Origin of the sequence: Dyadobacter chenwenxiniae (assembly GCF_022869785.1) — a bacterium.
GTDB classification, from domain to species: Bacteria; Bacteroidota; Bacteroidia; order Cytophagales; family Spirosomataceae; genus Dyadobacter; species Dyadobacter chenwenxiniae.
This window is the reverse complement of sequence record NZ_CP094997.1, coordinates 4,210,023-4,671,395: the sequence shown is the minus strand read 5'-3', so window position 1 is coordinate 4,671,395 and position 461,373 is coordinate 4,210,023. Positions and strand designations below refer to the sequence as shown.

At 44.5% G+C, this 461,373-nt stretch carries 380 protein-coding genes, 5 tRNA genes and 6 pseudogenes (2 of these 391 running past the window's edge); 187 read left to right on the top strand and 204 right to left on the bottom strand.

Features of this window, described 5'->3' with window-relative positions:
- Positions 1-1,522 carry the 5' portion of a SusC/RagA family TonB-linked outer membrane protein gene (locus MUK70_RS19845; protein WP_234654813.1) on the bottom strand. 1,493 nt of this gene lie to the left of the window's left edge, so the window shows 1,522 of its 3,015 coding nt (coding positions 1-1,522); its start codon is at positions 1,520-1,522; the stop codon falls past the left edge of the window.
- A 168-nt stretch (positions 1,523-1,690) separates the two neighbouring features.
- The gene (locus MUK70_RS19840) at positions 1,691-4,567 is read right to left on the bottom strand and encodes a triple tyrosine motif-containing protein (protein WP_234654812.1); all 2,877 of its coding nucleotides are present in this window, start codon (positions 4,565-4,567) and stop codon (positions 1,691-1,693) included.
- A gap of 45 nt (positions 4,568-4,612) precedes the next feature.
- On the opposite strand from MUK70_RS19840, the gene MUK70_RS19835 reads away from it, so the two are divergent.
- The gene (locus MUK70_RS19835) at positions 4,613-5,989 is read left to right on the top strand and encodes a hypothetical protein (protein ID WP_234654810.1); all 1,377 of its coding nucleotides are present in this window, start codon (positions 4,613-4,615) and stop codon (positions 5,987-5,989) included.
- A 109-nt stretch (positions 5,990-6,098) separates the two neighbouring features.
- Here MUK70_RS19835 and mdh read toward each other — a convergent pair whose 3' ends face one another.
- Positions 6,099-7,025: a malate dehydrogenase gene (mdh, locus tag MUK70_RS19830; RefSeq protein ID WP_234654808.1), complete on the bottom strand. Its 927-nt coding sequence runs from the start codon at positions 7,023-7,025 to the stop codon at positions 6,099-6,101.
- A 208-nt stretch (positions 7,026-7,233) separates the two neighbouring features.
- Between mdh and MUK70_RS19825 the strand changes: the two genes are divergently transcribed.
- The 13 genes from MUK70_RS19825 to MUK70_RS19765 all read left to right on the top strand — a co-directional run bounded on the left by MUK70_RS19825 (position 7,234) and on the right by MUK70_RS19765 (position 24,572).
- On the top strand, positions 7,234-7,650 hold the full coding sequence (locus MUK70_RS19825; RefSeq protein ID WP_234607739.1) for a YkvA family protein: 417 nt from the start codon (positions 7,234-7,236) through the stop codon (positions 7,648-7,650).
- A gap of 69 nt (positions 7,651-7,719) precedes the next feature.
- Positions 7,720-7,920, top strand: coding sequence for a Sec-independent protein translocase subunit TatA/TatB (locus MUK70_RS19820; RefSeq protein ID WP_026631334.1), 201 nt, complete (start codon positions 7,720-7,722; stop codon positions 7,918-7,920).
- A gap of 90 nt (positions 7,921-8,010) precedes the next feature.
- Positions 8,011-9,468 (top strand): Asp-tRNA(Asn)/Glu-tRNA(Gln) amidotransferase subunit GatA, encoded by a 1,458-nt coding sequence (gatA, locus tag MUK70_RS19815; protein WP_234655382.1) that lies wholly within the window; start codon positions 8,011-8,013, stop codon positions 9,466-9,468.
- A 299-nt stretch (positions 9,469-9,767) separates the two neighbouring features.
- The gene (locus tag MUK70_RS19810; protein ID WP_234654806.1) at positions 9,768-11,339 is read left to right on the top strand and encodes a lytic transglycosylase domain-containing protein; all 1,572 of its coding nucleotides are present in this window, start codon (positions 9,768-9,770) and stop codon (positions 11,337-11,339) included.
- Between the two features lie 31 nt (positions 11,340-11,370).
- A complete protein-coding gene (ruvA, locus tag MUK70_RS19805; RefSeq protein WP_234654804.1) occupies positions 11,371-11,961 on the top strand; it encodes a Holliday junction branch migration protein RuvA in 591 nt (196 codons plus the stop codon).
- 98 nt (positions 11,962-12,059) lie between these two features.
- Entirely contained in the window at positions 12,060-19,226 is a 7,167-nt protein-coding gene (gene sov / locus MUK70_RS19800) for a T9SS outer membrane translocon Sov/SprA (protein ID WP_234654802.1), read from the top strand.
- Positions 19,227-19,303: 77 nt separating this feature from the next.
- Positions 19,304-19,684 (top strand): glycine cleavage system protein GcvH, encoded by a 381-nt coding sequence (gene gcvH, locus MUK70_RS19795; RefSeq protein ID WP_234607735.1) that lies wholly within the window; start codon positions 19,304-19,306, stop codon positions 19,682-19,684.
- A 51-nt stretch (positions 19,685-19,735) separates the two neighbouring features.
- Positions 19,736-21,019, top strand: coding sequence for a dihydroorotase (locus tag MUK70_RS19790; RefSeq protein ID WP_234654800.1), 1,284 nt, complete (start codon positions 19,736-19,738; stop codon positions 21,017-21,019).
- A complete protein-coding gene (locus MUK70_RS19785) occupies positions 21,016-21,576 on the top strand; it encodes a DUF4199 domain-containing protein (protein ID WP_234654798.1) in 561 nt (186 codons plus the stop codon). The genes MUK70_RS19790 and MUK70_RS19785 overlap by 4 nt, the downstream gene beginning before the upstream one ends.
- Before the next feature lie 42 nt (positions 21,577-21,618).
- Positions 21,619-22,134, top strand: coding sequence for a DUF4199 domain-containing protein (locus tag MUK70_RS19780; protein WP_234654796.1), 516 nt, complete (start codon positions 21,619-21,621; stop codon positions 22,132-22,134).
- 35 nt (positions 22,135-22,169) lie between these two features.
- Positions 22,170-22,898 carry a gliding motility-associated ABC transporter permease subunit GldF gene (gldF, locus tag MUK70_RS19775; RefSeq protein ID WP_234654794.1) on the top strand — a complete coding sequence of 243 codons (729 nt, stop codon included), beginning with the start codon at positions 22,170-22,172 and terminating at the stop codon, positions 22,896-22,898.
- Between the two features lie 253 nt (positions 22,899-23,151).
- Positions 23,152-23,697: an RNA polymerase sigma factor gene (locus MUK70_RS19770; RefSeq protein WP_234654792.1), complete on the top strand. Its 546-nt coding sequence runs from the start codon at positions 23,152-23,154 to the stop codon at positions 23,695-23,697.
- Entirely contained in the window at positions 23,694-24,572 is an 879-nt protein-coding gene (locus MUK70_RS19765; protein WP_234654790.1) for an anti-sigma factor, read from the top strand. Before MUK70_RS19770 ends, MUK70_RS19765 begins: the two co-directional genes overlap by 4 nt.
- 180 nt (positions 24,573-24,752) lie before the next feature.
- Here MUK70_RS19765 and MUK70_RS30870 read toward each other — a convergent pair whose 3' ends face one another.
- Together MUK70_RS30870 and MUK70_RS19760 are read right to left on the bottom strand one after the other, a co-directional pair.
- Positions 24,753-24,884: a hypothetical protein gene (locus MUK70_RS30870; RefSeq protein WP_255716260.1), complete on the bottom strand. Its 132-nt coding sequence runs from the start codon at positions 24,882-24,884 to the stop codon at positions 24,753-24,755.
- Positions 24,885-24,956: 72 nt separating this feature from the next.
- Positions 24,957-25,826, bottom strand: coding sequence for a hypothetical protein (locus tag MUK70_RS19760; protein ID WP_234654788.1), 870 nt, complete (start codon positions 25,824-25,826; stop codon positions 24,957-24,959).
- Between the two features lie 282 nt (positions 25,827-26,108).
- On the opposite strand from MUK70_RS19760, the gene MUK70_RS30975 reads away from it, so the two are divergent.
- Positions 26,109-26,348: an FAD-dependent oxidoreductase gene (locus MUK70_RS30975; RefSeq protein WP_310590007.1), complete on the top strand. Its 240-nt coding sequence runs from the start codon at positions 26,109-26,111 to the stop codon at positions 26,346-26,348.
- A gap of 267 nt (positions 26,349-26,615) precedes the next feature.
- Positions 26,616-29,633, top strand: coding sequence for a tetratricopeptide repeat protein (locus MUK70_RS19750; protein ID WP_234654786.1), 3,018 nt, complete (start codon positions 26,616-26,618; stop codon positions 29,631-29,633).
- A 44-nt stretch (positions 29,634-29,677) separates the two neighbouring features.
- Here the strand turns inward: MUK70_RS19750 and MUK70_RS19745 are convergent, their stop codons facing one another.
- Positions 29,678-30,127, bottom strand: a complete 450-nt coding sequence (locus MUK70_RS19745; RefSeq protein WP_234654784.1) for a helix-turn-helix domain-containing protein — start codon at positions 30,125-30,127, stop codon at positions 29,678-29,680.
- Between the two features lie 189 nt (positions 30,128-30,316).
- On the opposite strand from MUK70_RS19745, the gene MUK70_RS19740 reads away from it, so the two are divergent.
- From MUK70_RS19740 to MUK70_RS19730, 3 genes are all read left to right on the top strand, one after another.
- On the top strand, positions 30,317-30,565 hold the full coding sequence (locus MUK70_RS19740) for a hypothetical protein (protein WP_234654782.1): 249 nt from the start codon (positions 30,317-30,319) through the stop codon (positions 30,563-30,565).
- Between the two features lie 84 nt (positions 30,566-30,649).
- Positions 30,650-31,312, top strand: a complete 663-nt coding sequence (locus MUK70_RS19735; protein ID WP_234654780.1) for a hypothetical protein — start codon at positions 30,650-30,652, stop codon at positions 31,310-31,312.
- A 121-nt stretch (positions 31,313-31,433) separates the two neighbouring features.
- Positions 31,434-32,099, top strand: a complete 666-nt coding sequence (locus tag MUK70_RS19730; protein ID WP_234654778.1) for a hypothetical protein — start codon at positions 31,434-31,436, stop codon at positions 32,097-32,099.
- A 3-nt stretch (positions 32,100-32,102) separates the two neighbouring features.
- Here the strand turns inward: MUK70_RS19730 and MUK70_RS19725 are convergent, their stop codons facing one another.
- The 8 genes from MUK70_RS19725 to MUK70_RS19690 all read right to left on the bottom strand — a co-directional run bounded on the left by MUK70_RS19725 (position 32,103) and on the right by MUK70_RS19690 (position 40,947).
- Complete coding sequence (locus tag MUK70_RS19725; protein WP_234654776.1) at positions 32,103-32,258, bottom strand: hypothetical protein; 156 nt, start codon at positions 32,256-32,258, stop codon at positions 32,103-32,105.
- A 55-nt stretch (positions 32,259-32,313) separates the two neighbouring features.
- Positions 32,314-33,693 (bottom strand): putative oxidoreductase C-terminal domain-containing protein, encoded by a 1,380-nt coding sequence (locus MUK70_RS19720; RefSeq protein ID WP_234654774.1) that lies wholly within the window; start codon positions 33,691-33,693, stop codon positions 32,314-32,316.
- Positions 33,694-33,738: 45 nt separating this feature from the next.
- On the bottom strand, positions 33,739-34,515 hold the full coding sequence (locus MUK70_RS19715; RefSeq protein WP_234654772.1) for a glucosamine-6-phosphate deaminase: 777 nt from the start codon (positions 34,513-34,515) through the stop codon (positions 33,739-33,741).
- An 11-nt stretch (positions 34,516-34,526) separates the two neighbouring features.
- A complete protein-coding gene (gene nagA / locus MUK70_RS19710) occupies positions 34,527-35,708 on the bottom strand; it encodes an N-acetylglucosamine-6-phosphate deacetylase (RefSeq protein WP_234654770.1) in 1,182 nt (393 codons plus the stop codon).
- Between the two features lie 116 nt (positions 35,709-35,824).
- A complete protein-coding gene (locus tag MUK70_RS19705) occupies positions 35,825-37,144 on the bottom strand; it encodes a sugar MFS transporter (RefSeq protein ID WP_234654768.1) in 1,320 nt (439 codons plus the stop codon).
- 184 nt (positions 37,145-37,328) lie between these two features.
- The gene (locus MUK70_RS19700; protein WP_234654766.1) at positions 37,329-38,681 is read right to left on the bottom strand and encodes a Gfo/Idh/MocA family protein; all 1,353 of its coding nucleotides are present in this window, start codon (positions 38,679-38,681) and stop codon (positions 37,329-37,331) included.
- A 30-nt stretch (positions 38,682-38,711) separates the two neighbouring features.
- A complete protein-coding gene (locus MUK70_RS19695) occupies positions 38,712-39,719 on the bottom strand; it encodes a Gfo/Idh/MocA family protein (RefSeq protein ID WP_234654764.1) in 1,008 nt (335 codons plus the stop codon).
- Positions 39,720-39,888: 169 nt separating this feature from the next.
- Positions 39,889-40,947, bottom strand: a complete 1,059-nt coding sequence (locus MUK70_RS19690; RefSeq protein WP_234654762.1) for a LacI family DNA-binding transcriptional regulator — start codon at positions 40,945-40,947, stop codon at positions 39,889-39,891.
- Positions 40,948-41,293: 346 nt separating this feature from the next.
- Here MUK70_RS19690 and MUK70_RS19685 point away from each other — a divergent pair, with 346 nt between their 5' ends.
- From MUK70_RS19685 to MUK70_RS19675, 3 genes are read left to right on the top strand one after another with little or no spacing between them, the layout of a single operon-like run.
- Complete coding sequence (locus tag MUK70_RS19685; protein WP_234654760.1) at positions 41,294-42,748, top strand: arylsulfatase; 1,455 nt, start codon at positions 41,294-41,296, stop codon at positions 42,746-42,748.
- 51 nt (positions 42,749-42,799) lie between these two features.
- Entirely contained in the window at positions 42,800-43,015 is a 216-nt protein-coding gene (locus MUK70_RS19680; RefSeq protein ID WP_234607712.1) for a hypothetical protein, read from the top strand.
- Positions 43,006-43,269, top strand: a complete 264-nt coding sequence (locus MUK70_RS19675) for a Txe/YoeB family addiction module toxin (RefSeq protein ID WP_234654758.1) — start codon at positions 43,006-43,008, stop codon at positions 43,267-43,269. The genes MUK70_RS19680 and MUK70_RS19675 overlap by 10 nt, the downstream gene beginning before the upstream one ends.
- Before the next feature lie 4 nt (positions 43,270-43,273).
- Here MUK70_RS19675 and MUK70_RS19670 read toward each other — a convergent pair whose 3' ends face one another.
- The 3 genes from MUK70_RS19670 to MUK70_RS19660 all read right to left on the bottom strand — a co-directional run bounded on the left by MUK70_RS19670 (position 43,274) and on the right by MUK70_RS19660 (position 46,635).
- Complete coding sequence (locus MUK70_RS19670) at positions 43,274-43,981, bottom strand: hypothetical protein (RefSeq protein ID WP_234654756.1); 708 nt, start codon at positions 43,979-43,981, stop codon at positions 43,274-43,276.
- 75 nt (positions 43,982-44,056) lie between these two features.
- Positions 44,057-44,671 (bottom strand): response regulator, encoded by a 615-nt coding sequence (locus MUK70_RS19665; protein ID WP_234607709.1) that lies wholly within the window; start codon positions 44,669-44,671, stop codon positions 44,057-44,059.
- Between the two features lie 41 nt (positions 44,672-44,712).
- Positions 44,713-46,635: a tetratricopeptide repeat-containing sensor histidine kinase gene (locus MUK70_RS19660; protein ID WP_234654754.1), complete on the bottom strand. Its 1,923-nt coding sequence runs from the start codon at positions 46,633-46,635 to the stop codon at positions 44,713-44,715.
- 200 nt (positions 46,636-46,835) lie between these two features.
- Here MUK70_RS19660 and MUK70_RS19655 point away from each other — a divergent pair, with 200 nt between their 5' ends.
- Positions 46,836-47,246 carry a hypothetical protein gene (locus tag MUK70_RS19655; protein ID WP_234654752.1) on the top strand — a complete coding sequence of 137 codons (411 nt, stop codon included), beginning with the start codon at positions 46,836-46,838 and terminating at the stop codon, positions 47,244-47,246.
- A 111-nt stretch (positions 47,247-47,357) separates the two neighbouring features.
- Here MUK70_RS19655 and MUK70_RS19650 read toward each other — a convergent pair whose 3' ends face one another.
- Both MUK70_RS19650 and MUK70_RS19645 read right to left on the bottom strand, forming a co-directional pair.
- On the bottom strand, positions 47,358-48,524 hold the full coding sequence (locus tag MUK70_RS19650; protein WP_234654751.1) for a M23 family metallopeptidase: 1,167 nt from the start codon (positions 48,522-48,524) through the stop codon (positions 47,358-47,360).
- 64 nt (positions 48,525-48,588) lie between these two features.
- Positions 48,589-49,086 (bottom strand): DUF1579 domain-containing protein, encoded by a 498-nt coding sequence (locus tag MUK70_RS19645; RefSeq protein WP_234654749.1) that lies wholly within the window; start codon positions 49,084-49,086, stop codon positions 48,589-48,591.
- Positions 49,087-49,299: 213 nt separating this feature from the next.
- Here MUK70_RS19645 and MUK70_RS19640 point away from each other — a divergent pair, with 213 nt between their 5' ends.
- Positions 49,300-50,322: a GlxA family transcriptional regulator gene (locus MUK70_RS19640; protein ID WP_234607704.1), complete on the top strand. Its 1,023-nt coding sequence runs from the start codon at positions 49,300-49,302 to the stop codon at positions 50,320-50,322.
- A 62-nt stretch (positions 50,323-50,384) separates the two neighbouring features.
- On the opposite strand, the gene MUK70_RS19635 is transcribed toward MUK70_RS19640, so the two are convergent.
- The 3 genes from MUK70_RS19635 to MUK70_RS19625 form a co-directional block, all read right to left on the bottom strand.
- A complete protein-coding gene (locus tag MUK70_RS19635; protein ID WP_234654747.1) occupies positions 50,385-54,542 on the bottom strand; it encodes a carbohydrate-binding protein in 4,158 nt (1,385 codons plus the stop codon).
- 79 nt (positions 54,543-54,621) lie between these two features.
- Entirely contained in the window at positions 54,622-55,995 is a 1,374-nt protein-coding gene (locus MUK70_RS19630; protein ID WP_234654743.1) for an alpha-amylase family glycosyl hydrolase, read from the bottom strand.
- 122 nt (positions 55,996-56,117) lie between these two features.
- On the bottom strand, positions 56,118-56,381 hold the full coding sequence (locus MUK70_RS19625) for a filamentous hemagglutinin (protein WP_234654741.1): 264 nt from the start codon (positions 56,379-56,381) through the stop codon (positions 56,118-56,120).
- A gap of 138 nt (positions 56,382-56,519) precedes the next feature.
- Between MUK70_RS19625 and MUK70_RS19620 the strand changes: the two genes are divergently transcribed.
- The 5 genes from MUK70_RS19620 (at position 56,520) to MUK70_RS19600 (ending at position 62,938) form a co-directional block, all read left to right on the top strand.
- The gene (locus MUK70_RS19620; RefSeq protein WP_234654740.1) at positions 56,520-56,738 is read left to right on the top strand and encodes a hypothetical protein; all 219 of its coding nucleotides are present in this window, start codon (positions 56,520-56,522) and stop codon (positions 56,736-56,738) included.
- Positions 56,739-56,837: 99 nt separating this feature from the next.
- Entirely contained in the window at positions 56,838-57,113 is a 276-nt protein-coding gene (locus MUK70_RS19615; protein WP_234607700.1) for an ArsR/SmtB family transcription factor, read from the top strand.
- A 197-nt stretch (positions 57,114-57,310) separates the two neighbouring features.
- The gene (locus MUK70_RS19610; RefSeq protein WP_234654738.1) at positions 57,311-58,402 is read left to right on the top strand and encodes an efflux RND transporter periplasmic adaptor subunit; all 1,092 of its coding nucleotides are present in this window, start codon (positions 57,311-57,313) and stop codon (positions 58,400-58,402) included.
- Positions 58,403-58,415: 13 nt separating this feature from the next.
- Positions 58,416-61,541, top strand: coding sequence for an efflux RND transporter permease subunit (locus MUK70_RS19605; protein WP_234654735.1), 3,126 nt, complete (start codon positions 58,416-58,418; stop codon positions 61,539-61,541).
- Positions 61,542-61,573: 32 nt separating this feature from the next.
- A complete protein-coding gene (locus tag MUK70_RS19600) occupies positions 61,574-62,938 on the top strand; it encodes a TolC family protein (protein ID WP_234654733.1) in 1,365 nt (454 codons plus the stop codon).
- 110 nt (positions 62,939-63,048) lie between these two features.
- Here MUK70_RS19600 and MUK70_RS19595 read toward each other — a convergent pair whose 3' ends face one another.
- From MUK70_RS19595 to MUK70_RS19580, 4 genes are all read right to left on the bottom strand, one after another.
- Positions 63,049-63,885 (bottom strand): hypothetical protein, encoded by an 837-nt coding sequence (locus MUK70_RS19595; protein ID WP_234654731.1) that lies wholly within the window; start codon positions 63,883-63,885, stop codon positions 63,049-63,051.
- A gap of 205 nt (positions 63,886-64,090) precedes the next feature.
- Positions 64,091-64,606 (bottom strand): hypothetical protein, encoded by a 516-nt coding sequence (locus MUK70_RS19590; protein ID WP_244784476.1) that lies wholly within the window; start codon positions 64,604-64,606, stop codon positions 64,091-64,093.
- 129 nt (positions 64,607-64,735) lie between these two features.
- Positions 64,736-65,599 carry a hypothetical protein gene (locus MUK70_RS19585; protein WP_234654729.1) on the bottom strand — a complete coding sequence of 288 codons (864 nt, stop codon included), beginning with the start codon at positions 65,597-65,599 and terminating at the stop codon, positions 64,736-64,738.
- A gap of 202 nt (positions 65,600-65,801) precedes the next feature.
- The gene (locus MUK70_RS19580; protein ID WP_234654727.1) at positions 65,802-67,637 is read right to left on the bottom strand and encodes a T9SS type A sorting domain-containing protein; all 1,836 of its coding nucleotides are present in this window, start codon (positions 67,635-67,637) and stop codon (positions 65,802-65,804) included.
- A 170-nt stretch (positions 67,638-67,807) separates the two neighbouring features.
- Between MUK70_RS19580 and MUK70_RS19575 the strand changes: the two genes are divergently transcribed.
- From MUK70_RS19575 to MUK70_RS19560, 4 genes are all read left to right on the top strand, one after another.
- Positions 67,808-68,689, top strand: a complete 882-nt coding sequence (locus MUK70_RS19575; RefSeq protein WP_234654725.1) for an SHOCT domain-containing protein — start codon at positions 67,808-67,810, stop codon at positions 68,687-68,689.
- A gap of 109 nt (positions 68,690-68,798) precedes the next feature.
- Positions 68,799-69,665 (top strand): mechanosensitive ion channel family protein, encoded by an 867-nt coding sequence (locus MUK70_RS19570; RefSeq protein ID WP_234654723.1) that lies wholly within the window; start codon positions 68,799-68,801, stop codon positions 69,663-69,665.
- A 148-nt stretch (positions 69,666-69,813) separates the two neighbouring features.
- Positions 69,814-74,379, top strand: coding sequence for a M4 family metallopeptidase (locus MUK70_RS19565; RefSeq protein ID WP_234654721.1), 4,566 nt, complete (start codon positions 69,814-69,816; stop codon positions 74,377-74,379).
- Positions 74,376-74,747: a T9SS type A sorting domain-containing protein gene (locus tag MUK70_RS19560; protein ID WP_234654719.1), complete on the top strand. Its 372-nt coding sequence runs from the start codon at positions 74,376-74,378 to the stop codon at positions 74,745-74,747. The genes MUK70_RS19565 and MUK70_RS19560 overlap by 4 nt, the downstream gene beginning before the upstream one ends.
- Positions 74,748-74,914: 167 nt before the next feature.
- Here the strand turns inward: MUK70_RS19560 and ahcY are convergent, their stop codons facing one another.
- Complete coding sequence (gene ahcY / locus MUK70_RS19555) at positions 74,915-76,231, bottom strand: adenosylhomocysteinase (protein ID WP_234654717.1); 1,317 nt, start codon at positions 76,229-76,231, stop codon at positions 74,915-74,917.
- A 298-nt stretch (positions 76,232-76,529) separates the two neighbouring features.
- On the opposite strand from ahcY, the gene MUK70_RS19550 reads away from it, so the two are divergent.
- The 7 genes from MUK70_RS19550 (at position 76,530) to MUK70_RS19520 (ending at position 82,410) form a co-directional block, all read left to right on the top strand.
- The gene (locus tag MUK70_RS19550; RefSeq protein ID WP_234654715.1) at positions 76,530-77,630 is read left to right on the top strand and encodes a sensor histidine kinase; all 1,101 of its coding nucleotides are present in this window, start codon (positions 76,530-76,532) and stop codon (positions 77,628-77,630) included.
- A gap of 2 nt (positions 77,631-77,632) precedes the next feature.
- Entirely contained in the window at positions 77,633-78,355 is a 723-nt protein-coding gene (locus tag MUK70_RS19545; protein WP_234607688.1) for a LytR/AlgR family response regulator transcription factor, read from the top strand.
- A 149-nt stretch (positions 78,356-78,504) separates the two neighbouring features.
- Positions 78,505-79,974 (top strand): PKD domain-containing protein, encoded by a 1,470-nt coding sequence (locus MUK70_RS19540; RefSeq protein WP_234654713.1) that lies wholly within the window; start codon positions 78,505-78,507, stop codon positions 79,972-79,974.
- An 8-nt stretch (positions 79,975-79,982) separates the two neighbouring features.
- Positions 79,983-80,291 (top strand): hypothetical protein, encoded by a 309-nt coding sequence (locus tag MUK70_RS19535; protein ID WP_234654711.1) that lies wholly within the window; start codon positions 79,983-79,985, stop codon positions 80,289-80,291.
- Positions 80,278-80,757 carry a hypothetical protein gene (locus MUK70_RS19530; RefSeq protein ID WP_234654709.1) on the top strand — a complete coding sequence of 160 codons (480 nt, stop codon included), beginning with the start codon at positions 80,278-80,280 and terminating at the stop codon, positions 80,755-80,757. The genes MUK70_RS19535 and MUK70_RS19530 overlap by 14 nt, the downstream gene beginning before the upstream one ends.
- Positions 80,758-80,818: 61 nt before the next feature.
- Positions 80,819-81,655, top strand: coding sequence for a TapB family protein (locus MUK70_RS19525; protein ID WP_234654708.1), 837 nt, complete (start codon positions 80,819-80,821; stop codon positions 81,653-81,655).
- A complete protein-coding gene (locus tag MUK70_RS19520; protein ID WP_234654707.1) occupies positions 81,652-82,410 on the top strand; it encodes a carboxypeptidase-like regulatory domain-containing protein in 759 nt (252 codons plus the stop codon). The genes MUK70_RS19525 and MUK70_RS19520 overlap by 4 nt, the downstream gene beginning before the upstream one ends.
- Positions 82,411-82,513: 103 nt before the next feature.
- Here the strand turns inward: MUK70_RS19520 and MUK70_RS19515 are convergent, their stop codons facing one another.
- From MUK70_RS19515 to MUK70_RS19505, 3 genes are all read right to left on the bottom strand, one after another.
- Complete coding sequence (locus MUK70_RS19515; RefSeq protein ID WP_234654705.1) at positions 82,514-83,104, bottom strand: carboxymuconolactone decarboxylase family protein; 591 nt, start codon at positions 83,102-83,104, stop codon at positions 82,514-82,516.
- A gap of 11 nt (positions 83,105-83,115) precedes the next feature.
- Positions 83,116-83,667, bottom strand: a complete 552-nt coding sequence (locus MUK70_RS19510; RefSeq protein ID WP_234607681.1) for a peroxiredoxin — start codon at positions 83,665-83,667, stop codon at positions 83,116-83,118.
- Between the two features lie 218 nt (positions 83,668-83,885).
- Entirely contained in the window at positions 83,886-85,190 is a 1,305-nt protein-coding gene (locus MUK70_RS19505) for a UDP-N-acetylmuramoyl-tripeptide--D-alanyl-D-alanine ligase (protein ID WP_234654703.1), read from the bottom strand.
- Between the two features lie 117 nt (positions 85,191-85,307).
- Here MUK70_RS19505 and MUK70_RS19500 point away from each other — a divergent pair, with 117 nt between their 5' ends.
- From MUK70_RS19500 to MUK70_RS19480, 5 genes are read left to right on the top strand one after another with little or no spacing between them, the layout of a single operon-like run.
- Positions 85,308-87,557 (top strand): FG-GAP-like repeat-containing protein, encoded by a 2,250-nt coding sequence (locus tag MUK70_RS19500; protein ID WP_234654701.1) that lies wholly within the window; start codon positions 85,308-85,310, stop codon positions 87,555-87,557.
- A gap of 48 nt (positions 87,558-87,605) precedes the next feature.
- A complete protein-coding gene (gene rhaT, locus MUK70_RS19495) occupies positions 87,606-88,688 on the top strand; it encodes an L-rhamnose/proton symporter RhaT (RefSeq protein ID WP_234654699.1) in 1,083 nt (360 codons plus the stop codon).
- Positions 88,689-88,704: 16 nt separating this feature from the next.
- Entirely contained in the window at positions 88,705-89,952 is a 1,248-nt protein-coding gene (locus MUK70_RS19490) for a DUF6786 family protein (RefSeq protein WP_234654697.1), read from the top strand.
- 60 nt (positions 89,953-90,012) lie between these two features.
- The gene (locus MUK70_RS19485) at positions 90,013-91,218 is read left to right on the top strand and encodes an FG-GAP repeat domain-containing protein (protein ID WP_234654695.1); all 1,206 of its coding nucleotides are present in this window, start codon (positions 90,013-90,015) and stop codon (positions 91,216-91,218) included.
- A gap of 1 nt (position 91,219) precedes the next feature.
- On the top strand, positions 91,220-92,065 hold the full coding sequence (locus tag MUK70_RS19480) for a sugar phosphate isomerase/epimerase family protein (RefSeq protein ID WP_234654694.1): 846 nt from the start codon (positions 91,220-91,222) through the stop codon (positions 92,063-92,065).
- 56 nt (positions 92,066-92,121) lie between these two features.
- Here MUK70_RS19480 and MUK70_RS19475 read toward each other — a convergent pair whose 3' ends face one another.
- The 3 genes from MUK70_RS19475 to MUK70_RS19465 all read right to left on the bottom strand — a co-directional run bounded on the left by MUK70_RS19475 (position 92,122) and on the right by MUK70_RS19465 (position 95,759).
- Complete coding sequence (locus MUK70_RS19475; RefSeq protein WP_234654692.1) at positions 92,122-93,228, bottom strand: phage tail-like protein; 1,107 nt, start codon at positions 93,226-93,228, stop codon at positions 92,122-92,124.
- Positions 93,229-93,409: 181 nt separating this feature from the next.
- A complete protein-coding gene (locus MUK70_RS19470; protein WP_234654690.1) occupies positions 93,410-94,936 on the bottom strand; it encodes a malate:quinone oxidoreductase in 1,527 nt (508 codons plus the stop codon).
- Between the two features lie 244 nt (positions 94,937-95,180).
- Positions 95,181-95,759, bottom strand: a complete 579-nt coding sequence (locus MUK70_RS19465) for a collagen-like protein (protein ID WP_234654689.1) — start codon at positions 95,757-95,759, stop codon at positions 95,181-95,183.
- 346 nt (positions 95,760-96,105) lie between these two features.
- Between MUK70_RS19465 and porU2 (MUK70_RS19460) the strand changes: the two genes are divergently transcribed.
- From porU2 (MUK70_RS19460) to porU2 (MUK70_RS19450), 3 genes are all read left to right on the top strand, one after another.
- Positions 96,106-98,361, top strand: a complete 2,256-nt coding sequence (porU2, locus tag MUK70_RS19460; RefSeq protein WP_244784474.1) for a putative type IX secretion system sortase PorU2 — start codon at positions 96,106-96,108, stop codon at positions 98,359-98,361.
- Between the two features lie 159 nt (positions 98,362-98,520).
- Positions 98,521-99,138 carry a T9SS type A sorting domain-containing protein gene (locus tag MUK70_RS19455; RefSeq protein WP_244784472.1) on the top strand — a complete coding sequence of 206 codons (618 nt, stop codon included), beginning with the start codon at positions 98,521-98,523 and terminating at the stop codon, positions 99,136-99,138.
- A 75-nt stretch (positions 99,139-99,213) separates the two neighbouring features.
- On the top strand, positions 99,214-102,534 hold the full coding sequence (gene porU2 / locus MUK70_RS19450; protein ID WP_234654685.1) for a putative type IX secretion system sortase PorU2: 3,321 nt from the start codon (positions 99,214-99,216) through the stop codon (positions 102,532-102,534).
- A 22-nt stretch (positions 102,535-102,556) separates the two neighbouring features.
- On the opposite strand, the gene MUK70_RS19445 is transcribed toward porU2 (MUK70_RS19450), so the two are convergent.
- The 8 genes from MUK70_RS19445 to gcvT form a co-directional block, all read right to left on the bottom strand.
- Positions 102,557-104,512, bottom strand: a complete 1,956-nt coding sequence (locus MUK70_RS19445; RefSeq protein WP_234654683.1) for an asparagine synthase-related protein — start codon at positions 104,510-104,512, stop codon at positions 102,557-102,559.
- Positions 104,513-104,536: 24 nt separating this feature from the next.
- Entirely contained in the window at positions 104,537-104,686 is a 150-nt protein-coding gene (locus MUK70_RS31195) for a lasso RiPP family leader peptide-containing protein (protein WP_234611514.1), read from the bottom strand.
- A 129-nt stretch (positions 104,687-104,815) separates the two neighbouring features.
- Positions 104,816-105,523 carry a hypothetical protein gene (locus tag MUK70_RS19440; RefSeq protein ID WP_234654681.1) on the bottom strand — a complete coding sequence of 236 codons (708 nt, stop codon included), beginning with the start codon at positions 105,521-105,523 and terminating at the stop codon, positions 104,816-104,818.
- Positions 105,524-105,578: 55 nt separating this feature from the next.
- Positions 105,579-106,220 carry a uridine kinase family protein gene (locus MUK70_RS19435; protein ID WP_234607667.1) on the bottom strand — a complete coding sequence of 214 codons (642 nt, stop codon included), beginning with the start codon at positions 106,218-106,220 and terminating at the stop codon, positions 105,579-105,581.
- Positions 106,221-106,273: 53 nt separating this feature from the next.
- A complete protein-coding gene (locus tag MUK70_RS19430) occupies positions 106,274-108,091 on the bottom strand; it encodes a PorZ beta-propeller-like domain-containing protein (RefSeq protein WP_234654679.1) in 1,818 nt (605 codons plus the stop codon).
- A 39-nt stretch (positions 108,092-108,130) separates the two neighbouring features.
- Positions 108,131-110,092, bottom strand: a complete 1,962-nt coding sequence (locus tag MUK70_RS19425) for a hypothetical protein (RefSeq protein WP_234654677.1) — start codon at positions 110,090-110,092, stop codon at positions 108,131-108,133.
- 60 nt (positions 110,093-110,152) lie between these two features.
- The gene (locus MUK70_RS19420; RefSeq protein ID WP_234607664.1) at positions 110,153-110,863 is read right to left on the bottom strand and encodes a 2-phosphosulfolactate phosphatase; all 711 of its coding nucleotides are present in this window, start codon (positions 110,861-110,863) and stop codon (positions 110,153-110,155) included.
- Positions 110,864-110,903: 40 nt separating this feature from the next.
- Positions 110,904-111,986 carry a glycine cleavage system aminomethyltransferase GcvT gene (gcvT, locus tag MUK70_RS19415; RefSeq protein ID WP_234654675.1) on the bottom strand — a complete coding sequence of 361 codons (1,083 nt, stop codon included), beginning with the start codon at positions 111,984-111,986 and terminating at the stop codon, positions 110,904-110,906.
- 159 nt (positions 111,987-112,145) lie between these two features.
- On the opposite strand from gcvT, the gene MUK70_RS19410 reads away from it, so the two are divergent.
- Entirely contained in the window at positions 112,146-113,315 is a 1,170-nt protein-coding gene (locus tag MUK70_RS19410) for an FG-GAP repeat domain-containing protein (protein ID WP_234654674.1), read from the top strand.
- A gap of 144 nt (positions 113,316-113,459) precedes the next feature.
- Here the strand turns inward: MUK70_RS19410 and MUK70_RS19405 are convergent, their stop codons facing one another.
- The 4 genes and pseudogenes from MUK70_RS19405 to panD form a co-directional block, all read right to left on the bottom strand.
- A complete protein-coding gene (locus tag MUK70_RS19405) occupies positions 113,460-114,140 on the bottom strand; it encodes a zinc metallopeptidase (protein ID WP_234607661.1) in 681 nt (226 codons plus the stop codon).
- Between the two features lie 8 nt (positions 114,141-114,148).
- Positions 114,149-114,639 (bottom strand): annotated as a pseudogene (gene rfaE2 / locus MUK70_RS19400) (D-glycero-beta-D-manno-heptose 1-phosphate adenylyltransferase).
- An 82-nt stretch (positions 114,640-114,721) separates the two neighbouring features.
- The gene (locus MUK70_RS19395) at positions 114,722-115,759 is read right to left on the bottom strand and encodes a lysylphosphatidylglycerol synthase transmembrane domain-containing protein (RefSeq protein WP_234607659.1); all 1,038 of its coding nucleotides are present in this window, start codon (positions 115,757-115,759) and stop codon (positions 114,722-114,724) included.
- A 39-nt stretch (positions 115,760-115,798) separates the two neighbouring features.
- Positions 115,799-116,149: an aspartate 1-decarboxylase gene (gene panD / locus MUK70_RS19390; protein ID WP_233847671.1), complete on the bottom strand. Its 351-nt coding sequence runs from the start codon at positions 116,147-116,149 to the stop codon at positions 115,799-115,801.
- Positions 116,150-116,341: 192 nt separating this feature from the next.
- Here panD and MUK70_RS19385 point away from each other — a divergent pair, with 192 nt between their 5' ends.
- Positions 116,342-117,814: a Gfo/Idh/MocA family protein gene (locus MUK70_RS19385; RefSeq protein WP_234607658.1), complete on the top strand. Its 1,473-nt coding sequence runs from the start codon at positions 116,342-116,344 to the stop codon at positions 117,812-117,814.
- 51 nt (positions 117,815-117,865) lie between these two features.
- Here the strand turns inward: MUK70_RS19385 and panC are convergent, their stop codons facing one another.
- Entirely contained in the window at positions 117,866-118,708 is an 843-nt protein-coding gene (panC, locus tag MUK70_RS19380; RefSeq protein ID WP_234654670.1) for a pantoate--beta-alanine ligase, read from the bottom strand.
- Between the two features lie 207 nt (positions 118,709-118,915).
- Between panC and MUK70_RS19375 the strand changes: the two genes are divergently transcribed.
- The 4 genes from MUK70_RS19375 (at position 118,916) to MUK70_RS19360 (ending at position 123,296) form a co-directional block, all read left to right on the top strand.
- The gene (locus MUK70_RS19375; RefSeq protein ID WP_234607656.1) at positions 118,916-119,722 is read left to right on the top strand and encodes a glycogen/starch synthase; all 807 of its coding nucleotides are present in this window, start codon (positions 118,916-118,918) and stop codon (positions 119,720-119,722) included.
- 223 nt (positions 119,723-119,945) lie between these two features.
- Positions 119,946-121,784, top strand: coding sequence for a glutamine--fructose-6-phosphate transaminase (isomerizing) (glmS, locus tag MUK70_RS19370; RefSeq protein ID WP_234607655.1), 1,839 nt, complete (start codon positions 119,946-119,948; stop codon positions 121,782-121,784).
- 138 nt (positions 121,785-121,922) lie between these two features.
- Entirely contained in the window at positions 121,923-122,507 is a 585-nt protein-coding gene (gene gldD / locus MUK70_RS19365; protein ID WP_234654669.1) for a gliding motility lipoprotein GldD, read from the top strand.
- Positions 122,508-122,579: 72 nt separating this feature from the next.
- On the top strand, positions 122,580-123,296 hold the full coding sequence (locus MUK70_RS19360) for a hypothetical protein (protein ID WP_234607653.1): 717 nt from the start codon (positions 122,580-122,582) through the stop codon (positions 123,294-123,296).
- Between the two features lie 2 nt (positions 123,297-123,298).
- Here the strand turns inward: MUK70_RS19360 and MUK70_RS19355 are convergent, their stop codons facing one another.
- A complete protein-coding gene (locus tag MUK70_RS19355; RefSeq protein ID WP_234607652.1) occupies positions 123,299-124,093 on the bottom strand; it encodes an SDR family NAD(P)-dependent oxidoreductase in 795 nt (264 codons plus the stop codon).
- Between the two features lie 43 nt (positions 124,094-124,136).
- Positions 124,137-125,855 carry an IlvD/Edd family dehydratase gene (locus MUK70_RS19350; RefSeq protein ID WP_234654667.1) on the bottom strand — a complete coding sequence of 573 codons (1,719 nt, stop codon included), beginning with the start codon at positions 125,853-125,855 and terminating at the stop codon, positions 124,137-124,139.
- Between the two features lie 151 nt (positions 125,856-126,006).
- On the opposite strand from MUK70_RS19350, the gene MUK70_RS19345 reads away from it, so the two are divergent.
- Positions 126,007-127,221 carry a serine hydrolase gene (locus MUK70_RS19345; protein WP_234654665.1) on the top strand — a complete coding sequence of 405 codons (1,215 nt, stop codon included), beginning with the start codon at positions 126,007-126,009 and terminating at the stop codon, positions 127,219-127,221.
- Between the two features lie 3 nt (positions 127,222-127,224).
- Here the strand turns inward: MUK70_RS19345 and MUK70_RS19340 are convergent, their stop codons facing one another.
- Positions 127,225-127,617, bottom strand: coding sequence for a MerC domain-containing protein (locus tag MUK70_RS19340; protein WP_234654663.1), 393 nt, complete (start codon positions 127,615-127,617; stop codon positions 127,225-127,227).
- Between the two features lie 217 nt (positions 127,618-127,834).
- On the opposite strand from MUK70_RS19340, the gene MUK70_RS19335 reads away from it, so the two are divergent.
- Positions 127,835-128,245, top strand: coding sequence for a Fur family transcriptional regulator (locus MUK70_RS19335; protein WP_234654661.1), 411 nt, complete (start codon positions 127,835-127,837; stop codon positions 128,243-128,245).
- Positions 128,246-128,247: 2 nt separating this feature from the next.
- Here the strand turns inward: MUK70_RS19335 and MUK70_RS19330 are convergent, their stop codons facing one another.
- Positions 128,248-128,802 carry a hypothetical protein gene (locus MUK70_RS19330; RefSeq protein WP_234654659.1) on the bottom strand — a complete coding sequence of 185 codons (555 nt, stop codon included), beginning with the start codon at positions 128,800-128,802 and terminating at the stop codon, positions 128,248-128,250.
- Between the two features lie 37 nt (positions 128,803-128,839).
- Complete coding sequence (locus tag MUK70_RS19325) at positions 128,840-131,161, bottom strand: TonB-dependent receptor (protein WP_234654657.1); 2,322 nt, start codon at positions 131,159-131,161, stop codon at positions 128,840-128,842.
- Between the two features lie 208 nt (positions 131,162-131,369).
- Between MUK70_RS19325 and MUK70_RS19320 the strand changes: the two genes are divergently transcribed.
- Positions 131,370-132,095, top strand: a complete 726-nt coding sequence (locus MUK70_RS19320) for a hypothetical protein (protein WP_234654656.1) — start codon at positions 131,370-131,372, stop codon at positions 132,093-132,095.
- 29 nt (positions 132,096-132,124) lie between these two features.
- Here MUK70_RS19320 and MUK70_RS19315 read toward each other — a convergent pair whose 3' ends face one another.
- The 5 genes from MUK70_RS19315 to MUK70_RS19295 form a co-directional block, all read right to left on the bottom strand.
- Entirely contained in the window at positions 132,125-133,186 is a 1,062-nt protein-coding gene (locus MUK70_RS19315; RefSeq protein WP_234654654.1) for a 6-bladed beta-propeller, read from the bottom strand.
- Positions 133,187-133,253: 67 nt separating this feature from the next.
- Positions 133,254-134,213, bottom strand: a complete 960-nt coding sequence (locus tag MUK70_RS19310) for a 1-phosphofructokinase family hexose kinase (RefSeq protein ID WP_234607643.1) — start codon at positions 134,211-134,213, stop codon at positions 133,254-133,256.
- Positions 134,214-134,346: 133 nt separating this feature from the next.
- A complete protein-coding gene (locus MUK70_RS19305) occupies positions 134,347-135,123 on the bottom strand; it encodes an SDR family NAD(P)-dependent oxidoreductase (RefSeq protein ID WP_234607642.1) in 777 nt (258 codons plus the stop codon).
- 107 nt (positions 135,124-135,230) lie between these two features.
- Entirely contained in the window at positions 135,231-136,475 is a 1,245-nt protein-coding gene (gene clpX / locus MUK70_RS19300) for an ATP-dependent Clp protease ATP-binding subunit ClpX (protein WP_234607641.1), read from the bottom strand.
- 254 nt (positions 136,476-136,729) lie between these two features.
- Positions 136,730-137,404, bottom strand: coding sequence for a ClpP family protease (locus MUK70_RS19295; RefSeq protein WP_082213823.1), 675 nt, complete (start codon positions 137,402-137,404; stop codon positions 136,730-136,732).
- A 247-nt stretch (positions 137,405-137,651) separates the two neighbouring features.
- Between MUK70_RS19295 and MUK70_RS19290 the strand changes: the two genes are divergently transcribed.
- Positions 137,652-138,032 carry a helix-turn-helix domain-containing protein gene (locus MUK70_RS19290; protein ID WP_234654652.1) on the top strand — a complete coding sequence of 127 codons (381 nt, stop codon included), beginning with the start codon at positions 137,652-137,654 and terminating at the stop codon, positions 138,030-138,032.
- Between the two features lie 57 nt (positions 138,033-138,089).
- Here MUK70_RS19290 and tig read toward each other — a convergent pair whose 3' ends face one another.
- Positions 138,090-139,439, bottom strand: coding sequence for a trigger factor (gene tig, locus MUK70_RS19285; RefSeq protein WP_234607639.1), 1,350 nt, complete (start codon positions 139,437-139,439; stop codon positions 138,090-138,092).
- A 165-nt stretch (positions 139,440-139,604) separates the two neighbouring features.
- Positions 139,605-139,686: transfer RNA gene (locus MUK70_RS19280), tRNA-Leu, on the bottom strand.
- Positions 139,687-139,806: 120 nt separating this feature from the next.
- Here MUK70_RS19280 and MUK70_RS19275 point away from each other — a divergent pair.
- From MUK70_RS19275 to MUK70_RS19265, 3 genes are all read left to right on the top strand, one after another.
- Entirely contained in the window at positions 139,807-142,149 is a 2,343-nt protein-coding gene (locus tag MUK70_RS19275) for a RelA/SpoT family protein (protein WP_234654650.1), read from the top strand.
- 117 nt (positions 142,150-142,266) lie between these two features.
- Complete coding sequence (locus tag MUK70_RS19270; protein WP_026630576.1) at positions 142,267-142,767, top strand: Fur family transcriptional regulator; 501 nt, start codon at positions 142,267-142,269, stop codon at positions 142,765-142,767.
- Positions 142,768-142,842: 75 nt separating this feature from the next.
- The gene (locus tag MUK70_RS19265; protein WP_234654648.1) at positions 142,843-144,138 is read left to right on the top strand and encodes an adenylosuccinate synthase; all 1,296 of its coding nucleotides are present in this window, start codon (positions 142,843-142,845) and stop codon (positions 144,136-144,138) included.
- 148 nt (positions 144,139-144,286) lie between these two features.
- Here the strand turns inward: MUK70_RS19265 and MUK70_RS19260 are convergent, their stop codons facing one another.
- The 5 genes from MUK70_RS19260 to MUK70_RS19240 all read right to left on the bottom strand — a co-directional run bounded on the left by MUK70_RS19260 (position 144,287) and on the right by MUK70_RS19240 (position 150,992).
- Entirely contained in the window at positions 144,287-147,226 is a 2,940-nt protein-coding gene (locus MUK70_RS19260) for a DEAD/DEAH box helicase (protein ID WP_234654646.1), read from the bottom strand.
- A 207-nt stretch (positions 147,227-147,433) separates the two neighbouring features.
- Positions 147,434-148,345 (bottom strand): bestrophin family protein, encoded by a 912-nt coding sequence (locus MUK70_RS19255; protein WP_234608665.1) that lies wholly within the window; start codon positions 148,343-148,345, stop codon positions 147,434-147,436.
- Complete coding sequence (locus MUK70_RS19250) at positions 148,336-148,794, bottom strand: hypothetical protein (RefSeq protein WP_234608666.1); 459 nt, start codon at positions 148,792-148,794, stop codon at positions 148,336-148,338. Before MUK70_RS19250 ends, MUK70_RS19255 begins: the two co-directional genes overlap by 10 nt.
- A 139-nt stretch (positions 148,795-148,933) precedes the next feature.
- On the bottom strand, positions 148,934-150,310 hold the full coding sequence (locus MUK70_RS19245; protein WP_234608667.1) for a sensor histidine kinase: 1,377 nt from the start codon (positions 150,308-150,310) through the stop codon (positions 148,934-148,936).
- Positions 150,294-150,992, bottom strand: coding sequence for a response regulator transcription factor (locus MUK70_RS19240; RefSeq protein ID WP_234608668.1), 699 nt, complete (start codon positions 150,990-150,992; stop codon positions 150,294-150,296). The genes MUK70_RS19245 and MUK70_RS19240 overlap by 17 nt, the downstream gene beginning before the upstream one ends.
- 210 nt (positions 150,993-151,202) lie before the next feature.
- Between MUK70_RS19240 and MUK70_RS19235 the strand changes: the two genes are divergently transcribed.
- Positions 151,203-152,225, top strand: coding sequence for an acyltransferase family protein (locus tag MUK70_RS19235; protein WP_234654644.1), 1,023 nt, complete (start codon positions 151,203-151,205; stop codon positions 152,223-152,225).
- Between the two features lie 17 nt (positions 152,226-152,242).
- Here MUK70_RS19235 and MUK70_RS19230 read toward each other — a convergent pair.
- A tRNA-Leu gene (locus MUK70_RS19230) sits at positions 152,243-152,322 on the bottom strand.
- 156 nt (positions 152,323-152,478) lie between these two features.
- Between MUK70_RS19230 and MUK70_RS19225 the strand changes: the two genes are divergently transcribed.
- From MUK70_RS19225 to MUK70_RS19195, 7 genes are all read left to right on the top strand, one after another.
- Positions 152,479-153,684: a site-specific integrase gene (locus MUK70_RS19225; protein WP_234654642.1), complete on the top strand. Its 1,206-nt coding sequence runs from the start codon at positions 152,479-152,481 to the stop codon at positions 153,682-153,684.
- A gap of 463 nt (positions 153,685-154,147) precedes the next feature.
- Positions 154,148-154,537, top strand: a complete 390-nt coding sequence (locus MUK70_RS19220) for a very short patch repair endonuclease (protein WP_234654640.1) — start codon at positions 154,148-154,150, stop codon at positions 154,535-154,537.
- The gene (locus tag MUK70_RS19215; protein WP_234654638.1) at positions 154,527-155,780 is read left to right on the top strand and encodes a DNA cytosine methyltransferase; all 1,254 of its coding nucleotides are present in this window, start codon (positions 154,527-154,529) and stop codon (positions 155,778-155,780) included. Before MUK70_RS19220 ends, MUK70_RS19215 begins: the two co-directional genes overlap by 11 nt.
- A complete protein-coding gene (locus MUK70_RS19210) occupies positions 155,777-157,945 on the top strand; it encodes an ATP-binding protein (protein ID WP_234654636.1) in 2,169 nt (722 codons plus the stop codon). The genes MUK70_RS19215 and MUK70_RS19210 overlap by 4 nt, the downstream gene beginning before the upstream one ends.
- Before the next feature lie 7 nt (positions 157,946-157,952).
- Positions 157,953-159,335 (top strand): hypothetical protein, encoded by a 1,383-nt coding sequence (locus MUK70_RS19205; protein WP_234654634.1) that lies wholly within the window; start codon positions 157,953-157,955, stop codon positions 159,333-159,335.
- A gap of 187 nt (positions 159,336-159,522) precedes the next feature.
- The gene (locus tag MUK70_RS19200; RefSeq protein WP_234654632.1) at positions 159,523-161,133 is read left to right on the top strand and encodes an RNA-directed DNA polymerase; all 1,611 of its coding nucleotides are present in this window, start codon (positions 159,523-159,525) and stop codon (positions 161,131-161,133) included.
- Positions 161,134-161,257: 124 nt separating this feature from the next.
- Complete coding sequence (locus tag MUK70_RS19195; RefSeq protein ID WP_234654630.1) at positions 161,258-161,608, top strand: hypothetical protein; 351 nt, start codon at positions 161,258-161,260, stop codon at positions 161,606-161,608.
- A gap of 54 nt (positions 161,609-161,662) precedes the next feature.
- Here the strand turns inward: MUK70_RS19195 and MUK70_RS19190 are convergent, their stop codons facing one another.
- The 5 genes from MUK70_RS19190 to MUK70_RS19170 all read right to left on the bottom strand — a co-directional run bounded on the left by MUK70_RS19190 (position 161,663) and on the right by MUK70_RS19170 (position 166,276).
- Complete coding sequence (locus tag MUK70_RS19190) at positions 161,663-161,971, bottom strand: hypothetical protein (protein ID WP_234654628.1); 309 nt, start codon at positions 161,969-161,971, stop codon at positions 161,663-161,665.
- Positions 161,972-162,515: 544 nt separating this feature from the next.
- Positions 162,516-163,742 (bottom strand): lipid A-modifier LpxR family protein, encoded by a 1,227-nt coding sequence (locus tag MUK70_RS19185; RefSeq protein WP_234654626.1) that lies wholly within the window; start codon positions 163,740-163,742, stop codon positions 162,516-162,518.
- On the bottom strand, positions 163,739-164,200 hold the full coding sequence (locus tag MUK70_RS19180; protein WP_234654623.1) for a hypothetical protein: 462 nt from the start codon (positions 164,198-164,200) through the stop codon (positions 163,739-163,741). Before MUK70_RS19180 ends, MUK70_RS19185 begins: the two co-directional genes overlap by 4 nt.
- 4 nt (positions 164,201-164,204) lie before the next feature.
- Positions 164,205-165,401, bottom strand: a complete 1,197-nt coding sequence (locus MUK70_RS19175; protein WP_234654622.1) for a trypsin-like serine peptidase — start codon at positions 165,399-165,401, stop codon at positions 164,205-164,207.
- 206 nt (positions 165,402-165,607) lie between these two features.
- Positions 165,608-166,276: a hypothetical protein gene (locus tag MUK70_RS19170; RefSeq protein ID WP_234654620.1), complete on the bottom strand. Its 669-nt coding sequence runs from the start codon at positions 166,274-166,276 to the stop codon at positions 165,608-165,610.
- A gap of 522 nt (positions 166,277-166,798) precedes the next feature.
- Here MUK70_RS19170 and MUK70_RS19165 point away from each other — a divergent pair.
- The 8 genes from MUK70_RS19165 (at position 166,799) to MUK70_RS19130 (ending at position 177,430) form a co-directional block, all read left to right on the top strand.
- Positions 166,799-168,103 carry a tyrosine-type recombinase/integrase gene (locus tag MUK70_RS19165; RefSeq protein WP_234654618.1) on the top strand — a complete coding sequence of 435 codons (1,305 nt, stop codon included), beginning with the start codon at positions 166,799-166,801 and terminating at the stop codon, positions 168,101-168,103.
- A gap of 547 nt (positions 168,104-168,650) precedes the next feature.
- Complete coding sequence (locus MUK70_RS19160) at positions 168,651-169,847, top strand: ATP-binding protein (protein WP_234654616.1); 1,197 nt, start codon at positions 168,651-168,653, stop codon at positions 169,845-169,847.
- Positions 169,848-169,858: 11 nt separating this feature from the next.
- A complete protein-coding gene (locus MUK70_RS19155; protein WP_234654613.1) occupies positions 169,859-170,923 on the top strand; it encodes a hypothetical protein in 1,065 nt (354 codons plus the stop codon).
- Between the two features lie 50 nt (positions 170,924-170,973).
- Positions 170,974-172,278, top strand: coding sequence for a hypothetical protein (locus MUK70_RS19150; protein WP_234654611.1), 1,305 nt, complete (start codon positions 170,974-170,976; stop codon positions 172,276-172,278).
- Positions 172,279-172,289: 11 nt separating this feature from the next.
- On the top strand, positions 172,290-172,937 hold the full coding sequence (locus tag MUK70_RS19145; protein WP_234654610.1) for an OmpA family protein: 648 nt from the start codon (positions 172,290-172,292) through the stop codon (positions 172,935-172,937).
- 159 nt (positions 172,938-173,096) lie between these two features.
- The gene (locus tag MUK70_RS19140) at positions 173,097-174,149 is read left to right on the top strand and encodes a hypothetical protein (protein ID WP_234654608.1); all 1,053 of its coding nucleotides are present in this window, start codon (positions 173,097-173,099) and stop codon (positions 174,147-174,149) included.
- Between the two features lie 420 nt (positions 174,150-174,569).
- Complete coding sequence (locus tag MUK70_RS19135) at positions 174,570-176,081, top strand: hypothetical protein (protein WP_234654606.1); 1,512 nt, start codon at positions 174,570-174,572, stop codon at positions 176,079-176,081.
- Between the two features lie 29 nt (positions 176,082-176,110).
- On the top strand, positions 176,111-177,430 hold the full coding sequence (locus MUK70_RS19130; RefSeq protein WP_234654604.1) for an NCS2 family permease: 1,320 nt from the start codon (positions 176,111-176,113) through the stop codon (positions 177,428-177,430).
- Here MUK70_RS19130 and MUK70_RS19125 read toward each other — a convergent pair whose 3' ends face one another.
- The 3 genes from MUK70_RS19125 to MUK70_RS19115 all read right to left on the bottom strand — a co-directional run bounded on the left by MUK70_RS19125 (position 177,431) and on the right by MUK70_RS19115 (position 183,115).
- Positions 177,431-178,438: a hypothetical protein gene (locus MUK70_RS19125; protein ID WP_244784470.1), complete on the bottom strand. Its 1,008-nt coding sequence runs from the start codon at positions 178,436-178,438 to the stop codon at positions 177,431-177,433.
- Positions 178,439-178,441: 3 nt separating this feature from the next.
- Positions 178,442-181,120 (bottom strand): AAA family ATPase, encoded by a 2,679-nt coding sequence (locus MUK70_RS19120; RefSeq protein WP_234654600.1) that lies wholly within the window; start codon positions 181,118-181,120, stop codon positions 178,442-178,444.
- Positions 181,121-182,086: 966 nt separating this feature from the next.
- A complete protein-coding gene (locus MUK70_RS19115) occupies positions 182,087-183,115 on the bottom strand; it encodes a hypothetical protein (RefSeq protein ID WP_234654597.1) in 1,029 nt (342 codons plus the stop codon).
- Positions 183,116-183,799: 684 nt separating this feature from the next.
- On the opposite strand from MUK70_RS19115, the gene MUK70_RS19110 reads away from it, so the two are divergent.
- Entirely contained in the window at positions 183,800-185,803 is a 2,004-nt protein-coding gene (locus MUK70_RS19110) for a transglutaminase-like domain-containing protein (protein WP_234654595.1), read from the top strand.
- Between the two features lie 563 nt (positions 185,804-186,366).
- Complete coding sequence (locus MUK70_RS19105; protein ID WP_234654593.1) at positions 186,367-187,032, top strand: ATP-binding cassette domain-containing protein; 666 nt, start codon at positions 186,367-186,369, stop codon at positions 187,030-187,032.
- Between the two features lie 108 nt (positions 187,033-187,140).
- Here MUK70_RS19105 and MUK70_RS19100 read toward each other — a convergent pair whose 3' ends face one another.
- The 6 genes from MUK70_RS19100 to MUK70_RS19075 form a co-directional block, all read right to left on the bottom strand.
- Positions 187,141-189,027 carry an O-antigen ligase family protein gene (locus MUK70_RS19100; protein WP_234654591.1) on the bottom strand — a complete coding sequence of 629 codons (1,887 nt, stop codon included), beginning with the start codon at positions 189,025-189,027 and terminating at the stop codon, positions 187,141-187,143.
- Positions 189,028-189,031: 4 nt separating this feature from the next.
- Positions 189,032-189,403 (bottom strand): DUF1573 domain-containing protein, encoded by a 372-nt coding sequence (locus MUK70_RS19095; protein ID WP_234654589.1) that lies wholly within the window; start codon positions 189,401-189,403, stop codon positions 189,032-189,034.
- A gap of 1 nt (position 189,404) precedes the next feature.
- Positions 189,405-190,295 (bottom strand): TlpA disulfide reductase family protein, encoded by an 891-nt coding sequence (locus MUK70_RS19090; RefSeq protein WP_234654587.1) that lies wholly within the window; start codon positions 190,293-190,295, stop codon positions 189,405-189,407.
- A gap of 78 nt (positions 190,296-190,373) precedes the next feature.
- A complete protein-coding gene (locus tag MUK70_RS19085; protein WP_234654585.1) occupies positions 190,374-191,027 on the bottom strand; it encodes a bacteriocin fulvocin C-related protein in 654 nt (217 codons plus the stop codon).
- A 687-nt stretch (positions 191,028-191,714) separates the two neighbouring features.
- Positions 191,715-192,269: a hypothetical protein gene (locus MUK70_RS19080; RefSeq protein WP_234654583.1), complete on the bottom strand. Its 555-nt coding sequence runs from the start codon at positions 192,267-192,269 to the stop codon at positions 191,715-191,717.
- A gap of 7 nt (positions 192,270-192,276) precedes the next feature.
- Complete coding sequence (locus tag MUK70_RS19075; RefSeq protein WP_234654581.1) at positions 192,277-193,701, bottom strand: hypothetical protein; 1,425 nt, start codon at positions 193,699-193,701, stop codon at positions 192,277-192,279.
- A gap of 192 nt (positions 193,702-193,893) precedes the next feature.
- On the opposite strand from MUK70_RS19075, the gene MUK70_RS19070 reads away from it, so the two are divergent.
- Positions 193,894-194,460, top strand: a complete 567-nt coding sequence (locus tag MUK70_RS19070; protein WP_234654579.1) for a Crp/Fnr family transcriptional regulator — start codon at positions 193,894-193,896, stop codon at positions 194,458-194,460.
- A gap of 117 nt (positions 194,461-194,577) precedes the next feature.
- Here the strand turns inward: MUK70_RS19070 and MUK70_RS19065 are convergent, their stop codons facing one another.
- The 3 genes from MUK70_RS19065 to MUK70_RS19055 all read right to left on the bottom strand — a co-directional run bounded on the left by MUK70_RS19065 (position 194,578) and on the right by MUK70_RS19055 (position 196,944).
- Positions 194,578-195,075 carry a hypothetical protein gene (locus tag MUK70_RS19065; protein ID WP_234654576.1) on the bottom strand — a complete coding sequence of 166 codons (498 nt, stop codon included), beginning with the start codon at positions 195,073-195,075 and terminating at the stop codon, positions 194,578-194,580.
- A gap of 18 nt (positions 195,076-195,093) precedes the next feature.
- Entirely contained in the window at positions 195,094-196,233 is a 1,140-nt protein-coding gene (locus MUK70_RS19060) for a hypothetical protein (RefSeq protein ID WP_234654574.1), read from the bottom strand.
- A 489-nt stretch (positions 196,234-196,722) separates the two neighbouring features.
- Entirely contained in the window at positions 196,723-196,944 is a 222-nt protein-coding gene (locus MUK70_RS19055) for a helix-turn-helix transcriptional regulator (RefSeq protein ID WP_234654572.1), read from the bottom strand.
- 462 nt (positions 196,945-197,406) lie between these two features.
- On the opposite strand from MUK70_RS19055, the gene MUK70_RS19050 reads away from it, so the two are divergent.
- The 3 genes from MUK70_RS19050 to MUK70_RS19040 all read left to right on the top strand — a co-directional run bounded on the left by MUK70_RS19050 (position 197,407) and on the right by MUK70_RS19040 (position 199,743).
- Positions 197,407-197,562: a hypothetical protein gene (locus MUK70_RS19050; protein WP_244784468.1), complete on the top strand. Its 156-nt coding sequence runs from the start codon at positions 197,407-197,409 to the stop codon at positions 197,560-197,562.
- Positions 197,563-197,658: 96 nt separating this feature from the next.
- Entirely contained in the window at positions 197,659-198,621 is a 963-nt protein-coding gene (locus MUK70_RS19045; RefSeq protein WP_234654568.1) for a DUF8464 domain-containing protein, read from the top strand.
- A 201-nt stretch (positions 198,622-198,822) separates the two neighbouring features.
- Complete coding sequence (locus MUK70_RS19040) at positions 198,823-199,743, top strand: ArdC family protein (protein WP_234654566.1); 921 nt, start codon at positions 198,823-198,825, stop codon at positions 199,741-199,743.
- An 85-nt stretch (positions 199,744-199,828) separates the two neighbouring features.
- On the opposite strand, the gene MUK70_RS30865 is transcribed toward MUK70_RS19040, so the two are convergent.
- The 3 genes from MUK70_RS30865 to MUK70_RS19030 form a co-directional block, all read right to left on the bottom strand.
- Positions 199,829-199,960, bottom strand: coding sequence for a hypothetical protein (locus tag MUK70_RS30865; RefSeq protein WP_255716215.1), 132 nt, complete (start codon positions 199,958-199,960; stop codon positions 199,829-199,831).
- Positions 199,961-200,027: 67 nt separating this feature from the next.
- Positions 200,028-200,285, bottom strand: coding sequence for a hypothetical protein (locus MUK70_RS19035; protein ID WP_234654565.1), 258 nt, complete (start codon positions 200,283-200,285; stop codon positions 200,028-200,030).
- A gap of 196 nt (positions 200,286-200,481) precedes the next feature.
- Positions 200,482-200,712, bottom strand: coding sequence for a DUF2188 domain-containing protein (locus MUK70_RS19030; protein ID WP_234654562.1), 231 nt, complete (start codon positions 200,710-200,712; stop codon positions 200,482-200,484).
- A gap of 403 nt (positions 200,713-201,115) precedes the next feature.
- Here MUK70_RS19030 and MUK70_RS19025 point away from each other — a divergent pair, with 403 nt between their 5' ends.
- The 7 genes from MUK70_RS19025 (at position 201,116) to MUK70_RS18995 (ending at position 206,112) form a co-directional block, all read left to right on the top strand.
- Positions 201,116-201,766, top strand: a complete 651-nt coding sequence (locus MUK70_RS19025; protein ID WP_234654560.1) for a recombinase family protein — start codon at positions 201,116-201,118, stop codon at positions 201,764-201,766.
- 44 nt (positions 201,767-201,810) lie between these two features.
- Positions 201,811-201,978: a hypothetical protein gene (locus MUK70_RS19020; protein WP_234654558.1), complete on the top strand. Its 168-nt coding sequence runs from the start codon at positions 201,811-201,813 to the stop codon at positions 201,976-201,978.
- On the top strand, positions 201,956-203,281 hold the full coding sequence (locus MUK70_RS19015) for a radical SAM/SPASM domain-containing protein (RefSeq protein WP_244784466.1): 1,326 nt from the start codon (positions 201,956-201,958) through the stop codon (positions 203,279-203,281). Before MUK70_RS19020 ends, MUK70_RS19015 begins: the two co-directional genes overlap by 23 nt.
- 34 nt (positions 203,282-203,315) lie before the next feature.
- Complete coding sequence (locus MUK70_RS19010; RefSeq protein ID WP_234654554.1) at positions 203,316-203,789, top strand: hypothetical protein; 474 nt, start codon at positions 203,316-203,318, stop codon at positions 203,787-203,789.
- Between the two features lie 72 nt (positions 203,790-203,861).
- Positions 203,862-204,590 carry a DUF6088 family protein gene (locus MUK70_RS19005; RefSeq protein WP_234654553.1) on the top strand — a complete coding sequence of 243 codons (729 nt, stop codon included), beginning with the start codon at positions 203,862-203,864 and terminating at the stop codon, positions 204,588-204,590.
- Positions 204,575-205,573 (top strand): nucleotidyl transferase AbiEii/AbiGii toxin family protein, encoded by a 999-nt coding sequence (locus tag MUK70_RS19000; RefSeq protein WP_234654551.1) that lies wholly within the window; start codon positions 204,575-204,577, stop codon positions 205,571-205,573. Before MUK70_RS19005 ends, MUK70_RS19000 begins: the two co-directional genes overlap by 16 nt.
- A 146-nt stretch (positions 205,574-205,719) precedes the next feature.
- Entirely contained in the window at positions 205,720-206,112 is a 393-nt protein-coding gene (locus MUK70_RS18995) for a hypothetical protein (protein ID WP_234654549.1), read from the top strand.
- 23 nt (positions 206,113-206,135) lie between these two features.
- Here the strand turns inward: MUK70_RS18995 and MUK70_RS18990 are convergent, their stop codons facing one another.
- Positions 206,136-206,648, bottom strand: a complete 513-nt coding sequence (locus MUK70_RS18990; RefSeq protein ID WP_244784464.1) for a hypothetical protein — start codon at positions 206,646-206,648, stop codon at positions 206,136-206,138.
- A 241-nt stretch (positions 206,649-206,889) separates the two neighbouring features.
- Between MUK70_RS18990 and MUK70_RS18985 the strand changes: the two genes are divergently transcribed.
- Positions 206,890-207,096 (top strand): hypothetical protein, encoded by a 207-nt coding sequence (locus MUK70_RS18985; protein WP_234654545.1) that lies wholly within the window; start codon positions 206,890-206,892, stop codon positions 207,094-207,096.
- Between the two features lie 432 nt (positions 207,097-207,528).
- Here the strand turns inward: MUK70_RS18985 and MUK70_RS18980 are convergent, their stop codons facing one another.
- The 9 genes from MUK70_RS18980 to MUK70_RS18940 all read right to left on the bottom strand — a co-directional run bounded on the left by MUK70_RS18980 (position 207,529) and on the right by MUK70_RS18940 (position 215,974).
- Positions 207,529-207,930: a hypothetical protein gene (locus tag MUK70_RS18980; protein WP_234654543.1), complete on the bottom strand. Its 402-nt coding sequence runs from the start codon at positions 207,928-207,930 to the stop codon at positions 207,529-207,531.
- On the bottom strand, positions 207,914-210,655 hold the full coding sequence (gene mobF, locus MUK70_RS18975; protein WP_234654541.1) for a MobF family relaxase: 2,742 nt from the start codon (positions 210,653-210,655) through the stop codon (positions 207,914-207,916). Before mobF ends, MUK70_RS18980 begins: the two co-directional genes overlap by 17 nt.
- A gap of 179 nt (positions 210,656-210,834) precedes the next feature.
- Positions 210,835-211,638 carry a hypothetical protein gene (locus MUK70_RS18970; protein ID WP_234654539.1) on the bottom strand — a complete coding sequence of 268 codons (804 nt, stop codon included), beginning with the start codon at positions 211,636-211,638 and terminating at the stop codon, positions 210,835-210,837.
- Positions 211,639-211,663: 25 nt separating this feature from the next.
- A complete protein-coding gene (locus MUK70_RS18965) occupies positions 211,664-213,175 on the bottom strand; it encodes a type IV secretory system conjugative DNA transfer family protein (RefSeq protein ID WP_234654537.1) in 1,512 nt (503 codons plus the stop codon).
- A 133-nt stretch (positions 213,176-213,308) separates the two neighbouring features.
- Positions 213,309-213,938: a hypothetical protein gene (locus MUK70_RS18960; protein ID WP_234654535.1), complete on the bottom strand. Its 630-nt coding sequence runs from the start codon at positions 213,936-213,938 to the stop codon at positions 213,309-213,311.
- Between the two features lie 96 nt (positions 213,939-214,034).
- The gene (locus tag MUK70_RS18955) at positions 214,035-214,676 is read right to left on the bottom strand and encodes a hypothetical protein (RefSeq protein ID WP_234654533.1); all 642 of its coding nucleotides are present in this window, start codon (positions 214,674-214,676) and stop codon (positions 214,035-214,037) included.
- The gene (locus tag MUK70_RS18950; protein WP_234654531.1) at positions 214,676-214,945 is read right to left on the bottom strand and encodes a hypothetical protein; all 270 of its coding nucleotides are present in this window, start codon (positions 214,943-214,945) and stop codon (positions 214,676-214,678) included. Before MUK70_RS18950 ends, MUK70_RS18955 begins: the two co-directional genes overlap by 1 nt.
- Complete coding sequence (locus MUK70_RS18945; protein WP_234654529.1) at positions 214,935-215,216, bottom strand: helix-turn-helix domain-containing protein; 282 nt, start codon at positions 215,214-215,216, stop codon at positions 214,935-214,937. Before MUK70_RS18945 ends, MUK70_RS18950 begins: the two co-directional genes overlap by 11 nt.
- Positions 215,217-215,803: 587 nt before the next feature.
- Positions 215,804-215,974, bottom strand: coding sequence for a hypothetical protein (locus MUK70_RS18940; protein ID WP_234654527.1), 171 nt, complete (start codon positions 215,972-215,974; stop codon positions 215,804-215,806).
- Between the two features lie 241 nt (positions 215,975-216,215).
- Here MUK70_RS18940 and MUK70_RS18935 point away from each other — a divergent pair, with 241 nt between their 5' ends.
- The gene (locus MUK70_RS18935; RefSeq protein ID WP_234654526.1) at positions 216,216-217,343 is read left to right on the top strand and encodes a hypothetical protein; all 1,128 of its coding nucleotides are present in this window, start codon (positions 216,216-216,218) and stop codon (positions 217,341-217,343) included.
- A 62-nt stretch (positions 217,344-217,405) separates the two neighbouring features.
- Here MUK70_RS18935 and MUK70_RS18930 read toward each other — a convergent pair whose 3' ends face one another.
- Entirely contained in the window at positions 217,406-217,882 is a 477-nt protein-coding gene (locus MUK70_RS18930; protein ID WP_234654524.1) for a toxin-antitoxin system YwqK family antitoxin, read from the bottom strand.
- 282 nt (positions 217,883-218,164) lie between these two features.
- Between MUK70_RS18930 and MUK70_RS18925 the strand changes: the two are divergent.
- A pseudogene (locus MUK70_RS18925) lies at positions 218,165-219,300 on the top strand (transposase).
- Positions 219,301-219,435: 135 nt separating this feature from the next.
- Here the strand turns inward: MUK70_RS18925 and MUK70_RS18920 are convergent.
- From MUK70_RS18920 to MUK70_RS18905, 4 genes are all read right to left on the bottom strand, one after another.
- Positions 219,436-219,514, bottom strand: a tRNA-Ser gene (locus tag MUK70_RS18920).
- On the bottom strand, positions 219,505-220,383 hold the full coding sequence (locus MUK70_RS18915) for a hypothetical protein (RefSeq protein ID WP_234654523.1): 879 nt from the start codon (positions 220,381-220,383) through the stop codon (positions 219,505-219,507). Before MUK70_RS18915 ends, MUK70_RS18920 begins: the two co-directional genes overlap by 10 nt.
- Positions 220,384-220,463: 80 nt before the next feature.
- Positions 220,464-220,549: transfer RNA gene (locus MUK70_RS18910), tRNA-Leu, on the bottom strand.
- 62 nt (positions 220,550-220,611) lie between these two features.
- Positions 220,612-220,684, bottom strand: a tRNA-Gly gene (locus MUK70_RS18905).
- 356 nt (positions 220,685-221,040) lie between these two features.
- On the opposite strand from MUK70_RS18905, the gene MUK70_RS18900 reads away from it, so the two are divergent.
- Positions 221,041-222,108 carry a TerC/Alx family metal homeostasis membrane protein gene (locus tag MUK70_RS18900; protein WP_234654521.1) on the top strand — a complete coding sequence of 356 codons (1,068 nt, stop codon included), beginning with the start codon at positions 221,041-221,043 and terminating at the stop codon, positions 222,106-222,108.
- A 28-nt stretch (positions 222,109-222,136) separates the two neighbouring features.
- The gene (locus MUK70_RS18895; protein WP_234654520.1) at positions 222,137-226,135 is read left to right on the top strand and encodes an AAA domain-containing protein; all 3,999 of its coding nucleotides are present in this window, start codon (positions 222,137-222,139) and stop codon (positions 226,133-226,135) included.
- Here MUK70_RS18895 and MUK70_RS18890 read toward each other — a convergent pair.
- Positions 226,130-226,840: a 3-keto-disaccharide hydrolase gene (locus MUK70_RS18890; RefSeq protein WP_234654518.1), complete on the bottom strand. Its 711-nt coding sequence runs from the start codon at positions 226,838-226,840 to the stop codon at positions 226,130-226,132. The two genes, MUK70_RS18895 and MUK70_RS18890, sit on opposite strands and share 6 nt — an antisense overlap.
- 128 nt (positions 226,841-226,968) lie before the next feature.
- Between MUK70_RS18890 and MUK70_RS18885 the strand changes: the two genes are divergently transcribed.
- Positions 226,969-227,361 (top strand): HIT family protein, encoded by a 393-nt coding sequence (locus tag MUK70_RS18885; protein WP_234654516.1) that lies wholly within the window; start codon positions 226,969-226,971, stop codon positions 227,359-227,361.
- Positions 227,362-227,403: 42 nt separating this feature from the next.
- Here MUK70_RS18885 and MUK70_RS18880 read toward each other — a convergent pair whose 3' ends face one another.
- The 25 genes and pseudogenes from MUK70_RS18880 to aspS form a co-directional block, all read right to left on the bottom strand.
- A complete protein-coding gene (locus tag MUK70_RS18880; RefSeq protein ID WP_244784462.1) occupies positions 227,404-228,240 on the bottom strand; it encodes a capsule assembly Wzi family protein in 837 nt (278 codons plus the stop codon).
- A 59-nt stretch (positions 228,241-228,299) separates the two neighbouring features.
- Positions 228,300-228,875 (bottom strand): hypothetical protein, encoded by a 576-nt coding sequence (locus MUK70_RS18875; protein WP_244784461.1) that lies wholly within the window; start codon positions 228,873-228,875, stop codon positions 228,300-228,302.
- 103 nt (positions 228,876-228,978) lie between these two features.
- Positions 228,979-230,400, bottom strand: coding sequence for a capsule assembly Wzi family protein (locus tag MUK70_RS18870; protein ID WP_234654512.1), 1,422 nt, complete (start codon positions 230,398-230,400; stop codon positions 228,979-228,981).
- 68 nt (positions 230,401-230,468) lie between these two features.
- Positions 230,469-231,884 carry a capsule assembly Wzi family protein gene (locus tag MUK70_RS18865; RefSeq protein ID WP_234654510.1) on the bottom strand — a complete coding sequence of 472 codons (1,416 nt, stop codon included), beginning with the start codon at positions 231,882-231,884 and terminating at the stop codon, positions 230,469-230,471.
- Positions 231,885-231,925: 41 nt separating this feature from the next.
- A complete protein-coding gene (locus tag MUK70_RS18860) occupies positions 231,926-232,927 on the bottom strand; it encodes a sugar transferase (protein WP_234654508.1) in 1,002 nt (333 codons plus the stop codon).
- Positions 232,928-233,183: 256 nt separating this feature from the next.
- Positions 233,184-234,341: a glycosyltransferase family 4 protein gene (locus MUK70_RS18855; RefSeq protein WP_234654506.1), complete on the bottom strand. Its 1,158-nt coding sequence runs from the start codon at positions 234,339-234,341 to the stop codon at positions 233,184-233,186.
- Between the two features lie 83 nt (positions 234,342-234,424).
- Positions 234,425-235,417: an SDR family oxidoreductase gene (locus MUK70_RS18850; protein WP_234654504.1), complete on the bottom strand. Its 993-nt coding sequence runs from the start codon at positions 235,415-235,417 to the stop codon at positions 234,425-234,427.
- A gap of 98 nt (positions 235,418-235,515) precedes the next feature.
- Positions 235,516-236,758: pseudogene (locus MUK70_RS18845) on the bottom strand (nucleotide sugar dehydrogenase); the annotation flags it as partial.
- Positions 236,759-236,900: 142 nt separating this feature from the next.
- On the bottom strand, positions 236,901-239,087 hold the full coding sequence (locus tag MUK70_RS18840) for a putative phage tail protein (RefSeq protein ID WP_234654500.1): 2,187 nt from the start codon (positions 239,085-239,087) through the stop codon (positions 236,901-236,903).
- A gap of 163 nt (positions 239,088-239,250) precedes the next feature.
- Positions 239,251-240,363 carry a glycosyltransferase gene (locus MUK70_RS18835; protein ID WP_234654498.1) on the bottom strand — a complete coding sequence of 371 codons (1,113 nt, stop codon included), beginning with the start codon at positions 240,361-240,363 and terminating at the stop codon, positions 239,251-239,253.
- Between the two features lie 40 nt (positions 240,364-240,403).
- Complete coding sequence (locus MUK70_RS18830) at positions 240,404-241,717, bottom strand: right-handed parallel beta-helix repeat-containing protein (RefSeq protein ID WP_234654496.1); 1,314 nt, start codon at positions 241,715-241,717, stop codon at positions 240,404-240,406.
- Positions 241,718-241,866: 149 nt separating this feature from the next.
- Positions 241,867-242,979, bottom strand: a complete 1,113-nt coding sequence (locus MUK70_RS18825) for a glycosyltransferase (protein WP_234654495.1) — start codon at positions 242,977-242,979, stop codon at positions 241,867-241,869.
- Positions 242,948-244,237, bottom strand: a complete 1,290-nt coding sequence (locus tag MUK70_RS18820; protein WP_234654494.1) for a hypothetical protein — start codon at positions 244,235-244,237, stop codon at positions 242,948-242,950. Before MUK70_RS18820 ends, MUK70_RS18825 begins: the two co-directional genes overlap by 32 nt.
- A 20-nt stretch (positions 244,238-244,257) precedes the next feature.
- A complete protein-coding gene (locus MUK70_RS18815) occupies positions 244,258-245,301 on the bottom strand; it encodes a hypothetical protein (protein WP_234654493.1) in 1,044 nt (347 codons plus the stop codon).
- 26 nt (positions 245,302-245,327) lie between these two features.
- Positions 245,328-246,629, bottom strand: a complete 1,302-nt coding sequence (locus MUK70_RS18810; protein ID WP_234654491.1) for a lipopolysaccharide biosynthesis protein — start codon at positions 246,627-246,629, stop codon at positions 245,328-245,330.
- Between the two features lie 10 nt (positions 246,630-246,639).
- Positions 246,640-247,476: a hypothetical protein gene (locus MUK70_RS18805; RefSeq protein WP_234654489.1), complete on the bottom strand. Its 837-nt coding sequence runs from the start codon at positions 247,474-247,476 to the stop codon at positions 246,640-246,642.
- A gap of 52 nt (positions 247,477-247,528) precedes the next feature.
- On the bottom strand, positions 247,529-248,053 hold the full coding sequence (locus tag MUK70_RS18800; RefSeq protein ID WP_234608689.1) for an acyltransferase: 525 nt from the start codon (positions 248,051-248,053) through the stop codon (positions 247,529-247,531).
- Complete coding sequence (gene pseI, locus MUK70_RS18795) at positions 248,050-249,090, bottom strand: pseudaminic acid synthase (protein ID WP_234654488.1); 1,041 nt, start codon at positions 249,088-249,090, stop codon at positions 248,050-248,052. The genes MUK70_RS18800 and pseI overlap by 4 nt, the downstream gene beginning before the upstream one ends.
- The gene (gene pseG / locus MUK70_RS18790; RefSeq protein ID WP_234654485.1) at positions 249,068-250,519 is read right to left on the bottom strand and encodes a UDP-2,4-diacetamido-2,4,6-trideoxy-beta-L-altropyranose hydrolase; all 1,452 of its coding nucleotides are present in this window, start codon (positions 250,517-250,519) and stop codon (positions 249,068-249,070) included. Before pseG ends, pseI begins: the two co-directional genes overlap by 23 nt.
- Entirely contained in the window at positions 250,509-251,198 is a 690-nt protein-coding gene (gene pseF / locus MUK70_RS18785; protein ID WP_234654484.1) for a pseudaminic acid cytidylyltransferase, read from the bottom strand. Before pseF ends, pseG begins: the two co-directional genes overlap by 11 nt.
- Positions 251,191-252,369, bottom strand: a complete 1,179-nt coding sequence (gene pseC, locus MUK70_RS18780; protein WP_234654482.1) for a UDP-4-amino-4,6-dideoxy-N-acetyl-beta-L-altrosamine transaminase — start codon at positions 252,367-252,369, stop codon at positions 251,191-251,193. The genes pseF and pseC overlap by 8 nt, the downstream gene beginning before the upstream one ends.
- Before the next feature lie 10 nt (positions 252,370-252,379).
- Positions 252,380-253,396 (bottom strand): UDP-N-acetylglucosamine 4,6-dehydratase (inverting), encoded by a 1,017-nt coding sequence (pseB, locus tag MUK70_RS18775; protein WP_234608711.1) that lies wholly within the window; start codon positions 253,394-253,396, stop codon positions 252,380-252,382.
- A gap of 40 nt (positions 253,397-253,436) precedes the next feature.
- Positions 253,437-254,486: a Wzz/FepE/Etk N-terminal domain-containing protein gene (locus MUK70_RS18770; RefSeq protein WP_234654480.1), complete on the bottom strand. Its 1,050-nt coding sequence runs from the start codon at positions 254,484-254,486 to the stop codon at positions 253,437-253,439.
- 5 nt (positions 254,487-254,491) lie between these two features.
- On the bottom strand, positions 254,492-256,897 hold the full coding sequence (locus tag MUK70_RS18765; protein WP_234654478.1) for an SLBB domain-containing protein: 2,406 nt from the start codon (positions 256,895-256,897) through the stop codon (positions 254,492-254,494).
- A 140-nt stretch (positions 256,898-257,037) separates the two neighbouring features.
- Positions 257,038-258,795 carry an aspartate--tRNA ligase gene (aspS, locus tag MUK70_RS18760; protein ID WP_234608696.1) on the bottom strand — a complete coding sequence of 586 codons (1,758 nt, stop codon included), beginning with the start codon at positions 258,793-258,795 and terminating at the stop codon, positions 257,038-257,040.
- A gap of 92 nt (positions 258,796-258,887) precedes the next feature.
- Here aspS and MUK70_RS18755 point away from each other — a divergent pair, with 92 nt between their 5' ends.
- The 5 genes from MUK70_RS18755 (at position 258,888) to MUK70_RS18735 (ending at position 267,678) form a co-directional block, all read left to right on the top strand.
- Positions 258,888-259,805, top strand: coding sequence for a PE-PGRS family protein (locus MUK70_RS18755; protein WP_234654476.1), 918 nt, complete (start codon positions 258,888-258,890; stop codon positions 259,803-259,805).
- A gap of 9 nt (positions 259,806-259,814) precedes the next feature.
- Positions 259,815-261,698, top strand: coding sequence for a CocE/NonD family hydrolase (locus MUK70_RS18750; RefSeq protein WP_234654474.1), 1,884 nt, complete (start codon positions 259,815-259,817; stop codon positions 261,696-261,698).
- A gap of 140 nt (positions 261,699-261,838) precedes the next feature.
- Positions 261,839-263,926, top strand: a complete 2,088-nt coding sequence (locus MUK70_RS18745) for a prolyl oligopeptidase family serine peptidase (RefSeq protein WP_234654472.1) — start codon at positions 261,839-261,841, stop codon at positions 263,924-263,926.
- A 289-nt stretch (positions 263,927-264,215) separates the two neighbouring features.
- Positions 264,216-266,339: a bifunctional aldolase/short-chain dehydrogenase gene (locus tag MUK70_RS18740; protein ID WP_244784458.1), complete on the top strand. Its 2,124-nt coding sequence runs from the start codon at positions 264,216-264,218 to the stop codon at positions 266,337-266,339.
- 55 nt (positions 266,340-266,394) lie between these two features.
- On the top strand, positions 266,395-267,678 hold the full coding sequence (locus MUK70_RS18735) for a sugar isomerase (RefSeq protein WP_234654468.1): 1,284 nt from the start codon (positions 266,395-266,397) through the stop codon (positions 267,676-267,678).
- A gap of 104 nt (positions 267,679-267,782) precedes the next feature.
- Here MUK70_RS18735 and MUK70_RS18730 read toward each other — a convergent pair whose 3' ends face one another.
- Both MUK70_RS18730 and MUK70_RS18725 read right to left on the bottom strand, forming a co-directional pair.
- A complete protein-coding gene (locus MUK70_RS18730; RefSeq protein WP_234608702.1) occupies positions 267,783-268,802 on the bottom strand; it encodes a GntR family transcriptional regulator in 1,020 nt (339 codons plus the stop codon).
- A gap of 93 nt (positions 268,803-268,895) precedes the next feature.
- Positions 268,896-270,200 (bottom strand): DUF6600 domain-containing protein, encoded by a 1,305-nt coding sequence (locus tag MUK70_RS18725; RefSeq protein ID WP_234654467.1) that lies wholly within the window; start codon positions 270,198-270,200, stop codon positions 268,896-268,898.
- A gap of 306 nt (positions 270,201-270,506) precedes the next feature.
- Between MUK70_RS18725 and arfB the strand changes: the two genes are divergently transcribed.
- Together arfB and MUK70_RS18715 are read left to right on the top strand one after the other, a co-directional pair.
- The gene (gene arfB / locus MUK70_RS18720; RefSeq protein ID WP_234608704.1) at positions 270,507-270,914 is read left to right on the top strand and encodes an alternative ribosome rescue aminoacyl-tRNA hydrolase ArfB; all 408 of its coding nucleotides are present in this window, start codon (positions 270,507-270,509) and stop codon (positions 270,912-270,914) included.
- Between the two features lie 34 nt (positions 270,915-270,948).
- Positions 270,949-272,190, top strand: coding sequence for an MFS transporter (locus tag MUK70_RS18715; protein ID WP_234654465.1), 1,242 nt, complete (start codon positions 270,949-270,951; stop codon positions 272,188-272,190).
- A gap of 14 nt (positions 272,191-272,204) precedes the next feature.
- On the opposite strand, the gene MUK70_RS18710 is transcribed toward MUK70_RS18715, so the two are convergent.
- The 3 genes from MUK70_RS18710 to MUK70_RS18700 all read right to left on the bottom strand — a co-directional run bounded on the left by MUK70_RS18710 (position 272,205) and on the right by MUK70_RS18700 (position 277,126).
- A complete protein-coding gene (locus MUK70_RS18710) occupies positions 272,205-272,546 on the bottom strand; it encodes a DUF6984 family protein (protein WP_234654463.1) in 342 nt (113 codons plus the stop codon).
- Positions 272,543-273,592 carry a hypothetical protein gene (locus MUK70_RS18705; RefSeq protein WP_234654461.1) on the bottom strand — a complete coding sequence of 350 codons (1,050 nt, stop codon included), beginning with the start codon at positions 273,590-273,592 and terminating at the stop codon, positions 272,543-272,545. Before MUK70_RS18705 ends, MUK70_RS18710 begins: the two co-directional genes overlap by 4 nt.
- 90 nt (positions 273,593-273,682) lie before the next feature.
- Positions 273,683-277,126: a DUF7133 domain-containing protein gene (locus MUK70_RS18700; RefSeq protein WP_234654459.1), complete on the bottom strand. Its 3,444-nt coding sequence runs from the start codon at positions 277,124-277,126 to the stop codon at positions 273,683-273,685.
- 269 nt (positions 277,127-277,395) lie between these two features.
- On the opposite strand from MUK70_RS18700, the gene MUK70_RS18695 reads away from it, so the two are divergent.
- Both MUK70_RS18695 and MUK70_RS18690 read left to right on the top strand, forming a co-directional pair.
- Positions 277,396-278,688 (top strand): hemolysin family protein, encoded by a 1,293-nt coding sequence (locus MUK70_RS18695; RefSeq protein ID WP_234608709.1) that lies wholly within the window; start codon positions 277,396-277,398, stop codon positions 278,686-278,688.
- Positions 278,681-278,860, top strand: coding sequence for a hypothetical protein (locus tag MUK70_RS18690; protein WP_244784456.1), 180 nt, complete (start codon positions 278,681-278,683; stop codon positions 278,858-278,860). Before MUK70_RS18695 ends, MUK70_RS18690 begins: the two co-directional genes overlap by 8 nt.
- A gap of 69 nt (positions 278,861-278,929) precedes the next feature.
- Here the strand turns inward: MUK70_RS18690 and galU are convergent, their stop codons facing one another.
- From galU to atpA, 6 genes are all read right to left on the bottom strand, one after another.
- On the bottom strand, positions 278,930-279,793 hold the full coding sequence (gene galU, locus MUK70_RS18685; protein WP_234654455.1) for a UTP--glucose-1-phosphate uridylyltransferase GalU: 864 nt from the start codon (positions 279,791-279,793) through the stop codon (positions 278,930-278,932).
- A 109-nt stretch (positions 279,794-279,902) separates the two neighbouring features.
- Entirely contained in the window at positions 279,903-280,898 is a 996-nt protein-coding gene (locus MUK70_RS18680; protein ID WP_234654453.1) for a mevalonate kinase family protein, read from the bottom strand.
- A 156-nt stretch (positions 280,899-281,054) separates the two neighbouring features.
- On the bottom strand, positions 281,055-281,582 hold the full coding sequence (locus MUK70_RS18675; protein WP_234654451.1) for a YceI family protein: 528 nt from the start codon (positions 281,580-281,582) through the stop codon (positions 281,055-281,057).
- A gap of 131 nt (positions 281,583-281,713) precedes the next feature.
- Entirely contained in the window at positions 281,714-282,436 is a 723-nt protein-coding gene (locus tag MUK70_RS18670) for an outer membrane lipoprotein-sorting protein (protein WP_234608659.1), read from the bottom strand.
- Between the two features lie 127 nt (positions 282,437-282,563).
- Positions 282,564-283,448, bottom strand: coding sequence for an ATP synthase F1 subunit gamma (atpG, locus tag MUK70_RS18665; RefSeq protein ID WP_234654449.1), 885 nt, complete (start codon positions 283,446-283,448; stop codon positions 282,564-282,566).
- 6 nt (positions 283,449-283,454) lie between these two features.
- Positions 283,455-285,032, bottom strand: coding sequence for a F0F1 ATP synthase subunit alpha (atpA, locus tag MUK70_RS18660; RefSeq protein WP_234608657.1), 1,578 nt, complete (start codon positions 285,030-285,032; stop codon positions 283,455-283,457).
- 290 nt (positions 285,033-285,322) lie between these two features.
- Between atpA and bamJ the strand changes: the two genes are divergently transcribed.
- Positions 285,323-286,081 carry a BamJ family beta-barrel-assembly machinery protein gene (gene bamJ, locus MUK70_RS18655; protein WP_234654447.1) on the top strand — a complete coding sequence of 253 codons (759 nt, stop codon included), beginning with the start codon at positions 285,323-285,325 and terminating at the stop codon, positions 286,079-286,081.
- 13 nt (positions 286,082-286,094) lie between these two features.
- A complete protein-coding gene (locus tag MUK70_RS18650; RefSeq protein ID WP_234654445.1) occupies positions 286,095-288,218 on the top strand; it encodes a carboxy terminal-processing peptidase in 2,124 nt (707 codons plus the stop codon).
- Positions 288,219-288,391: 173 nt separating this feature from the next.
- On the opposite strand, the gene MUK70_RS18645 is transcribed toward MUK70_RS18650, so the two are convergent.
- From MUK70_RS18645 to MUK70_RS18630, 4 genes are all read right to left on the bottom strand, one after another.
- Positions 288,392-289,834, bottom strand: coding sequence for an efflux transporter outer membrane subunit (locus MUK70_RS18645; protein ID WP_234654443.1), 1,443 nt, complete (start codon positions 289,832-289,834; stop codon positions 288,392-288,394).
- Positions 289,835-289,889: 55 nt separating this feature from the next.
- Positions 289,890-293,042, bottom strand: coding sequence for an efflux RND transporter permease subunit (locus tag MUK70_RS18640; protein ID WP_234654441.1), 3,153 nt, complete (start codon positions 293,040-293,042; stop codon positions 289,890-289,892).
- A gap of 30 nt (positions 293,043-293,072) precedes the next feature.
- Positions 293,073-294,221, bottom strand: a complete 1,149-nt coding sequence (locus MUK70_RS18635) for an efflux RND transporter periplasmic adaptor subunit (RefSeq protein WP_234654440.1) — start codon at positions 294,219-294,221, stop codon at positions 293,073-293,075.
- 169 nt (positions 294,222-294,390) lie between these two features.
- A complete protein-coding gene (locus tag MUK70_RS18630; protein ID WP_234654438.1) occupies positions 294,391-294,807 on the bottom strand; it encodes a hypothetical protein in 417 nt (138 codons plus the stop codon).
- A 292-nt stretch (positions 294,808-295,099) separates the two neighbouring features.
- Between MUK70_RS18630 and MUK70_RS18625 the strand changes: the two genes are divergently transcribed.
- Together MUK70_RS18625 and MUK70_RS18620 are read left to right on the top strand one after the other, a co-directional pair.
- Entirely contained in the window at positions 295,100-295,675 is a 576-nt protein-coding gene (locus MUK70_RS18625; RefSeq protein ID WP_234654436.1) for a GNAT family N-acetyltransferase, read from the top strand.
- Positions 295,656-296,273 carry a YdeI/OmpD-associated family protein gene (locus MUK70_RS18620; protein WP_234654435.1) on the top strand — a complete coding sequence of 206 codons (618 nt, stop codon included), beginning with the start codon at positions 295,656-295,658 and terminating at the stop codon, positions 296,271-296,273. The genes MUK70_RS18625 and MUK70_RS18620 overlap by 20 nt, the downstream gene beginning before the upstream one ends.
- Positions 296,274-296,315: 42 nt before the next feature.
- Here MUK70_RS18620 and MUK70_RS18615 read toward each other — a convergent pair whose 3' ends face one another.
- From MUK70_RS18615 to MUK70_RS18585, 7 genes are all read right to left on the bottom strand, one after another.
- Positions 296,316-296,804 (bottom strand): HmuY family protein, encoded by a 489-nt coding sequence (locus MUK70_RS18615; RefSeq protein ID WP_234654433.1) that lies wholly within the window; start codon positions 296,802-296,804, stop codon positions 296,316-296,318.
- Positions 296,805-296,917: 113 nt separating this feature from the next.
- Positions 296,918-298,312 (bottom strand): HmuY family protein, encoded by a 1,395-nt coding sequence (locus tag MUK70_RS18610; protein ID WP_234654431.1) that lies wholly within the window; start codon positions 298,310-298,312, stop codon positions 296,918-296,920.
- Between the two features lie 26 nt (positions 298,313-298,338).
- A complete protein-coding gene (locus MUK70_RS18605; protein WP_234654429.1) occupies positions 298,339-300,405 on the bottom strand; it encodes a TonB-dependent receptor plug domain-containing protein in 2,067 nt (688 codons plus the stop codon).
- A gap of 120 nt (positions 300,406-300,525) precedes the next feature.
- A complete protein-coding gene (locus tag MUK70_RS18600; RefSeq protein WP_234654427.1) occupies positions 300,526-301,062 on the bottom strand; it encodes a YceI family protein in 537 nt (178 codons plus the stop codon).
- A 25-nt stretch (positions 301,063-301,087) separates the two neighbouring features.
- Positions 301,088-301,426 carry an avidin-fold protein gene (locus tag MUK70_RS18595; protein ID WP_234654425.1) on the bottom strand — a complete coding sequence of 113 codons (339 nt, stop codon included), beginning with the start codon at positions 301,424-301,426 and terminating at the stop codon, positions 301,088-301,090.
- Positions 301,427-301,428: 2 nt separating this feature from the next.
- A complete protein-coding gene (locus tag MUK70_RS18590) occupies positions 301,429-301,815 on the bottom strand; it encodes a VOC family protein (protein WP_234608643.1) in 387 nt (128 codons plus the stop codon).
- A gap of 68 nt (positions 301,816-301,883) precedes the next feature.
- Entirely contained in the window at positions 301,884-302,693 is an 810-nt protein-coding gene (locus tag MUK70_RS18585; protein ID WP_234654423.1) for a helix-turn-helix domain-containing protein, read from the bottom strand.
- 213 nt (positions 302,694-302,906) lie between these two features.
- Between MUK70_RS18585 and MUK70_RS18580 the strand changes: the two genes are divergently transcribed.
- From MUK70_RS18580 to MUK70_RS18565, 4 genes are all read left to right on the top strand, one after another.
- On the top strand, positions 302,907-303,761 hold the full coding sequence (locus tag MUK70_RS18580) for a cupin-like domain-containing protein (protein WP_234608641.1): 855 nt from the start codon (positions 302,907-302,909) through the stop codon (positions 303,759-303,761).
- A gap of 75 nt (positions 303,762-303,836) precedes the next feature.
- On the top strand, positions 303,837-305,855 hold the full coding sequence (gene uvrB / locus MUK70_RS18575; protein WP_234654421.1) for an excinuclease ABC subunit UvrB: 2,019 nt from the start codon (positions 303,837-303,839) through the stop codon (positions 305,853-305,855).
- Positions 305,856-305,899: 44 nt separating this feature from the next.
- On the top strand, positions 305,900-306,118 hold the full coding sequence (locus tag MUK70_RS18570; RefSeq protein WP_234654419.1) for a hypothetical protein: 219 nt from the start codon (positions 305,900-305,902) through the stop codon (positions 306,116-306,118).
- Positions 306,103-306,432: a type II toxin-antitoxin system PemK/MazF family toxin gene (locus MUK70_RS18565; RefSeq protein WP_234654417.1), complete on the top strand. Its 330-nt coding sequence runs from the start codon at positions 306,103-306,105 to the stop codon at positions 306,430-306,432. The genes MUK70_RS18570 and MUK70_RS18565 overlap by 16 nt, the downstream gene beginning before the upstream one ends.
- Positions 306,433-306,443: 11 nt before the next feature.
- Here MUK70_RS18565 and MUK70_RS18560 read toward each other — a convergent pair whose 3' ends face one another.
- A complete protein-coding gene (locus tag MUK70_RS18560; protein ID WP_234654416.1) occupies positions 306,444-306,974 on the bottom strand; it encodes a 5' nucleotidase, NT5C type in 531 nt (176 codons plus the stop codon).
- A 125-nt stretch (positions 306,975-307,099) separates the two neighbouring features.
- Here MUK70_RS18560 and MUK70_RS18555 point away from each other — a divergent pair, with 125 nt between their 5' ends.
- The gene (locus MUK70_RS18555) at positions 307,100-307,849 is read left to right on the top strand and encodes a DeoR/GlpR family DNA-binding transcription regulator (RefSeq protein ID WP_234654414.1); all 750 of its coding nucleotides are present in this window, start codon (positions 307,100-307,102) and stop codon (positions 307,847-307,849) included.
- Positions 307,850-307,862: 13 nt separating this feature from the next.
- On the opposite strand, the gene MUK70_RS18550 is transcribed toward MUK70_RS18555, so the two are convergent.
- The 6 genes from MUK70_RS18550 to ileS form a co-directional block, all read right to left on the bottom strand.
- Positions 307,863-308,015: a hypothetical protein gene (locus MUK70_RS18550; protein WP_234608635.1), complete on the bottom strand. Its 153-nt coding sequence runs from the start codon at positions 308,013-308,015 to the stop codon at positions 307,863-307,865.
- Between the two features lie 84 nt (positions 308,016-308,099).
- Positions 308,100-308,492, bottom strand: coding sequence for a hypothetical protein (locus tag MUK70_RS18545; protein ID WP_234654412.1), 393 nt, complete (start codon positions 308,490-308,492; stop codon positions 308,100-308,102).
- Positions 308,489-309,268 (bottom strand): 3-hydroxyacyl-CoA dehydrogenase, encoded by a 780-nt coding sequence (locus tag MUK70_RS18540; RefSeq protein ID WP_234654410.1) that lies wholly within the window; start codon positions 309,266-309,268, stop codon positions 308,489-308,491. Before MUK70_RS18540 ends, MUK70_RS18545 begins: the two co-directional genes overlap by 4 nt.
- A gap of 7 nt (positions 309,269-309,275) precedes the next feature.
- Positions 309,276-309,443: a hypothetical protein gene (locus MUK70_RS18535; RefSeq protein WP_234654408.1), complete on the bottom strand. Its 168-nt coding sequence runs from the start codon at positions 309,441-309,443 to the stop codon at positions 309,276-309,278.
- Positions 309,444-309,467: 24 nt separating this feature from the next.
- Positions 309,468-309,908 carry a DUF6934 family protein gene (locus tag MUK70_RS18530; RefSeq protein ID WP_234654406.1) on the bottom strand — a complete coding sequence of 147 codons (441 nt, stop codon included), beginning with the start codon at positions 309,906-309,908 and terminating at the stop codon, positions 309,468-309,470.
- On the bottom strand, positions 309,908-313,339 hold the full coding sequence (ileS, locus tag MUK70_RS18525) for an isoleucine--tRNA ligase (RefSeq protein WP_234654404.1): 3,432 nt from the start codon (positions 313,337-313,339) through the stop codon (positions 309,908-309,910). Before ileS ends, MUK70_RS18530 begins: the two co-directional genes overlap by 1 nt.
- A gap of 197 nt (positions 313,340-313,536) precedes the next feature.
- On the opposite strand from ileS, the gene can reads away from it, so the two are divergent.
- Both can and MUK70_RS18515 read left to right on the top strand, forming a co-directional pair.
- On the top strand, positions 313,537-314,169 hold the full coding sequence (gene can / locus MUK70_RS18520; RefSeq protein ID WP_234608629.1) for a carbonate dehydratase: 633 nt from the start codon (positions 313,537-313,539) through the stop codon (positions 314,167-314,169).
- A 108-nt stretch (positions 314,170-314,277) separates the two neighbouring features.
- Positions 314,278-315,447, top strand: coding sequence for a PepSY-associated TM helix domain-containing protein (locus tag MUK70_RS18515; RefSeq protein ID WP_234654402.1), 1,170 nt, complete (start codon positions 314,278-314,280; stop codon positions 315,445-315,447).
- 1 nt (position 315,448) lies between these two features.
- Here MUK70_RS18515 and MUK70_RS18510 read toward each other — a convergent pair whose 3' ends face one another.
- A complete protein-coding gene (locus MUK70_RS18510; protein WP_234654400.1) occupies positions 315,449-316,222 on the bottom strand; it encodes a glycoside hydrolase family 16 protein in 774 nt (257 codons plus the stop codon).
- 168 nt (positions 316,223-316,390) lie between these two features.
- On the opposite strand from MUK70_RS18510, the gene MUK70_RS18505 reads away from it, so the two are divergent.
- The 7 genes and pseudogenes from MUK70_RS18505 (at position 316,391) to MUK70_RS18475 (ending at position 323,022) form a co-directional block, all read left to right on the top strand.
- The gene (locus tag MUK70_RS18505) at positions 316,391-317,398 is read left to right on the top strand and encodes a bile acid:sodium symporter family protein (protein ID WP_234654399.1); all 1,008 of its coding nucleotides are present in this window, start codon (positions 316,391-316,393) and stop codon (positions 317,396-317,398) included.
- 11 nt (positions 317,399-317,409) lie between these two features.
- A complete protein-coding gene (locus MUK70_RS18500) occupies positions 317,410-318,033 on the top strand; it encodes a DUF4230 domain-containing protein (RefSeq protein ID WP_234654398.1) in 624 nt (207 codons plus the stop codon).
- A 28-nt stretch (positions 318,034-318,061) separates the two neighbouring features.
- Positions 318,062-319,438 carry a glutamine synthetase family protein gene (locus MUK70_RS18495; protein WP_234654397.1) on the top strand — a complete coding sequence of 459 codons (1,377 nt, stop codon included), beginning with the start codon at positions 318,062-318,064 and terminating at the stop codon, positions 319,436-319,438.
- Positions 319,439-319,599: 161 nt separating this feature from the next.
- A complete protein-coding gene (locus MUK70_RS18490; protein ID WP_234654396.1) occupies positions 319,600-320,373 on the top strand; it encodes a glucose 1-dehydrogenase in 774 nt (257 codons plus the stop codon).
- A gap of 2 nt (positions 320,374-320,375) precedes the next feature.
- Positions 320,376-321,767: an aldehyde dehydrogenase family protein gene (locus MUK70_RS18485; RefSeq protein WP_234654395.1), complete on the top strand. Its 1,392-nt coding sequence runs from the start codon at positions 320,376-320,378 to the stop codon at positions 321,765-321,767.
- Entirely contained in the window at positions 321,767-322,474 is a 708-nt protein-coding gene (locus MUK70_RS18480; protein ID WP_234654394.1) for a glutamine amidotransferase-related protein, read from the top strand. Before MUK70_RS18485 ends, MUK70_RS18480 begins: the two co-directional genes overlap by 1 nt.
- A 30-nt stretch (positions 322,475-322,504) precedes the next feature.
- Positions 322,505-323,022, top strand: a pseudogene (locus tag MUK70_RS18475) (phosphoribosyltransferase family protein).
- A gap of 47 nt (positions 323,023-323,069) precedes the next feature.
- Here the strand turns inward: MUK70_RS18475 and MUK70_RS18470 are convergent.
- A complete protein-coding gene (locus tag MUK70_RS18470) occupies positions 323,070-325,016 on the bottom strand; it encodes a KUP/HAK/KT family potassium transporter (protein ID WP_234608619.1) in 1,947 nt (648 codons plus the stop codon).
- A 182-nt stretch (positions 325,017-325,198) separates the two neighbouring features.
- A complete protein-coding gene (locus MUK70_RS18465; RefSeq protein ID WP_234608618.1) occupies positions 325,199-326,548 on the bottom strand; it encodes an Nramp family divalent metal transporter in 1,350 nt (449 codons plus the stop codon).
- Between the two features lie 154 nt (positions 326,549-326,702).
- On the opposite strand from MUK70_RS18465, the gene MUK70_RS18460 reads away from it, so the two are divergent.
- The 11 genes from MUK70_RS18460 (at position 326,703) to MUK70_RS18410 (ending at position 338,804) form a co-directional block, all read left to right on the top strand.
- Positions 326,703-327,365 (top strand): metal-dependent transcriptional regulator, encoded by a 663-nt coding sequence (locus tag MUK70_RS18460; protein ID WP_234608617.1) that lies wholly within the window; start codon positions 326,703-326,705, stop codon positions 327,363-327,365.
- A 19-nt stretch (positions 327,366-327,384) separates the two neighbouring features.
- On the top strand, positions 327,385-328,461 hold the full coding sequence (locus tag MUK70_RS18455; RefSeq protein WP_234608663.1) for an LptF/LptG family permease: 1,077 nt from the start codon (positions 327,385-327,387) through the stop codon (positions 328,459-328,461).
- 2 nt (positions 328,462-328,463) lie between these two features.
- Entirely contained in the window at positions 328,464-329,378 is a 915-nt protein-coding gene (locus MUK70_RS18450; RefSeq protein WP_234654393.1) for a DMT family transporter, read from the top strand.
- Positions 329,379-329,469: 91 nt separating this feature from the next.
- Positions 329,470-330,420 carry a glycosyltransferase family 2 protein gene (locus MUK70_RS18445; protein WP_234608615.1) on the top strand — a complete coding sequence of 317 codons (951 nt, stop codon included), beginning with the start codon at positions 329,470-329,472 and terminating at the stop codon, positions 330,418-330,420.
- Positions 330,413-331,846 carry a DUF6056 family protein gene (locus tag MUK70_RS18440; RefSeq protein ID WP_234654392.1) on the top strand — a complete coding sequence of 478 codons (1,434 nt, stop codon included), beginning with the start codon at positions 330,413-330,415 and terminating at the stop codon, positions 331,844-331,846. The genes MUK70_RS18445 and MUK70_RS18440 overlap by 8 nt, the downstream gene beginning before the upstream one ends.
- On the top strand, positions 331,833-333,533 hold the full coding sequence (locus tag MUK70_RS18435; RefSeq protein WP_234654391.1) for a hypothetical protein: 1,701 nt from the start codon (positions 331,833-331,835) through the stop codon (positions 333,531-333,533). Before MUK70_RS18440 ends, MUK70_RS18435 begins: the two co-directional genes overlap by 14 nt.
- A 70-nt stretch (positions 333,534-333,603) precedes the next feature.
- A complete protein-coding gene (locus MUK70_RS18430; protein WP_234608612.1) occupies positions 333,604-334,551 on the top strand; it encodes a glycosyltransferase family 2 protein in 948 nt (315 codons plus the stop codon).
- A gap of 4 nt (positions 334,552-334,555) precedes the next feature.
- Positions 334,556-336,016 carry an MBOAT family O-acyltransferase gene (locus tag MUK70_RS18425; RefSeq protein ID WP_234654390.1) on the top strand — a complete coding sequence of 487 codons (1,461 nt, stop codon included), beginning with the start codon at positions 334,556-334,558 and terminating at the stop codon, positions 336,014-336,016.
- A 92-nt stretch (positions 336,017-336,108) separates the two neighbouring features.
- Positions 336,109-336,489 carry a co-chaperone GroES gene (locus MUK70_RS18420; protein WP_234608610.1) on the top strand — a complete coding sequence of 127 codons (381 nt, stop codon included), beginning with the start codon at positions 336,109-336,111 and terminating at the stop codon, positions 336,487-336,489.
- Positions 336,490-336,545: 56 nt separating this feature from the next.
- Positions 336,546-337,862 carry a DEAD/DEAH box helicase gene (locus MUK70_RS18415; protein ID WP_234654389.1) on the top strand — a complete coding sequence of 439 codons (1,317 nt, stop codon included), beginning with the start codon at positions 336,546-336,548 and terminating at the stop codon, positions 337,860-337,862.
- A gap of 12 nt (positions 337,863-337,874) precedes the next feature.
- Positions 337,875-338,804, top strand: coding sequence for a polysaccharide deacetylase family protein (locus MUK70_RS18410; protein WP_234654388.1), 930 nt, complete (start codon positions 337,875-337,877; stop codon positions 338,802-338,804).
- Between the two features lie 65 nt (positions 338,805-338,869).
- On the opposite strand, the gene MUK70_RS18405 is transcribed toward MUK70_RS18410, so the two are convergent.
- A complete protein-coding gene (locus MUK70_RS18405) occupies positions 338,870-339,061 on the bottom strand; it encodes a cold-shock protein (protein ID WP_026630672.1) in 192 nt (63 codons plus the stop codon).
- Positions 339,062-339,174: 113 nt separating this feature from the next.
- Between MUK70_RS18405 and MUK70_RS18400 the strand changes: the two genes are divergently transcribed.
- From MUK70_RS18400 to MUK70_RS18325, 16 genes are all read left to right on the top strand, one after another.
- Entirely contained in the window at positions 339,175-340,143 is a 969-nt protein-coding gene (locus MUK70_RS18400; RefSeq protein ID WP_234654387.1) for a YheT family hydrolase, read from the top strand.
- A 112-nt stretch (positions 340,144-340,255) separates the two neighbouring features.
- Positions 340,256-342,163: a phosphoglycerate dehydrogenase gene (gene serA / locus MUK70_RS18395; RefSeq protein ID WP_234654386.1), complete on the top strand. Its 1,908-nt coding sequence runs from the start codon at positions 340,256-340,258 to the stop codon at positions 342,161-342,163.
- Positions 342,164-342,243: 80 nt separating this feature from the next.
- On the top strand, positions 342,244-343,317 hold the full coding sequence (locus MUK70_RS18390; RefSeq protein ID WP_234654385.1) for an aminotransferase class V-fold PLP-dependent enzyme: 1,074 nt from the start codon (positions 342,244-342,246) through the stop codon (positions 343,315-343,317).
- 69 nt (positions 343,318-343,386) lie between these two features.
- Positions 343,387-344,295: an RpnC/YadD family protein gene (locus tag MUK70_RS18385; RefSeq protein WP_234654384.1), complete on the top strand. Its 909-nt coding sequence runs from the start codon at positions 343,387-343,389 to the stop codon at positions 344,293-344,295.
- Between the two features lie 156 nt (positions 344,296-344,451).
- The gene (locus MUK70_RS18380) at positions 344,452-345,069 is read left to right on the top strand and encodes an RNA polymerase sigma factor (protein ID WP_234654383.1); all 618 of its coding nucleotides are present in this window, start codon (positions 344,452-344,454) and stop codon (positions 345,067-345,069) included.
- Positions 345,070-345,130: 61 nt separating this feature from the next.
- Positions 345,131-346,300 carry a FecR family protein gene (locus MUK70_RS18375; protein ID WP_234654382.1) on the top strand — a complete coding sequence of 390 codons (1,170 nt, stop codon included), beginning with the start codon at positions 345,131-345,133 and terminating at the stop codon, positions 346,298-346,300.
- A 256-nt stretch (positions 346,301-346,556) separates the two neighbouring features.
- Positions 346,557-350,060, top strand: a complete 3,504-nt coding sequence (locus MUK70_RS18370) for a TonB-dependent receptor (RefSeq protein ID WP_244784453.1) — start codon at positions 346,557-346,559, stop codon at positions 350,058-350,060.
- A 17-nt stretch (positions 350,061-350,077) separates the two neighbouring features.
- A complete protein-coding gene (locus tag MUK70_RS18365; RefSeq protein WP_234654380.1) occupies positions 350,078-352,003 on the top strand; it encodes a RagB/SusD family nutrient uptake outer membrane protein in 1,926 nt (641 codons plus the stop codon).
- A gap of 27 nt (positions 352,004-352,030) precedes the next feature.
- A complete protein-coding gene (locus MUK70_RS18360) occupies positions 352,031-352,732 on the top strand; it encodes a DUF3823 domain-containing protein (protein WP_234654379.1) in 702 nt (233 codons plus the stop codon).
- A 39-nt stretch (positions 352,733-352,771) separates the two neighbouring features.
- Entirely contained in the window at positions 352,772-356,308 is a 3,537-nt protein-coding gene (locus MUK70_RS18355; RefSeq protein ID WP_234654378.1) for a PVC-type heme-binding CxxCH protein, read from the top strand.
- A gap of 47 nt (positions 356,309-356,355) precedes the next feature.
- Positions 356,356-357,093 (top strand): ThuA domain-containing protein, encoded by a 738-nt coding sequence (locus MUK70_RS18350; RefSeq protein WP_234654377.1) that lies wholly within the window; start codon positions 356,356-356,358, stop codon positions 357,091-357,093.
- Positions 357,094-357,165: 72 nt separating this feature from the next.
- Complete coding sequence (locus MUK70_RS18345) at positions 357,166-358,284, top strand: Gfo/Idh/MocA family protein (RefSeq protein ID WP_234654376.1); 1,119 nt, start codon at positions 357,166-357,168, stop codon at positions 358,282-358,284.
- Positions 358,285-358,345: 61 nt separating this feature from the next.
- A complete protein-coding gene (locus tag MUK70_RS18340; protein WP_234654374.1) occupies positions 358,346-359,194 on the top strand; it encodes a sugar phosphate isomerase/epimerase family protein in 849 nt (282 codons plus the stop codon).
- Positions 359,195-359,204: 10 nt separating this feature from the next.
- On the top strand, positions 359,205-361,280 hold the full coding sequence (locus tag MUK70_RS18335) for a CehA/McbA family metallohydrolase domain-containing protein (protein WP_234654371.1): 2,076 nt from the start codon (positions 359,205-359,207) through the stop codon (positions 361,278-361,280).
- 26 nt (positions 361,281-361,306) lie between these two features.
- Positions 361,307-362,362 carry a family 43 glycosylhydrolase gene (locus tag MUK70_RS18330; protein WP_234654369.1) on the top strand — a complete coding sequence of 352 codons (1,056 nt, stop codon included), beginning with the start codon at positions 361,307-361,309 and terminating at the stop codon, positions 362,360-362,362.
- 23 nt (positions 362,363-362,385) lie between these two features.
- On the top strand, positions 362,386-363,543 hold the full coding sequence (locus MUK70_RS18325) for a cellulase family glycosylhydrolase (protein ID WP_234654367.1): 1,158 nt from the start codon (positions 362,386-362,388) through the stop codon (positions 363,541-363,543).
- A gap of 57 nt (positions 363,544-363,600) precedes the next feature.
- Here the strand turns inward: MUK70_RS18325 and MUK70_RS18320 are convergent, their stop codons facing one another.
- Both MUK70_RS18320 and MUK70_RS18315 read right to left on the bottom strand, forming a co-directional pair.
- The gene (locus MUK70_RS18320; protein WP_234654365.1) at positions 363,601-363,750 is read right to left on the bottom strand and encodes a hypothetical protein; all 150 of its coding nucleotides are present in this window, start codon (positions 363,748-363,750) and stop codon (positions 363,601-363,603) included.
- 25 nt (positions 363,751-363,775) lie between these two features.
- Positions 363,776-364,222, bottom strand: a complete 447-nt coding sequence (locus MUK70_RS18315; protein ID WP_234654363.1) for a DUF6934 family protein — start codon at positions 364,220-364,222, stop codon at positions 363,776-363,778.
- Positions 364,223-364,272: 50 nt separating this feature from the next.
- Between MUK70_RS18315 and MUK70_RS18310 the strand changes: the two genes are divergently transcribed.
- From MUK70_RS18310 to MUK70_RS18240, 15 genes are all read left to right on the top strand, one after another.
- Positions 364,273-365,808 carry a sulfatase family protein gene (locus MUK70_RS18310; protein ID WP_234654361.1) on the top strand — a complete coding sequence of 512 codons (1,536 nt, stop codon included), beginning with the start codon at positions 364,273-364,275 and terminating at the stop codon, positions 365,806-365,808.
- 68 nt (positions 365,809-365,876) lie between these two features.
- Positions 365,877-366,911 (top strand): T9SS type A sorting domain-containing protein, encoded by a 1,035-nt coding sequence (locus MUK70_RS18305; protein WP_234654359.1) that lies wholly within the window; start codon positions 365,877-365,879, stop codon positions 366,909-366,911.
- Positions 366,912-367,020: 109 nt separating this feature from the next.
- Positions 367,021-367,629, top strand: a complete 609-nt coding sequence (locus MUK70_RS18300) for an RNA polymerase sigma factor (RefSeq protein ID WP_234654357.1) — start codon at positions 367,021-367,023, stop codon at positions 367,627-367,629.
- Between the two features lie 116 nt (positions 367,630-367,745).
- Entirely contained in the window at positions 367,746-368,870 is a 1,125-nt protein-coding gene (locus tag MUK70_RS18295; RefSeq protein ID WP_234654355.1) for a FecR family protein, read from the top strand.
- A 211-nt stretch (positions 368,871-369,081) separates the two neighbouring features.
- Positions 369,082-372,390 (top strand): TonB-dependent receptor, encoded by a 3,309-nt coding sequence (locus tag MUK70_RS18290; RefSeq protein ID WP_234654353.1) that lies wholly within the window; start codon positions 369,082-369,084, stop codon positions 372,388-372,390.
- Between the two features lie 25 nt (positions 372,391-372,415).
- Positions 372,416-373,855 (top strand): RagB/SusD family nutrient uptake outer membrane protein, encoded by a 1,440-nt coding sequence (locus MUK70_RS18285; protein ID WP_234654351.1) that lies wholly within the window; start codon positions 372,416-372,418, stop codon positions 373,853-373,855.
- 32 nt (positions 373,856-373,887) lie between these two features.
- Positions 373,888-375,549, top strand: a complete 1,662-nt coding sequence (locus tag MUK70_RS18280; protein WP_234654349.1) for an FAD-dependent oxidoreductase — start codon at positions 373,888-373,890, stop codon at positions 375,547-375,549.
- Positions 375,550-375,669: 120 nt separating this feature from the next.
- The gene (locus MUK70_RS18275; RefSeq protein ID WP_234654347.1) at positions 375,670-376,911 is read left to right on the top strand and encodes an MFS transporter; all 1,242 of its coding nucleotides are present in this window, start codon (positions 375,670-375,672) and stop codon (positions 376,909-376,911) included.
- Between the two features lie 40 nt (positions 376,912-376,951).
- Complete coding sequence (locus MUK70_RS18270; RefSeq protein WP_234654345.1) at positions 376,952-377,473, top strand: gluconate 2-dehydrogenase subunit 3 family protein; 522 nt, start codon at positions 376,952-376,954, stop codon at positions 377,471-377,473.
- A gap of 28 nt (positions 377,474-377,501) precedes the next feature.
- Positions 377,502-379,214 carry a GMC oxidoreductase gene (locus MUK70_RS18265; protein WP_234654343.1) on the top strand — a complete coding sequence of 571 codons (1,713 nt, stop codon included), beginning with the start codon at positions 377,502-377,504 and terminating at the stop codon, positions 379,212-379,214.
- Between the two features lie 163 nt (positions 379,215-379,377).
- Positions 379,378-380,046, top strand: coding sequence for an RNA polymerase sigma-70 factor (locus tag MUK70_RS18260; RefSeq protein ID WP_234654341.1), 669 nt, complete (start codon positions 379,378-379,380; stop codon positions 380,044-380,046).
- A 56-nt stretch (positions 380,047-380,102) separates the two neighbouring features.
- Entirely contained in the window at positions 380,103-381,113 is a 1,011-nt protein-coding gene (locus tag MUK70_RS18255) for a FecR family protein (protein WP_234654339.1), read from the top strand.
- Positions 381,114-381,131: 18 nt separating this feature from the next.
- Entirely contained in the window at positions 381,132-384,623 is a 3,492-nt protein-coding gene (locus MUK70_RS18250; protein ID WP_234654337.1) for a SusC/RagA family TonB-linked outer membrane protein, read from the top strand.
- 27 nt (positions 384,624-384,650) lie between these two features.
- Positions 384,651-386,156, top strand: coding sequence for a RagB/SusD family nutrient uptake outer membrane protein (locus tag MUK70_RS18245; RefSeq protein WP_234654335.1), 1,506 nt, complete (start codon positions 384,651-384,653; stop codon positions 386,154-386,156).
- Positions 386,157-386,299: 143 nt separating this feature from the next.
- The gene (locus tag MUK70_RS18240) at positions 386,300-386,800 is read left to right on the top strand and encodes a hypothetical protein (protein WP_234608575.1); all 501 of its coding nucleotides are present in this window, start codon (positions 386,300-386,302) and stop codon (positions 386,798-386,800) included.
- 156 nt (positions 386,801-386,956) lie between these two features.
- Here the strand turns inward: MUK70_RS18240 and xylA are convergent, their stop codons facing one another.
- The 3 genes from xylA to MUK70_RS18225 all read right to left on the bottom strand — a co-directional run bounded on the left by xylA (position 386,957) and on the right by MUK70_RS18225 (position 391,029).
- Positions 386,957-388,285: a xylose isomerase gene (gene xylA, locus MUK70_RS18235; RefSeq protein ID WP_234608573.1), complete on the bottom strand. Its 1,329-nt coding sequence runs from the start codon at positions 388,283-388,285 to the stop codon at positions 386,957-386,959.
- Between the two features lie 137 nt (positions 388,286-388,422).
- Positions 388,423-390,540, bottom strand: coding sequence for a peptidylprolyl isomerase (locus MUK70_RS18230; RefSeq protein WP_234608572.1), 2,118 nt, complete (start codon positions 390,538-390,540; stop codon positions 388,423-388,425).
- Positions 390,541-390,603: 63 nt separating this feature from the next.
- The gene (locus MUK70_RS18225; protein ID WP_234654332.1) at positions 390,604-391,029 is read right to left on the bottom strand and encodes a hypothetical protein; all 426 of its coding nucleotides are present in this window, start codon (positions 391,027-391,029) and stop codon (positions 390,604-390,606) included.
- Between the two features lie 213 nt (positions 391,030-391,242).
- Between MUK70_RS18225 and MUK70_RS18220 the strand changes: the two genes are divergently transcribed.
- The gene (locus MUK70_RS18220) at positions 391,243-391,545 is read left to right on the top strand and encodes an SCP2 sterol-binding domain-containing protein (protein WP_234608570.1); all 303 of its coding nucleotides are present in this window, start codon (positions 391,243-391,245) and stop codon (positions 391,543-391,545) included.
- A gap of 74 nt (positions 391,546-391,619) precedes the next feature.
- The gene (locus MUK70_RS18215; protein ID WP_234654331.1) at positions 391,620-393,074 is read left to right on the top strand and encodes a Gfo/Idh/MocA family protein; all 1,455 of its coding nucleotides are present in this window, start codon (positions 391,620-391,622) and stop codon (positions 393,072-393,074) included.
- Positions 393,075-393,146: 72 nt separating this feature from the next.
- On the opposite strand, the pseudogene MUK70_RS18210 reads toward MUK70_RS18215, so the two are convergent.
- Positions 393,147-393,867: pseudogene (locus MUK70_RS18210) on the bottom strand (pyridoxine 5'-phosphate synthase).
- A gap of 206 nt (positions 393,868-394,073) precedes the next feature.
- On the opposite strand from MUK70_RS18210, the gene MUK70_RS18205 reads away from it, so the two are divergent.
- The 6 genes from MUK70_RS18205 to nadB all read left to right on the top strand — a co-directional run bounded on the left by MUK70_RS18205 (position 394,074) and on the right by nadB (position 400,708).
- Positions 394,074-394,526 carry a GatB/YqeY domain-containing protein gene (locus tag MUK70_RS18205; RefSeq protein ID WP_244784451.1) on the top strand — a complete coding sequence of 151 codons (453 nt, stop codon included), beginning with the start codon at positions 394,074-394,076 and terminating at the stop codon, positions 394,524-394,526.
- Positions 394,523-395,101, top strand: coding sequence for a CvpA family protein (locus MUK70_RS18200; RefSeq protein WP_234654329.1), 579 nt, complete (start codon positions 394,523-394,525; stop codon positions 395,099-395,101). Before MUK70_RS18205 ends, MUK70_RS18200 begins: the two co-directional genes overlap by 4 nt.
- 130 nt (positions 395,102-395,231) lie before the next feature.
- Positions 395,232-396,284, top strand: coding sequence for a dual-specificity RNA methyltransferase RlmN (gene rlmN / locus MUK70_RS18195; RefSeq protein ID WP_234608565.1), 1,053 nt, complete (start codon positions 395,232-395,234; stop codon positions 396,282-396,284).
- Between the two features lie 104 nt (positions 396,285-396,388).
- Positions 396,389-397,810, top strand: a complete 1,422-nt coding sequence (locus MUK70_RS18190) for an inorganic phosphate transporter (protein WP_234608564.1) — start codon at positions 396,389-396,391, stop codon at positions 397,808-397,810.
- 170 nt (positions 397,811-397,980) lie between these two features.
- Entirely contained in the window at positions 397,981-398,976 is a 996-nt protein-coding gene (gene nadA / locus MUK70_RS18185) for a quinolinate synthase NadA (RefSeq protein ID WP_234608563.1), read from the top strand.
- Between the two features lie 106 nt (positions 398,977-399,082).
- Positions 399,083-400,708, top strand: a complete 1,626-nt coding sequence (gene nadB / locus MUK70_RS18180) for an L-aspartate oxidase (RefSeq protein ID WP_234654327.1) — start codon at positions 399,083-399,085, stop codon at positions 400,706-400,708.
- On the opposite strand, the gene MUK70_RS18175 is transcribed toward nadB, so the two are convergent.
- Complete coding sequence (locus MUK70_RS18175; protein WP_234654325.1) at positions 400,698-402,047, bottom strand: vanadium-dependent haloperoxidase; 1,350 nt, start codon at positions 402,045-402,047, stop codon at positions 400,698-400,700. The genes nadB and MUK70_RS18175 overlap by 11 nt on opposite strands.
- Before the next feature lie 485 nt (positions 402,048-402,532).
- Between MUK70_RS18175 and MUK70_RS18170 the strand changes: the two genes are divergently transcribed.
- The 4 genes and pseudogenes from MUK70_RS18170 to MUK70_RS18155 all read left to right on the top strand — a co-directional run bounded on the left by MUK70_RS18170 (position 402,533) and on the right by MUK70_RS18155 (position 412,444).
- Positions 402,533-405,790, top strand: coding sequence for a SusC/RagA family TonB-linked outer membrane protein (locus tag MUK70_RS18170; protein WP_244784449.1), 3,258 nt, complete (start codon positions 402,533-402,535; stop codon positions 405,788-405,790).
- Between the two features lie 11 nt (positions 405,791-405,801).
- Positions 405,802-407,674, top strand: a pseudogene (locus MUK70_RS18165) (RagB/SusD family nutrient uptake outer membrane protein).
- Positions 407,675-407,769: 95 nt separating this feature from the next.
- The gene (locus MUK70_RS18160; protein WP_234654319.1) at positions 407,770-411,156 is read left to right on the top strand and encodes a VCBS repeat-containing protein; all 3,387 of its coding nucleotides are present in this window, start codon (positions 407,770-407,772) and stop codon (positions 411,154-411,156) included.
- Positions 411,140-412,444 carry a vanadium-dependent haloperoxidase gene (locus MUK70_RS18155; protein WP_234654317.1) on the top strand — a complete coding sequence of 435 codons (1,305 nt, stop codon included), beginning with the start codon at positions 411,140-411,142 and terminating at the stop codon, positions 412,442-412,444. The genes MUK70_RS18160 and MUK70_RS18155 overlap by 17 nt, the downstream gene beginning before the upstream one ends.
- Positions 412,445-412,585: 141 nt before the next feature.
- Here the strand turns inward: MUK70_RS18155 and MUK70_RS18150 are convergent, their stop codons facing one another.
- Positions 412,586-413,353, bottom strand: coding sequence for a patatin-like phospholipase family protein (locus MUK70_RS18150; RefSeq protein WP_234654315.1), 768 nt, complete (start codon positions 413,351-413,353; stop codon positions 412,586-412,588).
- 4 nt (positions 413,354-413,357) lie between these two features.
- A complete protein-coding gene (locus MUK70_RS18145; protein ID WP_234608555.1) occupies positions 413,358-414,203 on the bottom strand; it encodes an MBL fold metallo-hydrolase in 846 nt (281 codons plus the stop codon).
- A gap of 215 nt (positions 414,204-414,418) precedes the next feature.
- Between MUK70_RS18145 and MUK70_RS18140 the strand changes: the two genes are divergently transcribed.
- On the top strand, positions 414,419-415,567 hold the full coding sequence (locus MUK70_RS18140) for an FAD-dependent oxidoreductase (protein WP_234654313.1): 1,149 nt from the start codon (positions 414,419-414,421) through the stop codon (positions 415,565-415,567).
- A gap of 4 nt (positions 415,568-415,571) precedes the next feature.
- On the opposite strand, the gene MUK70_RS18135 is transcribed toward MUK70_RS18140, so the two are convergent.
- On the bottom strand, positions 415,572-415,766 hold the full coding sequence (locus tag MUK70_RS18135) for a hypothetical protein (RefSeq protein ID WP_234654311.1): 195 nt from the start codon (positions 415,764-415,766) through the stop codon (positions 415,572-415,574).
- Between the two features lie 64 nt (positions 415,767-415,830).
- On the opposite strand from MUK70_RS18135, the gene MUK70_RS18130 reads away from it, so the two are divergent.
- Entirely contained in the window at positions 415,831-416,844 is a 1,014-nt protein-coding gene (locus tag MUK70_RS18130) for a threonine aldolase family protein (RefSeq protein WP_234654309.1), read from the top strand.
- A gap of 1 nt (position 416,845) precedes the next feature.
- Here the strand turns inward: MUK70_RS18130 and MUK70_RS18125 are convergent, their stop codons facing one another.
- From MUK70_RS18125 to MUK70_RS18065, 13 genes are all read right to left on the bottom strand, one after another.
- On the bottom strand, positions 416,846-417,247 hold the full coding sequence (locus tag MUK70_RS18125) for a DUF1398 domain-containing protein (RefSeq protein WP_234608551.1): 402 nt from the start codon (positions 417,245-417,247) through the stop codon (positions 416,846-416,848).
- Between the two features lie 76 nt (positions 417,248-417,323).
- Entirely contained in the window at positions 417,324-418,016 is a 693-nt protein-coding gene (locus tag MUK70_RS18120) for a DUF421 domain-containing protein (protein WP_234654307.1), read from the bottom strand.
- 8 nt (positions 418,017-418,024) lie between these two features.
- A complete protein-coding gene (locus MUK70_RS18115; RefSeq protein WP_234654305.1) occupies positions 418,025-418,783 on the bottom strand; it encodes a hypothetical protein in 759 nt (252 codons plus the stop codon).
- Positions 418,784-418,879: 96 nt separating this feature from the next.
- On the bottom strand, positions 418,880-419,293 hold the full coding sequence (locus MUK70_RS18110; RefSeq protein WP_234654303.1) for a hypothetical protein: 414 nt from the start codon (positions 419,291-419,293) through the stop codon (positions 418,880-418,882).
- 294 nt (positions 419,294-419,587) lie between these two features.
- Entirely contained in the window at positions 419,588-420,538 is a 951-nt protein-coding gene (locus MUK70_RS18105; RefSeq protein WP_234654301.1) for a DUF4249 domain-containing protein, read from the bottom strand.
- A 10-nt stretch (positions 420,539-420,548) separates the two neighbouring features.
- The gene (locus MUK70_RS18100; RefSeq protein ID WP_234655381.1) at positions 420,549-422,951 is read right to left on the bottom strand and encodes a TonB-dependent receptor; all 2,403 of its coding nucleotides are present in this window, start codon (positions 422,949-422,951) and stop codon (positions 420,549-420,551) included.
- Between the two features lie 137 nt (positions 422,952-423,088).
- Positions 423,089-425,146, bottom strand: coding sequence for a M3 family metallopeptidase (locus tag MUK70_RS18095; protein ID WP_234654299.1), 2,058 nt, complete (start codon positions 425,144-425,146; stop codon positions 423,089-423,091).
- A gap of 100 nt (positions 425,147-425,246) precedes the next feature.
- Entirely contained in the window at positions 425,247-426,017 is a 771-nt protein-coding gene (locus MUK70_RS18090; protein WP_234654297.1) for a hypothetical protein, read from the bottom strand.
- Between the two features lie 373 nt (positions 426,018-426,390).
- Positions 426,391-427,311: an SMP-30/gluconolactonase/LRE family protein gene (locus MUK70_RS18085; protein WP_234654295.1), complete on the bottom strand. Its 921-nt coding sequence runs from the start codon at positions 427,309-427,311 to the stop codon at positions 426,391-426,393.
- A 66-nt stretch (positions 427,312-427,377) separates the two neighbouring features.
- Positions 427,378-428,178, bottom strand: a complete 801-nt coding sequence (locus MUK70_RS18080) for a helix-turn-helix domain-containing protein (RefSeq protein ID WP_234654293.1) — start codon at positions 428,176-428,178, stop codon at positions 427,378-427,380.
- A gap of 66 nt (positions 428,179-428,244) precedes the next feature.
- Positions 428,245-429,132: an oxidoreductase gene (locus MUK70_RS18075; protein ID WP_234654291.1), complete on the bottom strand. Its 888-nt coding sequence runs from the start codon at positions 429,130-429,132 to the stop codon at positions 428,245-428,247.
- A gap of 259 nt (positions 429,133-429,391) precedes the next feature.
- Positions 429,392-429,580, bottom strand: coding sequence for a hypothetical protein (locus MUK70_RS18070; RefSeq protein ID WP_234654289.1), 189 nt, complete (start codon positions 429,578-429,580; stop codon positions 429,392-429,394).
- Positions 429,581-429,603: 23 nt separating this feature from the next.
- Complete coding sequence (locus MUK70_RS18065; protein WP_234608540.1) at positions 429,604-430,059, bottom strand: DUF433 domain-containing protein; 456 nt, start codon at positions 430,057-430,059, stop codon at positions 429,604-429,606.
- A gap of 397 nt (positions 430,060-430,456) precedes the next feature.
- On the opposite strand from MUK70_RS18065, the gene MUK70_RS18060 reads away from it, so the two are divergent.
- A complete protein-coding gene (locus tag MUK70_RS18060) occupies positions 430,457-430,663 on the top strand; it encodes a helix-turn-helix transcriptional regulator (protein ID WP_234654287.1) in 207 nt (68 codons plus the stop codon).
- A 102-nt stretch (positions 430,664-430,765) separates the two neighbouring features.
- Here the strand turns inward: MUK70_RS18060 and MUK70_RS18055 are convergent, their stop codons facing one another.
- The 14 genes from MUK70_RS18055 to MUK70_RS17990 form a co-directional block, all read right to left on the bottom strand.
- Positions 430,766-430,942 carry a hypothetical protein gene (locus MUK70_RS18055; RefSeq protein ID WP_234654286.1) on the bottom strand — a complete coding sequence of 59 codons (177 nt, stop codon included), beginning with the start codon at positions 430,940-430,942 and terminating at the stop codon, positions 430,766-430,768.
- A 12-nt stretch (positions 430,943-430,954) separates the two neighbouring features.
- Positions 430,955-431,395 (bottom strand): DUF6934 family protein, encoded by a 441-nt coding sequence (locus MUK70_RS18050; protein ID WP_244784447.1) that lies wholly within the window; start codon positions 431,393-431,395, stop codon positions 430,955-430,957.
- A gap of 45 nt (positions 431,396-431,440) precedes the next feature.
- The gene (locus MUK70_RS18045) at positions 431,441-432,436 is read right to left on the bottom strand and encodes a glycosyl hydrolase family 18 protein (RefSeq protein WP_234654282.1); all 996 of its coding nucleotides are present in this window, start codon (positions 432,434-432,436) and stop codon (positions 431,441-431,443) included.
- 25 nt (positions 432,437-432,461) lie between these two features.
- A complete protein-coding gene (locus tag MUK70_RS18040; RefSeq protein ID WP_234654280.1) occupies positions 432,462-433,574 on the bottom strand; it encodes a Gfo/Idh/MocA family protein in 1,113 nt (370 codons plus the stop codon).
- A gap of 12 nt (positions 433,575-433,586) precedes the next feature.
- Entirely contained in the window at positions 433,587-434,702 is a 1,116-nt protein-coding gene (locus tag MUK70_RS18035) for a Gfo/Idh/MocA family protein (RefSeq protein WP_234654278.1), read from the bottom strand.
- Between the two features lie 27 nt (positions 434,703-434,729).
- Positions 434,730-435,332, bottom strand: coding sequence for a helix-turn-helix domain-containing protein (locus MUK70_RS18030; protein ID WP_234654276.1), 603 nt, complete (start codon positions 435,330-435,332; stop codon positions 434,730-434,732).
- Positions 435,302-435,643, bottom strand: a complete 342-nt coding sequence (locus tag MUK70_RS18025; protein WP_234654272.1) for a type II toxin-antitoxin system HigB family toxin — start codon at positions 435,641-435,643, stop codon at positions 435,302-435,304. The genes MUK70_RS18030 and MUK70_RS18025 overlap by 31 nt, the downstream gene beginning before the upstream one ends.
- A gap of 167 nt (positions 435,644-435,810) precedes the next feature.
- Positions 435,811-436,191 (bottom strand): hypothetical protein, encoded by a 381-nt coding sequence (locus tag MUK70_RS18020; RefSeq protein WP_234608531.1) that lies wholly within the window; start codon positions 436,189-436,191, stop codon positions 435,811-435,813.
- A gap of 284 nt (positions 436,192-436,475) precedes the next feature.
- On the bottom strand, positions 436,476-437,717 hold the full coding sequence (locus tag MUK70_RS18015; protein WP_234654271.1) for an MFS transporter: 1,242 nt from the start codon (positions 437,715-437,717) through the stop codon (positions 436,476-436,478).
- A gap of 115 nt (positions 437,718-437,832) precedes the next feature.
- Entirely contained in the window at positions 437,833-438,603 is a 771-nt protein-coding gene (locus MUK70_RS18010) for a 3-ketoacyl-ACP reductase (protein WP_234654269.1), read from the bottom strand.
- 46 nt (positions 438,604-438,649) lie between these two features.
- The gene (locus MUK70_RS18005) at positions 438,650-439,795 is read right to left on the bottom strand and encodes a Gfo/Idh/MocA family protein (RefSeq protein ID WP_234654267.1); all 1,146 of its coding nucleotides are present in this window, start codon (positions 439,793-439,795) and stop codon (positions 438,650-438,652) included.
- Between the two features lie 10 nt (positions 439,796-439,805).
- Positions 439,806-440,639, bottom strand: a complete 834-nt coding sequence (locus MUK70_RS18000) for a sugar phosphate isomerase/epimerase family protein (RefSeq protein WP_234654265.1) — start codon at positions 440,637-440,639, stop codon at positions 439,806-439,808.
- Positions 440,636-442,018, bottom strand: coding sequence for a glycosyl hydrolase (locus tag MUK70_RS17995; protein WP_234654263.1), 1,383 nt, complete (start codon positions 442,016-442,018; stop codon positions 440,636-440,638). The genes MUK70_RS18000 and MUK70_RS17995 overlap by 4 nt, the downstream gene beginning before the upstream one ends.
- A 92-nt stretch (positions 442,019-442,110) precedes the next feature.
- Complete coding sequence (locus MUK70_RS17990) at positions 442,111-443,052, bottom strand: helix-turn-helix domain-containing protein (protein WP_244784445.1); 942 nt, start codon at positions 443,050-443,052, stop codon at positions 442,111-442,113.
- A gap of 188 nt (positions 443,053-443,240) precedes the next feature.
- Here MUK70_RS17990 and MUK70_RS17985 point away from each other — a divergent pair, with 188 nt between their 5' ends.
- Positions 443,241-445,007, top strand: a complete 1,767-nt coding sequence (locus MUK70_RS17985; RefSeq protein WP_234654260.1) for an ABC transporter ATP-binding protein — start codon at positions 443,241-443,243, stop codon at positions 445,005-445,007.
- A 68-nt stretch (positions 445,008-445,075) separates the two neighbouring features.
- Here the strand turns inward: MUK70_RS17985 and MUK70_RS17980 are convergent, their stop codons facing one another.
- The 3 genes from MUK70_RS17980 to MUK70_RS17970 all read right to left on the bottom strand — a co-directional run bounded on the left by MUK70_RS17980 (position 445,076) and on the right by MUK70_RS17970 (position 449,709).
- The gene (locus MUK70_RS17980; protein WP_234608523.1) at positions 445,076-447,634 is read right to left on the bottom strand and encodes a penicillin-binding protein 1A; all 2,559 of its coding nucleotides are present in this window, start codon (positions 447,632-447,634) and stop codon (positions 445,076-445,078) included.
- 82 nt (positions 447,635-447,716) lie between these two features.
- Entirely contained in the window at positions 447,717-448,109 is a 393-nt protein-coding gene (gene msrB, locus MUK70_RS17975; protein WP_234608522.1) for a peptide-methionine (R)-S-oxide reductase MsrB, read from the bottom strand.
- Positions 448,110-448,182: 73 nt separating this feature from the next.
- Entirely contained in the window at positions 448,183-449,709 is a 1,527-nt protein-coding gene (locus tag MUK70_RS17970; protein WP_234654258.1) for a DUF5723 family protein, read from the bottom strand.
- 369 nt (positions 449,710-450,078) lie between these two features.
- Between MUK70_RS17970 and MUK70_RS17965 the strand changes: the two genes are divergently transcribed.
- Positions 450,079-451,509, top strand: coding sequence for a circularly permuted type 2 ATP-grasp protein (locus MUK70_RS17965; RefSeq protein WP_234654256.1), 1,431 nt, complete (start codon positions 450,079-450,081; stop codon positions 451,507-451,509).
- 117 nt (positions 451,510-451,626) lie between these two features.
- Positions 451,627-452,358, top strand: coding sequence for an esterase family protein (locus MUK70_RS17960; RefSeq protein WP_234654254.1), 732 nt, complete (start codon positions 451,627-451,629; stop codon positions 452,356-452,358).
- A 194-nt stretch (positions 452,359-452,552) separates the two neighbouring features.
- Here MUK70_RS17960 and pheS read toward each other — a convergent pair whose 3' ends face one another.
- Entirely contained in the window at positions 452,553-453,593 is a 1,041-nt protein-coding gene (pheS, locus tag MUK70_RS17955; protein WP_234608518.1) for a phenylalanine--tRNA ligase subunit alpha, read from the bottom strand.
- 330 nt (positions 453,594-453,923) lie between these two features.
- Between pheS and MUK70_RS17950 the strand changes: the two genes are divergently transcribed.
- Positions 453,924-454,322 (top strand): LytR/AlgR family response regulator transcription factor, encoded by a 399-nt coding sequence (locus MUK70_RS17950; protein WP_234608517.1) that lies wholly within the window; start codon positions 453,924-453,926, stop codon positions 454,320-454,322.
- 103 nt (positions 454,323-454,425) lie between these two features.
- On the opposite strand, the gene MUK70_RS17945 is transcribed toward MUK70_RS17950, so the two are convergent.
- Positions 454,426-455,145, bottom strand: a complete 720-nt coding sequence (locus MUK70_RS17945) for a porin family protein (protein WP_234654252.1) — start codon at positions 455,143-455,145, stop codon at positions 454,426-454,428.
- A 167-nt stretch (positions 455,146-455,312) separates the two neighbouring features.
- Between MUK70_RS17945 and radA the strand changes: the two genes are divergently transcribed.
- The gene (radA, locus tag MUK70_RS17940) at positions 455,313-456,686 is read left to right on the top strand and encodes a DNA repair protein RadA (protein ID WP_234608515.1); all 1,374 of its coding nucleotides are present in this window, start codon (positions 455,313-455,315) and stop codon (positions 456,684-456,686) included.
- A 23-nt stretch (positions 456,687-456,709) separates the two neighbouring features.
- Here radA and MUK70_RS17935 read toward each other — a convergent pair whose 3' ends face one another.
- The 3 genes from MUK70_RS17935 to MUK70_RS17925 are packed head-to-tail and all read right to left on the bottom strand — an operon-like array spanning position 456,710 to position 459,288.
- On the bottom strand, positions 456,710-457,858 hold the full coding sequence (locus tag MUK70_RS17935; protein WP_234654250.1) for a hypothetical protein: 1,149 nt from the start codon (positions 457,856-457,858) through the stop codon (positions 456,710-456,712).
- 50 nt (positions 457,859-457,908) lie between these two features.
- Positions 457,909-458,823, bottom strand: coding sequence for a DUF58 domain-containing protein (locus tag MUK70_RS17930; protein WP_234608513.1), 915 nt, complete (start codon positions 458,821-458,823; stop codon positions 457,909-457,911).
- 12 nt (positions 458,824-458,835) lie between these two features.
- On the bottom strand, positions 458,836-459,288 hold the full coding sequence (locus MUK70_RS17925) for a septal ring lytic transglycosylase RlpA family protein (RefSeq protein WP_234608512.1): 453 nt from the start codon (positions 459,286-459,288) through the stop codon (positions 458,836-458,838).
- Between the two features lie 237 nt (positions 459,289-459,525).
- Here MUK70_RS17925 and MUK70_RS17920 point away from each other — a divergent pair, with 237 nt between their 5' ends.
- Together MUK70_RS17920 and ychF are read left to right on the top strand one after the other, a co-directional pair.
- Complete coding sequence (locus MUK70_RS17920) at positions 459,526-459,873, top strand: DUF3276 family protein (protein ID WP_026630755.1); 348 nt, start codon at positions 459,526-459,528, stop codon at positions 459,871-459,873.
- 159 nt (positions 459,874-460,032) lie between these two features.
- Entirely contained in the window at positions 460,033-461,133 is a 1,101-nt protein-coding gene (gene ychF / locus MUK70_RS17915) for a redox-regulated ATPase YchF (protein ID WP_234608511.1), read from the top strand.
- A gap of 59 nt (positions 461,134-461,192) precedes the next feature.
- Here ychF and MUK70_RS17910 read toward each other — a convergent pair whose 3' ends face one another.
- Positions 461,193-461,373: the end of a type IX secretion system plug protein gene (locus tag MUK70_RS17910; RefSeq protein WP_234654248.1), read on the bottom strand. Its footprint extends 1,106 nt past the window's final position; 181 of the gene's 1,287 nt are visible here — the last part of the coding sequence; its start codon lies beyond the right edge, outside the window; it ends in the stop codon at positions 461,193-461,195.

Below are 461,373 nucleotides of genomic sequence, written 5' to 3'. Positions count from 1 at the left end.
AAACAGTCAAGTCATGATCACCGAAAGCTTTTTTATAGGTCAGCAAATAGTCTTGCTGCAGTTTCGGGAAAATGTTTTGTTTTTGATTGACAACCGTTTGTCTTACAACCGCATCCGTTTTATCCTCACCCACAATCTCAGGGTTATATGTATTTACAAGAGGCTGGTAATTGCGTATGGTGTTGAAACCGTAATCTGCATATAATGATGCTCTGAAAGTAAAGTCTTTAAGAAATGTCAGTTCTCCGTAAATGCTTCCAACAGCGCGATATTCTCTCAAAATCTCAGTACGCTTTTGCAATTCAACGTCAACAAGCGGGTTATTCACCTGCGCTCGCTGGAAATCAGGCAACGTGTGATAAAGGCCGTATTGGTCGTTGAAAACCGGGGCGATAGGAGCGGCTAGAATAGCGCCACCTACGTTTTTCTTTTTATCCCCAAACGGCGTTGCACGGTAACCGCTGAATGTCATACCAAATTTCAGGTTCTTGTTCACCTGAAGTTCGTCGTTGATGTTCAGCGTTAGTTTGCCGTATTTTTCGTGTTTGATAACTCCCTCTTCCTGCACAGTTCCTATGCCCATGTAGAAGCGGTTTTTCTCAGTAGCGCCCGAAATGCTGATGTTGTTATAGTTCAGGAAGCCATTCTGGAAAATCTGATCCTGCCAGTCGGTGTCGCCTGTCCAGTTTGTATAGTTATATGGCGCGCTTCCCTGATTTGCAAGCTGTTCGTTATAAAGCTCTTTAAACTGGGCCGCATTGGTCATGCTGATGCGATCCGAAACCTGCTTGATACCGACAGATGAATTGAAATTCACATTCAACTGACCTGCTTTTGCCTTTTTTGTAGTAACCGCAATGGCACCATTAGCACCTCTTACCCCGAAAATGGCCAGTGAGGAGGGATCTTTCAAAACCTCAATGGATTCAATATCGGCAGGGTTGATGAAGTTTATGTTGTCATTCAAAATCCCATCTACAATGTATACAGGCTTAACACCATTGATCGAGTTCGTTCCCCGGATACGCACATCCGGTTCTTCACCGGGGCGACCTGAGTTTACAACCGACAGACCAGCCACTTTGCCCTGCAACGATGTAATGGGGTTTGCAGAAGGCTTGTCGGCGATTTCTGCGCCTTTAATGGTTACGATGGATCCGGTAAGATCCCTTTTGCTGGCCGTACCATATCCAATCACGACCACTTCGCCAAGCGCTTTGGCATCTTCTACCAGAGCCACATTGATTGTTGTTTGGGTGCCTACCGGGATCTCTTGTGCAGTCATACCAATCATGGAAAATACCAGAACAGCCTGTGAAGACGGAACCTGAATGGTGAAATTTCCCTCGGCGTCGGTTGGAACTCCCGTGGTGGTTCCTTTGATGAGCACGCTGGCCCCGGGAAGTATGGAGCCGTCAGAAGCTGACGTGACTTTTCCTGACACACTAATTTCCTGCCCATAGCTTATAAAGCCGCCGAACAGGAAAACGATCATGTACAGTAATCGTACAATAGTTTTCATTAGGTTATAATTTGGTTGATTGAATTATTATAAGATTTAATTGTCTTCAAATTTAAGTTCCAAGACAACCAGTAATCAAATAAAGGACTACATCACCACTACATCAATGAGAATAATGCAAGGAAATTTAGAATAAAAGAAGGTTTTTAGCGGATTAGTACAACAGACTTAAATATCCATCATGAACTGGACAAGATTCGCATCCATACCCAATCCCAGCTTTTTCCGCAGACGGTAGCGCTTTATTTCTACACCTCTGATCGATATTCCCAGTACGGGGGCCATCTCTTTGGTAGAAAGGTTCATGCGCAGGCATGCGGCCAGGCGCAGTTCGGAAGGGGAGATGCCCGGGGCAATTTGGCGCAGGCGCTTGAAGAATTGTTCGTGGACTTCGTCGAAATTTTGTTCAAAAAGCATCCAGTCATCTTTTCCGGCTACATTTCGCTCGATACTGTGAAGCAGCTTCTGGTAATGAATGTTCGGGAGCTGCTGGCCCATTTCGGCTTTTACTTGTTTAAGCTCGTCGCGGATTTCTTCCAGGATCTCATTTTTTCGCACAACATTGATGGCAATGTTGCTGAGTTGCTGGCTTTTACTCTGAATGTCGCTTTGCAATTTTTCATTCTGGATCTGCATGATTTGCCTTTCACTGGCGAGCCGCTGCTGGCGGAGTTTTTCCTCCTGTTCCTGCATCAGTCTGTTTCGATGCCTGCGAAGACGCTTTTCCTGATAAAGAATTAACCCAAGAAAAACGAGTCCTATTAATGCAATGAAGAGGATCTTGGCAAACAAGGTCTCGCGCCAGTAGGGCTGCACACTAAAATTGTAAGCTGTAATGCGATCATTCAGGCTGCTTTTAACTTCGAAAACATACTTCATGGATTCCAGGTTGGTAAACTCTACAAAATTCTGGTCAGTCCATTCGGACCATTGATCCGAAAGGCCGCGAAGCCGGTATTTATATTGCGTGCTTTGTCCATAAACCGGCAGCGCAAAGTTGATGCGCAACGATCGTGCGTTCGACGGAAGCGCGGGCCTTCCTGAAATGCTGAACGATTGGGACAAATTTCGAAGGTTAGCAACCTTCCTTACAATTGGCGATGCAGGTGGTTCAATGTTTTTAGCACCAGAGGAGCGATTATACAAAGCATAACCATTATCCAGACAGAAAAAATAATAGTCCTCTGACACCGGAATGATGGTTTCACTATTGCGAATAAGCGCCAGCGGCAGATTATGAACTTGGTTGTCAGATGCGTAGTAGGTGATCCTGTTGATAAAAACTTTGAACCAATCACCATTAACGCCCGCCCGGACTTTGAATGCTTCGTCTTCGTCTGTCTGAGCAAAATCGGTGGACGTTTGTAACTTGTTATTTGAATTCGGTTCAAGAAAAACGGAGCCGGAACGAACATATAAGCGATTTTTCCATTGCATTATTTCCACCGCAAATTCGCCGGGCAAATCGGCAGGCGCTTTGAATTCTTTCCATTGATAAGCGGAATCCAGCGCAGGTGTCAGTTTTGCCATAAACAAACCTCGATATGCGTGCCCAAGCCAGAAAGCGCCTTTATGATCCCGGACAATCTGCCTTACCGGAATGGGTGGAACGCCTTTAACGGGATAAGCGTAAGTCCATAATTGCTGGGTATTTTTTTTATAGACGTGCAATCCATTATAGGAACCCTGCAATAGCAGCGCCTCATTCCCGGACCTGATTGGCAACATCACCCAGCCACCCGTAATGTTGGACAGCTTGGTAATCCCTTTTTCGTCAATGCGGTAAGTGGCATCATTGTGCCCGCAAATGAGTTGATCGTCAAAAACCTGCAAGTTCCAGGTTTGCCCTTCCAGGCCGGGGACGGGCTGAAAGGGTTGTGTGGAAAGCCATTTTTTTACAAAAACCCCTTTGTTTGATCCCACATATAGTTTGCCCCGCCAAATTGCCGCCGCATACGTAGAGCCGAGCGGATTATCATTGGTTTGGTAGGAAATAACGGGCGACGACATTTTAATCATATCAATTCCCTGATCCAACCCAATCCAAAGCTGGTTACGCCGGTCCTCGGTCAGTGCGAGAACGGTGTTATTCTGTAATCCCGTTTCTTTGTTGAAATGATATTTTAGCTTTCCACTCTTCTCAATGACATACACGCCCGATTGAATTGTTCCAAAAACGAGGCTGCTGTCCTGCTTGAGCATGATAGCCCTGTTGATAATGTTCGTTTTCAGTTCTTCCGAAAGTGGAATGTTCCAGGGTGTAAGCGAGCCGTTTTTCCATAAAAACAAACCGTGTTTAAAGGTTGTGAACAGGATCTGGCCATTTGAAAATGGCAAAATGGCGGAAACAATAACCGATGAAAGCGGCTCTGTTCCGACAAGTTTTTCAAATTTCTCACCTTTAAGCTCGTATAGGCCTTTTCCAATGGTTGGCAAGAAAAGCCTGTTCTGTACAAATCTCAAAAACATAAAATTCCCGGGCGTTTTCAGCTCAATGATGTTTTGACCATCGTAGCGATAGATGCGGGAGAAGGATTGAAAATAAATATGTGCGGATGTTTTGGTAATGTGCCAGATCTCCTCCGTTTTCAGGCTGGCGAAGTTGGCTCGCTTGCTGAGGGAGTAATATTTGAGTTGCCCGTCCCATTCTTTTTTCCAATAACCAAACTCCGAGAAGCCGCCCACATAAATGCGCTGCTCCCGGGAAACATTTTGTTTCAGGACCTTCCCCATAAGCGCATTCGGAACAGTTTCATCGCAAAGCACTGTCCTTACTATCTGCCTGTCGGGCAAAGGATAAAGCTTCCAGGCCGCTCCGTCGTATTCCATGAGGCCATCCGAATTTGCGGTATAAATGATTTGATCAGAAGTTTGATCAATCGCCCAGTTCTGGTTGTGCGCCTTGTAAAGTGAAGAAGAATAATTGGTCAGCGGAGGGGTTTCCTGTGCCTTTGCGCCGGATATAATTACAGAGAAGAGGAGTAAGGCCGCCCATAAGTCAGCCTTATATTTTTTAGTTAAATGTAAAGATGGGTAGTGTGTCATGTATTTTAACGCGCTGTTCGCTATTGAAAACTATAACGTCAATAAATGAAAAAAGTACTTTCTCTGATCCTGCTTTCATCTTCTGTTGCTATGGCGCAAGTCAAGTCATCCGATGATAATTTGAAAAATGATATTCGCTACAATCTTAACGATTCCGGCTCACATTATGTGAAATTCACTTTCACCAATCAGACCTGGCTTCGTTTCGACGAAAGCAACCCCGGAACTACGGTTTTGGGCGATCCAAAATCCAGCACTTTCGACATTGGCTTACGCCGGACCCGCGTGCAATTATTTGGCCAGATCACCGACCGGATATTCTTCTACACGCAATTTGGCATGAACAATTTCAATAAGGTAAGCGCATTCCCTGCCTATAACAATGCCGGTACACCTAGTAACCGCAAAATCGCAGCTTTTTTTCATGACGCTTTGGGAGAATACGAAGTGCAGCGGAAGGGAAATAACTTTATCCGTTTTGGTGGTGGTTTAACCGTGGTTAACGGTCTTTCGCGTTTTTCCCAACCCAGCATAGGGACCATTATGACAATGGACGTTCCCGTTTTCGCACAAGCAACAGTGGATCAAACGGACCAGTTTTCAAGGAAATTGAGTGTTTACAGCCGTGGTCAGGTTGGTAAATTAAATTACCGCATCGATGTTGCTGATCCTTTTCCGATTGAAACCAATGGAGCCGTGCCGCCAGCGCCGGGCCTGAATTCAGTTTTTGCACAACGTAAAAATCACAAGCAGTTTCAGGGTTTAATGATTTACAACATTTTCGATACAGAAGACAACACCACACCAGGGTATATGACCGGAACCTATCTCGGCAAGCGCAAAGTTCTGAACGTCGAAGCGGGCATTATTTCTCAGAAAAACGCGACCTGGCGCAGGGAAAATGCGGATACGATTTACAATAATATGACGCTGTGGTCTGTGGCAGCATTTATGGATATGCCTTTGGATAAAGATAAGGGAACGGCCGTTTCGGCGTATCTGGGCTATTTCAGTACGGATTATGGCAAAGGTTACCTGCGTTATAATGGAACAATGAATCCCGCAACGGGCACTACACAAGCGATTCCGGGCGTGGGCGCTACGCACGGCAATGCTTATCCGATGTTCGGAACGGGGAGCGTTGTGTATGCGCAGGCTGGTTACAAGTTTAAGGACGGATTACTGGGAAGTCAGGGTACATTAATGCCTTATGCATCATTGCAACGCGCTGATTATGAGCGTTTGCAAGATGCTTTGAATGTATATAATGTTGGGGTAAACTGGCTTATCAAAGGACATACCGGCAAAATCTCACTCAACTATGAGAACCGCCCGGTTTACCAAGCCAGCGCGGTAGCCAATGAACTCGATGCTTACACGCGCCGGGGAACATTCGTGCTGCAATATCAGATTTCGATTTAATGTGTTTTAAATAAAAAAATGTCATCAATGCAGAAAAAACGCATTGATGACATCCAAAAATACCCCGTTACCCGTCATCTTAAGATGACGGAAATGTTAAAAATTATAATTATAAATTTAATGCGCCGTTCATGGATCTTACGGCCTCTGCTGATTTCTCGAAAGCAGCTTTTTCTGAATCGGTTAATTCAAGTTGAATGATCTTTTCCCATCCTTTTCTTCCCAGCACAACAGGAACACCCATACAGATATCGTTCTGGCCATACTCACCTTCCAGATAAACGCTGCACGGAACAATGCGTTTCTGATCGCGCACGATGCTTTCAACCAAAAGCAATGTTGCCGCACCGGGGGCATACCATGCCGAAGTTCCGATTAATTTGGTCAAAGTTGCGCCGCCAACCATTGTATCAGCTGCTACTTTTTCCAGTTCGTCCGTTGAAAGGAAATTGCTCACAGGAAGACCATTATAAGTCGCCAGCCTCGTCAACGGAATCATGGTTGTGTCACCATGACCGCCGATCACCATTCCGTGGATATCCAACGGAGAGGCGTTCATAGCAAGTGCCAGATAAGTTTTGAAACGGGCACTATCCAGAGCGCCGCCCATTCCGATCAGTTTTTCTTTCGCTATGCCCGATTCTTTCAACGCCAGGTAAGTCATCGTATCCATTGGATTGGAAACAACGATAATGATGGCGTCAGGCGAATATTTAAGAATATTTTCAGTAACTCCTTTTACGATTCCTGCGTTGATCCCAATCAATTCTTCACGGGTCATACCCGGTTTGCGCGGCAAGCCGGAAGTGATCACAACCACATCGGAACCCTTGGTTTTTTCATAGTCATTGGTTGAGCCTACGGGTTTGGTATTGAACCCCAGCAATGCTGCTGTCTGGTACATATCCAGCGATTTTCCTTCGCTTACGCCTTCTTTTATATCCAGTAAAACGACCTCCTCAGCCAACTCACGACGAATAATATTATCGGCAGTAGTTGCACCAACGGCGCCTGCACCCACAACAGTAATCTTCATAAAGAAATATGGTTAATTGTATAGAAATTAATGCTTTTTAAATTTTCTCCTAAAAGTAGGACACATAATTTGTTTAAACCAAGCGGAATGTGATTTTTTGCCCGAAAAGTCTTGGGGTCAATCCAAAATGCAATTTTTTGCGTATCTTAATAGTTATATCGGCATTATAAACCACTTTTTCTTGCTGTATACAATGAATAACGAGTCAATGATATCAAGAATATTAAAGTCCATTTTTTTTAAGAAGGCAACCGGAAAGGCTGGCCGTTATGTGCACAACTCAGCGCGGCTGTTTGAGCTTGCGAAAGATGTAATGGGGAAAATGAATCAGGTTGGCTTCAAAGGCGGCCTGGCCGAAGTGGCCGGCAGTGTACAAGTCTTGATCCGAATGGTGAGGGCTTACGCTTCCGGAGAATATAAGGGCTTGCCATGGAAAAGTCTTATTTCGATTGTTGCGGTTTTAATTTATTTTGTATCGCCAATTGACCTGATTCCGGACTTTCTGCCCGTAATTGGCATCGCAGATGACGTCGCATTGATTGCTTGGCTGATTAAGACATTGGGCGGTGATATTGCAAAATTCAGCCAGTGGGAAAAGAGTGAAAAAACGATTAACATAGGATAAAACAGAACCGTTTAGTAGTTTCTGTAGAAAAGAATTTTTATTTTTGTAAACATTAAAAAAGAAACAGATATGGAATCAGTAACCGTTTTGGCATTTATGGGATTAGGTGGACAAGAGATCTTTTTGGTTGCCTTGTTCGTTTTACTATTCTTCGGTGCGAAGAAAATTCCTGAGTTGATGCGCGGTTTGGGGCAAGGTATCAATGAGTTCAAGAACGCAACTAAAGACGTTAAGGAAAATATTGAAAAAAGTATGGAAGACCCCAAATAGCGCTTCCATCTTATCGAAGTTATAGCAGAGCCTTTAAGGGTATACTTAATGGCTCTGATTCTTTATTTACAACCCCACAAAGAAATTACATTGAAAGAGTATCTGACGCTGGCCCAGATTCAGGAAGATTTGCGTGGAGGCGATTTGACATGCGTCAAGTTAGTAAGTCATTATTTGCAGAATATAGAGGCTAATCAACACCTGAATGCATTCGTTGAAGTGTATGCTGACGAAGCCAGGGAAGCGGCCATCGCGGTTGATGAAAAAATAGCCAACGGAACTGCCGGAAGGTTAGCCGGAATGGTTATCGGGCTCAAAGATGTGCTTTCTCATAAAGGCCACGGTTTACAGGCCGGAAGTCAAATCCTTAATACATACATTGCTCCTTACACAGCAACGGCAGTCCAGCGATTGCTGGACGAAGATGCGATTGTGATCGGACGACAGAATTGTGATGAGTTCGCGATGGGCTCGTCCAATGAAAACTCGTCATTCGGTCCTGTGCTGAATGCAGCGGACACCAGCAAAGTTCCAGGCGGATCTTCCGGCGGTTCTGCGGTTGCCGTGCAAGCGGGCTTATGCCACGCTTCTCTGGGCAGCGATACAGGTGGTTCTGTGCGTCAGCCTGCGGCATTTTGCGGAGTTATTGGCGTCAAACCATCTTATGGCCGAGTTTCCCGATATGGTCTGATTGCTTATGCGTCTTCATTTGACTGCATTGGTCCGATTACAAAAAGTGTGGCAGATGCTGCATTGCTCATTGAAATCATGGCTGGGGCGGACAATTTCGACAGCACTGTTTCCGTGCAGGAGGTACCGGCATATTCTGAAAACCTGGAATGGTCGGGCAAGGCCAGGATCGGTTATATTCGGGAAAGTGTTGAAAGTGAGGCAATAGCGCCGGAAATTCGTCAGCAGACTTTGGAAGTGCTGAACCGCTTGCGCGCAGAGGGACACGAAGTAACGCCGGTAGAATTTCCGTTGCTTGATTCGCTGCTTCCAACTTATTATATATTGACTACAGCTGAGGCCAGTTCCAATTTGTCCCGCTTCGACGGTGTTCGTTACGGTCACAGAAGTGCCGAGGCAACGGATCTGGAAAGCTTATACAAGAAGACGCGAACGGAAGCCTTTGGTGATGAAGTGAGGAGAAGGATATTGCTGGGCACTTTTGTTCTGAGCGCAAATTATTATGACGCATACTATACCAAAGCGCAGCGCGTTAGAAGATTGGTGCGAGAGGAAACAAGCCGGTTCTTTGATCAGTTCGACTTCCTTATTTCACCGGTAACGCCAAGTACCGCTTTTACAATCGGTGAAAAAACGGAAGATCCGTTGCAAATGTACCTGGCCGATATTTTCACAGTCCAGGCAAATGTGGTGGGAAATCCGGCCGTGGCAGTGCCTAACGGATCAGATGAAAACGGGATGCCTATTGGAATTCAGATAATGGCTCCTTATTTTGGTGAATTGAAAATGCTTGCGTTTGCGCAGTATCTCACTGAATTGAACGAGAAGTCGGCCGTTATATTTAATACAAGCCATTGAGGATTAGAAGATAATGCGGGTGCATTTTTTTTCTTCAGGCGTTTTTAAGCGATGTTTGTATTTACCTTCAAGTTACATAGTAAATAATCGTGCCGGAATGACAGGCGGTTTTTGAGCGTTATTCCGAAGCGAAATTTTGTAAGTTAAACGTGAAATGTATTAGAGATTATTCTAGTTCATCAGGCAGATTTTCAGAACGATGAAAATCTTAACAAGGAAATTTTATTTGTAAGGAGTTCATTTACAAATAGTAGCCATTGAAAACCGGGAATTGATTAACCTTCAAAAAACATTTATTGATGAGGATTTCGAAAAAAGTATTGTGGCTCGGAGCCGTGTGTGTAGGATTAGGAACCGTGCCGGCTATGGCAGTTATTCCACAAGAGAAGTTAGCATTCGAGCAGGATACACTGGAGAAAATAATAGCAGCAGAAGAAATGGCGATCCCCGCCCTGCCTGCCGTTGAAGAATTTGGCAACACACCGGCTATTTCCGGGGAGCTTTTGAAAGAGCGCTTCGCCAAACTGGAAAAATCAATTCCCCTTACTTACCACAAAACTTCCCACGAGTTTGTAGAGTATTTTATTTACAAAAAGGCAGAATTCACTCAGACGATGATGGAGAAAATGCCGCTCTACTTCCCCATTTTTGAAAAAACTCTAGCCAAGCACGGTTTACCGACAGAGCTGAAATACCTGTCCATGATCGAGTCAGGGCTTAACCCAACAGTTATCTCGCATGCAAGAGCGGGTGGTCTGTGGCAATTCATGCCAGCGACCGGCCGTGAATTTGGTCTTTACCAGGATAAATACATTGACGAACGCTTTGAGCCTGTAAAAGCAACCGAAGCAGCTTGCCGTTATCTGAAACAACTATACAATATTTTTGGTGACTGGGAGCTTGCACTGGCTTCGTACAACACGGGCCCGGGTAATGTGAAGCGCGCCATGCGCCGCTCGCGCGGAACCACTTTCTGGACCATATATAATGTCCTTCCACGCGAAACGCGCTCATATGTGCCGCAATATGTGGCCATGAACTACATGATGAACTATGGCAATGACCATGGCATTTACCCGTCCCAAACAGAGTTTCAGATCCCTAACGACACCATTCATGTCAATGGCTACATTGACCTGCTGGCATTCTGCAAAAACAGCAACATTGATTTTGAAGACATTAAGAAGCTGAACCCACAGATTACCAAGACTTCATTGCCAGATCAGACCCGCGATTTCGTGCTTAAAGTGCCGAGTATGCAGTACACTTACCTGGTTAGCAACAGAAATTCTATTATGGATTCCTGCACGCGCAGGCTGCTTTTGCAACCGAATGTTTTGGTAGCGAAGCTGGATAGCGCCACGCTGGATTCAATGGGTAAAAATCCTGCGTTTCCTTACGCAATGGTGAGCCAGCAAACGACGTCGGAGTATGACGAGGACCTCGATGCACAAGGCGACGAAATAGTTTTACAAAAGACACGTACAAAAAGAGCTACACACACCGTTAGAAGAGGAGAGAATTTAAATGCTATCTCGAAAAAATATCGGGTTTCGGTTTCGGATCTGAAAAGATGGAATCACCTGCGCCGGAACAACATCAAAAGGGGCCAGCGTCTGGTCATTCTGAAAGAAGTTAAGGAGCCGGTGCGCTCATCGAGGGTTGCGTCGAACTCAGCCCCGGCAGCTGAAAAAAAAGAAATTGTTAGAAACGACAGACATACTAAAAAGCGTTACCACACAGTTCAAAAAGGAGATACGCTTTGGATCATATCGCAACGTTACGGACTGGAAATCGGGCAGTTAAAAAAGAAAAACAGGATCAGAGGAAATGCGATCAAGCCTGGCCAAAAATTGATTATTTCCAGCTAGTGAACAAGAGTCAATTACACATACTATTTATATGATTGCCTACGTTAACGGAACTGTAGTCTACAAAGATCCGGCTTACGCCATTATTGATGTAAACGGATTGGGCTACGAAGTTCGGATTTCTTTACAAACCTATACTTCAATGCCCGAGCTGGGCGAGCGTTGCAAGCTTGTAACGTATCTGAATATACGGGAAGACGCCCACATACTATATGGTTTTTGGGGAAATGATGAAAAAAAGCTCTTCCTGGACTTGATCGGCATTTCGGGCGTAGGCCCGTCAACCGCCCTGGTCATGTTGTCGTCGCTTTCTTCATCAGAAATACGGCAAGGAATTATCGACGAGGACCTGCGATTGATACAATCAATCAAAGGTATCGGTTCCAAAACTGCTCAACGCGTTATACTTGAATTGAGGGAGAAAATCCGCAAGGAAGATCTGGTGTCTACCGGGCCGAGAACCGTAGATAGCCCTTCCGGCACTGTGAAAAGTGAGGCGCTAGCCGCATTGGTTACGTTGGGAATTCCCAAGGCCACGGCAGAAAAAAGCCTGGACGCAATCATCAAGCGTGAAGGACAAGCGATCACCGTTGAGAATCTGATAAAACTGGCACTTCGATAACCGAACTGTAATGATATTTGGTAAAAAAAATTACGATAGTAAAGTCGTTTTGATGGATTTGATTGTAGCTGCAACCTTCTCTAAATAAGTATAATACCTTGTCATCAACGATTTACTCCTTTCTTTTTAAGGCAATAACCATATCAACAGGCGCTGTTCTGTTAGCCAGCGTATCCGTTGATATGAACGAACCTTATTCCGGGCAGGCGCAGGAGTGGGCACTCATTGCCGATACTGTAAGAGAAGATACTTCAAAAAAGAAAATAGACAGGTCCGGTAGTCAGCTTATTATGCGATGGAAAGATTTTTATTCCAACCGTGTTGCTGAACCGAGGCCTCGCTCTCCATTTTACCTTCGTGATCCGGCCAATGTTTCCATTCAGCTGGATAGTACAGGTAAAGTTGCCGTTTCCGAAAGCATTCAAACCCCGGACGGGGCCTTCAATTACCGGGCCCCGGAACGGATGGATCTTTCAACCTATGATAAAATTCAGGAAGACCGTGCATTCAAAAGTTTGCTTCGTGAATATGCAGGTCGGCAGGATGGGAAGAGTGCGATGGGATCACGTGGACTTTTGCCCAAACTGGACATTCCGCCCGGCCTTTCTAAGCTGCTGGGAGATGATTTCATCAATTTCAAACCCACCGGTTTTGTATCGCTGGACCTGGGTCTGATGCACCAGTTCTTGGATAACCCTGCTATCCCGATCCGGCAGAGAAGGAACACGCAATTCATTTTTAACGAACAGATCAGCATTAATTTCGACGCACGGCTAGGAGACCAGCTTGGATTTCAGACCAACTTTGATACAAAAGCCAACTTCAATTTTGAAAATGCAATCAAATTAAATTATAAAAATCCGGAAGAGAGTTTCATTCGGAAAATTGAGGCGGGGAACATTAACTGGGCTATTAACAGCCAATTGATTCCCGGTGTTCAGAATTTGTTTGGTTTGAAAACCGACTTCCAGTTTGGTAGATTAAGCGCCACATTTGTTGCTTCCCAGCAAAAATCAAGCAAAGAAAGGATTGTTCTGAGAGGCGGCGCGCAAAGCAGGGATTTCGAGCTCCGGGCTGATACTTACGACGAAAACCGGAATTTCTTCATATCTCAGTATTTCAGGAACATTTACGAAAAGTCGTTACAAAATACGCCTACGATCACCTCAGGTGTGACGGTTACGCGTATGGAGGTATATGTGACAAACCGCACAACCACAACAGAATCTCTCAGAAATGTTGTGGGTTTCGCCGATTTGGGGGAGCCTGCACCCTACAAGTCTGCGAACCCGAGCTTACAACCCATTCGCTCCACTTCGCCTGCTGATAATGCAGCCAATGGATTATACAAATCGTTGACATCGAACGAGTCTTTCCGTCAGGTGGATAATACGAATAGTGCCATTACCAGCCTTGGACTAGAGAGAACAGTCGATTACGAATTACTGCGCGGTGCAAAAAGGCTGATCGCCGACCGTGATTATACTTTCCACCCACAGCTCGGTTATATTTCTTTGACCAATGCGCTGCGGAATGACGAAGTGCTAGCCGTTTCATACGAATACACATTGAATGGCAGATCTTTTAAGGTTGGTGAGCTGACAGAAGATTATCAGGCGCGCAGGGATAATGAGGTGATTGCATTGAAATTGCTAAAATCATCGACTATACGGAATAACATAAAACTTCCGATGTGGAACCTGATGATGAAAAACGTCTATTCATTGGGAACCAGTCAGATGGATAAGCAAGGCTTCCAATTGCGGATCATATATAAAGATGATCAGACCGGGATTGACAACCCGAATTTGCAGGAAAGCAGCATTGCAAATATTCCCTTAATCCGGCTGATGGGCTTGGATAGATTGAATCCTGTGAATGACCTCCAACCCGACGGAAATTTCGATTTTGTGGATGGAATAACGGTCGACAGCAAGTCCGGTCGCATTATTTTCCCCGTTCTTGAACCCTTTGGAAGTAATCTTTCTCGAAAATTTGGTGCCGGAGAAGAGCAGTTTCGGAATAAATATGTGTTCCAGGAGCTCTATTCCACAACCATGATCGATGCGCAGCAGATTTCCGAGCGCAACAAGTTTTTCATAAAGGGTTCTTATCAATCCAGCGGCGGGGCGGAAGTTCAGCTGCCATTCGGTGTTTTGGAAACATCTGTGACCGTCACTTCCGGCGGTGTGCCGCTTTCACCGGGATCGGATTACATCGTGGAGGCGCAGATCGGGCGCGTCCGGATACTTAATAGCAGCGTGATGAACTCTGGTAGGGAGATCGTTATCGAGTACGAACGGCCGGATATGTTCCAGAACCAGATCCGTTCGCTGCTCGGGACCCGATTGGATTACGTCGTGAGTCGTGATATGAGCATAGGAGCGACGATTATGAAATACAGAGAACGTCCTGCTGGGTTTTTAACAAGGGTTTCCATTGGAAATGAGCCGGTTAACAACACAATGCTGGGCTTTGATATCAATTTCAGAAAAGACGTTCCTTTCCTGACCAAATGGCTGGACGCATTGCCTTTGCTTCAAACCAAGGAAATGTCGACCATTCAGTTTAAAGGGGAGTTTGCAAAACTACTTCCCGGCGTTTCAAAGGACGTTAATAACCGCTCATTGGTGGACGATTTTGAAGCGACAAGAACCATTTATGACCTTTCGCGCCAACCTCAAAAATGGCGGTTAGCAGGTGTTCCGCCGAAATTCAGGCAGGGAACGGATGGCAAGACATTGGATTACGCTTACAAGCGTGCGAAAATATCTGCTTATACAGTGGATAATATTTTCGGTGGTGCGCAAGGCCTTGGAGGGGGCGGATATGATCCGCCAGCTAATTTTACTGATGAAGATCGTAAAAATTATTACGAAAGACTTTATCTGCCTAATGAAATTTTCCCGAGACGCGCCATTGCCGGGCTCGTTTCATATCCGCAAAATGTTCTCGATATCGCTTATTACCCCAGCGAACGCGGAATGTACAACTATAATGTGGATCTGGCGCCTGACGGCCGTCTGAAAAATCCAAGACAAAATTTCGGTGCGATCAGCAGGGCGATCACTTCGGATAACGACTTTGACAATGCCAACATTGAAAGCATCGAATTCTGGATGCTCGATCCTTTTATCAATGACCCCAAATTAGGCGCGGTTAGGGACGGAACCGAAGAAAAACCTAATACAACGGGCGGAAAGCTGGTTTTCAATCTGGGCGACATTTCCGAAGATGTTATTCCGGACGAGCGCTACAATTTCGAGAATGGGCTTCCTATCGTTCCAAAACGGGTTGGTGTCAATGTTGATTCTACTGCCTGGGGTTATGCCACAAAGTCGCAATATCTAATCAATGCATTCAGTAACGAATCCGGTGCGCGGCAGCGGCAGGATGTTGGTTTGGATGGATTGAGTAATGATGAAGAGCGCACTTTCTTCAAAAGATTTATTGATCGCCTTCCTGCTAACCTGACTCCGGCAGCAAGAGAGCGGATTTTGAGTGACCCTTCCGGGGATGATTTTCAATTTTTTCTTGGAGCAAGTCTGGATAGTGCCGACCAGAAAGTCCTTGAACGTTACAAAAATTACATTGGCATGGAGAATAACTCTCCGGAAAGCCAGGGCCGAAATGCTGATGTAACGCCCGCTTCGACCAATGTGCCCGATGGCGAGGATATGAACGTGGATAACACGATCAACGACAACGAATCGTATTATGAATACGAACTGGACTTGAAACCCAATCAGCTGGCAGTGGGCAACGGTTACATTGTCGATAAAACGGTTAACACGGCAGACGGGCAAAGCTGGTATCTTTTCCGCGTTCCGATCAAGGAATTTTCCGGGGTTGTAGGCAATATGAACGGCTTCAAATCGATCCGTTTTATGCGGATGTATCTGACTGACTTTCAGCAACCGGTTGTGCTTCGTTTTGCTCAGTTGCAAATGGTGGGGCAGCAATACAGAAAATACACGTCCAACCTGGATGCACCTGGTTTGCAGGAAGTTCCTGAGCCATATGATGCAAAATTCACGGTCGGAACGGTTAGTATCGAAGAGAACGGCACCGAAGATAAGACCAGCACGAACAAATATATTTACCAGATTCCGCCAGGATGGAAACGCGATCAGGACAACACGCAGCGTCCTCCGCTTTTGCTGAACGAGCAGTCCATGAGCATGTGTGTTACCGACCTGCGCGATGGTGATTCAAGGGCTGTTTTTAAAAATGTAAACCTGGACCTGTTGTTCCGCAAAAGACTTCGGATGTACATTCACATGCAAAACGAGCGGAGCGAAGATCGGATGGTGGGCGCTTTCATGCGAATTGGAACAGACCTTACCCAAAATTATTACGAAATAGATCTTTCCACCCTGCGTGCAACATTGCCTGGTCAGTTGGTTGACAGGGACATTTGGCCGGAAGAAAACGAGCTGAACATTGCATTGGCGGATTTGATCGAAGCCAAAGCGCAACGCAACCGCCAGACAGACAGAAATCTGAGTGTCCCTTACACGATCACGACGGCGGATGGCCGATACAAATTAACTGTTGTGGGTAACCCCGATTTAAGCTCCGTGCGGGTGATGATGATTGGAATGAGAAACCCGAAATCGGAGGACGAGCAGGCAAAAAGCTTCTGTATCTGGGTGGATGAAATGCACGTGGAAGGCTTTGACGACACCGGCGGAATTGCGGCTATCGCCCAGTTGAATGCGAAACTGGCGGATTTCGCAACATTAACCGCTTCCGGAAGGCTTGAAACATTCGGTTTCGGTAGCGTACAGCAGCGCATCGGCGAGCGTTCGCGGAATTTTACGACGGAATATGGCGTTTCGACAAACATTGCATTGGATAAACTTTTACCGGCAAACTGGGGATTCAGTATTCCGCTATTCCTGAGCTACGACAGAAGGAACGTGAAGCCGCATTTTAATCCGCTAGACCCGGACACGCCGCTGGAAACGTCACTCGGGAATTTGCAATCGGACGAAGAACGTGATGGTTACCGGCGTATGGTGGAGGAAAATGCCGTGAAACGAGGGATTAACTTTTCAAATGTCAGGAAGATTAAGACCAAGCCAGGGGCAAGAAATCATTTTTATGATTTTGAAAACTTCTCCTTTACTTATGCATTCAGTGACGATAAGCGGAGGAATATTCTTACACAGGAATATGCCCAACGCAACTACCGGGGCGGCATATCTTACGTGTACAGCAGTCAGCCGAAGCCGATGGAGCCATTCAAAAACTGGAAGGCGACCAGTCGCTGGGCCGATATTATCAAGGATGTAAACCTGACACTGCTGCCCAATATGGTGTCCGTTCGTACGGATGTTGACCGCAGGTTTCTCAAAACGCAGCTGCGCAATGCGGACCTGACGACAGACGGGATTCAGCCTTTGTATGAAAAATATTTCTGGTTCAACCGTTATTATGACCTGAGCTGGAACCTGACGCGGAATATGACATTGAGCTACAACTCAACGGCCAATTCAATCATTGATGAGCCGATGGGCGACATTAACTCCGCCGAGAAAAAAGATTCGCTCTGGACCAATTTCAAAAAGCTGGGCCGGATGAAGAATTTTGACCAGAAAATTGACCTTACTTACCGCTTACCGCTCGATAAAATCCCGCTGGTGGACTGGATGACGGCCGATTACAAACATTCTATTGCCTATCAATATCAGGCCAATGCTTTTGGTTTAAAAGACACGTTAGGCTTGCCGTTCGGCGACATTATCCGCAACAGCAGAGAGCGCGGGGTGACGGGTAAGGTGGATTTTGTACTGCTTTATAACAAATTAAGATATCTCAAATTTGCGAACACGCCTTCCGCAGGACGCAAGAATTTTGCAAGAAGCCCAGGTGATATTGAGGAAATTGATATGCGGACGACGGACATTCTCAAAAGTGTAACACGCGTTTTAATGACCGTTCGCGGGATTAATGTGAGCTATTCGATTCAGGAAACTACGGCGCTTCCGGGTTACCTGCGTGCTCCGAAATATTTTGGAATTGATAACACCAATGCACCCGGACTACCGTTTGTCTTGGGACAACAGGACAGAAATTTCCAGATTAAGGCGGCTGAAAAAGGTTGGATCACCAAAAGTGAGCAGCAAAATATGCCGTTCCAACAAACGATAGCGAAGAATTTTTCTGCCAACACCACATTAGAACCGTTTAAGGATTTCAGGTTGATCATTGAGGCTCGACTTACACGACAGGATGCTTACCAGGAATTTTACAGGCCGGATGCATCAGGAGAGTTTGTATCGCAAAGTCCGTTGCGTAATGGGCAGTTCAGTATGTCATTCATGTCTTTCCGGACCGCTTTTGCTAAAATGAAACGCGATAACTCCTCACCTGTTTTTGATAAATTCAGGGCTTACCGTGCGATATTAAGGGATCGTTTGAATGCAGAGAATGAAAGCGGAGGAGAATATAATGAGACTTCCCAGGACGTCTTAATCTCATCATTCTTTGCGGCTTACACGGGCAAAGATCCTGCGACCGTTCGGACAAACCCGTTCCTGAAATTCCCGATGCCCAACTGGGATTTGAGTTATAATGGTCTTTCTCAGCTGGCTGGCTTTAAGCGCTTTTTCAGCTCATTTACATTGAGGCACAAATACATGTCGCAGTATAGCGTTGGGAACTTTACATCTTCATTGGATTATGAAGCGCTTTATGTGAATTTGTCTGTTACGGGATATCCGTTGTCTTCTCGCTTGAACGAATTGGGCCAATACATTCCGGTGTTCTCCATGAGCACGATCACATTGTCTGAGAAATTTCAACCGCTAGTTGGGGTGGAATTCCGGACGCAGAGCAGGGTAACCGCGCGGATCGAGTATAACCGCGACCGGACTGTTGCACTGAATTTGTCCAATTCACAAATGGCGGAGCTGTTTAACCAGGACGTGACGGTAAACATTGGTTTTACCAAAAACAATGTAGCCATTCCGTTTAAAATCAACGGAGTGAAGAGAAAGTTGAAAAATGACATGACCATGCAGCTGGGCATGACATTCCGCGACACAAGGTCGATCCAGCGGAAGTTTGACGGTGAAAATATCCCTATTGCGGGTAATATCAACTTCCAGCTCCGCCCGACGGTTAATTACATGGTAAACAACCGTTTGAGCGTGCAGTTTTACTTCGACAGGACATTTAATGATCCATTGGTTTCCAATTCCTTTTACCGGGCCAGCACGTCCGGCGGGGTGCAGTTGAAATTCAATTTGGCGGAATAACTTTTTGATTTGGAAAATACGGCCGACATCCTGTAATTTGCGTCACTAAAGATGTTTACAACTTACCTGATCAAACCATGAATTTCCCGTCAGAACTTAAGTACACAGAGGATCACGAATGGATTCGCATTGATGGCGATATAGCGACCATTGGCATTACGGACCATGCGCAGAATGAATTGGGGGACATTGTGTACGTCGATATCAATACGGTGGGAGATGCACTTGGAAAAGGAGAGGTTTTTGGATCAGTTGAGGCTGTTAAGACGGTTTCTGATTTATTTATCCCTGTTGCCGGAACTGTGCTGGAAGTGAACGAAGAACTGGACGGCGAGCCCGAACTGGTTAATACAGATCCTTACGGACGTGGCTGGATGGTAAAAATCAGTTTGTCTGATCCCGATGATCAGAGTGGTTTAATGTCCGCAGAAGAATATGAAAAGTTTATAGGTGCCTGATATTAGGTTGAAGCTCCGTTTGGAGCTTTTTTTTTGATTTGTATTATAAATATGAAATTATTAATCCGCTCAGTTCAGATCATAGACAAAAAATCTCCGTTCAACGGCCAGATCAAGGATGTTCTGATTGAAGGCAAAAACATTAAATTAATAGGCGATAACCTGGACGCGGAAGGCGCGGAGGTGAAAGAAGGCAACGGATTGTGTATGTCTGTCGGGTGGGTTGATATGCGTGTGGCCTCACGCGATCCCGGTTTTGAGCATAAAGAAGATCTGACTTCCGTAAGGGCCGCAGCGGCTCATGGAGGTTTTACGGAAATTGTGCTGCTGCCCAACACCGAGCCGGTTGTACATAGCAAGGATACATTGAACTACATTCGCCAGTCGGGGTCAGGCGGCCTGGTTAAGCTGCACGTGGCGGCAGCGGTGACGCGAAAAGCAGAAGGCGTTGATTTTACGGAAATGATTGATCTGCACGAAGCAGGCGCCATCGCATTTACGGATGGCGAGCATCCTGTGCAGAATGCAGATTTATTTTTAAAAACAATATTATATCTGCAACCGCTCAATGCGCTGCTGATGAACCGTCCGGAAGACAGGCAACTGACGCTTTATGGGCAAATGCATGAAGGTTTAACGAGCACTTTGATCGGCATGAAAGGGATTCCTTCCCTGGCCGAAGAAATGATGCTGAACCGGGATTTGAAATTACTGGAATATGCGCTCGAAAAGAGCATGTACAAAGCAGATTCTCCTGCATTGCACGTCTCCTTAATCTCAACCAAAAGGGCCGTGGAACTGATCAGGGAAGCGAAAAAGAATGGTTTACCTGTTTCCTGTGACATTGCGGCACATCAGCTTGCGTTTACAGACAGCGACCTCATCGATTTTGATACGAACCTGAAAGTGAACCCGCCGTTCCGTTCTGCGGACGATGTGAATGCCATTAAGGAGGCGCTTGCCGATGGAACGATTGACGCCATTGTATCAGACCATAACCCGCACGATGAGGAAAGCAAAAACCTGGAATTCGATCACGCCGATTTTGGTATGACTGGCCTGGAAACGGCTTTTTCGCTGGCACTAATGCACAGTGGACTTGGTTTGGAGGATATTATTGAGAAGTTCACATCCGGCCCGCGGCGCATATTAAGATTACAAGATCCTGCTTTGGAAGAGGGCGCATTAGCAAACCTTACTTTCTTTGAAAAGGACACAGACTGGACATTTAATAAGAGCTTTTCGAAATCAAAAAATACACCATTTCTGGGACAAGAGCTGCGTGGAAAAGTGAGAGGCGTTGTCAATAACGGAAAACAGGAATGGTATTTATGAAATCAATTATCGCATATTTTAACAAACCCCTTTTAAAAGTCTCCCTGATATTTGGATTGATCACCGGGGTGCTAGTGTTTCTTTTCTTTCTGGGACTTTACTTTATGGACATCGTGCCATTGGGAAACAACAAGATCCTTGATTTTGGTATACACATTATCCTGATCGCAGGCGCTTGCTGGTATTTTCGGAAATATGTGGGCAATGGATTTCTGCATTTATGGGAAGCATTAACGATCGGTTATGTGGTCAATACGTTTGGGGCGCTGATAGCGGGGTGGCTTATTTACTTTTTTGTGACCTATGCCGATCCGTCTGTTTTTACCGATTATATCGCTGAGATGAAAGCATTAATGCTGGAAGGCAAAGCTGAACTGGTGAAGAACATTGGAGAAGCCGAATTTGCCAAAATGTATAATGGGGTTGGAAACATGCAGCGCTCAGAGATCATCATGGATGAGGTAAGCAAAAAAACCGTGATGGCGATCATTCCGATCCTGGTCATTTCGCTCATTTTCAGAAAACAGGACTACGGAGTGTTTCATAATAAATCTTAAATTTGACTACGAAGTATTTGCCTTACCTAAACAACCTTTGAAATGGAAGAACAAGCCTCAACTGCCCGGGTTGCACTAAAATACGGTGTGCTGGCGTCTGTAGTGATTATGATCTATACGACGGTCATCAATCTTGCAGGGCTGTCGCAGAACAAGATATTGTCTTCATTATCGTTTGCTTTCATGATTGTGGCTATCATTTTGGCGATGAAAGCGTTTCGCGAAAAGAACAATGGTTACATGTCCTATGGCGAAGGTTTGGGATTGGGAACGCTGGCTTCTGCAGTGATGGGTTTGTTGAGTTCTGCATTTACCATGTTTTATATGCAGTTCATCGATAACACATTATTGACACAGGGCATGGACAAAGTGCGCGAGGATATGGAGCGGAAAGGCATGGACGATTCGCAGATTGACCAGGCTATGGAGCTTTCACAAAAATTTATGTCGCCCGGGATTGTGTTTGCGATTGGCGTATTTGGCTATGTTCTTACAGGTCTGATTATCTCATTGATCGTGGCAGCAATCATTCGGCGCGAGAAGCCCGTTTTTGAATAAGCCTTACAGGCAGTTTTAGTTTAAAATCTCTTCATGTGTTTGCAATCTTTCAAAAGGAAATAGGGAGCTTTTTTAATTCCCTGATCGCCTACATTGTTATGGCCGCTTTTCTGACAGCAGTTGGCCTGATCGTGTGGGTTTTTCCGGATTCCAATATACTCGATTACGGTTATGCCGATTTGGGTTCGTTTTTCCAATTGGCACCCTATGTCCTGCTTTTTTTGATCCCGGCTATCACCATGCGTTCCATAGCAGAGGAAGCCCGAAACGGAACACTGGAACTGCTGCTTACAAAACCATTGCAAAACAGCGAGCTGGTTTTAGGGAAGTTTTTTGCGAACTGGGTTTTGGTTGCGCTCACGCTTTTGCCTACACTTATCTATTATTACAGTATCTATAAATTGGGTAACCCCGAGGGTAATGTGGATTCGGCCGCCGTATTCGGCTCTTACATCGGGTTGTTGCTTTTTTGCGGGGTGATTGTTTCCATGGGCATCTGGACTTCGTCACTGACCGACAATCAGATCGTTGCGTTTATAGTGTGCGTTTTTCTTGCATTTATATGGTATATCGGTTTTGGAGCGCTGGCACAGCTTGCAGGTGTCGGACCCGTTGCCGAGCTTTTGAACTGGGCTGCCTTGGATCAGCAATATCTGGCACTGGGAAAGGGGCTCGTTGATTCACGCAATATAATCTACCTGCTTAGCCTGATGGCCCTTTTTCTCTTTCTTGCGTATTGGCGAATCGAAAAGATACGCAAGTGATGACTTGGTTCTAACATCTTGAATAAGAGTTATTAATTAATGATCCATTCAGGTGTGTTGATCGTATATGAAGAAAAAACACACTATGATGAATACATTTTATCCCCACTTGGGGAAACCCTCATTACCGCAGCTAACCAGAGTTTTTGACGGTTGGAACCCGGACGCAATAATTTATAATAGCCGTGACCGGTTCTTCCGAAAATTCGTTAGATTGCCATCTAGTAACATACAATTAAATGTTAAGCAACTCTTGGCGACTAGTAAGTTAAAATACTCGGAAGAGGAATTGGTGTTGGCTCTGAAGCGAAACGAGCGAACAGCATTTGAATTCCTGTACGACCATTACTCGGGAGCTTTGTTTAATATCATTTCAAAGACATTGAGGGACGAAGAGAGGGCCGCGGATGTGTTGCAAGAGTCTTTCTTGAAAATCTGGAAAAATATAGCTTCTTATAATCCGGAAAAAGGAAGGCTGTTCACATGGATTATGAATATTGCACGGAATGGTGCGATAGACGCCGCGCGGGTGGAGGGAAGAAAGCCAGCGATGGATGATATTGAGAACAAGGCAGTCCTGAACGAAAGGGACGTATATGAAGATTCACTGACATCAAGTTCGGAGATGAAAGCAATTGTGAACATGCTCAGGCCCGAAAGAAAGATCCTGATTGATATGGCTTATTTTCAAGGCTATACGCATGAGGAAATATCTGAGGAGCTGGGTATCCCGTTGGGGACGGTCAAATCGAGGATCCGAACAGCATTACAAGAGTTAAAACAATACTTTGCAGTATGAATATCCAAGCCTACATAGAGTCCGGTATATTAGAGGAATATGTATTGGGCACTGTTTCTCCTCAGGAAAAACAGGAAGTGGAGTGCATGTCTCATATTTATCCCGAGATAAAAGAAGAGCTGCTACGGACTGAGAGCGCATTGGAAGAATATGCACTGAAACATCAGACACCACCTCCTGCATCATTGAAAGAGTCGCTTTTTGCCAAAATGAATTTCGATTCCGCTCAGGAAACAGAAGATACGAACATTGATGAGACGAAAGCCGAAGCAAACGAACCAACGCCCGTTATCAGCACGATACGTCCTGTGGCGCAAGATGAACCCAGGGTTATCGACAATGTGTTTAATACTGCCGAAACCAGGGAGGTGACGCCTTTTTGGGCTAAACTTGCCATTGCTGCATCTGTCTTGCTAGCCATATTTGCTGGCTGGTCGGCCACGCAGATGTCTAAATTGAAGCAGGATAATGAAGAAATGGCTTCCAAGGTCGGAACAATGGAAAAGGAATTTGGTTACGCCCAGTCCCTTGCCAGTCTTTACCGCAATCCTGAATATAAAACGGTGCATTTGGCCGGACTGGAAAAGTCCCCGCAAAGTTCGGTTTCCGCATTCTGGCACACAGCGACGAACCAGGTTTTACTGGATATCCAAAACTTGCCGAAACCGCCCGCTGGTAAGCAATATCAGCTTTGGAGCATTGTGGATAACAAGCCGGTTGATATGGGAACGATCGATAACGAGTTTTCAGGAAGAGTTTTAAAAATGAAAAATACAAAACCAGGTGCAGTTGCTTTCGCGATAACGCTTGAAAAAGAAGGTGGTAACCCAACCCCGACGATGGAAGAAATGTATGTGATGGGGAAAGTGGTGTAAGGGTAGCTTTCAACTGAGAAGATATAACAAGGTTCAGATTCTTCACGACGCCGGACAGGCTAAGTGGAGAATCTTTTTTTGTGGGTTAATGCGTGTAGTGGGTGAGGTTAAACAAAAACAGGGATGGAGAAATTCAATTCTCCACCCCATGCAAAGCTCCAACTATCAATTAGTATTTTTTCAAAAGCGGCTTTTTGTTGGAATAATGAACATCAATTGCTTGCTGTCTGCAAGTGCTCCCTTCTTTTCAAGCGATTTCAATTCCTTAACATAGCCATTTGCGTCAAAGCTGTAAGCATATTTGTAAGTCATGAGATTACTTATAAAAACTGATTTCTTCAAAAGATTTTCCCCATGGCTAAAACGACTGACTATTCAGTATTATCAGCGATTACTTACAGGATTGAAATATTTTACTTGCTCGGTAGATTCAATAACTCCCTTCTTTGACAGGTCGTTTTTCTCTTTAACATAACCCTTATCGTCCAGAACGTAAGCGTAGCTGCACGGTTGTGTTGAATTGGTGGGAATTACTTTTTTTACAAGATTTTTACCAAACTTCCCAAAAATGGGCAAGTAAGGGTCTCCAATCCAATCCAATGCATGTGGACCAAATACGTGCAAATTGTTTATAGTGCCCTTTGCCGGTTCTGTCGGGCCGCCAACATATTCTGTGTAATCAAACTTTACCAGATTCTCAAACTTATCACCCTGATCGGTATTGTTAACAAATAAGACTTTTGCCACGTTACCCAAATTGTCATATGACAGGGTTATAGTGCTTTTGTATCCGTCGTGTGTATTCAATGTGGCTAGCTGATTCAGATTATTGTAATGATAATCCACATTCATAGTGGATACGCCTGATACGGTGGGGGCATGAAAATATTTTCTGACAAGCTTCACAGCCCGGCCGTTCTCCAACGTCCACTGTTTTGTCACTTCTATTTGGTCATTTTCATAATATTTCGCCACGACGGAGTTGGTTGCATATTCATACTCTGTGCGGAGGGTGAGGTATCCGACAATATTTAAGACCCTTTTTAGTCGACCGTTGGCATCATAAATCAGTGAATCTTTACCAAAGTTCGAGAGCTTCAATTCAGGGATCATCACTGGGGGAGCCTGAACAATTTCATTATCATTAGCTGCCGGTTGAACCAATGTACTGAGTTCTTGCTGCTGACAAGAAATCATAAACGACCCGCAAGTCATAGCGGACATGAATGTGATGTTTTTAAATAGTTTGTTCATAGATATTACGTTTAAATGGAATTTTTAACGCTGTAATACTATGACAAATGATTTTGGTTTGAGTAGAAAATGAGTGTTCGGTTGAGGTTGTGAAACTAACGGTTAGTGCACTTACGCGGAAAACAACTATATCTCATATGATATAGGTTTAGTTAAAATTGCCCGCCATTGATAAACAGTAATAGTTCTATATTTAAAGATGAGAACATTGACAGTGAATAAAACCTTTTACTATCAAACAGAATATGCGAATCCGGCAATCGCGTAACTGCATTTGCTAGCATGGGGAGCAAATTGGAGCCGTCAAATTACGACAGCTTAGACGTCAGCATCGACCATTTCGACCTGCATCCCAGCAGCGCCGGAGATAACTACATTGATTTCGCATCACTGCCATTTCAGATTCCGCTCGGCGCGCTCATCCCCATACGCATAGAAAACCTGCTTCCTGCTAACAAGAACATTGGTACCACGCACATTACTAATGGTTGTGACCTTTACATCCGGTTAATGGAGGATTAGGGAGGCTGTGGGGTTGTTGGTGAAGTTCACTGGGGAGAATGGTGTTGCGCCGCGAGTTGTACGGGAGCGGGAGGAGTTGTTGGTTGGGTTTCAGGGGTTTTTGCGGGGGGAGGGGGTTGAGTTGGGGTGGTGAGTGGTGAAGATTAGTAGATTTATAGGCGTTTATCTGATGTCAAAATCAATAACAAAGCGGCATTCATTCTATCTTCGTATAAGTTAATGTTGAAATATTTGCCTAATCGATAGGACTAAAAACTCTTGGCATAAATGAGAAAAGTAATTTTACACCTAACCGATTTGCACTTCGGTTGGGATGGAAATGATGTGAACAGATTGGCGGAGCGAAAACTATGTTTAAATGGATTAATCAAAGCTATCTCTAAGCTTGATGTTGACTGGCGTCCAAGCATTGTTTGCTTATCTGGTGATATCGGATGGAAGGGCATTGAATCAGACTATATCGAAGCAAAGCAATGGTTAGACAAGCTACTCAAGATTGTCGGTATTGGATATGACCGCGTTTTAGTGTGTTCAGGAAATCATGATGTTGAGCGGGCAAAGACTGGATTACTTACTACTCCGAAAAGACTTAAAGATGCACAAGACCTTCTAAAAATACCTTTAAGTTTTGAAATGCACGACGTGTTTCAAAACTTTTCTATGTTTTGTCAGACCTCAGGGATTTTCCCTTATAAGGTTAACAGCGAAGACTCGACTCTTTGGGGTGAAAGAGTTGTAGATGGTATAAGGTTCGTGACACTCAATTCTTCCTGGTTCTGCAAAGATGATAATGACAAAGAGAATCTTTGGATAGGTCAAAAACTTTTAAATTATTTAGAAGCAAATGGCCAATTTCCTGAGGTTGTAGGTGAGAAAGACGCCTTACCAACAGTTGTAATGATGCATCATCCTTTCGAATGGCTAAATCCAGAAGAAACTCATGGCTTCGAAAACAAGTTGAACACAAAAGATTACATTGCACATAGAGGTCACCTCTTGATAACGGGACATGAACATGGAGAGGCGCGTGGCTTGGATAGGATTGCGGAAGGAATGTATCATTCAAAAGGAGGAGCTACATATTCAGGCGGGGAGTACAATAACAATGCTCGAATTTTCATGTTTGATGGGGATAATTTGGTTTATCGATCATTGATATATGAAACCGGGTCACCTAGTCGAGAATGGAGAGTTACTGAACCTGTATCCTTGGCCTTACGTACGCCTATTGCTGGGGACGAAGCATTCATTAGCTGCGAAAATTCTATTCTAAAATCCGCGGTAATTCCGAAAGAGTTAACTTTAATACCAATAGACTACGGCGAATTTTTTGGTAGGGATGAAGATCTTTCAAATTTGACAGCGTTACTAGAAAGAAGTTCCAAAGTGGTCCTCATGAATGGCCTTGGTGGAATAGGGAAAACTACTTTGGCTAAACGGTTAGTTAACAAAAATCGAAATAGATTTGACCATATTATTTGGATTGGTATAGCGAAAGCAGGATTAGATTCGAAACATGACAATTCCATCAATTTAAAGCAAGCGTTTTTGCAAAATTTGTTGCTTTTCGACAACCTGAAACTTCCATTCATCGTTGAGCATGAAACTGAAAATGCTAAGTTTTCACGGTTGATGAATGCGATAAAAAATTTGGATGGATATAATCTGCTTGTTATTGATAATGTAGGTAATGAAGTTGATCAACATGCAATTCGTGCGGAATTACCAAACCCTCCAAGCTGGAAAGTTTTATTGACGTCCAAACGAAAACCGTCGGGCTATGATGTTTTCGAATTGAACAAGATTACCCTTAAAGCATCATTGGAATTGTTTTTTCAAAGTTATAAATCCCCATGTAGTCGAGAGAAGGTTATCGAGTTGCTTGAAGAAGTCGATTTTCACACCTTAACAGTAGAATTGCTTGCAAAAACTTTACAAGCACATTATGGAACTACATCTGTTGAGGATCTCTTAACTAAAATCCGAAGTAAGCAATTGGATGACCCTCATTTTCAAAGGAAGATTGTAACTGAGCATAGCGAGGAGACTGAAGTATTTGAAAATCTGCTTGCAGTTTTCAATGTTTCTAACTTGTCGCAGCCAGAGTTACAATTATTGAGACGTCTGACTCTTCTTCCCCCTGGGATCTATGACATTAATAATCAATTGGGCGTCGCTTTTCAGCGCTTGTCGCCAGAAGATTTACGAACTTTTCATGAAGCGATTCATTCGCTTGACGTTAAAGGATGGATCAAGGTGTCTGGCCAATCTATTGAAATGCATAAGATGATGCATCAAATGATTTCCTATCAAGAGAAGATTACTTGGGAAGATGCAGAGCCATTCGTGCAGTTTTTTACAGTTTCTCTGAATTATGATTTCCATACTGTGCCGAAAGATGCTTGGGGGTTTGTTCCATTTGGAGAATTTTTAGTTGATACTCTAAGCACCACGGAAGGATTAGGATTTCAAGACGATATACATGCCTTAAAAAATAATCTTTCAGCAATCTATAAAGACATGGGTAGATTTGAAGATGCCAGAAAATTTATGGAAAGTTCTGTGGAAGAGGCAGTGAACAATCTGCCCAAGGGACATCTCAGTATACTAAAATATAAAAATACCCTTGCGTTGATCTATAAAAATTTGGAGATTTTTGATAAAGCTGAGAATTTATCAATACAGGTTTTAGACGAGACTTTGCAAAATTCTAACGAGAGCAATAAAGCTCTCATGATATTCAAATCGAACTTAGCTGTCGTTTATAAAAGTCAAGGGCGATCACATGAAGCAATAGAATTGTTTGAGTCAGCCTCTCGTGATGCAATAGATGTTTTTGGTGACGAGAGTGCAGAGGCAGCTCTTTCTTTTGGTAAAATTGCAACTGTTCTCCAGGATATGCAAGATTATTCAAAAGCGGCAGTACTCTTAGAAAATTCATTGCGTATTTTACAAAAGACTTTACCAGCAGAACATCCACACATCGCAGTAACTCAAAGTAATCTATCTTTCTCCTATCAGAAATTGGAACGTTTCGAAGAGGCCATTGAATTATCTAAAAAGTCGCTCAAAGCGGCGGAGGATTATTTTGGCACGAAGCACCATACATATATAACTCGAATGAAAAATTTAGGACTAGCCTATTCTCGATCCAACCAAAAAGGAGAGTCTTTGAAAATTCTGTTTGACGCTTTGGCGCTGTCCAATAGGGTCTTAGGCGAAAATCATTCAATCGCTCATGATATCCAAAAAGAAATTAATCTGGTTCAACGAAGCCGACTATGAAGAAGATATAATGACAAAAAGTTTCGTTACTGAGAAGTTTTTATTTAAGTGTTGTCATAACTGGAGCTGAAATTATTCCCCCCAATCAACCGCTCCAACCGCCCCATCATCTCATCCTTCTCTTTCAACATTCGCTCATAAAGCTCCATTTTCTCCTCGTGCAATTTCCTGATTTCTGCAATTGGATTGACATTGAAGGTTGAATGTGGATTTCCTAAATATGCCTGATCGTGAAATGTATTTGAAATAATATTAATGGCCTGATCTTCATCAAAATTCCTAATCGCCTCGCTCGGTATTTTAAGTATCGCCGAAACCTGCTCCAGAATGTCAGAATCGATCTTTTCTCTTTGTTCCAGTAAAGAAACCTTTTGCTGGTTCCAATCGCTGCCGAGCTCGAAGGCGAGGACGTCTTGCTTGATTCCGAGCATTTCGCGGAAGCGTTTCAGGTTGCGACCTTCGTGGATCTTGGGGTTGGATGTAGTATGTGTCATGCGGGAAGGTGGTTTGTTAAAAAGGCAATTTATATAAATCTATCGGTAAGTTTCCGAGTATTTTACAGGCATTTCGGTGTAAGATACAAGCATGATGTGTTGAGTACGATTCCCAGGAATCCGTGCTTTGCCGCCAGACAAATAGGGAAACTGCATCAGGGTTCCGATCACACATTCAAAATAGGCAAAATGAACACAGAAACACACACTAGCGAGTCGCCCGACTCAAAATGGATCGCATATGGTCGTGAAGTAGGCGCATTGCTGAGCAGCAGCACCGCCGAAAGTTGGACCAGCGAACTTTGGACCATGTTCAGCGGCTTCATGCTCGCTCAAAACGAAATGGGCCGCTCGGCTAATTTGAGCAACACATATTTTTCGTTTAAGGAGTTGCTGGAATTTTTTGAGAAGGTCGAGGGGATTCGGAAAGGGGAATGACCTTTTATTTGTAAGAAGAAAAATTTAAGTAACTTGTTGGTTAATAGTGAGTATAGCGTCTCCATTCATCTAACTACACAAGTTATGAGAATAGTAATTTTACTTTTAGGATCCATTGTATTTAGTCTTTCGGCATTTGCGCAGCAGCAGGCTCCGCGATGGGAATTTGGTATTCAAGGCGAGTATGGTCGGGATTGGTATCACAAGGAGGATGCGCCGCTAGGATCTTATGAGGGTTCGATCATAGATTTTTCTTCAAATCGTTCCTGGGGCGCAGGTTTCTATTTTGAAAGATCTTTGAATCCGCGATGGTCCGTGCTGGGGCAGGTGGGTTATGCGCAAAAGAAAGTGCATCCGCAGCTATTCCATATGTATAATCAAACAACAGCGCACTATTTAAGCGAAGTGCATCACCGAGGCAGTATTGACGCCGGGTTAAGGTGGTATCTCAACCCTCAATCGAAGATCAGTCTTTTTGTTGATGGGAAGGTAGGCGCAAATGTTTTTATGTCTGCCGTTCGGCAAGAAAAGACCCATGGCAGAATTGTTCACTCAAACGTCTTCGGATTTCAACGCGTCGCTCCGGTCGCATCAGTATCGCTGGGAATCAAATGGTCGCGGTTAACGATTTCAGCAGAATATCGGGACGATTTGAGTGTTTCAAAACGGGTTGGTGGGATGAGTGAGATTTCGGGTAGGGGTTTTGTCGGAAAGGTGGCGTTTGCGTTGTTTCGGGTGAAGAAGTGATTACTAGAAAACCATTCGTTCATTCAAGTCCACCGAAAGGAAAGTTTAATTAATTTAATGGAGAAATAGAAGCACATAGCGCTTATTGTTCTAAGTTGTTCAAACCTATCCTTCAAATGCCATGAGAATATTGGCGGTAATTTCCTTATTAACGCTGTCTCCTTTCCAGCTATGTGCGCAGCAAGCTTCGCGTTGGGAAGCGGGCATTCAGATAGAGCACGGCAGAGATTGGTACAATCGAGAATATTACAACTGGGGTGAACTTCCAAATGGCTACATTGAAAACTTTCCCTCATATTATTCACGTGGAGCTGGCTTTTACGCAGAGCGCGTTATAAATTCTAGGCTTTCTGCTTTGGCGCAAATCAGCTATTCGCAAAAGAAAATGTTTGTTGACATGTACGGTGAAGCGAGCCGGACGGCTGGAAGTTGGATAAAAAAAGAAATGCATCACCGAGGCGCAATTGACGCCGGGATTCGTTGGTATGTCAATCCAAAATCAAAAGTAAGGCTATTGGTAGATGGCAAAGTAGGAGCAAACATGTTCATCGCCGCTGTGCAGCGAGAAGCAAAACTTGGGAACATTATGACCAACGATGCATTCGGTTACGATCGGATTATTCCGGTGGCCTCTGGTTCAATGGGCGCAAAGTGGCGAAGATTAAGCATTTCAGCAGAATACAGACAGGATTTGACTGCTGCGAAAAGGGATAGAACTGGGACTGGGATAACGGGTAGAGGTGTTTTTGGGAAAGTGGGGTTTGCGTTGTATAGGGCTGGGATGTAGTCGTTACCGATAGCGCGAAAGAAAAAATAGCAAATCGTAACTAACCCTGTCCTGCTGAGCGGAGTCGAAGCACGTTACCAAGAAGTAGCGTGCTTCGACCGCCCGGCGGCCCGGTACGCTCAGCCGCACAAACTTAATGAGCGAATTTTCCCTCCACATGCCCGTTGCTTTTAAGCAACGGAAAATATTCAATGCCAACAAACCAGCAATCCCCTCACTTAGCCTCCTTCAAAGCCAACGTCGTCAAATAATACTTGGCAATCATATTTGGCACTTCCCACCTTGGAAGCTGACCAGCCTTCAAATACTCCATATACTTGTTAGCAACCTGGGCGAAGTGCGCTTCGTGGCCGTTGTCATATTTTGCAGGAATACTCACTTCCCAGCCGGCTGCGTTCTTTTTCAGCTCAATGCCTGGGTATTTTCCTTGGACCATTTTGAAGCTGTTAGCCACTGCGTCTTCGTAGGCTTTTGATTTGTCAATGGTCTCAATGTAAAGCACGGGCTTATATTTCTGCTCTTTGCCTTGGCGTACGATCAGGTTGGCTTTGGAGCCTTTCATGATCGAGTAATGTGTGTCGCCGGTGCCTTCGGGTGCCTGGAAATTCCACAATACTGAGACTTTGGCATGTACACCTTTTACGGTGTAATTCATAGCGCCATTTGAATAAACGCTTAATGTCGTGTCTTTTACGTCTTTGCTCAGGAAATCGGGAAAGTTGTCGTTTTTGGTTACGAGCTTGAATTGTGATTTGGTGAGCTTCGTAGCGGTGCGTTTTGCGGAAAGGAGTTTAATGTCTTTTTTGTAGTCCAATTCGGTGTTTGGGAAACAGCTCCATTGTACAAGGTCAACGAGGTGCGTGGTTACGTCCACCATGCCTTCGCCTTGTTGTTTTACATCAAAAAACCAGGTTGGGCGCACGAGGGGTTCGCCGGAGATGTATTTGAAAAAATGGTGCACACTTTCTTTTGCAACCGCTGGATTCTCCGCTGTTCCTTTTTGCAGCTCACCGAAAATGTCTGGCATGTTGGCCAGTTCGCGCTGTAATGCATTGGTGATCTCATAACGCTCGGTCATGATGTCATAAAGCAGCACTTTGTTTTTTTCGGCGCTTGCAAATGCTTCTTTTAACTTTTCAAAACCAGCCGCGTCAATGGCCATGGGTTTATCTGCAAGCACATTCAGTCCCGCGTCTACGGATTGCTTGATGTAATCGGTCTTTTTTTGGTTATTTCCAGCCAGTATGACAACATTTCCTTTCTTTTCTGAAAGCATTTTTTCAAGAAAATCAGAACCCGTGTAAACTTCTTCCTTCCAGCGTGTCGGATCTTTCGGACTCGCATTGTATTTCTCAACTTTATCCAGATACGCCTTCACATCCGGGCCTTCGGACGCATACACATGCACCACAGAATCGACATCCGGATACATGGATTTCTGAACAAGAGCCGCGTGAAAGTGACCGGGTTCGACCACGATCAGGCTTAATGGTTTTTTGGTAGTTTCGTCTTTGGCTTCTTCCTTCTTCGTATCACATCCCTGATTTAATGCCATAGCGCTCATGAAAGCGATTGTCAAGAGTTTGTTTCTCATGTTGGTGGATTGAGGTAATAATGCAAGATAGGCCCAAAAATGCTGTTAGGCCTGACTGTATGACGAAATTTCTTTCAGTTTCCCTGAACTTGCCTTATCAATAAACAAAATCGCGTGCGGATGTTTGCGGAGGATCGTGGAGGGATATTCTTCCTGAATTTCTTCGGCAACGGTGTGGTAAATGGCCTGCGCTTTTTTCTCACCCGGAACCATCGCAAAAGCATATTTTGCCTTCATTAATGTTGGGATCGTGAGCGTCAACGCCGTTTGCGGCACTTCGTCAAATGTGTCAAAACACGCATCATTCACTTGTTGCTGACGGCAAGCGTGGTCCAGATCCACTTGTTTTACAATCAGCGGATCATCAAAAAATGCCACATGCGGATCGTTGAATGCCAAATGCCCGTTCTCCCCGATGCCCAGACAAACAATATCAATCGGATTTTCTTCTAATAACTGCGCATAGCGATCACATTCCTCTTCAATGTCTTCCGCATTGCCATTCAGATACGAAACCGATTTTAATGGCACAAAATCGAATAAGTTGACTTTCAGAAAATTGCCGAAGTTTTGAGGCGCGTCATCGGGAAGGCCCACATATTCGTCCATATGAAAAGCATTGACTTTCTCCCATTCAATTCCACTTTCCTCTATTAATCCTGTTAAAAACTCGTTCTGGGAAGGTGCGGATGCGAAAATGATATTTATTGAATCCTGGTTTTGCTGTAATTCACGGATTTTATTGGCAACCATTTTGGCTGCATTGAGTCCCATTTCTTGTCTGGTGTCGAAAATTTTTATTTCCAAATCGTCAACCTTCATATTCTTGCTTGTTAAAATTGCTTGTCGTAAATAACTCTGCCTCTTACTATTGTTTTTTGAATGTTAATGTCACTGTCAAAAATGACGATGTCAGCATCTTTCCCGGCCACTAATGTGCCTTTTTTGTGGTCAACGCCCATAATGCGCGCGGGCGTGGCGGTCATCATCCGCACCGAATCGAGCAGGGAAACATCCGCCATTTGCACCATATTTCTGACCAACCGATCTGTCGTGGAAACGCTTCCGGCGAAGGAAGTGCGGTCCGGGAGCTTGGCGACGCCGTCTTCGACGATCACTTTTAAGCCATTTTTTAGCGATCCTAATGTGCTTTCTCCTTCGGGCATTCCGGCCGCGCGCATGGCGTCGGTGATTAATGCAATGCGGTCGGGGCCTTTTATTTTATATATTAATTTCAAAAGGGGAGCAGGCAAATGCACGCCGTCTGCGATGATCTCCACATCCATATCGAGCAAAAAAGCGCTTTCAATGGTTCCGGCGTAGCGAAATGCATTTTTGCGTGTCACGCCGGACATGGCTGAATACAAGTGCGTTGCCAGCGTGTAACCGTTTTCATAAGCGTCCAGCACTTCTTCATAAATGGCATCCGTATGCGCTACGGCTGCCAGAATGCCTTTTTGTTTCAATCTTTTACCAAAATCAATGGCTCCCGGAAGCTCCGGCGCAGCACTCCACCGCGTGATTGACGAGGAATAAGCCAGCACTTCCTCATATTCTTTCGGATCGGGATTGCGGATGTAGCGCGGATCTTGCGCACCCCTCTGACTCAATGCAAAATAGGGCCCTTCCAGGTGCATTCCCAGGAATTGAGCGCCTTTCAGATTTGTCGCATTGGCCTTTTCATAATTGTCCAGCGTTTGCAGCAAATCCTCTTTTTCACTGGTTAATGTCGTGGGAACCATGGCCGTGGTTCCATATTTGGCATGAGTTTCGGCAATGCGCAAAAACGCATCCACCGTTCCGTCCATAAAATCATGACCCCCACCGCCGTGAATGTGCAGATCGATAAACCCCGGCGCAATGTAATTTCCACCTGCATCGATAATCTCCGCATTGGGAAAATCAACATTCCGTTCATGTATGCCGAGGATCACGCCATCTTCAACCAGTAATGTCCCGTTCCGGATATACCGGAACGGAGTAATGATGTGACCATTTGTTATTTTTAAGCGCATTGGTTGGCTATCGGCTTTTGGCAATCAGCCGTCAGCCTCTTTTATTTTTATATTATATAACAATTTAACAAAGCCGATAGCCGAAAGCTGACAGCCGATGGCAGAAAGCCGCCACCTTATCGCCATCTCCTCAGCTTATGCCCCTTCACCGCATAGAAAACCAGATATAAATAGCATGGCAGCAGCACCCAGTAAGCCTGTCTGACATCCAGTGTGTCGGCGAAATACCCGTAAAAAAGCGGCATAATGGCATTTCCGCAAAGTCCCATAATCATAATCGAAGCGCCAAGCTTGGTAAACCGGCCCAGATCATCCAGTGCCAAGGGCCATATGCCCGCCCAAACCAGCGAATTAGCCAACCCCAGCAACACCACAAACCAAATCGAAATGTCTGCCGCATGCCCCAAAAAGTGAATTTCTCCTTTTGCAAAAATGATCAGCAATGTAAAAATCGTCCCCAGCAATGTGCAGATCCTGAGCGCAGTAACCTGACTGATGTATTTGGGAATGACGGTTATTCCAATCAAATACCCGCAAATGGTGCAGAAGAGCGTGTAGGAAGGAAAAACCTTGGCTTCCAGCAGATCAATGCCCATTGAATTGGCATAACCAATAATAGTGTCAATGGCAATCACCTGCGTTCCTACGTGCAAAAAGATCGCTATTGCGCCCAGAATCAAATGCGGGAACTGGAAAATGCTAGTTTTGCCTGCATTGGCAGTTGCCAACACCTCACTTTCATGTTCCGTATCAATTTCCGGCAAGGGCGATTTGTAAACCAAAAAACCAAGGATGAAAAGAAAGCTTCCAAGGCCAATATATGGATTGATTACCCTGCGAATCAGCTCGTCCAACGCTGCGCTGCGCTCCATGTCCGTCATCGAGCTTAGTTGTTGGAACATGGCCGTGTCGGTAGGGCGGAGGATGACGGCTGCAAAAACGATTGGCGATAAAATGCCGGCTGCTTTGTTGCAAATTCCCATGATGCTGATGCGTTGGGCTGCGCGTTCCTTTGCTCCTAAAATGGTAATGTAAGGATTAGCGGCAGTTTGTAAAATAGCCAAACCAATGCCAATGGTGAACAACCCAAGCAGGAAAATCTCATAGGTTCGAGACATGGCGGCGGGCACAAAAATGAATGCACCCAAAGCCATCGACCAAAATCCAAACATCATCCCTTTCTTAAAACCCACCGCTCTCAGCAAGTAGGAAGAAGGCACCGACATGACGAAGTAAGCGATATAAAACGCAAATGCGACCAGGTAAGCCTGAAAACTCGTAAGCTCGCAAGCGATTTTGAAATAAGGGATGAGGATGGAATTCACCCAGGAAACAAAGCCGAAAATGAAGAACATTAGCCCGATCAAAAAGATCGAGATCATTGTTTCCCGCTTCGAAAGATCTTCAACTTTGATTGCAACAGAAGCACTTTTCATATCCTTAATTGTTTGCCCCGGGCTTAAGCCCGGGGCAATTTGTTTTTTTTTGATTTGCTGTTTCAATCAAATTGATTTATTGAACTCGGTTTGAAATCCATAGTTGGAATCTGACTGAACACTAAGAAAAGCTTTTCATATCCTCAATTCTTTGCCCCGGGCTTAAGCCCGGGGCAATTTGATATTAAACAGTCGGTTCCCAGCCTTTTTGATATTCTCTTTTCCAGAGTTTTTCGGCCTCTTTGTTGTTTTTAATGTGTCCATTTGAAGAGTCCACATTTAATGTTCCACCGGAGCGGAAGGCAATGTTGCCTAGTTGCGCCAGCAGCGTGCTTTGATGCCCGCCGACAATCTCAGAAGCTAAGGGAGTCCCTTTTTTAATAGCATCAAAGAAATTCTGAATGTGCAATGCGTCAAGTCCCTGCGAAGGATTCATTTTATTTCTTGGGTCAATCACAAAGTCATTTTTTACCTCCTTAACAACCTTGTTATCCAGTCCGTAAATCGTGTAAGTGTTGCCTTCACCAATTTGCAGTGAGCCATTTTCACCGTAGAAAACCACACCCACGCTGCTGCCTTCAATTGTCCGGCCGTTACAGCTTCTTCCTTCCCAGGTCATGGCGGTGTTATTATCAAATTCAAGATTAATAACCTGCGTATCAGGTGTTTCCCAGTCATCTTTATAGCGGAAACGTCCACCCGAAGAGGTGACGCGATTGGGATACTCAACCTGCAATCCCCAACGCATCAAGTCCAGCATGTGCGTGCCGTTATTGAGTGCTTCGCCGGTTCCCCAGTTCCAGAGCCAGTGCCAGTTGTAATGTACCAGATTGTCCTTATAAGCCCGGCGCGGTGCAGGTCCTTGCCATAATTCGTAATCCAGCCACGACGGAACGGCAGTCTCCTTTCCAACGCCAATAGACGCCCTGTTATTGGTATACCAGCCTTTCACAAAATATGGACGACCAATGGCACCGCTATGCACCTCTTTAATCGCAGCCATTACATTCGGCCACGAACGGCGCTGGTTGCCCATTTGAATTACATTCTTGTATTTTTTGGCTGCCGCGATCAACATTTCGCCTTCGTTGGGGTTGTGGCTGCAAGGTTTTTCAAGATAAACATGCTTACCGGCCTTAGAAGCTAAAATAGCCGCCGGTGCATGCCAGTGATCGGGTGCAGCGATTACCAATGCGTCCATATCCTTATTTTCCAGCGCCTTCCGGAAATCAGGTGTATTTGCAGGCTTGGATTTTTGAATGTCGTTAACCGCATTGATGCATTTTTCCGCCGCTCTGGAATCCACATCGGAGATCGAAACGACCTCGCAGTTGGGCTGCAGTGCATAGTTAGAAGAAAGCGCCAATCCACGGCTGTTCACGCCCATGACGCCCACGCGTACTTTTTCATTGGCCCCAATAATCTTCGCATAACTTTTAGGACTGAAACCCGGCAAAATGCCACCCACAGTGAGCAATGCACTTCCTGCCAGCGTCTTCTTTAAAAAGTCTCGTCTTTCGTTAGGAATATTTTTCATATCATATTGATGGTTAGGAATTTGTCTGAGTTATTTGCCACCCTTCTTTGCTTTATTAAGCACAGTTTCCAATGTTACGCTTTTTCCGCCTTGCCGCTTGCTTTCGTCGGCGGCTTCCATAAATGCAAAAATTTCTATTGTTTCCTGCGGCGTCACGGGCATTTCACCCGTTTTGAAATATTTAATAATATCCACCAAAAGCGGCTCATAACCGGCATAAGGTCCCAAAACCTTGTTGCCGTCCTCCGTGAAAACCGTCCCACCGTAATCGTGCTTTCCAGTTCGCGTCCCCCGGAATGTGCCGGTGCGTCCGTCGCCCCAGATGCCCACTACGATGTCCGTGTTAGGCGTGCTCACACGTGTGACGCTTTTGCAACCCGTTCCCATGACGGTGTAAAGCGTCTCGACCCCATGAACGCCATACCAAAAAAAATCAGGATGGGTTTTTTCCAGAACCGCCGGGCTGTATGTGTCCGCGCCTAAAACCTTGGTTTTGTCTATATTTTCGAGTCCTTTAATATAGCGCAAAGAAGATGCGGAGAAAACAGGAATCTTATATTTTTCGGCAGCATTATAAATTGCAATTGCGTCTGATAACGAGCCGGCTACGGGTTTGTCGATAAACATTCTTTTGCCTGCTTTGAAAACTTCGAGTGCTTGTTCCAAATGCAGGCGGCCATCATTGGTTTCTAAAAGGATAACATCGGTTTCGGCCAGCAGGTCCTGAATTGAGCCTGCGATTTTCACACCCATTTTCTTTACTTCATCAATGTATCCGGGAATGCGTTTCGTGCTGGATTCGATGTCCTTGCTTCCATAGGGATACGCAGCAGTGACTTTGTAGCCATCATAAACAGGATCCGGCTGATCTGCATTTAATGCTTTGGTAAAAGCAATGCTGTGAGAGGTGTCCAGGCCGATAATGCCAACTCTTTTACCATCAGCTGGTTTGGAAAATGCAGGTAAATAATCCAGTAATCCCAATCCCGCGCCGGTTGCGACGGATTGGAGAATGAAGTTCCTTCTGCTCAGATGCATATATGGAAAGTAAAGTGTTTAGGAATAGACCGCTGTAAATGAATTCGGGTACGTACCCGTAAATATACGAATATATTTTTATTGACAAGTTTTTGGGCATTTTCAATAAGAAAAATTTTGAGCTAACCCCAAAACAAAAGACTTTATATGGCTATAATTCAATATGCCATCAATTTTGATAAAATGCCTGGTTCTCCCTCGTAATGATATCAATGGGCATAAAATGCACCTTCTCCACGGGCAATCCGAGCACCAGGGTCTGATATAACGCCATTAATCCGCGGTAACCTTGCTCCTCGGGTTTGTGGCAGATCAGAAAATCTATGAGTCCTTCATTCAGATAGCGGACATTCTCTTTAAGGAAGTCATAACCGATCAGGGAAATGTCTCCGCGCTTGTTTTTTTCAAGAAACGAGGCTACAGCGGAGACACGCGAGTTAGTCACAAAAATCGCTTCAATGTCTTCATGTGTATGCAGGATGCGTTTGAGGTCGCGCGTCACGGAAAGGTTGTCCGTATCCTTAATGTCCACACGAATAATTTCACCCGGCAGGCTGTGATCCTTGAAATACGAACGAAAACCCTCTTCTATTTGCAGATAATTATAAGTATCCGTGTCTTTTGAAATATTGACAACCAGCACTTTGTGCTTTTCTTTCAGCCGGTAAGTCAGCAACTTTGCGCCTACATATCCGCTTTGGAACAAATGAGGGCCGATATAGGCCAAATTCTCCTGATCCGGAATGTCCGAATCGATGAATGTAAAAGGAATCTTCGATTTGTTACAAGTCCTGGCAAACTCGCGGGCTTCCTCCACAAAAGAAGGCGCCAGCAAAACACCGTGAAAGGTGCCTTCCAGAATTAATTTTGTTTGTTCATTGAAAGAATTGTGATCATTCAAATCGAAAAGGAATGTGCTGACCTGGACGCCGTATTTTTTGATTTCCTGCTGCGCACGAACGATTCCTTTAAGCGGCGCTTCCCAGAAATCGGTCTCCGGGGAAACCTTTGGAAGCAGTACAGCGAGCGAAATGATCTTTCGTGAAGCTAAGCGGCTTGCCAGTATATTAGGCTGATAATCAAGCTCTTTAATGATCTCATTGATCTTTCTTTTGGTTTTTTCCGAAACACCGGTGCGGTTATGAATGACCCTGTCCACCGTGGCAATCGAAACATTGGCACGCCGCGCAATCTCCTTTACGCCAAAATAAGTATTGTCTTTCTCCATCGGGAAAGGTTAGTAGTAATAGATGACCAAAGAAGTTGTATTTAAAAAAATCTACCTGTCCGCAGCGCTTTATTACTTATGGCTATTGCTTGTTTGCTTTTTATATTCTTATTTTGTCTATCAAGTAAGTAGATTAGTCTTCAAAAATGCATCAGGATACACATTATTGAACCCTGATACCCTATGAGACAGCTCAGGACCGACTTGCCGGAATTTTCGGTGGTTGTCAATTTCATGCGAGTCGTCTGTGCTGTCGTAGGGTATCAGGGCAAATATAGCCACCGAACTTCAAGTATTCCAGCGGTTTCAATGTCTTTTTGATGTGTATCAAATATAGTAGTAAATAATGAAAAACGTTATTGCGCTGATTTGCTGCTTACTGGTTCATCTCACCGGAGTGGAATTAATCGCACAGACTCAGGCCTCAAAAACAGCTCGTCCCAATATTATTTTTATTCTTGCCGATGACCTCGGTTACGGGGATGTCGGATTTAATGGACAAAGGCACATTAAAACGCCTAACATTGACCGTCTGGCGCGGGAAGGGATGATTTTTAATCAGTTTTATGCAGGAACTTCTGTCTGTGCACCTTCCAGGTCTTCGTTACTAACAGGCCAGCACACAGGTCATACATTCATCAGAGGAAATAAAAGCGTTTCGCCGGAGGGCCAGCAACCTATTGCTGATTCTGTTATGACAGTTGCCGAAATTTTGCAAAAAGCTGGTTACGTTACCGGAGCATTTGGGAAGTGGGGGCTGGGCCCTGTCGGCTCGGAAGGAGATCCTAATAAACAGGGGTTTAATCAGTTTTTTGGCTATAACTGCCAAAGTCTTGCGCATCGCTATTACCCGAATCACCTTTGGGAAAACGATAAGAAAATAGTGCTCGAAGCCAATAAAAATCTGCTTTATAACAAAGAATACGCACCCGATCTCATCCAGAAAAAGGCATTGAGCTTTATGGATAGCCGCGATGGTAAGCAGCCATTTTTCCTGTTCCTGCCTTACATTCTGCCGCACGCCGAGTTAATCGTTCCGGATGACAGCATTTTCCAGTCTTACAAAGGCAAGTTTGAAGAGAAATTTCATCGCGGCGCAGATTATGGTTCCAATGCAAAAAGCGGCGGTTATGCGTCCCAGGAATATCCCCGGGCTACATTTGCTGCCATGGTCACACGCCTGGACATGTACGTAGGCCAGGTTTTAGATAAATTAAAAGAGAAAGGACTCGATAAAAATACGCTCGTTATTTTCACCAGCGACAATGGCCCGCACGTAGAAGGCGGCGCGGACCCGAAATTTTTCAACAGCAGCGGCGGTTTCCGTGGCGCGAAGCGCGATTTGTATGAAGGCGGAGTGAGGGAGCCATTTGCGGCACGCTGGCCGGGGGTTATTAAGCCAGGCTCAAAAAGCGATTATATAGGCGCATTCTGGGACGTCCTGCCCACATTTACGGAACTGGCTAACGCCCCGTCCCCACGTAACATTGACGGCATATCATTTACAGATGCTTTAAAGGGCAAGCCAACCCAAAGGAAGCATGATTACTTGTATTGGGAATTCCATGAACAGGGAGGCCGGCAAGCGGTCAGGCAAGGAAACTGGAAAGCGGTTAGGTTAAAAGCTGCTGGGAACCCGGATGCGCTGGTCGAATTGTATGACCTTTCCAAAGATCCGGGCGAAACCACCAATATCACCCTTCGATTCCCTGAAAAAGCCAAAGAACTCGGACAAATCATGAACAAGGCGCACGTTTCATCTGCATTGTTTCCGTTTGGAAGTCTGGTGACGAATGAGTGAAATTGCATTTTGAAATAAATTGGTATCTTTAACATACCAAAATTAGCCAATATGGAGACGTTAATTATTCAGGGAGACGATGAGCAGATCAGCACACTTAAAGCTTTTCTCAAAACCGTTGGTATCAATTATCAGACTTGCCAGGAACAGGATACAACCGATTATCTATTAAGTAACTCAACAAATAAGACTGAGCTCTTAGACTCTATTCAAGAAGCCAAGGACGGAAAAACCCGCAAGATTGGCCTTGATGATATATGGAAATAGAGTTTACACAAAAAGCTGAAATACAACTTCAATATTGGAAAAGGTCGGGGAATGAGGCGATTTTAAAGAAAATCAGAAGTCTAATCAGTTCCATTCTGGAAACTCCTTTCGATGGAATTGGAAAGCCTGAGCCTTTAAAACATGAACTATCCGGCTACTGGTCGCGAAGGATTACGGATGAGCATAGGCTGGTCTATGAAATACAAAGCGACAAGGTTATCATCATTCAATGTCGCTTCCATTACACCAAATAAAACGTCACGGCACATACGTTACTTGCAGCACCCAGCCTTGGGAGCCATCGGCATTGGAGCGTTGCCAGCCAACGGAGACGGGCAAATGTTTCAAGAAATAGATTCCAACGCCCGTAGAAAGCTGGCCTTTCGAATGCGATCCCGAAAGCCAGTCGGCAAGTATATGGATTTTTTCATACCAGATGCCTGCATCAAGGCCAAGCTGGACTCCTTCGATAGGACCTTCGCCCAGGTAACCGTTATTTGCCAAATAACCTCCGGCTGCAAGTTTATAATGTCCATCCGCAAGCGAGGCCGCCAGATTGGTGTAAGTAAAATAGACCAGATGCTTCTTATGGGCAAGATTTGTCCCAACCAGACCGCCTATTCCGACTCCGAAGACCTTGTTTATGTCAAATAACTTCTGCGTATTAACAAGAAGCAAGGGCGCATAGGGCTGAATTGTGCTGGAATCGTTGTGGACAAAATGATGTGAAGCGCGTTCGTAGTTCACATTGAAAACATTGACCCCCACTTCCCAAAATTTCCCCAACCCATAAGTAGCAGTGGTTGTAGAATTGATAACATCTTGAATTTCAAATTGCTGCTGAAAACTTAATTTATTCTTTTCCGTAATCTCAGACGAAGAAACATTAAAAATTGTAAGCTGCGCATAGGCGCTCGTTGCAGAAAAAACCAACGCAAGAAAAAACCAGTAAACCGTTTTAATCATATGTAAGGATTGATATTCTTAATAGGAATAAAAAATCCTTGCCAGCCCAGACTTTCCAAGACAGGGAAAGTCTAATCAAATCAGCCCCAACCCCGCTGCTAGCTTTATCAGCGAGGCGGTATTTGAAACTTCAAACTTCATTAACAGGTTTTGACGGTGGCTGTTTACTGTGGTGACGCTTATGAATAGTTTATCGGCGATCTGGGGGTTGGTGAGGCCTTCGGCGATGAGGATCAGGACTTCTTTTTCGCGGCGGGTCAGGAACGGGATTGTTTTTGGCGCAGGCGCGGCGGCCTGATCGAAATTGACATTCATGAAGTAACCACCAGCCTGAACTTGCTGAATGGCTTCCAGGATCTCTTCCTTGCTCGAACTCTTGATCAGATATCCCGAAGCACCATTCTGGATCATGCGCGAAACATAAGCCCGCTCGCTGAATGTGCTTAATGCAAGCGTTTTCACTTCCGGGAATTGATCCTTTACTTTCTTGCAAAGCTCAATGCCGCTGATATCGGGCAGGTTAATGTCCAAAAAAGCCAGATCGACTTCGTTGGATTTGAGAAATGCAATGGCGTCAATGGCATTCGTGGCGGTGCCTACGACCGATATGCCCTCACTTTCGGAAAGAAGCGATTTCAGGCCTTCCAAAACCAGAGGGTGATCATCTACAATCAGGATTTTGACACTCATAATTTTCCAATAAGTTGGGATACGTTTTTTTTAAAAGTAAGTCATACGACAATTTCTACCAGCACTGATGTGCCCTCTTCGGGTGTGGATTGAATGTCGAGCTTGCCATTCAGGTAATCAACCCGGGCCTGCACATTTCTAAAACCTGCTCCTTTGCTGGTTTCCAGGCTGTTTATATCAAAACCTTTACCGTTGTCTTCCACAGTGAGGCTCACATTGTTGCCAATCCGGGTAAGCTGCACCTGCGCTTCCGTTGCTTCCGCATATTTAAGCACATTATTTAAAAGCTCCTGCACGACGCGGTAAAGCACAATTTCAATGGATGAATCGAGGCGTTCATCGAAGCCGAAGTCCTGCATAACCACTTTTAGCTGGCCGGAAGCGCTAATGCCTTCGCAAAAATCGTTGAGCGCTTCGATCAGGCCAAAGCGGACCAATGTTTCGGGCATCATGCTGTGTGCCACGCGGCGCATTTCGTTGATCGCGCCGTCAAGTTGTGTGAGTGCCCGGGTAAAGGTCATAGCGCTTTCCTCGGGCAGAATTACATTTCCTTTCACGGAATTTAAAGTTAATTTGATACCAGATAATAATCCGCCGAGACCGTCATGCAAGTCTCTGGCTACGCGGGTGCGTTCTTCTTCCTGGCCCTTCAAAATTGAATTTGTGGCTACCAGCTGTTTTTCCTGCTGCAATTGTAAAACTTCCTGTTCGGCGATCCGCTTACGGATCGCAATGTTTCTGTAAACTAAAACTGCTATCAGTGCAAATACGACCAAGCCAGCTATAAGGCTGTAAATTAATGTATTACGTGTCTGTTTCTCTTTTTCCAGCGTGACGATCTGCTTTTCCTTTTGGGCAGTCAGATATTTCGTATCCAATTCCTGCAATTGCTTTTGAATGTCAAGCCCCTGGATCGAGTCATTCATGATCGTGTATTTCATCAGATAATCATACGCGCCCTTGTAATTGTTTTCGCGCGCCAGATCGGTTGCGTAGTCTTCGTACAGCTCCACCAAATGGTCCGTCATTTCGTTGGCTTCTGCAATTTTGAGCGCTTCCCTGGTATACTTGGCAGAGAGCTCGGGCTGGTTGCTGTCTTCGGCAACGAACATGAGTGCCCGCAAACATTCCATTTCCAGAAACACATTGCCCGATTTTCTTGCCAAATCCAAGCCTTTTTCCCCATATTCTCTTGCAACGTCCAGCTTTTTCAAACCCCGGTTCACACGGCAGAGTCCGCCGTAAGCCTGCACTACAAAAATGTCAGACTTAATCTTTTGCGCCACTGCAAGGCCTTCATTATATACTGCTAAACCTTCCTTATAGCGCTTCAAATTGAAATAGCAGCCTCCGAGATTGGTTAAAATGTCGGCCAGTTGGAGGCTGTCCTTCATGGGGCGGGCCAATTGCAATGCTTTTTGTTTGTATACCAATGATTTATTAAAAAGATTGGCATGCTCAAATGCGGACCCGATGCTAATGTAGAGTCTTGGCAAAAATTCCTTCATTCCCAACTTCTCAAACTGGTCTGCCGATCGCTGGTAATATTTAATGGCCTCCGTGAAATTGCCCATATAAACATAGCTGGTCGCGATATTGGCAAAGCTTTTTCCTATGTTAACCTGATGTTTCATCTTTTGCGCAATTTCCAAGCTCTCTTTGTTGAGTTTAAGTCCCTGCTCAAATTTCCCTTGGAGGTTCAGGATATAGGTATAATTGGAGCGGAATTTAAATTTCCCAGTGGGATAGTTCAGCTTTTGGCTTAATGCTTCTGCTTTCAAATAATATTTGCCGGCGCTGTCGAGATTCTGGTTTTCCAGTAGATTGCCGTATTCAATGTAAGCCAGCACCCGGTTTGTATCTTCTTTACTTTCCCTGATTTTTTTCAAAATAGCATCCCCGCTTTGGGCGCTTGCATGAGCATAAATAAAAATGAGTAGGGCTGTCCTGTAAATTAATTTCATCGATTCACGGAGGAGTTTTGGCTGAAAATTACGGGTGTAAAATTCCTAAATAAAACCTTTCAATAATATCCTCTAAAAGCATGATTTTTCGAAAATCCTACTTTTAGAGGATTGATTGCCTGGCATGTAGGCATCTACCTTTGTTGAGTCAAAGAGGACATTTTATAACATTTATTTATTCAATTATTAATCAAAAAGCCATGAAAAAGATTTTTCTTATTTTGTTTCTGAGTACATTATTTTTTGCCTGCGAGAAAGATAAAGACAACGACAAGGACCCGGCTCCCGAACTGGCCGCGCAAGTGGCTGGCACTTACAAGGTAAGCGAGCTGCGTGTGGACGGGGTTAACGAGCCATTGAATGGCGCCATCATCACAGTTCATCTGGATAAATTTTCTGCCGAAGTGGTGACTGCAAAAATGAAAATTAAAGCGGACGGTGTTTCTGAACCGGATGAAGATTTGGGAACATTAACCCTCAAAAATGCCGGAAGCACAGGCATCGACATTTACGAAGGAACAGATAAAGTAGGAAGTGTTAAATCAAATAAGCTGAACTTTTTCGTGGTTTTTGAAGGCCAAGAATTGGAAATGATCGCCGACAAACAATAGTTCCCTCTATATAACATAACCGATCACAGTCCGAGGCGTTTGCTTCCAGGCTGTATGCAAATCCGGGTCAGATTTACCAGTGATCTGTTCCCGGATTTTGTTTAAATGTTATCAATTCGAAGAGAGTTGTTTTGAGTAAGATTCCAGCGGCACCGTTGGAATGTATCCCTTTGTCCCGTTTTCCAGTTCTACTCGGAAACCTTTGGCCATTTCGCCTGATATCCTGACCAATGTATTTACGGGCAGGGAAGCGATCTGACCTGATTTCTCGAACTGTGGAGAAACATATAGATTGGCTTTCCGCCGGATACGAACCGTGTCGCCCAGCCAGCGCGACTGCTCCGGCAAGCCGGGAACTTTCTCTTTGCGATGATCAATAAATGGCAGAGGGTTTACCGCTCCTGAGCCACGCGCGTAAATCCCGAAATGCAAATGCGGCGCTGTTGTAATCGCATTGCCCGTATTTCCAACCAACCCGAGTGTGTCGCCCACCACTACGCGTTCCCCTACCGAGACGAGCTGACTGTCCAAATGTGCATAGTACAGCGAATAAGGACTGCTGATAGCGGAGAGAAACACAATTTTTCCTCCCAAATTATTGGTGCCGGTCTGTGTTACAAAGCCGTTTTGAGCTGCAACAACGGGTGTTCCTCGTTTTGCCCGTATATCAATTCCCTCATGCGAGCGAATCCCACCATCGCGGTCGGCACCCCAGAAACTGATCACAGATGACATGCTGTGGCCGGAAACGGGGAAACCCAATGCCGGATCGGTGGTCAGTGCGAGTGAAACGGCTGTTCTTTCGTTTAAGCCAGTTTGCAAGCGGAGCAATAATGTGTCGTTATCGACATTTGTGTAGGTCAATGTTTGCGATTTATCCGTAATGTAATCGAGTCGCTGCGGCTTGCCGTTGCGCTTGATCTTATACAGTTCCATAAAGAAATGTGCAGACGTATCATTCGGCTCCCGGGAAGGGGTAATGACCAGTCTCCTTCCTTCCGGGATCTTCAATCGGATCGCCTGCGCAGGCACAGAATCGCCCAGGAAAAATCGCTCCTGATAAGGTGCGACCGAAAACAATGAATCATTCAAAACAGCATCACCGACCCTAAACCAGGTTTGCCCAGCCGCTGTTTTCTCCGTTTTTGCTTTATAAAGCTCTTTCTCGTAATGTTCCCGTGGCGTCACCGGAAACCAATGCGAAACCGGCACAGGCTTACACGAAACGGCAAAACCCACAACCATCGCCACAATCAAAAGCCGGATGAGATATTTCATTTTTGGACAAGTAGTTAACCTTGTTATCGAAGATTAACAAATTCGTGCCATCAAATAAGACTGGCTATCCAATCCGCTTGTAAACCGTCTCTGTGGCTTTGTCTTCCTGGCCTTCCGGGGAAATGTTGTATGCTGTGATGATGAGGTTATCATTATCGGGAAGTACTACGGTGGTTCGCCAGCCCCAGGGTGCCGGGATATCCGGGCCACCGTAACTGCCAAGTACGGAAAAACCGGATGCCGTGGGTGCGCCGCTGGATAACATGATTCTGGTGCCCATGTGAATACTGTCGATCCAGGCAGACTGGAAGTTATTATTCGGAACATCGTAGCCGTAAATGGCAATGCCTTCGAAGGACTGATCTGTTAACGATCCCTTGTATTCGTGCAAGACGAACCTGCCCCCGAGTATAGAGCGAATGGTTCCTTCCATAGGCGATTCATCTGCCAGAACTCCCGGCTCGAACCAGGTTTTTGTAGTCCCTTTCCAGTTTCCGATCAGGGATTGCAGTTGTTGGTGAACGCCTGATTCCAAGGATATTTCGAATTTTGATTTGCTCATAAGTTTTTGATTTTTGCCAAACGCATAGCATTTCACTAGTGCATTCGTGGATATTAGTGCATCAGTGGCGTTATATCAATATTCAATTTAAATTTAAAACAAAAATAAGGACATATTTTAATCATGAGACGATATCAACGGATCAATTAACAGGGGCATTTGAGACAAAAAAACATTATATTGTCCCGCACTTTGCTTTAAATCGTTAAGCCAATGATACAGTTAGGTCTTTTGATAACAAATAAGCATCGTTTGCTAAGTGTAGCCGCTGTCCTGGACGTTTTTGAATCAGCAAACATGTTTTATGAGCGGGAGCACGGAGTTCCCTTCTTTAATATAAAACTTTTCTCGCCTGATGTCAATCCACAGCAGTTTTACGGAGCATATGAAATTAGTTCGGTAACTGCTGCCGAGCAGCAAAATTTAATATTAGTGCCGGCATTCGGCGCGGGTGACTTGAAGGCATCCATCGCAAAAAACCAGGCCTGCATTCCCTGGCTTTGGGATCAGTATAAAAATGGGGCCGAGATTGGAAGCTTCTGTACAGGTGCTTTCTTACTTGCCGCGGCTGGATTATTGAACGGAAAGGAGGCGACAACACATATTGACGCCGCCATGGCCCTGGCTTCCAATTTTCCGGAAGTGATTATGAAAAGCGATGCAGTTGTGACGGATGATCATGGAATTTACACAAGCGGCGGCGCAACAAGCAGCTTTCATTTAATGCTCTATCTGATCCAAAGGTTTTGCGGAAAAGAGCTGACCCTTCGCACCGCCAAGATGTTCGCGATAGATATGGACCGGGAGCAGCAAACTTATTTCGGGACCTTTTCGCCTTCGCTGGACCATGGCGACGGGCTGGTAAATATGGCCCAGAAAAAAATTGAAAAAGAATATCAGGAAGGCAGCACCATTGAGGCTTTGATTCAGGATATTCCTGCAAGCAGGCGCAATGTGGTGCGGCGGTTTAAGCAGGCCGTTGGCGTCACACCTATTGAATATTTACAAAGGACGCGCATCGAAGCGGCCAAAAAACTGCTTGCCCAAACAGACCAGAGCGTGCTGGAAGTGATGCTGAACTCAGGTTATAATGATTTGAAATCGTTTCGGCAGCTGTTTAAAAAGAGTACTGGTGTTACGCCGAAAGAATATCGGGATAAGTTTAACATTTCCAGGCTGGATGGAAGCCGAATGGCGAACCGTGTGGCAGCCCACACGGGGCATCGTATTATTTGAACGGAAAAAGCCGCGCTCAGCATTGAATGTTAATGCTGAGCGCGGCTTTTTTCAGTAACGTTTTAATGCACTTTGACAACCTTGCGGAACGTGCTTTGATTTCCCTGCTTCACTTCAATAATGTAGGTGCCTATCGGTAAATTCGATAGATTGAGCTTGTGAGACAATTTGTTTGATGACTTCTGGACATGATTGTCTTTATAAAGTCTTCCTGTTTTTGCATCAAAAACTTTTAAGTCCACATCGGCGCTGTTCTCATTGGCCAGTTCAATGTTGATAAAATCTGTGGCTGGATTCGGGAAGACATTTACATCTTCATGCAGGGGCAATTCGCTGATCAGTTCAGGCGCTGCTACTGTCCGGGCATTTTGCGCACTTGAAGAAATCACAAAAATGGGTGTTTCCGTTACTGTAACCGTTACTTTCCCGTCTACAATGGTTTTTTCCTGCAAGGCCATGTTATCGCTTCCTGCCGTTGGCGTGTAAACTTTTGCAACGCCAGCTTCACCTAAATTCAGGGTGTACTCAGCAGTACGGCCAACTTCATCAGGGATCGCGAGGATAAAAAGTGATTTCCCATTGAGCTCATAACGATCCACAACCGGATCAGCGTGAATCGTTTCTTTATAAACATAATCACCGAAAAGGTTTTTTGTTTGAACAAAATAATCCGAAACAGGCCTTCGGGACTGATCATCATTCAATAAACCGGAAGACCCGAACATCCATCCCCACGCAGGGTTATCGTCATACATCTGATAATAGAAAACCTTCTCAATGCCATGGCGGGCCGAGAATAGCGACGTGCGCAGGATCCAGTCAGCTTGTGTTATCATTGGAGATTTGTCACCTATCGGAATCGCCTTCAACGGGCTGGTCTGCGTTAGATCATAACCTGCTTCCGTGATCCAAACCGGCATTTCCTGTGACATTTCTCTAGATGTTTTTACAAAGTTGTCAAGCGTTATATACGCATTTCCAACCTCAGGAGCGACTCCGCGGGTGGAGGTGCCGCTTTGGCTTGACGAAGCGTCATCCGTATAAAGGTGGAAGTTCACAACATCCCAGCAAAGGTTTACGCTGCCGTCAGGACGATATCCTCTGAATTCTTTGCACCAGTCAACCATGCCTTTCAGATAATCCGGACCAGTTACCATCCCTGCGATCACTACCTTCATGTTTGGATCAGCATTTTTCACACCCACGCCAGGACCCATTGTGTTTTTATGTCCATCATAAAATGCGGAAATGTTGGCTGCATATTCGCGCGAGGTTTGATAACCTTTTCTGCCTTTCCACCATTTATCACGCTCATTATCGCATTCAATGTATTTAATTAAATCAAGACCTATCTTCACCGTGTTGGCATAATCACCGTGCCATCTGGGAATCGTATCGACTTTTAACAATGAGGGGTCAACATTCAAATTGCTGCCATAGCGCGCAACATACTGAAACGCGACTTTGGCCTGCTCAATATAGGAAAGCGGGTCTTTGAAATCCTTTCCATAGCGCACCGGCACATTCTCAGAATCCCTTTCTCCTTCCGGATAGGAAGCTAACATCCAGCCGGGAAGCGTTTTGAGGCACGCTAGCACTTCAATATTTTCCTGTTTTAATCTTTCGTAGATCAAGTCATAATTCCAGCTCCCGCTTAATGTTGGGTTGTAGGAAAAAACACCTTCTCTGGATTCGAGCTTTTCCCAATCCATATAATGTCTGAAACCTGCAAAACTTTTGGCGGCAGTTACTTTGGATTCCACAAGCGATTCAGTATGCGCGCCGTCCTGGAAATTCCATTCATAGCCATTAACACCCAAAACGTCTTTCAATCGAATGTTCTTCGTGCGTCCGGGCGCATTGGAAGGCGGCGCCGGCGTGTAACTTCCATAGAGTTCCAGCTCGGTAGGAAGCAAATTTGGGATCGTCAAAACAAGATAGCGAATGTTGGAGACAGTTGCATCCAGCTTGAATTGTGTATTGGAAGCTCTGTCCGGGTAAGGGCCTACCCAGCCATTATAAACCGATCCTGTGAATGTTGCCACCTGAATGCGGTTCCACTGGTCATCGATAACGGACAGAATAAACGGTTGGTTTTCAGTCGAGCCGGTGTAATCGAAAAATCTGACGCTTTCCAATGTAATTTGCTCGCCGTCTTTAAGCGGATAGTAAGCGTCGTAATAGTCAATGGCTTTGCCCCAGCCGGTGAGTACATCGGCTTGCGTGTTTCCGTCAAAAAGCCCGTCCAATCCATTGGCAGCATTGGTTAGCTGATACCAGCGTTTTGGATCAAGGATAATTTTGGCTCCTGCAATGGGGTCGGTAGGCGTGGTTTGTTCAGTAACCGTCAAAGTTCTGCTTACATTTTCCGCCTGGAGATAATGCTCGCTTGCGCTCTGCGAGGCGGTTATCGTTGTTTGTCCTGCTCCGATAAGTGTAGCTTTCCAAATGCCCGTTGCGTTGGAGACAGTTGCAACTGCGGTGTTGGAAGAAGCGAATGTAACGGGTGACTCACTATTGTTGCTGCTTGCAACAAGATCAAATGTTCCATCCTGCAAACCTTTACTGCCAATCTCGCCAAAGGTGATTGTCGATTGTTCCTGAACGGTGCCGGTTGTGATTTCAAACCAATTGAGATTAAAAGCACCACGGTTTGCGTAAATGCGCAGGACCTGGCTCCCCGCCGGAAGGTTAACGGTTGTACGGATTGTGCTGTAATTGTTCCAACCTCCTGTTTGTGGCACATTAACACTTCCCAGAATGCTGCCAGCGCCATTTTTTAATTCAATTAGCCCATTTCCATAACTATTTGAAATCCTGAAACCAATGGTATAAGTGCCAGCCGCTGCAATCTTCACGTTGTAATCCAGCCAATCGGCGTCGTCAATGTACGTGACCGATGAACCGCCGTCGGTGTCGGTGGTCGCTTCTGTTCTCACATCGCTGGCGAGATCGAATGTTTCCGCCTCCATTCTGCCAGTAAGCGGGCGTGACGCTTTGACTTCGAACCAGTTAAAGTTCCAGCCGCTTTTCAATGACTGGATTTTCAAGGTTTCATTTCCAGCCGGCAATGCTGCAAGCATATTGACAGTTCTCCAGCCTTGCATGCCGCCCGTTTGCGGGACAGTAATGCGTCCTAATTCCATTCCATCACTTTTTTTCAATGCAAAAGAAGCTTCAGGGCTGTAACCGTTTGCCACGCGATAACTGAATGTGTAAATGCCCTGCTCAGGTGCAATTACCTTATATTCCATCCAGCTTTCGTCCTGGATCCTCCCAACGTTTTCGCCGCCGCCATCATCGGTGGTTGCTTCTGTTCCGATATTGCTGGAAGCGTCAAAACTTTCTGCTTGAATTTGTGCGGGAATGGTGACGCCAAGTTCAGGTTCAGCTTGCGTAACGAATTCAAACCAGTTGAAATTGAATGCGCCTTGCGGGGTTGCGATGCGGATAACCTGGCTTCCTGCCGGTAATGTAAGCTGGGTGCTCACGGTTACCCAGTTTTGCCATCCGCCCGTTTGCGGCACATTCAGCTGCCCCAGCAATGTTCCGTTCCCACTTCTCACCTCGATCACACCGGACCCATAACTGTTGGCAATCCGGAAATTCGCTGTGTAAGTGCCGCCTTCGGCGAGTTTGATGTTGTAGTCCAGATAATCGCCGTCGTCAATGTAGCTAACATTCAAATTGCCATCTGTATCAGCGGTAGTTTCCGTACGAACATCGCTCACTGCATCAAAATCCTCAGCTTCTATCCTTCCGGAGACATTCCGCGACGCGGATGCTTCGAACCAGTTGAAGTTAAAACCTCCTTTTTCCGCAAAAATTCTTAATGTCTGGTTGCCTTGCGGGAGCAGTGCTACAAAACTGACGGTGGCGTAATTTTGCATGCCGCCTGTCTGTGGCAAAACGTGCTGTCCAAGCACCTCACCACTGGCAGATTTCAGGGAAAGCTTGGCTTCCGGACTGTATCCATTGGCCACCCTGAAACGAAATGTGTAGTATCCTGCGACGGTCGCATTGACGTCGTAGTCCATCCAGCTGCCGTCCTGAATCCAGCCAACATTCTGGCCGCCGTCTGTGTCTCCCGTCGCCTCAGTGCCCACTGAGTTCATTGTTGCATAATCCTCTGCTTCGATCTTACCTGGAAGCGACTTATGTGACTGTGCCTGAATGCTAAAGGAGGTAAGTAAAAAGTAAGCTAGTAAAAGTTTTTTCATTCTCCGGAGATATAATTTCACGGAATATACAATTTGTTTGAATCATTTAAGAATGAATGTAGAAACTTTACTAGGTAATTTAACCAATCACTTCGAGCAGATAAAATCCGTAGGGCTCTATCACCAGAAACTCGGCATCGTTTCCGGGTTCAAAGTACTCGTCACGCCAATGGTCGTAAAGTTTTTCAGGAGCAAAACCATTATAACGGAATGAATGCCAGGTGAGATAGGCGCTTTCATCACTAAAATTAAAAATACAGAATAGTGAATTCTCACGACCATTGCGGACAAAGCCTGCGATATGGATATTGTGCCGGGGAAGCCAGCGTGTATTTTTGGTATCCGCAACCACGCCCAGGCTTTTCCTGATCGCAAGCAATTTTTTGGTTCCGGTAAAAAAGTCGTTTTCAATGTCCGCCACTTCGTCACCATAAGATAACATAGGAAGTCCGCCTATGAAAAAACTATTGGCCTGCATGAGCAGCATTTTTTGAATAGCCATGTTGATCTGCACTTCGCTTCTTTCCTGAATGGCTTTCTCAAATCCGCATAGCTTGGCCAGTGTTCCGCCACTGCTATGATCGGACCTCGTGGAAGTAATCCAGGTGGTGCCGAATGGCTTTTCCAACAATACAGCCTCCACCTCGACCATCGCGGACACCTGACCGGAAGCCAGTGCGTCCCATTGGAGGGCCGTTTGTGTGTAATTGTAAACAAAATCCGCTTCCTTGGCCATGTACCGTCCTTCACCAAAAAACTTTATCACTTCGTCCGCCGGATCATTGGATGAAACTGCCAAGGCCATGCCCGGCGCAGTCACTTGCAGGCACTGTTTGATCAGCTGGAGCGTGGTGTGGATCTGGGATTTAATTCCCGGAAATTCAGGAACTGCAATCTGAAGAATATCCACACCGACGTTCGCATGGGTAAAAATATCTGTCAGTAAGGATACAAAGGCCGCAGGATCGGAATGGTCCTGTATTGCCGAGTTAGTTTGATCCAAATCTAGCATAAGAAACATGCTATTTTCGTGCATGACGGCACCAATTTCCTGAATGTCTTTTTCAAAATGATTCAGGTGGAGCACATTGATTCCCAGATCGAGGAAGTAGGTGAGTTTGTCTGGCAAAGAACCGAAACCGTCATCGAAATGGTTTATATCCACATTCATCCCGGCGAGCTCGTTGCTGACATACCAGTTTTCATGCTTTTTATGGTCGAGGTCTTTCAAATCCTGAGACCGGCTTAAATGTGAGGCGATAAGCACCTCGATCAGTTTTGCGAAATTGGCGCTGAATTCGGGGTGATCACTAAATAGTTGTGTGTATAGATCACGAATTTCGGCAGCGTGCAAAACGAGTTTGGTGTAAAATTTTTTGTCTGCGCCTGCAATGTCAAGATTGTTATTATTCACGGCGTCAAACAGCGCCGTTACGATTTGGTTATTATCCATAGTTTTAAAAAATTAAGCCACTTCACTCCAAACTGATGTTTAAAACGGTAATAGGAGTATATGAGACTTATCTTGGCCGCGTTCCGCAGCGCGGCTGACGCAGCATCGGCTGTCGATGCTACTTAATTAAAAGCCGGGATATCAGGCTCTCCGCCGGGATCCCGCAACGGTTCCACCTCGGGAATGACTGGTTCAACGGGAGGCATTTCAGGTTCCGGGCTTATTGGAGGCGTTTCCGGGTCTCTTTCAAACGGAGGCGTTTCTTCGGGCACATCCGGCCACGGAACTTCGGGGCGCGGATCAAAAGGCGGCGTTTCACGCGGGTCAGAAGGGTCGTTTTCAATGTTAGACACTTCCCATTGAGAAGCTATTTGGTAAATATCCATGGTTTTCAGACGTTTGTTATGCAGTTGAAATGTAAACGGATAAGGTACAATAACTGTGCCGCGCATCGCATGCCGCGCACCGATCGCATTCCAGATTCTTTCCAGTTTTAATTCTCAATTTCGTGGCTGATAAAAATTTTGATAATAGAAGAGGAAAAAGAGCTGCCGGAAGTGATCCGGCAATCGCTGGAAATGGAGCAGTTCCTGGTGGAAACCGCCGTGGGCTCAGCGAAAATTTCACAAATATTAAACGGAAAAAGGCAGCTGGATGTGCCGTTTTTAAAAGTGATTCACAAAAAGTTAGGCATTGGAGGTAACTTTATTCTGGGCCGGGTTAGGCTAGCGCGCCTTTTTTGAATTTTTTTGCCCGTCATGGAATTTTTTATTCCTTTGCTTTGTAATGTACGCACTGTACAGTTTATTAATATATTCAAATTTATCAATATATCTTAAATCATGGAGGTCAGGAGAGTGGAGCGGATTTCGAAAGCGTTGAGCGACCCCAGCCGTATTCTTATATTACAGGAGTTGCGCCAGAAAGAAGATTGTTTGTATTGTCACGAGATTTCAGATTTCATTGATTTAACCCAGCCGTCGATTTCACATCATGTAAAGCAACTTACCGATGCGGATTTGATCGTTGTGGAGAAAGAAGGGAGAAACGTCAAATACAGATTGAACAAAGAGGTTCTTAACGAATACGTTCAGTTTTTGAACAAATTACAAGTCTGAGTTTTTTTACCTAAATACATCGATACATTTCGATGTATTGATAAGTAACCAAAGTTTACATCTATTGCCAAGGAACGGAAAGGACAGACTTGCTAAGTCTGTCAGACTTAGCAAGTCTAAAGTCTAACAAGTCCTGTTAGCCATGAAAAATAAAAAACCATTATCTAATCAATCGAAATATTTAAATTAATCTATACATGGAAAAGACCATTCAATCTGCCAAGATCATATCAGGCCTCATTATTACTGCCGTGATATTGTTATCCGTATTCTTTAAGGGATACACATCCGAAAAGCCTGAGCCAGCGAAAGCAACAGCAAAAGAGCAACCTGCCGGCGTCGCCGCGGTCGGTGTCCCCGTCGACGGCCAGGTGCTTCATTCGGAATCATTAAATGAAGAAATGACTGTTTCGGGAACGCTGATGGCCTATCAGGAAGTAAGCATTTCAAGTGAACTTAACCGCAAAGTGATCGCGGTTCATGCCAAAGAAGGAAAATTCGTAAAAGCCGGAACATTGTTGTTCAAACTGGATGACGCCGATTTGCTTGCAGAACTGGAACAATTGAAACAACAGGAAAAACTGGTTTTACTTAATGAAAGAAGACTTAAAGACTTGATTGACAGGGAAGCAGCCATTCAGCAAGATTACGATCAGGCATTTACGAATCTGAAAGTTTTGGAAGCGAAAATTGAGCAACTGAAAGTAATGATCGCAAAAACAAGCATCCGCGCACCATTTAGTGGTTACTTGGGCATTGTGAATGTGTACACCGGTGCATTTGTAACTCCGGGGAGTCCGCTGGCTTTGCTAACCGATAACAGCCGCTTGAAAATTGATTTCGCCGTTCCTGAAAAACATGCAAACACGCTGAAAACAGGCGATGAGGTACAGTACAACGTTGAATCCAACGATAAAATCTACAAAGGCAGGATCGTCGCGCATGAGGCAGGTCTTGATCAAAAAACCAAAACACTGCTAATGCGTGCCGTAACGGATAACAAAGGCAGTGAGTTGTTACCGGGCCAGAGTGCGCGCCTGACCTTACGTTTAAGCAACACCGGTAATGCCTTAATGGTCCCAAATCAGGCGCTAATCCCGTCTTCGAAAGGATACAGCGTATATGTGGCCAACGCGGGCAAGGCAGGTTTCAAAGCCATCGAGGTAGGCGAGCGCAATGCTTATTCTGTGCACGTTACAAAAGGACTTGCTCCTGGCGACACGATTATTACAAGCAATATGCTGCGTTTAACACCAGGTTCGGCCATTCAATTGGTCTCTATTAAATAAACATCTATTAGTCATGAGTGCTATTTCACAAGTAAGTATTTCCCGGCCGGTTCTGGCCGGGGTAATGTCCGTACTGCTTATACTTTTCGGGATTGTTGGTTACACATTTTTGGGAACGCGGGAATATCCCGTTACTGATTCCCCGATTGTAATGGTAACAACGGTTTATCCCGGTGCAAGTGCCGACATCATTGCCTCTCAGGTTACAAAGCCTTTGGAGGAAGCTATTGCGGAAGCGAACGGAATCCGTTCTGTATCATCCACTTCCCGCGAACAGGTGAGCATTATCACCGTTGAATTTGAATTGAATGCTGATCTGGAAGCAGCGGCAAATGATGTTCGGGATAAGGTTTCTAAATCCCGCCAGCAACTGCCGACCGACATTGAACCGACTATTGTGGAGAAAGCGGGACCCGCGGATTTCCTGGTGTTCCTTACCGTTCAAAGCAAGACCAAAACACTGGAAGATGTTACCGATTTTGTTAATATCAACATCAAGGAAAGGTTGCAATCCATCCCCGGCGTAAGGCTAGTGGATTCATACGCAGGCAGAAAACGCGCCATGCGATTAAGAATGGATCCGGTAAAGTTGGCTTCTTACGGCCTCACGCCGACTGACATTCAAACTGCATTACAACGTGAAAACGTGGATTTACCGAGTGGTCGCATTGAAGGCGAAAACACCGAAGTAACATTGCGGACGCAGGGAAGGCTGGTTACGGAGGATGATTTTAATAACATGATCCTGAGGGAAAGTGACGGAGCGATTGTGCGGTTCAAAGATGTGGGGCAGGCAGTAATGTCGTCTCAAAATGAACGGACTGCGATGATTGTATATAATGGTAAAGTTGCCGATTACGGCGTAGGAACGGGTGTAAGCCCGCAGCGTGGCGCCAACTCGCTGGCCATTGTGGATGAGTTTAAGAAACGTTTTGAAGAAATTAAAAAGACAGCTCCAAAAGAATACGAAATCGCCCTTGGTAAAGACTTTACAGTTCCAGTAAGAAACTCATTATCAGAAGTTGAAGAGACATTATTGCTTGCCTTCGCGTTGGTTTCACTCATCATATTCGTGTTTCTGAGAGACTGGCGAAGCACGTTGATCCCCCTGCTGGCCATCCCTGTTTCGATCGTTTCGGCCTTTTTCATCATGTACATTGCCGATTTCTCAATCAATGTTCTTACACTTTTGGGGTTGGTTTTGGCGATTGGGCTTGTGGTCGATGATGCGATTATCGTTTTGGAAAACATTTATAGTAAAGTTGAAGAAGGAATGTCGCCCATCCAGGCGGCACGGGAAGGTTCAAATGAAATTTACTTCGCTGTTATTTCCACCACCATTACACTCGTCGCGGTGTTCCTGCCAATCCTCTTTTTGGGCGGTCTTACGGGTCGTTTGTTCAAAGAATTTGCCATTGTCGTAGCGGGTTCAGTGACTGTTTCAGCATTCGTCGCGCTTACTTTGACGCCTATGATGAGTGCTTACCTGCTCAAATCGGGCACTTCGCAAAACTGGCTTTATAAAAAGACTGAGCCTTGGTTTGTATCCATGAACAATGCTTACGCTCGATCGCTTTCAGCATTTATGAAAGTACGCTGGTTGGGTATCGTATTGCTTTTGGTGTCATTTGGTGTTGCTTTCTGGCTTGCACCGAAACTGCCGTCCGAGCTTGCGCCGCTGGAAGACAGGTCTATGGTAGGACTCGCGGTAATGGCTCCCGAAGGCACGTCTTATGAAAGTATGGAGCAAAGCATGAAGGAAATTGGAAATTTCGTGAGCGATTCCATTCCTGATTTGAACGAAGAGCGTACATATACGGCTGTTGCAGCCGCGGGTGGAACATTAACGCAGCCTGTGAACGGCGGGTTTCAATGGATTTTTCTCAAAGAACCTAAGGACCGTAAAAGCGGATTGACGCAACAGCAGATATTTATGAAGCTTGTTGGCGCTTCGCAAAAGTTCAGAAATGTGCTTATTATCCCCATTCAGCTGCCGACCATTGGTGGTTACGGAAATACGCAGCCAGTTCAATATGTTGTTCAGGCACCTGATTTGAAAGCACTGATTGACATTATGCCAAAGCTGATGGGCGAGGTGAGCGGCAATAAAAAGCTGGTTTTTGCTGACGCAGATTTCAAAATCAACCGCCCCGAAATCAGCATCAGCATCGACCGTCAACGCGCTGCCCAATTGGGCATTTCCACACAGGCCATCGGGCAAACATTGCAACTTGCGCTAAGCAGCAGGAGATACGGTTACTTTATCCACAATGACCGCCAGTACGAAGTGATCGGCCAGCTGGACCGGGAAGACAGGTCTGCGCCTTATGACTTGAAATCATTGTATTTGAAATCAGGAAGTGGTCAAATGGTGTCCCTGGACAACCTTACCAAGCAAAATGAAGGAATTAGTCCTCCTGCGATTTACCGTTACAACCAATCTTACAGCGCGACTATTTCAGCAACGCCCGCCGCTGGGGTAAGCTTGGGTGAAGCCATTCAGGAATTGGATAAAATCACGTCCAAAGAACTTCCGAAGGGTTTCAGCACAGCATTGGCAGGACAAAGCCGTGATTATTCAGAAAGTAGTTCAAGTTTGATCTTCGCATTCATTTTCGCCATCGTCCTGATTTATCTGGTTCTGGCCGCACAGTTTGAAAGTTTGGTGGATCCGTTTATTATTCTTCTGACAGTGCCCATGGCTTTAACAGGCGCACTCCTAAGTCTTTGGTTCACAGAACAGACAGTTAATATTTTCAGCCAGATCGGGATCATTATGCTCATTGGTCTGATCACCAAAAACGGGATCCTGATCGTTGAGTTTGCCAACCAAAGCAAGGAAGGAGGCACGTCAACATTTGAAGCCGCCAAGATAGCAGCCGTATCCAGGTTCCGTCCCATCCTCATGACCACGCTTGCGATGATTTTCGGAACATTGCCTATTGCACTGTCGCTTGGGACAGCATCGGGAAGCCGCCAGTCACTGGGAATCGTGGTAGTGGGCGGCTTGATCTTCGCCGGAATTCTGACGCTTTATGTAATTCCTTCGATATATTCTTACCTGTCCAGGCCGCATAAAAAGCGTAAGGAAGATGGAAACGAAGCAATTGCAGAAGAGACCTTAGTACACACGCATTAATCCTCAGGGAGCATTAACATCACATTTCAATCATGAAAAAGTTATTTTTAAATCAAGATATAAAATCGGTAAGAGCATTTGCCATTCTGCTGATGCTGAGTCCTTTGCTGTCCTTCGGGCAGACCGAAACGCTGTCATTGCAAAAGGCGATCGAGCTCGCGCAAAGCCGCAACCGCGACCTGCGGATCGACTCGATCAACATGCACAAAGCAAAACAACAGACCGCCATTACGCGCGGTTTGTTGATGCCCAACATTAGTTTGACAGGCCAGTTTCAGCACTATTTTCAAAAGCCGGTTTTCTTCGGCCTTAATGGAAACACCAGCAATTCTGAAAAGATTGGTTACGCCAGATTTGGCGGAGAGGATATTGGCGCAGCTCAAATTTCACTGGTTCAACCTATTTACAATTCCGGCACGAAGCATGAGATCGAGCGCAGAAAGCTTCTTGAAAAACAGAGTCAGCTTTCCTTTCGTCAAAGGGAAGTGGACGTGGTGGCGCAGGTAAAGCAAAATTACGTTCAGCTGCTTGTTTTGAATGAGAGGCTGAAGTTGCAAAAGGAAAGCATTGTCAGAAACCAAAAGGCGTTAAATGATTCGCGCTCATTGCTTGCACAAGGCCGCGCATTACGCGTGGACACATTGAGAGCCTATACATCTGTAAAAAATCTGGAACCTGATGTGCTGAGACTTAATTATGCATTACAGATTAGCCAGCAGCAATTGCGTAACTTGCTAGGAGATGTTTCGGAGACAAATTACGTGCTTTCCGATTCCCTCGAACTCAATTCCGATGAGTCGATTCCGGCGGAAGAAGGAACATATAAATTATCCATTCAACAAAGACCCGATTTGCAGATTCTTACATTGAACAAAGAAATCAATGATAAAGAAATCGACTTATATAAATCGGCGCGGCTACCGGTTGTGAGTTTCATAAGCCAATATCAAATTCAAACGCAGACTAATCAGTTTCGTTTTGGTAATGCTGCATATCCACCCGTTTTCTTCGCAGGAGTCCAGTTTTCAATTCCCATCTTTAGTGGAAATCAAAATGTGAACAAAATAGCATTAGGCAAAATCGAGCGACAGCAAGCTGATGTCATTTACAACAATGCTCAGGAACAACTTAAAACCGAAGTCAAGCAGGTTTTAGCAAGTCTGGTAGAAACATCTGAACGGATAAAAACCCAGCAAAACGTCTCCGAAACCGCAGAACTAAGTTATTCTATCACGAAGTACAGATATGAAAAAGGCGTCGCTTCCCGGCTTGAACTGATAGATTCCGAATTTGCATTGACAGCGGCAAAATCCAATTATCTGGAAGCAGTTTATGATTATTTATCCTCAAAAATAGAATTGGACCGCATTACGGGGAATGTAAAGGATCAGCTATAATATTTTACTCAGCGTTAATAATGATCAACAGGTTGTGTTTAGGTTGTGTATTTAAGAAGAACCCCGGATAATGTTTGGGGTTCTTCTTTTTGTTGGGGAAAAATCAGTTGTTATAACACTCCATACTTCCTTTTAGTCGAAAGTACTCCCAAGTTATTTTTTTCTGTAACAGTTTCAATTTGTTCATTCCATGAATAGGTAAATTCCCGGCTGATGGTTGAGGAGGAGATTCCTTGATTTGTGAAAGAACTTTCTTTAATATCCTTGACCAAATGTTCGTTGAAGTTGCCAAAAATAGGCAGATACTTTCCTCGTCCAAGAGCTATACACGCAGGATTAATTTTCGCCTTATCTTCTTGCATGTAGTAATAGGAAAAAGTTTGTTCTTTGTATTTTGTAGGGCCAGTATAGTATTGAATGGATTGTAAGTTGATTTTTCCATTAACCGTACCATATACAAATACTTGATAGTCTTTTGGATAACTTTCCTTGTAAGACTTTTTGACACGCCCGTCAGAATTGTATTCATAAATATAAACTTCGGTATCTGACGCACCATTCTTTTTATGGTGACTTTGGGTGCACTTTCCTTCGGAGTTTAAAACGTAAACCGATTTTTCTAGGATTTCTTGGGTTGACGAATTATACTTAATTGATGAGATCTGATTTGCATTTGTGTAGTTGAATTCGGTATATTCTTTTGTGGCCTCATTGATCAGCCTGAATATTCTTCGATATGGTCCGGTATACTGAAATACGTTACTGCCTTCACTAAGTAGCCTGTTGACTTTGTATGAAGGTGATAATTTCGCATTTTGATAATCTGCATTTTGTCCTTGCTCCACAATTGGACTCAATGCAGCCTCTTTCTCATTCTGGCAGGCTCCCAGCATACCGGCAACAATCATTGCCTTTATTAGTGTGGGTAAATTTTGAAGTAATTTCATACTGTTCATATTTGTGTTTGAAAATTGATTTTAACTGGACCAAACTTATTCCATAATTGTTCAGATCAAGAATCCAATAGTTAATTGGCCGACACTGTTGATTTTTCGGTCAAAAATGTGACATCTTAGTGCTTTAAATTGCATTATTTATAAGTTTCTAACATTGCAGACGTTCCAGTGCATTTCTATTAATAAATAGCATTTTTCAATTCGCTGACATTGGACTAGAATATTTTTTCCCATTTGTAAAATAGAAAACCCCATTATCGAGATTTGAAACTTTTTCTGTTTTTACCCTACCATCCGGATAAAAAGTGTACTCACGCAGGTATTTGAAATCGTCAAAGTTCTTATTTTTTATAATAGTCGTCCTGACCAGGTGTGCGCTAAATTTTCCAAATATTGGAAGATACCTGCAACTGACTGATTCGAAAAGATCGTGGTAAATTGGATGTAAGTCAACCATTCCTTGCCCATTGATGAAATATGTGTATAATGTCTCGCCGCCTTGTATATTATTTTCATCATAATATGTTGTTTTACTAAGGTTTTTCGAGACGCCATCAGGAGCAAATTCGTAGATGAATTCTCTCCTTTGATTAGGCTTTGATTTGTTATACGTTTTTCTCAAATAGCCATTCGCATACTCGTAAATTGTGGTATTATTGTTGATAGTACTTTCTACACATAAACTGTCTGCATTTAATATATACTGCGCCAAACATATTGCTGAATTAATTGGAATAACAAAACAATAGGCAAGCGGCAGGGCTCAGTGAGCGTGCGGTAAATAACAAACGGGCATGGCAACATTGCTGCCTGGCCCGTTTTTTATTTAAAATAACTAATACTACAACCCTGTTGGCGTTGTATACTTTCTTTCAATTGATGATATCGTTTTACCCCAGCTGTCTTTTGTTACAATAGATTTAATCGCTGATGAGCCATCATTACTCAATGCATATGTATAATTGTAAACTTTTTCAGCCGGCACACCATTGGGGATGTAGTATATTTTTTCGATGGTTTGTTTTAGCAAAAACCTGCTAAACTTTCCGAAAATCGGCAAGTATTTGTTCGTGGCCTGAGCCAAATGTTCTGGATTTACCGGAAACCAATCAAACGAAGCATATCCACCATCCGTGCCGTCCACATATTTGAAGAGCACCTCTTTTAATAGTACATCGTTTTTATCGTAAAAGGTAACAGAATAAAGTGATGACCCCTGACCATCCGGATCCATCTCATATTGGTATTCTTGCCGCTGATTAGGTTTGTTTTTGTTGTAAGCCAAAAGCAGCTGATTCATTTCATTGTATACATAAGTTGTCGTATACTCCAGTGTAGGCATAATAGCACTTTCTACACAAAGCCCCTTAGCATTCAGCGTGTAAGTGTCATATGAATTAATCTTATTATAGTTTGCAAGATTCGTATATGTGCCAATAATTTTGTTTCCGGAATACGCATATTCTTTCGAATATTTGCTATTCACAACTTCTTTTGTAAAAACATTCCTTACTCCGGAATAGGACAGGCTGGCATCGCCGTCTTTAACCAACAGTTTTGTAACTGTTTTGGCGTTTGCGTCAGTCGCCTGTTCATGCGATGTAGCGGGTGAGATAATTGCATCTTTCTCATTCTGACATGCGCTCATTAATCCGGCAAGAATAATCGCTTTGGTGACCGCAGGGACATTGTGAAGTAATTTCATAATTTTAATATTTAATTAAAAATTCGTTTAACTGCACCAAACATATCGCGGTAGCACGCGCAGGAGAAATCTATTGGACAAGTGGTAGGATTTAATTAGCCTGCGGTTAAGACTACACACTGAGTCGATAATGACAATATTTTGAGATGTCATTGTAGTATCGATTAGATGCTTAAATCTGCTGGGGTTTATTGTTCGCGTTTTAGTTTTGAATGACAACTTTCTTAGAAATGTGTGATCCATCGTTCTGGATAAATAGAAGCATATAATGCCCAGCTGTAAAGTTTCCAAGGTCAATGGATTCAACATATTTGTCTGAGAAGTAGACTGTTCGTCCAGATTGGTCGACTAGTTCAACGCTTTTCGGCGAGCAATTATTGATTTTGATATTTAGCTTTTCGTGGGCGGGATTTGGGAAAACCTCAACCAGGTCTAGCGGTAAATTTGAGTTAAGAATAATTTCTCTAATACCGCTGAATGCAAAAGTCCGGTCAGTGTCAACCATTTTAAGACGGTAAAGATTTACACCTGTCCAGGGGCTTGAATCGGTGAAGGAATATGAATTATTTACGTTGTTGTTAGATTTTATAAGCCCTATTTTTGACCACTCTACACCGTTGGAACTTCGCTGTATTTCGAAATAGTCGTTGTTAATTTCAAGTTCCGTTTTCCAATTGAGCTGAACTTTTGATTCTATCAATCGGGCTTCAAAGGAGAGCAGTTTTACGGGTAGAGAGGAATCATTGTTATATCTTGCCAACGCAAAATTATAGTCATTGCCATTTCTGGAGTAACCGCCGATTAGGATCTTCCCATCCTTTTGAAGAGTGGCGGATGTGCCGAAGTCCCAGCTTCCGGCAAAGTCAGTTTTAATTTTTCCGCCATTTCCAAATGTGTTATCCGGCGACCCATCAGGCTTGTATCGAGCCATTACAAAATCAAGGGTCGATCCATTGTTAACTGCAACTGTGCCAACGGCTATTATTTTTCCATCCGGTTGAATAAGTAAATCTCCGGGAATGTCATCAGTGTTGTCAAAAGTAGTGATCACTATTCCGTTTTGACCAAAACTACTATCCAACATTCCGTTTGACAGATATCTTACTAGTACGAAGTCTTCGTAACCTCCAATTTTAACGGCTTTACTTGATGCCAAAACTAATAGTTTTCCGTCAGACTGTGTTTTAATTGAAATTCCGACAGCATCTTCCCCTATTTCGGATTTTACCGTACCATTAATGCCAAATCCCTTATCTAGGACCCCATTTGAATTAAGCCGAGTGGTAATCAATACATTGGTATAAGAACCATTTCGGTTTGGTAGGTCAGTAAAGCCAGTTATAACAATTTTTCCATCGCTTTGTAAAGTCACAGCTCTGGCAGACTGCCACCTTTTGCTAGCATCTATGTCTATTAATGTCTTGCCATTAGTGCCGAAGTTATTATCAGGAGATCCATTAGAATCATATCTGGCAAAGGCCAAATCCAGGTCTATTGAGGACTGATCGCCTGAGACTCCTACGAGAAGGATTTTGCCGTCTGCTTGAAGTATAACTTGGTTTGCTTTGTCATAGTTATTTGCGAAGTCCGTTGTCACAACGCCATTAACTCCGAAATTCATATCCCTAAATCCGTCTACCGTATATCTGACCATGGCAAAATCATAGGTTGTGCCATTCCAGGAATAACCTGCTGCAATAATTTTGCCGTCCGGCTGTAGAGTACCGGAGAATGCGACATCTTCGTCGCTTCCAAAAAAAGTCTCTACAATTCCGTTGATTCCAAAGGTAGAATCCAGCGATCCGTTCGTGTCGTAACGAACAATGCTGAAATTGCCATAAAACTGAGCAGGTGCAGAAAATCCGATCTGAATGATTTTTCCGTCGGGTTGGACCAATAGCTTATATCCAAAATTAAACAGTTGACTAATATCCGTCATTACTTTCCCGCTTTGTCCGAACGTATTGTCTAATGACCCAGGCTGGGCAAACAGCGTGCTGGCAACGAATAGAAATAATAATGTGTAGTTTCTTTTCATGTTAAAATTTGTGAAGTGAATAATGATTCGAATCTATTTTATGAAAACCTCAGGATGATAAAGGAATTATTAGACGGTCAACCTATTGATCTGGCGGATTGTAATAACAGGTTATCCAAGGAACCCATGGCACTATTTTTATGACGTATACAGAAAGAAAGAAATATATCATGAAAGCACTTACAAGTTTAGGGAAACAATACATTGAAGAGATTGCATCAAAATATAATCTCAAAAACGAGACTGTTGAGTCACTCTTAAAAGCAGTAATCGGCGGAAACGGAACAATGGCCCAGTTCAACATTGCTGAACTGGGCGGCTCCGGACAGTGGATGAAAGGCGGTATGACGATGGTGGGTGATATGTTCAATAATTCGTTGAAAAGCATAGTGGACAAGCTTTGCAATGAATTGTCGGAACTGGTGTCTACCAACGTTTTATACGAAGAAGCTGCGGACCGTCCAACCGCGGAGCGTCCGATTACGGATCATTCCAACTTAGATCGTCCAACTGCCAGTGAGCCATCGGTCGACCGTTTTTCATCACAACACCAAGGAAACGGGTTCTCTTCGGTTTCAAGCGGTTCTTGGCCAGCGGTTTTTGGCAATCCGACAGCAAGCGGTTCGCAAAATAACTTTCGCTACGCTTACTTTGCGCCGGTACGAAGGTTGGTGATTGAGGAAAATGGCAAGCAGATAATTTATGACACCAAACACCATCATATTACGGGCATTTCGCAGCAGCAAGGTTCGGGAAATTCCTACAAGTTCACCAGCCAGGAAGGGCAAGTCGATTTGGGCAGTCTGCAATTGATTTCAGAACCGGGCGAGCAAACGCAGCCCACGCCAGAGATTGCGTATGACGTGACATCCACAGCCGATTTGCGTAGTGAAACCACTGACCGCAGCCCGGCTGACCGCAGTACGACTGACCGCAGCCCCCAGGACATCATTATTGCAACCATTGAAAAGGTGAATATTTTGTTTGAGAAAGGGCAGATAAGTGAGGAAGAATTTAAAGCGAAAAAGCAGGAATTGCTTTCGAGACTGTAAAGTTTGAAACGATATATATGGATAAAAGCGGCCTGGGGAAACCATTTCCCCGGCCGCTTTTATATGTTTTAGGGGTTATTTTAACGTTATTTGCGCCAAATACCCGACCATGATATTTGCACAAATTTCCAAAATAGCCAATCCGATCGTAGTGAAACTGGACAAATGGTTCGACGAAAGTATTCGTTTTGTTCCTAACCTCATCATTGCGATCCTGATACTCGTGGTTTTTCGTTTCCTGGCACGTTACGGTAGCCGTTTTATGGAAAAAGGACTCGGAAGGGCATCCCAAAACATTGCATTGGTCAGTCTGATTTCCGCATTAACCCGTATAGCCATCGTCACGACAGGCTTGTTTTTTGCTTTGGGTGTTTTGGGTTTGGACAAAACAGTAACATCATTGCTGGCCGGAGCCGGCGTGCTTGCATTGGCGCTTGGTTTCGCTTTCCAGGATCTTACAACTAACTTTATATCAGGAGCTTTCATTGCCATTCAGAGGCCCATCAAAGTAGGCGATGTCATTGAAACCAATGGATTTACGGGCAAAGTGCTTTCAATAGGATTACGGTCGGTGAAGCTGGATAATTTCGCGGGTCAGCTGGTCGAACTTCCAAGTAAAGATATTTTTCAAAAACCAATCGTAAACTTCACACATTCAGGCGATAGGAGGGTGCAGCTCGAATGCAGCATTGGTTACAAGGACGATTTGTTTATGGTCGAAGAGCTAGCGCTTTCCGCCATTAACCCACTTCCTTTTTTGGATAAAAAGAAAATGGTAGAACTAAACTTCATCCGTTTTAGCGAAAAAAGCATTGATTTTGAGGTGTTAATCTGGATTGATCAGGTGAAGATCGGTCCGGGGCCAGCAAAAAGTTTGGCTATGAAGGCGATCAAAAAGGTTTTTGATGAGAATAATATTGCTTTTCCTACGCAGGTACGGCCGTTGGATCTCTTGCCTCCGCTCACAAAAGATTAGCAACAAGTGTAAGTTCAGATGTGTTTTCCTTAGAATAGCTCATACAAACCGCAGGCTCAATCTATTCTTTCCGTAAAATGACTTATGCTATCCTTTGCTCCAATCAAGGATAACATAAGTCATTTTTTGCGCTGTTTAACCCAACTCTATGTCGAAACTCTATAATTCCGCGCGCAAAAAGAGCGCGATGAATGCCTTCTTGCGCAAATGTCTTGCAATGTTGGCATTATTGGTTGTCTCTCATTGCGTTAGCTATGCGCAGCCCTACTATCTTCCTAAGGAAAAGGCTGGCCCTTTTGGAACAATGTATGCTGCCGAGCCATATAAGATTCCGTCCGGGAAGACCAACTATCATGGCAACGTTCCCCTTTACGCGACCAAGTATCTCAGAGATCCAAATGATCCGGCCTCTACCTCAGTAGCATTGTGTTCCTTCAAAAATGAGGCACTGGGATTGTATGGCAATGTGGAGGTAGTTGGCGAGGGAATAGATCCCGATAATGGCATTGATAAGGTAATTTATCCGTTCGCGTCGCCAGTGAGTGCACCAGGTCAAAACGGGCCATTCAACACAATGCTGCATTTAAACACACTATCCGGCAATTTTACACATCCTCATCCGACTCTGTTCGGAATTAGTGTATTAGCGCATACGCAGGAGTTCAACCGAATGACATATAATTTGTTTGGATGGAAAGGTGCTGATAAAGACGGCCTACAGACTGTTACAAACATAGTTTCCACTGTTTATCCCTCGGCGGTGGCGCAGGTTAGCCCACCAATTGTAGCATACAATGTTGGACAAGGGCTTACTAATCCGCAGCTAAGCAGGGACGTAATAGGGCATGAATCCACGCACCTTATTTGGCTTTGGGCATGGGGCAACGGTCAGGGTAATGAAGAAAGTTATTCTTTGGGCGAAGGATTTGCAGACGTTATTGGGGGCGCCTTAAAGAATTATTCCGCAGTACTGAATGACCCGGGTGCAGGTTTTGCAAATCCGGATTGGAGCTTTATTATACAAGAGCAAGGACTGGACAGCGAGAGGAATTTTACAAACTCACCGCATCTTTGGTCAATGCCTGAATGCTATAAGGGCCTGTTTTGGAAAAAACCAGGTGACGTTGGTTATGACCCCCACGCTAATGGGATGGTTCTTAATAAGATATTTTTTCGCATGAATGTTGGTGAAACAGGTTACATTGATCAAAACCCGGCGAAAGGGACTTTCATCGTATTACCACTTATTCCTAATAATCCAGCGGCAACTTATGAACTGTCGCTAAAACTCTTTTTCCGGACTTTTACAGAAAAACTTTCATGGTCGTCAACATTCCCTGATGTTCGCGTCGCAATGCTTGAGATGGCAGAGGAAATGGGATATGCGGATGGTTCGCACGTTTACCAACAAATTCAAAATGCCTTTAAGGCAGCCGGGATTGGTGACGGATGGGGTTTCGATAATTCGGATTGCGTTGTAGGGCCAAATACGCTTGCGCAAGGTTGGAATGGCCTGGTTCCAATTAGCGTACAAGTTGCAAGTCTTGACAATGACCCCCAGGGTAAACAAGTTCATTGGATTGCGGATTGTCAGGATGTTGATGTTTTAATACTTACGGAAGTTTTTAACCCAATAAGTCCCGATGCTCCCTATTATGCAATTGATCTAGATAACGATGGTATTTATACTATTGATAATAATGTATCGCTGTCTAAATCGATTGTCAGTCTCAGTCATGGTATAAGAGCAAGCGTGGACCATTTTGCTAAAAAGTTTAATTTTATAGGGCTTAAGGGCACAAGTAAATTTATTGAACACCTTATAGGCTCTCCGAGTCCTAACTTTATCCCAGGAGCATATCTTGCTCAAATCAAATCTGATTCAGATCCCGCTAAAATGACCTTGGATCAGATTGCAGGAAATTACTTCGCCGGGATTTATAACACGGTGAAAAGTGTTCAACTGCCCGAATCAAAAGAATCAATAGCTATTCGCAAAGCTTTAATGGATATTTTCGGCTTAGAGATCAGCAATGAATATCGATTATCCAAAGGTGATGAAGCACTATGGACTATCGGGTCAGATCTTTTCGGAGACGGCAATTACTTACGCAGTTTCTTTAACCCAAAATCAAAAGGGCAATTAAATTTTTACAATGGAAAGGGTTGGGACGTTGCGAATCCAGATGAAATGGCAGGAGTCTGGACACAATTTTATTATTTGATCTCCAAGGGAACCCCGCTTACCGGCTTTACTAATGAAAATGGGCAAACTCGCTTTTTTACCGGGCTTGAAGAGGGTGTTCCGGAAAAGATCATGTTTGCTGCCTTTCAATATTTCCTTCCCTCGAACCCAACTTTCGACGATGTGGTAGCCGCCATCCAATCTTCAATTTTATTTCACGGTTATAAAGAAACATCAGGAACATGGAAGAAATGTAATGACGCACTTACCTGTGTGATTGGCAAAGAATTTCTTCCCCAACCTAAATTATGGGCCGTTGATGCTGATGGTAACGAAGTTAAAATTGTGGATCCATTTAATGCACAATTCCGTTCTGACGAATACTTCCCCGACAAAATTGCATATCGCCTGTTCGAAGTTTCGAAAGATGTAGCATTCAACGATCTGGTGTCACCGGTTTACCGTGCCTTTCAGCATACAACCGAGGTGCTGCTTCCTTACATCGATGAAAAAGACCCGGGTAAGCGCACAAACACAGCCAAATTCTTTTTAGAAGAAGGGATCTTTTATGTTCGAAGCAGGCTTTATGCCGCTGGCGGGCCAGGTTGTGCGAGCTCATTGGGCGGGAATCTGGAATGTCGTGCCCTTGAAATGATGGTAAACAATTGGAGCCCCATCTTACAAGTAACAGTTGCTCCAATTACTACTAAACCAATCGCTCCGCTGGAACATGATAAGCTCACCGCCTGGAAAAGCGTCTTTGAGTGGCAGGCGACACCTGGGGCGGCTGGTTATGTTCTGAGGGTAACGGATTTGACAGGCAAAGTGCCTGTGCAGGATGTTCCTGTCGAAGCGACCAGTGATGAGGCAGAAGCCAATGAGCTTGCACTGGCTAAGGAACGCGATTATAGCTGGCAAATCACTGCAACTCATAAGCTTGGATCAGAAGAGGGCGTTACCTGGGACAAGGGGCTGAAGAAATTTGTGCAAACCGGACTGACCGATATTGACATTTTCGGCACATGGACTGATCCAATGTCATTCCAGACTGACTTGCCAGAATCGCCATTGCTAGTTCCACCTGCTCCCGCTAATGGTGAACATGTACCTCCGTTTGGCCAAGACATTTTACTTTCTGCTGACGAAGCGCCCGGTGCAAGTGGTTACCGCTACCACATCCAGGATAAGAAGGATGACAGGGAACTGCCGGAAGTGCTGTACGACCATGAAGACTTGAAGCTTCCCGACATATCGGATGGCAAAGTATATACATGGGCGTTCGAGCCATACAAGGAGGCCACACCACCATTCATTACTGAAAAAGAGTTTGGAAAAAAATACTTTTCCACTTTCGTGGTTGACTATTCCTTAATTCCTGCTCCTGCATTGCTTTCGCCTATCAATGATGCCGTCTTCAATTATGGAATATCAACACCCAAAGAAGTTTTTGCATGGTCACCAATCGCAGGGGCGGCAGAATACGACTATTCTGTTGAGTTTGTAGAGGACCCTATTGAAGACGATACGAATGGCTCGACTTCCGAATTAAGTGTTTTAAGGGATGTTGGTGATGTTCCTTCAAAGATAAAGGGAGGTTTTCGGTGGAAGGTAAGAGCAAAAGCGAAAGACGAAAAAGGAGAGTGGATTGTAGGTCCATATTCTCCCTTCTCATTTTACTGGATACGACCAGCTAAGACAAATCTTAAATACCCGAGTGACGGTGCGCAAACTGTCGATAACCATAAAGCAGAATTCTCCTGGTACGAACAGTGGGCTCCGGCTGGACACCTTTTTAGATTATGGCAGGATAATGTGATTGTGTTCGAAAAGGAAGTTTTTGGTAATAGCATAACAATCACCAATTTGGAAGTAAATACAGATTACACCTGGGATGCTCCGGCGATGACCAAAACGCCGACAGCAACACATTTCCCGGAAACCTACACTTTCGCACATTTCCGGACGGGAAATGCACCGGACGAGAAAAAGAATGGGAAAGAAATTAAAGAATATGATCCTGATGTAGATGAAGCAGAGCCTGGGGATCTAAACGATCCAAATGATCCGGACCAAGGCTCAGGGGATGTTTTTTATCCTCAATTGGGCTTCACAGTGGATGTCAAGGACGGGGAATTTGCGGATACATATTCTTATTCCTACAAAGTTACTGTGACAAGTGACAAGGGCTATTCCAGAGAGTGGAATTGCGCTGTGAATGGACTGGGGGTAGTATTTATTCCAGAAGATCTTTTCCAGACGAAAGTCAATGGAGATTTGCCAGAGGACACAGCTCTGTACCACTTTCACCTTGAAATTACAGACCTCTATGGGAAAGACGACAGTTATGCCGCAAGCCCAACGTATGATTTTGCTCTGCTTTTATATGATGCTTTGCCAGCCGTTCAGGGCAAGAAGATGCCACTTTTAGATTTGATACCACAATCGGGCGTGTTCGGCGGCAGATGGGTGGGATGCAGCATTGATTTTGATTTTGAATACATCTTTTCAACCAAAAAGCCGAAACCATGAAGAAGATCATATCAGGCGCAATCCTATTATTTAGTCTTTCTGCATTTCAAGCAGAGGCTCAGGATAAAATCATCAAAAGTAAATATGGATTAACCATTTATCCAGTGAAGACAACGACTAACGCAGTCACCATTTATCCTAATCCTGCCGCTTCAACGGTAAGATTTAAATCGACAAAACCATTGGTTGACTTCAATTTAGAGGTGGTGGATCAAACAGGATTTAGTTGTTTAAAGCTGCAACACCGGACGGATGAAACACTGGATATTTCCCAACTCCCAAATGGAATATACATCGTTCGGTTTACGAAGGGAAAAGAATCTTATTCCCAGAAGCTGATCGTGCAACGGGAGCAGTTTGATTACTAGTGATAGAGGGAGCCGATAAATGCTCGGCTCTTTGCCAACATTGGTTCACTCCCATTGCAGTCATAAAAAAGACTTCCCAAGTTTCCGAAACTTGGGAAGTCTATCCTGAGCAGCAAAAAAAGCGTGCCGGTTCTAAGAACCGGGACGCCATAATTATCAACCCAAAATCAATAACGATAAGTCTCTGACTTAAATGGCCCCTCAGTAGAAACACCGATGTAAGCCGCTTGCTCGTCAGACAGCGTTTCCAACTTAGCGCCTACGTGGCCTAGGTGGAATGCTGCCACTTTTTCGTCCAATGCTTTTGGAAGGACATATACTTTTTTATCGTATGCCGCAGTGTTTGTCCAAAGTTCGATTTGTGCAAGCGTCTGATTAGAGAATGAGCATGACATTACGAATGATGGGTGGCCCATTGCGCATCCAAGGTTTACCAAACGGCCTTCTGCAAGAACGATAACGTCTTTGCCGGCAACTGAATAAATGTCAACCTGTGGTTTGATCTGCACTTTTGAATCGCCGTAAGTCGAGTTCAACCACGCCATATCGATTTCATTGTCAAAGTGACCAATGTTGCAAACAACCGCTTTGTCACGCATTGCAAGAAAATGACGATCTGTAATGATCTTGTAGTTTCCTGTTGCTGTAACGAAAATGTTTGCACGTGTTGCAGCTTCGTCCATGGTTACAACTTCAAAGCCGTCCATTGCAGCTTGAAGCGCGCAAATTGGATCAATTTCAGTAACCAATACACGGCATCCTGCGCCACGAAGTGATTCTGCTGAACCCTTACCCACGTCACCGTAACCAGCCACAACGGCCACTTTACCAGCAAGCATTAAGTCAGTTGCGCGACGGATTGAATCTACAAGCGATTCGCGGCAGCCATATTTGTTATCAAATTTTGATTTTGTAACAGAGTCATTTACATTGATTGCAGGCAAATGAAGCGTTCCGTTTTTCAAACGGTCATACAGACGAAGCACACCTGTTGTCGTTTCTTCCGAAAGCCCTTTGATGCCTTCGATCAGCTCAGGATATTCGTCGAAAACCATATTGGTAAGGTCACCGCCGTCATCCAGGATCATATTCAATGGCTTGCGGTCTTCACCGAAGAACAATGTTTGCTCGATACACCAGTTGAATTCTTCTTCGTTCATGCCTTTCCAAGCGTAAACCGGGATTCCCGCTGCTGCGATCGCCGCTGCTGCGTGATCTTGAGTTGAGAAAATGTTACATGAAGACCAGGTAACCTCAGCACCCAATGCAGTAAGCGTTTCAATCAAAACCGCAGTCTGGATCGTCATGTGCAAGCAACCGGCAACACGTGCACCCGCAAGGGGCTGTGATGGACCGTATTCTGCGCGGATTGACATTAAACCCGGCATTTCAGCTTCTGCAAGCGTAATTTCTTTACGGCCCCATTCGGCCAAACTGATGTCTTTTACCTTGTAAGGAATGTACGTTTCTGTTGACGTCGCCATTATTTGACAGTTTAGTTTATATCTTTATTTTTATGCAAAACTAAGTAGAAAAACCACGAATGGGAAGAAAAATAGATACAAATTGTGATTTTGGTGTTCAATTTAGATATTTTATCTTTTCAATGCTCCTAATAATGTTGTTTGCAAGTGAGGACATGGTGTATTGGCTATTCTGGCAGATATTTTGTCTTGATAAGATAAAGTAGCGGGCTTAATGTCGTTCGTCGACATTAAGGTGACCTTTGTCGACAATGTCTGTGCCCTCCGGAAATAGGCGCTGAATTATTTATATTTGCCTATGCGCTCAAACGTCCACCTTACGCATCCCGTCCGGTTGAGAATCTCCCAGCATGCGACATTTTGGATCGTCGTGCTGGTCATCCTGACTGTAATTTATGGTGCCGGAATGCCGGATTATTGGATTGCGGTCAGGGTTGTTGCCCTGTTTATGCCTATACACATTGCTTATTTCTATTCGATCGGATATGTAATTATCCCGAAATTTTTCAACAGGAAAAAGCGGATCGAATTTTTTGTCCTGCTCATTGCTGCAGTGCTTTTTTCAACGCTTGCTTTTCGAATAATGGAGATACTCATTGCCGATCCGATTATTTACAGCGCTATAAAGAAGAAGGACCCGACATTCGTTTGGAAGAAGCTGGAAGGAAGTTTTTGGCAGCAACTTACCAAGCCGGTTTATCTGATCAGCGCTTTTGAACAGACAAATATTTTTGTTTGGGTGGCCTTATCAGTTAAATTTTTTAAAATGTGGTTTGAAAGACGACAAGCAGCCATAGAGGCCGAACTCAACTTTTTAAAGGGACAGTTACACCCACATTTTCTTTTCAATACACTCAATAATCTTTACGCACTAACATTAAACCAATCGCCGCAATCGCCTTCGGTGGTCATGGGACTGTCCGAAATTTTGCGCTATATGCTTTACGAGGCGAACACGGATGTGGTTAATTTAGAGCGCGATATCAAAATTGTGGAGAGTTATATCGCGCTTGAAAAAATCCGTTATGAAGAGCGCCTGGATATTAATTTCAGTATTAACGGACTGTCCCATGAATACAAAATCGCACCTTTACTGATTCTTCCGTTGGTGGAAAATGCTTTTAAGCATGGGGCGAGTGAGCAGGTGGGGCAGGCTTGGATCAACATTGATCTGCGCGTCAAAAACAATTTGCTTAAATTCAAAATATCAAACAGCAAACCAGACAGCCCCGATTTGAAGGACAACCGTAATCATCATGTGAGCATTGGGCTGGCGAATGTTAGAAAGCGACTGGAGATTTTGTATCCGTCTGCGCATCAGCTCAAAATTCTGGAAGAGGATGAAGTTTTCGCGGTGATCCTGGAATTGGAATTGGATAAAAAAATTGAAATTGCCTGACGATGAAAATAAAAGCGATTTTGGTAGACGACGAACCCCATGCCATTGAAGTGCTGGACAACTATCTCCGCAATTTCAGTGAAATAGAGATCGTTGCCCGCTGCCAGGACGCGATTCAGGCTTTCCAGGTTTTACAGCAACAAAAAGTAGATCTGATGTTCCTGGATGTCAAGATGCCCGGGCTTACCGGAACAGAGCTGTTAAGAAGCCTCAAAACGCCGCCCAAGGTCGTTTTTACAACTGCGTACCAGGATTATGCCGTCGAGGGGTTTGATCTGAATGCAGTGGATTATTTGTTGAAACCCATTCCTTTCGAGCGCTTTTTGCGGGCCATGGACAAAGTTTTTACCGGTTTGAATGTTACCAACCAATCCGTTTCGGTTGCACAAAGAGCTGCCGTGAGCAATCAGGAAGTCTTTTTATATCTAAAAGTGGATAGGAAGATGGTGAAGGTCAATGTGAATGACATTCTTTGGGTAGAGAGCTTGCGCGATTACATTAAGGTTGTTTTGAAAGACAAGGTGCTGATTACTAAACAAAAAATAAGTTTGCTGGAAGAACTGCTTCCGGAAGACAGCTTCATTCGCGTGCACCGGTCGTTCATTGTTTCGGTGGATAAAGTGGAAAGTTACCATGCTCATAAAATTGAAATTGCAGGAAAAGAACTTCCTATCGGTCGCAACTTCCGCAACGATTGCCAGCGACGATTCAAACTGACTTTTTAGTAAACGGTCAAAATTAGCGTCTACTGACGCCTTTTGTCGATAAAACCTGCTGTTAATCGACAGTAATTTCCCACCTCGCTATTTCGGGTTACCATTGCACCGCCATTTAGCCGATGGCGAAAATCAGTGTCCAGTAAATCAAAATAGCCATGTTAAAAAGTAAAAGAATTCTGCTTGCCCTCTTTTCACTTGCCCTTTTCGTGACAAGCTGCAAGGAAGATGAAGATGTTAAACCCGGAAACACGCTCACTGCCCGCGCCGGTGCGGATCAGAATGTGAACGCCGGTGACATTGTAACGCTCGATGGAAGTGCCTCAACCGACAGTGAAAACAAACCATTCGATTACCGCTGGACATTTACCAAAAGACCAGCACGAAGCACAGCCGCCCTAAGCTCGGCAACGGTGAGCAAGCCAACATTCAAAACAGACCTTCCCGGTGAATACGAAGTTGAGCTGACCACAAGCAATGCTAACGGCGAAAGCAAAGACAAAGTCCTGATCACAGCGACGGTGATCCAGCCGATCGTGCTGGACGCGAATATTGCTGTGAAAACCACACTGGAAGATCGCATTGACAATCCTGAGGTGCCGGACTACATTGCCAATGGAAATGTTTCTGTGAATGCTGAGTTGACATTGAAGCCAGGCGTTGTGATCGCTTTTGCGAGGGATGCAAGGCTGGAAGTAAATGACAATGGCGGAATTTTACTCGCAAAGGGCGATTCTACGAAACTGATCCGTCTGATCGGAAAAGAAACCAAGAAAGGTTTTTGGGCCGGAGTCATTTTCCGCTCGTCGAGCAGCGCTAATGCGTTGGAATATGTGCAGGTTTTGCACGCCGGAAGTAAAGTGCTGTTTAGTGGTAGAAAAGCCGGAATGGCCATAGCGGGTTCTTCGAAAGCAGAAGTGTCTATTAAAAACAGCCTTTTTGAGCAGAATGACGGATATGGTTTGTGGATTGAAAGAGGCGTAATTCTATCTTCGTTTACAAAAAACACATTCAAAGGCAACACCGAAGCCGGCATTCTGCTGGATGCCGATAATGTTGCCAAACTGGACGTTAACTCCTCTTTCACAAACGGAAACGGACGTAATGTGGTGGAAATTTTCGCTTCGCAGCTTTCTAAAAACATTACCGCAGAAGTGATTTGGCAGGGATTCAAAGACAAAACGCCTTACCGTGTGCTGGAAGGCCTTACGGTTGACGCCAATTGGAAGATCAGTCCGGGTGTCGTGATTGAAATGTCGGAGGGAGCAAGAATGTCCATCGATGAAGGTTATATCAATGCAACTGGAACACAAACTGCCAAAATCGTTATCAAAGGCGCTGAAAACAAGCCAGCTTATTGGAGAGGTTTGATATGCTACACAACCAGCGTAAACAACATTTTTGAACATGTGGAAATAACCGGCGGCGGAAGCACAGCATTGGTTTCGGGTAAAAAAGTGAACATTGCGGTTTACGGGAGCCAAGCCAGAATGCAGATCAAAAACTCCAAAATATCAGGCAGCGGCGGATACGGTGTTTATGTAAACTATCAGGCGAGCGTAAACGAAGACATTGAAACCGTCAATACGTTTGCGGACAATGTGGAAGGAAAAGTGTTGAGGGAATAATGCATAAGATGCAAATAGTGCTTGCGGCCTTGCTGATGGTCGCAAGCACGCAGTTCAACACAAAGCCGCAGAAAAAGGCGTTGCGGCAGCCGTATCCTGAAACCGGTTTTTGGGTTACAGAAAATATGCCGGGGAAAAGCGGGACAATCGTTCGCTATTACGCAAACAGCAATCACCTGGTTTCAACGGTGACCGAGCCTGCAAACCTGGACATTACCAAAGTTTCGGTAAGAAGATACCTGAACAAAAAACTGGCCTCGGAACTATCGAGGGATTCGACAAAGGCCTCTATTCTGAAATTATATGAAATCAATTGAATTAACCGCTCTGGTTCGGATCATTGGCATTACGCTTTACTTTCTTATCGCAGCCCAGGGTGCATTTTACCACTTTGGTTTTGGGAAAGCTTTGTACAACATTCCAGCCGAAGACTTTATAGTGCTTCGCAAAGCCGTTGATCCGATTGTGCGTGGCAAATTCAAAGTGCTGTATTTGTCCGCGTTAGCCGTCATGTTTATCTGGTTTTTGCTGAGTGATAAAAGTGCCGGATTTCTTTCCTATGCACCCGTTTTGATTGCATTTCTGCTTTTGGTAGCGGATATGGCGTTGATATTGAAGTTTAGCGAGCCCGTTAATGCATTGATCAACGGCAGCACCTTGAATACGGAAACGGGCTTCAATCAGGCAAGGAGCGAATGGCTGAAGTTTATTTTGATCAGAGGTTACCTATCCATTTCCGGCTTTCTGATGCTCATGGTCCACCTGGTCCTGAGATTCCGGTAAGCATTATTTGACTACGTATATATAATCCCGTTTTATTAAACATTTTAATCCTTCAAAAGTCATGTTAAATAAAAATCAGCCTTCCTTTGCATTTGCCCGCCGGACCCGTCTGGCGTTTTTCTCCCTGGCCATTACAGCGGTTTCATTTGTATCCTGTAAGGGCGACAAGGACGACGTTAAGCCCGACGACGGCAATCCCCCAGCCGAAGACAAAGGTTTTTTGCCACAAAAAGATCAGGTTTACGATTACAAAATCACAGACACTGACGGCACAAAAAGCAGTTCCGTGCTGAAAGTGCTGGGTGTGAAAGATTCTTCAGGCATCGCAGTTTACGACATTGAAAATAAAATCCAGGAAGGCAATGTATTCGTGACGACCAAGAACAGGGCGTTCAGCAAAGGCGGACTGACGACCTACGAGCTGTTTTATGAGGATGGAATAAATGCCATTTATGAAAACGTCGAAGAGTTTGGTGTTATCAAAGACGTTGTTCTCAAAGGTTTTCCGCAAAAGCAGATTATGGAGAACAAAGGCACCGTCGGCAGCAACATTACATTCAGCAAGGAACCCATGGAGATTAAGCTGGAACTCCTGATCCCTATTGATGAAAACGACTCTATTGAAGCGGATTTCCAGGCTAAAATTACTTACCTGGATGGCAAAGTAACCAAGCAGGAAACGATAACGACACCCGCAGGAACATTCAATTGCAGCAAATGGGAATACAAATACGAAACGTATTTGAAGTTAACAAGCCTTGCTATTCCCATGGAAGAGCGGGAGGATGAATACACGGTTGAGCTCTGGACAGCTCCGGGTGTTGGCATAGTAAAAACCGTCGAGACTACCGGCGATGCGGTTTCAACCACTGAATTGCAGAAAATTACGAAGCAATGAAGCGCATTTCCCTATTGCTTCAATGGGCCTGCATTATGCTGATCGCCATGGCCTGCCATGACACCGACGGGCCTTCGCCGGATGAGGCAGGCCTGGAAGAAGGTTATGCAACCGGAAAGGTCACCAACACAGACGGGTCCCCGATGCAGGGCGTAAAAGTGGTGGTTGACAACACGATGATTCATGCTTCCTATTCGATTGGAAGCTCGGATGAGAATGGTAATTACAAGATCCAGTTACCAAAAGTCGGCACTTTTATGGCCTCAGCACACATTGTAAAGAAATACAATGGCCGGGAATACGAATTTGACCTTGACCCCGATGTGTATGAAGCATTCAGCATTGATGGGGCCGTGCGGAATTTTCAGTGGAAGCTGACTGGCAGGCGACCGATTGAGGCGCAAGGTTATTATGGTGTTACCATTGAGGTCAATAAAGACGTGATGAGCGCTGTCTATGACTCAGAGAATATCGAATTTACGCTCGTCCCGGTTGGAAATCTGATCGACGGCTCAAAGGGGAAAACGCTCAAAATGAAGCATGGGAAGCCTTACACGAATGATTATGGCAAACTGGTTGATATTCCTTTAGGCAGATATATAATGACAGCTTATTACAACGGAGAAGCTGGGGAAATACCGTTAAAGCTGAGAAAGCATTTTTCTGAAGATGAATACACGGATGAACTCACGATTGATTTCGAACCGCACACCATGTGGGGGAATAACATTGCCTTTATCAGCTATTCGGAATAAAAAAGACTTGCTTGGTTTTAGCAAGTCTGGCACCTTAAAGAGTACGGAGTAAAGAGTAGTAGTGCAAACTTACCAAGTCTTCAAGACTTGGTAAGTTTTTAATTCATATCAATACAGTAAAGCTTTTAAAAATCGCACCAACCCTAACCGCATCGAAAATACGCGCAGGTGTTCCACCATGGTTCAGCACGGATTGTTCGTGTGAGGTTACGCACATTTCACAACCGTTTAATGCAGAAACTACGAGACTAAGCAGTTCAAAAAATTCTTTGCCCAGGACAGGGTTTACCATAATGCTCATTTTGATTCCGGCAGGAGCATTATCATAGAATTCTTTGTGCATGAAATGCCTGAAACGATAGAACACATTGTTCGCATTCATCAAAGAAACACAGGCTGTTACTTCCGCGATTTCTTTTTCGTCAGCGCCTTCTGCTGCTGCCAATTCTTCGAGCGCGGCGATCAGCGCTGCGTTTTTCTCGTTAACTGCCACAGAAAGTGCGATCAAAAGTGCCTCTTTGCGGTTTAATGTTTGCGATTTCAACACATTTCCAACGTTGATCTTCAAATCTTTGAGATAACGGTGGTCCAGAGCTGCCAGCTTGTTGATCAGCACGCTTTCAAATTCGGCTGGCAGGTTCACTTCTTTATACAGGGAATCTTTTGTATTTCCTGTTGTTGCGAATGGATACATTTTGGTTGTGATTATGCTAATGTTGCCTCTCCTTTAACCCAGTTGCAAGGGCAAAGTTCGTCCGTTTGCAAAGCATCCAAAACGCGGATCACTTCGTTTACATTGCGGCCAACAGAAAGGTCGTTTACACTTACCCAGCGAATAATTCCTTGTGGGTCAACGATATAAGTTACACGGTAAGCGATTTTTTCGTTTGCTTCAAGTATACCAAGCTCTTCTGCAAGAGACTTAGAAGTATCCGCCAGCATCGGGAATTGCAGGTCGCGAAGATCGTCATGGTTTTTGCGCCACGCCAGGTGAACAAACTCGCTGTCAGTAGAAGCGCCGATCAACATTGTATCGCGGTCAGCGAAGTCTTCAACGTGCTTTCCAAACTCAGCGATCTCGGTAGGGCACACGAAAGTGAAGTCTTTAGGCCACCAGAACATCACCATCCACTTTTCAGCATTTTTGTGATCTTCTGAGGTAATATCGTAGAATTCATTTCCTTTTTCAAGAGAAACAACAGATGTTTTTTTGAACTCAGGGAATGTTGATCCCACGGATAAAAGTCTATTTGCCATGATTGTGCGTTGGTTTGTAATTTGTACTTTTTTGTGTTACAAAACTACAAATGGAGCTTGCGCCAGGCAACTTTTGGGTTGGTACTATAAAAAGAAAGAGTTGTTGGAATCAAATGAATTTGATTTTATTTATCAAAAACTGATAGTTATCAGTTTTGTCAATAATCGAATAGATTCGACCAATATAATTAAACTAATAATTACTTAAATTATAAATCTCATTCGGGCATCAGGTTCAGTACAGTTTCTAGTGCCATTCCACGTGAGCCTTTAATGAGAATGTATGTATTTTCCTGCGGGTTGTCCATCACCCAGTTGTGCAGTGAAAATTTATCAGGAAAGTAATAAGCCTTCGGGAGAGCAGGCAGTGCGTGTTGCATAAGGCTGCCCGCCAGGATCACAATATCAAATTTATAGTCTGCAATCTGTTTGCCCAGTTCCAGATGTTCCTCAGGCGCAGCGGCTCCCAGCTCGAACATATCACCCAGGATCAGCATTTTTTTCGGCGCATCAATGCTCGCGAAGTTGGCGACAGCGGCTGACATGGAGGAGGGATTGGCATTGTAAGCATCCATAATCACCGTATTGCTGCCCTTCTTAACGATCTGCGACCGGTTATTATCCGGCTTATACGTTGCTACGGCCTCGTTAGCATCACTATCTTCAACGCCAAAATGCTTTCCAATGGCCAACGCAGCGCACATATTATTGAAGTTGTAGCCGCCCGTCAGTTGCGTGGAAACCGTTTTTCCATTGATTTGATAAATTACAAAAGGACTTTCCTGCATCAAAACCGGATTAACCGCACTATTCTCCGAGCAATAAAAAACGATTTCCCCAAATGCCCGGCGTTTGCTGGCCATTTCCATCACCACATCATCTGTCGTGTTCACGAAAACAGTGCCTTTCTTCTTGGAAAGAAAATCAAAAAGCTCTCCTTTTCCCTTCATAATGCCCGTTATCCCTCCGAAACCTTCCAGATGAGCCTTGCCAATGTTGGTAATCAATCCGTGTGTGGGAATGGCAATAGTGCTGAGCAGCGCAATTTCTTGCTGATGGTTTGCGCCCATTTCTATCACCGCCATTTCGTGTTTGGCCGGATCAATAGACAGGATCGAAAGCGGCACGCCAATATGGTTGTTCAGATTGCCCTTGGTTGCGTAAGTGTTATATTTCATAGATAACACCTTTGCAACCAGTTCCTTTGTTGTGGTTTTTCCGTTCGAGCCGGTTAAGGCAATTACCGGAAATGTGAATGTTTTGCGGTGATGCCGTGCCAAATCCTGCAATGCTTCCAGCACATTTTCAACCAGTAAAAACTGCTCGTTGGCAACCACTTCCGGATCATCGACGACGGCATAGGCGGCACCTTTCTTCAATGCTTCCGCCGCGAATTGGTTGCCATCAAAATTTTCGCCTTTCAACGCAAAAAAAAGGCATCCATCGCTGATTTTGCGGGTGTCGGTAGCAATGGTGGCGCCGGTTTGGAAGTAGTTGTAGAGCGTTTCGGTTGAAGTATACATGAAATGTCAAATCATTATAAAGTTATAAGCGCTTATTTCGTTAGGTTTAAAAAGCCAAAAATAAGCGAGGTGCGGCTTCGCGCAGGACCTGCAAAACTAATAGATTATTCCTCAACGATGCGAACGAAATTTACCTCCTTTTTACTCTTCATTTTTTCCATTGTAACGCTTTCAAATGCTTTTTCACAAAAGTCGTGGTTCAAAATTGACACACTGACCAGCGTAAATTCCAAAGGTGCGAAACTGACCAACCCCTGGGCTGGCGGCCTTAATGCTTCGCAGTTCCTGAAAATGCACCTGAACAATGACGCAGACGAAGATTTGGTCGTATATGACCGGACCAACAGCAAAATCACTACATTCCTGGCCGCAGCCGATCCGCTTAATCCAGGCAAAAAGACATTTATTCACACACCTTATTACGAATCCCTTTTCCCGAAAGCGGATAACTGGATGATCCTGGCGGATTATGACGGCGACGGCCACAAGGACCTTTTTACGAGCACATCGTTAGGGGTCAGCGTTTACAGGCAAGTGAAAACCGCGCAATCCTGGACATTCAGGCAAATGCAGGAAGTGCTTTATACCAAGGGTTTTTCGGGAAATATCAATTTGCAGGTTTCAGGAACGGACATTCCGGGCATTGTGGATGTGGATGACGATGGCGATCTGGACTTGTTGCTGTTTGATTTTTCCGGAAATTACATTGAGCTGCACCAGAATTTAAGCATGGAGAAATTCGGCAAGCCGGATAGTCTGGGTAGTGCCCAAAGTCCTGTTTTTCAGCGTAATGGTGATTGCTGGGGAAATTTTCACAAAGGCGCGAACGAGGGTTTCGATTTCGGGCTGGATTGCGGTGTGACTGTTAAGTCGGGTAACCGCGAAATGCATGCGGGAAATTCTATTTTGTTGCAGGACCTGAATGGGGATGGTAAAAAAGATCTTTTGGTCGGCCACGTCAGCAACGAGCACATTTCATTTTTAACCAATTCCGCGGCAGGCCTTATTGGCAATTTTACAGCTTACACCAACACTTATCCGGCGGTTAACCCGGTGCTTCTTCACATTTTCCCGGCAGCATTTATGGAAGATGTGGATTTTGATGGAAAAAAAGACCTGCTCATCGCTCCCAATGTGCCCTCGAATGATGGTAATCTCACCGATTTCAAGTCTTCCGGTTGGTTTTATCGCAACGCAGGAACGGATACAAAGCCAGATTTTAAATTGGCAAAAAAGAATTTCTTACAGGATCAAATGCTGGACGTTGGGGAAAATGCAGCGCCTTCGTTTTTTGATATTGACGGTGACGGCGACCTGGATGTGCTCATCGGCACTGGCGGAATCCCCGGCCAGACGGGTTTCAAAGGAGGTTTCTGGCTTTTGAAAAATACCGGAAATAACACAGCGCCGGCATATGAAGTCGAGTCGGAAAATTATCTCAATCTGGCATCCGCCATCGCAGTTTACAACATTAAGCCGCAATGGGCTGATTTCAATGGTGATGGCGTCGCGGATCTGGGTTTCGCAGCCACTTCGACTACAACATTAAAACTTGAATATCGCTACATCCCTAACAAAGCGCCCACAGGTGCCGCACCCCAATTGAACCTGGCCGATGCCGTGACCATTGCCATGCCCGCAGAATCTCAGACAGGCGATTCGCCTCACTTTTACGATGTGGACGGCGACGGCGACTTGGATCTGCTGGTGGGTAAGACGCAGGGAAATCTTTATTATTATACCAACACATCAACCAGCAAGCAGTTCACATTCAAGCTGGAAAGCGATGCTTTTGCAGGCGTTGCCATTAGTTTCGAAGGCCGTTCACCGCAACTGGCCGTAGCCGATTTTGACCTCGACGGCCGTGCAGATGTTATTACTGCGGATCACACAGGCAATATCCGCCTTTTTCACGGCGCGGAATGGGGCAAGTGGACGGATCGGGAAACATCGCTGGTGGAACAAAACGGCAAAGCATCTGCGCCCTTATTCGGCAATTATCTCGCAGTGACCGCTGGCGATTATAACGGTGATAAAAAACCGGATATCGCTATTGGCAGCAATGCGGGCGGGCTCAGGTTACTGACGAACATTGTGCCTGTGACCATTACGGCCAACGAACCAGCAGCTGGGCCAATAGTAAATGTATTTCCAAATCCGGCAGCCCGTTATTTAAAGATCAAATCCTCAAAACCAGCAACGTTTGACATTGTCAGTGTAAGCGGCAGGAAAATCGTCCGGGATCAAAAGCTGAATGCGAATATCGAGCAGGAAATCATCACGGAACTCTGGCCGACCGGGCTATATCTGATTGAATTGAAATCCGGTAACAGCCGTGTGGTGCGAAAAGTGATGGTGGCGAATTAGCAAGTAGATAGCCGCAGTAAAGCACTTACAAGGGTAAAATTCATTTTCATGCAAGCTCTTCTCGGCGTAATTTTCCATTTTATTGGCGGTTTTGCTTCCGGCAGTTTTTACATTCCATACAAACAAGTCAAAGGCTGGGCCTGGGAATCCTATTGGATCGTAGGCGGGCTGTTTTCCTGGCTCATCGTGCCGCCGCTGGCAGCCTATTTAACCATTCCGGGTTTCACTGACATTATCGCCGCCACCGATGGGGGTATTTTATTAATAACCTATATTTTTGGCGTTTTGTGGGGCATAGGCGGGCTGACTTACGGATTAGGAGTCCGTTATCTCGGCGTTTCGCTTGGGAGTTCCATCATTCTCGGGCTTTGCTCCGTTTTTGGCGCATTAATTCCTTCTATATACTATCAATTTTCACCCAGACCTGGAAAAGACACCATTTCAGATTTGTTTACAAACAGCTGGGGGCAAATGGTTTTGCTCGGTTTGCTCGTTTGCGTGATCGGCATTATTATCTGCGGAAAGGCTGGCGCAATGAAGGATGCCGACCTCAAAAGATCGGGTTATAAGGCAGATGATAAAACAGAATTCAAAATCGGCCTTGGCTTAACGGTTTCAATCATTTCGGGGGTTTTGAGCGCTTGTTTTGCATTTGGAATTGACGCCGGAAAGGTGATGGCGGAAGAGGCTAATGCAGCCTGGAAAGCACTTAACCCGGATCAGGGAGAGTTTTTATTCCAAAACAATGTGACGTATGTCGTGATTTTGTTAGGTGGGCTAACAACGAATTTTATCTGGTGTATGCTGCTGAACGCGAGGAATAAAACATTTGGAAACTACACCGATTCGCGCGCGCCGCTGCTGTCCAACTACATTTTCTCTGCACTGGCGGGCACAACCTGGTTTATGCAATTTTTCTTCTATGGAATGGGCGAAAGTAAGCTGGGCAATGGCCCGAGCTCATGGATTTTGCACATGGCCTTCATCATTTTGGTTGCCAATTCATGGGGATTGATCCTTAAAGAATGGAAAGGAATTAGCAAAAAAACGCTTACAACGATCATTTCAGGCATTTTGGTCATTGTGCTGTCGGTGCTGATAGTCGGATATGGTAACTATTTGAGAGAGTAGTTTTAATGGTTTGTTTATGCAAAAACATCTTTCCGTTTCCCTCCTGATCCTGGCGGTTTTTGCATGGAATGCTTGCCAGCGCAATAATCAAAGCGATCAAGAAAAATTGGAAAAAACGAATAGCGATACAAAAGGCACATTCGGTTATGATGTTGCCTTTTTGAAAAAACATAACAATGCGCTGGTGCTTCAAGCGCCCGATAATACTGATGCACAAGCCATTATCATTCCTGAATATCAGGGACGCGTGATGACCAGCACGGCCAGTGGGAGTAAGGGCAACAGTTACGGCTGGATCAATTACGATCTGATCGAAAGTGGTGCTAATCAGCCACATATCAATGCTTTTGGCGGAGAAGAGCGCTTTTGGCTTTCACCGGAAGGCGGCCAGTTTTCTGTTTATTTCAAAAAGGGGCAAACATTCGATTTCGCCAACTGGCAAACGCCTGCCATCATTGATACGGTTACTTACCAGGCCGTAGAGTCGGATGGTTCTTCGGTTAGTTTCCGGGTCAATGCGATCATTGAGAATTACAGCGGGACTGTTTTTGTAGTTGAAATTAACCGCAAGATTTCGATGCTGGACAAAGCTTCCATTATGTCCGAACTGGACATTGTGTCTTTGGAAGGCTGTAAAGCAGTTGCTTACGAGTCCATTAATTCCCTTACGAATAAAGATGCTGATTGGAAACCCGAAACAGGAATGTTAGGGATCTGGCTTTTGGGCATGTTCCAGCCTACTGAGAAAACGGTCATAATTGCGCCGTTTTCGACGCATCATTCCAAACAACCTTTGCTTACCGACGACTATTTTGGTAAAATCCCTGCCGACCGCATTGTCGTGAAAGACTCAGCGGTTTATCTCAAAGCCGATGGGAAATTCAGGAGTAAAATAGGCATTGCACCCCAATCAGCCCGCAATGTTGCAGGAAGTTACGATGCTGAAAAAGGCATCCTGACCATCATTCAATACAACCTCAAACCAGAAGAAAAGTATCTGAAATCGACCTGGGAAATTCATGAAGATCCCTACGATGGCGATGCTTTTAATGCTTATAATGACGGTAAGCTGGCCGATGGCACCCAAATGGGGCCGTTTTACGAATTGGAATCCAACTCGCCCGCCAAGGCTCTCAGGAAAGGTGAAAAGCTTACGCATCGCCAGCGGACTTATCATTTTGAGGGCAGTAAGGAAACGCTGGGAGCCATTTCACTGAGGGTTTTAGGCGTAAGTCTGTACGATATTGCGACTGCATTTAAATAGAATGGCAGTAAAATTGGCTTGCTTTTCTTCTTATAATAAAGAAATCTAAATCCTTGATAAATGAGAACAATTGCAATTCAATTAAAATGGCTTTGCCTGATCCAGGTTTTTTTGCTTTCTGGCTTTGCTTCGCAGGCGCAAACCAAGCAGAACAAGAACAGGACTGTCTCATTTAAGAAGCAGGTTTTAATCAAAAAATTCATTTCCGAAGGCGCGGCCATGGGCGATGTGAACAAGGATGGCAAAAAAGACATTCTCGCAGGCGCATTCTGGTTTGAAGCACCCAGCTGGAAAGCACACGAACTCGCAAAACCCGATTCATTCATTGTCAATGGTGGTTACAGCGATTCATTTCTGGATTTCGCCATGGACGTAAACCAGGACGGCTGGATTGACCTGATCCGGATCGACTGGCCGGGAAAAGCGTCTGTCTGGCATGAAAATCCGAAAGGCAAAGCGGGTTACTGGCCTACACACGTGATCCATTCTTCGGTAGGGAATGAGTCACCCATGCTCGTGGATATCGATGGAGATGGTCGTCTGGACTTGTTAGGCAACGATCCGACTGCTAAAAAAGTGATTTGGCTGCAGGCTCCTGTTAAAAAGGGAGAAACCAAATGGGAAAAGTTTACCATTAGCAATGATGAAACAATTGCAACGCATATGTACACGCATGGCATTGGCTACGGCGATATAAACGGAGATGGCAGAAAAGATGTTTTGGTTAAAAATGGCTGGTGGGAGGGCCCGGCGGAAGGTCCGGCCAAAGTAGCAAAAGACGGCGACTGGAAATTTCATCCTGCGGATCTTGGCAAAGACTGTTCGCAAATGTATGTGATGGACCTGAATGGTGACGGCTTAAACGACGTCTTGACTGCATCGGCGCATGATTATGGCATCTGGTGGCACGAGCAGGGCAAGGATGACAAAGGTGAGTCAACCTGGCGTCACCATAGCATTGATAACACATTCTCACAAACACATGGGCTTGCGCTCGCAGATATAAATGGCGATGGAAACATCGATTTTGTAACGGGTAAAAGATACTTTGCCCACCATGGGAATGATCCGGGAGAATTTGAGCCAGCTGTCATTTATTGGTTTGAATACAAGCCGGGCAAAGTCCCAAGCTGGACTAGGCACGAGATTGACAATGATTCGGGCGTAGGATTGCATGTTACCATAGAGGACCTTAATAAAGACGGTTTGCTGGACATTGTAACAGGAAACAAAAAAGGCGTTCGCATATTTACTCAAAGTCGCTAGTATGAAATTCGGTATCAACACGTATTTGTTCTCCTCGCCATTCACGAACGATAACGTTTCCTTTTTTCCAAAATTCAAGGAATGGGGTTTTGATTTTGTGGAGATCGCCGTGGAGGATCCGTCGAACATTAATGCCGAATACATTAGAAAAGCGCTTGACGAAAATGAACTGGAATGCCGCTCTGTGTGCGCAGCAACGGGTCCTGGTCGCGACTTGCGTGGCAACCGGAAGGAGCAGGTTATTTCACTGGAATACATTCAGACATTAATCGACCTTGCGCCGATTTTAGGAAGCCAGCTTGTTGCCGGGCCAATCTACTCGTCTGTCGGCCGGGCTGACCTCTATGCCGATGACAAAAAGGAAAAGCAATGGCGAGCGGCTGTAAAAAATCTGAAAATACTCGGTGACTATGCAGCGCAGCACAATGTAAAATTAGCATTGGAGCCTTTGAACCGCTACGAAACAGACTTCGTTAACACCTGCGAACAAGTCCTCAAACTGATCGCAGATGTTGGAAGCGGAGCATTAATGGTGCATCTGGACTCTTTCCACATGAACCTCGAAGAGAAAGACCCCGCACTTGCCATAAAACTAGCCGGCAATAAACTCGCGCTCCTACACGCATCCGGCAGCGACCGCGGAACCCCCGGCGGCGACCAAATCAACTGGGACCGCATCTTCGCAGCTTTGGACAACATCAACTACCAGGGCGACATCGTCATAGAATCATTCACTCCGGATGTAAAAATCATCGCCAAAGCCGCCTCGATATGGAGGCAGGTAGAGCCTTCGAAAGAGGCGATTGCCGTTGATGGGTTGCGGTTTTTGCGGGGGCTGGCGTTTTGAGGGTTGCTCGAAAATAGTACATATTATGTTCTTGGAAATTGACCAATATAGTACAGCTATTGTTTGAAGAGTAATCGTCCGCTAAAAAATGAATCTTGCGGTGCAACACCTAATGTACCAGACTTTGTGGCATTCATTGTTGCCTCAATATGTATCTTATCTCCTTGTATCAGTTGAATATCTGTCGACACTGCTGATGGAGCTTGTATTACATCTGTGGCCTTGGATTCGACGATCACCGATGAAAAATTATTCCTTGTAAGAACGAGAGCTACACTATGAAAGAAATTCTGATAGTCATCACCATCTTCAATAGGAACTATAAAATGTACTTGTGCATCGAAATGATAAAGGCCAGAAAAAGGTATATTGAACGTACTATGGGGGGCCGCGTTGACATCGTCATAATTGTTGCCTAAGTCATAATTTTGTGCTGCAAAAGCAACTTTCATTGGTACAGTGTTGCCCGCAATTATTTCACTACCTCCCCCTAGCACCCCACTCGCCCGAAAAGCCACATTTCCCGAAATATTCTCCCAAGTAGCGTTCCCACTCCCATCCGACATAAGCACCTTCCCATTTCCGGGAGATTGCCCAGGGCCTGCAATAGTCATCGGGCCGCTCACTTCGAGCGCTTTTCCGTTAGCATTTGCAGCTGACGCGAAAATTCCTGTGCCGGTCGAGGCTGAGTGTCCAACAATTCCTTTCCCCGATAATGTCGCGCCTCTGAGGCCAATTGCACTTCCGGCAAGGCCGCTAATAGCGACGGAATTGTCATTAGCATCCGTATTATTGATAAGGAATAATGGACCGCTGGTTGTACTGGTTTGCGAAAACGGGAGTGCCAAATTCGCACTTCCACCTACCAAACTCCACAAAGGATTTGCCGACGTTCCGGAATTGTAATAAAATCCAGCTTTACCCAATCCTGCATTCGTGTTGTAAACGAGTAACGCATTTGCGGGATTGGGAACCGTTACATTGTCTATCAGCGATTGAAGCGATACACGGGGAATAAGCAAGCCCTTATCTGTTCCTACAATGTCAAGGGCGGCGCTGGGATCGGGTTGCTGGGTGTTGATACCAACGTTTTGCGCGAACGAACTTTGGCTGGCGAATAAAAGGGCTGCCGAGATGGCTAGCGGAGTTATCAGTTTTCTCATCGATTTTGTGAATAGTGTGAAACATTCGGAAGTCCAATTTGGATGGTAAAGACTAATATGCATGAAACCGATGAGCCTTCGGTGAGATAGGGTTAGTATACGGTCAAATGCAAAAAGCCCTGAATCTAAATCCAGGGCTTTTGCTATTTATAAATTAATCAACTAATCAAACATTGTATCGCTAAGCAGTAAATTCCTCCGAGTAATGCGAAGCGCCCAGTTCCAAAACCTCTGTCGTCCAGGCGCGGGTTTTGGCTGCGAGTTCTGCGTCTTTAGAAAGTGACTTGCCAAATGACGGGATGATTTTTTTGAATTCGGCCTGCCATTCTTCTGATTTGGCTTCTTTGAAGCACTTCTGAATCAGTTCCAGCATGATCGAGACAGCCGTTGAGGCGCCGGGCGATGCTCCCAGCAACGCTGCCAGTGAACCGTCGCCAGCAGTCACCATCTCCGTTCCGAATTCAAGCACACCACCTACTTTCTTATCTTTTTTAATCACCTGCACACGCTGTCCGGCCATTTCCAGATCCCAATCTTCTAATTTAGCTTCCGGCAAATAATCTTTCAAAGCCTCTAACCTGTCCTGCGGCGATTGTCTCACCTGGTCGATCAGATATTTGGTCAACGGAATGTTGTGAATCCCGGCTGCCAGCATGGGGCGGATGTTGTCGAGTTTGATAGACAACGGCAAATCCATAAATGATCCGTTTTTCAAAAATTTTGTTGAAAAACCAGCGTATGGGCCAAATAAAAGAGCTTTCTTTCCATCGATCATCCGCGTGTCCAAATGCGGAACAGACATCGGAGGCGAGCCAACAGAAGCTTTTCCGTAGACTTTCGCCTGATGTTTTTCAATGATCTCCTGATTATTGCAAACCAGCCACTGGCCGCTCACCGGAAACCCGCCAAAACCTTTGCCCTCGGGAATGTTGGACTTTTCAAGAAGTGGAAGTGAACCACCGCCAGCTCCTATGAAAACAAACTTCGTTTGTACTTGGGAAGTCTTTTTGGTGGCGCGGTCTTTCACGTCAATGATCCAGGAGCCGTCTTTCTTTTTCTCGAAATCGTCAACTTCGTGATTCAGGTAAAGCTTAACGCCTTCCTGTTTTTCGAGATATTCGAACATGTATTTGGTGAGCGTCCCGAAGTTAACGTCTGTGCCGAGGTCCATTTTTGTGGCTGCAACATTTTCGTTGGGATCTCTTCCTTCCATGACCAGAGGAATCCACGAGTTGATCTCGCTTTTGTCCTCCGTGTATTCCATCCCTTTAAACAAGTGATGCCTGGTTAGGCCTTCGAAACGTTTTTTGAGGTAATCCACATTATCATCGCCCCATACGAAGCTCAAATGAGGAATGTTGTGGATAAATGCGTCGGGGGAATCGATGATGCCGTTCTCCACGAGGTAAGCCCAAAACTCCTTGGACACTTCAAAGGATTCCGCGATTTTAATCGCTTTCGTCGTCTCAACCGAGCCGTCTTCCAGCTGGGGCGTGTAGTTTAATTCGCAAAATGCGGAATGCCCGGTTCCTGCGTTATTCCATGGGTCAGAACTTTCGGCGGTAACCCGGTCCAGTCTTTCGAAAATAGAAATCGATATAGACGGACTCAATTTTTTAAGCAAAACTCCAAGAGTTGCACTCATGATACCGGCCCCTATCAAAACAACGTCAGGGGAGATCGTCTTTGAAGAATTTTTGGTAGTCATCGGAGAAAAAATGGTATGTTACATGGGCTAGCTAGCCCGGAATAGTACAATAAATAAATTGCTACAATGTAGTTAACACATCTTGCCCCGAAAATAGTTTAATTAAAAAAATAAAAGTTATGGCTGGTTACAACTTCTTGGTTGCAGGCAATTAAAACTTGGATGGATTAAAAAAGTACAAAAAAAGGAAGCACAATCACGTCAAAACGCATCATGCTTCCTCAGGAACAGGGTTGATCAGAATTTATAGATCAGCCGTAATTATGTCTTTGTCTGTGAGTCCCAAAGTCGAGACAACTTCCTCGTAGTTGTTCCAGTCCACCTCGGCATTCCGTCGGAATTTTTCAGAAGGAATGATAACCGCTCTTATGCTTTGAAACACACGTTCAGGCGCTTTGTCCCCACCATCAGTCCAGGAAACCGGTCTGATATCAATAAAGAACTGATTGCCTCTCAAAAGCGTAATGAAGTTGAAAGTTGTTGACTTACCAGCAGCGAAATCAACTTTTCCTGGCACTGCCCACCATAAATTCTGAGCCTTGATGAACACAACAACAACACTTGATGATAGCATTGCAGTGTCTGCTGCCGTTAGATTATTTTTACCCAGCGTATATCCGCCATTGGTGCTTTCAACTTGTCCTGTCACAAGCTCCTTGGCGCTAATTCCGTCCTTTCCTGCAACGCCGGAGTCACCTTTTGGGCCGACTGCACCAGCAGGTCCCGCAGGTCCCTGAGGACCAACATCGCCTTTCTCTCCGTCGCAACCTAAGGATAGACCAATCAGACCAAGCCAGGCGACCACCATTAATTTTTTAAGCATAGTAGTATACGTTTTAGTTAAACAGTGAATAGAATTAAAACAAATAAAATAGGAAATATCACAAATACCTAAGTTTGGGAGGGGTTACTTCCATACACGGCACTACAAATTCCGCTTTCGTATAGCCGTATAAAAATTATACCAAAATGTTCAATGCCTTTTACAAATTTGCCCGCCTATCTGTTGTCGTGAAAACCACTAGATGACCATAGAATATTTTCTAAAAAGTTGTTCTACTATTTAAGTTATCGTAGCTTTATTATTTATTTTGTGTGAATAAGTATATATAAACGCTTATACATTAGCAACGGATTTATATAAAAGGGGATACACTAACTGGAGATTTATGAGAGCAAGAATTTTTACAAAAACTATTTTTCTGTTGGTACTGGTTTATTCATTCACCACTATTGATTTAAAAGTACATGCTCAGTGGAGCGGAACCTACGGGAATGGCTGGTTAGCAGGAAAATATTCTCAACCATGGGTCAAGATTAATGTGGGCGTGGTAAGTGGAGCACTGACCAAGGGCGTCTACCGGGTGGCAATGACTTCTGCAAAATTGCCTGCTGAGATCAAAAATGCAGATAAGGCCAAATTACAGCTCTGGCACCGGGGCAGACAGGTTAACATTCTCAAAGCTGATAATAATGAACTGCTTTTTTATGCGGTGCCAAATGACGGAAAATCGGATGAACTGCTTTTCAGACCCACTTCATCGAGGGCAAATCCGTACTATAGCATGTACTCAGATGAAAGCTCTTATTTTCTAACTGTTGGTGCAGCTAATGGCGACCGTGCACCGGAAGAAACGTTGACTGACGCATCATCGGTCACATTAACGCAGCACATCAGAACAGAGTCAAAGAATTATCAGTTGGCGAACGAGTACTCGCATGCGACTACGATTCCTTTAAGACCAATTGATCAGAACAGTTTTTTCGAGGATGGCAAAACAAGAACCGGTTCCCGGCTTTTTGACAATGCAAGTCATCCAATCCACACGAAAGATGCTACAAAGGATTTTGATTTTACCTTGAAAGCAAGATCCGGAACGGATAAGCCGAAGGTTGAAGTGCTGATCAACGGTCGGACTTTCTTTCCTTCAAACCCAGGCGATTCCAGAAACATTCATGTTTACGTTGGGAAGGACGCTGCCAATCTGAGGGAAGTGGGAATGGTATACATTGCTGGTTTTACTTTCGGTAAGTTTTCGTTTGATCTGGAAAATACGGATCTGGATGCAAACGGAAAGGGCTTATTGGGTTTCAAGACCGATGCGAGCCCAGAAAATATTCAGGGCAACACCATTTACGATGTAATTTCCCTGACATATTATAATGTAACCTATAATCAGCAAATCGATATGTTGGGCGCGGCTTCTGCTGAATTTCGGTTTGCTGCTACTTCACAAGGAGCGAAGAATAAAATCGTTATCGCCGGTGCGCCTGCTGGTACGTTAAAGTTCTATGATATTACGGACATTGATAAGCCACGAATCATCAATGGCACAGCGGCGAGTTTGGTTTTTACAAGGCCGAACGCAAACGAGCTGGTTCTATTAGCAACAAATCAGGCACCGGCAACGGTGGCGGATGCTAAAATTAATCAGGTAAATTTTACCAACTATAACAAGTCCGATTACAATTATCTGATTATATCGAACACAACGCTTCTGGATGCTGCGGAAGATTTCAGAAAGTATCGTACTGAACTAACACCAGGCGAAAAGTATAAAGCTCCCACCATTTTTAACATTACTGATGTTTATAACCAGTTCAACTATGGCGAGCCGAGCCCGGTGGCAATCCGTCGCTTTGTGGACTATATGGTCTCAGACGGAAATTTGAACAAGTATCTTTTGCTTCTGGGGAAGTCAGTCTCAAGAAATGATAAAATGGTCAAAGAAATGCCAGATGAAGTTCCGACCGTTGGTTTCCCAGGCTCTGACTTTCTGCTTGTTGACAGTTTGGGCGGGCAGCCTCAAGATGTAGAGGCGATTCCTGTGGGACGGGTTCCTGCGATCAGCAATGCACAGGCTCGTGCATACCTCAAGAAAGTAGAAGTTTATGAAAATTCTTCAACGGGACTGGACTGGCGTAAAAAAGTCCTTCACATAAGCGGTGGAAAGAGTCTAAGTGAAGTTGGTATACATTCCAGCAACCTGGCTTCTGCCGGTAACGCGGTTACAGGAGCTTTTGGAGGAACCATTGATGTAAGAAACAAGACCCAGAATGGAGATGTGATACAGCCTTTGGATATTTCTGCGGCTATCAATTCGGGAGTGGGGATGATCACCTATTTTGGACATAGTGCACCGTATCAGACCGACTACAATTTCGGTTACGTTTCTGATAATGCCAAAGGATACACCGATCAGAATGTAGATGCAGGGATAGGTAAATTTGCAATCATGTATTACAATGGCTGTGATATCCTGAACGTATTCAACAATCAGTTCAATGAAACGGTTAATATCAGCTCATCGAGGGCACAATCCCTTGACTGGCTATTAAATCCTAAAAGAGGAGCTGTTGCTGTGTTTGGAAATACCTGGGCTGGATATAATCAGAGCTGCAACGAATATCTGCAAGAACTTTAACCGATTATTTTCGGTCAAAGCGATAAAAACCGGCTTACTATCGGCCAGATTCTGCGCAAGACTGCCATTGAAACCAAAAACAATCCAAATCCATTCAGACTTGGTGCGGACGAAAATGCAAGAATATCCGCTGCTTCTTATAGCAAAAGACAAGCGCAAATGCATCAGACATTGTTGTTGGGAGATCCGGCGCTTAGGGTCCTGATCAGCACCGAAGGAAGCATGCCGGTGGATTTGTCATATTTTGAAGCAAAACTGGTTTCAGCCAATTCTGTGGAAGTTGCATGGAAGACAAACTCGGAGACAAACAACAGCCATTTCCTTGTGGAAAGGAGCTATAATGCCAAGAATTTTGAGCAAATCGGTTATGTGGAAGGGAATGGTGACATGGTTACCGAAAGCACTTACAAATTCTTTGATAACAAGCCACTGCCGGGAACAAGCTATTACCGACTGGTGCAGGTGGATAATGAAAAAGTTACGGATGGAAAAACTGAGGAAGGTAAAAAGACAATTTCATCAATTGTTTCTGTCAACAGACCTTACACCAATTCGCTTGTCGTTTCTCCGAACCCATCCAGTGACTTTGTTGAAATTAAACTGGATCTGCCGGTTGCGATAAAAAGCTGGAATTTGGTTGATATTAAAGGAAGAGTGGTTAGAAGAAACGAAACCAAATTGACATTGGACATCTCTAACTTAGCTTCTGGCGAATATATTGTTGAAATCCTGACCGAAAACGGCGACGTGATTTCAAGGAAGCTTGTTAAACAATAAAAATAAATAGCAAAAAAAGCATAGGTTGCGTCACACACTGCAACCTATGCTTTTTGTATTTCTGAACAAAAAACAATGATGATCCGACACACTCTCTACTTCCTTTTTTCTATTTCGCTGACACTTTTTTGCATCTCGGAAGGATCCGCCCAATCAGCTGCACCCTACGCTAACAGCTGGATAAATTATGAGCAACCTTACGTCAAGATCGCAGTTAATGCGAAAGGAATGCATAAAGTGCCCTTTTCTGTTCTTCCCGCAACCTTCCCGGTTAATCAGCCAGAAAAGTTGCAACTCTGGCACTTAGGAAAACAGGTCGCTATCATTGTTGAAAATAAGGAAATATTATTTTATGGTGTTCCAAATACCGGAGAAAGCGATTCCCTGCTATACCGTCCCATGAGTTCGAGGCTGAACCCGTTTTACAGCATTTACTCCGACGAATCAGCTTATTTCCTTACCGTATCCGCGTCCAAGTCGCTTCGTGCAGAAACGGTAAGCCGGGCAGTGAACGAAGCGACTCCGGCGCTGGGATATCACATCGCAAAGGCATCGACAGTGCTCAGCACAGACTATTCGCTCGGGGCAAACAGCCCGCTACGCCCCAATTTCTTCAACAGCTTTTTTGAGAAAGGTGCCAGTAGGACCGGTCCTAATATTTTGAAAAATGTGCAGTCCACATACCCTATACAATTGACAAATGCGGTTAGCAATTCGGTTAGGCCAAAAGTGAAGTTGCTCGTACATGGCAGGAGCAATAATGAAAGAAAGGTCGAAGTATACATTGGCAAAACCGAGCAGACATTGAGATTGGCAAAAGTACTGCCAAGTTCAAATTTTGAAGGAGTGGAGGGGGAATTTGAGATTGAAAAAACAGATTTAGACAATAATTTTAAGGGAATTATTGCACTAAAATCCGTCAGCACAGATCAATATGAGCGTTTCTCACTGGCTTACTTCACTGTAAGTTATCCACAAAATTTTTCCATAGCTTCCAAGAAGTCGATTGAATTAACCCTGGATCCGCAAGCAAGCGCATTGAGCAGAGTTGCAACTACGGGAGCGCCTGCGGGCGCGAAAATCTACGATATCACAGACACATTGCGTGTGATCGCTGGCAATGTTGGCAATTTTATGGTTCCCAGAAAATCAGGTAAAGTATCAAAATTACTGGTCACAAATGAGATAATTACAGTTCCTGCCGCAAAGGTAAGTGCTGTTAAATTTCAGAGATTTGACCCAAAAGTTGCAAACTACATTATTGTGAGTGGTGAGAATTTGTTAGCTGGATCAACTGAATATGCGGCGTATCGGGCTTCGCAAACCGGTGGAGGCTTCAAAACAGTCGTTGCGAACATTAAGGATGTGTATAACCAGTTCAATTACGGCGAACCCAGTCCGCTCGGCATCCGCCGATTCGCTAGCTATATGATTTCCGATGGGGTAAGGGACAAATCCCTTTTTCTGATCGGAAAATCAATATCATTGACCGAACGCATGAAAAAGGAGTTGCCGGACGAGGTTCCAACTATTGGGTTTCCGGCTTCTGATATTCTCCTGGTAGAGGGACTGGGCGGCGTAAGCCGCGATGTTCCCGCTTTGAATGTCGGCCGTCTACCTGCAATGACTGATCAGAACATTAAGGACTATCTCGAAAAGGTCAAAGAATATGAATTAAATGATGGGCAGGAACTGGGTTGGAGGAAGCAAATTCTGCACTTGAATGGAGGGAAGTCAGCCAGTGAAATCACCCAGCTGAAAAATGTTCTTGAAACGCTTAAACCGGCTGTTGAAAACGGGTTTGTCGGTGGTCGGGTAACACCATTTGTAAAGCAGCAGGCTATTTCCGAGGTTGAAAAAGTAAATATCACGCCGCAAGTTAACGAGGGCGTTGGCATGATAACTTATTTCGGACACGGTTCCGCAACAGTTACTGACCTGGATATGGGGTACATTACAGATGCAGACCGAGGGTATAACAATAATGGGAAATATCCTTTCATGTTTTTCAACGGATGCGGCGTAGGAAACGTTTTTGCTGCCAGATATAACACCAGCCCGACTGCAACAGATCGAAGACCGCTATCGATGGACTGGATACTAACGCCTAAGAAGGGCACTGTTGCCTTAGTGGCCAATTCGTTTGAGAGTTACATAAGTTCATCCAGCAGATATCTGAGCAACCTCTATAACACAATGTTTGCAGAAGAAGCGACTTCCAGCGCTTCAATAGGCAGAGTCCAGGCCGTTGTTGCTCAGAAGATTGTTAGCGCCGGTGCCAATCAATACGATATTGCGAACATTCATCAATCTTTGTTGCAAGGAGATCCGGCAGTTAAAGTAGTTACTGTAAGTAAGCCGGACTATGCCGTTGGTGCGGATGATGCAGTAGTGCTCTATTCCGAATCCGCCGGCAAAACGATCGATAACTCTGCATCTGTCAGGGCAGTTATTAAATTGGCAAATGAAGGGCGCTACATTAAGGATCAAAAAGTGCCGGTTCAAGTTGAGATACAATACAATGATGGTAAAAGCGAAGTAAAAAATGAGACTATTGCGGCAATGGCCTATAAAGACACACTGTCGCTCTCATTCGTAAACCAGAAAAATATCAAAAGGATCCTTTTCAAAATAGACCCTGCCAATACGCTGCAGGAACTGAGCAAACGGAATAATAATTCTGAGTTGATAGTTGATTGGGACGTTGCCAAAGCATTAAATTTCTACCCGAGTGCTCCATTGAAGGATTTGATCGCACCCATATTGGAGGTCAAATTTGATGGTAGAATTATTGAGAATAATGATGCTGTTGATCCTGGAACTTCAATTTCCATCAAGCTCGAGGATGATCGCATTCTTTCTCCTGACACTTCGCTGGTTAATGTTTTCATCAAGCCTTGCGAAGGCAGCGACTGTGACTTTGCCAAATTATCCTATGCCAGCAATGATCTTAAAATTTCGTCCCTTTCTGAACGGTCTATAAATGTTACTTACCAGGCGCAGGGCTTAAAGCCAGGAACTTATGAACTGCTGGTTAACGCGAAGGATGCTTCATCCAACGCATCGACCAATCCATATCGCATTGTTTTTAAAATAAAGGAGGAAGATCAGGAGAATCAGCTCACGGTGAGTCCGAACCCAGCTTCATCATATATCAGGTTCCGTTTGGAAGCGGGCAGCACAGATACTGATCAGTCGGTTCACTGGACCATGTACTCGCTTAAAGGCGCTGCGCTGGAGGAAGGGGGATTTCAATTGGAGAACTCCGGAATTAAGGACTGGTATTGGATTCCCGCGCCTCATATTCCGTCTGGAACCTATATTTATAAGCTTAATTTGAAAGCGGGTGACAAGACGCGAAAAAGTTTTACCGGCAGAGTGGTAATACTAAAATAAGCAGGTTATCGCGCGTTAGTTGCTAAGATGTCGTGGGAAGTAAATCGTTCTTTTTCAGCCAGTCAAACCATATGGCCAGCGAGATGGCGCGCGTTACATGGAATTGTGACAATGTGTGATTGGACTCGGAAGCGGCAGGATCAATTAAAATCTTTGCTGATTCAATGTATTTCTGTTGATCTATAAAGTTCCAGACAAGATTGCCGTGGTCGTCCATAAGCTCCTTAGACTGATGGTACAAACGAAGGGCAGCTTCTCTTCCATAGATGCTGAAATTAGCCTTATTGGGCCTGCTCCTCACTGTCTCCGGCAGTAAACCTTTCATTGCCTCTCTGAAATGCTCACGACCAATGCCTCTGCCGAATTTTATCTCCATAGGAACGGAAATGCATAGTTCAAACAAATCCTTGTCGTAGAAAGGGAATCGATTTTCCAGGCCATAATGATTTCCAAGTGCAAAAAATTGCTCACTGGCGATAATGGTCTGACCATTGAAAACATCGTCGAACCATACCTTATATTTTAGAGGTAAATCACCTCTGAGTAGGTCTGCCAGATTTTCCCGTTTGGCAACATGGGCCGTTGCAAATTCCTGCTTTAAAATCGTCCCTTCAAGCATTTTGGTTTTGATGAGCTTTTTCCAAAGCCTTTTCAGCCCTGTCGCAAAAAAGTGCCACAATGAAACATCCATTTCTCTTGACGATTCAACAAGAAGCTTGACCATATCAAAAGGTTTGAGCCTTTTTATTTGCTCAAAAAACTTGCTGACAATCAAATGCTTCGTGTATTGTTTTATTTTCTCGGCAGCGGCAAGAGTCGCCCATTGGGGAATTACACGGTTCATAGACGCATATTGAGCTCTTTTCACGATGAGCGCTTTAAGCTCATGCCAATCTCTCTCAAAATATGCTTTTGTCAACTTTTCGAGACCGCTTCCTACGACGGAGTCACCATCATGGCCTATCAATAAGATCTTACATCCGAGCTGACTCGCAAATTCCATCAGACTTCCCTGTGAAGAAGGGCTTATGACCATACATTCCGGATGTCCATAAGCTGATGTGTAGCGGGATATAACTTCAAAATCTTCATGTGACGGAGGCACCTCGTGGTGTATGGAACCGATTTTTTCTGCGACTTCACTAGCAAATTGAATCTCATCTGAATATTTTGTTTTAGTATCCAGATACAGCGTATGCAATGCAAGCGCCGGGTCGATTGACTTTGCGACAGCACTGATGGAAGAAGAGTCCATTCCGCCACTCAGGTGCGAGCCAACTGTCTCTTCGCTCTGGCCAATGGTTAGTTGAACAGATTTAAAAAAAAGATCTTTAAAGGCTTGTCCGAATTCTTCTACCGAATGTAAATGGCTCCATTTATCAGGATCGAAGCTGGCAAAGCGCCTGATTGTAACATCGTCCGGAGAAATCGAAATAGTATGCCCCGGAAGGACAGTCTTAATGTTTTTAAAAAAAGTATCAGAAGAATAACTTCCAGATTGGTCACCCCGAAAACGGGAGTAGGAAATGATTCTGTCGGTATTTAGCTGCAAATACGATCGACAGATCGGCATTTTAAGCAAAGACACCAAGCTGGTCGAAAAGGCGACAAATGAGCGCGGAACATGAAGGTAGTAAGTAGGGATAACACCAAAAATATCCCTGGATAAGTAAAGCGTCTGGCAAGTCTCGTCAAACCAGGCTCCAAAATTGCCGAGATCTGTTTCTGAATCAGGCTCTTGGAAATGAGGGTCGAAATGAAAGACTCCTGGATTTCTGGCGTATGCTTTATTTAAATATTCCGGCTCTCGCTCACCTAAAAAATTAACCCCTAATGCGAAGACATGCTGCAGCTTCGTATTAGGGGTTAATGTCGAGGATGAAAACCATCCATTTTCCCAGGTAATAGTGTCATTAGTTCCGCCTTCTGTAATTGTGTACCGAAGATTCTCAAAACTAACTACACCTTCGATAATCACCAGGGGAAGTTGTTTAATCTCAGATCAAAGTCCGTCGAAATCAAACGTAGGGCCAAGATCTGCGGCGCTGCCTAATTTTCCTTTAGTCAATTTAGCAACGTTTCCGAACCTGTTTAAGGTTGGTTTGCGATAAGACTTTTTTGTCTGTGTAGAGTGCGAATTCACTGTTTTCATTTTGAATTAGTTATGTGATTAATACCAGTATCCGGCGTAAATTTAGTCAGATAATTTTAACTTCCAAACTTTAAAATCATTGAATTTGAAAAAAACAGGTTTAATATTTGTCGGGACGCTTAAAATATACTATAAACGTTTACCGAATTCTACAATAATTCTGCTCCTGTGCTTCCCGGATTCAATCTTGCCAGAGCCGATGCAATCGTCATTCTGGCACAATTCAAATGCGGTTTGATCATCGGAAATCAAACCCACTCCCAAGCCATAATGCTTGATGCCAATGTACCGGTTAATGATCGAGGTGTCCTTCCTCTCAACAACCACCATGGCTTTATCGAAAGATTGGCTTCCAACCGTGACCGGCTTGTTCAAATCTTCATAATGATAATTTTGCGCATCCAGATTGTTATAGCTGTTTCCGTTCCATTTCACTTTGGGATCAACCGGTAAGGCCAGTGAAAAGAATGTCTGGTTATCAATGTTGGTCAGCAGCTTGTCCGGATATTTTTGCACTGTAAATTCCTTTTCTTTCTGCCAATATTCCGTTGCAGTATTTCTTCTTGACCTGGAAATCGTGTAAGTAGGGATTCCTTTTTCATCGGTTGAAACCCTGTCGACCTCGTCTTTCTCCTGCCAGCTCTTTTTTACAGGATTTGCCTGTCCGGCTGAATAAACTTCTTCTTTCACGTCATAAACTAGAAACCGCCCGACTTCCAAAGGATAATAATTATTGGAATCGACAGGTTCGGTGCGATCACGCTTGCATGAAAGGATCAGACTTATCGCAAAGAGTGAAAAAAAGCCTGTTCTGATAATGTGTGTAAAATTTCTCATCGAATTAAGAAGGATATTGTAAAAGGTATATATAATGTAAAAATAACAAAAGCTTTCAGATTTTCCGCTCCGCCAATTTTCCTTTCAAAAATCCTTTCAGGACTTCCAGGCCCGTGTCGAAGCGGGTGTTGTTGTTGATGATCATATCGGCTTCGGAACGAAGTGGCAATATGAATTTGTCATAGGTTGGCGCCACATGATGTTCCCAGCGATAGAGCACGTCGTCAAGGTCATATCCGCGTTCATTATTATCACGAATAATTCTCCTTTTTATTTTAACATGCTCTTTGGCATCAACAAAAATCTTTAAATCGATCAACCTCGCGATTTCGGGGAAATAGAAAACGAAAATGCCTTCGACGATAATAATAGGCCTCGGTTCGAAGACCAGAATCTCCGGTTTGATCAGCGGATTGTTGAATGTATATTCTTTTTGATGCACTTCCCGGCCGGCCCGCAATACAGCAATGTGTTCCGCAAATAAATGGTGATCAATGGTTTCTGGAAGGTCGAAATTCTCCACGCCGTTCTCATCTCTTGGAATTTCATGAATGGGGCGGTAATAATTGTCCTGTGAAATCCGGGTAATTTCTTCTTTCTCAAACGAATCGATCAGACTTTTCATGAAGAATGTCTTGCCCGAAGCGCTTCCGCCGGTAATGCCTACAATATAGGGTGCAAATTCTGGGGTTGTCATAGTTAGGTTTATAGATTTACGGGTGCGTAAATCGCAGTTCTGTTCTAAGTAGTTTAATCAATAACCGCCAGCTTTCCGGCAAATTTTTCGTTGCCTTCGGCGGTCACCACAAGGACCATATAAATTCCTCCTTTGGCACGCTTACCCGTGTAATCATTCAAGTTCCAGGAGGCGGTTCCACCCTGTGATTTTGTTTCATAGATTAGTCGGCCTGAAAGTTCGGTGATCTTTACAACGGATTCACGCATTAAACCTGTTATGCCAATCGTCCCGCCATAGCCAGGATGGACCGGATTTGGAAAAATTTTAACATTCGAAAAATTCTCAGCTGAGGTTGTTGCATCGCTCCTGTATGACACCATCCCATTGGGTGTATCAACAAACAAAACGCCCCTTTCTGACTCAAATTCCAATGCAGTGATCGCATCTGAGGACAACGGACTATCTGCCGCAGTAAATTTTTGGACCAATTCGGTGCCATCAGCATTAAAAAGATACAAGCCATTTCGCGTCCCGATCCATTTCCGATTGCCAGGCTCAATGGCAAGGGCGGTGCATTTTTCGTTGGCGAAAAGCCTTCTCTGACCGTAAATTGGCAGAACTGCATCCACCCTGGCCGCATTCAGAATATCATCGGCGACAAAATAGCCAACGCCTTTATCGCTGGCGAACCAAATGTATCCATCCGCATCAATGGCCAGGCTGTTGATAATCGAGGAAGGCAAACTGCCATTTCCGAGGTTGGTTGAAAGAATGCGCTGCTGATTCTGCGCATTTTTAACCAAAATCCCTCCACCTAAATAGTCAGGAAGCCGCGTCCAGGTTACTCCGTTTAAATCCGTGATGACAGAGTCTTTTTTGTTAGCAATGGTGGTGTCAGCTTGTAATGGTGTAAAAGATCGGAATGCTTGACCTTCATGATGGAGCAAACCATTTTGTGCATCAGCAACCCAAAGTTGTTCACTATTTGTATAAACGGCTTCCTTCGGGGATTTAAACAAAGGGCTTGTGAATGTCTCTGCTTCGTTTTTTTTGTCAAATAAAATGACCCTGTCATCCAATGTGACCGTAAGCCCGCTTTCTGATGCAGATATAAAATAAGTTTGACTGCCCGATGATAAGACGGATTTCCAGTTTCCGTTTTCTTTTAAATACAATCCCTTACCTGCACAACCTATATAAAGCTGAGAAGCATTCGCCGCAACGGCCACAGCTTTTGCCGGTGTAACGATGGTTTTCCAATTGGCAAAATACTGGCGGTTAACAGCTGGCGACATGGAAGTTGCAAGCATTCCCTGTGACGTTACCGCAAAAAGCGAGTCCGAAGCAAAGGCAATGTCACTGACCGAAACCTGCGTTCCATTTGTTCCTATATAACGATAAGTTTCATCAACCTGCTGATTTTTAGTATCCAAAACAACAATGCCAAAACCGGTGCAGAGGTAAGCCAGATTTTTGTGGAAAATGATGCGCTTAATGTCTTTATTGTCAGGTAAGTCGGGGTTTTGGGAAAATACGGGCCAATTGATGATCTCTTCTTTTTGAGTGGATTGATCCAGATAAACGAGATCCACGTTGCCGTCCCTGTAAGCTAAAAGCAAAAGGTTTTGCTCGTGATCAAAAGCCATGCTGCTAATCCCAGTGCTGGTGAGCCCATCCGATTTTGACCAGGTTTTAATCTGTTTATCGGCAGTATTAATGCTGAAAAGACCATTGTGCGAGGCACAAAAAATGTGATCATTAACCTGAACAACGTGCTTTCCGGATAGATAACTGAAATGGGTTTCCCACTGGCCCAATGCCACATTTTGCCCCAAACTCATCCGAGATAGGGCGCCGCAAAGAAGCACAAACAAAACCAGCCGCTTCATGATCACTTGCTTTTACGGCGATAAGCTGCCTTTTGCATTTTAATTGGAAACCGTTACTAATGCCGAACCTTTGCCTGTACCGGTGCCGCAGCCGCTTTTTAGTGAGCTGATCGTGTATTCTGTGCTCGTTGCAGGTGAAACGGAAATGAGATAAGGGTTCAGGAATGTTCCGTTGATGGCGGTTCCGTCCGATAATGTGAAAGACCAGGGCGGCAAACCGTTCTTGAATTTCAGCTGAATGCGCGTCGTCCTTCCCGGAGTAATTGTGCCTTTGCCGGAAACTTCTCCCACGGCCTTGTCCGGTGCAATGACGTCCAATTCTTCAATGGCGCTTGATACGGCCGGAGATGAAGAAATGATCCTGATTTTTTGTGTTCGGATGGTGTCACCCTGTGCTGCATTACTGATTTTCACTTTCATTGCGGTAGGGGTAACCGTTGTTGGCAAGCTCACAAACCGGCCCGATTTATCGGTAATTTGCACGGAGAACTTGTTATTGGGATTATAACGGCCTTCTGTTTTGTAGGGTATTTCAATGGTCGAACCGGCGCAAACCATATTTTGCGGCAATTTTTCCAGTGTAATGCTGGCAGGAGGACTTTTAACCGAAACTTTTGCAGCACCTGAGAATTTCCCAACCCCGCACAAACCGCCCGCGGAAGTGATCTGATAATTGGTGTCAAAAACAGGCTTAACCTTAATTTTATAAGCTGATTCCTGAATGTTATTCTCGTAAGTTCCGTCAGAAAGCAGCACAAACCACGGCCCGCCACCGGTAAATTTCACAGTCAATTCGCCTGTTTCATTTTCTCCTAATCTCAAAGAATCCCTTTGTAATGTAGTAACTGTGGGCGAAACGATGGTGACATTAGTTGTTTGGCTCACCAGATAAGGAGCCGAAGAAACGACACGGAGTTTGTATTCGCCTGGTTTATAATTTGTTGGGATCTGCGTCGTAATGTAGCCGGTTGTATCCGGTGTGGAAATGGTTTTAAAAGCGCCAGTCCGTTCTGCAATCTGAACAACAAATTTATTCCCTTCCTTATATTTCCCCGTTGCATTGAACGGAACCTGGAATGGAATGCCGCTGCAAAGCTTTGCGATTTTCTCCACTTCCTTTAGTTCCAGTTTCGGTTCGGGATTGTTGTTAACATTTACGATCGCTTCCCCGGAAACCATTCCGCTGCCACAGGCATTAGCAACGCCCAATAATTTATAAGCCTTTACATCTTTCGGTCTTACCGTCAGGTAATGTGGGTTGGACAATGTCTGATAAACAACTGTGCTATCCGAAATTAAAAATGACCACGGCGCTGCGCCAGTAAAATTCACTTTTAAATTAACTTCCTGACCTGGCATAATGCGCACCGACTGCGTCCCATCAATGACTTCTAGCCTGGCGCTTGCATTTTGCAATAACCGGATAGGCACTTCCTGGCTCCTGACGACCGGTATGGAACTTACAATTTGTATCCGGTAAACCTCGCCACCTATTTTATAAGAAGGAATGACAGCCTTAACAGGACTTTTGCTGACAGGCAATGATATAGGAACCGATTTTCCGTTTGCCTCAATCAGGTGCGCAATGAATGTGTTGCCCTCGTCGTAAGGACCAACCGTTTTAAATGGAATATTAATGGTTGTTCCAGGGCACACGGACAAGTAAGAAATATCGTCAATAATGATTTTGAAGGATTTTACGCTGTCCGCGGCCGGTTCAGTTTTAGCGAGCCGTTCTTCCGCTTCTTTTTCGGTAAGCGTGTCCGAAGAAATTTCAATGTTGCTGCTGTCCGGGGTGATAATGGTGTCGCGCACTGCCGTTGTGTCGGTCGTAGGCACTGTCACGGGTGCCGCCTGCGTTGCCTGGGGAGCCACGGTGGTGTCTGCCTTGGGCGTTACAGCTGGCCGGGGAGCTGCCGGGGCCTTTTTCTTTGGAGCAAGAATTTGTCTTTTCGGTGAACCTGTTCTTCGCTGGGCGTTGGCTTGATTTGAAAAAATCATTAACCCACAAAAAATAATAAAGACGAATCTGAACATGTAAAATTGATTAGTATTTTAAACTTAATTCATTGCTACCAAAGTGCTTCCGCGCAAAACCGGCACGATATCATAAAGGTCTTTCTGTAAACAATAAGATATATCTTTCTGGATTCCCAAACGCTGCAACCTGCGCACGTGGGACGAATTGGAAACGCTCGCCAGCAAATTATCGCGGCTCTGATCATACAATCGCTGTGCCATTAATGTGCCATCTTCTAAAAGCATAAACTGATCTTTCAACGCGTCTGCAAGTGCACCTGCAAATAGCGTGTCTTCCAGGTTTGGCCTGCCTTTCCAGCCCGCGCAAAGCACCAGAATGTCATAAGGCTCTGAACGCAAATGATTCGCTAATGCACCTAAATTTAAGAAAGAGCCGATCATTACTTTAACCGCCGAGGCTTTCGCTTTGGAAATGGATAACGTTCCGTTGGTGGTAGTCATTGCAATTTGCGAACCGATCAGCCGCTCATTCATGTAACTGAAAGGCGAATTATCCAGATCAAAGCCTTCCACTTTACGCGCATCGCGCTCCGCTGCTGCGATGAAACCCTTGTCTTGTAAAAACTTACATTCTTCAATGCTGGCAACGGGTGTAATGCTCTTAACACCATAAGCGAGGCCGGTTACCATGCAGGAAGTAGCCCTGAAAATGTCTGCTACGACTACGATTGAATTATCCAGTTTGTGTAAATGAAGCAGGTCGGGTGTAAGGCAAACATCAAGTTGTTTCATAAAATGAAATCGATACTATGGATTGGATTTGGGGAGATAATTAGTTTTTTACAAAAGGAAGCTTAACAACTTTCGCTTTTAATAATCTGTCACGGACTTTGACGAAAATTTCCGTCTCAGGCTTAGCGAATGAGGTAGGGACGTAGCCCATGCCGATTCCTTTTTGCAATGTGGGCGATTGTGTGCCCGAAGTCACTTTTCCCAATTTAGCGCCAGCTGCATCGCACAATTCATAGTGTCCGCGTGGAATTCCTCTGTCGATCATTTCAAAGCCAACCAGTTTCTTCTCCAAGCCAGCTTCTTTCTGTGCTTTGAGTTCTTCTGCGTCAATAAAATCTTTGGTGAATTTGGTAACCCAGCCTAAGCCAGCTTCCAACGGCGAAGTGCTGTCATCAATATCGTTTCCGTACAGGCAGAAACCTTTTTCAAGCCGTAATGTGTCGCGGGCGCCTAGTCCGACTGGTTTGATTCCAAATTCCGCTCCGGCGGCAAATATGGCTTCCCACATTTTGACTGCGTCTGCGTTTTTAACATATATTTCAAATCCGCCTGCCCCTGTATAACCTGTTGCTGAAATTATCACATCCGAAATCCCAGCCATTTCGCTGATTTTGAATGTATAATAATCCATCGCATCAAGATCAACGGAAGTGAGCTTTTGTAATGTAGGCGTCGCATTAGGACCCTGAACAGCAAAAAGGCATAGGTCATCAGAAAGATTTTCCATCGCAACGCCTTCTGTATTGTGGCTTTGGATCCAGTTCCAGTCCTTATCTATATTGGAAGCGTTTACAACCAGGAAATATTCGTCCTCTTTTAATCGATACACCAATAAATCATCCACAACACCGCCTCTTCCGTTGGGCAGATAGCTGTACTGAACTTTTCCGTCAAACAAAGCCGAAGCATCATTTGAAGTTACTTTTTGAATCAGATCAAGCGCTTTGGGACCTTTAATGCTGAATTCCCCCATATGAGAGACGTCAAAAACGCCCACGTTATTTCTTACAGTGTGGTGTTCGTCCAGATCCGAGGAATAGCGTACAGGCATTTCAAAACCTGCAAACGGGACCATTTTGGCACCCAAATCAATATGGACCTGATGTAAAGGGACGGTTTTCATGAAAGGTAAATTGGTTCACAATAATTTACAAAAGTAGGCAAAGCCGATCAAAGCCACACAAAAAAGTCTTCTTTCGAATGCTGCTGTGTACTTTTTGAAGTATATTGTGAAAAAATGTGCTTAAATAATTAGCGGGGCGATCGCCCTGAAACCAGGACTATGAATAAAAAATTATTTCTTTTTGCCCTTACACTGATCGCAACAGAAACGGTTGCTCAGACGGCGACTTTTGTGGGGGAAGTTATTGATGATAAAATTAGTATAGGCTATGGCGTAACCTCTGGAGACGTGGATGGAGACGGGAAACCGGATATTTTGCTTGCAGATAAAAAGGAGATTGTTTGGTATAAAAATCCGGGAAAAAAGGCCGAAAAGTGGACGCGCAATGTAATTGCAAGAGATCTTACAGAGCAAGACAATGTGTGCATAGCAGCCCGTGATATCGATGGGGACGGGAAAGTCGAGGTGGCGGTCGGCGCACAGTGGAATCCGTCGGAAACAAAAAATTTAAAACAATCCGGTGCAGTCTATTATTTGTCTGCTCCAAATGACCGGACGCAGCTTTGGGAGCCGGTCCGCTTGCATCATGAAGTAACAATCCATAGAATGCAATGGGTGAAAAAGGCAGATGGGGATTTCCAGCTTGCCGTGCTTCCGTTGCATGGCGAAGGCAATACGGGAGGTGAAGGAGCTGGTGTTAAGCTGATTGTGTTTGATGTTCCGGAAAAAAAGACGGGCATCTGGGGTTACGACCTGGTGGAAACCGGCATGCATATGACACATAACATGCAATCCATGGAAGTGCCAGGCAGAATGCTTGGTCTTGCTATCGCAGGAAAAGAAGGCGTGCAGGTGTTTTTAGACGGTGCAGACGGATGGGCCCCGTCGGGAACATGGATGGTGCCGCAAACAGGAGTAGGAGAGATCAGAACAGGAAGTTTAGGTAAAAATCAATTGTTTACAGCCACCATCGAGCCTATGCACGGCACAAACCTGGTTGTTTACTCAAAAGATAACCGTACAGTTTTGACAGATAAAATAAAGGAAGGTCACGCATTGGTATGCGCCGATTTCTTCGGACAGGGCCGCGATCAGGTGGTAATGGGCTGGCGTAATCCTAATGTTACCGGGGAAACCGGCGTCCGAATTTACGTAGGCTCCGATCCGGAAGGCAAAAAGTGGCAGGAATATGCGCTGGATGATAAAATCAAGATCGCCTGCGAAGATATAGCAGCAGCGGATTTGGACGGGGACGGCGACCTGGACATTGTGGCGTCAGGCCGGGCGACGCACAATGTGGTTGTGTATTGGAATCAAAAGAAGAAGTAGAAATAAAAAGGGCTGAGAAACAATGTTTCTCAGCCCTTTTTATTTCTTGTCAGCCTGAGCGGAGTCGAAGGCACGTTACTTGTCAAGGCGTCATGCACGTGCCTTCGACTCCGCTCAGGCTGACAGGGACAAGCCTACAAGGTCTTAATCTCTCCGTCCCATCAACAAGCTTACATAATAAAGCAATGTTGCAAGAGAACCGATGGCTGCAACCAGATAAGTCCTGGCGGCCCATTTAAGCGCATCGGCAGACATAATGTATTCTCTTTCGTTCACAATCCTGTTTTTCTGAATCCATGCCAGCGCTCTGTTGCTTGCATCATATTCAACTGGCAATGTAATGAAACTGAACAATGTTGTTGCTGCAAACAAAGCGACACCAACCATCAGGGGAATCGGTGTTGTGTTTAGTAATACAATTCCACCCAAGATAATCCACTGCATATAACTAGATGCAATGCTTAAAAAAGGCACCATTTGCGATCTGAACTGTAACCATTTATACGCAGTTGCATGCTGCACCGCATGCCCGCATTCGTGGGAAGCAACAGCTGCTGCCGACACGCTTCGTCCATGATATACATCCGGGCTCAGGTTAACTGTTTTATCCTGAGGATTATAATGGTCGGTAAGGCGTCCCTCAACGGATAACACTCTTACGTCATAAATTCCACTTTCACGAAGCATGGTTTCAGCGATTTCTTTTCCGCTCATGCCATTGCTCAGTCCAACTTGTGAATATTCTTCAAACTTCCTTTTGAGACGCCATTGCACATAAAGGCTAATGAGCATCACCAAAATACCAATCACATATGCACCAGCCATAGTTTACGTTATTTATATCCTTGTTTTATTTTCTCAATCAGCGCGGTAGTCGAGTAACCCTGTACGAGAGCGATCGTTTTTACCTCACCTCCTTTACCTAAAACAAAATCCGCGCAGCAGCTATAGTTTCAACGGTATAATCGTCTCCTTTGACCAAAATGTCAGGTTTTACCGCTTCAATCAACTGACTAGGCGTCGGTTCGTCGAACAAAATGACAGCATCAATGAAGGATAATGCGGCCATCAATCTTGCTCTTGCATATTCATTTACAACCGGACGAAGCGGTCCTTTAAGCCTGCTTACCGAAGCATCTGTGTTCAGACCTAGAACCAATCGGTCGCCTAATGCACGCGCCTTTTCCAAATAATCAATGTGACCCAAATGCACAATATCGAAGCAGCCATTTGTGAAAACCACTTTTTGTCCGGCGCGCTGCCAGTCTTCAACGGTTGGAATGGCTTCTTCTAGTCTTAAAATCTTGCTTTCGGTAAGGTTCATGCGATAAATCGGTGTTAGGATTTCATTACTATTAATACGGTATCATACGGTGATTTGATATGACCGGACTACACAACGGCAATTAATTTTCAATAGGAACCTGACTGTTTTCAGCAACCGATTTTTTGTTTTGGACCAAAACGTATAGGAATGCCAGTGCGCCGATGATCAGCATAAAAATCATTTGAGCGCCATGAATGAATGTGGCCAATGTAATGCCGTCGTTTTGAGATAATCCGTACAAGATCATCACATTACCAACCAGCAAATGATATGCACCAATGCCGCCCTGTGTTGGTGCCGTCATGCCGATCGCTCCAACAACCAGTAATGTAAGCCCTGCCAGGGGTCCAAGATCGGACGTCTCGGGGATGCAGAAAAACAGGACGTAGGAAACGAAATAATAGAAGACCCAGATCGCAATGGTGCTGAGAATAAACAAACCCGGACTCCTGAGTTTACGAATGCTTAAAAAACCATCCAGCATTCCCTTACCGAAGCCTACTACTTTTTGTACCAATGCATTTTGCTGGATTTTATCCCTCAGTGCTACATTCTTAAAAATAATAATTGCACCTATAACGACGACAAGCATTAAAGCGATGAGTATACCAAGCAACATCCCGCTGCCCGAACCACCGCCTGCCCCCCCGGAAACCTTGCTTTGAAAAAAATCAGTAAAAAAAGTGCTGAGCCGGTCGAATTCAAGAATGAAGTTCAGTCCGATCATTACCAATAATATCAGGACATCGAATATACGTTCCGCTACGACCGTTCCAAAACTCAGATTTACAGGAATGCGTTCGAGCCGGTATAATGTTCCGCAACGCGTTACTTCGCCCATTCTTGGCACAATATAATTGGCAAAATAACCGGTTAAGACAGAAATTGAGCTGTTAAAAAGTCCGGGTTTGTGGCCCAGCGGCTCCATCAGCATACCCCAGCGCCAGGCTCTTGTAATGTGCGCAGCAAGTAATAAAACGCAGGATAACGCAATCCACCGCCAATCGGATTTGACAAACCTGTCGAGCATTTCTGCGAAGTTAATGTCCTTAAAGACAAACCAGATCAGGCCGCCTGCAAGCGCAAGCGAAATGGTGTAACGTAAAGCGCTTTTCATAGCTGATTATAAATTTTGCGAACCTGTCAAGATAAGAAGTTAGACCACAAGATGATTATTATGATCCGGAAAAACGATCATTGGCTTGAATGTTTTGGCCTCTTCCTGGCTCATGGAGCCATATGCAATGATAATGATAATGTCACCGATCTGAACCCTTCTCGCCGCTGCACCATTCAAGCAAATCATCCCGGAACCTCTTTCACCTTTGATCACGTAAGTCACAAAGCGTTCTCCGTTGTTATTATTAACAATGTGAACCTGTTCATTTTCAACCAGTCCGGCGGCATCGATCAAGTCTTCGTCGATAGTGATGCTGCCTACGTAATTCAACTCTGCCTGAGTCACCTTAACCCGGTGAATCTTCGATTTCATGAGTGTTATTTGCATTACCAGGTAACGTAAGTCGGAAATTTATGAATGTCCTTATTCACCCCAAAGTTAAGGGAATAATATACAGCCTTCAAAACATCCCCGTTATGGTTACGGTTCCCGGTCACAAATGATGCGGTTGTAAGTAATTATCATGACAAGTATGCTTTAAACAATATTATCCACTTTATCTTTTTACGATCAAATCAGATGAGTTCAGAAAATAAACCGAAGGATGTGAAGCGCCGGGAGTTTTTGCAAAAAACGACGGCGGCTGCGATTGGAAGTTTCTTTATCGTCCCGCGCCATGTGCTGGGCAAAGGCTTCGTAGCACCGAGCGATAAATTGAACATTGCGGGAGTAGGCGTTGGTGGAAAAGGGTTTTCCGATACAAATAATGCCTGGAATAAGGGTGCGGAAAACCTTGTTGCGCTTTGCGACGTGGATTGGGGGCAGGCGAAAAAGAATTTCGAGCTGCATCCTGATGCTAAGAAATACAAGGATTTCAGAAAAATGTTTGACGAAATGGAAAAGGACATCGATGCCGTAACCGTTTCGACAACAGATCATATGCACGCCATTATAGCAATGGCAGCCATGCAGCGCGGCAAGCACGTGTATGTACAAAAGCCATTGACGCATGACATTTACGAGGCACGAATGCTTACAGAGGCAGCGCGTAAATACAAAGTGGTTACGCAGATGGGAAACCAGGGCGCTTCTAACCCTGCGCAAACCCAGATGAAAGAATGGTTTACAAAAGGCTTGATCGGCAATGTGCATGAGGCGCACGTTTGGACAAACCGTCCGGTTTGGCCGCAAGGAATTCCGGTTCCAACGGAAAAATTCCCTGTTCCTGCTGACATCGATTGGGAACTTTGGGTAGGATCTGCCGAATGGGTTGACTATAACCCGGCATGGCACCCGTTCAAATGGAGAGGCTGGTGGAATTTCGGAACCGGCGCATTAGGCGATATGGGCTGCCACCTGATCGACCCCGCTTTCCGCACATTAGGATTGGGTTATCCAACCGAATTGGAGTGCAGCGTAGGGCAAGTTTTTATTAAAGACTGGACACCCGAATACATTCCTGAAGGATGCCCCCCATCATCACGTGTACAATTGAAATTCCCTGCTAACAAGGTTAACAAGTCCGAGGTAACATTAACCTGGCACGATGGCGGTCTACGTCCTTTCCATCCGGAAATTATTCCTGCAAATGATCCGCTAGGAGAGCCAGACAGCAGCAATGGTGTTTTGTTAATCGGTCAAAAGGGAGTTATGACTTGCGGAACTTACGGAATTAACCCAAAAGTTTACCTGAACGACGGCACGAAGCTCGAATACAAGCAAGGAGATTTTGGCAATAAATACACTCCAATGCCAGAATTCGGCCACCACGTTTCCTGGACAGACGCTTGCAAAGCAGGTTTCAACAGCAAAGAACACAAAGCATTAACCTCATCATTCGACTACGCAGGACCTTTGACCGAAACCGTAATCATGGGTAACCTCGGAATCCGTAGTTACAACCTCCGCACTGCAAAAGCAGATGGCAAAGGATTTGATTATCCAGGTCGTAAGAAACTGCTTTGGGATGGTAATAATATGAAAATTACCAATTTTGATGAAGCGAATCAGTTTGTGAAGAGGAAGTATAGAGGAGATTGGAAGTTGTCGTAGGAATGAACGTTTAGACTTTCCAAGTCTCCAAGACTTGGAAAGTCTGTTCACTCAAAAAACAACATTATCGATTAACCTAACTGGTCCTAAAAAAGCAGCCACACAAATAGCATTTGTCCCAGCCGATCCAATTTCCGATATAGGCTGCAAAGTCTTGACATCTACCACTTCAAAATAATCGAGTGTAAATTCCGGAATAGTGCTGAATGCATGGGTTGCAGCTGCAATGACCTCTTTAACATTTATTCCGGCTACCAAATCCTTTTTTGCATCTTCAAGGATCCTGTAAATATGCGGAGCAATGTTGCGCTCTGCATCATTAAGCCTGCGGTTGCGGGATGACATGGCCAAACCATCGGTTTCTCTAATGGTCGGGCAAACGATGAGTTCGAGATTAAATGCCAGATCTGCGACCAGTCTTTGGATAATTGAAACTTGCTGTAAATCCTTTTGACCGAAATATGCGCGGTGCGGGCTGACAATGTGGAAGAGCTTTGAAACTACAATGCCGACACCATTGAAATGCCCTGGTCTTGAAGCGCCCTCCATCACGCTTTCCAGCGTACCAAAATTGATAACCAAGGAAGATTTTTCGGGATACATTTCTTCCACGGACGGCGCAAAAACCGCTGTACATCCTGCCTTTTCGAGCATGGCGCAATCTTCGGCCAAAGTTCGTGGATATTTTAAAAGGTCTTCCGGGTTATTAAACTGAGTTGGATTAACGAAAATGCTGCTGACCGTTACATCATTCTGTTTAATGGATGCATCAACAAGTGAAATGTGGCCTTCATGCAACGCGCCCATGGTGGGTATGAGGCCGACGGTTTTTTGTTGTAAAAGCTGTTGATCGAGGAAACTGCGCAGGCCTTTGATTGAAGTAAATACTTCCATTGAAAAAGTGAAATCAGAGGGAGTAATCAAACCGTAACTGTTGCTTTTTAATATTGGGTCCGGCAACTGAGAGGCGATGAAAAAAATTTGGAATGGGAATTCCCAAACTGGGCGCAATATGACATTTAGTTTGGAATATTTTTTGATTTTGCCATTTTTTTTGTATAATTTTGCAAAACTTTTTTTCACAAACTGCTAATAACATCTATGGAGAAACTACGAATTTTGTATGTAGCCAGTGAAATCAACCCTTTCCTCCAAACCACTGATGTTGCCGATTACGTTAGAAGACTTCCCCAGGCAATGCAGGAACGCGGTGCAGAAATTAGAATTCTTGTTCCCCGTTTTGGTCTTATCAATGAACGCAAAAACAGGCTTCATGAAGTAGTTCGATTGTCAGGAATAAATATTACCGTAGGAGATGAAGAGAAGCCATTGATCATTAAAGTTGCTTCCATCCCTAATGCAAAGCTGCAAGTATATTTTATTGATAATGATGATTATTTTCATCGTAAATCCGTATTCTTCGATAAGGAGAACAACTTTTACGATGACAATGATGAGCGTGCAATTTTTTTCTGCAAAGGTGTGCTGGAAACAGTAAAAAAATTGGGTTGGGCACCTGACGTAGTGCATTGCAACGACTGGATGACTGCCTTGATTCCTATGTACTTGAAAACCACTTATCGCAATGATCCTATGTTTAAGGATACGAAAAGTGTATTTACAGTTCATAATAATGCTTTTGACTACAAATTCGACGCTGATTTGCATAACAAAGCAAAAGCAATGGATGTAAGCGATGAAGCTTTGGCTCATTTGCGCTCTGCTGATTTTGAAGGATTTGTAAAGATCGGCTGTGCATATGCGGACGCAGTTTTGAAGGCGGACGATCATTGCAGCGAAAGTCTGAACCAGATTTTCAACAACGCGCCTAAGCGGGTTGAGCTTGATGAGCAGGACGAGAAGTTCTCAGAATCATATTACAATTTGTATACTGATCTAATGAGCTGATCACAGATAGATTCATTGAATAAGAGATGGCGACCTGTATGGGTCGCCATTTTTTTTGCCTTATCAACATTTTCAACGAAATTCATTTAAACGGTGTGTTCGAGCACTTCGACGAAATTGTACAATTTTGAGTAATTAATTAAAGTTTAGCTTGTTAGGCAGGGCTGATTGCTATTTATTTGCAGGAATTGATCAACATACACTCAATCTAATTTAACAAAATATGTGTGGAATTGTAGCTTACGTAGGAAACAGAGAGGCATATCCTTTAATTTTAAAAGGTCTGAAAAGACTGGAATATCGTGGTTACGACAGTTCCGGAATCGCGTTGCTGGAAAATGAGAAATTGGATATTTATAAGAAGAAGGGAAAGGTTTCTGACCTTGAAAGCGAGCTTGCTACGAAACACCTCACTGCTACAATAGGCATCGGGCACACGCGCTGGGCAACCCACGGCGAACCCAATGATGTGAATGCACACCCACATTATTCCAATAACCGCAGACTTTCCATTATCCACAATGGCATCATTGAAAACTATGCGTCCATTAAACAAAACTTGGTCTCAAAAGGCCACAAGTTTCTGAGTGACACAGATACCGAAGTGTTGATTCATTTTATTGAAGATATTCAGCAAGAAACGGGCGGTTCCCTTGAATCTGCGGTCAAACTTGCGCTGAAAGAGGTTGTGGGCGCTTATGCGATTGTGGTGATGTCCGTAGATAATCCGGGCCAGCTCATTGCAGCAAGAAAAGGAAGCCCGCTTGTGATCGGCATTGGCGAAGGCGAATTTTTCTTCGCTTCCGACGCTACACCCATTATTGAATACACAAAAGACGTTGTTTATCTGGATGATTATGAGGTTGCTGTGATCAGCGAGGGCCGGTTAAGTATTCAAAATCTGGATAATACGGAAACGATCCCTTACATTCAGAAACTGGAAATGGAGCTTGAAACCATCGAAAAGGGTGGTTACGACCATTTTATGATCAAAGAAATTTTCGAGCAACCCCGTTCCATCGCCGACAGCATGCGCGGAAGGTTGCGCGCGGATGATGGACATTTACAACTCGGCGGATTGAGCAATTATCTCGATAAACTGGCCGAATCTGATCGGATCGTGATCGTAGGCTGCGGAACTTCCTGGCATGCCGGGCTTGTGGCGGAATATATTTTTGAAGAACTTGCCCGGGTTAATGTTGAGGTGGAATACGCTTCCGAATTCCGTTATCGTAATCCGGTTATTAATGAAAAGGACGTTGTGATCGCCATTTCGCAATCTGGCGAAACGGCTGATACACTGGCCGCTATCGAACTTGCCAAGTCCAAAGGAGCCACCATATTCGGCGTTTGTAATGTTGTGGGTTCGTCTATCGCCCGTGCAACACATGCAGGCGCTTATACGCACGCTGGTCCTGAGATCGGGGTTGCGAGTACGAAGGCGTTTACCGCACAAGTGACGGTCCTTACGCTGATCGCTATTGCGACTGCAAAACGTAAGGGCACCATTTCGGAAGAAACTTATCGCCAACTGCTCATTGAACTCGAAACCATTCCTGCAAAGGTGGAAAAAGTGTTCGAAAACGCAGATAAGATCAAGGAAATAGCATTTATTTTCACCTATGCACGCAACTTTATTTATCTCGGAAGAGGACTAAATTTCCCTGTCGCACTGGAAGGGGCTCTTAAATTGAAGGAGATTTCGTACATCCACGCGGAAGGTTACCCCGCAGCAGAAATGAAGCACGGGCCCATTGCGCTGATTGATGAGGATATGCCGGTGGTTTTTTTGGCAACCAAAGATGGTTCTTACGAAAAGATCGTTTCCAACATTCAGGAAGTAAAAGCGAGAAAGGGGAGGGTTATTGGCATTGTTACTGAGGGTGATACGCTTATTCCCGGCATGATTGATTTTGTGATCGAGGTTCCCAAGGTCCATGAATTGCTGACGCCACTTGTTTCTGTGATTCCTTTGCAACTGTTGTCTTACTACATTGCTGTTATGCGCGGACGAAATGTAGATCAGCCGCGGAATCTCGCGAAATCCGTAACGGTTGAATAGTTTTTCAGATAGTTAAGCTAAAAAGCGAAATTGCCCGAAGGCAGTTTCGCTTTTATTTTTGTGCCAACCCCGGCAAGAAATAATGTAATGCAGTTTTCGTTAAGTTTGCGCGACCGGTTTTTAAAAGAGATCATTTCAATGTTGAAAAAAATACTGCTTTTCTCTCTCATTTGGATTGTATTGGCGTCATGTAGTAAAAAAGAGGAGCGTTATGTGCCCAAGCCAAAAGGGTTTAACCGCTTGGATCTGCCGCCACACGCTTATCAGAAACTGACGCAACCGCATCCATACACTTTTGAGATTTCCAAATTCGCGGAGGCCTTACCCGACACTTTTCGTACAGCTGGTAAGGATTGGATTTTTATCAATTATCCTCAGTTTAAAGCCAATATTCAAATTACCTACAAGGAAATTGGCAATAATCCAGCGCTGCTAAAATCTTATATCGACGACTCTTATAAGCTCGCCAGCAAACACCAGATCCGCGCTTCTGCCATTCAGGAACAGCGGGTTATGAGTAAAACAGGTAAAACAGCAATTCTTTTCAAGATTGAAGGTGACGTGCCAAGTCCATACCAATTTTATACCACTGACAGTACAAAACACTTTATGCGAGGCGCCATTTACTTCCCGACGGCCACAAAAAATGATTCGCTGGCACCTGTCATCGATTATCTGCAAAAGGACATGATCCAGCTTTTGAACACATTGGACTGGAGATAAATAGCCTAAAGACTTTGCTGCGGAATGCGCAAGGCTGTATCTTTGAAGTTCTGACCTCAACTTCCAAACACTATGGGTAAAAAGCAACCAAAGAACCAGCTACTTCTCGATTTTTCGGTACGTGGTAACAGGATTGTCCTACATCTTGGTCAGGTAGAAAGTCAGCGTCTGGCTGATGAGCTTTTTGAAGGATTGGTGAATGGAGATTGGATGATTGAGCCTGCCGGCGCTGTTGCCGACATTTCCTATGCACAGGACATTGTTCACCAGATTGGTCACAAATTGCCTTATCCTGAGGGTATCAAAATTGCACAGCTTCATCATGTTGACCCAAAGTTCAAAGGCTTTTCAGCCATTTATCGTCAGAAGGGATGGGTGTTCGTTAATGCTGCTTCGGAAATAAATGAGCGTAATTACCATATTCACTTGCTAACGGTTTCCCTAGGGTTACAAACGCTATATTCCAGCACAACATCACTCGCCGCGCGTTCGGAGCAACTAATATTTGAAGCATTGCTTCCTTTTGAAGAAGTAGAAAGCTTTTTTAGAAATGATATCTCAAAAATTCCGGCATTTTTGGCTTCTGATATCGCCAATTTTTTCAAGGTGCCATTTCCTATGGTGCTGAAAAGGGCACTGGCTTTGAAAATTATCAGCGATGATCAATACCGGACGTTCATGACGGTTGTTCCTGTTGCTTCTTCAAAACCGCGTGAGCTTTTTGTGTCACAAGATGGCAACATTGATGACCTGGAAGCACAGCTCTTCTCCCAGGGAATGGAGGACTAGTCTCAATTTTTCACACTCAGATTGCTCAGGTCGGGTAGGGGACTTACCGACGTCCAGCCACCATCGACCACAAGGCTTTGCCCGGTAATGTGCCCGGAATGCGGGGACAGGAGGAATAATGCGGCATTTGCAATGTCCTCACAAATAGCAGGACGCCCCATCGGCGTAATTGCAGACCACATCTTGGGATAAGTCGGATCTTCGGCCAATGTTCTCTCAGTGAGCGTTGCCCCTGGTGCCACGGTATTAATGGTGATGCCGTGCGGAGACAATTCCAATACAAGGTTTTTCGCCAACATTTCCAGCCCAGCTTTTGTCATGGCATAGGCGGCCAGAAACTGGTGCGCCTGATGCCCTACTACGGACGACATCAGCAATATTCTGCCGCCCGTTTTTTGTGCGCGCATTTGACGCGCTGCTGCTTGTGTCAATAAAAAGGAACCCATTAGATTTACTTCCAGGACCTTTCTCAGATTCTCTTCGGGATAGGTGAAAAAGTCTCCGAAAAGCGTAATGCCTGCATTTGCAACCACAATGGACAGCTTACCAAAACATTTAACAGCCTCCTCGGTCATTCCTTCAATCACTTCAATTTTTGAAGCATCGCCTGCAAACGCAACGCATTCTCCTTCCAGATCGCGAATTTTCCGGGCGGCCTCTTTGGCAAGGTCTTCATCAAAGTCATTCAGGATCACGCAAGCTCCCTGAGACGCAAGTTGTTTCGCTATCTCAAAACCGATTCCCTGTCCGGCACCGGTTACAATCGCTACCTGATTATCAAATAATTGGCTGTTCATTACAATTTTATCATTTGGGAAGGCTCTCGAAACAGCCTTTACTTTAATGCGAATCTCTTGTTACTTTGTCGCCTGATCCTCCTTTTAGAAAATCGAGATCTGCGCCTTCATGGGCTTGCATTACATGGTTGATATGTAAGTTCACATAACCCCTGTTATAACCCAGATCCAGCGGTTTCCATGATTTGCTGCGCTCTTCCAGCTCTTCATCAGATACTTCAAGGTGAAGTTTCCGGTTTTCTACGTCGAGCACAATGTAATCGCCGTCTCTCACCAACGCGAGCGTTCCGCCCACGGCTGCTTCCGGGGAAATGTGCAAAACAACTGTTCCAAATCCCGTTCCGCTCATGCGGCCATCCGAAATCCGCACCATATCTATCACGCCCTGAGCCAGTAATTTTTTTGGCAGCGACATATTTCCTACTTCAGGCATCCCCGGATAACCTTTCGGCCCTACGTTTTTAAGGACCAAAACACTATTTTCATCCACATCCAGGTCCGGATCATCCAAGCGCGCTTTGTAATCGTCAATGTCTTCAAAGACAATTGCTCGTCCACGGTGCTGCATTAATTCCGGTTTCAATGATGCGGAAGGTTTGATAACCGCTCCGTTGATGCAAAGGTTACCACGTACAACAGCCAGCCCGGTGAGGTCTTTAACCGGCTCTGCCAGCGTCCCAATCACTTCCGGATCGAAGCATTCGGCTGTGCTGCAATTTTCTGCCATTGTTTTACCATTTGCCGTAATCACATTGGGGTGCAATAGAGACAGCATTTCCTTGATCACGACAGGCAATCCGCCGGCATAATAGAAATCCTCCATAAAATAGCCTCCGGAAGGCTGCAAATTGAGCAGCAGGGGCACTTTGGCACAAAGGTCGTTGAAATGATCCAATGAAAGATCCACGCCGATTCTTCCTGCAATGGCCAGCAGGTGAATCACGAAATTTGTGGAGCCGCCAATCGCCGCATTCAGCATAATAGCGTTTTCAAAAGCCTCTTTTGTTAGTATTTGAGAAAGGCGAAGATCATCGTGCACCATCTGCACAATCCTGCGCCCTGAAAGTTGTGCGAGCACTTTTCTGCGCGAATCCGCAGCGGGAATAGCAGCATTTTCAGGCAATGTCAAGCCCAGCGACTCGACCATACAGGCCATTGTGGAAGCAGTTCCCATTACGGCGCAGTGTCCGTTGCTCCGGCACATGCAAGCTTCGGCTGTAGCAAACTCGTCCTGTGAGAGGTCACCTTTCCGGTGCAGTTCGCTGAAACGCCAGATGTCGCTTGTGCCGATGCTTTTGCCTCTGTAACGCCCAGTCAACATAGGTCCGCCGGAGACTACAATCGTAGGAATGTCCACGCTGGCTGCGCCCATGACAAGCGATGGCGTGGTTTTGTCACAACCACACAGCAGCACAACGCCGTCAACCGGGTTTGCGCGGATCGATTCTTCCACATCCATACTTGCCAGATTGCGGAAAAGCATAGCTGTGGGCTTCATTAATGTTTCGCCCAGGGACATTACCGGAAATTCAAGCGGGAAGCCGCCGGCTTCCCAAACGCCGCGCTTAACCGATTCTGCGAGTTCCCGGAAATGCCCGTTACACGGCGTTAACTCAGAAAATGTATTACAGATACCGATCACCGGCCGTCCTTCAAATTCATCCGCAGGGTAGCCCTGATTTTTCATCCAGGCCCTGTATATAAATCCATCCTTACCAGACTTTCCGAACCATCCGCGGCTGCGCAATTTATTTTCTTCCATTATTTCGCCATTGTTTACATTCAAATATGTAAAGGCTGCTACCAGTAAAATATAATTCAAGTAACCCTTTAAAATAAATATTGTATCTTCGTTTTACACGTGCCCGAGGACTTCCATGATTTTGTTAAGAGGTTATAAATTGTTGCTACACTTGCTTTTATCATTAGTTGCATTGCCTTCCCTCGCTCAATTTCAGGCTGATAATTTTATTGAAAAACTACTGAAAAAGCATCCCGAACGGTTTGCCGAAGTGCTCAAAGACCCGGATAAATACCAGATCCAGATTCTGTATACCAAGATTGACAGAAACCGTAAGAATGAGCCGCAGTTTACCACACATCGCTACCATGTGAACAGTGCGCAGTATTTTTACCCTGCAAGCACCGTTAAGCTCCCTGCCGTTGCACTGGCATTCGAAAAATTGAACAAGCTGGGCATTGACAAGAATACGCCTATGTTTACCGGCTCGGACCGGCCGGAGCAAATATCTGTTAACAAAGATTCCACTGCCGAAAATGGACTCCCATCGGTTGCGCATTACGCCAAAAAAATTCTGTTGGTAAGCGATAATGACGCATTTAACAGGTTATACGAATTTATTGGACAGGAAGAATTTAATGATTCGTTACGGAAAAAAGGTTTCACCAATGTGCGGATCACGCATCGCCTGGAATCGCCGATCGGGCCGGAAAACAACCGTTACACGAACCCTGTCCGGTTTGAGAAAGATGGGAAAGTAATTCTGGAACAACCTGCTAAATATGCGGCAAAGGAATTAAAATCTCCTGAGCCTATCTTAAAAGGCAAAGGCTTCATGAAGGACAACGAGCTGGTCAATGAGCCCTTTGATTTTTCGAGCAAAAACTACTTCGCACTGGAAGATCAGCACCGACTGCTGAAAACGCTGTTTTTTCCTGATCAGGTGCCTGCCAGCCAGCGTTTTGACCTCACAGCGGAGGATTACCGGTTTATGTATCAGTATATGTCCCAATTTCCTGTCGAAACCAGCTTTCCGGAACATTATACCGACGATTACTACGATGGATATGCCAAGTTTTTGCTATTTGGCGCTACTAAAACGCGGTTACCCAGGCACATTCGCCTTTTCAATAAAGTCGGTGACGCGTACGGCTTCCTTCTGGACAACGCTTATATCGCCGATTTTGAAAAGGGAATTGAGTTTATGCTAACTGCGGTGATTTACTGCAATGAGGACGAAGTCTTCAACGACAATAAATACGATTACGAAAAAATAGGTTTTCCGTTTATGGCCGATTTGGGCAAGACCATTTTTGAATATGAGCTCAATCGTAAAAGGCCGAACAGACCGGATTTAAGCCGTTTTGAAGTAGAATACGACAAATGAAAGTTAAGAAACCTTCCACTTCATCTTAGGAGCGATCTGGCAGATGTAGAGATTTAGTAAATGACCAATGATCAGCAACGCAGACCCAATGTAACCGAGCCAGATAAAAGCCGGATGAGCCGCTTCAAAAATCAGGGAAACTGAGAACAGCGCCAATGATCCCCATAAAATCGCCCTTACAGCAACTGATTTATGGTTTTTGGTTGCAAAATAAACGGCAACCCCGTTGATCAGAATAAACAGATAATCAAGTGAAATCAGCCCTGCATGGTCGTGATGCGCGGTCATTGTCGTGCCAAATGCCAGGGCCGGCATCAACAGGCAATGCACAATGCATAACACCGAACCCAGGATTCCGATATAATCTGCTTTGCTATGTGAGTGTTCTGCTTTCATTCTATTACAATAATGTTGCAAAAATAAGCCTATCCCGAATCACTTGCAACAAAGTTGCACAATTATTTTCAGGTAAGTGACGACATCCTTTTCCGTATTGATCAAATAGCCTTTGAAAATGTTCTGGTTAGAACTTAACTTTGACGGGAAAGGTTTTATAAAAAGCATACCGGAATTTATTTCAGAACCCGGAAAAAAAATCAAACTATTGGAAACAATGGATCAGTTAAGAGAAACATTGAAAGGGCATCATTTGAGGACGACCACATGCCGTGAAGATGTGCTTTCGACATTTATAAATAAAAAAAATGCATTATCTCACGGTGACCTGGAAGGCGCGCTGGGCGAAAATTACGACCGGGTAACCATTTACCGCACATTAAAAACCTTTCTTGAAAAAGGCATTATCCACAAAGTGCTGGATGATGAGGGCTTACGTTATGCATTATGCTCGCACAATTGTTCAGAAGAAAAGCATCACCACGACCATATCCACTTTAAATGCAGTGAATGTGGAGAAACCAATTGTCTTGAGAATCTGCACATTCCTGCTGTTCAATTGCCTAATGGTTACCAGCCCGAAAAATTCAATCTACTGATCCAGGGCGTTTGTCCCAAGTGCGGTTAATTTTACTGCACTTTCAGAATGAAATCCAGATTTACGTCATCACTGCCAGGACTTGGCGTGCCGTTTTTTGTACCAGGCTGATGGCGCAGCCGAACTTTCAATGTTCCTGTTCCCGCCACCGTAGTCACGGCTTTCCCGGTTAATCCGATCACGTAATTATTCGCATCTTTATCACCATACGTGTAAGTCAGCAAAGTGGATGGAGCAGGGGTGTACACAAATAAATGTTCATCCGATTCTTCCGCAACTTCGTCTGTAATATTGCTTGCCGGTGTTTTGCTTTCGTCCAACAGCTCGATGGCCAATGTGTACGTTTTGTTGGGTTTTAATGCAATGGTATCAAACCTTGCAGGCGCATTTCCACCATCTCCGTCCGCATCTTTGTAAGAAAATGAAGTCGTGTTATTTGTTCCCTCCTCAGTAAATTTCAACGTTACCGAGGTAATCAGTTCGTTTTCGTCATCGATCTGAACATCGTCACCGGCGTCTTTACATTGCGTGAAAGACACTGCCGCAGCCAAAAGTAATGTCCAGGAAATCTTGCGGGTCATTTTCATATTCAGGTGTATTTATGTAATTGAGTAAAAATTCATTTTAAGCACCAAACTTCCATTTAAGGCGCAAGGAAACGTTGCGACCCATATCATCGGCGTAATAACGGAACCGGTTCAAGTAGTCGCGGTAGGAAACATTGAAAAGATTTTGCACGGAAATGCCTATTTCCAGCTGCTGTTTTTCGGAGAGATCGAATGTTGTTCCCGTTTGCACATTCCATAACGAATAGGCACTGGGAGGAGCCAGAAAATCACTCGCTGGCGGCACGCGCTTTTGCTGCGCTACAAACAGATTTCCGATAGAAAAATAAGCCTTATGCCACTTTGCATCCTCTGGTAATTCGTATTTGATCTGATTGTCGATCCGGTTGGAAGGGATCATGACCAGATAATTATCATTCCTGGTGTCATACACGCGGAGATAACTCAGCTTGCTGGTTACAGTCGTGTATCTGGCAAATTCCCAGCTTGCCGAAAGATCAATTCCTTTGAATGTTGCATCCGTCTGGGTGTATTTGAAATACGGAAATGCTCCCCTGACGGTCAGGATGGGTTCGGGTTGTGGTTTTAAATAAATAAAATCTGAAATAATATTATAGTAACCGCCCAGCTCAGCTGTAAACTTCGGGCTGGCATATTTCAGGCTGGCAATGGTATTCAGCGCCTTTTCGGGCTGTAATGTTGCGTCACCTTTTTCAAAAGCAGCCGCGCCGTGATGCACGCCATCGCTGAATAATTCGCTCACATTAGGCGCGCGCCAGGCCGTTCCGAAATTGAGTCTTGCTGAAAATTTTTCTGAGAAATTTCTGGTCGCACCCAATGTTCCTGAAAAGTTGGAAAATTTGAAGTCCTGAGACACTTTTTCCCGGTTCACAATCCTGAACGAGGTCAATGTCCGATAGTCGTAGCGCATGCCTGCTTCCAGCTCCCAGCCACTTTTGACATAACGCTCCATCCAGAAAAGCCCCATGTTAAACTGGTTGAAGTTCGGGATCAGCGGCCGTCCGTCCATCAAATTATATTGGTACAAAGTGCTGATCCCAAGCTGTCCTGCCAGTTTTCCGGCGATCGGCTTATGGTCCCAAATCACATCATTGGTCAATGTAGTGAGCTTAAAAGTCAGTTCGGGATGATTCAGGGCCGCTATGGAATCGTTTCTGGGCCGATGTAAGTCAAATTCGTTCCGGTCATTCAATTGCCGCGCAATAGTCCATTGAAAGCGGTTGCCATTTTGGAAATGATAATGTGTTTCTGCTTTAATAAGCTCGTGGCTTACGTTTTGGTTAGGGCGGGCAATGTTGTAGCTAAAACCGGATTTAACGAAAGGCTCACCATTCTCGATCACGCTCAGCAGATCAGTCACACTGCCGATGTGTGAACCCGAAAATATGCCGATTTTAGTATCAAAACGGCTATAAAAAACATCGATTCCCAATCCTTTATTCCGATAACCCGCTGCAAGTGAAAAGTTTTTCTCGCTTATGCCTGTGTTGTCCAGAAAATAGTCAGGCGTCCTGATGTTCCCGCCTCTTTTCATGGTTCCCTGCGCCCTCCATCCAAAACCTTTGAAACCCTTGATGCCGCCCTGCAATGTACCCGACAAAACGCCTTGCCTGCCATTCGTAAAACCAACGGCATTCACCTCGCCACTCAATGACTTATCAAATGGAAGCTCTTCGGGCTCAACAAGAATAACGCCCCCGATGGCATCTGAACCATAACGAACGCCAGCAGCACCTTTCACGACCGACAACCTGGTGGCGATAAAAGGATCAATTTCCGGTGCATGCTCGGAACCCCATTGCTGGCCTTCCTGCCGTACACCATTGTTCATTATGAGAATTCTGTTGCTGTGCAGGCCGTGAATGACCGGTTTTGAGATCGACGAGCCGGTTTGCAGCGAAGTTACCCCCGTGAACCCCTTTAAACTTTCTGCCAGGTTCTGTCCGCGGGTTCTATCCAGATCGCTGCCGCTAATGGTTGAGAGTGGCTGTGAACTTGGCGCATCGGTCCGGTGCGCGGTAATTTCCACATCTTTTAAATGCACTTCCTGTTCCAGCAGGTTAAAGTTTTCCTCGTGGCCAGCCGTCAAGTCCAGCTTTTCTCGAAAAGGATTATAACCAATGATCCTACATTCCAGTGTATAGGCCCCTGGGCAAAGGTTGCGCAATTCATAACGGCCGTATTCATCCGTAAAAACACCGCTATTTTGTCCTACAATCAGTACAGTCGCGCCTATAATGGGTTGTCCGGTATGCTGATCCTTTACAACTCCCTTCACAAAACAAGCGCATTCCGAAGTTTGGGCGTGTGCAGTCAAAGCAGCAATTAAAAGGAGAAAAACGAAAACAATCCGGTTCATTGCCAGCACGATATGGCCTATAATAGTAGTTTAAGTAACATTAACGTGTTACAATGTTGCAAAAATATACTATCTGCAACTGTGTTGCAACTAAAAGCAACAACAATTTTGCGATTTTAACAGTGATTTAATGGCTGAAATGTAAATTTGCAATCACATTTTACGCCTCACTGCTTTGTCCGATCTGCTTCTTGCCAAAATTCTCCTGATGCCTCCGCTTATAGCAGGCGTTACACTGGCTGTCAGAAAATGGGGAGAAGGGCTGGGTGGCTGGATCGGCGGATTTCCCTGGGTGGCCGGGCCAATCTCGTTTTTTATCGCATTGGAACACGGGCCCTTGTTTGCAGCTTCCACGATCACTTCCGCACTGCTGGGTTCGGTCGGCACCATACTTTTTGCATTGGTATATTCTGTCGTTTCTTCCAGGCTTTCATGGTTACCAACCGTTTTGATCAGTTATGTGGTCTTTTTTATCGTTGCCGTTTTGTCTTTGGGCAGCACGATTTCGCTGGTTTCGGCCGTGATATTGAATCTGGTCGTGTTAACGGCCGTTTTATACTTTTTCCCAAAACCAAAAGGGAAAGGGGAAGCGAGGAAGCAGCCAGTGTACGACATTCCGTTACGCATGCTCGTCGCGACGTTTTTTGTGGTGCTACTCACGCAAGCCGCAGATTATCTCGGCCCGACCTGGAGCGGCATATTGACTCCTTTTCCGATTATGACATCAACTTTGGCGGTTTTTACGCATTCTCAGCAAGGGTCTGATGCGGCTGTGCGGATTCTTTACGGATTGCTTCTGGCAGGTTACGGATTTGTCGCTTTTCTGGTCGGCGTGGCGATGCTCGTGCCGCAAATGTCCATTGGCGCAGCTTACGGGATTCTGACCGTGGGAACAATGGTGATCAATGGGATTACAATCAAGCTGATCCGCTAGGAAAGCAAACCAGCTTGGATTGTGCTATCTTAAACTCTTTCCAGCTTTACAGGATATGTTTTCTTGGCGTTCCACTGGCAAACATAAATGTTCTCATCATTATCAACGCACACATCGTGGCAATGCATGAAAATGGGCTTTTCCTGCAACATTAACTGCAATTCGCCATTTTGGTAAACGGGCTTTGTGCCGCCGGGATTCGAGATTACTTTGTTGTTTTTATCGATAATGGTCACAAAACCGGAGTTAGGCGTCTGGTTTAAATAGCGCAACCTGGACCAGCACACACCTGCAAAAAGTGTATCACCCTGAAATACAGGACGACACACAAATGCACCCGGAAGAAACAATGTGCTGATATATTTTCCGTCCAATGTAAATTTCTTGAAAGCATTATGGGCGCGGGAAGTGACCAGCAATGTTGGATTGGCCTTGTCACGATAATCGATTGCGATGCCATGTGCGGTTGAAAACTGCGCGTCCCCGTCGCCCGCACCGCCAAATTTGTCAATAAACTCGCCTTTTTGATTGTATCTCAAAATCCACTGAGACCCATATCCGTCTGCAATGTAGATCGTTCCGTCCGGTCCGATTGCTGTTTCTGTCGGTTTGAACGGATCGGCTTCCTTATAAGCGCCAACCTTGGAAGGGTGCTCAATGGTAAGCAGAATTTTTCCTTTCAGGTCTGTTTTAAAGACTTTACCAATGTTGGGGTCACTGATAAAGAGAAATTCTTCGCCGTTCGCATTCCAGAGCGTCAGGCCGTGTCCGCCAGGAAACTCATGTCCCCAGCTTTCAAGCAATTTTCCAGATCTGTCGTAGATGAGAATGTTATTTTTAACTTCATCACCTACCATAATCAGCCTGCCTTTGCTATCCTGCACCATTTCATGACAGTTGTTGACAGGAAATTTGGCCGCATCCAGGTTCCCCCAACCCTGATGGACTTTATATTTATACGATCCGTGACCGATCAATTCTCCATCCACTTTTGGTTTGGCATGAAGAATATAAAACGGCTTGAATGTTATGGCAGCGGCGGTTAATGCTGTTAGTTTGGCAAAATCTCGGCGGGTAGGTTTTTCAGGCATAACTTATGTTTTTCTATGCAAAAGGCAATTGCAATAATTTCTTACTATTTTGTCTTTTGCATTGAAATTAGCTGGCTGAATAGCGCTTGCCATAACGGTTAAGCCAATCCAGCAGTCGGTTCACATCCTGCATCTTGAACAGCTCACTGCCGGAGTTCATTGTGGCCGCAGTTCCGCAGGCAACGCCCATTCGCGCCGCCTCCCTGACGGATTTCCCCTGGGATAATGTCCATATTATGCCGGCGAGCATGCTATCCCCGGCACCGACCGTGCTTTTCGGCTCCACGGGAGGGGCTGGGATATGTTCAACCTGATCTTCTGTAACGAGCATGGCACCCATTGCGCCCATGGACACAACCACAATTTCGCATTGACCGCGGATAATCAATGCTCGTGCCGCGTCGTCCACTTCATCGAGTTCCAGTTTTTCAACGCCTACCAGCTCGCTTAGTTCGTCAATGTTGGGTTTTAATAAATATATCCCTGCTTCTGTGGCATAGCGAAGCGCGTCTCCGGATGTATCGGCAATGAATTTGGCTCCCTGGTTGTTGGCGATCTGGGCAATTTGTCCATAAAAATCAGCCGGAACGCCAGGTGGTAAGCTCCCGCTGGCAATAATGTACGAAGGTTTCGGATCGAGTTCTTGCAGCGTTTCCAAGATGGAACGCACTTCCGTAGGCATCATTTCCGTTCCCGGCATCCCGAAACGATATTGAAAACCGGTGCTCGTTTCCAGCACGTGAAAGTTTTCCCGCGTCCATTGTTTCGTCTCGATCACCATCGTTTCGACGCCCTCAGCCTTAACTAACTTATGAAGACGCTGGCCGGTAGGGCCGCCTATCGTGAATATTGCGATGGGATTCCCGCCCAGTCTGTGGACGGCTTTGGCCACGTTGATGCCGCCGCCGCCCGCTTCAAAGTTAGGGGCGTCGCAGCGCAGCTTGTTGTCGGGCACAATGCGTGAGACATTTGAACTTTTATCAAGGGCGGGATTAATTGTAAGTGTTACAATGGGGCCGGTTGCCATATATTTTTTGCGTAAGTTAGAAACCAACAAGTCCGAAGGAACTTATTAAACGAATTTACGCGAATAAAAGAAAAAAAGCGATCTGTGGTGCGGTCCCAGCAATTTCTTCACAAATGCCAGTCATTCCGAAACATTAGAATTGGCCATCTGTAATCTCCCAGCCGCCATCTACCGTGAAAATTTGTCCCGTGGTAAACCGTGCATAATCAGACATAAAATACACAGAGGCGCCATCCAGATCGGAAGGCAAGCCGTAACGGCCGCCATCAAGGGGTTGCTTGCTTCTGATAAATTTGTCAGAGGCTTCCGAGCTGTTTTCCACACCGTCAATAATGCCGGGCGTCAGCACATTAACACGAATATTTTTAGATGCATACGAAGCTGCAATGGATTTTGAGAAACCAATCACTGCGGATTTCGCCGTGGCATAGGCGTGATTAGCAAAGTGTACTGACGCAGGAGCATGTGCGAGTACGGAACTCATATTGAGAATGCTGCCGCCTTTGTTCATGCCCATAAATGTGCGGATAGCGGCCTGGTTTGAGAGCATTAGGGAAGTTAAATTCAGGTCGAGTGTCTTGTTCCAGCCTTCGAGCGACAATTCATGCAAAGGACCGTCCCCGAATTTTTCGCCGCTTCCACCTGCGACGTGATATAGTCCATCAAAACTCCCGAACTCGCGGATACAGAGCTGAATGGCATCCAAAGCGGTTTGCGGATGTGTGGCGTCGCCCTGCTTGGCGCGTGCTGTGTTGCCCAGGTGCAGCTCTGCAACCAGGCAATTTTCCGGGTTTCGGCCAACCACAACCACATTTGCCCCATTTCTTACGAACGCCTTAGCAGCAGAAAAGCCCAGCCCCGTTGTTCCTCCGATAATTACAATAGACTTGTTTGCTAACCAATTTTCCATTTTTTGAATCAATTTTAGTGCAAAATAGGACTATTGCCATAAAAAGTGAAACGCTCTGCATTCCTGGAAGAAAAGCAGAGCGTTTTCAATATTGTAACTCGCTTGTTTTAAGCCACTGAACGAAGTAGAGACATTGAAGATTTCTCAAACTTGTCTTTTGCGTAATCCAGCGAAAGCGTGAATTCTTTGACATCTTTTTGAGACGGCAGGTCAAACATCGCATCTGTCATAATCGACTCGCAAATTGCCCGCAGTCCACGAGCGCCGAGTTTATAAGTCATTGCCTGGTCCACGATGAAATCGAGCACTTCTTCTTCAAAATGAAGCGTAATCCCTTCCATGGAGAACAGTTTTGCATATTGTTTTACCAAAGCATTTTTCGGTTCTGTTAAGATCCGGCGCAATGTTTCGCGATCCAATGGATTCAAATGCGTCAAAACCGGCAGACGGCCAATTAGTTCTGGGATCAGACCAAAAGATTTAAGATCCATTGCCGTCACGTAGCGCATCAGATTTCCTTTGTCAAAAATCTCTATAATGCGGTTGTCGCCTGAAAAGCCGATTGGACGTGTATTAATGCGTTTTCCAATGTGTCTTTCAATGCCGTCGAATGCGCCGCCGCAGATGAACAGAATGTTTTCTGTGTTCAAAGTGATCATTTTCTGATCCGGGTGCTTGCGGCCTCCTTGGGGTGGAACATTTACAGATGAACCTTCTAAAAGTTTCAAGAGTGCCTGCTGAACGCCTTCTCCACTCACATCGCGCGTAATGGAAGGATTATCCGATTTACGAGCGATTTTGTCAATTTCATCAATATAAACAATCCCGCGCTCCGCTGCTTCGACATTATAATCAGCAGCTTGCAGCAATCTTGTCAAAATCGTTTCCACATCTTCTCCTACATAACCTGCTTCTGTAACCACGGTTGCATCCGCCACGCAGAAAGGAACTTGCAGAATGCGTGCAATGGATTTGGCAAGATAGGTTTTACCTGTTCCTGTTTCGCCGACCATGATAATGTTCGACTTTTCAATCACAACATCATCGTCCGTAGAAGTCTGGTTAAGGCGCTTATAGTGATTATAAACGGCAACTGCCAGTGAGCGTTTTGCTTCGTCCTGGCCAATCACATATTGTTCAAGAAAATGCTTGATTTCGTGCGGGGGAATGGGTTTAAGCTTTGGTAACTTCGTTTTCTTCTCTTTTTTCTCCTCTTTGGAACCCAACTCCTCTGTTATTACCTGATGTCCCTGCGCAATGCAGTGATTACATATATGTGCATCGATCCCGGAAAGTAATAAATCTACCTCGTTTTTCTTACGTCCGCAGAACGAACAACTAACTTGTGCCATTGATTTCGCTATATTTTAAAAATTTGCCGGTATCTAGCCAACCTGAATATTTCGGAGAGGTTAAATAGCCAGAGCCACTTTAACAAGCAGACTGAACTTAATGTTTCAAAAATCTTACCGTTATTATTACGAGTAAAGACATTGATACAAATTTCCGGTTTTTTAACCGGGATACCAAATCAGCATCGGGCCTATTAATAAGAAGCGCCCGGACAGATAATCTGCCCGGGCGCTGGAATAATCACTTTCGTTCCTTATTTATCTCTTGTCAAAACCTCGTCGATCAGACCGTATTCCTTTGCTTCTAAGGCTTTTAACCACTTGTCGCGGTCGGAGTCGATAGCAATTTGTTCAGGTGTTTGACCCGTGTGGTTTGCCAGGATTTCGTACAATTCGTGACGTAGTTTTACGATTTCACGTGTAGTAATTTCAATGTCAACTGACGTTCCCTGTGCGCCACCAGAAGGTTGGTGAATCATAACGCGGGCATGTGGAAGTGCTGATCTTTTTCCTGCTGCGCCACCTGCCAAAAGCACTGCACCCATAGAAGCTGCAAGACTTGTACAAACCGTCGCAACGTCCGGACGCACATATTGCATCGTGTCATAAATCCCCAAACCTGCATAAACAGAACCGCCCGGGCTGTTGATATACATTAAGATATCTTTTTTAGCATCAGCAGATTCAAGGAACAAAAGCTGTGCAACGATAATGTTCGCAATGTTGTCGTCAACACCGGTTCCCATAAAAATAATGCGGTCGGCCATAAGGCGCGAGAACACATCCACTTCACGGAAGTTCATCGGACGCTCTTCGATCACCGAACGCGTCATATTTTCAACTGTGTGGTTTACGTAGCCGTCAACTGTAAGGCCATTCATCCCAAGGTGGTGAACGGCGTATTTTCTAAATTCATTTCCGTGGTTCATCGATCAACTTAAATTTTAATTGAAGTAATATTAAAGGGCAAATAAGTAAAAGAACAAAAAGCGCTTTGTGTTAGTTTCTGTTAGTAATCCGGCCTCTTTATTCTTTGGATTTCACAAATTTGACTATTTCATTGAATAATCCTTGTCTATTCAAGCGATAAATTATCGAAAATTGCGAGAGTCAGCGAAGAAGGTCTTTATTACATTGCATAACAAATCATAAATGGGCATGAAAAACACGGTGGCTATGAATGTTACATCAAACTTGTCTGAAAAAATTCGCCTGATCCGCTTGCAAAAAGGGCTTTCTCAGGAAAATATGGCTGATATGCTCGGCCTTTCCACAACGGCATACGGCGATCTGGAACGCGGCCGGACTGAGCTTTCCGTTTCGAGAGTCGAAAACATTGCCAAATTGCTGGACGTCCCGCTGCCTGAATTACTTGGCTTCGACGCATTAACTATGTCAGAAACCGAATGGCTTCGTCAGGAAAATACTAGGTTATTGGCAGAAAACCGGCGAATGCAAAACGAGCTTGACCAGTGGAAAATGAAATTCAGGCAATGGTTCGGCGACGGGATCATTCGGCACATTGGTGAAGAGCGCGAACGCATTGGCTTTAAATAAAAACACCGTCCACGCCAAAGGCGTTGGACGGTGAAAAAAAAATATTGCTAAAACTGATTAAGCAGCGACTTCTTCGCCTTTCGCCAGTTTTTCAAATTCGCTTACTTCGATGGTCTGCTCGTCCGTAGAAACCTGGCTGCGGATGATGTCCATTACTTTGTTATCAAAAACCTGATTGAAAACATTGGTATAATTATCACGCTCTTTGTCAGCAAGATAACCTTGTGCAACGCGGTCGATGGTTTCTTTCATGTTGTCGTCATCGCCGTAGATTCCGAACTGTCCTTTTACCATGTTGCGGGTAAATTCAAGGATTTCAGGATATTCAACTTTCACGCTTTCTCTATCCGCCACTTTATTTTTGATCAAGCTCAATTTCAATGATTTTTTGAAATCTTCGAATTGCTCTTCGATCTGTTCGCGGGTAAATTTGCCCTCATTTGTGCGTTCCAGCCAATCTTTCAAGAAGTCGCCTGGAAGTTCGATGTTAATGCTTTCTAGTAGCGCATTTTCGATATCACGACGAAGCAATGCTTCTGTTTCGCGTTCGTAGTTTCCTTTGATAATTTCAAGCAATTTCTCGTTGAACTGCTCTTCGTTTTCAACTTGACCTACGCCCAACACTTTATCAAAAAGATCTTGATTCAATTCCGATGCAGCTGAACGCGTAACGTCCTCAACAACCAATGTGAATTCACCTGAAAGCGTGCCGATGTCTTCTTTTTTCTTTCCAGTTACATGTGCGATAGCAGCTTCGTCTGAAAAAGTGTCGTTGATGTCGAATGTGATCACGTCATCTTTTTTCACACCAATAAACTTAGCCAATGCTTCTGGTTTCAGTTGTTTTGTAGGGATTGCAGTGCGCGTTGTGAATTCAGAAGATTCTTGTTTCAATTCTCCGAAGATCATATCGCCTTCTTCGCTCACTTCCGGGTGAATGTTTTCTGCAAAACGCTCACGCAGGCTTTCAATCGTTTTAGACAATTCCGCATCGTCCACATTGATCGTGTAACGTTTCACCGCTGGAAGCTCAGAAAAGTTAACGTCGAAATCCGTTGCTACTCCAAGGTCGTAGCTAAATTCCAATTCGCTTGGGCTGTCCCAGTTAACTTCCGCCGCTTTGTCGCGATTCGGAACAGGGTCGCCAACAACTTGCAATTTATTTTCTCTGATATAGCTGCTCACCGCAGTGCTCAACAGGTTGTTCACCTCGTCAACCAGAATGCTTTTACCATACATGCGCTGAATCACATGGGATGGCACTTTACCCGGACGGAAGCCTTTCAGGTTCACCTTTTTGGAATAATCCTTGATCGTTTTATCAATTTTTGGCTGATAATCGTCTTTGGTCAACGTGACTTTAAGAGAGGCTAATGTTGGCGAATTTTGTTCTAATACAACTTCCATGTGTCGCTTATGCTATGGTAAATACCTTTTAGATTAAATAGAAAAGAAAAACAAAAATGCCCTCAAAACGAAGTCCTGAGGGCATTTGACGGGTTTAACTTTGGAGCAGCTCATCTTTCTTATCGAGATAGGAATCTTGACGCCCCGTCATTCCCTTGTTATTCGTACGGGCGGAGGGAATCGAACCCCCACGCCTTGCGGCACTAGATCCTAAGTCTAGCACGTCTACCAGTTCCGCCACGCCCGCTCACTTATTTTACCTTTTTCGACGCCTTTTGTCGAATTGGGAGTGCAAAGGTATTCTTATTTTTTAGATAGATCCAAACTTTTTTGAAAATTTTATCTTCGGGTAAAATAAAATTGAAAAATGTCGTCGGAATTTGTTATTTTGGTGAAGCATACCAATAAAAATATAGCAGTGGAGCAACTCGTTGAACCCCTCACCATTGATCTGGAACAGGAGCGGAAGGATATCCTTAAAAAATACCGAAGGTTATTACGAACAGCCAAGCCCTTCTTAAAGGATAATGATGCCAAATTAATAAAAAAGGCCTTTTACACCTCCGTAGACGCACATAAGGACATGCGTCGCCGGTCGGGAGAACCATACATTTACCATCCGCTTGCCGTTGCCCAGATCGTCGTTGAGGAGATCGGATTGGGGACGACGGGCATCGTTGCAGCCTTACTTCACGATGTGGTGGAGGATACGGATATGCGGATTGAAGATATTGAAAGATTGTTTGGCAAAAAAGTCGCCAAGATCATCGATGGACTTACTAAAATTTCCGGGAGGTTCGAATATGGCAGCTCGCAGCAGGCTGAAAACTTCCGGAAAATGCTGCTCACATTGTCTGACGACGTGCGCGTAATTCTCGTAAAGCTCGCAGACAGACTGCATAACATGCGGACGCTCGACAGCATGCCGCGGGATAAGCAGCTGAAAATTGCCTCCGAAACCATCTTCATTTACGCGCCGCTCGCGCATAGGCTGGGACTTTACAGCATCAAATCCGAGCTGGAAGAATTATATCTGAAATACACCGAGCCACAGGAATACCGCGCCGTTGCCCGGAAGCTTAGGGAAACGAAAGGCATTCGTGATCGCTTTATCGCGAAGTTCATGGAGCCGATTGCGCAGGATCTGGAAGCTGCGGGTTTGAATTTTATTTTAAAAGGCCGTCCCAAGTCGATTTATTCGATCTGGAACAAAATGAAGAAGCAGAATAAGCCTTTTGAAGAGATTTATGACCTTTTTGCCATTCGCATTGTCCTTGAATCTTCTGCTGAAAATGATCGGGAAAAAGCGATTTGCTGGCAGGCTTATTCAATCGTTACGGATCACTATAAGCCCAACCCGGATCGCCTGAAAGACTTCCTAAGCACGCCGCGTGCGAATGGTTACCAATCCTTGCACTCGACGGTAATGAGCAAAAGCGGGCAATGGGTGGAAGTGCAGATCCGGACTTCGCGCATGGATGAGATTGCAGAAAAAGGTTATGCTGCGCACTGGAAATACAAGGGCAATGATACCAAAGTTAGGGGCAACATTGAGCAGTGGATCACGCAGGTTAGGGAGACATTAGAAAATGGTTTTGGTGACAAAACGGCCGCTATTGAGTTCCTGGACGAGTTCAGGAGCAATTTATTCAATGAAGAAGTTTTTGTTTTTACACCAAAAGGCGAACTGAAAGTGCTGCAAAGTGGTGCTACGGCGCTGGATTTTGCATTTGATATACACTCGGAAGTGGGCGCACATTGCATGGCTGCAAAAGTGGGAGGGATTTTGGTTCCGATCAGTTATGTCCTGAATAATGGAGACCAGATTGAGATCATTACGTCCAGCAAGCAAAAACCGAATGAGGATTGGCTTCGCATTGTAGTTACTTCCAAAGCCAGGGCGCGGATTAAAGACTTCTTGAAGGAGGACAACCGCCGTTATGAAACGGATGGTCGCCAGATGGTTGAAAAGAAACTAAAAATACTCGGAATCGATCTTACAGCCGAAGTTGTGAACCAGCTCAGAGCATTCTTTGAATGTAAAACGGCGGCGGACTTCTTTTACAGAATTGGAAAAGGATACATTCATCTCGATGAATTAAAGCGTTTTAAGAAAGATAAGGAAATAAAAGAACGCAAGGCAACAGATAATAACCCGACAAACCCTGTACCCGCTTCGGGATCTGGCGATGGCAAGACGTTAACCAAGTTTTTGAAGCACATTCATGGCGACCGGGCGGACAGCGACACGCTGCTGATCGGCGATGATATGGATAAAATCGACTATAAACTTGCTGTTTGCTGCAATCCGATCGCGGGCGATGACGTTTTTGGTTTTGTGACAATTAATGAAGGCATTAAAATTCACAGAACAACTTGCCCGAATGCCGCGGAATTGATGTCCAAACACGGAAACCGCATTATCAAAGCCAAGTGGGAATCAGGCAAGGACGAGGCATTTTTGGCAGGGCTTTACCTTTCCGGAACCGATCGTGTGGGCTTGGTGAATGATGTTACCAGGATCATTTCAAACGAGTTGCACATTAACATGCGCGGCTTGACCATTGATACAAAAGATGGTGTTTTTAATGGTGATATAAAACTTTACGTGCAGGATACCAAGCACTTGGACATTCTAATCGGAAAATTAGAGGAGGTGGAAGGCGTTTATAATGTGCAGCGTTTTGACACCAACCTGATCGGCAAATAGCCGCATTGAACGATTAACATGGTCACGTGTTATAAAATCGGATAGTCTAAACTAAGACTGTGAAAGTGACAATGATTTAAGTTAAAAAGCGTATTTTCGCGCAAGAATTTCAGAGATATGCCACAAGCCAGCAAACCGAATTTTGAAGCCGCAAAGAAAATCTTAACGGCTTACCTGGAAAATAAAGGACTCCGCAAAACGCCTGAGCGCTTTGCGATCCTGGAAGAGATCTACACCAGGGAAGATCATTTTGATGTTGATGAACTTTACATCAGCATGAAAAACAAGCGTTATCGGGTGAGTCGCGCCACTGTTTACAATACATTGGACGTGCTTGTGGATTGTGATTTGGTTACCAAGCATCAATTTGGTAAAAACCTGGCGCAATTTGAAAAATCCTACGGTAACAAGCAGCACGATCACCTGATCTGCACGGATTGCCATAAAGTGATGGAATTTTGCGATCCAAGGATCCAGTCTATCCAGAATATGGTCGGCGAAATGCTGAATTTCAGCGTGATGCACCATTCGCTTATTTTTTACGGCAACTGCACCAAAGAGAACTGCCAGAACCGAAATGAAGTCCGGGAAACTTCCGCGGTTTACGAAGACAGATAATACAACATTGGGCCGGGCAGCATTCGTTTGCCTGGCCAACCTTACACCATATTAGTTTCAGTAATCATAAATTGAATGAAAGTTGACGTATTACTTGGTCTTCAATGGGGAGACGAGGGAAAAGGTAAAATTGTGGACGTCCTTGCGCCACGTTATCAGGTTGTAGCCCGTTTCCAGGGAGGGCCAAATGCAGGTCATACATTGGAATTTGACGGAATTAAGCATGTTTTGCACCAAATTCCATCCGGCATTTTCCGCAGCGATATCCAGAACATTATCGGAAACGGTGTCGTTTTGGACCCAATCGTTTTCAAAAGAGAAATTGAAAACCTCGCCAAATACAACCTTGACCTGATCAGTAATCTGTTTGTTTCCAAAAAAGCATCGATTATCGTTCCAACCCACTCATTGCTGGACGCTGCTTACGAGCGTTCGAAAGGTGATTCCAAGATCGGCTCAACATTGAGAGGAATTGGACCTGCATATCAGGACAAAGTGGCGAGATTAGGCTTGCGCGTAGGAGATGTTCTTTCTCCAAACTTTGCAGCCAAATATAAAAAGCTTGTTGACGCTCATAAAACAATCCTTGATTTCTATGCATTTGATTACTCAGAAGTCCTTCCAAAATCGGAAGAAAACTTCTTCGGTGCCATCGAATTCATGAAGCAGTTTACGTTGGTGGACAGCGAATATGTTGTCAATGAAGCATTAGCAGCATCAAAAACAGTTTTGGCAGAAGGCGCACAAGGCTCGTTGCTGGACATTGATTTCGGTTCATATCCTTTCGTAACAAGCTCCACAACCATGACGGCCGGTGCTTGCACAGGGTTAGGCATTGCGCCAAGCCAGGTAGGAGAGGTTTTCGGGATTTTCAAAGCTTACTGCACACGCGTAGGAAGTGGACCATTCCCAACCGAATTATTGGAAGAAACAGGTGAAAAAATGCGCCAGGAAGGCCGCGAGTTCGGTGCGACAACCGGACGCCCGCGCCGCTGCGGATGGCTTGATTTGCCTGCATTGAAATACGCAATCATGATCAACGGCGTTACGCAGCTGATTATGATGAAAGTGGATGTGTTAACAATCTTTGATAACATTCGCGTCTGCACCAATTATCGTCTTCCAGACGGCACATTAACGGATCATTTGCCATACGATTTGTGTGACGAAACGGTTGAGCCGGTTTATAAGGATTTCAAAGGTTGGCAACAGTCGTTGGATGGAATTCACGATTTTGAGGCTATTCCTGAGGAGTTGCTGGCTTATGTGAAGTTTTTGGAAGAGGAATTGAAGCTGCCGATTACGTTTATCTCCACCGGGCCGGATAGAGAGGCGTTGATTAGTAGGGAGGCTTCGGCGTTGTCGGTTTAAGAAAAGTAGCGAAATGTAACTTACATCGTCAGCCTGAGCGGACCTTTTTTTGTCAGCCTGAGCGGAGTCGAAGGCGCGTTACTTCTGGGTAGCGTACCTTCGACTCCGCTCAGGCTGACAGGCTTCAGGGGCTCAGGATGCCAGGCTTTTACGCCAGCAGATTCAACACATCTTCCCGACTCAGCGATTTAACAAATCCTTCTTCATTCGAAATCAAATCATCCGCAAGCTGCTTTTTGGTTCTTTGCAACGCTAAGATCTTTTCTTCGACGGAGTTTTTCGTAATAAACTTATAAGTGAAAACTGTCCTATCCTGGCCGATGCGATGGGCGCGGTCTACGGCTTGGGCTTCAATGGCGGGATTCCACCATGGATCGAGGATGAAAACGTAGTCTGCCGCAGTGAGATTAAGGCCTAATCCTCCTGCTTTCAATGATATCAGGAAGATTTTAATGTCATCATTGTTTTGAAAAAGCTCTACTTGCTCCTGGCGGTTTTTAGTGGAACCATCCAGGTAGGCATAAGTGATTTCTTTTTCATTCAAAAATTGCCGGAAAAGATCGAGATGCTTAATGTATTGGCTGAAAATTAATATTTTGTGATTTTCGCTAATCGCAGTCTGCATTTTGTAAAGCACATCTTGAAACTTCCCTGAACCATGTAAATATTCGGAATCGACCATTAGCGGGTGATTTGCCAATTGTCTCAGCTTGGTAAGCCCTTGCAGTACAACGAGCTGAGACTTTGAAATGCCTTCTGTGTCAATACTTTGCAGGATCAGGTTGCGGTAATATGCTTTGGCTTCCTCATAAGCTTTTTCCTGCTCCTCCGACATATCGCAATATTGAATGCTTTCCACTTTTTCAGGCAGATCTGTTGCAACCTGCGATTTTAAGCGCCTCAATATGAATGGTTTGATTAAATTGTAAAGCCTTTTTGTTTTTTCTTCATCTCCGCGTTTCTCAATGGGAATTTGAAATTCATCCCTGAAAAAGGACTGGCTGCCCAGCAATCCTGGATTCACAAAGGACATTTGCGACCAGAGATCCAATGTGTTGTTTTCAATCGGCGTTCCAGTTAACACCAGCCTGTATGCTGAATTCAGCTTCCTGACCGCTTTTGTAATAATGGATGCCGGGTTCTTGATAGCTTGGCTTTCGTCCAAAATCACATAATTGAAACGATAGGACTGAATTATATCAATGTCCAAACGGACGATCCCGTACGATGTTAATATCAGATCGTAACTGTCAAATTGAGCTGTGTCTTTTTCACGGTTTGTGCCTGTATAAAGCAGCACTTTCATGTCAGGCGTAAACCTTTTTGCCTCTAACTGCCAGTTATACAGCAATGAAGTGGGCATAATGAGCATGGATGGCTCTATTACACCCGTTTCTTTTTCGGCTTGCAGCAATGCCAGCGTTTGCACGGTTTTTCCCAAACCCATATCATCTGCAAGACATCCGCCGAAACGATATTGTTTTAAAAATTTTAACCAATCATAGCCCGTTTTTTGGTAAGGACGCAATATTCCTTCGAAATGGATAGGCGGCTCAACGGCTTCAATGTGGTTGAAATCCCGCAGATCTTCCAGTTTTCGACTAATGGTGGCAGTTGCAAGATTTTCTTCTTTTAGCTCCTGAACCAATGCCAAATGGTGCATGCGCAGCCGCAAAGGATCATCGTCTCCATCGTGCTCGGTGAAGGAGAAAAACTCGGAATATTTGGTAAACCACCATTCCGGGATCACTGCAATTTCACCATTAGGAAGCAAAAATTCCTTCTTACGGTTAAGGATATAGCTTCTCAGTTGAATAAAAGGAATCTCAAACTCACCAAATTTTACTTTTGCATTGATATCAAACCAATCGCGGCCTTCCTGAATTGAAATGTCAATCGACGAATAGCCCAGGAAGTAACGTTTAGCATCACTTGTATTTTGTCTGACTACAATGTCGTTTTCGGCCAGCAGGTTTGCATTGCCTTGCAGCCAGCCAAATGCCTGCGACTTAGGCATTTGAACCTTGCCATTTCGAATGTTAAGCCCCCATTCTTTCAACAGGGCCACGTTCTGGCTTTCTATTTCAATGCTGCGTTTGACTTTATTAAAAAGATAATCATTGCCCTTCTTTTCCATATGTACGCTCGACGCGTGCGCAAAGCTGTCGTAATGGAAAGAGAAATTGGCGTATTGAAACGACAAATCGAAGGCGACATCATTGTCTTCTTCTTCCTCCATTACATCTACATCCGAATCCTGAAAAAGGGCAGGGGCTTTCTTGTTGGAGCTGTATTCTGAGATGGTCAGGACGGTTTTGGGCGTGGAAGATACGTTTCTAATCTCGAAACCCCTTGCGACGACATCATAGGAAGCAATCAGCGGGGCCACGAACCTGCCGTAATATTGTTCCTCAACCTGTCCGGGAATGGCTATGAATTTTTTTGATAAGAACGGCTTGATCTTTTTTCCGTCCACATGTCCTTCAAAATGCAGTAAATGTCCATCCAGCACAAGCCAGGCCGGCTCTTCGCAAATCAGGAAAGCATTTTTATATTGAAAATCAACTTTTTGAAATTTATGCCGGATTGTGGGAAAGTAATGCGTGTTATCCTCGTTTCTGATGAAATGGAAGCGAATAGTTGCTTTTTCGGGTTCCCAGGTTACCGGTTTCCAAAGCGGATTTCCGTCACTTCCCATGATAAAAATCTCCTTGCCGCTGAGCCTTTCCAGGATCTTCACCTTACAGTTTTCGAGGTAGCCGGCAATCGTCTCCTGGACCTGTTTATCGCCTTTTTGTGCATCATAAACTTTCAGGAAAAAGTCTACTGCATTTAATTTCTTTGGGTTGAACTTCCTGAGAATGACATCCTGCTGAATGTCGTCGATCAGCCCCACCAGTTCGACGTCGCGTTGGTCGATTCCGGTGCGGAACTCCTTGATGTTCTTCGATGAAATGTTCTGGATCAGGAACGTAAAATCTCCCTGATGATTTAACTGAACCACAAAGGATTCAAAAATGTATCCCAAAAATTCGTGATTGAGAATGGAATAAACAATTTTAAACGGCTCTGTGGGAGAAACTTTCATTCTTTTAAAGTTGGCTGGGCGTGAAGTGCTTTTGTAAAGCGCGGCTCCTGGAATTTAAGTGCCTCTTTACATTTTGGAAAACTTCAAATATAGGTGAAAAGCGACCAATAAAAAAGACTTCCAGGCGGAAGTCTTTTTTATATTTATAGAACAAGTTCCTAATTAATTGTCGCATAAATTCATGCAAGAAGTGGGCTTGCACAAAGCTTACAAAACATAAAAATGATCCGGCTGCTGCACCATTACCGGCATTTGCTTATCGCGCATCATTTGTTTCAAATCGCGCTCAATGTTCCGTGAGATGGTTAGCATAGGCGTATCCGTAGGCTTGTTTTCGAAAGGATCCTGCAAATGGATTGCCATTTTTTCGATCAGGAAAAAACATCCTGTGATCACTATCAGCACTGGAACCATGAGGAAACCGAAAAGTTCTACCAGTCCAAACGGGAGCAGCAAAATGAAGAAGTGTAACGCCAGATGAATGTAAAGGCTATACGTTGACGGGAAAACGGTGTTTTTGATCCGTTCACATTTACCCATTGAATCTACCAGTCGCGTGAGTGTTGCGTCCATCTCGATTTGCTGATAAGGATTTACCCAGCCTTGCTTTAATGCATTATTGTAGTCGCGTGCATGCAACTGAATTAGCCCAACGTGCTTGTTATCATAGTCCTGCAATGATTCACTTTCCTCCGCGGATACATATCTCTCGATGGCGGGCATTGGATCTTCCTTTCTAAGACCGTGCGCCAGGGCATAGCACCATGCAATTTGCCTTTTGATAATGCGGTTTTTGAAACCGTCGATCTGATCCGGGTTATAAGGATCATCGATCAGGAACATGACCTGGCGGGCCAGTGTCCTGGAATCATTAACAACGGCGCCCCAGATCTGACGGGCTTCCCACCAGCGGTCGTACGCCTGGTTGGAGCGGAATGCAAGCAGGAGTGAAATGATCGTTCCCAGCACGGTGGGCACGGTCATCGGGATTGAGATCTCTGTAATGTTGAAATTCTTATAGATGATCTCAATCGCAAATCCATAGATGGCAACGAACAAAATTTCGTATTTGATCTTGCCAAAAATGTATTTGATTGGAATGTTTTTTTTCAGAAGCATATTTCTTGTGACTTAGCCGGTTCCTCTATCTTATCTACATTAATCAGTTCTATGCCGGATTTTTTTATCACCGGCAGCGCGTCCAGGCTGCTTTTTGACAATTTTGGGATGCCATTATTTTCGGAGTAAGCAATGAAATCGGCATCGTTGGCTTCCAGGAAGTTTTTGAATGCAGCCAGTTTATTGCCGTAAAAGAATTCCACTTTAATGCTATGGACTTTGTTTCCGTACAAATTTTTGATAACATGGCATTCTTCCCAGAAAGCTTCTGAAACGAAATCGTATTCTTTCTTTCTGTAAGTTGAAAAAAGAAGATCCTGAATGTCGTCAGCCACGTGGAAGAGGTGGGTGAAGACGATCGAGAATTTTTCCTGCGCGTTTCGGGCCAGGATATGCGCAAGCTGCAAGCTCTCAGGGGAAAAATCGGCCGGGATAATAACAGTCTTCATATGTTCTCGCTTTTTGTTGACAAATGCATTAATTAAATTGATAATGCAATGTTACGGCGAGGTTGTTAGCACCAGCTAAAAGCGGTGTTATAATACAATGAGAGAGTTATTAGAACCGGATTAGATTATTAAAATTGAATTAGAGCTTGGTTTTTGTGAAGGGCAGGAATATTTTAAAGCTCGTTCCCATTCCCACCTGGCTATTAACGGCTATCGTGCCATTATGCTTTTTTATAATGTTATTGGCTAGCGGAAGGCCAATCCCGTAACCTTTATAGCGTTCCGTATTGGAAGCCCTGAAAAACGGAACATAAATTTGCGCAATCTCACGATCCGGAATGCCGATTCCTACATCCACTATCTCCACGATGGAATTGTTTTTATCAGCAGAAATTATGATGTTAACAGGCTTATTATCAGAGTATTTGCAGCTGTTAAGCACGATGTTGGACAATGCGGCTGTTAATAATGTCTGATTTCCGTTAATGGTTAGCTTGGCCTCGTCCTCGGGCAGGTGATTAAAATTGATCTCAACCTTATTATCTGGAATAATCTTGTCAACAGCCTCTTTGACAGACAACACAAGCTCGTCCACGCGAATAGACGACCATTGCTCTTTTGTGCCGTCGAAACCAGTCTGAGCAAGCTTTAACATGCTGTTTGCCAGATGTTCCAGTTTTCCGGCTTCCCTGTAAATGGCCTCAAAAGCAACCTTTGCAGCTTCTGGGATTCCTTCTTGTGAAAGGCCAAGCTGCGCTTCGCCGCTGATCACTGTAAGCGGTGTTTTAAACTCGTGAGAGGCATTGCTGACGAAATTGTTTTGTATTTCAAATGTAATTTCAAGACGGTTCAGCATGTCATTGAACGTGTGTGTAAGGTCGTCGATCTCGTCTTTGCTGCCCGCAACTTCCAGACGCTGATGCAGATTATGTGCGCTGATCCCCTTTACATTGCTAACAATGCGCCTGATTGGATTGAAAACTTGTGTGGAAAAGAGTTTTCCAAATGTGAAAACAAAGATCATTGAAATAAAAAAGCCCACAGTAAGCAGTTTTTTCAGGTTCTCTATCTCTTCCAAACCATAAAGGTCCACTGCGGACGACAGGACAATGATCATTTTCCCTCCCTGGCTAATGTTCAGCCCGACATAGGAAGTGTCGTTTTTAAAGAAGCGGGCTGGTTCTTTCCGGACGATATTGTCGTAAAAAGAAGGAGGCATAGGCAATTGTTCTTTCAGTCTTTTTGCCTTATCGACCTCGCCGTTTTTAATAATGTGGTGCTGCTCAAACGGCAAGTCACCCAAGTGTCTTTCCTTGATGTCGTAATATATAGAAGTGGTGGATTTGCTTTCCTGCAATGCCGCATGTCCGATGATGTCCGACCTGACCTCCAACCGGTGGTAAAAGCTATTAGAGACACTTTCTGACCCAAAAGTGTAAATGAATATACTCAGCGCCACAATGATGCCGGACGTGAGCATCGTAAAAATAAGGGCAATTTTAGTTTGGATCTTCATAAGTCTGTCGCATCACGTATCCCATGCCGAAAACGGTGTGTATCAGCTTATTTTTTTGATTCTTATCCACTTTTTTGCGCAGATAATTGATATAAACGTCCACTACATTGGTGCCGAGATTGAAGTTAATGTCCCATACATTTTCCAGGATTTCCATTCTGTTCAGCACTTTATTTCGATTATGGATCAAAAATTCCAGCAAGCGGAATTCTGTGGCGGTGAGGTCAATGGTCTGCCCATTTCTTTGCACGATCTTGGTTTCAGTATTCAAAACAAGGTCTGCAATTTTCAATGTTATGCCGTTATTTTCCTTTTCAACTTCTTTTCCGCGTCTGGTAAGCGTGCGGATCCGGGCTTCAAGCTCGGCCAGTTTGAATGGCTTCGTCATGTAATCGTCCGCGCCCGCATCCAGGCCAGACACAATATTTTCAGTTGTTCCAAGCGCAGTGAGCATGAGGATGGGGGTCGCGAGGCCTTCGCTGCGAATTTTTCGGCAAACCTCCATACCATTGATCACAGGCAGCATCAGATCCAGAATAATCATATCGAACACATGATGCGTAGCCATTTCCAGCCCGGATTTGCCGTCCATTGCTACGGTTATTTCATGTCCGGAAGCGGACAGACTTCTTTGAATGAGGGAGATCACACTGGGTTCGTCTTCGATAAGCAACAGCTTCATGCACACATAGATTGGATAATCGTCGGGATGATAAATGTAGAAAAGTATTGCCTAAATTAAGCATGCCGGAAAAGAAAAGTGGCCCTGGTAAGGTTTCAGAGGCTTTCTAAATTTTGCTACCCAGTTTCCGGTAACCGTGATTACACCCTTTTTGTATAGATTTGAAGATTGATAAATCCAAACACCCGATCCACGTATTAAAAGCAGACGATGAACAAACACCTTTATTCATTAGATTATTTACGAGGATTTGCGGCGGTTTCAGTGTGCTTATTCCACTTCAGTGATAAGTTGGATTATCTGCCAGTCGGAGACATTTTTAAAACGATTTTTAGCCCCGGGCATTTTGGAGTTGAAATTTTCTTCATTATATCGGGCTTTGTTATTCCCTACTCGATGGATAAGGGGCATTATGATTTGAGTAAGATCTTCGTGTTTTTGAAGAAAAGATTCATCAGAATTGAGCCGCCCTATCTGTTATGTGTGTTGCTGGCCATGTTCCTGAATTATGCTACGACATTATCTCCTGTTTATGTTGGCAAGCCATTCAACGTTGACTATGAGCAACTCTTTTATCATATAGGCTATTTGAACGCAATCAATGGTAAGGATTGGCTGAATCCGGTTTTCTGGACCCTGGCTATTGAGTTTCAATATTATTTATTGATTGCATTGTTTTTTCCCTTAATCAGCCATAAAAATCGCCTGGTCTGGATCATAAGCCTTATCGCATTCAATGCACTGGCCACAATTTTCGACAGAAACTACGTCTTCAATTTCTCGATTTTTTTTACAACAGGCATTCTCCTGTACCGCTATCTGGTTGGTAAGCTCAATGGTGCTGAAACGATTATTTCGGCTGTTGTTGTAGTTTGTTTTCTAATCTATTTTTACTCGTATAAAGAGCTGATTGTTACCGTTTTAACGGCAATAGTCGTTTTGCTTCCATTAAGGCCTACGACCATAGCAACATTTCTTGGCAACATTTCCTATTCCCTTTACCTCTTACATTTTCCGATCGGACTGAGGGTCATCAACCTGACGCAGCGGTTTTCGGACAACGTTTCGATAAGGCAAATGATGGTGTTTGGAGCATTGTTGATTTCTATCTTTTGCGCTTACTATTATTACAAGTTGATAGAGAAGCCGTTTAAGATAAAGTCTCAGCGGGTCCGGTACGAAGCAAAAGAAACGCCGGAGCCGGAAAGTGTAAAAGGAAAAAGCCCCTGGTGATGTTCCAGAGGCTTTTGTACCGGGGACGGGAATCGAACCCGTACGAGCGTTTCGGCTCACAGGATTTTAAGTCCTGCGATTTTTGGTTTCATATGGTGTCATATGGTTTTATAGTTACTGATAATCAGGTATTTATAGAAATTTGAAACTTTATAAACCTAAGCAAAACCGGCATTTGTTGTACCTATGTTGTACCAATTTGCGATAAAATATCCGTACCTTGGGTGCTCTAAGCCAGTCGTTAACAACTTTCATGGACTCAACAATAAAAGCAATTTTGCGCAAGAAGAAGCGAGAGGACGGAACTTATCCACTTGCATTGCGCGTCACAACCGGACGAACGTCGACTTATATCTATTTGAAGCAGTACCTGAAAGAGGTCGATTGGGACGCGAGTGCAGGCAAGGTCAAAAAGTCTCATCCGAACTCTGTATGGCTAAATAACTTGATCCTCGCAAGATTGGCGGAGGTTAATGATCAAATTCTTCAGCTGGCAACGCAAAAGAATGATACAACCGCCGCTACCGTAAGAAAGGCAATAAAAAGAGAGGCTGGTACTGGGTTTTTCGCCCAGGCACGACTTTACATTGAACAATTGGAAATGAATGGCAAGTTCAATCGGAGATCGGCTGATGAGCCACGCATCAATCGGTTCAAGGAGTTTTTGAAGGAGAAGGAGATTGGCTTTGCAGATATCAATCCGGGGCTGCTGCGACAGTTCCAGGCTTATCTAAGAAGCGAGCGAAAGGTTACGGAAAGGACAGTCGTGAATCACCTAGTAGTGATTAGAACGATTTTTAATCAGGCAATCACCGCAGGAGTTGCAGACTCGAAGCACTATCCTTTTGGAAAAGGGAAGATTGCAATCAAATTCCCTGATAGTGCTAAGATAGGATTGACAGCGGAGGAGGTAAAGCAGTTAGAAGACGCTGAATTGACTGCTGGCCAGCATCACGCTCGTAATCTTTGGCTAATATCATTCTACTTTGCTGGAATGAGGGTTTCTGACGTCTTGCGGTTGAAGTGGTCGGATTTTCAGAACGACAGGCTATACTATGCCATGGGGAAAAATCTAAAAGCCGGATCTCTAAAAGTGCCAGAAAAGGCGATGAGAATTTTAGAGCAGTACTCAAAGAATAGTACTCACGATCTGGTATTTCCGGATTTGGGCAGACTGGTGAACCTTGATAATTCCAATTCTGTGCAGAGCTACATTAAGACAAGAGTTAAGAGTTGTAACGACTACTTGAAACAAATTGCAGAGGGCCTAGGGCTATCAAAGTCACTGACAATGCATATCGCGAGGCATACGTTCGCCCAGATTTCTGCCGATAGGATTCCTGTGAACATTTTGCAGCGGCTCTATCGTCATTCAGATATCAAAACAACCATGGGCTACCAGAGTCAATTTATTCACCAAGTGACAGATGACGCATTAGACAGTGTGCTCAAACTGTAGTTAAGATATCGATGCAGATTCGTTAGTTTTGTTCGATAGGTACTCGTTTCATAATCAAGCAATTATGTGATGAAACTAATAAGTACCTTTTTATTTGCACGAGATTTGCAGAAGACTCATCGCGGCTGCTTAAATTTGAATGGCTTTTGGGGGAAATCTAATCAGCATTATATGGCGTAATTGGTTGTTGCGATTCTGATGATTGCTAAAAATCCTTGCATTTGGTTCACCACCGCATTATCGCACAGGCATAGTTCAAAAGCTTTTATCACGGTTAACTTGACGAAAGCGGAATCGAGAAGCTGTCTAAGAAGGTGCGGATGTAGTCTGTCCGCCAGGTGGTTATCCTGATCAGTATGCGGTTTGGTGAGAAGGATTTATCCCACTTCAATCAGCATCATTGCCCTTTACCTAATAGCTAGATACGGTGGATGTACATTCGAAGGAAGTGAGAAGCTTCAATATGAGCCGAATTCGGAGTGAAAATACTAAGCCGGAGATGTTGATAAGAAGATTTCTTTTTTCGCAGGGGCTACGTTATAAAATTCATGACCACTCACTTCCAGGGAAGCCAGATTTAGTATTTCCGAAATTTAAGACTGTCGTTTTTATAAATGGTTGTTTCTGGCATGGTCACGACGGCTGTAAATATTTCGTGCTGCCTAAGACTCGTAGTGAATGGTGGGCCACCAAAATATCTAAGACTACTGCTAAAGATGCGAAGAATGCCAAAATTTTGATTGAGCGGGGATGGAAGGTGCTTGTAGTTTGGGAATGTGAGCTGAACAGCGCGCTTCGGGATACCACTTTGAAAAGTCTATTAGAAAAAATAAAAACAGTAAATGAGTTTTAAGTATATAGACCTTTTTGCAGGTGCAGGAGGTCTTTCAGAGGGATTTATTAGGGCAGGGTTTGTACCGGTTGCGCATGTGGAGCTCGAACAAGCTGCATGCTACACTTTGCAAACTAGAGCCGCTTATCACTATTTGAAAGCGGCCGGGTATTATAGCGACTATATATCTTATTTAAAAGGGGACTGTTCTCGGTCTGAACTCTACGCAAGCATACCTGATCAGCTATTGCGCTCGGTAATTAATAATCCTATTGGAGATGATTTTAATGATAGCATTCAGGCATCTATTGATAAGCAACTGTCAGGTGAGAAGGTTGACTTGATAATCGGTGGACCACCTTGCCAAGCCTATTCCTTGGCGGGTCGCGCTCGCTCAGCAAATGGAATGAAAGGAGATCAGCGTAATTACCTCTATATACAGTACGCAAAGTATTTACATCGCTATAAGCCTAAATTATTTGTGTTCGAAAACGTTGAAGGCCTTTTGTCTGCTGGAAACGGCTCTTATTTAGCGAGCATGAACAGACTTTTTCTAGATTCAGGCTATAACATGCAAGTATTTAGAGTAGAGGCTAACAATTTTGGCGTTTTGCAAAACAGGAAACGTATTATTATTATTGGTTGGCGTAAAGATGTCGATTTTGATGTGCCGAGTTTGGAGGACATTTGCGTGGTCAATAATAGCACAGTGAGCTCTGTACTTGTAGACTTACCTGCCATTCAAGCCGGGCAAGGGGTGGATAGGTATCTAACCTACGCTACCACCACAAATAATTATCTTGAAAAAAGTTTAATCCGTAGCGAGTCCGATAATATCCTAACACAACACGTAGCAAGGCCTCACACTGAGCAAGACAAGGAGATATACAGAATTGTGGTTGATAAATGGAATTTGACAAAAGCCAGATTCAACTACAATGACCTCCCGGAAAGGTTGAAAACTCATCAGAATCGTACCTCCTTTTTTGATCGATTCAAAGTTGTTGCGGCAGATGAGCCATTTTCTCAGACGGTTGTCGCGCATATAGCAAAGGATGGGCACTATTATATTCATCCTGACATTGATCAAAACAGATCATTGACTGTTCGAGAGGCGGCGCGATTGCAATCTTTTCCGGACGACTTCTTTTTCGAAGGAGTAAAGGAGGGGAGCAACCGTACCCCTGCGTTGAAGCAAATAGGAAATGCTGTTCCACCCTTAATGGCCTATGAAATCGCAGCAAGAATTAAGCAATTATTATGAGTACACAAACTTCAGAAGTTCATAATATAAAGGCGAAAAGTCACATACTTAGCTTGTTAGGTGACGAATTGATTGGAAGTGACAGTTTAGCAATCTTTGAGCTTGTGAAAAATGCCTATGATGCCGATGCCGAAGAGGTAGTGGTTAAATTCATAGACCTGAGCCAAGACTGTCAAAAAATAATTATAGAGGATGACGGGCATGGGATGACGGGAAAAATCATTGATGATGTTTGGCTAACCATCGGAACTGATTTTAAGAGGGGAAAGAATCGAAAGGAGAGCAAAAAATTCAAAAGAGTTTCTTTTGGTAACAAAGGTGTGGGGCGGCTAGCAGTTCACAAACTAGCGAAGAAAATTGTTCTTGAAACACAGGCGGAAGGAGAGAATTCAACAAGTCGGCTTACCATTGATTGGGCAAAACTCATCGCTTCTGAGGAGTTTATACAAGATTTGAAAGTCGATGTTGAAAATTTTCCAGGTTCTCTATTTCCTAAGAACAAGGGAACCCGTATCATACTAGACAATTTGACCACGAAAGTATGGACGAAGAAGACGCTAAAAGATTTAGTCCGAAAGATCGAAAGCATTAAAAACCCATTTTATGAGAATCCAAATTTTCAAATAAAGATAGAGGCAAATGATTTTCATCAGGAATGGATTGATGAGGTGACAAGTGCAGATGAAGTCTTGAACGATAGTTTATATAAATTTTGCTTTAAAATAAAAAAAGGCCCTGGGGGGCCTACGGATTTTGCAAAATATTTGTGGCGATATTCTTTCAATCCTCCCAGCCAAATTAGGCTTTCCAAAGGTCGAGCAAGAAATAAGGAGACAACGAGCTTCCATATCGGGGAATTGTTTAAAGATCTCGACGGTGTAGACACTTATAACAGGTACTTGCGAAATAAAGACTTGGACAAAATAGGCGCCATAAAGGGGCAATTTTATGTATTTAATCAAAGCTCAGCTATTCTAAATCCCAGTTTTGGTGGTCAGGTGCTTGCTGTAAAGCAGTTTATAAAAGACAACGCTGGAATAAAAATTTTTCGGGATAATATTAGAGTTTATAATTATGGAGAGCCGTACGATGATTGGCTCGGTTTGGACTTAGATAAGATACAGAGGACTGGCGATCACTTTGGTAAGAAAGTTACGATTGGAGCCATCGAGTTAGAGCTCAAGTCTAGCAATGATGGGCTGATCGAGAAGACTAATAGGGAGGGGTTCATAGACAATGTCGAATTCAACCGCTTTCAACAATTATCTAAGGAGGTCTTCAATTTCTTTGAGCAACAAGCTGCGAAGGATAAGGATCTTGTGGATGAATACTTGGAGGGTATTAAGCCGATCAAAAAGGTTGGATTCAGTGAGACAATCAAGGAGTTAGAGGAAAAGATTAAAGAGAAAAATTTAGAAAGGGACTTAGAGCCATTGTTAAAACGAGTGGATCGTGATTATACCGAAATGAGGGATATTATGATTAATTCGGGAATGACGGGCTTAAATTTAGGGATAGCATTTCACGAAGTAGACCGAGAAATTCGCTTTATCAATGCAGACTTGAATGCGACGAACGTTGATATAAGCCTAGTGAAGGATAAAGTAAGAAACCTTATTCAAATTCTGGAAAGCCTGTCTCCCATACTAAGGCAAAATAAGTCAAGCCTTTCTTCTGCCAAAAAGGTCATTGAAATTGCTAGACGTAGAAATGAAAACAGATTTAGATTTCACAAAGTTGTATTTTCTTCACCAGTATTAACAGGAGAGAGTGGTGATTTTAATTTTAGAGTACCTACAAATTTGTTGATATCTGCGATTTCGAATATCATAGACAATTCAATTTATTGGACTCGGTCGAAGATTGATTTGTTTGGTGGTGACTTGAATCAATATCGTCCGGCTATATTTATCGGAACCGACCTTCTGACTTTTGAAGGACCAGCTATAATTTTATGCGATAATGGCCCTGGATTTTCATCTGAGCCAGAGTACTTGGCCCAGCCATTCAAGACAAAGAAAGAAGGCGGAATGGGGCTCGGTCTTTACTTCGCAGACTTGGTCATGAATATGATTGGCGGCAAAATGATCTTTCCTGATTCATCTGACTTGGATATTCCCAAGGCTTACGATGGAGCGTGTATTGCATTAATATTCCCTAAATAGATATAAAATGTTAGCAGCTCAAAATAAGATAATTATAGTCGATAATATGCAGGACGAGCTAGATAGGCTTGGACGATCCTTCTTTAACAATGGCTTAGGTTGTCGTACGTTTCTCTATACTGTTGATTATGACGATGAGCCATTGAAAAATGTCAGACTTGCATTCTTTGATATTAACCTTATTTCGGGAAGAGAAGTATTAACCGACCAAGATATCCAGGATATCTTGGAAAATCATACAACCGTCTTGAACGACATTGCCTACGCAATCGGGCAGTTTATTCATGTAGATAACGGGCCGTATGCACTAATATTCTGGACAAAGAATTCGGCATTAATTGGTGCAATTAGAGATTATATTGGAAATGAGGAGCGAGGTTACGGCGATCTTCCATCTCCGATATTTATCGGTTGTTTAGATAAAACTGAGTTCGATGATGATGACAAGATAGTTCATCTTTCTGAGAGAGTACTGGAACTCATAAACTCAAATGAAAAACTGAAATTTCTATTTGACCTTGAAAATAATGCGAAAATTGCGGGTGAGAAGACGTTGAATAGGCTGGCGTCAATAATTCCTCGTGAAGATTCTTGGGGGATTAGCACAAGATTTTTTGATAACCTAGATATGGTTTTGTCCCGGGTAGCGGCGTCAACATTGGGATTTGAGCATTCAAAGAGCAACCCGCAGAGAGCGGTTTATGAAGGCCTGGTGCCTATTGTGAATTATGAGTTCCTCAATAGTAGCAGTGACGTTGATTGGAGAGAAATAACGTCGCAACTTACAAATGCGAAAGCAATTTCAAATTTAGCGAATCCGAGTGACATCATTCAGCACAAAATGAATGCGCTGTATCACATTGAGGCTTGTCAAGATAATGTGAAAGCAGTGAGGGGATGTGTTTTAGAAATCGACAGATTTAACGAAGCTCATATGAAATCTCTCAATATCGAGGACGTCGACGAGTGGATTACAAAGCTCCTGGCAATTAAGGATGGGAGTGATGCCCAAAAAGCACGAAAAATTGAAATTTTAGGGCAGTCTAAAATTGTCGCAATTGAGATAAGCGCGGCGTGCGACTATGCGAATAAGAAGCCTAGAATTAATAAATACATTCTAGGAGTGCTGACGTCAAATCTGAATTTTAAGCTCGACTCCGATCTTAATCTAAAGAATCGGCCTGAATCATGTTATCATCTGGGAGGATGCTGTTTTCATGCGAACAATAAAGATTTGCATATATGGCTTAATTTGAATTACGTATTTGGGGCTCTATCAACGGACGAACGGCTCGGGAATTCTGTTTTTATCCTAAAGAAGGAAATAATGGATATGCTTGGTAATAAGTACGCCAGTCATGTGTCTCGTATTGGAATTACTAGTTTGTAGGTTCACCCCAAGCTATAGTTCGAACTCACGGGTCGGGCTGTTCACGGCTTGGAAGTTCAATTTGGACTACCATTTACATGTATATTGCAAATTTATCAATTGTTTATTGCTATTTTTCGATTCTTGCTCAATAATAGATGGTTATGTCTTAATAAGAATGTTTTATCGTAGCGTGTACACTGAATAAATGAGTAGTAATCAAGCCCTCCTAGAACTTTCATCTGATGAAGAAGCAGATTTTGCGCAGGAAGATCAAGAGCCTGCCGTTGAAGATGAATCTAATAACATTTTAAATCTGAATAATCTCGAAGTCCGAGCATTCTTACTGAAGGGAACTAGCTACTGCAGCATAGATCTTCCGCCGTACTTTGACTTTAATCCTTTGATCAAGGCGGTCGTTGCCAAATTGGGAGATAGAGATCTTACGGGTTTTTGCCGCCAGATTCCTAGGGCTAATGGTGCGGGAACTAAGGGAGATGACCCCAGTAGCCATGAGGATGTAGACTACAAGTTAATTAACAACAAAGATGGCAGGTACGCGTGGAGACCTTTTCAGCTAATACATCCCGCAATTTACGTTTCTCTAGTTCATAAGATCACAGAGGCGGCAACGTGGACGACGATTGTAAATCGTTTTAGAGAGTTTGCTGGCAATCCAAAAATTTGCTGCTTAAGTATTCCCATTGAATCGAAAACTAAGAGGTCTGATAAAGCGGAGATGGTCTCACACTGGTGGCATGATGTCGAGCAAAAGTCTATCGAAATTGCCCTGGATTATCAGTACTTGACGCAGACTGATATCACAGACTGCTACGGTGCTATCTATACGCATTCGGTGGCATGGGCAATGCACGATAAAGAGGTTGCGAAGGCAAGAAGAGATGATAGAACTCTGATAGGGAATGTCATCGACAAAAATCTACAGGCGATGTCCAATGGCCAAACGAATGGTATTCCTCAGGGTAGTGTGCTTATGGACTTTATCGCAGAGATGATTCTAGGATACGCAGATTTGCAGTTATCAAGAAGACTAGCTTCGAGGCCGGAAGTTATTGATTATCAAATTCTGAGATATAGGGATGACTATAGGATATTTACCAATAACCCAAGCGATGGGGAGATGATAGTTAAGCTGATTACAGAAATATTGATTGAACTCGGTTTGAAGGTAAATCCACAGAAGACTTATACTTCGGGAAGCGTTATCAGAGCATCTGTCAAGGAAGATAAGATATATTGGATCAATAATATTAAATCTGGCAGAAGTTTGCAAAAGCATCTGTTGATCATTCATACACTTGCAATCAAACACCCGAATTCAGGGAGTCTCGCCATTGCGTTAAGTGATTTTTACAAAAGAGTAGCAAAATATAGACGAACCAATGAGAACGTAACGGTCTTGATCAGTATCATAACGGATATAGCTTATAAAAATCCCAGAATTTATCCCATTGCATCTGCAATATTGAGCAAACTGATTAGTTTCCTCAGTGATGATGAGCGTGACACAATTGTTCTAAAGGTTAAAAATCGCTTCCAGTCAATTCCTAATACAGGTCTGATGGACTTGTGGTTACAGCGTATTACGTGTACTTACAACCGTGCGGAACATTATAATGAGCCATTGTGTAAAGTTGTCGTCGGTGAAGATGTTCCAATATGGGGCTCTGATTGGTTAAGGCCGGAGCTTGGCGATTTAATTGTTCCCGCTGGAATCATAGATCAAGCGGTATTGGAATCTATGAAGCCTGTAATCAGGTCAAATGAGTTTTCTTTATTTGATACTTATCCGGTCTAAGCAATTACGTGACGTTATTCTTGTAACGTAAGGGTTATAATGTAAGCTTGCACCACCCCGTTTCGCAGATAGCCATTTGGCTTATTAATCTTCAGGATTTTGAGTGTTGCAAGCGTAGGAAGTTATGAGGCGAGAATTGGCAAAGAGCTTTTCTGAGACCAGTTCGGAAAATGTACTCGTATATTCTTTGAAAATTTGCTATGGTTTGGGCATGACGAAAAGTGCAGATCAAGAACAGCAGACAAGTGACCGGAGATTTTCGCTTGGCCTATCTTATATTGAGGTTATGGATCTGCTAGAAAATCAATTGGATGTTTTTCTAGATCATTCGTCTCGTGATGAAGTAATAGATTGGTTACAATGGAATGATCCAAACGGAGTGTATACTGATGTGGCTTCTATGGGTGAATTTGGCAAAATTGTCAGTAAAGAAGAGGGCGTGGAAACTATGAAACGTCAAATTTTACAGCTGTAATGTGATGGTGCTTGTGTGTCAGCAATAGTATTAATAGCTGGTTATTTCGGATAATTATACCGGATTTTCGATCAATAGCTCATTTGGTGCGTGTGAGCAATCTACATGCGAGTTCGCTTGCATGCCACTTAACGGCAAAAGTATCGGATGCCAGGAACCAGCCACCACCATTTTGCTGAGAACCATGGTTTGCTCCCAGACAAGAACACTGGCATTCATGTCCGGTAGCATTCCAGCATGCCGGGGCGCATTTTTCGTGTTCATGATGGGGCTGGATAATGTAGACCTGCCCCCATCTGCGTAGTGATCGGTCGACAGTATCGTTAAACCAGGCCTTGGGTATTTCCCAATGCCTTTTTTCATTATCCCAGTCCGGTTTCGTGCGCCGGTAGTTTCTTAGCCAGATGCGATTATCGTCTTTGTATGGCAGTCGTACTAATAGGGGATGACCAGCTCCCTTGCGATAGATGACAGGGATTTTTTGCTGTGTCCAAATTTCTTTGATTCGGTCAAGGCTGGAAGTCTGCATTAATCTACTGTTTGTTCAGGAGGTCATTTAAAGATAATGCATTGCAAATCAGGAATAAATACTTTGTATTTGATTTTTAGAGAGTTTTAAGAAGTTCATCTCATAGTGGACAAAGAAAAACAGGCTCGAGGCAGGTACAATCATGAGTAGATTGTTACTCACGATAAGTTAAAAACAACTATTTCAAGGACTTATTTTGATTTTTGTACTCCTGCTCGAACATGGCATGAATGGATTATGAGGATAAATTGTTTAGCCATCTGAACGAACTATGAACTGTAAGTGTCCCGAATATGCAGGGAACTTTTCACATGCAGTGCACAAAAAGGCTTGCCCAAAAGAATCATCCACCCTTTGATTACCTCTTTGGAACTTATTTTAGTGAAACGGTACGGACACTGATACGCAACCCCAGTAGTGTGGCCGCCTAAAGCCGGGATATTTTATTTCAGGACTTCGACGTTTGATTGAGATCGATGCTTGGAAGCTGTCAAGAGACAACAACTTTTTTACCCCGGTCTCTGCATTTGTCTGAGTTATTCTTCTTGTGCGACTGGATGTCCAGCCAATTTCTAGCTCCGCTACGAACGTATTCATGTATTTTGAATCCAAAGCGTAGCCTGATTCTATATTTTTTTGTCCCGATATTAATGCGTTCCGAGCAAAAAGCCTTGGAGATAGGCTTGCATATAGGAAATGCTCCCATATCGGATCTTCAACTACCGGATTTTCATTTATGACGCCGGCTTCGTTTTTTTTATCGACCGCGCTTAAAATTGTGTTCTGTCCTTTACCAAAATTTGCGAAGTTAATTTTTCCGGCTCGTAGTCCTATATTCCCGCTAAAATACGTATAATATCCAGCGGCTGATTCCAATCCATAACTCGCATCCCATCTCAACCATTCTTTCCACCATTTATCAGACTTAAACAATTCTCCTTTCCGCGCTTCATCGAATTTGAAAGTTCTAACTGGAGCCTTAAATGAATTTTGTATTAAAAAAGCAAAGTGCCCTCCTTTTGATATTTGAGTGTCCCACCCAAGTGGAATGCCTCTTCCGGTGAACCAGTAGGAGTGAGCAAAACTTTGGAATTCCTGACTTACGTTGGTTCCGAGTAGACCATAGACAAGAGACCAGGAACGTACACTCCTACGGAAAGTTCGCGTACGAGTCGTTTGCAGGAAAACCATATTTGAATAAGGACGGTCGCCATATTCCGGTATATATGTCCTAATGTTCAATGGAGTAAATGCCGAGACGCCAAACCCAATTTGTGCGGGTAACTCTTGAAAATCAAAATAGTTATCACGCGACAAAATAAATAGTCTGTCGTGCAATTTGTAGATTAAGTTTAATGGTGTGAAAATTATATTTTCTTTTTCATGCCCAAGCTGAGAATATGAAAAAGCAGTCCCTTGAGTATAGTTTCGATCTTGATTGTTTATCAAATCCGCAAAAAAATCTTGGTCGATTTGCATTGATAAAGTTCCAATGGCACGTCCCGAATAGTGAGAATATAATTTTCTACGTGATCGTGGGGGATCATCGAATGCCAGAGCTAGTTCAAACGATAGTGTTAAAAGGCAGAGTATCAGTGTTTTCATCGTTCTAAAAGAAGGAGTGTCACTTTTTTATGTTTAACATTTGCATTTTGAAACTTATCGCTAGCTATCTGCTCGACATTTTGCAGCAGAAGCGTTTTGTTCATCAACATTACCTCGCGGCTTATAACTTTGCCATTTGGATGCTTTATTTCATCGTTATTTACTTCGCCCAGAAAATATTCTTTGCCATTAATTGAAATTGTCACCGCATAGCTAGTCAATGCGACATCACATCTCGGGCATCGGAGATCAATGACATCATTCAATTCGAAAGTTAATTCAGGGTTCTCTTCGCTTGGAAAGACGGCGACGTCCTCGTGACCCTCGGGAATAGAATTTCTATCGGTATTTTGTAATATGAATGGCCGTCCTAGTTCAACCTTTATAGGAGGATTAGGGAAATTTTCTGAACATGCGGCAGCAAGGGCCACAAAAACGAGCGCCAATATTTTTTTCATGAATTTAATGACTATTTAGCGGTATCGATGACACAAATTGGCTCACTCTGGAAATCTTCTCTCCCTGGCACGCACCCGCATTCGTGATAGCGGTACATACAATCGATTCTGCGCAGTTCTTGCCGACAGGTTGCCTCATGTCTATTCCGCCTCGTGCGAGTATGCCGACAAGCTCGTCTTTCGCATTAAACACTGGGGAGCCTGAGTTTCCAGCATAAGTGTCGAGTGTCGCAGACAAAAAATTAGGATCGTTGCGATCTATCACCGTAGCACCGTCAGCAATTTTCAAAGGAAGACCCAACGGATGCCCAATCACATACAGACTATCGCCGGGTAGGATTACTTTTGCCATGCGAACTTGTTTGTCAGGAACGGGGAGATCTCTATCTGTAAGTAGTAAAGCATAGTCCCTAGTTCCGGGTATTTTCTCTCGTTTGATAATAGACTTTAGTGAAAATATTCGGTTGTTATCAATTATAACTTTCCCGTCCTTAATGCATCGGAAGTCAAAAATGAAACGTAATCGTTGAGCGGCTTCAGAGTCCGAGAATTTTTCAATACAATGTGCTGCTGTGACTATCGTAGATTTATTGATCGCTATGCCTGTTCCAATGCCGCCGCTAGGTTGGCCTAGAAAGGTTTCAGTATTACAAATTGGCAAGCTTCCGACCGAAATAAAAGCGTTGGTCTTAATCTCGGACTTTGAACTGCCAACACTTGAGATACTTGATCGGTCAAATATCGCTACAACCCTGCCTGAGTTTTCTAATCTATCCTTATTTTCTTCCTCGCATATTTCTTTTCGATTATCTTCGAAAAATTGAAGACGCAGGGTATCACGTTGATCAATTAATGCTGATAAAACCGAACTTAGGGTATCAAATTCGAACTTTTTGAATGCTTCTTCAAAATTGACTTTTAAGGTTTCCTTCCGTGCCACGATGCCTGTATCAGTTGCAATGAATACAGTGTCTGTGAGTTCTGATCCAATATTAAGCCATTTATCGATACTTGTTGACTTTTGTCGAAGTCTTAGCTCCTGCGAGAGAAGCATAATTTGTTGATTCAAGTCAGGGCTCAACTCTCTCACTGTTGAGTTTGCCTCAGTAGTTGTGCCAGATGGATTTAACCTCTGACATGCAGTACAACTTATGATTAGGATAAGTGCTAGCAGAACATGATTGAGCGTAAAAGATTTCATGGATCGGTTATTTTGTAGATTGGCAAAATCATGGTGATAACATTGCTTGTCCCGATGTAACTTCCGGCACTACATTGGTCGTTGAACTTTGTTATGTTGTTATTTTAATTTAACACAACCGATTCTTTCAGCACATCCACGAAGGCTTACAAGGTCACCCAGCTCTACTTTGGAGACACAGGGAATTACATAGTGTCATCAGCTGCCTATTCAGAGGTTAAAGTATAAATTACTTTTAAGGAGACTGATGGATAATATTTATCTCCGAAAAAATCGTTGTTATCTGGCTGTAGTGAAGTTAAGGGAGATCTGTTTACTATAATCTTTTTCCCTTCATAGTTTAAGAGATAATCTCTTGGTTGCCTAAAAGACAGCATTTCATATGTTGCAGCGATCTGTACATTATCGCCAAAGGTATACCCAATTCCCAACCCACCGTCCAATTTTTGATTAAATAATCCAGCGCCTCCCAGCGCAGAATTGAATGTTGCCAAATTAATGGTAGCAATAATTGAAAGCCCCCGAGGGACATAGTAAGGGTTGCCCACGGGAATTCCATTTGCATCCAGTTTACGATAATAGGATCCTCCCAAGTAGCCTTTCAGAACAGGAAATGATAGGGTAGATGATAGCAAAAATGATGTATTGGAAGTGTTTTGGAGATCCAGGGTTGTATCAATGGGAGATATTCTGGCATCGAAAAGTTTTTTAAAGCTTTGATTGAATCCTAAAGAAACGCCAAATTTTATTCCCTTGTTTTTTACGTTGCCCAAAGCCGTTGCTTGTGCTTTTGTGATTTCGACTTTACCTTCGACTTGCGCGAGGCAGGTTGTGTAACATGAAACAAATAGGATGAGCGAGTATATTTTTTTCATACTACGTAGTTTTGATATTTGATGAATATAATGTCTTATAGCCTCAATAAAAAAATAAGTTATTATTCGGTATCTGGTTGAAACTAAGACTGAAATTTTTCACAGGGGATGCCTTCAAGGTTTTGCACCTGAACATTTGTTTCTTGTATCTATGCACCAAATGGTGAAGGCATAGCGAAGCAAAGAGGATGCTATATTTGAGGTCTAAGAGCAGACGCTTTTGGGGCACTCTTGAAAAAGAAAAATATCGGTACACAGGATGGTACACGATAGAAGAGTTCTTATGTTTGGGATAGGCTGTACAAAAGTAAACAATTGATTTCATTGGTGGAGCTAACCGGTCTCGAACCGGTGACCTCTTGCATGCCATCAGTGCCAGCTATCATTTCATGGGGTTTAATACGATATAATTTCTTGAGTGATATTATTTGTTTAGTGTATAATTTGATCCACACGGTATAACCCGGTCTAACTGGATCGAAATATTCTTGGTCCACATTTTGGCTCACCAAGGAGGAATGAATGCCTAAGGCTCAGCTGCACCTATTGACAGTACAGCAGGTAGAACGTGTTCAACCAGCTAAAGCTGATCAGATGCTCAATGATGGTGGTGGGCTTTACTTGTTCATTCGCCGTTATGGGGCGAAGCAATGGATATTCCGATATACCTCTCCGCTGGCAAACAAGCGACGTAAGCAATCGCTGGGAGCACTTTCTGAAATTTCACTGAGAGAGGCAAGGCGGTTGGCTTCGGAGAAAAGGGAGCTATTGGCTCGGGGCCTAGATCCATTGTATGAGGCTGCAATCCGGAAGGTTGACAAGGCTAAGGACTTCAACGACTGGGAAGCAAAACAACGCAGTAAGGTTAAAACGGTATTTTCAGAGTGGAAGCGAGCTGAATTGCAGAACCGGAAGGACCTCGGTGCTGAGATCGAGCGCACGTTTGAAAAGGACGTTTTCCCATTAATTGGCAACAAGCATATTGCGGAAGTTACTCGGGCGGATGTGAAAGCCATCTTGGACAGGCCATTAACCCGGAAATCGAAGCGCATGGCTAACCGCCTATTGTCGGATCTAAAACAGTTCTTTGGCTATGCAGATGATGAAGAATTGATCACGTTGAACCCTACACGCCGCTTGACGAAAGAGCGTGTAGGCGGGAAGGAGCGCTCACGGAAGCGGTACCTTACAGTTTCGGAACTTAAACTGCTTCATGAAAACCTACCTACTTCGGGTTTACGCACGGAATATCAACATTTGATTTGGTTGCTCCTGGCAACGGGCTGCCGTGTCAATGAAATCCTGAGGGCTAAATGGTCGCACTTCGATTTTCAGAAACAGCTTCTGGTGATTCCAGCGGAGCACTCGAAGAATACGAACAGTCATCACGTATATCTATCTGAGTTTGCATTGCAGCAGCTCCGGCAATTACACGAAACCAGGACTACCGAATGGCTAGTACCAAATCGTACCAGTAATGGTCCAATAACTCGCCAAGTTTTAACTAAACAGGTAACTGATCGACAACAAGACGTCGGTGTCAAAGGTCGTGTCGCTAATAATCGTACCTTGATTCTGCCTAACGGAAAGTGGGTAATCCACGATCTACGGCGCACAACAGCAACCTTGATGCAGGAGCTAGGCATTCTGCCTCATATCATCAAGAAATGTCTGAATCAGAAAACGGAAGATAAGATCATGGAGACGTATCAACGTGCTGAGTTAGCTACCCAGCAACAAAGAGCTTTTAAGCAACTGGGATTATTCCTGGAGAACCTTGGGATAGAAGATGAACGAGAGCCTACTGCAATTAATGATCCACGTTGACCCCTTCGTGGCGAAGGTATCTACTTGGTGGATTTCCAAATTTGTTCGCTTCACAGATATACAATATAAATCGCTTTGCACGTGTAGTCGCGATATTAATTGTGGTTCAAGGTTGGTCTGGGTTGGCCTGGGAAAAGAAAACAGAGGTAAGCCGCCGTTCCCATGGTGCAAATTAGAGCATTGAGCACATTCTCAAATTTGTGCATTGCTGGGGCTTCTCTATTAATATCCTGTTCAAAATGCTTGAACTGAAACGTATAATACTCGTGTGTAAATATTATCTTTTGCTCACATCCAGCAAATCCTCGAAAAAAGGGTTTTATTTGTTTTGTTCAGTCGCTGCAATGATGTAACTAGTGAGATTAGAAAACACTAAATAGTGTTTTAAGCTGTTGAAAACATTATCAATTTGTGATTTGCGTACGTCACTACAAGAAACGTGATGGATCCCTATTCGGAAATCTGAGGACCCTGACCCAGACAGATTAGTCCGATCGGCCGCTTGTTATACTTTAAGTACACACGGTTAATAGATACATGTGTTATTATGAACAAATCTGTAATTGATCAGTTTTTGAAACCTAAAAATTGCGAACATTATGCTGAACATGTTGTAGATGTTGACCAGATACGGGTCTCTCGGCTCTTTCCGGAAAATGGTTCACCATCTAATTCTGAAATTCTGATTGCTGGCTTGCATTTAAAGGAGTGCCTTAGGTGTGGAGCAATCCTGACAGATTTTGATAAACACAGAATTAAAACTATCTCACGAATGCTTTCGGAGTTGCAGAGCTTGTATCAAGGGCGCGAGATCACTCTACGGCTCAAAGAGAGTAAAGCCGAGCCTGTCAGCACGAATTTGACGGTACTTGGAAGTCCGGAATTGACGGAAAAGGTTTCCTTTCAAGCAGTTTACCCCCGCTTTGGTTTGGATGATGTAATTCTCAACAGGGCAACTCAAAAAAAGCTTGAGGAAGTCAGCATCAGGCTCAAATATGGCGACTTGTTTTTTGTACGCTACAATTTTCAGAAGGTCCGTCCTTACGGGCGCGCTACTGTGGTGTTGTTCTATGGCGCCTCCGGAACAGGGAAAACTCGAACGGCAGAAGGATTAGCTCAAAGTCTGGGCCTGAAATTTCTGGATGTAAACCTGTCCGATCTTACCAGTCGCTTTATGTCTCAGACTAGTAAAAATATTCAGCAGGCATTCGATCAGGCAAGTGACCAGAATGCATTAATCTTTTTTGATGAAGCCGATACTGTGCTGGGGAAGCGGCTCAGTGATATTTCACAAGGGGTTGAGGCAGAGATCAACATGGCTCGTTCTACCATGTTGAAAGAATTAGAAAGATTCAATGGAGTTTGTGTATTTGCGACCAATTTTGTGGGAGCAATTGATAAAGCGTTTACTAGGAGGATTTCATACATTGTCCCATTTGAGCTACCGGATGCTGAACACCGTAAGTCTTTATGGGATTATTTCTTACTGGAAACATTGCCTTTGGAGAATCCGAAAAATGAGTGGATCGACGAATTGGTTGAACTAAGTGAAGGCATGACGGGTGCCGACATCGTTCTGGCAATCGAATTGACATTTCCAATGGCGATAGTAGAAGACGAAAATCAGCCAGTTATTAGAAAGAATTTTTTACTCCAGTCGCTGTTTGAAATGAAGCGGGGGAAAAAGATAATAGGTACCAGCAAAGAGCTGGAACAGATAAAAGACACGTTTAACTTAAAATAACCTTCCTTTCTATGAGTTTTTTCGAAAAATTTGCTAAGGCTGCATCTGACCTTGGTAGCTACATTATTAAAACTACGGCAAAAACAATCGATTTTATCTATGATACAACTGTTCAGATTGCTGGAAGAATAGCGGATGCATCCAGACGGGCACTAAAGTCGATTGGAAAGGATATTGAAACTATTATTGAAGTTACGGCTGATGTAGCCAAAACGACAATACGGAAGGTATCGGAGATCGCCAGGGAGATAAAAAATGGGTTCAACAACATTTTTACTTCTCAACAAAAGAGCGAAGCACAATATGGGACGCAGGTTCGTTACGCCGGAGAAATTTTTGAAATAGCCAAGGAGCTGTTGGAAAGGGCGGAGGAAGCGCATAGTAACGCGGCGCGCCAAAATTTCCGTGATTTTGCAAGACTATCTGCATCATCGATGTTTCTAGAAGACCTTCTAAAAAGACAACATTTTGATTCGGCCCAGACAATCAACACACGGTTCGTTGGTTCGATATGGAAATTTTTGGATAATGAGTTTGATGGAGATAATGCGGCAATTGAAGATTTTGATAGACAAATCAGTCAAATCTACAAAAAAGGCTTATTGGAGATTGGTTCGGAGATCCTCGTTAATTTCTGGAAAAGTCAAGAGGGTGAGCTAAAAAGCAAGCTTGATTCACAAGTTCTAAGGTTTAACAATCTTGAACGAGAGATTGGAAAGCTTGAAAGTCGAAAAGAACGAAACCTCGACGATGTAGTTGCGCTTGACGAGGAAATCGGAACAAAGAGAGACGAGTTGAGGGACTTAAAATGGGAGGAACAGCAGTTGAGGAGAGAGTATCTGGATAACAAGGATATGGCTGGTGTATCGCGTTCGATGTTATTTGTAATGAAATATCAGTACAAATTACCAACTTATCTAATTGAGCTAGGCACAACTGCGGGTGAAATCATAACACGTTGGAAGCGAAATATTTTGCCAAGCGTTGAAGAGCGGGAACTGATTCGAACTTTTAGTCTCGCTGCGGAGGGAGAAAGAAGGACGTTTTATACGAGTGGCCCCCAGGTAGAATTGTAACCGCGGCTTTGATTGGTAAATTTCCAAAAATTTTGAACCCCAGCTTAGGCATGAACCTATTGCCATCGTCAGACAACCCATTGGAATACGGTTATTTTTCTTTCCTTTTGATCCTGTTAGTGATTAGTGTTGTGGTGTTGACATTTGGGATGCCAGCACAATGGCAGAGAAGATTGCGTGGTTCGTTTCGGGGGCGCTTTTCTACCGAACACGAAAACTACTACTCTATTAAGGAATACACAATGTCCTCCTTTGAGGATGCTCTTTTTTCTGCACTTCCGGGAATTTTTTTGATCCTGGGGTTATCAGGTACATTTCTTAGCTTAGGGCATGTGCTGGGCGATTTGAAGCTTGCCATGGGATCAGATAGCCCAAACGTCAGGGATAGTATTACCGCAACGCTGGAAAACCTAGGATCTAAGTTCAAGATCAGTATTTGGGGAATTGCTTGCAATTTAGTTTTCCGCGTGATTTACTACTACTTCTCAGCACATGTTTTACATAAGCTGATCATAGATAGCTTGCAGGAAATTAAAATTGCAAGAGATGAAATTGAGATTAGGAAAACTGCAAGAAATGATCTGATAGTTGAGGCGAACACACAATTTCAACGTAATCTGTTGGATAGTGCTAATGATTCCAAGGAAAGCCTCTCGAAAATTGCGGGGTCATTTGTTCACTTTGATAATGTTATTGAGAGACTGAGGATCCAAATCGACGGTTTTGCTAATACAACCAAAGTGTTGATAACCGCTCTAGAAGGTGCCGCACACAAATTTTCAGAAACAGCCGAGCAGTTCGAAGTGACTGTGGATAATCTTGACAAAAATACTTCGACAGCCTTTCGAGAGTTTACACAGGCAACCAATTCATTGAATAGCAGCATCAACGAGTCTTTCGATCGATTTGCTGCCTCTGTTGCTGGGACATTGCAGTATGTTCGGGAAGAGTTGTCAGCCTCTAACCAAGAGTCTACCGAAATGATCACGGGCGCATTTACAAAACTTGAGCCCCTTCTAGGGGCACTCGTCGAACAAATGAAGCAAATGAAGGTTCTCACCAGTGACCTCGAGTTTGTTATTAGCAGGTTAGACAATAAAATGACGTTGTTGGAAAAAACTAACGAGGGGTTCACAGAGAGTATCAATAGCAACTTGGCAGTTATAACTACCATGAATATTGGAGTTCGTGAGTTACAGACCCGATTGAATGATAATCTCGGCAAAAGTGGCCCCCTTCATTCCAGCCTTAGCAACATAGAGGAGATTATGATTGGATATCATAGAAGTAAAATTGAAAATATTCTTACCGAATTGCAGACTGTCAACAGCCTTATTGGCAGGCGACGTAACTAAATTTTATTGTTATGAAAGAACATGAATCGGAATGGATTTCCGTGTCTGACTTTATGGCATCCCTGATCGGAGTGCTTGTTATTTTCCTCATAGCCGCGGTAATAGAGGAATCGGGTGTGGGAAATTCGGTGGAGGAGATCGAGAGGAGAAAGGAGGAAAAGGCCATTGAAGTGATGTTGAGAGGGATTGCCCAGGAAACCAAAAATGAAAGAAATCCAAATAGTATCTTCAAAATTTATCCAGAAAGGCGCACTTTAGAGATGGATACTGCTCACTTTGCAAGTGGTAGTCCATGTCTTGCAAAGGAAGCGGAAATTCAGCTGCGTCGGCATGCAGCTAAAATCAGTGAGCTGCTGGTTACTTATAACCGCGCGATTGTTACCATAGAAGGATATGCGGACACTACCCGTGTTCCTCAATCAACATTCTTTCCCTGTGGTAAAAATTCTTACCAATACGGAGACAACGTGACGCTGTCATTACACCGTGCTCAGGAAGCGAGGTCTATATTAATAAGTGAATGGAATAATGTTAAACTCTCTGAGAGGGTTGCTATTTTGGGATACGGAGCGACCAAGCCAGCTCCGGGAGCGAAATCATTAAACGCGAACCGTCGGGTACTCGTCCGGTTTGTGCCTGGTACTAAGGCAAGAACATGACATTAAATACACAGAAAGTATCACAATAATCATAATCGCGCAGAAATAACAAAATTAACATTTCGCAGTTGAACTAATTGCTTGTGTACTACGTACACGCAAGGTAGAGCTTCGGTCATTACGTTTGAGTGACAGGCGGGTCTACGAAACTGATTTGTAATGAAGAATCCTATCAACACCTTGGAGCGTTTTGTGAGCCTAGTTAAGGATCATCGTTCTGCCAACCACCCTCTTTTTGCGATAATCGAATCGGCAGCAAAAAATGATACACTAAGCAGGGAAATGTACTCGATATTTTCGGTGAACATTGCTGCAAGAACGATGTTAAGTCTGCCCGAGATACATGCGTGCTGCATCCAAGCCGCTCTGGATTTAGATCCTCTTCGAACTGCGTATAGCGTTATGACAGGTGCGGAAGAGGGTGGGAGCGGGAAGCCGGATCAGGTTCACTCGGTATTGATGATGAACGCGCTTAATAATCATGGACGAATTGTGTTTGAATTGGCGGCCCTGGATTTAAAGTGTCTAATGGCCCTGATAAGGCTAGTGCACGCTTGTGGGAAATATATTAGACTTATTCGTATCGAGATGGCCTTTCCAGGGATTGACAGTGAACTTGACTTTGCGGATTTTACAGACAGGTCCGAAATTATTGACTGCTGTTACCGGATGGCAATATCTGTTGGAATTGAATTTGATAAAAATGCCTCGCATGGGCTCGCAGAAATTGAAGCTTTGGAGAAAGTTGCTGAAAAGCAATTGTCGGATTTTGGGGTCTTGCCAGAAACTGTCAGTTATTGCTTAGCACAGCTGGATGTCCTGACAAAAATGAAGACAGGTTATTTGCAAGGGGTAGGGTTTGCGCATGAGGCCCTTGCAGACGGCATGATCGATAGCATGTTCAAGATCATGTATGCTCATAGGAACAAATATGTGTCAGAAGATGAATTCTTAAATTCCGTGTATCCTTACTTTGAGGCGCATGGCAATTACATAGATGTATATAAAGGATTGTCTAAGGAGTCTGAGGGCGTCGAAGTTATACATGCTCAAAGAGAGCTCGAAAAGCTTTCACGATTGGATGACGACGCACTTGAAATTGCTTGGCAAGGTGCAAATGATTTTGCAGATAGAAATGTTGGTATTTGGGATGGTATGCTAGCCGTGTTGCAGCAGACTGCGAAATTTGCGCCGAATTTGACATTAAGGTAAAACTGATGGGTGTTGCTTTTTAATAGTCTAAGCATAAAATTCCTTTTGACGAGCTTTGTTTGTTGGTTGAGATACCAATCAGTCATACATAGGGATTCACAGGACTAATCAAGATATTATTTTTTTGTTTAGTATTGCGCATCTGCTGGGAATAAATGGTAGATCAGCTATATTTAAATGCCTGTTTCTGATTCTAGCACGAGTTTGAAACATTCAGGAATGCTCTGCACACTATTAGTAGCAGTCAGGGGTGATAAAATCTACCAGAAGGCAATCGTTGTGTATGGTTTTTGGGTATTGTCGCCGTTGGACTTTCGATATTATCGCATTTATTGAAAACGTGCATTGAAAAGCCTTCATGTAACTAGGAGCAGTCTCTGGCTAGCTAGCTTTGAGATTTTATAGCAACCCTTATAATTTATGACCTTTATCAATACCTCAATTACTGTCGGTATAACTGGACATATAAATCTATCAGCAAGTCAAATCGAAGTTGTTCGGCCACTGGTTAAAAGCGCTCTCATTAACATTATTTCTTTCTGTGAATATTCAAACGGGCCTATAGATAATAGGGTATTTTCAAGCCCTATCGCGGCTGGTGCCGACACGCTGTTTGCTGAAATAGTTCTCCAAGAGTTTGGCAAGGGGCTGCGTATAATTCTTCCGTTCGAAAAGGATGAGTACCTTAAGGATTTTAAGTCAGGCGAATCTGTCGATCAATTCAAGAAACTTCTGGACAAGGCGGATCAGGTTGAGGTCATTGGATCTGTTGACCAGGCCGAAAGAGACGAACTCTATGAGAATGTTGGCAGAAGGATCGTAGATGAAAATCAGTTTTTGATTGCGATTTGGGATGAGGAAGAGGCAAGAGGTCGTGGGGGGACCGGGGAGATCGTAGCATATGCACAAAAAAAGGGTAAGGATGTTTTGGTTATTAACCCTACTATTCCTAACCCAAAGATAGAATGGCGGTACTTGTCTGGCCTTTCAAATGAAAACGTCTTTAATTCTGCCGGTGAGGCGGAAAGTGAGGATTTTCAAGGACTATTGTTTTCTGTTTACGATGAGAAAGCGATTACGAATCAATCCGAATATGAAAAGATATGGGACCAATGTTTTAATTTGGGTTTGGCTGCGGCGTTCTTGTTAGCCATTTCGGTTGCTTTTCCTCTTTCTGGTGTAATAAAGCCACTAACGGGTGTGGCTGAATTGATTTTTATTTTTCGTATTTTGATGTTAATCAAGGTTGAGAAAAGCCAATCGTTCCATGAAAACTATTTGCGTAGCAGATACGTAGCTGAAAGACTACGGCTAAACGGCCTATTTTCTGGTTGTGAAATTCCGATTCCTAAGCGAACCATGGGGGTAATATATAGGCCTACTGAACCGATTGAGAATTCTTCTCCAATTAGTCTATCTCGAAAAATAGGACAGCTATGTATACTTACTGGCCGTTGCCAACAACAGAAGACGGAAATACTTCAAATGCTGGATGCTCAGAAAGACTACCATGAAAAACGAGCAGCAAACCTAGCATCACAGGTCAAAAGGCACCACTTTTGGACGCGCCTGTTACTCGGAGTTTTTATTGCAGCTATTATTTTTCATGTAGGTTTAGAGATTGCTGAATGGCAGCATTGGACTTTCGCTCCTATTCATTCTCTTCTTACTGTGGCGGTGTTTTTGAAGTTATTTGTCCCAGCAATTGTCGCCAGGCTGGAGGCAATAAAATTTATCAAAGATTGGGAACGTATGATGAAACAATCCGAGTACATGAAAGTATTTTTTGAAAAATCAAGTGAAGAGATATCAACAGTTGAGGACCCACTTGTGCTGGAAAGTAAACTGGGCGAGATATACGATAACATGACTCAAGAAAATATTGACTGGCATCTGTTTATGACCACAAAAAAAGAGTATACCTGGATCTAGAATATCATCACCATCAGAGCAGAATTCCCATGATCACTAATGAGACCCATCAACCGAAAATCGTTTCGAAAGCTACTTTTCGGACAGAATTTATCGCTGGATTGTCTACTTTTCTGACGCTATCATACATATTCTTATTAAACCCGATTCTACTGTCAAAAACGGGTATCAATATCAGTGCTGCATTTTTTGCTACGGTGATCTCTGCTGCGCTGTCGACTTTGTTGATGGGCTTTTGGGCTAGATTGCCTTTTGCGGTTGCACCTGCTCCCTCTATCACGACCTTCTTTGTCTCGTACGTATGCATAAAACTGGGTCTTTCCTGGCAGGCAGCACTTTCGGCAGTAGTGCTATCAGGCCTGCTTAGCATCGTGATGACTTACCTGTCAGTTCGTGGCAAGCTGATAGAATCAATTTCTCCGGGACTTCGAAGTGGTGTGTTGTTTGCTTTGAGTGGGTTTCTGATTGCAAATGGCCTGACTCAGGCTAAATTATTTGCCTATAGTGAAGGCTTTCTTGACTTTTCGAAATTCAGCTTCTCCATTCCAAACACAATTGTGTTGCTTGTTGGTCTGTTAACAACGCTTTTGTTCCGAATAAAGCGTATTCGGTTTTCTGGTGCACCGATAATTGGAATTGTCGTAGCTTCCATTGTTGCTTCGTACTTTGGGATTAAGGCCAACTCTAAGGCCGAGTTTTCCAGTGATATGTTTTCGTCAATTGGAAACCTGGACTTTAGCACTTTGCTGGATGAGCGTTTTCTACTTTCTATGCTCGTATTTTTTATTATTGATTTCTTTGGAGGAGTGGGCAAATATATCGGACTTTTTGCCGCTATGGACAACAAGGCGCGAGAGTTGGAAGAAAAGAACATTGGCCGGGCCCTTTATGTTGATGGAATAGGAAATATTATAGGAGGTATTCTTGGAGCTTCCAGTCTCGCAGTTTTTGTATCTAGTGCTGTTGGTATCTTAGCCGGAGGGCGTACTGGGATGACCGCGATAGTTACTGCGGGTTTTATGCTTCTAAGTCTTGCCATAATCCCGCTTGTGGGAGCAATTCCAGTCGAAGTGACCTCCGGTATTCTTGTTTACGTGGGATGCCTTCTTATACCGTATGATGCCTTGTTTGATAAGGTTCACAGAAATTTTACGAGATTTGACCTAGCAGTATCAGTGGCAGCAGCAATCATATCTTTCACCACATATGGCATTGATAAGGCTATTCTACTTGTCTTTCTGGTCTATACGGGACAGATAGTATTGAAAGGCGCCAGAAGAGAAGACCTCACATTGATTGTAACCACTCTTTTGTTGTTGGCTGCCGTAGTCGCCCAGTCTTTGTTGTAATCAGTTAAGGTCAAAATTTTCCTTAATTAGGCTTAGGTATTTGTTGACCACTTTATTGGCATTGCTGATGATATGCTTTTTCAAAGCTGGGATTACTTCCGTCTCCATTTCGCGGGGTTTTATGTTGATTAGAGGTTGCCAGGGTTGATGTGTTTGCCTGATAAATTTCTTCCAACTCTGGTATTCGGGTACAACCTCAGTTTCCAATTCCTTGTTGCTCACGTCCAGCAAGATAAATGCGCATCGAGAGTTATCGATTTCTAGATAAGGTTTACGGACCTCCATGAAGTCAAAGAATTCTCTGTATGCGTAGTTTTCTGACACGGGTTCCTTGTTAAAGATCGCTTGTTCTACTAGCTGAATCAAAGTAAAGGAAGTTTCCACCTTTTCCTTGCATAGCCTTTCCCAATGCGCTCCGGTTTGAATGCTAGATTTGTCATAGAAGTAATCTCTCTGGTCATTTAGGTCCCAGCCTAATTCTGTACCAAGCCTTTCGACAATATAGGTTGCCAACTGGTGTTCTCCGCTTTTTCTTCTTCTTGTTATATTGAAAAATTTGTTGTTTGTCGCCCTAACATTCTTCTTTGTATAGGACACAAAGAACATTCGCCAATTCCGCGCCAGCTCCATCCCCAGAAAGTACTTTTCAACAGTTGTCTCACTCCATAGATTTTTTTTTCGGCAGCTTTCGACTAGTTCGTCGACCAGTTGCACGCTTTCAATATTGCGCCGTTGAAAAGAGCAATTTTTTAGGGCAAAGTATTGATTGCTTACAAAGCTGAGTATGTTGAATAACTGAATGTGCTCATCATCGTTATTGAATTTGTATTTATGGAAGATTTTATAACACTCCATAAGGTCTTCAAATGGCTCATATTCGAATTTTGGAATATCGCCGAACTTATCATCGAAAATAGCAAGCTCATCCAATAACTTTTCCGGATTAGGGAATTTTGAAAAAATAGCAAACAATGCATTTTTCTTTTCTGAGGGTAGTGTCTTTCGCATGATTCAGATTATCTTGAATTTTTCTACAAATCTTTTAACTTGCTCCAGTTCCTCGCGCAACTCTGTTAGTTCAAGCTCCTGTTCTTTGCTTAGGTTGCCTGCTGTTTGCTTGGTAAGCTCCTCTAGTCGCTTCTCCTTTTTACGTATGGTTGGAATTGTTGCGACATATTTTAGATAATTCAGATCATGATCTTCAATTTCAAAAAGCGTCCGGTAGATGTCAATTGTTTCCACCCCGATATAGTCTCGGTAGCTGTTTCTTAAAGCATATTTCCCATCTTCATTTCTTAGTACTGAAACTTGCCCGGCCCTAGCGCCGGCAACGACAAGTGGGCTGTGTGCAGTAACAATAAACTGAACTTCGGGAAAATATTCTTGTAATAAGAACAGGATTTTCTGCTGCCAGCTAGGATGTAGATGCGCATCAATCTCATCGATAAAGACAACAGCTCTCCAACATTTCATGTCAGCTGCGCTTGAACTTATTCTCACTGTTCTGCCTTTTTTTGTAGCATACCGCGGATACAATGCATCCAAGAAACGGAAAATGATACCAAAAATAGCCAGTATCGACATGGATCCCTGCGATAACTGCTGGATGGGGACCGGACTGTTTGACTCGCTGGTTTTCACCAAGAAGCGGTATCCTGAACTATTGACCAGGTGCTCAATGGATACAAAGGAGAAGCTTTCATCTCCTGTCAAGTCATGCATGACTTTTTTTAGAAAGTCCAATTTGGGATGATGAAATGCCTTGGCCAACAGGTTCTCTTTTGTGTGTGTTGCTGCATGTATTGGAGGTGAATCGTCGGCCCTGGCGAACTCTTTTTTTAAAAGACCAGTGTATGATTCAAAATAAGTAAGGCACAAGTCGTTTAGAAATTCTTCAATAAAATTTTCGAATGGCTGCCGGTTTAAGAATGCAGCAGCCCCTATTCGCTTGAGATCTCCGTTTAGGTGCCCAAATATTCCTCCGATAGAACCGGATTGTCTCACAGATCGAACATCAGGGATAGCCAAGACCGGAAATACACCTTTACCAATTCCATCTTCCTTTCGAAAATCGGCTTCGTTGAAATAGATTGATGAAATTTCTGGTTTTTGCCTATGTGGCTCTTTTATTAGATTAAGTTGGATGAAAGACTCTACATCGTCAGGCTGATCAGAGAAAAATTGCCTGAGGTTTTCTACCTTATTTTGGAGCAAGGACACAATAGTTCGCAACAAGTAACTTTTTCCATACCCATTGTTACCAAGAATTATGTTCATCTTGTTGTTTAGGAACCATTGGGTATCACTAAAAAAATTTACGTCGTTTAAAATTAGGCTGTCTAGGTGGAGTGAATCACAATTTTGCCTAAAAAGGAGGGCTTGCTCGAACTCTTCGACAGACACCTTTTTTTCCTTATGTTCTACATATCCCTTCCCATATAGTTTTATCAGTTGTTTGAGATTTTCAATTCCTTCTTTTACTTGTGTGCTTTTGATGCTTGCCGGTACTTCCCCATTTGCGATTAGTCCCTTGTCTAAAAGACTGGACTCTAGCTCTGTGATCATTCGGCGTCCGCTCAGTTTTTGCAGTTGCTTAGTGGCAATCTTTGCCAGGCTCATCAATTCATTAATACGATAGTCGAACATTGGCTCTTCCCACTGAGAAAAAATATTCATTACTCCCAGAACTTTGTTTTCATCCTGATCATAAAGTAAAACCGTCAACATGCTGTGTAAGCCCTCCTGGATAGCAAGATCTCGGTTTGCAAATCCAGTTCGCTCATTTTGTAAATCATAAACAGTAGAGATACAATTCGACTCGCTGAGAACATACTTGGATCGCTTCGAATTATTTTTAATTAATTTTTCTGCGTTTCTAATGAGCATCCACGTCTGGTTGCCTGCATTTTCTTGATCTTTTAAGAAAAATGCCGGATTAGAATGCAGTTTTTTGTCTCTTCCTACAAGTTGTAGCTCATCATTATTTTTTACAAAAACGTGTGTTCTATCCGCCTGCAACAATTCGGTCGCCTTTTTGGCTAGTTCACTAGCGTAATTGGGATCTTCTGAGTTTTCGTTGCTCGCCTCAAATAGCGCTCTATTATATAATTGGGTGCTAAGATCAACTTTGCGACTTTTCTGAGAATACATCGAAAGATTTTCAATACCTTTTAGAAGGCTGTCGGTGACTGAAAATATGTATCCAGGTAAAGAATGAAAATAATCTGATTGTAGCTCTGCTAAGAACTTGAAGCCCTCATTTTTACTTCCAAGGCACAGGACCCCATTTAAATATTTGTTGATTTTGACCGCGGCATATTGAGTAGATCTTACATCGATCCAACCCTTTTTTGTTGCGAAGAGATTAGAGGTGAAAAATGCGTCAATGGCGAAAGGAGATGGCTTGTCACCATAGAATTTTAATTTTCTAGTTGGACTGATATTAATCAGTTTCCTGATGAAGACGAGTTCTCCATTGTTTGGGAAAGCAGATACTTGTGAGAGATTTACGCCTTCAATATCTATGGATAGTTCGTTGAGTGATTTTTCATAAAAGATGACGGGGAAAGTTCCCAGATAACTCTTAATAGCCACAAAATATACATAGTCGGCACCGTGGTATTGGCTTATGACCTTCAACGAATTTTTTAAGAGAGGATTTTCGTTCTGATTCGGATCTTTGGCATTCATAACTATGCTTTGAAGTCGGTGTATACGTAACTGAATATAGCGTGCAGAATACCGATGGTATGCGGATTGCGTACCATGCGAGCGGGTAAAGTCAAAAAATCTTCTAGCTAACGTTTTCCGGTGACGATAGGATTTCTAACCGGCAAGGCAGTTTCACTGACATTTTTTCGTAGTTTTTTTGATAGAGGAAGTTTATGGATTATGTGTGTGTTGCGTAACACATTCTTTGCCAACCTACTTAAAATGCAACCGAATCCCAAGCATTTTGAAAAGTTTTTTTTAGCTCTTGCGATATCATCCTTGCATAAATTCAGGAATAAATTGTTAGGTATTGACCGGGACTTTAGTGATATGCTTGGATACGGCCACTGATAGCGCTGTTGTGAATCAGGGGTGATATGCACGCCTGAATACGACCTTAAACCAGCATTTAGTTTGGATTTGCCTAGTGGAGTTCGTTTAGAAAGCAGTACGGTGAGAAATGAGAGAGAGGTGTCCGGATACGGGTAGCAGCGCGGACAACATCACTTTGTCTCTTGAAGGAAATGCAGTGCTGGTAGCATTTAAGGAGCGATCAGGTAGACAGGTTAAAGCAATCAATGTTTGCGCTTGTCGAACAGAACGTTCTCGCTGATGGCTTTGGCTTGCATGCCGGTTTGTAAAAACCATTTACTTATGCGGAATTGAATTTATAGAAGTATCGAGGGTGGTTTGGAGAAGTAGTAATTGAAGCTGATCTGCAGTAGATTATGATGATTGAGTGCTGGGAGGGCGACCATTCCGGCTTGTATTAGATAAGTACAAGACTTTTTCTACTTCAGAGAGGATTCCGCCAAAATGATACTGCACTCCTGAAATGACACAGTAGACTTTCCCGAATTTGCGCATCACTCAGATTACAGTAATATCCAATAGGCCAGCTCCTTGTCGGGAGAGTTTTTGTATCGATTGCGATTTCTTTCGCCATTATGTGGTAGGAGGCCATTTGATTTTAAGTCCGACACATTCCCCCGGAGCGATCTTTTGCCACTTTGCGATTATCTTGCATGCCTTGTCTGACTGATATACTCGGCAGGTTGCACCGTCTTGGGAAGTGACAACACCCTTCTCTCCCTTTCTTAGCATTGAATTTCCATTGGCTCGGCCGATTTCGGCATCTATACCTTCAACAATGAAAGTTAAGTTATCGATATAGTCGATACTGTTTGGATAACAAGTTAACCACTCATCGCTGCTTAGTTCTAAACCGTCAAAGCAGCTTGTGCCGGTGTTGGAAAATGGTGGCTTATAAGTATAGTTTGCTCCGGTCGTTACGGTAAAGATATCTCCTTGTTTCGCGTTAAACTTAACCCAATATCGCCCGTCTTTTATGCTTTCAATCTCTTGAAGTTCAGAACCGGCCCATGGCGTGATGTTTCCTTCGTTTGAAACAAATTGTTCCTGAAATATCTTTTCGCTGTCTTCGATGTTTCTAGTAGCTTTAAGTACGTAGTGGTATCTAAAAGAGGCACGTCTGATGGTATTACTATCTACCTTAACATTGCTTAATGTTATGTGGCATACAATCGAGAGAATCGGGTAGGGCAATTCTTTTTTAACGGCCATGTTTTCAGCCCAGCTTTTACTAGTCGTGATTTTAACAGGATTTTTTTCATCACCAATCAGCTTTGCAAGCAAGAAGGTTATTGCGCATATCGCCACAACTAAAAGTGCCGAGTTCATTGTTTTATGATAACGTGCCATTTTTCCGGCAATTATCTCCTTGGCTAGTTCGAGGGCATCCTTAGGTTTTTCAATTGGCGGAAGCTCAACGTCTGGAATGTCTCGTAGAATTACCTTGGCTGCTTGTGCTTTGGAGGCATCGTCACCGACAGTTAGGGTAGCACTTTTCCTTTTTTCTATAGCCCGTCTAATAAGATAAATGAGATAGACGACAAATGATATTGCGGCGAGTGGTGAGGTAATCTGTGGAATTAGCTGCCAAAGTTTGTCCATGATAGAGTAGGGTTAAGTGCATGTAAATTTAAGGTATCTGAGTTAATGTTAAATTAAATATTTGTAAAGTTATATTTCGTTTAAAAATATTTAGTTTACGGTTCTCTTGCTATTGCATTTTATCACGGGGATCAATGTGTATAAAATTTACCTTGAACGCCTAGGGAATACCTTATACTCATACCTTGATGGTCGAGCCAATAAATTTGTTATACTATGACGCAAAACTCGACGGATGAGGGATATGGCGAAGGGAAGGATATTATAGCCGTAAACGGATGTTTTTTAAATACTTTCTTGATATGGATTTCATTTATACCCCTGAATATACCCCCTTATGATAAAGATGTGGGTTTCGGTAGCATCGAATATAGTGATACCTTACGAGTTGCTTATCCCCTAAGGAACAGAAACCTGTCGACGTTGACAACCTTTTTTAGTGGACTGACTAATTTCAGGTAGAGAACGACCTCTGGAAAAAGCAGGGTGTAGCACTCCAAAAGCAACACACGATTTTGTGAATTTCTGGAAGCTTAGTTTATTTGTAGTCGATGCAATTTTCCGTGTCTGGGCGTCCGGGAAACCAGCAATAAGAATCATTGCTCCAGAACCCTGAGTTCCACCTCTATAACCTGTAAGGAGGGACTTCTTTTTATTATGTTTTAACTAAAGCACTCAGCATTAATGAAGAAAGTCATTCAAGCCATCTTAGGGATTTTGTTAACACAAGCCTGTTCTGTTGAGGATAATAAGTTGGCGCAGGTGTTGGAAATTGCGGGTAAAAATAAGAGTGAGCTAGAGAAAGTGCTAAATTATTATTCGTTACCTGGAGATAGTTTAAAGTACAAGGCAGCTGTGTTCTTAATAAAAAATTTGCCTTATCACTCCTTCATTATATCAAAACACGCCAATGCCTATGATTCAATTTGCGACTCCATTTTAGTTCTTGACCAATCTCTCTTGCTAACGAATGATTCATTGACAAACAGAGCTATAAGGAAAGAAAATTTTGAGAGGGTATGGGGAGGTTATTTTTCCAATACTGGAGAAATAGAGAACGACGGATTTGAAACGAAACATGACATCCAGGAAGTAAAGGCAGATTATTTAATTGATAATATTGAGTATGCATTTATGGCTTGGGAGAATCCTTGGTCCAAAGGCTACACCTTTGATGAATTTTGTAAATATATCTTACCTTATCGTATTGGAAGTGAACCGTTGGATGCCTGGCGACCATATATGTATGAGGAATTGAAATGGGTTCGAGATTCCTTAAAGAATATAAATGATCCAATAAAGGTATGTGGGTTCGTAAATAAATGGATACAAAACACAATATATGATGAAAGAATAGTACAAGTTGCTCCTGGTGGCATTAAGGTCTTAAATTTGTTTAAAGGAAAAATCTGGTCAAGTTGCTATGACCAAACAGCCCTGGGGATTTCTATCCTCCGAACATTGGGTATTGCTGCGGCTGCAAGTACCATACCTCACTGGGGCATTCGGTCCGGAAGCCACGAATTCAACGCTGTTTTAGATGCCGCAGGCAAATGGCACTCTTTTTCAACCGGTTATCTGAATCCGGAGGAATTTTACTTAGACAGTCGCGCGCCAAAAGTATATCTTACAAAATTCTTTACAGAACTCGATTCAGTTGATGCTAAATTATACCAAGAGCGAACAACTCAGGATATTACAAGCAATTTGTTGCCGGTAATTAATATTGCAGTTGATGTATCTGATTCATTAATGAATTCTGAGGTATTTCTATGCGTTTTTGACAAGAAGAGTTGGGTGCCGCTCACCAAGGGTAAAAGGGTAGGAAATCACATCGCGTTTATGAATATGGGGAGGGAAATGGCGTACCTTCCTGCCGTAATTAGAAATGGACAGGTCAGCCCAGTAGGTAACCCTATTATGGTGAACATGGCCGGGAGTATAAAATATATACAACCACAAGAAAAGAAGATCTCGTATAAATTTGACCGTAAGTATCCTATATTGTTTCCAAGAGTGTATGACCCGAGATGCAAAGACATGATTGGCGGTAGATTCCAAATATCAGATAATATTGATTTTAAAAATGCCACCGATATATTCACTATAAAAGACCAACCTGGGTTGCAAGTTGAAAGTGTTAAAATCTCACCTCGCAAGGCAAAATATGTAAGATACGTTTTTCCTACCGTTAACTATGCGTTTAAGAGTGGGCCTGCCTATCTAGGTTTTTATGATTCCGAATTCAAAAAAATAGAAGGAACATATATAAGTTCGGAAGGGGTAACAACAGAGAATATCAAGCAAATTTTTGATGAGGATCTTTTAAGCCATGTGAAAGTTGTCCAATACGAGCGCGCGATCAATTTTCAAAGATCCGATGTAATAGCTAATAAAGCATCAAAAGACTCCTTATGGGTTGGGATGAAGCTCAATGGGGACGTATCCATTGCTGATATTAAGTACTGTGCAAGGAACGATAAGAATGGGATTTACGGTGGTATGAGATATGAGTTATTATATTGGAAAAATGATAATTGGCTTTCATTAGGGATAAAATATGCCAATGATGCAAATGTGAGTTTTAACAACATACCTTCGGGAGCACTTTTATGGCTAAGAAATCTTGATGAGGGGGAAGATGAACGTATCTTTGTAATAGACAAAGGTCAGATTATTTGGATGTAACGTAATGGTTGTCTACTCTTGATAATCTGGTGATCCTTTTGAACACGGAACAAGCGATTTCAATTATGCTGTTGTATTTTTCTTTTGAATGTAATTGACTGGTACGCCTCGTTGCAGCGTATAGACCGCTGATCACTCAAGCATTTTAACGTTGTTTTATATTAGCATAGGTAATGAGGAATAGATGGAAATATAAATTTGCATTTGCGCGTGTCTTGTGAATGCAAACTTCATGAGCAATTTTTGGGCAGTAGTCAACAAATTGTGGGTATTGATGTGATTAAGACTTATGACTTGGGCTTTCTGGAAATATTACATTGACCTGACAAAATTTAATCTTGCCATTTCTGTTTTAACAGCATTTGTAGCTGGCCCGTTTGGAGGCATTTTGTTGTTTCCTACCGGCGGAATGATCTTAAGCTTGATGGCATACTCGTTTTTTCACGGAACTGAATACTACTTATATTATAACATGGGTATAACCAAAATGCGTTTGGTACTGACATCATGGATAGTAAATATTGGGGTATCTGTCTTATTGGGAGTTATGTTAGCGGTTTAGTATGAAACTAGAAGTGAAGCAGATTGAAAAGCATTTTGGAAGTAGGCCAATCTTGACAAATGTTAATATTCATTTGCAAACAGGTGAAACAGTTGGGATATTCGGTAGAAATGGTTGTGGTAAATCCACACTCATGAAGGTTCTGTTTGGAACGATAAAAGCCACGGCAAGCTCAGTCTTCCTTGATAATACTCAATTCCACCCACGAGCGAATATCTCTCGTAAATTGATAGCCTATCTCCCACAGGTGAGCTTTTTGCCCCTTGATATGAAAGTTAGGAATCTTATTCAAATGATTTTTTCGGATGGAGAAACACAAAATCACATTTTTTATGCGCCAGGCGTAGCATTATTTGAAAACCAGAAAGTTGGATCACTATCTCTTGGTACATTAAAATACTTGGAATTTCTTTTAATAGCCAATATGGATCACCCTTTCTTAATGCTAGATGAGCCGTTCTCAATGATAGATCCGCTTTTCCACGAGATTATTAAAAACATTATCGTATCTCAATTAACTACTAAGGCTATCCTCATAACAGACCATTATTATACTGATGTATGGGACGTGACACAGAGGAACTACGTTTTGGCTAATGGTGCAACATTACCAGTAAGATCCCAAGTTGAGTTGGCAACATATGGATATCTGCCAATTCGTAGTTGATCACAAATTCGCTATATAATATAAGAAGACAACTAGTTTTAGCAGATTTTTCACTCTAAATCATATAGGAAGAATAAAGCCATTTTGGAAAGATGATTCGAATAGTACTCATTCTCTTTTTATTTGCTTGTCTGCAAGCAAAAACTTGGCTTCTAATTTCATTTGCCTTGTTGCCTCTGATTCTATTTTTATAGGCATTTGAAGTATATCTTTAGCCATACTGTCAGTTTTCTCAAAATCACCTTTCGCTAGGTACAGTTTTGCAAGTAGATATCTAGGGTACATTCTGTTCGGGATCATCCGTAGGCTATTATTTATGTGTTTCTCGGCGATATCAAACTGACCCAGGTGCTGATGGTTGATTCCAAGCGTCGACGAAGTAAACGGATCATACCTAAGTACATGAGCTTTGTTTAGTGTTTGTATGCTTTCGTCATATTTGCCATCGAGCGATTGAAATTTACCAAGGGAAGCGAGAATTGCTCTTTCCAAAGGATAGATGCGATCTAGTGAATCTAAGAGATGTATCTTCGCTCTATTAGATGTGTTTATGTAGCTGATCCTTTGCACCTCTCTTTTAATAACATATTGGTCGACAACCTTTGTTGATATATACCCTAAAAAAAGGCCGATAAAGGTCATCAGAAAACCTACATTTCGGCTCTTAACACTGATGAACTGGAGATCCTTGCGCATTGTGGTTAATACCGCAATAAATGCCACTAGGGCCAACACGATATTTGGTGTTTCAAATGCGTACGAAAAATTGCTGGCAACGAGAATAATGACTACAGAATGGGAAAGAATGCATATTGGATCGGATAGAGCTAGGGATCCGTCTCCCGCTTGCAAGCTACGGATGAGGGGCCATAAGGCCAACAGAAAAATTCCTGTCCAAAGTGAAAGGCCAACAATTCCCTGCTCGGCCATAGTTTGTAGCGCCCCGTTGAAGAGTGAATCGACTTTATCGGCAAATGTTGCTTCTGCGGAATTTAGCCTATTATTTTCAAAGTACTTCATCTGATATCGAAGGTAGAAGTCAGAAACCTTACCAATGCCCAGTCCAAAAACAGGTTTATCTAGGCTCATACTACATCCTGTCTTCCACACTAGCACACGTCCAAATGCAGATTCCTTCTTTAACTGCAATACCAAATAAAGCAGAACCAGCACTGACACGACTGCGCTGCAAACGAGTATTTTAGCCCGAGTGCGCCCGGTCAAGTGAATTATTAACTGGTAGAGACGATGCCGGTTTGAGAGCAGGGCGATAAGTGCTGAGATGCCCAGTCCCATCCAGGCAGATCGCGATTGTGAAACTATGATGGCAACAAACATAAGGCTCGCAACCAGCAAAGAGGCTAACCGGATATACCGCGTCAAATTTGAGAATACGTTCTGGCTTCCCATAGCAATAACTATTGGTAGGAAACTGCTTAGGTAGATACCCATTGGGCCGGGGTTGTGAAAGGTCCCTGTTGCAGGAAAGTTATCATTCAAGCTGGGCGTTCTTCCCATAACCTGGCTTAATACCCAGAAACTTTCACAAAACATGGAAATCAGCAGAATGCCACATACAAGTGGCACATCAATAATAGATGTTTTAGATGAAAGATGTCTGATAGCAATATATGCCGCCCATACACAAACTAGCCAACCATAGTCAAAATTGAAATTTTCGGTAAAGGCGATCCTTATACCCAGGAAGCAAAGATAAAGACAAACCAACGTGTCCTGAGGCGAAATCTTAACCGCCGACTTGTCGGTTAGGAAGGATACTGTAGCCCAAAGGGTTACGATCGTTGCAGCGATGGATACCGAATAGCTTTTATAATCTGTCAGAGAAGTTTCAGTTTCCTGGGCCACGACAAATACGGTGCCAAGTAACACTGAGTTAAAGAATATTAGAAAGCAATGTTGCCCAAGTTTTGACCATTTTGAGCTTTTACCTTCGACCAATAAATTATGCGAACCACTATTCCGTTTTTGCGGCATCGTTCTATTTTATCTTGCCCATCAAATACAAAGTGGTGAGCTTTGGGATTGTATTAGATTCAACTAATACAATTTTTTGCACTTCACTTGTAGTGTCAATGTTAGAGTCATAGGTTACTTTAATTTCACTCGTGGATCCTGGCGCGATGCCCAAGCTATCAAAGTCTACCGTCGTACAGCCACAAGTAGCATCCACACCTATAAGTCGTAAAGTGTCTTGCCCTGTATTTTCAAACTTGAATGTTGACACATGTTGCTTTCCCTTCGCCACAGTAAAAATATCTTCTTTCTTCTGAAAGCTTATCTGGGCAGGTTTGGGCTTACTGCATGCAGAAGCCGCTAACATTGCCAGACATATTATTGCTCTTGAATTCATTTTATAACCTATTTTTTTTTAGTTCCGTATTAATTGATTGGATACCTTGACTAACATATTTTGGAGCATTGTTTGTGTATCCATTGATGACCTCCCATATTTGGGAGGATTTGTTAATCCGTAATTCCAGCGGGTAACCGTTAGCTCTAAGCGCAAATTGGCTTATAAATATACCCGAGGAATCATAAAGCACTTTCGTCCTTATTTTATGTTTTTTCATAAAATCGGAGACTTTCTCTTTTGAGTCTAACTTTCCATCTACTACTGACAAAAAGACAACATCCTGATGATCAGCGTATTTGTTAGCAAGGCTGTCAAACGCACTAAGTTTAGTGATGCAAGGTGCACAAGTAGTATACCAAAAATCTACTATCACTATTTTATTATTTAATACTTCATTCTGAAATGGATTAACTCCGTCCAGCTCAATCGTCTTACCATTGGTCGTTAATTCACTGTAATCAGCAGAACTAATTGTATTTTCAAATAGGTAGGTTTCAATATTATTGTAAGAAATGAATATAAGTGAAACTACACCTATTGCCCAAGCCAATGAGATCACATTTTTGTTTTGATGTGCGAAGTAGGCGGTCGCAACGGAGCTGAAATTAATTAACATATATGTTGGCATCAGATAGGGATACCAAAATTGTCTGTTATCGAAATACGTGAAAAGAGGTAAGAATAGGATGCTCGCTAGGAAAGCAGCTAGATATGTCCTATTTCGCCTTGCGAAATAAAAGAACGCAATTGCAAAGTAAACGACTCCTGAAAGTATAAAGCTGGCAAGCCATCCATAAGTAATTCTAATTTGTCCAGGGATGAAGATGGAGATAGTAAATAAAAAGATTTTGAAAATCAGCTCTATCCAAAGTATATAACTACCTTTCATGTTCGTCGGCAAAATAAAATGCAACTCCCATATTATTTTAAGGGAGTTGCGCTAAGATTCATTGAAGGAAAAGAGATACTAAGCCACTCTGCACTTCCCAGTGCAGTTTGAAGTGCCAAAAACACCGCAGCTCGAATTATAAGCATCTCTACAATTACCTTTATCACATGTATTATCCCATCCAAGACAACCTAAGTCATATCTGCATTCGCAGGTCGCTCCGCCGCTGCCGCCTTCAGAAGCTTTTGCAGAGACACGGCTGTTTAACGATCCAAGGTCAGCCTCGGCCACTCCTAAGCCAGCAAGCGTTCCTACTCTAAAAAGAACTTCACGTGGAATTGTGCCATTGGCGAGTGGTTCGACCAGCCAACTTTTTTCGAATTTTGCTATTCTTTCCTTGATTAAAGGATCATTGGCATTTTCAAATATTTCAATAGTATTAAATTTCCTAAGCAGCTCAATATGTGCAATGACATCTTTGGATAGTTTGTTGCTGGATAAATACTTATCAATATGCTTATTCCAAAGAACTACTTTTTCTGCACCACTCAGCTTAGCATATCCCAACGGAACAACCCTATGAGGCAATGCCATAACTTCATCTACTAATTGCGTACTCCCTTGTTCTTTTTCATCCGGAGAGATGGCCAACTCATTATTGCAAGCCATAAAAGTAAAGGCAACAATGCACATTGTGCAAATCATTCTTACGATAGCCGTACTCTTTTTCATAAAATTCTGGTTTGTTTTTGTAAAATAATTAAGGTTTTTATTTCAATTCGTACTTAAAACAATGCTCTGAAAATATCTACTCATAGAAATGCATTATATTTTTTATAAATATTATTTAGCAAAAAAAAGATAATGTAATAGCTAATCACTGACGTAAGAAATACAGGGATTTAATTTAATCTAGATCTGCACGATATTGATGACGAAGGTCCGTTTTTTTATGTGTGGAAATTTCAAATGTTTTCCGCATTCTCTTTTATGAATTTTCTTTTGTTGAAAAATTTCGTTGATACATCGCGTTTTGAAAAAATATACCTGGATATCAAATATATTTTTTTATCAGGGATTGGGACAATTCCCACATGAGTTCCATCCTGAATAGGTTCATGAACCCAATTAATATAAAGAGTATCGTCGGAAAACCTACCAAAGTTCCATTCCTCAATTCCCTTATATTGTAAGTCTTTAATGACTTTGGAATTATAAGCAGAAAAGTCTAGTTCGCTTTTAGGCCAGTACCCATATTGTTGGCGATAATTAAATAGTGCAGAACTGAATTCATAGGTGGGACCCATTTTCTTCTTCTTCTTCCTAGAGTTTATTGAGGGGAAGGTAATACCCAATTCTCGAATACAAGAAACTTCGCTCAAAGTCAGAGAGCACAAAAGCAATATAATAATATTTCTCCTAAAAATCATTTTTGTTTGCGTTGCGATCCATAAATAAATAGCCCACTCGAAACTGTGCGTTTGGCGCCACGGCAACGCCCTTGTATTTTTCAATTATGCTGCTTCCAATAGTAAGTCCAGCGCCCAGCTCAAAGCTGACACGTTTTCCACTGGCGATTTGGATTCCCCAATGGGGTCTCAAATATACATACGCAGGATAATACATATTTCTGCTAATAATCGAGCCTGACTTTATGCCCGCATCTACTTGAAAGAAATTACCATTGTTTTGTTCATTTTTCCTATGCAGATTTAAATAGTACCTTAAACCGGATGCAGCAACTGCATCGAGAGATGAGTAATACTTTTCGATTACATTTCCGCTGGTAATGACAAAAGAGTATTGCAGACCTCCATGAAATATATGAGACAATTTATTTCTAATTGGAGTTTCGGATCGGTATGAAATACCAAACAGCTCAAAATTTATCTTTTTTTGTTTTTGGAGTAATGGCAAGTTGTCTTGCCCAAATAAATTATTGGGCAAGACAACAGTTACTAGGGCTAAGAGCAAAACCCTTCTAATCTTTGACAATACGAATTCCAATCGTGTTACCAAATCGCGTTGCACATGCATATACAGATCCTTCAGTGATATCGTATGTGGTACCTGTTTTGTAAATTGGTGTAAGGTTTCCACCGGTACTACTAAATCCTAAAATTGGGGTTGACCAATCAAATTTACGAGAAATTTTGTCTGTATTGTTTTCGATTTCCTCATACCGACCAAGCAAGGTTGTTACTTTATCTGGATAAATTATTCTGAATGCGGCGGTTACACTTCTTTCCCACGCGTTCTGACCGCCCAAATTCGACTTAATTAAAGAGTATAATTTTGAAACTGTTGTTGAAAGTGCTTCGTTTACGACTCCTTTCAAGGCGCTTGTAATTGCATTAGACACAGGGTCTGCCACTTGTCCATCCAGAACAGAAAAAGACGCGACATCAATACCCAGGGAGCCCAAGTGCAACTTGCCAAAGCTAACCGACGGCAAACCGGTACTCGGAGCGTTAGGCAGTTTTGTTGTAAAATTTATAGCATCCCATCCTAACCTCAGTTCTTCAACAGGTAAACTGCCGTTCCAGCCGATCCATGTTTTATGCTGAGTTTCGACTTTCAAGCCTATGGATTTGTAAACCAGGTAATTGGTGTCATAGAAAGTCAACTTCATTCTTTCATTGCCACTGTTTGGGAAGTTTATATATACGGCTTCTTTGTTCCCTAAGGCTTTTTCAATCCATTTTCCTACAATTGTTTTTTTTCCAAAAGCATGTGATTCAAAGGAGTTGTATACACTAGCGGGATGGTAATTATAACTTACTCTAGCGTTTTGTTCTTCCGGGCTGGTTGTTTCAAAGGTTTCGGCAACCTCAAAATGCACCTTCTTACTTGCACCTTGTGAAGCAAATGAATCGAAGAAAAATATTCCATCATCGATTTGCTTCGAATCACCAGCTTCGTCGTTTGCCACGTCACTGTTACCATGCTTCGGATTTGTACTAAGAATTTCTAATAGTCTTTCATAATTTTCCGATTTACATGCATACGTGCCTTGTTCCGTAACTTTATAAATAATATTGTCTACGGATAATTCGGCCTCTTCGTTTAACAAGCTGGCAAATAATTCATCCTGAATTAGGGTATCTAACGCAATTTCGCTGTTAACCTTGCTACTGGCATCGTTGTTATTTCTTAGAGAGGAAAATTCTTTATTTCCACCTATGCGTTCACTTATAAGTGTTACATAGTCTGCTTTGGGACCACTTTGGTGTAGTTGATTTACTTCGCTATTAAAATCTGCGATTGTTTTAAATGATAGGCGGCCATTCTCAATTCCTACAGGAGCCGCTGGCTTTACATCCGATTGCTCAAGCTTATTTTGACAGGAAAATGTTGACAATAGAAGCACTGGAATACATGCAGAAGCTTTTAGAAATCTTTTCATAAAGTTTGTTTTTAAATTTAAATTAATAATATTTCACTCGTTAACTGACGGTGCACCTTCGAAGATCGTACAAAAATAAATGTAACCGGAATCTATTGCTATTGCTATAAAGCAATAAATTTATTCGGGTTTTTAATATGGAACACGCGATCGTCCTTTACTGGTAATCCTCTCACTTAAAGTGCTTTATTTATGGATAAATTGTTGAAAGAGTTAAAAAGACATATTTTAATTTCAGAAAATCTAGTAGGTAGTATTACGTTGAAAACTGAAAAATATCATGTTAAGGCAAAGCAAAAATTATTAGTGCCAAATGTAAATCAAGAGCATTTACTATTTGTTGTAAGTGGAATAGCTAGGAATTATTATATATCTGATACCAGGGAGTGGACTAGCCGCTTTTTTCAACCTGGTGATTTTGTTCTTTCAATTGATAATTTTCTATTTGATCTTCCATGCACTGAATTTATCGAATCATGTACTCCAATGGAGGTCATTAGGACATCTAAAGCTGATTACAAACAATTGTTTATAGATTATCCAGAACTAAACATCGTTGCACGCAATATTGCTGATGAGAGGTTGAAGGCAAATAATGACAGAATGTATAGTTGGAGAATGTTGTCAGCAGCTGAAAGATATGATGAATTTGTTAGGGCTTATCCTAATATTTGTAAACAGGTTCAAATACAACATATTGCAAGTTATCTCGATATTAGTCCCTATAATCTATCCCGTATTCGGTCGATGAAATTATAAATGTAATAGTTGCAAAGAATGATCGTAGTGCTATATTTATTCATTTTTTTTAAATGAGCATAACGTTTAATAGCGGTATACTCATTCAAAAAATATATAGCATATCAGGTATCTAACTTATAAAGTTAGTTTGCGGAAAGCATAGCGAACGTTGCTCACAGTTTCCTTACGAGCCTTAAAATATTGTTGATCGCTCTGAAATTGTACCAGATTATGATTTGGGGATAAAAATACAAACGTGTAAATGAAATTTTGGCCGATAAAGTCCTTCCCGACATTCGGGTCCTCGACATTCAACTGGCCTTTTTTATTAAAGGTAAATTCACATTTTTCTTTACCATAGAGATACGTGAAAGCGTGGGTTTTTCCATCAAACGAAAGAGTACCTGTTCGATCGGACTCAACTAAACTTAGAATAGTTTGTTCAGGCATACCGAAGGTTTTTGGCTCTCGTGTATGGGCTTTTCCGTTAGAATCCACATAGTCCAGAGAGACTAATTCCCAACTTCCTTCGAGTTTCTTTTCCGATGCTTTGACATCTGCTCGATCATTTTCGCAGGATAACAAAAGCACATGCAGAAAAAGAATTAATGTGATTTTAAGTGCTCTCATCATTAGGTCTTTCTTCCTGGCTTAATTTTCCAATCTGAATTGAATGTTTCCATCAGCTATTGTCGCCGGTGACGGATGAGTTGTATAAATCAGTTCTCCCTTCATCTTCTTGTCATCTTCCTTATATGATAGGCCGATAGATGAAGTAATGCCGTTATATGTAACACCGACATTTGTTGTCTGCGTTGAACCTGAGTCATCCACCTCAAATGTTTGCAAGTAGTAATTAGGGCCATGTCCTGAGTTAAAATACCATCTAAACAAATTCTGGGTGGCAGTCCAAGCGGCTAAGGTGTAGCCGTCTTTTGCATGATGCCTACTCGGAACGTATTCAGTATTACTGCATGCTGTCATTGCAGTACCGCCAGCAATACTATAAATTACGCCGTCAAACCTGATTTCCGGAGCGCCATTTGCCCACCCTTCAATATCATTTAGATTTGGGCATTTGATATATTCGATTCTCTCATAGTTTCCAGACGTACGTGCGTTAACCTCTTTACTTTTAATGTCGTTATAACCCGCTCTTTCATTTCTCCCAATCACAATTACTGGAACAGTAGGCTCTTTGATTGCATCAACGCGATAGTCGTTCCCCAGATAATCGTTGCCTGAGAAAAATTCTGTTTTATTTTCAACATAAGTAGAAGGGATGTAAATGACAATTGGTGCTTCACTTTTTGTATCCCACTTCTCTATGTTAACTGGAATTGAGATGTTTAGCTTTTTATTTATTCGCATTAGAGCTTCCAGTTCATCAGAATTTAGCTCACCGCTTTTTATAAGTAAATCGGATAAACTATATCTGTCTATGATAACGTCCTTGCTCTTTGAAAATAGAATATCAAAATCTCCATCAAACTTTTTTGAAGCCTCCGATTTTAGAAATCCTCTGAACTTCTCGCTTTGCAATGACTTTGCTAGAACCTTTGCAAATTTTGACATCAGCTTATCTACCTCGTTACTCGAATCTGCAGTTCTCAGAGAACTTATATCGTTTCGAATTATTGTTTTATCCGTTGGTATTGACAGATCGGACGTGCCATTCTCAGCAGATGGGGCTAATTCTTGGCAGCCCGCAAATCCTAACCCTGCAATAACGCATGAGTAAACTGACAGTGATTTTAATTTCGATAAGAGAAACGGTAGTGATCTTTTCATAAAACAACGTGTTGGATAAAGATTGGATTTGTTGAAGATGTATGCCTCAGGCGAATAGATGATGTAAAACTAATTTTGTAACCGCAAACAAACAATTGCTTTAAGGCAAGAAATTTTGTAGTAAAATGTTGCAATGTTATTATACGATAAATTTGGGAGAGAGGGGAGAAGACATTTCAGTGCATCTCTCACCGTAATTTCTATTGAACCACAGGAAGGACATCTCCGATGATCGGGCACTTCTAGAATCCTAATGCTCTTAATGATACTGAGAATCTGTTGCCGCTAGATGGCTTGGTATCTTCGCGGGCTTTTGAGAACTCAGGCGGGCTACAACGCTTTACTCGTTTCTCGATAACGTTCGGACGATAACCATCCGTCAAAGTCTGACATGTGCGAAACTTCATGACTGTACAACTAACCTGTCCTCAGTTTTCTTTGGAAAAACTTGTAAGCAATATGATGGCTCTAAAAAAATATTGGTTCTTATTAGCTGTCAGAATGCCAAACAGGAGAAGAATACTTAGCCATACATTCTTGGATATCACTTGCTTTCCAAGCAGTTGTCCGAGGGCCAAGTTTACAAGGTTTCGGAAACCGCCCAGATCGACAGCCGTTCCACCATGTCGCTTTGCTTACCGGAATGAGTTTAAGGACCTCCGGTAATCGCAGGAATCGATCGAGGATAGCAGTTGATTCAGATTGATCCAAGTTAAACCTCCTTTGTTCAATTCAGACCATGAGTAACATCAAATGTTAGCACATGTTCATATTTTTAGGTTCGTTAATGTTCTCCCGACGAGATTTACTTTTGAGCAGTCTCATGCGAATTAGGTAGGTAAAGGAATCTGGATTGCGACTATAATGACCAGTGACTAAGCGCTGCCATTGTTAGGCGATATTGTATCAGAATTCGCAGTTATATATTTCTTGAGTGTAAGAAAACGCATCAATGCGGTTTTCAATAGATCAAATCTAGCCAATTAGATTCTCGCGTAATATAGCAAAACAGGAAAGGGAGTAGTAAAGCATGGTTATGTAGTATGTAGGGTAACCTTTAACGGGTTGAGAATATTAAGTTAAAATTGACAATCTATGATAGAGATTCTATGAACGACTAGTGATGACCGGTTGATTCTTCTGGTACTGAACCGACATAGAGTGAGGAGCTAAATGGAAGTTGACGAACCTGACAAGCAGCAATTGATGAGCCGAAAAGCTGCTGCTGAATATCTTGGGACAACGGCTGGTGTGATGGCTGTTTGGGATTGTCTCAAACGCTATGACTTCAACCCCAGAAAAATTGCCGGGAATGGTTTACTATCATAAGGATGATCTGGATAGGCATCTGAACCGGATGTTCTTTGCCTAAATCGAGTATTTAAAAGCGGGGAGGAAAAGTTCTCGATAAACTTTTCCTCCCCTGTGCCCTTATCACACCAGTTTCCCCGGAGGAGCGCAATGGACAAGGACCATGCGGACAGTATACCTATATCCAAAATTCTGGACAAGCTTCAAATCAAACCCCAGCATATCGGCAAATCAAAGGCGTTATACCGCTCTCCAATTACGAAGGAGCAGGAGGCCAGTTTCTGGGTCTACTTCAAGACGAATAGCTGGTACGATTACGCTATACCAACCGGAGGAACTCTTGATGACTTTGTCCAGCGCTATCTCAAATTTACCGGGGAAGCCAATACACCGGTAGACGTCTTACGCTGGATAGGCAATATGGCGAATGACAGTCGGCCGGTGGCGAAACTCGCGACGGCTTTTGTAGACAGTAAGGTTGACAGGCAAGTTTTGTTTGTCAAATCGGCTGAACAGATACGCTTTTTAGGACTGATAAAATACCTTGAAGGCTTGAGCATTCCGGTATCGACTGCCCGCCTATATGCGAAAGAGCTCAAAGTCTTAAACCGTAAATCCGGTAGAACATTTATCGCTATCGGTACGAAGAATGAAAACGATGGTTATGAGCTCCGCAATCCGTTCTTCAACGGTTCCGTCCAGCCCGGCGGCATTACGTTTTTCCGTGGAACAAATTCGCCTTCCAAAGGCTTACATATCTTCAAGGACATCTTTGATTTCTTGTCCATTCTGACACAGCTTGATTGCCAGGCATGGGAGCATGATACAATTGTCTTGCATGCTCATTCAAATGCAGCAGTCACTGCCCCTTACATTCAGCACTACGGTTATAAGACCATGTATACCTGGATGGATAATGACTTAGGTGGGCAAAGGGCTACACGTGTCCTTCATGGCTTCATCCGGAGCCAGCCCGGTCTAGTGCATCTGAAAATGAACCGGGTCTACGAGGATTTTCTTTCTGTCAATGCATGGCATGTCGCTTGGCAAGCAGACAAGAACCGCCTGAAACTGTAACCGCATTTTAGCCAAGGGTGCGTCGTCAATGTCTCCGCAGATAGGGATGACTTTATGTGACGATAACCAGCCCACTCATTCCACCAACAAGAATTTTCCCCTGCCTTCGGCATTCCGCGCGCGACCAAAATTCTTGCCGGTTCATTCGCTTATAGCTGGTTTTTTGGTCACCATCATCCCCAACCTGCGGAGAGCTAAAACATGACCTTGCATTCCTCGACTTATAAATCCAGAGAGTACTCTATCGGGCAACCCGTTAGCGACATATACACTCGCGTTACCAACAAGGTTCTTGCCGACCTTGAAAATGGTGAATTGACTTGGCGTAAACCCTGGAACAGTGAAAATCTTACCGGATCGATCACAGTTCCTAAACGCTGGAACGCGGTCCCCTACAGCGGGATCAATATTGTCCTCCTGTGGGCAACCGCCTCAGAGCAAGGCTATACATCGCCGTATTGGATGACATTCAAACAGGCCGTCGACCTGAAGGCTTGTGTTCGCAAAGGTGAAAAGGGAACGCAGATTGTTTACGCTGACAAGCTCGTCAAAGAAGAAGAGAACGACAAAGGTGAACTTGAAGAAAAACATATCCCATATCTGAAAGCCTATACTGTCTTTAACGCATCGCAAATCGATGGCCTGCCAGAGAACTATTATGAAACCCCTGCTGGTAAAAACCAGGAACATGCCCAGCGCATAGCGAGCCTCGAAACCTTTTTTGCCAGCACCAAGGCAGAAATTTACTCGGGTACCAAGGCGGCGTATAACCAAACAGCCGATAAGATCCAGATGCCTTCTTTTGCAAGTTTCAATACTCCACTAGATTATTACAGCACATTGGCGCACGAACTCACCCATTGGACCAAGCATCCTGCGCGCCTAAACCGTGATTTCGGGCGGAAGCACTTTGGCGATGAAGGATATGCCAAAGAGGAGCTGGTAGCAGAATTGGGTGCGTGTTTTCTGGGCGCAGCCCTGGACTTTAAACCAATGCCTGAAGAGCATCATGCCGCTTACGTCCAATCTTGGTTGAAGGTGCTGAAAGACGACAAGCGGTTTATCTTCTCTGCGGCATCACATGCACAGAAGGCAGTAGAATTTCTCTGCAAACCACAGTAATACAAAGCCGTTGTTCGCCCGTGGCCTTGTCTGTCACTCTGTTGTATTTCTGACCAATGCGGCAAGTCTAGAAGTGGGATCAGCATTAATCAGTCTTGGTCTCTGCAATCTTTCCTGGTGTTTTGTTGCTAAAAGCGCGCTCCATCCGTCTTTTATGCAGCAGCGATTTATTCCCTCTGCCTGTACCCGCTACAATGTTAATTTGGGTAGCCTCCATATGGATACGACGTTTTATGCGAGCTATTTGTAAAAATCTGGCCAAAATAGGGGACCCTCAGTAGTGTTCAGACGCCCCTGAAAATATGATAAGCCTTCATAACCTTATCATATTCTTGTTTCGATTTCAACTTTTTAGGATCTTCCGTTAAGAATTCGGATAACCTGTCCTGCACTTCATCGTGCAGGTAAAAGAACGGAGAGTCGAACCGGGAATAGATTTTGAGCGTAGTGATAGTCGTCGCAATCCATCCAAGGTGTGGAATGTATGAATCGGTATTAAACTTCTCAATCTCTCTTATGAAGTGGTATCCTTCTAATGCCATAGCCTCTTTTCGGCATTTTAGCAGTTGTAGGCCTAAAAGTATAAAGAAATGAACAAACGGCCGGATTGAGTTATTTGTAGGTCTGATATGCAGCAGGTGGGCGGCCGTTTAAGTATTTGCAGTTTGGAAAACTGCAAATAAATCGAATCCAGACTGGAATCGACAACCTCAAACTAAGCCTCGAATCACCTATTATTTAGTGTTTTTTGTCTTTGGGAGGGTTGGGGTCGTTTCCGTAAGAGTCGGAATCGCGAATGCCTCCCTTAGAACGATGTATGACTACCTCTGACTCTTGGTTCTTTGCAATGGAGCGGGCTTTTTCGATGGCTTCTTTCTGAGTATCGAATACGCCAGTAGCCTTTTTATTACCTTCTCCAATTACTTTCCAACCGTTTTCGTGTTTTGTTACATGCTGATCTTTTCCCATTTCAATTCTATTTAGTTTACTTCTGAAATTTAACTAAAATATGATTTAAGTCCAATTGAAAGGTCATGAATAACGAGCTCAGTAAGTTTTTTTTGTTATGTAGCTGTTAACCAGCAGCCTACGGTATTGATAAGTCTCAAATCCCTCAGCCCTAGTTGCATGATGCTAGCCGTTATAAATCGCTAAGAGTTTCTGACTGAAATTTTAAGTTTAAGCAACCGGGATTTGTTTATATGTAAACCATCGTTTACCCCTGAACATATGCGTGGCTTTTTTAGCGTATCCCTCCTGTCCAACCCCCTGTATTTCAATGGCTCTCTAAATCCCACTAACTGGATTTTAAAGAAATTCTGTTCGAATATAAACGATGGATTACCTCTGTGCAGAAGGAGCTTAAAAGGCTATGAAACAGGCAATTGCGTACTATCGGGTTTCGACGAGCAGCCAAGGTAGAAGTGGTCTCGGGCTTGACGCGCAGCAGTCGGCGGTAGTCAGTTACTGTAAAGCAAATGGTTTTGAACTCGTCCAGGAAGTAATAGAAGTGCGATCAACCAGAAAATACAGAGTGGGTTTGTACCACGCAATGAACTTATGCAGGGAAATGAGAGCGACGCTGATTGTCGCCAGACTGGACAGGCTGGGACGTGATGTTGAGCAGATCGCAGGTATCGTCAAATCTAATATAGAGATTATTGTCACTGATAACCCGCACGCGAACCGGCTTACGATCCATATTTTGGCTGCGGTTGCCGAGGATTATCGACAGCGGATCAGTGAGAATACCAAAGCAGCATTAAACGCTGCACGCCGTAAGGGTACTGTGCTTGGAAAAAATGGGAAAGCGCTTGCAATCGCAAACAGGCGTGCATCAGAGGAATTTGCAAAGAGCCTGCTGCCAATTATATGGAAGTTGAGATTGAAAGGGATCATATCGGTTCGTGCGGTCGCCAAAGAATTAAATAGAAGAGCAGTGCCGACTTTTCGCGGTAACAGCCGATGGCACCCAAGTACGGTCTGTGCCCTGTTGCAAAAACTGAAATGCCAACTCACATAAAATGAGCTGGCAACATATAGTAGAACTACTAAAACATGACTAAAATGGCCTATCAAGACAGCAGCGACATTTTATTTGATGAACTGGCAATTTGGGAAAGCTCGGAAGGGAAACGTTCTTTGGGCGGCTTTTCTTTGAATGCCGATTGTGACTGTGCAGGCTATACTTCCATCATTGACGATGACAACGATGATACCCAGGCGAGCACCTGAACTGCTGCTCCGTCCCATTGACGAGGAGCATGCCTATGCCGTTAACTGCGCTGTTCCGGGCTCTTTCCGGATCTTGAATAAGGTTCAGTACGAAATTCTTAATGCTGTTAACGGTAGAGATCCTTTGGCGGTTTTGTCCATGCGTACCGGGGTGAATACGGAAACGTTGGAGCGCTTTTTGATAATGCTTTCCCGCACTGAAATCGTTCGGTTTGACGATCATTTCAGTGTCCCTCAAAAGACGCTCCAACCGAAATCGTTGAATTTCTGGATCCATACAACCAACGCTTGCAATCTAGGATGCAGCTATTGTTATATAGCGACATTGAACAACGGGAAGGGAATGTCTGAGCACGTCCGAAACCAGTTGCTGCACAAGTTGGAAGAAACTGTTCGCAATCGGAAAATCCGGCATGTGAAATTCCGTTTGGCAGGCGGTGAGCCGTTAAGCCAGTTTAGAGCCTGGCAGACATTTATTCCGGTTGCCAGGGAAAGATTGCAACAGTTTGGGTGCGTGATCGATTTTTCATTCCTGACCAACCTGACAATGCTGAATGAAGAGATGGTTGAATTCTCCAAACAGCATAACATCGGCTATGGCGTGTCGATAGACGGGGTGGGCGATAGGCATGACGCGACGCGGAAATTCCGGTCAGGAAAGGGTTCTTTCCCGGTGGTCGACACCAATTTGCGTAAGCTCGTGTTGAATGGCATTTCTGTGTCGGTAACGACAGTAATCAGCAATCAAAACCTGACCGCTTTGCCGGAGCTGACCCGGTATCTGATCGCGCTCGATGTCCCATTTCGCTATTCTATTGTAAAAGGCGAGACCATCGATGCTGTATCATTGGAAGCATATCTCTCCGCGTCTTACGGCATCATGGGAGAGGCTATTGATATCGGATGGCAATTTTCCAGGCGTCATCAGTTTTGTGACTTAAAACCCAATGAGCTTGGTTTTCAAACTTGTGCTTCGGGTTTTTCCGGAGGTGCAATCGATGTCGATGGCTCTCTGAAATATTGCCATGTTCATTTCGGAGACGAATCGGAACGGTCTCATTCCATATTCGATCCAAGTTTGGACTTGGTCGATATGATCGAGCAGGGAAGCCATTATGAGGACGACCGCTCCGGTGACTGCCTCAAATGCAGGTATCGCTTCGTTTGCACAAGCGGTTGCCCTGTTTATCGGGTAGACCAGAAGGACCCGCAATGCAGCATATATCACAAATTCATTCCTAAGATTTATGAGCTGCAAGCGAGAGAACGCTTGAATTCTCTCCACAAAAATGAGAACATTTAGCCAGAGACTATTTTTGTGCTGAAAGGAGCCGAAATTGGCGTTAGCGATTTCCGTCTTTGCCTTGCTTGCGACTTTTTACCAACTTTACCTGCAGCGTGCTCATAATGAAAAGTCCTTGAAACCGTTGCCCCAGATCGACTTCTTCGATCGTGGCAAGGTCATCTACATCCATGTCCAAAACAACGGTGTCGGCCCATTGATCATCGAAAGCCTTAGTTTTACAAGAAATGGCGAGGCTTACTCCGATATCGAAGCATGTCTGGATCTGTGCCCACGCTCATATATGCATATGCAGATTACGAGTTCTTCGAAAAAGGTTGTGCTGCCCGGAGAATTTTTAGAAGTGTTTTCCACCCGGTTCGGGGATTATGCGGGTGAAGTTGAAATGAATAATGTGAGGCGGCAGCTTGCCAGCCTGCATTTAATGGCAACCGGCCGGGATATTTATGACAACGAGATCGTCGTGGAAAGAGAGTTTGACTGGTTTTGCCGCCATCAACAAGAATAAAATATTTAATTAATGTCAAGTTTATTGATTAAAAAACTTGACATTTTGCTGTGAATATGCTAGTTTAGTGACATGACCTATTTGTCTGCAACCATCCAGGAACAAATTAAAGCTATACCAGATGATACAAGCTTCGGGTATGGGCAATTGACAATACCTGCCCGGCAATATCAGTCTGCGGCTAAAGTACTGGAACGGCTGCAAAAGAAGGGCCTAATCAGAAAATTGTCTAAGGGCATCTTTTACAAACCGAAAAAAACAATTTTCGGCGAGAAAAAGCCCGGCGAAGAACAGATATTAAAGCCATACCTGTACCGGGACAGCCAGCGGATTGCTTACATCACGGGGACATACCTTTACAATCAAATGGGGCTGACGACCCAGGTTCCCGCCATTATCCAGATAGCCAGCCGAGACCGGCGCATTTTTATAAACAGAGGTACCATCCAGGCGACAGCGGTAAAAAGCTATGTCGATGTCAGTGAAGACAATTACCGTCTGCTTGGGTTGCTCGACGCATTGAAGGATATGAAAGATATTGCAGACCTTGATCTGCAAGCGGCCATCGAGATTGTCACAAATCAAATTCGTCAATTAACGAAGGGCGAACTCACAGAGATAGTCGGATACGCCCTGAAATACCCACCGCGTGTCCGGGCACTGTTAGGGGCGATATTGTCAGTGATGGGAAAGGCGGCCATAGCGAAGATTTTAAAGGAGAGCCTCAATCCTTTGACGGTTTTCAAATTAGGAATTAATGATAGATTGTTGCCGTCAGCACCGGAATGGAACATTCAATGAGATTGCATGAAGATCGTGAACTCTTTAAAGATGCCGTGTCCATCACAGCAGAATACAAGGGCTTGCCGGAGATTTATGTTGAAAAGGATTACTGGATAACGCTTGTGTTGCAGCGGATTTTTCAAGGGCCCTTAGGTAAACACACCGTATTCAAAGGCGGAACCGCGCTTTCCAAATGCTTTAGCTATATCAACAGGTTCTCGGAAGATATCGATTTGGTAATCATAAAGGAGCCGGGGTTATCTGCGAACCAACTAAAGGAACGCCTGAAACAAATCAGTTCTCTTGTTTCAGAGCTTATGCCGGAAATCGAAACAATCGGCATTACCAATAAGAAAGGGATGATCCGTAAAACGGTACATTCTTACGCAAAGACTTTTACCGGCGACTTTGGACAGGTGCGGGACATGATTATTCTGGAAACAAGTTGGCTGGGGTCGTCGCAGCCTGCTAACAAGGGGAAGGTGTATTCCTTTATCTATGAGATGATGGTATTCAACGGACAGGCTGATTTGGCGGCAGAATATGGACTTGCGCCTTTCGAAGTGTCAGTGCTAGCCCCGCAAAGGACTTTATGTGAAAAAATCATGAGCCTTGTTCGCTTTTCACATACGGAAAACCCGGTCAAGGATCTGCGCAGCAAAGTCCGGCATGTTTATGACCTTCACCAGATGCTGGGCCAGGACGATCTTTCCGATTTCTTTAACTCGCCAGATTTTGACCAGATGTTATACAGGGTTGCCCGTGATGATCGGGAAAGCTTCCGCAATAGCAACGAGTGGCTTTATATCCCTCCTTCCGAGGCATTGGTTTTTTCTAGCCTTGAGCGTATTTGGCCTGAGCTTGCTGCGGCTTATCATGGCAGTTTTCGTACATTGGTTTTTGGATCGTTACCCACCGACGATTCAGTCAAAAAATCGATGCAGCGCATCAGCGACCGTATTGCACAGATAGATTGGCAGCCAATAAGCAAGGGCAGTTAAATCTGTTTTAACCTGTTACGTACGAAAATCCAGAGCCGACAAGTTTTTAGCGAAAGGATCGGCTAATGGCTATTTTGCTGTCACTTCTGGCCTTGCTTGCTACATTTTACCAAGCCTATTTACAACGGACACATAACGAGAAATCTATGAAACCTCTGCCTCAGATCAATTTCTTTGATCGCGGGAAGGTTATGTATGTTCATGTTCAAAATAACGGCGTTGGGCCTTTGATCATTGAAGGGCTTAAATTTAAAAAAGATGGTAGGGTTTATACTGATATTGAAGAATGTCTGGATCTGCCTCCGCGCTCTTACATGCATATGCGGATCACGGGTTCTTCAAAGAAAGTTATTCTGCCAGGAAAGTTTTTAGAGGTGTTTTCCACGCAGTTCGATGTTTGTGAGGATGATGCAAAGCTCGATAACGTTCGCCGGCAACTGACGGTAATGGCGCTGACAGTTGATGGTCGGGATATTTACGATAACAAAATTGTATTGGAAAGAGATTTTGCCTGGTTCGCCCGGCATTTGCATTCTTGAATACCCGATAGCGTACGGGTCTGTCAGTGCAGTTCTTTATCGTTTAAGGATTGTGTAAAATACTTAAAATCAACGCTCCACGTTTGCATTTCCTCACTGAGCTGCGAACGATCCGTTACATAACGAAGTGACAAAAAGTACACTAATCCTTTGAAGAAACTTTCCACTCTCTGAGAGTGTCGCCCAAAATCGTCACAAAAATCCAGGGCTTCTTTTTTCTGTTGTTCCGAAAGTGAGTACAGATATCGCCGCCAAAATTCATGCGCGAGAATATTTCTCTTGATTAAATAGGAGTCCAGTTCGTCTTCGATTATCAATTTCGGGTTCAATTTGTGCAAGCTGAATATCGCACCCAGAGTTTTAAATGTTTTCTGTGACTTGGCTGATTTTTCAAGGAATTCTATCGTCGTCACTCGATAGCCACCACCATCAAAATTTTCTAATACTTTCAAGAGTTCGCCAGAAACAAACTCCACCCTTTGCGCGGATATGAGCGCCATTCCAATTTTCGAGTACACATCGGCTCGGTTTATCATACGAAATTTGTCGGTTAAGTTATTGACTTCCATTTGTCTTTAATGTCACGTTCGAAAGCCTGCCTTCAGTGTTTGTCGATATATGCTGTCAGCCTAGCGCAAAATCCGTGACGACGCTTATCCCTGATTTTTTTGCTGTACAAAAAAATCACCTGACGGCTCCGCTTCGCTCCGGGGAGCTGTCACGTCTTCTTTGCGCTGTTTTGCTGCCATCATCGACCAACACTGAAAGGAGATTACGATGACACAAGAAAACCAAACAGAAAAGAAATACCCAACCCACACAATCTACTTCCTGACCGATAAGAAGGACAGCGATAAGAAAGACTGGAACAAAGCCGGTGCCGCTTGGATTCACGCCGATAATGACGGAATGAACCTGGTGCTAAACATCTTTGGTCAGCAAACCCCATTAACGATACGCAAATACATTCCTCGCGAGAACTAAACCGTTCTGCCGGGCAAGGCAACTTGCCCGGCTTTATCTCTCACTTATAAGGAAATTTAAGATGTCGAATTATTATGGATGTACACACTGTATTGGCAAATACAATTGGCACTGGCAAGAGGCTTTCCTTAAATTAGGTCACTGGTCCAGTAGACTCAACACGTGTTGCGTTGAAGGTATTTTGGAAGATGCGGGGTATCATGTCGAAATAACCCTGTGGCAAATGCACGTGATCATTTGTTCTATTAAAAAGAATGGGATAGAGCAGATTCCGTGCAACGTTAAGACTGGCTTTGAAAATCCGCAGGAATATTTACCCAAAGAAATCGTTGCGGTTCTTGACAAAGTATTCCCGACAGAATGGCCATATGTATTTAGAAACCCTAATTCAGTGAAACGAGCCTGGTAGCAAAACTGTTCGACCACCCTTTGTTATTCTGCCACCTCAACTTCAATGTTAACAACGATACTTCCTGATCCTGTTTCGACCGGCAGATATCTCGGATCAATCGCGGTGATGATCCGTGGCAAGTGATCGAGTAGTTGCATGAACAACGCTTCCAACCCATATCCTTGCAAAAGAACATTTTGTGATGAAAAGCCAAGCCTGATAACGTTCATGGCGTTATTCGGATCAAAATCTGCCGAGACCAAGTATGCGTAGTTGAAGAAGGCGCGTCTGCCGTCCGGCCAGACCAGGCACAGATTGCGGGCATGCCCGATAGGGTGCACGGTATCATCCGGCCTGACAAAAACAGGTTCTTGTTCGATTTCGGTTTTGGCAGGACTGTTCTCCCGCATTTGGTCAAAACGCAGCTTAAACCCTTGGCTCATAGTCGATGTCGATTGTGCGCTGTTTAGAAGTGATCGTTCTTGTCGGGGTTTTATCCTTTTGTAGCACAGGGCGCTCGCGAACAACTTGTTCTGCTATCGCTTGTATATTCTTGCGCTTTTGCATGAGCTCCAATGCGGATTGGCGATCACCCAGACGCTGTGCGTGCGTCAGTAGTTCTTCTTTGTCATCGGTGTAGATATGCACTTTGTCACGTCCGCGTGACGCCGAAACATAGAATTGCTTTGAGCTGGTTGCCGGGAACGTCGCTGCCGGTTGCGAGATAAACACTTCATCGACCGTTTTCCCCTGTGAGGCGTGGCTGGTAATACAATAAGCATGGGCGATATGCCCGAAGTCTTTGTCAATTTTGTAGTTAGTTTTATTGTCCGCACCGAGCAGTTCGATACGACCGTCTTTTTTAACAGAAGTAACTTTTAAATGCTGTCCGTTGTTGAGCCTCTTATCTCGCTCGTCAAAACCAATACGTGTAATGCGCACTTTGTCACCCTTCGCAAGGTTAAGAGACTTCGTTCGGTAAACATCGTAATAGGCGCTTTTATCCGTCGGCAAGGTTTGTGTCTCACCTTGGGCATCTTTGATCAGGACGTGATGGTCGTTGCTGTATGCGACCTGCCAGCGGCTGCCGCGCTGGATGCCCGCGACGTTCTGGTTGAACTGAATGATATTGCCTTCATTGATATTGCGCCAGTCCGCTCGCTGCGCTTCGGTAAGGTTGCGGTTAACAAGTCTGTTAATCGTGATCTCGCGTTTCCCAAGTTCACCGGAGCTTTGGAGCTTCTGGCGGATGGTATCCGTGACATCTTCTGCCTGCTGGTGCGTCGGGGAAATCACCAAAGCCGTCTTTTTGTTTTTAATGGCCAGCATATAATCGTCGATCAGCTGATTGTTCGGGCTGAGCGGATCAATTTCCTTGATGGCGCCCGACGCGTCCAGTTTTTCAAATGCACTCTTTACGTTTCCTGCGGAAAGGTCTTCAACCGCCTTACGGTAATTTTCATTACGTTGGCGGTAAATCTTGCTTACTTCGGCGGTCTTTATCTCACCAACTGTATTGAGGATGCGCAATGCATCCCCTCGTACGACTGAGCTGTGTTGTCTGGTATCGCCACCTAAAACCAGCCGGGCATTCTGTTTCGTGGTAAGATCGAGCAGGGCGGTCATATCCTTGGTACCAAGCAGGCCCGCCTCATCGACCCAGAGCACCTGGTCTTTGAGCTTTTCCTGCAGTTTTTTATCGACGAGAAGTTGTGAGACCGTTTCAGCTTCCGCAAAACCCTCATTCCGCAGGACACCGCGTGAAGCCTCTGACGTCGGTGCAACAACCATCACTGTTTTTCCAGCTTCCTCCATATGCTTGATGGCCTCTTGCATCAACGTTGTCTTGCCCGAGCCTGCCGCGCCGCGAATGATCGACACCCTGTCTGTGGTTGTCAGAAGGTGTTTGACGGCCTCGCCTTGCTGGCCGTCAAGCTTCACCTTCGGGCTGTTTGTGTAAAGCGGCCGGAGCTTGCCCTGACCGCTTCGTGCAAGCTTGACCATGTAGTGCTCTTCGGACAGCACCTCGCGGATCGTCATGAGCTTCTGGCCACGGTCAGTAATGCCGATAAGCCGCTGGTCAGCATTCAGATGGCCGGTGATCTGGTCCAGGGATATTGTGCGCTGGCCGATGCTGTGTCGGTAGGCGCTCTCCAAGAGCCTGCGGTCATGAATAACCGAGGCGCGCTCGAATCCGTGCTGCAAGGCATGATCGACACAGTCTTTTGCGTGCATGACTTCCAGCAGCTTCTCAGGGGCATTGCGGACAGCCCGCTCGCCCTTGCCATCCTGCTCCGAGCCGAGTTCACGAATTTGTCTGCGCCAATCCGCTTTAAGCTCGCTCATGCCGACACCCTGTTGCTTTTTGGCCCGGGTGCGGGCACCCAGCTCGCCCAACTCATCAATGTCCGTGATGCCCTTTTCCTTGGCGATGCGGCCAATCTCATCGGTGCGTTTGGAGAACAGATCGATTACGCGCTCGGGCACGTTTTCGATCTCGAAAGACTTGTCCGTGCGCCGGATACCATAACCCAGATCGATCAAATTGTCGGACAAGTATTTATGGAACCGTGCCTGATAATAGGGCATGTCCCGTTTTATGTCTCCAAACTCACCAGCCTTGATCCGCTGCTCAACACCGTCCCAGGTCGCGTTGAAGACAAAGCAATGTGCGTGTAAATGGGGATCGGGTAAATGCCCGTCAACCGGCCTTGCGGTCTGATGAACAAAGTCAGCCCAAGCAAGCTCGCCAGTTTGCCGGTCAGCGAACTGCCCGTCCTTTCTGACCCGGGCCTTGCAGTCAGCTTCGATATCCCGCATGGTCGCATGAACACTCGTCTCGAAAGCCTTCATCAAATGGTCATCGTCGGACAAGGCGTGCAAGATCGACAGCGACTTTGGGCAGTGGAAGTTAATGTCGTAACCGATACGCCGCTCCGCCTTCGTCCGAGGCGTCAACTGTTGGCCGGTTGCTGGGTCGATATTGTCGCATAGAGCAAAAAATGTCTCTTTGGTCGCAATTCCATCAATACCAAGTCGTTCTGCGAGCTTTCCCCGGATATGCCCATTCAATTCCTGATCATTGATGTAATAATCAGCTTTGGAGAGGGCTTGCTTGAAGTAGGCTTTGGCATGGTCAGCATTGCTGGCCTGGATCATCCGTATCATAAAAGCAGATTACGACAGAAATGAATTCGGGATAATAATTTCTTGTTACGTTAAAAGAAAAACCGATCTGTTAAACCGAAGAGCTGTACAGGGAAAACCCCTCAGGCAGTGTACGGAGATTGCTATACGGAGTGTTAACTTTTGTATCAGACGTCTCTCCTAAGCACTGCTTAGGGGGCTCAATCGACGTCGAAAACCTCTTCAAATTTGGTAAATGAATTCACGACTTCACGGCGGTGATCGAGGTTTGCAGGTCGTCGACCGTAGAAGTGCATTCCTCTCGTTTCCGAGGCGGCCTTGCCTTCGACGAACGCTGAAACCATCTCCTCGTTACAGATCATTTGGTCAATCTTGTCCATAACGAAGTGATCACCGACGTAGTAGGCTGCCATGTAACTACCGGAATAAATCACACTACACGTTGCAATTAAGGCACCTACGCTTTGGCCGAGTAGTAACCATAATATTAATCCAACCATGAGGAAGAAAGCTGGTTCAATCAGTGTCTCAACGGTGCGGATATCTTGCTTTGCACCTTTAATTTTGAAGTCCAGAAATGCCGGGTGTATTTCACCCGTAGATAGACTGAATCTCGCAAAGTCAAATACCGAAGGCTGTCGTTTGATTTCGTCATTCCGCTTGATGCACATATAAACGAAGCCCCCAATGAACATGTACCAGGTCAGGTAATCTTTCAAGAAGTCACCAAGTGGGAAGGGTGTCCACCTCTCTATACCATGGAAGATTTCGTAGTAGGTAAACACAAAATAGAGCCGATACATGAAAATCGGGTAGGCGGCAAGCAAAATGGTTACGCATGTGGCGATGAAAATTGAAAAGTATCGCTCACCAAAGTTTTTGCGAACGAACACTTCAAGCAGGAGACGCGGCACTGAGGAAATCTCCATAAATGAAGCTAAAATCCATTCCTTTAAAAGGTTCCGACGACGGAACATTGCCTGGTAATACAGATTTTTTTGCATGATTGATAAATGTTTAAATTGATTGTTATGCATTATAAAGTTGACTGAAATTCATTTTCGCATAGTTTCGACCGTTAGCGATAGTGTCGCCTTGCCGGTGTATATAGGCTTCGGCAATGAAATTGTTCGCCGGGCCGCCTGTTCGCAAAGACACGAAGGCTTCTGGTCGGACTGCCCTTTCGAGTTTGAAAGATTTTCCCCGTGTTTGTGAGAATTCTTTTGCAATCGTAACGCTCTCCGATTCATCTTCGAAAAATGCGTCCCCGATTAATTCGGATCCATATCGGTTCGTCTCAATGTCAGCGTTGGCATGAAATATTTTTGTGGCCAGCGTTCCTAAAAACGATTTCACCTTGTATTCGGATTTGTCACCACCCATACAGGCGTAGTAGTTTGGTAGGTTTTGAGAAATGTAAACAGTTGCTATTCGACTACTTCGCGCTGTGGCTTGAAAATCGGCATCATGTCCGTGAAGGAATGATTGTGCTTCGTCGGCCCAAAGGAAAACAGGGAGCTCATTTTCAAGCACATTTCGCTTTTCCATGGCTTGTTGCCAAATAAGCTTGAACATTATCTGGCAGTCGCGCCCTGTTTTTTGATAAGTCTTAACCGGTAGGTTGAGTAAGATAACCTTGCCGCGTAGACTATCTTCTGGCGTAATCGTGGATTCGCGGCTGCAAAACATTGAGTAAATAGGTTCCCGAAGCATCCGGAAAAGAAACCCTGTGAACGAAAAGTCAATGATTGATCGGGTCTTTTCGCTGAGCGGGATAAACGTGTCGTTGAAAAACTGTTCGACGAAACCGTACAATCGCACATCAGGAACGGCAGTTGTCAAAAGCAAGTTGAAGTCAGGACTTTCCCAAATCGCTTCCACTTCTTCCGCTGAAAAAGATGATCTCCATCGATCAATCTGTTCAAGAACGTTGTCTTTTGCCTTTTCCAGTGCTTTTCTATATCCGTTGAATGTGTGTTCCTCTGCGGTTTCTTCGGACAACGATGTATCCTGCTGGTCTTCCTCACCATTTTTAGGAATAGAAAGAACAATTTCATACATCAATTGGAACGAAACTTTTCCGTAGGCAAGTTGGCAAAGATCAATAACATTGAAGATGAGCATGTCTAGTGCCGTTTCCCAAAATGCGTCATCGCTTTTTCCGCTACTCATAGTTTGGCTAGCACGAATCACGGTTTTTAAAACATCTACAATGTTATCAGTGATAGGGTTAGAGCCTAAGTCGTGCGACGAAATGTAATTAAGGAAGTCGAACGAATGATGTCCATTAGGTTCAATAACATGCAAATCATCCGACCGTCCAGTCAGGCTGCAGTATTCTTCCCAAAGATGTTTCTCATCCGATTTGGCGGTTAACACCAATCCACCGAAGCCAGCTTTAAGATATTTCAACGCTAATTTCCGTCCCGAACCTGACGTCTTACCCGATCCGATCCCACCAAAGATCTGGACACCCTCAACAGCTTGGCGCACTGTCCAAACGCTACTCTGATTTTGAGAGGCAAATTCCAAGATTGGCATATTTAAATCATAATTCTTCATCGATAATTATTAAAGTGAATTGAAATTGCATGCACTCAGATTTAGTAATGGTCATGACATTCGGCCTGATGTAAGCACGGTAAGTAAGATCACCTGCTTTACATAGGACTTATCAATCACAAAATCTATCGTTGCGGAGGACTGGCCAATTGTCGGCAGCGTCTTTACCCTGGGTCTTTAATGCCTGCCGATATCTTACTAGGCCAATCAATTTGAAATCAAGGGAGATCATCTCGTCTGTTGGCATAACCACGATATCCATACTCATTATTTTTCGCAAATACATTTCAGCAAAGAGCGACGTGGTAAGGTTCGGTTCGTAACCCAATATGTCGACGATACGCTGCCGGGCAATCGGTCCGTAGGGGAGGTAGTCGCGCTCATATTGGTAGTACAAAGTTGCATCGTAGTCGTCGACAGAATTGTACTTGCATTCTTCATTGCGGATTAGTTTAATATGGTCTTCTGATAGACGATTATACTCATCCAGAGAAAGGGTTCCACTTCTAAACTGTTGAATTAGCGCACGCAAAAACGGTTCAAAGGGCATTGTTACTTGTTGCGCTGGCAGGTAACCTAAATAATACTCGATTTCGTCTTTCCCATCTTGTGCAAATTCAGGAAGGACGGTAGCTGCCGCAACCAGATCATCCCACTGAATATTAGGTGAAATCTTTTCTTCTCTCTCTTGAAGACAATTGGTCTGATTGTTCGGGGACGTTGACCAATTACGAGTTGTCATACAGATCTCCCTAACAAGTGTGCAGATTCACAACATTAGCATAACCATGTCTAATTGTCCAGAGAAAACTTGGTAAATCATAGATGATCGACCGCATCACTCTCGGTCTGATTCTTTAGATTTGGTCTTTCCTTTGTTGTCCTTGTTACCCGCGCCAAACTCTTTTTGGAAACTTATACTTGGAGATCTTTGTGAAAACAGGGCTCTGGGAAAGGCTGTCATCAAAGTTTTCAGTTTCTCCGGCGTTGTTTTTTTGTTACCTGTTTCAGCCGTCTCTCTGTTTTTTTCTAAGAGTGTGCGCATGTAGTTTTGAGAATGGTTAAGGTCTTTCTGCGCTTGTCGACTAGCCGCAAACTCCTTATCGTTCATTTCTCTGAAGATGTTAGGGTTGTGTGTGTCAATGGTAGCTGTACGGATTCGATCTGCCGTTTCTGGATCAATTCCCCATTTTTCCATATCTTTTTCCAGCTTTGCCATAGCCTCCTTTTCAATCTCCTCTTTTTGGGTTTCCAGTAGTTTCCTGTCCCGCCCGGTTTGCCACTTTTTAATTTCACGGCCCAAACCTGGGGGGGCAAATCGCAATCGGTAAGTTGATTGCTTCAGGTCCTCGACCGGTAAATCCTTAATTTCACGATCTATCTGTCGAAGCTGAGAGGCCGTGAAACGGGCATTCTCTGCAAAGTATTCGTAACCTTCGGGAAATTTAACTTCTTTCGATTTTTCGTTGTTTGTTTCCATTAGCGTTCTGGGTCATTCGTTCTGCCTTTATCCTTTGCAAACGATCTTGCTTTCAGGTGCGGTGAATATTTCCTCAACCACAAAGGCAGCTTACCTCGCTCTTTTTCAGCTATATATTGATTTCTGCCGTCTTGCATTGCTAGGAATGCCGGAGTCTGACTTTTGCCCTGCGATACCTTTTCTGACAATTCAGGGAGGTGTTTGCTGAACGCATAACCAATATTGAAATGCTTCGTGTATTCTGAATCTGGAGTCTGACTATTTTCCATTATTGAATGCTTTTCGTTCGTGGCGACTTATAAAAAGCTCGATGGACTCGCGATCATATAAAATTAGCTTGTGACGAACCTTGGAAAAAGTAATTTGGCCGCGATCGCGAAACTGTTGCAATGTACTTTTTGACTTAATTCCAAGAATTTGCATTGCTTCTACATCCGAAATCCACTTCGGTTTTACGGCATGTTCAGGGCTTTGCAGTCGTTCTAAAACACGCTCGATCAATTCGTAAAGCGCAGATTCTTCGATGGTGATCACATTCATACGTCGTCGCGTTTTGAATTGAGATGTTTGATGCTATTCTCGCTGCTTTATAAGGCGTTTTACTACTATTTGGATTTCAGGGTGTGATAGGTATTCTTTTCGCTTCCCGAAGAGCAGCTCAAAGTCATAGTAGTTTAGTGCGCGGCGGTCCTGACCTCGTGACCCAGTCGGTGTCAGCTTTGGTTTGGAGGTGATTTTTGGGGATGTTCGCCGTGATTAATCATATTGATTATTGTTCCAATGTTGGCACCTACATACATTCAAATTCCTTTGATCCTTTTTTGTGGCACTTTAATTGAGTCACGATTACAATAGGTACATTCTGAACTGCTCCGATCCCATACTTCTACTAGCCCACAGTGGTGGCAATTTCAATTTTTGGTTTCCCGGCTTGTCTTTGCTACGACGTGTACGCAAACATGTATCGCTCCAAATGTTGCCCGTCTTGTTATTTGTCTTTTGCTAGCAGATCATAGTATTTCCTTGCAGTGTAACAATTAACTCTCACGGCGGAGGGCGGATTTCAATTTGATACATGATCGGTGGATGTATATGGCGTTTTTCCATATCAATTCGGTAAGATTTCCCTAGTATACCCGTTTCCAAGAATAACCATCCCATATCCAATCACCTTCCACCTTTCCACCATTTCTCCCTTTATCATCCCTCAAAGTGTTATTATCATCTTTGTCCGGAGATAATCCTCGTCTTGCCGCTTCTTCGAGCGCTTTTTCCGACGGTTCCTGATTTTTGTCCATTTTGATTTATAGTTTTAAGTTTATAAAATGCCAAACGCTATTTTGCACCGTCTCGAGCCAGCCCGCAAGTGTTAGAACATTACAAAGATTGCTGCTACCTGATCGTGTTTCGAAAACAGTTTTTCTCAGATTAAAAGAATTTTTTCAAATTAACCCCGTATTCAACTACTGAAAGAATAATCCGCTGACTATTAGTTTGTTGTAGTGCATTCAATCTATTATTAATTAAGACCTATTAGATGTGTCAAATAAAGTGAACCACGTTCCACTTTTCAAACTTAGGCTACCTTGGTACCTCATTCTTGAATACGTGTACTTAAACTGGGATGCCTTCCGGCATGATGTTACAGGAGAATGTAAAAATTGGAAGAAGGAAGCCGTTATCAACTTTGAACCAATCGAAAGATTCACTTTCACTGTCATTGAGCAGCAATGGCTTGGTGGCTTGCACATCAAGATTGCGGATGTTCCTGTTCTTCAAAATGGAGCGTTGGGCCCAGTGTGCACAGCAATTAGGAAATACTTTTCAGGTGTAGGAGAAGAGAACAAGTTCAAAGAATACCTTCGGCAGGCTTTTCGGGGGCAGGAAGCACGATCTTCGCCAAATTATTTTCAAAACGGGGTCAATAGGCATTTGAAGAAGAGGATTTCGGAACTTGATGAGAATATCAAAGTTGAGCCAGTCATGGTCGATGCAATTCTAGCAATCGCCACCTTTTGCTCGGAGAAGACAAGGTTACATTTACAAGCTTTTCACATTATAAAAACTGACATACAAGAGGGGCCAAACACAACAGAGCCCATTGAATTCGTTGCGCATCGAAATTTTTGGGAGAAGCAAGCTGATAGTGAAGTTTTCAAGGCTTTCCGGAATACGACGTGGATTCAGTATGAAAAGACATTAAGCCGTTCCGAAGGGAATGATGATTGGGGCCTTGCTACAAGTTCGTTGGAAATTCTTAATCCGGAACACTCTGAATCGTTGATAATGAAATTTCGGAACATCTACGGTAGCAAAGAGTCGCACCGTTCAGGAATCGTATCTTATGATGTGAACGGTAAAATCTTGGTAGCGCAATTGGGCCATCCTAGCCAACAGCCTTTGGCATCATCATTTTTTTTTATGACTGTGCATAATCCGCAGCGCCAGAAAAAAATGCCAGGTTACTTCGTGTCATTCTCGCCCCGCAGAAATCGCTACGTTACAAAAAAGATCCTTTGGATTAGAGTAGATAAAGAAGTGGTACCTACCGAATTTAGTGGAGAAGTGTTAAAGACAGTTGATCCTTTCATAATCGCCTACTTTTCTACTAACGATACTGATAGGGTAATTGTGCCGCCTATTGTTGATGGTAACATAATTTTGTAGCTGATTGGAAACATATCTATATAATAGATCGAAGGCTTATAATTCCCGCAATACATACTTTATTATAGTTCCAGAGTCGTGAAGTGTTTGAAACCGTCTAACTTTGTGGGAGCAATTTGACCCTTGCTTCGCAAGAATTCCAGCATAAGGTCTAACCTGTGCCCTGGAATCCGTTTTCGCTTACCATTCCAAAAGCATTGATAGTTTTCTGGCTTTCCATCAGAATTTAGATCGACAGACAATCCGTGAGGGTTCCCGTTTTCGTAAAAGGTTAGCGATTTCAGTTTCCCGTTGTCATGCCAACCAGTCGCCAATCCTTCTTCATTACCTTCCACGAATTTACTTAGATACCTCAATTGCCCGTTTTTGTGCCAAATTTTATATTCACCATGAAGTAAACCTACCTGATAGTGGCGTTCAATGTAAAGCTGACCATTTGGGTGCCATTCTCGCTGCAATCCATGTCGTTCACCGTTAAAAAAAACAGTTTCACTTTCCTTTTGACCGTTGACGTAAAACAAATTTGTTTGGATAAGCATGATATGGAAATCCTCCTGATCACCTTACATAGCAAACTTGCACGCAGGACGCAACAAAAATAAATTCACGCAAATCAAGTACTTGTTATGGAGTAAAGTTTTGGATAGGGTATGGTAGTGCTGCGATAACCCAGTAATCTTGTCTTCCCAAAATGCTAGTGTTGTACCTATGTTGTACCTAATACAAAGAGGCCGTCTCAAAACGAGGCGGTCTTTTTCATTTTTAGTGGTTGCATAAAATTCTTGAATTGATTATCTTTAGGTATAAGCAATCCGGAAAAAATGGGCCGCCAACAACCTAAATTCAAGCCTTATCACCAGCAGCAGTTGATGCTGCTTCCTCCAAGTCTGGACGAATTGATCCCCAAGGGCCATATTGTTCGTGTTGTCAATGATGTGATCAACCGGATTAATTTGGAGCCCCTCAATGCTGCTTACCACATGACGGGTTCGTCGGGCTACCATCCTCAAATGCTTTTGAAAGTGCTTGTATTTGGCTATATGAGCAACATTTATTCCAGTAGAAAGCTGGAAGCAGCATGTAAAGAAAGCATCTACTTCATGTTTTTGAGTTCGATGAGCTTTCCTGACCATAATACGATCAACCGCTTCCGGGGCGTGCGGTTGAAGGATACGTTCAGGACGATTTTCGAGCAGGTGGTCAGCCTGCTTGCCCAGGAAGGCTATTTAAGCATTGAAGAGGTGTATACGGATGGGACTAAAATTGAGGCCAATGCCAATAAATACACTTTTGTCTGGAAGAAGGCGATTGCGACCAACAAAGAGAAAATGAAGAAGCAACTGGCCGATATCTGGGCATATGCCCAGAGCGTGGCTGCCAGCGAGGACAATCTGCCCGAACCGCCTGACCTGACTACGATCAACAAAGAGAAGGTGCAGGATACGGTTGACACACTCAACCAGGTGCTGGGTAAAAAGGAAAACATCGACAAAAAAATGAAGGCCAAGCTAGACTATGTGACTAAACAGTACCCTATCAATATCGCCCGTTACGAGCAGCAGGAGGCAATTTTGGGTGACCGTAATTCTTACAGTAAGACCGATCCGGGTGCTACTTTCATGAAATTGAAGGAAGACCATATGCGTAATGGACAGCTGAAACCTGCCTATAATGTGCAGATATCAACCTCCAATCAGTTCATCACAAGTCACAAAATGACCGGATCATTCAGATTAATGTCAACCTGGAAAGACAGAAGCAGCAGGCAGACCAACTGCTAAAAAGTGAAGAAGGGCTTGCCAAACGAAAGAAGCGATGCTGGGATGTAGAACCTGTCTTTGGAAATATAAAAAATAATCACGGCTTCCGTAGGTTCATGCTCCGTGGGAAACAAAAGGTTGAAATCGAGTGGGGATTGATTGCAATGGCCCAGAATATGAGAAAAAGGGCCGCATAGTGGGCTTGTTTTCACTGGCATTGGGCAAACAAACGTGTTAGCTTTTGATCCAAGATTCTGACCGCCTATTCTCAATTATTAGAAATACAAAGGAAAGAGGGTGCCTCAGTTTTGAATTGAGACTCCCTCTTGATGTAGCGGGAGCTGGACTCGAACCAGCGACCTTTGGGCTATGAGCCCAACGAAAACGGGGCTTAGTAGGGTTTACTCCTCTGCCATATAGTAAGAAACTTGCGCAAGAGCCACATCAGATATTTTCCATCTCCAATTTTCGAATGTAACCGTGAGATTTGTGCGCGTAGCATTGCATGAGGCTAAGAAAAAATTATCTATAACATCTTGCGTACTAAGTGCTTTTTTCAAGAGCTGTGTCTCCTTCCAAACGTTGTTTATAAACTGTGGATATCGGCGGTGAAGCTCAAAGCAGAATGATGCGAAAAGATCATTCTGGTCAAGGTTGAAATCATTTGGAACTCGGCGGTTCTCTGCAACAAGATTTTCCCAATAGAGATAATCTGTCGCGATGTACATAGCCGCAAGACCTTCAATAGCTGACTTGAATTGCTCAAAAGAGTGGCCGTTAATGACGGCTCCCTTAACATCTAGAAATTCCATGGCCACAAATCTCATGAAAATCGCAAATCCTCTCGCAACTGGGTCGCCATCATACTGTTCATCGTAGAACCAGAAATTTCTACCAAGCTCATAAAAAACAGTCTGGTCGACTTCGTCTTTGGTAATAACTCCCATATATAACGCATCAAAGGTGTCGTGTCTCAGCTCTATTCCGAACGCACCAATATGTCCACATGCAGCAGCGTACGGATTATCGCATGTGAACGGAACATCTGCGATAGGTAATTTTTGATTGACATGCTCCGAGGTTAAGGGTTTTTTACCAGTACGATCAAGATAGAATAAATAAGCGCTATCAAAAGCTTTTAACATCTTGTTAACTGCTACTTGATCTAAGTCACTTTGTCGCGAAAGGATGGCTACGTATTCACCTTCCCACACAAAGAGTTCCAAAATGCCAGAGTACATCGAGTTGTAAGAATACGGGTAAGCTACTAGTGAGACCATGACATTATTCTATGTTGTACCTATATTGTACCAACAAAAAAGCAGCCACAAACCTAAGTTTGTAACTGCTTGTTAATCAGTACCGGGGACGGGAATCGAACCCGTACGAGCGTTTCGGCTCACAGGATTTTAAGTCCTGCGTGTCTACCAGTTCCACCACCCCGGCATTAGCCAAAATGAGATGGCATATAGAGAAAAAAAGCACCGTTTCCGGTGCTTTAACCTCTGAGCGAAAGACGGGGTTCGAACCCGCGACCTCGACCTTGGCAAGGTCGCGCTCTACCAGCTGAGCTACTTTCGCATAACCGTTTTTGATTATGGTGGTGCAAATGTAGGCACAGGGACTATGTGACGCAAGTTTTTGTATGAAATATTTAGTAAAAAAATCGCAACTTTTCATTAACAAATTGTTACTCAATTGATACCGGGTATAAATTTTTTTCAGGGAAGATTAAAAAGCCGGGTACGATATTTATGTAATCGCGGGATCTAATTTCATTGCAGGCTGGCCTGCATATTTTTTGCGCCGTCCGTCCCAATTAATATGAGCACTTTATATTTTAATTACCTTTGCCTCCTTTGACAGGATTGCCTAGATTACTGTTTCATTGGCAATGCTGTCTTTCAGTCGATTTATTTTATAAAAAATATACATTCATGTTTTCCAACGAAGTGCTGTTTTTTGGCGGGTTTATTCTAGTGATCAGCGTAATGCTGCTTCTTGACCTTGGGGTATTTAATAAAAAAGACCATGTTGTAAAGTTTGGCGAAGCTGCCGCCTGGACGGTTGCGTGGATATTCCTTGCGCTAGTTTTCTACGTCATCATCAATACGCATGGCGACCTGGTGCACGGAATGGACAGTTTTGAAGAATTATCCGCAATAAAAGACAAATATGCGCCACATTTAAAGCTAATTCCCGGAGACTTTGCAGGCAGCTTAGAGATTTACCGGAAAAACATGTCCCTTGAATTCATCACGGGTTATCTGCTGGAATATGCGCTTTCGGTTGACAATATTTTCGTTATCATTCTGATATTCTCTTCCTTTGGTGTTCGCCCGCAGTACTACAAAAAAGTGCTTTTCTGGGGTGTTTTAGGCGCCATTGTAATGCGTTTTATCTTTATTTTCCTTGGATCTGCATTGATGCAGCGTTTCGAATGGATCATTTACATCTTCGGGTTGCTGCTGGTTTATCAGGGCGGGAAGATCTTTTTCGAGGCAGGAAAGGACGAAAAAATTGATCCGGCGAAACATCCGGTTGTGAAATTTGCTTCAAAATATCTCCCCGTTTTCCCAAGATACGTGCGCGAGCATTTCTTTGTTTTGAAAAAAGGAAAGTGGCTGGTAACACCGCTTTTTGTCGTTGTCCTGATTGTTGAATTCACCGATTTAATCTTTGCTGTTGACTCTGTTCCGGCGGTTTTTTCAGTTACAAAAGATCCTTACGTTGTTTTCTTTTCCAACATTTTCGCCATCATGGGGCTTCGTTCCATGTTCTTTTTCCTGAGCAACATTATGGGCCTCTTCCGCTTCCTGAAATACGGATTGGGTGTTTTGCTCGTATTTATCGGTGGGAAAATGCTCTTCCATACCCAGTTGGAGGTCGCTGGATTTGAAACGGTTTATTCACTTTATGTGATTTTGGGCATTTTGGCAGTGAGTATTCTCGCTTCCGTGGTGTTTCCGGAGAAAAAGGAAACAACACCTGAGGCCATCCAATAGTTAAGCAATCAGGATCGTTTGAGTATCTATGAATCGCATTCTGAAAGCTTATTTAAAACGACTTACAAACCTTAGTACGCGCAATAAATCGTTGCTGTTGGCCGGATTGCCTGCTGAGCAGTTCCTGGATCTTCATGAAACTGATTTTTTGCTTGAAAAGCCTTCGATTGAGCTTATTAAGCAATTGGTTTCGGGAAAATCGCGCATTGCGCTTTGCGACGTTGCGGATTCCCGTTTTGAAAAGGTAAATGAAGTCAGTAAAAAGCTGCGGAAAATCGCTCGCACAGAGCGTTTTATCGAAGAGGAGCGCGGTTCCCGCGATTTATATGTGGGCTATCCTTTTGTAAAAGGGAAACTTTCCGACGGAACCCCCATTCATGCACCGCTTTTGTTTTTCCCGGTTACTTTGAAAATGGATCGCGAGCAATGGTGTCTTTTTGAAGTCCCTGAAAGCAATGTGATCCTCAATTCGAGCTTTTTGCTTGCCTATGCCCATTTCAACGAGGCGGCCATTTCTGATGATATCCTTGAAAAATCGTTTGAAGATTTCCCTAAGGATTTTCTGGAATTCCGGACACATTTATATGAATGGTTAAAGACCACACCGCTTAAAATCAATTTTAACCAAGCGCTTTTTGAGGATAAGTGTGTTATTTTCAATGCGCAGAAAAGCTCAGAACTCGCTGCCGATGAACGAAATGGGGAGCTGAAACTATTTCCGGAAGCAGTGCTCGGGATTTTTCCGCAAGCCGGTTCTTATCTCGTCCCGGATTACAATTTGCTTCTTGAAAGTGCCCAGGATACATCTTTAACGATCCCGTTACTGGGAGAAGACGAACTGGAAGCCGATTGGAACGGACAGACGGATGTTGTGGATGTGCCATTTAAAAATAAAACAGTCAGGGAGGAGGAGATATTGACGCCATTTCCTGTGGATCAGTCACAGGAAGAGATCATTCTGGCTGTGAAATCGGGCAAATCTGTTGTTGTCCAAGGTCCTCCCGGAAGTGGCAAATCGCAGCTTATTTGTAATCTGATGGCCGATTTTGCGGCCAGGGGGAAGCGTGTTTTATTGGTTTGTCAAAAGCGTGTTGCGCTGGATGTGGTGTATCAGCGTTTGCAAACCATTGGAATGACGGATTTTGTTGGTCTTATCCATGATTTCAAGAACGATCGGCCTGCGCTTTACAGACAGCTAGCATCACAAATAGATCAAGTTGAAGCGTATAAACAGCAAAATTACAGTCTGGATGCGGTTTTCCTGGAAAGACAGTTCACGCAGCAAAGTCGCGCAATAGACAAAACAGTTCAGGATTTAAATGCATTTCGGGAAGCGCTATTTGATGAGTCGGAATGTGGCGTGAGCATTAAGGAGCTTTACCTCAAAAGTGATCAAAAGGCTCCGAAAGCTGAGATCAAAGAGCATTACCGTTCATTCAGAATCGACAATCTGGATCATTTCGGGAGAAGGCTTAAAACGTATAGCGCTTACGTTTTACATTTTCCTGCAGAACATGTGTGGGCAAAACGGAGGAGTTTTGCAAAATTTGGGATGAGTGAATTGCGCAGCATGGAAAAAATGCTTTCGGAATGGCCGGAAGTGTTTTCAAGGCAAGCGCAAAAATTCGAAGTTTTGACTAAGCAGCCTTTTTCGTTGGATTATGTGGAAAGAAAGAGTGAGATTACGGAGCGCCTGACGGACATTACGGAGCTGATCTCGGATGCTACAACATTTAATCTTTTCAAAAAATACATAGCTACACCCGCTAGCGCGCACGAGCGGCTGGCGTTTATCCGGCAGACGACAGATGCGCTCGAAGGATTTTTGGCAGAGGACGGCATTGAATTTTCGCTGCCCGCTGGCAGGTTACCGGGCTTTTTGCAGATTTTAAGGAAATCTATCGAGGCCAATAGCGCAACAGTTTCGGGTTTGTGGTGGAATATGTTTGGCAAAGAGAAAAAGGAAGTGGAAGAAGTTGCGAAACAAAACGACCTTTCGACTTCGCTGGACCATCTTTTGAAACTGGAAATAAAAGTAAAAAACAGAATCGAGCTGGAAGGTTGGCTTACGAACCGGAATTTGAATTTCGAGGCGGCATACATTGATTTGAACGAAAATGATGTCGGCGCGCAATACATTGCATTTTTCCAAAAATCCGAAGCCGCAGCCGACGCGGTCGTAAGGGCTTCGCTTGATCCCTGGTTCTTGACTATAAGGCACATTGCCCATGAGCGTATCGATCAACAGACATTCAGTCAAGCAATTTATGACCTGAAAACCTGGATTGGTGTTTGGAGCAAATTGGAAGCTGCTATGTTGCCGTTTTTACTGCCCCAACAGATTAGGCGATTATTGGAAGATCCGACTTTATTCAGCCAGCAGTTATCCACATCATTGACCAAAGATTTTGATTCTATGGTGGATATGGACAGTCTGGCCGAAAATATGACTTTGCCGGAACATGCAGTTACCAAAATCATCATGGAACAGAGCAAAAAGTTGGAGCTGCTCCATTCCGAAGCATTTGTCAATCTGTTTGAAAATAGTATCCGGCTGGCTTGGATCGAGCATATTGAAAGCAAGTATCCCGATTTGCGTGCGGTAACCTCATTGAAAATGAAACAATGGGAAGACAGCCTTCAAGAAAGCATTAAAGAAAAGCAAAAGCTGAGCACGGACATTACCGGGATCAAGCTGAGGGAGGCTACCTACGAGGATATCGAGAAGAACCGGCTTGGTAACCGCGTAACTTACCGCGAGCTTGGACATCAGGTAACGAAAAAAAGGAAGATCTGGCCGATCCGGAAATTGATTGAAAACTACACAGATGAGGTCTTTTCGCTGATTCCGTGCTGGATGGCTTCGCCGGAAGCCGTTTCGGCTGTCTTTCCGATGCAAGCAGCATTATTTGACCTTGTGATTTTTGACGAGGCGTCGCAATGTTATGCCGAATATGGATTGCCAGCGGCGTTTCGTGGTTCGCAAGTTGTCGTGACAGGCGATAGTAAGCAGTTGTCCCCCAGCGATTTGTACAAAATCCGTTATGAAGAAAAAGGAGAGGAAGAGGAATATACAGCTGCGCTTGAAATCGAATCGTTACTGGATTTGGCAGCTCAATCCCTTGATCAATATCAACTTACAGGACATTACCGCAGTCTTTCATTAGACCTGATTGATTTTTCAAACCGTAATTTTTACAAAGACACCCTCAGGTTACTTCCCGATTTTAGAACAATAAATGATGAGCAACCTGGAATTCAATACATTAAGACGGAAGGCGTTTGGAAAAATAACATTAACCTCGTTGAGATTGCACAAGTCGTTGAATTGATCAAAGAGGTTGGTGAAACGGGCAAAAGCATAGGCGTAGTTACATTTAACTTTTACCAGCAAAATGCTATTCAGGATGCGCTGGAAAGGGAAAATATTTTCTTCAAAGATCTGTTTGTCAAGAACATTGAAAACGTTCAGGGTGACGAGAGAGACATTATCATTTTTTCAATGGGTTATGCGCCCGACGAAAAAGGCAAGGTCTCAATGCAATTTGGCAGCCTGAATATGCAGGGTGGGGAAAACAGGCTTAATGTGGCCGTAACGCGCGCAAGAGAGCGGATCTACTTTGTGACAAGCCTCTGGCCTTCTCAACTCCAAACGGACCAGACGGCCAATGCAGGCCCAAAAATCCTCAAAGCATATCTGGAATATGCATTAAATGTGTCGGAAGGGAAATTCGTGCCGGTGCCTTTTGTGACCGGAAAATTCAGGTCAGACTGGTTGCTGAAAGATCAGCTTGTGAATCAGCATGCTGATTTTCAAAAAGAGTTGCCTTTTGGCGACATTACCATAAAAAAAGAAGGGGTTTACAAGGGATTGATTTTGACAGACGATGATTTGTATCATTACAGCAAATCGTCAAAAGAACCGCACGCTTATTTACCCCTTCTTTTGCAGCAGAAAAACTGGCCTTATAGCCGGATTTACAGCCGCGAGTATTGGACTAACTCCCTGGATTACGAGCGATTATAGCTCCTTAATCTGGATATTTCTGAAAGACACCTTGTTTCCGTGATCTTGCAAAGCGATTTTTCCTTTGGAAGAAGCACCAAAACCTTCCCATGTTTTGAACTTGCTGCCGGCAACCATTTTATCCCATTCGCCGCCTTGCGCAGCAAATTCAACTACTTTTTTGCCGTTCAACCAGCTTTCGCCGCGGCCGCCTTTGATAACCACTTTGGCTTTATTCCATTCTCCCGCAGGTTTTACAGCTGCAAAATCGGTTGGCGGAAGCATATCGTAAAGTGATCCTGACTTGTGATTTCCAGCTTTTCCGGCCTTTGCATCAGGGTGCTTAACGTCGTCCAAGATCTGGATTTCTGGTCCGGTGGAGTAGGGGCAGCAATATTTTTTGTCTTCGATTACGTGGTAAATGATGCCGCTGTTACCGCCTTCTGAAATTTTCCATTCCAGCTCAAGTTCGAAGTCACCGTATTCTTTATCTGTAACGAGGTCCTTGCCGCCTTTTTCTGCAAGCACAATAACGCCATCTTCCACTTTCCATTGTGGCAACACTTCGTCGGACTGCCAGCTATGCCAGCCGTTCAGACTTTTGCCGTCGAATAATTTCACCCATTTCCCCTTTTCCTGCGCTTCTGCGGTGTTAGAAATGAAAGCCAGTGAAAATAATGCGACTACGCTTGCCTTTGTGAAAGCACGCCAATTTGTAAAATTCATATTCTTGCTGTTAAAGTTTTGGAACACAATATTAAGTACTTTTCAGTTTTTAATTACTTATTTGAGGAAAGATCTGGGACGATTCGTCACTGAACTCTTCAACTAAACGATATTTAATTGATAATCTGATGGCATCTATATTTTCAAAGATTGTAAAGGGAGAAATACCAAGTCATAAAATTGCGGAAACGGATGATTTCCTTGCATTTCTGGACGCGTTTCCGATCACAGCCGGACATACATTGGTGATCCCGAAAAGAGAGGTGGATTACATTTTTGATTTGGAACAAAAAGAATATTCGGACCTTTTTCTCTTTGCAAGAAGCATTGTTCCCGCCTTGCAAAAAGTTGTTCCTTGTTTGCGTATCGGATTGACAGTCATTGGTTTAGAAGTGCCTCATACGCACATTCACCTGCTCCCGTTGAACAGCATGGCGGACGCGGACTTCTCTAAAAAAATGAATACTTCACAGGAACAACTCGCGGCGCTGGCTGCAAAAATCCGGGCGGAGATCAGATAGTTCGACGGCGGAATATCTGAGGGAATGAAGAGTAGAATTTGGTTAATTAAAGGAAAAATCTTTCCTGATCCCAAGCATAAATCCTTGCGTTTTGCGATATAAATCACCCATGTCGCTGGCATAAGAGCCTTTGATAGTCATTCCGCCTAATGCATTCACATGGGTTTGAGCGCCTATGATGCCGGAAAACTGTTTGGGAGAACCTAGGAAACGAGCCCTGTAAGTGCCTGAATTGTCGGAATAAGAAAGTTTAGTGTGCCATTGGATGTTTCTGAATAATGTTCCCTTAAGGCCAACATGCCAAACCATCACCCGGTTATTGCTGGTAAAATTGTTGTAAGCGGGCCATTTCCAGCTGGTTTGTGAAGTAGGAGGAATAAATGGAGTTCCAATGGTGCGGTCATAATAAGACCAGCCGTCGCGGATTTGCTGATTATTGAAATAGTTATCATTTCCACGCTTTTTTCCATTTCCACCTTCAAACTGATCTCCGCCTTGATCTTTGGTGTAAAGGAACTCTAAAACCCCCTCGGTAACCTCAAAGTTGGATCCGTACGAATTTTTCCTTCTGATCCTCAAACCATTCAGGCCATCAAAGATGCCTTCAAAATAAAACAGGGAACCGTCCTCATAGATAAATTGCCGGTAAAGGTGAATGCTGGTTCCATAGGTTTCCACTTCAATAGCGACGTCCAGCGAGCCTAAGTGGTTACCAACGCGGTTGGTGCTGTCAAAGTGTGTGACATCGTCGCCGTGTCCGCCAATAGTGCCAAATACCGCATTGATATAGTTTGACAGACCATCCGGCAGATTTCCGCTTTCAGCAACCAAAAACTTTGATTTGCCACCCCATTGTACCTGATGGTTTGAAACCGCCATACAATTTTAATTTAGAATTCACTTTTCCTATGCGAGCATAAAAGGCCTTTTGATGAAATTTAAGCCCACTTGTCGCCGGCCGGCCTTTCTCGAAAAAACCGTCTGAGTAAAAAGCATTGAAAGAAATCCAGCCTTTTGTTAAATGGCACTGCAACAAAGCCGCTCGTTCCAATGGAAATTTTCGGAATCGGAAGCGCGTTACCTGACCAGGCGTAAGAACCTGTTCCCAGTGTTGAATCAGCAAGGCCTATATGTTGCTTTTTTCTTCCTACAAAAAGCTCCCAATTTTTGAATTTCAATGTTGCATGCAGTTGAGGCAAAAGGATTTTGTTGTGTTCATTCAAAATTCCTACGGCTTCAACGCCCACTCCCGCGCGCCAGGAAGAAGAAAGTGACCAGTAATTTTCAAGAGAAACCCGTGCAGAACCTGCCGGGACATCTAATGGAACTGTGCCAAATTGATTGGCCTGGATCCAAAAAGGCGTGTGCGAATTGTTGCTTCCAAAACCGGCTATTTCAACAAAATTTTGTGTAGAATCTGCATATTCAGTCACCTGCGCAGGCTCTGATTGAGAAAAGCCGGCAATTGAAATACAAAGCAGAAATTGTAGGATCGGAAAGATTTTCATAGGCATACCCTCAAGCTTTTTTCGTGATGTGTATAATGCGACATTTGACAAAAATAAGTATAACTTTTTGCTATTCATATTGGACATAACGGTAATAGCGAAAGTAAACCTAATTCAAAAGTCCACTTTTCCTCAAACCAACGATCAAGCCCTGAGAATCAGGATAAAGTTCACCAAAATCAGCAGTAATGTTAGTAAAAACGCTACAACCGTTAAATAATTTAAGGTTTCTTTCCGCCGTAAGCGATATTGAAATCTGTTCTTTCTTCGAGTCAAAAGGGCTCAATAGAGAACCGGAATTCTTCGAATAGGTGCCTCTGAGCCCAAAATATGTTTTAAGCCAAGAAGCTGTGATACCAGTATGAAACGCCCAGAATCTGTTATTATTGGTAAACTCCGAAGCATTGACGGGTAATGACGGGCGTGTAATGTGGGACGACGGGGCCAGCGGCGTGCCAATCCCGCGATTATAATAAGACCACCCGCGTTCATAAATGTAACTATTGTAATAATTTCCCTTCTCATAAATCGCCAGACCTGACAATGGTGATTTGTTAACCTGGCTGTTGGTACCAACAGCCTCCAATAAAAAACTCTGGAACGCAAACCGGTTTGATCCGGCAGGCAGCGGTTTGATTCTTTTAACCCTTACGCCGTTCAAGCCATCATCGAAGTTGATAATACTGAAAAGTGAGCCTGTCTCATAAATGTTCTGTCTGTAAACAAAGTAAGACCAAGTCTTTCCTCGCCATTCTGCGCCTAAGTCAACAGTTCCGAAGTGATTTCCAATTTTGTTGAAATTCAACGTTTTACCTGAGATTGTATACCAATAAGCTTTCAGCGGTTCAGGGTTATATAGCGGGATAATTTTATCTTCTCCGCCCCAAACTGCCTGATGATTCGCTCCTACATAAACATTCAAACGGCCAGTAGGCTTGCCAAACCGAAAATACAGGGACTTTTGGTGGAAGTAGGTGTATGAAACTTCTCTTTCAATCCCGTAGTTGAGCCTGCTGCTTCCTAAATAGCCCTCGGAGTAAGAGAATTTAAAAGATAAAAGATTGTTAGTTATATAGAGCGGAAGATATTCCGGAATTGCTATCTGTACGCGGGGAAATGGCCTGGAGTTCCCAGCAACGGACAACGAACCTGATGTCATTGTGGTGTCCATCAGCCCCACGACGTTGCTTTTCTGACCTGCCAGTATTTCAACTTTTCCGATTTTCCCGGCGATGTACGCATCAGAGAGAAATGCTTTGCCATTCTTTCCATAACCCGCAATGCCTTGAATGCCACCGCTCCACTGGAAAATCCTGGGATCGTGAGGATTGTAAACCTTGTATACGCCAGCATTAACCAGACCAAAATTCCCGTCCATGGGAATGTTGCCATTCTGGTTTGCATGTGCCCAGAAAGGGGTTTGATCCGTTGCGCCAGACAACAACAAGCTGGCTCTATAATAAATAGTTGAGTCTTGGGCGTGAGCATTTAACGCGAGACAGGCAATTACGGCAAAAAGGCAGACTCGCATCTGAGAGATTGGGACGGGCATTTAAATGTAAAAATTACTCATTAAGGGACTGAGTTGATTTCCCAAAGTTATCTGATAAAACCGAATTTTCTCCATCCAATCAAAATAGCAGTGTTGTTTGGGTAAAAATGTCCAAAATCCGTGCCTAAAGACAGGTTCAGTTGACTTTCATTCATGAACTTCAAAGGAGTTTCCATCCGGGCCAGCAGCGATGTCTGGTCTAGCGAACTGCGAAACGGCTTGTTATAGGTCCCTGAATTGATGGAATGGCTGGCTTTAAAAAGAAATGTTGCCTTGTTAAGAGAGGCTTCAATCCCTGCATGAAATGCAATCAGGCGGTTATTGGCTGTAAACAGGTTTGTGGAACTCCTTAATTCATCTCTCATCAAATGTTGGGGTGCGATCAGCGGGGTTCCCAGCGTTCGGCCTTTATATGACCAACCTTGGCTGTAAACGTAATGATTAAAATAATTGTCCCGTCCGAACGTCCCTGATACAAAATCAAACACATCTCCTCCCTGATGTTTTGTGTAAATGTATTCGAGCAGTACAGTATTTAGCTTGAAGCCCTCATATATGCGGCTGTTTCTTTTAAATCTCAGTCCATTAAGTCCGTCACGTATGTTGGAAATGTTGGCTATGGAGCCGTCTTCGTAAATGCTTTGGCGATACAAAAACGTCGTCCAGGCTTTTCCTTGCAATTGCATGCCGAAATCAATTGTGCCAAAGTGATTTCCAACCCTGCTTGCCGCCCAGGGCTTGCCAAGGACAACGTAACCATATGCTTCGGATCGTTGCAGGCCACCGGAGAAAATTTTATCTTCCCCGCCCCACATTACCTGGTGATTGAACCCGGCAAACAGGTTTAGAATGTGGCTTTTTCTACCTAGTTTGATATAAATTGCTTTTTGATGCAGATATGTTTCCGGCACAGTCAACACATTTCCGTAAATCGATTTTGCTGGACCCAACAATCCATCAGAATAGGTGAATTTGAAGGCTACAATGTCATTTTTTGGAATTATGTTAACGAAACGGGTTGTTGAGATTTGGATTTTGGGATAGGGCCTCGCATTGGAAGACATGGCAACCGCGCCGCTCGTGATTAAAGTGTCGCCCAAGCCATAAAATTCCTTCCGTTGCCCAACACTAAGTTCGATTGGACCCGCTTTGGCAGCCAGAAAGAGGTCTGAAAAAAAGACAGAAGATGACTTATTAGCCCTGGCAACGAACTCGGCTCCTCCCGACCATTGGAAAAAGCGGGGATTATGCTGGTTGTAAACTTTGAATAAGCTTGCCTGCGCAAGCAAAAATGAGCCGTTTGTCGGAATTACGCCATACGTATTGGTGTGCAATAAGTATGGCGTTTGTGTTGAAGCCAGGGAGCCTTTAATTTCCGCAGAATAAGTGAATGTTGAATCCTGAGAGAAACCGCCTGCCTGCGTTGCTACATAAAGTAGCAGCATTAAGAATAAATTCCTCATGCAGAACCTTTTAGCTGCGAAAAATAAGTCGGGGAATTAGTCTAGCGGCCTCTCTTGCCGAAGATAACAACAGCAGTAAGCAAGATGATTTTAAATTCGAGAAGTAAGGACCAGTTTTTGATGTAATAAAGATCATACATCAATTTATGGCGCGCATCAAAGACTCCTGCTCCATAGGAATACATTACTTGTGCGTAGCCGGTGATTCCGGGTTTAATCGCATGTCTGCTATTGTAGTAGGGAATCAGCTCGTCAAAAGTTTCTGTAAAAACCTGTCTTTCCGGCCTGGGACCTATCAGTGACAGATCTCTTTTGAATATATTGATAATCTGCGGAAGCTCATCGATACGGCTCATTCTCATAAATGATCCGTAAGAAAATGTTCTGGAATCGTTTTTCTTTGAGAAAGTGGCCCCATTAGACTCAGCGTCTAATGACATAGACCTAAATTTGATACATTTAAATGACTTGTTATCCATGCCCACTCTTTCCTGATAATAGAAGACAGGACCCGGAGACTGCAATTTGATTCTGAAATAGCTTAAAATCCAGAGGGGTAATGTCAGAGTAAACAGAATGATGGATACGGATACGTCGATAATTTTCTTTGGGTATCTCACTCTTTTGCCGAAAGCCGGCATGCTGGTTATATTGGGATTTAATTCCGAAATGTCGTCAGGAATGTAAACCTTCTTTAAACTCTTTTCGCAAAAGTCGTAAACTGTTGTAATACGGATCGATTTGTTTTTTCGAATAACCAGCTCGTAAATTACCTTGTTGCGCTTGTCATAATGCGGATTGGTAACCAGGTGAACTTTTTCAAACTTGTCCAGTAAAGGCCTTACCGTGTAGTTAATCAGGTAATCGTCGTCTGCGGTGTGCGGAACTAGTACGATCTCCCTGTAAATCCGGCGGAGAAGCTTGAGGTCGTACTTTTGAAGAAAATAGTCATAACTTGTGATAATCAGAATTTCATCGGTAGAAGCGTTTTTGCTCAACAATCGATGTACGTACTTTCGATTAGAAACAGAAGTTTGATCCATATGTGTGCGGCAATAGTAAATTAAAAGCGTGTGCTAAAAAGAATGCAATTATAACCTAAAAATTTTTAAGTTGAAACATTTCGCGCGTTATAGTGAACCTTCGGCAGGTTTCAGCTATTTTAAGGCCGATAATTAAAACCAATAAACAAAAGGCGTACCGGATAAATTATGGAAAGGGAGGGGATCGTTAAGTATTTCATAAAGATAGGTGTGGTAGATTTATACTTGCGTTTGGTTTATTTTTTTTAAATTACTTTCAAGACAAATGTGCGTTGTAGAATGTATGTATGTCCTTCCATAATTGTTGTTGCTCAAAGTTCTTAAGCACATATTGTTGCGCTAACATTCCCATCTTTTCACTAGCCTGACGGTCTTTAATCAATTTTTCGCACGCTTCAACAATCGCATTGACGCTTTTGGGCTCGATGAGAATCCCGGTTTTCCCGTCCTCAATCATTTCGTTGCAGCCGTTAATGTTAGTTGCAATGCAGGGAATGCCCATAGCGCTTGCTTGTAAAAGAGCTTGTGGAAAGCCTTCTCTGTAGCTGGGAAACACAAATATGTCCGATGCGATCAGGAACTTTCGCACATCATTCTGGTGTCCGACTGCGATAATCGATTTGTTATTAGCGATTTCACTTTCGGTAGTTTCCTCGAGTGGGTTCAAGTCCTCGGGCGCACCAATCAACACAAGTTTTAAATTTTGATGCCGCTTTTCGAGAATTTGAAATGCTTTTACCAACTCATTGACTCCCTTGTAATTCGCGAGTCTGCCCATAAAGGCCAGCACAATATCATGCTCATCAACGTTATTCTGTTTTCTGAAATCGCTGCTTTCGGTTAGCAACTTGGGATTTACAGAAAAGTATTTCAGGTCGATCCCATTGCTGCTGCCATTTCCTAACACCTTTACTTTCGACTTGTCCGGGCTTAAATTGTTGTCCAGGATAAATTGTTTGAGCTCATGGGAATTGGGCAAAACCCAGTCTGAGCACCAATAAGTCAGGGTTTCTACAAAGTTGAGCAGTTTCCTTTTGGGGCCTGTAACTTCCATCAGCGGCAAGCCGGCGACGGTGTGCATCTTCAGCGGAACGTTGCAGATGTATGCGGCAAGCATTCCAATAATTCCGGCTTTGGGTGAGTGCGTATGAACAATGTGCGGTTTGAGCTTCCTGATTAAGCGAATGGTGCTGAACAAGGCCATCAAATCTTTAAAAGGCGTCAGCTCTCTGGAAAGGGGGAGCGGGTGGAATTGCGCATTTTGACTTGCCTCCATATCCGGCACGTGTTTGTCGGGTGTGCTGGCCATGTACACTTCCATCCCTTTTTCTGACATATATCTCAATTGTCCTTTGAGCAGTATACGTAGCGAATAAGTTTCTGTGGTAATTCTAAGTAGTTTGATCTTGTTCATATAGGTGTGTTGCCTGTTTTATCCGAAGCCATCAATGGATTTCACTGAATGGTTGGAATAACCCAATCAAGGAAGATTGTTGATCAGGGGGCGGCAATTAATTCTTGAAAATATGTGATTGTTTCCTTCAAACCGTCTTTAAATAACACCTCGGGCTGATAATGCAGTAGATTGTGGGCTTTGGAAATATCCGCAAGGCTATGTTTTACATCTCCTTTTCTTTCCGGTTTATAGATAGGTTCCAGTGAGCTCCCTAAGTTATCGGTGATGGCGGACACAAGTTGAGTCAGGGAAGTTTGCTCGTTGCAGGCCACGTTGAAGACTTCATGCTTTACAATGTTGTCAGTCAGCAATGCTCTGATATTGGCCTGAACTACGTTTGATACAAATGTAAAGTCCCTCGAAGTAAGTCCATCACCATTGATCACGGGTCTTTCGCCGTTCAATATTTGTGTAATGAAAAGTGGAATTACCGCAGCGTAAGGCCCGTTCACATTCTGCTTTGGCCCAAAAACATTGAAATACCTCAGGCCGACACTATGGAATTGATAGTTACGGGAAAACACGTCCGCGTAGAGTTCATTCACATATTTCGTGACGGCGTACGGGGATAAGGGATTCCCGATTATAGCTTCCTGCTTGGGTAACGAGGGGCTGTCGCCGTAAGTGGACGACGAGGCGGCATAGACCATCCGTTTTACACCCGCTTCTTTGGCGGCATGTAGTACATTGAGAAAGCCGCTGATATTCACTTCGTTGGTTGTTATCGGATCATTGATACTTCTGGGGACCGAACCAAGGGCCGCTTCGTGCAAAACAAAATCAATTCCCTGCATGGCCTCTGTGCAGGTTTTATAGTCGCGGATGTCTCCTTCAATGAAATGAATTTGTCCGTTATCGATAAATTCAGCAATGTTTTCCAGGTAACCTGTTGATAAATTATCTAAAACAACAATCTTGGCCGCATGATGCTGAACCAGATAGGCAACAAGATTTGAACCGATAAATCCGGCGCCTCCGGTAATTAAAAAATGGGAGGATGAAATATCCTGCTGATGATATTTATTGAAATTCATGGGATACGAAACGGCAAAATGTGTACTGAGAAACGCAATTGCAATGTATTAATATTATGGAACGGGCATGGGATTACAGCCTGGCGTACTTTCTCTCTTTTGGAAATATACCTTTTTACATCGTAAACAATTGGGCCATTTTCTCCCGAAGGTATTTGAAGATCAAGCAATTGGTCATGCCCAACAGCTGCGATAATGCCTTGATATTTTTCAATTCCCTCCAAACTATCGATCAACGTAATGCCGTATTCGTGCTGAACTTCGTTCTTGTCAGCCCAGGGATCATAAACGTGGACATTCATTTGGTAAGACTCTAATTCTCTGATAATATCAATAACCCTGCTGTTCCGAATGTCGGGGCAGTTCTCTTTGAACGTTATCCCAAGCACCAACACATCCTGACCCTTTATTTTTACGCTCACTTTGAATAAGCAATTTGATAAATTGAGTAGCGACATAAGAGCCCATGGAGTCATTTAAGCGTCGACCGGCTAGAATGATCTCCGGATGGTAACCGACTTCCTTGGCTTTTTGTGCTAAATAAAAGGGATCCACACCAATGCAGTGCCCGCCTACCAGCCCTGGTTTAAAAGGAAGAAAATTCCACTTCGTTCCTGCTGCTTCCAACACTTCGCTGGTATCGATTTTGAGCAGATTAAAGATCTTTGCGAGTTCGTTTACAAACGCAATGTTGATATCACGCTGCGCATTTTCAATCACTTTTGCGGATTCAGCAACTTTAATGCTTGAAGCTTTGAATGTTCCGGCCGTGATGATAGCTCCATATAGGTCATTTACTTCTTCTGCAATTTCGGGAGTCGATCCGGAAGTTACCTTTCTGATTTTGGTCAGCGTGTGGTGCTTATCTCCCGGATTAATCCTTTCGGGGGAATAACCGCAGAAAAAATCCTGATTAAAAGTCAGTCCTGAAATTTTTTCTAAAATAGGGACACAGTAATCTTCCGTAACACCGGGATAAACTGTTGATTCATAGATAACAATGTCGCCTGCTTTCAAATTACGCGCAACAGTTTCCGTAGCTTTCCTGACAGGCGTGAGATCAGGGTTGTTGAACTGGTCAACTGGTGTGGGGACTGTAATGATGAAGATGGAGGCTTGTTGAATGTCGTTCGGATCTGCGGTAAACCTTAATTTAACAGCAGCTTTTAAACCGTCCGCGTCAACTTCCAGTGTCCGGTCAAAATGATTGATGAGCTCATTAATTCTTTGCTGATCAATATCCAGCCCAATTGTTTCAAATATTTTACCGAATTCAACTGCGAGAGGCAGGCCCACATAACCAAGGCCAATTACACAAATTGTCTTATTTTCTAGGTGCATATAGTTTGTTATAATTGTCAATAATTGACAAAAATAGTTGATACGCCGAAAAATCGGTTGCCTTTGATATAAAAATGTTAAGGCAGACCGAAACACATGGTCCTAGCAGCCACGTATTACAGTCTGCCTGACATAAAAGGCATTACGGCTGCACCGTCCAGGTTCCTATCATTTCCATCACCTGCCAGGAATTTGTTGTGGTTTTGCGGAGCGTAATTTTGCTACCCACAACATTACACTGAATGTACTTTCCTTTATTGACTGACAGGGGCAGGATGTTGTCGTTTATGGTTGGTATGAGTCTTAAAATCTGGCCGTTACGCACTTCAAAAGTGATTTCGGGGTAATTAGCAGGCAAACCATTGAGCGAAATGGTTCTTGTTCCCGTTGAAGTTGCATTGTGGAAAACTCTTTTATAAAAGCCATAAGTAAGCGTTCTGTTCAATTGTGCAACATCAAATGTCAGTTTTTCATGTCTGTCGGATAAGGCAAAATTATTCAGAACCGCAAAATGCACATACTTCAATACGTCAAGGCCGTCCAGCACGACGGGGTCAATGAGGCTGCAATTATTAACAGTCCCTTTTCTGGAAATGTCATCAAATGCAAATGCGGAGACAATTTTTTTGACACTTCTAGTATCCTGGACTTTGGGGCGAATGATATGAACGTTGCCCACATTTACATCGCCCAATGCATTGGCTTCCCGATATACCAGGAACGCCGAGCCAAATACTGCGTGCGTTGAGCCCGCTACGTTGCAGTCTATCACCGTTGGGTCATTGACCTGTATCGTGCAGGCGTTCGAACTGTAATTGCTGGCGCAAAAGCCATTGGCCCGGTTATTTCTCCAAATCGGATTCTGAAATGTAATCGTTCCTGCAATAGCGCCTGTTGCCCTGGAAACGTATGCCCCATACATGCTGCCATCGTCGTTATGATTGGTAATGGTAATGTCTACCACACGGTTCGTTCCTTTGAAATCGTCGATAAGTATCACTATGCCAGCCCCAACATTGTTTCTTGTGATTGGATTAGTGATGCGTATACCTTCCAGAAACTCATCCGGGTTATTAGGCTCAATGTCAATCCCGGCGTTTGGAGCAGTGCCATTCGAATTGGTTAGCACAGGACTGGTTACCTCAATGTTTTTACCTGAAACAATGGAAAGGCCTTGTCGCCGGTTGTTGTCGGCACTAATGTTGATCAGTTTTACATTTTCCGAGTATTTCTGAGTGGAACTTGCGCCGATGTAGAAGCCGTCCCCACCGCTGTTGTTTGCAGCAACGCCCTCGATAGTGACATTTGTAACGCCCAGCATTGCAAACATATGGCGCTGTTCTCCACTTGTATAGTTTGCCTTTTTATCTTTGAATACAACATTGTTTCCTTTGATGGATATGTTCTGCACATTATTCATCATGATCATTCTCTCTTCCAGGCCTAAGGTGCCAAGTCCTTCAACCACCGTACCCTCTTCCAAAACGATTGTTTTGTTAGAGCGCAGGTTTAATCTTTTGATCCGGTAAGACACCGCTGGCTTGGGAAAATAAATACTGCTGATATCTGCTCTGTCAAGCATTGCCTGTAAAGCTGCAGTGTTATCGGTTGTTCCATCGCCCACTACCCCGAACCACTCCACATTTGCCGGGCCTGTGTAGACACGTTCATATCTTTTTCCCGCTGTAACGATTGTCAGGGCGCCGTCGTCCGCCTTGGTGGAGGATGGATTGTGCTTGAAGATTCCTGCTCCACCCTGATCTGTGATAAAAACGCTGGTAGCAGTGTCCGAAATAGATCGCAGGGCAGAGATACTGAGATAAGGGATGTATGACACGGTTCCGGCAAGTGCGATGCGAGCATTTGCGGCGCCTTCCTGTAAGCCTTCACTCATGCCGAACGAGAGCCTGCCGACCTCTACAAAGTTGCTGGCACTGTTTGCGGATTTGTGGCTCCTGAGCAATTGAAAGACACCGGCTCTTTCGGCGCTGACAAACTTACCTTTAATAGTGTAAAATGCAGAAGGCTTATTGCCGCTTAATTCTCCTTCAATGTAATCGTTATAAGAGCCTCCGGTTTGCCGAAATCCATCGGGCAGGATAACTTTTAAACGAAAAGCACGTGCCGTTTCGAATACATAGACTGTATTAGCGGGAATATTTAGAAGATCAGCCTTGATATTTATTTCAAACTCCTCATTAACCAGAACCTCTGTGGCAGTTGTAGTTATCGAAAAACGGATAGGGTCAATTGCGAAGGTGTGTGCAGAAGAAAGTGTTAACAAGCCGACTAACAGGAGGCAAAAAAAATTTGATAACCAAGTTGTCATGTTACGATATTTAATTAGGTGTTCAATTAAATAGAATTAGTTCTATATGTATCGAACAAATTTAGCTATTGCGTAACGATTACCAATATTATTGTAATAATATTTTTACGAATAAATACTATAAATCGAAAAATATGTACTATAATTTATTGATTTTTTATGACTATATATGGCGGTTTAGTAGCGTTTTGTATAGTAGAATGTACTTATCAACCATGTATTCCATATCAAAGCTTCTTACAAAAGCAGTTGCTTCATTTGTCATTCTCGCGGAAAGCTCCGGATTTTGAAAAATAGGTGCGATCTTATTGGCGAGATCATGCTCATCACCCGGGGCAAAGAGGAAAGATTTACCGGGGACAATTTCACGTATACCGGCAACATCTGAACCAAGAAATGGAACAGCGGCTGCAAGCGATTCCAGCGTGACGCCAGACATTCCCTCGTATGCGGACGACAGAATATTCAAGTCAACGGTTTTCATAAGCGACGAAATATCTGTTCGGAAGCCCAGATAATGCACGCGGTTTCCGACACCGCACTGGACTGCCAGCGCCTGACTTTTTTCTTTCAGTTCGCCCTCACCTGCAAGCAATACGTGATGACCTTCTCCCAAAATTGCGCATGCCTTAATCAGCGCTGCCTGATCCTTTGGATATCGAAAGCTGGCGGCCATGAGCATGAGCTTTGCATTGACTGGAATGTTCAGTTCGGAGCATAAAACAGATCTGTCGTGTTTCGGGGCGTTTGCGATAGTGGAGAGGTCCACACCATTGTTAATCGTTTGGATTTTACTGCTTTGGCCAATCCAGTTGCTCAATTTTTCTCTAACGCTATCAGTAATGGCAATGATGGCGGAGTAGGGCCTGTAAGCGGCTCGCTCGATTTCCTGCAAATATTTTTTGTCGCGTCTTTTGTTATGATTACTATGCTCGGTAAAAATCAAGACCGGCTTTTCTTTCATCAAAGAGACCGCTAAGCTTGCCCAGTATAAAGCGGGGAACAGGTGAACATGAACGACGTCAACCGAATTTGCTTCAAGAAACGCCCTTATTTTCCATGCACAGAGCGGGTTATAGAAGTTGTTGATGCGGAGGTCATGGATTGTAATACCAGAGTTTTTAATATCCGACAGAAAGGCAGGCACAGAACCCTTTGCGTTGAGCAGCAACAGGGAAATATCGATGCCTTTTTTTTTGAAGATCGGAAGAGAGGAGGCTAGAAGTTTTTCTCCGCCGCCTTGCGAGATATCATTGGTGATTGCTAAAACTTTCATCAAGCTCTTTATGCATTAGTGCGTATAAGAAAAGGAAGAACTAGTCAACCAATACATTGTTTTGGAAGACATTAGATGGGCCCGCAGTTCGCAATGAGTTTGCGCTTCTTACACTTTTAGACTGGACTTCATCCCTTATATCAATTTTTTTACCCTCTAAAAGAATGATTTTTGTACCACTGATCCGGTTATTTACGAATTTATAACCCGTATTTTTCCTTCCGAGATTGATCGCCCGGGTTGAACTTTTTATATCACAACCCTCAAACGTGATATTGGATGAACCTAATCCGAATTTCGCCAGGATCTCGCCCGAGCTATTATTGCTGAATTTGCAGTTGGTGAACTTGACATTGGTCACCAGTTTTTCCTTTCTTTTTGCATCGAGTTGAGCTTCGATATCCACGCCGGTTCCCGTGGAAGCATATATGCAACGTCCGGTGTTGGTTAGAGATGTGCCTGTAATTTCAATCTGGTCGCCGCCGGTCAATGCCAGGGCAGTGCGGGCATTAAAATCCAGGTTGCACTGTATGATTTTTACGTTTTTCTGGGCAGGTTCTGTATGAGAATTAGCAACCTGTATCCCATCTAATCCAAACCTTTCCGCAGTAACTTTCCGGATCACAACGTCGCCGGAATGCGAAATGAAAACGCCGTAATGTGCCAGCTGGATACCACAATCGCCATAACCACCTCCAATGTTAATCTTTTTCGGATCGAATGCTGCGCTTTTTTTGTCGGTACATTTTACATTGTAAGTGTTCATATTATTGAGGGTTTCGGAATAGAAGTTTCCGTCTAATTCCAAATTCTCCAAAATCACATTGCGGCTACCTGCCACAACGATACACCTCCCTAAATCGGCCCGCTTATTGGATGTTGTCTTGGTTTTCACAGTGCAATCCATTGTGATGTTCGTGCTGGAACCGTCAGTCGGTTCAAAGGTGCCGAACCTGAGACCAACATCATACTTCAGTTTGGCGCCGGTTTCCCCTTTGATTGTCACATTCGTTGCGTTTATGATTTGAATGACGTCTGAACCACGATAGAAGTAATCCCTGTTTTTCAGTTTTTCCTGCTTACCTACAATGTAAGTACCGGTTGGTATGATTAATTCACAATTTCCTTTCCGACGATTGATGAAGTCAGACGCGGCCTGGAATGCGGCATGGTCATTGATTGTGTCATTCGGAATTGCGCCAAAGTCCTTTTGAATATTTAGCTTGATAATTGTTTTGCTAACTCTGCTTGAATGTTTCAGCGAATCGTAGGAAAGGACTTTCCTTTGTGCATAGCCATTCGCATTAAAAAGTTGTAGGAAGATAAGCGTTGCCCAGAGTGCTGATAGTTTCATAAATGAAATATTTGATTTTCGGATGTGACAGATCTGAACTTGCCTCACTTTAATGTAGCACAAGTCCGGATTTCGGTAGGACAACATTGTGATTACGTCCTGTTTCATACAGCTTCGACGGATAAGAATCGTGCCAACTTTCTTCGTTTTCAAGCCATTTTTTGCCTGTATAATCCGTAATAATTTTCAGCGGTTGAGTGAATGTGATAGTTGCTGGCAAATGTTTTAATACAATTTTCTTTCATAACTTCTTTATTGTCAGATAAATGAAAGTTCATAATTGCTTCAAGGTATGCTGCGTCCGTCGTGTCTTCGCTGAGGAAGCCATTCACTTTATCGGTGAGCATCTCTTTGATCCCGCCAACGGGAGTACATATAGGAATACAACCAAGCGAAAGCGCTTCGATCAGGGAAATGGGCATTCCTTCGTAATGACTTGATAAGCAAAAGGCATCGGCAATGGACAGATAGTCTACCACATTCTCTTTTGCTCCGATCAGATCGATTAGAGGATCATTCTTAACAAGGTCTCTAAGTTGATTTGCCACCTGCTGTTCCCTCAAATCCCCGATAATCAACAGTCTGCATTTTTTGTCGGCAACCTGCCGGTTGAAAGTCTGGACCGACCGGATCAGCATAGCTTGGTTTTTCGCCTCAACAACCCGGCCTACATTCAACAGCAAATATTCGTTCTCACGAACCGGATACTTCCTTCTTACCTCAGACAGTCCGGCAGTTACATGAAGCTCAGGACGGCCGTTAACGATAAGGTGATCATTGGTGAGATTATAATATTCCCTGAAAGTAGCCTTTCCATCACGGGAAATGGTAACGGGCACTACTTTGCCGGTTCTGTAATAATAGCTCCGGATCTTTTTTAACAGGCTTCCCGGACATTCCTGAGCGGCCCTGTTATGGACTGTATGAAAAACTTTAATTCCAGATGGGTAATTGAAAAAGACATTCATGTTCACATACTCGAACGAGCTGGTGTGCGTATTGACAACATCCGGCTTCACTTTCTGAATCCATTGAGTGACTTGCAATAATACGCTGGGATCGAATCCGGCCTTTTTGCCAAATGATTTGTATGTCACCCGGTCGCTAATCTCTGACACAAAAGAGTCTGCTGCTGCATTATCTTTTAATGAAATCAAAAATATCTCTGAACCTTTGATATTGGCGAGTTCATTGCATAAATCAACGACAAATCTTTCTGCTCCGCCTCTGCTAAGAGAGGGAATGATGTGGACTATTTTCATTATCTGGATCTAGTTTTTCAGACCTGTACCGGCCCTGCATTTCGAACAGTTGCAAGCCGACATATACTAATAAAAAGTAGTTGAGTGAATACAGCATAGGCCGCTGAAAAAATACAAGCATTAAAATCAGCATAGATATGAGGCTGAATATTAAATACTTTCGCCAGGGATGAAAGTATGCAAATAGAAATGCCAGATAAAACAGAATAAGTATCCCGCGTTCCAGAACAAATACCCGATAAGACAATGTTGAGCCGCCATAGACTTTTAACATATAGTCTTTTCCACGTCCCGTATACAGATCCGCATCGCTTTCATCGATGAAGCCCTGATACATTGATTCAAAACCTCTGATCCTTGTATCCCGGTTGTTTACAATTCCAACGATCCAATCATTCTGCCACTCAAAACGATTGTAAACCCTGTGCACTAATATCGGATCGTCCTTGGTGCTCCTTGCTATTAAAACCAGGGAAACATAGGACATTGCAATAAAGACTGTCGAAAAAGCCAGGCGAAAACTCAATTGTTTCAGGCGTAACAGTCTTGTGTTTGAAAAGTAAATTACGGGTAAAAAGACTACCAGGAAAAAAAGCGAAAAAGAAAGTACCCCTGAAATTATAAGAATCCAAAATTCAAAGCGCGTAAGCATTCTCCTATAATAATAAAGAATGAGCGGAATAATGGTGCCGACAACTCCAGGTTCGTCAAATACAGAACTAAATCGGTTTTCAACATTAGCTCGGGACCAGTAGAAAAGCAAATAATTGTCATATACTCTACCCTTTCCGACTTCTCCCCGCTGGATAGAGAATAGTGGAGGAATGTCAAAAACATTTATAAGAAAGTATATGGGTAACCCTATGGCCATTAAGGCTATAAATAACTTAATGTATCCTCTCGCTACGATGAAACGCTCCTCATCTTTTAGCAAAGCAAAAGTCAACACGGGAAAAATTCCGGAAAATAATAGTTGGAGCGAAATTAGGATTGAATCTTCGTTGTAGTAAGCCCACCATATTGGGAGAATCAGTGCCGCAAGAATATAGTTTTTGGAACTATTTTTTAGTGACAACGCCAAGAGCCCATATAGATTAAGGAATTTGAGGCCATACACAAAAACCCGCACAGGCAGAATCGTACTGTAAACGGGATAGGAATCAAAAAACGCGATTAGAATTAGATTCACGCATATCAATTTCCGGATGTCAATTTTGACACCTTTTTCAATTGAAATACGTAAAGCTGGAATTTTCATAAATATAGTTTAACAGACATTTAGTCAAGTAAAATTGCTTTCAGTTCCTCAGGCGTTTTAATGCAATCAAATCCCCAGATGTAATTCGCAAGATTATGCTGCTCCGATGTTATTTCGCCCGAAAAAATGTTGAATGTATCATATAATAATTGATTGTCCCGGCTTTTTGTACTCGTCACCTCTGGCTGATAGTGGCTTTTTAGTAAATTATCGCCACTCTTGGATTTCGCAATAAGAGATACATCCTGCCTGAATATATAGTTTGGCTTGTTAAAAAAAAGACTGTAACCGATATGCGTTCCTGTACTGTTTGACATAACCATATCCGCAAGCAGAATAATTGATTTCAGCCTGTCCAGAAAATATAGGTCATCTCTGTGACCTGCGGTGGTGAGTTTATATCCCATTTTTTGATAGTACTCATGGTCACCATTTAACGTGTCTTTCCAGTAAATACAAACGAGGACCGTGTCATATCCCGCTTTCCGTTTTTCAATTTCAAGGCAGAATTGTTTTTTATCATATTCGGCGGCAACTGCTCCAATTGAATGGCTCGGGAATACCAAGAGAACTCTTCCTAAGCTCTTTTTTACTTTGGATAAAGCTTCCTGATCAAGAAGTCCTTCCACATAGTGAATATAAGGACCAATCAAACTAGGAGTCTTGCCGGTCTTTTCTAAGATGAATTGAGCTCGGTAATTACTGTAAGTCAACGTTTTCCGAGCAAGAATAACTGAATCTTCACGGACAAGATTTCCAATCACAATTCCGTGTTCCAGGTAAATCTCATGTCGTGGAAAACGGCTATCATTGATATCAATATTCGCATATTTCAGCAGCTGAAAAAGAATACCATAATAATTACAGTCATCAAAATAAAACTCCGGATGATAGGGTAGTGGAGCACTTAGCTTCGGCAGATCGAAAATATCAGCGGTTTGACGTGACTTAATTTGTTCAGGAAAATCGGCAGATCTTGATTTTTTGATGGTACAATATATTTCCCGAAAGACTCTCGTTTTTTCGGCTTGCATTACAATCTTTCTCTTCAAGTTATTAATCATAGCGTATGGCGAGTTTTGATATAGTGCTACTTAGCTAGCAGGACGCGAAAGTTAAACCAGGGCATGGGATAGACTCGCGCACTAAGAATCATAACGACAATACAGTTGAGCAGACTTATTGTAAAGTTTGAATATGCAGCGCCCATCGGCCCCACTTTATTAACGAGATAGTAAGACAGCGCCACTTGCAGCGCAGAACAGATAAATGTTACAACTGCGAGCTGCCCGGATTTTTTGACGAAAAAAATATAGCCGGCATACATTAAATATATTCCCTGAAATGCTTGCGAAAAGAGAGCCCAGACCAAATAGGTTTTTGCATTCACATATTTTGCCGACAGGAAGTTATCTACAACAAAGTTTGACCCGAGCGTCGCAAATAATGTTATTGCAAGCAAAGCCACTATGTATAAATATGTAAATTTCACCAATTTCCGTTTCTTGTTTTCAAGGACGGCATGATCAGTTATTGCCAGAGTCTTATAGACAAATGGCGCATATGCATTGCTAAATGCTAATGTTAAAAATGATATTACGAGCCCAAATTGAAAGCCGGCAGCATAAATTCCACTTGCTGATGCGCCCACTAACGTGGAAATTATTATTCGATCGGCTCCTGCCCGCGCCCAAATGCTAATTGTGTGAGGAATAAGAGGGATGCAGAATTTAAATGTGTCTTTGATGTAATTTTTGTTATAGGAAACACGAAGGTAACCTCTCTGCCATAACAATATGAGACTAAATAGAGCATAAATTATGGCGCTTCCTCCAATCCCAATTAATCTTCCTTCCCAGCTCATGTTCAAACCAATGATAAGCATCAGTGAAAGTCCAACATCGCATACAGTTTGCGAGATTTGATAACCACCAAAATAGATCGGACGTTCTTCAAGTCTCCATACTGTTAAATTAATAGAACTCAGAACCTGGGAAAATGCAATCAACAACCCACCTATTACATAATAAGTGCCAACCGACAGGAAATCATTTAACTGTTTGTTAAATAGTAAAACGACCACGCTACTGATTAATAAAGTGATCAGTGTAGCCAGTATAACATTAAAAATATAGCTGGCAACTTCCGATTTTTGTAACCTGTAGAAATTGACTGATATGACGCTTTGAACGTTGATGCCAATGAAAATAATTAAGAAATTGATATAAACGTTGTAGTTCACTACAATCCCGTAATCTGCTGGCAGTAAATAGTGAGTTAGTAACGGAAGAATTAAAAAAGGGACTGCTTTATTAATTGCATCAGTAACAACATAAATAGCACTATTTTTTACAACAGGGTGATTTTTGAAGTTACTGATACTGGTTTTCAAGTGATTCCTTTTAATTAGGTAGCTCAACATGACTTCTGTTTAGCGTACTTTCATCGACATCTTTGACTTTTGGATACATGTCGATCAACTCTATATTTTTACTTGTCGCAAAATCAAAGCAAGACTGATCATACTTGGTTTTTTTCCAGGCTTGAACCATGTATTCTCTTGTTTGCAAGTATCTCAAATAGCGGTCAAGCAGCGGCCCTTTTTTTCCAAAAGTCATAAAGTAGGCGATTCTGTATTGTTCTTCGGGAACAAACATGAAATCGGGCACGAAGCGATACAAGGACGTGTTCAGAAAAAAATTTGGGGCTAGTTTGAGCCTCTTTGAATACCCCGCATGCGTGGTCGTCAGATACCAGACACTTAAATCACCCACCTGATTATCTACGTAGAATGGTGATCCCAATTTGATATCATTGGTGTTGTGAGATCTGTCTCTTATTGCCAGCGCTCCCGAGAACTTGTCGTGGTTTTGTAAATATATGCCTAAACGGATAATCGGATACTCCTCCTGCCAATCGGGACCCTTACCATTGAGCTTGTCAGGATTGTCTTTATGAAAGTGAGCGGAACCAGGTGTTTTTGAAATCGTACAACTTGAGTCTCCAAAATATACCAGCTCGTCGGTTTCAAGAAGCTGTCTAACTACATCAAGTATTCTGTCATCGAAAAGGATGCTTCTTGTTAAAGGATGGCCTAATAAGTCGGCAGTATATTGCTCTGTTTTGAGCTGATTTGCTATTTCCCTGAATCGGGCTATCTCGTTAGCTGAAAAAACACTTTTTATTAAAGCCCAGCCCCGGTCTTTGAAATTCTTCTTCAGATTTTTGTCGTGTTGCATAGTTATTAAGTTTATGTGTTTGTATTCAAGTATTTCGACCTTTAGAAAACACTTAGTAGGTTAGTTTTTGCCGGATAAGCTTGGCGGGAACCCCGCCTACAATTGAATTGTCAGCCACATCTTTCGTGACAACACTGTTTGCTCCTATTACCACATTATTACCAATTGTAACTCCTGGGTTTATGAACACATTAGCACCTATCCAGACACCGTCACCTATTAATACATTGCCAGTCTTGGTTTGTTTTTCAAAATTCCCCCAGGGATCTACATCAAGGTCACTGTCAGGGTCCATACTTTCCGTGTAAATCCTGACATTATGAGCTATCCGGCAATTGCGTCCAAAAGTAACGTGAAGGTTTTTCCCAATCTGAATCCAAGCCTGATTGACATAGGAACATTCACCGGCATTGAAATCACCTTCACCATAAATCACCGTCCCATGCGCTCCAAAAAGAAAGGATTCAGGAAGTTTATATCGCTTACGATATTGGGAATAAGCGTGTTGCCATTTGCGGCTTTCAAGGAACGTAAAGATTTTGGCTGCAATCATTGTAAACATAGTCGGAAAGCTCATGCAATTTTATCCAATGCCATGCGGGATCCTTTTTTAAGATCTTCTTTGGCAGGTTTTCCAATGATGTCCTTTAAATACTTTGGATGTAGCCCAAAGCCTGGACGAATTGAGCGAACATTTGATTCTGTAATCAGCTCTCCTGCTGCGATATCCTCAACCACATATAAAGATCGAGAAAAGTCTTTTCCTTTTGACTGTTTTTCCGTCAATTTATAATCCACCACACCGATTGCTTGCTCCGCCTCTCTCACGGACTTCACCATTTCAGCGAACTCTGATTCGTTCATCGAAAATGACGCGTCCGGGCCTCCGATGGCCCTGTCCAAAATAAAATGTTTTTCGATGATTTTTGCGCCAAGAACCGTTGCGACAATAGGGACTGTACTGCCAATGGTGTGGTCGGAAAGGCCGGTAATAACGTTGAATCGCTCGTTAAAGTCCTTGATCATGGCCATATTCGCCTCTGCAATAGGAGCCGGGTAGCTTGAAGTGCATTTAAGTAAAGCAACCTGATCATTATGCTGTCTCGAACAAGCATCCAGAGCGAGTCGAATGTCCTCTTCCGTGGCTATGCCCGTGGAAATGATGACCGGTTTGCCCTTGGATGCGACCAGTTCAATCAAAGGAATATCGGTAATTTCGAACGATGCTATCTTATAAGCGGGCACATCCAGTTCTTCCAGAAATTCAACTGCTGTGGGGTCGAAAGGAGAGGAAAAACATACTAAACCTTCTTCTTTGGCCACACGGAACAATTCCGCATGCCATTCCCATGGTGTATATGCCTCTTTATAAAGGTCAAACAGATATTGCCCATCCCAAATCGTCCCACCAATACGAAAGTCGTCCAGGCGCGAGTCGATGGTAATGGTTTCGGCGGTATAAGTTTGCAATTTTATGCAATCGGCGCCTGCTCTTTTGGCCGCCCTGATAGTCTCTATTGCTGTTTCAAGGCGCCCATTATGGTTAGCCGACAGTTCTGCGATAATAAATACCGGGCTGGTTTGATTTATTTCAAATGTTCCTATTCTCATCATTGATATTCATAGTGTATTGGTAGTTTTCACCTTCCAGCTCCTTCTTGAATCCGAATCTTTCGAATGTTTTACAAGACGAAATATTATCGGGCATAACAATTCCTGAAAGCCTTGTCGTGATGTGCCCTGCGGCTTTACAAATCGACAAAATTCCTTTTTTTAACATTACAGTGCCCAAACCCCGGCCATGGTAATCCGGATCCAGCAGATAACTTATAACCGCATCTTCACCATTCAGATCAAATCTGATAGATCCAACAGGTTTCCCGTAAAACACTGCAATATAAAATATACAATTTGGATCCGTCAATTTCCGGGAAAGCCAAGCAACGTGGTCAGCAAATTGTATTGTGCTTTTATTGAGGGAATATCGCCGAACCCGCTCATCTGAGGCCCATTGGAACGTTAATTCAGCGTCGTCACTTGTCAGTCCGCGCAGATCAAAATTTTGTTCGTCAGCCAACTGCCGAAACAGCTTTTTTATGCGCTCTCCCGATTTCCCATCAACAAGCGGGGCGTCGCTAACATGTTCCTGCGAAAAATAATTCTCCACTGCGGCAAGCAGATTTTCCTCTGAAAAATTTTCGGCGCTGATGAAAGCATTTGCTTTTTTGTAGTTCTCAAAGACAAATCGCTGGTTGCCAACATACATTCCGGAAATGATTTTTGCTCCCGAGGTAAGTGCTTCTGTCAAAATCCCGCTTGCAGGAACGATGCAGAGATCAGCCTCTGACATCCGTTGAGCCATATCTTCGGCACTGATGTTATTGTAATGAACAACAATATCCTGCTCCTCAACAATTTCGGTCAAAGACTCCTGATGACTATATGCAGCCCCGGTTACGATGCAGATCCTTTTAAATTGACTAAAAGTTAAGACCACCTGCAATGCTGTCTTTGTCAAATTCCGGCTGTCCGAGCCCCCGAAACAAATAAGAACCGAGGCGTTCCCGAACTGCCGTTGGTTTTTTCCTGCCAGTGCAAGAAATGGCGGACGAATTAATGCATAAGAGGGACCCAGCGCATATTGCGTGTAAGGTTGTGCCTCGTATTCGTCTGGAGAAACGCAGGGTGTATGATTTAGGATCAAATCCGCATACGTGGGCTTCTCATGTAGGTCATCAATACAAACCAACTGGCAGCCAATTTCCTTGATTGCTTTCTGATAATCACTTTCAAGCTCATAGCTATCCACGACAACTATGTCTTTTGGCGATAAAACAGATAACAGCTCATCGTCATTTTTAAGGAATATAAAGGCAAAACCGGCATCCCGGATTTCGTTAATAATGCTGTCTGGAATTTGTTTACAGGCAAAATGAATGTCAAAGTCTTCGACAAGCATTTTGGCCAGTGCTATACACCGAACGAGATGACCGAGGCCAATGCTGGAACTTCCATCCGTCCTGATATATAGTTTACTTCTCATAAAGCAATTTGTATTTCATTTCCGCCATCAACCAATCCGAGGGCGTATCGATATCCTGAACTTCTTCTTCAGACAGAATGATGGATGCGGTGTTTGTTGTGAAAAGAGAGTCTGTAATTTTTGAAGGATTGTACCAGTACCATTGGCCCGCATCATGGTAAACCGGTTTCAAGTCCTGTGATCTCACATTTTGATTCTCCGGCCACACCATTTGTACTTTGCCATTTACCACTTCCAAACCTCGCCAAATAGGGTAGGAAAAAGGAACAACCGGAAATACGGAGTCGAAGTCAGATTCGCGCATTAATGATATCCCAGCCAGCAAATGCTCTGTTTTTATCAAGGGAGCCGTAGGGTAAATGCAGCAAATCCTATCAAATACGGTTGAAAAGCGGGCGTCATACTCCTTTTCAACCTCCTTGATCACATCAACGGTGGATGCGAAATCGTTTGCGTTGTTTTCGCTTCTTAAAAATGGAACAGATGCTCCATAATTTTTTGCGATTTCAGCAATTTCATGATCGTCGGTTGAAACCATTACGTCGCTGAATAAGCCACAGGTTAACGCAGTTTCGATGGCATAAGCGATAATCGGTTTCCCCAGAAAATCCTTGATATTTTTTCTTGGAATACGCTTGCTGCCGCCCCTAGCCGGTATAATTGCCAGGGCCTTATCCATGCTTATAATATTCGTTAACAGCGTCAATTACGAACGACTGCTCCTCTTCCGTCAGTGTTGGATACATCGGAAGGCTGATACATCCCTGGTAGTAAGCCTCGGCATTCGGCATATCACCCACTTTCCAGCCCAAACTTTGATAATAGGGCATTAAATGACAGGGAATATAATGTATTTGAGCAAAAATGTCTTTTCCACGCAAATGGTTATATAGCCCCAAACGATCCTCCACTTCGATAATATACAAGTGATAGGCATGACCTGAAACCACACCGCTTTGTCCGTGTACAAATGCTTTATCAGAAAAAGCAGCTTGATAAGTTGCAGCAATCGCCCGGCGTTTTTCAAGGCCGGCATTAGCTCGTTTTAACTGACTTACACCCAGCGCAGCCTGAAAATCAGTCAACCGATAGTTGTAGCCCAACGTTTGCATTTCCATATACCACCCGGGATACTGTTCCAAACCACCCGCCAGCTCAATGCTGTTCACATAAAGGTCAGTCGACTTTACAATTCCATGTGTCCTGAGTGAGAGCAGTTTCTGATATAACGCCAAATCATTGGTAGTAATCATTCCGCCTTCTCCACAAGCAATATGTTTCACCGGATGAAAGCTGAAGATGGCCAGATCCGCAAAATTGCTGTTTCCGCAAAACTGATTATTGCCTGCCGAATCAGTAAAAAAACCTCCTGGCGCATGGCAGGCATCTTCAATAATCCAAAGATCGTATTCGTCCGCCAGAAGTTTAAAAGCTTCCAAATTGACCGCATTGCCAGCAAAATCAACCGGAATAATTCCTTTATAAGTTCCTCTGGGGGCATTTTCCAACAAGGTACGGACAGCGTGTATATCAATCAGATAACTCGAAGGATCGATATCTGCAAATACAACCTCGCCGCCGCAATAACGTATGCAATTCGCAGAAGCAGCAAACGTGAGGGGGGTAGTGATCACTTTATCGCCCGGGTTTACACCCAAGGCAAGCGTGCATAAATGCAAGGCGGCTGTGCCATTTGCCACTGCAACTGCATATTTAGCACCTACATATTCAGCAAACGCAGTCTCGAATTGCTGAATATTGGGTCCCTGAGTCAGATAATCGGATCTCAATACGTCGGTGACAACTTTAATGTCTTCCTCCGTTATATTTTGCTTTCCGTAAGGTATCATTCAAGAAAAATTAAACTGTGAAATCGGGGTCCACGTGTTCTACGATCAAAGCGCGCAGGCTTTCAACCGTTTCCCATTCTGAATTATTTCCGGAATTATAGGAGAAGCCGTCCGGCACTTTCTTCGCATTGAAGTGACTAATGAAGTCAGAAATGCTCCATGTAGGCGTTTGAGGAACTATCGCGTAATATTTACCCAGATCATAAGTGAAGAATGAGTCAGATGTAGTGATCATTTCCTCGTGGATCTTTTCGCCTGGACGTATACCAATGACGCGGTGTTCACATTCCGGTCCGATTGCTTTTGCGATATCGAGAATGTTGTACGATGGAATTTTCGGGACAAAAAGTTCTCCGCCCCAGGCCGTTTCCAATGCATGCAAAACCATGTCCACACCGCCTTGCAATGATATATTGAAGCGGGTCATGCTTTCCACTGTTATCGGAAGTACTCCTTCTTTTTTCTTATTGATAAAGAAAGGAATAACCGATCCGTTGGAACCCATCACGTTTCCATATCTGACGACCGAAAACTTAATAGGATTGCGTCCACGAATATTATTGGCTGCAATAAATAGCTTGTCAGAGGTAAGCTTGGTGGCACCGTATAAGTTGATCGGAGCCGCGGCTTTGTCAGTCGACAATGCGACTACATGGCTTACGTCTGTGTCCAGAGCTGCATTGATAACATTCTGTGCACCATTAATGTTTGTCTTAACACATTCGGAAGGATTATATTCAGCGATAGGCACATGCTTCATCGCTGCTGCATGAATAACGTAATCTATTCCTTTAAAAGCTCTCCGCAAACGTTCTTCATCCCTTACATCACCAATAAAAAAACGAATCTGCGGATATTTTTCTGGTGTGTATTCCTGCGCCATTTGGAATTGTTTCTGTTCATCTCTTGACAAGATGACAAGCCTTTTCACATTTGGCCATTTTTTGAAAATTGTTGCGGTTAAAGCTTTACCTAAAGAACCAGTCCCTCCAGTTATAAGTATTGATTTACCGGTCAAATCTAGCATGTTCATTAAATTTAGATTAATTGATTATAGATGTATAGTGCTAAACAAGCTGCTTGTGTAGTTTCTCTTTGAAGAAGACGATATAGGTGAGCGTAATAAAAATGCCCAAAACTGAGAAGATAATGGCAATAAAGAGGCGCTTAGGGCTGCTCTTTGCTATTGGGACACGTACTGGCTCCAAAACTTTGAAGACTGGTTTTTCTTCTTTCTCGCGAATTTTAAATTGCTCCAGCTTCGCCGACAAATCAGAATAAATGGCCTGTGAAAGTACATACTCGGCCTGTAGTCTTTGTTCTTCAATTCTGGCAACATTCAGGAAAGTGTTTCTGTGTGTATCTCTGTATGCTTGTAGGGCATATTCAGCGCTTTGCTGTCGCTTTTTAGCTTCTTCTACACGTTTCTGCAGGAAATCGACTTGCTGCGTAGTTTTGGATATCGTGTAATCACTCACGTAGTCTATCAAATATTTCTCGCTCGCATCTACCACCATTGCTGCAACAACAGGATCCGTCATTTCACTTTCGATTGTAATAATCCCGTCTGTAGTCCCAACCGTAGCTTGCACTAAGCCCTTTGCGGCATTGACCATTCTTTCCTGCTTTGGCGTAAATGCAAGAATTTTAACGTTTGGATTGGAAGTTAATGCCTTAGGGCTTTTATTCGGTGTTCTTCCAAAAGACAATAACCTGGACAGGAGACTCTGCGAACTGTCTCTTGCCATGTAGCTTTCCAAGGATGGATAGGATACATCATTTTCGTCAACAACTGGAATTTTCAATAAATACTGCCCAAAAGGGATTGTAGAAAGAATGTTAGGATACAGCTCAGGCACTAATTTCCCGCTAGGATCAGAACCAGCGCCCAAAGCCATGCTAAAAAAGGAACTGTTTCTGCTGGAACCCAGCTCAGGCAGCAAGATGGTCTGAGCGGTGTATTTTTTAGCAAGCAAGAAACTGAATGCCACACCAATGATCGCCGACAAGATTGCAGCGGCTATCAGAACCAGCAAATATTTTTTGAAAAACCCTACAACTTCAAAAATGCTTATTTCAAGTGTGTCGGTGTTATTATCAGATTGTATTTCGGGCATACAGTTTATAGAATTCTTATTAAAGCAATGGCTAATGTTGTGAATAGCGAGATGATAGCTAGTCGTTCACCGCGGGACATGGGCTGTTCAACCTTTGGCTCCTTTAAAGGAACTGTCACAGTCGACCCCGGTTCAACTTTTGGGTAGGATCGGAAGAACAAAAACTTGCTGGTGCGGTGCGTTCTACCGTTGGGATAAGAAACGTAAATCCTGTTTTTCCGGGCTCTTTCGGCAAATCCACCAGCCTGGGAAATATATTCATGAAAATTGAATCCGGGGTCATAGTTTACCAGTGATGGATTGTACACACCTCCCTGAATCCGGACCATTTCTGATTTTTTTGGAATATAAATAGTGTCACCGTCCGCTAAAAGCAAGTTTGCGGGAATGGAGGGCTTTTCGATTACGGCCTTCAAATCCAGTGCGACAAGTTCCCGGTTGCGGTAAAACCGTGCTCCTTCAATATAAGCTTCCTTTTTCATTCCGCCAGCTTTTGGAAACAGGTCAGATATCTTCTCAAAGTTGTTGAGGATCGTGTATGTTCCCGGATAGGTTACCTGACCGAAAATGGTGACGGTTTTCTGTGTTTCATATCGCGGAGACCTGCGCACCAATACAATGTCATAAGGATATAATGTGAACTTCTGATCCTGCTCACTGAGTGTCAGGTTATCCGCAACGTCCAATGTGAAAATTCTTACATTCTGATCGCTAGGAAGCCCGGTCGTATCATTTTTCACCCGCCGAGACACCTCAATGCGATATGGGATACCACCTTCCGTGTAACCGCCTGCCTGAAAAATCAAGTCGGCAATGGTGATATCCTTATAATAATAGTATTCACCCGGATTGATTACTGCACCCCGTACAGACAGGAATGTGAATTCTTTCAGATCTTCAACAGACTTAATGGTCAGAATGTCACCCGGTAATAATACAATGTCGGGAATTTCATTGTTTAACAACTTTCTTAAATCAATGGCCACAAGTCCGGTCTGTGTGTCGCCGCTGGATCTTTCTAGCAATGCGCGGTTAAGAAATGCTCTTGGACTGATGCCTTCTGAGATTGTTATCAATTCCTTAACTGTCTTGGTACGTTCATCCAGCGGATAAATTCCGGGCCTGGTAACCGCTCCGCGGATCTCAACCTGGTTGGCAACAACGTCAAGTATTTTTTTGACGTTGAAGATGTCGCCATTTTTTGGGGCAAATGTCGCAACCTGAACAGAATCAATGCTTCCGATAATGAAGTTGTTGCCTGTATTCCTTTGATATTGAATCAATTTGGTAAAAGCCTCAGGCGTGAATCCTCCTGCGTATTTCAACAGATCCTTCACCGTTTCACCCGCTTTTGCCTCAAATACCCCTGTCTTTTTGACCTCCCCGGTAAGTTCTATTCGGGTGTCATAAGGACGGATCAAAATAATGTCCTGGTCTTGCAACGCGATGTTGTCTCGTAAATCCGCGTCTATCAGAAACCGGTAAAGGTCGATTTGACGGATCACCTGATTGTTACGGATTACTTCAATGTTACGATAAGAACCGTTACGCCCCGGACCTCCTGAAACATAAAGTGCGTTAAAAGCAGTTGATAATGAGGAAACGGTGTAAGTGCCCGGGCGTACAACTTCTCCGGTGATCATCACACGGATACTGCGCACATTTCCAAGGGTAATGGTAGAGTGAGTTCCTGAACCGGGGCGGTTAAGATTTGAATATGCTTGTCGTAACCGGTTAACAATCCGTTCGTTGGCTTGCTCAATGGTAAGCCCATTAACATAAACCGGCGCCAAATTGAGCATTTTTACCGTTCCTTCGGGACTGATTTTCATGCGGAAGTTATCCACCGAATTTCCATAGATATCCACAACCAGCTCGTCGTCAGGCCCCAAAATATAATTTCTTGGAGTAGGGATTCTGAGGTTAGGCTCGAATGTGGTGGAGCTTCTGCGGAAGAAAGACGAACCGAATGTTCTGTTAAGCCTTCTGAATCGGGCTCTTCCAGCCGCTGTTGTATCCCTTTCGTTGTTTGTCTCGTCTTCTAATTCGTCCAGATCATCCTGCTCCCGAGTTTCATCCAGCTGGTCACGGTTGGGGTCGTTTTTTGTATTGTCTTTGGTCGTTTGTTCCAGGCGCTTGCGCATGGCAGAGATATCATCCAGTGTGTAACCTCTTTGTAAAGCGGCCTTTTCAATGTCCATATCAGACATCCCTGACTGCTTGGCCTGATTGTAAAATTCTATTGCCTGTGAATTGGAAACAGGGGCGGGAGCTGGTTGTGTTGGATTCGGTTGGCTCGGTGCGGTAGTCGGCGTTTGTGGTGCTGGATCTTGGGCTTGAGTAGCTGAACTTACCAGTAGGATAAAAAAGGCTATCCAAATGGCGCTTAATTTTTTAGATAAATAATGCATGCAGTGTTAATTATATTAAATGGCGTCGAAACGCATTTTAAATTGATCCGGAGTGCTTGACCAAGCAAGCAGTAAAACTACGAAATCTTACAATAATTAAATTCCCCGTGATAAATATATTAATCCAATAAGTTTTTAAACTATTCTACTTTGATCGCCAGTTCTTTTAATTGTGCATCGGATATAACAGACGGAGAATCAATCATTACGTCACGTCCCGAGTTGTTCTTAGGAAATGCAATAAAGTCCCTGATCGAATCTGCTCCGCCGAAAATTGAACAAAGGCGGTCGAAACCAAACGCAATTCCGGCGTGAGGAGGAGCGCCAAATTCAAACGCGTTCATCAAAAATCCGAACTGCTCCTGGGCCTCTTCTTCGGTAAATCCAAGAATGCCGAACATTTGTTTTTGAAGCTCTTTTTCGAAAATCCGGACAGAACCACCGCCAACTTCAACGCCATTGATCACCATATCGTATGCATTGGCCCGAACCGCTCCTAAATTTTTGTCCAGCAAAGCAATATCTTCCGGCTTTGGACTGGTGAAAGGATGGTGCATGGCAAACCAGCGATTTTCGGCTTCCCCATATTCCAAAAGAGGAAAATCCAGCACCCATAACGCTCTGTATTCATCCGGATTTCTCAGTCCTAATCTCGTTCCCATTTCAAGACGAAGCTCGTTCAATTGCTTACGCGCTTTGTCTGCGGCACCCGAAATAATCAAAATCAAATCCCCCGGCTTAGCATTAAACGCCTCAGCCCATTTCTTAATATCCTCTTCGGCGTAGAATTTGTCAACGGACGATTTCAATGAACCATCGGTATTATAGCGGACATAAATCAGTCCTTTCGCTCCGATTTGCGGACGTTTCAACCAGTCCGTCAGTTCATCCATTTGCTTGCGGGTGTATACAGCACTATCCGGTGCGCAGATGCCAACGACCAGTTCGGCGTCATCAAATACACTAAAACCTTTTCCAGAGGTAAGATCCTGCGCAGCTCCCTTTAATTCAACAAACTGCATATCGAACCGGATATCCGGCTTATCCGAGCCGTACAGGCGCATGGCATCCGCATAGGTCATGCGCGGAACTTCCGGCAGGTCGAGTCCTTTTACTTTTGCAAAAAGATTACGGATCAGCCCTTCAAATGTGTTAAGGATGTCCTCCTGGGTCACAAACGACATTTCACAGTCAATTTGCGTAAATTCTGGCTGACGGTCCGCACGCAGATCTTCGTCACGGAAACATTTCACGATCTGATAGTAACGGTCAAAACCTGCTACCATCAGCAACTGCTTAAATGTTTGTGGAGATTGTGGCAATGCGTAAAATTCACCCGGATTCATGCGGCTTGGAACCACAAAATCGCGCGCACCTTCCGGTGTGGATTTTATTAATACGGGTGTTTCAACTTCAATAAAGTCCAGATCGTCCAGGTAAGCCCGCGTATGACGCGCAACCTGATGTCTCAATTGTAAATTTTTACGAACATTGTTTCTTCTCAAATCCAGATATCTGTATTTCATCCGGATATCGTCGCCACCGTCCGTTTCGTCTTCGATCAGGAAGGGAGGTAATTTTGCCGGATTTAAAACATGAAGTTCAGAAACCCGGATTTCAATATTGCCGGTTGCAATTTTATCATTTTTTGAAAGTCGTTCTATCACCTGGCCTTTTGCTGAAATGACAAACTCGCGCCCCAATGAACGCGCCATTTCAAGGACATTAGCCTGTGTTTTTCCTTCTTCGAACAGAAGCTGAGTTATTCCGTAGCGGTCACGCAAATCAAGCCAGATCATGCCGCCCTTATCACGAACACGCTGAACCCAGCCACACAATACAACCTCTTGATTTACATGTTCTAAGCTTAACTCTCCACAGGTATGGGTACGTAACATATAACTTTTTTAATACTGATATAGTGAAACTGCCTGATAATAAATGGCGCAAAAGTACGTATTTTTAGCAAATCTAACATGAAGTGTTTTTTATGAAATTATATAAAAGGCTGAGCGGACAAGCAGGAGTGGTGCTGTCGTCCATTATTTTTTGTGCTGCTTTTTCATGCGATCCGCCTCCAAAGCCAGATGAAGCACCTGTTGCCGATTTTGAAACAACCCCTCAAAAAGTAGACATCGCACCAGGCATTATAGATGAAGCGTCCGGCATCGTGCCCAGTTACAATCTGCCTGGAAATTTCTGGGTTAATCAGGATTCTGGCCAGCCTGCCTCGTTGTATTTGGTGAGTGCGGATGGGAAAGATGTTAAGGAAATGAAACTTCCCGGGACGGTTAACCGCGATTGGGAGGATGTTGCGGCGGGTCCCGGCCCAAATGCTGGTGTAAATTACTTATACATTGGTGACATAGGCAACAATAATGAACCCAAAAGCCAGGTAGGCGTTATTTACAGGGTTCCTGAGGTGACGGATGCGAATGCGGGTTTTGATGAATCGAAATTAGAAAAAATCACATTCAGCTATCCCGATGGAGCCAGAGATGCCGAATCGTTATTGCTTGATCCTGCTACAAAAGACATTTTTATCATTTCAAAAGAGGGCCAAAACACCGGAATTTATCGGCTGGCTTTTCCGCAGTCAACCACGCAGACCATTGCGGCAGAAAAGGTCGGCACAGTGCCCGGCGTTTCCCTGGCAACAGGCGGAAATATTTCAAAAGATGGCACTGAAATCCTGATCAGGACTTATCTTGCTGTATATTATTGGAGAATAAAGGACGGCGAATCGGTCGGACAAACATTGACGCAGCCTTCCACGAAGCAATTATTGGTTGCGCTTGAACCGCAGGGCGAGGCGGTTTGTATGGATACCGATAGGAAAGGTTTCTATACGATCAGCGAGCGCTCCAATGCTGCCGGCGTTACTTTGAATTTTTATAAAAGAAAATAAACAAAAGCCATGTTTAAAAATCTACTAAGCGTCGTTTTGATGCTCGTTGTTGCTGTTGCCCATGCGCAAAATGGGGATGAAAAATTCATTCGGGAAAACTATAACAAGGCCGAATACGACATTCCGGTTCGGGATGGCGTTAAGTTGCATACAATCGTCTACAGCCCCAAAGACGCCTCGGCGGAGAAGAAGTATCCATTTTTAATGCAGCGCACCTGTTACAGCGTCGCGCCTTATGGGCCCGACAATTATCCGCCCAGAATAGGCCCAAGTCCCACATTAATGCGCGATAAATTTATTTTTGTATACCAGGATGTGCGTGGCCGCTATATGAGCGAAGGCGAGTGGACCAATATGACGCCGCATATCGCGCAGAAAAAAGGCAAAACGGATGTGGACGAGGCTTCGGACACTTACGACACAATTGAATGGCTTCTCAAAAACATCCCTAATAACAATGGAAGGGTAGGGCAATGGGGCATTTCCTATCCCGGCTTCTACACCACAGCCAGCGCACTTTCCGAGCATCCTGCATTGAAAGCATCATCGCCGCAAGCACCCATCGCTGACTTCTTTTTTGATGATTTCCACCATAATGGCGCGTTCACGCAAGGTTACTATCTGACATTTCCGGTTTTTGGGATCAAACCTCCCAAGCCGACCACATCTTCCTGGTTTGCGGGAGAAATGTTCGAAGCTAAGCCAGACGGTTACACATTCAACCTGAATATGGGCCCGCTCAAAAATTTTGATAAATATTATGTAAAGAATTTCTATTGGCAGGAAACGGTTAACCACCCCAATAAGGACCAATTCTGGCAGAAAAGAGACATTCTGCCGCATTTGAAAAACATCAAGCATGCCTTTATGACCGTTGGTGGCTGGTTTGATGCGGAAGATTTGTATGGTCCTTTGAACACTTACAAAACCATTGAGAAGAACAATTCTTCAACATATAATACGATTGTGGTTGGCCCTTTCGGGCATGGACGGTGGAGCAGGGAAACCGGCCATACATTGCATAACGACATTTATTTTGGGGATAGCATTGCCACTTTTTACCAAACCAACATTGAGGCGAAATTTTTCAAACATTTCCTGAAAGAATCGGGCGATGGGAAAACGGGTTTGCCTGAGGCTTATATGTTTGATACGGGCAAAAAAGCATGGCAGACATTTGACAAGTGGCCGGTGGCAACGGTTGAGAAACGTAAACTGTATTTTCACGAAAGTGGAAAACTGGACTTCAAAGAGCCTGCACAGCCCAAATCTGTGAGCGAATATGTGAGTGATCCCGCAAAACCGGTTCCTTACACGGCTAATTATAAGCAAATGTCGGGGTTCACACCATTTGAATATATGTCCGAAGACCAGCGTTTCGCTTCCACGCGACCGGATGTGCTTGTTTTTCAGACCGATGTGCTTGAAAATGACGTTACATTAGGCGGCGAAATTACTGCATTATTGAAGATCGGTACAACAGGCACAGACGCGGACTTTTTTGTGAAACTGATTGACGTGTATCCTGGTGACGAAAAAAATCACGCATATCTGCCCAATCCTACGACCGTTCTTGCAGGTTACCAGCAAATGGTACGAAGCGAAATCATGAGATCGAGATTCCGGAACAGTTTTGAAAAACCGGAACCATTGGTTGCAGGAAAAATGACAGACATTAAATTCCGCTTGCAAGATGTTCTGCATACATTCAAAAAAGGCCACCGCATTATGGTGCAGGTGCAAAGCACAGCTTTCCCGCTGTTCGACCGAAATCCGCAGAAATACGTCGAGAACATTTACAAGGCTGAGGAATCAGATTTTATCAGTGCAAAACAGACTATTTATCACCAGGCCGGCGCTGCCAGCTCACTTGAAGTTGACGTTATCAAATGATGCGACACTATTCAGTGCGACACCATTCGTTGCGACACCATTCGGTGCGACACCATTCGGTGCGACACCATTCGGTGCGACACCATTCGGTGCGACACCATTCGGTGCGACACCTTTTTTTGGATTTTAAATTTATTGGAATGACTATCATTGCCGCTTCCATGCTGAACAACGGTTTGGCTCAAAAGCTTGATTACCCAGTGACAAACAAAGTTGACCACGTTGATGAATATCACGGAGTCAAAGTTTCCGATCCTTATCGCTGGCTGGAAGACGACCGTTCAAAGGAAACGGGCGAGTGGGTTAAGGCGCAAAATGAAGTTACATTCAGTTATTTGGATAAAATCCCTTTCAGGAATAAGATCTTCCTCGATCTGGAAAAGGCCTACAACTATCCCAAATATTCGGCTCCCAGAAAAAAAGGCGACTATTACTATTTTTATAAAAATGATGGTCTGCAAAATCAGGCAGTGCTGTATCGACAAGAGGGCGAAAACGAAACTCCTGAAATTGTTATCGATCCCAACAAACTTTCGGCAGACGGCACAACACGACTCACCGTTTTCAGTCTTTCAAAAGATGGTAATTATGCCGTTATGGGCTTTTCTCAAGGCGGCTCGGATTGGCAGGAATATCAGGTTATGGACATGAAAAGTCTCTCCATGCTTTCTGATAAGGTTGAATGGGTAAAAATTTCCGGTGCTGCGTGGCAAGACGATGGCTTTTATTATAGCCGTTATCCCAAGCCCGAAGGCAGTGCACTGGCCGCCAAAAATGAAAACCACCAAGCTTATTTCCACAAAATTGGAACAGCACAAAGCGAAGACAGGCTGATATTTGAAGACCCGCAAAATCCACAGCGGTTTCATACCATTGGAACCACTGAGGATGAGCAGTTTGCGGTGCTAAGCGTAAGCGATCGTGGGAAAGGAAAGGACGGGAATGGTTTGTGGGTTTTGAAAAAAGGAGAAACGACATTTACGCCGATTAAGGAAGAAATAACTGATTTTCAGTACGGGGTTATCGAGAATGTTGGGAATGATTTTCTCATCGAAACCAATGAAAATGCGCCGAATAGCAAGGTTATGCGCTATGTTTCAGCTTCAAAAACCTGGGAAACAGTTCTTTCTGAAAAACCCGAACCACTTTTGGGTGCCGGAGTTGCCGGTAACAAATTATTTGCGTCCTATTCCAAAGACGTAAGCAGCCGTGCATATGTTTACAGCATCGACGGCACATTAGAAAACGAGGTGAAACTGCCGGGACTGGGAACGGCCAGCGGATTTGGTGGTGAGCGGGAAGACAGCTTTGTTTTTTACACTTATACATCATTCAATTATCCGCCGACAATATTTAAGTATGACATTGCCAGCCAGAAAAGCGTGGTTTTCCGTGAGCCGGAAGTGACATTCAAGCCGGAAGATTACGAGACAGAACAGGTTTTCTATCCCAGCAAAGACGGAACAAAGATCCCCGCCTTCATAACTTATAAAAAGGGAGTGAAACGCGACGGCTCCAATCCGACGATTTTGTACGGTTATGGCGGTTTCAATATCAGCTTAACGCCAGGTTTCAGCCCCACGCGCATCCCTTTTCTCGATCAGGGCGGCATTTATGTGCAGGCCAATTTACGCGGCGGAAGTGAATATGGCGAAAAATGGCATGAACAGGGCATGAAGCTCAAAAAGCAAAATGTGTTCGATGATTTCATTGCCGCAGCTGAGTTTTTGATCAAAGAAAAATATACTTCTGCATCTAAATTGGCCATTCAAGGCGGTTCTAATGGCGGATTACTGGTTGGAACTGTTATGAACCAGCGCCCCGAGCTTTTCAAAGTCGCATTCCCAGCTGTGGGCGTGATGGATATGCTTCGGTTTCACAAATTCACCATCGGCTGGAACTGGATCGCAGATTACGGAAGCAGCGACAACGCCGAAGAATTCAAAGTACTTTACGCTTATTCGCCGCTGCACAACATTAAGGAAGGCGGCGAATATCCCGCAACAATGATTACAACCGCAGATCACGATGACCGCGTGGTGCCCGCGCATTCATTCAAATATGCAGCAGAACTCCAAGCCAAAGCAGGAAAATCATCCAATAATCCACTACTAATCCGCATCGACACCAACTCCGGACACGGCGCCAGTAACACCAAAAAAGCGTTAGAAACGCAGGCGGATATTTATGCTTTCTTGTTTTGGAATATGGGGTTGGTTTTGAAGTAGAATCTGCTGTTTTAGAAAAAAATACGAATCTCAAAGTAACCAACTAAGGTAAAACGGCCTAAAAATGGTCTGAACAGTTAATGGCTGGTTCAGACCATTTTTATTTATAGTAACTTCCAATTTTCCCATTATTTCTCAATTTATTTCTACATGCAGGATACAACAGGACGGTGAGAATAGGTAAGTTTTCTAATCTTGTGCCCGTTACAGAGTAGTATTCGTAATTTGAAACCCTTTCAGGAATTGGGACCATTACCTCAAAAAATGATAATTAATTAAATAAGAAAATATGAGCAGTTCTAATGTAAGCCAGTACAGGTACGTAAGCTATTTATGGGATGAAAGTAAAGCGGCTTCGCTCGGTGATGATCAGGTAGCACTTCTTTTGTATCGTTCCAATTTGTTGGGTGCAGACCTCCGTCTGACCAACTATGCGGGCGGTAACACAAGTTGTAAAACCATTGAAAAAGATCCGCTGACTGGCAACCCGGTTGAGGTAATGTGGATCAAAGGTTCCGGCGGTGATATTGGCACTTTGACAAGAAGTGGCCTTGCCGGACTTTATCAGGACCGCTTGCACAATCTGAAAAACATTTACCGCGGATTGGAATTTGAAGATGAAATGGTGGAGCTTTTTAACCACTGCATTTACGATCTCAAATCCAAAGCTCCGTCCATTGATACGCCCCTGCACGGCTTATTGCCCTTCAAGCACATTGATCACCTGCACCCGGATGCATTAATTGCCATAGCGGCTTCGAAAGAAGGAGAGGCAATTACAAAAGAACTGTTTAATGGAGAACTGGCGTGGGTGCCCTGGCAACGTCCCGGTTTTGATCTTGGATTAAAACTGGAACAAGCATTGGCAGAAAATCCGGGAATCCGTGGAATCGTATTGGGTGGTCATGGCTTGTTTACCTGGGGTGACACGGCTTATGAATCCTACATTAATACGCTGGATACGATCGAGAAGGCGTCTGAATATCTGAATGAAAATTATGGGAAAAACCGTCCGGTTTTCGGAGGTCAGCGCCTGGAAAGTGAGCCGGAAACACGCCGTTCTGAAATAGCGGGTAAGCTGGCTCCTTATCTGCGCGGACTTGCTTCTGAGCAACAGGCGATGATCGGCCATTTCACGGATGATGCGCGTGTGCTTGAATTTATTGGCAGCCATGATCTTGATAAACTGGCTCCATTGGGAACAAGTTGCCCGGATCACTTCCTGCGCACAAAGATCCGTCCGTTGGTTCTGGACTTCCCATTTGACAAACTGGGTGGAACAGACCAGGAAATCCTGGATCAGATCCGCCCGCAGTTTGAAGCTTATCGCGTTGATTATCAAGCCTACTATGACCGTTGCAAGCATGATAACAGCCCGGCAGTCCGCGACCCGAATCCGGTCATTATCTTGTTGCCTGGCGTCGGCATGTTCTCGTTCGCAAAGGACAAGCAAACGGCACGTGTTGCGGCTGAGTTTTATATCAATGCAATCAATGTAATGAAGGGCGCAGAAGCGATTTCTTCTTACGTTTCACTGCCCGAGCAGGAAACATTTGACATTGAATACTGGCTGCTCGAAGAGGCTAAATTGCAGCGTATGCCAAAAGAAAAGTCAGTCTCGCGCAAAATTGCGGTAGTTACAGGCGGTTCGGGCGGAATTGGAAAAGCCATTGCATTAAAATTGCTGCAAGAAGGCGCCTGCGTTGTGATTTCGGATATTGATGAAAAAGCATTGGCAGAAACCAAAGCGGAATTTGACGCGAAATTTGGCAAAGACTTTTCAGCAACAACCATTGCTAATGTGCTGGAAGTGGATCAGATTAAAGCTGCTTTGCATACCACGAAATTAAAATACGGCGGCGTTGACATTATTGTGAACTGCGCTGGCTTGTCCATCTCAAAACCATTGGCAGAAACAACGATTAAGGATTGGGATATTTTGCAGGATGTGTTGGTGAAAGGCCAATTCCTGGTTTCTCAGGAGGCGGTTGCCATCATGCGTCAACAGGGATTGGGTGGAGATATCATCAACATTGCCAGCAAAAACGGAATCGTTTCGGGACCAAATAATGTGGCTTACGGAACTGCGAAAGCGGCTCAGCAACATATGTCACGCCTTTTGGCTGCGGAATTGGGTCCTGATAAAATACGTGTGAATGTTGTTAATCCCGATGCTGTAATTGCCGGAAGCAAGATTTGGGAAAGCGGCTGGGCAGCAGGACGTGCGAAAGCTTATGGCATCAGCGTAGCGGAATTACCAGCATATTATGCCAAAAGGACGGTGCTCAATGCAGAAATCCATACGGAAGACATTGCGAACGGAGTATACATTTTTGTAAGTGGCCTGTTAAACAAAAGCACCGGAAACGTCATCAACGTAGATGGAGGTGTCCCGGCAGCGTTTTTACGGTAGCGCGTAGACTTGCCAAGTTTTCAAAACTTGGCAAGTCTCTTAAATTTCAATAAAAATGAAAATCGACCAATATCAGATTGCCCAGCATAACGACAGCTTATTGTCTCGCCATAACAACCAGTTTATTTTCTTAAAAGAACAGTTAGGCGAGCAAGGCATCCATTCTAATGAGATTATTAATGCGCTGGAAGCTTTTCAGGTGGCCATTCCGAGCTGGGCTTTGGGCACGGGGGGGACTCGTTTCGGAAGATTTTCTGGTGGCGGCGAGCCGCGTTCCCTGGAAGAGAAAGTGGAAGACGTAGGTCTTTTGCATGCATTGAACCGGTCAAGCGGATCCATTTCGCTGCACATTCCGTGGGACATTCCCCAGCAAGCAGCATCTATTATCAGCCTGGCTTCTTCGTTGGACCTGAAATTTGATGCGGTCAATTCCAATACATTTCAGGATCAGAAAGATCAGCAGCATTCATACAAATTCGGGTCGCTTTCACACGTTGATCCGGGGGTAAGGAAGCAAGCCGTTGAGCATAACATTGAAGTGATTAAATATGGTAAAGACCTGGGATCGAAAGCATTATCAATCTGGCTTTCGGATGGATCTTGCTTTCCAGGACAATCCAACTTTGTAAAAGCATTCCAAAATACGCTTGAATCTTTACAGGAAATATATGCCGAATTGCCTGCTGACTGGAAAGTTTACGTGGAATACAAAGCATATGAGCCGAATTTCTATTCAACTGTAATTCAGGATTGGGGCAGTTCATTGCTTTTCTGTCAGAAACTAGGCCCCAAAGCAGATGTGTTGGTAGACTTAGGCCATCATTTACCCAATGCCAACATTGAACAAATCGTTGCGACATTAATGATGGAAGACCGTTTGGCAGGTTTCCATTTCAACGATTCCAAATATGGTGATGACGACCTCACCGTCGGCAGCATTCGTCCTTATATGCTTTTCCTGATTTTCGTGGAACTGGTAGAAGGCATGAAACGCGCGGGAAGAGGCAGCGAGGCTTACGCCTGGATGATCGATGCCAGCCATAATGTGAAAGATCCTCTGGAAGATTTGCTCCAATCTGTGGAAGCGATCCTAATTTCCTACGCACAAGCATTGCTGGTGGATCGCAAAAAGCTAGAAATTGCCAGAAACCAAAACGACGTAGTTGCGGCGCAGCAAATCTTGCAAAACGCATTCAGAACGGACGTGCGTCCGTTGGTGCGTGAATCCATGCGTTTGAGCGGCGGTTCGCTTGATCCGATCGGCTTGTTCAGGAATTTGAAAGTTCGGGATGGGTTGATGAACGAAAGAGGTAGGGTTACTGTGGCGACTGGACTTTAGGGGTGCCAGGAGCATTGTGCATTGCCTTCGACTCCGCTCAGGCTGACAAGCCTAAGCACTTGTCACCCTGAGCGGAGTCGAAGGCAGCTCACCCTGAAACGCCTTTACAGCGATTTCCTCCTAATCAACGTAAATGGATTTTTTACAATGGCCCTCCGATTTTCAGTAATCAGCTCGGCAGCCGTCTTTCCCATTTGCTCGTGATCTGTTGAAATGGTCGTAATGCCATCAAGCAAAATCTCCTTCAAGGGTGTTTCATTGTAGGAGATAATGCCAATGTCCTTCCCGATTGTCAGCTGCTGTTCGCGGCATTTTTTGATCAGATTCACCAGATCATTTTCCTCAATAACCACATAAGCGGTATCTTTTACGGCCATGCTGTTTTCATGAAAATCGTATATAATTTCATGCTCGAACTCGTGTTGAATGCAGAAGATCCGGAAGCCTTTGATAATCTCCTTTGGATAACGGATGATCGTTGGAAAAATCAGGATGAGTTTTTTATATACTTTGAGCAGGTCAACGGCCTCATTTAATGCAGAAACAATGTCTTTTTCAAAATTTTGAAAGACAGAAGAATGCTTTTTACTGTTCATCTCAATGTCCTTGTCCAGTAGGATCAGCTTCTCCGCAGGAATCATCTTTAATGTTTCAATCGCCTCTTCCGCCTTTTCGTAGAAATGCGGCATGATCACATAATAGTCGTATTCGCCCAGACTGTTTTTGATTAGATTTTTAAAAATATTGACATTGGAGTGATGAATGTGCAGATCAACATTCACATTACGCCCGACATTCTCTACGAAGGCATTGTAAATCTGTTTTTTATAGTTGCTGATCTTATTGAAAACCAGCAGGATACGCACCGAGGTTTCAATGTCTACACGGTTGATAAAGTAACCTTTGCCCCGAACGGAGATCAATACACCATCTTTAATCAAATGCTTATAAGCTTTTTCAACAGTGTCGCGGGAAAGCAAATATTCTTCACTTAACTGATTGATAGAAGGAATCTTATCGCCGCGTTTCAGTTTTCCTTTACTAATCGCCTGCAAAAGCGACTTGATGATCTGCATATATTTCGGCGCGCTTTCCTTAAACTCAATGTCAAATTGTATTTCCATCAAAACGGTGATTATAGGCTGTTAACTATAAATAAAAACAGCCGGAGAAGAAAACTACTTTCTCCCCCGGCTGTTTAATACGCTTTTTGCTCATTATCTCGGTCCTCTGCTGCTTCTCTCAGAACCGCCTCCGCCACTTCTCGCTCCCCTATCAGAACCTCCAGACGAACGTTCGTTAGGAGCACTGCCTCTTGATTCCGAAGATCCTCTATTGACAGAGCCACGGTCTGACCGGCTTTCGCGTTGAACAGGGGCTTCATAGGAACCCCTTTCCTGGCGGCTTTCGCGGGATGCAGGCGCTTCATAAGATTCTCTGCTGCGGTTTACGGATTCGTTACTGCGTTCTGATCTGTTGCTTCTCTCCGTGCCATAATCCGGTATGCTGCGTTCGGGAGCACGTTCCGCACGGGTCGGCGCTTCGTATTCACGATTGTTGCGACTGTCACTTCTTTCCGAAGGTGAGTTCCGAGGGGTATTCCCGAAACGGTCGTTCGGGCTTTCGCGTCTTTCCGGCGCGCTGCCTTCTACGCGGCGATTGTTATCATCACGGTTAGCCTCGTATCTGCTGTTCCTGTCATTGTTGCCTCTGCTGCTCCGATCAGGTCCCACGTCAACCGTCGAGCTGCGGCGATTTGATTCGCTATATCTGCTGTTACGGTCATTAGAACCGCGGCTGTTGTCGTATCTGTCGTTTCCACGGCTATTTCCGGCCACTACAACCCTTCCCCGGTTTCGCACGTCGATCTCGCGGACAGAAACGCTTCTTCTTGTTACCCGCTCGATTTCATCGCGTCTCGGGCCGTATACATAAGTCCGGTTGTTGTTGTAATAGTAATTATTGATAATCGTCGTTCTGCCATAATAATGCGATACGCGGTTGCGGGGAGCGCAGTATGAATGCCAGCGTGGGCTTGTAATGTAACGTTGCGGCACAAAAACCCACCAGAAAGACGGAAGATTTACCGAAATGTTCACCTGCATGCCAGGTCCGAGCGGTGCCCAGCCATAGTAGCCGCCACCCGAACGCCAGTTCACCCAGGCAGGACCCCATTCATAACCGGGTATCCAGAACCAGCCGTTGTAATCATCATAAGACCAGCGGCCATAGTGAAACGGTGCCCAGCCCCAATCGTAGTCCGAAACCCACGTATTACCGTATTCGGTCACTTCCCAGTATCCTGCGGTGGAGTAGGGTTGAAAGCCGGATGGCGCGTCGGGCACCCAAACGGAGCCATATTCGGGCGTCCGTATCCACCTTCCGTAAGGAGATAATTCTTCGTAAAACGTCTGAAAAGAAATGTTAACTCCGGGCTGAGCTTGTGTCTTGCTGCGTGTGGAAACACCGCCAAGCAGGAGCAAGATCAGGCCCAGGATCCGAAGTTTTCGCATGGTGTTCATGGCTCTATATGGATTAGTTGTTTTCTTTATTTAAAATCATTTATAAGACACTGCTTTTTTGTTTTGGTTTAAACGCTGCGGAGCGCAGCATTTGGTATAAATAGCACTCCTTTAAAAAGTAATCGGGCTCGCCGTTTTAAAGCTTCTTATGTATTTGATGGTAATGTGTTCATTATTAATTATTTATTTTATTTCATTAAAAGAATTCCATAGCTGTTTGCTTGCTCTAAGACATTTGTAAACTACTTTAGCCCTATCCGGCATCATCAACATTAACAACACGTTAACAATATTTTCGGTCAGCCAATGGTCAATCCTGAAATTCTCCACAACGAACTGGTCTTTCAAACCGCGCGCAGCGGTGGGAAAGGAGGGCAGAATGTCAATAAAGTCGAAACAAAAGTTGAATTGAGATTTGATATAAAAAATTCGCAGCAGCTGACTGAGGAACAAAAACAGACATTGATCGACAAGCTTGCTAATAAGCTCACAAATGAACAGGTCCTGGTAATGTATCACCAAACCGAACGCTCCCAGCTAGCTAATAAGGACAAAGTCATTTTGAAGTTCGACGATTTGATAAAAAAGGCTTTTACCGTGCAAAAGAACAGGCGCGCAACCCGGCCTACGCTTGCTTCCAAACTGGAAAGGCTGCAAACGAAGCAACGCAATTCCAGCATCAAATCATTAAGAAAGAAGGCCTTCGAAGATTAGCGATCCAATTTATTGCCTTATTATTATTTGCAAAATGAATGTCGTCACTCCTGTTCAACCGAAAATAAGTGCCGTTTTAACGCTTCCCGTGATCGTTGCCTCGCTGGGTTACTTCGTGGATGTGTATGATCTGCTGCTGTTCAACATTGTGCGTGTTCCCAGCCTCAAAGATCTGGGATTATCCGAAGAAGAAATTTCCCGAATAGGCGCAAACATTTATAACTGGCAGCAAGCCGGACTCCTTATCGGGGGCTTTATGTGGGGCATTTTAGGCGATAAATTGGGCAGAAGATCTGTTTTATTTGGGTCTATATTCACTTATTCGCTCGCTAATATTGCCTGCGGTTTCGCCAATAATGTTGAATTATATTCTTTGCTGAGATTTGTTGCAGGACTGGGACTTGCCGGGGAGCTCGGTGCAGGCATCACCCTTATTGCGGAAATTTTACCAAAAGAATTGCGTGGTTACGGCGCATCTGTCGTCGCTAGCGTCGGTTTGGCCGGTGCCATCGCAGCCTTTTTTGCAGTGAAGCTCACCGACTGGCGGATTGCTTATTTCATAGGAGGCGGAATGGGCTTGATACTGCTTCTTTTGCGTATTAACGTGCTGGAATCCATTATTTTTAATAAAAGCATTGAAACGCGCGGGAAAAAGCCGGTGCCCTGGTGGACGATCTTTACAAACTGGTCGCGGTTTGTGCGCTATATCCGCTGCATGGGAATCGGTTTGCCGACTTATATGGTGATCGGGATTTATTCAACATTTGGAAATGAGTTTGCGAAAGCGCTCGGAATAGCGGCGGACGTTCAGGCAGCCTCTTGTGTGCTTTACACCTACATTGGCGTAGTAACAGGTGACTTTTTCAGTGGCATTCTAAGTCAGTGGTTACGATCCAGGCGAAAAGCGATTTTATTAATGATGTCCATGACGCTTGCCGGTGTGTTATGGCTGCTTTATGGCGGCATAAAGTCCACTGTTATGCTGTACGCATGTTATGTATGGCTTGGCTTTTCCATTGGTTACATTGCCATGTTCCTGACCACAACGGCTGAACAATTCGGAACGAACTTGCGGGCAACGGTAACCACATCAGTGGCCAATAATGTGCGGGCAACGGTTTTGATCACACTCCCTCTTTTCCAGCTTTTAAAGCCAGGCTGGGGCGTTTTGAATTCGGGAGCAATGGTCGGCGCCATTTGCTTTTCGCTGGCACTGCTTTCCTTGTGGAAGATGGAAGAGACTTACGGGAAGGAATTGGACTACGAAGAAGCCTGATTGTAAAGGCCTGATTACGCAGTTTTTTGTGAAAAAATCAGCTGTTCCGGCCGAGGATAGTCGATTAGTTTAGAGAAATCAACTTTCCAGAAATCGAGATCGAGCAAATGGTTTTGATTGTCTTTGGTGAGGGTTATTACAACCGGTGTTCCGTCGCTATCAATGTATTCTGTTTGTATCAAGTCGCCATCGTAAGCATCCACATTGCCTCCGAGACTGATGCTGCCCATTTTACCGCCTTCATATTCATCCACCTCTTCGCTAATGGGATAGTCGTTGGGATTAAGGTTCAGTTTATAAAGCAGGAAATGGATCAGATCAATTTCGTTCTGTCTAATGGGCCTGATGTTGCTCATAAATCCGCTTTTGAAATGTTATTTTCTTTGTTCCGCAGTTGCTCTGCCTTTTTCCCGACAAACCAAAATGACAGTGCAAGAATGGCAAAAAAAATCCCCTTATTAGTCCTGTCCCAAAAATATTCAAAATATCTTGTATAAATGTTGACCAGAAAAAACACAAGCCCGAGGTCTCGCAATGTGTCCAGCTTATTTTGAAATGCATAAACCAGCAGCAATGCTAACATGATGGAAAAGCCCAGGGCCCAGTACCAGAAATAGCTCTGCTTAATAGCCGTCCAGCCACTCAAATCGTCGTAGTTTCCAAATATTGAGAGCGTCCATGCCGCAAGCAGGAATAGAAAAAGTCCGATAGAATAAGTCGTTTCCTGAAAAAATGGCAAAAGCTTGAACCGCTGCAAGGCGATTGAAAACAGCCAGATTGCGAGTCCGAAAATGGTCATCCGCAGCGGATAATTCATTCCCCAAAACCGGTAATTACCGCCAGACCAAAAGTGGGTTTGCGCGCCCCACCAACCTGCGAAAGAAATGATCATCACCGTCCAAAGCAATGTTGAGCGTAGAAAAATGGCTGAACTGCCGTAGACAATCGTGGCGATTAGCAGCGGAATGGCATAATTGCCTTCAAAATTGGTAAAGCTGCGCGTCCAGTAAGTGATCGCAACGCCGATCGTGAGAATAATAGTAATGTTATAGGTTTCGTTGCTGGCCTTTGACGCGGGATATTTGACTTGCCTTCTTTTTGCCAGGAAAATAAATAATGCAGCCAATGCAGTGAAGCCAATCCCGAAAATAGTTTCTGAGAAGCCCCATTTGTTGCGCAACTGTTCAAGCCATTTCTCGTCGAGCACTAATGCCCCAAATGCCAATAACCCACAGGAAATCGCAGAAATTAATGCATAAATGGCAATGGCATCTACATTCGCATTCCGCAACTGATAACTACTTTTTAACTCCTCCGCCAGCTCCCCGGAAATCCTGTCGCTATCCTTCCAATGCTGAATAGCCTTATTAACCGCCTCCGCCTCCTTCTTGTCTAATTCCATTAATTTTTTAGTGTTGATGAATTGAAACCTGATCTGCGGATTTAAATACAAAGTCCGGGCCAATTTCTTGTTCCCGGACTTTCTTAAAATCTATTTTCCGCTTTTCAAATTTGATAAAAACTCAACCACGTCCCTGATTTCTCGTTTCGTCATGACCGTCCCCATGGGCGGCATGCTGGATGGGACGTTTTCTCGTTTGGCAATCCGGGCGGTTGCGATTTTTAATGGTTCGGCTTCTGAGGTTTTCAAAACCAGTTCATGATCGCTTTCCTGGGCGAGGATCCCCGCAGCGGAGGTGCCGTCTTTGAGTGTCAGCATTACCATTCCGAAGCCTGGCGAAAGTCGTGCGCTTGGTTCGATCAACGCCTGTAATATTTGTTCCCTGGAAAGCACATTGCCAATGTTGGAAAGGTTAGGCCCAACTTCACCTCCCTGGCCTCCGATGGAGTGACAACGAACACATTCCGCTGCTGAATTTGTCATAAAATATCTGCGGCCTAGCTGCGCATTTCCTCCCAAAAGTGCATCCTGAAAGTCAGCGGCAGTCATTCCGGTTGTTCTGAATGGTGCCAGTTTCGCAATCAGTGCGCTGGATTTGGTTGAATCCACAGCTTCTGAAAGATCCAGCGCAAGGCTCTGCGGCAATTTTTTATCATTCATTTTGCCAATCAGATCTTCAAAAATTCCTTCCGTTTTAGCAACAGGGATCGTGCCCAGCACGCGTAGCATTTGCTGTTGTTCGCGCACACTGCCCTTCTCAAAAATACTTTTGGAAATGTCAGCCAGCGCTTCTTTCGACATATTCACACTTCCGGCCATTCCCAATGCGGCCGTCCGTACATCGGCATCTGTGTCGGTCATCCCAAGCTTCATAGCCGTTTCCATATCCGAATATTTCAGTGCATTCAATGCTACAAGCATCGCAGTGCGCACTTTTGCATTTTTGTGCGTGCTGAGGATTTTTGCCAAAGCTGCATTGTTTTCCGACATGCCCAGATTGGTCACCATTTGTGCCGCCGCGATCAATGTTTCAGCGTCTTCATCATTTAATAATTCCGCAACCACCGGTTGAACTTTCGATTTTACAAGCGTCGGGTCGCGCGTGATAACGCCCCGGTAACGACCGTCCACACGGTCCATCACAGACGGGCTCGCCCACGTTCCTAGTGCCGCCAGCGCTTCTGTACGAACGCTTTTATCAACATCCTTTCTTTGTGAAAAAGCAATGAGGTTATCCAGCTGATCGTTTGTTCCAACGCGCAGAGCAGCATTGATAGCCCTTCTTAATAGCGGTTCAGAGGTGAATTTCTTGTCTTTCAGTAAATTGGCCAAAGCCGGAAGTGCCGGTGTGATGGACAAGTCATCATTAATGCCCCGCGCCGCTTCGGTCACAATGTATTCATCCTTATCCTGCAAAAACACGCTGATTTTTTCACTTCTTAATCTTCTCAAAACAAGCACGGCAGCCGTTCTAAGTGACTTTTCCGGGCTGGAAGACAGTGCAACAATCGGCTCAACTTCGCCGATGCGCGACAATGCAAGCACTGCTGCATGTCTCAGATAAACATCCTGATCATCATTGGTTTTTATCATGGCCAAAAGCGGCTGAACAGCCTGCTTGTCAGCAATGCGGCCTAGCGCCTGTGCTCCGAAAAACTGCATACGCGGGTTTTTTGAAGACAGCATTGGCATCAACATAGGTCCAGCCTCAGCGATTTTGGCATCACCCAGCACTTTTGCTGCTTGCACCGCGATTTCTTCATCTTTGTCTTTCAATAAAGTCATCAGCACATTGGCATAAGCCTTATCTTCTCTTGCCAATTGGCCCATGCCCCAAATTCCGTGGATTCTTTGCAGTTGGTTACCGGTTTGTGCAATGGCTTTGCTAAGGACTGCCGCACCTTTTGCTCCGCGCGTTGCCAATTCAAATTGTGCCTTTTGACGAATGCGCATATCAGCATTTTCTAGCAAAGAATACAGCATATCGTCCGTTTGCTTGGCGTAATCGAGCTGCATCAGGCGTTTGGTCAATGTTCTGACCTCTTTCAAATCATTTTTATCATCACTAACATCCAGTCGCCAAACGCGGCCGTAATTTTTTGTATCCCAACCATTGATCCAGTCAGCCACATACAGCGCGCCGTCCGGACCAAAACGGATGCCTGTTGGCAAAATGCCGTTAAGAATGTTCTTCTCGCCATCCAATACAAATGATGCTCCTTTTGGCTTTAAACCAAATGCCCAAATCGGCGAACGAGCCGGATTTCCTACGAACTCAACAAGGAAAAACTTATTCTTCCAAGCCGACCCCAATGCTGTTCCGGGATTGTACTGCATACCCGTCGGGCCATTGTGAAAATTCTGGATAGGCGGGATAATGTATGCCGCCTGGCCGTCCCAACGTGGTTTGTAAAGCTTTTCTTCCATCCAAACCTTATAACCGTTGTTTTTAGGATCTGTATATTTTCCGTACTGCCAGTTGGATCTCCAACCTGCGTCAGAGCCTTCCACAACGTGCACAAGTCTTTCACTTTCGCCAGGGTGATCACCGTCATTATCCGAGCTGATCAGGTTTCCGTATTCGTCAAAAACAAATTCGTGGGTATTTCTCAAACCGTGTGCGAAAATCTCGAAATCACTTCCATCCGGATTGGAACGCGCGATAATCCCCGAGTTGGGATGCTCATGTTTTACACCTTCGGCAGTTGTAATGTTAGCCCCAATGTCACCAATGTTCCAGTAAATTTTTCCGTCCGGGCCTTCAATCGGGTTTGACATGCCGTGTCCACCAAAGCCGATATGCACGCCATAACCGTGGCTGATCGATTTTTTCTGATCCCAAACACCATCACCATTTGTATCTCTCAACCTCCACAGGTCGGGCGCTATGGCAACGAAAGCATCATGCGCACGCACAAGCACACCGCCGGCGACATCAGAAACTTCTTCAAAAAAGTCGTCCAGAACGCGCATTGAAATGTCTGCGATGCCATCATTATCTGTGTCTTCTATCCGCCAAACTTCATCTTTTTCAACGGCCAGATCTTTCCAGTCATGGCTTCCGTCGCCGTTAAGGTCTTTAAGCCAGCTATTTTCTTTGCTCTTTTCAGGTGCAAATGTGCTACGCAGGAAAGCACGGCGCTCTTCAACGGTTTGTAAACCAATGGAAGCAGTCATCCAATTTTGATGGCCGCGAATGTCAAATTCAGAGTTTTTCTGGCGATTTGTACGGTTCAGATAAACGCGCCCCATGTCATCCACCGAAATGGCAACCGGGTCGGGCGCCAGGGAATCAGTGGCCCAAAGGTCGAGTTTGAGACCGTCGGCCAGTTTTACGACTGTTTTTTCACGAATCTCTTTCGCGCGTGCCTTGCCCGTAGCGGCATCTTCTTTAATCACAACTGCCGTGCTGTTCGTCTTGGATGTATTGCCCCAATTCGAGCCGGAAGTTGACATTTTCATACAAGAAACAACCACAACAGCAGTCGCCCCCAGCAGGATTATTGGTTTTAGTAAAGGTTTTTTGGAAATCATTGAGACAGTCCTTACTCAGGATTTAGTTATAATCTTGATTTTACTTTGGATATAAAAATTTTAAGAGTCGAATAAACGCCCATTATACTGTTTAAATGCTATGATGTAATATTAACACATTTTCCAGAGGTAGGACTTTCATTGAAATTGTAAGTTACAAAAATTACATTCTGCGGAAAAGTCATATCTCGATATGCGTTTCTGTTATTATTTGGAATAGTTTTTTCATAACATGCAGTAATTACCCTTTTGTCCAAAACGCATCTTGAATGGCTATCCAGGTTTTAATAACATTAGTACTCGTCTTGTTAAATGGTTTTTTCGTGGCGGCAGAGTTCGCAATCGTGAAAATCAGGGCTTCGCAATTGGAGCAGAAAGTGCAGGAGGGGAACGCTATGGCCATTTTGTCAAAAAAAATTGTCGCTAATCTGGACGGATATCTTGCTGCAACGCAATTCGGGATCACACTGGCCAGTCTTGGGTTGGGTTGGATAGGCGAACCGGTCGTCTCCAAAATACTGATCGGCGGCATGGAACTGGTGGGCATTTCGCTGGATCCAGAGCTTGCGCATCAGATCGCTTTGCCGGCTGCTTTTGCCATTATAACCGTCCTGCACATTGTTTTTGGTGAATTGGCACCGAAATCCATTGCAATCCAGCGCCCCGAAGCAACAACTTTATTCCTGTCTTATCCTTTGCACGGTTTTTATCTCGTTTTCAGACCGGTTGTCTGGATGTTAAACGGCATTGCTAACTTTATTCTCAAAGGTGTTGGCATCACGCCTTCGCACGGAAGCGAAGTGCATAGCAGTGATGAGCTACGCTATCTCGTTCAGCAACAGAAAGATAGCGGGATGATTGAAGCGGCAGATTATGATCTGATCAAAAATGCATTCAATTTTTCGGAACGGATTGCACGGCAAATTATGATTCCGCGGCCGCAGGTTGTGGGGGTTGACATTAATGATTTCAATGAGGCTAAACTGGAAAAAATCATTGAAGAAGGTTATTCCAGAATTCCGGTTTATGAAGATACATTAGATCAAATTGTTGGTGTCCTGCATTTGAAAGATTTACTGCTGAAAATGCGTCAAGGCAAGGAAATCATGATTACCGAACTTGTAAGACCTATTTCGAGCGTTCACGCGTCGAAGCCGATTGGTGCAATCCTTCGTGACTTTCAGGTTAACCGGCAACAAATGGCGGTAATCATCGACGAATATGGCGGTGTCGACGGCATTGTTACAATGGAAGACATTTTGGAAGAACTTGTTGGTGAAATCCAGGATGAATATGACAACGAAGTTCCGATTGTTAAAAACGAAAGCGATAACACCTATACAGTGCTAGGTTCGGCATCGATTACAGACATTAATGATAAACTGCCGCAGAACATTAGCAAGGAGGATGATTACGAAACGCTGGCTGGCTATCTGATTTATAAATTTGGCAGAATTCCGGCCGTGGGTGAGAAATTGAAGACTAAGCACTTTGAATTCGTCGTTTTGAAAAAACAGCGCGCGACTATTTCGCAAGTCAAGATTACGGTTTTTGATGATTGATGTTGTTCAATTCAGTTTTGACTTATTCATGTACACAACTTCGGTAGTTCCTAAATCGAGCAAATACACGCTCACAAAACAGAGCATTGTTACCGAGCACGGTTTTGATCTTTTTGGTTATCCGCAAGACAGCGTCACTTATATTTTAATAGATTATGAGGTTAATAAGTGAGTGTAGGGAGTTACTAACTTTGTCAGCCCGGCGGCCCGGTCCGCTCAGGCTGACAAGGTTAGTAACTCTCTACTTATTTAAAATATCAATCAAGAACTTTCTAAACGGCTCTGCGAATTCCTTCCTCTTTAAAGCAAATTCAACAGTCGTTTTCAAATAATCCAACTTATCACCAATGTCATGACGCTTGCCTTCGATGCGGTGGGCGTAAATGTTTTCACGTTTCAAGAGCAGCAACATGGAATCCGTAAGCTGAATTTCGTTGTTTTTTCCTTTTGGTGTCTGCTCAATGGTTTTGAAAATCTCCGGCGTCAGAATGTAACGGCCGGCGATGGCAAGGTTAGAAGGAGCAACGTCGATGGCAGGTTTTTCAACCAATGCGCTTAATTCCATAATCGTGTCGCTCAGTGACGTTCCGCCCACGATCCCGTAGCGATTTACTTTATCCGCGGGCACTTCTTCCACTGCGATAACAGAACCGCCATACTGCTCGTAAGTATCCATCAACTGCTGTGTAACCGGAATTACAGAATCCATAATCGTATCTCCCAATAGCACTGCAAATGGTTCATTGCCAACGTGATGACGGGCATAATATATGGCATCGCCAAGTCCATTGGCTTCTTTCTGGCGGACAAAATGCACATTGGCCATGTCGGCCAGACGGCGCATTTCATTGAACCATAATAAATCTTCCTTTTCTTCCAAACGGCTTTCCAGTTCGACATTGCGGTCGAAATGATCTTCAATGGCGCGTTTTCCTTTTCCTGAAATGATTAAAATGTCCTCAATTCCCGAATCAACCGCTTCCTGCACCACATATTGGATTGTAGGAATGTCGATAATGGGAAGCATCTCTTTGGGCATCGATTTGGTCGCAGGCAGGAAACGCGTTCCAAGTCCGGCAGCAGGAATTACAGCTTTGCGAATCATATGTTTGGCTTTCGGCCGTCAGCTTTCGGCTTTCGGCATCCTTGGGTTTTATGAATATTTATATTGCTTGTCAAATCTTTTGAGCGCCGAATGCTGATGGCCGACGGCCTTAAACTACAAATGGCTTGATTACTCTTGCATTGTGTTTTTTCAGCTCCACAAAAAGCTGGTTCAGCATATCGTCATCGTGATAAATGCCAATGATCGTTCCGCCTGAACCTGCAAATTTGGCCGAAGCACCGCATGCTCTTGCCGCATTAATCAGTCTTTTATTCGAATCAGGCACATTGTAAATTTTGCAGCGCAGGTCAAAATTTTCGTTCATCAATTGGTGCAAATCGTGTGCACGACCTTCGATTAACGCTTCACGGCCGTCAGCAGCTTTCTTCGCAATCTGGCCGAGAACATCAATCACCTCGGTTTCGCCGCGGTCAAAACGCGTCCGCACATCACTATGGACCTTCCCTGAAACCTTGCTGAGATTGGTGTTGTAAGCCACATATAGTTTGGGCAACAATGCAGGATTAATGCGCTCATAGGTTCCGTAACCCCGGCTATCGATCAGTTTCTTATCAAAATCCATGTATACACAACCTTCATAACACTGGATAACGCGATCCTGTAATCCAGCCGTAATACCCAGCTCTTCGGTTTCAGTTACCATGACCAGTTGCGGAAGGATCTCAATAGGGATTTCAACTTTGTAAAATTGCATCAGCGCCCGAAACAACGCTACCACGATCGCGCTGGAACCTGACATGCCGACTTGGCGGGGAATAGAGGAGCGGTAACGAACAGTGAAATTGCGGTTTGGTAACCTGATCCCATTGTCTTCACAATAGTCACCGAACTTCTTTATTCCAGCTTTTATGAGCGGGATCCCGCCGTTGTAACCGAGCATGCTGACCGTGTCGCGCAAATGAAAGATGCTGCGAAATGTGCTCTCATCCTGCGGCTCCGACTCAATATGAAGCTCGGGAGATTCGTATAGTGAAATGGAAGCGCCAAAATTCCTGACAGAAATGGAAATTGTTTTTCCGTAAAAACCATCGGAAGGATTGCCTAGCAGCCCGGCACGGGCATAAGCACGAGTTTCAATTATCAAGGTAAAATTCTTTTTTAGCCAAAAGTAATAACTTAATGACGACACAACGCGATTTTGCCCTGATATGCCCGCAATTATCCAAAATCAGGAGGGACACAAAAAAAGCGGGACGATTGCTCGCCCACGCTTCATCAGGAATGGTTTACTATTAATATCTTATTGCTTTACAACCTGAATGTTCGCAATTAATTTTACATCGTCACCTACAACCACGCCACCAGCTTCGGTCACCGCACTCCATTCAAGACCGAATTCTTTGCGGTTAAGTTTTCCGGAAATTTCGAATCCTGATTTGTTATTACCATAAAAATCGGTCATGTTACCACCATATTCAACAGCAAATTCAACTGCTTTGGTAACGTCTTTCACGGTAAGATCACCTTTTAAAGTGTAGCTTTCGTCCCCTTTTTTAACGAGAGTTCCTTTGATAGAAAGTTTAGGATGTTTCGCTGCGTCGAAGAAATCTGCTGATTTCAAATGTTCGTCACGTTGCGCCTGATTGGTGTCAATGCTGTCAATGTCGGCCGAAAACTGAACATTTGCACCATTAAAATCTTCATTTTCTGTTTCTATCGAACCTTCGAATGTTTTGAATGCGCCTGTTACGGTTGAAATAACCAAATGTTTTACTTTAAACTGAACTTCGGAATGTGTCGGGTCAATTACCCAGGTTGTAGTAGCCATGATCTATATCGTATTTAATGTTTTTACATTTAATGTATATACATGTAATTTTTATAAATAGTTCAAAGGCGGAAAAAAAAATCCCGGATAATATTAATCCGGGATTTAACAGGGAAGGGAATTAAAGATTGTTACTTCGGCATCTCAAAAATCTTTTCGTCGATTTTGGGATTCACTTCCAGTGAGCTGATTTTTAGTACCATGGTCGTACCCGGCATAGCGGATGTGGAGACTTCCGACGTGTACGGATAGGTTACGCCATCAACCTGGCGAAAATCCGACTGTGTATTTTCAGATTTTACTTCCTGACCGTTGATCGTGGTTTGAACGATCATTTTGAGGATGTAAAATGTGTCTTTTGAGATATAGTTGATGCGCTTCGTGCCATTTTTTAAAGCCATGGAAACTTTGTAAACTTTTGCACCCGCCAAATCCTCCTCGCCATCGAGCGTCAGCGTGTAACCCTTTTGCTTGTAATTGTACAAACCGGTTAAGTCTGTTTCCGTAGCCATGGCTTTTACAGATTCTTCGGGTAAAGCAGTTGCTGTGGTTTGTCCGGCCATTGGATTAATGGTCCAGCCTGTGTTGCCGCTGATCGCCTGCACAACCGTCATTCCCTGTACGGTCGTTTCACTGCGAAAACCTTTGTCTTGCACAATGATTGTGCTGATGGGCACTTTCATATTCATGACGTCCATCTCCGCTGTGATTTTCAGACTTTGCAGTTTGGAAAGCTTGTCTGCGCCGCCCATGGCTTTGATATGTTTGTCAATGATTTCATCCACGTTTTGTGCAGATGCAGCTCCGAAGAGAAAGATGCCGATAAGCGACTTAAAGAAGATTGATTTTAGCATGAAATGTTCGTTTGTTTTAATTGGAACTCCTGAGAGGCATTGATATTGTGAATATGGCGAGATTTGAAACAAAAACGGGCGGATAAACCAATATCCGCCCGTTTTGAAAATTATATTCTTATTTCCTTTAATTCTTCAAAGCTTCTGCTCCGCCGACAATTTCAAGGATCTCAGTTGTAATAGCAGCCTGGCGCGTACGGTTGTAAACCAATTTCAGTTCTTTCAAAAGCTCCTGAGCATTTTCAGTTGCCTTATCCATCGCTGTCATACGAGCGCCTTGTTCTGATGCATTGGATTCCAAAACAGAACGGTAAAGCTGGATTTTCAATGATTTCGGGATCAATTCAGCAAGAATTTCTTCTTCAGTCGGTTCGAAAATGTAATTAACCTCGGCTGTTTTCGTTCTCGTCGTTTTGTCTTCCGTTGCGATTGGTAAGTAACGATCTGTGTGAATGATCTGGGTTGCGACGTTTTTAAATTCGTTATAAACCAAATCCACAGCGTCATAACGGCCATCTGAAAACGCTTTCATGATTTCCTCCGCAGCTTGTTTAACAGCAACGAAATTCAATCTGCCAAAAAGGTCCATGTAAGTTTTATTCACTACAAAACCTCTTTTTGCAAGCGACTCAGCGCCTTTCTTACCGATAGCGAAGATCTCAACGTTTCCTTTTGCAGCCTGCGCTGAGTATTTTTGCTCAATCAGCAGCAATGTTGCTTTCACGATATTCGTGTTGAAAGCACCACACAATCCACGATCAGAAGTTACAACCACAATAAGCACCTTTTCAATCGGACGAACCGTTTTCAAAGGACTATCCACCGCACTTTCTGCACCGGAAGAAACTGTTGTAAGCATTTCACCGAGCTTCTGGGCATAAGGACGCATCTGCATGATGTTATCCTGAGCACGGCGCAACTTTGCAGCTGCAACCATTTTCATGGCTTTGGTGATCTGCTGCGTAGAATTAACGGATACGATCCGATTACGGACTTCTTTTAAGCTCGCCATACTTGATTAACGATATTTTACAGCAACTTCACGCGCAACTTTTTCAACCACGTCTGTTACGCTGTTGTCTAATTTTCCAGCACGCAATGCCGATAAAGTGTCTTTGTGTTGCGTTGTCAAAACAGTAAGGAAATCTTTTTCAAATTCCTTCACTTTGTTTACGTCAACCAAATCCAGCAAACCTTTGGTTGAAGCATAAACTGTTGCAACTTGTTGTTCAACAGGAACCGGCGAATATTGAGGTTGTTTTAAAACTTCCTGGTTACGACGACCTCTGTCAATAGCAAGTTTTGTAGCCGCATCCAGATCCGAACCGAATTTTGCAAACGCTTCCAATTCACGGAACTGCGCCTGATCCAGTTTCAATGTTCCTGAAACCTTCTTCATCGACTTGATCTGCGCATTACCACCCACACGTGATACCGAAATACCCACGTTGATGGCAGGACGAATACCGGAGTTAAACAAGTTTGACTCAAGGAAAATCTGTCCGTCAGTAATCGAAATTACGTTTGTTGGAATATATGCTGAAACGTCTCCCGCTTGTGTTTCGATAATTGGAAGAGCGGTCAATGAACCACCACCTTTAACGATTCCTTTCAATGAAGGAGGAAGGTCGTTCATGTTTCTTGCGATCGTATCATCAGCGATGATCTTAGCAGCACGCTCCAAAAGGCGGCTATGCAGATAAAATACGTCACCTGGATAAGCTTCACGTCCAGGAGGGCGACGAAGTAGCAAGGAAACTTCACGATATGAAACCGCTTGTTTTGAAAGGTCATCATAGATAACCAATGCTGGACGGCCTGTATCACGGAAGAATTCACCAATTGCTGCACCTGTAAATGGCGCGTAAAATTGCATTGGTGAAGGATCCGATGCACCGGCAGCAACGATTACCGTGTAGTCCATGGCTCCGTAGCGGCGAAGTGTAGCTTCAATGCCTTTGATGGTTGATGCTTTTTGTCCGCAGGCTACGTAGATACAGAATACAGGCTCGCCTTTTTCGAAATATTCTTTTTGATTAATAATTGTATCAATAGCAACTGCCGTCTTACCTGTCTGGCGGTCACCGATGATTAATTCCCGCTGGCCGCGGCCGATGGGGATCATTGCGTCGATTGCCTTGATACCAGTCTGAAGGGGTTCAGTTACAGGCTGACGGAAAATTACCCCGGGCGCTTTACGCTCGAGTGGCATTTCGTAAAGGTCGCCTGTCAACGGACCGTTTCCGTCGATTGGTTCAGCGAGTGTATTTACAACGCGGCCTATAATTCCGTCTCCAACCTTTACAGAAGCGATCTCTTTTGTCCGCTTCACGGTGGCTCCTTCCTTGATGTCGCTAAAATCACCCAGCAACACGGCTCCGACGTTGTCTTCCTCGAGGTTAAGCGCGAGGGCTTTAAGGCCGTTCTCGAAAACAAGCAGCTCACCTGCCTGCACCTGGGAAAGGCCATAAATGCGGGCAACACCGTCGCCAACCTGAAGGACTGTTCCTACTTCTTCGAGTTCTGCTTCTGATTTAGCTCCTGCAAGTTGTTCGCGCAGGATGGCCGAAACTTCATCCGGTCTAACAGATACCATAGTATAATTGACTTATTGAAAGTATAGTAGTAAGTTTTTGAAAACTGCCGCAAAGGTAGCGTTTATTTTGATATGGAAAGTATATTTTGGTTAAAACCTGTCACTTAAAATTAGATTTTTCCAAGGCGTTTTTCAGAATAGCATTACCGATCCCGGAATTGCCGTTTATCATTCATAATGAACATTTTTAAAACTTTTTTAGGTACTTTTTGTGTTTTTGTTGTAATTGAGTTCGTTAATAGCACTTACCAATCCATTTTAATTAACTTATTGACCATCCTTACAGCGTAATGTACAAATTAGAAAAAACCATTTTAGCAGCCTTAGTAGCAGGAGTTTTAGTAACATCGGAAGGCGCAGCACAGACTATCAAAAAAACAGCAAAACCGGCAGCAACAGTTAAGAAGGCTCCGGGCACACCAGTAAAAGCAGCAGCAACCCCTGCCGTACTCAAAAATAAAATGGATTCTTTGTCTGCCGCCATCGGCGTAAGCTTCTCAAATTCATTAAGTTCTCAGGGAATTACAGACATTAATACAGAGATTCTTACAAAAACCATCAATGCGTCGCTTAAAGGTGGCAAAACAGCATTTACGCCAGAAGATGCCAATAAGTTTATTGGTGAATATTTTCAAAAGATAACCGAAGAAAAAGGAGCCGTGTTTAAAATAGAAGGAGAGAAATTCCTGGAGGAAAATAAGAAAAAAGAAGGCGTGGTTACAACAGAAAGTGGTCTTCAATATCAGATCATTAAAACTGGGGAAGGACCAAAGCCAGCCGCAACTGATAAAGTGAAAACCCACTATCATGGCACATTAACCAATGGAACGGTTTTTGACAGTTCGGTGGACAGAGGCGAGCCCGTAGAGTTTCCGGTTAACGGTGTGATTAAAGGGTGGACAGAAGCGTTACAGCTTATGCCGGTTGGTTCAAAATGGAAATTATTTATTCCTTATCAACTTGCTTACGGTGAGCGTGCAGCAGGCCCTCAGATTCCGGCATATTCGGCGCTGGTGTTTGAGGTTGAATTATTAGAAATTGTTAAATAGCAAACGTTCAACAATGAAAAAGTACTTAATCACGCTTATACCGGTAGTATTACTGGGCTGGCAGAGAGGGCCTGTTCAGGAAAAAGCGGCAATTGTACCGGCCGCTGAAGTGTCAATGGATGAGGATATCAAGCCTATTCCTGCTCAGTTTAAAGCGGAGGAGCTTACAACCCGGATTCTTTCCAGTTACCATTACAGAAAGACCCGGCTGAGCGACTCACTTTCAGCAGCGATTTTTGATAAGTACATCGATGGAATAGATCATGGAAAGCTGTATTTCCTGGCCAGCGATCTGAAAGATTTTGATCAATACAAAAATTCATTCGATGATTATCTTCAAAAGAGAGAATTGGATGTGCCTTTTGCGATGTACAATGTTTTCAGAAAGCGTTACAAAGAACGGAGCGACTACATTCAGACATTGCTGAAAGAGCCAAAACCATTTGATTATACGACAGATGAATCCATGGACACAGATCGCGAAAAAGCGGCCTGGGCGAGGAGCACGGATGAGTTGAATGACACGTGGCGCAAATATCTTAAAAGCGAAGCGCTGGATCTGAAATTGTCGGGAAAAGCGGATACAGCGGTTGTAACAACTTTAAGAGACCGTTACAAAAACCGCGACCGTGCATTAGGGCGCATTCGTACGGAGCAGGTTTTTCAGATGTTCATGAATGCTTATGCTGAGTCTATGGACCCGCATACAAGCTATATGGCTCCAACTTCTGCAGACCGTTTCAAACAGGAAATGAGCCAGTCGTTGGAAGGAATCGGAGCATTGCTTCGTGAGGAAGATAATTATATCAAAATCGTTGAAGTAATCCCTGGCGGTCCGGCATTTAAAGGAAAGCAGCTTAAAAAAGAGGATAAAATCATTGCAGTTGCTCAAGGTGACGAGGGCAAAATGGTGGACATTGTTGGCTGGTTTGTAGATGATGCGGTTAAGCTTATTAAAGGACCAAAGTCAACCGTTGTTAGACTTCAAGTGATTTCTGCAGATGCCATTTCAGGCACTCCTCCAAAGGAATACAGACTGGTTCGTGAAAAGATCAAATTGGAAGAGCAACGTGCTAAGAGTGAGATTGTATCGATTAACAATGCCAATAAAGAATACAAAATAGGTGTAATTGATATTCCGCTCTTCTATCGCGACTTTGAAGGCGCGCAACACAAAGAGAAAGAATTTTCAAGCACTACACGTGACGTTCAAAAGCTGATCACCGAATTACAGGGATCCAATGTGGACGGAATTGTGATTGACCTGAGAAATAATGGCGGTGGTTCTTTGACTGAAGCAGTTTCTCTGACAGGTTTGTTTATTAACAGAGGGCCGGTTGTACAGGTTAAGGAAGGTCAGGGAGAGGTTGAAGTGCAGTCTGATAATGATCCAGCAATAGCTTATGATGGCCCTATGGCTGTTATGGTGAACCGTTTCAGCGCTTCGGCATCTGAGATTTTTGCGGCAGCGATCCAGGATTACAAACGGGGAATCGTCGTGGGAGAGCAGACATACGGTAAAGGAACCGTTCAAACATTGATAGACCTGAACCAGTGGGTGCCAAAAGAGACAGACCAGTTGGGACAAGTGAAACTGACCGTTGCTAAATTTTACAGAATTAACGGGAGCAGCACGCAGTTGAAGGGTGTTATGCCAGACCTGGAATTGCCAACTGCATTCAAAACGAATGAATATGGCGAAGGTTCTCAGCCAAGTGCTTTGCCTTGGGACCAGATTGCATCTTCGCGCTATGAGCCCACCAACAACATTAATGCGAAAGTGGTGGACCAGCTGAAAAGCAAATACAATGCGCGTTTGAAGTCGGACGAAGAATTGAAAACATTGGTAAAAACGCTGAATGAGTTCAAAGAAGCCCGCGAGAACAAAGTGGTTTCTTTACAAGAATCTAAACGCAAAGTTGAGCGCGACGAAGCTGAGAAGAAAAGACTGGCAATGAAGCAGCTTGGTGAAGATAATGCGGATGGTGACGAAGAGGAAGAAGACGGTAAAGCCGTTGAAGCCCCGAAAGAGGTTAAGAAAAAGAAAGACATTTACCTGACCGAAACCAGCCGCATGCTAGCCGACTTGATCGTAATCTCAAAAGAGCCGAGCTTGGCAGGGACTAAGAAAAAGTAATAGAATAAGCGATATTGAAGAGCCCGGATTGGAAACAGTCCGGGCTCTTTTTACGACCATAGACACAGCATCTGATCTCCTATCAGGTTATTTAAAAAAAATAAATAAAAAATGGGCCATCACTGGATGGATAGCCATTTTAAGAAATAGGAAGGGCTTGAATTGTTATCAGCTTACTCCCAACCGCCTCCGAGCGAACGGTATAACTCGATCAGCGCCAGATATTGATTCTTTTGAACATTTGTTAGTGACAGCTCAGCTTCCAAGACGCTTCGCTGCGCAGTGATTACTTCCAGATAAGATGCGTAACCCGTTGCAAACAAGTCTTTTGACGTTACTACTGCCTGCTGCAACACTTCCACTTCCTGTGTTTTGAAGTCATTGATTTTCCTGTTGTTTTCCAGTTTCTTAAGACTTGTACTTACTTCCTGAAAGCCGGTCAGGACAGCTTTATTGTAAGTATACAATGCTTCCAGGCTGGCTGCTTCTGTCCTTTTCTGTCCCGCTTTTAATGCTTTTCTGTTCAAAAGGGGAGCGGCCAGGCCTCCGATGGCATTATAAGCAATGGATCCGGGGTTAAGGAGCAAGTTGCTTTTGAATGAGTTAAAACCGAGAAATGCAGTAATGTTCAAAGAAGGCAGGAACGCAAGTTGCGCTGCCTGTTGCTCAGAATATGTCGCAAGCAGGTCAAATTGAGCTTGCTGAATGTCCGGCCTTCTTCTCAGCATATTGGCCGGAACTCCGGCTTGGGCAGGTTGCGGAAGTGTTTGCTCTAAAATTGTGTTGCGCACAATGGGTTGCGGAAAACGGCCTAACAGCAAATTAAGTTTGTTTTCGGATTCGATAATTTGTTGTTGTTTCTCAACTTCAAGACTCTGCGTATTAATCAATTGTGCGCTAAGTTGTTGCACACCGAGCTCGTTGGCACGACCTCCCTCTTTCTGAATCTTGATCGTTTCCACGGCTGACCGTTGTAATGCAATATTCTTTTGAATGATTGCCATTTCAGTATCCAGCGCTATCAGCTCGTAATAAGCACTTGCAATTTCCGCAATAAGCCCGGTGATGATGGCATGGCGCGCTTTTTCTGTGGCCAACAAACGATTATAGGCGGCTTTTTTCTGCGTTTTTAGCTTCCCCCAGATGTCAATTTCCCAGGCGCTTCTTAGCCCAACGAAGTAATCGGGCAGGAAAGGAGCGGGTAGTCTGCGGTCTGCGTCAATGTTCTCTGAAAAATTTGTGTCATAATTTCCGACGCCATCCATGGTATAGTCACCAAATTTCCGACCGCCGCCCGTAACCTCTGCCGATACGGATGGGAGCATAGCGCCCTGTGCAGCGAGGATGTTCGTTCTCGCCATTTCGATTCTTTGCGCAGCAATCCTTAAATCAAGGTTGTTTTGAAGGGCTGTATCAATAAGCGCAATCAGATTAATGTCTTGAAAAAATGTTTTCCACTGAATGGCCGCTATTCCTGTCGAGTCGGTTTGGCCAGCAAATGTCTGAGGTGCATTAATGCGCGCTGCCTGCTCAACGGGTTGTGTAAGTTTACACGCGGCCACACCTGCGAGGGCGCCCACGAGCAGGAAGTTATTTATGATTTTATATGTTTTCATTAATTGTAAGATCTGTGAGGGAAGCAGCCGGACGTTATGCCCGGCTGCGAAATGATCATTCGAGAACGACTTCTGCGTGTTTTTTTGCCACTTTGGGTTTCTTTGGTTTGACCATGCTGGCGAAGAGCACATACAATCCGGGGATAATAATTACTCCGAACAAGGTTCCGATCAGCATCCCGCCAGCAGCAGCGGTCCCGATAGAGCGGTTACCAATGGCGCCGGCGCCAGAGGCCATTACCAAAGGAATTAATCCGGCTATGAATGCCAGCGATGTCATCAGGATCGGGCGAAGCCTTTCAGTGGCTCCTTCCAATGTTGCCTCGATGACTGATCGCCCTTCTTTTTGCCGGATAATGGCATATTCTACAATCAGAATGGCATTTTTACCCAGTAAGCCAATGAGCATGACGAGCGAAACCTGCGCGTAAATGTTATTTTCTAATCCCATTAACTTCAATGCCAGGAATGACCCGAAAATCCCGGTTGGCAAAGAGAGAATAACAGGCAAAGGCAGCAGAAAGCTTTCATACTGTGCCGCCAGAAGCAGGTAAACGAAGATGAGGCAGACACCAAAAATGTAGATGGCCTGATCGCCCGATAAAATTTCTTCACGCGTCATCCCGGACCACTCATAAGTAAAGCCACGCGGCAAGCTCGCAGCCGCAACGCGTTCCACTGCTTTAATGGCGTCCCCGCTGCTAAAACCAGGCGCCGCATCCCCATTGATCATGGCCGAAGTGTACATATTATATCGTGTCAATAGCTCGGGTCCGTAAACCCTTTCGAGACGAATGAATGTAGAGAACGGCACCATTTCCCCGCGGTTATTTTTGACATAAAGCTTCAAGATGTCCTCAGGATTTTTTCGGAAACTCGGATCGGCCTGGACCATCACTTTATACATTTGCCCGAAACGGATAAAGTTAGAGGCGTATAAGCTTCCTATCAAAGTCTGCAGCGTGCTCATCGCAACGTCTACTGAAACGCCTTTTTTTGCTGCTATGTCCGGATCAACATGGATCATATACTGCGGGAAACTGGCGTCAAAACTGCTGAATGCACTCGCGATTTCCGGGGAATCCATCAGGTCTTTGACAAATTTGTTGGTAATCTCTGCGGTCTTTTGCAGGTCGTCACTTCCTGTACGGTCTTGCACACGAAGCTCGAAGCCGCTTGAATTACCAAATCCAGGCACGGTAGGAGGTGGGAAGAACTGGATCTCCGCATCGGTAATGTGCTTGGTCTTCGCCTCCATTTCGGATATTATGTCTTGAACTGAAGCGGTTCGCTCGTCCCAGGGTTTCAGGTTGATCATGGCCATACCATAAGAAGAACCAGCAGATTCCGTAATCAGGCTGTATCCCGAAAGTGATGAAACAGACTCAACAGCGTCCAACCCTTTCGCCACTTTTTGAATTTCATCCAAAACAGCCTCAGTCCTCTCAACAGTAGCAGCAACGGGCGTAGTAACATTTACATTGATCACGCCCTGATCTTCTGTCGGAATAAAACCAGTCGGGAGGACTGTGTTAATGCCGTAAGTCGCAACGCAGAACGCGATCAAAAGCCCGATTGTTACCACGCGTCTATTCACGATCATGCCCAGCAGTTTTCTGTATTTCGCTGAAATGCCGTCGTAACCTTTGTTGAAACCCGCGAAAAATTTGTCCAGTAATGTGTTTTTAGACGGTTGTCCATGCGTATTTTTCAGCATTAAGGCGCAAAGTGCGGGCGTTAATGTCAATGCATTGATCCCTGAAATGACAATAGAAATGGCGAGTGTGATGGAAAACTGGCGGTAGAAAATCCCTACCGGGCCCGACATAAATGTCACCGGAACGAACACCGCAGACATTACCAGCGTAATTGCAATGATCGCGCCGCTCATTTCTTTCATCGATTCAATGGTCGCTTCGCGCGCATCCAGGTGTTTTTCGGCCATCTTTGCATGGACGGCCTCGACGACGACAATGGCATTATCTACGACAATCCCGATGGCCAGAACTAGCGCAAACAAGGTGAGCAGGTTGATAGAAAAACCAAATAACTGCATGAATGCGAAGGTTCCCACCAATGCAACAGGCACAGCAAGGGCTGGAATAAGGGTTGAGCGGAAGTCCTGCAAGAAAATGTAAACAATGATGATTACCAGGATAAACGCTTCGATCAATGTGCGCACAACCTCGTGAATGGAGGCATCCAGAAAGCGGGAAACGTCGTACGAAACCATATAATCCATGCCGGGAGGGAAGGTGGTCTCTTTGAGTTCGGCCACTTTCTTTTTCACATTTGCAATTACTTCCTGGGCATTGGAACCGGGCCGCTGTTTCAGCATGATGGATGCCGAGGGCTTGCCATTGGACTTGGATGCCATATCGTATTCCAGTGTACCAAACTCAATATCAGCCACATCCTTCAATTTTAACATGGAACCGTCAGGGTTGGAACGTAGGACAATATTTTCGTATTGAGCCGGCTCAAACAGCTTTCCGGTGTATTTTAACACATATTGAAGCGCTTGCACTTCCCGACCTGAGCTTACGCCCGTCTTACCTGGCGCGGCCACAACATTCTGCTCGCGGATCGCTTTAACAACGTCGTCCGCCGAAATATTGTAACCATTCATCCGGTCGGGTTTTAGCCAAACACGCATAGAATAGTCGCGGCTTCCCATGATCACGGCGCGGCCCACGCCGTCAATCCTTTTCAGCTCTTTGAGCAGGTTAATGTCGGCAAAGTTGTATACAAAGTCCTCAGCCACAGATGTATCCGAACTCATAATATCCAGATACATCAGCATGCTGTTTACTTCCTTTTCTGTGGTTACACCGGCCTTAATTACTTCTTCCGGGAGTTCGTCAATAACGGTCTGGACGCGGTTTTGCACGTTTACAGCCGCCAGATCCGGGTCAATGCCCACATTAAATGAAATCGTAATGGTTGTCACACCGTCGTTACCGGAAACGCTGGTCATGTAAGTCATGCCCGGTACACCATTTATCGCACGTTCGAGCGGCACGGCAACAGCATCCACTCCGACCTCGGAATTGGCACCCGTGTAGGTTGCGGTTACAACAACCGATGGCGGCACAATGTCCGGAAACTGTGAAACGGGTAAGTCTGCGAGCGCAAAAAGCCCTAGTAAGGTTATGAAGATTGAGATGACCAGTGATAACACCGGCCGCTCTATAAATTTTTGAAACATGATTTGAAATTCAGGTGAGAAGAATGGTCCCTAGCGCGCGGTCAGCTCTATTTTGGCTGCCTTTACATTCAGGCTGTCTGATGGAATGTTTTTGGGCGTAATCGTCGCGCCGTCTTTCAATCCCTGAAGTCCTTCATAAACAATGGTTTCGCCTGATTGCAAACCCGATTTTACTACATAATATCCTGCAAGCCGCGATTTTGGTATAAAACTGCGCGTTTTGATTACATTATCTTTTCCCAAAACATATACAAAGTTCTTATCCTGTATTTCAAATGCGGCCTTCTGCGGGACCAGTATGGCGTTATCCACGGTGTTTGTAAGTCTGATAGTTCCTGTCGATCCGTGTTTCAGCAATTTGTCAGGATTTCGAAAACGGGCCCGGAATGCAATAGAGCCGGTTCCTTCGTCAAAAGCGCCCTCCATTGTTTCCACCGTTCCTTTTTGCTTGAAATAAGAACCGTCTGCCAGTTCCAGTTCAACCACCGTTGCACTTTCTGCCTTCCCACGGGCTTTTACATATTCCAGATATTCATTTTCAGACACATTGAAATACGCAAAAACACTTTTTGTATCGGAGAGTGTGGTCAGTAATGTTCCCTCATCAATAAGGCTGCCCATTTTATGCGGAATTCGGTCCACTATGCCATCAAACGGCGCTTTGATTTCCGTTTGTGCCAGGTGAATGGCTGCTTTTGATTTTTCGGAACGTGCTTCTTCGATCCTTGCATTCACGGCTGCGAGCTTTGCTTCTGCAACTTCCACTTCCGATTTGGCGATTACATTCTTTTCAACCAGCAATTTTACCCTTTTCAGTTCAAGCTCAGCGCCTTTCGCTTCTGCAATGGCGCTCTGGAGATTTGCTTTTGCAGATGCCAGCTGCGCCTGATATTCCTCGTTATTGATCCGGAACAAGGTTTGCCCTTTTCGAACTTCTTTGCCTTCATCTACATAAACTTCTTCCAGATAACCTTTGACGCGGGCATATATTTCAACATTGCGAATGGCGTGAATATCACCTACATACTCGCGATGGACCTGTGTTTTCTGAGGGAATAATTCTGTAACAGGAATGGTGGGGATAGCGGTTTCTTTTTTTGAATCGCCTTTATTTTCGGAGCTGCAACCGTACGCAAGCAGACATGGCAGGGCAAGCAGAAACCATCTGAAATTCTTCATAATAAGTTGATTGTTAATATAATAATGAATCTTTTGGGGATAGGAATAGTCTTATTGATGGCCGATATAGCCAACAAAACGGATGTGCTGATCCGGGGCAGATAAACAGCGCTTTTTAGGCACAGTAAACCTGTCCGTCAGTAATCAGAACAACATTACAATAAGGAAATCAGAATGGGCAAAGGCGGTGCAGGAAGCCGTAATAACCAGGAAGCACAATGTTCCTGTCATTGAAATTCACCGCTAACAAACTTTCGCGGACGAATTTAGGCTTGCGTAAGAAGAAGTAATTTGAAAAAACAACGGTTTCGAAAGAAGTGAACCGGTAACTCGAATGACGGTGGCGAAGCAGCTTGGAAAGATTTTCCCGCCATTTGCATCCATCGGCCTTTACTATGGTTCGATTTGGGTCAATGGTGTCGTCCACAATGACCACATCCGCCGACCCGACACTTGTTTCAATAGAGTAAGGCGAGAACCCAGTCCCATAATCCAGCTTGCACAACGTGGCCGGCTGCTTTGCGGACAGCGAGAGAGCCAGAAAGTGAACTAGGCTGAAAAACAATACAAAAGTTCTTTTTGTCATGATGCTGAGTTAATCAGTACATTGAAAAATCCATACTTTTATAATGAATTCAAGAATGATTGGGAATATTGGAAAGGAATCTTGATACAACAATGCTTCTGGCCAAATATAATAATTCAAATGTATACTGCAAATTCTATCAACTGTTAATGACTGTTAATTAGGTTAACAATTCATCATCCTCGCTGAATTGGAGATTTTTCCTTTGACTTATATAAAATTACAGCGGGACGGCAATGTGACTTATTTTGGAAACAGAGTATATTAGATGAATAACCTGCGTTTCACCCCGATGAAAGTTAAAACTATAAGCACGGAAAACTTTGTGTTGACCAAGATGACCGCAGCTGACGGGGACAAGTATTTCAGGCTGAGCAATAATGATAATGTAATGAAATTTGTGACGGGACACGCGTTGGACCGTCAGGAGTCGGATAAGATGCTGCAGACCTTTCTGACGGAATATGGTAATGACACTTTTTTGGGAAGATATCTGATTGAGGGCCGTTCTTCAGGCGAATTGATCGGGACGGCGAAGCTCGATATGGATGGGAGTGGGGTCGAGATTGGTTACCGGATTATGGAAGAACACTGGGGTAAAGGGATTGCAACGGAGATTGCACGGGGGCTGATCAGCTTTGCCAGGCAGACGCTGAATGCAAAGCAGGTGATTGCTTATGTGAATGTGGACAATGCGGCGTCGATTCGGGTTTTGGAAAAAGCGGGAATGGTCAATGCGGAGCGGATCGAAGATCCGGATGAAGTCAAGTTTAAATTTATTTTTTCACCTCAAAAATCGGTCGTCAAAAAAACGCTTGGTCCTTTATTGATGCTGATTCGTAAACTATATGCAGTTAAAAAAAACTGATTCGAGGATAGACACCTATATTCTGAAATCTGCTGATTTTGCTATCCCCATTCTCACGTATCTGCGCGACCTGGTCCACATTTATTGTCCTGAAGCGACGGAAACAATGAAGTGGAGCTTTCCGCATTTCGAATATAAAGGAAGCATACTTTGCAATATGGCCTCCTTCAAGCAGCATTGTTCACTCGGATTCTGGCATGGTTCGCGGCTATCGGACCCAAATAATGCGCTGGCATTGGGTGAAAAGGCTTCCATGGGACATTTGGGAAAGATCCGGAAGATTGATGACTTGCCGGATGAATCCATTCTGGGAGATTTTATCATCCAGTCCATGCAGCTGATCGATGCGGGTGTAAAAGTTGTGCGCGAACCGAAACCTTCCGTTAGTAAAGAACTGGACGTGCCCGAGTATTTTTTGAATGCAATGACGTCCAAAGCGCGGCAGACATTTGACAATTTCAGCTATTCTCAAAAGAAGGAATACGTCGTTTGGATTACCCAAGCTAAAACAGAGGCGACAAGAGAAAGGCGAATGGCTACGGCCGTTGAGTGGCTGGAAGAAGGGAAAATCAGGCTTTGGAAATATGCTGCTAAATAAAAAAGACTTGGAAAGTTTTTTAAACTTTCCAAGTCTCGCTCCTTAGAACTTTCCGTTTTCATCCGCTATTGCATAGCGGAAAGTGATATAGCTCGATTCTTCGGTCGGCACTTCTTCGGGAGCGCCTTTGTAATAACTAATGATCTGAACCTTCGCATATTTCCCATCCGACGTCTTCACGAGAAGCGTTCTTCCCGGAATGGTCCTGATCGCGTGCACGCTCATATCATATTTGTACCAGGAGTTTCCACTGCCGCCGGGAATCGCGAATGTATCGTCGTGATCCGATTTGTATCCGTCTTTCGGCGCTTCCGTGATCGCTTCGAATGGTTGTTCCACCACCAGTGCGCCTGCCTGGCCCGGTCCGCTGCTTCCGCTGTTTACGGCAATGGTCGTTTTGCTGAATGCAATGTCCCAACTGGCCGTTTTTGCCTCGCTGGCCGCCACGTCTTTTCCCTTTCCTAAACTGAAATAGGCATAAGGCTGCGTGTTGGCGTTGAGGTCTTTGATAACAATTATTTCTGAACTCATTTGATTGTTGTGTGGCTGAATGTTTGTGTGTAACAAAATTGACAGTGCCAAGATAACTTTTGTAAGTAAGACCATCTTTCTAAATTTTAATTATTTGCAGGTTGATCAATGGATTAAGCCCCTTTCTTAACCAGCTTATATTCCAATTTGGGCTTGCCGCGCACACCGCCATCTTCTGCGTGAAAGCTGACAAACCTTAACTTATAAACATTCCCTGCGCTGTCCTTAATCAAATAAAACCGATCCGTTTTTACACCAACCGGCCCACCCGAAGTAACCCGCCATTTAGAACCAATAGCATCCGCGTCTGTGCTGAATTTTGCTGCGGCAATGTTGCTTTCAGTGAATGCATCATAAGTAACCGTGCTCGTCAGCACTTCTGCTGCTTCCACTTTCGCCTGTTTGTTGATAAAGACAAGATCCGAAAATCCGTAAGGGATCAAACCAGTGCCGAAATTGGTGTAATACATGCTATAACCCCAGTTCAGGTCCCAGCGCGCTTTCAATGGCTCCACATCCACAGTCGCTCCTTTTTCAAGGGAAACATATTCAAAATTGTAGGCGGTATCTTTGGTTATATCGATGGTTTTAGAAGTTGTTTCGTTAAGCTTCGCATATTGTAATGCATAACCTGTTCCTTTTCTCAAAACCCTGATCTTGTAAATTTGATCAGCGGGAAGGACTGTCGCGCTTCCGCCTTTTCTGTTCAGGATGTAAACTTTGTTGTCAGCATCTGTCGCGGAAATTTCTTTGATCGCCGTTTTGGTCAGATCACCTTTTGCGTCGTCAACCTGGCTCAGTTTTCCCATTCCCTGGCCCACAGCCAATGAATCCAATACAATGTCTTTCGCGGTCACCGCATTAATATCCGTTTTATTGACCATTAACACCGAAGCGCCGTTCGTCGCATTGATTACTACGCGGAAATCCGCATCATTATAGAAGCCAAGATCCCAGCTATCCCGCAAAACCGGCGTCTGAATGTTGGTGCTTAAATCCAGAAAAACGGAATTGGCTGCGCTGCTTCCCGGCTCTTTGTCAGCAATTCCATTCAATTGAATGTTCGTTCCTTCTGAAACAATCGCCTTGAAGCTCAGTTTTAGCTCTGTATTGGTTCCGATTACTGCCGGAGCGCCAACGGAAGTGATTTTAAATGCTACACTTTCGTCACCATCCAACAAGACACCGGTTTTTCTGGCTACTTTAATAGATGCCGATGATTGCCCGGCCGGAACGGTCAGGACAATGGTGTTATTGGCTGCGGCGGGTGTGGTTGTGAATTCTGTGCCGTAGGCAAGCAATGTTGGCGTGAGCGAAACGCTGATCGGCGTCGCGGCATCCACTGCTCTGGATAAAACGATTTTTATTTCGGCTTCTTCACCTTCAAAACCTTGTGCTGCGCTTTCAAAGCTGGCTGTATTGTCGGGAAGTGGCGGCTCATCATCATTGCAGGCATTGAAGCTGGCAAAAAAGGCAATCAGTAACAGGGATTTGGCTATCTTCTTCATGTTTAACAAGTTATTAGGGTAAAAATTTAATTTCTTGACCATTGTACATTAAGTCCCAAAAAGTAGGATCTGCCGTAGGAAAGCGGCACCGCGCCGCCCGTGCTGTGCGCGCCGCCTGTGTCTGTGGACGAGTTGTTAAGGCTTGTGACGTCGAACAGGTTTTTTACGCCAGCCAGCAGATTTATGTATTTTCCAAAATTCTTGCTGAATGTAAGGTCAGCCATATGGAAACCATCGGTTTCAGCCAGCCTCACATTAACCTGGTCTGTTGTTTCGTAAATGGGCCTTTTGCCTGAAAATTTGTAAAACAGGTTCAGACTCGCCCCTATTTTGCTGAGCCTGTAAAGCAGATTTGCATTGACTTCGGGCGACCAGACAAACTCAGGAAGTGAGCCAAATTGCTCGGGATTGGCCGAAAATTGGTTATAGCGCCCGATGTAGGAGCCGCCCAGGGACGCTTGCAGATTTTTCATGAAAATCTTGTTGTCCACCGTGAAACCGGTCGTTTTAAAGAGAAAAATGTTCAAATAAGTCGTTTGGGTGGGATCATTCGGGTCTATGCCGGTGTCGATGAGATCGTGAAAAACATTATAAAACCCTCCTAATGTTGTATTAGCGCGTATTGCAGGCTTACTAACCGACTGCCAGACCAGGAACGAGTTGAAACTGTCGGAATATTCGGCTTTCAGGTTTGTATTGCCGTTAATAGAGTGGGAGGCATCATGAAAATCAAAATACAGCTCCCTCAATGCAGGCGACCGGAAGCCACGCGCGTAACCAACCCGCAGATCAAGCGATTGGGTCAGAGAAAGTTTTCCGTTGATGGAAGGAATCGCCGGTGGCGCATCGTAAACCGAGTTTTTCAGGAAACGCAGGCCGGGGCTTAGCTTGAAGATTTTGCCAAGCTTAATTTCAGGAGCAACAAATAATGCATATTCCAGGATCTGCGGAGAGCCGAGGATGCGGGCGCCGGAACTTTGGTTATCCGAAAAATCCAAACCTGCCAATAACGAAAAGTGGGGATTAGCTTTGTAAAGTGCAGTTCCTCTGAAAAACGTCGTTGTAAAAACCGATTTGTCCTGCGAGCCAGGTTCCAGCGAAAGTGTTTCACGACCACTTGCATCCACGTTCGTACTCAATGTTTTGCGTGAATAATCCGTGTAAGAAACCACGCCGTTCACATGCAGTTTTTCATTCACCTTCAACTCCGACTGAACCTGATGAAACCAGCGATAGGTGTTATAATCCTTATCAGCCGCAATCTGGGTGATCGGATTGCGATTCCCTTCGGATTTGATCGTTTCGTCCGTGCCGTTGAAGCGATACCAAACATTCCATTTGTTGCCCTGATATCTTGCAGAAGCACTGTATAACATTTGATCTTTGGGCATCCAATCTTTTACTCTGCCGGTCGAATTGCCCTGCCAGCCGCCAAAATTATTGCGGGTTATATTGCCCGAAAATTGCAGCGCCTTATTCTGCCAGGTTATGCCGAGACTTTCATTGTGTGTGCCCTTTCCCGATAATGCATTGTATTCTTTTCCGGCAGTTTCTTCCTGAATCCGTGCATTTAAGGTCAGGTTATCGCCGCTATGCCCTTTTTTTGTGATTAGATTAATGACCCCGGCCAATGCGTCCGTTCCGTAAATAACCGACATCGGGCCTTCCACGATCTCAATGCGCTCAATGGTGTTAATGTCGATCTGTCCTAGACTTTCGCGCGTGCTTCCGCGATCAACCATGGGAATGCCATCCAGCAGGATTTTTACATTTTGCCCCGACATCCCCATTAACTGAATGTCGCTCGTTCCCAGCGTAAGATCGTTGGAAAAGCGAATGCCAAGCTCCGTATTTAAAATCGATTGCAAATTGGTCGCGCCCCTGGCCGCTATACGTTCGCTATCAATAGTACGGACCTGGTAAACCGAATTTTTGAGGGATTGTGCTTCAAACTGGCCAGTTACCACGAATTCGTCCAGCGAAACGGAATCCCTGGCAAGCGTATCGCCTTTCACAAGTCCACGATCCGACTGCCCTGCCACCGGACCAAGTGCCCACAGCAAAATAAACGAGATGGTAAAAAACTGCTTCATGGAGCGTTATTTAGAATAATTGCAAATAAAGATATTATTTAGACTAAATACAATTAGAAGGTCAGATTAAATAAAAAGCCCGGTCCAAGAGAACCGGGCGCTGTGCTGAAATTTGAAATATTATTTAATAACCGCCTTTAAATCAACAGTAACCACATCTTTAAGCTTCCAATCCTTCGTCCCAACCTTGTAGTCGAGCCGGTTCACCTCGAATGTGCTCGATAAGGCATAAGTGCCATCTGAGTTCTTTTTCGCCTCAAAAGGCAATGTTACCGTTTTGGTAACATCCCGGATTGTCAGCTTTCCGGTTGCCTCATACTTGCCACTCCTTTTTTCGACTTTGGTAGATTTGAAATGGATATTGGGATACTTTTCAACATCAAAGTATTTCTCGCTTTTCATATCCTTGTCGCGCGAATTATTCCCGGTTTTGAATGTGTTGGCAGCAATATCAATGTTGAAAGACGCATTCTCAGGCGATTTTTCATTAAAAACAGCTTCGCCTTTCGGAGCATCAAATGTTCCGTCACAAGTCCCCAGTACGTATTTTACTTTGAAATTGGTGGACCCGGAAATGACTTTGGACGTTTGTCCGAAGGCCATATTTGAAACAATGAAGGCAAAGAAGATGGGGATAATGGGAAGGCGGGTGCGCATGTGAACGGGTGATAATTTTAAAAATTTATATTTCCTCTAAAAGCGATTCGCCTTCGGATTGATCCCCGGAAGTCCAGCGCCATTTCTCATGCATACGGATTTTTCCATTAGGGAGTTGCTCAGGCGTCGATTTGCATATGCCCGTCGTGATTTCACCTTTGTCATTCACCTGATGGTAACGCATATCCAGATTCCCGTTTTCGTCCGCAAGCGCTATCAAATGGCCGGTTTGAATCCTGCCGCCGGAATAGGTTGAGGTGACAATGTTACCATTTTGTTTGTATACAAATTGCATTGACAGGTCAACCTCGCCATTCTCTGAATTGGAAAGGGGAACAAAAACTTTATTGTTGTAATTTATCATTTTTATAGAACTGATGTAATCCACCAAATATTTCCGCATGGATCTTCCACGCCGCAGCTGCGCCCATAATCCTGATCCGCAGGCTCCATAACCGATTTGCCGCCTTCTGTTAATGCTTTTTGATAAGTGTCATCCGCATTTTCCACATATACAAACATGTTCGCAGGCTGTGCCGGCCACTCCGGGCGACTATCACAAAACATGATCGTACTCTCGCCAATGCTTACTTCGCTGTGCTTGATCAAATTAGGATCATCTTCCTGAAAATGTGTGTGGGTGACGACGCCCTCAAAAACCCGGGTCGTAAAATCTTTGAATTTCGCAGCGCCATTTAACATTAAGTAAGGCATAACTGCCTGGTGGCCGTTCGGGATTTTTACTGTGCTCATGATTTTGTTTTTTTAGTTTAGGCAAATGTAGCTGCGTCCCCTGCGCTCAAAATTGGAAAAACACGACATTATACATCCCTATATGCTTGTCCTTCTGATCTTCCGGAAAAATAAAACCTCGGGTGCTGACCTGAAAAGGATTTGAAATCGTGGATAAAATGGGATTGGTCATAATATCCACATTCATAAGCGATCTCAGTCAGCGATTTATCTTTATCTCCATAGGAATCCAATGCTGCATGAAAGCGGGCAATGCGCAGATAAAGTTTTGGGCTGAATCCGGAGAATTCCTTGAATTTCCTTTCAAACTGCCGTGTCGAAAGAAAGCTTTGCGCTGCGAGCTCCTGCACATTGGTAAGACCCTTATTTTGGATAATTTGATTAATAACCGAAAAAACGGCTGGTTCAGATAGCTTGGTTTTTGCAAGAAGCGATTCCAGAAACGCCGAAATGATGGCAACGCGCTCCGTATGATCTGTCGCCAGCATCATTCGCTCTTCCAGCCCGGTTGCCTTTCGGCCGAGAGATGTGTGCAGGTCGGGCATTTGCCCTGTAAGCTCAGTCGAAGGCACCCCAAACAGCACCGGAATGGCAAACGGATATAAGTAAACTCCGAAAATCCCGAAATCTTCATGAATGACAAAGCGCCGGAATGTCTGCGATTGTCCATGGATGCCCGAGTGAAAAGAAGGCTCGGTTGAATCCGCCGTGACAAATTCATCAAACCGACCTTTGTAGTGAAATATCAGTTCCGCACAACCATCAGCCATGGTGCGGTGCATGTAAGGCATTCCGGATCCGACTTCATGTTCAAGGACCCAGAAAAACCGCACATATCTTGCCAAAGCAGGGGATGGTGGTATGGTAAAATATTTCATTGCAGCAGGTTAAATGAGCATTCTACTATTTCTATATATTGAATGACGCAATCAAGGAATGAGTCATAAATTTATATTTTTGAAATCTCTTTAATACATTTGATCCAGCTAAGATTCATATAAATTTAGAATTATTCGCCTTTAACGAGTGTTAGAAAAATAATTCAATCGTTAGCTTTCCATAGTCGATTACCTTTTTACTCAGTTTCTGTCATGAAATTAGTGCCCATAGAGAAACGAAGCGGGCTTACCCGTGAAGAATTCATTGAAAATTATTTAAAACCAAGTAAACCTGTCGTATTTACGGACTTGGCCAAGGATTGGCCGGCAGTTCAGAAATGGACATTTGACTGGCTGCGTGAAAATCACGGAAGTATCGACGTTCCGCTCGTGGATAACCATATGCACGACGCTGATAAATATTTCCAGATTGCCAAAACCATGAAGTTCGGGGATTATCTTAAACTCATCGAGGCAGGCCCGACCGATCTGCGTATTTTCCTTTTTGATATTTTCAAAAAAGCGCCTGAGCTGGCAAATGACATTCGCTTTCCTACCATTATGGACGGCTTTTTGAAGTCGTATAAATTTGTATTTTTCGGTGGGCAAGGCTCTATCACAAGTCTGCATTATGACATGGACTGCTCCAATGTATTCTTAACGCAGTTTCAGACACGCAAACAAGTGATTTTGTTCTCTCCCGAAGAGAGCAGAAGATTGTATCACCACCCGTTCACCGTGATGAGCAAAGTGGATCCGATCAATCCGGATTATGAGAGATTCCCTGCATTGAAAGGCGCTGTGGGCCATGAGACAACATTGCTTCATGGCGAGACGATATTTATCCCTTCACTCTGGTGGCATTATATCCGCTATGTCGACGGTGGTTTCAGCTTAGCATTGAGAGCTAATAATTCGATATTTACGGCAGTGCGTGGCGGTATGAACCTTGTGCGACATACATTCGTCGATAAAAGCATGACTAAGTTGCTTGGCCTGGGCTGGCAACATTGGAAAGAGAAAAAAGCGGTTGAAAACGCGCAAGAAGTTCTGGAAGAACAAGCGTAGATGCATCCGGAACGCATTTCAAAGAAACTAATCTATCTTTGAAATGCGTTATCTCTGGAATGCTCACAATACGTTATGGACTTTGAAATAACCTCAGAATACCAGCCAACAGGGGATCAACCTGCTGCTATCCAACAACTTGTACAGGGAATTGAAGCCGGAGAACCCGCCCAGACGCTTTTGGGTGTGACTGGTTCCGGCAAGACTTTCACCATTGCCAATGTGGTGAAGCAGGTTAACAAACCGACCCTGGTTTTAAGTCATAACAAAACGCTCGCTGCACAGCTTTACGGGGAATTCAAGCAGTTTTTTCCGCAGAATGCAGTTGAGTATTTTATCAGTTACTACGACTACTACCAGCCGGAAGCGTTCATTTCCAGCACCAACACATACATTGAAAAGGACTTGCAGATCAATCAGGAGATTGAAAAGCTACGTTTGCATACGGTTTCATCCCTCATGAGCGGGCGACGTGACGTGATCGTCGTAGCTTCGGTTTCCTGCATTTACGGCGCGGGTAACCCTAATGAATATAAGAAAAGCATTGTCAGCGCTAAGCTGGGCGACATTGTGAGCCGTAATCAGTTCCTTTTTCGTTTGGTTGAAATACTTTACAGCCGCACCGAGCTTGAATTCAATCGTGGGACATTCCGGGTGAAAGGGGACACGGTGGACGTTTTCCCGGGTTATGCGGATTTCGCTTACCGTATCATTTTTTTCGGGGACGAAATTGAAGAAATTCAGCGCATTGAGCCTGAAACCGGCAAAAAGATATCATCTGAGCGCGCAATTGCAATTTTTCCGGCTAATCTTTTTGTCACGGGAAGAGATGTGCTTACGCAGTCCATTAAGGAAATCCAGGATGACTTGTTGCAGCAAATAAACTTTTTCACAAAGGAAGGAAGGCTTGCAGAAGCGGAGCGCGTTAAGGAGCGGACGGAGTTCGATATGGAGATGATGCGTGAGCTGGGTTATTGTTCCGGAATCGAGAACTATTCCCGCTATTTCGATCGCCGCCTGCCAGGTCAGAGACCATTCTGTTTGCTCGATTATTTCCCGGATGATTTCTTAATGGTGGTGGATGAAAGTCACGTTACCATGCCGCAGATCCGCGCCATGTGGGGTGGTGACCGTTCGCGAAAGGAGCAGTTGGTGGAATATGGTTTCCGCTTGCCCTCTGCATTGGATAACAGGCCGCTGACATTCCAGGAGTTCGAGGATATGACGCCGCAAACGATCTTCGTGAGCGCAACGCCCGCAGATTACGAGTTACGCAAATCGGAAGGTGTTGTAGTTGAGCAAATTATCCGCCCGACCGGCCTGCTGGATCCCGAAATTGAAGTGAGACCAAGCTTAAATCAAATAGACGACCTGCTCGAAGAAATCCACAAACGCATTGCCATGGGCGATCGTGTTCTGATCACGACTTTAACCAAAAGGATGGCCGAGGAACTGAGCAAATATCTGGACCGGGTAGGCGTGAAATGCCGCTATATCCATTCGGAAGTGAAGACGCTGGACCGGGTGGAGATTTTGAGGGAACTGAGGCTGGGTATTTTCGATGTGTTGGTGGGTGTCAACTTATTGCGGGAAGGGCTGGATTTGCCGGAAGTTTCTTTGGTGGCCATTATGGATGCGGATAAGGAAGGATTTTTGCGGGACACACGCTCTATGATCCAGACGATTGGGCGTGCTGCGCGTAATGACAGGGGTAAAGTAATCATGTATGCTGATGTTATGACCGGTTCCATGCAGCTTGCTATTGATGAGACAAATAGAAGAAGAAGCATTCAGTTGGAATATAACATGGAGCACGGCATCACGCCAAAAACCATTTTGAAATCGAAAGAGGCGATCATGGAACAAACCTCCGTCGCTGATTCCAAAGTCCGCAAAGTATATGTGGAACCAACCGAAGTCCGTGTCGCCGCTGACCCGGTTGTTCAATACATGGGCAAAAATGACCTTCAAAAACTGATTTCCGAAACGCAGCGGAAAATGGAAACAGCCGCAAAAGATCTTGACTTCCTGGAAGCTGCAAGGCTCAGGGACGAATTGATGCAGTTAAAAGAGCGGGCGAAAGTGGCTGCTTGATCTTAGAATTGCATATATTTATAAAAGTTTAAAATATACATACTATGATCAGAACATTGTTAGTGCCAGACAATCAGGATGTTTCCATCCAATTACCAAAGTCCTTTGTTGGGAAACAGGTTGAGGTGATCGCGTTTACAATAAATGATGCTAATGATGATTCTCTGGCGCAGGATAAGCCATTAACACATTATGCCAGCCAAAATGCTTTGGCAAAGGAATGGCTTACTGCCGATGAAGATGAGGCATGGAAAAATATTTAAAAGGAGAGGTTGTTGTCATTCCATTTCCTTTTTCAGATCTATCCGGCTCCAAACGGAGACCGGCGCTTGTCATTGCGGATTTGGATGGAAGCGACATTTTGTTGTGCCAAATCACATCACAAAACTCGAAGGATAAACATGCTATTCCCTTGATTCTGAAAGATTTTGTGAGCGGCTCCCTGCCCATTGACAGCTACATCAGGCCTGCCCGGATCTTTACTGCGGATAAGAGTATCATTGTACGAAAAGCAGGTATGGTAAACGTTGCAATAACTACAAAGCTTACTCAGAGCATTATTGATATTATTGCCTAGCAACCTTCTTATCAATTTTCGGCTTCCAGCAGCGCCAGCGCCTCTTCCCAGTTATTCACTCGCTTATGCTTTGTCACATTCACATTGTGGCTTGCGGTGAAGAGGATCGGTGTTCCTTTGCAGAAATCGAGGTTTTTTAAATGGTCATCAATGAGATAATCAGTGTCGATGATTCTTTTGTCGCCGCAGAAAACGATGTTCTTCCAGGAAATGAATGGAAAATGTTCGTTGAGCCAATCGTATTTTTCGGGTAGGGAATTCGGGAATTCCATGGCGGCTGAAACAATGAAAATATCGAAATTTTCCTGCAACTTCAACAGTGCTTCCTGCGCTCCGTCGATAATTGGTGCATTTCTGAAAAAGCCTGTTTTGTAGATCAAGCTCCTTGCGGCAACTGGATCTGGGAAAGCATCGTCTTCGGGAATGCCCAGGAGCTCTTTTTTGTCAATTTTGACTCCAAACTCCCTTTCATACCAGTTGATCCAGTTCGTTTCAATATCAACGATGACATTATCCATGTCAATGGCAATCGACTTTTTCATAATAACCTAAACTTTATAGCCTGAATTTTTCTTGCAATGTTATGCGACAAATGTAATTTTAATCTGCAATATTTTGCAATAATATTTCATTTTAATTTCTATTTTTGCATAAAACAGAAGTTGTAATGTTAAAAGAGGAGCGGTTTCAACTCATATTAGATCGGCTTAATATCGAGCAGAAAGTATATCTGCCGGGATTGAGCGTAATGTTGAATGTATCCGAGGATACGGTTCGCAGGGACATTAAAGAACTTGCAGATCAAGGGCTTTTGAAATCGGTTAGGGGAGGAGCAGTGCCGCATTCGCCTGGTCCCCATCATTTCAGGGACAGGATTTTACATGACAATGAGCAAAAGCAAATCATTGCAAAAAAGGCGCTCAATTTCTTAAAAGATGGTCAGCTCGTCATTTTTGATGGCGGGACATCAGCAATGCTCATTGCCAAGTCTTTGCCGAGAGACATTCGCTTGACAGTAGTGACAAACAGCTTCCCTATTGCTTCCATACTGGAGGAACATGAGCACGTTGAAGTGCTGTTTGCAGGCGGGCGGTTGTTAAAAAATTCATTCGTAACGATTGGCAATGACACCATTCAGTTTTTAAAGAAATTCCGCGCGGATATTTGTTTGCTCGGGATATGCAGTATTCATACGCACCTGGGCGTTACAGGGCCGGATTATGAAGAAAGTGAAGTAAAAAGGGTCATGATTGAATGCTCCAAAGAAGTGATAGCCCTTGCTTCCGTAGAGAAACTGGCGACGGCGGAAGCACATTATGTCTGCCCGGCTGAGCAGTTATCGATGATCATTACCGATCAGCCGGCAGACAAAGAAGCGTTCAAGATCTATACCGATATTGGAATCCGGATGGTTTGACGCGGATACGGCATTAACCTTTCTTATCCTTTTGGACTTCTTCGGTTTTAAAGAACGTATCATCCATGGTCTTCACTTCCTGGTTAATTGCATTGGCAAAACCAAGCATATAAGCCATAGCAACTCTTCTGAGCCACTTTTTAGCAGCTGATAAAAACTTTTCCATTCCATTTCCTGATTAAAAATGAGAAGCGGCTCATTCCTTTGAGGAAAGAGCAAATAATCACATTGACAGCATATCAAATGTGGCTCAGGAAAGAAAATGAGATGGTTCTTCGCGAGATTGCGATCTGCTTTCGAGGTGCCGGCCAGTGGCGCGCATCAGGATCGGCAGCAAGTCTGGCGCGCTGGAAATCGCCAGTTCAGTATGTATTTGGATTGATCGGGAAAGAAAGCGAAAGCGCTCACATTGTAATCGAAAGTTATTTGATTGAGCGAATGGCTTATCAGCCCTTGGAACAGAATGGGAGAATGTGTCAATATTGGAAGTGCGCCCAGTTCTTAAACTTGAAATGACTTCCTCAATCCTGTAAACAGATTTTGGCTCAGCGAAATTTTGCGAAACAATGCCTGTGAGCAGGAGAGCGAAGAGCAACCAGCGCCACATTGATTTTCCATCCCTAAATTGTGCTTGCTCTTTCATTTCAGCCCCATTCTAATAGCCCCGTCCAGACGAATCACCTCGCCATTCAGCATAGGATTTTCAACAATAGATTTTGCCAGTAATGCATATTCGGAAGGACGACCCAGTCGGGAGGGAAATGGAATTTGCTGTGCCAGTGAAATCCGCGCCTCTTCGGGAAGGCTTAGCAGGAGCGGTGTCTCGAAAAGCCCCGGTGCAATTGCCATAACCCTGATCCCGGATTTTGCAAGATCTCTCGCAACTGGTAAAGTCATACTCACAATTCCGCCTTTGCTAGCGGCATAAGCAACTTGCCCCATTTGGCCATCATATGCGGCAACGGAGGCCGTGTTAATGATTACGCCCCGTTCGCCTTCATCGTTTGGAACGTTTCGCTCCATCGCAAACGCAGCCAATCGCATTACATTGAATGTGCCGATCAAATTGGTTTTAATCGTTTTTTCAAAAAGCGCAAATGAATGCGGCCCGTAAATTCCGTCTGCCTTCCCGACAATCTTCCGGGCGGGTGCAATGCCAGCGCAGTTAACGACAATGTTTATAGAACCAAATGCTTCCAGCGCAAAATCGACGGCATTTTGCACATCACTTTCGCTGGAAACGTCAGTTTTCAGAAATTTGATTCTTTCAGGAAATTCAAATTGTAATGCCAGCCCGGCGGCCTCATTTAAGTCAAGCACAAGAACATTCGCCCCCGATTCGATAAACAAACGCGCAGTCGCCTCGCCAAGGCCCGAAGCCCCGCCTGTTATTAGTGCTGTTGCGTTTTTTAGCTGCATAAGGCTATTATTTCCTTAGCAAATGTTGAGGGAGAGGGTGTTTTTTCAGGGATTCATGGCCACGTTCTGTCTTGTCCAAAACGATCTGCGGGACAGGAAGATTATCCAGAGCAGAATCATAAGTGCCTGTGAAAGACTTTTTTCCTTTACCGGATTGTTTCTCTAAAACCTTCATCGTCTGTGATTTTAATAATTCAAGTTAAGGCTTTTTTCTAATTAAAAAACCTTCAAAGTTGACATTAGGTTCGAAGAGTAACCAAGTTTCACCTTTTCGACCAAAAATTAAAAACTGGGACTTATCATGATCAAAGACCTTTGTTATTGCGATCTGATATAATCGTGTTCGTGTGAAGGAGCTTCCCTCGAAGTAAATGGCCTTATCAGGTTGTGTATCTAAGAATGCTTCGATTGCTTTTAACACAGTGGCAAGCACTTCCGGCATATCGCCATTGTCTGTTATCGTTTGATCGCTATATTCTCCCGATGCAACATTGTAATCAACCAGGGATAGATTATAGACTTCATCAGAAATGGGCGTGATAAATACAACCTTTTCGAAAACACCCCGCCTCCCTATGCTTTGAAATTGAAAGCGGGTGTTCTCGGCATTATATATGAATGGATATGCCTCGTATTGCATTACGAAACAACCTCAATCTTAACCTTCAATAAAAACTCATCCATTTCAATCTCATTCGCTTCGCCATTGAGGTCGTGAATGAGGTTTAATTCCAATGCCTGCACTTCCTGGCAGATGTAATCTTTATTGGCAGTTATGGCGCTGGCCAGCAGGGTGTCGTTGTCCTGCAATGTGATCCTGATTTTATCTGTTACTTCATAGCCGCTGTCTTTGCGCAGGTTCTGGACACGGTTTACAAAATCCCGTGCAATGCCTTCCAGGCGAAGGTCATCTGTAATGGTGATGTCAAGCGCTACGGTTAGGCCGCCCTCGCTGGCAACTAACCAGCCCGGAACATCCTCTGCATGGATCTCAACGTCGGTAAGCGCGATTTCCATGGGCGACGTTGCTCCGTTCAAGGTTATAGCACCGGTTTTTTCAATCTCTTTGATCGCGGCTTCGTCCATTGCAGAAATCGCTGCCGCCACTTCCTTCATTTTCGGACCGAATTTTGGTCCGAGCGTTTTGAAGTTAGGCTTTATTTTTTTGATCAAAATCCCGCTGTCATCATGTACGAACTCAATGGTCTTCACATTGACCTCGGACAAAATAATCGCCTTAACCTGCTCGATCTGGCGTTTGGTATTATCATTTAAAACAGGGATCAAGATCTTGGACAGTGGCTGACGCACTTTAATCTTATGCCCTTTACGGATCGAGTGGACCAGTGAACTGATTGTTTGCGCCTGCTCCATAGCAGCTTCCAGATCCAGATCAACATACTCTGCCTCGATTTTTGGCCAGTGAGTCAAATGAACGGATTCGTATTGATGCCCGGTATTGTTGGCAATGGATGCCGTACGGTCGCCGTCCGTCAGGTTTTTGTACAACCATTCTCCAAAAAATGGAGCGATGGGTGACATCAATTGCGAAACCGTTACGAGGCAATGTTGCAATGTCTCGTAAGCGGCTTGCTTGTCCTCGGTCAAGCCTGCTGCTGAATCCTGTGACGGGTTCCAGAAACGGCGGCGGTTGAGGCGGATATACCAGTTCGAAAGCTGGTCCGTAACAAAGTCCTGAACAAGACGTCCGGCTTTTGTTGGGTTATAATCGTCAAATTGCTCACCCACTTCTTTAACCAATGTATTTAGCTTGGAAAGGATCCAGCGATCCAGCTCGGTGCGTTTTTCAATCGGCACAGAATTAGTCTCATGGAACTCATAACCGTCCAGATTGGCATATAAGGCAAAGAAATTATATGTGTTAACCAACGTGCCAAAGAATTTGCGCTGCACTTCTGCGATGCCGTCAATGTTGAATTTAAGGTTGTCCCAGGGCTCCGCATTGGTGATCATATACCAACGGGTAGCATCCGGCCCATATTTGGAAAGGGTTGCGAAGGGGTCAACGGCATTACCAAGACGTTTGGACATCTTATTACCGTTTTTATCCAAAACCAACCCGGTGGAAACGACATTTTTGAATGCCACAGAATCAAACAGCATCCCGGCAATTGCATGCAGTGTAAAGAACCAGCCACGCGTTTGATCCACACCTTCTGAGATAAAATCAGCAGGATAACTTTGGTTAAATATCTCCTGATTCTCAAATGGATAATGCCACTGTGCGTAAGGCATTGCACCTGAATCAAACCAAACGTCGATCAGATCAGGCTCTCGGTGCATCACATTTCCTTTTTTGGAAACCAACACAATGTTATCAACGTATGGCCGGTGGAGGTCGAAATCACCATTTTCCAGTTTGAGCAGATAGTCAGAATTGGTTGTGGCCTGCTCTCTCGTCAAATGTTCCGACAGTAAAGCCTCTTCCAGCAAATCCTTCAATTCTTCAATGGAACCCACGCAAACTTCATCGCCGTGATCATTACGCCAGATCGGCAGGGGAGTTCCCCAGTAACGTGAGCGCGACAAGTTCCAGTCAACCAGGTTTTCCAGCCAGTTGCCAAAACGACCTGTTCCCGTGCTTTCAGGTTTCCAGTTGATAGTTTTGTTCAGTTCCACCAGCCGGTCTTTCATGGCAGTGGTCCTGATAAACCAGCTATCGAGCGGATAATATAATACGGGCTTGTCCGTACGCCAGCAGTGTGGGTAAGGGTGCTCGTATTTTTCAACTTTGAATGCCTTCCCTTCTTCTTTTAACCTGATCGCAATCAGCACATCGGTTGCCCGGAATTCCGGATCATTTTGCTCTTCTTCGGAATAATATTCAGGCTTCACATAGCGACCCGCGTAATCGGTGATTTCTTTTACAAAACGGCCCTGGCGGTCCACAATGGGCACTTCTTTCCCGGTTTCGTCCTTCACCATAATGGCTGGGATTCCATTGGCTTGTGCCACCCGGAAGTCGTCCGCACCAAATGTGGGAGAAGTATGCACTACGCCCGTGCCGTCCTCAGTAGTCACAAAATCACCAAGAATTACGCGGAATGCCGGTTTTTCAGGCTGTACATAGGGTAATAACTGCTCATATTCAATGCCCTCCAGGTCTTTTCCTTTGAATTCTCTCAGGATTGTCCAGGGAAGCAATTTTTTATCGCTGGCTTCATAACCTTCGAAATTACCGTCCCGGCCTTTTTCAGAGAAATATTTCGGGATCAGATCCTTCGCCAGCACAACGGCCACCGGCGCATGGGTGTAAGGATTAAAGGTTTTTACCAATACATAATTGATGTTGGCACCAACTGTTAATGCTGAGTTCGCAGGAAGCGTCCAGGGCGTGGTTGTCCAGGCGAGTATGCGGATGTCAAGACTTCCCAAGTCTCCAAAGACTTGGGAAGTCTCAGCCGCCTTTACCTTAAACATGGCCACAATGGTCGTATCCTTCACATCCTTGTAAGTCCCAGGCATGTTCAGCTCGTGGGACGACAATCCGGTTCCGGCCGCAGGAGAGTAGGGCTGGATGGTGTAACCTTTATATAATAAACCTTTGTCGTACAGCTTTTTAAGTAAGTTCCAAAGGCTTTCAATGTATTCACTTTTGTAAGTGATATAAGGATCTTCCAGATCAACCCAGTAACCCATTTTCTCGGTCAGATCATTCCATTGATCTGTAAATTTCATCACCGTCTGCCGGCATTTTTCGTTGTATTCTTCAACCGAAATGGTTTTGCCAATGTCCTCTTTCGTGATGCCCAGCTCTTTTTCGACCTGTAATTCTACCGGGAGTCCGTGTGTGTCCCAGCCTCCTTTTCTCTTGACCTGGAAGCCCTGCAATGTTTTGTAACGGCAAAAAATGTCCTTGATCGAACGCGCCATAACATGGTGAATACCAGGCGTTCCATTAGCAGAAGGCGGCCCTTCAAAAAATGTAAATGACGGAGCACCTTCGCGCGTTTCAACAGACGCTTCAAATATCTTTTTGTCTTTCCAGAATTTCAGAACTTCGTCTCCAATTTGCGGATAACTCAGTTTTTTATACTCGTTGTATTTCATATGTGCTGTTAGCTTTTAGCGCTCGACTATTAGCTTTCTAAGGTAAATGCGATGTATTGTTAACACCAACCGGCAATTTAAGAGCGCAAAATTACGATTTTTTTTCTGCTAAAAGGTTGCTCCGCTTTCAATGAATGTGAAAGCATATTATGTTATTTTAGCACTTTCACAAGCATAAATTACAATTCAAAAAAGATATGGAACAATACAAAAGGCTCCTCACGTTCAATAAGGGGTGGGCTGCCAAACAATTGGATCTGGACGAATCCTATTTTGAAAATCTTGCAAAAGATCAAAAACCAGATTTTTTATGGATTGGCTGTGCCGACAGCCGCGTTCCCGCGGAAGACCTTACCGGCTCGCAGCCGGGTGAAATGTTTGTGCATCGTAATGTCGCCAACCTCGTTGTGCACACGGACATGAATATGCTAAGCGTGCTTCAGTATGCCGTGGAGGTCCTCAAAGTAAAGCACATTCTCGTTGTAGGACATTATCAGTGTGGCGGGGTGAGAGCAGCAATGACGAACGACGACTTTGGACTGATCAATAAATGGCTTCGTAATATCAAAGATGTTTATGACAAGCATGAGTCTGAACTTGAAGCAATTGAGGACAAAAAAGCCCGTTTCGACAGGCTTGTTGAACTGAATGTAACGGAGCAGGTGAAAAACTTGTCTAAGACAGACATTATACAGAAAGCATGGCAAAAAGGGCAGTCTGTACACTTGCACGGGTGGGTTTACGGGATTCATGATGGCATTTTGAAACCTATCATCGACATGCCGCCAGGCACCGAGGTCACCGGCATTTATAAATATCAGTTTGATTAAAAACAAGAAATCCTGGTCCTAATCGATCAGGATTTCTTGTTTTATGAAATGTTCGCACTACATTAGTAATTTGATTGAGTCTAAATAGTAATTAGAAGCATTGTGCCAATGAAAAAACTGATCGGGAAATTACATCTTTACCTTGGTCTGGCGTCCGGGATTGTGGTTTTTGTGGTAGCCATAACCGGTTGTATCCTTGCTTTTGAGCATGAAATTAAGCGCTTCACACAGCCTTACATGTTCGTGGAGCCGCCAGCCAGTAATGCAAAAGTTTTACCGCCGTCGGTTTTACAAGCCAGCGCAGAAAAGATGCTTCCCGGTAAAAAGGCGAACGGCGTGCTTTACGGCATTCCGACGCGCAATGCCGAAGTTGGGTTTTACAATGCTAATCCTGAATATTATTATGTAGTTTATGTCAATCCGTATACTGCGCAGGTGCAGCATGTCTGGAATGAGGAAGGCGATTTTTTTCACTTTATCCTGCACGGACATTATTACTTGTGGCTCCCGCCTACGATTGGCCAGCCTGTTGTGGCGTCTGCAACATTGATTTTTCTGATCATGCTGATCAGTGGACTGGTGTTGTGGTGGCCAAAAAATAAATCAGCTGCAAAACAGCGTTTCTCGGTTAAATGGGACGCTGCGTGGAGGCGGAAAAATTATGATTTGCACAATGTCTTCGGCTTCTATGTCTTGTCAATTGGCTTCTTACTAGGCTTTACAGGGTTAGTGTGGGGTTTCAAATGGTTTTCCCAGGGACTTTACAATGTGACCGGCGGTAAAGGTTCGGATGAATATTACATTCCTGCTTCGGATTCCACCTTACTAACCGGCGCGTTTACGCCCATAACGGCTGTCGACAAAGTCTGGCTTGCATTAAAAAAGGAATATCCTGTCAATGAAGGGATGAACATTTCCATTCCACATACAAAATCAGAGTCAATCTTTTCATTCGTGAATTTCAGAGCCGGGACATATTATAATGTCGACTATAATTATTTTGACCAATATTCCCTCAAGAAAATCAAAATGACGGGACCTTATGCCGGGCGTTATAAGGATGCCGACTTCGCAAATACATTACGCAGAATGAACTATGACATTCACGTGGGTGCCATTTTAGGACTTCCGGGCAAGATCATCGTTTTCCTGGCCAGCCTCATTTGCGCCAGTTTACCTGTAACAGGGACCATTATCTGGTGGGGCAGACGGAAAAAACAGTCCAGAAAGGTCAAGAAAAGCACACGTTCATTGAAGCCGGATCTGGTAAGCCGTTAGCCTATTCTTTCTGGTAAATGCGGACGTAATCGACTTCAAACTTGGCAGGGAATGTCGTTTTCGAGAGGTCGCCGCCATTGTCGCCGCCCAGGGCAAGGCCCAGTAATATGTAATGCGGATGCCGGAAAGGGTGCATTGCGGTTTGTTCCGCATTGGTCGCCTGGTCCAGATCCTGTGAATTGATCAGCTTATCGTCTAAATAGATTTTGATCGATTTTTCATCCCAATCCATCCGCCACACATGGAATTTTTGAGACCATTCGGGATCATTGAAGTCTTTAACCGGCAATTTTACTGAATTCCAAATAGGTTTGTAACGCTCTGTCGATCCCCAAGCGAGGTTAGCGAGCAACATTCCCTGATAAAATTCCATAATGTCAATTTCACCATTATCCGGCCATTCCCCTTTCTCACCCAATGTCCAGAACGCCGGCCACAAACCCAGTTGCGTGTCGATCCTGCCCTTCATTTCGAACCTCCCATACTGCCAGCTTTGCTTGTTTTTAGTAATAATGCTGGCGGAAGTGTACGCAGCATATTCCTGATTTTCTTTCCAGTTGCTGCTATTCGGCACGTAATTGGGGTTTTTGAGTTTTTCCTGCCTGGCTTCGATGATGAGATAACCATTTTTGCAATAAGCATTTTGAGCCTGGTACCATTGCGCTTCGCGATTGCGGGTAAAACCCTGTTCGGGCTGCCACACTTCCGGATTCGGGGCGCCGTCTTTTTCAAATTCATCAGCCCAGACCAACTTCCATTGCGCTTGTGCAGGCATAATAATTAGGTTTAAAAATACAAAAAGACTCAAATGCTTCATTGTTGATAGCATGCCTTTAATAATGGTAGTTTGTTCGATACAAAGGGCATCATTAAAATAATATACCGTTCGGCAGATTTTGAGAACTTTTCACCTTATTTGCGCAAGTGCCGAATCACAGTAACAATGAGTAAAATATTTGATACAGCCAAAAAAGCGGGTCTGGACGGTTTTATGCTGGCTTTGCTGAGTATGATTTTCCTGGCGTGGCTCTGGCCTTATCCTGGAATGAAAGACAGTCCGGTGCCACTTTCCAAGATTTCCACCATTGCCGTTTCTATCATTTTTTTCTTTTACGGACTGAGGTTAAGCCCGGAAAAGTTGCGCGTCGGGCTCATTAACTGGAAGTTACACGTGATGGTGCATATCTCCACTTTTGTGCTTTTCCCACTGCTGGCCCTGGCCTTTCGTCCTTTATTCAAGACGGACGAAAGTCAGACGCTCTGGCTCGCCATTTTTTTTCTTACCGCGCTTCCATCCACCGTTTCATCGTCCGTCGTTATGGTTTCGATTGCTAGGGGAAACATTCCGGCCGCCATTTTCAACGCCAGCATATCGAGCCTGATCGGCGTCTTCATCACGCCGCTTTGGATGGGTTTGGTGATGGATGCAGGACCCGGGCATTTTGATCTGCTTTCAGTAGTAGGAAAGTTGTCCTTACAAGTATTATTACCAGTTTGTGCAGGCATTGCATTGAACAAAAAATGGGGACACTACGCGGAAGAGCACAAAAAATACATCCGTTATTTCGATCAATCTTCTATTTTGCTGATTGTTTACACTTCTTTTTGTGAATCATTCGGGGAGCACTTGTTTAGTTCACTGGGAATAAAAGAAATTGTATTTTTAGGGATAGGAATGATGAGTTTGTTTTTCGGGATCTATTTTCTGTTGACCTTCATCAGCAACCTTTTACATTTCAATCGGGAAGATCGGGTAACGGCTGTTTTTTGTGGTTCAAAAAAATCCCTTGTTCAGGGAGCGGTGATGTCAAAAGTGCTGTTTCCGGGGGCCCAGGCAGGTTTAATGCTTTTGCCTATCATGATTTACCACGCGCTTCAATTGATTGCGGCGAGTATCATCGCGCAGCGGATGGCAAGGGAAGAAGAGGGGCAGAAGCAGATTTTCAATTAAAACAAGACTTTATGCGTGCATTATCGTGGATTATACGCCTGCTGATGCTCATTTTGCTGCTCGCCGGGCTTAATTCGGTCTGGAATAATTTCCGGGCAGGCAACTGGGTTCCTGACTGGATGAGCAGCAAAGAACAAAGTGAAACCACGCACGCGCTCGTGTTGCAGGAGATCAGTGCGATGGGGAAGCTGGAACTGGTAAAGTATAATTTCAAAGATGTTGTGGAACAGCAAATTGTCAAAATGTGGCTGCCCAACGCAAAGGCTATTTTAATTGTACAGGGCGAGGCTATTGGCTGTGTGGATTTGACTAAAATCGAAATTGCCGATATTACTTCCGAAAATGAAGCGCTGGTTATCAATATGCCCGAGCCTGAGCTATGTGTCTTTAAAATTGACCATAGCAAATCGAGGGTTTATAACACTGAATATGCTTTCAACGAAGAGGCGAAACTGGTTCAGGAAGCATATAAGCAGGCTGAAAAGCAGATCCAGAAATCGGCACTGGATATGGGTATTTTAGATCAAACCAAAGAAAATGCACGCAAAATACTGACCCCGGTTCTGGAAAAAGTTTCGGGGAAAAAAGTGATCCTGAAGTTTCCGCTTAATACGAAAATTGAGAAGTTGCGCTAGTCTAACAATTCCTAAATAACCCTTTCTGATGAGTAAAAGAGGATTCCTTACGCAAGAAGAACTGACCATTAAAATTGGGGAAGGGCTGATCGAAACAATCGTTGTTGCTTTTACAGATCATTATGGTCGGCTTATGGGCAAGCGTGTGGACGCTGATTATTTTCTGGATTCGGTGATCAGATCCGGCACGCACGGTTGTAATTATCTGCTGACAACAGATATGGCAATGGAGCCTGTGCCAGGCTACAAATATGCCAATTGGGAGCTCGGATACGGCGATTTTCACCTCGTGCCGGATTTGTCAACCCTTCGCATTGCGGATTGGCTCGAAAAAACAGCCCTGATCATTTGTGACCTGTACAATGAAAAGTCACACCAGTTGGAATCCATAGGTCCGAGATCAATATTAAAAAAGCAGTTACAAGGTCTGGAAGACGCTGGCATGCAGTGTCTTGCTGCTTCTGAGCTGGAATATTATCTTTTAGAGAATAGTTACAAACAGGCTTTTCAACAAGGTTACCAAAATCTCACACCGGCGGGCTATTATCTTGAAGATTACCACATTATGCAGGGAACCCGTAATGAAAAGTTCACTTCCGCAGTAAGAAGGCACCTTAAAAATTCGGGCATTGACGTTGAAACATCCAAGGGAGAGTGGGGCCTAGGCCAGCACGAGCTAAATGTCAAGTATGCAGAAGTGCTTCCGATGGCTGATAACCACGTTGTTTATAAGCAATGCATGAAGGAAGTAGCTGATGCGATGGGCGTTTCCGTCACATTCATGGCCAAGTTTGCAAGTGATCAGGCAGGTTCCAGCAGCCACATTCACATGAGTTTGTGGAAGGATGGGCAAAACGCATTTATGGGTGACCAGGAATTCGGGCCGGTAAAGGGATCCGATTTATTTCGCTGGTTTCTCGGTGGCTGGATCAGGCACGTCCCGGATGTCATGCCATTTTACGCCCCGACCATTAATTCATATAAACGTTTCGTGGACGGCTCATGGGCGCCCACCAGACTTGCGTGGAGCTACGACAACCGCACAGCCGGTTTTCGCGTGGTAGGAAGCGGGGCGAGCCTGCGGATCGAATGTCGCATTCCGGGCGCGGATTGCAATCCTTATCTCGCATTTGCAGCCTCGCTGGCATCTGGTTTGGACGGGATCAAAAACAAGATCGAGCCTCCGGAATGTTTCGTCGGCGACATTTACGCAGCTGCACATTTGCCACGCGTCCCCTATACATTAGCCGAAGCCACAGCATTATTTGAAAACAGCGAATTCGCCAAAAATGCATTCGGCAGCGAAGTCGTCGAACATTACAGCCATTTTTTCAAAACCGAGCAAAGGGCATACGACACGTCCGTGACGGATTGGGAAAGGAAGCGGTATTTTGAACAGATTTGAAAAAATGCGGAGCATTAAACTTGTCAGGCCGCGGCGCGGCCTCCTGTTTCTAGAAACAGGGATTACCGAAATGAATCCGGCCCCGGCGGGCCTCCCAAAAAGACCAAATTGTTTTAACATAAAAATTCAATCACCATTAAACATTAACCCCACAAAAACCAATGCGTTTAGAAAATAAAGTGGCCCTGATCACAGGGGGAAGCGGTGGAATTGGGCGTGAAACTGCGCTTTTATTTGCCAAGGAAGGAGCTAAAATAGTTGTTACGGACGTCAATGATGCCGCCGGACAGGAAACGGCTGATGAAATTGTTGCCAATGGAGGCGAAGCTTTTTTCCTGCATTCCGATGTTTCGAAAGCTGCTGATAATGAAGCGGCGGTTGCTTTTGCAGAAGAGAAATTTGGCAAACTGAACGTTATTTTCAACAACGCCGGCATTATGCACAGCGATGATGATAATGCCATGACGACCGACGAATCCATTTGGGACTTAACGATGAACATCAACGCAAAAGGCGTGTTTTTAGGTTGTAAATATGGCATTCCGGCGTTGCAGCGCGCAGGCGGAGGATCTATTATCAACACTGCATCGTTCGTGGCGATATTGGGTGCGGCCACTCCGCAGGTGGCTTACACAGCCAGCAAAGGCGCTGTTCTGGCATTGACACGAGAGCTGGCAATCATTCATGCACGCGAGAATATCCGCGTTAATGCACTGTGCCCCGGCCCATTACGCACGGAATTGCTGATGAAATTTTTAAATACAGAAGAAAAGAAACAACGCAGACTAGTCCACATTCCCATGGGCCGTTTCGGTGAGGCGAAAGAAATGGCGTACGCTGCATTATTCCTGGCTTCCGATGAATCTTCTTTTGTAACAGGAACTGATTTTCTGGTTGATGGCGGAATCACATCAGCTTACGTAACACCGCTCTGATTATGCCAATACAAAAAACAATAAGCCCGATTGACGGCTCCGTGTATGTGGAACGGACATTGGCAGAGCCCCAAGATGTTGAAGCAGCGTTGGTCAATGCCATTGCTTCCCAGAAAGAATGGCGTAAAACTTCACTGGATGAGCGCGAAGCGATCTGTCGCAAAGCGGTTGAATATTTCCTGGACAATGCGGATGAAATAGGTTTGGAACTGACCTGGCAAATGGGCAGACCAGTCCGTTACACAGCCAACGAGATCAGAAAGGGTTTTCAGGAGCGGGCCCATTATATGATTTCCATCGCCCAGAAAGCATTAGCAGACGTAGAAGTGGAGGAAATTTCCGGGTTTAAAAGATTTATCCGCAGAGATCCGTTGGGCGTAGTTTTCGTGGTGGCCCCATGGAACTATCCTTATCTGACTTCTGTAAATTCCGTTATTCCGGCTATAATGGCCGGTAATGCTGTGATTTTGAAGCATGCCCAGCAAACGCCGCTTTGTGCCGAACGCTATGCAGCGGCCTTTGAATATGCAGGCTTGCCTAAGGGTGTATTTCAATATTTACATTTAAACCATGAGCAGGTTGCACAAGTAATCGCAGATAACCGCATTAATTATGTTGCTTTTACGGGCTCCGTGGAAGGTGGTCACGCCGTGCAGAAAGCGATTAATGAGCGTTTCATCATAGGCGGATTGGAATTGGGCGGTAAAGATCCTGCTTATGTGCGGGCGGATGCCGATTTGGCCGATGCGGTTGAAAATCTGGTTGATGGCTCGTTTTTTAATTCGGGGCAATCGTGCTGCGGGATCGAGCGGATTTATGTGCATAAAGATGTTTATGATCAGTTTGTTACAGAGTTTGCAGCATTGACCAAAACTTACATTTTGGGAGACCCTACAAGCACTGAAACGACGCTCGGGCCAATGGTCCGCACGTCAGCAGCGGAATTTGCTCAAAAGCAGGTGAATGACGCCATTGCACAAGGAGCAAAAGCATTGATCGACCCCCAACTTTTTCCGGTACATCAATCCGGAACGCCTTATTTCGCCCCGCAGGTGCTGGTTAATGTGAACCACAACATGCAGGTGATGACGGAAGAAACATTTGCTCCCGTTGTAGGCATCATGCCTGTTGAAAGCGATGAGGAGGCGGTTAAGCTGATGAATGACAGTCAATATGGGCTTACAGCCTCCATTTGGACCGCTGACATGGATGCAGCCTTATCGATTGGTGAGCAAGTTGAAACCGGGACCTGGTTTATGAATCGCTGCGATTATCTGGATCCTGCCCTCGCGTGGACCGGCGTTAAAAATTCAGGCAGAGGTTGCACGCTTTCGACAGTCGGTTACGAGGCATTGACCCGCCCGAAATCATTTCATTTGAGAATCAACGCATAATGTCAACAGTGAAAGTTGGGTTACTGGAATGCGACCATGTAAGGGACGAGCTGCGCCACATTGCCGGAGATTATCGCGAAATGTTTCCGGCGCTGTTTTCAAAGGTCGCCCCTGATTGGGACTTTCAGTTTTATGATGTTTGTAATGGTCAATTTCCTGCTTCGGCGGATGCGTGTGACATTTACATTTGTACCGGTTCCAAAAATTCTGTCTATGATCAGGAAGATTGGATTGAGCAGTTAAAGGAATTTGTGATTTCGGTTTATCGGTCGGGAAAGACATTTATTGGCGTCTGCTTCGGGCATCAAATGTTGGGCGAAGCATTAGGCGGTAAGGTGGAGAAATCACCTTTGGGCTGGTGCGTAGGCGTGCATCGTTTCCAGCTGGCGGTCCGTGAAAGCTGGATGGAGCCATTTACAGATGTGTTCAATTTGCTGATGATGTGTCAGGATCAAGTGGTACAATTGCCGCCTGACGCAACATTGCTGGCGGAAACGCCCGATTGTCCGCACGCCATGTTCCGCGTAGGCGACCGGATGCTGGGTATTCAGGCGCACCCGGAATTTCCAAAAGAATACGATAAAGCATTAATGCAGCTTCGGGCTGAGCGGATCGGTGAAAAGAAGGTAGAACTGGGCATTGCAAGTCTGGAATTGCCGACGCAGGAAATCATGTTTGCGCATTGGATAAAGAAGTTCTCTTCTTAATTTTATCCCAACAAGCATTCAGCACACCCGATGACCGATAGTACAATTTCAAAACGCCAGATTTTAAGTCCTCTTCAAACAAGCCAGAAGATCCGCAGGATTGCGTTTGAAATATATGAGCACAATTTTGAGGAAACACCAGCATTATCATTGCAGGGATTGCTGGAGAAGGTTATGCCTTTGCAAAACGACTCGTTGCCGAGCTTGCAGACATTTCCCCTTTACATGTAGAGCTGATCGAGCTGCGTTTTGATAAACACATTCATTTCCAGAGCCCCATCATTTTTGATAAGGATGTTCAGGTTGAAAATCAGGTCATTATTATTGCTGATGACGTGCTGAACACCGGGCGCACGTTGGCTTTTGCTTTGGAACCATTCCTGAAAGTGAGCATGAAAAAAGTCCAGGTTGCAGTGGTCGTGGATCGCAGCCATCACAAGTTCCCCATTCATGCGGATTACGTTGGTTATGCATTAAGCACAACGCTTACGGAACACGTAGAAGTGGTTTTGAGCCGCCCGGAAGAGGAAGGTGTTTACTTGAAATAAGTCGCCCCGCACCCAGACTTTCCAAGTCTTCAAGACTTGGAAAGTCTCTAGCTAAAAACGCGCCGCAGCTTCACATTCTCAACCGGCCGGATAATCAAGGGCACTTTCTCTATTTTGACGGAGCTGCTGTCCAGACCAAACCATTTATCCTCAGCCGTGGTGAAGTCTTTTACGAAGAAATAAGTCTTCATAACAAGCTGTTCAAAGAGCGGCAGGTCGTTTTCAAAGGACAGGAACCTTTCCAGCACAACAAAGCGGAAATCTCCCGTAATGTTCTGTCTGCTGAGCGATTCGTAACGGCTGGTAATGTCCACTTCTTTGTTCATCACCATATCCTCAACCACTTTCCTGAAGAACATATTGATCCTTTGATCCACCCGGAAGCCAAGCCGGAAATTGATTTTGATCACATTATCATTGTTGTCGTCGTCCGACAGCACTTTGTACTCCATTGTATACGGGTCATCCGTAATATCGACGTGGATAAACCAGTAAACGTCAGCACGTTTGGGCCGTTTTTGGAATATAGAATAAATGACTTTCGTTTCAATTTCTGTTGCCCGTGAAGCATTGGTCATAAACACGAGGTGCGTCGTGTATTTTGGAATACTAATATCGCGGCTAAGCTCGTGTAATGCAGGTAAATACTTTTCCAGCTTGGTATATTCAGTCAATCGCAGCTTAATGTAGAAAGCTTTCAGCCAAACCGTCATCAAACCGGCCACTATTGTTCCGACCAGAATTGTAAACCAGCCTCCATGCGTAAATTTCAGCAGGTTAGCCCCCAGGAACATGCCCTCAATGCACAAATAAATGAACATGAAAACAATGACAATCCACAAGTTAACCCGTTTGATATACAAATAATAGGAGAATAAAATGGTCGTCATGATCATGGTTAACGTTATCGCCAGACCATAAGCAGCTTCCATATTGGAGGATTTTCCAAAATATAGAACTACGCCGCAGCAGCCCATCCACAGCAGCCAGTTGATGCTGGGCACATATAGTTGGCCTTTTTGATCGCTTGGATAAATCAACCGCACTTTCGGCCAGAAATTCAAGCGGATCGCTTCGGATATCAATGTAAATGAACCGGTTATAACAGCCTGGCTGGCGATAATAGCTGCTAATGTGGCGATGACAACGCCGGGAAGGAGCCACCATTCGGGCATGATTTCATAAAATGGTTTGCGTGCTTCGAGCAGGTTGCCCATTTCAGAAATAAGCCATGCGCCCTGGCCGAAATAGTTGAGTAGCAAGCATATTTTTACAAAAATCCAACTCACACGGATGTTCTCGCGGCCGCAGTGTCCCAGGTCGGAATACAATGCTTCCGCACCCGTTGTACAAAGGAAAACGGCCCCGAGGATCCAGAAACCGCCGGGATGTTTGGTGATGAGGTCGTAGCCGTAAACCGGGTTAAGGGCTTTTAGTATTTCCGGGTGTTCCAGGATCTGGAAGAGCCCCAAAACGCCCAGCATAACAAACCAGGTGATCATAATGGGGCCGAATGCACGGCCAACGACCTTGGTTCCAAATGCTTGAATAACAAATATTAGCGTCAGGATGCCGATTACGATGGGGACAGTCTGAATGTTGGGATAAATGAGCTGTAAACCTTCCACAGCGGACGAAACGGAAATAGGAGGGGTGATGATCCCGTCGGCGAGCAATGTACTGCCACCTATAACCGCAGGCACAGTGAGCCATTTGGCGTGCTTCCGGACGAGTGCGTAAAGTGCAAAAATTCCGCCTTCCCCTTTATTATCAGCCCGTAAAATCAGGATTACGTATTTGACAGTCGTTTGTAAGGTAAGCGTCCAGAAAATGCAGGAAATAGCGCCGTAAATGATCTCTGCTGTGATCATCTCATCCAGGATGATCGCCTGCATTACGTAAAGCGGAGAGGTGCCTATATCTCCATAAATAATCCCGAACGCAACCAGGACACCCGCTGCCGTAACTTTATCTAATTTATGCTTTGATTCCATTCACTTTAGGTCGAAAAACGGCGAAAGTTAGGAAACCGCATGCAAAATGATACTTCCAGCGATGAAATTAATTTTCAATCGGGCACTTCTTGCGGAACGTATAGCGGGATTATTGTGTTTGGAGGCCCGGGCAATGGTTCCGGGTTGAGGAGACTGTGTTAAAGTAAGTTAAAATTTACGCCTCAGGTGAATGTTTTCCACAACAAAAAGAGGTTCAGACAGATGATAACCGAGGTGATAACCCATGCTAAAATGGTCAAAACCTTCGAGTTCGCGAAGCGTCCCATGATCTGGCTATTGGAAGTGAAAAACACCAGCGGCACAACTGCAAAGCTCAATTGCAGTGACAAAATTACCTGACTGAACACCAGCAGATCGGCCGTTCCCTTTTCTCCATACAAATAGGAAACGATCAGTGCAGGAACAATCGCAATGCCTCGCGTAATGAGGCGACGCAGCCAGGGTTTCAGCCGGATATTCAAAAATCCTTCCATGACGATCTGCCCGGCTAATGTGCCTGTCAATGTGGAACTCTGGCCGGAAGCAAGCAAGGCTAGTGCGAAGAATATCCCCGCCAGACCAACACCCAATACAGGATCCAGTAAATGATATGCGTCCGTAATGTCCGCAATTTCAAAGTGTCCGTTTGAGTGGAAAGCCGTTGCAGCGAGGATCAGGATGGAAGCATTGATAAAAAATGCGAGGAATAAAGAAACGGTAGAATCTATCGTAGCGAAGCGTATGGCGGATTTCTTGCCTTCGTCGTCGCGGTTAAAAGCCCGCGTTTGCACAATGCTGGAATGCAGGTAAAGGTTATGCGGCATTACCGTCGCGCCCAGGATCCCAATGGCAATGTAGAGCATTCCCGAATCCGTTACAATTTGTGTTTTTGGGATCAGGCCATCCATAATTCCGGCCATGGAAGGCTGGGAAACGACCATTTCATAAATAAAGCTCAGCAGGATAATGCCCATCAAACCCGCAACAATGCTTTCGATAATGCGAAATCCTTTTTGCTGAAAATAAAGCACAATCAGCACGTCAAAAGCTGTAAAAAGCACGCCTAGCGGCAATGGGAGACCGAAAAGAAGGTTTAATGCGATGGCTGAACCGATCACTTCGGCCAGGTCCGTGGCAGCAATAGCGATTTCCGAAAGCACCCAAAGGACAAATGAAACCGGTCTGGAATAGTAATCCCGGCAGGCCTGCGCCAGATCACGGCCGGACGCAATGCCCAGTTTGAGCGAAAGATGCTGCAAAAGCATGGCAAACAGGTTGGAAATCAGTATAACGGATAGCAATGTATAACCAAACCGCGAGCCACCTTCAATGTCTGTCGCCCAGTTCCCCGGGTCTATATATCCCACGGCGACCATTAACCCCGGCCCCGTAAATGCCATCAATTTTTTCCAGAATCCTGCACCTTCCGGAACGACTATCGAGGAATGCACTTCTGATAAAGAAGCAAGCCTTCCGCCTTCACCAGGTGTCGTGTTACGCTGGGTCTCCTGTATTTTCAAACTATCAATCATTTTTTAAAGCCGTTGTAATAAACAATTTAGTTTACTAAAAACAAAGATAAAAGATTCTGTAAATATATTTTTAGGTCAGTCTAAATTTTTTATTTTACGATTAGTAAGTCGTACTTTTGTTCATATCAAGATTAATGCCTTGGTGCTGACTTCAATGCAAAACTCCTTCACAGAAGAAAATTATTTAAAGATCATTCACGCACTTTCCGGCCGTGAGGGCGTGGAGGTAAGCACGAATGCGCTGGCAGAAAGCACATCCACCCGAGCTGCTTCCGTAACAGATATGTTACGTAAACTGGCGGAGAAAGGATTAATCCATTACAAAAAATATCAGGGCGTAAGACTTACCGATAGCGGTGAAAAGGTCGCTATTAAGGTGATCCGCAAGCACCGGCTTTGGGAAGTGTTTTTGGTTGAAAAATTGGGTTTTGGCTGGGACGAGGTGCACGACATTGCGGAGGAATTGGAACATATTCCATCCGAGATCCTGGTCGAGAAACTGGACACATTCCTGGGTCACCCCAGATTTGATCCCCACGGCGACCCGATCCCCGACGCCAAGGGCAACCTTACCGAACCCGATTACACCATTCTGACTGACATTCAGGTGGGTGAAAAAGTGCTGATGATGGGCGTTCTGGATCACGCGCCGTCTTTTTTACAACATCTGGATCGGTCAGGCATTACATTGGGTGCCGTTATAGAAGTGAAAGAGATTAATGAATATGATAAATCAGCTTCTGTACAAATAAACGGCGGTCAGACGTTGTTTATCAGTCTCGAGGTGTCCAAAAATTTACTGGTTCAGCGCCGATGAGACTTCCCCAGCCATGAGATTGAAAATACTGGATCGTTATCTGATCAAAAATTTCCTGATAACCTATGTTTTCGTTGCATTCGTGATCGTGCTGATCATTTGCATGATCGATTACACGGAAAAAGTGGATGACTTTCTGGATAAGAAAGCGCCGCTGAATGAGATTATTGTGGATTATTATTTCAACCTCATTCCTTACTGGATCAATTACATCAGTCCGCTGATGGTTTTCATCGCCACCGTTTTCTTCACTTCCCGGATCGCGGCCCGCACAGAGATCATTGCCATGCTCAGCAGCGGGATCAGCTTCGGGCGCATGCTGCTGCCGTATATGGTCGGTGCGACGGTTTTGGGGTTTCTTACATTCATTCAGGTGGGGTGGATCTTGCCAAAAGCGAATAAGGTCCGTAACAGTTTTGAAAAAACATATGTAAAGCAGGAATTCTATTTCAGCGGGCATAATGTGCACATTACCATCGCCCCGGACGTGTACGCCTATCTGGAAAGCTATAATACAATGACGAAAACGGGTAACAAATTCACGATGGAAACGATCAAGGGCAATGTGCTTTTGCAGAAGTTCTACGCGGATAAAATTGTCTGGCAGCCCAAAAAAGGCAAATGGACATTGCAGAATTACCAGGTGCGGACATTGGACAGCTTGGGTGAAAAGCTGAGCAGCGGCGCAGAAATTGACACAACGATCAATTTATCTCCCAAGGATTTTGAAAGTGATTATAACCTTTTTGAAACATTCACCTTACCTGAACTGAATGCTTATATTGATCTGCTGAAAAGTCGCGGCGCAGACGGTCTGGAAGTTTATCTGATTGAAAAATACATTCGTTTTACCCAACCTTTCGCCATCCTGATCCTTACAGCGATCGGCGTTATCGTATCGGCCAGGAAAAGTCGCCGTGGCGTAGGCTGGCAGATTGCGCTCGGGTTCATGCTGGCGTTTATTTATATCTTATTTTTCCTTTTGTCAAAAGGCGTGGCGGAGGCAGGCACGATCAACACATTGTTCGCAGTTTGGCTGCCCAACATTGTTTTTTCATGCATAGGGCTGATTTTATATAAAACATTGCCCCGATAACCATGTTCTCACCCACGGCACTGCGTTCGTATCTGCATCTTCATTTTCTGGTCCTGATCTGGGGTTTTACCGCTATTGTTGGCCTTATGGTCACCATTTCACCGGTTTCGCTGGTTTTTTACCGGACGTTGTTTGCGGCAATCGGGTTAGGCGCCATTATTTTTTTTAAGAAAAAGCAATTCAAGGCGGATAATAAGGACATAATCCGAATGTTGGCGGTCGGCTTTATTTTATCGGCACATTGGATGCTGTTTTTTGCGTCGGCGCGGGTTTCAACAGCTTCGGTTTGCCTGGCAGGAATGGCTACCACATCATTATGGACAAGTTTAATAGAGCCACTGGTCAACAAAAGAAGCATCCGGCCACTCGAAGTAGGATTGGGGATTTTGGCATTTGCAGGTTTATATGTTGTTTTCAAATTCGAATTTGATCATGCTTTGGGCTTAATGCTGGCGCTGGCATCCGCATTATTAGCCGCCATGTTCACCGTCGCCAACAGCAGGCTCGTGCAACGCATTGACGCTTATACCATTACATTTTACGAAATGATCGGTGCGACATTCTTTTCACTGATTTTTGTAGTCATATTCGAATGGCAGGGCTGGTCGGGCGGAGAACCTTACATTCCGGTTGCCAAAGATTGGGTCTGGATATTGTTCCTGGCCCTCATATGCACAGTTTACGCAAGCACAATGGCCACGCAACTGATGAGGCAATTTTCGGCCTATCTCATCAACCTCACCATTAACCTTGAACCGGTTTATGGCATTGCGCTGGCTTTTTTCTTTTTTGGCGAGAAAGAACGGATGACCTCCGAATTTTACATGGGCACATTGCTGATATTACTCGCCGTGTTGCTTTACCCGCTGCTGATTAATACGGTTTTAGGTAAAAAAAGCACATTAACCGAGAAATAAACATTCAAACCTAAATCCGAAGACTCCATTGATAAAAAGAGCATATTAACTTATTACTGCTATTTTTGTCGACTCAACCAAAAGGTGTTCTATGAATCCAGCGCGTTTACTTCTGGTAATTCCCTGCTACAATGAAGAGGCCATATTGCATCTGACCTATTCTAAACTGAGCGTTTATTATAACTCGCTCAAACAGCAGGGCCTTATCACAGAAGACAGCCGCATTTGCTTCGTGAATGATGGAAGCCGCGACAAAACCTGGAACATTATAGAAACTCTTTGCCAGCAGGATCCGAACATTATCGGCGTAGGTTTATCCCGAAATTTCGGCCATCAAAGTGCAATTATGGCGGGTCTGGAAAAAAATATTGACAGTTTCGATTGCTTCATCACCATCGATGCTGATTTACAAGATGATATGAATGCCATTGCAGCCATGGTCGAAAAGCACCGTGACGGCGCAATGGTCGTTTACGGTGTAAGAGGCGACAGGAGTTCGGATAGTTGGTTCAAGCGTGTTACTGCCGAGAGTTTTTATGTGTTAATGCAAAAAATGGGCGTTCCAGTTGTTTTCAACCACGCCGATTTCCGGTTAATGGACCGCCGGGTTTTGCAGGAGCTGGGAAATTTTAAAGAGATTAATATGTTTCTGCGCGGCATTGTGCCGCTGGTGGGTTTCAGGAATGATAAGGTTTTTTATAACCGCCTGGAACGCGAAGCCGGAGAAACGAAGTATCCGCTGAGCAAAATGCTGCTTTTTGCATGGAATGGCATTACGTCTTTTTCAACGTTCCCCATGCGCCTGGTTTTGTATTTCGGCGTTTTTAATTTTTTGGTCGCAATGATTATTGTGGCTTATATTCTTTTCTCCTATCTGGTCGGTTACACCGTTCCCGGCTGGACTTCCACCATGTTACCGCTTACGTTTTTTAGTGGTTCCAATATGATGGCGCTTGGGCTGATCGGAGAATATATTGGCAAGATTTACGAAGAAGTAAAAGGCCGTCCTCGTTACATCATTGAAAAAACTTTAAATGAATAGATTTTATCGGAAATATCGGATCGTAGGCAACTGGATCAACATTTTATTGATGGTCACAGTGCTGGCTCCGTTATTCGCGCTCTCTTATTACAATCATCCTTCCCCGGCCGACGATTACTGTTACATCGACACGGTGTTTAAATTCGGCTGGCTCGAAGCCATGAATTATTACTATTCCGGCTGGACGGGGCGTTATTTTGGTATTTTTCTTAACCATTCCAATCCGCTGCTGTTTCATTCGGTTACCGGTTTTAAAATATTGCCGGTCATCCTGCTTTCAGGAGTTGTTTTCGCATTATATAGCCTGTTCCGGCACCTTACGCCCACATTGTCGCGAATGGCACATTTGGGATTTGCGGGTGTGGTTTTCTTCCTTTATATATTGAAAATCGCCAGCATGTCCGAGGCATTCTACTGGATGGCGGCGTTCGTGACTTACACGATCCCGAACATTTTCACATTGCTATGGATCGTGCTCGTGCTGCGCTGGTATCGCCAGGATACGCAAACAGCGAAGATCCTTTTAAGCACATTGGCTGGATTCCTGGTCTTTGCGATCGTTGGAAGCAGTGAAACGAACCTGCTGATCATTGTTTTGCTCATTGGCGCGTGGTGGGTTTACCGCATTCTTTTCCACCGTAAAGTGGATGGTTTTATGATAGCGATGTTGCTGGTTTGTGCGGCGTCCTGTTTCTTGTATTTCAGTTCTCCGGGTAATCAGGCCCGCATTGGCGGCAATCCGCTCGGCGGTAATGTTCCATTTTCGGTAATTTCTTCGTTCAAAAAACTCGCCGTTTTAAGCTTCGACTGGATTTTCCGAACTCCGCTGATTTTCTTCTCATTGGCCTGGCTGGTTGTGCTTTCCAGGTTGTCGGCCGGGGCGCGCAATTATTTCTCCATTCCGGTTTGGTATGCGGTGCTATTATTCGTTGGTGTGCTTTCCGCGCAGCTTTTCCCTTCTTATTATGGAGTGGGGATTGAGCCGACACCACGCGTGATCAACTGCGTTTACTTCTTTTTCCTGATCGGCTGGTTTTATGTGATTGGCGTTGTTTTCCATTATTTCAGAAAAAGCAATACGAATCAATTTCAGTTTTCAGTGGTGCGTTATGGGATACTTTACGCCGTTCTGATCCTGTCTATAAGCCTTTCGTTTTATCGTAGTGCTAATGTGCGTTTAATGTATTCAGACTTAATTCATGGCAAGGCGGCGGCATTTGACAAGGAAATGTACGAGCGCTATGCCCAGTTGCGCGAGTCAAAAGAAAGCACTGTTTATTTGCCGCCAATCCATTCCAAACCGTTATCGATTTTCGTGGATGACGACATTAAGGACAATCCTGATCATTGGTGGAACAAATGCATGGCCGGATATTTCGGCAGGAAAGTAATTATCATGAAAGATTCGCAAGGTGAACAGCAGTAAAAAGTTAGCCATAAGTGCCGCCATGACATTGCCCGTGCTGCTTTGGGTGTTTGTCATTTTATATTATTCAGTCAACCTCCCCTGGTATGACGATTTTGATCCATTTCCCGACTTTTTAAGAAAATGGATCACAGACTCATCCTTTTCGGACCGGTTAACATTGCTTTTTCAACCCAATAACGAACACCGCATGGTGATCGGGAAGCTCGTGACGCTTGCTTACTATTGGGTAACCGGACATTTAAACTTTACATTTCTGCACATTGCCGGCGCCTGTTTCACGCTCGGAACATTAAGGATTTTCTGGCTTTCTTTTGCCAAAACCAAAATTAACTGGTGGTATTTTTTGCCAGTTCCTTTTTTACTGTTCCAATTGCAATATCACCTGGTTTTTCTCTGGGCCATTTGCAGCTTGCAGCACCAGCCGGTTGTGTTTTTTATCAGTCTTTCCATGTTTCTTTTATCAAGAAGCAGATTTGGTTGGGCGGTTTTGGCGGCCGTTTGTGCTACTTATGCAATGAGTAATGGGATCTTCGTTTGGCCCGCTGGCGTGATGATCCTGTTTTTGAGATCCAATTATAAGCAGCTCAGCATTTGGCTTTTAGCTGGTGCAATGGCAGTAGGGTTTTACTTTTACGGCATGTCGGCGCAGGGCAACGAGTCCAGCATGGAGTTCTTTGCCAAATATCCACATTTGTCCGTTTTAGGATTCTTCGCGTTTCTGGGAGGCTTGTTTGATTTCTTTCCCGAAAAAACCATTGTCGTCCGCTCCGCATTGCCGGTTTTGATGGGCTTTTTGGTAATGATCTGGGTGGTTATCTGGTTGTACAAACAACTCATTCCCTGGCTTAACCGCACATTCAACTGGCCAAAAAATATCCGTTACACAAGCTCAGAAGCGTCAATCGATAAGAAAAACCAGGACATGTTCCTGTTGGGTATACTGACATTTTTATTGGTCAATGCGCTCATTATAGGCTTGTTAAGGCCCCGTTTTGGGTTTTTCGTGATGATTGTCAGCAATTACAAAATGTATCCCGCGCTGTTTTTGACCGTGGCTTATCTTACGTTCATCAATGCGGTTTCAGGGAAACAAATTCAGGAATGGATATTTCAATTTGCGCTGACAATGAGCGTAATCATTTGGGGTTTTTCCATTTACGGTTATCTGCCCGTCATTGCGGAAAGGAATAAATATCTGACAGTCAATGGTTACAACCAGGAGCACAATGCATTTGGGCTCGGTCACGTGCCGTTTTCAAAAAGCGCTTTTTATGTGGATTCGATGATGAAGCAAATGGTGAGCTGGGATGTTTACAAATATCCGGACAGGCCCGAAATGCTTGCCAAGGAAATGAGCAGGATACAAAACCCAATGCCGGATGAAGAAGGGATAACGGTCTCGACACGCGACAGTATTTTGTATATCAATGATCCACAAAGTCACATTTCACTGAACCGCAATAATGGTCAATATGCCTTTGTCAGGGATGCCAAACAGCTTTATTTCTTTAAAATGACGCCTCAGAAATACATGGGGCGGAACATTTTGAAACAATATGATAAGGGCGCAGACATAGAAATTCCAATGACGTCCCTTAGGCCGGGATCTTATGATTTGGGCATCATTAACATTCAAAACGGAAAGTCAGAAGGCGGTATTCTTAGAAAAATTACAATCCCATAAATCATTTGGGCACTTGATAATGCGCTGAAAGGTGTATTTTTGCGGCCATAGCAAATAGCCAAATAGAAGAATGTCTCAAATCCCTCAGATATCCATTGTCGCCCCGCTTTATAATGAGTCAGAGTCGTTTCCGATGCTTATTCAGCGAATCAATGCATTGATGGATTCCAGTCCGCTTGCCATTGAAGTCGTACTGATCGACGACGGGAGCAGAGATGACACGGCGCTCAAAATCAGGCAGCTGGCGTTAACAGACGAGCGTTATCACGGGGTTTTTCTTTCCAGAAATCATGGTCACCAACTGGCGCTAACAGCAGGAATTGCCGCAGCAAGAGGAACTGAGGCACTTTTTGTGATCGACGGCGATTTGCAGGACCCGCCCGAATTGCTTCCCGATTTTTATAAATTATTAAAAGAAGGAAACGATGTGGTATACGCGGTCCGCAAGAAGCGTAAGGAGGGTTTTGTGAAGAAAATGGGCTATCATCTGTTCTATCGCATTTTGCGCTCCATTTCCTATGTCGAAATTCCGCTGGATAGCGGCGATTTTGCATTGATCAGCCGCCGGGTTGTGGATGTTTTGAATAAAATGCCTGAGGAAAGCCGTTATTTGAGAGGAATGCGCTCCTGGATCGGCTTCAAGCAAGTTGGTTTTGAGTACGAAAGAGATGCCAGGGCTGCGGGAGAGTCCAAATATTCGTTCAAGCAACTGTTTCAGCTGGCTTACAACGGAATCTTCAATTTCAGTGAATTTCCTATCAAGTTTATGAGCAGGGTAGGCGTCACTGCAATCTTGATTTCTCTGTTTTATTTTATTGTTGTTGTCGTCAAAAAGATGTTTTTTGCCCACGTGATTGAGGGTTTCACATCCTTGCTTTTTGTTATAATTCTGTTCAGCGGCGTGCAGTTACTGGCGCTGGGCATCATCGGGGAATACGTGCTCCGCATATTTTTTCAGTCCAAAAATCGCCCTTTGTTCATTATTAAGGAAGAAATAGTCAACCGAGAGTACATTTGAACTGATGCTGTTTACCGATATACAATTCATTATCTTCTTTATTGTTGTCACGCTGGCATATTTCAGCTTGTCGTGGCGTGGTCGCTGGATGCTTTTGTTGGCTGCCAGTTGCTACTTCTACATGGTTTTCAAGCCGATCTTTATCCTGATCCTGTTTGGAACCATCGTAATCGACTATTATGCAGGGATTTGGATTGAACAATCGAATGATAAAAAGCAAAAAAAGTTGCTGCTGATCATCAGTTTGATTTCGAACATCGGTATTCTGGCATTCTTCAAATACTACGATTTTTTACAGGATTCCATTAACAGCGTTCTCGCAAGTTTCGATTTACGACCGGCTGTTCCTGCGTTAACGAGGCTCATTCCCAGTCGTATAGCCGAATGGATGACAACTGGCGAAGGGAAAGTTCTGCTTCCGATTGGCTTGTCTTTTCACACATTTCAGGCCATGAGCTATACCATTGAAGTCTATCGCGGCAACCAAACCGCCGAGCGAAACTTTGGTATTTATGCACTGTATGTGATGTTTTACCCGCAGCTGGTCGCCGGGCCGATCGAGCGTCCGCAAAACATGCTTTTCCAGTTTCATTCGTATTTCAAATATGATTTTGAGCTGGTGAAGTCGGGGCTGATGCAAATGGCCTTTGGATTTTTTAAGAAAATGGTCATAGCCGACAGGCTTTCCGTCTTCGTGGATTATGCCTACAATCCGGCCTCTGACCACAATGGACTGACTTTGCTGACAGCCACAGCTTTTTACTCATTTCAAATTTACTGCGACTTTTCCGGCTACTCCGACATTGCAATAGGTGCTGCCAGGGTGATGGGCTTTACATTAATGGACAATTTTCGTTCACCTTATGAGTCCAGATCCATTCCCGAATTCTGGGGAAGATGGCACATTTCGCTCTCAACCTGGTTCAGAGACTATCTGTACATTCCGCTGGGTGGTAACCGGAAGGGGGAATTTATGAAATACCGCAACCAAATGATCGTGTTCATGGTCAGCGGGTTATGGCATGGAACGAGTTGGAGTTTTGTGATCTGGGGAGCCCTGCACGGATTTTACCAGATTACGGCTTCGTTGCGTGATAAATATTTAAAACAGGCGAATATTAAAATGCCTGATAATTTCTTTTTTCGGATCATCAATGTGCTGATAACCTTCGCGTTGGTGACATTGGCCTGGATATTTTTCCGGAATTCGCTCAGCCGCTCGATGGTCATTTTTAGGAAAATAGGAGATCTTTCTTTGTCCGACCAGATATTAAGTCCATTCAATCACGTCGAAATGTGGTTCTGCGTTTTCCTGATCGGTTTTTTGCTTTGGAAAGAACATTACTTTGAAAAAATACCAACTGCGAGCACCACGGTATTTTTCATATTATTCCCCATCATTACTTTCCTGACCTACTTTTTGGGGGTCATTACTGAAAATCAGTTCATTTATTTTCAGTTTTAAGGAATAGAAGAGGATAAACATTTGCGCTTAAATATTTGTTACCAGAAATGGGAGTAATAATCAACGTCCTTTTGAATTAAAGTTTTAATAAAATGTACGAAGTAACAGCAGACAACAAGTTAAGAAGTCTTATAATAGTAGGGGATCGCGTTTTGATCCGTCCAAAAAGTCCGAGTGACCGCACAAACAGTGGCCTTTATCTGCCACCAACAGTGACTGAAAGGGAGCAAGTGCAAAGCGGTTATGTAATCAAAGTTGGCCCGGGATATCCGATTCCCGTTGCAGCCGAAGACGAGCCTTGGAAAGAAACCGAGGAAAAAGTTAAATATATGCCGTTACAGTCCAAAGAGGGTGATTTGGCTATCTATTTGCAGCGTAATGCCATTGATTTGGAATATGACGGACAGAAATATGTCATCGTCCCGCAATCGTCTATTTTAATGTTGGAACGTTCGGAGGATCTGTATGATTGATAGCCTGGATTTGTAGGGGCCTGGATTTTAATCCGGGCTAACCGTTATCTTTGGCTATGACAAATCCGGAAAATACTAAAATAAATCTCGCTGGCCTGGGCATTACTGAGCTAAATGAAATGCAACAACAGGCTGATGAGGCCATTCAGCAAAATAGCGAAGTTGTGCTGCTGGCGCCGACTGGCTCCGGCAAAACGCTCGCTTTTTTGCTTCCATTGTTCTCCATTTTAAAGCCGCAAACCGACCACGTGCAATGCATGGTCATTGTGCCCACACGTGAGCTGGCGCTTCAAATTGAGCAGGTCTGGAAGAAGATGTCGACCGGGTTTAAAGTGACATGCTGCTATGGCGGTCATGATATGCAAACCGAGATCAGAAGCCTTGTCGAAGCTCCCGCATTGATCGTAGGAACGCCAGGCCGCATTCTGGATCACATTCGCAGAAATTCTTTCTCCGTCAGGCACATTTCCACACTTGTCCTGGATGAGTTCGATAAATCCCTGGAACTGGGTTTTCAGGAAGAAATGTCTGAGATCGTCCGGAATCTGAGAAATGTAAAAAAGAAAGTTCTGGTCTCCGCTACAACCACCAAAATCCCGTCATTTACAAGCATTAAGGCACCCGTTACCGTTGATTTTGTTACAAATAAAAACAAAAGCGCAGGGCTGACAGTGGTCCAGGTTTTAGCCGAAAAGGACAAAATGACCACGCTGGTGAAGCTGCTGAGTTTTCTGGGAGCTGAGTCCACGTTAATTTTCTGCAACCAACGAGATTCCGTCGAGCGCATCAGCGCTGTCCTGAAAGAGGAGGGCATTGATTGTGCTTTTTTCCACGGTAAGCTCGAACAGGAAGACCGCGAACGCACGTTGATCCGCTTCCGCAACGGTTCTGTGCTGTTTCTCGCAGCAACCGACCTGGCAGCACGCGGCCTCGACATTCCCGACATGAAGCACGTGATTCACTTCGAATTGCCCATGAAAGGCGACGAATTCACGCATAGGAACGGTCGCACAGCGCGCATGCTGACTGAGGGAACGGCTTATATTTTAATGGAAAAGGATGACAAGTTGCCCGATTATATATCTGGCAAACCCAAAGTCCTGGATCTACCGGCAAAACTGGCCGCACCGCCGGTTTCCGATTGGGTGACGATCTACATTAGCGGAGGCAAGAAAAGCAAGCTCAATAAAATGGACATTGTGGGTTTCCTTTTGCAGAAAGGCACATTGGAAAAGCAGGATCTTGGCCTGATTGAAGTGAAGGACAATATCTCATTTGCAGCCGTGAGGCGCGGAAAGGCCAAAGCAATGCTGCAAGTGATTGCAACAGAAAAGATGAAAGGGAAGAAATATAAAATAGAAATTGCAAGATAGCCGTCTGTTTTTATGAAAAAACACGTTCTCCTGGCCGCAATAATGTCTGTTTCCGGCCTTTCTTACGCCCAGCAACGCAGCGTTTCCATCACGATTGACGATATTCCTAATGTGCATCTGGCCAAAGCGGACGGATCTTCTGGCCTGCTGCAAAAACTGGACTCGCTGAAATTGCCTGTTGCGATCTTTATCAATGAAGCCAATCTGAAACAGACGCCGGCTGCTGAAAAGAACAGACAATTACTCAAATCCTGGGTTCTGCGGGATTATGTTACCGTCGGCAATCATAGCTTTTCGCATCCGAATTACGCAGAGGTTGGTTTTGACGCATTCAAAGAGGAAGTCATCAAAGGCGAAGTTTTGACCAAAGAACTGCTCAAAGGCTCGGGCAAATCGCTGGATTATTTCAGGTTCCCGTTCAATAGCATGGGCAAGGATAGCATTGATTTCGACCGTATGCAGCAGTTTTTGAAGGAGAAAAAATACATCAGCACGCCTTACACCGTCGAAAGTGAGGACTGGCTTTACGCGCGGTTATATGACAAAGCACTAAGGGAGGGGGACGCGGCAAAGGCCAAATCCATCGGCATGCAATATGTAGAAACGAGCGTAAAGATCTTTGCTTTCTTTGACAGCCTGTCCGTAGCAACATTCGACAGGCCCATTAAGCAGATTTATCTCTGCCACGACAGCCAGCTGAATACAGATTATTTGCCGCAATTGGTCCAAAAACTGAAAGACCAGCAATACAATTTCATAAGCCTGGGTGACGCGATGACTGATCCTGTGTATAAGTCAAAGGAACATTACAAAGGGCCATTTGGCTTTTCGTGGATTTACCGCTGGATTCAAGATCCGGCAAAAAGGCGCGCAATGATGCGTTTAGAGCCGCAAAATATGGAGATTCACAAGGCACACGAAGAGATGAATGCAAAGAAGTGAGCGGAAAGGGCATAAAAAAAGCATGCAGTACAGCATGCTTTCGAAATGTCTTATTATGACTAAACTTAGATAACGCGAACGTTAACAGCGTTTAGACCTTTTTTTCCATTTTCTACGTCGTAAGACACTTTGTCATTCTCACGGATGTCGTCTTGAAGACCTGAAACGTGAACGAAAATGTCTTTTTCACCAGTTGATGGTTGGATGAATCCAAATCCTTTGGAATCATTGAAAAACTTTACTGTACCTTCTGCCATTAGTATTGATCTTATATTTTTAAAAACCAAATGTATACAGAAAAAGTATAAATGCAATATTAAAATTAAAATATGCTTAGAATTATTCTAGTTTATTCAATAACCTTTGTTGCATGCCATTGATTGAAACCACAAGCATTATATCGCCCTACTGGCTTCCTAACGGGCATTTTCAGAGCATTTACCCGGCACTTTTTCGCAAGGTAAAAGGCGTTAATTACCAGCGGGAAAGAATAGTTACACCCGACGAAGATTTTCTGGATCTTGACTGGTCTTATGCTGAAAATCGAAAATCGGGCAAGCTGGTTATACTTTCGCATGGGCTCGAAGGCAACAGCACGCGGCAATACATATTAGGCATGGTGAAGCTGCTAAACCAGCACGGGTTCGATTGTCTCGCCTGGAATTTCCGTGGTTGCGGCGGAGAAATGAACAAAACCGCCCGCTTTTATCACAGCGGCGCAACGGAGGATCTGGAACTGGTCGTTCAGCGTGCACTAGAGGAGGATTATGGGCAGATACATTTAATTGGTTTCAGCCTGGGCGGGAATCTTACGCTTAAATATCTTGGCGAATCGGGTGTGAATCTGAACAGCAGGATTAAAAATGCATTGGTTTTTAGTGTTCCGATGGATCTTCGTGCCTGCAGTCTTTCCATAATACAGCCTGAGAATAAGGTTTACATGCACCGGTTTTTGAATACATTGAAACCAAAAGTGAATGCCAAAGCCGCATTTTTCCCTGACCGCATCAATATTAATGACCAGAAGCTCGTCCTCACGCTATACGACTTTGACCATATTTTCACTGCACCGCTGCATGGCTTCAATGGTGCAGATCATTACTATGAACAATGCAGTTCCAAATTCTTCATTAAAGACATCGCCATTCCAACAATGATTATTAATGCCAAAAATGACCCGATTGTGCCGTTTAGCAGCTTGCCGCTGGAAGAATTGAAGGCGCACGCCCAGGTTTGCCTTGTGGCAACGCTGGACGGCGGGCACTGCGGATTCCGTCCTGCAAGGTTGAAAAACGGCGTTTACTGGTCTGAGGAGCAGGCTTTGGAGTTTCTTTCTTGATAAAACTGATTCAGAAATTATTTTGTTAGTGTGATATGGTTTCAGATTCGTAATTTTGCGCTGTTAACACCAATTCTATTTAACCGATTAATATTCAGTTATTTCCCGTTTCATGTCCACATTAACACTTAATCCATCACCGTACATTATCATTGATTTTGACAGCACTTTTACCAAGGTTGAAGGGCTCGACGAATTAGCAGCGATTGCCTTAAACGGCCATCCAGAACGTGATCAGGTTGTTCAGAAAATCGCTGATCTGACGAATAAGGGCATGAACGGCGAAATGTCGTTCGCTGACGGGCTTCGCCAGCGGATCGCGCTTCTCAAAGCCAATCGCTCCAACATTCAGGAACTGGTGTCTTTGTTAAAAACGAAGGTTTCCGACTCATTTCAACGTAACAGGCAGTTTTTGACGGAAAATGCGGAACAGATCTTTATCGTTTCGAGTGGTTTCAAGGAGTTTATTGTGCCGGTTGTAACAGAGCTGGGCATTCTTCCTGAGCATGTATATGCCAATGAATTTCTGTTCGATGAAGATGGGAACATTGTAGGAGTTGATGAGGAAAACGTGCTTTCGACGGACGGTGGAAAAATTAAATTGCTTGGTTCCCTGAATCTGGAAGGCGACGTTTACGCTATCGGGGACGGTTATACAGACTATGAATTGAAGGCATCGGGCCTGGCGAGTCGCTTTTATGCATTTACGGAAAATGTGGAGCGTCCGCGCGTTATGGCTGTCGCAGATCACATTGCGACGTCTTTCGATGACTTTTTATATGATAATAAAATGAGCAGAAGCCAGTCTTATCCGAAAAGCCGGATTAAGGTGCTTTTGCTTGAAAACGTGCATCCAGCGGCGCTTCGCGCGTTTGAGGAACAAGGTTTTAATGTGGAGTTTGTCAAAGGCGCATTGGATGAAGATGAGCTTTGCGAGCGTATCAAGGACATTTCTATCATCGGAATCCGTTCAAAAACAAACATTACCAAGCGCGTCCTGGACAATGCGAACCGTTTGATGGCGATCGGCGCATTTTGCATCGGGACAAATCAGATCGATCTGGAAGAGGCTGCAAAAAAAGGAATCGCCGTTTTTAATGCACCGTATAGCAACACGCGTTCTGTTGTAGAACTGGCTGTGGGTGAAATGATTATGCTTATCCGTAACATTGTGGGCAAGAGCAATCAGCTGCATAATGGGATTTGGGATAAATCTGCAAACGGAAGCTTCGAAGTGCGCGGTAAAAAATTGGGAATGGTGGGTTACGGAAGCATCGGAACCCAGCTTTCTGTTGTTGCCGAAGCACTCGGAATGGAAGTTTATTTTTATGATGCTGTTGAGAAATTGTCTTTGGGTAATGCGAGGAAGGTTAACTCTTTGGAAGAACTGTTGGCTATATCAGACGTGATCAGCATGCACGTTGATGGCCGCAAAGAGAATACCAACCTGATTGGCAAACGCGAATTTGACCTGATGAAGAATGGCGTTATTTTCTTGAATCTGTCTCGCGGTCATGTTGTGGACATTCAGGCGCTGGCGGATGCTGTGAAGAGTGGAAAAGTGGCAGGAGCGGGCGTAGACGTGTTTCCGAAAGAGCCGAAAACCAATGACGAGATTTTTGAAAGCGAATTGAAAGGCTTACCGAATGTGATCCTTACGCCGCATATCGGCGGAAGCACAGAGGAAGCGCAGGAAAATATAGGTCATTTTGTGCCTTCCAAATTATTGGAGTTCATGAACAACGGAAGCTCATACGGAAGTGTGAATTTCCCCGAAGTCCAGTTGCCAAAGCTGAAAGATTCGCACCGGTTACTGCACATTCATGCAAACGTTCCTGGGATTCTGGCCAAACTGAACCATATTTTTGGTAAAAATAATATCAACATTACAGGTCAGTATCTGAAAACCAATGAGCATATCGGATATGTGATCGTGGACATCGCCAAAGATTACACCGAGGAATTCATTCAGGAAGTGAAGGATATCGAAGGCACAATAAGATTCAGAATGCTTTATTAGAGCTAAACACTAAATTTTATTATTCGCTCATCGCACCACCGACCCGGTCAGTCATTCAGTCATTCAGTCATTCAAAATTAATGCCATTAACCTTCTTCACGCCCGGTCCAGCTCAGTTATATCCAACATTTGAGCAGCATGTACAGAGTTTCGTAAGCGGTCAGCTGGGCTCTATCTCGCACCGCAGCCAGCAATATCGGGATTTGCACAAATTTACAGTGGGTCAGCTGCGCATTCTTCTTAATGTGCCTGATACACATCAGATTATGTTTCTGGGATCGGCTTCGGAAGCTTGGGAGCGGATTTTATTCAGCTGTGTTGAACTGGAAAGTTTCCACTTGGTGAACGGCTCGTTCTCAAAGAAATTTTGCGAATATTCGAGTGCGTTGAATAAGTACGCGCACAAATTCGAAAAGCCCATGGGTGAAGGCTTCACAGCCGACGAGATCGAAGTTCCTGAATATGCCGAATTGATCTGCGTAACGCATAACGAAACCAGTTCGGGCGTGCAAATGCCTGTGAGCGAGATTCATAAGCTGAAACAGAAAAGCCCGGACAAATTCATAGCCGTCGACATCGTGTCATCCGCCCCGTATCCTGATTTGGATTACAATCTGATTGATACAGCCTTCTTTTCGGTGCAAAAGGCATTTGGGCTTCCGGCCGGACTGGGAGTTTGGATCGTGAGTGAAAAATGTTTGGAAAAAGCGAAGCAGATTAAGAATCAGTATTCGATTGGTGCGCATAATGATCTGCCTACGCTTTGGAAAAATGCTTTGAACAATGAAACACCGGCGACTCCTAATGTGATGGCGATCTATTTGTTAGGCAAAATTGCAGAGGATTTTAATAAAATCGGCATTGGAAATATCAGGAAAACAACGGAGGAGAAGGCAGCGCTTATTTACGACTTTATTGAAAAAACGGCTGGATTTTCCTCATTTGTCAAGGAACCACAAAATCGCTCGCAAACGGTTGTTGTAGCGAATGTGGAAGCTCCAGCGGCGGATGTTATTAAGAAAATCAAAGAAAAAGGCATGGTAATCGGCAGCGGTTACGGAGAATTCAAAGGATCACAACTTCGCATTGCCAACTTCCCGGCAACTTCGTACGATGCAGTTGAGAAGCTGGTGTATGAATTGGGGAATGCATAAATAAAAATTCAGAAATTCGTGACTATAGGGATGACCGGACGTATCAATGTCCTATCATCCCTATTTTTTGTGAAAAGAAATGACATACTATGGAAGTCCATTCTGGAAGACACCTTTGAAGATTTTCTGAGATTTTTCTTCCCGAATGCTGATGATATATTCGATTTCTCAAAGGATTTCGGATATCTCGATAAAGAACTGGAACAGCTTTTCCCGCCTGAAGACGATCACTACGCAAGCAAGTTTGTGGACAAGCTTGTTAAAGTCTACACCAAAGAAGAGCAGGAGGAATGGATCCTGGTGCACATTGAAGTGCAAGGCTACACTGACAATCTCTTTTCGGAGAGAATGTTCACTTATTATTACCGCATCTGGGATAAATACGGAAAGCGTACAACCGCGCTGGCAATTCTGGCAGATGAAAACAAACATTATTATCCCAGCTGTTTCAAGCAGTCATTTCTTGGGACCTCATTGCGATTTGAATACAATATCTTGAAAGTCCTGGATCAGTGTGATCGGAAGCTTGCTGAAAGCGACAATGTGTTTGCTCATATTATTATGACTGTCAAGATTGCGCTAAAAAGCAAAAAGCTAAACGATAAGAACTTATTTGATTTGAAAATTCAGTTAGCCAGGAGGCTTTTAGGACAAAAAATATCCAAGCCTAAAATTGCAAAGCTGATGAAATTTTTGAAATTTTATGTCGTATTGAATGACCCTCTTCTGGCAGCGTCATATAATGAAGAGGTTTATAATCTGACACATAAAACATACACGAACATGGGAATTGATGAAGCCGTAATTTACATTGAAAAGGAAGAAGCAAGGGAGGAGGGCATTGAACAAGGCCGAATGGAAAAGAGTACTGCCATCACTAAATCGCTGCTAAATGACAAGCGATTCAGCCTCGAAGAGATAGCCGAACTTGTGGATGTCCCTCTTGAATTTGTTCGGGAAGTGAAGCACAGTATGTAATCAGAAATAGAATCAGGTATATCAAAGCGCAGGCCATCCGGCCGTGCGCTTTTTTCATTCTCAATGGTTGTGATAACATTAAAACCAAAACGTTGCAAATAGTATTTTAGAGATATTTATTTAGCTTTATGCCTTGTTAGTAAAACGGACAAAGCGGTGATCAATTCTGATGCCTTCATCGGGGAGAAAACAGACCAGCAATTATGGCAGCGAATTCGTGAGGGGGATGAGCAGGCGTTTACAATTATTTTTGAAAAATATCACCGCACGCTTTATAATTACGGAAGTAAACTCTCACAAAACTCCGCCATAGTAGAAGATGCAGTCCAGGACGTATTTATCGATGTCTGGCGATTGCGTAACAACCTTACTGACAAAATAACCTCCGTCAAATTTTACCTTTATCGCGCATTGCGCAGGAGGATTCATCTGGCGCAGGACAAATTTCCGGTTACCGAAGAAATTACTTTGCTGGGCGACCAGGAAACTCCGGCCAACGGAGGGAATTCTGAAACACTTCTCATCGATGTAGAGTCTGCATCATTAAGGGCGAGGCAAATTCAACATCTGCTCGCACAGCTTCCGGAGCGACAAGTGGAAGCCTTAACATTGCGATATTTCGATGATTTTAGCATTGAAGAAATTGCTGGCATTATGGGCGTAAGCGAGAAATCGGTTCGCAATTTCATTTACAAAGCCCTTACTTCACTGCGCCATAATAGGCAGATCCTGCTTATTTCCAGCCTCATTATCTGCTTGTTAGGGATTATTTGAATTTTTTGACAAAATAATTCAATTTTCAAGGGGTCATTTCTCGAATTCCGTGCTCTTTCTTGTGGAAGACGAAATTCTGCATTCCGCTATTATGACGCATGACCCTTACTCTCTGACGGAACTGATCCGAAGCGATGACTTTATCGCATGGGTGATGCAACCGGACGCAGCCAATGATAAAAAGTGGCAGGCATTTTTGGACGATAATCCGGAAAAGCGGCAGACCGTTGAAGCGGCACGAGAATATGTGATTCTGCTGGCCAAAGACACAGGAAGGGATCAGCCAACGAAGAAGCAAAGCGAGCGCATGTGGAATGCTGTGGAGAGCAAAATGCATGAAGCAGGGGACGAAATGCCAGCGGGTGATGAACCGAAAGTGCATAGCAAAGTGGTTTCAGGATGGCGGTGGATCCGCGTGGCTGCTTCCGCGGCTTTGATTTTGAGCATTGGATCGGTAAGTTATTGGTTTTACTATAAGCAAGGCGCTGACCGCATGGGTGCAGTTGCCACAGCGGAAAAAGCGGTTGCAACCGTTCAAAAGCACAACGACACGCAAAAGCCGATGACCGTCCTTTTAGCTGACGGCAGCTCTGTCGTGTTGCAGCCAGGGGGGCGTTTGAGTTATTCGGAGGTTGTAAATACGAAGCGGAGGGAAGTAACATTGATCGGTAAGGCGTTTTTTGAAATTGTCAGAAATCGTGAAAAACCATTCCTGGTTTATAGTTATGGATTGGCAACCAAGGTGCTCGGAACAAGTTTCATGATCGACGCATCCGAAGCAAATAAGGAAATCAGGGTGGAAGTGAAAACGGGCACGGTTTCTGTTTTCTCAATTAATAATCTGGACAAAAAAGGAATCGAGGAAAAAGCCGACAAGCCTGAACTGGACGGAGTTACGCTTAGCCAGGACCAGACAATTGCGTTCTCAAAGGAAAGCGGGAAAATCACCAAACTGAATCATCTGGCGAACGAACCCGGGCCCAACATGGACATCTTGAAACAGGGGTTCGTATTTGATGAAACGCCGGTCCATGAAGTGTTTAGTACACTTGAGCGTGCGTATAATGTGCAGATCAGCTATGACAAGGTCAAAATGGGGGATTGCACCCTGAATGCAACGTTAATTGGTCAGCCGTTCAAAGAGAAGCTAGAGGCCATTTGTAATGCTTTGGATGCAGAATATGAGATCAATGACAACATTGTTGCGATCGTGGGCAAGGGCTGCAAGTAGGCTTGGAGAGAAGCAGTTGTAAAAGAAATTTCTATTGAACAAATGCCGGATATAAATCAAACCATTTAAACAAAAATGACGTCGCTTATGATATAAACCTATCCGTTTTTACATAAAAAAAGACCAGCCATGTTCCAGCATGGCTGATCTCAAATTCCCCGAAGTAACTGACATTACTTTACATCCGCTTTTGCAGGGGATGCAAGGGAAGATTTCGTTGAATAAATCTCCTTAACCAACAAATTCATTCAAAAATATGAAAAAAGTTCGACGACTTGAAGACTTTCTCATTACACTCATGCGAATAACAATTATTCAGTGCATTCAGGCAGGTGTCTTTGTAGGCATTTCATGGGCACATGACGGAAGAGCTCAATCCGCACTGAGCCAGAAAGTTACGGTTGACATTCAGAATGAGGACATTAAAAAAATCCTCGGGCAGCTTGAAAAGCAAACCAACGTGAAGTTCGTTTTCAGCTCTAAACTGATCCAGTCAGACAGAAAAGCCTCCATTAGGGCGCAAAACGGAGCATTAGCGGACGTTTTAGATGCGCTGCTCAAACCCATGGACCTTAATTACAAGGTTAAGAACAACCTTGTCGTGATCAAGCCGGATAGCCAATCGGAAAAACCGGCAGACATTGCAGCAGAACCCACGAGTGCTGCGCCAGCCGGTTCGGCCATTGAAAAGACCATAACAGGAACAGTTAAAGAAGAATCGGGTGCAGGCTTGCCGGGCGTAAGCGTTGTACTGAAAGGAACGCAAACAGGAACATCAACGGACGAAAAAGGGAAATATTCAATCACCGTTCCGGATGGCGAAACCACGCTAATATTCTCCTTTGTAGGCTTTATTTCTCAGGAAATGCCCATTTTAGGTTCTCAAAATGCAATAGATGTCACGCTTAAAGTAGACGACAAATCACTGGAGGAAGTGGTTGTTGTCGGTTACGGAACGCAGAAAAAGGAATCTTTAACAGGAGCGATCTCAACAGTAACCAGCAAGGATCTGGATCGCGTACATGGTGGTTCAACGGTAAGCTCAGGACTGGCCGGAAAAATCCCCGGTGTAACATTCCGGATGCCCGACGGCCGACCGGGGGCAAGTGCAACCGTGCAGATCAGGAACATGGGGAATCCCCTTTTTGTAATAGACGGCATTCAGCAGGACGATAAACAATTTAACAACATTTCACCTAACGATATTGAAAGCATAACTGTCCTAAAAGACGCTTCGGCGGCCATTTATGGGGTTCGTGCTGCTAATGGCGTCGTAGTGGTTACGACAAAAAGAGGGAAAACCGGGACGAAGAATACAATCAATCTGGATGCTTACACCGGCTGGCAAAACTGGTCGCGCTTTCCTAATGTGGTCAATGATTCGTATCAATGGATGCTGGGAAAAGCAGAAGCGGAAATGAACCAATATGGCAAAACGTCCATCACGTCGGCTGAGCTTGACAAGTACAAAGCAGGCACCGAAATGGCTTATAAGAGTTTTAACTGGAAAGACTTTATCGTCAAGAAGAATTCGCCGCTCACATCCGTAAACCTGAATATGACAGGCGGATCGGACAAAATATCCTATTACATTTCAGCGACGCGCCTGAGCCAAAACTCCGTGCTGGGTCGTGAGTTTACATTTACCCGAAATAACCTGCAAAGCAATGTAGACGCGAATATTACCGACAATCTGAAAGTCGGCGTGCAGATCAGCGGACGAATTGAGACGAGAGATCAGCCTGGTATCCCGGGAGGTGATGATTATTGGCTGCCACGTTTTGCAATCCTCAGAAACCGGCCATTTGAGCGTCCTTATGCAAATGACAATCCGATGTATTTAAATGACATCAAGCACAATGAGACGAACTGGGCCTATAACAACAAAAGGCTGGGTGGCTACCAGACTGATATCTGGCGCGTGCTGCAAACCAATATGACAGCCGAATACAAAATTCCAGGCATTAAGGGATTGGCTGCCAGGGGAATGTATTCCTATTACATCGGAGACCGCGTTTTGAATGGTCACGAATACACTTACGAAGCTTACACTTACAATCCGACCGACGATACTTACAAAGTAACCGGCGGAAGCACCAACCCGTGGAGGGAAAGACGCACGCAGAAGATCATGCGTAATGTTTACCAGGGGCAGCTGAACTATAATAACACCTTTGGCAAAAACACCGTTGGGGCCACTTTCGTGGCGGAACGTCAAGAAGAGCGGGATCAGGAGCAATGGGCACATTCGGTTCCTAAAACCAATGTGCTTCCGTTAATGTATTTCGCAACAATGGATACTTACGATGACAAAGACAATCAGCTTGCGCGTATAGGGTATATCGGTAGGGTTAATTACGATTATGCAGGAAAGTATTATGTAGAATTATCCGCCCGCCGTGATGCGTCCTGGAAGTTTGCTCCGGATCGCCGCGTTGGTTATTTCCCGTCCGCGTCTGTGGGTTGGAGATTGACGGAGGAGTCATTTGTGAAAAATTTGCTGGGTTCGCGCAGCATTCTGGACGATCTCAAACTGCGTGCTTCCTACGGGATTTTGGGGGATGACAACATCCTTTTTGACAATGATGTTAACCGTCCTTTGGACCCTTATGCTTATTTGCCAGGCTATAATTACAACCAGGGCAATGCCATTTTAGGTGGAACGGCAGTGGTTACTTCGCGCGATAAGGGCCAGATTATCAATAACATTTCATGGTTTAAAAGCAAGATCACGGACATTGGCGCTGACTTTTCATTTTTGGGAACGAAGCTGACAGGTTCAGTAGACTATTTCTACCGGTTAAGAACAGGACTTTTGGGCCGTAAATATGACCTGCTCGTGCCTAGTGAATTGGGTTATAGCCTGCCTGATGAAAACGTAAACAGCGATTCACAATCAGGATGGGAACTTGCTTTGGCTTATAATGGTAAGTCGGGCGACATTGGCTATTCGGTTGGGGGCAATGTATCCTTCTCTCGCACCAAGTTTGTTTCTTCTTACAAACCGGTTTTTAATAACTCCTGGGACCAGTATAGAAACTCAAATGAAGGCCGTTACAGCAAAGTTTACTGGGGCTATGAAACAATTGGACAGTTCCAATCGCAGCAGCAGATCAACGAATATCCGGTCAACATCGACGAACAAGGGAACCGCACATTGCTGCCCGGCGACTTGATTTATAAGGATATTAATGGCGATAATGTAATCAATGACCTGGACCAGAGGCCGATCGGCTACGCCACAGATGGCCAACCGAACATTAACTTCGGATTGAACTTCGCGGTTAACTGGAAGGGAATCAGCTTCAATGCAGACTTTTCGGGCGGCGCCATGTATTCCTGGAATCAAAACTGGGAACAACGCTGGGCTTATCAAAACGATGGTGCTTTGAACAAAATATTTCTGGACAGATGGCACCGTGCCGATCCTTTTGACCTGAACAGTGAGTGGATTCCGGGCAAATATCCGGCGTTGCGTTACAATGATGGCGGGCACAGCAACTACAAGAGAAATTCAACTTTCTGGATTCATAATGTGAAGTATATCCGCGCCCGGACCATTGAACTGGGTTATTCTTTGCCAAAAACGTTGTTGGAAAAGGTGAAGCTGCAACGTGCAAGGATCTACATCAATGGTTACAATTTGTTCTCTATTGACAATCTGAAAGAATTTGGCATCGATCCTGAGATCAAGGAAGAAAACGGTCTGCAATATCCGCAGAACAAGTTTGTCAATGTTGGGATCAATCTTTCAATCTAATAACCAGAATTTTCGCGATGAAAAAGATATTTTATATACCCGTATTTGTGTTGCTTTTGCTTAGCTGGGGCTGTAATGATGATGAATTCCTGAACCGGCCGCCAACAAACATTTTAACAGAAGAACAGGTTTGGGGCGACGAAGGGCAGGTCCTTTCCTTATTGGGAAACTTATACAACCGTTACGTCGATCTGGGCAACTTCCGCGATTTTCAGCGCCAATGGAACCTCGATCCTCTTACGGGCTGGACGCGGGTGGCAGATTTCAATGAAGCTTTCTGGTCGGAATCGGGTCGTTATAATCAATTCCAAAACAGCGGATGGGATTTGAACACCTGGTCGATCTGGGATTACGGTTACATTCGGGAGATGAATTTGTTTATTCAAAAATGCGAAGCAGCTGAAAAACTTTCACCCGCTGCCAAAGAGCGCTTTTTGGCAGAAGCACGATTTCTCCGCGCTTCCTACTATTTCGAGCTGGTAAAACGCATGGGCGGCGTTCCATTGATCCTGGAACCAATGACTTATGATTTCAGCGGCGATCCTACTTACCTGCAACATGCAAGAGCCAAGGAGTCAGAAATTTATGATTTTGTAATTAAAGAGGCAGGTGAAATCAAAGCCAAACTTCCTGCCAATGCCGGAGAAAAATCAAGGGCCACACAGGCAGCCGCACTGGCAATGCAGGCTCGGGCTGCGCTTTATGCAGGATCTCTGGCTAAATATGGCGTAAATACACCTTCGGTTTCATTGCCTGGTGGCGAAGTGGGCATTCCTGCTAATCTGGCTACGGGTTATTATACCAAAGCGTTGGAAGCAGCCAAAGAGATCATCAACGGAAGCGTGGGCGCTTATGCCCTTTACACGAAAAAACCCGATCTGTCGGAAAATTTTTCAAGCATATTTTACGACAAAGCGAATAACCCGGAAGCGATTTTTGTGGATGATTACAAGTTGCAAAGCGGTAAAGTGCATTATTTCACAGGCTCTAATCAGCCTCGCTACGGTGCTGAGGAAGAGGAAGGTGGAAGAATTAATCCATCATTAAACTTTGTAGAAGCATTTGAGAAGCTGGACAATACATTTGCCCGCATCCCGACAACCAATGCATCCGGCGCTCCGATTTATTATACCAATCAAACGGACATTTTCGAGGGACGTGACGCAAGGCTAGCCGGAACAGTAATGTTGCCCGGAACCACATTCAAAGGAAGAGCAGTGGACATTTGGGCTGGATTTCAACTTGGAAATGGCTCCATCGTAAGCGGAGACGACCGCGGTGCACAGAAAACATTGCCAGGTAAAACCGTTCCTGAACAAGTTGTAGGCTTCGACGGCCCGATTGACGGCTTTGAATTCACTGCGCAAACAGGATTTTATCTGCGCAAATATCTTGATCCCGTTGTTGGATCAGGTCAACGCGGGGTTAACAGTGAAGTCTGGTTTATCCGTTACAGATATGCAGAAGTGCTTTTGAATGCAGCTGAGGCGGCTTTTGAACTAAAACAACCTGCCGTAGCAGCCGGATATATGAACCAGGTGCGGGCCAGAGCCGGATTGACCAAACCACTCGTTGCCGGTGACATTACATTCGATCGCATCGCGCACGAGCGCCGCGTAGAGCTGGCTTTTGAAGGACATTATCATTATGATATCCAACGTTGGAGAATTGCCCACATTGTTATGGATGGCAACGCAATCACGGCCGCTGACCTTTCAAAAGATCTTGGAAAAGCCACCAAAAGAAACACGCAGCCTTGGGCCTTGTGGCCTTACAAAGTGTATGAGCCGGGGTCTCCTAACAATGGCAAATGGATTTATAAAACTGTAAAATTGAGTCGAGTAACCGGTGCGGACCGCTTCCAGTTAGGAAATTATTATTCGCTGATCACGGACGAGGTTGTCAACAACAATCCAAAGATCGTCCGCAACCCAAATCACTAGGCAATCACATTTAAAAGATCAGATATTATGAAAATCAGATTTCATTTTATACCCTGTCTGGCTATGCTTGCGCTGCTTGCGTCTTGCGAGAAAGACAATTTTACAGAGCCAAAGTCAACATTATCCGGCCGGATTGTTTACAATGGTGAGCCAATCGGCGTTGAATACAATCAGGTGAGGCTGCAATTGTGGCAGCCGGGGTTTGGTAAGCTTGCCGCAATTGATGCGCAAGTTGACCAAAGTGGTGCCTACTCCGCAATGCTTTTTAACGGCAATTACAAACTGGTCTTCCCAAAAGGAAGAGGGCCATTTAAGACTTTGGAAAAAGATGCGGCTGCAAAGGATACATTGTTCGTCACGCTGGAAGGCGATAAGCAGGTGGATGTGGAAGTGAGGCCTTACTATATGATCCGGACACCACAATTCGCCGGTGCGGAAAACAAGGTAACAGCCACATTGAAGCTGGAAAAAATCATTACTGGCGCCGAGGCGAAGGACATCGAACGCCTCTCACTATTTATCAACAAAACCCAGTTGGTTTCCCGGGCAACGAATGTAAGTGTAACGGACATTGCCGGTGCCGACATTAAAAACTTAAATGCAATCACGCTTCAAACAGAAATTCCGACATTGGTTCCGACACAAAAATACGTTTTTGCAAGAGTTGGTGTGAAGATTAAGGATGTGGAGGATATGATATTTTCACCGGTTCAGAAGGTGGAATTTTAAAAAGTAAGACTTCGAGTGAATTTTAAAATAGCGCATTTAATGAGGAAGTACAGTTTAGGATTGCTTATTGGGTTATTTGTATTGGGGTGCGCAAAGAGTAAAACGGGTTCTTCGGGGACAAAAACGAGTGTTTCGCAAGGCAGAAAAGCAGAAGTGTTGTTCCTGGGTCACACCAGCAAACACCACGATTCCGGGAAATATGCACCCTGGCTTTCGGTGAAATTGTTCAAAAGCGGCATCAACATGACTTACACGGTTGATCTCAATGACATTAACCCGGAAAACCTGAAAAAATACGACGGGCTGATCATTTACGCCAACCACGATTCACTTCCACCATCACAAGAAAGCGCAATGAAGGCCTTTGTCGAAGGCGGCAAGGGCCTCATTCCGCTGCATTCGGCTTCTGGTTGTTTTAGAAATTCGAATTGGTATATCAAAACCATCGGCGGTCAGTTTGCTTCGCATAAGGTTAGCAGTTTTAAAAATACCATTTTGAAACCTAATCATCCTGTGATGCAAGGCATTACGGATTTTGAGACCTGGGACGAAACTTATGTGCATAAAAACCTGAACCCTGACAAAACTGTCCTTGGCGAGCGCGTTGAAGGCGACGTGCACGAGCCTTATACATGGGTGCGTAATGAGGGAAAAGGACGCGTTTTTTACACCGCTTATGGTCATGAAGACAGCACCTGGACGAATAAAGGGTTTCTGGACCTGGTTAGAAACGGCGTAATGTGGGCGGTCGGCGATAAAGTGAAAGCAGAAATCGCTGCATTGAAATTGCCAGAAGTGGACATTTATCAGTCGGATACCATTTCTCATTATACCAAAAGGCATGTTGTTCCAAAAATGCAGGAATCACTGTCACCCTCTGAATCTAACAAGCTGACGCAGGTTCCCGCTGACTTTGAAATACAACTTTTTGCAGCCGAGCCTGACATTACCAATCCCATCGCCATGGCCTGGGATGAACGAGGAAGGCTTTGGGTTGTGGAATCGGTTGATTATCCAAACACATTTAAAGAAACGGACGGCGCGGCCAACGACCGCATTAAAATTTGTGAAGACACAAATGGCGATGGTAAGGCCGACAAATTCACCGTGTTTGCAGACAAGCTGAACATTCCGACCAGCATGGTTTTTTCAAATGGCGGGATCATCGTTTCCATGGCGCCGGATTTTATTTTCATGAAGGACACCAACGGCGACGACATTGCTGACGTGCGGGAAGTGATTATGACCGGCTGGGGCAAAAACGATACGCACGCCGGCCCGTCCAATTTGCAATATGGATTTGATAACAAGATCTGGGGCGTGCTGGGTTATTCGGGCTTTAATGGCAGCATTGATGGAAAGAAATTCAATTTCTCGCAAGGCGTTTATCATTTCAAACCTGATGGAAAAGAATTCGCTTACCTGGGCAGCACCAGCAATAACACCTGGGGATTGGGCGTGACGGAGGATAATAATGTCTTCCTTTCCACTGCTAACAACACGCACAGCGCATTCTATTCTATGCCAGCCCAATATATGCAGCGCACCATCGGCGATGATCAGCCGGGTGTTTTGGCGGTTCAGAAAATCGACGGACATTATGACGCACATTCGCTGACGCCAAATTTGCGACAAGTGGACGTTGTAGGAGGCTTTACTTCTGCTGCCGGTCACCGTTTTTACACCGCAAGAAATTTCCCAAAAGAATACTGGAACCGCATTGCCTTTGTAACGGAACCGACGATCCGCCTTGTGCATAAGGCCGTTTTGGAGCCAGATGGTGCAGGTTTTAAGGAACAAGATGGCTGGAATTTCATGGCAAGCTCCGATGAATGGTTTGGCCCTGTGCATGCGGAAACCGGCCCGGATGGAGCCGTTTGGATTGCGGACTGGTATAACTTCATTATACAGCACAATGTGTTCGTTCCAGCGCAGTCGCCCGCAGAGTTCATCATGCCATTCAAAGAACAGCCGCACGGACCTGGAAACGCATTCAGCAGTCCAATGCGTGATTTAAACCACGGCCGGATTTACCGGGTTATTTACAAAAACGGCAAGAAAACGCCAGCAATGAAGTTGTCAAAAGACGATCTGCCGGGACTTGTTGCAGCATTGGAAAATGACAATATGTTCTGGCGCATGACTGCACAGCGGCTTTTGGTTGAATCCAAAAAACTATCCGTTATCCCTGAACTTTACAAAATCCTTAACAATCCGAAAGTCGACGAAATCGGTTTAAATAGTCCGGCTGTGCACGCATTGTGGACGTTACATGGACTTGGGGTTTTGGACGGATCAAATGTTGAAGCTTTGCAGGTTGTCAACAAAGCATTGACCCACCCGGCAGCGGGTGTTCGGAAAGCGGCGGCAAGCGTGTTGCCGAAGAATGAGCAGAGTTTTGAAATGTTGCAAAAAGGCATGAAAGATGCCAATTTGAACACGCGATTGAGTGTTTTTGTAGCGCTTGTGGATTTGCCAGCTTCCGAAAAAGTGGGAGAAGCGGTTTACCAGGCCACATTGGATGAACAAAATGCAAAAGATCCCTGGCTGTCGAAAGCACTTTTGGCAGCTGCTATTAGCCATGAAAAAGGATTTTTGGCTGCTTCTCAGAAGCAGTCGCTTAAATCCGCATTTAGCGAGCAGGTTACCAAGGCACTTTACAAAGAAGTGTATCCTTTGGGCCGCAGAAATACATTGCAATTTCCGCCTGATGTATCCGGAAAAGAAATCACCCTCAAAGCCAGTGTAACCAAAGCAAAAGACAAAGCATTGCAAGGTTTCATCGCCGGACAAGGTGGAAAAGATGGTGGTTATGCCCTGTACATTCAGGATGGGAAGGTGATTATGGCCGTAAAACAGCACGGAACATTAAGCCAGGCCGCAACCAGTGAACCGCTTCCTGAGAAGTTTGACGTGGTCGCAAATCTGACAAAAACAGGAGACATTACCATTAGCATTGATGGAAAAGAAGCTGCAAAAGGCAAAGCACATATGTTATTTGCCACGCCGCTTAGCAACTCAGTTCGCACTGGTGAAGACATGGAAGGCGACGACAAAATTGGCACTTATGAGGGCAAATTCGGGTTTGCAGGTAATTTTCAAAAGGCTTCATTGGAACTGAACCGGCCTTCGGAGGGCAATGCCAATATTGCTGAAACGCAAAAAACAGCTAATGAAAGCACAGCAAAATCGTCCAATGCAACGGTGATCGAACTGAAAGTGGAAAAGGAGATTATGCAATTTGACAAAAAGCAGCTTACTGTAAAAGCGGGTCAAAAAGTGATCATTAACCTCGAAAATCCGGATGGCATGCAGCATAACCTGGTCATCATTAAACCCGGCACTTTGCAAAAAGTAGGAAATGCCGCCGACGAAATGCTTCGAGACCCCAAAGCGGCTGAGAAGCAATATGTTCCTAAAATCGCGGAAGTCCTTTATGCAACCAGATTGGTTAACTCGGGTGAAACGGTGACATTGGAATTTACGGTTCCTAATGAGCCTGGCGATTATACCTATGTCTGCACTTTCCCAGGCCACTGGCGCGGAATGAATGGAATTATGCGGGTAGTTAAATAATTCAAAAGGCCTTTTAAACCTAAGAGCTCAACTTTAATTCTTTTCAAATGACAAAGCAATTTTTAAAAACTGCCCTGACGTTCATTTTGCTGCTCGCGTTTGTAGCGGCTAATGCAGGGAATATCAGTAATAAACCAGGTAAAAAGGCCATCCGCGTTTTGCTCGTCGGCGGCGGATCTTCTCATGATTTCGACAAATGGTATAAAGGCGCTGACGTTGAAACATTACAAAAAGACGGTTTTGCAACCGTGGAATATACGAGCGATCCAACAACGATCTTGTCGAAACTGAAAGACATTGATGTGCTTCTTTTGGCGAACAACCAACCTATTGCCGATGATGCCACTCGCAAAGCAATATTTGCATTTGTAGATGCTGGAAAAGGCTTGGTGCTCGCGCATCCTGCCCTTTGGTACAACTGGAAAGACTGGCCGGAATACAATCAAAAACTGGTAGGCGGCGGTTCGAAAGGACATGATAAATATGGCCCTTTCGATGTAACAATCACTAATAAGAAGCACCCAGTGACCAAGAATGTGCCGGAAACATTCCACCTGGATGATGAATTGTATTACCAAATTCCTGATGAATCCGGATCGCCGATTGAAGTACTCGCCACTGCGAAAGCCGCAGGTTCGGACAAAATTTTCCCGAGTATTTTCATTGTAAAATATCCAAAGGGCAGGGTTGTAGGCATTGCCTTGGGCCATGATGCCGCATCGCACACCATAGCGCCTTACCAGACTATTCTGCGGAATGCTGTTCAATGGGCTGCTAATCAATAAAAAATCAATTGCCCCGGGCTTAAGCCCGGGGCAAAGAATGAATTAAGAATATTAATTAAAACAAAAGCAAAAATGAGTCAGACGCAAATCACAGTAGTCATTGTTGGAATGGGTTTTGGAAAAGAATTTATCCCCATTTATCAAAGTCACCCTAACATTAAAGCCGTAGGAATTTGTACGCGCAGTAAAGAAACCCGTGATGAACTGACTGCCAAATTTAACCTTGACCCAAACCTGGTTTTTGAAAATTTCGAAGATGTTCCACAAAGAGAAGATGTGGACGCAATCCACGTGGTAACACCCGTTCCCGAGCACGCAAAGATGACATTAGCATCATTAAATGCAGGAAAACACACGGCTTGCACCATCCCTATGGCCATGACTGTAGAAGACTGCACAGCCATCGTTGAGGCAAAACGCCGCTCTGGCAAAGTGTACATGATGATGGAAACGGCGCTTTACACGCGTGAGTTTTTATATGGATTGAAATTAGCAGAATCTGGCGAATTGGGCCGCATTCAGTTTGTGCGCGGCTCGCACATTCAGGATATGAGCATGGAAGGCTGGGGCGAATATTGGAAAGGTTACCCACCCATGCTGAACGGCACGCACGCCATCTCTCCGCTTTTGAAAATTAATAACACCATTGCTGAAACGGTTGTTTGTCACGGTTCAGGCCGTTTGAGTGAAGATCTGGCTAGCCGTTATGGCTCTCCGTTTGCAGTGGAAACAGCTACCTTTACATTAAAAAATTCAGATGTTGTAGCGGAAGCAACCCGCTCGTTATTTGATGTTGTGCGTCAGTATCGCGAAAGCTATGACGTTTATGGCACCAAAATGTCCTTTGAATGGGAGCAATTGCAAGATGAAAGTCACATCATTTTTGATGGCGGCGAAAATGCGAAACGCGTCGATGTGCCTGATACAGACGAGCTTCTCATCGAGCCCATCAAACATTTTACAAAACGAGAAAAAATCGACGATCCAAACCACGTTTCCTTCCTGCAAGGCGCAGGTCATGGTGGATCACACCCGCATTTGGTGCAGGAATTTGTAGCCGCCATCGTCGAAGGGCGCGACTCTGCGGTGGACGCAGCATTGGCCGCTAACTACACTTGCGCGGGCATATGCGCACACGAGTCGGCTATGAACGGCGGCGTGCGGGTTAATGTGCCAAGTTTCGAAGCGTAACAAATTTTTGGACAGACTTTCCAAGTCTTCAAGACTTGGAAAGTCTAAAAAACTTCACGAAATGCTATTCGGAGCGAGCACTTTTATATGGGTTTCCCCATTCTCAACACAGAACATTGACCTGCTTACCAAGGTGAAAAACATGGGCTATGACATTATCGAAATAGCCGTGGAAGACACCAAAATCATTGATTGGGATTTGATCAAAACCGTCGCTCGAGACCTGGATTTGAAGATCACTATCAGCGGCGCTTTTGGGCCGGAACGCGACATTTCCAGCACCGAGCCATTGCACCGCCAGCTTGGTAAAGAATACATTGTCGACTGCATTAAAATTGCACAAAATGTAGGCAGTCCCATCTTTGGCGGACCGGTTTATTCCGCGGTTGGCAAGACAAGGATCGTCTCGGATGAGCAAAAAAAGCAGGAAAGAGCCTGGTGCATTGAAACGCTCATTGAAATAGGACAACTTGCGAAGGATCATGGCGTTGTAGTCGGTCTGGAACCGCTTAACCGCTTTGAAACAGATATGGTTAACACTGTCGATCAGGCGCTTTCCATTGTGCGGGATGTTTCCAGTCCAAACCTAAAAATTGTCCTCGATACATTTCATTCCAACATTGAGGAAAAAGACATTCCGGCATCCGTTAGAAAGATTGGAAAAGACTTGCTATGCCACGTCCAAGGCAACGAAAGCGACCGGGGAACGCCTGGAACGGGACATTTGGAATGGGAAGGGATTCGGGATGCGCTGGTTGAAATTGGTTATGACGGCGCTGTTGTGATTGAAACATTCGGTCAGCCTTCAAAAGAGCTTGCGCGCGCTGCTTGCATCTGGCGTCCGCTGGCAAACAGCGCGGATGAGCTGGCTGCGGAAGGTTTGGCTTTTTATAAAAAAATGTTCTCCTAAAATTCTTAATATGCGCAAATTCCTGGTGCTGGTTCTTGTCTTTTTCAATCTGCTGACTTATGGGCAAATTCCCGTCGATTTGACTGGTTTTGATAAAAAGAAGGGAGTGAAGATTACGAATGAAAGCAATTTGTTAAACATTGAATGGCCGGCAGGAAATGCAGAATCTGGCAAAATAATTATCGATTTGAGTAAAGGCCAGCCCGTAATGAACAGCCTTATGATCGGGAAAAATAATGTTTTCAAAACCATCGTCAAAAACCTGGATCCTGCCATTATCCTGACGGTAGGCAAGCGTGACCTTGTTTCACAAAACGGCTGGAACATTTTCTTTGATAAAACAGCCTATTTACCCTACAAAACCTATCCCGTAAAGCTGGATAAAACGGGCGTCAAGGTCGTGACCTCAGGCTCTCAGACAGAGATTATTGTGGCTGGTGCAACTGGCGGGCCTTTTTCAGGTTCGTACAACTTCACCCTTTATAATGGTAGCCCGCTCATGAATGTTGCTGCCGTAATGGCTACCGATGTGGATTCGCTGGCGGTGGTTTATGATGCGGGACTGGTAAGTCAGCAATCGCCCTGGGAAAACTTGTTTTGGTCTGATACTGAGAATAATGTAAGAAATACAAAGGTTGCCAGGATGGACACAGCGCATATGATGGCGGTGAAATACCGGACCATTATCGGCGAAGGCAAGGAAGGTAGTCTGGCCGTTTTTCCAGCTCCGCACCAGTTCTTTTATCCGCTTGATAATGCTTACAACCTCGAACACATCTGGTATGGCAACAATTACCGGAATCAGTTTGCGGGTTTTGGCATCGGTCTCCGTCATGATCTGCTTGGTGACCGCCGCTGGGTTCCGTGGTTCAATGCACCGCCCAAAACGCAGCAGCGATACAATTTCTTCTGTTTGTTAAGTGCTGAAAAAGACGGAAAAGTTTTGGAAAAAGTGAAGGCATTCACGCATAATGACACTTATCAGCCGTTGCCAGGCTATTACACCATGTCAAGTCATTTTCACCAGGAGCATATAGATGAGGTGCTTACGCGCAGGCCCATTCCTGAAATGCCGGGTTTTGTGAAGGCGTTTCGGAATACGGGTGTTAACATTGTGCATCTTGGCGAATTTCACGGGCCGGGAAGTCCGCGGGGACCCGAGGCTAAACGCTGGCCTGAACTGAAAATGATGTTTGACGAATGCAAACGCCTCTCAGACGGCAATTTCCTGCTTCTGCCAGGCGAGGAACCGAATAATTTTTTCGGGGGACATTGGATGAATATTTTTCCAAAACCTGTCTACTGGTTAATGTCGCGTGAAAAAGATCAGCCATTTGTTGAGGAAAACTCCACCTATGGAAAGCTTTACCGCATTGGGAACAAAGAGGAAATGTTGAAGTTGCTCGAATTGGAAAAAGGCCTGGCCTGGACCGCGCATGCGAGAACAAAAGGCTCAACAGGCTTTCCAGACAAATACAAAGAAGAGGCATTCTACAAGTCAGACCGCTTTTTGGGAGCAGCCTGGAAAGCAATGCCGGCGGATTTGTCCCAACCAAAACTGGGCAAACGTGTGCTGGACCTGATGGACGATATGGCCAATTGGGGACAGAAAAAATACGTGATCGCCGAGGCCGACCTGTTCAGAATTGAGCCAAATTATGAGCTTTATGGGCATTTGAATGTGAATTACATGCAGCTGGATCAAATGCCGAAGTTCGAAACTGGCTGGCAACCTTTGCTGGATGCCATGGAAAAGGGAAAGTTCTTTGTTTCAACGGGTGAAATTTTGCTGCCGTCGTTTTCCGTAAACAATGTAACGTCTGGCGAGACTGCAAAAATGGATGCGAAAGGAAATGTCGAGATCAAATTGAATGCAAAATGGACATTCCCGTTAAACCGTGCAGAAGTAATTTCGGGCGATGGAAAAGAGGTTTTTCATGATGTGATTAACCTGCATGATACGGAAGCATTCGGGGAAAAGTCGTTTACTTTTACCAAAAATCTGAAAAACAGGAAATGGGTGCGGGTTGAAGTTTGGGATGTTGCTGCTAATGGCGCGTTTACGCAGATTGTCTGGCTTGATTAAAGCCGGGTCTTAAATGATTTGAACAAATGAATCAAATACTTTTTGCATTTTTTGGCGTTATGGCATTGGCCAGTTCTGCCTTTTGCCAGACTGCCCAAAAGCAGTTCGATACCAAGATTTCCATTTACCAAAATCCCGTCTTCGAACCTATTCTGGCCGATCCGACCATTATTAAGGCAGACGATGGCTGGTTTTATGCTTACGGGACAATGGATGATTGGGGCGACGGCAAAGGCGCACATTTGGTTCCGGTTGTTCGTTCAAAAGATCTTGTGAAATGGGATTTTGTAAAAGATGCATTTCTCAAAAAGCCTTCCTGGAAGGAGAAAGGCGGCATTTGGGCCCCCGATGTGGTCAAAGTGAATGGGAAATATTACATGTATTATGCCTATTCGACCTGGGGCGACGCTAATCCGGGCGTTGGGCTGGCTGTTGCAGATTCTGCGGCGGGGCCATTCACTGACCTTGGGAAATTGTTTTTAAGTGCAGAAGTCAATGTTCCCAATTCCATTGACCCATTTTATATAGAAGCGGACGGCAAAAAATACGTTTTTTGGGGAAGTTACAGCAATGCGCCGACGCAGGGCACTTATGGTGTTGAACTATCAGCAGATGGTAAAACGGTTCCGGATCTTTCGGAAAAATTCAAGATTGCAGCAGGGGATTTTGAAGCGGTTATGATCCAGAAAAAAGGAGATTACTATTACTTTTTCGGATCGCGGGAAAATTGCTGCGACGGCGCGAAAAGCAAATATCATATCCGCGTTGGTCGTTCAAAGGATATTACCGGACCTTTTTTGGACAAAGATGGAAAAGACCTGAAAGAGCGGAATTCTGGATCCGTATTGATCCAGCCCAATGAAAAATACGCCGGAACGGGTCACAACGCAAGACTGATCACCGATAATGCCGGAACCGACTGGCTGCTTTACCATGCCATCGACCGGAGCAATCCGACTGTTTCTACCGGCGCAAACCGTCGGGTTCTCATGCTCGATAAAGTGACCTGGAAAGACAACTGGCCGGAAATTCTCAATGCGCAGCCAAGTATAGACAAGACGGCTGCACCTCTTTTAAAATAGTTATTAACAAAATCCTTAACTGAATGAAATTTTTAAAAACAACAATATGGGCAATCCTGGTTTGCCTTTCGTTTCAAAACTGCGCGAAGAAGGAGCAGAAAGAAGAGAGCGCGGCTATTGAAAAAACTGAATCACGTGAGATCTGGACAAAAGAGCAGGCAAATGAATGGTATGGCAAACAGGGCTGGCTTGTAGGCGCGGATTTCCTGCCCAGCACGGCCATTAACCAGCTTGAAATGTTTCAGGCAGCAGATTTTGACACAGCCACCATCAACAAAGAACTTGGCTGGGCCGCCAATATTGGGATGAATACAATGCGTGTGTATCTCCACGATTTGTTATTTCAGGAAGATTCTGCTGGTTTTGTGAAGCGGCTGGACGTGTTTCTGGACATTGCAGAAAAGCATAAGATTAAGCCATTGTTCGTATTATTCGATTCTTGCTGGGACCCGTTTCCTAAGCTAGGAAAGCAACGTGCGCCAAAACCAGGAGTGCATAACTCAGGCTGGGTGCAAAGTCCGGGCTTGGAAGCATTGAAAGACAGCACCCAATATCCGCGTTTGGAAAGATATGTGAAGGGAACCGTTGCGGCATTTGCCAATGACAGCCGCGTGCTGGCCTGGGACATCTGGAACGAGCCGGACAATCCGAATACGAGCTCTTATGGAAAAGTTGAGCTGCCTAACAAAGTGGATTATGTGATTCCGTTGCTTTCAAAAGCATTTGGTTGGGCCCGTTCTGTGAATCCTTCGCAACCGTTAACAGCAGGAATCTGGAATGGTGACTGGACTTCTCATGAAACTTTGAAGCCTATTGAAAAAGTAATGATCGACCAATCCGATATCATTACATTTCATAATTACGAAGATGCAGCCGACTTTGAAAAGCGCATCAAGCAATTGCAGCAATATGGCCGCCCGATGATCTGCACAGAATATATGTCGCGTGGAAATGGCAGCTTCTTCAAAGGCTCATTGCCGATTGCAAAGAAATACAATGTCGGTGCAATCAACTGGGGACTTGTTGATGGCAAATCACAGACCATTTACCCTTGGGACAGCTGGAAAAAAACCTACACCAAAGAACCAGACCTTTGGTTCCACGACATCTTCCGCAAAGACGGAACACCTTATAAGAAGGATGAGGTTGAGTTGATTAAGAGCCTGACCGCAGCGAAGTAGGGGGGAATCATTGAAAAATGCTTCTTAGGGTTAACAGGCCTTAAGAAGCATTTTTAATTATAGATTAGGGAAATAATCCTTAATATTCGACTTTTTTAGCGCTTCCAAGAGCTCTCCGTTTTTTGCTGTGGCAGCTTCTTTTGCAGTTGCATAAGTTACATGCTGCTTACCACTCAAAGGCTTATTTTTTTTTTCGATTTTGTGCATAGTTGCCATTTTACTTTTGAATTTACTAGGTAAAAGAATTTTTCAAAGAGACAATGAAGCCTTCGTAACGCCGATTTGGAACAAACAATTCCACATAATTTTCAGCAAAGCCCATAACCTCTAAATAATCTTTCACTTGCTCGATTTCTCTGCTTATTATAATATTATATAGACGAGTTCTGGACGGTGAATTTCCTGTGAAAACCACCACTGCCTTCGGATAAGCAGCAAGAAAAATTTTGAGCGTTTGCACAACGGTTGCAAGGATAATCTTCATATCACCGTTATTGCTTGTGGTTTGAAAGTCCAGATTGCCGTCAGATTTAATACTTGCCAACGTCAGAGAGAACACTGCGGGATTATCACTTTTATAATAGATTACTGTTTTCGGAATGTTTCTTTTACCAATGCTTAAAAAATCGAAACGACAGGCCTCGTCCAGGACTCTGAACTCATAAAACGGTTCATTCATTGTGTATATCATAGTATGTGTATCCCCAATAATACAAAAAATATTTACATATGACCAAAAGTATTTCCAGGCTCTTCACTGTCTTGCTTTTCACTATCCCATTCCATCTATACGCCCAAAAAAAGCAGCAAAAACCAAACGTCATTTTCATCTATGCCGACGACGTTGGTTATGGTGATCTGAGCAGTTATGGGGCTACCAAAATCGCTACGCCGAACATAGACCGCATTGGGAAGGAGGGAATTCGTTTTACAAATGCGCATACGACCTCAGCAACATGCACGCCTTCGAGGTTTGGATTATTAACAGGAAAATATCCGTGGCGGCAAAAAGGCACGGGCGTTTTGCCGGGCGACGCTTCATTGATCGTTCCGACGGATCGGCTGACTTTGCCCAAAGTATTTCAAAATGCAGGTTACAAGACTGCGTCGGTTGGGAAATGGCATCTGGGATTAGGAGAAAACAACAAACAAATCAACTGGAACGAGCCCATTACCAAAGGCCCGAATGAAACGGGTTTTGACTACGCTTACTTTTTCCCCGCAACCTCTGACCGTGTCCCAACCGTTTTTATAGAAAATCATGACGTGCAGGGTTTGGACAAAAATGACCCCATAACCGTTGATTATGCGAAAAAAATCGGAAACGAGCCAACGGGCTTGGAAAATCCTGACCTTTTAAAATTGCCAGCTTCTTTAAATCACGGGCATAACAATACCATCGTGAACGGAATTGGCCGCATTGGCTGGATGACTGGTGGAAAGCAAGCGCGGTGGACGGACGAAGAAATCGCCCATGTGTTTCTGACCAAGGCAACGCAGTTTATGGAAGAGAACAGGCAAAATCCGTTTTTCCTTTATTTCTCGCTTAATGACATTCACGTTCCAAGAATGCCGAGCACACAGTTTAAAGGCAAAAGTCAAATGGGTTTGAGGGGAGACGTCATCTTGCAGATGGACTGGACAGTGGGTGAAATTCTTAAAAAACTGGATCAGCTTGAACTTGCAGAAAACACGCTGATTATTTTTTCAAGCGACAATGGGCCGGTTTTGGATGATGGTTACGCGGATAATGCGGTCGAGCTGGCGAAGGGACACAAGCCTGCGGGAGCATTGAGAGGCGGAAAATACAGCGCATTTGAAGGCGGAAGCAGAGTGCCCTGGCTCGCGCGCTGGCCACAGACCATTAAACCCGGAACCGTTTCAGGTGCATTGATCTGTCAAATTGATATGCTTGCATCTTTCGCCGGTTTCTTTCAGCAAAAAATGGACGTCGACGACGCACCCGACAGCTTCAATATCATTGGTGCCATCCTGGGAAAAACGACAACCGGCAGGCCTTATCTCATCAAACAAGGTGGCGCGTTGTCCATTACCAAAGAAAATTGGAAATACATTGAGCCAAGAGAAGGTAAAGCCATCCAGGAACTTACAAACACAGAAACAGGAAACAGTCTGGCTCCTCAACTTTTCGATTTGAGTAAAGATCTGGGTGAAAAGACGAATCTTGCAGATAAATATCCGGCAAAAGTGAAAGCCATGGCAGCGGAATTGGCTAGGATTCGGGAGACTGAAAGAAGCCGATAAGAATATCCTGAAAATACTTTGTGACCATTACAAAAGCTTGGCGTCTAAATGCATAAAACCCATGTTTTATGACGTCACATTTCTTTCAGTTTGCCAGAGTTTTTGCACTTGTTTTGTTGTCTGCGTTGTTTCAAAACGCACATGCGCAGACCGTTTACTTTCATCAGGATTTTTCGAAATCAGGGCCATTTGTGAAGGCAGACCCTGATTCCGGGCAGTTTAGTCACATTGTTGAGACGGTTCCTACGCTTTCATTTTCTAAGTTTTCCAAAGGTTTCATGGATCTCGTGCGTACGCAGGAGGACTCTGCTACGGGTGGAATCATTCGTGTCCTGCGGGCGACACCTTTCGAGCCTGATCCCGAAACATTGTTTATCCAAATTGCCCTCAGCGCGGAGTCTGTGCAGTCGCCCGCTTTGAATGCAATGTATTTTTATGTGGGTGAAGATTTCAATCCGGATAACCATTCTTTTCCTGGCAATGCATTGATGTTCGCCAAGTTTTCGCTCAATTTTATGGAAGGCGGATTTTCGATCAAAGATTTTGCAACGCAGAACACCAGCAAGACCATCGCTAAAAAGAAGCGGGTTACACTGACCTGGGTGCTGAATAATTCGAAGAAGTTGCTGAGTTACAACATCTCTTCCAATCATGCGGTCATACATCATGCATTGCCGGGAACCTATGACTTGTGGGTTGATGATGAGCCTGTCAGCCTTAATAGTCCGGCCTATCCGGGTAACTCGCTCTATTCTGATCGTAAACTTTCCAATTTTGAAATGCGGTTCAGGAACGGACAAGGGAAAATTCGTATCCATGAAATAATGATCCGCAATGGCGTGTCGGAACTGAAAGCGGGCGAAGTGCTCGTCACACCTAATCCCGCCACGCGAAAGTCGATCATGTTGAGAGCTGAAAATGTTGAAAAGTCATCGCTGAGACTTTTTAATATGTGGGGAAGAGATTTGAACATTGCGACAACGATCATTTCCGCTGATAAGATCGAGATCCATTCGACCGAGGAGATGTCATCGGGAATGTACATTGTTTCATTTGAAAATAAGCAGCATCAAAAAAGATCGGTCAGGGTGATGGTGGAGTGACCTTACTGCATATTATTTTTGGTATAGGATGAAATTTGGATTAAGTTTGATTAATCGTTGTAATGAGGCAGGCTTGCATTTGTAGGCCTGCGGCAACTTTTACAATGTTATGAAACCACATTCTCAGCCTCCTCAATCTGCTGATGACGATGTGCTCTGGCGGCAATTTCTTTCTGGAAATGTAGCTGCATTTGAGCAACTGATGTCATCACATTTTCGCGTGCTTTTCCATTACGGGTGCAAATTTTCCAGGGATAAAGAGTTTGTAAAGGATTCGGTCCAGGATCTGTTTCTGCATTTGTGGGAAAAGCGCGAAAATTTAAGTGCTGAGGTGGCGGTCCGGCCCTACATGATGGCTTCGCTGCGCCGGTTAATGCACAGGAGTGTCTCCTCTAGATCATGGGTGGGGGAGGAAAACACGGAGCAGGCCGACGAAGCATTTGACCTCGAATTTTCGGTTGAACAGCAATACATCAACAACGAATCGACGCTTGTGCGGACGCGGCAGCTCGAAAAGTTGCTACTGGAACTTCCTAAGCGGCAAAAAGAAGTTATTTATCTCAAATATTTTCAGGAGCTAGACCGCGAGCAGATCTCCGAGATCATGGCCGTTTCCCCGCAAACCGTTTCCAACTTACTGCAGATTGCTATCAAACAGTTGAAAAAACACTGGAAAGCTGAATTTCTCACCTTCTTTCTGATCCATTTATTTATATAAAAAAGGCTCATAATCACATCAAAAATGCGGTTTTGTTGATTTTTTTAGAAATAGTTTAAAATTTATTGGTATCCCGATCCGGTTTGTGTCTATCGTATGTTAGAACCAAGCTTACTATGGATCGCTATAAAGATTTTACCGTTGAAGATTTTGTGTGGGATACTTTTTTTCGCCAATGGGTCCTTTCTCCCACGCGCGAGACAGAGGATACGTGGGAAGGATGGATTGAAAATAATGCGGATGCGCACGAGAAAGTCTGGCAGGCCAGGAGCATTGTGCTGTCGTTACGCTTGAATGAACCGGAAATTAGCGATCCCGAGATCACACACATTGTTGAGCAAACCATTGGCAGAATTGATGCTTCTGCAAAATATCCTTCATTTGATGAAACCACAAGGCAGCCGAAAGTATATCGTTTTCCATGGCTCCGCATTGCTGCATCCATTACGTTTCTCCTTATTTCCGGCTGGATTATTTATTCTCTTTCAACTAAAAAGGACACCCGTAAAATCAGTTTTGCGAAACCCATTCAAGAGCAGGAGAGTAGCATAACCGAGAAATGGAATCCATCCATGAAGCCAATGACCGTGCTTTTGGAGGATGGCAGCAAAGTGACCATCGCCGCGAATGGCCGCATCCGGTATGCTAACAAATTCGTAGCCGCCAGGCGGGAAGTTTTTCTGGAAGGAGAGGCATTTTTCGACATTGCCAAAGACCCTGAGCGCCCATTTTTTGTTTATTCCAACGGTTTGATAACCAAAGTTCTGGGAACCAGCTTTACCATTAAAGCTTACGGAAATTCCAATGAAGTCACTGTGGAAGTAAAGACGGGACGCGTTTCGGTTTTTGCCGAGTCAGATCCTGAATTGGAACAAAAAACGTCAGGACGAGAGCTGCAAGGCGTTGTGCTGAATCCAAATCAGAAGATAATCTATTCCCGTGAAGAGATTAGAATGGTGAAAACGCTGGTCGAAAAGCCGGAGATAGTCGTCCCCAAAGCAGAGATCCCGCAGTTTGAATTTGAAGATACGCCGGCAAGCGAAGTTTTTGAAAAGATCGGAAAAGCCTATGGCATCGAGATCCGCTATGACGCGGAAATGTTAAAAGACTGCCCGCTTACGGCAACGCTTGATAATCAAACACTTCACGAGAAGCTTTTCATTATTTGCCAGGCAGTTGAGGCCAGTTATGAAATCCTTGACGGCCAGATCGTGATCCATAGCAGAGGATGTAAAAATTAGTAACCCAATACATTGGAATCAGTATCAACATTTAACCCGCCAGCTAAACAATCAAATAACAAACAGAAAGAATAACCCATAAAAAAGAGCCGGCAATGTTCCCGCATCGCCGGCTCCACACAAATCCCTTTTGGTTGTCGCCATTTTTCCTCCTAAGCGGAGGCAGGGATCGTTTTGCCAGCTTTTGAATCATAACAAAACAATCAAATCTATGAAAAAACCCTTTAAATACCGCCAGGTATTACTTTGGACGATGCGAATAACAGCTACACAATTGATATTTGCCATATGGTTCATTGGAACCGGCTTTGCCCACGACAGCAATGCGCAGTCGCTTCTGTCTCAGAAGATTACGGTGGTTGCCGCGGGCAGTGAAGTAAAAAAAGTCCTGAACCAGGTGGAAAAACAGGCCGATGTAAAATTCGTATTCAGCTCCAAACTGATCAAGTCGGCGAGAAAGGTGAATGTCAATGCCACCGAAAAGCCTTTGTACGAAGTCCTGGATCAGATATTAACGCCACTGGGGTTGCAATATGAAGTTTCGGGCAAGATTATCATCCTTAAAAGGCAGGATGTGCTGCCGACAGAAATCCCTGTAAAAAGCAACGCGCCCAAGCGCAACCTTACGGGCAAAGTCGTGGACGAAATGAACTCGCCGCTTCCGGGAGTGAGCATCGTGGTGAAGGGCACGCAAACCGGCACAACGACCGACGCCGATGGCGGCTTCACGCTCGATGTGCCTGATAATGCGGTGCTTGTATTGAGTTTTGTAGGCTTTGTGACCAAGGAAGTTCCTGTCGAAAACCAAAGTACGATTAACATTACACTTCAAGCCGACGTAAGAGCCTTGAACGAGCTCGTAGTTGTCGGTTATGGTGTTGTGAAAAAATCCGATTTGACCGGCTCGGTGGCTTCCATCAAGTCCGCTGAACTGAATGCTTACCCAGCCACTAACCTCATGCAATCACTTGCCGGACGTGCAACAGGCGTTCAGATTTCGCAAAACACAGGTGCGCCAGGCAGCCCTATCAGCGTCCGTATCCGGGGAACAAACTCTGTTCAAGGCGGTAATGAGCCGCTTTATGTGGTCGATGGTTTTCCTTATTCAGGCAGTCCCACATTGCTGAACAATGCAGACGTTGAATCCATTGAAATCCTGAAAGATGCTTCTGCAACAGCCATTTACGGTTCTAGAGGAGCGAATGGGGTTGTTTTGATCACCACTAAAAAAGGGAAGTCGGGCAGGATCAGTGTCGATCTGGACAGCTATGTAGGCTTTCAAAAGCCCAGGAAAAAAATTGAAATGATGAATGCAAAGGAATATGCACAATTCTACAATGAACAAGCTGCCAATGATGGACTTGCACCACATTTTACGCAAGATGAAATCAATGGTTTCGGTGAAGGAACCGACTGGCAGGATCTGGCGCTCCAAACAGCTGCCATTCAAAACCACTCCGTTTCGGTAAATGGCGGCAATGAAAAAACCCGCTTTTCAATTTCAGGAAGCAATTTCAATCAGGGCGGGATCATTATTGGTAGTAATTATGTCCGTAACTCCGTCAGAGCGAACCTGAGCACTGATTTCAGCAAAAAATTCAGGTTTGATATCAACACGATCCTGAGCCGCATTGACACGGACCGCAAGAACTCAGGCGGTGGAAACCGGGGTAACACATTAATTTCGGCCATGCTTTCGGGTTACCCGACTGTTCCGGCGCGTTTGCCAGAGGGTGGTTATTCCAATTTGGCTACGGTTTATTCCTGGGGTTCCAATGTAATCACCAATCCGCTGAACTTCATCGAGCAGCAAACGGACCATCTTCGTTCCAATAAAGTGCTTGCCAACGGAGCGCTTACTTACACGCCGCTGGAAGGGCTTTCGATCAAAATTTCAGGCGGGATCGAGAATACGGACGACCGGGGCGACTTTTATACGACCAAGAAATTTGTGAATTCGCTGGGATCTGCTGGCATCAATACGACTCAGACAACCAGCTTGCTGAACGAAAATACGGTGAGTTATATCAAAGAGATCGGCAAGCACAATATCTCCGCTGTCGCTGGTTTTACTTATCAGGATCTGACCCAAACAGAGCTGAACACAACTGCAAGCGGTTTTGTGAGTGACATTCAGGAATCGTTTGATGTGGGTGCTGGTGCAACGCAGGGTGTGCCGAAATCCAGTTATTTCAAATGGTCATTATTGTCCTATCTGGCACGTTTTAATTATTCCTTTAATGAAAAATTCCTGGCTACGGTCAGTTTCCGCGCCGATGGTTCTTCGCGATACACCGAAGGGCAGAAATGGGGTTATTTTCCGTCGGGCTCCATTGCTTATCGTTTGTCGGAGGAGAAATTTATCCAAAACATTCCCTTCATTTCCGACCTGAAAATCCGCGTTGGTTATGGTGAAACGGGAAGCACGGCAATTGATCCATATTATACTTTAAATCAGCTGGCTTCGAACAAAGTGGTTTTTGGAGATGCTTTAACAACTTCCTACGCGCCGGGTGTACGCCTTGCAGGACCGCTGAAATGGGAAACTACATCGCAATCGGACATTGGATTAGACATTGGTTTTTTTCAAAACCGCTTCTCGCTGACTTTTGATTATTATATCAAAAACACGAGAGATCTGCTGAATAATGTACCATTGCCATCCTCACTGGGTTATGCTTACACCATTGATAATGTGGGAAAAGTACAGAACAAAGGTTTTGAAATCTCTGCCAATGCCAATGTGCTGACCGGCGCTTTCAAATGGAATTTGTCCGCCAATGCATCCATCAATAAAAACAAAGTCTTGAAATTATACGGAGGCAATGATGTTTTAGGTCAGGCGATCGATATTTCGGTAATCAATGACAATGTGAATGTGTTGCGCGAAGGCGAGTCGATCGGTGCTTTTTACGGCTATATCGAAAAAGGTTATGACGAAACCGGCAAGATCGTTTACGAAGATTTCAACGGAAACGGCACGCGTGACATTGGTGACAAGCGCATCATTGGTAACCCGAATCCGAAGCTGATCTACGGTTTTAACTCAACGATGAACTACAAAAATTTTGAGTTGAATGTGTTTATCCAAGGCACGCAGGGCAATGATATCTTCAATCTGAGCTCGGTAAACCAGACGATGGACTACGGTCAGGCACTGAATATGCCGCGCGAAGTTTTTGAAAACCACTGGACGCCAACGAACACAAATGCCAAATATCCATTGATTACGGGCAAAGTTTCACAGGCGCAGGTTTCCAATCGGTTTGTGGAAGATGGCTCTTATCTGCGTTTCAAGAACATTCAGTTGAGCTATAATGTGCCAGTTAAGAACATCAAATGGCTGACCAGCGCGCAGATTTACGTCAGCGGCCAAAACCTGATCACATTCACTAAATATTCCTGGTTTGATCCGGAAATCAGTTCCTATGGCAGCTCCAACTCAATCCGTATGGGCATTGACCATTACAGCTATCCTACTGCAAAAACGACCACCATTGGATTGCGCGTAGGTTTCTGATCAATCAACATTAACATTTCCAAAAATGAAAAATATAGCTATTTGTTTTATCCTCGCCCTTTCCCTCTCGGCGTGTGATGACGTTTTGAAAGAAGAGCCGAAGTCGCTGGCTGCGGAGGTTTTTTACAACACACCTGATGAGGCGCGCGCTGCGGTGAATGCCATTTACGGGCCGATGCGCGGTCCCAATGGTTTGAGCACCAATTATCCCGCCCAGCAGGAAGGCTTGCCCGATTATGGAAATTCGAGGGGAAGTCAAACACCGGTCAGTTTGTATCAGGGATTGGACAACACCAATATTAACCGCGTAGGGGCAATCTGGGATGCCTTTTACCAATCCATCCGGAATGCCAACATTGTGATCGATAATGTGCCGAAAGCAACGGAGATAGCCGAAGGCGATATCGCCAAGTTTGTTGCGGAAGCCAAATATCTCCGTTCGCTGATCTATTTCGCAATGGTTCGTAACTGGGGCGGCGTTCCATTACGGACGGAAGCAAATATGACGGTTACAGATGTAAAGCGTTCCAGCGTGGAGGAAGTTTATGAGCTCATTTTGAGCGATGCGCTGAATGCTGAGCAGTTTCTGCCGGATACGCCTGCGGAGGTGGGGCGTCCTACCAAGTGGGCAGCCAAAACATTGCTTTCAGAAATCTATATGTATCGGGAGCAATGGAAGGAATCCAGCGAAAGAGCGAAAGAGGTGATTGCATCGGCTAAATATTCACTCGTGCCTGTCAGCGTTTCGGAAGATTTTCAGAAAATATACGGTCCTGAAGTAGTATCCACGCCCGAAGAGATCTTTTACTTTAAATTCTCTCGTCAGCAAGGTTTCGGGCTGGTGGGTTATGCGCACCGCGCCATTGGTCAGTATCGTTATTATGGGCCGGGCGGCGTTTATGCGCAGTATACCGATTCGACTTCCAATTCCTTTATCAAAACCTGGGATATGAAGGATCTTCGTAAAACGCATATCCTGTACAATGTGGATGTAGGACTTGGCCCAAACACCTGTTTATACAGAAAATTCCGCGATCCCGTGGCAACGGACGGAGGTGGAAATGACTATCCCTGGTATCGTTATGCCGATTTATTGCTCTTCCACGCAGAAGCCGCAGCCAGAGCCAACAATGCGCCGACAGCCGATGCTTTGGAAAGTCTGAACAAAGTCCACCGCAGAGCATATGGCTACAATGCAGAAACGGCTTCGCCTGTGGATTTCAAGCTGGCCGGACAAACTCTGAAAACATTCATCGACCTCGTAGTGCGCGAGCGTGGTTATGAAACCATGTACGAAGGCAAGCGCTGGCTCGACCTGAAACGCCTCGGCATCGCCAAGCAGCGCATTAAGGAAGTAAAGAACATTGATGTTGCCGACAAGCACATGATGTGGCCAATCCCGAATTCAGAATTGCTTTATAACAAGGCACTTGACCCTGCCAAAGATCAAAATCCAGGTTACTGATTTTTCCTATTCCCAACCAACAATTGATTACAATGAAGAAGTATTTGATTTATCTAATTGCATTTTTCCTGATCGCCAGCGCCCCTTCCTGTTCTGAAAAGAAGAATGAAGAAGCAAAAGACGCCTTAACCGCAGACGTGATCATTTACGGAGGCACTTCTGCTGCTGTGACGGCAGCCGTGCAGGTGATTAAATCGGGTAAAACGGTGCTCGTGGTTTCGCCGGATAAGCACTTGGGCGGACTTTCTTCGGGAGGTCTGGGCTTTACAGATACGGGTAACAAATCTGTAATTGGCGGACTTGCGAGGGAGTTTTACCACAGGTTATACCAACATTACGATAAGCCTGAAACCTGGAAATGGCAGAAAAAAGAGGAATATGGCAACAAAGGCCAGGGAACACCTGCCATGGATGGCGCGGATCGCACCATGTGGATATTCGAGCCGCACGCCGCTGAGCAGGTTTTTGAGGATTTTGTAAAAGAAAACAACATTAAAATCTACCGCGACGAATGGCTGGACAGGGATAAAGGTGTAGAGAAAAAAGATGGCAGAATCGTTTCTATCAAAACACTTTCGGGAAAAACATTCTCCGGCAAAATGTTCATTGACGCCACTTATGAGGGTGATCTAATGGCTTCTGCGGGTGTAAAATACCACGTAGGACGCGAAGCCAACAGCGTTTATAATGAAAAATGGAACGGTGTGCAGGCAGGCGTTTTCCAGCATGGACATTATTTCAAGAAAAACATCAGCCCTTACAAAGTGGAAGGCGATCCGAAAAGCGGTTTGCTTCCTTATATCAGCGATGAGAAAATTGCGCCGAACGGATCGGGTGATAGCAAAATCCAGGCTTACTGCTTCCGCATGTGCCTTTCCGCAAATCCCGACAACCGAATTCCTTTTGAAAAACCGGAAGGCTATGACGTAGCCAACTATGAATTGCTGGCAAGGGTTTACAAAGCCGGCTGGGACGAAACCTTTGATAAATACGATCCGATCCCGAACAAAAAGACGGATACAAACAATCACGGCCCGTTCAGCACGGATTTTATTGGTCAAAACTATGATTACCCGGAAGCAACTTACGAGCGCAGAAAAGAGATCATTAAGGCGCATGAATTATATCAAAAAGGCCTCATGTATTTCTTAACCAATGATCCGCGCGTGCCTGCGGATGTGCGTAAGGAAATGAGCCAGTGGGGTTTGCCAAAAGACGAGTTTAAAGACAATGGCGGATGGCCACATCAGATTTATGTGCGCGAAGCACGCCGGATGATTTCTGCAACGGTAATGAATGAAAACCATACAATGGGTATAACGCCTGTGGAGCAACCGGTTGGAATGGGTTCTTATGCATTGGATTCGCACAATGCGCAGCGTTATGTGAAAGAAGATGGTTTCGTGCAAAATGAAGGTGACATTGGTGTGCACCCGAAGTCGCCTTACAGCATTTCCTATGCTTCCATCGTGCCCAAAAAAGAGGAATGCGAAAACCTTTTTGTGCCGGTTTGTCTGTCAAGCTCGCACATTGCTTATGGTTCGATCCGTATGGAGCCGGTTTTCATGATCCTTGGACAAAGCGCGGCCTCGGCTGCGGTGCAGGCGATTGATGCCAATGTGGCTGTGCAGGATATTGACTACGCCAAATTGAAAGAGCAGCTTTTAAAAGACAAACAAAAATTGCAATTGTAACATAATATTTTGTCAATTACATTTGCAGCCTAATTTTTGATGCTAAAATGATCCATAGCCGGGTGAAAATCCGGCTATTTATGTAAAATGAAATAATCCCTTAATCCATTAATAATCAGAATGGCTACCCTTACTGCCGAGCGATCAGACATTTCCCATCTTTTTAGTGCCCCTGTTATTGTCGCTGCCCTCGGATACTTTGTTGATATATATGACCTTCTGCTTTTTGGCATCGTTCGGCTGCCCAGTCTGGCCTCACTTGGACTCTCAGAAACCGAAATATCCCTGACCGGGGCAAGCATTTTGAACTGGCAAATGACCGGACTGCTGCTAGGCGGGATTCTTTGGGGGGTGTTGGGAGATAAAAAAGGGCGCTTATCCGTGCTTTTTGGCTCTATTATCACTTATTCCCTTGCCAACATTGCCTGCGGTTTTGTGCAGGACCCTACCACTTATAAAATATTAAGATTCATCGCAGGCATCGGACTCGCGGGCGAGCTTGGTGCAGGAATTACATTGGTTTCGGAGATTTTACCAAAACATTTACGCGCCATAGGAACGTCATTAGTGGCAGGAATTGGGCTTTTGGGTGCTGTGGTGGCCTATTTTACAGTTGAGTTTTTCGATTGGCGCTATGCTTATTTTATCGGTGGTGGCTTAGGGATTTCATTACTTTTGCTTAGGATCGGTGTTTTTGAATCAGGGATTTTCAAGGATATTAAGAATCAAAAACATGTCCAGAAAGGTAATTTCTTTTCACTTTTTACGAGTAAAGACAGACTGTCTCGTTATCTCAAATGCATCGGGATCGGGCTTCCAACGTGGTTTGTGATTGGGATCCTGGCCACTTTCAGCAATGAATTCGGCAAAGCGCTTAACATTGACGAGGCTGTAAAACCAGGCTTATCCATTATGTGGTGTTATGTTGGCTTGTCCATAGGGGACTTGTGCAGCGGGTTTCTGAGTCATTTTTTGAAATCCCGGAAGAAGGCTGTATTTTATCTAATGTTATTTACGTTGGTATGGAGCGTAGTTTATTTGTATGCCGGAATTAAATCGGTGTCAACATTTTATGGCGTGGCAGCATTGCTGGGGTTTGGAATCGGTTATTGGGCCATGTTCGTAACGATTGGGGCAGAGCAATTTGGAACAAATTTACGCGCCACGGCCGCCACAACCGTCCCCAATATGGTGCGTGGAACCGTAGTGGTTATGACTACATTATTTGCTACTTTTAAAGATGCATTTTCAGTCATCGATTCAGGTGCGCTGGTGGGAGTAATTTGCTTCGCAATTGGCCTTTTCTGTATTCTGACGATCCCCGAAACGCATGGCAGAGACCTTGATTTTTTGGAGGAATAAGTTTTAGAAAATCCTAATAACAACATTAAATAAATAAGAAATGGAAAGACGCGTGGCGCTAAAAAGCATGGCAATGGCCGTGGGCGCAATGGCGGGACTGCCTGCATGGGCATCCGGATGGAGCAAAAGCACTTTGGAAAAAGGCACATTGCTTACAGCCGACCAATCGAAAATTCTGGCAGCCATGGTGGAAACCATCATTCCGAAAACGGACACACCGGGAGCGGGTGAACTGGGCGTAGGCGGTTTTGTGCAAAAAATGGTGACAGATTGCTACGACAGCAAAGCGCAGGCCAGCCTTAAAAGCGGCGTTTCCAATCTGGACGAACAAAGCATTCAGCGTTTTGGTAAATCATATTCAGATGCGGGCAAAGAGCAGCGGATGCAGTTATTGCAGGACATTGACAAGGGTAGCGATACTGGCCAAAAAGCGTTTTTAGGAATGGTCAAAAACCTGACGATTCAAGGTTATATGTCATCTGAATATGTGATGACCAATTTGACCCATTATGAAATGATCCCTGCACGTTACCACGGCTGCGTTCCGGTCACAAAAGGCTAGGAGTTCCTTCCTATCTCTCAAAAAAACTATGGCGAATTTTAATATAGATAGTACAAAAGCCCGCACCTATGATGCCATCGTAATTGGCTCAGGAATCAGTGGCGGCTGGTCTGCAAAGGAGCTGACTGAAAAAGGATTGAAGACATTGGTGCTGGAACGCGGGCGTGATGTGCAGCACATTAAGGATTACCCTACGACGAACATGATGCCGTGGGAATTTGAGCACCGCGAAAGGCTTCCCAAAGAAATCACCGACGCGAACCCCATTGCGGCCAGATGCTATAATTTCAAAGAATCATCTGCGCACTTTTTTGCAAAGGATAATGAGCATCCCTACATTCAGGAAAAGCCGTTTGACTGGATCCGTGGTTATCAGGTGGGCGGAAAGTCGCTGCTATGGGCACGCCAGACGCAGCGCTGGAGCAAGTATGATTTCGAAGGCCCGGCACGCGATAAGTTCGCTGTTGAATGGCCGATCGGATATGATGACATTGCGCCCTGGTACAGCCATGTTGAGAAATTTGCGGGCATAACCGGAAACAAGGATGGCATTGACACATTGCCTGATGGCGAATTTCTTGCGCCGCATGATCTGAATTGTGTTGAGAAATACTTCAAAGAATCCGTATCAAAGCAATATAAGGACCGTCATATCATTATAGGACGTGCAGCGCACATTACCGATCCGCAGCAAATTCACCTGGATCAGGGCCGTGCGAAATGCCAGCATAGGACGATCTGTGAGCGGGGATGTCCGTTTGGAGGTTATTTTAGCAGTAACTCATCCACGATTCCCTGGGCGATGAAAACGGGGAATATGACATTGCGTCCGCATTCTGTGGTGCATTCGATTATTTATGATGATAAAAAGCATAAGGCAACAGGCGTGCGGGTAATTGATGCCAACACAAAGGAGATGATGGAATTTTATGCCGACATTATCTTCCTTAATGCAGCTGCATTGAACAGCAATCTGGTTTTGCTTAACTCTACATCATCCCGCTTCCCGAATGGCTTGGGCAATGATAGCGGCGTGCTTGGAAAATATGTTGCCTTTCACAATTACCGCGCCAGTATTTCAGGAGAATACGAAGGATTTCTTGACTCAACAACCGATGGAAGACGCCCCAACAGCGGCTACATTCCGAGGTTCCGGAATGTTCACAAGCAAGAAACCGACTTTCTGAGAGGTTATGCGGCCGGCTTTGGTGCCAACCGTCAGACTTATAACGAAAGAAACGGTTTGGGTGAATCTCTGAAAGCCGGACTCTTGGAAACGAAATATGGCAACTGGAGCGTAGGATCGCACATGATGGGCGAAACCATTCCAAAAGAAAGCAGTTATGTCGCGCTCGACAAAACACAGAAAGATCCGTTCGGCATGCCAATGTTGAAAATCAATGTGGGTTATGACGACAATGATGAGAAGATGATCAAGGATTACATTGAGCAGGTGAGCGAAATGTTTACGCAAGCTGGTTTTAAGAATGTAAAATCACATGACGGACACAGAAATCCCGGCAATGACATTCATGAAATGGGCGGCGCCCGAATGGGCAAGGACCCGAAAACATCCGTGCTGAATAAATGGAACCAGCTGCATGCCTGCAAAAACGTTTTTGTGACTGACGGCGCTTGCATGACTTCCACGTCTACACAAAACCCGTCATTGACTTACATGGCCTTGTCGGCGCGCGCTGTTGACTATGCAGTTAAGGAAATGAAAGCGAAGAACTTGTAATACAAAAACTTATACAGAAAACCGTCACCCAACAGTGGCGGTTTTTTTTGTGGCATCTAATGCTGCAATCAGACGATTTAAAAAGTTTTGGTTTTTTTTAGTTAACACTAAGGGGATTCGAGTACAAAAAAGTCTTTTAATTATTACATTAAATAAAGACTCGATGCACGATCCTTTGCTTAACCGGGAATCAAAGCGCACAAGTACATTTGTGTCTCCTTTACAGGAAGAAGGGAAGAGTAGTGTTACTGAAATCGATTCTGCCGTTTTCTTAAAGGCAGCATTCGAACAAAATCCTGGAAAAGGCCTGGAATTGCTGTTCAGACGTTATTACAACCCGCTTTGCAGTCACGCAGTACGATTTGTGTATTCCAAACAGATCGCCGAAGATCTGGTTAGTGAAGTGTTCTTCCAATTTTACAGGACCAAGGCTTATGAGAACATTACATCGTCTTATACGAGCTATCTTTTCAGGTCGGTGCGAAACGAATGTTATACGTATATGCGTAGAGAGTTCGGGAAAATGGCCACGCTGGAAGCCGATGAGGAAAATACCATTTCAACATATCATCAGCAGCCGGATGCTGAGATCCATTACAATAATCTCTTTCTGAAAATAAATGAAGTCATTGCCCGCCTGCCGATGCAATGCCAGAAAGTGTTCTTGCTCAGCCGTTTTGAGAATAAAAAATATCACGAGATCGCGGACGAGCTTCATATATCACCCAAAACAGTGGAAGTGCACATTTCCAAAGCCTTAAAACACCTGCGACTTGCGCTGCATGGTGAATGGATGATTTCAGCCGGGCTCACACTGTTGAGCTTCATCTAAAATAGGGTGATCAGGCTTGCAAATGAGCCATAGTTACACGTCGAACTGAAAATGCTATGAAAACAATTTTATCAAAATATACACTGTTCGAGTATCTGGCAGGACGAGCCAATCCGCTGGAACGACGTCTGGTAGAAGATTGGATCCGTGAAAAAGAGAATACGGAGACTTTCAACCAATGGCTGATGGAATACGAGACAAGAACCCCCCAGTTTGTTCCGGACCAGGATGCCGCTATCAAATTTTTGCTGCACCGTCTGGAAACAGACATTGAGCCAACGGCTGAGACGTCAAAATCAGCAATCCAAAATCCCCGACCCAACTTTTTCTCCACCCGCTCCAACAGTTTCTGGCTGATGGCTGCTTCGGTAACATTCTTTGCAGGTTTTGGCTGGTGGTTTCGGGATCCGCTACAGTACAAAACCTACCAGACTGCCTATGGACAAACGACGGACGTTTACCTGGAAGACGGCAGCCGCGTTGCGCTTAACTCCAACTCGAAGCTGAAAGTCCCCAGATTTGGCTTTGACGATGCGGTCAGGAATGTGGTTTTGCAGGGTGAAGCGGAGTTTTCGGTGAGCCACACGATTGACCATAAGCGGTTTGTAGTTAAGACTTCGGACGATTTTCAAGTGGAAGTACTGGGAACAACATTCTCTGTTTTCGCCCGCCCGAGGGGAACAAAGGTTGCTTTGAAAAGCGGCAGTGTCCGCATTGATTATTCTCAAAACAATGAGCGTAAGGAAGTAATGATGGAGCCCGGCGACTTGGCCGTGGTAGACCACGCGGGAGCGGTGAAGCTGGCCAGGAAGCAGGATACCAGCACATTTGCCACCTGGAAGGAGCAACGCTATGTTTTTAATGCTACATCTGTGAAAGACATCGTGGCAATGATTGACGAGAATTTTGGACAGAAAGTGAAGCTTTCGAATGGCGAAATGGCACAGCGGACCATTACGGGAAATTTCAAAACGAAGAATGCTGATGAGCTTTTGAAGACAATTTCAGAGGTTCTCGACATGAAAACTGAGCAAATCGGAGATACGATCCTTTTAAAAAACCAATAAAACCTAAATCAATTCACTATGAATATAACGCTATCAGCTAAGCAATGGGCAGCGATCGGGATTGTGCTGATGACGCAATCTTCGCTGGTTGCCCACTCCCAGATTATCGCTTATGCCTCCATTCCCACCAGACAGCATAATGCTTTTGGTCAAGAAATGAAGTTAAAAAATGTACTGCTGGATTTGCAGAAACATTATGGGGTGGAAATCATATTTGAAGACCGTCTTGTTCGATCTGTCAATGTTGCGCCCGGTTCGCTGGATTTTAATCAGTCCCTTGAAAAGAATCTCAGCCTATTGCTGCAACAGAATGGTTTGACCTACAAAAAGACAAGAAAAAACACTTTTGTAATTACAGAAGTAAAAGCGAAAGAAGCGGCTCCTGTAAAGGAGGAAGGAAAAGAAACCAGTGCACTGCCTGAGCAGAGCGTTAGTAATGAGCCGGTTATCGCCGCATTAGGTGCGCAGTCAGCAGCTATCGACCGTACGATAAAAGGTAAGGTGGCTGATGAAGCGGGCGCTGGCTTACCAGGTGTCAGTGTGGTTCTGAAAGGAACCCAGCGTGGGACTTCAACAGGTGCAAACGGCGAGTTTACCCTGGACATTCCGGATGGAGGAGCTCAAAATGTGCTTGTTTTGAGTTTTGTAGGTTATAAATCGCAGGAAGTGACAATAGGAAGCCAGTCAACTATCGACGTGGCTATGCTGCCGGACGAAAACGCACTTGATGAAATTATTGTTGTGGGTTATGGGACTGTAAAAAAGTCTGACCTTACCGGCGCTGTCGGAACGATCAAGGGCGAAGTTTTACAGGAACGCCCGGCATCGTCCCTGAACCAGGGGCTTTCAGGTCGTATTGCCGGTGTGAATGTTTCTTCCAACTCTGGTCGTCCGGGTGGCCGGGCCAATATTCGTATCCGTGGAGCGAGTTCGATCAGCGTTTCCAATAACCCGCTTTATGTTATCGACGGAGTGATTTTAAATGCAGTGGACCTTGCTAACGGAAGCACACCCATTGATTACATTAACCCGAACGACATTGCTTCCATTGAAGTTTTGAAAGATGCCTCTTCAACTGCTATTTATGGTGCCAGGGGTGCGAACGGGGTGATCCTTGTGACAACTAAACGCGGAACTTCAGGCGGCGGCAAAGTTACTTATGATACGGACTTTTCCATTGGCGTAGCACCTAAAAAACTGCCTGTTTTGAATTCGAAAGAATTTTTGGCTGTCGAAGAGCAGGCTTATGTCAATGCTGCAAAATTCGATCCGGTGGGCTGGGCGACAGGAACCAAATACACTGATCCCAAGCTCAAACGTACCAATCCGCTGCTGTTTGATGCCAGCGGCAACCCGCTTTATGACACGGATTGGCAGGATGAAACATTCCAAAAAGCATTTACGCAAAACCATCAACTCGGCTTAACAGGCGGAAGTGAAAAAGGAAGCTACGGGGCATTTCTGAACTATCGGAACGAAAACGGGATCGTGCGCGAATCATGGCAAAAAAGGTTTGCAGGAAGATTTGTATTCGATAGTCAGATCAAAAGCTGGCTAAAAGTAGGTGGAACCCTGGGCTACACCGATCAAAATGAAAAGCAAATTGACCAATTAGGCGGTGGTGGTATAACAGCCATGCGCCAGGTGCTGGAAGCTTTACCAATTATCCCGGTTAAATATCCGGACGGAAAATGGGCGAGCAACAGGGATTATCCCGGAATGGAAGGCGGTGACAGCCCATTGCGCGTAGGAGCAGAGCGGTTGTCATACCTGAGAACACAGACAATGCTCGGAAACATGTACGCCACAATCAGCCTTGCACCAGGCCTGGATTTCCGCTCGACAGTAGGAACCAACGTGATCAATCAGCGTGAGGATTATTTTGCTGCGGCTGGCTTGCAGTACATTTCAAATAATGGTGATGCCTCTGTTCAGAACAGGCGTTTCAATTCATGGCAATTTGAAAACTACTTGACGTATGTTCGAGATTTTGGAAAAATCCATTCGGTCAATGCGATGCTGGGTTTGTCATGGCAGCATGTGGACCGGTTTGATAATCTTGCCAGAAGCCAGAATTTCACGGACACTTATTTTCAGTTCAATAACCTTGGAGCGGGAGCAACTGCACTGGCCCCAACTTCCAATGCGCAGGCTTATGGGCTCAACTCTTACTTTGCAAGGCTTAATTATAGCCTGATGGATAAATATCTGGTAACCTTCACGGGCCGGATCGATGGATCTTCCAAATTCGGGGATGCTAACCGGTATGCGTTCTTTCCATCGGCGGCCCTTGCCTGGCGTGTATCCGAGGAAGAATTCCTGAAATCGAGCGCTGCAATTTCAAACCTTAAAATCAGGGCGAGCTATGGCGCTACGGGTAACTCGGAAATTCCTGCTTACCGCGCGTTGGCTGGTATGACCAACAATATTGCGAATGTGATCGATTACAGCGTGATTTTCGGCGGCAACCGCGCCATTGGCACGGGTATCAGCCGGATGTCAAACTCGAACCTGCAATGGGAAAAAACGCAACAGGTTGACTTGGGTATAGAATTAGGCTTGTTTTCAAACAGGCTGAGCTTTGAACTGGACCTTTATCGGAGAAAAGTGAATGAAATGCTTCTTGATGCGCCGCTTCCTTTAAGCAGCGGTTACAGCAGCATTTTCACCAATGTCGGAAGCATGGAAAACAAGGGGGTTGAGTTTGCAGTGAACTCTACTAACATTAAAGCGGGTGATTTCTCATGGAATACGACTTTCAATATTTCTGTAAATAAAAACAAAGTGCTAGCATTGTCCGGCGGCAGCGATATTTTCTCGGGAGCCACGGTGATCCGGGTTGGCGAGCCGGTGGGTTCATTTTTCGGAAGGGTGAATCTGGGAACTTGGTCCACTGGTGAGGCAGATCTGGCAAAAAGTTACGGAGAACTGCCGGGTGACGTGAAGTACGCGGACCTGAATGAAGACGGAGCGATCAATGACCTGGACCGGGCGATTATTGGAAAGGGTATTCCTGATGGTTTTGGAACATTCCTCAACACATTCCAGTACAAAGCCTGGTCGCTAACGGTAGATTTGCAATATATGTACGGAAATGACGTGCTCGACAGGAGTATCCACTCAGCAGAAGACAGACAAGGCATTGCCAACAGTTATAAAACTGTGTTGAACGCCTGGACGGAGACTAACCAGAATACGCCGATCGCACAGGTCCGGCCGATCAATGCAGGCTATGACACCAACAACGACAGCCACAAAGTTACGGATGGTTCCTTCATCCGCGGACGTAACCTGTTGCTTGCCTACTCATTCCCGGCGTCAACGGTTTCTAAGCTTAAACTGGACCGCCTGAGAATTTATGGATCAGTTCAGAACTTTTTCGTCACAACCAAATACAAAGGTTACGACCCCGAAGTTTCCAATTCAGGTTCTCCATTCGACCAGGGATTTGGATTGTACGATTATCCGAAGCCAAGGGTATTTATGCTAGGACTCAACATTGGTTTGTAAATCTTGACCTTTATTCTGAATCATTATATGAATAGTATATCAAAAAAAATCGCACTGTTCACCACTGTGGTGAGTATGTTTTGGGCCACTGGTTGCAATGATTTTCTGGACGAATCGGATCCCAGCAATTTCACAACCGACAGCTATTTTACTACTCCTGCACAAGGCCGTAGTGCAGTCAATTCCATTTATGCAAGTTTGCGGGAGCCGCTTGCAAGCGGATTTGGCGGAGGTGCGTGGATGATGACCGAATTTGCAACCGGACTGGCCGGAACGGATCTTGGGCAGGCTGTCAACAGCTATTTTGTCAAAGATTTGAGGAATACTTCTGATAACGGATACAGCCAGACTTATTGGGCTGCCTATTACAGGGGCATTGCCAACGCCAACCTTTCTATCGAAAAAATACCCAATATCCCGGCTATCAATACTGCGGAGGCGAAAATGCTCGTTGGTGAAGCAAGTTTCCTGAGAGCTTTTTATTATTTCAATTTGGTGCGCATGTTTGGCAACATTCCGCTGGTGACCAAGCCCGTGGATCTTACATCCGATCAATTGAAGCCAACCGCCGCGCCAGCAGAGGATGTGTATAACCTGATCGTGGAGGATTTAAAGGTTGCAGAAGCATCCGGTTTGCCTTGGACTGATGTTTCAGGCAAAGTGAGCATGGGTGCGGTGAAATCGCTGCTTTCGCAGGTTTATCTTACTATGGCAGGGTTTCCATTGCAAAAAGGGGCCTCACATTATCAGTTGGCCGCTACGAAAGCTGCCGAGGTGATCGATTCGAAGCAGTTCAAATTATTTGCTTCCTATAATGACTTGCATGATCCTGCTAAAAAGAATGTGGACGAAAACATTTTCATGATCCAGTTCCGCACGCAGCTCATTCCCTCCAACTGGCAAGTTTCTATCATTCCTTACAACAAGAATATCTCACAGTATTCGGATGAAACGGGCGGGATTTACTCGACTTCGGATTTTGTGCAGTCGTACGATGCGGCTGATTTGCGCGCCAAGGAAAAGCAATTTTTCTTTACCAAATTTACCAATGAAGCCGACCGGACAAAAGCCGTGGATTTGGGTGGCTATTTTATCTACAAACATTTTGATAACGTAGCGCAAACCAGCACTGCAAACAGTGACCTCAACTGGCCGGTAATCCGGTATGCTGACGTTTTACTGACATATGCCGAAGCCGCCAACGAAGCAAGTGGCCCGTCTGCAAAAGTTTTAGAGGCAGTAAATGCGATAAGGACACGGGCACAATTGCCTGTATTAGCCGGTTTGGCAAAAGATAAATTACGTGAGGCGATCTGGAAGGAACGTTGGCACGAGCTGTGCTTTGAGAACATCACGTGGTTTGATATGGTTAGATTGCGGAAAGCATTCAACGTAAAAACCAAGACGTTTGAAAACTATGTGGGTCACAAATTCACTTATGGACCAACCGTAACAGAAAGGGAATTGCTGTTCCCTATCCCAACTGCTGAAATCCGTAACAACACGAATCTGCGTCAGAACAACGGATATTGAGCAGTGAGGACCTGAGAATTAAAGCATTTAGGTAAATAGTTAAGCATACTAAATACGTAAGCCGCTGGAAATTTTCAGCGGCTTCTTTGTTGCTGGCATTGTATTTTACCCGTTCCGACTATCATCACCAAACTTGATCTAATATGAAGAAGATAATCAGAATTGTTTTTGCAAATTTCGCGATCGCCGCGGGTGCTTTGCTCGTTGGTTGTAACTCAGGCGCAGACAAAGACAGAAAAGAATTAGCAAACGCAGAAGAGAAAGCACTGGAAACCGCCGACGAAGCCAGTCAGGAAGTTGCAAACACTTCGGATACAACCGACATGGCCGATGTAAAAGAAGATCTGCTGGAGGCGAACCAGAAGCTCAACGAAAAGCAGCAGGAATATTTGGCCTCACTGAAAAAAGAAGAAACGAAATTACAGGAGCGCGTAGCGAAGCTTAACGATAAGATAAAATCTGCCGATGGAGATGCAAAAAAACGTCTGACGGCCAAAATGGATAAAGCGATCAAAGAACGTGATCTATTACAGGCAAACATTCTGGAAATGGCAAAACCCATGGAAGATAAACGCCTCGAAACTGTGCAGAAAGAAGTCCAGCAACGGATTGTCGCTATTAATAAGGAGTTGAGTGAGGAGTAAGACGTTGCTTGTCAGCTGAGCGCCCAAACACTTGTCAGCCTGAGCGGAGACGAAGGCACGTTACCAAGGAGTAGCGCGCCTTCGTCTCCGCTCAGGCTGACAAGCATAAAAGCATTTACGCTGGCAAAGTGAGTGAGCTCGGGCTCATCAAGTAGATCAGATAAATCTATTTATCAAATTCTCCAAATATTCCTGCTTTCCAGAAATAGTTGCAGGCTCGCCTTTGCTTGCAGCCAGGTCAAATAGATCTTCCAGTTTCAATTGTCCTTTCTCGAATTCTGCACCTTTACCGCCGTCGAAGCTGGCGTAGCGATCCGTGCGGATCTTCTCGTATTCACCGTTTTGGATGATTTTGTCTGCAACGATCAATGCTCTCGCAACCGTGTCGATTCCGCCGATGTGTGCGTGGAATACGTCTTCAACGTCGGTGGAGTTACGACGACGTTTTGCATCGAAGTTGATACCACCGCCTTGCAACCCGCCACCTTTGAGGATTACCAGCAATGCTTTTGTCCATTCTGCAATGTCATTCGGGAACTGGTCTGTATCCCAGCCATTTTGATAGTCACCACGGTTTGCATCAATAGAACCCAAAATTCCTGCATCCACTGCCACTTGCAATTCGTGCTCAAATGTATGTCCTGCTAATGTAGCATGGTTCACTTCCAGGTTTAGTGCAAAGTCACCCAGCAGGTCGTGCTGACGAAGGAAACCGATAACGGTTGCTGCATCGTAGTCATACTGGTGTTTAGTAGGCTCACAAGGTTTTGGCTCAATGAAGAACTTGCCTTTGAAACCGTTGGCACGTGCATAGGCCACAGAAAGTTTAAGCATCTGTGCAAAGTGCTCCTGCTCACGCTTCATATCTGTATTCAGCAAGGTCATATAACCTTCACGACCGCCCCAGAATACATAATTTTCTCCGCCTAACGCGATGGTTGCATCCAAAGCCATTTTCACCTGAGCACCCGCATGTGTAAGCACATCGAAGTCAGGGTTGGTAGAAGCGCCGTTCATATAACGGTGATGGCTGAACAGATTAGCTGTTCCCCAAAGCAATTTTACGCCGGATTCTTTTTGCTTTTCACCCAAATAAGCCGTCAATGTCTGCAAACGCTTTTCGTTTGTCTTCACGTCGTCGTCATAATCCACAACGTCCAGGTCGTGGAAGCAATAGTAAGGAACGCCTAATTTGGTGATAAATTCAAATGCAGCATCAGCCTTGTCTTTTGCACGGTCAACGGCATCTGCTTTTTTGTCCCATGGATAAAAAAGTGTTGGTCCGCCAAATGGGTCAAGTCCCGAGCCACAGAATGTATGCCAGTAAGCAACAGCGAAGCGAAGGTGGTCCTTCATGCTTTTGCCTGCTATGATCCGGTTTTCGTCGTAAAAGCGATAAGCCAGTGGATTGTCTGTTTCAGGACCTTCAAATGCGATTTTCCCGATTCCTTTGAAATACTCCTGTTCTCCGAGTAAGATGCTCATTGTGATTTATTAATAAGTGTAAGATTGACATTTCATGCTGCAATACTATCACTTTTTTCTGAATTATTTGCAGTGAAAATAAAAAGAGGAGCAGAAATGATTTCTGCTCCTCTTTTTTGATAAAAATTTTGAATTGCTCAGAAGAACTTCGCGCGGCGGTCTTCGATTTTCGCGTTTTCGCGGATGGCTTCGTTCACAAGATAAGACATGCGGCTTTCCAGCGATTGCGTCAGCTGCGTCTTGTATTGCGTGTAGTCAGCAACTTTTGGTGCTTCCGTTTTGCTAACCAATTCCATGATGAATACACCATTCTCGCCGGTGAAAACACCTGATTTCTGACCTGGTTTCAAGCCAAATGCTTTGCCCAATGCAATCGGATCGAATCCTGCGCTGGTTAAGAAACCGGTTGCAAGTGAAATGTCTGTTGCGTTTTCAACCAATGCGCCTGCGCCATATTTAGCCGCGATTGCAGGAAGGTCGCCCGTTGCGCCTTTCAGCTTCGCAGTGATTTGCTCCGCCTTGATCTGATTACGCACTTTGGTTGTCAATTCGTCGCGGAAGTCAGCAACTTTTACATCCTTCGCGTCAGACTTGCCAACCAACACAGCTACGATATATTGTTCTTCTGTTTCAAAAACCGGAGAAACTTCGTTAATGTCTGAATCATCCTTGAATGCCCATCTTACAATATCACGGCCATTTTGAATGGCATTAATGTTCGTTGCAGATTCAGGAATGCGGTTGGCGTTGGCTACTACCAATGCTTTATTTTTCTTAACAGCTTCATCAAATTCAGTTTTTGTTTTTACCGTATTCGCAAACTCGTCCGCTTTTCTGTAAGCCTCGTCACGTGTTGCCTGGCTTGGGGCAATCGTTTTTCCGATGGCTGCAATGCGGTACAATGTGTTTGATTTTGGATCGGTAACCTTGATAATGTGGAAACCAAACTGGCTTTCTACCAATCTCGGGATCAAGCCCGGAGCAGTTGCCGAGAAAACCGCTTCTTCAAACGGCTTAACCATTTGGCCATTGTTCTGGAAATAGTTAAGGTCACCGCCACGTTGTGCAGACTGTGGATCAGCACTTGTGGTTGCTGCCAATGCTTCGAAGTTGGCACCCGCACGAATCTGAGCAAGAATTCCTTCTGCTTTCGTACGAGCTGCCGCTTTTGCGGAATCGGATTGGTTTTCAGCCCGGATCAAAATGTGGCTTGCTCTTGCGGAAGCAACCGTATCAACGCGCGTTCCGCCGTATTTGTAGATATAATAAGTGTTGCCTTCGCGGTAAGGACCGTAAACGCCGCCCGGAACAAATGTTTTTACAGCTTCTTTCAACTGGTCAGACATGGTTCCCAATGACATATTGATCGGCAACGGAATGTCTGAATTCATGCTTGCGAAAGCTGAATCATTCTGCGCTGTGGCCAGGCCACGCGCAAGTTCTTTGATTTCAGTATATAATGCAGCGCTGTCGTCTTTGGCAGGCTGAACCGGGAAAGTAACGTATTCGATTGAACGTGTATCGGTTCCTTTATATTCGGTGCGATGCGCGCCCAGATAATCTTCAAGTTGCTTGTCTGTAACTTTAATCGTCGTATCAACAACCGAGAAATAGGGCACATACAGGTAACGCAATGTTGCTTTGCTGTTTTGGGCTACATATTCTTTTTCAGCTTGTGCTTTCGGAATGTAAGTCGAAAGTTTCAGCATGTTTTCATATTTGGCACGTGTGCGCTCTTCACGAAGGCTTTTCTCAAAATTCTCCCATGATTTTTGTTGCTCAACAGGAAGTGTTTTAAGATTTTTCAGATAGTTAACAACGGCGTTTTTGTCAAATTTACCAGTGGTAGGATCAGAAAAAGCTTGCAGAATCGATGGGCTTATGTGGTTACCCTGAACCATATCAACCAATTCCTGGTCAGTAACAGTCAGTCCAAGATCTTCAAATTCTTTTTTGTAGGCAATATCAACCACAAACTGGTTCCACGCCTGATCTCTCAGCGAAGCCAGTTCATTTTCGTTCAAACTGCGTCCCGATTGCGCTTCATAATTTTGGCGGAAGCCGTCAACGCGGGACTGGAAGTCTTTAATGTTGATCTCTTTGCCGGCGATTTCACCAACAGTCTGGTCATTTCCTCCCCCAAGCATGGAATTTGGGCCCATTAAGTCGCCCCCCACCATAAAAAGAATTAAACTGATCGCGATAACCGTCACAGCGATCCCGGATTTTTCTCTGATTTTTGTAATTAAAGCCATTTTCTCGATTCAAATTAGTCCGCAAAATAAAATCTTTTCTTCGTGGAATGCAAGAGGTTATGCTTATTGCATGTGTTTCAAATTGAAAGCATACATTATTAGCATAAAAATACTGAAGAAGACCCCAGCCATAGATGTAATAGCCCCCAACCAGCCACCTATCAGAAAAAGCGGTAAAAGAAATGCAACGGCAATCCCGCCCATATATAGGTAGAATCCTCTTTTGTCGAGATTCCACATTAAATAGGCCGCGAATAAAGAGAGAGATTCGAAGATCAGCATAATGATGGCCCCGGTTTTGATCGACCCGGCCGTCGTTTGCTCAATTACAGCTTCGAACATCTTGTCCATGGTCTTTGTATCCGCAGTACTTGCCTGATTTTCAAGGTTTTCGCGCACGCTTTCAAATGTTTCGCGGGTTTTATCGGCCATGATCTCAGGGTTCCATAACCTTTCCGATTGGGTCCAGAGACCAGAAACGGAGCTCATAAAAGTCAGGATACATAATATGGTAAGGAACGTAGGGCGATTTACTGTTTCACTCATTTGGTAGTAAATAATATCAGCAGGATTTTCTGATGAAGGATGTAAAATTTGTGGTTTTAGCTGAAAACACCAAAGCCATTTGAATATTCTTATAAGGGAACATACATTTGTCATTTTTAGTCCGAAAATATTACAACAACCCAAAGACCAACTGTTATGAGCTTACAAATTCTGACCGATCGCGTTAAAAATATCCTGGGAACCGACAGCGGCCTTAATGCCACGGTTAAGTTCAAAACGGAAGAAGGCAATGTGTTTATCGATAGCAAATCAGTTCCTAATTCCGTGACGAATGATGACCTGGAAGCAGATTGCACGTTTGAAGTTTCTACAAAAAATGCACTTAAACTCATCGACGGCGACCTGAATGCCATGATGGCTTATATGACGGGCAAACTTAAAATCGATGGCGATATGGGTGTGGCCATGAAAATCGCCGAAACTTTTGGTGGAAAATAGTAGTCTTCCCAAAGCACTTCCTTTTCACTCCTGGCGGTTATATTTTTTTACCAAAACCAAAATCATGACATGTTATGGAAAAGCAAAAAGTGCTGAGCGAAACTGACATTAAACGCAGGGACTTCTTAAAAGCCGGCGCGCTGGCAGCGGGGACTTTCATGATTGTCCCGCGTCATGTTTTGGGAAAAGGATACATTGCCCCCAGCGACAAGCTAAACATTGCGGCTGTGGGCTGCGGTGGAAAAGCAGATACGAATATAAGGCTGGCTTATAATGAAGGCGCAGATAACATTGTCGCATTATGTGACGTAGACGACCGCCAGGCCGTAAAATACCGCAAGCAATTTCCAAATGCACCTTATTATAAGGATTACCGGAAAATGCTCGAAAAGGAAGCCAGGAACGTGGACGCCGTTATTGTTACCACGCCTGATCACATGCATTTTCCGATTGCAATGGCCGCTATGGAGCTGGGAAAGCATGTATATATTGAAAAACCATTAACCAAAGATATTTGGGAAGCGCGAAACCTTACAAACGCAGCCAAAAAATATAAAGTTGTAACCCAAATGGGCAACCAGGGCAGCAGCAGCGATGGCACCAGGCAAACGGAAGCATTGGTGCAATCCGGCATTATCGGTGATGTGCATCAAATTGAAGTATGGACCGACAGGCCGGTTTGGCCGCAAGGCGTAAAATCACCCAAAGACAAAGGCGAATCGCAGCCCGTTCCGGAAGGAGTGGACTGGGACCTTTGGCTGGGAACTGCTCCGAAACGTGATTACCACGAAGCGTACATGCCGTTCAGGTGGCGCGGTTACTGGGACTTTGGCACGGGCGCATTGGGCGATATGGGCTGCCACTTCATCGACGTGCCGTTCCGCGCATTGAAACTGGGCTATCCAACCTCGGTGGAATGCAGCGTAGGCTCTGTTTATGCCGACTTTTTCGAGCAGGCATTTTTCGATGACGTTGCCCCGCCATCCGCATCCATTCACATGAAATTCGCTTCAAAAACGCCGGGTAAGGACATTAATTTCTCCTGGTACGACGGCGGCATGCGCCCGCAATTGCCGGAAGGCTGCGATTATAAAACCGTTTTCGGAAGCGTTGACGGCGGTATGCTGTTTACGGGAACAAAAGGAATTTTGAGCGCAGAAATGTTTGGGAATAATCCGCGTTTATGGCCCGAAAAGAAATTTGAAACAGTCAGACCCAATATAAAACCACGCGCATTGGTTCCTGGTGGCTCGGAAGGACATCAGCAGCAATTCGTACAAGCTTGCAAAAAAGGCCATGGTGCTTACACAAGTTCTGCATTTGAAGAGTCCGGGCCTTTGACAGAGATTGTGTTAATGGGAAATCTTGCCGTGCGTTCTTACCTGCACCGTGAGCCCAAAGCCGACGGAAAAGGCGGATTTGAATTTCCGGGGAGACAAAAGCTCATCTGGGACGGCGCCAATATGAAGATCACCAACTTTGACGTTGCAAATCAGTTTGTGAAGAGAGAATATCGGACTGGGTGGTAGTGCGGCGTTGGAAGACTTGAAGACTTGCTAAGTCTTGGAGACTTAGCAAGTCTTCAAGTCTTCCAACGCCAGCTACAACTCCAATTCTCGCAGATACATTTGGATCGTATTTTCCAATCCCAAATAAAGCGCATCTGAAATCAAAGCATGACCGATGGAAACTTCATCCATCCAGGGAATGCTTTGTTTCAGAAAATGCAGATTATCCAGGCTAAGATCGTGCCCTGCATTTAGGCCCAGCCCCACTTCTCGCGCTTTTTCGGCCGCCAATACAAATGGCAGCACGGCTTTTTGCCGGTTTTCGAAATAATATGCGGCATAAGGCTCCGTGTAAAGTTCCACACGATCGGCGCCGCAAATTTTTGCGCCTTCCACCATTCGCTCGTCCGGGTCCACAAATACCGAAACCCGGATATTGGCAGATTTAAATATTTGGATCAAATCGGTGAGCTCGCTTCTGTTCGTGATTGTATCCCAGCCTGCATTGGAAGTAATCGCGCCCAGCGCGTCTGGCACAAGCGTCACCTGATCCGGTCTGTTCGCCAGAACGAGTTCAACGAATTTTTTTTCTGACGGATTTCCCTCAATGTTGAATTCAGTAGTCACGACCTCTTTCAAATCGTAAACATCCTGATAACGGATATGCCGCTCATCCGGGCCTCGGATGCACCGTTATGCCCTGGGCACCAAACCGCTCGCAATCCAGCGCCACTTTCAGCACATTAGGATTATCACCACCGCGGGAATTACGGAGAGTTGCGATTTTATTAATGTTAACGCTTAATCGGGTCATGAGAGTAATTTTGAATGAGTGAATGAGCGGGCGCCGCTGCACCGAAGTGTGGGCGCCGCTGCGCTGAATGTGCGTGCGCCGTTGCGCTGGATAGGACAATTTATAAGGTTTCGATTAACTTTGCAGCCCAATTGGCGAATTTAAATTCGGCCAAAATTAAAACCATTCACTCATTCACTCATTCAGTCATTCAAAATTAAAAACATATGTCACTAAAAACAGACGTCGAATCAGGCATTAAGGATGCTATGCGGGCCAAAGATCAGGATACATTGCGGGCTTTGCGTGCGATTAAGTCGCTTATTCTTTTAGAAGAAGAAACAAAAGGCGGCGCAACAGGCGAACTGACTGCGGATGACGAACTTAAACTGCTTACGAAGGCAGCCAAGCAACGCAGGGAGTCGGCGGACATTTACAAATCACAAAACCGCCCGGACCTGCTGGAAAAAGAAGAAGCTGAACTGGCTATCATAGAGCAATTCCTGCCGAAACAGCTTACAGAGGACGAGGTGAAAGCTAAATTGCAGGACATTATCACCCGTGTAGGCGCTTCTTCACCCGCGGATATGGGCAAAGTAATGGGCGTGGCAACCAAAGAATTGGCAGGACAGGCAGACGGACGTGTGGTTTCAACTTTGGTAAAGAGCTTGTTAGCATGAAATTATTGGATGTTCTCATCCTTCTTCCGCTCCTTTGGGGAGCATTACATGGTTATCGCAAAGGACTTTTGATCGAAATTATCGGCATTGCCGGTCTTGTGATCGCCATGATTTTAGGTTTCAAATTCTTAGGGTTGGGAATGGAAATTCTTACGCCTTATTTCAGTGACAGTGTGGCCAAGAAAATCCTGCCTTATGTTGGGTTTTCGGCCATTTTCTTTCCTACTATATTCCTGTTAAACCAATTTGGTTATTCCATCCGAAGATCGCTTCGTTTTTCTATTTTAGGAACATTCGACAGTGTGGCCGGTGGGATGGTTGGCGTGCTGACCTGGGTTTTCGGGATCAGTGTTTTCTTTTGGCTTGTGAATGCGATTGGTGTGAAAATCCCGTCGCATAGGACGGACGACACTTATCTTTATCCGCTCGTTGTCCCCGTTGCGCCAAACCTGATCACCAAAGCACTCACATTGATGCCCTCCGGGACGGAGTTAATTAAGGAATGGAAGCGAGAATATCTGGATGATGATAAACCCGACGATGATAAAGAGGAAGTTACCACGGAGGAATCGTAATCTCAGCATCAAATCCGCGCATTTGAACTTTCGAAATTCCATTAAGGTTACGTTCGGTAGTTGAGTTTCAGTAACTTTGCAGAAAAATTGTCCGAGTGCTATGTGCGTTGGACTAACAGGATAGAAGATAATGATTGAAATTAATAAAAGGCAGGATATCCGGAAAATGGACGTTGAACAGCTCAAAAGCTGGCTTGCAACGCATGGAGAAAAAGGTTTTCGTGCCAAACAAATATTTGAATGGATCTGGAAAAAATCTGCCCATTCTTTTGATGAAATGACAAACCTGTCGCTCGCTACACGCCAGTTACTGAACGAACACTTCCTCATACATTCGCTGGACATTGCCAAACAACAGCAAAGCAACGACGGCACCATTAAATCTGCATTCAAACTTTTTGACGGCAATCTGGTCGAAGGCGTTTTAATCCCTGCGGCCGATCGCATGACGGCTTGCGTAAGCAGCCAGGTGGGTTGCTCGCTGACGTGCAAATTCTGCGCTACGGGTTATATGGACCGTAAACGCAATCTGGAAGCGGGAGAAATTTACGATCAGGTCGTAGCGATTGCGAGACAAGCGGAAGGAAGTTTCAAAGCACCATTGACCAACATTGTATATATGGGCATGGGCGAACCTTTGCTTAATTATGCCAATGTGCTGGAATCTATCGCACACATCACATCTCCGGAAGGTCTGAACATGTCACCCAGACGTATCACGGTTTCAACTGCGGGCATTGCCAAAATGATTAAAAAGCTGGGGGATGACGAAGTGAAGTTCAGGCTTGCATTATCGTTGCACGCAGCCAATGATGTGAAAAGAAACCAGATTATGCCCATCAATGAGTCCAATTCGCTGGATAACCTGGCTGAGGCCTTAAATTACTTTTACAAGAAAACAGGCAACCGGATCACGTTCGAATATATTGTTTTCAACAATTTCAATGACACTCTGCAGGACGCGAAAGAGTTGTGGGAATTTACAAAACGTGTCCCAGCCCGCGTAAACATCATTGAATACAACCCAATCGCGGAGGCTGATTTTAAAAACACAGAAGCAGACCGATTAGATAAATTTGCAGCCTTTCTGGAAGATAGAGGCGTTTCCGTGCATGTGCGCAGAAGTCGCGGCAAAGACATTGACGCAGCTTGCGGCCAGTTGGCCAATAAAGAGGCAGCTTAATCTGCACTACTTATTCCTGATCTTGAATTAACAATTTGGTAATATTGCATCGGGAAGGAATAAGTAGTTTTGTCTCCTATTAAATAAACCTATATTCTTCTTTTATGTTTGGTCTTGAAACCGACATTTTTATCCTCCTCGCTTTTAGTATTTTAGCGGCCTGTGCATTCGAGTTTGTAAATGGTTTCCACGATACCGCCAACGCCGTTGCCACTGTTATTTATACCAATTCATTAAAGCCCAATGTAGCCGTAATCTGGTCGGGTTTTATGAATTTCTGCGGTGTGTTTCTTGGTGGAATAGCCGTTGCGATGGGAATTGTCAATTTGCTTCCTGTTGAATTACTAATTGATCAGAATGTCTACCATAGCGCCGCTATGGTTTTTTCTTTGCTTTTCAGTGCCATTATCTGGAACCTCGGGACCTGGTATTTTGGCTTGCCAAGTTCCAGTTCGCACACATTAATAGGCTCCATTTTAGGTGTAGGGCTTGCATTTACATTCATGCCTGAAAACACACAAGGGGCTGGCGTTAACTGGACCAAAGCGCAGGAATTGTTTACCTCGTTGCTCACTTCCCCGATCTTCGGTTTTGCACTGGCGATTATTATCATGTTCATTCTGCGGAGAATGCTTTCCAAGCCGCTCCGCGAGGTTGTGTTTAGTGAGCCAAAGAAAAATCAGCCGCCTCCGCTTTGGATCAGGGCTATTTTGATTACAACCTGCACGCTTGTAAGCTTTTTCCACGGTTCTAATGATGGACAAAAAGGCGTGGGGCTTGTAATGCTGATCCTGATTGGCATTGTTCCTGCACATTTTGCATTGGACAACAGTATCGACCCAGCGGGAATGAAAACGGATCTGGCTGGCATTGAACGCGCAGTGAGTACAATTGATTCTTCCAGATTGTCGGTTTCCGACCGCCAGCATCTTTACACCATCAAATCAGAAATCGATACGCTGAACCAGCAGATCAGCAAGCCACTTGTGGACAAAAAACTGCCTTTGGAAGACCGTATGGATGCCCGCCGTTCCCTTTTGCTGATCAGCCGGAATTTGAAAACAATTCTGGATAATGGACATGCTAATTTGAATGTGGAAGACAAAGCATTTTTGAAAATGCAGTCTGGCAGCGAAACAGGGATCAGAAGGTATACGGACTATGCTCCGGATTGGGTGATTTTGATGATCTCGCTATCGCTTGGGCTTGGAACAATGGTGGGCTGGAAAAGGATCGTGGTTACGATTGGTGAGAAAATTGGCAAGCAACACCTTACTTACGCACAAGGCGCTTCTGCTGAGCTTGTTGCAGCGAGTACAATTGGTGTTTCGTCCTATTTAGGGCTTCCCGTGAGCACGACACACGTGCTTTCCTCTGGGATCGCGGGTTCGATGGTTGCGAGCAAAGGCGTTAAGAACCTGCAAGGGGGAACGATCCGGAATATCGTGATTGCCTGGGTGTTAACATTGCCGGTTACCATGCTTCTGTCTGGAACGCTTTACGTGTTTTTCCGCTGGATATTATAATATTTTGAGTTAATAAAAGGCATTACAAGGCCGCCGGGATCATTCCCGGCGGCCTTTCATTTTTTGCATATCCGCACTTTCTTTGCTTTTCAATGGTTTAATAGTGTAAATTCGGGTCCACGCGGTGGCCGGAATTTTTATGATTAACTAAAAGCCAATTATTCACCATAATGACAACTATTGAAGAGCAGGTTAACCGTTACGGTTATGTCACCGAAGCTGTTGCTGATGATATTGATCTGATTGCGGAGATTAACCGGTTAAAAAAGGAAAAGAACGCTGTGATCCTCGCACACTATTATGTAGATGCGGAAATTCAGGATCTGGCGGATTACATTGGTGACAGCCTGGGACTTTCGCAGCAGGCAGCAGCCACGGAAGCGGATATGATCGTTTTCTGCGGCGTGCATTTCATGGGCGAAACGGCCAAGGTTTTAAGTCCGAATAAAAAGGTGGTCATTCCTGACCTGAATGCAGGCTGCTCCCTCGCAGACTCAGCTCCGGCAGACAAATTCGCAGCATTCAAAGCGCAATATCCCGATCACATTGTGATCAGCTACATCAACTGCTCGGCTGAAATTAAAGCCTTAACGGACATTGTCTGCACCTCTTCCAATGCATTGCAGATCGTCGAAAGTTTACCAAAAGATCAAAAGATCATTTTCGCACCGGATGCCAATTTGGGAAGATACGTTGCGCACAAAACGGGCCGCGAAATGGTGTTATGGGATGGCGCCTGCATTGTGCACATTGATATTTCCAGAGAAAAGCTCAAACAACTGCGCGACGATAACCCCGATGCGTTGCTTATCGCACATCCCGAATGCAAGGAAGACATTCTGATGCAGGCTGACTTTGTAAGCTCTACAACTGGTTTATTAAAATTTGTAAAAGAATCTCCGCACGAGAAATTCATCGTTGCCACCGAAGCAGGGATTTTGCATAAAATGAAACAATCGGTTCCTGACAAGAAACTGATCCCAGCTCCCGGCTCGGATAATAACACCTGCGCCTGTTCAGAATGTCCGTACATGAAAATGAACACATTAGAGAAGGTGTATAATGCACTTTTGTACGAACAACCAGAAATCATCGTTCCCGAAGACATTCGCTTAAAAGCATATAAGTCCGTTGCCCGTATGCTGGAACTGAGTAAAGGAATATAAGTAGTAAGTAAGCTTTGGGCTTTAGGCCGTAAGCTTTAAGCCTTAGGCGCCGAGCTTACAGCATAAGGCCTACAGCCTAAAGCATAAAACCATTAACCTGAAAAAAATGCCCCAATTCGATTTCCTGATTATCGGTTCCGGAATTGCCGGACTAAGTTATGCAGCCAAACTGGCAAGACATTTTGACGAATTAAAGCAGGAAACCTCCATTGCTGTCATTACCAAAGTGCAGGCGGATGAAACCAACACCAAATACGCTCAAGGCGGAATTGCAGTGGTTTGGGCCGAATCGGATTCGTTTGAAAAGCACATTCAGGATACAATGGATGCGGGGGACGAGGTGAATAAACGGAACATTGTTGAGATCGTGGTGCGCGAAGCGCCGCAGCGCATTCAGGAGCTCATTGATTACGGAACACGATTTGATAAGGAAAAAGGCGGGGAATATGATCTTGCCAAAGAAGGAGGACATTCGGATAACCGTATTCTGCATTTCAAAGACATTACCGGAGCCGAAATCGAGCGTGCGTTGCTCGAAGAAGTTAACAGGCACAAAAGCATTCAGGTTTTTACACATTATTATGCTGTGGAGCTCATTACGCAGCACCATTTGGGCGAAACCGTTTACCGCTACCGTGAGGACATTCAATGCTACGGTGCTTATGTGCTGAACCGGCAGACGGGCGAGGTGGAAAAATTCTTAGCTAAAACCACGATGCTGGCCACAGGCGGGATTGGGAATATCTACCAAAGTACAACCAATCCGACCATTGCAACCGGCGACGGCATTGCCATGGCTTACCGCGCGAAAGGTATTTGCGATAACATGGAGTTTATCCAATTCCATCCTACCAGTTTTTATCAGCCAGGTCAAAAACCATCATTCCTCATTTCCGAAGCTGTTCGGGGATTTGGAGGTATTTTAAAGAGAGCAGACGGCAGCACGTTCATGGAGCTGTACGACGAACGCCTCTCCCTGGCGCCTCGCGACATTGTGGCCCGCGCTATTGACTCGGAAATGAAAAAAAATGGTGTTGACCACGTTTACCTGGACGTGCGCCATCTGGACTATGAGAAATTTTTGGAACATTTCCCGAACATCACCGAATACTGTCTCAAATCAGGCATTGACGTCCGAAAAGATATGATCCCGGTTGTGCCGGCTCAGCATTATATGTGCGGCGGAATTAAAGTGAATGAATGGGGCAAGACTAATATTAACTTTCTATACGCAGTTGGCGAATGTTCCTGCACTGGTTTGCATGGATCTAACCGACTCGCTTCCAACTCCTTACTGGAAGCTGTAGTGTTTGGGCACAGGGCTTACGAAAGCACCGTCGAAAGTTTCAACAAAGCAATTACACCTGAAAATATCCCTGAATGGGATGATTCGGGCACGACACATCCCGAAGAGCAGGTTTTGGTCACCGAGATGACGAGGGAATTGAATAGCATAATGTCCAATTACGTCGGCATTGTACGAACGGACAGGCGTATGAGGCGTGCATACGACCGTTTGGAATTGCTGCACAAAGAGCACGAGCAACTTTACCGGGAATCCAAAGTTTCCGTGGCGATTTGCGAGCTTCGGAACATGATCTCGGTTTCTTATCTGATCATAAAAATGGCAATGGCCCGACGCGAGAACATCGGGCTGCATTATAATTCTGATAATGTGCGTTCAGATCGGGGCGATTCTGGCCGCCCCAATTTAAACAGAATTAATTTGTAGCAATTTCGTGCCGGCCTTTCTTGGTAACGGCACGTCTCCAAACATTTTCACCGACCTTTTCACCCAGATAAGTGCCTTGCTCGACGCCGTCGCGGTAATGTATGCCGCCGTAAACTCTGCTGATGGAAGCGTCCCAGTAAGCTTCTTTGAATGATTTAAAAGACTTAATGCCATGGCCGTATTTCTTTTCGGTCGTGTCGGTGAACGCTACATTGTCCCCGATCAAATGGGTTAGCACAACTCCGCAAGCAGCCGAAATACTACTATGACCGCTTACATATTCAGGGAAAGCGGGCGTTTCGAGGAATGGTCTCCAATTAGGATCCCAGTTGTTATTGATCACCGTCTCCGGACGAATCCGCACCGTTCGGTATTTTTCATCCCAGCACGCTGAAAACGCATCAAATAATGAGAGTGCGCCCAAAGTATATGTTTCGGTAGAACGTATCAGATCCAGTTTCTTATCGGTAGCCACCGTTCTGATGATCGCAAGCCAATGCCCGGCCGGTGTCATTTTTTTGTTGGCAAACATAGCGTGACCAACCACATTGGTTACAAACGCATTATCGTCCCAGAAATAAGCCGTGGCCTTCTGTTCGTCGGTTAATGACTTCCCGGTGTTGTACACTTCCATAGCCAGCTCCATAAACTTGCTTTTTTTGTCCAGGTCATATTTGGCGGGAGGCGGGCAGCGGAACTGTGTCACTGAGTCAAGCGCAAATGTCCGGACCGTGTTCCACATCGGCTCGCATGCGTCCGCATATGCAGGCGGCGTAGGCACCCAGGTTCCGGGTGCATTTGTAACCGTATAGCGATAACCGCGTATTTCTTTATAATGATCTTTTGCAGAATATGCGAGTACATGTTTGGCCACCGAGTCACCGTATGCGGTTGAGCGTTCAAAAACATCTTCTGGGATGCCCATTTCCCGATATTTTTCAAACAACCCTTTTTCATAATCGTCCCACATATTTCCCGAGAATGTGAGTGTCCGTCCTACCGTTGTAAATGCCTTGATACTGGCTAACGGATAACAGTAGGCCAGTGAAGAGTCCGGCCTTGGAGGCACTGTAAACTTCACAAGCTGCCCGCCAAGCGACTGATATTCAGGATAACCCGGAGCAAGCGCCTCATATGCAGCTAAAAATGAATAGCTATAAATCCTGCTGGCAACGGGAGGTTTGAAAATGTCATGAATGATCACGTCGGTAAGGTGCGTGGCAGTTTCATGGAATATTTTAGGATCGGCTGCCTTAGCATTGTATTCGTCCGGTGACACATTTTTGGTACAACCGACGGCAAACGAAATACATATAATGGAGAGTAAACGCAATTTCATTATGTAGACAATAGGTAACAAATACAACATTACTAAGTCACGAAGTTAGTAAACATCCATCACATTTCAGGCTCAAAACATGTAACTTTTAGTATACAAGCCTATAATTATTCGAATTTGAAGTAACAAAAATTGTTATTTTCTCAGAATGCATTGATCAAAAGCGAGAATGCTTTCTTTTGTAAAATATTTAATATCTTTTTGTACAATCAACCGAGTAAATCAAAAAATTTTAAGCTTATCCAGTGAGCCTTTCCGAAGGATTACGCAGCGAATTGTGTACAATTTACACGGAAATAGTCCGACAGTTTATAACCCTAAAACACCAAAAATTTAAAACGAACCTATGTAAATACTTTCCAATCCGAATCTTACTTATTTGATTAACTGGTTTCTGAGTTGGAAACCAATGGTCGACTCTACGTTCCGTGCTTATACGGTTAAGCAACTTTTTTTGTTCTACTATTCAATCCAAATTTTAATCTATGAGAATTTCTACTGGATGGACATCTCGTGCTACATCACGTTTTGTCTCTTCTCTTTTACTGGTCCTGATCACAGTGATAGGCGCATTTGCCCAGAATGTGGTCAAAGGAACCGTTAAAGATGATCAAGGAGTGGCCTTACCAGGCGTAAGTGTCGTGGTAAAAGGAACTACCGCCGGAACTGTAACCGACAATGAGGGTGTCTACTCGGTCGCTGCTGATAGACAAGGCACATTAGTCTTTTCATTTATCGGTTACCTGACTCAGGAAATACCTGTGGGCAGCAAATCCAACATTGATATCAAACTTATTTCAGACACCAAGGCATTGACCGAGGTGGTCGTTGTAGGTTATGGTACTGCCAAGAAAGCAACTTTAACTGGTTCTGTTACAGCGGTTAAAGGAGCGGAACTTGAAAAAGCGCCTGCTGCGAACTTATCCAACACACTAGGCGGACGTCTGCCTGGTATTTCGGCAGTTCAGGCGAGTGGTGAACCGGGAAATGACGGTTCTGCCATCCGTATCCGCGGAACGAACTCCCTGGGAAACAGCAATGCGCTGATCGTTGTGGATGGAGTTCCCAACCGTAGTGGTGGTTTGGACCGTATTAACCCGGCCGATATCGAAAGTATTTCAGTTTTGAAGGATGCTGCGGCAGCGATTTACGGTTCACGTGCGGGTAACGGGGTAATCCTGATCACTACCAAGCGTGGAAAAACAGGCAAGCCACAGTTGTCATACGACATGAACTTCGGTGCTTCCCAGCCAACCAGAACGCCTGAAATGTCTAACGCGCAGGAGTACGCAACGATCCGGAACGAGCTCCAAATTTATGATAACCTTAATGTTGGGGAGTGGGGCAGTGCATTAACAGCCTTTAACACAACAGGTTCTTACAAAAGGCAGGATAACGGGAATGTGATCAATGCGGTTTTCAGCCCTGATGATATGAAAAAATTCGCCGACGGTTCTGATCCGCTTTTGCACCCAAACACAGACTGGTACGGCTCTGTGATCCGCAAATGGGCACCGCAGCAACGCCACAATCTGCAATTAACAGGTGGAAGCGATAACATTCGATATCTGGCTTCTCTGGGTTACATCAATCAGGAAGGTTATTATAAAAACACTGCGACCGCTTACAAGCAGTATGATATGCGTATCAATCTGGATACAAAAATCAACAAGTACGTGTCTGCAAATTTGGGCCTTACATTGCGCGAAGAGGATCGTAATTACCCAAGTGGTGGAAACGACGCAGGTCCGATCTTCCGGATGCTGATGCGCGGTAAGCCAACTGAAATAGCGATCTGGCCAAACGGAAAAGCGGGTCCTGACATTGAAAACGGTCAGAACCCTGCGGTTATCACAACCAACACAACTGGTTACGAGCGCGACAAAAGGGATTATATCCAAACAAACGGAGGTCTTGAAATTCTGATCCCTGGCGTACCGGGATTGAAGATCAATACAATGGCAGCATTGGATAAGCAAATCCGCCGCCAGAAAAACTTCGAAACGCCCTGGACATTGTATTTCTGGGATAAGAAAACCTACGAACCGGATGGCACAACGCCGGTTTTGACAGGAACAGTTCGTTCTACATTCAAAGACCCACGTTTGACCGAGGCTTCTTATCAGGAATTATCCATTCAGTTGACGGGACAGATTTCTTATGAGAAATCAATCGGGTCGCACAACTTCAATGTAATGGCGGGTGTACAACGTGAAAAAGTGGATGGTGATGGTTTCTTTGCATTCCGTCGTTACTACATTTCTCCGGTTGTGGACCAGCTTTTCGCGGGCGGAACGCCTGAGCAAAACATTGGTAACTCTGGTTCCGTTACGGTAAATGGCCAGACTACCAATAATACGGACCTATTTACCAGAGCCCGGTTGAGTTATTTCGGTCGTGCCGGGTATAACTTCAAAGAAAAATATTTGGCCGAGTTCTTATGGCGCGTCGATGGTTCTTATGTGTTTCCAAAAGAAGGCCGTTTCGGTTTCTTCCCTGGGGTTTCTGCGGGATGGAGAGTTTCGGAAGAAAATTTCTGGAAAAACAATGTACGGTTCATGGACAACGTGAAACTGCGTGCTTCATGGGGGCAAATGGGTGCTGAGCCTTATTTCCTTGGAACTGAAACACTTGCGGAATATCAGTATTTGTCAACAATGGGCCTTGGTAGCTACATTATCAATGACCAGGTTGCTAAAACATTGCTTGAAGCACGTGTCGCCAACAAAAACTTCACGTGGGAGGTTGCCAACAACTCCAACTTCGGTATTGAAGGAACATTGCTGAATGATAAACTTGCATTTGAATTTGATTATTTCGTAAACAATCGTTCTAATATCCTGATCCCAAAAGCGGGCTCAACGCCTTCTTCTGCGGGTATCGACGGAAAGCTGCCTCCTCAAAACCTGGGTAAACTTCAAAATAAAGGATGGGAGTTCAAGTTGAGCTATGATGGCAATGCGGGTGACGATTTCAGATACTCAGTAAGTGTGAATGGTGGTTATGCCAAAAACAAGATCAAATACTGGGACGAAACCCCAGGCGCGCCTGTTTACCAGCGTTCAACAGGAATGCCGTACAACTCATTCCTTGTTTACCAATTCGACGGAGCATTTAAAGATCAAAGCGAAATCGATGCCAACAAACTGGACTACTCACCTATTACGGGTAACCTGAGACCTGGTGATATGAAATTCAAAGACGTGAATGGTGATGGTAAAATCAGCGCCGATGACCGTTTGAGAACTGAAAAAGTACAACGTCCCTATTTCACGGGCGGTGCCTCTATCAACCTGGGTTACAAACAATTTGACCTTTCTGTATTGTTCCAGGGAACGCTGGGAGGACTGCAAATTGTAGGTCTTACCGAGTCCGGTGACATTGGTAACTACTTGAAATACGACTTCGACCACCGTTGGACAATTGATAACCCAACCAGCGAATATCCACGTTTGACCAACCGTAACAACAGGTATTATACCAACACAGGACAAGCTGGTATTAACAACTACTTCCTGAAAAGCAACAATTACCTGCGTGTGAAGAACATTGAGCTAGGCTATAACCTGCCATCTGAGCTTGGTTCGAAAATCGGGTTGAGCAAATTCCGGGTCTACGTGAATGGATTGAACTTGTTCACTTTCGATAAAATCAAGGTCTGGGATCCGGAATCCACCAATAACAGTGGCCAATACTATCCACAGGCAAGAATTATCAACGCCGGTCTACGTGTAGCATTTTAAAGACAACAATTATGAAATTGAAATATAAAAGTATAATCTTCATTGCCCTGCTGACCGCGGCTGGATTATCGTCCTGCGACACTGATTTCCTGGATGTGACCCCACCGACCGAAATTCCAAGTGAAGAAGTATGGAAAGAAGGACCGTTGGCAGAGGGCTTTGTAACAGGGATTTATGCGGGCCTTCAACAAGGAGGATTCAGTGAGCAGATGCTTGCCTCGCTAACCGATGAAGCCGTTTTTACCCACACGGGACGTAACATTAACACGGTGAACGAAGGAAGTTTAAGCCCTTCAAACCTGGGTTGGGTGGATGATACCTATGGCTGGGGGCCTATGTTTACGCGGATCCGGGCCACAAACCTGGCTTTGGCTAATCTTCCGACAGCGACTTTCACAGACGAAACGCTGAAAGCACGTCTGATGGGCGAAACTTACTTTTTACGCGCCTATTACTATCAGCAACTTGTTCGCTACTATGGTTCTGCCCCGATCATCACCAGGGTTTACAACCTGAATGAAGATTACTCCGTGCCTCGTAACACTTATGAAGAATGTGTAACCCGCATGGTTACCGACCTTGACAGCGCTGCTTTATTGTTGAAAGGCAAAACAGTGGTGAAAGGCCGTGCAACCGAAGCCGCTGCATTGGCGCTGAAATCGAGGGTCTTGCTTTACGCCGCCAGCGATTTACATGATATACCTACTGCAAAAGCTAAATCGAGTGTGATTGCTGCATACCCCAATCCAGAATTTTTGGGCTATGTATCGGGTGACAGAAAAGCGCGCTGGACCGCTGCGCAGGCTGCTGCAAAAGCTGCATTGGCTGCAACGGATGGAGGTTATAAACTCAATCTGACTACACCGGTAACTCCTGCACAGGGAAGGATCAATTACATCTCTATTGCAATGGGTGGCGGAAGTGCTGATAAATCACTGGATGCGTCAGCTGCTAATGAAATCCTTTTCGGACGCTATTTTACGCCAAGTTTGAGCGAAGGAGCACGTCAGACTGGTTTGAACAATGGTCCTAACGGTTATCACAACTGGGCTGGAAACACGCCCATCGGCACATTGGTGACGATTATCATTGATGGAGGAACTTTTAGCTGGACAAACCATCACAAAGCAGCTCCTTACAAAAACCGCGATCCACGTTTTTATGCAACCGTCATGTATGATGGTGCAGATTGGAAACCACGTCCTTCGGATGCAAAAGATCCGGCAAACCAGATTCAGACAGGTGCATATGACCTTTTAGATGACAAAGGAGCATTGATCAACCGCAAAGGATTGGATACACGCAGCAGCTCAATCGAAGACTGGAATGGAAGCCGGACTGGTTATTACATGCGTAAGTTTATTGATCCAAACCCTGCATTGTATGATAACACCGACCGTCAGAACATCCCATGGCCATTCCTTCGCACCACCGAGGTTGTATTCAACTACATTGAAGCGAGCATTGAAGTGGGTCAGGAAGCAGAAGCTTTGCTATGGTTAAACAGGATCCGTTTCCGCGCAGGTATGCCAGCATTGAAAGTGACTGGCGCCGCTTTGAAAGAGGCCTACCGTCATGAAAGAAGGGTAGAAATGGCTTATGAAGAGCAGCGTTACCATGACGCCCGCCGCTGGATGATTGCCAAGGAAACACTGGGCCGTCCATTGCAATACATTAACGTGCTGGGTAAATTCAAGGCGGGTAAGTCTATGAAAGAGCCATATCACTATGATACGGATGTTTATACTTACACCTACACGCCGGTCGTGGAGAAATCGCACGAAAACCGCACCTTGGGTTGATAAAATGTACTTCCGTCCGTTCAGCCGGGATGAGATTAACCGAAATTCAAAACTGGCGCAGAATCCTGGTTATGATAAATAGTTAGTCCTCACTTTATCAGTAAATTTGTGAAACTATGTCTTCGTTATGAAGGCATAGTTTCTTTTTTATACAGTTCAATCCTTCGTGGCCCTATTATGAAGCGAATAAAATCCTGGATCCCAGGAGTTATCGTGCTGACATTCAGTCTTGGTTTTATAGGATGCAATAAATCCGCAGATTCCGATAAACCCAAAGGCGGTGAAAGCCAAACGCCTCTGTTTACTCTTTTACCCGTCGAAAAAACTAAAATCGATTTTGCCAACACATTAACAGAAGGCCTGAATACCAATGTGTTGATGTACGAATATTTTTACAATGGCGGCGGCGTGGCTGCAGGCGACTTGAATGGCGACGGGCTTGACGACATTTATTTTACCGGCAACATGGTGCCTAATAAGCTGTATCTCAACAAAGGTCAGATGGTTTTTGAAGACATTACGGCAGCCACTGGCGTTGGCGGAAGGGAAAGGCCCTGGAAAACGGGGGTGACTATGGCCGACGTAAATGGCGATGGTAAGCTGGACATTTACGTGTGTTATTCGGGAAATGTTTCGCCGGAAAGTCTTAAAGGTCAGCTTTTTATAAATAAGGGTAATAATCCAAATGGCATTCCGCAGTTTGAAGAATCGGCTGAAAAATACGGTCTGGGTGCACCAAGCAACAGCACGCAAGCTGCATTCTTTGATTTTGATAGAGACGGTGATATGGATATGTTTTTATTAAACCATAATCCCAAATCGCTTCCAATCCTGGATGAGGCCAGCACGGCAGATTTGCTCAAAAAAGACGATCCAATCACAGGAGTGCGTTTTTTCAGAAATGATCCCAAAGCCGATGGCACGCCCTATTTTGCTGACATTACCAGGAAAGCAGGCATTCAAAGTTCGCCTCTGACTTACGGCTTGGGCATAGGCGTAGCGGATGTAAATCAGGACGGCTGGCAGGATATGTATATTTCAAACGACTATTCTGTTCCCGATTTTTTATATATCAACAACAAAAACGGCACATTCACCGACGTACTCAATGCATCTATCGGGCACACGTCCCATTCATCCATGGGCAACGATATCGCCGACTTCAATAATGACGGTCTGCCGGACATTTTCACACTCGATATGTTGCCTGAGGACAACCGCAGGCAGAAATTGCTGGCCGGCCTGGACAATTACGAGCTCTTCGATTTTAATGTGAAGATGGGTTTCCACCACCAGTATATGCGGAATATGCTGCAACTGAACCAGGGCCAGGGAGGGAAAAGTAAAACACCCGTTTTCTCAGAAGTTGGGCAGTTGTCCGGCGTTTCCAATACCGATTGGAGCTGGGCGTCACTGTTTGCAGATTACGATAATGATGGCTGGAAAGACCTCTTTATCACCAACGGCAATCTGCGCGATTTTACGAATATGGATTTTGTAAAATTTATGGGTGATCATTTGAAACGCATTGAAGGGCAGGTTAAGCGCGAGGATGTGCTCAATATGGTGTATCAAATGCCGTCGTCAAACATGAAAAATTATCTTTTTCAAAACAAAAAAGATCTGACCTTCACCAATGTTGCCGAAAGCTGGGGTTTGGGAGAAATTTCTAACAGTGGTGGCGCGGCATATTCGGATCTGGACAATGACGGAGACCTGGATCTGGTCGTAAACAACATTAATAAGCCAGCATTTATTTATCAAAATGATGGTGATAAGTTGCTGAAAAACAATTATTTGAAAATAAAGCTGGAAGGTGAGGAACGCAATAAATTCGGCATCGGGGCGAAGGTGACCATTTACAGCAAGGGGCAAAAACAGTATCTGGAACAAATGCCAACGCGTGGTTACCAGTCGAGCGTATCGCCGGTCTTGCATTTCGGTTTGGCTAAGGAAAGCATCGATTCCCTGCAAATTGTCTGGCTCAGCGGGAAACGTGAGCGTGTGATCAAACCCAAGTCAAATGCGCTTTTGACATTAACAGAAAAGAATGCAAAAACGGCGAGAGCCAGTACGGAAACGGCCAGCCCGATTTACAATCCGGTACAATCACCGATCGCTTATAGTGCAAAAACAAGTAATACGAATGATTTCAAACGTCAGCCATTGCTCGTTAACCCAATTTCCTTTTCAGGACCTTGTCTGGTGAAAGGCGATGTGAATGGGGATGGTTTGGAGGACATTTATGCCGGAGGCGGTCCGGGAGAAGCCGGAAAGCTCTATTTGCAGCAAAAGGGAGGCGCTTTCACAAGCAAATCAGTGCCGGCATTTGAAGCGGACAAGCAAAGTGACGACACGGACGCCGTCTTCTTCGACGCCAATGGCGACGGATCCCAGGATTTGTTTGTGGGCAGCGGCGGTTATGCCGCGTTCATGCCCGAAGATCCGTTGCTGCAAAGCCGTTTATACCTGAATGATGGCAAAGGTAATTTCACAAAAAGTGCAGGCGCATTGCCCAAAATGATCACCAGCACCAGCTGCGTGCGCGTAGCGGACATTAACGGAGACAAAAAGCCCGACCTGTTCGTAGGCGGCCGCGTCATCCCCGGGCGCTATCCCGAAACGCCGAGAAGCTACATTTTGATCAATGACGGCGCAGGCAGATTCTCCGACCAGACGGCAACGCTTTCCTCTGAGCTAGCAACCATCGGATTAGTGACCGACGCAGCCTGGACGGATTTGAATGGGGATAAAAAGCCTGATCTGATCGTCGTCGGCGAATGGATGCCTATTACGGTTTACATGAATGTGAATGGCAAATTTGAAAATAAAACCACGACTTATTTCGATAAACAATACAGTGGATGGTGGAACAAAATACTGTTAACCGATCTGAACGGTGATGGTAAGGACGATTTGGTTATCGGTAATTTGGGACTGAACAGCCAATGTAAAGCCAGCGACGCAGAGCCTGTTGAAATGATTTACAAAGACTTCGACGACAATGGCTCTATTGATCCGATCATGAGTTTTTACATCCAGGGCAAAAGTTATCCTTACGTAACCCGCGATGAAATGCTGGACCAGATGAGCATTATGCGGACGCGTTTTCAGGACTATAAGGGCTATGCGGATGCGACAACAAAGGAAATATTTACGGCTGACGAACTCGCAGGAGCAAAGGAATTGAAAGCCAATTATTTGAAAACCGCCTATTTCGAACAAAGCCCAAATGGTAAATTCTCAGAAAAACAGCTTCCTTTCCAGTCGCAGATCTCGCCTGTTTACACCATTACGGCCGTTGATTTTGACAAAGACGGGAACAAGGATTTGCTCCTTTGCGGCAATGTGAGTAAAGCACGGCTGCGATTTGGGAAGTACGACGCAAATTTTGGTGTTTTGTTGAAAGGAAATGGCAAGGGCGGGTTTGCCTACATTAAACAGGACAAGTCTGGTTTCAATATAAAAGGCGATGTGAGAAGTGTGCTGCCGGTTGGCGACAAGCTTTTATTCGGGATAAATCAACAGGAAATTAAAGCATATCAAATTGGTAAAGTTAAATAAGGGCTGGCTGCTGATTGCAGTGATTGGCCTTTTGGGAAGCTGTAAAAAGGATTCACCAGCGAACATTAGTCCTGACGCGATTGGGAATGTAACATTGCAGATGACCGACGTCATGATCCACGACGTCACCAATCCACCATTAAGCGCCAGATTTTTCGCCTATGCCTGCCTGGCCGGCTACGAAGTTGTTTCGCAAAATGATACAGCTTACAAGAGCATGCACGGTGTATTGAATGAATATCCACAAATGACCAAGCCAGCGATAACGACATTTTCCTACCAATTAAGCGCCGTGCTGGCCATGCTGGAAACGGCCAGGAAAATGCAGCCATCCGGCGAATTATTGCAAACCTATCAGGCCAGGTTACTGGATTCGTGCAGAAATGCAGGCATAAGCGAAGAAGCCATCGCCGGCTCACAGAAATACGCCTTGGCGATCAGCAAGCAGATTTTAAAATATGCTAAGGCAGACAAATATAATCTGATCAGTAATTTCCCTCGCTACGAGCCTAAAAACACATTAGGGACCTGGTACCCGACTCCTCCCGGCTATTTCCCACCTGTGGAGCCTTACTTTAAAACCGTTCGTCCATTCACGCTTGATTCCGCTGCGCAATTCCGCCCGGAGCCTCCTGTCGCTTTTTCGGAAGACAAAAAATCAGCTTTTTTCAAGTTGATGAAGCTTAATTATGACGATAAAAAAGAGCCTCAGCACCGGGTTATGGCGGCTTTTTGGGATTGTAACCCGTTTGCTCTGGAAAACAAAGGGCATTTGCTGGTTGGGATGAAGAAGATCTCTCCGGGGGCGCACTGGATGGGAATAACAAACATTGCCTGCAAGCAAGGCAAGACAGATTTTTCCAAAACGATGTTAATCCATACGTCCGTTGCCATTGGATTGATGGACGGATTTATGACCTGCTGGGAGGAGAAATTCCGCAGCAACCGCATCCGCCCTGAGACAGCCATCCGCAAATACATCGATCCTACCTGGACGCCATTTTTACAAACGCCTCCCTTTCCCGAATATCTGAGCGGCCACTCCGTTATATCATCTTCATCAGCCGTAATCCTGACCCATTATTTTGGAGATAAATTCGAATACACCGACACCGTTGAAGAGCGTTTTGGCCTCAAAGCCCGCAAATTTCCATCATTCATGGCTGCCGCCGAAGAATCCGGCATGTCGCGTTTTTACGGAGGAATCCACTTCATGGACGCCATAGAAAACGGGCAAAAGCAAGGAATTCAGGTTGGTGAATGGGTTGTAAAGAAGCTTGGGGAATGACGGCAGAGTGAATAAGTCACACTTTTGGGATCATATTTATAAAGTTCCTTCCGCTTACAAAAAGTCCAAAGTGATCTTGTCGACTTGCTGTGGGCCTCATATAGCGACGGCCAGCGAACGTTTAAGTTTTTTCTGGATTTACTAGGTTAACTTACCGAAATCGACGCCAGTTTCTTCCAACAATCGTTTGGTATAATCATAACCTACCTCAAACAACTGCCCGGCTTTCCGGAAATCAAAAATGCTGAAACGGCTTAATTCCGCAGGTTCGATCAGTAAATCGCATTTCTTGAAACGTTCTTTTGTTTTGCTATGCATGGCCAGGATAAGGCTCCGGTAGACGAGTTCCGTAGTTCTTTTGAGAGGCTTGTCCAATGTGAACGGATTGCAGTGGATGCCGATAATGAAATCGGCTTCATGCATAATTGGCTCGACTGGAAGGTTATTGAGCACGCCGCCATCGACCAGATCGCGACCCTGGAAACGGATTGGGCTGAAAAGGCCGGGAATGCAGCACGAGGCAAGAACCGGAATGGCCAGCTCGCCGCTCCGGAATTGCAGCTCTTCCCCGGATACAATGTCCGTCGCAGTGACGACGAACTTGGTTTTTAGCGATTCAAATGTGTTTTCGGGAATGTACTTACGGAGCACTGCCTCCAATTTGTTCATGTGCAAAAGGCCGTTTGCGCCGAATCCAAACCGGATATAGGGATAAAAGCTCGTTTGCAGGATCATTTCAATGATTTCATCAGGCGTGTAACCGTGCGCAAGCATGGCACCAACGAACGCGCCGGAACTGGTCCCACTGATAATGTCGGGCTTAATCCCACTTTCTATCAATGCCTTAACTGCGCCAATGTGCGCAATGCCGCGTGCCCCGCCACCGGATAAAACCAGACCGATCTTCATAACATTAACTGATAAAAGTGCTCAGTGCACCACGCTCGCGAATGGCAATTCCTTTTTCGGTTTGCTCCACCACGGCAGCTTCAAAGGCGGGGTCATGCTCAAATAATATAATGTGCTTTCCGGCGGCAGCATTTTGCAACACTTCCTGCTTTTCCTGCATGGTAACGAGCGGCCGCATGTCATAACTCATGATCCAGGCCAGCGGAATGTGATAAGAAGATGGCAACAAATCCGCGGCATAAATAATTTTTTGATCCTTATAATGTATCACAGGCAGCATCATTTGCTCTGTATGGCCGTCCACATGGATGAAATCAATGTTAGAAAAGGGGGACTGGCTCTTATCGATAAATTTCAGCTGACCCGATTCTTTCAAAGGAAGAATGTTCTCTTTCAGAAACGATGCTTTTTCGCGGGGATTCGGGTTCACAGCCCATTCCCAATGTGCTGCATTGGACCAGTAAACAGCATTAGGGAAGGTAGGAAGCAGCTGCGTCCGATCCTTATTGTATTGCACAGCGCCGCCTACGTGATCGAAATGTAAATGGGTCAATATAACATCTGTAATGTCCGTAGCGTCATAGCCGTGATTTTTAATGGAGGAAATTAGGCTGGCATCTCCGTGTAAATCGTAATGGCCGAAAAACTTCTGATCCTGTTTGTTACCCAGACCTGTGTCGATTAATATCAACCTGCCGCTATCCTCAATGAGCATGCAACGCATAGCCCAGGTGCAAAGGTTTTTCTCATCTGCGGGGTTATGCCTGTTCCAAAGCGATTTCGGAACCACCCCGAACATCGCCCCTCCGTCCAGTTTAAAGAATCCGGTGTCTATCATGTGAATGTCCATGTTGGAAAGTTAGCTAAATCAAATGCACTTCAAAACTTTTGGCAGCTTAATGGTCGTTCAATCATGCATGTCAGGTATGACAATGGGGCTATATAATTGTATTAATTCATAGAAACTAAAACAATGTTCTGGTGATAGTGAATCATGCAATATATTATTTGTAAAGATTGATGATCCTCGTTATTTTCGGCTGCATCATTTTCAGCCTGGCCTCCATGAACCGTAGAAATTTTTTTGAAAAAGCAATTCCCGCAAGTTTCGCATTAGGCACAATTGCCTCTTCTTGTGCCCCTAAAACCCAGCTCTACTATCCCGACAAACACTTTCATATCGGACGCGGCTATCATCAGATTCCAAAATTGAGGCTTTCCGCGGATCGCATTGTGAAGGAAACCGTTGGGCTGCGGCCATTCCGCGCATCGGGGCCGCGTTTGGATGTAGAGCAATTGGGAAACAAAACCATCGTGCACAATTACGGACATGGCGGAAGCGGCTGGTCGCTTTCGTGGGGAACGGGTAACATTGCGCGGAAAAATGTTTTGGCTACGAATGAAAAGAAAGTAGCGGTAATTGGCTGCGGAACGGTGGGTATCGCTACGGCGCGCCTGTTGCAGGAAAGCGGTTGTGAAGTGACTATCTATACAAAGGACGTCCCGCCTAATATCACCAGTAACCTGGCGACAGGCACGTGGTCTCCTGCTTCGCGCGTTTGCGACGTGAAAGTGGCCAAGCCCGAGTTTAAAGCCATTTGGGAGGAGGCAACGCGCTTTTCGTTCCGGCGGTTCCAGTTTTTCCTGGGGCTGAACGATATTGCATGCTGGGCGGAGGAATATGGTGTTTTTAAACAAGAGCCCGTTTACACGCCCGGTGCCGGGGGAGAGGACTTCGAAATTCATGGCCTAATACCTGAACGCGTAAAGCTAAGTTCCAAGGAACATCCGTTTAAAGCGGATCACGTGACCAGGCGCACGAATTTGATGTTCAATATTCCCAGCTATCTCAGGCATCAGCTTCAGGACTTTGTCATGTTTGGCGGGAAAGTGAAAATTCAGGAGATCAAAAAGCTGGAAGACATTGACGCGTTACCCGAGAAAGTGGTGGTCAACTGCATGGGATTGGGTGCAAAACCCGTATTCAACGATCAGGAGCTTACGCCGGTCTCTGGCCAGCTTTCCTGCCTGATCCCACAAAGTGACGCGAACTACAAATTATATACACAAGGCGCGAACTTCATCTCCCGCAAAGACGGCATTTACATTGGCAGCAATGGGATCGTTGGAAACTGGGACACGACGCCAAGTAAGGAACAAACCGAAAAGACGGTGGGCATACTCATGAAACTGATGGAGGAAATGAAAGGATAGGCGTTTACGGCTTCGAAACGTCTTCTTTCAAATGATAGCGTCTGCGGATTTCGTTGATCAGGAATTTTTTCTGGGCAGTGAAACTGTCGGGATGCATGGTCACGAACAGCTCCTTCCATTCCGCATAGCGGGCCGGGTCGATTTTGCTGAAAGTATCCTGATCAATTTTTTTCAGCCTTAAATACGCTTCAAATTCCATTATCCCGATTTTTTCGCAATATGCGCATACTTTTGCATATCACTAAAAAAATCTGAGCCCGAATATGAAAATTGACCTGCGCAGCGATACCGTCACGAAGCCAACAAAGGAAATGCAGCAAGCCATGTGGGCGGCCGAAGTGGGTGACGATGTATTAGGCGACGATCCGACGGTAAATGCATTACAGGAAAAGGCAGCCAAGTTATTCGGGATGCAAGATGCGCTTTTCTGCCCGTCCGGCACAATGACCAACCAGCTTGCTATACGCGTCCACACACAGCCAGGCAGTGACGTGATCTGTGACAAGCATTCACACATTTATTTATATGAAGGGGGCGGCATTATGCTCAATGCATTGTCGTCCGTAAAGCTGCTAGACGGCGACCGCGGCAGGCTTACGGCAAAACAGGTTGCAAGCGCAGTCAGTCCTGAACACGACATTCATTCCACAGTAACTCGCCTCGTTTCGCTGGAAAATACAATGAACAAAGGCGGCGGTTGTTATTACGATCTTGCTGAAATTAAAGCGATTAAGAAAGTTTGTGATGACAAGAACATTCCGTTGCATCTCGACGGAGCCCGGCTTTTCAACGCGTTGGTTGAAACTGGTGAAAGCCCGCTCGAATATGGAAAAGCATTTGACAGCATCAGTATTTGTCTTTCCAAAGGTCTCGGTTGCCCGGTTGGATCTTTGCTGCTGGGAACGCATGAAGTAATTAAAAAAGCGAGACGTTTCCGCAAAGTAATGGGTGGAGGATGGCGTCAGGCTGGGTTTTTGGCTGCGGCAGGCATTTATGCACTCGATCATCACATAGAAAGACTAACGGAAGATCACGCCCGGGCTCGGGCCATCGGAAAAATGTTCCAGCATCTGCCAGAGGTGGAGGAAATTTTTCCTGTTGATACTAACATTGTCATTATCAGGCTTGCCGACAATGTCTCAGAGATTGATTATGTAAATAAATTGGCTCATCAAGGCATTCTTGCCGTGACTTTCGGGGAAAATCTCGTCCGCTTTGTCACGCACCTGGATTTTACAGATGATCATTTGCATGAAATGAGCAAGCGGATAAGATAATTCAGACTTCCGGAATTACTTCTTCGTATTCGTATTCCGAATTAGGTCCCTGGTAAATCACCTTCATTCCTGAAAGGTCAGCCACATATGTGTGAATACCCGCCGCGCCTATTTCGCGCAGGAAGGTCGGGTAATCCGTTATGCCTTCCTGGTTCCTTTTTATAGCCGCTTTTACGGATTCCAGCTCAAACGTCTCCGCACATTCAAACTCCGGGATGTCACCGGGAATCACCAGCTTATCACCAATAACGGATGTATAAGTACGTTTATGGTTACGAACCTTGATCTCGTAATTGTCAACCCCGATTGCTTTCAGGTTTTTTACAAAAAACGGATAAGCTTGCCCCTTAGATCGCTCTTCGGCAGATTTTATTAAGTCGTCGGTTAATTCTACCATATGCATAATAATATGCGTTTTATTATTTTGTTACTTTTTTACTAAATACCCGTGCCAGGCTCAGTTAAGGCTATTTTTAAGGTCAGCTCAATCGCATAGTTCTGATTGCGGCCACCCATTCTTCCCTGCTGCATATCGGACAAACGGCACTCCCCGCCGGTAAGTCCAACACATTGCCGCAAAAGGCGCAAGCGTGCAATCCATTTTTGAATATCTTTTTGCTTTTTTCATGATAAAGATGCGGCAGTAATGGCAAGCCATATTTTACATCTTCATCCTTGTAAAAGAAAACGCTTACTTCGCCAGACGGTTCCAGATAAGCACTGCGAACCTGACCCAAATGTTCAATACTTCTGGCACGCAATTCAGAAAAAAACTCGTCCTGTGCCAGTGTTTCTTTTTTAAATGCGCTGATAGAAAACCTGCCTTCGTGGATCAGGCAGACAGTTTTTCCTTCAATTAGTCTTTCAAACCACACATTTTTCCCGGTTAGCCAGGTCACAAACCTGTAAAGAAAGATAATGGTAGTAAACACGACGAGCGCAGGAATTATACCAACATCTTCATAGAACATCGGGTCACCGGCTGCCGAGCCCAATGAGATGATGATTACCGTCTCAAAAACAGAAAGCTGCCTTACGCCCCGCTTTCCCGTCACGCGCAATGCAATGAGCAGAAAGACAAACATTATCGTGGAGCGCACGATCACTTCTGCGAGGAACTTGAACGGCAGCTCGTTCATCAGGAATCTTTCCCATTCAAAAATTTCTTTCATCCAACTGCCTAGTAATGAAGTTCATATGCAATGTCCTTAATGCCTCTCTCACCCTTAATGTCCTTAATTGGTGCTTCAATATTATAAATGTTCAGTATCCTCCCAGCAGAATTAAACTGAAAAGCGTAAACCACGCTCTTCGACTCTGCGTGGAATGTAATGTTATTGATAATAGGATGAACTTCCCCGACACAATCGCCGCTGAAACACAGCTCAAAAGATTTAAAATCACCAATTCCCGTTACCTTACCCTCGGCCGAAAAGCCCACTTTTTTACCTGTTGCCTTCCCTTTCTCAAAAATTTCGTAAGAACCTGCAATCATTTTTTCATTCAGCACTGTCGGGAAATCCCATTCTCCGCCGCTTGGCGCAGCCACTTTGTCGAAGGAAGAGTTTTCGTTCGTTTGTTTCCAGGAACTGTCTTCCAGGATCAGCTTTTTACTCTCGTCTACCGAAAAAAGCAAATCCTTATCCTGTAAAGCCTTACTGATCGCATATTTTTTTCCTGACTTGGCGTAAGCCAGAGTTGCTTCCTCAAAACCATAGAAAACTTTCACACTATCGTCGCTCAAAAAATTGAGCTCATAACAATAAGTGTTGATCAAGCCCGGGATCGAATCCTCAACGACATTCAGAAACGATTGGTTGATGTAATGTCCGCGCAAAACAACCTCGTCAGTTTCTTTTTTTTCGCTGGTGCAACCATAGATGGCGGCACCGAAAAACAGCAAGGCGCAACCTGGCAACAGTGGGCGAATGTTCATCATAATGTTGTATAGTTATAAAAAAATGTTACCTGACCATCTTCATGGCAAAGTAACATCTTAATCTTAACTAATGGTCGTGTATACTAAAATATGCGTTTAATGCGCCATATCGTCTTCTTCGGGATGATGCACGATCAGCGAGCTACGCGTATCCAGTTTTTTGATCATTTCATTGGACATAGCATCCGCGTAAACACCGTAACTGCTTACTAACGTGCCTTTCAAGCCGTCTTTTGATTCGATTGCGTAAAGAATTGACATATCCGACGGATTTGTCATTCCTTCGAAGCGATAAACTTTTATAATATCAAAGTCTTCCGGAGACAGGGTCAGGCAAATGCCATCGTCTTTATGCAACTCCAGAGAATGCGCGGTCATATTGAAATCGTAAGTGTAGCCCTGCGCTTGCAGCTCCTGAAGGGTTTCAATAAGCGTATCGGGTTCATCCATGTTTTTGTTGGAAGGATGTCCTTTTTGTTCCTTATCCTGATCTGATCCTTGCAAGTCCATAATTATTGATTTAAGGTTATGATTTCTTTAAAATGTCAGTTTAGTGACATCGTTGTTTTTAGTTAAAGTGTCGAAACCCGCCTTTTCAGGCAGCGGGAAGTTTTCTGAAACGGATGGTGATGATTTTAGCTTAATGCACGTAAAAATTATGCCTTGCAGCGTTACTGCCGGTAAATTGCGCCTGCTCTGATTAATGCAGAGATTTCCTGTAATCGTCTCAAAAAACGGGCGACCATTTTGAGGTGCTTTGACCTCAATTTGCAAGAAAATGTAGAATGCAGCCCTATCTGGGGTTTACGGACGGTAAGTCACCTGCCCCGAATTATACGCAGCAAAGCAGCCCAGTCCGCCGCTGATATTGGTATAGATCAGGGATGGCTCAGTGAACGGATTATCCGAAGTTCCGCGCATTTCCAATGACCTGTGATATTTAAAATAATGCACATCCGTGTTGTAAACTTCCAGCATAACCATCGCAATTTTAGCTTTTGGATACACAGTGAATTTATTCCCGTTGCCATAGTCATAGGCGATCACATTGGGCAAAACGGTGCGGCCTATGGGCGAAGTAAACACAGCGCCGTCCAGGTTTGCGTCGCTTTGAAAATCGTTGCGGCCAATGGTTTCGTCCCAATTAAAATTAAAGCGGTTCTTGACCCGCCTTTCCTTGAAAGTCTCCGCACTGAAACCTTCTGCTACACTGTATTCCAGATCAACCGAGCTTCTTACCCGGTAATAATTGGTATCGCGGGAAGCGTCCGTCCAGCTCATCTGAACGGTTAAGACCGTATCCTGCTCAAAAACATTGCTTGAAAAAGACGTGTCCAGCTTGTAAGAAGATGCCAGCACCTGACCGGCCGGAACCGTGCAAACGCCCGTAGCGACACGGTTGCCGTCCGACACAAAAAGTGAATATGTTTTTCCCGCAACGATCGGAAAAATAGACTTGTCAATGCTGTATAATGTGCTTGCCGAATCAAAAGGAATAGCGACTTCCCTGGTTCCGTCCGAGATCTTTACCAGGGCATTCCTCACAACGCCGCCATTATTTCCGGATTCCGAAAATAGCGGAACGGATTCCGTAACGACGACATTAATGCGTGCAGATTGCGGCGAAATGAATGACTGAACCACCAGCTTGGATGCTGTCCTGGGCAACTTATCCGCCGGAATGTCCGTAATCAGCGATTCGCAGGCCGAAAGGCAAATTGAAATAACTATAACAATGATATGATGCAATTTCATGGCGGCGGAATTAGAACTTGAAATTATAGCTGAAATAGGGGAGGACGGGGAAAAGGGAATAGCGTTTGAGTGTCTTCTTGGTATTACCCGCAGCATCCGTATCGTCGGTGTCTATGTCATAAAAAAACGGGTTTCGGCGGTTATAGACATTATATATACCAAATTCCCAGGTTCGTTCATGTCGTTTTTTTTGTTTGCGAAATTGGATAGCGAAATCCATGCGGTGAAAAGGCTCTGCCCGGAAGCCGTTTTTTTGTCCGTACTCACTTACCGTCGGGCCGTTCCAGCCGATGGCCGGTTTGCCGTTGGGGTTTATTCTGGTGATAAAATTGTCGCTTACGCCTGTGAAAGTGGCGACGGGCAATGTTAATGCATTTCCGGTTCCGTAAACCCATGTCGAAGAAATGGTTATGCGTTTGGTAAGCTCATAGATTCCAACCACCGAGAGGTCATGGCGGCGGTCGTAACGGGGAAAGAATGTTTTTCCAAAGTTCAGTTCAGGGAATTTCCAGTAAGTCCACGATAATGTATAGCCTACCCATCCCGAAAGCCGACCTGTTTTTTTCTGAATTAAAAATTCCCCACCGTAAGACCAGCCTTTGCCTGCGGTAACATTGTCTTCCCAGCTCAGTTCATTGGCATTTTCACCATTAATACTCAAAAAGGACGATCCTTCCTTGTAGTTGAGAATGTTATTCATGTTTTTGTAATAACCTTCCAGCGTCAATGTTAGCGCGGGCTTTTCCAGGTCTTTGGCAAATCCCAATGCAACTTGCTGGGACTGTTGCGGTGCCACGCGATCGGTTGTAGGAACCCAAAGGTCCGTTGGTAAGCCTAAGCCGGTGTTGGAAAGTAAATGCACATATTGGTTCATTTGGGCATACGAAGCTTTTACCGAAAAGTCCTGTGCAAGCCTTAATGCTGCCGAAAACCTGGGTTCAGGGCGGATATATGTTTTTGTCTGGGTCTGAAATGCGCTTAACCGGAAGCCCGCATTCATTTTTAATGATTCAAATGGCTGCCAGGTGTCTTCAAGGTAAGCCCCGGCTTCAAATGTGTTTATGGGTTTGACAGACCTTTCAATCGGATTGTCGATAAAAGAACCTGCAATGGCCAGCGCCGAAGGGATAAACTTATGTTGCGTAACCTGCGCCCCAAACCTGATTGCATGCTTGGCCGAGGGATAAAAATCAAAATCCGTTTTAAGACCAAAATCCCTGATCCGGGAGTCGTATTCCAGGCTAAATTCATCCTGCGTTGCGCCGTCGCCATTGATGTCTTTGGAATAACTGGAAACGCCGAAATTGAAATTGCTGAAAATGAATGATGTGTTAACGAAGAGCTTTTGGTTAAGCACGTGGTTCCAGCGCATGGTAGCCGTAGCATTGCCCCAGTCCAGACCGGCCTTGGTTTCGGAATCCGCGCTTTTTTCTTCCACGTAAAATTTGTCCCTTCCAAAATATCCGCTTACATAAAGCTTGTCTTTCGGGCCGAGATCATAGTTCATTTTCGCATTCAGATCATAAAAATAATAACCCGGTCGGACTTGGCTTTCGTCACCTTTTTGCGACTGTTTTATAAATGGAGAAGCCAGCAGATCAATGTAAGTTCTGCGTCCCGAGATCAGAAACGATGATTTTCCTTTTGATAAAGGCCCTTCTAATGTCAATCTGGACGATATTAGCCCGATCCCGCCTTCGCCATGCAGCTTATCCTTGCTTCCTTCTTTCATGTTCATTTCCAAAACAGAAGAAAGCCGGCCACCATAGCGCGCCGGAAACCCGCCTTTGGTGAGCTCCACACTTTTCAATGCATCGCTATTAAATATCGAGAAGAACCCGAAAAGGTGATTGGCATTGTAAACGACCGCATCATCGAGAATGATCAGGTTCTGATCAGGGCCGCCGCCGCGTACATAAAGTCCTGTTTGTCCTTCGGTTCCTTTCTGGACGCCCGGCATCAGTTGCAGCACACGTAATACGTCCTTTTCACCAAAAAAGGCAGGCACTTTTTTCAACTGCGCAATAGGAATTTCAATCTGGCTCATCTGCACCGACCGACTCACATAATCTTCCTGCCGACGTGCCGAAACAACCACTTCTTCGAGCTGGTTGATGGCCGTCAGGAAGATGCTTAATTGCAGATTTTTCGCCAAAGTGACACGCAGATCAGTTTTTTGATAACCTACAAACGAAAAGGAAAGCATTGCGCTGTCAGCAGCGGGAACAGTCAGGGAATAAAAGCCATAAGTGTTGGTGACGGCTCCATAAGGCGTGCCTTCAATATACACATTAACCCCCGGCAGCTGCTCCTGGCTCCCTTTTTCCTTCACAAAACCGCTAATTGTTATACGTTCCTGAGCGGATGCGGCGATCGAAAAAAGCAGAAATGACACGGCAAAAACAAAACGCATGATCAGCGGGCTGGTTGACCTTTGTAATAATTCTTTGGATAATAAAGTATTGATCATGGTAAAGGGTAGAATACGCAATGGACAAACCTGCCGCTAAGCCGTATATACTCCTTTTTGAGCACATTGGATCAAATGCGCTACGCAAGTTTTGTCAGTCCGCGGTTTTCCAATAAATATTGCTCTTTGGGAGTTCTTCCCCGGAAGGATTTGTAAAGCGTGAGCGGCTCCTCAGTTCCGCCTTTTTCGAGAATATTTTTTCGGAACGATAATGCAGTCGCGGGATCGAAAATGTTGCCCGTTTCCTTGAAAGCAGCAAATGCGTCACTATCCAGCACTTCGGACCAAATGTAGCTGTAATACCCCGCCGAGTATCCTCCTGCAAAAATATGCTGAAAATAAGTGCTCCGGTAACGCGGTGCGATCTGCTTGATCAATCCCCGATCAGCCATTGCCTTTTCTTCCACGGCCTGAGGATTTATTTGCATACCGGCAGGGGCAATGTGATAAAAAAGATCCAGGAAGGCTGCCGCCAAATATTCAATAGTAGCGAATCCCTGATTAAACGTGGACGCAGCTTTCATTTTCGTCACGGCTTCCCCGGGAATCGTTTCGCCGGTTTGATAGTGTTTTGCGTAGCGTTTCAGCACTTCCGGCTCGAAGGCCCAATGTTCCATGATCTGGGATGGTAGTTCCACAAAGTCGCGGGGGACCGAAGTGCCTGATAATGTTTCAAACTCAACATTGGAAAGTAAGCCGTGCAGCGCGTGGCCAAATTCATGAAAGAACGTTTCCACTTCTTCTGCGGTTAACAAAACAGGATTTTCACCGGTTGGTTTGGCATAATTGCAAACAATAGACACGACAGGAGCAATGCGCTGGCCATTTTTCATACGCTGCTTGCGATAGGAAGTCATCCATGCGCCACCTCTTTTTGAATTTCGAGTGAAGAAATCCATGTAAAAAATGCCGGTCAGATCGCCGTTTGCTTCTCTTACTTCATAGGTAATTACATCTTCGTGGTATGTTGGAATGTTTTTGATTTCCGTGAATGTCAGACCGTAAAGGTTTTTAACCACTTCAAAAATCCCGTCACGCACATTTGTCAATTGGAAATAGGGCTTTAATTGCTCTGTATCATAGTTGTATTTTTCCTTACGGACCTTATCTGCATAGTAAAACCAATCCCACGCTTCCAGCTCATCCGTGCGACCTTCTCTGTTCATTAATTCCTGCATTTGTAATGCTTCGGATTTGGCAACAGGCAATGCAGCTTCCCACAACCTGTGGAGAAGATCCAAAACATTCGTAATCTTCTTAGCCATGCTTTCTTCCAAAACATAATCTGCGTGACAATCATAGCCCAATAAGCTGGCCCTTTCAGCACGCAATGCTGCGATCTGTGCGACAATCTCCTTGTTGTCCAAATCATCATTGTGGTTACAACGGCTGATATATGCCTTGTAAATGGTTTCCCGGAGCGAGCGGTCGTCCGCATGCTGGAGAAACGGCATAATGCTCGGTTGGTGCAATGTGAATTTCCAATTTCCGTCTTTGGCGGCGTCCTTTGCCAGTTGAGCAGCATTCATTTTTATGGATTCCGGCAAGCCCGAAAGTTGGGATTCGTCACTGATAATCAGTTCAAATTGATTGGTTTCAGCCAGTAGATTTTGTGCAAAACGGACGGTTAGCACAGACAATTGCTTATTAATGTCCCGTATTTTGGCCTGTTCCGAATCACTTAAATTCGCGCCGCTCCGCACGAAAGCCTTGTAAGTTTTTTCCAAAAGGCGTCTTTGTGCTGCATGAAGTTCCAGGTTTTCCTGCGAATCATTCACTTTCTTAACGCGTTGGAAGAGAGCAGGATTAAGAAATATGTCGTCACTATGCTGAGATAATTTAGGCGCGATTTCCTTGGAAAGTGCCTCGATCTCAGCATTGGTATTCGCCGATGCCAGGTTAAAAAATACAGAACTAACCCTGGTAAGCAGATCGCTGGTGTATTCCAGGGCTTCAATGGTGTTTTCAAATGTGGGTTCAGCTTCATTTGAAAGGATGGCCGCGATACTATTCTGCTGCTCGGCCATGCCCTGCTCAAAAGCGGGCAAAAAATGCTGAGGTTCCACTTTATCAAAAGGTGGAACCTGAAATGGTGTGTTATATGGAGCTAAAAATGGGTTGCTGGCTTGCTGAGGCATATTGAATTGATTTTTGGGGCGGATCTTTAAACGCCCCGAATGTCAAATGTTTTTCAGCATGCAATTTAGGATTTCGATGAAGAGTTGCAAGCCACGATTTTCAGTTTGCCGCAATTGCATTTTCCTCCACAGGACTGCGCAGCATTAACCCCGAAGAGACGCTGGCAAGAATCAATTTTATTTCGTCACTAAGTCCTTTTTTTAACCAGACTTTCCCATTATTGATCGTAGAAACAGCGCCGATAATCTTTCCCTCCAACTGAAATTCATAACCATATACGTCGTTTTGAGTTAAAAAGCTGGATGAGCCTTCCAGCTCACGAATGCCCGCAATGTCAATCCGCGTATGCCGCGAGCGCACGAAGCCAGCTGTCCTATTCTTGTTCAGGCTCCTGCTCGAACCGTCAACATTATGGACGACAAATTCCCAGGCTTCGTCGCTGTCCAAAGGCTTAATGGCTCCGGCGAAGTAATTTTTGTATTTAAGAGAAACCGAGAAGTGATCCTGCAAAGGCTGATATTCAGTTTCCCTAAAACGGCTTACGAGTGTAACATCGGCAGTTTTCCCATTGAGGTCAAGTTGCTGAAAGCTTAATTTCTCCTTTGCACCATTGAATTTGACAATAAACGGAATGGAATAACCGGAAGTCCAGCCACGCTGCACTTTACTGGTCTTGAAGTTACCAAACGAAATCACCTGCCCGATTTGAGACCCTTGGCGGCCCTTAACAGAGTAAATTTCGCTCTCGTTTTTGAGATCGTTGTCAACGGCAAGCTCGGCAGTCCGGCAGGAAAATGCAGTAATGGAAATGAGGCCGACAAAAAGAAATACCTTAGTTAATTGTAAAGAGGATTTGAAGATTTGATTCATGGCTAATAAATGATTTTTATTAGCCAGAAACCAGAAAAAGGCCGAAGGTTGCAAGGGGAAATTGGAAAATTCGTGAACGGCAGAAAGAGCCCATCAGGAGTCAAAAGCGTCGTTTCCCAAAACAGGAGGCCCCGCCGGGGCCAAACAACATCGACATTTGGTTTTCTAGAAACAGGAAGCCGCGGAGCGGCTTCCTGTTTCTAGCCGGTTCGTTATTTGGGAAAAGCGAGCCCCGGCAGGGCTAGTTGCCCCGGAGAGGCTTCCTGTTTCTAGCCGATTCGTTATTTGCGAGATGCAAGCCCCCGCGGGGCTTCCTGTTTCTAGGAATAAAGATGATGCAGATGCGCAGGCTCCAGAGGAGCGTCTTTTAACATCATTTAACGCCCTTAACCTTCATTTTCAATCCGTAAACCGCCGTTTCGGCCGTAATGAAGAGCAAATCATTATTTTTTCCGCCAAAGCAAAGATTAGCCGTCCAGCCATTGTGAATAGGGAAATGCGCTATCTGTTGGCCTGTTTTGTCAAAAACCGTAACGCCTTTTCCGGTAATGTATAGGTTTCCTTCGGCGTCGAGGATCATTCCGTCGGAGCCCTTGGGAACGAAAAGTTTTCTGTTCGCCAGTGTTCCATCGTTTTGAATGTCGTAAACATATGTTTTGTTGTCGCCGATGTCGGCCACATAAAGTCTTTTGCCGTCTTTGGTGCCGATAATGCCATTAGGTTGTTTCAGTTTTTCATCGACGCGGATCAGCTTTTTTGTTTCAGGATTAAGATAATATACATGCTGACCATCTTGCTGCATAGCGGGATCACGTTTCCAATAATCGCGCTTGTACATCGGGTCGGTCAGATAAATGCCACCTTTTGGATCTATCCAGAGATCATTCGGACCATTAAGGAGCTTTCCTTCGTAGTCTTTTACCAAAACCGTTGGCTTGCCGTTTTTATCAAAAGACCAAACCTGATTGTCTTCATCCGAACACGCAACGAGGTTGCCGGTATTGTCAAAATACATGCCGTTAGCCCGACCTGAATTGTCTGAGAAAACACTGAATTTGCCACTTTCTGCGTCCCATCGGATGATTTTGTTATTGGGTTGATCGGTGAAAAACACATTGCCATTGTCATCGGCAACCGGCCCTTCTGTGAATTTGTAACCGTCTCCGAGCTTCTCAACCTGCGCGTCAGGCGCTACTATCGATTTTGAATCCATTATCTGTGCTGAAAGTAAGGCCGGGAAGAGCAATGCTGCGATCCCGGATAAAATTGAACAAAAACCTGCTGACTTTTTCATATCAAAACAATGCCGGGCGAAAGTGGTCCCAGTTGCTTTAAAAGTCTGCAAGTGGCGATTCCTTACTTATGCAATGCGCGAAGGCGCAACGCCGTACGCCTTTTTGAATGCAAATGAGAAGTGGGAAAGGTCCTCAAAGCCAGTTTCGAGATACACTTCAGAGGGCGATTTCCCTTTTTCTTTAATCAGATAGTGCGCCGCTTCCAACCTTTTTTGCAACAGCCAGCGACTTGGGGAAATGTGGAATATTTTTTCAAAATCTCGTTTAAATGTGGCCAGGCTACGCCCCGTCAAGTAGGCAAACCGCCTTAGATGCACATTAAAATGAAAATTCTGATTCATAAAACCTTCCAGGTCAATCTTGCCCGGCTCACTGAAATCGAAAAGAATGTCTTTCATCTCAGGATGGGTTTGCAGCAAAATCAAGATCGCTTCCTTCAATTTCAACGACATTAAATGCTGGCTCGTCGGCGGCTGAAATTCCTGATAAGGCATCAGGGAGGCCATGTAACTTGTCAGTAATTGGTCAGACACGAGCATTAGGACAGCTTTCCCATCCTGATGAGGCGCTGCCGGATAGTTGAACTCCATACTGAAATTACGAAGCGTCTGCTGGTCCAGATAGATTGATATTGATTTAAAATCACCGTTTTCAGGCGGCTGCTTATTGAATTTGAGCAGCTTATTCCGTTTCGTAAATCTGAAATCACCCTCTTTGCAGACATAATCCCGGACGCCGTCATTCAGAAAAAGTGTTCCTGCGATTTGGTAACTCAAAACGTGTTCAGGGACGAATTGCTCGCCTTCCCGGCTGCGCGTATGGTAGCAGGAATAGGTGATTTGTGTTAAGTCGGTTGGCTGGCTCATGATCGTGCTAACTTATATATCAAACAGCATTGCAGCCCGGTTTCGTTCTGCAATGCTGTTTGGGATTCAAATTCCTTTCATTGATTGGTAAGCCTTGCCGGCCTCCGACTCAAAAAAGTTTTCAGCTTCATCGTGATCCGTTGAAATGCTTACCGGCATCCACTTTTCAAATTCAGCTTTTCGATTTTCATCCGCGCGCTGCAGGATGCCAACGGCCTCACTGCCCAAGATTAAGTGTAACGGCGGTTCAGGATGATTCACAAGGTCCACCATAACTTTCGCAGCTTTATCTGGATCACCGACGGGAACATAGTTGCCGCCTCGGAAAAAACTGGTGACAGTGCCAATTGTAGATTCGTAACCCTCAATTTCAGCGGCAAAGCTCATAGAAGATCCCGCCCAATCCGTACGAAATCCGCCTGGTTCCACACAAGTTACTTGAATGCCAAGCGGAGCCACTTCTCTGGAAAGTGCCTCGCTGAAACCGCCGAGGCCAAATTTCGCGGCCTGATACATAGTAAGTCCTGCGCCGCCAACACGGCCGCCAATCGAACTGATCTGCAAAATGTGTCCCGAACGCTGCTTGCGCATGTGTGGCAAAACGGCACGCGTCACTTCGATAGGGGCATAAAGATTCGTCTCCAATTGACTGCGAACCTGCTCATCCGTAAATGCTTCTGCTGCGCCTGTAATGCCAAATCCCGCATTATTAACCAGCACATCAATTTTTCCAAAATGGCGAACTGCATTAGCAACAGCAGCATAAATCTGCTCCTTATTAGTCACATCAAGCTCAATTGGATAAATCTGGCCCGGGAATCGCTCGACGAGCTCATCCAGTTGCTGTGTATTCCGCGCTGTGGCCGCTACATGATCGCCATTTTTCAGCACTGCTTTCGTAAGGCTTTTTCCCAATCCGCGGGAGCTGCCTGTAATAAACCAAACCTTTGTCATCGTTTTTTGTGTTTTAACTAAGACAAAGGTCGGCAGGAATGGGAAGGTGGGCTTTGTTGAATAGCTCAAAGTTGGTTTGTTGAAAGGCTCAGAGTTGTGTGTTACTTCGCAGCAGGAACCTGAAATTTAGTTGATGGAAGTGAATTAGGTTTATTTTTGCAAAATCGAGGATTTCGTTGGATTCTTGAATTGTATCGATTCAAAACGCTCGTGCCGGGCATCAGGATTTTCTCCGCCATTGATCGATTTGTGCGTTTCCTCAATGGTTTTGATCTGCTCCTCGGAAAAATACAGGACCGTTCAGTAATAATTCTGTCAGCCGTGACTGCTTTGGTTCCGGAGTACTTTCTGCGGCAAGCTCTTTTTGAAGCCACGCCTTCTGGGTAGGTGAGAGTTGTTTTACAATCTTCACCAAATCTTGAAAGGGAATGTGTGTTTTTGCTTTCATGCCAAAATATAATGTTTTATTATTCAATCAGGAAAGCGCATAATCTTTCTTACTATTCTTTGAACCTGCAACTTGGTGACACCGTCAAAATCGTTTAAAAAGGATTCAATAGATTCCTCGGTAGTCAAATGATCTATAAGATTTTGAATAGGTATCCTGGTTCCTGAGAAAACCGGAGTGCCACCTAAGATTTCGGGATCAACTGTGATTGCGCTGCTTTCAGGCAACTCACTCGCAAGAAAGGCCTGGGCTCGTGCTTCAAACCTCTTTCTCGTCTTTGATCCAGGCTTCCCATATCGAACTTGTAGCCATTCGTCGGCTGTTCTAAACTCTTGATATGATTTTGAGACATTTTTAAAGAGATCTTTTGGTAATGCATTTATCTCAGACAGTATTAAGTCTCGAGATTTATCCTCCTGCAAATTGCTTTCGCTTAGTAGGGGACAACTATCCAAATCCTTTGCTTTCTTCTTCGACATGGTTTACATCCGTTTAGTTAGTGCTCCCAAATCTCCAACTGGGGGTTCTTCCTTAGTTCTCCGACGAGCTCTATGATAAGCTTAGAGTCTTCCAGGCCACAGTCATATGCTCGCCAAAATCAAAGCCCATATCTTCCAGCCACTTCCCGCAGAGACGGATTTCGGGAAAGAACTTTGAGTTCCATTTCGAAGTCTGTTGGAACTTTGGATAAATTTTTAATTAGCGTTCTTTGCATTTTGGCATACAAATATAGAGTTTAGTTTTCGTAAAACTAAACTAAAATTTCGTTTCACGAAAAAAATATTTCGTAATTTACATTTAAAGTCGACTTAATATATTCATTGTCATTAACTTAAAGTTTTCACTAAGTTTGCGTCAAACGAAAACATTTAGTGAATGCCTAAGCAGAAGTTTAACCGGATTAAGATAATTCTTGCGGAGAAAGATAAGTCAGCTAAGTGGCTGGCAGAAGCGATCGATAAGGATAAATCTACCGTATCAAGGTGGTGTACAAATGATATGCAGCCTACTATTGAGACTTTTTATGAGATTGCGAAGTTACTGGATGTGGATGTGAGGGAGTTGTTTGTGCCCTCTAAATGAAATTCAAAGCTTATTTACGGAAAAAGTCAAGCTTCAAAGTTTATTGACTTGCGCCGGCTTCGTCTTTATTTCTTCCGCAAATTACCAGAATATTAGGTCGGGTCACTTTTCCACTAGTACTTTGGGGCGCATGATTTCCGGGATAAAGGAATTTTTAAGCGACTCTTTCGCCTTCGCCACCTTTTCTGGAAAAAGGCTAATACTTCGATATTTAGCCAGCGATGGATCAATCTCCACCTCTGGAACAAAATCTGACCATTTTTTTTCTGCCTTTTTCATAATGCAATTTAACTATTTTCTTTTGACCAGAAAAGCACTGTATCTTTCATCAGGAACAAAGGGGACGAACCTTCCATTCAACTGTCCGAAAAGATGAACATTGGCACATGCCTGTTCATAAAACCTTGTGATTCCCATTTGGTAAAGTCTGGTTCGTGCGTCACTACTGCCTTCCGCATAAACGACTGCCTCGGGGTATCGATCAAGAAACCGGAAAAGAGCTGCGACAACAGTAGCTAAGATTTTATCTGTATCTCGATTGTTAGAGACGCTCAGATCGTCGATTTTGCCGGTAACTGGATTGAAGTCGCCAAGAGCCAGGTTATAATAACCATTCTCGTCAATAAGTTCAAATTGAACAATCTTGGGTATCCTTCCATTCGGGCCGACACTTTCAAACCTAAAAATTGTTGATTCTTCCTCTACTTTCAGTGTGTATTTGTCCAGATTCATCAAGTTAAAAATAGTGTGTCAATCGCTTGCTAATATCGCAAAAATTCATTTCCCCTTCACGACCCCATCAATCTCCCCCAAGAGCGACTTCACCCCAGTACTATCCTGCATCAACTGCCAAATCATCACCCCGCTAACCTTCTCCTTCGCCAGTTCCGTTTTCTTGTGGATCGTAGGTAACCCATTGTAATAAACCATCCCACCGTTCAAATGCATCTGATCCTGATTAACAGAATCAGGGTATTGACGGAGAATGTTTTTGTAAGACATGCTTTCCGGAGCGGTGCCGCCGAAGCCGTAGCCGTAGAATGGAACGCCCAAAGTGAGTTTTTCTTTTGGGATTTTGCGGGTTTCGAGCCAGTAGTTGAGGTCTTCTTCGGCCATGGAGTAGGGGGCGTGCGGGCCAGGTTTGTCGGGTCGCCAGGGGCCGGTGCGGTCATAGGACATGATGTTGACGAAATCGAACTGCGCCAATGCTTTGTCGGTAAACTGGGTTTTGTAAACCGTGGCGATGGCGGCTGTGATCATTTTGTTTTTTTGCCTAAGTGCGGCTGCCAGGTCAACTACAAAGTTCTCATAATTGGCGTCGATTAAGTCGCCTTCCAGGTCTACGTCGATGCCGTCCAGATTAGTGTCTACTGCCAGATTAACAAGGTCATTAATCAGTTTGTTTTTCTTTTCTCCAATCAAAAAAGAAGGATAATATTTCGGCGCGCCGCCACCGCCGATCGAAGCCATGATCCTGACATTTTTGGCATGTGCTAGCGCGGCAACTTCTTTGAGATTCTCGGTTCCGGTGAGATTGCCGAGTGAATCCGGGTTAATGAATGCAATGTATAAATGCGTGATCTTCGCAAAATCCACTTGATTAGCGGCTGCTACCAAATCCGTCCGATTAGGCAAATAACCAATTACTTTAAACCTATTATTCGCGTCAGCATTTTTGGAAATGCTGACGTTTTTCTTGCTGCAACTTGTACTTAATGCAAGCATCACCATGACGGCGGAGATGCTTTGTTTGAACAACTTCGGGACGATCATGGTGATGCGCGGATTTTTAAGTTTTCTATTTTTGTGCCAACATAATCTTTGCCCCGCCTTTGCGGATGGATTCGTAAACAGCGTCGACTACAATCATATCCTTTAACCCTTCGGCTCCGCTCACATTCGGATCGGGCTTGTTGTTGAGGATAATGTCGGCGATTCCATCCATTTGCAAGGTTTGGTGCGTGACTATGGGCTGGTTCATCGGTCCGTTGTGCGTCCGGCCTTTGATCGGGCCGTAGCTGAATGCCGGGCTGAGTTCCACGAAACCTTTTTCGCCAATCACATAAAGTCTTTCGTAGTTATTGAAATTGTAAGTCGTGCCGCAGCTCGCCACCACGCCGCTCGGGAAGCCAAGCTGGAACATAATGGTTTCATCCACTTCTTTAAATTTCACGGGATCGGTCTTGGTTTCCTGGGCAGTCACCCAGATCGGCTCTTCGCCCGTCGCGTACCGCGCGCCATTCAATGCATAAATACCTACATCCATCATTGCACCACCACCAGCCAATGCTTTTTTCAGCCTCCATTGATTGGGATCGCCGGATTTGAAACCCATATAATTGTTCACGTGCATGATTTTGCCTAATTCTCCCGCCTCGCGCATGCGGATCAGCTCACGGGTATGCGGTTCAAAATGCATGCGGTAACCAATGTAAAATTTCACCCCGGCCTTTTCACAAGCCGCGATCATTTCACGGGTTTGTTTGGCATTATCAGCTACCGGTTTTTCGCAAAGTACATGTTTGCCAGCCGCAGCGATTTGCAATACGTGCTTGTGGTGCAGCGAATTAGGCGTGGTGATGTATACCAAATCAATGTCCGGATTGTCCTTGATCTTCCTGACTGTATCGTAGTTGTAAGTGTTCTTTTCGGGAATGTTGTATTTCTTTTTCCAATCTTCCAGCTTGGCAGGCGTGCCGGAAACGGCACCGACGAGTGTGGCCATTTTGCAATCTTTCATGGCATCTGCCACGCGGGTTCCGTAGCTGCCGAGCCCCATAATCGCGACGCGCAATTGCTTGTCCGCTTTCGGGCCGGAATAAAGTTCGCGGGCGGCGGCTGGAAGATCGGAGAGAGCAGTAGCGCCGATCCCTAATGTCAATTTTTGTAAAAAATCACGACGTGAATCCATAGTAATGAGTGATTATTTGTTGATAAAAACTTTTGTGCCGTTTTTGCGAAGCGATTCGTAAATGGCATCGATGACCAGCATATCCTTTAAACCTTCATGCCCGCTGACATTTGGATCTGGTTTTCCATTCAGGATCGCGTCTGCAATTCCGTCCATTTGGTAGGCCTGATGATTTACATCCGGCTGGTCGATTGCTCCTTTATGCGTAGTTCCGCGAATGGGGCCATAGCCAAATGCCGGGTTCATTTCGGCCCAGCCTTTTTCGCCCATCAGACGCAGCATTTCGACATGATTAAAATTATAAGTGCAACCGCAGTTAGCAATAATTCCGCTGGGGAAGCCGAGTTGAAAAGTAACTGTTTCATCCACATCCTTGAATTTAACAGGATCGGTTTTAGATTCTTGCGCCGTAACCCAAACCGGCTCTTCACCCGTGCAATAACGCGCACCGTTCGTAGAATAAACCCCTACATCCATGACAGCGCCGCCTCCGGCCAAGTTCTTTTTTAATCTCCATTGCGTCGGATCGCCTATTTTGAAACCTGCATAATTATTAACGTGCATGATCTTTCCGAATTCGCCCGCCTCGCGCATCCTGATGAGTTCACGGGTGTGCGGCTCAAAATGCAAACGATAGCCAATGTAAAATTTTACCCCAGCCTTCTCACAAGCTGCGATCATTTCCCTTGCTTGTTTGGCATTATCAGCTACAGGTTTCTCACAAATCACATGTTTGCCGGCAGCAGCAACTTGCAATACATGCTTATGGTGCAATGAGTTAGGGGTTATCACATACACCAGATCAATGTCCGGATTGTTCTTGATCTCGTGCAGGTTTTCGTAGTTATAAACATTTTTATCTTCAATCCCATACTTCTGTTTCCATTCCGGGATCTTGGATGGCGTGCCGGTCACAATCCCGACCAGTTTCGCGGTTTTACATTCTTTCATTCCACGAGCAACGATGTTCGCATAACCGCCGAGCCCCATTAATGCGACGCGAAGTTGTTTGTCGGCTTTCGGAGCATTTGCCAAAAAAGGCGCCGATATCGCTGGCGTGAGGTCCGTGAGCGTTGCGGCTCCGATTCCGAGTGAAAGTATTTGCAGAAAATCACGGCGGGAATTCATAGGCAATTCGTTTGGTAAGAATGTCTTTTACGAATAAAGCGCTTTCACCAATGAAGTTACCTGTGCAGGTTTTTTGGTTTTGGAAGAATTTGAGACCGTTTTTTCAAGTGCTTCCTTAATCCTCTTTTCCGTTTCGACTGTAATCTCGGTAAAAACGAGGTCCTCCAACTTGATCCCGAAAAGCCGATGGATGATTATTAGATCATTCATCGAAAAGGTCCTAATGCCATTTAAAAGCTCCGAAATGTAGGATTTATTATGGGCAAGAATGGCAGCAAGGTCATTTTGGTTAAGTCCATTTTGTTTCAATGTTTTGCTGATCAGCTCTCGCCTTTTTTTATAAAACTTAAACTCCTTTTCTGCGCGTTTTTCAGCCAAGTCACTTTCCGCTACCTGTTTTTCTGTAACCTGCTTGAAATCCGACCAGTGCTTCAATTCGTAGTCACGTATTAAAGTGCTTAGTCGTTCTTCCAGCAAAGCCAATTCGGGTTGATTTTCACTTTGAAGTCTGAGAAATCGTGCGGCAAGTGAAGCACGTTCCAATTCTAACTCTGAGGAGATTTCGCCTTTCTGGATCAATGATTTTATATCTGTTTCTTTTAGTGTATGTGACCTTTTGATCTGAGCCATTTTTCAATCGTTGTTTTGTTGTTCCTGAATATTTTTTCGTAATCTCTGTGTGTGCCTATCCATAGCACTATTGCCCGGTTCTCCTTGAATTTTATCGCAAGCAACACACGGTCATTTTCAATATTCAAAAAGAAAACACCTTGATTATGGACCTGATCTGCGTCTTTACGTTCTTTCAATAAATCTATGTAAGAAGTAAATTCCGAGTTTTCTAAATCTAGAATCAGTTGATCGATTGCATCTGTCAGTTTGCGGTTGCCACGGTTTTTTTGTTGCCATTTAATTAAAATTCTTTTTTGATCAAGCTGCATTGGCCGGTTGAATTTAAATAAAAAGTTCTACAAAAAGTAGAACTATCAAATATGATTTCAACCTTATGACGCTGGCTTTTAGAAAAGGTAACGGATAACAGAAACTCCGTAAACAAAAAAAGGCCTCCGGATTTCCGGAGGCCTTGGGCATTGAGGTTTACGCTTAATTATTTGACAGTCAATATGCGTTCAGTTCTTTGTTCTGATAATTCGAAAGATTTTGACTGAATTTCTTTGCCGCTGATGACGTCTACTTCATATTTACCAGCGTCCATTTGGTCCATATTCAATGTACGACCGAATTTTTGGTTGTCTCTGCTGACAGTCTCGCGGTAAACAATGATCCCAGCTTCATTTTTAAGCAAAATTACTGTGTTGGCGTTGTTGTTTGCTTTGTTGACCAGCACATTGATCTTACCATTTTTGGTTGGGTAAATTCCTGTTCCCAATGAGGAAGCTTTCTTTGTCTCTTTGTCTTCTGCGTTGGCAGCGAAAGTAGAAGCGATAAATGCTAAGGCAAATGCGAAGGTTTTGATTGTAGTTTTCATGGCTATTTTATTTTTATGGCTATTGTTTTATTTTCTTTTTGTCTCTGAGGACATAACAAAGGTGGCAGGAATTCCGGTACTATGTATTGCAAAGTACAGGAATGGGAGTTTTAGGTAAATGAATGGTTAATATCTTTCATGAGTAATTAATCGGTTTGTGATATTTGGCTCAATGATGGGAGATCCGGCGCTGATGTTGCTTGCTGATATGTTAATAAGTGTTAAAAAAACGGCTCGCTGCGTTGCAGTGAGCCGTTTTAAGCAATTCAAAAAGTTTTCCCGAACTATTCTTTCTCTACAAAATCCATATCCTTTGTGAAAGTTTCTTCCAGATAATATAGAGCCAGCAACGCAACCAGCGAAGTGGCAACGCCAATGAGCAAGCCACTTTGAATCACTCCCAGGTCTGGTTTGAAACGTACAAACAATGCAGCCAACGGAATCGTAGCACCTCTCACAAAATTGGGCACGGTGGTCGCAACCGTTGCGCGCAAGTTAGTCCCGAAAAGTTCTGCGGCGATGGTGATGAACAGTGTCCAGTAACCGTTGCAAAAGCCGAGTAACGCACACATTAAGTAGAATGTAAACAGATCCAGCGTCGGAATCATCAGGTAACCTATCATCATAGTCAATGACAGGATGATGAACAAGCCGATGACACGCTTTCTGCTTTTAAGATATTGACTTAACAATCCGCTGAAAATGTCACCAAAAACTTGCCCGGAAAAAGCAAGCATAACCGCCTTGCCCGCATTTATGCCCTCAATGCCTTTTGCAGCGCCGAATTCAGGAGAAAAAGTGATGAGTATACCCACAACAAACCAGATCGGCAAACCAACCAAAATCGCCATCATATATTTCCCAAAACGCTTTCCATTGGTCAGGATCATCATCACATTGCCGCGGTCGACAGTTTTTTCCTTCACTTGCTTGAACATGCCCGACTCAAAGACATTAAATCTTAAAATCAACAGTAACAAACCCATTCCGCCACCTACAAAGTATGAAATCCGCCATTCGAACAGATCGGCTACAAAATAGGCAAGGATCGCGCCCAGGACGCCTAATGTTGCAACCAGTGTGGTTCCGTAGCCCCGTATTTCTTTCGGTAAAACTTCTGTCACTAATGTGATTCCTGCGCCCAGTTCACCTGCAAGTCCGACGCCGGCAATGAAACGCAGTAACGCATATTGATCGAGGGAGGTGACAAATCCGTTGCCGATATTAGCGAGCGAATACATGATGATGGAGCCGAAAAGCACGGATAACCGGCCTTTTTTATCCGCAATTACACCCCACAAAACGCCCCCGATGAGCATTCCGGCCATTTGGAAATTGAGCAGCCTGATTCCCTCGGTCAGCAGTTGTTCGGTGGGGACATTCAATGCTTTCAAACTCGGAACGCGCACTACGCTAAACAAAAACAGGTCGTACATGTCGACCAGATAGCCCAGCGCAGCCACGATGACCGGCACTTGAAGCAGTTGTGAAAGTAAGGTAGGGCGAGGGTTAGGCTGTTCGGACATGAATGATGTTGTTTACTTCGGCTGTCGGCTACCGGCAGTCGACTAGTTTTGTTGAATACGTAAAGTCAATTCACAAGTTTTCTTCTGATCGCCGAAAGCCGACGGCTGACAGCCCTTACAACCGATCAATCAACATTCCGCCGTCTACACCGATCACCTGACCGGTAGAGTAGGGGAAATCGCCTCTTGTGAGCGATGCAACGGCTTTTCCTACGTCGTCAGGCGTTCCCCAGCGTGGCTGCAAAGCAATGCCGCTCTGGAAAAGGTTGTCGTATTTTTCCTGAACTTTGGAGGTCATATCCGTTGCAATAATGCCTGGCCGGATCTCGAAAACGGGAATATTATATTCTGCCATTCGAACTGCAAAAAGCAGATTCGTCATTGCCAGCCCTGATTTTGAAATACAATATTCTCCTCGATTAATGGACGCCACCGTTGCTGAAATGGAAGTTACAAAAATGATCGTCGCCTCAAATGCATGGTTATTCTGCTTTGCGTGCGCCATTCTTTTCGCCACGGCTTGGGTCAGAAAAAATGGCCCTTCCAGGTTTGTTTGCATGACTTCCTGAAAGTTTTCCGGCGTTGTTTCCAGAATATCAAGTCGTTCCCGGGGAGCAATTCCCGCATTATTGACCAGAATATTAATTTGTCCAAAAACAGAATACGCTTTCTCAACAATGGCCTCACGATCAGCTGCATTGGCAATGTTTCCCTGGCAATAAACTACTTCCGCGCCTAATTCGCGAAGTTCGTTCAGGGCTTCTGCTGCGCCTGCTTCGTCGCGTACGCCGTTGATAGCGAGGTCAAAGCCTTCGCTGGCAAGGGCTTTGGCTATCCCAAAACCGATTCCACGACTTCCGCCTGTAATTAATGCTATTTTTTTCATGATTTGAATGGATGAAGGCTTTCCAAGTCTTCAATAGTTGGAAAGCCTATAATTCCTCAATATTGATCCATTGACGCTTCCCCCAGCTTTCAATGCCTTTTTCAGCCAGCTGCACACCGCGAGCACCCGCTTTCAAATCCCATGGGAATGGCGTGTCTTTTACAATGTGTTTCAAAAACAGCTCCCATTGCGCCTTGAACGCATTGTCAAAAATCTCCTGCTCAGGCACTTTTGACCAGCCTTCAAAAAACGGGATCGGTTGAGGAATATCCGGGTTCCAAACTGGTTTCGGCGTATTTCCGTAATGTTGTGTGTAACAATCGCGCAAGCCTGCAACTGCCGAGCCGTGCGTTCCGTCCACCTGCAATGTGAGCAAATCATCGCGGCGAACGCGGACGGTCCAGGATGAATTAAATTGTGCGATTACATCACCTTCCAGCTCGAATGTCGCATAGCAAGCGTCGTCGGCCGTTGCCTTATAAGGGTTGCCATTTTCATCGATCCGCTCGGGAATGTGCGTTGAGCCGAGGCAGGAAACGGCTTTAACCTTGCCAAAAAGGTTGTCCAAAACATATCGCCAATGGCAAAGCATGTCCACGATAATGCCGCCGTCGTCTTCTTTTCTGTAATTCCACGAAGGTCGCTGCGCCGGAATGCTATGGCCTTCAAACACCCAATAACCGAACTCTCCACGCACAGAAAGGATTTTTCCAAAGAAACCATTTTCCATCAAACGCTTCAATTTCAACATGCCGGGTAACCAGAGCTTATCCTGAACAACGCCATTTTTTAATCCGGCAGCCGTTGCCAGCTCATATAGTTCTAGTGCTTCTTCTGTCGTCGTTCCCGTTGGTTTTTCACAATAAATGTGTTTTCCGGCAAGAATCGCCTTTTTCACAGCAGCTGCGCGTCGGCCAGTGACCTGCGCATCAAAATAGATCTGATATTGCGGATCTGACATTACTGAATCCAGATCCGTTGTGTATTTCGCTATTCCCGACTGTTTGCAAAGCGATTGCAGCTTGCTTTCATTACGGCCAACCAGGATTGGATCCGGCATAATTACTTCATCCGCCGAAATTTTAACGCCGCCTTGCTCAATAATGGCTTTGATCGATCTTAGTAAATGCTGGTTGGTCCCCATACGGCCCGTCACGCCGTTCATAATGATGCCAATGTTATGTGTAGTCATGTTTTTTTATTTAAACAGTTTTCAAAAATGCCTCTGTAATCTCTCCCAGGAATAAATGCTGATCCTTGGACCAATGAATGTTAGAGAAAATCTCAACCTCACAAAAGCCCTGAAACCCAGTCGCTTCGACCCAACTACGAATTTTTTTCAAATCAATGCAGCCTTCGCCCATTAACCCACGGTCATTGAGCAGATCAATGGTGTTCACTTTCCAGTCGCAAACGTGGTAAGCAAGCAAATTTCCGTTCGCACCGCAGCGGGCAATCTCTTTTTCCAGATCACCGTCCCACCACAAATGATATACATCCACAGCTACACCGACATAGGGAGAATTGAAATATTCCGCCATATCATTCGCCTGCGCCAATGTGTTAATGGCCGACCGATCAGCTGCATACATGGGGTGCAAGGGCTCGATAGCCAGTTTTACTTTCAATTTTTCAGCCAATGGCAATATTGCAGCAATGCCTTCCTTAATTTGTTCCCTCGACTTTTCCATCGATTGATCAGGTGATGCGCCGCAAACCAGCACGATCATGGGAGCACCCAAAGCTGCGGCTTCTTCGAGTAACTTTCGGTTATGATCAATGGCCTGCGCACGTCCTGCACTACTCGTATGTGGGAAAAATCCACCGCGAACGTAAGAGACGATTTCGAGACCGGCAGATCGGATCAGCTCTCCGGCACGGTGAGGGCCGATCTTTTCAGTTGCATTCTGCCAGACACTTATTCCTTTCACGCCTGCCGCCGCATAATTTTCCACCGCTTTCGAAAGCTCCCAGGGCTTCGTAGTAATGGTGTGAATGCAGCATCGATCTAATGTGATATCCTGAATGTTGCTCATTTTACAGCGCCGAGATAGTTGTAGTAAGGCAAACCTTTGTTAATGCGGTCTACATAAAGCGCCACTTCGCGGGCATGGTAATCGCCCCACATGCTCGATTCGCCGCAAGGGATTTTTTGCCCGGCAGGAATGTTGTCCCAGCCATTCGGACGGTGATAAATTGAGTGCAGGATTAATCCCTGGTGCGTTGGATCGGTGGATAAATAAGGCTCTGCAAACAGTGAATCCAATGCGGTTAGGCCTGCTTGCCAGTAACGGTTGCCTTGGTCAGCTTGGCCTTTATCATTCAGATATTTTCCCAAACGAAGCAGACCTTGCGCGCCTATGGCTGCCGCGGAGCTGTCTATGGGTTCAAATTCGTTGTAAGGATCGGACGTTCTGGATTTGTAGTCGCCCAATTTATAAAGTTGCGGCGCGCCGGTGTCCCAGTATGGAATCCCGTCGGATGCTGTGTTATCAATGTAAAAATCGCAGGTGGCTTTGGCGCCTTTTAAATAAATGTTTTCAATTTCGGCTCTGCCGCCTAATGGTGCCAGCTCTTCATCTGAAAAATAGGATAGCGATTCAAGTTGTTCTGCAAAACCGGCCATTGCCCAGGCTAATCCGCGTGTCCAGGTTGTGAAACCGGAGAAGCCTTGTTGGGAATTGGGGCAGCGGTAATTGCCGTCGTTGGTGTTAAAGACGCTTTCATGCGCTGTACGGCCCCAAATGTCATAGCTGTCCCGGCCTTCGCCGTAGTAAACTGCATATTTGGCTGTGGCTATGGAGTGCAATGTTCCCCGTTGCAACAAGCTTGTTTTTACGTCATTTTCACCCATTAAACTATGGCCCAGCAAGTGCGAAACCATCAGCGCACGCACAGAACGGATTGTATCCACAAACAATGAATGCGGACCATTAAAGGAATGTATAAAACCCTGACCGTCTTTGGTGTTAGTCCATCTTTTAGCTTGGACCGCGCCTGAAATTTTGAGTGCGATTTCATAGAAATTGCGTTCCCATTCATTTTCTTCAATGCGGCCTTCATTCATCAATCTCAGCAGATTTCCGTAAGTGCTTACATTGTTGAATCCGTGATCATGCACACCGAAATGCCCTACGTGCGACGCCATGCTGCTCACCGTATTTTTTCGGGCACTTTCCAAAGACTGCGTTTCACCGGTTGCGTCGAACTGCAAAACTTCTGCTCCGTATTGAAAACCCTGAGTCCACTCGGTCCAGCCGCGCAATGTGTATTTGCCGTTGACGGTGAAAACGGGCGTTCCTTTCGAATTGTCGTATTCCCTTGAAATGAGGATGATTTTTTCGGCGGAAAGCTGCCAGAGCTTGTCAATTTTAGGCTGAAGCGAAGCGGCGGTAAGATCGTTGCGAATCTGCATAGTATATCCTTATAGTATTATTTAGCCATTTTATTTTTGGATAATACAAAGATATTCGCCTATGCAGGGAGGGGCAAGGTACATTTTTGCTATTAAATGGTACTTTTCCGAACATGATCGCGATACTCATTCGGCGTAAGCCCTGTTTTCTTTTTGAAGATCCTGCTGAAATAGGAGGGGTCGTCCATGTGAATGTGATAGCTTATCTCCTTGCTGCTCAAATTGGTAAAAACCAGCAAGCGCTTGGCTTCCAAAAGCAGTTTATCCAGAATGTATTCCTGCGACGGTGTTCCAAGATATTTCTTGATGATTTTACTCAAATAATCCGGCGATACGGAAAGTGCCTGCGCATACTGCTGAACCTCATGCATTTGCCTGAAATTTTTCTCCACCAACTCCTGAAATCTTCCGACCAGTTCAGGAACCGTTTGTACAGCGGATTCAGCGGGTTGAATGTTCCTGGGCGCGAGAAACGCACATTTCTGCAACATTAACCCCAAGTATTTCCCGATCATTGTCTGATCCGTTTCAGCTGTTAAATGGTCGGAAACCATGTTTTCCATGATGTTATGGAAGTAACATTTCTCTGTTTCGGAAAGTGTAATGATGGGTTGCCTCCGGGCGGGCTGGAAGAAAGGCAGCTGCGAAAGGGACGGATTTACAGGATTGTAAAAAGTGTAAAAATCTTCCGAAAATGCTACAATGTAACCTTGAAACGAAGTTGAGAATGTGAGTAAATGCACTTGTCCGGGCGTTAAAAAGTGCAACCCTGCTCCCTGAATGTTGTAGGAATGAAAATCAATTTCGTGAAAACCAACGCCCTCTTCTATAAAAAGGATTTCATAGTAAGTGTGACGGTGCGGCGCGTCGGTTGGCAGCGGTGTAATGGGAAGCGAAACGGGCGATTCTTTTTGCTTTCCTTCACTGTTTTTAAAACGGAAAATCTTTAATGCTGGAACCTGGCTAGGCGTTTTGGGCAGAGAATGTACCGGAATTGCATCGGAGACGAAAGCCATGAACTGTGATTTTTTCAAATGCATTGACTTTTGCAAAAGCGCCTAACCGGGGAAAACTACCAATTTGACAACACTATTAAGCCATTTAATCAAACGAAGTGCGCAAGGCTGCCGATAGTTTTTTTATTCCGTGGGTGACATTTTCTACTTTTACATTGTTGGTCAATAACACAGTCTGCAACAAATTAATCAATCCAATTTAAGAGGTGAACCAGGAAACCAAAAGCGGCCAGATATTCGATCTTCCCACATTAAGACGTTTATATGCGTTCGTTCGGCCATATGAGAAGCGGTTTTATCTGCTGATCGCAATTATTTTACTGAACGCACTGCTTGCGCCGCTTACACCGCTTCTGATTAAATACACCATCGACACACCCATCGCGAACGGCGATTATTCGCAATTGACCGTGATGATCATCATTATGGTGGTCGTAACGATTTTTCAGGGTTTGGCGCAATTTTGGAATACATACATGTCTGGCTGGCTTGGACAGTATATTATTCGGGATATCAGGGTCCAGCTTTATGAGAAGATCATCGGGCTACGGCTCAAATTCTTTGATAACACGCCGATTGGCAGGCTGGTAACCCGCACAATTTCCGATGTGGAAACCCTTTCCAATGTTTTCAGTGATGGAATGGCTGCCATTGCGGGTGATATTTTGCAACTGGTGCTGATCATCGCCGTGATGTTTTACACGGACTGGAAACTTTCCATTATCAGCTTGTCCACTATTCCTTTAATGCTGTTTTGCACTTATGTTTTTAAAGAAAAAATCAAAGATTCCTTCAATGAAGTCCGGGCGGCAGTTTCCAATCTCAACTCATTTGTTCAGGAGCATTTGACAGGAATGGGCATTGTGCAGATTTTTAGCAGTGAAGACATTGAATACAAAAAATTCACGGAAATCAACAAAGTCCACCGCGATGCCAATATCCGGTCTATTCTTTACTATTCAATCTACTTTCCTGTTGCGGACGTTATCGCGGCTGCGGGAACCGGGCTTGTTGTTTGGTATGGCTCCAAGCAGATTCTGAATGCAGAAGTTACATTCGGGACGGTTACTGCGTTTGTTATGTTCATAAACCTGTTTTTTAGGCCAATCAGACAACTCGCAGATCGATTTAATACGTTGCAGATGGGCATTGTCAGTACGGACAGGATCCTGAAAGTGCTTGATAGCGATGAGTATACATCCAACAACGGCACATTCTCACCGGAATCTATTAAAGGAAAAGTAAAATTCAAGGACGTTTGGTTTGCTTATAATGAGGAAGAATATGTTTTGAAAAACATCAATTTTTCTGTTGAAAGCGGTCAGACAATTGCGTTTGTGGGCGCAACAGGAGCTGGAAAATCTTCGATCATCAACTTGCTGACCCGTTTCTATGATATCAATAAAGGCAACATTTACGTCGATGATGTGGAAGTGCACGATTACGACCTGAATGCATTGCGTAGGCACATTGGCGTTGTTTTACAGGACGTATTTTTGTTTTCGGACACCATCGAGAACAACATCAGGCTGGGCGACAGCAGCATTACGCATGAAAAGATCGTTGAGGCTGCCAAGCTTGTCGGCGTGCACGAATTTATCGAGAGACTGCCGGGCGGTTATACTTACAACGTAATGGAACGGGGCGCGACGCTTTCCGTTGGGCAACGCCAGCTTATCTCATTTGTGCGTGCTATGGTGCATGAGCCAGAGATCATTGTGTTGGACGAGGCGACTTCCTCCGTAGATAGTGAAACCGAAGAATTAATTCAGAAAGCGATCGAAAAACTGATGAAGGGCCGGACCGCCATTGTTATTGCGCACAGGCTTTCAACCATTCAGGAAGCGGATAAAATTATCGTTGTCGATAAAGGGGAGATTGTTGAGGAAGGAAACCATGAACAATTGCTCGAAAAAGAAGGCTTTTACGCTAATCTTTACCGCATGCAGTATAAAGAGGTTTTGAAGATGTAGTTAGAATTTAGACCAATTGACAAAAAAAGCCTTTCCAGGTCTGAACCAGGAAAGGCTTTTTGTTATGCCTAATTTCTGCCTCCTGTATCCAATGGAATCGGCGGCGGACCAATCAAGAAATCGTCTTCTTCATTGCGTTTGGCAGGTGTGCTATCTCCGCCAATGCCAAGAGAATCGGCTTCCGCAGGTGCCCATTGCGTCGGACAATTATAATTTTTCGAAACTTTGAATGATGGTTTGGGAAACGGTCCAGGCTCTAAGGCCAGCGATTTATTTCTATATATTTTCTCCAAAAAGCTTCCTACGATCGGTAGAGCCGTTTTTGCACCTTCTCCTAAGTCCGTGGAACGAAAGTGAATGCTCCGGTCATCGCCGCCTACCCAAGCACCCACAACGAGATCACGAGTGATGCACATAAACCAGCCATCCGAGTTATTGGATGTAGTTCCTGTTTTTCCGCCGAGTTCGTTGCCGTTACGGGTAACGTCAAATTTCCAGCGAATGCTTCCCGAAGTTCCTCCCGGCTCTTCCACGCCGCCTTTCAGCATTTGAACCATTAAAAAAGCCGATTCTTCGCTGATGGCCTGCCGGTGTTCCGGCTGAAATTCTTCTATCACTTTTCCATTGCTGTCCTCGATTTTCGTGACCAGGATCGGCTGCGTATAAGTCCCGTTGTTCACAAACACGCCGTAAGCAGCAACCATATCATAAAGAGAAACATCAAATGGTCCAAGTCCTATGGACGGCAATGCCTTCAGTGGCGTAGTAATGCCCATTTTCTTGGCATAGCGAGCCACATTTGCAGGCCCCACCTGATCCGTTAATTCGGCGGTCACAGAGTTGATGGATTGTGCCAGTGCCCTGCGCAAGGTCATGTTGGAGTAGGAGAATGTGCCCGTAGCATTTCGCGGTCGCCATTCCTTCTGCTCACCATCTTCCATGTAAATCTTTTCAAATGGCTTATCCACAATCTGGTCACACGGCGACATATTGAATGATGAATCGTCGATTGCAGTTGTGTACACAAAAGGTTTGAATGTCGATCCGGGCTGTCTTTTCCCTTGTTTTACAGCATCGTATTTGAAATAATTGTAATCCAAACCGCCCACCCAAGCCTTAATCTGGCCCGTTTGCGGGTTCATCGCCATCATTCCGGCGCGTAGTACGCGTTTGTAATAATCAAGAGAGTCCATCGAACTCCAGTATTTCTTCATCTCCCCGCTGTTCTTCCAGTCGTACACGGTCATCGTGTCCTTTTTGTTCAGATAATATTTAATGCTATCCGGCTGGTTTGGGAATTTGGCTGCGAGGGATTTGTATTTGCTTGTGCGTTTTACAACGTTATCCAGGAAGTCGGTGATCTCTTTTCCCTGCTCGTCGCGCCACGGATTCTGGTTGCGCCAGTGATCTTCGAAAACGCGCTGCAACTGCTTCATTTTTTGCACCATAGCTTCCTCAGCAGCTTCCTGCATGCGGGAATCAATGGTTGTGTAGATTTTTAAACCGTCCGTGTAAAGGTCATAGCCGTTTTCATCACCCCATTTTTTTACAAAATCAACCACCGCATTTTTGAAATAATTGGCATTACCATCGTACGGCGTCTCAAATTTGGTTTTCAACTCAATCGGTAAAGCGCTGATGGAATCCGCTTCCTTAGCCGAGATATAGCCGTATTTTTGCATTTGATTAATTACCACGTTACGCCTTTCCAACGAGCGCTTCATGTTACGGATCGGGTTGTAGGTCGTTGTAGCTTTTTGCAGACCCACCAGAACAGCGGATTCCTGAATGTTCAGGCTATCGGGCGACTTGCTGAAGTAGGATTGTGCTGCGGTGTTGATCCCGTAAGTGTTGTTACCATAATCCACCGTGTTGAAATACATGGTTAGGATCTCTTCTTTAGTAAAATTTCTTTCCAGTTTAATAGCGGTGAGCCATTCTTTGGTTTTATAAATTAATGTGCCAAATCCGGGGACGTAACCCAATATGCCGCGCGCTCCCGTCTTTCTGGTTTTAAAAAGCTTTTTTGCCAATTGCTGCGTAATGGTGCTGCCGCCTCCACGGTCCGTTGCGCCGGTCACAATCCCCACGGCCACACTCGCCATGGCTTTGTAATCAATCCCGGAATGTTTGTAAAAACGTACATCTTCCGTGGCAATCAATGCTTTAACCAGGTTCGGGGAGATCATTTTGGCAGTAACCGGCGTCCTGTTCTCGGTGTAAAACTTACCGATCATTACGCCGTCGGACGTGTAGATTTCAGAAGATTGCGCAACTTTTGGATTTTGCAGGTCTTCCACACTGGGCATACTGCCCATCAACCACAGGAAGTTGGTTTCCACAGAAAAAATATAAACTGCAAATGCGATAAACCCATAAAAAAAAGTCTTCCAAATGATGACTACGGGCCGATAGTAAGGCGCATTAACATCCACTTTATCATGCCACCAGTCACGGATTGACCTTTTCTTGCTGCGGTAGGAATGGAAATAAGCATCTGCACGGTTCTTACCTGTAACTAATGAAGTTAGCTTGTATGCAACGCGATTGATGAATGTTGAAAGCTGTGTTCCAATGGATTGAAACAATGCTCGGATTTTATTAAAGAACGATCTGATAACTTCCATCAAACGTTAAGGTTCGTAAGAATTCAAAGATAAGAAAAGCCGGACATTTATGACTTAGTCCGGCTTTTTATGAATTATTTGATCAGGCTTTGTCGAATTTCAACGCAGCGCCATTCATGCAATATCTGAGGCCTGTAGGTTTCGGGCCGTCATTGAAAACGTGTCCCAAATGCCCGCCGCAAGTCCTGCAAACCACCTCTGTGCGGATCATACCATGGCCGCGGTCAACAATTTCTTCTACATTGCCCGATGCGATCGGCTGGAAGAAACTGGGCCATCCGGAGCCGGAATCATATTTGGTCTCCGAGCTGAACAACGGCGTGCCGCAAGCCGCACACACATAGGTTCCTTCCTCTTTATTATCATTATATGGGTGTGAAAAAGGCCTTTCTGTTCCTTTCTCGAAGAGCACAAAGCATTGTTGTCCGGTCAGCTCTTTTTGCCACTCTTCTTTGGTTTTTTCTACTTCTCTCATTTTAGTTTATGTTTAAAGATGATGGCAGCGATAAGAAATCGTACCATATCCTTATGAAACGTGGACGGCGCATTTATCGTTTGCGAAAAATCCGTCTGATCCACGAATCTTCCGGTGGCCAGCACTGATTTTGCGATTCGGGCGGACGGCGGAAAAGGCCGGCCGAAATTCCGAAATACAAATTAAACGATTTTGGATTGCCAATGTTCAGTAATCCCGTTAAGTGATCGGTTCCGATCCACAATGGTCCGGCACGTCCGGCAAGGCCGATTGCCGGGGATTTGTATCGGTTCATTAATGTCACGGGAAAGGAAATTTCGTACCATTTGTGCTCGTAACGGGGCGTAACGGAAATAACGGATTCCGCTTTCATACCGAATGCATGCTGGGAAATCAGATTTTGCACCCATAGTCCGCTAACATATACCCGCGGCTGAACATTGTAGTCTACGCTTGCCTGGAAAGCAGTGGGCAATACAGATTTGAAATTGGGTGCAAGCGGTGCACCGCCGTCCAGCGAACTATTGATTGCGTTAAAAATTCCTTCGGAGCCTTCCAGTTTCTGAAATGAATCGTATCTCAGTTCCTTATTGGTTGTATGGATCTCCTGTTGTAGCACATATGCCGGATTTTTGAAATGAACCCGGCCAATATCTGTCAGCGAAACAGCGACGCGATATAAGTATTTGTTTTTGGACGCGTCCCGCTTTCTTTGACCTTTTTCGGTGTAACTAAATTTGTTGATGTCGGGCCTGTATTCGTAGACGGCACCGAGGTCAAAACCCCAGCCGCTTCCGGGAGGTGCGCCGCCGATGAGCCATGCTGGTGACGGTTTAACATTTTGAAATCCTTCATCCCGTGTCATACCGTAGCGAACATTTATTTCTTCCACACGAATATACTGGCGCTTGTTTTCCCAGGTTTCATCCGGCTGAATGTCATAGGACGAATTATCGATGATAGCATGTGCATTATAAAGTCCAATGAGCCTTTTTACGGTGAAACCGACTTTCAGATAATCCGTCTCGTTATCCATCACTGTCCCGCCGAATGTAAAAGCAACTTCACCAAAACCATTTAAATGCAGCCTGCCCGACTGGTTATCGAAAAAGGGGCCTTGTAATTCTTCCAGTTGCGTGGTTTTGCCGATCAGCCTCGCAAGCGGTTCGGTCACACCCGTTGTGTTCAGCATGTATCTGGCTCTTGTAGAAATGCCCACGCCGATTTTCCCTTTGAATAAGTTAAACATTACCGAAGGCAGCCGCGTGTCTCCTCCTGCATTCAAATATTTTTGGTTACCATTCAATTTTTCTCCCAAATAGGAACGCGGAAATTGCAAAACACCCCGCTCATTACGGTATTCATCGGATACAGTGTTGGTGACCAGGCTCAAAAATGAGTAAGGAGCTTCATACCGCACATAATTGTTCGCTGTATAAAACTGGCTGCCAACCACGTTCACATAGAGGCTATACCGGCTGTCGGCAACGAAGGCCGGATTGTGATATAACGCATTGGTCCCTGCATAGTTGCCCATCGCAACACCTGGCAAATGCTGTGCATTGGCAATCTGCGCCAGGCACAGAATGAGTGCAATCACAGGTAAACAATGTTTAAACATATCGTAATGAAGACGTTGATCGGGGCTAATCTGCTTGCAAAGAAAAGCGTAAGTGCACGGACTTGCAACCCATGTTGAGCGATTGGAAAAATAATGTTTGCATTAAACGAACGGCATGATTTTAATATTTAGCAGAACCTGGTATTTATTGGTTTATTTGTTTCAGGCATACGTTCAGGTTGTCAATTCTGGTCAGGCAAAGGCGGAAAGGTAAAAAAAAGCCCTCTTTTGACTCAGGAAAAGGCTATTGGCTAGTGCTATGATTTAGGGAATGTTTTGTAAATTCAAACATTGACCATATATTGTTTTGTAAACAACTGATATATACTTATTCAAATTTTGTATTGTATGAATTTTTCATTTTCCGATTACCAGAGCGAAAATTTCTTCGATGAAATGTTTACCGCAGATGGGGAGATTCGGCCAGGCTACGAACATTTAAAGAACAAATTTGAAAACCTCACACACGACGACCTTACCAACCGCCAGCTAGCCACAGAACGTGCATTGCTTTCCATGGGGATCACCTTCAATGTGTATTCAGAAGGAGAGGGGACCGAGCGGATCATGCCCATAGATATTATCCCGCGCGTGCTTTCAAACGCGGAGTGGGAATGGCTGGAAACAGGCCTGAAACAGCGCATTAAAGCATTAAACATGTTTATCGATGATGTTTATAATGAGCAGAATATCCTGAATGACGGCGTAGTCCCGCGCGAGCTGATCGAATCCAGCAAATGCTTTTTGAAACCTTGCCTGGGACTGAAACCGCCCAAAGGGATCTGGTGCCATATTACGGGGACCGATTTGATCAAAGGCGATGACGGCACATTCATGGTGTTGGAAGATAACCTGCGTTGCCCCTCCGGCGTATCTTATATGTTGGAAAACAGGGAGCTCTCCAAGCAGATTTTCCCCGATGTGCTGGCCAGGACGGGCGTTAGGCCGGTTTCTGATTATCCTACGCGTTTATTACAAATGTTGCAGCACCTGGCCGACCGGCCAAACCCGACCGTGGCAGTTCTGACGCCTGGCATTTACAACTCCGCTTATTTCGAGCATTCTTATCTGGCCCAGCAAATGGGCGTTGAGCTTGTGGACGCGCGGGATCTGGTGGTTTCGGATGGATATGTAAAAATGCGGACGACAAACGGGCTGCAAATTGTAGACGTCATTTACCGCAGGATCGACGACACATTCCTTGACCCGGAAGCATTTAACCCCGATTCCCTGATAGGAATTCCGGGTATTTTTGAGGTTTACAAGAAAGGTCGCGTTGCATTAGCGAACGCGCCGGGAACTGGTGTGGCGGATGATAAGGTTGTATATGCATATGTTCCGCGCATCATCAAGTATTATTTAGGGGAGGAGGCCATTATTCCAAACGTAAAAACATACATCTGCGGCGAGCAGGAAGATTTCGATTATGTAATTGAAAATATTGCTGAACTCGTTGTAAAAGAGGCAAATGAAGCTGGCGGATACGGCATGTTGATCGGGCCGAAAGCAACTGCGGAAGAACACGAGCTATTCCGGGAAAAGATCCGCGATAACCCCCGAAACTACATTGCACAGCCTACGATTTCACTTTCGCGGGTTCCGTGTATGGTGGAAGGACATGCGGAAGGCAGGCACGTGGACCTGCGCCCTTACATATTATACGGGGACGACGTCAGCGTGATCCCGGGCGGCCTCACCCGCGTGGCGTTGCGTAAAGGTTCTTTGGTTGTTAATTCGTCACAAGGCGGAGGGGGCAAGGATACCTGGGTTTTGTATTAATTATCATTCACAGTTGCTGGCAGGCTGTCAATGATATTGGTTTAGCGGATTCGTTGAACCAGAATTATTAACTGCCTGATTTTTGTTAATATATAAAGCAACTTAAATGATAAAACAATGCAACGTGAAGTAACCGGTTGGTATAGTCCGGCACTGAATGAGAATATGGATATTGCGGTCTACGGACATTATGGAATAGCCTTGCTAATGATTCCAACAGCTGCGTCGGATTATTTAGAGTACGAAAAAAATGGATTAATAGAGAGCATTGCACCTTTTATCAATGCCGGAAAAGTAAAGGTTTATTGTATTAATAGCATTAATTCAGAGAGCTGGATGAACCCGTATATGCATGGCTACGACAAAGGAGTACGGCACCAGTTGTTCAACGATTACGTGATCAAAGAAGTGATCCCGTTTATCAAAGATACTTCAAGCCAGGATAATGAGATCATCGCAGTAGGGGCGTCATTTGGCGCGATGCATGCAGCCAATCTGTTTTTCAGGCATCCTGATTTTATTCATGGCATTATCGCGATGAGCGGTTGCTATGATCTAAGCCAGTACACCGACGGATATTATGATGATAATGTGTATTTCAATTCACCGGTGCATTATTTGCCGCAATTGAAAGCCGAGTGGCACCTTCAAATGTATCGCGACAGTCGGCATATACATTTCGTTACCGGTTCAGGGGCGTATGAAGTTCCCGATTACTCGCGAGCCATTTCGTCAATTCTGACGTCAAAAAATGTGCCGCATGAACTGGACATCTGGGGACCCGACATGCCACACGAATGGTGGGTTTGGAAGAGGATGCTTCCTTATTATTTGGAAACACGGTTTTGAGGAGAAGAGAGAGATTAAAGTTAAGAGATTAAAGTAAAGAGATTAGAGTTTAAAGTAAAGAGCTCAAAGTTTAGATCATATCTCTAAACTTTGAGCTCTGTACACAAACCGGCTTTTACTTTGAACTTTATACTTTGAACTCAAAACACTTTATACACTTTGAACTCAAAACTCTTTATACTTTCAACTCAAAATCACGCGCCCTCAAACTGCCTTAAAAATCTGACGTCGTTTTCTGTGAACAAGCGCAGGTCATTGATTCCATAACGTAACATTGTAATTCGCTCAATTCCCATCCCGAATGCAAAGCCTGTATATTCTTCGCTGTCGATTCCGCAGTTGGTAAGCACGTTAGGATCGACCATTCCTGATCCGGCAATTTCAACCCAGCCAGTGTATTTACAAATGTTGCAGCCTTTGCCTTTACAGATAAAACAGGTTACGTCAATTTCGGCGCTAGGTTCCGTGAAAGGGAAGTAGGAAGGACGCAGGCGGATTTTCGATTCTTTACCGAACATTTCTTTGGCAAAGTGATATAATGTGTCCTTCAAATCTTTGAAACTTACATTCCGGTCGACATATAACCCTTCAACCTGGTGAAAAACGCAGTGCGCACGGGCCGAAATCGCTTCATTCCGGAAAACGCGGCCAGGCATAATAGATCTGATCGGTGGTTTTTGTCGTTCCATCAGTCTTACCTGTACGTTGGAAGTGTGTGTACGCAACAGCACATCATCCTTCACTTCGCCTTCACTTTTTGAAATAAAGAACGTATCCTGCATTTCACGGGCCGGGTGGTTGTCGGCAAAGTTCAAAGCGCTGAAATTATACCAGTCTTTTTCAATTTCGGGTCCGTAGGAAACATTGAAACCCATTCTCTCGAAAATCTCAATGATTCGCCTTCTCACGATAGTCAGCGGATGTAGGCTGCCCTGCTGATTAGGAACAACCGGCAAAGTAAGGTCAATCACCATTTCGGGATTGGTATCCGAAGCGCTTTCAATGGCTGCATTAAATTCCTGGAAACGGTTCTGTGCCAGATTTTTAAGTGTATTCAGCTCCTGGCCCACCGCGCGACGGTCTTCCTGAGGAATGTTTTTCAACCCCTCAAACAGTTCTGTAACTACACCTTTTTTACTGATATATCTGAGGCGGAAAGCTTCCAGCTGATCTTTGCTGTCAACTGTGATTTGTTCAATTTCCGAAATTAATTCTTTAACGCGATCGGTAACCATAAACTGTTGTTTTATCAATGTTTGGAGGCTGGTATGCATCAGGATTCACACCAAAATCGGTGCAAAGATAATTAAAGTTCGGCCTGTTGATGTGAATAGACTGGGGCGAATGACGTCAATGCTCTGGATTTGCAGTTTGAGACAGATTTGCGGAGTAAGTAAAATTACGCATTTAACTAAGTTTACTTACGTCTTTTGGATTTTGACACAATGTTATATTTCTGATTTTCAATCAGTTGCATTTTTGTACGTACTTTTACGTATTTCCAGGATGTACGGTATATGCTAATTTTGATTCAAGAAAACAAAACAACATTAGTCTCTATTACCATGAAAAACTTTTCAAGCTTTACACACCCCAACCTGTCAAGAAAATCCATCAATGGCAGCGCTTCTTCGATCTCCGTGCAATCTATGGGACGGACCATATATTTAGCTCCTGAGGCAATTACTTTTCTTGAAGGAGAAGGCAATTACACATTCATATATACGAACACTGGCAAAAAGTATCTGGTTTCCAAAACCTTGAAATCTTTGGCCGGTCAGCTGAATCAGAATTTCATGCGTGTTCACAAATCCTATCTTGTTAATTCGGATTACGTTGTGGCGCGCCTTGAAGATGACCGCATGCTTAAATTGTCTTGTGGCAAAGAAGTGGTGGTTTCTCGCAGGAAAATCAAAGAAATCACCGGAATGCTTGATCACACGAATCTTCGCATCTCCGCATAAGGACTTTTGGTGAATTAAATTAGTGGGTTATTCATAAAAACAGCAGCCATCGCTCAGATCGAAGGCTGCTTGTTTTGTTTTCATGCCATGTCGAAATTGTCTGTCAGAATAATTTCAGTCCAAGCGTTACCTGCCAGGATTTAATCTTTTGTTTCACTGTATCATTTCCACTTCCAATCGTTTGGCCATTCACCTGGAATGAGGCCAGATTAGTAAAAGAACCCTCTCTTCTTACATCCAGACTGAAGCTGCCGATGTCAAGACCAGCGCCCAGCTGATATCCGAATGTTGCCTCCGACATGGCACCGTTCAAATCAGACGTGTATTGTTCAAAAGCATCTCTCAACCGCTGATTATCTCCAATTCTGAACGAGGCGACAGGGCCAGCCAATATCCGCAGCGGACCACCTTTGAAACCGATCAGTAATGGCACGTCAATGTTACTGTATTTAATGTTAACTGTTTCTCTTACAGGGGTTTCAAGACCATTTTTGATTATTTCAAAAGATCCGCCCTTCGTAGACACCAAAACTTCCGGCTGAATAAATAATGTGCGGCCAAATCTTGCATAAATCCCGCCCACTGCTCCTGTTCTTGTATCGAAACTCTGTTTCAGGTTGTCTTTCACTTCTTTACCATCGTATCCCAGATAAGGGTTTCCCGCAGCATCGTATCTTGTCGTAAAAACATCTCCCATCGTCAGGCGTGACAAGTTCACACCACCCTTAATACCGAACGCAAAACCTTTTTTCTGTGCTTGCGCAGATGTTATGGCCGTCAGGCATAACAAACAAATACAAGCTACCTTTGTCAGGATGTTCATGGATAATATCATTTTTTAAGTAAAACCGGTTAATAACGCCAAAAAATAAAAAACTATACCCAGGCTATATTTTTTTTGATTTCGTGATCGAAACGTACAAATATTTGGAGAATTATTGGCTAAATCGTGTTAATATCTAAGCATATATAAATATTACTTTTCTACTTATGGCCAAAGCCAAGACAGCTTATTTTTGTCAGGAATGTGGGTATAATTCACCCAAATGGGTGGGCCGCTGCCCCTCGTGCGGAGAATGGAATACTTTTGTTCAGGAAGTTATAGAAAAAGAGGATAAAAAAACAGCAGTTGCCTGGAAAGGCGTCAATCTGGCCAGCAGACCGCGTTCAATTGCTGAGATAGAATACCAAAATGAGCCGCGGATCACAACATTTGACGGTGAGCTGAACCGGGTGCTGGGAGGCGGAATCGTGCAAGGGTCGCTGGTTTTGATAGGCGGGGAGCCTGGAATCGGGAAGTCGACGCTGATGTTGCAAATTGCACTGACGCTTTCCAACAAAAAAGTTTTATATGTGTCGGGAGAAGAGTCCGATCAGCAGATCAAGATGCGGGCGGAACGAATGGATTCCAAAAGCGACAACTGCTTTATCCTTACCGAAACGCACACGCAGAATATTTTCCGGCAAATTGAAGATTTCCAGCCAGAAATCCTGATCATCGACTCGATCCAGACGATGCAGTCCACATACATTGAGTCTGGCGCAGGCAGTGTGTCACAGGTGCGGGAATGTACAGCAGAGTTTATGAAATATGCTAAGGAAATGGGCGTTCCTGTTTTCCTGATCGGTCACATTACCAAGGACGGTTCGCTTGCAGGACCGAAAGTGCTAGAACATATGGTGGACACGGTTTTGCAATTCGAGGGAGACCGTCATAACACTTATCGCATTCTGAGAACTGTGAAAAACCGCTTTGGGAGCACGTCAGAGCTTGGGATTTACGAAATGCATGGTTCCGGATTGCGGCAAGTAAGTAACCCGTCCGAAATCCTCATTTCGCAGCGCGACGAACCCGTAAGCGGCATTGCGATCGGGTCGATGATGGAAGGAAACAGGCCATTGCTTATTGAAATACAATCCCTTGTCAGCGTTGCCAATTATGGGACGCCACAGCGGAGCAGCACGGGGTTTGATGGTAAAAGATTGCAAATGTTGCTGGCCGTTTTGGAAAAGCGTGGCGGCTTTCGGTTAGGCGTTCAGGATGTGTTTCTTAATGTTGCCGGTGGATTGAAGGTGGAAGATCCTGCCATTGACCTGGCGGTTATTGCTTCTATTGTTTCTTCTTATGAAGACAAATTTATCCCGCCTTCCGTGTGTTTCGCTGCGGAAGTAGGGCTTGGAGGTGAAGTAAGGGCCGTAAGCCGGATCGAAAACAGGATTTTTGAAGCGGAGAAACTGGGGTTTAAAAAGGTTTACATCTCCAAATACAATAGCAGAGGGCTGGACATGAAGAAGTTCAGGATAGAAGTTATCGCTGTTGCAAGCCTGGATGAGCTTTTTATGTCTCTTTTCCTTAACACTTAGTATGCTTGCTTTGAAGCGCCTTATCAGTATTTGGCATAATAAGTTTGCAACTTGCTGGTAAGGCGTTCATAAATAGGCTTGCTGAATTCTATAAATAGTTGCTGAGGCGCAGGGGGCAGCAATTCCTGGCTTTTGCATTTACGAAGCTGGGCGGCAGTCAGCGCTCGTTCGTCGCCATTGAAATGCGCCCATTCGCACATCCAGTTGTACTCGCCATTAAATTTTTCCTGCGTCACCACACGTTTGGTTTTAAAATCCATGATCTGCATATCCAGCAATCCTGCGGAAAGCACGGTTTTACGGCTTTGGGTAAATTTGGCTGTGACCTTGTCATAAATAGGCGTTTTGGATCTTCCCACCTGCTTTTCACCCACTTTTACACTGTCTTTGCTGATCACAACTTCCGTATTTTTCTCGACGAGTGTATTTCCTACAACAAAGTCGTCAAATTGAAGCTTGATAATGTGATCTGGTTGTATTTTGAGATTAGCGGCTTCCTCAGGCATATAAAATCGCACAAATTTGTTGAGCCGCTTGTTGGTCTGCAAATATTCATTGACACGTTCCTGAAAATATTCATTGCTTAACTGATAGGTCCTGGAAGTGACAAGCACCTGTTCTACAACCACTTTGAAAGAAGCGATTTCATAGGCGAGATCCAGCCGTTCTCGAACATCATTGAAGTTGGGCAGAATGTTGTTGACCACTTCGAAATGCTCGTATGCCTTTCGGGCACTTTCCCGATCGCCAATTGCCAGCAATGTTTGCGCTTCCTTGTAACGGACGTTCGCAGCATTGTGCCTTGCCATTTTCTCTTCCTGTGCAAAACGTTTCGCATCGACCACCTTCGCGCAAGAGCCGCATTGGTCTAAAACGAGAAAAAGCCGGTTGAGTTTTTCGTAGGATTGCAGCTCGGCCTCCCATCTGAAAAGGTCTTCTGACTCTTTATTTTGCTTAATGTCGTTCAGATGCTGTTCCAGCGCTAACGGATACGCCTGTTTGAGTATATCAATGGAAGCGGTATGGCCAGGATTACTCTTCAGTTTATCAGCTGCACGAATGACCGAATCATCGAAATTGCCTTTTTTTAAGGATTTTTCGGCTGATTTACAGCTAATTACCAGAAAAAAAGTAAAGGCAAGGCAGGAGAGGTTCGTAAAGTATTTTTTCATAGAACTGATGGGCAGAAGGATGGGGATCTGCAACCAAATTTCTGAAAAAATTACCTCATTTTTGAATGTTTTACTAAATAGGCCATCAGGATGGGATCGAAGCCTTTGGCAATGTCGGCTTCAATGAAATCGATCTTATATTGACCGCATTTCAGTTTTAATTTTTGATAAAAATCACCAACAAACTCCTTATACGAATCTCTCACCTGATCGGGCTGAACTTTAATTCTGTCGCCAGATTCCAGATCGATAAATTCATAAGGACGATTTTCGAAAGCAAAAAGCTCTTCGGTTTGGCGGTCGGTGACATGGAAAAGAAGCACTTCGTGCAAATTATGCCTTAAATGCTGTAATGCGGAGAAAATCTTATCAGCTTCTTCCAGGTTATCGAACATATCACTGAAAATCACGACCAGCGAGCGCTTGTGGATCTTTTCAGCTATTTGATGCAGCACAGATGCAACCGAAGTTTTGAGCAGCGGTCGTTTGCTTTGCAGCACATTGTCCAGCTCCAGTATAATCTTATGCACGTGCGACGGTGTAGATTTTACAGCCGTTTGAATTTCGATGTTTTCCGAGAATGTGCAAAGACTGACTGCGTCTTTTTGTCTTTGTAAAAGATAAGTAAGGCTGGCAGCGGCCATGACACTAAAAGTCATTTTGCCGTAACTTTCTTCCGGATAATACATGGAAGAGGAAGTGTCCAGGAGTAAATGACAGCGCAGGTTCGTCTCCTCTTCGTAACGTTTTACATAAAGACGGTCTGTTTTAGCATAGACCTTCCAATCGATGTTACGCGTAGATTCGCCGGTGTTATAAAGCTGATGTTCAGCAAATTCAACCGAAAAACCGTGAAATGGGGATTTGTGCAGGCCAGTGATAAAACCTTCAACCAATTGTTTCGCCAGAAATTCCAGATTGCCGAACTCCCTTACTTTTGCTAGATCAAGTTGCCGGCTGCTCATTCTGAAATTTCGTTATCTGTTGTCGCGCATAGCGACTACTTTACCGGATTTGGCGTCAATTTGTTCATTGGGGTCCAGAAGAACCATTCCTTCCATGCCCACAACGCGAATGGAAACGTTGGCGACACCTTTTGCAATAATGCCAAGCAATCGGGCAGCTTCATTACTAAGATCGACGAGTCTGTTTTTGGCAAAAGGTCCCCGGTCGTTCACTCTAACTATCACTTTTTCATCGTTTTCCAAATTCGTTACTTCGAGCATCGTGTTAAGCGGGTAACTTCTGTGAGCGGCGGACAATTCTGTGCTTTTGTGCACCTCTCCGAAGGAGGTTTTCTTGCCGTTGAACCTGGTTGCGTAATAGGATGCGTGACCGGTTTCAGTTTTGCCCAGCTTAACTTGTGCGAAAGCTGCTGGTGCGGAAGCGAATGCCAACAGGATGAGAATCAGAATACGATTATAAGTCATATCTCTGGTTTTAGGTGAAACATAATAAGGCAAAACTCCTTATTCCTTACTGTTTATTTGGTAGTTTCTCAAAAATTGGAAACCCAAGAATTTCAAAGCTAATAAAAACTTTCCAGAAAAGAGCAATTTTAAATGTTAAAGTGATAGGCCGCATGAAAAATGTACTAGTCAATACTAACAAATTGCTAATATGTCTCCGATTTTTTGTTAGCAGCAATAAACTTTATATTTTAGCGTTTGAAAACCTATTTAAAACTTAACATAGTGGAAGACAGAGAGCAAATCTACTCCAAAAGGGTCAGGGCAGGAAAAAGGACTTACTTCTTCGATGTTCGCTCGACGCGATCCAACGATTATTATCTTACCATCACAGAAAGCCGTCGTCATCCGCAGGGAGACGGGTTTACGTACGAAAAGCACAAGATGTTTTTGTACAAAGAAGATTTTGATAAGTTCGTTGATGCTTTGAAGGATGCCGTGGATCACGTGAAAACAGAATTGATGCCGGAAGTTGACTTTTCTCAGTTCGAAACCAAGGCCGATGAGGTGGACGTAGTTGGTGAGTCGGACCTTAAGTGGGATTAAAAAAATTAAAAGAATGAAAAAGCCTTCGCAATCAATTACGAAGGCTTTTGGTTTTTCTACTCGCTAAGTGGTAATTTTGCAAAATTATCATCTGGCAGACAGGAGTTCTTTGCACTGTTGCATTGAAAACTACCTGCTTTTAACTGCATATATTATAACATGAGTCTTCAATGTGGGATCGTGGGATTGCCGAACGTAGGGAAATCCACTCTTTTTAATGCTATTTCAACCGGTAAAGCCGAAGCTGCCAATTATCCTTTTTGTACTATAGAACCAAACGTAGGCGTGGTAACCGTGCCGGATGAACGTTTGGATATCTTGACAAAATTGGTAAGTCCTCAGAAAGTTATACCAACAATTATAGAATTCGTTGACATTGCCGGACTTGTAAAAGGCGCTAGCCAGGGCGCGGGTCTTGGGAATAAGTTTCTTGCTAACATTCGTGAGGTTGATGCCATTGTGCACGTCGTAAGATGTTTTCAGGATGAGAATGTTGTACACGTGGAAGGTCGTGTTGATCCCGTTTTTGATAAGGAAATCATTGACATTGAGCTTCAAATGAAGGATCTTGAATCTGTTGAGAAGAAAATTCAGAAAACAGAAAAAGGAGCCCGGGCCGGTGATGCAAAAGCGAAAGCAGAACTGGAATGGTTGAAAAAATATAAATCGACGCTGGAAGAAGGTAAAAATGCCCGCAGCGTCGTAATTGATGAAGAAACGAAAGAAGCAGTGATCGGCGATTTGCAATTGCTTACTGCAAAACCAGTTCTTTATGTTGCCAATGTAGACGAAGATTCAATGCTTACCGGCAACGAATATTCGGAAAAATTGCGTGAGGCTGTAAAACACGAAGGCGCGGATGTGATTGTGCTTTGTGCGGCTATTGAATCGCAGATTTCAGAAATTGAAGACCCGGAAGAGCATGAAATGTTCCTGGGAGAATATGGCTTGAAGGAATCTGGTTTAAGCAAGTTGATCAAAGCGTCTTATTCGCTGCTGAATCTGATTACTTATTTCACTGCTGGTGTGAAAGAAGTAAGAGCCTGGACTATAGAGAAAGGCTGGAAAGCACCGCAAGCCGCAGGCGTGATTCACAGTGATTTTGAAAAGGGCTTTATCCGTGCAGAAGTGATTAAAATTGCTGATTACGAGCAATATAAAACAGAAGCTGGCGTGAAAGAAGTGGGCAAAATGGCTGTGGAAGGAAAAGAATATGTCGTGGCGGATGGTGACATTATGCACTTCCGTTTTAATGTATAAAAAAGATTTGCGCGAATTAAGGAGCGGCCAAAACGGTCGCTCCTTTTTTTATGCGCCTGTTAACGTCTTCGATTCCATTCTACAGTGCGGTAACCAATTAAAAGATCCGCTCTGCCAGCCTGCGGACGATGGTAGATCAAAATATCATAATCATTTTCCGTTGCTCCGTAATTGCCCTCCACGAAACCTTCATCGGCCTTTTTCTCCCCATTTTTGAGCATTGCGTAGTTATAATTAATA

What these genes read in the sequence shown, in the direction of transcription:
- atpG (WP_234654449.1), bottom strand. Translation starts at nt 283,448, where the DNA reads ATGGCGAGCTTAAAAGAAGTCCGTAATCGGATCGTATCCGTTAATTCT.
- MUK70_RS19110 (WP_234654595.1), top strand. Translation starts at nt 183,800, where the DNA reads ATGAAGAAAGTCATTCAAGCCATCTTAGGGATTTTGTTAACACAAGCC.
- clpX (WP_234607641.1), bottom strand. Translation starts at nt 136,475, where the DNA reads ATGGCACAAGTTAGTTGTTCGTTCTGCGGACGTAAGAAAAACGAGGTA.
- MUK70_RS19075 (WP_234654581.1), bottom strand. Translation starts at nt 193,701, where the DNA reads ATGAAAAGATTTCTAAAAGCTTCTGCATGTATTCCAGTGCTTCTATTG.
- MUK70_RS18565 (WP_234654417.1), top strand. Translation starts at nt 306,103, where the DNA reads ATGGAAAAATATTTAAAAGGAGAGGTTGTTGTCATTCCATTTCCTTTT.
- MUK70_RS19690 (WP_234654762.1), bottom strand. Translation starts at nt 40,947, where the DNA reads ATGGAGAAAGACAATACTTATTTTGGCGTAAAGGAGATTGCGCGGCGT.
- MUK70_RS18765 (WP_234654478.1), bottom strand. Translation starts at nt 256,897, where the DNA reads ATGCATTATTTATCTAAAAAATTAAGCGCCATTTGGATAGCCTTTTTT.
- MUK70_RS19355 (WP_234607652.1), bottom strand. Translation starts at nt 124,093, where the DNA reads ATGAACAGCCAATTATTTGATAATCAGGTAGCGATTGTAACCGGTGCC.
- MUK70_RS18340 (WP_234654374.1), top strand. Translation starts at nt 358,346, where the DNA reads ATGCTATTCGGAGCGAGCACTTTTATATGGGTTTCCCCATTCTCAACA.
- MUK70_RS19070 (WP_234654579.1), top strand. Translation starts at nt 193,894, where the DNA reads ATGGATAAATTGTTGAAAGAGTTAAAAAGACATATTTTAATTTCAGAA.
- MUK70_RS18400 (WP_234654387.1), top strand. Translation starts at nt 339,175, where the DNA reads ATGCCATTGATTGAAACCACAAGCATTATATCGCCCTACTGGCTTCCT.
- MUK70_RS18995 (WP_234654549.1), top strand. Translation starts at nt 205,720, where the DNA reads ATGAAACCTCTGCCTCAGATCAATTTCTTTGATCGCGGGAAGGTTATG.
- MUK70_RS19200 (WP_234654632.1), top strand. Translation starts at nt 159,523, where the DNA reads ATGAGTAGTAATCAAGCCCTCCTAGAACTTTCATCTGATGAAGAAGCA.
- MUK70_RS18080 (WP_234654293.1), bottom strand. Translation starts at nt 428,178, where the DNA reads ATGAGCCAGCCAACCGACTTAACACAAATCACCTATTCCTGCTACCAT.
- MUK70_RS18280 (WP_234654349.1), top strand. Translation starts at nt 373,888, where the DNA reads ATGAAGAAGTATTTGATTTATCTAATTGCATTTTTCCTGATCGCCAGC.
- MUK70_RS19000 (WP_234654551.1), top strand. Translation starts at nt 204,575, where the DNA reads ATGGAACATTCAATGAGATTGCATGAAGATCGTGAACTCTTTAAAGAT.
- MUK70_RS18985 (WP_234654545.1), top strand. Translation starts at nt 206,890, where the DNA reads ATGACACAAGAAAACCAAACAGAAAAGAAATACCCAACCCACACAATC.
- MUK70_RS18545 (WP_234654412.1), bottom strand. Translation starts at nt 308,492, where the DNA reads ATGAAAGAGCAAGCACAATTTAGGGATGGAAAATCAATGTGGCGCTGG.
- MUK70_RS18620 (WP_234654435.1), top strand. Translation starts at nt 295,656, where the DNA reads ATGCAGTTAAAAAAAACTGATTCGAGGATAGACACCTATATTCTGAAA.
- aspS (WP_234608696.1), bottom strand. Translation starts at nt 258,795, where the DNA reads ATGTTACGTACCCATACCTGTGGAGAGTTAAGCTTAGAACATGTAAAT.
- MUK70_RS18970 (WP_234654539.1), bottom strand. Translation starts at nt 211,638, where the DNA reads ATGCAAAAAAATCTGTATTACCAGGCAATGTTCCGTCGTCGGAACCTT.
- MUK70_RS18410 (WP_234654388.1), top strand. Translation starts at nt 337,875, where the DNA reads ATGAAAAAACACGTTCTCCTGGCCGCAATAATGTCTGTTTCCGGCCTT.
- MUK70_RS18495 (WP_234654397.1), top strand. Translation starts at nt 318,062, where the DNA reads ATGAGTAAAAGAGGATTCCTTACGCAAGAAGAACTGACCATTAAAATT.
- MUK70_RS19655 (WP_234654752.1), top strand. Translation starts at nt 46,836, where the DNA reads ATGAAAAAGATTTTTCTTATTTTGTTTCTGAGTACATTATTTTTTGCC.
- MUK70_RS19015 (WP_244784466.1), top strand. Translation starts at nt 201,956, where the DNA reads ATGATACCCAGGCGAGCACCTGAACTGCTGCTCCGTCCCATTGACGAG.
- MUK70_RS18325 (WP_234654367.1), top strand. Translation starts at nt 362,386, where the DNA reads ATGAAATTTTTAAAAACAACAATATGGGCAATCCTGGTTTGCCTTTCG.
- MUK70_RS19435 (WP_234607667.1), bottom strand. Translation starts at nt 106,220, where the DNA reads ATGACAACCCCAGAATTTGCACCCTATATTGTAGGCATTACCGGCGGA.
- MUK70_RS18240 (WP_234608575.1), top strand. Translation starts at nt 386,300, where the DNA reads ATGAAGAAGATAATCAGAATTGTTTTTGCAAATTTCGCGATCGCCGCG.
- arfB (WP_234608704.1), top strand. Translation starts at nt 270,507, where the DNA reads ATGGTCAATCCTGAAATTCTCCACAACGAACTGGTCTTTCAAACCGCG.
- MUK70_RS19125 (WP_244784470.1), bottom strand. Translation starts at nt 178,438, where the DNA reads ATGCGAAAGACACTACCCTCAGAAAAGAAAAATGCATTGTTTGCTATT.
- MUK70_RS19725 (WP_234654776.1), bottom strand. Translation starts at nt 32,258, where the DNA reads ATGTGGAGGGAAAATTCGCTCATTAAGTTTGTGCGGCTGAGCGTACCG.
- msrB (WP_234608522.1), bottom strand. Translation starts at nt 448,109, where the DNA reads ATGAGAGAAGTAGAAAAAACCAAAGAAGAGTGGCAAAAAGAGCTGACC.
- MUK70_RS30975 (WP_310590007.1), top strand. Translation starts at nt 26,109, where the DNA reads ATGGGGAGCAAATTGGAGCCGTCAAATTACGACAGCTTAGACGTCAGC.
- MUK70_RS18220 (WP_234608570.1), top strand. Translation starts at nt 391,243, where the DNA reads ATGAGCTTACAAATTCTGACCGATCGCGTTAAAAATATCCTGGGAACC.
- MUK70_RS18065 (WP_234608540.1), bottom strand. Translation starts at nt 430,059, where the DNA reads ATGTCGAAGAAGAAAGCAAAGGATTTGGATAGTTGTCCCCTACTAAGC.
- MUK70_RS19740 (WP_234654782.1), top strand. Translation starts at nt 30,317, where the DNA reads ATGAACACAGAAACACACACTAGCGAGTCGCCCGACTCAAAATGGATC.
- MUK70_RS19170 (WP_234654620.1), bottom strand. Translation starts at nt 166,276, where the DNA reads ATGAAAAAAATATACTCGCTCATCCTATTTGTTTCATGTTACACAACC.
- MUK70_RS19305 (WP_234607642.1), bottom strand. Translation starts at nt 135,123, where the DNA reads ATGGAAAATTGGTTAGCAAACAAGTCTATTGTAATTATCGGAGGAACA.
- MUK70_RS18175 (WP_234654325.1), bottom strand. Translation starts at nt 402,047, where the DNA reads ATGAAATTGCGTTTACTCTCCATTATATGTATTTCGTTTGCCGTCGGT.
- MUK70_RS19005 (WP_234654553.1), top strand. Translation starts at nt 203,862, where the DNA reads ATGACCTATTTGTCTGCAACCATCCAGGAACAAATTAAAGCTATACCA.
- radA (WP_234608515.1), top strand. Translation starts at nt 455,313, where the DNA reads ATGGCCAAAGCCAAGACAGCTTATTTTTGTCAGGAATGTGGGTATAAT.
- MUK70_RS19195 (WP_234654630.1), top strand. Translation starts at nt 161,258, where the DNA reads ATGAGGCGAGAATTGGCAAAGAGCTTTTCTGAGACCAGTTCGGAAAAT.
- MUK70_RS18275 (WP_234654347.1), top strand. Translation starts at nt 375,670, where the DNA reads ATGGCTACCCTTACTGCCGAGCGATCAGACATTTCCCATCTTTTTAGT.
- MUK70_RS19135 (WP_234654606.1), top strand. Translation starts at nt 174,570, where the DNA reads ATGACCTTTATCAATACCTCAATTACTGTCGGTATAACTGGACATATA.
- MUK70_RS18150 (WP_234654315.1), bottom strand. Translation starts at nt 413,353, where the DNA reads ATGAAGATCGGTCTGGTTTTATCCGGTGGCGGGGCACGCGGCATTGCG.
- MUK70_RS19705 (WP_234654768.1), bottom strand. Translation starts at nt 37,144, where the DNA reads ATGAAAAGTGCTTCTGTTGCAATCAAAGTTGAAGATCTTTCGAAGCGG.
- MUK70_RS18690 (WP_244784456.1), top strand. Translation starts at nt 278,681, where the DNA reads ATGATTGATGTTGTTCAATTCAGTTTTGACTTATTCATGTACACAACT.
- MUK70_RS19570 (WP_234654723.1), top strand. Translation starts at nt 68,799, where the DNA reads ATGATATTTGCACAAATTTCCAAAATAGCCAATCCGATCGTAGTGAAA.
- MUK70_RS19050 (WP_244784468.1), top strand. Translation starts at nt 197,407, where the DNA reads ATGGAAGTTGACGAACCTGACAAGCAGCAATTGATGAGCCGAAAAGCT.
- MUK70_RS19270 (WP_026630576.1), top strand. Translation starts at nt 142,267, where the DNA reads ATGCCACAAGCCAGCAAACCGAATTTTGAAGCCGCAAAGAAAATCTTA.
- MUK70_RS18225 (WP_234654332.1), bottom strand. Translation starts at nt 391,029, where the DNA reads ATGAGCTCCGTTTCTGGTCTCTGGACCCAATCGGAAAGGTTATGGAAC.
- MUK70_RS19720 (WP_234654774.1), bottom strand. Translation starts at nt 33,693, where the DNA reads ATGAGAAACAAACTCTTGACAATCGCTTTCATGAGCGCTATGGCATTA.
- MUK70_RS18335 (WP_234654371.1), top strand. Translation starts at nt 359,205, where the DNA reads ATGCGCAAATTCCTGGTGCTGGTTCTTGTCTTTTTCAATCTGCTGACT.
- MUK70_RS18490 (WP_234654396.1), top strand. Translation starts at nt 319,600, where the DNA reads ATGCGTTTAGAAAATAAAGTGGCCCTGATCACAGGGGGAAGCGGTGGA.
- MUK70_RS19695 (WP_234654764.1), bottom strand. Translation starts at nt 39,719, where the DNA reads ATGCATCTGAGCAGAAGGAACTTCATTCTCCAATCCGTCGCAACCGGC.
- MUK70_RS18365 (WP_234654380.1), top strand. Translation starts at nt 350,078, where the DNA reads ATGAAAAAGATATTTTATATACCCGTATTTGTGTTGCTTTTGCTTAGC.
- MUK70_RS19275 (WP_234654650.1), top strand. Translation starts at nt 139,807, where the DNA reads ATGTCGTCGGAATTTGTTATTTTGGTGAAGCATACCAATAAAAATATA.
- MUK70_RS18305 (WP_234654359.1), top strand. Translation starts at nt 365,877, where the DNA reads ATGACGTCACATTTCTTTCAGTTTGCCAGAGTTTTTGCACTTGTTTTG.
- MUK70_RS19730 (WP_234654778.1), top strand. Translation starts at nt 31,434, where the DNA reads ATGAGAATATTGGCGGTAATTTCCTTATTAACGCTGTCTCCTTTCCAG.
- bamJ (WP_234654447.1), top strand. Translation starts at nt 285,323, where the DNA reads ATGTACAAATTAGAAAAAACCATTTTAGCAGCCTTAGTAGCAGGAGTT.
- MUK70_RS19085 (WP_234654585.1), bottom strand. Translation starts at nt 191,027, where the DNA reads ATGAAAAAGAGTACGGCTATCGTAAGAATGATTTGCACAATGTGCATT.
- rhaT (WP_234654699.1), top strand. Translation starts at nt 87,606, where the DNA reads ATGCAAGCTCTTCTCGGCGTAATTTTCCATTTTATTGGCGGTTTTGCT.
- MUK70_RS18540 (WP_234654410.1), bottom strand. Translation starts at nt 309,268, where the DNA reads ATGCAGCTAAAAAACGCAACAGCACTAATAACAGGCGGGGCTTCGGGC.
- MUK70_RS18730 (WP_234608702.1), bottom strand. Translation starts at nt 268,802, where the DNA reads ATGGAAATACAATTTGACATTGAGTTTAAGGAAAGCGCGCCGAAATAT.
- MUK70_RS18840 (WP_234654500.1), bottom strand. Translation starts at nt 239,087, where the DNA reads ATGACAACTTGGTTATCAAATTTTTTTTGCCTCCTGTTAGTCGGCTTG.
- panD (WP_233847671.1), bottom strand. Translation starts at nt 116,149, where the DNA reads ATGCAAATAACACTCATGAAATCGAAGATTCACCGGGTTAAGGTGACT.
- MUK70_RS18255 (WP_234654339.1), top strand. Translation starts at nt 380,103, where the DNA reads ATGAAAACAATTTTATCAAAATATACACTGTTCGAGTATCTGGCAGGA.
- MUK70_RS18290 (WP_234654353.1), top strand. Translation starts at nt 369,082, where the DNA reads ATGAAAAAACCCTTTAAATACCGCCAGGTATTACTTTGGACGATGCGA.
- MUK70_RS19550 (WP_234654715.1), top strand. Translation starts at nt 76,530, where the DNA reads ATGCGCTCAAACGTCCACCTTACGCATCCCGTCCGGTTGAGAATCTCC.
- MUK70_RS19250 (WP_234608666.1), bottom strand. Translation starts at nt 148,794, where the DNA reads ATGAAGACTGTTATTATCCCGGCCGATTTTTCCCCTGAGAGCTTGCAG.
- MUK70_RS18170 (WP_244784449.1), top strand. Translation starts at nt 402,533, where the DNA reads ATGAGAATTTCTACTGGATGGACATCTCGTGCTACATCACGTTTTGTC.
- MUK70_RS18915 (WP_234654523.1), bottom strand. Translation starts at nt 220,383, where the DNA reads ATGGTCTCACTAGTAGCTTACCCGTATTCTTACAACTCGATGTACTCT.
- MUK70_RS18735 (WP_234654468.1), top strand. Translation starts at nt 266,395, where the DNA reads ATGAAAATCGACCAATATCAGATTGCCCAGCATAACGACAGCTTATTG.
- MUK70_RS18670 (WP_234608659.1), bottom strand. Translation starts at nt 282,436, where the DNA reads ATGCTAAAATCAATCTTCTTTAAGTCGCTTATCGGCATCTTTCTCTTC.
- ahcY (WP_234654717.1), bottom strand. Translation starts at nt 76,231, where the DNA reads ATGGCGACGTCAACAGAAACGTACATTCCTTACAAGGTAAAAGACATC.
- MUK70_RS19150 (WP_234654611.1), top strand. Translation starts at nt 170,974, where the DNA reads ATGAACCTATTGCCATCGTCAGACAACCCATTGGAATACGGTTATTTT.
- uvrB (WP_234654421.1), top strand. Translation starts at nt 303,837, where the DNA reads ATGGACTTTGAAATAACCTCAGAATACCAGCCAACAGGGGATCAACCT.
- MUK70_RS19210 (WP_234654636.1), top strand. Translation starts at nt 155,777, where the DNA reads ATGAGTACACAAACTTCAGAAGTTCATAATATAAAGGCGAAAAGTCAC.
- MUK70_RS18990 (WP_244784464.1), bottom strand. Translation starts at nt 206,648, where the DNA reads ATGATAAACCGAGCCGATGTGTACTCGAAAATTGGAATGGCGCTCATA.
- MUK70_RS18885 (WP_234654516.1), top strand. Translation starts at nt 226,969, where the DNA reads ATGGCATCTATATTTTCAAAGATTGTAAAGGGAGAAATACCAAGTCAT.
- MUK70_RS19375 (WP_234607656.1), top strand. Translation starts at nt 118,916, where the DNA reads ATGGAGAAACTACGAATTTTGTATGTAGCCAGTGAAATCAACCCTTTC.
- MUK70_RS19325 (WP_234654657.1), bottom strand. Translation starts at nt 131,161, where the DNA reads ATGAACCGGATTGTTTTCGTTTTTCTCCTTTTAATTGCTGCTTTGACT.
- MUK70_RS18215 (WP_234654331.1), top strand. Translation starts at nt 391,620, where the DNA reads ATGGAAAAGCAAAAAGTGCTGAGCGAAACTGACATTAAACGCAGGGAC.
- porU2 (WP_244784474.1), top strand. Translation starts at nt 96,106, where the DNA reads ATGAGAGCAAGAATTTTTACAAAAACTATTTTTCTGTTGGTACTGGTT.
- MUK70_RS18040 (WP_234654280.1), bottom strand. Translation starts at nt 433,574, where the DNA reads ATGGATTCACGTCGTGATTTTTTACAAAAATTGACATTAGGGATCGGC.
- MUK70_RS19175 (WP_234654622.1), bottom strand. Translation starts at nt 165,401, where the DNA reads ATGAAATCTTTTACGCTCAATCATGTTCTGCTAGCACTTATCCTAATC.
- MUK70_RS19580 (WP_234654727.1), bottom strand. Translation starts at nt 67,637, where the DNA reads ATGAAAAGAAACTACACATTATTATTTCTATTCGTTGCCAGCACGCTG.
- MUK70_RS18010 (WP_234654269.1), bottom strand. Translation starts at nt 438,603, where the DNA reads ATGAAAAAAATAGCATTAATTACAGGCGGAAGTCGTGGAATCGGTTTT.
- MUK70_RS18300 (WP_234654357.1), top strand. Translation starts at nt 367,021, where the DNA reads ATGAAACCACATTCTCAGCCTCCTCAATCTGCTGATGACGATGTGCTC.
- MUK70_RS19765 (WP_234654790.1), top strand. Translation starts at nt 23,694, where the DNA reads ATGAATATCCAAGCCTACATAGAGTCCGGTATATTAGAGGAATATGTA.
- MUK70_RS19025 (WP_234654560.1), top strand. Translation starts at nt 201,116, where the DNA reads ATGAAACAGGCAATTGCGTACTATCGGGTTTCGACGAGCAGCCAAGGT.
- MUK70_RS18740 (WP_244784458.1), top strand. Translation starts at nt 264,216, where the DNA reads ATGAGCAGTTCTAATGTAAGCCAGTACAGGTACGTAAGCTATTTATGG.
- MUK70_RS18230 (WP_234608572.1), bottom strand. Translation starts at nt 390,540, where the DNA reads ATGGCTTTAATTACAAAAATCAGAGAAAAATCCGGGATCGCTGTGACG.
- MUK70_RS19825 (WP_234607739.1), top strand. Translation starts at nt 7,234, where the DNA reads ATGATATCAAGAATATTAAAGTCCATTTTTTTTAAGAAGGCAACCGGA.
- MUK70_RS18005 (WP_234654267.1), bottom strand. Translation starts at nt 439,795, where the DNA reads ATGACTACACATAACATTGGCATCATTATGAACGGCGTGACGGGCCGT.
- MUK70_RS19630 (WP_234654743.1), bottom strand. Translation starts at nt 55,995, where the DNA reads ATGGATAATAACCAAATCGTAACGGCGCTGTTTGACGCCGTGAATAAT.
- MUK70_RS18950 (WP_234654531.1), bottom strand. Translation starts at nt 214,945, where the DNA reads ATGGAAAATAGTCAGACTCCAGATTCAGAATACACGAAGCATTTCAAT.
- MUK70_RS19530 (WP_234654709.1), top strand. Translation starts at nt 80,278, where the DNA reads ATGAAATCAATTGAATTAACCGCTCTGGTTCGGATCATTGGCATTACG.
- MUK70_RS19625 (WP_234654741.1), bottom strand. Translation starts at nt 56,381, where the DNA reads ATGGATATTTACCAAATAGCTTCTCAATGGGAAGTGTCTAACATTGAA.
- MUK70_RS19465 (WP_234654689.1), bottom strand. Translation starts at nt 95,759, where the DNA reads ATGCTTAAAAAATTAATGGTGGTCGCCTGGCTTGGTCTGATTGGTCTA.
- MUK70_RS18530 (WP_234654406.1), bottom strand. Translation starts at nt 309,908, where the DNA reads ATGCAATACGAGGCATATCCATTCATATATAATGCCGAGAACACCCGC.
- MUK70_RS18020 (WP_234608531.1), bottom strand. Translation starts at nt 436,191, where the DNA reads ATGAAAACTACAATCAAAACCTTCGCATTTGCCTTAGCATTTATCGCT.
- MUK70_RS18745 (WP_234654472.1), top strand. Translation starts at nt 261,839, where the DNA reads ATGACTATCATTGCCGCTTCCATGCTGAACAACGGTTTGGCTCAAAAG.
- MUK70_RS19675 (WP_234654758.1), top strand. Translation starts at nt 43,006, where the DNA reads ATGGAAATAGAGTTTACACAAAAAGCTGAAATACAACTTCAATATTGG.
- MUK70_RS19245 (WP_234608667.1), bottom strand. Translation starts at nt 150,310, where the DNA reads ATGAAGATCCAAACTAAAATTGCCCTTATTTTTACGATGCTCACGTCC.
- MUK70_RS18555 (WP_234654414.1), top strand. Translation starts at nt 307,100, where the DNA reads ATGTTAAAAGAGGAGCGGTTTCAACTCATATTAGATCGGCTTAATATC.
- MUK70_RS18330 (WP_234654369.1), top strand. Translation starts at nt 361,307, where the DNA reads ATGAATCAAATACTTTTTGCATTTTTTGGCGTTATGGCATTGGCCAGT.
- MUK70_RS18030 (WP_234654276.1), bottom strand. Translation starts at nt 435,332, where the DNA reads ATGGCTCAGATCAAAAGGTCACATACACTAAAAGAAACAGATATAAAA.
- MUK70_RS18105 (WP_234654301.1), bottom strand. Translation starts at nt 420,538, where the DNA reads ATGAAATTGCATCATATCATTGTTATAGTTATTTCAATTTGCCTTTCG.
- MUK70_RS19560 (WP_234654719.1), top strand. Translation starts at nt 74,376, where the DNA reads ATGAAGAAGATCATATCAGGCGCAATCCTATTATTTAGTCTTTCTGCA.
- MUK70_RS18270 (WP_234654345.1), top strand. Translation starts at nt 376,952, where the DNA reads ATGGAAAGACGCGTGGCGCTAAAAAGCATGGCAATGGCCGTGGGCGCA.
- MUK70_RS19520 (WP_234654707.1), top strand. Translation starts at nt 81,652, where the DNA reads ATGAAGCGCATTTCCCTATTGCTTCAATGGGCCTGCATTATGCTGATC.
- MUK70_RS18190 (WP_234608564.1), top strand. Translation starts at nt 396,389, where the DNA reads ATGTTTGGTCTTGAAACCGACATTTTTATCCTCCTCGCTTTTAGTATT.
- MUK70_RS17925 (WP_234608512.1), bottom strand. Translation starts at nt 459,288, where the DNA reads ATGACTTATAATCGTATTCTGATTCTCATCCTGTTGGCATTCGCTTCC.
- MUK70_RS19090 (WP_234654587.1), bottom strand. Translation starts at nt 190,295, where the DNA reads ATGAAAGGTAGTTATATACTTTGGATAGAGCTGATTTTCAAAATCTTT.
- MUK70_RS19640 (WP_234607704.1), top strand. Translation starts at nt 49,300, where the DNA reads ATGATACAGTTAGGTCTTTTGATAACAAATAAGCATCGTTTGCTAAGT.
- MUK70_RS18425 (WP_234654390.1), top strand. Translation starts at nt 334,556, where the DNA reads ATGCTGTTTACCGATATACAATTCATTATCTTCTTTATTGTTGTCACG.
- MUK70_RS18980 (WP_234654543.1), bottom strand. Translation starts at nt 207,930, where the DNA reads ATGAGCCAAGGGTTTAAGCTGCGTTTTGACCAAATGCGGGAGAACAGT.
- MUK70_RS19745 (WP_234654784.1), bottom strand. Translation starts at nt 30,127, where the DNA reads ATGACACATACTACATCCAACCCCAAGATCCACGAAGGTCGCAACCTG.
- MUK70_RS18460 (WP_234608617.1), top strand. Translation starts at nt 326,703, where the DNA reads ATGCAAAACTCCTTCACAGAAGAAAATTATTTAAAGATCATTCACGCA.
- MUK70_RS19525 (WP_234654708.1), top strand. Translation starts at nt 80,819, where the DNA reads ATGTTAAATAAAAATCAGCCTTCCTTTGCATTTGCCCGCCGGACCCGT.
- MUK70_RS19405 (WP_234607661.1), bottom strand. Translation starts at nt 114,140, where the DNA reads ATGGCTGGTGCATATGTGATTGGTATTTTGGTGATGCTCATTAGCCTT.
- MUK70_RS18945 (WP_234654529.1), bottom strand. Translation starts at nt 215,216, where the DNA reads ATGAATGTGATCACCATCGAAGAATCTGCGCTTTACGAATTGATCGAG.
- MUK70_RS18895 (WP_234654520.1), top strand. Translation starts at nt 222,137, where the DNA reads ATGAATCGCATTCTGAAAGCTTATTTAAAACGACTTACAAACCTTAGT.
- MUK70_RS18350 (WP_234654377.1), top strand. Translation starts at nt 356,356, where the DNA reads ATGACAAAGCAATTTTTAAAAACTGCCCTGACGTTCATTTTGCTGCTC.
- MUK70_RS17965 (WP_234654256.1), top strand. Translation starts at nt 450,079, where the DNA reads ATGAATTTTTCATTTTCCGATTACCAGAGCGAAAATTTCTTCGATGAA.
- MUK70_RS18900 (WP_234654521.1), top strand. Translation starts at nt 221,041, where the DNA reads ATGTTTTCCAACGAAGTGCTGTTTTTTGGCGGGTTTATTCTAGTGATC.
- MUK70_RS18000 (WP_234654265.1), bottom strand. Translation starts at nt 440,639, where the DNA reads ATGAGCAACATTCAGGATATCACATTAGATCGATGCTGCATTCACACC.
- MUK70_RS18045 (WP_234654282.1), bottom strand. Translation starts at nt 432,436, where the DNA reads ATGATCGTCCCGAAGTTGTTCAAACAAAGCATCTCCGCCGTCATGGTG.
- glmS (WP_234607655.1), top strand. Translation starts at nt 119,946, where the DNA reads ATGTGTGGAATTGTAGCTTACGTAGGAAACAGAGAGGCATATCCTTTA.
- MUK70_RS19030 (WP_234654562.1), bottom strand. Translation starts at nt 200,712, where the DNA reads ATGGGAAAAGATCAGCATGTAACAAAACACGAAAACGGTTGGAAAGTA.
- MUK70_RS19430 (WP_234654679.1), bottom strand. Translation starts at nt 108,091, where the DNA reads ATGAAGCGGCTGGTTTTGTTTGTGCTTCTTTGCGGCGCCCTATCTCGG.
- MUK70_RS18025 (WP_234654272.1), bottom strand. Translation starts at nt 435,643, where the DNA reads ATGCAGCTTGATCAAAAAAGAATTTTAATTAAATGGCAACAAAAAAAC.
- MUK70_RS19760 (WP_234654788.1), bottom strand. Translation starts at nt 25,826, where the DNA reads ATGAACAAACTATTTAAAAACATCACATTCATGTCCGCTATGACTTGC.
- MUK70_RS18320 (WP_234654365.1), bottom strand. Translation starts at nt 363,750, where the DNA reads ATGCACAAAATCGAAAAAAAAAATAAGCCTTTGAGTGGTAAGCAGCAT.
- gcvH (WP_234607735.1), top strand. Translation starts at nt 19,304, where the DNA reads ATGAATTTCCCGTCAGAACTTAAGTACACAGAGGATCACGAATGGATT.
- MUK70_RS19185 (WP_234654626.1), bottom strand. Translation starts at nt 163,742, where the DNA reads ATGAAAACACTGATACTCTGCCTTTTAACACTATCGTTTGAACTAGCT.
- MUK70_RS18470 (WP_234608619.1), bottom strand. Translation starts at nt 325,016, where the DNA reads ATGGAATCAAAGCATAAATTAGATAAAGTTACGGCAGCGGGTGTCCTG.
- MUK70_RS18700 (WP_234654459.1), bottom strand. Translation starts at nt 277,126, where the DNA reads ATGATTTCCAAAAAACCTTTACTAAAACCAATAATCCTGCTGGGGGCG.
- mobF (WP_234654541.1), bottom strand. Translation starts at nt 210,655, where the DNA reads ATGATACGGATGATCCAGGCCAGCAATGCTGACCATGCCAAAGCCTAC.
- MUK70_RS30870 (WP_255716260.1), bottom strand. Translation starts at nt 24,884, where the DNA reads ATGACTTACAAATATGCTTACAGCTTTGACGCAAATGGCTATGTTAAG.
- MUK70_RS18070 (WP_234654289.1), bottom strand. Translation starts at nt 429,580, where the DNA reads ATGAAAGCAAAAACACACATTCCCTTTCAAGATTTGGTGAAGATTGTA.
- MUK70_RS18860 (WP_234654508.1), bottom strand. Translation starts at nt 232,927, where the DNA reads ATGGATCAAACTTCTGTTTCTAATCGAAAGTACGTACATCGATTGTTG.
- MUK70_RS17930 (WP_234608513.1), bottom strand. Translation starts at nt 458,823, where the DNA reads ATGAGCAGCCGGCAACTTGATCTAGCAAAAGTAAGGGAGTTCGGCAAT.
- porU2 (WP_234654685.1), top strand. Translation starts at nt 99,214, where the DNA reads ATGATGATCCGACACACTCTCTACTTCCTTTTTTCTATTTCGCTGACA.
- MUK70_RS18755 (WP_234654476.1), top strand. Translation starts at nt 258,888, where the DNA reads ATGAAATTATATAAAAGGCTGAGCGGACAAGCAGGAGTGGTGCTGTCG.
- MUK70_RS19410 (WP_234654674.1), top strand. Translation starts at nt 112,146, where the DNA reads ATGAATAAAAAATTATTTCTTTTTGCCCTTACACTGATCGCAACAGAA.
- MUK70_RS18110 (WP_234654303.1), bottom strand. Translation starts at nt 419,293, where the DNA reads ATGGACTTGCAAGGATCAGATCAGGATAAGGAACAAAAAGGACATCCT.
- MUK70_RS18955 (WP_234654533.1), bottom strand. Translation starts at nt 214,676, where the DNA reads ATGGAAACAAACAACGAAAAATCGAAAGAAGTTAAATTTCCCGAAGGT.
- MUK70_RS19515 (WP_234654705.1), bottom strand. Translation starts at nt 83,104, where the DNA reads ATGTATCCATTCGCAACAACAGGAAATACAAAAGATTCCCTGTATAAA.
- MUK70_RS19575 (WP_234654725.1), top strand. Translation starts at nt 67,808, where the DNA reads ATGAAAGCACTTACAAGTTTAGGGAAACAATACATTGAAGAGATTGCA.
- MUK70_RS17935 (WP_234654250.1), bottom strand. Translation starts at nt 457,858, where the DNA reads ATGAAAAAATACTTTACGAACCTCTCCTGCCTTGCCTTTACTTTTTTT.
- MUK70_RS18725 (WP_234654467.1), bottom strand. Translation starts at nt 270,200, where the DNA reads ATGAACACCATGCGAAAACTTCGGATCCTGGGCCTGATCTTGCTCCTG.
- MUK70_RS18965 (WP_234654537.1), bottom strand. Translation starts at nt 213,175, where the DNA reads ATGCCAATCTTGGAATTTGCCTCTCAAAATCAGAGTAGCGTTTGGACA.
- MUK70_RS18580 (WP_234608641.1), top strand. Translation starts at nt 302,907, where the DNA reads ATGAAATTAGTGCCCATAGAGAAACGAAGCGGGCTTACCCGTGAAGAA.
- MUK70_RS19235 (WP_234654644.1), top strand. Translation starts at nt 151,203, where the DNA reads ATGAACAAACACCTTTATTCATTAGATTATTTACGAGGATTTGCGGCG.
- MUK70_RS19060 (WP_234654574.1), bottom strand. Translation starts at nt 196,233, where the DNA reads ATGAAAAGATCACTACCGTTTCTCTTATCGAAATTAAAATCACTGTCA.
- MUK70_RS18615 (WP_234654433.1), bottom strand. Translation starts at nt 296,804, where the DNA reads ATGAGTTCAGAAATAATTGTTATCAAAGACCTCAACGCCAACACGCAG.
- MUK70_RS18625 (WP_234654436.1), top strand. Translation starts at nt 295,100, where the DNA reads ATGAAAGTTAAAACTATAAGCACGGAAAACTTTGTGTTGACCAAGATG.
- MUK70_RS19480 (WP_234654694.1), top strand. Translation starts at nt 91,220, where the DNA reads ATGAAATTCGGTATCAACACGTATTTGTTCTCCTCGCCATTCACGAAC.
- MUK70_RS19605 (WP_234654735.1), top strand. Translation starts at nt 58,416, where the DNA reads ATGAGTGCTATTTCACAAGTAAGTATTTCCCGGCCGGTTCTGGCCGGG.
- MUK70_RS18770 (WP_234654480.1), bottom strand. Translation starts at nt 254,486, where the DNA reads ATGCCCGAAATACAATCTGATAATAACACCGACACACTTGAAATAAGC.
- MUK70_RS19565 (WP_234654721.1), top strand. Translation starts at nt 69,814, where the DNA reads ATGTCGAAACTCTATAATTCCGCGCGCAAAAAGAGCGCGATGAATGCC.
- ruvA (WP_234654804.1), top strand. Translation starts at nt 11,371, where the DNA reads ATGATTGCCTACGTTAACGGAACTGTAGTCTACAAAGATCCGGCTTAC.
- mdh (WP_234654808.1), bottom strand. Translation starts at nt 7,025, where the DNA reads ATGAAGATTACTGTTGTGGGTGCAGGCGCCGTTGGTGCAACTACTGCC.
- MUK70_RS18650 (WP_234654445.1), top strand. Translation starts at nt 286,095, where the DNA reads ATGAAAAAGTACTTAATCACGCTTATACCGGTAGTATTACTGGGCTGG.
- MUK70_RS18100 (WP_234655381.1), bottom strand. Translation starts at nt 422,951, where the DNA reads ATGCGTTTTGTTTTTGCCGTGTCATTTCTGCTTTTTTCGATCGCCGCA.
- MUK70_RS19035 (WP_234654565.1), bottom strand. Translation starts at nt 200,285, where the DNA reads ATGGCATTAGAAGGATACCACTTCATAAGAGAGATTGAGAAGTTTAAT.
- MUK70_RS18630 (WP_234654438.1), bottom strand. Translation starts at nt 294,807, where the DNA reads ATGACAAAAAGAACTTTTGTATTGTTTTTCAGCCTAGTTCACTTTCTG.
- MUK70_RS18390 (WP_234654385.1), top strand. Translation starts at nt 342,244, where the DNA reads ATGCCATTAACCTTCTTCACGCCCGGTCCAGCTCAGTTATATCCAACA.
- pseF (WP_234654484.1), bottom strand. Translation starts at nt 251,198, where the DNA reads ATGGATAAGGCCCTGGCAATTATACCGGCTAGGGGCGGCAGCAAGCGT.
- MUK70_RS19490 (WP_234654697.1), top strand. Translation starts at nt 88,705, where the DNA reads ATGCAAAAACATCTTTCCGTTTCCCTCCTGATCCTGGCGGTTTTTGCA.
- MUK70_RS19840 (WP_234654812.1), bottom strand. Translation starts at nt 4,567, where the DNA reads ATGACACACTACCCATCTTTACATTTAACTAAAAAATATAAGGCTGAC.
- MUK70_RS18635 (WP_234654440.1), bottom strand. Translation starts at nt 294,221, where the DNA reads ATGAAGAATTTCAGATGGTTTCTGCTTGCCCTGCCATGTCTGCTTGCG.
- MUK70_RS19320 (WP_234654656.1), top strand. Translation starts at nt 131,370, where the DNA reads ATGCCTCCGCTTATAGCAGGCGTTACACTGGCTGTCAGAAAATGGGGA.
- MUK70_RS19510 (WP_234607681.1), bottom strand. Translation starts at nt 83,667, where the DNA reads ATGGCAAATAGACTTTTATCCGTGGGATCAACATTCCCTGAGTTCAAA.
- MUK70_RS19095 (WP_234654589.1), bottom strand. Translation starts at nt 189,403, where the DNA reads ATGAATTCAAGAGCAATAATATGTCTGGCAATGTTAGCGGCTTCTGCA.
- MUK70_RS18200 (WP_234654329.1), top strand. Translation starts at nt 394,523, where the DNA reads ATGAAATTATTGGATGTTCTCATCCTTCTTCCGCTCCTTTGGGGAGCA.
- MUK70_RS19600 (WP_234654733.1), top strand. Translation starts at nt 61,574, where the DNA reads ATGAAAAAGTTATTTTTAAATCAAGATATAAAATCGGTAAGAGCATTT.
- xylA (WP_234608573.1), bottom strand. Translation starts at nt 388,285, where the DNA reads ATGAGCATCTTACTCGGAGAACAGGAGTATTTCAAAGGAATCGGGAAA.
- ileS (WP_234654404.1), bottom strand. Translation starts at nt 313,339, where the DNA reads ATGAAATACAACGAGTATAAAAAACTGAGTTATCCGCAAATTGGAGAC.
- MUK70_RS18585 (WP_234654423.1), bottom strand. Translation starts at nt 302,693, where the DNA reads ATGAAATATTTTACCATACCACCATCCCCTGCTTTGGCAAGATATGTG.
- MUK70_RS18205 (WP_244784451.1), top strand. Translation starts at nt 394,074, where the DNA reads ATGTCACTAAAAACAGACGTCGAATCAGGCATTAAGGATGCTATGCGG.
- MUK70_RS19700 (WP_234654766.1), bottom strand. Translation starts at nt 38,681, where the DNA reads ATGAAAAATATTCCTAACGAAAGACGAGACTTTTTAAAGAAGACGCTG.
- MUK70_RS18125 (WP_234608551.1), bottom strand. Translation starts at nt 417,247, where the DNA reads ATGCATATGGTAGAATTAACCGACGACTTAATAAAATCTGCCGAAGAG.
- MUK70_RS19115 (WP_234654597.1), bottom strand. Translation starts at nt 183,115, where the DNA reads ATGGACAAACTTTGGCAGCTAATTCCACAGATTACCTCACCACTCGCC.
- MUK70_RS18315 (WP_234654363.1), bottom strand. Translation starts at nt 364,222, where the DNA reads ATGAATGAACCGTTTTATGAGTTCAGAGTCCTGGACGAGGCCTGTCGT.
- MUK70_RS18505 (WP_234654399.1), top strand. Translation starts at nt 316,391, where the DNA reads ATGAGTAAAATATTTGATACAGCCAAAAAAGCGGGTCTGGACGGTTTT.
- MUK70_RS19470 (WP_234654690.1), bottom strand. Translation starts at nt 94,936, where the DNA reads ATGACTACCAAAAATTCTTCAAAGACGATCTCCCCTGACGTTGTTTTG.
- MUK70_RS19835 (WP_234654810.1), top strand. Translation starts at nt 4,613, where the DNA reads ATGAAAAAAGTACTTTCTCTGATCCTGCTTTCATCTTCTGTTGCTATG.
- MUK70_RS19220 (WP_234654640.1), top strand. Translation starts at nt 154,148, where the DNA reads ATGAGCCGAATTCGGAGTGAAAATACTAAGCCGGAGATGTTGATAAGA.
- MUK70_RS18245 (WP_234654335.1), top strand. Translation starts at nt 384,651, where the DNA reads ATGAATAGTATATCAAAAAAAATCGCACTGTTCACCACTGTGGTGAGT.
- ychF (WP_234608511.1), top strand. Translation starts at nt 460,033, where the DNA reads ATGAGTCTTCAATGTGGGATCGTGGGATTGCCGAACGTAGGGAAATCC.
- pseI (WP_234654488.1), bottom strand. Translation starts at nt 249,090, where the DNA reads ATGATGAGAATAGGAACATTTGAAATAAATCAAACCAGCCCGGTATTT.
- MUK70_RS18820 (WP_234654494.1), bottom strand. Translation starts at nt 244,237, where the DNA reads ATGAAAATTCCAGCTTTACGTATTTCAATTGAAAAAGGTGTCAAAATT.
- MUK70_RS18355 (WP_234654378.1), top strand. Translation starts at nt 352,772, where the DNA reads ATGAGGAAGTACAGTTTAGGATTGCTTATTGGGTTATTTGTATTGGGG.
- pseG (WP_234654485.1), bottom strand. Translation starts at nt 250,519, where the DNA reads ATGAGAAGTAAACTATATATCAGGACGGATGGAAGTTCCAGCATTGGC.
- MUK70_RS19145 (WP_234654610.1), top strand. Translation starts at nt 172,290, where the DNA reads ATGAAAGAACATGAATCGGAATGGATTTCCGTGTCTGACTTTATGGCA.
- MUK70_RS18480 (WP_234654394.1), top strand. Translation starts at nt 321,767, where the DNA reads ATGTCAACAGTGAAAGTTGGGTTACTGGAATGCGACCATGTAAGGGAC.
- MUK70_RS18360 (WP_234654379.1), top strand. Translation starts at nt 352,031, where the DNA reads ATGAAAATCAGATTTCATTTTATACCCTGTCTGGCTATGCTTGCGCTG.
- MUK70_RS18595 (WP_234654425.1), bottom strand. Translation starts at nt 301,426, where the DNA reads ATGATAAATTACAACAATAAAGTTTTTGTTCCCCTTTCCAATTCAGAG.
- MUK70_RS18060 (WP_234654287.1), top strand. Translation starts at nt 430,457, where the DNA reads ATGCCTAAGCAGAAGTTTAACCGGATTAAGATAATTCTTGCGGAGAAA.
- MUK70_RS18415 (WP_234654389.1), top strand. Translation starts at nt 336,546, where the DNA reads ATGACAAATCCGGAAAATACTAAAATAAATCTCGCTGGCCTGGGCATT.
- MUK70_RS18420 (WP_234608610.1), top strand. Translation starts at nt 336,109, where the DNA reads ATGTACGAAGTAACAGCAGACAACAAGTTAAGAAGTCTTATAATAGTA.
- MUK70_RS18295 (WP_234654355.1), top strand. Translation starts at nt 367,746, where the DNA reads ATGGATCGCTATAAAGATTTTACCGTTGAAGATTTTGTGTGGGATACT.
- MUK70_RS18560 (WP_234654416.1), bottom strand. Translation starts at nt 306,974, where the DNA reads ATGAAAAAGTCGATTGCCATTGACATGGATAATGTCATCGTTGATATT.
- MUK70_RS18825 (WP_234654495.1), bottom strand. Translation starts at nt 242,979, where the DNA reads ATGAAAATAGTCCACATCATTCCCTCTCTTAGCAGAGGCGGAGCAGAA.
- MUK70_RS19585 (WP_234654729.1), bottom strand. Translation starts at nt 65,599, where the DNA reads ATGAAATTACTTCACAATGTCCCTGCGGTCACCAAAGCGATTATTCTT.
- MUK70_RS18015 (WP_234654271.1), bottom strand. Translation starts at nt 437,717, where the DNA reads ATGTCCGAACAGCCTAACCCTCGCCCTACCTTACTTTCACAACTGCTT.
- MUK70_RS18035 (WP_234654278.1), bottom strand. Translation starts at nt 434,702, where the DNA reads ATGAATTCCCGCCGTGATTTTCTGCAAATACTTTCACTCGGAATCGGA.
- MUK70_RS19610 (WP_234654738.1), top strand. Translation starts at nt 57,311, where the DNA reads ATGGAAAAGACCATTCAATCTGCCAAGATCATATCAGGCCTCATTATT.
- MUK70_RS19350 (WP_234654667.1), bottom strand. Translation starts at nt 125,855, where the DNA reads ATGGAAGAAAATAAATTGCGCAGCCGCGGATGGTTCGGAAAGTCTGGT.
- MUK70_RS18640 (WP_234654441.1), bottom strand. Translation starts at nt 293,042, where the DNA reads ATGTTTCAAAAATTTATAGAGCGGCCGGTGTTATCACTGGTCATCTCA.
- MUK70_RS19100 (WP_234654591.1), bottom strand. Translation starts at nt 189,027, where the DNA reads ATGCCGCAAAAACGGAATAGTGGTTCGCATAATTTATTGGTCGAAGGT.
- MUK70_RS18145 (WP_234608555.1), bottom strand. Translation starts at nt 414,203, where the DNA reads ATGGACATTCACATGATAGACACCGGATTCTTTAAACTGGACGGAGGG.
- MUK70_RS18865 (WP_234654510.1), bottom strand. Translation starts at nt 231,884, where the DNA reads ATGAGGAATTTATTCTTAATGCTGCTACTTTATGTAGCAACGCAGGCA.
- MUK70_RS19455 (WP_244784472.1), top strand. Translation starts at nt 98,521, where the DNA reads ATGCATCAGACATTGTTGTTGGGAGATCCGGCGCTTAGGGTCCTGATC.
- MUK70_RS19715 (WP_234654772.1), bottom strand. Translation starts at nt 34,515, where the DNA reads ATGAAGGTTGACGATTTGGAAATAAAAATTTTCGACACCAGACAAGAA.
- MUK70_RS19650 (WP_234654751.1), bottom strand. Translation starts at nt 48,524, where the DNA reads ATGAAATATCTCATCCGGCTTTTGATTGTGGCGATGGTTGTGGGTTTT.
- MUK70_RS19065 (WP_234654576.1), bottom strand. Translation starts at nt 195,075, where the DNA reads ATGATGAGAGCACTTAAAATCACATTAATTCTTTTTCTGCATGTGCTT.
- MUK70_RS19790 (WP_234654800.1), top strand. Translation starts at nt 19,736, where the DNA reads ATGAAATTATTAATCCGCTCAGTTCAGATCATAGACAAAAAATCTCCG.
- MUK70_RS18835 (WP_234654498.1), bottom strand. Translation starts at nt 240,363, where the DNA reads ATGAAAGTTTTAGCAATCACCAATGATATCTCGCAAGGCGGCGGAGAA.
- MUK70_RS18485 (WP_234654395.1), top strand. Translation starts at nt 320,376, where the DNA reads ATGCCAATACAAAAAACAATAAGCCCGATTGACGGCTCCGTGTATGTG.
- nadB (WP_234654327.1), top strand. Translation starts at nt 399,083, where the DNA reads ATGCCCCAATTCGATTTCCTGATTATCGGTTCCGGAATTGCCGGACTA.
- MUK70_RS18805 (WP_234654489.1), bottom strand. Translation starts at nt 247,476, where the DNA reads ATGCAACACGACAAAAATCTGAAGAAGAATTTCAAAGACCGGGGCTGG.
- MUK70_RS18695 (WP_234608709.1), top strand. Translation starts at nt 277,396, where the DNA reads ATGGCTATCCAGGTTTTAATAACATTAGTACTCGTCTTGTTAAATGGT.
- MUK70_RS19395 (WP_234607659.1), bottom strand. Translation starts at nt 115,759, where the DNA reads ATGAAAAGCGCTTTACGTTACACCATTTCGCTTGCGCTTGCAGGCGGC.
- MUK70_RS19105 (WP_234654593.1), top strand. Translation starts at nt 186,367, where the DNA reads ATGAAACTAGAAGTGAAGCAGATTGAAAAGCATTTTGGAAGTAGGCCA.
- MUK70_RS19205 (WP_234654634.1), top strand. Translation starts at nt 157,953, where the DNA reads ATGTTAGCAGCTCAAAATAAGATAATTATAGTCGATAATATGCAGGAC.
- MUK70_RS18890 (WP_234654518.1), bottom strand. Translation starts at nt 226,840, where the DNA reads ATGAATTTTACAAATTGGCGTGCTTTCACAAAGGCAAGCGTAGTCGCA.
- MUK70_RS19190 (WP_234654628.1), bottom strand. Translation starts at nt 161,971, where the DNA reads ATGAAAAAAGGCATTGGGAAATACCCAAGGCCTGGTTTAACGATACTG.
- MUK70_RS19225 (WP_234654642.1), top strand. Translation starts at nt 152,479, where the DNA reads ATGGACTCAACAATAAAAGCAATTTTGCGCAAGAAGAAGCGAGAGGAC.
- MUK70_RS18715 (WP_234654465.1), top strand. Translation starts at nt 270,949, where the DNA reads ATGAATGTCGTCACTCCTGTTCAACCGAAAATAAGTGCCGTTTTAACG.
- MUK70_RS19785 (WP_234654798.1), top strand. Translation starts at nt 21,016, where the DNA reads ATGAAATCAATTATCGCATATTTTAACAAACCCCTTTTAAAAGTCTCC.
- MUK70_RS18430 (WP_234608612.1), top strand. Translation starts at nt 333,604, where the DNA reads ATGTCTCAAATCCCTCAGATATCCATTGTCGCCCCGCTTTATAATGAG.
- MUK70_RS19385 (WP_234607658.1), top strand. Translation starts at nt 116,342, where the DNA reads ATGAGTTCAGAAAATAAACCGAAGGATGTGAAGCGCCGGGAGTTTTTG.
- MUK70_RS19240 (WP_234608668.1), bottom strand. Translation starts at nt 150,992, where the DNA reads ATGAAGCTGTTGCTTATCGAAGACGAACCCAGTGTGATCTCCCTCATT.
- MUK70_RS18095 (WP_234654299.1), bottom strand. Translation starts at nt 425,146, where the DNA reads ATGCCTCAGCAAGCCAGCAACCCATTTTTAGCTCCATATAACACACCA.
- MUK70_RS17995 (WP_234654263.1), bottom strand. Translation starts at nt 442,018, where the DNA reads ATGCAGATTCGCAACGATCTTACCGCCGCTTCGCTTCAGCCTAAAATT.
- MUK70_RS18550 (WP_234608635.1), bottom strand. Translation starts at nt 308,015, where the DNA reads ATGGAAAAGTTTTTATCAGCTGCTAAAAAGTGGCTCAGAAGAGTTGCT.
- MUK70_RS19750 (WP_234654786.1), top strand. Translation starts at nt 26,616, where the DNA reads ATGAGAAAAGTAATTTTACACCTAACCGATTTGCACTTCGGTTGGGAT.
- MUK70_RS18880 (WP_244784462.1), bottom strand. Translation starts at nt 228,240, where the DNA reads ATGGCGGTTTCAAACCATCAGGTACAATGGGGTGGCAAATCAAAGTTT.
- MUK70_RS19475 (WP_234654692.1), bottom strand. Translation starts at nt 93,228, where the DNA reads ATGAGAAAACTGATAACTCCGCTAGCCATCTCGGCAGCCCTTTTATTC.
- MUK70_RS19820 (WP_026631334.1), top strand. Translation starts at nt 7,720, where the DNA reads ATGGAATCAGTAACCGTTTTGGCATTTATGGGATTAGGTGGACAAGAG.
- MUK70_RS19545 (WP_234607688.1), top strand. Translation starts at nt 77,633, where the DNA reads ATGAAAATAAAAGCGATTTTGGTAGACGACGAACCCCATGCCATTGAA.
- MUK70_RS19595 (WP_234654731.1), bottom strand. Translation starts at nt 63,885, where the DNA reads ATGAAATTACTTCAAAATTTACCCACACTAATAAAGGCAATGATTGTT.
- panC (WP_234654670.1), bottom strand. Translation starts at nt 118,708, where the DNA reads ATGGAAGTATTTACTTCAATCAAAGGCCTGCGCAGTTTCCTCGATCAA.
- galU (WP_234654455.1), bottom strand. Translation starts at nt 279,793, where the DNA reads ATGATTCGCAAAGCTGTAATTCCTGCTGCCGGACTTGGAACGCGTTTC.
- MUK70_RS18450 (WP_234654393.1), top strand. Translation starts at nt 328,464, where the DNA reads ATGTTCTCACCCACGGCACTGCGTTCGTATCTGCATCTTCATTTTCTG.
- MUK70_RS19665 (WP_234607709.1), bottom strand. Translation starts at nt 44,671, where the DNA reads ATGAGTGTCAAAATCCTGATTGTAGATGATCACCCTCTGGTTTTGGAA.
- MUK70_RS18465 (WP_234608618.1), bottom strand. Translation starts at nt 326,548, where the DNA reads ATGATTGATAGTTTGAAAATACAGGAGACCCAGCGTAACACGACACCT.
- MUK70_RS18705 (WP_234654461.1), bottom strand. Translation starts at nt 273,592, where the DNA reads ATGGAATTAGACAAGAAGGAGGCGGAGGCGGTTAATAAGGCTATTCAG.
- MUK70_RS19645 (WP_234654749.1), bottom strand. Translation starts at nt 49,086, where the DNA reads ATGAGCAAATCAAAATTCGAAATATCCTTGGAATCAGGCGTTCACCAA.
- MUK70_RS19295 (WP_082213823.1), bottom strand. Translation starts at nt 137,404, where the DNA reads ATGAACCACGGAAATGAATTTAGAAAATACGCCGTTCACCACCTTGGG.
- MUK70_RS19500 (WP_234654701.1), top strand. Translation starts at nt 85,308, where the DNA reads ATGCGAACGAAATTTACCTCCTTTTTACTCTTCATTTTTTCCATTGTA.
- MUK70_RS18510 (WP_234654400.1), bottom strand. Translation starts at nt 316,222, where the DNA reads ATGCCTGCACAAGCGCAATGGAAGTTGGTCTGGGCTGATGAATTTGAA.
- MUK70_RS19780 (WP_234654796.1), top strand. Translation starts at nt 21,619, where the DNA reads ATGGAAGAACAAGCCTCAACTGCCCGGGTTGCACTAAAATACGGTGTG.
- gcvT (WP_234654675.1), bottom strand. Translation starts at nt 111,986, where the DNA reads ATGAAAACCGTCCCTTTACATCAGGTCCATATTGATTTGGGTGCCAAA.
- MUK70_RS19685 (WP_234654760.1), top strand. Translation starts at nt 41,294, where the DNA reads ATGAAAAACGTTATTGCGCTGATTTGCTGCTTACTGGTTCATCTCACC.
- MUK70_RS19810 (WP_234654806.1), top strand. Translation starts at nt 9,768, where the DNA reads ATGAGGATTTCGAAAAAAGTATTGTGGCTCGGAGCCGTGTGTGTAGGA.
- MUK70_RS31195 (WP_234611514.1), bottom strand. Translation starts at nt 104,686, where the DNA reads ATGAAAACAGTGAATTCGCACTCTACACAGACAAAAAAGTCTTATCGC.
- nadA (WP_234608563.1), top strand. Translation starts at nt 397,981, where the DNA reads ATGACAACTATTGAAGAGCAGGTTAACCGTTACGGTTATGTCACCGAA.
- MUK70_RS18050 (WP_244784447.1), bottom strand. Translation starts at nt 431,395, where the DNA reads ATGAATCTGGACAAATACACACTGAAAGTAGAGGAAGAATCAACAATT.
- MUK70_RS18535 (WP_234654408.1), bottom strand. Translation starts at nt 309,443, where the DNA reads ATGAAGGTTTTAGAGAAACAATCCGGTAAAGGAAAAAAGTCTTTCACA.
- MUK70_RS19020 (WP_234654558.1), top strand. Translation starts at nt 201,811, where the DNA reads ATGGCCTATCAAGACAGCAGCGACATTTTATTTGATGAACTGGCAATT.
- MUK70_RS19440 (WP_234654681.1), bottom strand. Translation starts at nt 105,523, where the DNA reads ATGAGAAATTTTACACACATTATCAGAACAGGCTTTTTTTCACTCTTT.
- serA (WP_234654386.1), top strand. Translation starts at nt 340,256, where the DNA reads ATGTCCACATTAACACTTAATCCATCACCGTACATTATCATTGATTTT.
- MUK70_RS18445 (WP_234608615.1), top strand. Translation starts at nt 329,470, where the DNA reads ATGAATCCAGCGCGTTTACTTCTGGTAATTCCCTGCTACAATGAAGAG.
- MUK70_RS17950 (WP_234608517.1), top strand. Translation starts at nt 453,924, where the DNA reads ATGAAAAACTTTTCAAGCTTTACACACCCCAACCTGTCAAGAAAATCC.
- MUK70_RS30865 (WP_255716215.1), bottom strand. Translation starts at nt 199,960, where the DNA reads ATGGAGGCTACCCAAATTAACATTGTAGCGGGTACAGGCAGAGGGAAT.
- MUK70_RS18345 (WP_234654376.1), top strand. Translation starts at nt 357,166, where the DNA reads ATGAGTCAGACGCAAATCACAGTAGTCATTGTTGGAATGGGTTTTGGA.
- MUK70_RS18815 (WP_234654493.1), bottom strand. Translation starts at nt 245,301, where the DNA reads ATGATTAATAACTTGAAGAGAAAGATTGTAATGCAAGCCGAAAAAACG.
- MUK70_RS18130 (WP_234654309.1), top strand. Translation starts at nt 415,831, where the DNA reads ATGAAAATTGACCTGCGCAGCGATACCGTCACGAAGCCAACAAAGGAA.
- MUK70_RS19485 (WP_234654695.1), top strand. Translation starts at nt 90,013, where the DNA reads ATGAGAACAATTGCAATTCAATTAAAATGGCTTTGCCTGATCCAGGTT.
- MUK70_RS18590 (WP_234608643.1), bottom strand. Translation starts at nt 301,815, where the DNA reads ATGAGCACAGTAAAAATCCCGAACGGCCACCAGGCAGTTATGCCTTAC.
- MUK70_RS18440 (WP_234654392.1), top strand. Translation starts at nt 330,413, where the DNA reads ATGAATAGATTTTATCGGAAATATCGGATCGTAGGCAACTGGATCAAC.
- pheS (WP_234608518.1), bottom strand. Translation starts at nt 453,593, where the DNA reads ATGGTTACCGATCGCGTTAAAGAATTAATTTCGGAAATTGAACAAATC.
- MUK70_RS19155 (WP_234654613.1), top strand. Translation starts at nt 169,859, where the DNA reads ATGAGTTTTTTCGAAAAATTTGCTAAGGCTGCATCTGACCTTGGTAGC.
- rlmN (WP_234608565.1), top strand. Translation starts at nt 395,232, where the DNA reads ATGATTGAAATTAATAAAAGGCAGGATATCCGGAAAATGGACGTTGAA.
- MUK70_RS18830 (WP_234654496.1), bottom strand. Translation starts at nt 241,717, where the DNA reads ATGAAACTATCAGCACTCTGGGCAACGCTTATCTTCCTACAACTTTTT.
- MUK70_RS19120 (WP_234654600.1), bottom strand. Translation starts at nt 181,120, where the DNA reads ATGAATGCCAAAGATCCGAATCAGAACGAAAATCCTCTCTTAAAAAAT.
- MUK70_RS18055 (WP_234654286.1), bottom strand. Translation starts at nt 430,942, where the DNA reads ATGAAAAAGGCAGAAAAAAAATGGTCAGATTTTGTTCCAGAGGTGGAG.
- MUK70_RS19260 (WP_234654646.1), bottom strand. Translation starts at nt 147,226, where the DNA reads ATGAAAGTTTCTCCCACAGAGCCGTTTAAAATTGTTTATTCCATTCTC.
- MUK70_RS19180 (WP_234654623.1), bottom strand. Translation starts at nt 164,200, where the DNA reads ATGAAAAAAATATTGGCGCTCGTTTTTGTGGCCCTTGCTGCCGCATGT.
- MUK70_RS18870 (WP_234654512.1), bottom strand. Translation starts at nt 230,400, where the DNA reads ATGCGAGTCTGCCTTTTTGCCGTAATTGCCTGTCTCGCGTTAAATGCT.
- MUK70_RS18675 (WP_234654451.1), bottom strand. Translation starts at nt 281,582, where the DNA reads ATGGCTACTACAACCTGGGTAATTGACCCGACACATTCCGAAGTTCAG.
- MUK70_RS19165 (WP_234654618.1), top strand. Translation starts at nt 166,799, where the DNA reads ATGCCTAAGGCTCAGCTGCACCTATTGACAGTACAGCAGGTAGAACGT.
- MUK70_RS19330 (WP_234654659.1), bottom strand. Translation starts at nt 128,802, where the DNA reads ATGAAAATGACCCGCAAGATTTCCTGGACATTACTTTTGGCTGCGGCA.
- MUK70_RS19290 (WP_234654652.1), top strand. Translation starts at nt 137,652, where the DNA reads ATGAATGTTACATCAAACTTGTCTGAAAAAATTCGCCTGATCCGCTTG.
- MUK70_RS18570 (WP_234654419.1), top strand. Translation starts at nt 305,900, where the DNA reads ATGATCAGAACATTGTTAGTGCCAGACAATCAGGATGTTTCCATCCAA.
- MUK70_RS19265 (WP_234654648.1), top strand. Translation starts at nt 142,843, where the DNA reads ATGAAAGTTGACGTATTACTTGGTCTTCAATGGGGAGACGAGGGAAAA.
- MUK70_RS19735 (WP_234654780.1), top strand. Translation starts at nt 30,650, where the DNA reads ATGAGAATAGTAATTTTACTTTTAGGATCCATTGTATTTAGTCTTTCG.
- MUK70_RS18285 (WP_234654351.1), top strand. Translation starts at nt 372,416, where the DNA reads ATGAAAAATATAGCTATTTGTTTTATCCTCGCCCTTTCCCTCTCGGCG.
- MUK70_RS18140 (WP_234654313.1), top strand. Translation starts at nt 414,419, where the DNA reads ATGAACCGTAGAAATTTTTTTGAAAAAGCAATTCCCGCAAGTTTCGCA.
- MUK70_RS19420 (WP_234607664.1), bottom strand. Translation starts at nt 110,863, where the DNA reads ATGAAACAACTTGATGTTTGCCTTACACCCGACCTGCTTCATTTACAC.
- MUK70_RS19160 (WP_234654616.1), top strand. Translation starts at nt 168,651, where the DNA reads ATGAACAAATCTGTAATTGATCAGTTTTTGAAACCTAAAAATTGCGAA.
- atpA (WP_234608657.1), bottom strand. Translation starts at nt 285,032, where the DNA reads ATGGTATCTGTTAGACCGGATGAAGTTTCGGCCATCCTGCGCGAACAA.
- MUK70_RS18500 (WP_234654398.1), top strand. Translation starts at nt 317,410, where the DNA reads ATGCGTGCATTATCGTGGATTATACGCCTGCTGATGCTCATTTTGCTG.
- MUK70_RS18115 (WP_234654305.1), bottom strand. Translation starts at nt 418,783, where the DNA reads ATGATGAACATTCGCCCACTGTTGCCAGGTTGCGCCTTGCTGTTTTTC.
- MUK70_RS18515 (WP_234654402.1), top strand. Translation starts at nt 314,278, where the DNA reads ATGAAAAAACTGATCGGGAAATTACATCTTTACCTTGGTCTGGCGTCC.
- nagA (WP_234654770.1), bottom strand. Translation starts at nt 35,708, where the DNA reads ATGCGCTTAAAAATAACAAATGGTCACATCATTACTCCGTTCCGGTAT.
- MUK70_RS19310 (WP_234607643.1), bottom strand. Translation starts at nt 134,213, where the DNA reads ATGGCAACCGGCCCCATTGTAACACTTACAATTAATCCCGCCCTTGAT.
- MUK70_RS18645 (WP_234654443.1), bottom strand. Translation starts at nt 289,834, where the DNA reads ATGAAAACATATAAAATCATAAATAACTTCCTGCTCGTGGGCGCCCTC.
- MUK70_RS17980 (WP_234608523.1), bottom strand. Translation starts at nt 447,634, where the DNA reads ATGGAAGTTATCAGATCGTTCTTTAATAAAATCCGAGCATTGTTTCAA.
- MUK70_RS18960 (WP_234654535.1), bottom strand. Translation starts at nt 213,938, where the DNA reads ATGACAACTCGTAATTGGTCAACGTCCCCGAACAATCAGACCAATTGT.
- pseC (WP_234654482.1), bottom strand. Translation starts at nt 252,369, where the DNA reads ATGATACCTTACGGAAAGCAAAATATAACGGAGGAAGACATTAAAGTT.
- pseB (WP_234608711.1), bottom strand. Translation starts at nt 253,396, where the DNA reads ATGCTAGATTTGACCGGTAAATCAATACTTATAACTGGAGGGACTGGT.
- MUK70_RS19215 (WP_234654638.1), top strand. Translation starts at nt 154,527, where the DNA reads ATGAGTTTTAAGTATATAGACCTTTTTGCAGGTGCAGGAGGTCTTTCA.
- MUK70_RS18370 (WP_244784453.1), top strand. Translation starts at nt 346,557, where the DNA reads ATGAAAAAAGTTCGACGACTTGAAGACTTTCTCATTACACTCATGCGA.
- MUK70_RS18940 (WP_234654527.1), bottom strand. Translation starts at nt 215,974, where the DNA reads ATGGACAAAAATCAGGAACCGTCGGAAAAAGCGCTCGAAGAAGCGGCA.
- MUK70_RS19535 (WP_234654711.1), top strand. Translation starts at nt 79,983, where the DNA reads ATGCAAATAGTGCTTGCGGCCTTGCTGATGGTCGCAAGCACGCAGTTC.
- MUK70_RS18085 (WP_234654295.1), bottom strand. Translation starts at nt 427,311, where the DNA reads ATGAAAAAGTCAGCAGGTTTTTGTTCAATTTTATCCGGGATCGCAGCA.
- can (WP_234608629.1), top strand. Translation starts at nt 313,537, where the DNA reads ATGGAACAATACAAAAGGCTCCTCACGTTCAATAAGGGGTGGGCTGCC.
- MUK70_RS19505 (WP_234654703.1), bottom strand. Translation starts at nt 85,190, where the DNA reads ATGTATACTTCAACCGAAACGCTCTACAACTACTTCCAAACCGGCGCC.
- MUK70_RS18120 (WP_234654307.1), bottom strand. Translation starts at nt 418,016, where the DNA reads ATGAAAGAAATTTTTGAATGGGAAAGATTCCTGATGAACGAGCTGCCG.
- MUK70_RS19130 (WP_234654604.1), top strand. Translation starts at nt 176,111, where the DNA reads ATGATCACTAATGAGACCCATCAACCGAAAATCGTTTCGAAAGCTACT.
- tig (WP_234607639.1), bottom strand. Translation starts at nt 139,439, where the DNA reads ATGGAAGTTGTATTAGAACAAAATTCGCCAACATTAGCCTCTCTTAAA.
- MUK70_RS19680 (WP_234607712.1), top strand. Translation starts at nt 42,800, where the DNA reads ATGGAGACGTTAATTATTCAGGGAGACGATGAGCAGATCAGCACACTT.
- MUK70_RS18605 (WP_234654429.1), bottom strand. Translation starts at nt 300,405, where the DNA reads ATGAAGCAGTTTTTTACCATCTCGTTTATTTTGCTGTGGGCACTTGGT.
- MUK70_RS18855 (WP_234654506.1), bottom strand. Translation starts at nt 234,341, where the DNA reads ATGAACAAGATCAAACTACTTAGAATTACCACAGAAACTTATTCGCTA.
- MUK70_RS18265 (WP_234654343.1), top strand. Translation starts at nt 377,502, where the DNA reads ATGGCGAATTTTAATATAGATAGTACAAAAGCCCGCACCTATGATGCC.
- MUK70_RS18600 (WP_234654427.1), bottom strand. Translation starts at nt 301,062, where the DNA reads ATGCGCACCCGCCTTCCCATTATCCCCATCTTCTTTGCCTTCATTGTT.
- MUK70_RS19335 (WP_234654661.1), top strand. Translation starts at nt 127,835, where the DNA reads ATGGATCAGTTAAGAGAAACATTGAAAGGGCATCATTTGAGGACGACC.
- MUK70_RS17960 (WP_234654254.1), top strand. Translation starts at nt 451,627, where the DNA reads ATGCAACGTGAAGTAACCGGTTGGTATAGTCCGGCACTGAATGAGAAT.
- MUK70_RS18750 (WP_234654474.1), top strand. Translation starts at nt 259,815, where the DNA reads ATGTTTAAAAATCTACTAAGCGTCGTTTTGATGCTCGTTGTTGCTGTT.
- MUK70_RS19660 (WP_234654754.1), bottom strand. Translation starts at nt 46,635, where the DNA reads ATGAAATTAATTTACAGGACAGCCCTACTCATTTTTATTTATGCTCAT.
- MUK70_RS18930 (WP_234654524.1), bottom strand. Translation starts at nt 217,882, where the DNA reads ATGCTTATCCAAACAAATTTGTTTTACGTCAACGGTCAAAAGGAAAGT.
- MUK70_RS18850 (WP_234654504.1), bottom strand. Translation starts at nt 235,417, where the DNA reads ATGAATTTCAATAAATATCATCAGCAGGATATTTCATCCTCCCATTTT.
- MUK70_RS19360 (WP_234607653.1), top strand. Translation starts at nt 122,580, where the DNA reads ATGGGTAAAAAGCAACCAAAGAACCAGCTACTTCTCGATTTTTCGGTA.
- MUK70_RS19425 (WP_234654677.1), bottom strand. Translation starts at nt 110,092, where the DNA reads ATGATTTTTTCAAATCAAGCCAACGCCCAGCGAAGAACAGGTTCACCG.
- MUK70_RS18135 (WP_234654311.1), bottom strand. Translation starts at nt 415,766, where the DNA reads ATGGAATTTGAAGCGTATTTAAGGCTGAAAAAAATTGATCAGGATACT.
- MUK70_RS18310 (WP_234654361.1), top strand. Translation starts at nt 364,273, where the DNA reads ATGACCAAAAGTATTTCCAGGCTCTTCACTGTCTTGCTTTTCACTATC.
- MUK70_RS18875 (WP_244784461.1), bottom strand. Translation starts at nt 228,875, where the DNA reads ATGCCTATGAAAATCTTTCCGATCCTACAATTTCTGCTTTGTATTTCA.
- MUK70_RS18090 (WP_234654297.1), bottom strand. Translation starts at nt 426,017, where the DNA reads ATGAATCAAATCTTCAAATCCTCTTTACAATTAACTAAGGTATTTCTT.
- MUK70_RS19255 (WP_234608665.1), bottom strand. Translation starts at nt 148,345, where the DNA reads ATGCTTCTGAAAAAAAACATTCCAATCAAATACATTTTTGGCAAGATC.
- MUK70_RS19670 (WP_234654756.1), bottom strand. Translation starts at nt 43,981, where the DNA reads ATGATTAAAACGGTTTACTGGTTTTTTCTTGCGTTGGTTTTTTCTGCA.
- MUK70_RS18800 (WP_234608689.1), bottom strand. Translation starts at nt 248,053, where the DNA reads ATGAGCTTTCCGACTATGTTTACAATGATTGCAGCCAAAATCTTTACG.
- MUK70_RS19140 (WP_234654608.1), top strand. Translation starts at nt 173,097, where the DNA reads ATGAAGAATCCTATCAACACCTTGGAGCGTTTTGTGAGCCTAGTTAAG.
- MUK70_RS18710 (WP_234654463.1), bottom strand. Translation starts at nt 272,546, where the DNA reads ATGAGCAACATCAGGCCCATTAGACAGAACGAAATTGATCTGATCCAT.
- MUK70_RS18405 (WP_026630672.1), bottom strand. Translation starts at nt 339,061, where the DNA reads ATGGCAGAAGGTACAGTAAAGTTTTTCAATGATTCCAAAGGATTTGGA.
- MUK70_RS19340 (WP_234654663.1), bottom strand. Translation starts at nt 127,617, where the DNA reads ATGAAAGCAGAACACTCACATAGCAAAGCAGATTATATCGGAATCCTG.
- MUK70_RS18260 (WP_234654341.1), top strand. Translation starts at nt 379,378, where the DNA reads ATGCACGATCCTTTGCTTAACCGGGAATCAAAGCGCACAAGTACATTT.
- MUK70_RS19315 (WP_234654654.1), bottom strand. Translation starts at nt 133,186, where the DNA reads ATGCCTGAAAAACCTACCCGCCGAGATTTTGCCAAACTAACAGCATTA.
- gldD (WP_234654669.1), top strand. Translation starts at nt 121,923, where the DNA reads ATGTTGAAAAAAATACTGCTTTTCTCTCTCATTTGGATTGTATTGGCG.
- MUK70_RS19615 (WP_234607700.1), top strand. Translation starts at nt 56,838, where the DNA reads ATGGAGGTCAGGAGAGTGGAGCGGATTTCGAAAGCGTTGAGCGACCCC.
- MUK70_RS18610 (WP_234654431.1), bottom strand. Translation starts at nt 298,312, where the DNA reads ATGAAGAAGATAGCCAAATCCCTGTTACTGATTGCCTTTTTTGCCAGC.
- MUK70_RS19540 (WP_234654713.1), top strand. Translation starts at nt 78,505, where the DNA reads ATGTTAAAAAGTAAAAGAATTCTGCTTGCCCTCTTTTCACTTGCCCTT.
- MUK70_RS19635 (WP_234654747.1), bottom strand. Translation starts at nt 54,542, where the DNA reads ATGAAAAAACTTTTACTAGCTTACTTTTTACTTACCTCCTTTAGCATT.
- MUK70_RS18075 (WP_234654291.1), bottom strand. Translation starts at nt 429,132, where the DNA reads ATGACAAAGGTTTGGTTTATTACAGGCAGCTCCCGCGGATTGGGAAAA.
- MUK70_RS19040 (WP_234654566.1), top strand. Translation starts at nt 198,823, where the DNA reads ATGACCTTGCATTCCTCGACTTATAAATCCAGAGAGTACTCTATCGGG.
- MUK70_RS18160 (WP_234654319.1), top strand. Translation starts at nt 407,770, where the DNA reads ATGAAGCGAATAAAATCCTGGATCCCAGGAGTTATCGTGCTGACATTC.
- MUK70_RS17945 (WP_234654252.1), bottom strand. Translation starts at nt 455,145, where the DNA reads ATGAACATCCTGACAAAGGTAGCTTGTATTTGTTTGTTATGCCTGACG.
- MUK70_RS18250 (WP_234654337.1), top strand. Translation starts at nt 381,132, where the DNA reads ATGAATATAACGCTATCAGCTAAGCAATGGGCAGCGATCGGGATTGTG.